Source organism: Luteimonas sp. MC1750, from assembly GCF_016615955.1.
Lineage (GTDB): Bacteria > Pseudomonadota > Gammaproteobacteria > Xanthomonadales > Xanthomonadaceae > Luteimonas.
The window spans coordinates 224,210-675,498 of record NZ_CP067113.1 but is presented as its reverse complement, the minus strand read 5'-3'; the positions used below and the strand labels follow the sequence as shown (position 1 = coordinate 675,498).

412 protein-coding genes, 3 tRNA genes, 12 pseudogenes and 3 riboswitches (2 of these 430 running past the window's edge) are annotated in these 451,289 nt (G+C 71.4%); of the genes and pseudogenes, 219 read left to right on the top strand and 208 right to left on the bottom strand.

Annotation, left to right across the window (positions count from 1 at the left end; genetic code table 11):
• The 6 genes from JGR68_RS03195 to JGR68_RS03170 form a co-directional block, all read left to right on the top strand.
• Positions 1–239, top strand: the end of a protein-coding gene (locus tag JGR68_RS03195; RefSeq protein ID WP_199360494.1) for a TonB-dependent receptor. The gene continues 2,146 nt to the left of window position 1, outside the view; only the last 239 of its 2,385 coding nucleotides appear in the window; its start codon lies beyond the left edge, outside the window; the stop codon is at positions 237–239.
• Positions 240–306: 67 nt separating this feature from the next.
• Positions 307–951 carry a PepSY-associated TM helix domain-containing protein gene (locus tag JGR68_RS03190; protein WP_199360492.1) on the top strand — a complete coding sequence of 215 codons (645 nt, stop codon included), beginning with the start codon at positions 307–309 and terminating at the stop codon, positions 949–951.
• Between the two features lie 23 nt (positions 952–974).
• Entirely contained in the window at positions 975–1,490 is a 516-nt protein-coding gene (locus tag JGR68_RS03185) for a DUF2271 domain-containing protein (protein WP_199360490.1), read from the top strand.
• Between the two features lie 24 nt (positions 1,491–1,514).
• Positions 1,515–2,396, top strand: a complete 882-nt coding sequence (locus JGR68_RS03180) for a DUF4198 domain-containing protein (RefSeq protein WP_199360487.1) — start codon at positions 1,515–1,517, stop codon at positions 2,394–2,396.
• Positions 2,396–3,472, top strand: a complete 1,077-nt coding sequence (locus tag JGR68_RS03175; RefSeq protein WP_199360485.1) for an FAD:protein FMN transferase — start codon at positions 2,396–2,398, stop codon at positions 3,470–3,472. The genes JGR68_RS03180 and JGR68_RS03175 overlap by 1 nt, the downstream gene beginning before the upstream one ends.
• Before the next feature lie 16 nt (positions 3,473–3,488).
• Positions 3,489–5,183 carry a sulfite reductase subunit alpha gene (locus JGR68_RS03170; protein ID WP_234446573.1) on the top strand — a complete coding sequence of 565 codons (1,695 nt, stop codon included), beginning with the start codon at positions 3,489–3,491 and terminating at the stop codon, positions 5,181–5,183.
• Here JGR68_RS03170 and JGR68_RS03165 read toward each other — a convergent pair.
• Together JGR68_RS03165 and JGR68_RS03160 are read right to left on the bottom strand one after the other, a co-directional pair.
• Positions 5,177–5,824 (bottom strand): HutD family protein, encoded by a 648-nt coding sequence (locus tag JGR68_RS03165; RefSeq protein WP_199360480.1) that lies wholly within the window; start codon positions 5,822–5,824, stop codon positions 5,177–5,179. The two genes, JGR68_RS03170 and JGR68_RS03165, sit on opposite strands and share 7 nt — an antisense overlap.
• A 148-nt stretch (positions 5,825–5,972) precedes the next feature.
• On the bottom strand, positions 5,973–6,329 hold the full coding sequence (locus JGR68_RS03160) for a helix-hairpin-helix domain-containing protein (RefSeq protein WP_199360478.1): 357 nt from the start codon (positions 6,327–6,329) through the stop codon (positions 5,973–5,975).
• A gap of 213 nt (positions 6,330–6,542) precedes the next feature.
• Here JGR68_RS03160 and JGR68_RS03155 point away from each other — a divergent pair, with 213 nt between their 5' ends.
• The gene (locus JGR68_RS03155; RefSeq protein ID WP_199360887.1) at positions 6,543–8,036 is read left to right on the top strand and encodes a M20 family metallopeptidase; all 1,494 of its coding nucleotides are present in this window, start codon (positions 6,543–6,545) and stop codon (positions 8,034–8,036) included.
• An 83-nt stretch (positions 8,037–8,119) separates the two neighbouring features.
• Positions 8,120–8,398, top strand: a complete 279-nt coding sequence (locus tag JGR68_RS03150) for a GlsB/YeaQ/YmgE family stress response membrane protein (RefSeq protein WP_199360476.1) — start codon at positions 8,120–8,122, stop codon at positions 8,396–8,398.
• Positions 8,399–9,015: 617 nt separating this feature from the next.
• On the opposite strand, the gene cysC is transcribed toward JGR68_RS03150, so the two are convergent.
• The 3 genes from cysC to JGR68_RS03135 are packed head-to-tail and all read right to left on the bottom strand — an operon-like array spanning position 9,016 to position 13,204.
• Positions 9,016–10,848: an adenylyl-sulfate kinase gene (cysC, locus tag JGR68_RS03145; protein ID WP_199360474.1), complete on the bottom strand. Its 1,833-nt coding sequence runs from the start codon at positions 10,846–10,848 to the stop codon at positions 9,016–9,018.
• Positions 10,848–11,759, bottom strand: coding sequence for a sulfate adenylyltransferase subunit CysD (gene cysD, locus JGR68_RS03140; RefSeq protein WP_199360472.1), 912 nt, complete (start codon positions 11,757–11,759; stop codon positions 10,848–10,850). The genes cysC and cysD overlap by 1 nt, the downstream gene beginning before the upstream one ends.
• Positions 11,756–13,204: a mannose-1-phosphate guanylyltransferase/mannose-6-phosphate isomerase gene (locus JGR68_RS03135; RefSeq protein WP_199360470.1), complete on the bottom strand. Its 1,449-nt coding sequence runs from the start codon at positions 13,202–13,204 to the stop codon at positions 11,756–11,758. The genes cysD and JGR68_RS03135 overlap by 4 nt, the downstream gene beginning before the upstream one ends.
• A gap of 82 nt (positions 13,205–13,286) precedes the next feature.
• Between JGR68_RS03135 and JGR68_RS03130 the strand changes: the two genes are divergently transcribed.
• The 4 genes from JGR68_RS03130 (at position 13,287) to JGR68_RS03115 (ending at position 16,314) form a co-directional block, all read left to right on the top strand.
• Positions 13,287–14,300: a phosphotransferase gene (locus tag JGR68_RS03130; protein WP_199360469.1), complete on the top strand. Its 1,014-nt coding sequence runs from the start codon at positions 13,287–13,289 to the stop codon at positions 14,298–14,300.
• A gap of 10 nt (positions 14,301–14,310) precedes the next feature.
• A complete protein-coding gene (gene murU / locus JGR68_RS03125; RefSeq protein WP_199360467.1) occupies positions 14,311–15,036 on the top strand; it encodes an N-acetylmuramate alpha-1-phosphate uridylyltransferase MurU in 726 nt (241 codons plus the stop codon).
• A gap of 5 nt (positions 15,037–15,041) precedes the next feature.
• Positions 15,042–15,764, top strand: a complete 723-nt coding sequence (locus JGR68_RS03120) for an endonuclease V (RefSeq protein ID WP_199360465.1) — start codon at positions 15,042–15,044, stop codon at positions 15,762–15,764.
• A gap of 103 nt (positions 15,765–15,867) precedes the next feature.
• Positions 15,868–16,314 carry a hypothetical protein gene (locus JGR68_RS03115; protein WP_199360463.1) on the top strand — a complete coding sequence of 149 codons (447 nt, stop codon included), beginning with the start codon at positions 15,868–15,870 and terminating at the stop codon, positions 16,312–16,314.
• Positions 16,315–16,400: 86 nt separating this feature from the next.
• Here the strand turns inward: JGR68_RS03115 and JGR68_RS03110 are convergent, their stop codons facing one another.
• The 3 genes from JGR68_RS03110 to JGR68_RS03100 all read right to left on the bottom strand — a co-directional run bounded on the left by JGR68_RS03110 (position 16,401) and on the right by JGR68_RS03100 (position 20,069).
• Positions 16,401–17,273, bottom strand: coding sequence for a pirin family protein (locus tag JGR68_RS03110; protein WP_199360461.1), 873 nt, complete (start codon positions 17,271–17,273; stop codon positions 16,401–16,403).
• 106 nt (positions 17,274–17,379) lie between these two features.
• Positions 17,380–19,536 (bottom strand): bifunctional 23S rRNA (guanine(2069)-N(7))-methyltransferase RlmK/23S rRNA (guanine(2445)-N(2))-methyltransferase RlmL, encoded by a 2,157-nt coding sequence (gene rlmKL / locus JGR68_RS03105; protein ID WP_199360459.1) that lies wholly within the window; start codon positions 19,534–19,536, stop codon positions 17,380–17,382.
• Positions 19,533–20,069 carry a hypothetical protein gene (locus JGR68_RS03100; RefSeq protein ID WP_199360457.1) on the bottom strand — a complete coding sequence of 179 codons (537 nt, stop codon included), beginning with the start codon at positions 20,067–20,069 and terminating at the stop codon, positions 19,533–19,535. The genes rlmKL and JGR68_RS03100 overlap by 4 nt, the downstream gene beginning before the upstream one ends.
• Positions 20,070–20,135: 66 nt before the next feature.
• Between JGR68_RS03100 and JGR68_RS03095 the strand changes: the two genes are divergently transcribed.
• The 4 genes from JGR68_RS03095 (at position 20,136) to JGR68_RS03080 (ending at position 23,716) form a co-directional block, all read left to right on the top strand.
• Positions 20,136–20,681 carry an N-acetylmuramoyl-L-alanine amidase gene (locus tag JGR68_RS03095; protein ID WP_234446620.1) on the top strand — a complete coding sequence of 182 codons (546 nt, stop codon included), beginning with the start codon at positions 20,136–20,138 and terminating at the stop codon, positions 20,679–20,681.
• A gap of 69 nt (positions 20,682–20,750) precedes the next feature.
• Positions 20,751–21,653, top strand: coding sequence for an acyl-CoA thioesterase II (tesB, locus tag JGR68_RS03090; RefSeq protein ID WP_199360453.1), 903 nt, complete (start codon positions 20,751–20,753; stop codon positions 21,651–21,653).
• Between the two features lie 4 nt (positions 21,654–21,657).
• Positions 21,658–22,506, top strand: coding sequence for a DUF2007 domain-containing protein (locus JGR68_RS03085; protein WP_199360451.1), 849 nt, complete (start codon positions 21,658–21,660; stop codon positions 22,504–22,506).
• Positions 22,507–22,582: 76 nt separating this feature from the next.
• Positions 22,583–23,716 (top strand): sigma-70 family RNA polymerase sigma factor, encoded by a 1,134-nt coding sequence (locus tag JGR68_RS03080; RefSeq protein WP_199360449.1) that lies wholly within the window; start codon positions 22,583–22,585, stop codon positions 23,714–23,716.
• Positions 23,717–23,819: 103 nt separating this feature from the next.
• Here JGR68_RS03080 and JGR68_RS03075 read toward each other — a convergent pair whose 3' ends face one another.
• On the bottom strand, positions 23,820–24,518 hold the full coding sequence (locus JGR68_RS03075; protein ID WP_199360447.1) for an EF-hand domain-containing protein: 699 nt from the start codon (positions 24,516–24,518) through the stop codon (positions 23,820–23,822).
• A gap of 174 nt (positions 24,519–24,692) precedes the next feature.
• On the opposite strand from JGR68_RS03075, the gene JGR68_RS03070 reads away from it, so the two are divergent.
• Both JGR68_RS03070 and JGR68_RS03065 read left to right on the top strand, forming a co-directional pair.
• Positions 24,693–25,424, top strand: a complete 732-nt coding sequence (locus JGR68_RS03070; RefSeq protein ID WP_199360445.1) for an arginyltransferase — start codon at positions 24,693–24,695, stop codon at positions 25,422–25,424.
• A gap of 47 nt (positions 25,425–25,471) precedes the next feature.
• Entirely contained in the window at positions 25,472–26,716 is a 1,245-nt protein-coding gene (locus tag JGR68_RS03065) for an endonuclease/exonuclease/phosphatase family protein (protein WP_199360443.1), read from the top strand.
• Positions 26,717–26,767: 51 nt separating this feature from the next.
• Here the strand turns inward: JGR68_RS03065 and JGR68_RS03060 are convergent, their stop codons facing one another.
• Positions 26,768–27,202 carry a hypothetical protein gene (locus tag JGR68_RS03060; RefSeq protein WP_199360441.1) on the bottom strand — a complete coding sequence of 145 codons (435 nt, stop codon included), beginning with the start codon at positions 27,200–27,202 and terminating at the stop codon, positions 26,768–26,770.
• 99 nt (positions 27,203–27,301) lie between these two features.
• Between JGR68_RS03060 and JGR68_RS03055 the strand changes: the two genes are divergently transcribed.
• Both JGR68_RS03055 and rnk read left to right on the top strand, forming a co-directional pair.
• Positions 27,302–28,120 (top strand): M15 family metallopeptidase, encoded by an 819-nt coding sequence (locus tag JGR68_RS03055; protein ID WP_199360439.1) that lies wholly within the window; start codon positions 27,302–27,304, stop codon positions 28,118–28,120.
• 130 nt (positions 28,121–28,250) lie between these two features.
• Complete coding sequence (gene rnk, locus JGR68_RS03050; protein ID WP_199360437.1) at positions 28,251–28,661, top strand: nucleoside diphosphate kinase regulator; 411 nt, start codon at positions 28,251–28,253, stop codon at positions 28,659–28,661.
• Positions 28,662–28,688: 27 nt separating this feature from the next.
• Here the strand turns inward: rnk and hda are convergent, their stop codons facing one another.
• Positions 28,689–29,384, bottom strand: coding sequence for a DnaA regulatory inactivator Hda (hda, locus tag JGR68_RS03045; RefSeq protein WP_199360435.1), 696 nt, complete (start codon positions 29,382–29,384; stop codon positions 28,689–28,691).
• Positions 29,385–29,433: 49 nt separating this feature from the next.
• Positions 29,434–30,501: a DUF2066 domain-containing protein gene (locus JGR68_RS03040; protein WP_199360433.1), complete on the bottom strand. Its 1,068-nt coding sequence runs from the start codon at positions 30,499–30,501 to the stop codon at positions 29,434–29,436.
• A gap of 131 nt (positions 30,502–30,632) precedes the next feature.
• Between JGR68_RS03040 and purM the strand changes: the two genes are divergently transcribed.
• The 4 genes from purM to JGR68_RS03020 are packed head-to-tail and all read left to right on the top strand — an operon-like array spanning position 30,633 to position 33,878.
• Positions 30,633–31,661 carry a phosphoribosylformylglycinamidine cyclo-ligase gene (purM, locus tag JGR68_RS03035; protein ID WP_235974015.1) on the top strand — a complete coding sequence of 343 codons (1,029 nt, stop codon included), beginning with the start codon at positions 30,633–30,635 and terminating at the stop codon, positions 31,659–31,661.
• A 5-nt stretch (positions 31,662–31,666) separates the two neighbouring features.
• A complete protein-coding gene (gene purN, locus JGR68_RS03030) occupies positions 31,667–32,332 on the top strand; it encodes a phosphoribosylglycinamide formyltransferase (RefSeq protein ID WP_234446571.1) in 666 nt (221 codons plus the stop codon).
• A 10-nt stretch (positions 32,333–32,342) separates the two neighbouring features.
• The gene (locus JGR68_RS03025; protein ID WP_199360430.1) at positions 32,343–33,161 is read left to right on the top strand and encodes a DUF3108 domain-containing protein; all 819 of its coding nucleotides are present in this window, start codon (positions 32,343–32,345) and stop codon (positions 33,159–33,161) included.
• 15 nt (positions 33,162–33,176) lie between these two features.
• Positions 33,177–33,878, top strand: a complete 702-nt coding sequence (locus JGR68_RS03020; protein WP_234446570.1) for a DUF3108 domain-containing protein — start codon at positions 33,177–33,179, stop codon at positions 33,876–33,878.
• Between the two features lie 31 nt (positions 33,879–33,909).
• Here JGR68_RS03020 and murA read toward each other — a convergent pair whose 3' ends face one another.
• Positions 33,910–35,169 carry a UDP-N-acetylglucosamine 1-carboxyvinyltransferase gene (gene murA / locus JGR68_RS03015; RefSeq protein WP_199360425.1) on the bottom strand — a complete coding sequence of 420 codons (1,260 nt, stop codon included), beginning with the start codon at positions 35,167–35,169 and terminating at the stop codon, positions 33,910–33,912.
• The gene (locus tag JGR68_RS03010) at positions 35,169–35,405 is read right to left on the bottom strand and encodes a BolA/IbaG family iron-sulfur metabolism protein (RefSeq protein ID WP_199360423.1); all 237 of its coding nucleotides are present in this window, start codon (positions 35,403–35,405) and stop codon (positions 35,169–35,171) included. Before JGR68_RS03010 ends, murA begins: the two co-directional genes overlap by 1 nt.
• Positions 35,406–35,531: 126 nt before the next feature.
• On the opposite strand from JGR68_RS03010, the gene JGR68_RS03005 reads away from it, so the two are divergent.
• The 15 genes from JGR68_RS03005 (at position 35,532) to mgtE (ending at position 48,030) form a co-directional block, all read left to right on the top strand.
• Entirely contained in the window at positions 35,532–36,536 is a 1,005-nt protein-coding gene (locus JGR68_RS03005) for a KpsF/GutQ family sugar-phosphate isomerase (RefSeq protein WP_199360421.1), read from the top strand.
• Positions 36,537–36,546: 10 nt separating this feature from the next.
• Positions 36,547–37,101 carry a phenylphosphate carboxylase subunit delta gene (locus tag JGR68_RS03000; RefSeq protein ID WP_199360419.1) on the top strand — a complete coding sequence of 185 codons (555 nt, stop codon included), beginning with the start codon at positions 36,547–36,549 and terminating at the stop codon, positions 37,099–37,101.
• A complete protein-coding gene (lptC, locus tag JGR68_RS02995; protein WP_199360417.1) occupies positions 37,098–37,661 on the top strand; it encodes an LPS export ABC transporter periplasmic protein LptC in 564 nt (187 codons plus the stop codon). Before JGR68_RS03000 ends, lptC begins: the two co-directional genes overlap by 4 nt.
• Complete coding sequence (gene lptA, locus JGR68_RS02990; protein WP_199360415.1) at positions 37,642–38,172, top strand: lipopolysaccharide transport periplasmic protein LptA; 531 nt, start codon at positions 37,642–37,644, stop codon at positions 38,170–38,172. Before lptC ends, lptA begins: the two co-directional genes overlap by 20 nt.
• The gene (lptB, locus tag JGR68_RS02985; RefSeq protein WP_199360413.1) at positions 38,172–38,891 is read left to right on the top strand and encodes an LPS export ABC transporter ATP-binding protein; all 720 of its coding nucleotides are present in this window, start codon (positions 38,172–38,174) and stop codon (positions 38,889–38,891) included. The genes lptA and lptB overlap by 1 nt, the downstream gene beginning before the upstream one ends.
• Before the next feature lie 34 nt (positions 38,892–38,925).
• Positions 38,926–40,353, top strand: coding sequence for an RNA polymerase factor sigma-54 (locus JGR68_RS02980; protein WP_199360411.1), 1,428 nt, complete (start codon positions 38,926–38,928; stop codon positions 40,351–40,353).
• Between the two features lie 108 nt (positions 40,354–40,461).
• Entirely contained in the window at positions 40,462–40,791 is a 330-nt protein-coding gene (gene raiA, locus JGR68_RS02975) for a ribosome-associated translation inhibitor RaiA (protein ID WP_199360408.1), read from the top strand.
• Between the two features lie 28 nt (positions 40,792–40,819).
• Positions 40,820–41,278: a PTS sugar transporter subunit IIA gene (locus tag JGR68_RS02970; protein WP_199360406.1), complete on the top strand. Its 459-nt coding sequence runs from the start codon at positions 40,820–40,822 to the stop codon at positions 41,276–41,278.
• Positions 41,275–42,234 (top strand): HPr(Ser) kinase/phosphatase, encoded by a 960-nt coding sequence (hprK, locus tag JGR68_RS02965; RefSeq protein WP_199360404.1) that lies wholly within the window; start codon positions 41,275–41,277, stop codon positions 42,232–42,234. The genes JGR68_RS02970 and hprK overlap by 4 nt, the downstream gene beginning before the upstream one ends.
• The gene (gene rapZ, locus JGR68_RS02960) at positions 42,231–43,154 is read left to right on the top strand and encodes an RNase adapter RapZ (RefSeq protein WP_199360402.1); all 924 of its coding nucleotides are present in this window, start codon (positions 42,231–42,233) and stop codon (positions 43,152–43,154) included. Before hprK ends, rapZ begins: the two co-directional genes overlap by 4 nt.
• A gap of 82 nt (positions 43,155–43,236) precedes the next feature.
• The gene (locus JGR68_RS02955; protein WP_199360399.1) at positions 43,237–43,629 is read left to right on the top strand and encodes a PTS fructose IIA subunit family protein; all 393 of its coding nucleotides are present in this window, start codon (positions 43,237–43,239) and stop codon (positions 43,627–43,629) included.
• Positions 43,630–43,641: 12 nt separating this feature from the next.
• Positions 43,642–43,911 carry an HPr family phosphocarrier protein gene (locus JGR68_RS02950; protein ID WP_199360397.1) on the top strand — a complete coding sequence of 90 codons (270 nt, stop codon included), beginning with the start codon at positions 43,642–43,644 and terminating at the stop codon, positions 43,909–43,911.
• Positions 43,911–45,635, top strand: coding sequence for a phosphoenolpyruvate--protein phosphotransferase (gene ptsP / locus JGR68_RS02945; protein WP_199360395.1), 1,725 nt, complete (start codon positions 43,911–43,913; stop codon positions 45,633–45,635). The genes JGR68_RS02950 and ptsP overlap by 1 nt, the downstream gene beginning before the upstream one ends.
• Positions 45,632–46,564: a 2OG-Fe(II) oxygenase gene (locus JGR68_RS02940; RefSeq protein WP_199360393.1), complete on the top strand. Its 933-nt coding sequence runs from the start codon at positions 45,632–45,634 to the stop codon at positions 46,562–46,564. Before ptsP ends, JGR68_RS02940 begins: the two co-directional genes overlap by 4 nt.
• 104 nt (positions 46,565–46,668) lie before the next feature.
• Positions 46,669–48,030 (top strand): magnesium transporter, encoded by a 1,362-nt coding sequence (mgtE, locus tag JGR68_RS02935; RefSeq protein WP_199360391.1) that lies wholly within the window; start codon positions 46,669–46,671, stop codon positions 48,028–48,030.
• A gap of 242 nt (positions 48,031–48,272) precedes the next feature.
• On the opposite strand, the gene JGR68_RS02930 is transcribed toward mgtE, so the two are convergent.
• From JGR68_RS02930 to JGR68_RS02920, 3 genes are read right to left on the bottom strand one after another with little or no spacing between them, the layout of a single operon-like run.
• Entirely contained in the window at positions 48,273–49,214 is a 942-nt protein-coding gene (locus JGR68_RS02930) for an aspartate carbamoyltransferase catalytic subunit (RefSeq protein WP_199360389.1), read from the bottom strand.
• The gene (ruvX, locus tag JGR68_RS02925; RefSeq protein WP_199360387.1) at positions 49,211–49,699 is read right to left on the bottom strand and encodes a Holliday junction resolvase RuvX; all 489 of its coding nucleotides are present in this window, start codon (positions 49,697–49,699) and stop codon (positions 49,211–49,213) included. The genes JGR68_RS02930 and ruvX overlap by 4 nt, the downstream gene beginning before the upstream one ends.
• The gene (locus JGR68_RS02920; RefSeq protein WP_199360385.1) at positions 49,699–50,265 is read right to left on the bottom strand and encodes a YqgE/AlgH family protein; all 567 of its coding nucleotides are present in this window, start codon (positions 50,263–50,265) and stop codon (positions 49,699–49,701) included. Before JGR68_RS02920 ends, ruvX begins: the two co-directional genes overlap by 1 nt.
• 79 nt (positions 50,266–50,344) lie before the next feature.
• On the opposite strand from JGR68_RS02920, the gene JGR68_RS02915 reads away from it, so the two are divergent.
• Positions 50,345–52,144: a DUF4153 domain-containing protein gene (locus JGR68_RS02915; protein ID WP_199360381.1), complete on the top strand. Its 1,800-nt coding sequence runs from the start codon at positions 50,345–50,347 to the stop codon at positions 52,142–52,144.
• Positions 52,145–52,150: 6 nt separating this feature from the next.
• Here JGR68_RS02915 and JGR68_RS02910 read toward each other — a convergent pair whose 3' ends face one another.
• From JGR68_RS02910 to JGR68_RS02895, 4 genes are all read right to left on the bottom strand, one after another.
• The gene (locus JGR68_RS02910) at positions 52,151–52,612 is read right to left on the bottom strand and encodes a peptidylprolyl isomerase (protein ID WP_199360379.1); all 462 of its coding nucleotides are present in this window, start codon (positions 52,610–52,612) and stop codon (positions 52,151–52,153) included.
• Between the two features lie 206 nt (positions 52,613–52,818).
• A complete protein-coding gene (locus JGR68_RS02905; protein ID WP_199360377.1) occupies positions 52,819–53,445 on the bottom strand; it encodes a superoxide dismutase in 627 nt (208 codons plus the stop codon).
• Between the two features lie 114 nt (positions 53,446–53,559).
• The gene (locus JGR68_RS02900) at positions 53,560–54,690 is read right to left on the bottom strand and encodes a PilT/PilU family type 4a pilus ATPase (protein WP_199360375.1); all 1,131 of its coding nucleotides are present in this window, start codon (positions 54,688–54,690) and stop codon (positions 53,560–53,562) included.
• A 12-nt stretch (positions 54,691–54,702) separates the two neighbouring features.
• Positions 54,703–55,740: a type IV pilus twitching motility protein PilT gene (locus tag JGR68_RS02895; RefSeq protein WP_199360373.1), complete on the bottom strand. Its 1,038-nt coding sequence runs from the start codon at positions 55,738–55,740 to the stop codon at positions 54,703–54,705.
• A 134-nt stretch (positions 55,741–55,874) separates the two neighbouring features.
• Here JGR68_RS02895 and JGR68_RS02890 point away from each other — a divergent pair, with 134 nt between their 5' ends.
• Together JGR68_RS02890 and proC are read left to right on the top strand one after the other, a co-directional pair.
• The gene (locus tag JGR68_RS02890) at positions 55,875–56,573 is read left to right on the top strand and encodes a YggS family pyridoxal phosphate-dependent enzyme (RefSeq protein WP_199360371.1); all 699 of its coding nucleotides are present in this window, start codon (positions 55,875–55,877) and stop codon (positions 56,571–56,573) included.
• Positions 56,574–56,666: 93 nt separating this feature from the next.
• On the top strand, positions 56,667–57,506 hold the full coding sequence (gene proC, locus JGR68_RS02885) for a pyrroline-5-carboxylate reductase (protein WP_199360369.1): 840 nt from the start codon (positions 56,667–56,669) through the stop codon (positions 57,504–57,506).
• Positions 57,507–57,514: 8 nt separating this feature from the next.
• Here the strand turns inward: proC and JGR68_RS02880 are convergent, their stop codons facing one another.
• The 3 genes from JGR68_RS02880 to pdxH all read right to left on the bottom strand — a co-directional run bounded on the left by JGR68_RS02880 (position 57,515) and on the right by pdxH (position 59,431).
• Entirely contained in the window at positions 57,515–57,910 is a 396-nt protein-coding gene (locus JGR68_RS02880) for a DoxX family protein (RefSeq protein WP_199360367.1), read from the bottom strand.
• A 94-nt stretch (positions 57,911–58,004) separates the two neighbouring features.
• Positions 58,005–58,838: an ABC transporter substrate-binding protein gene (locus JGR68_RS02875; RefSeq protein WP_234446569.1), complete on the bottom strand. Its 834-nt coding sequence runs from the start codon at positions 58,836–58,838 to the stop codon at positions 58,005–58,007.
• Entirely contained in the window at positions 58,835–59,431 is a 597-nt protein-coding gene (gene pdxH, locus JGR68_RS02870; protein WP_199360365.1) for a pyridoxamine 5'-phosphate oxidase, read from the bottom strand. Before pdxH ends, JGR68_RS02875 begins: the two co-directional genes overlap by 4 nt.
• A gap of 65 nt (positions 59,432–59,496) precedes the next feature.
• Here pdxH and JGR68_RS02865 point away from each other — a divergent pair, with 65 nt between their 5' ends.
• Positions 59,497–60,330, top strand: coding sequence for a kinase (locus JGR68_RS02865; RefSeq protein WP_199360363.1), 834 nt, complete (start codon positions 59,497–59,499; stop codon positions 60,328–60,330).
• On the opposite strand, the gene JGR68_RS02860 is transcribed toward JGR68_RS02865, so the two are convergent.
• Positions 60,311–60,514, bottom strand: coding sequence for a dodecin family protein (locus JGR68_RS02860; RefSeq protein WP_199360361.1), 204 nt, complete (start codon positions 60,512–60,514; stop codon positions 60,311–60,313). The two genes, JGR68_RS02865 and JGR68_RS02860, sit on opposite strands and share 20 nt — an antisense overlap.
• Before the next feature lie 134 nt (positions 60,515–60,648).
• On the opposite strand from JGR68_RS02860, the gene JGR68_RS02855 reads away from it, so the two are divergent.
• From JGR68_RS02855 to hemE, 4 genes are read left to right on the top strand one after another with little or no spacing between them, the layout of a single operon-like run.
• Positions 60,649–61,212 carry a shikimate kinase gene (locus JGR68_RS02855; protein WP_199360360.1) on the top strand — a complete coding sequence of 188 codons (564 nt, stop codon included), beginning with the start codon at positions 60,649–60,651 and terminating at the stop codon, positions 61,210–61,212.
• Positions 61,209–62,300, top strand: coding sequence for a 3-dehydroquinate synthase (gene aroB / locus JGR68_RS02850; protein ID WP_199360358.1), 1,092 nt, complete (start codon positions 61,209–61,211; stop codon positions 62,298–62,300). The genes JGR68_RS02855 and aroB overlap by 4 nt, the downstream gene beginning before the upstream one ends.
• Positions 62,301–62,336: 36 nt before the next feature.
• Complete coding sequence (locus JGR68_RS02845; protein ID WP_199360356.1) at positions 62,337–62,594, top strand: WGR domain-containing protein; 258 nt, start codon at positions 62,337–62,339, stop codon at positions 62,592–62,594.
• A 38-nt stretch (positions 62,595–62,632) separates the two neighbouring features.
• Positions 62,633–63,706, top strand: coding sequence for a uroporphyrinogen decarboxylase (gene hemE, locus JGR68_RS02840; RefSeq protein WP_199360354.1), 1,074 nt, complete (start codon positions 62,633–62,635; stop codon positions 63,704–63,706).
• 81 nt (positions 63,707–63,787) lie between these two features.
• On the opposite strand, the gene JGR68_RS02835 is transcribed toward hemE, so the two are convergent.
• Complete coding sequence (locus JGR68_RS02835; RefSeq protein ID WP_199360352.1) at positions 63,788–67,342, bottom strand: hybrid sensor histidine kinase/response regulator; 3,555 nt, start codon at positions 67,340–67,342, stop codon at positions 63,788–63,790.
• Positions 67,343–67,491: 149 nt separating this feature from the next.
• Here JGR68_RS02835 and JGR68_RS02830 point away from each other — a divergent pair, with 149 nt between their 5' ends.
• On the top strand, positions 67,492–68,178 hold the full coding sequence (locus JGR68_RS02830) for a YceI family protein (protein ID WP_234446568.1): 687 nt from the start codon (positions 67,492–67,494) through the stop codon (positions 68,176–68,178).
• Between the two features lie 8 nt (positions 68,179–68,186).
• On the opposite strand, the gene JGR68_RS02825 is transcribed toward JGR68_RS02830, so the two are convergent.
• Positions 68,187–68,408, bottom strand: a complete 222-nt coding sequence (locus JGR68_RS02825) for a glutaredoxin family protein (protein WP_199360350.1) — start codon at positions 68,406–68,408, stop codon at positions 68,187–68,189.
• A gap of 90 nt (positions 68,409–68,498) precedes the next feature.
• On the opposite strand from JGR68_RS02825, the gene JGR68_RS02820 reads away from it, so the two are divergent.
• The 6 genes from JGR68_RS02820 to JGR68_RS02795 all read left to right on the top strand — a co-directional run bounded on the left by JGR68_RS02820 (position 68,499) and on the right by JGR68_RS02795 (position 76,494).
• Positions 68,499–69,881: an L-serine ammonia-lyase gene (locus tag JGR68_RS02820; RefSeq protein ID WP_199360348.1), complete on the top strand. Its 1,383-nt coding sequence runs from the start codon at positions 68,499–68,501 to the stop codon at positions 69,879–69,881.
• Between the two features lie 47 nt (positions 69,882–69,928).
• The gene (locus JGR68_RS02815) at positions 69,929–71,029 is read left to right on the top strand and encodes a phytase (protein ID WP_199360346.1); all 1,101 of its coding nucleotides are present in this window, start codon (positions 69,929–69,931) and stop codon (positions 71,027–71,029) included.
• A gap of 3 nt (positions 71,030–71,032) precedes the next feature.
• Positions 71,033–71,893: a M23 family metallopeptidase gene (locus JGR68_RS02810; RefSeq protein ID WP_234446567.1), complete on the top strand. Its 861-nt coding sequence runs from the start codon at positions 71,033–71,035 to the stop codon at positions 71,891–71,893.
• A gap of 81 nt (positions 71,894–71,974) precedes the next feature.
• Complete coding sequence (locus JGR68_RS02805) at positions 71,975–73,579, top strand: peptide chain release factor 3 (protein WP_199360341.1); 1,605 nt, start codon at positions 71,975–71,977, stop codon at positions 73,577–73,579.
• Positions 73,580–73,815: 236 nt separating this feature from the next.
• The gene (locus JGR68_RS02800) at positions 73,816–74,463 is read left to right on the top strand and encodes a hemolysin III family protein (protein ID WP_199360339.1); all 648 of its coding nucleotides are present in this window, start codon (positions 73,816–73,818) and stop codon (positions 74,461–74,463) included.
• A gap of 75 nt (positions 74,464–74,538) precedes the next feature.
• On the top strand, positions 74,539–76,494 hold the full coding sequence (locus JGR68_RS02795) for an AsmA family protein (RefSeq protein ID WP_199360337.1): 1,956 nt from the start codon (positions 74,539–74,541) through the stop codon (positions 76,492–76,494).
• 38 nt (positions 76,495–76,532) lie between these two features.
• Here JGR68_RS02795 and JGR68_RS02790 read toward each other — a convergent pair whose 3' ends face one another.
• From JGR68_RS02790 to mtgA, 3 genes are read right to left on the bottom strand one after another with little or no spacing between them, the layout of a single operon-like run.
• Positions 76,533–76,964 carry a CBS domain-containing protein gene (locus JGR68_RS02790; protein ID WP_199360335.1) on the bottom strand — a complete coding sequence of 144 codons (432 nt, stop codon included), beginning with the start codon at positions 76,962–76,964 and terminating at the stop codon, positions 76,533–76,535.
• Positions 76,924–77,952 carry a glycosyltransferase family 2 protein gene (locus JGR68_RS02785; protein WP_199360333.1) on the bottom strand — a complete coding sequence of 343 codons (1,029 nt, stop codon included), beginning with the start codon at positions 77,950–77,952 and terminating at the stop codon, positions 76,924–76,926. The genes JGR68_RS02790 and JGR68_RS02785 overlap by 41 nt, the downstream gene beginning before the upstream one ends.
• A gap of 25 nt (positions 77,953–77,977) precedes the next feature.
• Positions 77,978–78,736 (bottom strand): monofunctional biosynthetic peptidoglycan transglycosylase, encoded by a 759-nt coding sequence (mtgA, locus tag JGR68_RS02780; RefSeq protein WP_199360331.1) that lies wholly within the window; start codon positions 78,734–78,736, stop codon positions 77,978–77,980.
• 74 nt (positions 78,737–78,810) lie between these two features.
• On the opposite strand from mtgA, the gene JGR68_RS02775 reads away from it, so the two are divergent.
• The 4 genes from JGR68_RS02775 (at position 78,811) to JGR68_RS02760 (ending at position 85,461) form a co-directional block, all read left to right on the top strand.
• Positions 78,811–79,710 (top strand): Hsp33 family molecular chaperone HslO, encoded by a 900-nt coding sequence (locus tag JGR68_RS02775; RefSeq protein ID WP_199360330.1) that lies wholly within the window; start codon positions 78,811–78,813, stop codon positions 79,708–79,710.
• Between the two features lie 96 nt (positions 79,711–79,806).
• Positions 79,807–80,658, top strand: coding sequence for a hypothetical protein (locus JGR68_RS02770; RefSeq protein WP_199360329.1), 852 nt, complete (start codon positions 79,807–79,809; stop codon positions 80,656–80,658).
• A 172-nt stretch (positions 80,659–80,830) separates the two neighbouring features.
• Positions 80,831–83,692 carry a TonB-dependent receptor gene (locus tag JGR68_RS02765; protein WP_199360328.1) on the top strand — a complete coding sequence of 954 codons (2,862 nt, stop codon included), beginning with the start codon at positions 80,831–80,833 and terminating at the stop codon, positions 83,690–83,692.
• A gap of 182 nt (positions 83,693–83,874) precedes the next feature.
• Entirely contained in the window at positions 83,875–85,461 is a 1,587-nt protein-coding gene (locus JGR68_RS02760; protein WP_199360327.1) for a sulfotransferase, read from the top strand.
• A gap of 40 nt (positions 85,462–85,501) precedes the next feature.
• Here the strand turns inward: JGR68_RS02760 and JGR68_RS02755 are convergent, their stop codons facing one another.
• The gene (locus JGR68_RS02755; protein WP_199360326.1) at positions 85,502–87,286 is read right to left on the bottom strand and encodes a phosphoenolpyruvate carboxykinase (GTP); all 1,785 of its coding nucleotides are present in this window, start codon (positions 87,284–87,286) and stop codon (positions 85,502–85,504) included.
• Positions 87,287–87,392: 106 nt separating this feature from the next.
• Positions 87,393–87,974: a TetR/AcrR family transcriptional regulator gene (locus tag JGR68_RS02750; RefSeq protein WP_234446566.1), complete on the bottom strand. Its 582-nt coding sequence runs from the start codon at positions 87,972–87,974 to the stop codon at positions 87,393–87,395.
• Positions 87,975–88,158: 184 nt separating this feature from the next.
• Between JGR68_RS02750 and JGR68_RS02745 the strand changes: the two genes are divergently transcribed.
• Positions 88,159–90,633 carry an acyl-CoA dehydrogenase gene (locus JGR68_RS02745; protein ID WP_199360324.1) on the top strand — a complete coding sequence of 825 codons (2,475 nt, stop codon included), beginning with the start codon at positions 88,159–88,161 and terminating at the stop codon, positions 90,631–90,633.
• Between the two features lie 56 nt (positions 90,634–90,689).
• On the opposite strand, the gene JGR68_RS02740 is transcribed toward JGR68_RS02745, so the two are convergent.
• The 4 genes from JGR68_RS02740 to JGR68_RS02725 are packed head-to-tail and all read right to left on the bottom strand — an operon-like array spanning position 90,690 to position 95,768.
• The gene (locus JGR68_RS02740) at positions 90,690–91,916 is read right to left on the bottom strand and encodes an NAD-dependent epimerase/dehydratase family protein (protein ID WP_199360322.1); all 1,227 of its coding nucleotides are present in this window, start codon (positions 91,914–91,916) and stop codon (positions 90,690–90,692) included.
• Positions 91,894–93,267, bottom strand: a complete 1,374-nt coding sequence (locus tag JGR68_RS02735; RefSeq protein WP_199360320.1) for an MFS transporter — start codon at positions 93,265–93,267, stop codon at positions 91,894–91,896. The genes JGR68_RS02740 and JGR68_RS02735 overlap by 23 nt, the downstream gene beginning before the upstream one ends.
• A complete protein-coding gene (locus tag JGR68_RS02730; protein ID WP_199360318.1) occupies positions 93,264–95,159 on the bottom strand; it encodes a M48 family metallopeptidase in 1,896 nt (631 codons plus the stop codon). The genes JGR68_RS02735 and JGR68_RS02730 overlap by 4 nt, the downstream gene beginning before the upstream one ends.
• A 6-nt stretch (positions 95,160–95,165) precedes the next feature.
• Positions 95,166–95,768 (bottom strand): LemA family protein, encoded by a 603-nt coding sequence (locus JGR68_RS02725; protein ID WP_199360316.1) that lies wholly within the window; start codon positions 95,766–95,768, stop codon positions 95,166–95,168.
• 83 nt (positions 95,769–95,851) lie between these two features.
• On the opposite strand from JGR68_RS02725, the gene JGR68_RS02720 reads away from it, so the two are divergent.
• On the top strand, positions 95,852–97,270 hold the full coding sequence (locus tag JGR68_RS02720) for a serine hydrolase domain-containing protein (RefSeq protein WP_199360313.1): 1,419 nt from the start codon (positions 95,852–95,854) through the stop codon (positions 97,268–97,270).
• Between the two features lie 65 nt (positions 97,271–97,335).
• Here JGR68_RS02720 and JGR68_RS02715 read toward each other — a convergent pair whose 3' ends face one another.
• The 7 genes from JGR68_RS02715 to JGR68_RS02685 all read right to left on the bottom strand — a co-directional run bounded on the left by JGR68_RS02715 (position 97,336) and on the right by JGR68_RS02685 (position 103,057).
• Positions 97,336–97,848 carry a hypothetical protein gene (locus tag JGR68_RS02715; RefSeq protein WP_199360311.1) on the bottom strand — a complete coding sequence of 171 codons (513 nt, stop codon included), beginning with the start codon at positions 97,846–97,848 and terminating at the stop codon, positions 97,336–97,338.
• Positions 97,849–98,641: 793 nt separating this feature from the next.
• Complete coding sequence (gcvH, locus tag JGR68_RS02710) at positions 98,642–99,034, bottom strand: glycine cleavage system protein GcvH (protein WP_199360309.1); 393 nt, start codon at positions 99,032–99,034, stop codon at positions 98,642–98,644.
• A 68-nt stretch (positions 99,035–99,102) separates the two neighbouring features.
• Positions 99,103–100,203, bottom strand: coding sequence for a glycine cleavage system aminomethyltransferase GcvT (gene gcvT, locus JGR68_RS02705; protein WP_199360307.1), 1,101 nt, complete (start codon positions 100,201–100,203; stop codon positions 99,103–99,105).
• 113 nt (positions 100,204–100,316) lie between these two features.
• Positions 100,317–100,757: an NfeD family protein gene (locus JGR68_RS02700; protein WP_199360305.1), complete on the bottom strand. Its 441-nt coding sequence runs from the start codon at positions 100,755–100,757 to the stop codon at positions 100,317–100,319.
• 2 nt (positions 100,758–100,759) lie between these two features.
• The gene (locus JGR68_RS02695) at positions 100,760–101,722 is read right to left on the bottom strand and encodes an SPFH domain-containing protein (protein ID WP_199360303.1); all 963 of its coding nucleotides are present in this window, start codon (positions 101,720–101,722) and stop codon (positions 100,760–100,762) included.
• A 95-nt stretch (positions 101,723–101,817) separates the two neighbouring features.
• Positions 101,818–102,021: a hemin uptake protein HemP gene (locus tag JGR68_RS02690; RefSeq protein WP_199360301.1), complete on the bottom strand. Its 204-nt coding sequence runs from the start codon at positions 102,019–102,021 to the stop codon at positions 101,818–101,820.
• 67 nt (positions 102,022–102,088) lie between these two features.
• Positions 102,089–103,057, bottom strand: a complete 969-nt coding sequence (locus JGR68_RS02685) for an aldo/keto reductase (RefSeq protein ID WP_199360298.1) — start codon at positions 103,055–103,057, stop codon at positions 102,089–102,091.
• Positions 103,058–103,142: 85 nt separating this feature from the next.
• Here JGR68_RS02685 and JGR68_RS02680 point away from each other — a divergent pair, with 85 nt between their 5' ends.
• The 4 genes from JGR68_RS02680 to dusB all read left to right on the top strand — a co-directional run bounded on the left by JGR68_RS02680 (position 103,143) and on the right by dusB (position 107,659).
• Positions 103,143–104,273: a GGDEF domain-containing protein gene (locus tag JGR68_RS02680; RefSeq protein WP_199360296.1), complete on the top strand. Its 1,131-nt coding sequence runs from the start codon at positions 103,143–103,145 to the stop codon at positions 104,271–104,273.
• Positions 104,274–104,355: 82 nt separating this feature from the next.
• Complete coding sequence (locus JGR68_RS02675; RefSeq protein WP_199360294.1) at positions 104,356–105,654, top strand: nucleoside transporter C-terminal domain-containing protein; 1,299 nt, start codon at positions 104,356–104,358, stop codon at positions 105,652–105,654.
• A gap of 10 nt (positions 105,655–105,664) precedes the next feature.
• On the top strand, positions 105,665–106,633 hold the full coding sequence (locus JGR68_RS02670; protein WP_199360291.1) for a ribokinase: 969 nt from the start codon (positions 105,665–105,667) through the stop codon (positions 106,631–106,633).
• Between the two features lie 27 nt (positions 106,634–106,660).
• A complete protein-coding gene (gene dusB, locus JGR68_RS02665; protein ID WP_199360289.1) occupies positions 106,661–107,659 on the top strand; it encodes a tRNA dihydrouridine synthase DusB in 999 nt (332 codons plus the stop codon).
• Between the two features lie 80 nt (positions 107,660–107,739).
• Here dusB and JGR68_RS02660 read toward each other — a convergent pair.
• Positions 107,740–108,678, bottom strand: a pseudogene (locus tag JGR68_RS02660) (metal-dependent hydrolase); the annotation flags it as partial.
• Between the two features lie 138 nt (positions 108,679–108,816).
• Here JGR68_RS02660 and metK point away from each other — a divergent pair.
• On the top strand, positions 108,817–110,025 hold the full coding sequence (gene metK, locus JGR68_RS02655; protein WP_199360285.1) for a methionine adenosyltransferase: 1,209 nt from the start codon (positions 108,817–108,819) through the stop codon (positions 110,023–110,025).
• Between the two features lie 379 nt (positions 110,026–110,404).
• Here metK and JGR68_RS02650 read toward each other — a convergent pair whose 3' ends face one another.
• Together JGR68_RS02650 and JGR68_RS02645 are read right to left on the bottom strand one after the other, a co-directional pair.
• Complete coding sequence (locus JGR68_RS02650; RefSeq protein WP_234446619.1) at positions 110,405–112,675, bottom strand: prolyl oligopeptidase family serine peptidase; 2,271 nt, start codon at positions 112,673–112,675, stop codon at positions 110,405–110,407.
• A 329-nt stretch (positions 112,676–113,004) separates the two neighbouring features.
• Positions 113,005–114,756: a LysM domain-containing protein gene (locus tag JGR68_RS02645; RefSeq protein ID WP_199360283.1), complete on the bottom strand. Its 1,752-nt coding sequence runs from the start codon at positions 114,754–114,756 to the stop codon at positions 113,005–113,007.
• Between the two features lie 138 nt (positions 114,757–114,894).
• A riboswitch (S-adenosyl-L-homocysteine riboswitch) is annotated at positions 114,895–114,980 on the top strand.
• 50 nt (positions 114,981–115,030) lie between these two features.
• Here JGR68_RS02645 and ahcY point away from each other — a divergent pair.
• Entirely contained in the window at positions 115,031–116,494 is a 1,464-nt protein-coding gene (ahcY, locus tag JGR68_RS02640; RefSeq protein WP_199360280.1) for an adenosylhomocysteinase, read from the top strand.
• Between the two features lie 66 nt (positions 116,495–116,560).
• On the opposite strand, the gene JGR68_RS02635 is transcribed toward ahcY, so the two are convergent.
• Both JGR68_RS02635 and JGR68_RS02630 read right to left on the bottom strand, forming a co-directional pair.
• Positions 116,561–116,965 carry a hypothetical protein gene (locus JGR68_RS02635; RefSeq protein WP_199360278.1) on the bottom strand — a complete coding sequence of 135 codons (405 nt, stop codon included), beginning with the start codon at positions 116,963–116,965 and terminating at the stop codon, positions 116,561–116,563.
• A gap of 26 nt (positions 116,966–116,991) precedes the next feature.
• On the bottom strand, positions 116,992–118,152 hold the full coding sequence (locus tag JGR68_RS02630; protein WP_199360276.1) for a zinc-dependent alcohol dehydrogenase: 1,161 nt from the start codon (positions 118,150–118,152) through the stop codon (positions 116,992–116,994).
• A 178-nt stretch (positions 118,153–118,330) separates the two neighbouring features.
• On the opposite strand from JGR68_RS02630, the gene metF reads away from it, so the two are divergent.
• Genes metF through JGR68_RS02615 form a run of 3 tightly spaced genes read left to right on the top strand, consistent with a single transcriptional unit; the run spans position 118,331 to position 120,805 of the window.
• Positions 118,331–119,155 carry a methylenetetrahydrofolate reductase [NAD(P)H] gene (gene metF, locus JGR68_RS02625; protein WP_199360274.1) on the top strand — a complete coding sequence of 275 codons (825 nt, stop codon included), beginning with the start codon at positions 118,331–118,333 and terminating at the stop codon, positions 119,153–119,155.
• 50 nt (positions 119,156–119,205) lie between these two features.
• Positions 119,206–119,844, top strand: coding sequence for a DUF4124 domain-containing protein (locus tag JGR68_RS02620; RefSeq protein WP_199360272.1), 639 nt, complete (start codon positions 119,206–119,208; stop codon positions 119,842–119,844).
• Between the two features lie 43 nt (positions 119,845–119,887).
• Positions 119,888–120,805, top strand: a complete 918-nt coding sequence (locus tag JGR68_RS02615; RefSeq protein ID WP_199360271.1) for a branched-chain amino acid transaminase — start codon at positions 119,888–119,890, stop codon at positions 120,803–120,805.
• A gap of 18 nt (positions 120,806–120,823) precedes the next feature.
• Here the strand turns inward: JGR68_RS02615 and JGR68_RS02610 are convergent, their stop codons facing one another.
• The 7 genes from JGR68_RS02610 to JGR68_RS02580 all read right to left on the bottom strand — a co-directional run bounded on the left by JGR68_RS02610 (position 120,824) and on the right by JGR68_RS02580 (position 127,034).
• Positions 120,824–122,176, bottom strand: coding sequence for a HAMP domain-containing sensor histidine kinase (locus JGR68_RS02610; protein WP_234446565.1), 1,353 nt, complete (start codon positions 122,174–122,176; stop codon positions 120,824–120,826).
• Positions 122,163–122,846 carry a response regulator transcription factor gene (locus JGR68_RS02605; RefSeq protein WP_191729758.1) on the bottom strand — a complete coding sequence of 228 codons (684 nt, stop codon included), beginning with the start codon at positions 122,844–122,846 and terminating at the stop codon, positions 122,163–122,165. Before JGR68_RS02605 ends, JGR68_RS02610 begins: the two co-directional genes overlap by 14 nt.
• A gap of 9 nt (positions 122,847–122,855) precedes the next feature.
• Positions 122,856–123,338: a hypothetical protein gene (locus JGR68_RS02600; RefSeq protein WP_199360269.1), complete on the bottom strand. Its 483-nt coding sequence runs from the start codon at positions 123,336–123,338 to the stop codon at positions 122,856–122,858.
• A 289-nt stretch (positions 123,339–123,627) separates the two neighbouring features.
• Positions 123,628–124,557 (bottom strand): 30S ribosomal protein S6--L-glutamate ligase, encoded by a 930-nt coding sequence (rimK, locus tag JGR68_RS02595; protein WP_199360268.1) that lies wholly within the window; start codon positions 124,555–124,557, stop codon positions 123,628–123,630.
• 20 nt (positions 124,558–124,577) lie between these two features.
• On the bottom strand, positions 124,578–124,955 hold the full coding sequence (locus JGR68_RS02590) for a DUF6746 family protein (protein WP_199360267.1): 378 nt from the start codon (positions 124,953–124,955) through the stop codon (positions 124,578–124,580).
• A 92-nt stretch (positions 124,956–125,047) separates the two neighbouring features.
• Positions 125,048–125,121 (bottom strand) — tRNA-Gly (locus JGR68_RS02585).
• A 77-nt stretch (positions 125,122–125,198) separates the two neighbouring features.
• Positions 125,199–127,034 carry an autotransporter domain-containing protein gene (locus JGR68_RS02580; protein ID WP_199360266.1) on the bottom strand — a complete coding sequence of 612 codons (1,836 nt, stop codon included), beginning with the start codon at positions 127,032–127,034 and terminating at the stop codon, positions 125,199–125,201.
• 151 nt (positions 127,035–127,185) lie between these two features.
• On the opposite strand from JGR68_RS02580, the gene thiS reads away from it, so the two are divergent.
• From thiS to JGR68_RS02560, 4 genes are all read left to right on the top strand, one after another.
• Positions 127,186–127,386, top strand: a complete 201-nt coding sequence (gene thiS / locus JGR68_RS02575; protein WP_199360878.1) for a sulfur carrier protein ThiS — start codon at positions 127,186–127,188, stop codon at positions 127,384–127,386.
• A gap of 28 nt (positions 127,387–127,414) precedes the next feature.
• A complete protein-coding gene (locus JGR68_RS02570) occupies positions 127,415–128,215 on the top strand; it encodes a thiazole synthase (protein ID WP_199360265.1) in 801 nt (266 codons plus the stop codon).
• 175 nt (positions 128,216–128,390) lie between these two features.
• Positions 128,391–129,131 (top strand): tRNA (guanosine(46)-N7)-methyltransferase TrmB, encoded by a 741-nt coding sequence (trmB, locus tag JGR68_RS02565; RefSeq protein ID WP_199360264.1) that lies wholly within the window; start codon positions 128,391–128,393, stop codon positions 129,129–129,131.
• Positions 129,132–129,140: 9 nt separating this feature from the next.
• Entirely contained in the window at positions 129,141–130,982 is a 1,842-nt protein-coding gene (locus JGR68_RS02560) for an SLC13 family permease (RefSeq protein ID WP_199360263.1), read from the top strand.
• A gap of 11 nt (positions 130,983–130,993) precedes the next feature.
• On the opposite strand, the gene JGR68_RS02555 is transcribed toward JGR68_RS02560, so the two are convergent.
• Complete coding sequence (locus tag JGR68_RS02555; RefSeq protein ID WP_234446564.1) at positions 130,994–131,329, bottom strand: Rieske 2Fe-2S domain-containing protein; 336 nt, start codon at positions 131,327–131,329, stop codon at positions 130,994–130,996.
• Between the two features lie 85 nt (positions 131,330–131,414).
• Between JGR68_RS02555 and JGR68_RS02550 the strand changes: the two genes are divergently transcribed.
• From JGR68_RS02550 to JGR68_RS02535, 4 genes are all read left to right on the top strand, one after another.
• Positions 131,415–131,711, top strand: coding sequence for a hypothetical protein (locus tag JGR68_RS02550; protein ID WP_199360261.1), 297 nt, complete (start codon positions 131,415–131,417; stop codon positions 131,709–131,711).
• 26 nt (positions 131,712–131,737) lie between these two features.
• Complete coding sequence (locus JGR68_RS02545) at positions 131,738–132,454, top strand: fumarylacetoacetate hydrolase family protein (RefSeq protein ID WP_199360260.1); 717 nt, start codon at positions 131,738–131,740, stop codon at positions 132,452–132,454.
• A gap of 32 nt (positions 132,455–132,486) precedes the next feature.
• On the top strand, positions 132,487–132,897 hold the full coding sequence (gene mscL / locus JGR68_RS02540; protein ID WP_199360259.1) for a large-conductance mechanosensitive channel protein MscL: 411 nt from the start codon (positions 132,487–132,489) through the stop codon (positions 132,895–132,897).
• 92 nt (positions 132,898–132,989) lie between these two features.
• Positions 132,990–134,474 carry a M28 family peptidase gene (locus tag JGR68_RS02535; protein WP_199360258.1) on the top strand — a complete coding sequence of 495 codons (1,485 nt, stop codon included), beginning with the start codon at positions 132,990–132,992 and terminating at the stop codon, positions 134,472–134,474.
• Positions 134,475–134,499: 25 nt separating this feature from the next.
• Here the strand turns inward: JGR68_RS02535 and JGR68_RS02530 are convergent, their stop codons facing one another.
• From JGR68_RS02530 to JGR68_RS02510, 5 genes and pseudogenes are all read right to left on the bottom strand, one after another.
• Positions 134,500–136,167, bottom strand: coding sequence for a hypothetical protein (locus JGR68_RS02530; RefSeq protein WP_199360257.1), 1,668 nt, complete (start codon positions 136,165–136,167; stop codon positions 134,500–134,502).
• Positions 136,164–136,901, bottom strand: a pseudogene (locus tag JGR68_RS02525) (TrmH family RNA methyltransferase); the annotation flags it as partial. The pseudogene JGR68_RS02525 and the gene JGR68_RS02530, both read right to left, overlap by 4 nt.
• 3 nt (positions 136,902–136,904) lie before the next feature.
• Positions 136,905–138,395, bottom strand: a complete 1,491-nt coding sequence (locus JGR68_RS02520) for an alanine/glycine:cation symporter family protein (protein ID WP_199360255.1) — start codon at positions 138,393–138,395, stop codon at positions 136,905–136,907.
• Between the two features lie 125 nt (positions 138,396–138,520).
• Positions 138,521–141,664: an efflux RND transporter permease subunit gene (locus JGR68_RS02515; protein ID WP_199360254.1), complete on the bottom strand. Its 3,144-nt coding sequence runs from the start codon at positions 141,662–141,664 to the stop codon at positions 138,521–138,523.
• Positions 141,665–141,667: 3 nt separating this feature from the next.
• Positions 141,668–142,786, bottom strand: a complete 1,119-nt coding sequence (locus JGR68_RS02510; protein WP_199360253.1) for an efflux RND transporter periplasmic adaptor subunit — start codon at positions 142,784–142,786, stop codon at positions 141,668–141,670.
• Between the two features lie 170 nt (positions 142,787–142,956).
• Between JGR68_RS02510 and cysK the strand changes: the two genes are divergently transcribed.
• Positions 142,957–143,913 carry a cysteine synthase A gene (gene cysK, locus JGR68_RS02505; protein ID WP_199360252.1) on the top strand — a complete coding sequence of 319 codons (957 nt, stop codon included), beginning with the start codon at positions 142,957–142,959 and terminating at the stop codon, positions 143,911–143,913.
• Between the two features lie 179 nt (positions 143,914–144,092).
• Here the strand turns inward: cysK and JGR68_RS02500 are convergent, their stop codons facing one another.
• From JGR68_RS02500 to lptF, 6 genes are all read right to left on the bottom strand, one after another.
• Positions 144,093–145,100: a class I fructose-bisphosphate aldolase gene (locus tag JGR68_RS02500; protein WP_199360251.1), complete on the bottom strand. Its 1,008-nt coding sequence runs from the start codon at positions 145,098–145,100 to the stop codon at positions 144,093–144,095.
• A gap of 67 nt (positions 145,101–145,167) precedes the next feature.
• Positions 145,168–146,634 (bottom strand): pyruvate kinase, encoded by a 1,467-nt coding sequence (gene pyk, locus JGR68_RS02495; RefSeq protein WP_199360250.1) that lies wholly within the window; start codon positions 146,632–146,634, stop codon positions 145,168–145,170.
• Positions 146,635–146,723: 89 nt separating this feature from the next.
• Positions 146,724–147,899: a phosphoglycerate kinase gene (locus tag JGR68_RS02490; protein ID WP_199360249.1), complete on the bottom strand. Its 1,176-nt coding sequence runs from the start codon at positions 147,897–147,899 to the stop codon at positions 146,724–146,726.
• 465 nt (positions 147,900–148,364) lie between these two features.
• Positions 148,365–148,835 (bottom strand): hypothetical protein, encoded by a 471-nt coding sequence (locus JGR68_RS02485; protein ID WP_234446618.1) that lies wholly within the window; start codon positions 148,833–148,835, stop codon positions 148,365–148,367.
• Positions 148,836–148,987: 152 nt separating this feature from the next.
• Positions 148,988–150,097: an LPS export ABC transporter permease LptG gene (gene lptG / locus JGR68_RS02480; RefSeq protein WP_199360248.1), complete on the bottom strand. Its 1,110-nt coding sequence runs from the start codon at positions 150,095–150,097 to the stop codon at positions 148,988–148,990.
• Positions 150,094–151,191 (bottom strand): LPS export ABC transporter permease LptF, encoded by a 1,098-nt coding sequence (lptF, locus tag JGR68_RS02475; RefSeq protein ID WP_199360247.1) that lies wholly within the window; start codon positions 151,189–151,191, stop codon positions 150,094–150,096. The genes lptG and lptF overlap by 4 nt, the downstream gene beginning before the upstream one ends.
• 143 nt (positions 151,192–151,334) lie before the next feature.
• Between lptF and JGR68_RS02470 the strand changes: the two genes are divergently transcribed.
• The 3 genes from JGR68_RS02470 to JGR68_RS02460 all read left to right on the top strand — a co-directional run bounded on the left by JGR68_RS02470 (position 151,335) and on the right by JGR68_RS02460 (position 156,223).
• Positions 151,335–152,816 (top strand): leucyl aminopeptidase, encoded by a 1,482-nt coding sequence (locus tag JGR68_RS02470; RefSeq protein ID WP_199360246.1) that lies wholly within the window; start codon positions 151,335–151,337, stop codon positions 152,814–152,816.
• Positions 152,817–152,883: 67 nt separating this feature from the next.
• Positions 152,884–153,324, top strand: a complete 441-nt coding sequence (locus tag JGR68_RS02465) for a DNA polymerase III subunit chi (RefSeq protein WP_199360245.1) — start codon at positions 152,884–152,886, stop codon at positions 153,322–153,324.
• Positions 153,325–153,367: 43 nt separating this feature from the next.
• Positions 153,368–156,223, top strand: coding sequence for a valine--tRNA ligase (locus tag JGR68_RS02460; RefSeq protein WP_199360244.1), 2,856 nt, complete (start codon positions 153,368–153,370; stop codon positions 156,221–156,223).
• Positions 156,224–156,523: 300 nt separating this feature from the next.
• On the opposite strand, the gene rimI is transcribed toward JGR68_RS02460, so the two are convergent.
• From rimI to pssA, 3 genes and pseudogenes are all read right to left on the bottom strand, one after another.
• Positions 156,524–156,967 (bottom strand): ribosomal protein S18-alanine N-acetyltransferase, encoded by a 444-nt coding sequence (gene rimI, locus JGR68_RS02455; RefSeq protein WP_199360874.1) that lies wholly within the window; start codon positions 156,965–156,967, stop codon positions 156,524–156,526.
• Positions 156,968–156,999: 32 nt separating this feature from the next.
• Positions 157,000–157,158: pseudogene (locus JGR68_RS13980) on the bottom strand (alanine acetyltransferase); the annotation flags it as partial.
• Between the two features lie 116 nt (positions 157,159–157,274).
• Positions 157,275–158,045 carry a CDP-diacylglycerol--serine O-phosphatidyltransferase gene (pssA, locus tag JGR68_RS02445; protein WP_199360243.1) on the bottom strand — a complete coding sequence of 257 codons (771 nt, stop codon included), beginning with the start codon at positions 158,043–158,045 and terminating at the stop codon, positions 157,275–157,277.
• Between the two features lie 131 nt (positions 158,046–158,176).
• On the opposite strand from pssA, the gene JGR68_RS02440 reads away from it, so the two are divergent.
• The 4 genes from JGR68_RS02440 to JGR68_RS02425 all read left to right on the top strand — a co-directional run bounded on the left by JGR68_RS02440 (position 158,177) and on the right by JGR68_RS02425 (position 161,160).
• Entirely contained in the window at positions 158,177–158,563 is a 387-nt protein-coding gene (locus JGR68_RS02440) for a DUF4124 domain-containing protein (protein WP_199360242.1), read from the top strand.
• Between the two features lie 20 nt (positions 158,564–158,583).
• Positions 158,584–158,862 (top strand): DUF4124 domain-containing protein, encoded by a 279-nt coding sequence (locus tag JGR68_RS02435; protein ID WP_199360241.1) that lies wholly within the window; start codon positions 158,584–158,586, stop codon positions 158,860–158,862.
• Positions 158,863–158,936: 74 nt separating this feature from the next.
• Entirely contained in the window at positions 158,937–160,664 is a 1,728-nt protein-coding gene (locus tag JGR68_RS02430; RefSeq protein ID WP_199360240.1) for a proline--tRNA ligase, read from the top strand.
• Between the two features lie 124 nt (positions 160,665–160,788).
• Positions 160,789–161,160, top strand: a complete 372-nt coding sequence (locus JGR68_RS02425; protein ID WP_199360239.1) for an H-NS histone family protein — start codon at positions 160,789–160,791, stop codon at positions 161,158–161,160.
• A gap of 296 nt (positions 161,161–161,456) precedes the next feature.
• Here JGR68_RS02425 and JGR68_RS02420 read toward each other — a convergent pair whose 3' ends face one another.
• Positions 161,457–162,701, bottom strand: coding sequence for a threonine/serine exporter family protein (locus JGR68_RS02420; RefSeq protein ID WP_199360238.1), 1,245 nt, complete (start codon positions 162,699–162,701; stop codon positions 161,457–161,459).
• Positions 162,702–162,751: 50 nt separating this feature from the next.
• Here JGR68_RS02420 and JGR68_RS02415 point away from each other — a divergent pair, with 50 nt between their 5' ends.
• The 5 genes from JGR68_RS02415 (at position 162,752) to JGR68_RS02395 (ending at position 168,048) form a co-directional block, all read left to right on the top strand.
• Positions 162,752–163,861 carry an ABC transporter permease gene (locus JGR68_RS02415; RefSeq protein WP_199360237.1) on the top strand — a complete coding sequence of 370 codons (1,110 nt, stop codon included), beginning with the start codon at positions 162,752–162,754 and terminating at the stop codon, positions 163,859–163,861.
• Positions 163,858–164,658: an ATP-binding cassette domain-containing protein gene (locus JGR68_RS02410; protein ID WP_234446563.1), complete on the top strand. Its 801-nt coding sequence runs from the start codon at positions 163,858–163,860 to the stop codon at positions 164,656–164,658. The genes JGR68_RS02415 and JGR68_RS02410 overlap by 4 nt, the downstream gene beginning before the upstream one ends.
• 4 nt (positions 164,659–164,662) lie before the next feature.
• Positions 164,663–165,589 (top strand): MlaD family protein, encoded by a 927-nt coding sequence (locus JGR68_RS02405; RefSeq protein WP_199360236.1) that lies wholly within the window; start codon positions 164,663–164,665, stop codon positions 165,587–165,589.
• Complete coding sequence (locus JGR68_RS02400; RefSeq protein ID WP_199360235.1) at positions 165,586–166,230, top strand: ABC-type transport auxiliary lipoprotein family protein; 645 nt, start codon at positions 165,586–165,588, stop codon at positions 166,228–166,230. The genes JGR68_RS02405 and JGR68_RS02400 overlap by 4 nt, the downstream gene beginning before the upstream one ends.
• Before the next feature lie 156 nt (positions 166,231–166,386).
• Positions 166,387–168,048, top strand: coding sequence for an electron transfer flavoprotein-ubiquinone oxidoreductase (locus JGR68_RS02395; RefSeq protein WP_199360234.1), 1,662 nt, complete (start codon positions 166,387–166,389; stop codon positions 168,046–168,048).
• Between the two features lie 10 nt (positions 168,049–168,058).
• On the opposite strand, the gene JGR68_RS02390 is transcribed toward JGR68_RS02395, so the two are convergent.
• Positions 168,059–169,519, bottom strand: coding sequence for a hypothetical protein (locus JGR68_RS02390; protein ID WP_200672715.1), 1,461 nt, complete (start codon positions 169,517–169,519; stop codon positions 168,059–168,061).
• Positions 169,520–169,645: 126 nt separating this feature from the next.
• Between JGR68_RS02390 and JGR68_RS02385 the strand changes: the two genes are divergently transcribed.
• A complete protein-coding gene (locus JGR68_RS02385; RefSeq protein WP_199360232.1) occupies positions 169,646–171,919 on the top strand; it encodes a hypothetical protein in 2,274 nt (757 codons plus the stop codon).
• 6 nt (positions 171,920–171,925) lie between these two features.
• Here the strand turns inward: JGR68_RS02385 and JGR68_RS02380 are convergent, their stop codons facing one another.
• Complete coding sequence (locus tag JGR68_RS02380) at positions 171,926–173,461, bottom strand: hypothetical protein (protein ID WP_199360231.1); 1,536 nt, start codon at positions 173,459–173,461, stop codon at positions 171,926–171,928.
• Between the two features lie 128 nt (positions 173,462–173,589).
• On the opposite strand from JGR68_RS02380, the gene JGR68_RS02375 reads away from it, so the two are divergent.
• From JGR68_RS02375 to JGR68_RS02350, 6 genes are all read left to right on the top strand, one after another.
• Positions 173,590–174,693: a DegT/DnrJ/EryC1/StrS family aminotransferase gene (locus JGR68_RS02375; protein ID WP_199360230.1), complete on the top strand. Its 1,104-nt coding sequence runs from the start codon at positions 173,590–173,592 to the stop codon at positions 174,691–174,693.
• The gene (locus JGR68_RS02370) at positions 174,678–175,634 is read left to right on the top strand and encodes a glycosyltransferase family 2 protein (protein WP_199360229.1); all 957 of its coding nucleotides are present in this window, start codon (positions 174,678–174,680) and stop codon (positions 175,632–175,634) included. The genes JGR68_RS02375 and JGR68_RS02370 overlap by 16 nt, the downstream gene beginning before the upstream one ends.
• Complete coding sequence (locus tag JGR68_RS02365; protein WP_199360228.1) at positions 175,634–176,623, top strand: WxcM-like domain-containing protein; 990 nt, start codon at positions 175,634–175,636, stop codon at positions 176,621–176,623. Before JGR68_RS02370 ends, JGR68_RS02365 begins: the two co-directional genes overlap by 1 nt.
• Positions 176,620–177,027 (top strand): GtrA family protein, encoded by a 408-nt coding sequence (locus tag JGR68_RS02360; protein WP_199360227.1) that lies wholly within the window; start codon positions 176,620–176,622, stop codon positions 177,025–177,027. Before JGR68_RS02365 ends, JGR68_RS02360 begins: the two co-directional genes overlap by 4 nt.
• Before the next feature lie 70 nt (positions 177,028–177,097).
• Positions 177,098–177,850, top strand: coding sequence for an electron transfer flavoprotein subunit beta/FixA family protein (locus tag JGR68_RS02355; RefSeq protein ID WP_199360226.1), 753 nt, complete (start codon positions 177,098–177,100; stop codon positions 177,848–177,850).
• A complete protein-coding gene (locus tag JGR68_RS02350) occupies positions 177,850–178,791 on the top strand; it encodes an electron transfer flavoprotein subunit alpha/FixB family protein (RefSeq protein WP_199360225.1) in 942 nt (313 codons plus the stop codon). The genes JGR68_RS02355 and JGR68_RS02350 overlap by 1 nt, the downstream gene beginning before the upstream one ends.
• A 70-nt stretch (positions 178,792–178,861) precedes the next feature.
• Here JGR68_RS02350 and JGR68_RS02345 read toward each other — a convergent pair whose 3' ends face one another.
• Entirely contained in the window at positions 178,862–179,692 is an 831-nt protein-coding gene (locus JGR68_RS02345) for a class I SAM-dependent methyltransferase (RefSeq protein WP_199360224.1), read from the bottom strand.
• Between the two features lie 29 nt (positions 179,693–179,721).
• Positions 179,722–180,090, bottom strand: a complete 369-nt coding sequence (locus JGR68_RS02340) for an EamA family transporter (RefSeq protein WP_199360223.1) — start codon at positions 180,088–180,090, stop codon at positions 179,722–179,724.
• A gap of 178 nt (positions 180,091–180,268) precedes the next feature.
• On the opposite strand from JGR68_RS02340, the gene JGR68_RS02335 reads away from it, so the two are divergent.
• The gene (locus JGR68_RS02335) at positions 180,269–182,176 is read left to right on the top strand and encodes a DUF2142 domain-containing protein (protein WP_199360222.1); all 1,908 of its coding nucleotides are present in this window, start codon (positions 180,269–180,271) and stop codon (positions 182,174–182,176) included.
• 1 nt (position 182,177) lies between these two features.
• Positions 182,178–183,221, top strand: a complete 1,044-nt coding sequence (locus tag JGR68_RS02330; protein ID WP_199360221.1) for a glycosyltransferase family 2 protein — start codon at positions 182,178–182,180, stop codon at positions 183,219–183,221.
• 45 nt (positions 183,222–183,266) lie between these two features.
• Here JGR68_RS02330 and JGR68_RS02325 read toward each other — a convergent pair whose 3' ends face one another.
• The 14 genes from JGR68_RS02325 to JGR68_RS02260 form a co-directional block, all read right to left on the bottom strand.
• On the bottom strand, positions 183,267–183,899 hold the full coding sequence (locus tag JGR68_RS02325) for a CoA transferase subunit B (RefSeq protein WP_199360220.1): 633 nt from the start codon (positions 183,897–183,899) through the stop codon (positions 183,267–183,269).
• Positions 183,899–184,630: a CoA transferase subunit A gene (locus JGR68_RS02320; RefSeq protein ID WP_199360219.1), complete on the bottom strand. Its 732-nt coding sequence runs from the start codon at positions 184,628–184,630 to the stop codon at positions 183,899–183,901. The genes JGR68_RS02325 and JGR68_RS02320 overlap by 1 nt, the downstream gene beginning before the upstream one ends.
• 81 nt (positions 184,631–184,711) lie before the next feature.
• On the bottom strand, positions 184,712–188,218 hold the full coding sequence (locus JGR68_RS02315; RefSeq protein WP_199360218.1) for a glycosyltransferase: 3,507 nt from the start codon (positions 188,216–188,218) through the stop codon (positions 184,712–184,714).
• Entirely contained in the window at positions 188,215–189,591 is a 1,377-nt protein-coding gene (locus JGR68_RS02310; protein ID WP_199360217.1) for an ABC transporter ATP-binding protein, read from the bottom strand. The genes JGR68_RS02315 and JGR68_RS02310 overlap by 4 nt, the downstream gene beginning before the upstream one ends.
• Positions 189,581–190,429 (bottom strand): ABC transporter permease, encoded by an 849-nt coding sequence (locus JGR68_RS02305; protein WP_199360216.1) that lies wholly within the window; start codon positions 190,427–190,429, stop codon positions 189,581–189,583. The genes JGR68_RS02310 and JGR68_RS02305 overlap by 11 nt, the downstream gene beginning before the upstream one ends.
• A gap of 27 nt (positions 190,430–190,456) precedes the next feature.
• Complete coding sequence (locus tag JGR68_RS02300) at positions 190,457–190,999, bottom strand: hypothetical protein (protein WP_199360215.1); 543 nt, start codon at positions 190,997–190,999, stop codon at positions 190,457–190,459.
• Between the two features lie 43 nt (positions 191,000–191,042).
• Positions 191,043–193,352 carry a glycosyltransferase family 2 protein gene (locus JGR68_RS02295; protein WP_199360214.1) on the bottom strand — a complete coding sequence of 770 codons (2,310 nt, stop codon included), beginning with the start codon at positions 193,350–193,352 and terminating at the stop codon, positions 191,043–191,045.
• Positions 193,349–195,634, bottom strand: coding sequence for a glycosyltransferase family 2 protein (locus JGR68_RS02290; protein WP_199360213.1), 2,286 nt, complete (start codon positions 195,632–195,634; stop codon positions 193,349–193,351). The genes JGR68_RS02295 and JGR68_RS02290 overlap by 4 nt, the downstream gene beginning before the upstream one ends.
• Positions 195,631–196,605, bottom strand: coding sequence for a hypothetical protein (locus tag JGR68_RS02285; protein ID WP_199360212.1), 975 nt, complete (start codon positions 196,603–196,605; stop codon positions 195,631–195,633). The genes JGR68_RS02290 and JGR68_RS02285 overlap by 4 nt, the downstream gene beginning before the upstream one ends.
• On the bottom strand, positions 196,602–197,798 hold the full coding sequence (locus JGR68_RS02280) for a cystathionine gamma-synthase (protein ID WP_199360211.1): 1,197 nt from the start codon (positions 197,796–197,798) through the stop codon (positions 196,602–196,604). The genes JGR68_RS02285 and JGR68_RS02280 overlap by 4 nt, the downstream gene beginning before the upstream one ends.
• 83 nt (positions 197,799–197,881) lie before the next feature.
• On the bottom strand, positions 197,882–199,258 hold the full coding sequence (locus JGR68_RS02275) for a pyridoxal-phosphate dependent enzyme (protein WP_199360210.1): 1,377 nt from the start codon (positions 199,256–199,258) through the stop codon (positions 197,882–197,884).
• A gap of 158 nt (positions 199,259–199,416) precedes the next feature.
• On the bottom strand, positions 199,417–199,635 hold the full coding sequence (locus tag JGR68_RS02270) for a YdcH family protein (RefSeq protein ID WP_132998966.1): 219 nt from the start codon (positions 199,633–199,635) through the stop codon (positions 199,417–199,419).
• A gap of 339 nt (positions 199,636–199,974) precedes the next feature.
• On the bottom strand, positions 199,975–200,565 hold the full coding sequence (locus tag JGR68_RS02265) for a hypothetical protein (RefSeq protein WP_199360209.1): 591 nt from the start codon (positions 200,563–200,565) through the stop codon (positions 199,975–199,977).
• Complete coding sequence (locus tag JGR68_RS02260; protein WP_199360208.1) at positions 200,562–200,948, bottom strand: DUF4398 domain-containing protein; 387 nt, start codon at positions 200,946–200,948, stop codon at positions 200,562–200,564. The genes JGR68_RS02265 and JGR68_RS02260 overlap by 4 nt, the downstream gene beginning before the upstream one ends.
• A 97-nt stretch (positions 200,949–201,045) precedes the next feature.
• On the opposite strand from JGR68_RS02260, the gene JGR68_RS02255 reads away from it, so the two are divergent.
• Complete coding sequence (locus JGR68_RS02255) at positions 201,046–202,158, top strand: PilT/PilU family type 4a pilus ATPase (RefSeq protein ID WP_199360207.1); 1,113 nt, start codon at positions 201,046–201,048, stop codon at positions 202,156–202,158.
• Positions 202,159–202,343: 185 nt separating this feature from the next.
• Here JGR68_RS02255 and maiA read toward each other — a convergent pair whose 3' ends face one another.
• From maiA to rplM, 6 genes are all read right to left on the bottom strand, one after another.
• Positions 202,344–203,054 (bottom strand): maleylacetoacetate isomerase, encoded by a 711-nt coding sequence (gene maiA, locus JGR68_RS02250; RefSeq protein ID WP_199360206.1) that lies wholly within the window; start codon positions 203,052–203,054, stop codon positions 202,344–202,346.
• Positions 203,055–203,108: 54 nt separating this feature from the next.
• Positions 203,109–204,098 (bottom strand): fumarylacetoacetate hydrolase family protein, encoded by a 990-nt coding sequence (locus JGR68_RS02245; RefSeq protein WP_199360205.1) that lies wholly within the window; start codon positions 204,096–204,098, stop codon positions 203,109–203,111.
• 208 nt (positions 204,099–204,306) lie between these two features.
• Positions 204,307–205,107 (bottom strand): 2OG-Fe dioxygenase family protein, encoded by an 801-nt coding sequence (locus JGR68_RS02240; protein WP_199360204.1) that lies wholly within the window; start codon positions 205,105–205,107, stop codon positions 204,307–204,309.
• A gap of 108 nt (positions 205,108–205,215) precedes the next feature.
• Positions 205,216–205,290: transfer RNA gene (locus JGR68_RS02235), tRNA-Gln, on the bottom strand.
• A gap of 51 nt (positions 205,291–205,341) precedes the next feature.
• The gene (rpsI, locus tag JGR68_RS02230; protein WP_199360203.1) at positions 205,342–205,734 is read right to left on the bottom strand and encodes a 30S ribosomal protein S9; all 393 of its coding nucleotides are present in this window, start codon (positions 205,732–205,734) and stop codon (positions 205,342–205,344) included.
• A gap of 3 nt (positions 205,735–205,737) precedes the next feature.
• A complete protein-coding gene (gene rplM, locus JGR68_RS02225) occupies positions 205,738–206,166 on the bottom strand; it encodes a 50S ribosomal protein L13 (protein ID WP_199360202.1) in 429 nt (142 codons plus the stop codon).
• Between the two features lie 216 nt (positions 206,167–206,382).
• Here rplM and coq7 point away from each other — a divergent pair, with 216 nt between their 5' ends.
• Positions 206,383–207,030: a 2-polyprenyl-3-methyl-6-methoxy-1,4-benzoquinone monooxygenase gene (gene coq7 / locus JGR68_RS02220; protein ID WP_199360201.1), complete on the top strand. Its 648-nt coding sequence runs from the start codon at positions 206,383–206,385 to the stop codon at positions 207,028–207,030.
• 111 nt (positions 207,031–207,141) lie between these two features.
• Here the strand turns inward: coq7 and sugE are convergent, their stop codons facing one another.
• The gene (gene sugE / locus JGR68_RS02215) at positions 207,142–207,459 is read right to left on the bottom strand and encodes a quaternary ammonium compound efflux SMR transporter SugE (protein WP_199360200.1); all 318 of its coding nucleotides are present in this window, start codon (positions 207,457–207,459) and stop codon (positions 207,142–207,144) included.
• A 169-nt stretch (positions 207,460–207,628) separates the two neighbouring features.
• Entirely contained in the window at positions 207,629–208,420 is a 792-nt protein-coding gene (speD, locus tag JGR68_RS02210) for an adenosylmethionine decarboxylase (RefSeq protein WP_144891047.1), read from the bottom strand.
• A gap of 218 nt (positions 208,421–208,638) precedes the next feature.
• Between speD and crp the strand changes: the two genes are divergently transcribed.
• The 3 genes from crp (at position 208,639) to JGR68_RS02195 (ending at position 210,578) form a co-directional block, all read left to right on the top strand.
• Positions 208,639–209,271 carry a cAMP-activated global transcriptional regulator CRP gene (gene crp / locus JGR68_RS02205; RefSeq protein ID WP_234446562.1) on the top strand — a complete coding sequence of 211 codons (633 nt, stop codon included), beginning with the start codon at positions 208,639–208,641 and terminating at the stop codon, positions 209,269–209,271.
• Between the two features lie 5 nt (positions 209,272–209,276).
• Positions 209,277–209,747 (top strand): GNAT family N-acetyltransferase, encoded by a 471-nt coding sequence (locus JGR68_RS02200; RefSeq protein ID WP_199360198.1) that lies wholly within the window; start codon positions 209,277–209,279, stop codon positions 209,745–209,747.
• Positions 209,748–209,825: 78 nt separating this feature from the next.
• Positions 209,826–210,578 carry a sulfite exporter TauE/SafE family protein gene (locus JGR68_RS02195; RefSeq protein WP_199360197.1) on the top strand — a complete coding sequence of 251 codons (753 nt, stop codon included), beginning with the start codon at positions 209,826–209,828 and terminating at the stop codon, positions 210,576–210,578.
• Here JGR68_RS02195 and JGR68_RS02190 read toward each other — a convergent pair.
• The 4 genes and pseudogenes from JGR68_RS02190 to JGR68_RS02175 form a co-directional block, all read right to left on the bottom strand.
• Complete coding sequence (locus tag JGR68_RS02190) at positions 210,557–211,339, bottom strand: haloacid dehalogenase-like hydrolase (RefSeq protein WP_199360196.1); 783 nt, start codon at positions 211,337–211,339, stop codon at positions 210,557–210,559. The two genes, JGR68_RS02195 and JGR68_RS02190, sit on opposite strands and share 22 nt — an antisense overlap.
• Positions 211,336–212,157: an indole-3-glycerol phosphate synthase TrpC gene (gene trpC, locus JGR68_RS02185; RefSeq protein WP_199360195.1), complete on the bottom strand. Its 822-nt coding sequence runs from the start codon at positions 212,155–212,157 to the stop codon at positions 211,336–211,338. The genes JGR68_RS02190 and trpC overlap by 4 nt, the downstream gene beginning before the upstream one ends.
• A gap of 140 nt (positions 212,158–212,297) precedes the next feature.
• A pseudogene (trpD, locus tag JGR68_RS02180) lies at positions 212,298–213,320 on the bottom strand (anthranilate phosphoribosyltransferase); the annotation flags it as partial.
• Positions 213,321–213,395: 75 nt separating this feature from the next.
• Complete coding sequence (locus JGR68_RS02175; RefSeq protein ID WP_199360193.1) at positions 213,396–213,980, bottom strand: aminodeoxychorismate/anthranilate synthase component II; 585 nt, start codon at positions 213,978–213,980, stop codon at positions 213,396–213,398.
• A 209-nt stretch (positions 213,981–214,189) separates the two neighbouring features.
• On the opposite strand from JGR68_RS02175, the gene coxB (JGR68_RS02170) reads away from it, so the two are divergent.
• From coxB (JGR68_RS02170) to JGR68_RS02155, 4 genes are read left to right on the top strand one after another with little or no spacing between them, the layout of a single operon-like run.
• The gene (coxB, locus tag JGR68_RS02170) at positions 214,190–215,011 is read left to right on the top strand and encodes a cytochrome c oxidase subunit II (protein WP_234446561.1); all 822 of its coding nucleotides are present in this window, start codon (positions 214,190–214,192) and stop codon (positions 215,009–215,011) included.
• A complete protein-coding gene (ctaD, locus tag JGR68_RS02165; RefSeq protein WP_199360191.1) occupies positions 215,008–217,524 on the top strand; it encodes a cytochrome c oxidase subunit I in 2,517 nt (838 codons plus the stop codon). The genes coxB (JGR68_RS02170) and ctaD (JGR68_RS02165) overlap by 4 nt, the downstream gene beginning before the upstream one ends.
• Positions 217,521–217,940 (top strand): hypothetical protein, encoded by a 420-nt coding sequence (locus JGR68_RS02160; protein ID WP_199360190.1) that lies wholly within the window; start codon positions 217,521–217,523, stop codon positions 217,938–217,940. The genes ctaD (JGR68_RS02165) and JGR68_RS02160 overlap by 4 nt, the downstream gene beginning before the upstream one ends.
• Position 217,941: 1 nt before the next feature.
• Positions 217,942–218,469 carry a DUF2231 domain-containing protein gene (locus JGR68_RS02155; RefSeq protein WP_199360189.1) on the top strand — a complete coding sequence of 176 codons (528 nt, stop codon included), beginning with the start codon at positions 217,942–217,944 and terminating at the stop codon, positions 218,467–218,469.
• A gap of 30 nt (positions 218,470–218,499) precedes the next feature.
• On the opposite strand, the gene JGR68_RS02150 is transcribed toward JGR68_RS02155, so the two are convergent.
• Positions 218,500–218,958 (bottom strand): CopD family protein, encoded by a 459-nt coding sequence (locus tag JGR68_RS02150; RefSeq protein ID WP_199360188.1) that lies wholly within the window; start codon positions 218,956–218,958, stop codon positions 218,500–218,502.
• Positions 218,959–219,018: 60 nt separating this feature from the next.
• Between JGR68_RS02150 and JGR68_RS02145 the strand changes: the two genes are divergently transcribed.
• Positions 219,019–219,915, top strand: a complete 897-nt coding sequence (locus JGR68_RS02145; protein ID WP_199360187.1) for a cytochrome c oxidase assembly protein — start codon at positions 219,019–219,021, stop codon at positions 219,913–219,915.
• A gap of 21 nt (positions 219,916–219,936) precedes the next feature.
• Here JGR68_RS02145 and trpE read toward each other — a convergent pair whose 3' ends face one another.
• From trpE to JGR68_RS02125, 4 genes are all read right to left on the bottom strand, one after another.
• Positions 219,937–221,415: an anthranilate synthase component I gene (gene trpE / locus JGR68_RS02140; RefSeq protein ID WP_199360186.1), complete on the bottom strand. Its 1,479-nt coding sequence runs from the start codon at positions 221,413–221,415 to the stop codon at positions 219,937–219,939.
• Positions 221,412–222,368, bottom strand: a complete 957-nt coding sequence (yegS, locus tag JGR68_RS02135) for a lipid kinase YegS (protein WP_199360185.1) — start codon at positions 222,366–222,368, stop codon at positions 221,412–221,414. Before yegS ends, trpE begins: the two co-directional genes overlap by 4 nt.
• Positions 222,365–223,051, bottom strand: coding sequence for a ribulose-phosphate 3-epimerase (rpe, locus tag JGR68_RS02130; protein ID WP_199360184.1), 687 nt, complete (start codon positions 223,049–223,051; stop codon positions 222,365–222,367). Before rpe ends, yegS begins: the two co-directional genes overlap by 4 nt.
• A gap of 81 nt (positions 223,052–223,132) precedes the next feature.
• The gene (locus JGR68_RS02125; RefSeq protein ID WP_199360183.1) at positions 223,133–223,462 is read right to left on the bottom strand and encodes a DnaJ domain-containing protein; all 330 of its coding nucleotides are present in this window, start codon (positions 223,460–223,462) and stop codon (positions 223,133–223,135) included.
• Positions 223,463–223,541: 79 nt separating this feature from the next.
• On the opposite strand from JGR68_RS02125, the gene JGR68_RS02120 reads away from it, so the two are divergent.
• Positions 223,542–224,480: a phosphoribosylaminoimidazolesuccinocarboxamide synthase gene (locus JGR68_RS02120; RefSeq protein WP_199360182.1), complete on the top strand. Its 939-nt coding sequence runs from the start codon at positions 223,542–223,544 to the stop codon at positions 224,478–224,480.
• Here the strand turns inward: JGR68_RS02120 and glnE are convergent.
• The 7 genes from glnE to JGR68_RS02085 all read right to left on the bottom strand — a co-directional run bounded on the left by glnE (position 224,464) and on the right by JGR68_RS02085 (position 234,459).
• Positions 224,464–227,289 carry a bifunctional [glutamate--ammonia ligase]-adenylyl-L-tyrosine phosphorylase/[glutamate--ammonia-ligase] adenylyltransferase gene (gene glnE / locus JGR68_RS02115; protein WP_199360181.1) on the bottom strand — a complete coding sequence of 942 codons (2,826 nt, stop codon included), beginning with the start codon at positions 227,287–227,289 and terminating at the stop codon, positions 224,464–224,466. The two genes, JGR68_RS02120 and glnE, sit on opposite strands and share 17 nt — an antisense overlap.
• Positions 227,290–227,441: 152 nt before the next feature.
• Complete coding sequence (locus tag JGR68_RS02110) at positions 227,442–229,058, bottom strand: NAD(P)/FAD-dependent oxidoreductase (RefSeq protein ID WP_199360180.1); 1,617 nt, start codon at positions 229,056–229,058, stop codon at positions 227,442–227,444.
• An 8-nt stretch (positions 229,059–229,066) separates the two neighbouring features.
• Positions 229,067–230,236 (bottom strand): UDP-N-acetylglucosamine--N-acetylmuramyl-(pentapeptide) pyrophosphoryl-undecaprenol N-acetylglucosamine transferase, encoded by a 1,170-nt coding sequence (locus JGR68_RS02105; RefSeq protein ID WP_199360179.1) that lies wholly within the window; start codon positions 230,234–230,236, stop codon positions 229,067–229,069.
• 3 nt (positions 230,237–230,239) lie between these two features.
• Positions 230,240–231,151: a DUF808 domain-containing protein gene (locus JGR68_RS02100; protein WP_199360178.1), complete on the bottom strand. Its 912-nt coding sequence runs from the start codon at positions 231,149–231,151 to the stop codon at positions 230,240–230,242.
• Between the two features lie 634 nt (positions 231,152–231,785).
• Positions 231,786–233,426: a chaperonin GroEL gene (gene groL / locus JGR68_RS02095; protein ID WP_199360177.1), complete on the bottom strand. Its 1,641-nt coding sequence runs from the start codon at positions 233,424–233,426 to the stop codon at positions 231,786–231,788.
• Between the two features lie 84 nt (positions 233,427–233,510).
• Positions 233,511–233,798 (bottom strand): co-chaperone GroES, encoded by a 288-nt coding sequence (locus tag JGR68_RS02090; protein ID WP_199360176.1) that lies wholly within the window; start codon positions 233,796–233,798, stop codon positions 233,511–233,513.
• Between the two features lie 163 nt (positions 233,799–233,961).
• Positions 233,962–234,459: an acyloxyacyl hydrolase gene (locus tag JGR68_RS02085; protein ID WP_199360175.1), complete on the bottom strand. Its 498-nt coding sequence runs from the start codon at positions 234,457–234,459 to the stop codon at positions 233,962–233,964.
• A gap of 152 nt (positions 234,460–234,611) precedes the next feature.
• Between JGR68_RS02085 and JGR68_RS02080 the strand changes: the two genes are divergently transcribed.
• The 12 genes from JGR68_RS02080 (at position 234,612) to purD (ending at position 250,284) form a co-directional block, all read left to right on the top strand.
• Positions 234,612–236,510: an endonuclease gene (locus tag JGR68_RS02080; protein ID WP_199360174.1), complete on the top strand. Its 1,899-nt coding sequence runs from the start codon at positions 234,612–234,614 to the stop codon at positions 236,508–236,510.
• 627 nt (positions 236,511–237,137) lie between these two features.
• Positions 237,138–239,582: a protein-disulfide reductase DsbD gene (locus tag JGR68_RS02075; protein WP_343225114.1), complete on the top strand. Its 2,445-nt coding sequence runs from the start codon at positions 237,138–237,140 to the stop codon at positions 239,580–239,582.
• Entirely contained in the window at positions 239,582–240,181 is a 600-nt protein-coding gene (locus tag JGR68_RS02070) for a TlpA disulfide reductase family protein (RefSeq protein WP_199360173.1), read from the top strand. Before JGR68_RS02075 ends, JGR68_RS02070 begins: the two co-directional genes overlap by 1 nt.
• Positions 240,182–240,295: 114 nt before the next feature.
• Positions 240,296–240,742 carry a type II 3-dehydroquinate dehydratase gene (gene aroQ, locus JGR68_RS02065; protein WP_199360172.1) on the top strand — a complete coding sequence of 149 codons (447 nt, stop codon included), beginning with the start codon at positions 240,296–240,298 and terminating at the stop codon, positions 240,740–240,742.
• Positions 240,743–240,810: 68 nt separating this feature from the next.
• Positions 240,811–241,290, top strand: coding sequence for an acetyl-CoA carboxylase biotin carboxyl carrier protein (accB, locus tag JGR68_RS02060; RefSeq protein WP_199360171.1), 480 nt, complete (start codon positions 240,811–240,813; stop codon positions 241,288–241,290).
• Positions 241,291–241,300: 10 nt separating this feature from the next.
• Positions 241,301–242,668, top strand: a complete 1,368-nt coding sequence (accC, locus tag JGR68_RS02055) for an acetyl-CoA carboxylase biotin carboxylase subunit (RefSeq protein WP_199360170.1) — start codon at positions 241,301–241,303, stop codon at positions 242,666–242,668.
• A 132-nt stretch (positions 242,669–242,800) separates the two neighbouring features.
• A complete protein-coding gene (locus tag JGR68_RS02050) occupies positions 242,801–244,798 on the top strand; it encodes a hypothetical protein (protein WP_199360169.1) in 1,998 nt (665 codons plus the stop codon).
• Positions 244,799–244,884: 86 nt separating this feature from the next.
• On the top strand, positions 244,885–245,802 hold the full coding sequence (prmA, locus tag JGR68_RS02045; RefSeq protein WP_199360868.1) for a 50S ribosomal protein L11 methyltransferase: 918 nt from the start codon (positions 244,885–244,887) through the stop codon (positions 245,800–245,802).
• A 40-nt stretch (positions 245,803–245,842) separates the two neighbouring features.
• Entirely contained in the window at positions 245,843–246,976 is a 1,134-nt protein-coding gene (locus JGR68_RS02040) for a DUF3426 domain-containing protein (RefSeq protein WP_199360168.1), read from the top strand.
• An 84-nt stretch (positions 246,977–247,060) separates the two neighbouring features.
• Positions 247,061–247,333, top strand: coding sequence for a DNA-binding transcriptional regulator Fis (gene fis / locus JGR68_RS02035; protein WP_199360167.1), 273 nt, complete (start codon positions 247,061–247,063; stop codon positions 247,331–247,333).
• 67 nt (positions 247,334–247,400) lie between these two features.
• A complete protein-coding gene (purH, locus tag JGR68_RS02030) occupies positions 247,401–248,984 on the top strand; it encodes a bifunctional phosphoribosylaminoimidazolecarboxamide formyltransferase/IMP cyclohydrolase (protein ID WP_199360166.1) in 1,584 nt (527 codons plus the stop codon).
• A 13-nt stretch (positions 248,985–248,997) separates the two neighbouring features.
• Entirely contained in the window at positions 248,998–250,284 is a 1,287-nt protein-coding gene (gene purD / locus JGR68_RS02025; RefSeq protein WP_199360165.1) for a phosphoribosylamine--glycine ligase, read from the top strand.
• Positions 250,285–250,304: 20 nt separating this feature from the next.
• Here purD and JGR68_RS02020 read toward each other — a convergent pair whose 3' ends face one another.
• Genes JGR68_RS02020 through JGR68_RS02010 form a run of 3 tightly spaced genes read right to left on the bottom strand, consistent with a single transcriptional unit; the run spans position 250,305 to position 252,385 of the window.
• On the bottom strand, positions 250,305–250,796 hold the full coding sequence (locus JGR68_RS02020) for a TPM domain-containing protein (protein ID WP_234446559.1): 492 nt from the start codon (positions 250,794–250,796) through the stop codon (positions 250,305–250,307).
• 8 nt (positions 250,797–250,804) lie between these two features.
• Complete coding sequence (locus JGR68_RS02015) at positions 250,805–251,695, bottom strand: TPM domain-containing protein (protein ID WP_199360865.1); 891 nt, start codon at positions 251,693–251,695, stop codon at positions 250,805–250,807.
• Between the two features lie 45 nt (positions 251,696–251,740).
• A complete protein-coding gene (locus JGR68_RS02010; protein ID WP_199360163.1) occupies positions 251,741–252,385 on the bottom strand; it encodes a LemA family protein in 645 nt (214 codons plus the stop codon).
• Positions 252,386–252,485: 100 nt separating this feature from the next.
• Here JGR68_RS02010 and JGR68_RS02005 point away from each other — a divergent pair, with 100 nt between their 5' ends.
• Complete coding sequence (locus JGR68_RS02005; protein ID WP_199360162.1) at positions 252,486–254,396, top strand: MFS transporter; 1,911 nt, start codon at positions 252,486–252,488, stop codon at positions 254,394–254,396.
• 92 nt (positions 254,397–254,488) lie between these two features.
• On the opposite strand, the gene JGR68_RS02000 is transcribed toward JGR68_RS02005, so the two are convergent.
• From JGR68_RS02000 to JGR68_RS01985, 4 genes are read right to left on the bottom strand one after another with little or no spacing between them, the layout of a single operon-like run.
• Entirely contained in the window at positions 254,489–255,502 is a 1,014-nt protein-coding gene (locus tag JGR68_RS02000) for a hypothetical protein (protein ID WP_199360929.1), read from the bottom strand.
• A gap of 41 nt (positions 255,503–255,543) precedes the next feature.
• Positions 255,544–256,482: an NAD(+) diphosphatase gene (gene nudC / locus JGR68_RS01995; RefSeq protein ID WP_199360161.1), complete on the bottom strand. Its 939-nt coding sequence runs from the start codon at positions 256,480–256,482 to the stop codon at positions 255,544–255,546.
• A complete protein-coding gene (gene erpA / locus JGR68_RS01990; RefSeq protein ID WP_199360160.1) occupies positions 256,479–256,853 on the bottom strand; it encodes an iron-sulfur cluster insertion protein ErpA in 375 nt (124 codons plus the stop codon). Before erpA ends, nudC begins: the two co-directional genes overlap by 4 nt.
• Positions 256,854–256,884: 31 nt before the next feature.
• The gene (locus JGR68_RS01985; RefSeq protein ID WP_199360159.1) at positions 256,885–257,580 is read right to left on the bottom strand and encodes a DUF6776 family protein; all 696 of its coding nucleotides are present in this window, start codon (positions 257,578–257,580) and stop codon (positions 256,885–256,887) included.
• 87 nt (positions 257,581–257,667) lie between these two features.
• On the opposite strand from JGR68_RS01985, the gene JGR68_RS01980 reads away from it, so the two are divergent.
• The 3 genes from JGR68_RS01980 (at position 257,668) to JGR68_RS01970 (ending at position 262,781) form a co-directional block, all read left to right on the top strand.
• Entirely contained in the window at positions 257,668–258,249 is a 582-nt protein-coding gene (locus tag JGR68_RS01980) for a DUF4126 domain-containing protein (protein WP_199360158.1), read from the top strand.
• A 162-nt stretch (positions 258,250–258,411) separates the two neighbouring features.
• The gene (locus JGR68_RS01975) at positions 258,412–260,226 is read left to right on the top strand and encodes an EAL domain-containing response regulator (RefSeq protein WP_234446558.1); all 1,815 of its coding nucleotides are present in this window, start codon (positions 258,412–258,414) and stop codon (positions 260,224–260,226) included.
• Between the two features lie 2 nt (positions 260,227–260,228).
• Positions 260,229–262,781, top strand: a complete 2,553-nt coding sequence (locus JGR68_RS01970) for a hybrid sensor histidine kinase/response regulator (protein ID WP_234446557.1) — start codon at positions 260,229–260,231, stop codon at positions 262,779–262,781.
• Positions 262,782–262,851: 70 nt separating this feature from the next.
• Here the strand turns inward: JGR68_RS01970 and bfr are convergent, their stop codons facing one another.
• From bfr to JGR68_RS01955, 3 genes and pseudogenes are all read right to left on the bottom strand, one after another.
• Positions 262,852–263,322 (bottom strand): bacterioferritin, encoded by a 471-nt coding sequence (bfr, locus tag JGR68_RS01965; protein ID WP_199360156.1) that lies wholly within the window; start codon positions 263,320–263,322, stop codon positions 262,852–262,854.
• A gap of 206 nt (positions 263,323–263,528) precedes the next feature.
• Positions 263,529–263,735 (bottom strand): (2Fe-2S)-binding protein, encoded by a 207-nt coding sequence (locus JGR68_RS01960; RefSeq protein ID WP_199360155.1) that lies wholly within the window; start codon positions 263,733–263,735, stop codon positions 263,529–263,531.
• 205 nt (positions 263,736–263,940) lie between these two features.
• A pseudogene (locus tag JGR68_RS01955) lies at positions 263,941–264,435 on the bottom strand (RNA pyrophosphohydrolase); the annotation flags it as partial.
• Positions 264,436–264,589: 154 nt separating this feature from the next.
• Between JGR68_RS01955 and JGR68_RS01950 the strand changes: the two are divergent.
• Positions 264,590–264,666, top strand: a tRNA-Met gene (locus tag JGR68_RS01950).
• An 82-nt stretch (positions 264,667–264,748) separates the two neighbouring features.
• Here the strand turns inward: JGR68_RS01950 and JGR68_RS01945 are convergent.
• The 12 genes and pseudogenes from JGR68_RS01945 to JGR68_RS01895 all read right to left on the bottom strand — a co-directional run bounded on the left by JGR68_RS01945 (position 264,749) and on the right by JGR68_RS01895 (position 276,414).
• The gene (locus tag JGR68_RS01945; protein WP_199360153.1) at positions 264,749–266,860 is read right to left on the bottom strand and encodes a hypothetical protein; all 2,112 of its coding nucleotides are present in this window, start codon (positions 266,858–266,860) and stop codon (positions 264,749–264,751) included.
• 12 nt (positions 266,861–266,872) lie between these two features.
• Positions 266,873–267,673 carry a CbbQ/NirQ/NorQ/GpvN family protein gene (locus JGR68_RS01940; protein ID WP_234446556.1) on the bottom strand — a complete coding sequence of 267 codons (801 nt, stop codon included), beginning with the start codon at positions 267,671–267,673 and terminating at the stop codon, positions 266,873–266,875.
• A 3-nt stretch (positions 267,674–267,676) separates the two neighbouring features.
• Positions 267,677–269,044, bottom strand: a complete 1,368-nt coding sequence (locus JGR68_RS01935; RefSeq protein ID WP_199360152.1) for a cbb3-type cytochrome c oxidase subunit I — start codon at positions 269,042–269,044, stop codon at positions 267,677–267,679.
• A 38-nt stretch (positions 269,045–269,082) separates the two neighbouring features.
• The gene (locus JGR68_RS01930) at positions 269,083–269,919 is read right to left on the bottom strand and encodes a c-type cytochrome (RefSeq protein ID WP_199360151.1); all 837 of its coding nucleotides are present in this window, start codon (positions 269,917–269,919) and stop codon (positions 269,083–269,085) included.
• A 10-nt stretch (positions 269,920–269,929) separates the two neighbouring features.
• The gene (locus tag JGR68_RS14095) at positions 269,930–270,055 is read right to left on the bottom strand and encodes a hypothetical protein (protein WP_255527401.1); all 126 of its coding nucleotides are present in this window, start codon (positions 270,053–270,055) and stop codon (positions 269,930–269,932) included.
• 104 nt (positions 270,056–270,159) lie between these two features.
• Positions 270,160–270,894, bottom strand: a complete 735-nt coding sequence (locus JGR68_RS01925) for an ABC transporter ATP-binding protein (RefSeq protein WP_199360150.1) — start codon at positions 270,892–270,894, stop codon at positions 270,160–270,162.
• Complete coding sequence (locus JGR68_RS01920) at positions 270,887–272,086, bottom strand: FtsX-like permease family protein (RefSeq protein ID WP_199360149.1); 1,200 nt, start codon at positions 272,084–272,086, stop codon at positions 270,887–270,889. Before JGR68_RS01920 ends, JGR68_RS01925 begins: the two co-directional genes overlap by 8 nt.
• A 3-nt stretch (positions 272,087–272,089) precedes the next feature.
• Positions 272,090–273,346, bottom strand: a complete 1,257-nt coding sequence (locus JGR68_RS01915) for an efflux RND transporter periplasmic adaptor subunit (RefSeq protein WP_200672713.1) — start codon at positions 273,344–273,346, stop codon at positions 272,090–272,092.
• Between the two features lie 66 nt (positions 273,347–273,412).
• Positions 273,413–273,721: a BolA family protein gene (locus JGR68_RS01910; protein ID WP_199360147.1), complete on the bottom strand. Its 309-nt coding sequence runs from the start codon at positions 273,719–273,721 to the stop codon at positions 273,413–273,415.
• Positions 273,718–274,944, bottom strand: a complete 1,227-nt coding sequence (locus tag JGR68_RS01905) for an acetate/propionate family kinase (protein WP_199360146.1) — start codon at positions 274,942–274,944, stop codon at positions 273,718–273,720. Before JGR68_RS01905 ends, JGR68_RS01910 begins: the two co-directional genes overlap by 4 nt.
• A gap of 20 nt (positions 274,945–274,964) precedes the next feature.
• Positions 274,965–275,948: pseudogene (locus JGR68_RS01900) on the bottom strand (bifunctional enoyl-CoA hydratase/phosphate acetyltransferase); the annotation flags it as partial.
• A 19-nt stretch (positions 275,949–275,967) separates the two neighbouring features.
• Entirely contained in the window at positions 275,968–276,414 is a 447-nt protein-coding gene (locus JGR68_RS01895; protein WP_199360145.1) for a helix-turn-helix domain-containing protein, read from the bottom strand.
• A gap of 186 nt (positions 276,415–276,600) precedes the next feature.
• Between JGR68_RS01895 and JGR68_RS01890 the strand changes: the two genes are divergently transcribed.
• The 5 genes from JGR68_RS01890 to JGR68_RS01870 all read left to right on the top strand — a co-directional run bounded on the left by JGR68_RS01890 (position 276,601) and on the right by JGR68_RS01870 (position 282,377).
• The gene (locus JGR68_RS01890; RefSeq protein WP_199360858.1) at positions 276,601–277,341 is read left to right on the top strand and encodes a glycosyltransferase; all 741 of its coding nucleotides are present in this window, start codon (positions 276,601–276,603) and stop codon (positions 277,339–277,341) included.
• Between the two features lie 94 nt (positions 277,342–277,435).
• The gene (gene acnD / locus JGR68_RS01885) at positions 277,436–280,051 is read left to right on the top strand and encodes a Fe/S-dependent 2-methylisocitrate dehydratase AcnD (protein WP_199360144.1); all 2,616 of its coding nucleotides are present in this window, start codon (positions 277,436–277,438) and stop codon (positions 280,049–280,051) included.
• 110 nt (positions 280,052–280,161) lie between these two features.
• A complete protein-coding gene (gene prpF / locus JGR68_RS01880; RefSeq protein WP_199360143.1) occupies positions 280,162–281,361 on the top strand; it encodes a 2-methylaconitate cis-trans isomerase PrpF in 1,200 nt (399 codons plus the stop codon).
• A 3-nt stretch (positions 281,362–281,364) separates the two neighbouring features.
• On the top strand, positions 281,365–281,724 hold the full coding sequence (gene queD, locus JGR68_RS01875; RefSeq protein ID WP_199360142.1) for a 6-carboxytetrahydropterin synthase QueD: 360 nt from the start codon (positions 281,365–281,367) through the stop codon (positions 281,722–281,724).
• Positions 281,725–281,978: 254 nt separating this feature from the next.
• Positions 281,979–282,377: a phasin family protein gene (locus JGR68_RS01870; RefSeq protein WP_199360141.1), complete on the top strand. Its 399-nt coding sequence runs from the start codon at positions 281,979–281,981 to the stop codon at positions 282,375–282,377.
• A 107-nt stretch (positions 282,378–282,484) separates the two neighbouring features.
• Here JGR68_RS01870 and JGR68_RS01865 read toward each other — a convergent pair whose 3' ends face one another.
• Positions 282,485–283,324: a chorismate mutase gene (locus tag JGR68_RS01865; protein ID WP_234446554.1), complete on the bottom strand. Its 840-nt coding sequence runs from the start codon at positions 283,322–283,324 to the stop codon at positions 282,485–282,487.
• Positions 283,325–283,503: 179 nt separating this feature from the next.
• Here JGR68_RS01865 and JGR68_RS01860 point away from each other — a divergent pair, with 179 nt between their 5' ends.
• The 3 genes from JGR68_RS01860 (at position 283,504) to JGR68_RS01850 (ending at position 286,992) form a co-directional block, all read left to right on the top strand.
• Positions 283,504–284,988: a UbiD family decarboxylase gene (locus JGR68_RS01860; protein ID WP_199360140.1), complete on the top strand. Its 1,485-nt coding sequence runs from the start codon at positions 283,504–283,506 to the stop codon at positions 284,986–284,988.
• Positions 284,989–285,078: 90 nt separating this feature from the next.
• Positions 285,079–286,077: a peptidase U32 family protein gene (locus JGR68_RS01855; protein WP_199360139.1), complete on the top strand. Its 999-nt coding sequence runs from the start codon at positions 285,079–285,081 to the stop codon at positions 286,075–286,077.
• Positions 286,078–286,104: 27 nt separating this feature from the next.
• Positions 286,105–286,992, top strand: coding sequence for a U32 family peptidase (locus JGR68_RS01850; RefSeq protein ID WP_199360138.1), 888 nt, complete (start codon positions 286,105–286,107; stop codon positions 286,990–286,992).
• Positions 286,993–287,061: 69 nt separating this feature from the next.
• Here the strand turns inward: JGR68_RS01850 and JGR68_RS01845 are convergent, their stop codons facing one another.
• From JGR68_RS01845 to bioD, 3 genes are all read right to left on the bottom strand, one after another.
• Positions 287,062–290,253: a multidrug efflux RND transporter permease subunit gene (locus JGR68_RS01845; protein ID WP_199360137.1), complete on the bottom strand. Its 3,192-nt coding sequence runs from the start codon at positions 290,251–290,253 to the stop codon at positions 287,062–287,064.
• A gap of 5 nt (positions 290,254–290,258) precedes the next feature.
• Positions 290,259–291,521, bottom strand: coding sequence for an efflux RND transporter periplasmic adaptor subunit (locus tag JGR68_RS01840; protein ID WP_199360136.1), 1,263 nt, complete (start codon positions 291,519–291,521; stop codon positions 290,259–290,261).
• A gap of 73 nt (positions 291,522–291,594) precedes the next feature.
• On the bottom strand, positions 291,595–292,353 hold the full coding sequence (bioD, locus tag JGR68_RS01835; protein ID WP_199360135.1) for a dethiobiotin synthase: 759 nt from the start codon (positions 292,351–292,353) through the stop codon (positions 291,595–291,597).
• On the opposite strand from bioD, the gene JGR68_RS01830 reads away from it, so the two are divergent.
• The 3 genes from JGR68_RS01830 to btuB all read left to right on the top strand — a co-directional run bounded on the left by JGR68_RS01830 (position 292,352) and on the right by btuB (position 295,510).
• A complete protein-coding gene (locus tag JGR68_RS01830) occupies positions 292,352–292,837 on the top strand; it encodes a GAF domain-containing protein (protein ID WP_199360134.1) in 486 nt (161 codons plus the stop codon). The two genes, bioD and JGR68_RS01830, sit on opposite strands and share 2 nt — an antisense overlap.
• Positions 292,834–293,184, top strand: coding sequence for a TfoX/Sxy family protein (locus JGR68_RS01825; RefSeq protein ID WP_199360133.1), 351 nt, complete (start codon positions 292,834–292,836; stop codon positions 293,182–293,184). Before JGR68_RS01830 ends, JGR68_RS01825 begins: the two co-directional genes overlap by 4 nt.
• Positions 293,183–293,428, top strand: a riboswitch (cobalamin riboswitch). It overlaps the preceding gene by 2 nt.
• Positions 293,429–293,557: 129 nt before the next feature.
• Positions 293,558–295,510 (top strand): TonB-dependent vitamin B12 receptor, encoded by a 1,953-nt coding sequence (gene btuB, locus JGR68_RS01820; protein ID WP_199360132.1) that lies wholly within the window; start codon positions 293,558–293,560, stop codon positions 295,508–295,510.
• Between the two features lie 102 nt (positions 295,511–295,612).
• Here btuB and gph read toward each other — a convergent pair whose 3' ends face one another.
• From gph to JGR68_RS01805, 3 genes are read right to left on the bottom strand one after another with little or no spacing between them, the layout of a single operon-like run.
• The gene (gene gph / locus JGR68_RS01815) at positions 295,613–296,320 is read right to left on the bottom strand and encodes a phosphoglycolate phosphatase (protein ID WP_199360131.1); all 708 of its coding nucleotides are present in this window, start codon (positions 296,318–296,320) and stop codon (positions 295,613–295,615) included.
• A gap of 24 nt (positions 296,321–296,344) precedes the next feature.
• Positions 296,345–297,640: a HAMP domain-containing sensor histidine kinase gene (locus JGR68_RS01810; RefSeq protein ID WP_199360130.1), complete on the bottom strand. Its 1,296-nt coding sequence runs from the start codon at positions 297,638–297,640 to the stop codon at positions 296,345–296,347.
• The gene (locus tag JGR68_RS01805) at positions 297,630–298,322 is read right to left on the bottom strand and encodes a response regulator transcription factor (RefSeq protein WP_199360129.1); all 693 of its coding nucleotides are present in this window, start codon (positions 298,320–298,322) and stop codon (positions 297,630–297,632) included. The genes JGR68_RS01810 and JGR68_RS01805 overlap by 11 nt, the downstream gene beginning before the upstream one ends.
• Positions 298,323–298,440: 118 nt before the next feature.
• Between JGR68_RS01805 and JGR68_RS01800 the strand changes: the two genes are divergently transcribed.
• From JGR68_RS01800 to JGR68_RS01785, 4 genes and pseudogenes are all read left to right on the top strand, one after another.
• On the top strand, positions 298,441–300,156 hold the full coding sequence (locus tag JGR68_RS01800) for a glycosyltransferase family 39 protein (protein ID WP_199360128.1): 1,716 nt from the start codon (positions 298,441–298,443) through the stop codon (positions 300,154–300,156).
• Between the two features lie 133 nt (positions 300,157–300,289).
• Positions 300,290–301,951 carry a phosphoethanolamine--lipid A transferase gene (locus tag JGR68_RS01795; protein ID WP_199360127.1) on the top strand — a complete coding sequence of 554 codons (1,662 nt, stop codon included), beginning with the start codon at positions 300,290–300,292 and terminating at the stop codon, positions 301,949–301,951.
• A gap of 2 nt (positions 301,952–301,953) precedes the next feature.
• Positions 301,954–302,727, top strand: a complete 774-nt coding sequence (locus JGR68_RS01790) for a glycosyltransferase (RefSeq protein WP_199360126.1) — start codon at positions 301,954–301,956, stop codon at positions 302,725–302,727.
• Positions 302,724–303,014, top strand: a pseudogene (locus tag JGR68_RS01785) (lipid-A-disaccharide synthase N-terminal domain-containing protein); the annotation flags it as partial. The gene JGR68_RS01790 and the pseudogene JGR68_RS01785, both read left to right, overlap by 4 nt.
• 20 nt (positions 303,015–303,034) lie before the next feature.
• Here the strand turns inward: JGR68_RS01785 and dinB are convergent.
• Positions 303,035–304,102 (bottom strand): DNA polymerase IV, encoded by a 1,068-nt coding sequence (gene dinB, locus JGR68_RS01780; protein ID WP_199360124.1) that lies wholly within the window; start codon positions 304,100–304,102, stop codon positions 303,035–303,037.
• A gap of 94 nt (positions 304,103–304,196) precedes the next feature.
• The gene (locus tag JGR68_RS01775) at positions 304,197–306,902 is read right to left on the bottom strand and encodes a bifunctional acetate--CoA ligase family protein/GNAT family N-acetyltransferase (RefSeq protein WP_199360123.1); all 2,706 of its coding nucleotides are present in this window, start codon (positions 306,900–306,902) and stop codon (positions 304,197–304,199) included.
• A 100-nt stretch (positions 306,903–307,002) separates the two neighbouring features.
• Between JGR68_RS01775 and iadA the strand changes: the two genes are divergently transcribed.
• The 6 genes from iadA to JGR68_RS01745 all read left to right on the top strand — a co-directional run bounded on the left by iadA (position 307,003) and on the right by JGR68_RS01745 (position 315,646).
• Complete coding sequence (gene iadA, locus JGR68_RS01770; RefSeq protein WP_200672711.1) at positions 307,003–308,172, top strand: beta-aspartyl-peptidase; 1,170 nt, start codon at positions 307,003–307,005, stop codon at positions 308,170–308,172.
• A 15-nt stretch (positions 308,173–308,187) separates the two neighbouring features.
• A complete protein-coding gene (locus JGR68_RS01765; protein ID WP_199360121.1) occupies positions 308,188–309,027 on the top strand; it encodes a cyanophycinase in 840 nt (279 codons plus the stop codon).
• Between the two features lie 18 nt (positions 309,028–309,045).
• Positions 309,046–311,832 (top strand): cyanophycin synthetase, encoded by a 2,787-nt coding sequence (gene cphA / locus JGR68_RS01760; RefSeq protein WP_199360120.1) that lies wholly within the window; start codon positions 309,046–309,048, stop codon positions 311,830–311,832.
• Between the two features lie 14 nt (positions 311,833–311,846).
• Positions 311,847–313,643 carry a Mur ligase family protein gene (locus JGR68_RS01755; protein ID WP_199360119.1) on the top strand — a complete coding sequence of 599 codons (1,797 nt, stop codon included), beginning with the start codon at positions 311,847–311,849 and terminating at the stop codon, positions 313,641–313,643.
• 150 nt (positions 313,644–313,793) lie between these two features.
• Positions 313,794–314,219, top strand: a complete 426-nt coding sequence (locus tag JGR68_RS01750; protein WP_199360118.1) for a DUF2231 domain-containing protein — start codon at positions 313,794–313,796, stop codon at positions 314,217–314,219.
• Positions 314,216–315,646, top strand: a complete 1,431-nt coding sequence (locus JGR68_RS01745; protein WP_199360117.1) for a sorbosone dehydrogenase family protein — start codon at positions 314,216–314,218, stop codon at positions 315,644–315,646. The genes JGR68_RS01750 and JGR68_RS01745 overlap by 4 nt, the downstream gene beginning before the upstream one ends.
• On the opposite strand, the gene JGR68_RS01740 is transcribed toward JGR68_RS01745, so the two are convergent.
• Genes JGR68_RS01740 through JGR68_RS01725 form a run of 4 tightly spaced genes read right to left on the bottom strand, consistent with a single transcriptional unit; the run spans position 315,643 to position 319,740 of the window.
• Positions 315,643–316,113 carry a DUF2894 domain-containing protein gene (locus JGR68_RS01740; protein WP_199360116.1) on the bottom strand — a complete coding sequence of 157 codons (471 nt, stop codon included), beginning with the start codon at positions 316,111–316,113 and terminating at the stop codon, positions 315,643–315,645. The two genes, JGR68_RS01745 and JGR68_RS01740, sit on opposite strands and share 4 nt — an antisense overlap.
• Before the next feature lie 2 nt (positions 316,114–316,115).
• The gene (locus tag JGR68_RS01735) at positions 316,116–316,802 is read right to left on the bottom strand and encodes an OmpA family protein (protein ID WP_199360115.1); all 687 of its coding nucleotides are present in this window, start codon (positions 316,800–316,802) and stop codon (positions 316,116–316,118) included.
• Positions 316,799–318,958, bottom strand: coding sequence for a DUF802 domain-containing protein (locus JGR68_RS01730; RefSeq protein WP_199360114.1), 2,160 nt, complete (start codon positions 318,956–318,958; stop codon positions 316,799–316,801). The genes JGR68_RS01735 and JGR68_RS01730 overlap by 4 nt, the downstream gene beginning before the upstream one ends.
• Positions 318,955–319,740 carry a DUF3348 family protein gene (locus tag JGR68_RS01725; RefSeq protein ID WP_199360853.1) on the bottom strand — a complete coding sequence of 262 codons (786 nt, stop codon included), beginning with the start codon at positions 319,738–319,740 and terminating at the stop codon, positions 318,955–318,957. Before JGR68_RS01725 ends, JGR68_RS01730 begins: the two co-directional genes overlap by 4 nt.
• A gap of 126 nt (positions 319,741–319,866) precedes the next feature.
• Positions 319,867–320,101, top strand: a riboswitch (cobalamin riboswitch).
• Positions 320,102–320,336: 235 nt separating this feature from the next.
• Between JGR68_RS01725 and JGR68_RS01720 the strand changes: the two genes are divergently transcribed.
• The 5 genes from JGR68_RS01720 (at position 320,337) to JGR68_RS01700 (ending at position 325,157) form a co-directional block, all read left to right on the top strand.
• Positions 320,337–322,721, top strand: coding sequence for a ribonucleoside-diphosphate reductase subunit alpha (locus JGR68_RS01720; protein ID WP_199360113.1), 2,385 nt, complete (start codon positions 320,337–320,339; stop codon positions 322,719–322,721).
• A 145-nt stretch (positions 322,722–322,866) separates the two neighbouring features.
• A complete protein-coding gene (locus tag JGR68_RS01715) occupies positions 322,867–323,931 on the top strand; it encodes a ribonucleotide-diphosphate reductase subunit beta (RefSeq protein ID WP_199360112.1) in 1,065 nt (354 codons plus the stop codon).
• A gap of 2 nt (positions 323,932–323,933) precedes the next feature.
• A complete protein-coding gene (locus tag JGR68_RS01710) occupies positions 323,934–324,455 on the top strand; it encodes a flavodoxin (protein ID WP_199360111.1) in 522 nt (173 codons plus the stop codon).
• Entirely contained in the window at positions 324,427–324,768 is a 342-nt protein-coding gene (locus JGR68_RS01705; RefSeq protein WP_199360110.1) for a thioredoxin family protein, read from the top strand. The genes JGR68_RS01710 and JGR68_RS01705 overlap by 29 nt, the downstream gene beginning before the upstream one ends.
• On the top strand, positions 324,765–325,157 hold the full coding sequence (locus JGR68_RS01700) for an acyl-CoA thioesterase (protein WP_199360109.1): 393 nt from the start codon (positions 324,765–324,767) through the stop codon (positions 325,155–325,157). The genes JGR68_RS01705 and JGR68_RS01700 overlap by 4 nt, the downstream gene beginning before the upstream one ends.
• 27 nt (positions 325,158–325,184) lie before the next feature.
• Here JGR68_RS01700 and glmS read toward each other — a convergent pair whose 3' ends face one another.
• Entirely contained in the window at positions 325,185–327,014 is a 1,830-nt protein-coding gene (gene glmS, locus JGR68_RS01695) for a glutamine--fructose-6-phosphate transaminase (isomerizing) (RefSeq protein WP_199360108.1), read from the bottom strand.
• A gap of 196 nt (positions 327,015–327,210) precedes the next feature.
• Here glmS and JGR68_RS01690 point away from each other — a divergent pair, with 196 nt between their 5' ends.
• Genes JGR68_RS01690 through JGR68_RS01660 form a run of 7 tightly spaced genes read left to right on the top strand, consistent with a single transcriptional unit; the run spans position 327,211 to position 334,740 of the window.
• Entirely contained in the window at positions 327,211–328,512 is a 1,302-nt protein-coding gene (locus JGR68_RS01690; RefSeq protein WP_199360107.1) for an efflux RND transporter periplasmic adaptor subunit, read from the top strand.
• 2 nt (positions 328,513–328,514) lie between these two features.
• On the top strand, positions 328,515–328,730 hold the full coding sequence (locus tag JGR68_RS01685) for a hypothetical protein (RefSeq protein WP_199360106.1): 216 nt from the start codon (positions 328,515–328,517) through the stop codon (positions 328,728–328,730).
• A 38-nt stretch (positions 328,731–328,768) separates the two neighbouring features.
• On the top strand, positions 328,769–329,515 hold the full coding sequence (locus JGR68_RS01680; protein WP_199360851.1) for an ABC transporter ATP-binding protein: 747 nt from the start codon (positions 328,769–328,771) through the stop codon (positions 329,513–329,515).
• 10 nt (positions 329,516–329,525) lie between these two features.
• Positions 329,526–330,824 carry an ABC transporter permease gene (locus tag JGR68_RS01675; RefSeq protein ID WP_199360105.1) on the top strand — a complete coding sequence of 433 codons (1,299 nt, stop codon included), beginning with the start codon at positions 329,526–329,528 and terminating at the stop codon, positions 330,822–330,824.
• 16 nt (positions 330,825–330,840) lie between these two features.
• Positions 330,841–332,073 carry an FtsX-like permease family protein gene (locus tag JGR68_RS01670; protein WP_199360104.1) on the top strand — a complete coding sequence of 411 codons (1,233 nt, stop codon included), beginning with the start codon at positions 330,841–330,843 and terminating at the stop codon, positions 332,071–332,073.
• A 10-nt stretch (positions 332,074–332,083) separates the two neighbouring features.
• Complete coding sequence (locus JGR68_RS01665; RefSeq protein ID WP_199360103.1) at positions 332,084–333,430, top strand: sigma-54 dependent transcriptional regulator; 1,347 nt, start codon at positions 332,084–332,086, stop codon at positions 333,428–333,430.
• On the top strand, positions 333,430–334,740 hold the full coding sequence (locus JGR68_RS01660; RefSeq protein ID WP_199360102.1) for an ATP-binding protein: 1,311 nt from the start codon (positions 333,430–333,432) through the stop codon (positions 334,738–334,740). The genes JGR68_RS01665 and JGR68_RS01660 overlap by 1 nt, the downstream gene beginning before the upstream one ends.
• 191 nt (positions 334,741–334,931) lie before the next feature.
• On the opposite strand, the gene glmU is transcribed toward JGR68_RS01660, so the two are convergent.
• On the bottom strand, positions 334,932–336,347 hold the full coding sequence (gene glmU, locus JGR68_RS01655) for a bifunctional UDP-N-acetylglucosamine diphosphorylase/glucosamine-1-phosphate N-acetyltransferase GlmU (protein ID WP_199360101.1): 1,416 nt from the start codon (positions 336,345–336,347) through the stop codon (positions 334,932–334,934).
• Positions 336,348–336,407: 60 nt separating this feature from the next.
• Here glmU and JGR68_RS01650 point away from each other — a divergent pair, with 60 nt between their 5' ends.
• Together JGR68_RS01650 and JGR68_RS01645 are read left to right on the top strand one after the other, a co-directional pair.
• Positions 336,408–338,474 (top strand): hypothetical protein, encoded by a 2,067-nt coding sequence (locus JGR68_RS01650; RefSeq protein WP_199360100.1) that lies wholly within the window; start codon positions 336,408–336,410, stop codon positions 338,472–338,474.
• The gene (locus tag JGR68_RS01645) at positions 338,471–338,854 is read left to right on the top strand and encodes a GtrA family protein (RefSeq protein ID WP_199360099.1); all 384 of its coding nucleotides are present in this window, start codon (positions 338,471–338,473) and stop codon (positions 338,852–338,854) included. The genes JGR68_RS01650 and JGR68_RS01645 overlap by 4 nt, the downstream gene beginning before the upstream one ends.
• Positions 338,855–339,462: 608 nt before the next feature.
• On the opposite strand, the gene JGR68_RS01640 is transcribed toward JGR68_RS01645, so the two are convergent.
• The 10 genes from JGR68_RS01640 to JGR68_RS01595 form a co-directional block, all read right to left on the bottom strand.
• On the bottom strand, positions 339,463–339,885 hold the full coding sequence (locus JGR68_RS01640; RefSeq protein WP_199360098.1) for a F0F1 ATP synthase subunit epsilon: 423 nt from the start codon (positions 339,883–339,885) through the stop codon (positions 339,463–339,465).
• 13 nt (positions 339,886–339,898) lie between these two features.
• Positions 339,899–341,308, bottom strand: coding sequence for a F0F1 ATP synthase subunit beta (gene atpD / locus JGR68_RS01635; protein ID WP_199360097.1), 1,410 nt, complete (start codon positions 341,306–341,308; stop codon positions 339,899–339,901).
• A 103-nt stretch (positions 341,309–341,411) separates the two neighbouring features.
• Positions 341,412–342,275, bottom strand: a complete 864-nt coding sequence (gene atpG / locus JGR68_RS01630) for a F0F1 ATP synthase subunit gamma (protein WP_199360096.1) — start codon at positions 342,273–342,275, stop codon at positions 341,412–341,414.
• An 82-nt stretch (positions 342,276–342,357) separates the two neighbouring features.
• Positions 342,358–343,908 (bottom strand): F0F1 ATP synthase subunit alpha, encoded by a 1,551-nt coding sequence (gene atpA / locus JGR68_RS01625; protein WP_199360095.1) that lies wholly within the window; start codon positions 343,906–343,908, stop codon positions 342,358–342,360.
• Positions 343,909–343,999: 91 nt separating this feature from the next.
• Positions 344,000–344,527: a F0F1 ATP synthase subunit delta gene (locus JGR68_RS01620; protein WP_199360094.1), complete on the bottom strand. Its 528-nt coding sequence runs from the start codon at positions 344,525–344,527 to the stop codon at positions 344,000–344,002.
• Positions 344,528–344,532: 5 nt separating this feature from the next.
• Positions 344,533–345,003, bottom strand: a complete 471-nt coding sequence (locus JGR68_RS01615) for a F0F1 ATP synthase subunit B (protein WP_199360093.1) — start codon at positions 345,001–345,003, stop codon at positions 344,533–344,535.
• 100 nt (positions 345,004–345,103) lie between these two features.
• Positions 345,104–345,403: a F0F1 ATP synthase subunit C gene (gene atpE, locus JGR68_RS01610; protein WP_027070003.1), complete on the bottom strand. Its 300-nt coding sequence runs from the start codon at positions 345,401–345,403 to the stop codon at positions 345,104–345,106.
• A gap of 70 nt (positions 345,404–345,473) precedes the next feature.
• Positions 345,474–346,271: a F0F1 ATP synthase subunit A gene (gene atpB / locus JGR68_RS01605; RefSeq protein ID WP_199360092.1), complete on the bottom strand. Its 798-nt coding sequence runs from the start codon at positions 346,269–346,271 to the stop codon at positions 345,474–345,476.
• A gap of 1 nt (position 346,272) precedes the next feature.
• Entirely contained in the window at positions 346,273–346,656 is a 384-nt protein-coding gene (locus JGR68_RS01600) for a hypothetical protein (RefSeq protein ID WP_199360091.1), read from the bottom strand.
• A gap of 326 nt (positions 346,657–346,982) precedes the next feature.
• On the bottom strand, positions 346,983–348,548 hold the full coding sequence (locus tag JGR68_RS01595; protein ID WP_199360090.1) for a BCCT family transporter: 1,566 nt from the start codon (positions 348,546–348,548) through the stop codon (positions 346,983–346,985).
• Positions 348,549–348,657: 109 nt separating this feature from the next.
• On the opposite strand from JGR68_RS01595, the gene JGR68_RS01590 reads away from it, so the two are divergent.
• Positions 348,658–349,587 (top strand): hypothetical protein, encoded by a 930-nt coding sequence (locus JGR68_RS01590; protein WP_199360089.1) that lies wholly within the window; start codon positions 348,658–348,660, stop codon positions 349,585–349,587.
• 43 nt (positions 349,588–349,630) lie between these two features.
• On the opposite strand, the gene JGR68_RS01585 is transcribed toward JGR68_RS01590, so the two are convergent.
• The 3 genes from JGR68_RS01585 to JGR68_RS01575 form a co-directional block, all read right to left on the bottom strand.
• A complete protein-coding gene (locus tag JGR68_RS01585; protein ID WP_199360088.1) occupies positions 349,631–351,544 on the bottom strand; it encodes a peptidoglycan recognition family protein in 1,914 nt (637 codons plus the stop codon).
• 198 nt (positions 351,545–351,742) lie between these two features.
• Positions 351,743–353,590: a dihydrolipoyl dehydrogenase gene (lpdA, locus tag JGR68_RS01580; RefSeq protein ID WP_199360087.1), complete on the bottom strand. Its 1,848-nt coding sequence runs from the start codon at positions 353,588–353,590 to the stop codon at positions 351,743–351,745.
• Positions 353,591–353,600: 10 nt separating this feature from the next.
• The gene (locus tag JGR68_RS01575) at positions 353,601–355,013 is read right to left on the bottom strand and encodes a dihydrolipoyllysine-residue acetyltransferase (RefSeq protein ID WP_199360086.1); all 1,413 of its coding nucleotides are present in this window, start codon (positions 355,011–355,013) and stop codon (positions 353,601–353,603) included.
• 248 nt (positions 355,014–355,261) lie between these two features.
• On the opposite strand from JGR68_RS01575, the gene JGR68_RS01570 reads away from it, so the two are divergent.
• The gene (locus JGR68_RS01570) at positions 355,262–355,879 is read left to right on the top strand and encodes an OmpW family outer membrane protein (protein WP_199360849.1); all 618 of its coding nucleotides are present in this window, start codon (positions 355,262–355,264) and stop codon (positions 355,877–355,879) included.
• 536 nt (positions 355,880–356,415) lie between these two features.
• Here the strand turns inward: JGR68_RS01570 and JGR68_RS01565 are convergent.
• Both JGR68_RS01565 and JGR68_RS01560 read right to left on the bottom strand, forming a co-directional pair.
• Positions 356,416–357,288 carry a DMT family transporter gene (locus tag JGR68_RS01565; RefSeq protein ID WP_255531897.1) on the bottom strand — a complete coding sequence of 291 codons (873 nt, stop codon included), beginning with the start codon at positions 357,286–357,288 and terminating at the stop codon, positions 356,416–356,418.
• A gap of 82 nt (positions 357,289–357,370) precedes the next feature.
• Entirely contained in the window at positions 357,371–358,420 is a 1,050-nt protein-coding gene (locus tag JGR68_RS01560; RefSeq protein ID WP_199360085.1) for an NAD(P)-dependent alcohol dehydrogenase, read from the bottom strand.
• A 109-nt stretch (positions 358,421–358,529) separates the two neighbouring features.
• On the opposite strand from JGR68_RS01560, the gene JGR68_RS01555 reads away from it, so the two are divergent.
• The gene (locus JGR68_RS01555; protein WP_199360084.1) at positions 358,530–359,012 is read left to right on the top strand and encodes a YajQ family cyclic di-GMP-binding protein; all 483 of its coding nucleotides are present in this window, start codon (positions 358,530–358,532) and stop codon (positions 359,010–359,012) included.
• 7 nt (positions 359,013–359,019) lie between these two features.
• Positions 359,020–359,574 carry a DUF1415 domain-containing protein gene (locus tag JGR68_RS01550; RefSeq protein ID WP_199360083.1) on the top strand — a complete coding sequence of 185 codons (555 nt, stop codon included), beginning with the start codon at positions 359,020–359,022 and terminating at the stop codon, positions 359,572–359,574.
• Here the strand turns inward: JGR68_RS01550 and JGR68_RS01545 are convergent.
• On the bottom strand, positions 359,571–360,305 hold the full coding sequence (locus JGR68_RS01545; protein WP_199360082.1) for a 16S rRNA pseudouridine(516) synthase: 735 nt from the start codon (positions 360,303–360,305) through the stop codon (positions 359,571–359,573). The two genes, JGR68_RS01550 and JGR68_RS01545, sit on opposite strands and share 4 nt — an antisense overlap.
• The gene (locus JGR68_RS01540) at positions 360,302–361,387 is read right to left on the bottom strand and encodes a class I SAM-dependent methyltransferase (RefSeq protein WP_199360081.1); all 1,086 of its coding nucleotides are present in this window, start codon (positions 361,385–361,387) and stop codon (positions 360,302–360,304) included. The genes JGR68_RS01545 and JGR68_RS01540 overlap by 4 nt, the downstream gene beginning before the upstream one ends.
• A 138-nt stretch (positions 361,388–361,525) precedes the next feature.
• Between JGR68_RS01540 and JGR68_RS01535 the strand changes: the two genes are divergently transcribed.
• Entirely contained in the window at positions 361,526–361,786 is a 261-nt protein-coding gene (locus JGR68_RS01535) for a hypothetical protein (protein WP_199360080.1), read from the top strand.
• Positions 361,787–361,802: 16 nt separating this feature from the next.
• Here the strand turns inward: JGR68_RS01535 and JGR68_RS01530 are convergent, their stop codons facing one another.
• Both JGR68_RS01530 and JGR68_RS01525 read right to left on the bottom strand, forming a co-directional pair.
• Positions 361,803–364,328 (bottom strand): FtsX-like permease family protein, encoded by a 2,526-nt coding sequence (locus JGR68_RS01530; RefSeq protein ID WP_199360079.1) that lies wholly within the window; start codon positions 364,326–364,328, stop codon positions 361,803–361,805.
• Positions 364,325–365,035 carry an ABC transporter ATP-binding protein gene (locus tag JGR68_RS01525; RefSeq protein ID WP_199360078.1) on the bottom strand — a complete coding sequence of 237 codons (711 nt, stop codon included), beginning with the start codon at positions 365,033–365,035 and terminating at the stop codon, positions 364,325–364,327. Before JGR68_RS01525 ends, JGR68_RS01530 begins: the two co-directional genes overlap by 4 nt.
• Before the next feature lie 83 nt (positions 365,036–365,118).
• Here JGR68_RS01525 and JGR68_RS01520 point away from each other — a divergent pair, with 83 nt between their 5' ends.
• Positions 365,119–365,850 carry an arylesterase gene (locus tag JGR68_RS01520; protein ID WP_234446553.1) on the top strand — a complete coding sequence of 244 codons (732 nt, stop codon included), beginning with the start codon at positions 365,119–365,121 and terminating at the stop codon, positions 365,848–365,850.
• Positions 365,851–365,858: 8 nt separating this feature from the next.
• On the opposite strand, the gene JGR68_RS01515 is transcribed toward JGR68_RS01520, so the two are convergent.
• Both JGR68_RS01515 and JGR68_RS01510 read right to left on the bottom strand, forming a co-directional pair.
• On the bottom strand, positions 365,859–366,608 hold the full coding sequence (locus JGR68_RS01515) for a M23 family metallopeptidase (protein ID WP_199360077.1): 750 nt from the start codon (positions 366,606–366,608) through the stop codon (positions 365,859–365,861).
• Positions 366,609–366,610: 2 nt separating this feature from the next.
• Positions 366,611–367,648: a L,D-transpeptidase gene (locus JGR68_RS01510; RefSeq protein WP_234446552.1), complete on the bottom strand. Its 1,038-nt coding sequence runs from the start codon at positions 367,646–367,648 to the stop codon at positions 366,611–366,613.
• Between the two features lie 192 nt (positions 367,649–367,840).
• On the opposite strand from JGR68_RS01510, the gene JGR68_RS01505 reads away from it, so the two are divergent.
• The 4 genes from JGR68_RS01505 to JGR68_RS01490 all read left to right on the top strand — a co-directional run bounded on the left by JGR68_RS01505 (position 367,841) and on the right by JGR68_RS01490 (position 369,577).
• The gene (locus tag JGR68_RS01505) at positions 367,841–368,431 is read left to right on the top strand and encodes a DUF3016 domain-containing protein (protein WP_234446551.1); all 591 of its coding nucleotides are present in this window, start codon (positions 367,841–367,843) and stop codon (positions 368,429–368,431) included.
• A gap of 6 nt (positions 368,432–368,437) precedes the next feature.
• A complete protein-coding gene (locus JGR68_RS01500) occupies positions 368,438–368,722 on the top strand; it encodes a DUF4031 domain-containing protein (RefSeq protein WP_199360076.1) in 285 nt (94 codons plus the stop codon).
• Between the two features lie 56 nt (positions 368,723–368,778).
• Positions 368,779–369,246, top strand: coding sequence for a peptide-methionine (R)-S-oxide reductase MsrB (msrB, locus tag JGR68_RS01495; protein ID WP_199360075.1), 468 nt, complete (start codon positions 368,779–368,781; stop codon positions 369,244–369,246).
• A gap of 88 nt (positions 369,247–369,334) precedes the next feature.
• Positions 369,335–369,577, top strand: a complete 243-nt coding sequence (locus JGR68_RS01490; protein WP_199360074.1) for a DUF3297 family protein — start codon at positions 369,335–369,337, stop codon at positions 369,575–369,577.
• 54 nt (positions 369,578–369,631) lie between these two features.
• On the opposite strand, the gene JGR68_RS01485 is transcribed toward JGR68_RS01490, so the two are convergent.
• Positions 369,632–370,075, bottom strand: coding sequence for a PepSY domain-containing protein (locus JGR68_RS01485; protein WP_199360073.1), 444 nt, complete (start codon positions 370,073–370,075; stop codon positions 369,632–369,634).
• Between the two features lie 161 nt (positions 370,076–370,236).
• On the opposite strand from JGR68_RS01485, the gene JGR68_RS01480 reads away from it, so the two are divergent.
• The 3 genes from JGR68_RS01480 to JGR68_RS01470 all read left to right on the top strand — a co-directional run bounded on the left by JGR68_RS01480 (position 370,237) and on the right by JGR68_RS01470 (position 373,244).
• The gene (locus tag JGR68_RS01480) at positions 370,237–370,590 is read left to right on the top strand and encodes a BON domain-containing protein (RefSeq protein ID WP_234446550.1); all 354 of its coding nucleotides are present in this window, start codon (positions 370,237–370,239) and stop codon (positions 370,588–370,590) included.
• Between the two features lie 218 nt (positions 370,591–370,808).
• Positions 370,809–371,585, top strand: a complete 777-nt coding sequence (locus JGR68_RS01475; protein ID WP_199360071.1) for a hypothetical protein — start codon at positions 370,809–370,811, stop codon at positions 371,583–371,585.
• 135 nt (positions 371,586–371,720) lie between these two features.
• Positions 371,721–373,244, top strand: coding sequence for an acetyl-CoA hydrolase/transferase family protein (locus JGR68_RS01470; RefSeq protein ID WP_199360070.1), 1,524 nt, complete (start codon positions 371,721–371,723; stop codon positions 373,242–373,244).
• Here JGR68_RS01470 and JGR68_RS01465 read toward each other — a convergent pair.
• The 3 genes from JGR68_RS01465 to aceE form a co-directional block, all read right to left on the bottom strand.
• Positions 373,241–373,666, bottom strand: a complete 426-nt coding sequence (locus tag JGR68_RS01465; RefSeq protein WP_199360069.1) for a hypothetical protein — start codon at positions 373,664–373,666, stop codon at positions 373,241–373,243. The two genes, JGR68_RS01470 and JGR68_RS01465, sit on opposite strands and share 4 nt — an antisense overlap.
• A 90-nt stretch (positions 373,667–373,756) precedes the next feature.
• Entirely contained in the window at positions 373,757–375,145 is a 1,389-nt protein-coding gene (locus JGR68_RS01460) for a hypothetical protein (protein ID WP_199360068.1), read from the bottom strand.
• Complete coding sequence (gene aceE, locus JGR68_RS01455) at positions 375,138–377,831, bottom strand: pyruvate dehydrogenase (acetyl-transferring), homodimeric type (RefSeq protein ID WP_199360067.1); 2,694 nt, start codon at positions 377,829–377,831, stop codon at positions 375,138–375,140. The genes JGR68_RS01460 and aceE overlap by 8 nt, the downstream gene beginning before the upstream one ends.
• 182 nt (positions 377,832–378,013) lie before the next feature.
• On the opposite strand from aceE, the gene JGR68_RS01450 reads away from it, so the two are divergent.
• The 3 genes from JGR68_RS01450 to JGR68_RS01440 are packed head-to-tail and all read left to right on the top strand — an operon-like array spanning position 378,014 to position 380,612.
• Positions 378,014–379,813 carry an ATP-binding protein gene (locus tag JGR68_RS01450; RefSeq protein ID WP_199360066.1) on the top strand — a complete coding sequence of 600 codons (1,800 nt, stop codon included), beginning with the start codon at positions 378,014–378,016 and terminating at the stop codon, positions 379,811–379,813.
• On the top strand, positions 379,810–380,250 hold the full coding sequence (locus JGR68_RS01445) for a response regulator (RefSeq protein WP_199360065.1): 441 nt from the start codon (positions 379,810–379,812) through the stop codon (positions 380,248–380,250). Before JGR68_RS01450 ends, JGR68_RS01445 begins: the two co-directional genes overlap by 4 nt.
• A 2-nt stretch (positions 380,251–380,252) precedes the next feature.
• Positions 380,253–380,612 (top strand): response regulator, encoded by a 360-nt coding sequence (locus JGR68_RS01440; RefSeq protein ID WP_199360064.1) that lies wholly within the window; start codon positions 380,253–380,255, stop codon positions 380,610–380,612.
• Here the strand turns inward: JGR68_RS01440 and JGR68_RS01435 are convergent.
• The 3 genes and pseudogenes from JGR68_RS01435 to rsgA all read right to left on the bottom strand — a co-directional run.
• Positions 380,609–382,936 carry an NADP-dependent malic enzyme gene (locus JGR68_RS01435; protein ID WP_199360063.1) on the bottom strand — a complete coding sequence of 776 codons (2,328 nt, stop codon included), beginning with the start codon at positions 382,934–382,936 and terminating at the stop codon, positions 380,609–380,611. The two genes, JGR68_RS01440 and JGR68_RS01435, sit on opposite strands and share 4 nt — an antisense overlap.
• A 40-nt stretch (positions 382,937–382,976) precedes the next feature.
• On the bottom strand, positions 382,977–384,254 hold the full coding sequence (locus JGR68_RS01430; protein WP_199360062.1) for a flavohemoglobin expression-modulating QEGLA motif protein: 1,278 nt from the start codon (positions 384,252–384,254) through the stop codon (positions 382,977–382,979).
• A 74-nt stretch (positions 384,255–384,328) separates the two neighbouring features.
• Positions 384,329–385,348: pseudogene (gene rsgA / locus JGR68_RS01425) on the bottom strand (ribosome small subunit-dependent GTPase A); the annotation flags it as partial.
• A gap of 86 nt (positions 385,349–385,434) precedes the next feature.
• Between rsgA and JGR68_RS01420 the strand changes: the two are divergent.
• From JGR68_RS01420 to JGR68_RS01410, 3 genes are read left to right on the top strand one after another with little or no spacing between them, the layout of a single operon-like run.
• Complete coding sequence (locus tag JGR68_RS01420; RefSeq protein ID WP_199360061.1) at positions 385,435–386,664, top strand: aminotransferase class I/II-fold pyridoxal phosphate-dependent enzyme; 1,230 nt, start codon at positions 385,435–385,437, stop codon at positions 386,662–386,664.
• Between the two features lie 4 nt (positions 386,665–386,668).
• Positions 386,669–387,295, top strand: a complete 627-nt coding sequence (locus tag JGR68_RS01415; protein ID WP_199360060.1) for an SGNH/GDSL hydrolase family protein — start codon at positions 386,669–386,671, stop codon at positions 387,293–387,295.
• Complete coding sequence (locus JGR68_RS01410; RefSeq protein ID WP_199360059.1) at positions 387,292–387,993, top strand: methyltransferase domain-containing protein; 702 nt, start codon at positions 387,292–387,294, stop codon at positions 387,991–387,993. Before JGR68_RS01415 ends, JGR68_RS01410 begins: the two co-directional genes overlap by 4 nt.
• A 268-nt stretch (positions 387,994–388,261) precedes the next feature.
• Here the strand turns inward: JGR68_RS01410 and JGR68_RS01405 are convergent, their stop codons facing one another.
• Positions 388,262–389,041, bottom strand: a complete 780-nt coding sequence (locus JGR68_RS01405; protein ID WP_199360058.1) for a polysaccharide deacetylase family protein — start codon at positions 389,039–389,041, stop codon at positions 388,262–388,264.
• Between the two features lie 180 nt (positions 389,042–389,221).
• Between JGR68_RS01405 and grxD the strand changes: the two genes are divergently transcribed.
• Positions 389,222–390,148 carry a Grx4 family monothiol glutaredoxin gene (grxD, locus tag JGR68_RS01400; protein ID WP_199360057.1) on the top strand — a complete coding sequence of 309 codons (927 nt, stop codon included), beginning with the start codon at positions 389,222–389,224 and terminating at the stop codon, positions 390,146–390,148.
• A gap of 399 nt (positions 390,149–390,547) precedes the next feature.
• On the opposite strand, the gene JGR68_RS01395 is transcribed toward grxD, so the two are convergent.
• Entirely contained in the window at positions 390,548–391,099 is a 552-nt protein-coding gene (locus JGR68_RS01395) for a DUF924 family protein (protein WP_199360056.1), read from the bottom strand.
• Positions 391,096–391,872, bottom strand: a complete 777-nt coding sequence (locus JGR68_RS01390; RefSeq protein WP_199360055.1) for an AMP nucleosidase — start codon at positions 391,870–391,872, stop codon at positions 391,096–391,098. Before JGR68_RS01390 ends, JGR68_RS01395 begins: the two co-directional genes overlap by 4 nt.
• Before the next feature lie 328 nt (positions 391,873–392,200).
• On the opposite strand from JGR68_RS01390, the pseudogene JGR68_RS01385 reads away from it, so the two are divergent.
• The 6 genes and pseudogenes from JGR68_RS01385 to JGR68_RS01360 all read left to right on the top strand — a co-directional run.
• A pseudogene (locus JGR68_RS01385) lies at positions 392,201–393,487 on the top strand (amidohydrolase); the annotation flags it as partial.
• Positions 393,484–394,965 (top strand): amidohydrolase family protein, encoded by a 1,482-nt coding sequence (locus JGR68_RS01380; protein ID WP_199363257.1) that lies wholly within the window; start codon positions 393,484–393,486, stop codon positions 394,963–394,965. The pseudogene JGR68_RS01385 and the gene JGR68_RS01380, both read left to right, overlap by 4 nt.
• A gap of 119 nt (positions 394,966–395,084) precedes the next feature.
• Positions 395,085–395,252, top strand: coding sequence for a hypothetical protein (locus tag JGR68_RS01375; RefSeq protein WP_199363248.1), 168 nt, complete (start codon positions 395,085–395,087; stop codon positions 395,250–395,252).
• Between the two features lie 118 nt (positions 395,253–395,370).
• A complete protein-coding gene (locus JGR68_RS01370; RefSeq protein ID WP_199363245.1) occupies positions 395,371–396,312 on the top strand; it encodes a DegV family protein in 942 nt (313 codons plus the stop codon).
• Between the two features lie 65 nt (positions 396,313–396,377).
• A complete protein-coding gene (locus JGR68_RS01365) occupies positions 396,378–396,716 on the top strand; it encodes a hypothetical protein (protein WP_199363243.1) in 339 nt (112 codons plus the stop codon).
• Positions 396,706–397,479 (top strand): ATP-binding protein, encoded by a 774-nt coding sequence (locus JGR68_RS01360; protein WP_199363241.1) that lies wholly within the window; start codon positions 396,706–396,708, stop codon positions 397,477–397,479. The genes JGR68_RS01365 and JGR68_RS01360 overlap by 11 nt, the downstream gene beginning before the upstream one ends.
• 258 nt (positions 397,480–397,737) lie before the next feature.
• Here JGR68_RS01360 and fghA read toward each other — a convergent pair whose 3' ends face one another.
• The 4 genes from fghA to JGR68_RS01340 all read right to left on the bottom strand — a co-directional run bounded on the left by fghA (position 397,738) and on the right by JGR68_RS01340 (position 400,770).
• Positions 397,738–398,568 carry an S-formylglutathione hydrolase gene (gene fghA, locus JGR68_RS01355; RefSeq protein ID WP_199363238.1) on the bottom strand — a complete coding sequence of 277 codons (831 nt, stop codon included), beginning with the start codon at positions 398,566–398,568 and terminating at the stop codon, positions 397,738–397,740.
• A 25-nt stretch (positions 398,569–398,593) separates the two neighbouring features.
• Positions 398,594–399,307, bottom strand: coding sequence for an NAD(P)H-binding protein (locus JGR68_RS01350; protein WP_199363236.1), 714 nt, complete (start codon positions 399,305–399,307; stop codon positions 398,594–398,596).
• Between the two features lie 10 nt (positions 399,308–399,317).
• Positions 399,318–400,427 carry an S-(hydroxymethyl)glutathione dehydrogenase/class III alcohol dehydrogenase gene (locus JGR68_RS01345; protein ID WP_199363219.1) on the bottom strand — a complete coding sequence of 370 codons (1,110 nt, stop codon included), beginning with the start codon at positions 400,425–400,427 and terminating at the stop codon, positions 399,318–399,320.
• A 67-nt stretch (positions 400,428–400,494) separates the two neighbouring features.
• Positions 400,495–400,770, bottom strand: coding sequence for a metal/formaldehyde-sensitive transcriptional repressor (locus tag JGR68_RS01340; protein ID WP_199363217.1), 276 nt, complete (start codon positions 400,768–400,770; stop codon positions 400,495–400,497).
• A 128-nt stretch (positions 400,771–400,898) separates the two neighbouring features.
• Between JGR68_RS01340 and JGR68_RS01335 the strand changes: the two genes are divergently transcribed.
• Positions 400,899–401,774 (top strand): alpha/beta hydrolase-fold protein, encoded by an 876-nt coding sequence (locus tag JGR68_RS01335; RefSeq protein ID WP_199363215.1) that lies wholly within the window; start codon positions 400,899–400,901, stop codon positions 401,772–401,774.
• 66 nt (positions 401,775–401,840) lie between these two features.
• Positions 401,841–402,413, top strand: coding sequence for an NADPH-dependent FMN reductase (locus tag JGR68_RS01330; protein WP_199363213.1), 573 nt, complete (start codon positions 401,841–401,843; stop codon positions 402,411–402,413).
• 16 nt (positions 402,414–402,429) lie between these two features.
• On the opposite strand, the gene JGR68_RS01325 is transcribed toward JGR68_RS01330, so the two are convergent.
• From JGR68_RS01325 to JGR68_RS01315, 3 genes are all read right to left on the bottom strand, one after another.
• On the bottom strand, positions 402,430–403,062 hold the full coding sequence (locus JGR68_RS01325) for a glutathione S-transferase family protein (protein ID WP_234446549.1): 633 nt from the start codon (positions 403,060–403,062) through the stop codon (positions 402,430–402,432).
• 55 nt (positions 403,063–403,117) lie between these two features.
• Positions 403,118–405,970 carry a phosphoenolpyruvate carboxylase gene (gene ppc / locus JGR68_RS01320; protein ID WP_199363211.1) on the bottom strand — a complete coding sequence of 951 codons (2,853 nt, stop codon included), beginning with the start codon at positions 405,968–405,970 and terminating at the stop codon, positions 403,118–403,120.
• A 348-nt stretch (positions 405,971–406,318) separates the two neighbouring features.
• Positions 406,319–407,683 carry a glutamate--cysteine ligase gene (locus JGR68_RS01315; protein ID WP_199363210.1) on the bottom strand — a complete coding sequence of 455 codons (1,365 nt, stop codon included), beginning with the start codon at positions 407,681–407,683 and terminating at the stop codon, positions 406,319–406,321.
• A 147-nt stretch (positions 407,684–407,830) separates the two neighbouring features.
• Between JGR68_RS01315 and JGR68_RS01310 the strand changes: the two genes are divergently transcribed.
• The gene (locus tag JGR68_RS01310; RefSeq protein WP_199363209.1) at positions 407,831–408,520 is read left to right on the top strand and encodes a VIT family protein; all 690 of its coding nucleotides are present in this window, start codon (positions 407,831–407,833) and stop codon (positions 408,518–408,520) included.
• Between the two features lie 18 nt (positions 408,521–408,538).
• Here the strand turns inward: JGR68_RS01310 and yihA are convergent, their stop codons facing one another.
• Positions 408,539–409,153, bottom strand: a complete 615-nt coding sequence (yihA, locus tag JGR68_RS01305) for a ribosome biogenesis GTP-binding protein YihA/YsxC (protein ID WP_199363208.1) — start codon at positions 409,151–409,153, stop codon at positions 408,539–408,541.
• Between the two features lie 121 nt (positions 409,154–409,274).
• Here yihA and JGR68_RS01300 point away from each other — a divergent pair.
• The 10 genes and pseudogenes from JGR68_RS01300 to JGR68_RS01250 form a co-directional block, all read left to right on the top strand.
• Positions 409,275–410,039 (top strand): annotated as a pseudogene (locus JGR68_RS01300) (c-type cytochrome); the annotation flags it as partial.
• Positions 410,040–410,358: 319 nt separating this feature from the next.
• A complete protein-coding gene (locus JGR68_RS01295) occupies positions 410,359–411,015 on the top strand; it encodes a thiol:disulfide interchange protein DsbA/DsbL (RefSeq protein ID WP_199363206.1) in 657 nt (218 codons plus the stop codon).
• Between the two features lie 32 nt (positions 411,016–411,047).
• Complete coding sequence (locus tag JGR68_RS01290; protein ID WP_199363204.1) at positions 411,048–411,902, top strand: thiol:disulfide interchange protein DsbA/DsbL; 855 nt, start codon at positions 411,048–411,050, stop codon at positions 411,900–411,902.
• A 73-nt stretch (positions 411,903–411,975) separates the two neighbouring features.
• The gene (locus JGR68_RS01285; protein ID WP_199363272.1) at positions 411,976–412,716 is read left to right on the top strand and encodes an endonuclease/exonuclease/phosphatase family protein; all 741 of its coding nucleotides are present in this window, start codon (positions 411,976–411,978) and stop codon (positions 412,714–412,716) included.
• A 6-nt stretch (positions 412,717–412,722) separates the two neighbouring features.
• Positions 412,723–413,265 (top strand): YaeQ family protein, encoded by a 543-nt coding sequence (locus JGR68_RS01280; protein WP_199363203.1) that lies wholly within the window; start codon positions 412,723–412,725, stop codon positions 413,263–413,265.
• Between the two features lie 64 nt (positions 413,266–413,329).
• Positions 413,330–413,776, top strand: coding sequence for an FKBP-type peptidyl-prolyl cis-trans isomerase (locus JGR68_RS01275; protein ID WP_234446548.1), 447 nt, complete (start codon positions 413,330–413,332; stop codon positions 413,774–413,776).
• Positions 413,777–413,986: 210 nt separating this feature from the next.
• Positions 413,987–414,205: pseudogene (locus JGR68_RS01270) on the top strand (transposase); the annotation flags it as partial.
• 272 nt (positions 414,206–414,477) lie between these two features.
• Entirely contained in the window at positions 414,478–414,879 is a 402-nt protein-coding gene (locus JGR68_RS01260; RefSeq protein WP_199363200.1) for a hypothetical protein, read from the top strand.
• Positions 414,880–414,957: 78 nt separating this feature from the next.
• A pseudogene (locus JGR68_RS01255) lies at positions 414,958–415,161 on the top strand (low affinity iron permease family protein); the annotation flags it as partial.
• Between the two features lie 29 nt (positions 415,162–415,190).
• Positions 415,191–415,634: a hypothetical protein gene (locus tag JGR68_RS01250; RefSeq protein WP_199363198.1), complete on the top strand. Its 444-nt coding sequence runs from the start codon at positions 415,191–415,193 to the stop codon at positions 415,632–415,634.
• 10 nt (positions 415,635–415,644) lie between these two features.
• On the opposite strand, the gene JGR68_RS01245 is transcribed toward JGR68_RS01250, so the two are convergent.
• Entirely contained in the window at positions 415,645–416,208 is a 564-nt protein-coding gene (locus JGR68_RS01245) for a lipocalin family protein (protein WP_199363196.1), read from the bottom strand.
• 164 nt (positions 416,209–416,372) lie between these two features.
• Between JGR68_RS01245 and JGR68_RS01235 the strand changes: the two genes are divergently transcribed.
• The 6 genes from JGR68_RS01235 (at position 416,373) to JGR68_RS01210 (ending at position 419,265) form a co-directional block, all read left to right on the top strand.
• A complete protein-coding gene (locus JGR68_RS01235) occupies positions 416,373–416,981 on the top strand; it encodes a cold shock and DUF1294 domain-containing protein (RefSeq protein WP_234446547.1) in 609 nt (202 codons plus the stop codon).
• 12 nt (positions 416,982–416,993) lie between these two features.
• A complete protein-coding gene (locus JGR68_RS01230; RefSeq protein ID WP_199363194.1) occupies positions 416,994–417,356 on the top strand; it encodes a VOC family protein in 363 nt (120 codons plus the stop codon).
• Positions 417,353–417,736 carry an MAPEG family protein gene (locus JGR68_RS01225; protein ID WP_199363192.1) on the top strand — a complete coding sequence of 128 codons (384 nt, stop codon included), beginning with the start codon at positions 417,353–417,355 and terminating at the stop codon, positions 417,734–417,736. The genes JGR68_RS01230 and JGR68_RS01225 overlap by 4 nt, the downstream gene beginning before the upstream one ends.
• 78 nt (positions 417,737–417,814) lie before the next feature.
• Positions 417,815–418,240: a DUF1801 domain-containing protein gene (locus JGR68_RS01220; protein WP_199363190.1), complete on the top strand. Its 426-nt coding sequence runs from the start codon at positions 417,815–417,817 to the stop codon at positions 418,238–418,240.
• Between the two features lie 79 nt (positions 418,241–418,319).
• Positions 418,320–418,814 carry a TspO/MBR family protein gene (locus tag JGR68_RS01215; protein ID WP_199363188.1) on the top strand — a complete coding sequence of 165 codons (495 nt, stop codon included), beginning with the start codon at positions 418,320–418,322 and terminating at the stop codon, positions 418,812–418,814.
• A gap of 22 nt (positions 418,815–418,836) precedes the next feature.
• A complete protein-coding gene (locus tag JGR68_RS01210) occupies positions 418,837–419,265 on the top strand; it encodes a VOC family protein (RefSeq protein ID WP_199363185.1) in 429 nt (142 codons plus the stop codon).
• A gap of 73 nt (positions 419,266–419,338) precedes the next feature.
• Here JGR68_RS01210 and JGR68_RS01205 read toward each other — a convergent pair whose 3' ends face one another.
• Together JGR68_RS01205 and JGR68_RS01200 are read right to left on the bottom strand one after the other, a co-directional pair.
• Positions 419,339–422,197 (bottom strand): TonB-dependent receptor, encoded by a 2,859-nt coding sequence (locus JGR68_RS01205; RefSeq protein WP_199363267.1) that lies wholly within the window; start codon positions 422,195–422,197, stop codon positions 419,339–419,341.
• 111 nt (positions 422,198–422,308) lie between these two features.
• Positions 422,309–423,106 (bottom strand): sulfite exporter TauE/SafE family protein, encoded by a 798-nt coding sequence (locus JGR68_RS01200; RefSeq protein WP_234446546.1) that lies wholly within the window; start codon positions 423,104–423,106, stop codon positions 422,309–422,311.
• Between the two features lie 48 nt (positions 423,107–423,154).
• Between JGR68_RS01200 and JGR68_RS01195 the strand changes: the two genes are divergently transcribed.
• Positions 423,155–425,332 (top strand): lytic transglycosylase domain-containing protein, encoded by a 2,178-nt coding sequence (locus JGR68_RS01195; RefSeq protein ID WP_199363183.1) that lies wholly within the window; start codon positions 423,155–423,157, stop codon positions 425,330–425,332.
• 10 nt (positions 425,333–425,342) lie between these two features.
• Positions 425,343–426,581 (top strand): multifunctional CCA addition/repair protein, encoded by a 1,239-nt coding sequence (locus JGR68_RS01190; protein WP_199363263.1) that lies wholly within the window; start codon positions 425,343–425,345, stop codon positions 426,579–426,581.
• A 7-nt stretch (positions 426,582–426,588) separates the two neighbouring features.
• Here the strand turns inward: JGR68_RS01190 and JGR68_RS01185 are convergent, their stop codons facing one another.
• Both JGR68_RS01185 and JGR68_RS01180 read right to left on the bottom strand, forming a co-directional pair.
• A complete protein-coding gene (locus JGR68_RS01185; protein ID WP_199363181.1) occupies positions 426,589–427,017 on the bottom strand; it encodes a VanZ family protein in 429 nt (142 codons plus the stop codon).
• A gap of 53 nt (positions 427,018–427,070) precedes the next feature.
• Complete coding sequence (locus JGR68_RS01180) at positions 427,071–428,258, bottom strand: SAM-dependent methyltransferase (protein ID WP_199363178.1); 1,188 nt, start codon at positions 428,256–428,258, stop codon at positions 427,071–427,073.
• An 87-nt stretch (positions 428,259–428,345) separates the two neighbouring features.
• On the opposite strand from JGR68_RS01180, the gene JGR68_RS01175 reads away from it, so the two are divergent.
• Complete coding sequence (locus JGR68_RS01175; RefSeq protein WP_199363176.1) at positions 428,346–429,083, top strand: pteridine reductase; 738 nt, start codon at positions 428,346–428,348, stop codon at positions 429,081–429,083.
• Between the two features lie 69 nt (positions 429,084–429,152).
• On the opposite strand, the gene JGR68_RS01170 is transcribed toward JGR68_RS01175, so the two are convergent.
• The 5 genes from JGR68_RS01170 to tsaD all read right to left on the bottom strand — a co-directional run bounded on the left by JGR68_RS01170 (position 429,153) and on the right by tsaD (position 433,476).
• Complete coding sequence (locus tag JGR68_RS01170; RefSeq protein WP_199363173.1) at positions 429,153–429,986, bottom strand: DUF6159 family protein; 834 nt, start codon at positions 429,984–429,986, stop codon at positions 429,153–429,155.
• A gap of 121 nt (positions 429,987–430,107) precedes the next feature.
• On the bottom strand, positions 430,108–430,617 hold the full coding sequence (gene folK, locus JGR68_RS01165) for a 2-amino-4-hydroxy-6-hydroxymethyldihydropteridine diphosphokinase (RefSeq protein WP_199363171.1): 510 nt from the start codon (positions 430,615–430,617) through the stop codon (positions 430,108–430,110).
• Between the two features lie 89 nt (positions 430,618–430,706).
• Positions 430,707–431,978, bottom strand: a complete 1,272-nt coding sequence (locus JGR68_RS01160) for a mechanosensitive ion channel domain-containing protein (RefSeq protein ID WP_199363169.1) — start codon at positions 431,976–431,978, stop codon at positions 430,707–430,709.
• A 21-nt stretch (positions 431,979–431,999) separates the two neighbouring features.
• Positions 432,000–432,356: a dihydroneopterin aldolase gene (gene folB / locus JGR68_RS01155; protein ID WP_199363167.1), complete on the bottom strand. Its 357-nt coding sequence runs from the start codon at positions 432,354–432,356 to the stop codon at positions 432,000–432,002.
• 31 nt (positions 432,357–432,387) lie between these two features.
• On the bottom strand, positions 432,388–433,476 hold the full coding sequence (tsaD, locus tag JGR68_RS01150) for a tRNA (adenosine(37)-N6)-threonylcarbamoyltransferase complex transferase subunit TsaD (RefSeq protein ID WP_199363165.1): 1,089 nt from the start codon (positions 433,474–433,476) through the stop codon (positions 432,388–432,390).
• Between the two features lie 184 nt (positions 433,477–433,660).
• Here tsaD and rpsU point away from each other — a divergent pair, with 184 nt between their 5' ends.
• From rpsU to JGR68_RS01115, 7 genes are all read left to right on the top strand, one after another.
• Positions 433,661–433,876 (top strand): 30S ribosomal protein S21, encoded by a 216-nt coding sequence (rpsU, locus tag JGR68_RS01145; RefSeq protein ID WP_143925990.1) that lies wholly within the window; start codon positions 433,661–433,663, stop codon positions 433,874–433,876.
• Positions 433,877–433,981: 105 nt separating this feature from the next.
• Complete coding sequence (locus JGR68_RS01140) at positions 433,982–434,428, top strand: GatB/YqeY domain-containing protein (RefSeq protein WP_199363163.1); 447 nt, start codon at positions 433,982–433,984, stop codon at positions 434,426–434,428.
• 156 nt (positions 434,429–434,584) lie between these two features.
• Positions 434,585–435,520, top strand: a complete 936-nt coding sequence (locus tag JGR68_RS01135) for a YihY/virulence factor BrkB family protein (protein ID WP_199363161.1) — start codon at positions 434,585–434,587, stop codon at positions 435,518–435,520.
• A 102-nt stretch (positions 435,521–435,622) separates the two neighbouring features.
• Positions 435,623–437,362 carry a DNA primase gene (gene dnaG, locus JGR68_RS01130; RefSeq protein ID WP_199363159.1) on the top strand — a complete coding sequence of 580 codons (1,740 nt, stop codon included), beginning with the start codon at positions 435,623–435,625 and terminating at the stop codon, positions 437,360–437,362.
• Positions 437,363–437,444: 82 nt separating this feature from the next.
• Positions 437,445–438,695, top strand: coding sequence for a DNA/RNA non-specific endonuclease (locus JGR68_RS01125; RefSeq protein WP_199363158.1), 1,251 nt, complete (start codon positions 437,445–437,447; stop codon positions 438,693–438,695).
• 16 nt (positions 438,696–438,711) lie between these two features.
• Positions 438,712–439,131 carry a hypothetical protein gene (locus tag JGR68_RS01120; protein WP_199363156.1) on the top strand — a complete coding sequence of 140 codons (420 nt, stop codon included), beginning with the start codon at positions 438,712–438,714 and terminating at the stop codon, positions 439,129–439,131.
• 75 nt (positions 439,132–439,206) lie between these two features.
• Positions 439,207–440,055, top strand: coding sequence for an energy transducer TonB (locus tag JGR68_RS01115; RefSeq protein WP_199363154.1), 849 nt, complete (start codon positions 439,207–439,209; stop codon positions 440,053–440,055).
• 54 nt (positions 440,056–440,109) lie between these two features.
• Here the strand turns inward: JGR68_RS01115 and cyoE are convergent, their stop codons facing one another.
• From cyoE to JGR68_RS01095, 4 genes are read right to left on the bottom strand one after another with little or no spacing between them, the layout of a single operon-like run.
• Entirely contained in the window at positions 440,110–441,030 is a 921-nt protein-coding gene (gene cyoE, locus JGR68_RS01110) for a heme o synthase (protein WP_199363153.1), read from the bottom strand.
• Position 441,031: 1 nt separating this feature from the next.
• Entirely contained in the window at positions 441,032–442,225 is a 1,194-nt protein-coding gene (locus tag JGR68_RS01105; RefSeq protein ID WP_199363151.1) for a COX15/CtaA family protein, read from the bottom strand.
• Positions 442,225–442,815: a hypothetical protein gene (locus JGR68_RS01100; protein WP_199363149.1), complete on the bottom strand. Its 591-nt coding sequence runs from the start codon at positions 442,813–442,815 to the stop codon at positions 442,225–442,227. The genes JGR68_RS01105 and JGR68_RS01100 overlap by 1 nt, the downstream gene beginning before the upstream one ends.
• Positions 442,812–443,531 (bottom strand): SURF1 family protein, encoded by a 720-nt coding sequence (locus JGR68_RS01095; RefSeq protein ID WP_199363147.1) that lies wholly within the window; start codon positions 443,529–443,531, stop codon positions 442,812–442,814. Before JGR68_RS01095 ends, JGR68_RS01100 begins: the two co-directional genes overlap by 4 nt.
• A gap of 60 nt (positions 443,532–443,591) precedes the next feature.
• Between JGR68_RS01095 and JGR68_RS01090 the strand changes: the two genes are divergently transcribed.
• On the top strand, positions 443,592–443,810 hold the full coding sequence (locus JGR68_RS01090) for a twin transmembrane helix small protein (protein WP_199363145.1): 219 nt from the start codon (positions 443,592–443,594) through the stop codon (positions 443,808–443,810).
• 98 nt (positions 443,811–443,908) lie between these two features.
• Here JGR68_RS01090 and JGR68_RS01085 read toward each other — a convergent pair whose 3' ends face one another.
• The 5 genes from JGR68_RS01085 to coxB (JGR68_RS01065) are packed head-to-tail and all read right to left on the bottom strand — an operon-like array spanning position 443,909 to position 448,201.
• Complete coding sequence (locus JGR68_RS01085) at positions 443,909–444,793, bottom strand: cytochrome c oxidase subunit 3 (RefSeq protein ID WP_199363142.1); 885 nt, start codon at positions 444,791–444,793, stop codon at positions 443,909–443,911.
• A 22-nt stretch (positions 444,794–444,815) separates the two neighbouring features.
• Positions 444,816–445,418: a cytochrome c oxidase assembly protein gene (locus JGR68_RS01080; protein WP_199363140.1), complete on the bottom strand. Its 603-nt coding sequence runs from the start codon at positions 445,416–445,418 to the stop codon at positions 444,816–444,818.
• Positions 445,415–445,555: a hypothetical protein gene (locus JGR68_RS01075; RefSeq protein WP_199363138.1), complete on the bottom strand. Its 141-nt coding sequence runs from the start codon at positions 445,553–445,555 to the stop codon at positions 445,415–445,417. Before JGR68_RS01075 ends, JGR68_RS01080 begins: the two co-directional genes overlap by 4 nt.
• Positions 445,539–447,206 (bottom strand): cytochrome c oxidase subunit I, encoded by a 1,668-nt coding sequence (gene ctaD, locus JGR68_RS01070; protein WP_199363136.1) that lies wholly within the window; start codon positions 447,204–447,206, stop codon positions 445,539–445,541. The genes JGR68_RS01075 and ctaD (JGR68_RS01070) overlap by 17 nt, the downstream gene beginning before the upstream one ends.
• Positions 447,207–447,229: 23 nt before the next feature.
• Entirely contained in the window at positions 447,230–448,201 is a 972-nt protein-coding gene (gene coxB, locus JGR68_RS01065; RefSeq protein WP_199363134.1) for a cytochrome c oxidase subunit II, read from the bottom strand.
• A 252-nt stretch (positions 448,202–448,453) separates the two neighbouring features.
• Between coxB (JGR68_RS01065) and putA the strand changes: the two genes are divergently transcribed.
• A protein-coding gene (gene putA, locus JGR68_RS01060) for a bifunctional proline dehydrogenase/L-glutamate gamma-semialdehyde dehydrogenase PutA (RefSeq protein WP_234446545.1) crosses the window boundary here: on the top strand, positions 448,454–451,289 show its 5' portion. Its footprint extends 317 nt past the window's final position; the window shows 2,836 of its 3,153 coding nt (coding positions 1–2,836); it begins with the start codon at positions 448,454–448,456; its stop codon lies off the right edge, out of view.

Here is a 451,289-nt window from a genome sequence, read left to right as displayed (position 1 = left end):
GCGTGCGCCGCGACTACGAGGACTACACCGTGTTCCACCTTGGCGCGCAGTACCGCTTCAGCGACCGGGTCGCGGTCAACGCGCGCATCAACAACCTGCTGGACCAGGACTTCACGTCGTTCGAGACCCTGTGGACGCAGGACGCGGGCACCGGCGAATGGCTGCCGACCTATCTCGACGACTACAACAACAAGGACAAGGCGCGGAACCTCTGGGTCAGCCTGAACGTGCAGTTCTGAGCCCTCCAGCGATGAGAATGCGTCTCACTGCCCGCTATACTCCGCGCTTTCCCCTCCCGGTCCAGTCGTGACGGCACCGCCTTCCTCCAGCGCCAGCGCTGACGCCCGCCAGCGCCGCGGCTTCTGGCTGCGCACCCTGCACCAGTGGCACTGGATCAGCTCGGCGGTCTGCCTGGTCGGGATGCTGCTGTTCGCGGTCACCGGCATCACCCTCAACCACGCCGCGAAGATCGAGGGCGACCCGAGGGTCGACACCCGGCAGCTGGAGCTGCCCGACCGCCTGCGGCCGCAGCTGGACGCGCACGTGGACGGCACCGCGCCGCTGCCGCCGGCCCTGGCGGCCTGGCTGCGCGACGCGCTCGATGCACCGCTGGGCGGGCGCGCGGCCGAATGGTCGGAAGACGAGATCTACCTGTCGATGCCGGGTCCGGGCCGCGACGCCTGGCTGGCGATCGACAAGGCCGGCGGCACGGTCGAATACGAGCGCACCGACCGCGGCTGGGTGTCCTACCTCAACGACCTCCACAAGGGCCGCAACAGCGGTCCTGCATGGGGCTGGTTCATCGACGTCTTCGCCATCGCCTGCATCGTCTTCACGCTGACCGGCCTGTTCCTGCTGCAGATGCACGCGCGCCAGCGCCCCACGACCTGGCCCTGGGTGGGCCTGGGCCTGGTGGTGCCGGTGGTGCTGGCGCTGCTCTTCATCCACTGACTTCCGACCGCGAGCCGACACCCATGCGCATTCCCCTGACCATCGTCCTCGGCGGCCTGCTGGCCACGCCCGTCTACGCCGCCGAGCTGACCGTCGAGGTCGAGATCCCGCGCCTGACGGTGGCCGAGTACCACCGGCCCTACGTCGCGGTGTATGTCGAAGGCGCCGACGGCAAGGCCGCCGCCGACCTGGCCGTCTGGTACATGCAGAAGGACACCGCCGAAGGCCACGGCACCAAGTGGCTGCCCGACCTGCGCCAGTGGTGGCGCAAGTCCGGGCGCACGCAGACGCTTCCGGTCGACGGCGTGAGCGGTCCCACCCGCCCGGCAGGCCGCCATGCGCTGAAGTTCGACGCGCGCGATCCGCGCCTGTCCGGCCTGGCGCCCGGCCGTTACGCCGTGGTGGTCGAAGCGGTGCGCGAGGTGGGCGGACGCGAACTGCTCAAGATTCCATTCGACTGGCCGGCCAAGGCCGCCCAGTCCGGCAAGGCGCAGGGCCGGAGCGAACTCGGCGCGGTCAGCCTCGCGTTCCGGCCCTGATCCAACACTCCTGGAGACCCATCGATGAAGAAGACCCTCGCCCTCGCGCTTGCGCTCGCCGCCGCGCTGCCCATGGCCGCCTCCGCGCACAAGCAGTGGATCATCCCGTCGCAGGCGGTGGTCAACGGCAGCGACGTCTGGGTGACCTTCGACGCGGCGGTGTCCAACCAGCTGTTCTTCCCCGACCACGTGCCGATGCGGCTGGACGGCATCCGCGTCACCGCGCCCGACGGCAGCCAGGTCGAGCTGGCCAACGGGGCGACCGGCAAGTACCGCAGCACCTTCGACGTGCAGCTGGCGCAGCCGGGCACCTACCGCATCGCCAACGCCAGCGCCGGCATGTCGGCGCGCTGGGACACGCCTGAAAGCCTCGCCGCGAAGGCCAGGGCCGAGGCCGCGGGCACTCCGGCCACCGGCCCGGGCGCGCCGCCGGCAACGCGCGGCGGCTTCCTGCGCAACGCCACCGCCGAGGACCTGGCCACCAAGGTGCCGGCCGACGCCGCGAACCTGGAGGTCACCCAGACCGCCAGCCGCGTCGAGACCTTCGTCACCAACGGCGCGCCCAACAGCACCGCGCTCGCGGCCACCGGCGAAGGCATCGAGCTGGAACCGGTGACCCATCCCAACGACCTCTTCGCCGGCGAGGAAGCCAGCTTCCGCGTGCTGGTGGACGGAAAGCCCGCCGCCGGCCTGGCGTTCGAGATCGTGCGTGGCGGCACGCGCTACCGCAACGCGCAGGACGACATCGCCGCGACCACCGATGCCGAAGGCGTATTGCGCGTGACCTGGCCCGAGGCCGGCATCTACTGGCTCGAGACCGGCGTCGAGGACGACAAGGCCACCCTGCCGCAGGCCACGGCACGGCGCCTGCGCTACGTCGCCACGCTGGAAGTGCTGCCGCAGTAATGGCCGGCGACGGCGCCGCATGCGCGGCCCCCGCCGGCGCGGTGCACGTGCTGGGGGGCGCGACCATGGGCACGCTCTGGCAGGCCTCGGTGGTGGCCGCGGCGGGCACCGACGTGCACGCGCTGCATGACGGCATCCATGCCTGCCTGGACCGCGTCGTGGCGCAGATGAGCACCTGGGAGCACGGCTCCGACATCAGCCGTTACAACCGTGCGCCGGCCGGGACCTGGCAGGCGCTGCCGCAGCCGTTCTTCGACGTGCTGCGCGAGGCGCTGGCCATCGCCGCCGACACCGGCGGCGCGGTGGATCCCACGATCGGGCCGCTGGTCGCGGCCTGGGGCTTCGGCCCAGGCGGACAGGGCGGGCAGCCGCCAGACCCGGACGCACGCGCGGATGCCCGCGCACGCGTCGGCTGGACGCGCGTCGAACTCGACCAGGCGGCCCAGCGGGCACTCCAGCCTGGCGGCGTTGGCCTGGACCTGTCGGGCATCGCCAAGGGCCACGGCGTCGATGCGGTGGTGCAGTGGCTGCGCGCGCGCGGCGTGAGCGCGGCGCTGGTCGAGGTCGGCGGCGAGCTTCGCGGCTACGGTCGCAAGCCGGACGGGTCCGCGTGGCGGGTACTCGCCGAGGCCTGGCCGGAGGACGCGGACGGCGACGCCGGTGCCACGGATGAGGACGGCGCCCAGGCCGCTGCCGCCGATGCCGGCACCGGCACCGGCACCGGCATCGGCACCGTGGAGGACGCCGCGGGTCCCTGCATCGTCGTCCTGGACGACGCCGCGATCGCCACCTCCGGCGACCACTGGCACTGCTTCGAACACGGCGGGCGACGGTATTCGCACACGATCGATCCGCGCAGCGGCGCGCCCGTGGACCACGCGCCGGGCGCGGTGACCGTGGTCGCCGACAGCGCGCTGCAGGCCGATGCCTGGGCGACCGCGCTGACGGTCCTCGGCCCGATCGACGGCCTGGCGCTCGCGCAGGCGCGGGGCATCGCCGCGCGCTGGGTCACGCGCGGCGCCGGCGGCGAACGTGCCCATGCCAGCGACGCCTTCCTGCAGCGCCTGGCGCCGTGAGCACGGTGACTTCGCCGTGAGCACGGTCGCCTCCCCGATCGCGTCGCGCGCGGCGCAGGCCGGCACGCTGATCGCCCTGTGCGCGGCGGCCCTGGCCCTGGTGCCGCTCCACGGCGACGCCTGGTGGCCCGCGGCGCCGGACGGCACGCGGACCGGACTGGCGGCGCTGCTGTCAGCCGCATGGCTGGTCGCGAGTGGCCTCACGCTGCGCCGCGCCCGGCGCGCTGCGCGCACGCAGGCCGCGCGGAGCGCCGCCGATGCCGGCGTTCCGGAACCCGCCGACTGGCTGGTCGTCCACGCGAGCCAGACCGGCCAGGCGCTCGAACTCGCGCAGCGCACGGCCGGATCCCTGCAGGCCGCGGGGCTGCGCGTGCGCCTGCGCGAGATCTCATCGCTGGATGCCGCCACGCTCTCCAGCGCGCGGCAGGCGCTGTTCGTCGCCAGCACCACGGGCGAAGGCGACGCGCCCGACCCTGCCGCTGGATTCATCCGCGCCACCATGCGCGAAGACCTCCGCCTGCCCACCTTGCGCTACGCCGTGCTCGCGCTGGGCGACCGCGGCTACCGCAACTACTGCGCCTTCGGCCACGCACTCGACCGCTGGCTGCAGGATGCCGGTGCGACCCCGCTGTTCGACCTGGTCGAGGTCGACAACGCCGATCCAGCGGCGCTGCGCCACTGGCAGCACCACGTCGGCACCGCCGCCGGTGCGTCCGGCCTGCCCGACTGGGCGCCGGTGGCCTACGAGGCCTGGACCCTGGCCGCGCGGCGCGAACTCAACCCGGGCAGCGCCGGAGCCCCGGTGTTCGAACTGCGGCTCACGCCTCCGGCCGGCGACAGCCCACGCTGGCGCGCCGGTGACATCGCCGAGATCGGACCGCGCCAGGACCCCGCGGCGGTGGACGCACTGCTGGCGGCAGCCAGGCTCGACGGCGCAACCCGGGTGCAGCGCGACGGCGTCGCGCACCCGCTCGCCGACCTGGTCTCGCGCTCGCAGCTGCCTCCGGTCGATGGGCTTACCGGAATCCAGGCACAGGCCCTGGCCGACAGGCTCCAGCCGCTGCCATCGCGCGAATACTCGATCGCCTCGATCCCCGGCGAAGGCACGCTGCGCCTGCTGCTGCGGCGCATGCTGCGCCCCGACGGCACGCCGGGCGTGGGCAGCGGCTGGCTCTGCGACCACGCGCCGCTGGGCGGCACGGTCGACCTGCGCGTGCGCGCGAACCCGGGCTTCCACGGTCCGCCCGCGCAGCGGCCGCTCGTACTGCTCGGCAACGGCACCGGCATCGCGGGCCTGCGCGCGCACCTGGCCGAACGCGCGGCCGACGACGGCGCCCGCAGCTGGCTGCTGTTCGGCGAGCGCCACGCCGACCGCGACTTCCACCTGCGCGAGGACATCCTCGGCTGGCTTGCGGACGGCACCCTTGCACGCCTCGACCTGGCGTTCTCGCGCGGCACCGATGGCGCCGCACTGCCCCCGTCGGCGCTGGCCGCCGATCGCGCGGCCATCCATGCCGGCCATGTGCAGGGGGCGCTGCGACTCCAGGCCGCGCGGCTGCGCCAGTGGGTCGACGATGGCGCCGCGCTCCTCGTCTGCGGCAGCCTGCAGGGCATGGCCCCCGGCGTGGACGCCGAGCTGCGCGCGATCCTCGGCAGCGTGCGCGTCGACGATCTGCTCGCCTCGGGCCGCTACCGCCGCGACGTCTACTGAGCGGCGCCGGCCGCCGGATCGACGCGCACCAGCAGCAGTTCGCCACTGCCCTCGAGCATATGCCGGCCGCGGCCCGCGCCCGCCACGATCAGCGCGCTGTCGCCACGCTCGAGCAGCGGCAGTGACCGACCGCCGTCGATCGTCAGCTGTCCGGCCACCACGTGCACGGCCCAGCTGCTGCCCGGCTCCACGAACAGCAGCATCGAACCGACCAGCGGACGGTGCCAGAGACGCGGCAGCACCCGCCTGGTGTTCCACATCAGGTTGAACACTTCGGCCCGCGCGCCTTCGAGGCGCGCATGCACGGACGCATCCCCGCTGAAGCGCTGCCGTCCATGCGGTGGCAGCAGCGGCCGCTGATCGTCGCCGCCGAAGTCCAGCGCAAGGCCATCGCCCGAGAGCAGCACCTGCTCGCGTTCGACGCCGGGAAACGTGGAGTACGGCGTATCGGCCTCGATCTCCGCGATCGACAGCCGCCAGTCCCAGGCGTTGGCGTCCGCGTCGGCGTCGGCGTAGGCGTCGACGCCATTCGGCGCAGCCACCGCGTGGATCTCGCGCGTCCAGCCCAGGCCGTTGCGCCAGCGGAGGCGCCGGTAGCCGCAGGCCGGAAGGTGTCGCAGCAGGGATGCATCGCCGCTCATGCGCGGAGTGTAGTCACGCGCGCGGCGCCCGGGACGCGTCCATGCGTCCCGAAGCTGCGTGGGGTCGACCATCGGCGGGCGGGATCGCCCCGGGTCCGACGGTCCACCGCGTCCGGCGCGTCCCTGCGCCGGATCCGGGAGCCGTCGCTCAGGGCTTGCCCGCCGCCGCCACGCGCTTGGCGGCCGGCTTGGGCGCCGGCTTCGCACCGCCGGCAGCGGGCTTGGCCGCCGCACCGCCGGCGACCACGATGCGGTCGCGGTTGCGCTCCACGGTCTTCAGGCCGACGCCCTTGACGTTGGCCAGCTCGTCGGCGCTCTTGAAGGCGCCGTTGGCCTTGCGGTGGGCGACGATGGCCTCGGCCTTGGACGCGCCGATGTTGACCAGCACGCGGTCGATGGTGGCCGCGTCGGCGGTGTTGATGTTGACCTTCTCGCTGGCGATGGCGCTGCCGGCCGCGAGCAGCGACAGCAGCACGGGAACCAGCACGGATTTCAGGGGCTTCATGGCGCTCTCCTTGCGTTGGGGATTCTGTGACGCCGGGCCCTCCTGGCTCCGGCGTGGCCAGTCTCGACCGCCAGCCGCGCCCGATGGCATCGCCGCACCTCCCACCTTCATGCCGGCGTCCTGCGCCCGCGGCTGTCCGGAAAGCCCGAGGCGGGGGGCGTAGAATCGGGCTTTCACCGCAGAACACAGGACGCCCCCATGGACACCAGCCTGATCGACCCCGCCCGCGCCGAGCGCTTCGTCTCCGCCAAGTGGGATGACGAGATCGTGCCGCAGCTGGTGGAGTACATCCGCATCCCCAACAAGTCGCCGATGTTCGACGCCGACTGGGTGGAGCACGGCTACATGGAGGACGCGGTCAGGCTGATGGAAGACTGGGCGCGCGCCCAGGACATCGCCGGCATGCAGCTCGAGGTGGTGCGCCTGGAAGGCCGCACGCCGCTGATCTTCATCGACATCCCGGCGGCCAACGGCGGCAATGCCGACGACTGCGTGCTGCTTTACGGCCACCTCGACAAGCAGCCCGAGATGACCGGCTGGGACGACGACCTCGGCCCCTGGAAGCCGGTACTGCGCGACGGCAAGCTCTATGGCCGCGGCGGCGCCGACGACGGCTATGCGATCTATGGCTCGCTCACCGCGATCATGGCGCTGCAGCAGCAGAAGCTGCCGCACGCACGCTGCGTGGTGCTGATCGAGGCCTGCGAGGAATCCGGCAGCTACGACCTGCCTGCCTACGTCGACCACCTCGCCGACCGCATCGGCCAGCCTTCACTGGTGGTGTGCCTGGACTCCGGCTGCGGCAACTACGACCAGCTCTGGTGCACCACGTCGCTGCGCGGCCTCGCCGGCGGCAACTTCACCGTCAAGGTGCTGGAGGAAGGCGTGCATTCGGGCGACGCCTCGGGCGTGGTGCCGTCGAGCTTCCGCCTGCTGCGCCAGCTGCTGTCGCGCATCGAGGACGAGCAGACCGGGCGCATCCTGCTCGAGGGACTGCACGTCGAGATCCCGGCCGAGCGCCTGCAGCAGGCGGAAAAGTGTGCCGAGGTGCTCGACACCGCCGTCTTTGACAAGTTCCCGTTCCTGCCCGGCATGACGCCCATGAGCGACGAGCTGACCGGGCTGGTGCTCAACCGCACCTGGCGCCCGGCGCTGTCGGTGACCGGCATTGGCGGCATGCCCGTGCTGGAGTCAGCCGGCAACGTGCTGCGGCCGCACACCGCGGTGAAGCTGTCGCTGCGGCTGCCGCCCACGCTCGACGGCAAGCGTGCCGGCGAGATGCTGCAGGAAGCGCTGCTGCGCGACCCGCCGAATGGCGCCCATGTGACGCTCGAACTGGAAAAGGCCTCTTCCGGCTGGAACGCGCCGGCAATGGCGCCGTGGCTGGAGAGCGCGATCGACGCCGCCAGCCAGGCGTTCTACGGCCGGCCGGCGATGTACATGGGCGAAGGCGGCTCGATCCCCTTCATGGGCATGCTCGGCGAGAAGTTCCCGGGCGCGCAGTTCATGATCACCGGCGTGCTGGGCCCGCATTCCAATGCCCACGGCCCCAACGAATTCCTGCACATCGAGATGGGCAAGCGGGTCACCGCCTGCGTCGCGCAGGTGATCGCCGCCCACCAGGCCGCCAGCGGCCGTGGCGAGACCACCGGCTCGACGGTGGCCGCCGACAGCGGCACGCGACACGGCGACCACGGCTGCTGCTGAGCCCGCGCGGAGCCGGCAGGCGACGGCCGCCAGCCGCGCCTGTCGCCTGTTAAGCTCCGGGCTCATCACTCGAGGGGGCGGCAATGGACGGTGTATTTGGCGGCAGCGGCTGGCTCTGGATCATCCTCGTGGGCTTCGTGGTCGGCGTGCTGGCGCGCCTGATCAAGCCCGGCAAGCAGGACATCGGCATCATCCTGACCGTCGTGCTCGGCATCGTCGGCGCGCTGTTCGCCGGCTGGATCGGCCGCATGCTGGGCTGGTACGACCAGGGCGAGAAGGTCGGGTTCATCGCCTCGCTGATCGGCGCGGTCGTGATCCTGTTCGTCGCCGAGGCCGTGAACGGACGCCGCCGCCGGCGCTGAGCGGCTGCGACGGACGGGACGAAAGAAGCCGGGCATTGCCCGGCTTTTTCCTGGTTCGTTTCCCAAGTGCGGGAGGCGCCGCGCTGCAGCTTCGCGGCGCTTTGACGCATGGCCTGCTGCCGCTCATGTCCCCCGATGCCGGCCCATAGGGCCGGCATCTCCTCCTTGACTTCCCGTCAGCAGGCCACACGCCAAAGCGATGCGGGGCTGCGGGCGCTCCTTCGAAGAGCAAAAGCCGCGTGTCGTGACAATCATCTGCGGTGCGCATTGCGCACTGCGCACTGCGTCGTTCTCCCTGGGCCTTGCGCCTTTCGCCTTGCGCCTTTCGCCTTTCGCCCTTCGCCCTTCGCCTTTCGCCCTTCGCCTTTCGCCCTGCGGCCAGCGTCCAGCGGCCGAACCGATCCGGACTGCGGTGCGATGCCTGCTGACGGGAAGTCAAGGAGGAGGCGCCGGCCGCAGTCCGGAGCCGGGGGACATGAGCGGCAGCAGGCATCGCGCCGCAGCACCGCCAAGGGTCCCGCCGTGCAGGGTTCCGGAACCAAGCGACGCGCAAGGCCCTGACTTTTGGAAGAGAACGTTTGTCGCGTCCTTGCCGAACGTGGGGAAGAACGTCTCTTTCAGTCCAGCAGCCGGGCGATCACGCGCGCGGCCAGTGCATCCGGACTCTCGGCCAGCGTGTCGAGCACGAGCTCCGCCGACTCGGGCGGCTCGTAGGGCGAGTCGATGCCAGTGAAGTTCGGCAGCTCGCCGCGGCGGGCCTTGGCGTAAAGCCCCTTCACGTCGCGGCGCTCGGCCTCTGCCAGCGGGGTGTCCACGAACACCTCGATGAAATCGCCGGCGTCGAACAGCGCGCGCGCCGACGCACGCTCGGCGCGGAACGGCGCGATGAAGCTCACCAGCACGATCAGCCCGGCGTCGGTCATCAGCCGCGCGACATGGGCGATGCGCCGCAGGTTCTCGACCCGGTCCTCGTCGGTGAAGCCGAGGTCGCGATTGAGGCCGTGGCGCACGTTGTCGCCGTCGAGCAGGTAGGTGTGGCAGCCGCGCGCGACCAGGCCGCGCTCCACCAGGTTGGCGATGGTCGACTTGCCGGCGCCGGACAGGCCGGTGAACCAGACGCAGCGCGGGCGCTGGCCCTTGAGCCCCGCGCGCACCCCCGGCGTGACATCCAGCGCCTGCCAGTGGATGTTGTCGGCGCGGCGCAGCCCGTGCCGGATCATGCCCGCGGCAACTGTGGCGCGCGTCAGCAGGTCCACCAGCACGAAGCTGCCCAGGGCCGGTTCGTCGGCGAAGGGCGCGTAGGGAAGCGGGGAGTCGAGCGAGAGCGCCACTTCGCCGATGTCGTTGGCCTGCAGGCGCTTGGCCGCCAGCGGCTGCAGCGTCTCCGGATCGAGCAGGTGCTTGATCTCGCCCACCCGCGCGCCGACCACGCAGGGCCCCGACTGCAGCTGGTAGCGGCGGCCCGGCAGCAGGGCGGCATCGTCGAACCACAGCAGGTCGGCGACGAACTGGTCGGTGGCCGCCAGCGGCGCGCCGGCGGCGGCCAGCACGTCACCGCGCGCGGCGTCGACGTCCTCGGCCAGCCGCACCGAGACGGCGTCGCCGGCGTGCACCTCCGCCGCCGCATCGCCCGAGCGGCGCAGCGCCGCCACGGTCGCCGCAACGCCATCGGGTTCGATCCGCAGGGCGTCGCCGGTCCGCAGCGTGCCGGAGGCGAGCGTACCGGCCAGCCAGCGGCCGCCTTCGCCGTCGCGAAGCACCAGCTGCACCGGCAGGCGCGCCGGCAGCCCGGCGCCGCGCGGTGCCACCACAACGGATTCGAGGTGGCCGAGCACCGTCGGGCCGGTGTACCAGGGCATCGCGTCCCCGGCGGCCACGGTGACGTTGGCGCCGGTGGCGGCGGCCAGCGGAATCGCTTCCACGTCGGCGATGCCGAGCTTCGCCGCATGCGCGCGGTAGGCCGCGGCGATGGCATCGAACACCGCCTGGTCGTGGCCGACGCGGTCCATCTTGTTGACCGCCAGCAGCACGTGGCGCACGCCGAACATCGAGGCGATGGCGGTGTGGCGGAAGGTCTGCGGCAGCAGCCCGCGGGTCGCGTCGACCAGCACGATCGCGAGGTCGGCGACGGAGGCACCCGTGGCCATGTTGCGCGTGTACTGCACGTGTCCCGGGCAGTCGGCGATCAGGAAGCGGCGCCGCGGCGTGTCCAGGTGGCGCCAGGCGACGTCGATGGTGATGCCCTGCTCGCGCTCGGCCTCGAGGCCGTCGAGCAGCAGGGCGTAGTCGATCTCCCCGCCGCGGGTGCCGTGGCTCACGCTGGCCCTGGCCAGCGCCGCGCGCTCGTCGTCCGGCACGCGCCCGGCTTCGGCCAGCAGGCGCCCGATCAGGGTGCTCTTGCCGTCGTCGACGCTGCCGCAGGCGACGATGCGCAGGAAGTCGCGCGCCATCAGAAATAGCCCTCGCGCTTCTTCTTCTCCATCGAGTCGCCCTCGGCGTGGTCGATCAGGCGCCCTGCCCGCTCGGACTGCGTGCCCGCCTCCATCTCCGCGATGATCGCGTCGAGGTCGCTCGCCGCGGAGTCGATGGCACCGGTGAGCGGATAACAGCCCAGCGTGCGGAATCGCACGCGCCGCAGCACCGGCTGCTCGCCGGCGCGCAGCTGGAAGCGATCGTCGTCGACCATCACCAGGGTGCCGTCACGCTCGACCACCGGCCGTTCGGCGGCGAAATACAGCGGCACCACCGGGATGCGTTCGCGGCGGATGTAGCGCCACACGTCCAGCTCGGTCCAGTTCGACAGCGGGAAGACGCGCGTGCTTTCGCCGGGATTCACGCGCGCGTTGTACAGGTTCCAGAGCTCCGGACGCTGCCGGCGCGGATCCCAGCGCTGGTTGCCGTCGCGGAAGGAAAACACGCGCTCCTTGGCGCGCGACTTCTCCTCGTCGCGGCGTGCGCCGCCGATCGCGGCGTCGTAGCCGCCTTCGGCCAGGGCCTGCTTCAGCGCCAGGGTCTTCATCACCTCGGTGTGGCGGCTGGCGCCGTGGCTCTGCGGCCCGATGCCGTCGCGCACGCCGTCGGGATTGATGTGCACGCGCAGCTCGACGCCGGTCTCGGCCGCGCGGCGGTCGCGGAAGGCGATCATCTCGCGGAACTTCCACGTGGTGTCGACGTGCAGCAGCGGGATCGGCGGCCTGGCCGGCGCGAACGCCTTCAGCAGCAGGTGCAGCAGCACCGAGCTGTCCTTGCCGATCGAATACAGCATCACCGGCCGGCGGCACTGGCCCGCGACCTCGCGCAGGATGTGCAGGCTCTCCGCCTCGAGGCGGTCCAGCTGCCGGCCGATCGCGCCTGCGTTCACGAGCGCCCGTAGACGTCTTCGTAGCGGACGATGTCGTCTTCGCCCAGGTAGTCGCCCGACTGCACCTCGATCAGCTCCAGCACTTCGGTGCCGGGGTTCTCCAGCCGGTGCTTCGCACCCAGCGGGATGTAGGTCGACTGGTTGGCGTGCAGCTCGAAGACGTCGTTGTCGCGGGTCACGCGCGCGGTGCCGCGGACCACGATCCAGTGCTCGGCGCGGCACGTGTGCGACTGCAGCGACAGCCGGCCGCCGGGCTTGACCTTGATCCGCTTGACCTGGAAGCCCTCGTCCTGGTCGATCGAGTCGTAGCTGCCCCAGGGCCGGTGCACTTCGCGGTGCAGCACGGCGTGGCTGCGGTCGCCGGCCTTGAGCTGCGCGACCACCTCCTTGACCTGTTGCACCCGGTCCTTGCGCGCGACCAGCACCGCATCGTCGGTCTCCACCACCACCAGGTCATCGACGCCGACCAGGGCGACCATGCGCCGCGACCAGACGTAGCTGCCGTGGCTGTCGACGGCGATGACCTCGCCGTTGTGGGCGTTGCCGTCGGCATCCTGCGGGCTGACCGCCCACAGCGCCGACCACGAGCCGACGTCGTTCCAGCCGATGTCGACCGGAAGCACCATGGCGCGCGAGGTCCGCTCCATCACCGCGTAGTCGATCGAGTCCGAGGGCGACGCGGCGAAGGCGTCGCGCTCCAGGCGCACGAAGTCGCCGTCGCGGCCGGCACCGTCGAAGGCGCGGCGCACGGCCTCGAGCATGTCGGGACGGAACTGGCCCAGCTCTTCGAGGTAGCGCGATGCGCGGAACAGGAACATGCCGCTGTTCCAGTAGTAGCCGCCGGCGTCCAGGTACGCCTGGGCGGTGGCGGCATCGGGCTTCTCGACGAAGCGCAGCACCGGGCGCACGCCAACCGCCCCGCCAGGCCCTGCCGCGCCGGGTTCGTTCGCTCGCGCCTGGTCCGCACCAGCCTGGATGTATCCAAACCCTGTTTCCGGGGCTTCGGGCACGATGCCGAAGGTCACCAGCGCGCCGGATTCCGCCGCCGGCATCGCTTCGCGCACGGCGGCCTGGAAGGCGGCCGCGTCACGCACCACGTGGTCCGAGGGCAGCACCAGCAGCAGCGGATCAGCGCCCCCGGCCATCGCCTGCAGCGCGGCCGCGGCAATCGCCGGCGCGGTGTTGCGGCCCACCGGTTCGAGCACGATGGCGGCGCCGTCGACGCCGACCTGGCGCAGCTGCTCGCCGGCCAGGAAGCGGTGCTCCTCGTTCGCGACCACGATCGGCGCCAGGGTCGACAGGGGCGCCACCCGCAGCCAGGTGTCCTGCAGCATCGTCCGCTCGCCCGCCAAGGCCAGGAACTGCTTCGGATAGGCCTCGCGCGACAACGGCCACAGCCGCGTGCCGGAGCCTCCGGACAGGAGCACGGGTTGCAGCTGGGTCATGGTGCGGTGGGCCTGCGCTGTCGTGGGGCAAGCGCGGAGTTTACCCTGTGCACCGACGCCGCCTCGCCGGCCCGGAGACCGCATGACCACCGCCATCCACGACAGTCGCGCGACCGAGCGCGGCGACTGGGCACGCGCCGCCGCCGGCAGCGACACCCTGACCCTCGAACGCGCGTCCACCGACGCCGGGTTCCGCAGCTACTGGCGCGCACGCGACGCGGGCGCCGCCACCCGGGTGGTGATGGATTCCCCGCCGGAGCTGGAGGACGTACGCCCGTGGCTGCGCATGCACGCGCTGCTCGAAGGCGGCGGCGTGCGCGTTCCGCGGGTGCTGGCGCGCGATGTCGAGCGCGGGTTCCTGCTGCTCGAAGACCTTGGCGTCGACACCCTGCTGCAGGCCATCGACCCCGCCAGTGCCGACGCGTACGTCGACGCCGCGATCGACCAGCTGTTGCGCATCCAGGCGATCCAGGCCCCGGATGACCTGCCGCGCTACGACGAAGCCCTGCTGGCGCGCGAGCTGCGCCTGTTCGACGCGTGGTTCCTCGGCCGCCACCTGGGCGTGCAGCCCGGCTGCGGCGACCTCGAAGCGCTCGACCTGGCCTACCGCGTGCTGATCGATGCCGCCCTGGCCCAGCCGCGCGTCCTGGTGCACCGCGACTACATGCCGCGCAACCTGATGCCGGTCGAAGGCGGCCTGGCGGTGCTCGACTTCCAGGACGCGGTGCTCGGCCCGGTGGCCTACGACCCGACCAGCCTGTTCAAGGACGCGTTCCTCAGCTGGCCGCCGGAACGCGTGGAGGGCTGGCTGCTGCGCTACCACGCCCGCGCGATCGACGCCGGCGTGCCGGTTCCGGCGGCGCCGGAGCGCTTCCTGCGCGACGCGCGGCTGATCGGCATCCAGCGCCACCTCAAGGTGCTGGGGATCTTCGCCCGCCTGCACCACCGCGACGGCAAGCCGAAGTACATCGCCGACGCGCCGCGCTTCCTGGCCTACCTGGACGAGGCGCTGCCGCACCATCCCGAGCTGGCCCCGCTCGCCGGGGTGATCGAGCGCCACGTGCGGCCGGCACTCGCCGCCATGACGGCCGCCTGAGCGCGCCGCCGTGAAGGCCCTCGTCTTCGCCGCCGGACTCGGCGAGCGCATGCGCCCGCTGACCGACACCACGCCCAAGCCGCTGCTCGAGGCGGGCGGCAGGACGCTGGTGGCCTGGCACCTCGAGAAGCTCGCGGCCGCTGGCGTGCGCGACGTGGTCCTCAACACCTCCTGGCTTGCACCGCAATTCCCCGCCACCCTGGGCGACGGCAGCCGCTGGGGGCTGCGCCTGCACTACGCCTTCGAGGGCGACATTCCCCTCGAGACCGGCGGCGGCATGCTGCACGCGCTGCCGCTGCTGGGCGATGCGCCCTTCCTCGCGGTCAACGGCGACATCTGGTGCGACCTGGATTTCGCCGCCCTGCCGCGCGAGCCGGAGGGCGCTGCGCACCTCGTCCTGGTCGACAACCCGACGCATCACCCGCAGGGCGACTTCTCCCTGGATGACGAAGGCCGCGTGCACGGCCACGGCGGCCCGCGCCTGACCTTTGCCGGCATCGGCATCTATCGACCTTCGCTGCTGCAGGACTGGCGCGCCACCATCGGCGACATGCCCGGCGCCGGCGACGATCCGCCACGCTTCAAGCTGGCCCCGCTGCTGCGCGCGGCGATGGACCGCAACGCCGTCACCGGCCAGCACCACCGCGGCCGCTGGACCGATGTCGGTACGCCCGCCAGGCTGGAGGCGCTCGCGCGGGAACTCAAACAGCCGCCTGACGCCGGGCGCACCTCCTGACCGCCATGGCCGGGCCCCTCGAGCCGATGGACACGACGCCCGCCACCGGCATCGACGCATGGGATGGCACGCTTGCGCATGCCCGCGAACTCCAGGCGCGGCTGGCCTCACGGGTCCAGCGGCGCGACGGCTTCGCGGTTCCGCTGCGCACGGTCGCGGGGCTGGCGTTCGACCTGCCCGCGCACGGCGGAACGCCCGGTGCCGCCGCGGTGCTCCTGGACGCCGACACCCTCGCCGTCCTGGGCCGGCAGGTGGTGCAGGTGGCGAACCCCTGGCCCGGGGCCGATGCGCCGCGATCGTTCCAGGTGATGCCCGCCATGGTCGCGGCCCTGTCCGGACTCCCGCATGCACCCGACCTCGCCTTCGTCGAAGGCCACGGCATCGCGCATCCGCAGGGACTCGGCGTGGCGGCGCATGCCGGCGTCGCGACCGGCGTGCCCTGCATCGGCGTGGCCCGCGAGATCCTGATGGGTTCGGCGCCCGATACCCACGACACGCGCGGCGCCTATACGCCGCTGCGCGACGCGGCCCGTCGCCAGGTGGGCTGGCTGCTGCGCAGTCGCACCGACCGCGCACCGCTGGTGGTGTCCCCGGCGCACCGCGTCGCGCTGGCATCGACCGCCGACCTGGTGATGCGCTTCATGCGCGCGCACTGGCTCCCCGAGCCGCTGCGGCTTGCACGCGCACTGCTGGAACCCGATCCGGCGGGAAAAACCGCTGGCGAATGATGCGCTTGCGCTCAATCCGTGACACACATCACGGATTTGCACGGCGCGCACCGACAGGATCGGGGAAGGGCCGCAATCTCCACGCGCCCCAAGGGGAAAACACATGTACGCCAAGACTCTGCTGGCCGCGGCCGTCCTGCTGATGGCCGGAGCGGCCCAGGCCCAGTCCGTGGGCACCTGCCCGACGCTTCCCGCCAACAGCGGCCTTGCCTGGGACACGCTCGACGGCAGCGGCTATACCTTCTGCAAGGCCATCCGCCCAAGCGACGGCCAGCAGGTGCTCGCGGTGATGATCACCACCGATTCGACCTTCCGTCCGCGCCGCCCGAACCGCCTGCAGGAAGCGCGCATCGACGGCGGCGAGACCTGGTGGTACCGCGGCGAGCTCTCGGGCAGCACCGGCACCGAGGTCCGCGAGACGCAGGTCGAAATCGACCGCCGCCACGTGGCGCACATCTCGCTGCGCGGCCGCAGCGAGGAAGAGCTCGCCCACGCGATGTCGCTGGCCGAGGCGCTGCGCTTCGACGACGTCCGGCTTTCGATCAACTGATCGACCGCTGACCGGGGTCGGCCAGCACGGGCCGGATCACGACGGCCCGGACCGCGTCATGACCAGCCGGCCCATGACCGGCTCCGTCAGAAGCGGCCTTCCTGGAAGTCCACGAAGGCCTGCATGAGTTCCTGCCGCGTGTTCATCACGAACGGGCCGTGGCGCGCCACCGGTTCGCGCAGGGGCCGGCCGGCCACCAGCAGCACGCGTGCCCCGGCCGCGCCGGCCTCGATGCGCAGCAGGTCGCCGCCGCCGAGGATCGCCAACTCCTGGCTGGCCACGGCGCGCGCCTCGTCACCGGTACCCAGCATGGCCTCGCCCTCGAACACGTAGGCGAAGGCGTTGTGGCCTTCGGGCAGCCGGTGCTCCCAGGCCACGCCCGCGTCCAGCGTCGCGTCCAGGTACAGCGGCGAGGTGGCGGGCTGGTCGATCGGACCGTGCACCTGGCGGCCGTCGCGGTCGGCGAGTTCGCCCGCCACCACGCGCACTTCGACGCCGTCCACGGGATGCGCGACCGGAATCCGCTCCGGCGCGAACTCCTGGTAGCGCGGCTCGGACATCTTGTCCCGCCCCGGCAGGTTCACCCACAGCTGGAAGCCGCGCATGCGGCCGGCCTCCTGCTCGGGCATCTCGGAGTGCACCAGGCCACGCCCGGCGGTCATCCACTGCACGCCGCCGGGGACCAGCAGGCCCTCGTTGCCGTGGTTGTCGCGATGGCGCATGCGGCCGTCGAGCATGTAGGTCACGGTCTCGAAGCCGCGATGCGGGTGGTCGGGGAAGCCCGCCAGGTAATCCTCCGGGCGATCGGTGCCGAACTCGTCCAGCAGCAGGAACGGATCGAGGTCGGGCAGCTCCTGGCCGCCGATGACGCGCGTGAGCTTGACGCCGGCGCCGTCGGACGCGGCGCGGCCGCGCACCTTGCGCACCACGCGGGTGGAATCGAAGCGGGTGGGGGCCATGGCGGGCTCCTGTGGAGGGGACTCCCTCCATCATGGCGGCCCCACGGCGGCGCGGAAGCCCCGCCCCTGCAACGCTGCGGTCCCGCGCGCGAAGGCGGCCCCCGACCTACCTGCGCCGCAGCCGCCAGGCGCGGTGGATCCGCGGGTTGCGCGCGAAATCGGGAGGGATCGTCTCGCCGGTGATGTCCTCGCAGTGCGCGAACTCCGCCACCGCCTCCTCGTCCAGGCGGAAGCGCCGGTAGTTGTTGGAGAAGTACAGCACCCCGTCGGGCGACAGCCGCGCCACCGCCGCCTGCAGCAGGCGCACGTGCTGGCGCTGCATGTCGAAATCATCCGCGCGCGCGGAGTTGGAGAAGGTCGGCGGGTCGCAGAAGACCAGGTCGTACTCGCCCGTGTCCGCCTCCAGCCAGGCGACGGCATCCGCCTGCACCATCCGGTGCGCGTGACCGGCGAGCGTGCGGCCGTCGACGCGGTTGCCGCGCAGGTTGTCCGCCGCCCACTGCAGGTAGGTCGCCGACAGGTCGACGCTGGTGGTGCTGGCCGCGCCACCCACGCCGGCGTGCACGGTGGCCGCGCCGGTGTAGCAGAACAGGTTGAGGAAGCGCCTTCCGCGCGCCTCGCGCTGCAGCCGCGCGCGCAGCGGGCGATGGTCCAGGAACAGCCCGGTGTCGAGGTAGTCGAACAGGTTCACGCGCAGACGCGCGGCGCCTTCGCGCACGGTGATGGACTCGCCGCGGCGCTCGGCCGCGCCGCCGGCGTACTTGCTGCCGCCCTTGCCGCGCGCCCGGACCTTGGTGGCGATGCGCTCGCGCGGGACGCCGAAGACCTCGCGCGCCGCCGCCAGCACTTCGCCGAAGCGGCGACGCACGTCGGCCTCGGGAATGTCGGCGGGCGCCGCGTACTCCTGCACGTGCAGCCAGGTCGCGTCGGGGTCGTCGGCCTCGGTATAGACGTCGATCGCGACCGCGTATTCCGGCAGGTCGGCATCGTACGCGCGGTAGCAGGAGATGTCCTCGCGCACGCGCCAGGATTTCGAGGCCCGCAGGTTCTTGCGCAGCCGGTTGGCCAGCATCTGCGCGCCGGCGCTCAGCGGGCGCGGGGCGCTGTCCTCGCGCAGCGGCGGCTGGACCGGATCGGCCACCAGCAGCGAGCACTCCAGCGCGCCGTTGAACAGCTGGTAGACCTTCTGCGGGCGCAGCCCGGTCGCGCGCGCGAGCTCCGGGTCGCCGCACAGCAGGCTGGCCCGCCAGTACGGCGCGATGCGCCGGAGCGCATCGCCCAGGCCGCGATACAGCTGGGCATCGGCGGCCAGGCGCGCGTCGTAGGGCGGATTGCTCGCGACCAGGCCGCGCAGCTGCGCCATCGGCTGCAGCGCGGCGACCTGGCGCTCGTCGAACTGGATCGCCGCGGCGAAACCCGCCACCTCGGCGTTCGCGCGCGCGGCGCGCAGCGCGGCCGGGTCGACGTCACTGCCGAAGAACACCGGGCGCAGCGCTTCGCGGCCGGCCTGCTCGCGCCCCAGGGCTTCGGCGCGCAGCGCGTCCCAGGCGGCGAGGTCGAAGCCGCTCCAGCGCGACGGCGCCGTGCCGCCGTGGCGCAGCAGTCCGGGCGCGACGTCGGCGGCCATCGACGCCCCTTCCACCAGCAAAGTGCCGCTGCCGCACATCGGGTCGAGCAGCGCGCCGCCTTCGGCGTACACCTGCGGCCAGTGGCCACGCAGCAGGACCGCCGCGGCCAGGGTCTCCTTCAGCGGTGCGTCGCCCTGCGAGCGGCGCCAGCCGCGCCGGTGCATCGCCCCGCCGGCCAGGTCGACCGAGAGGATCGCGCGGCCCTTGCGCACCACCAGGTTGAGCAGCAGGTCGGGCGACTCGAGGTCGACGTCGGGCCGCTCGCCGGTTTCGGCGCGCAGGCTGTCGACCACCGCGTCCTTGACCCGCTGCGCGGCGTAGCGCGCGTGGGTGATTCCCTCGCCGGACACGCGGGCATCGACGGCCAGGGTGCGCCCGGGCGCGAGGTGGGTGGCCCAGGGCAGCTCGGCGACCTTGCGGTAGAGCACGTCCTCGCTGTCGCAGGGAAATTCCGCGAGCGGCCACAGCACGCGGCTGGCCAGGCGCGACCACATCACCGCGCGCTGGGCGTCGGCCAGTTCGCCCTCGACGTTGACGCCGGAGACCGTGGCCGTGGCGCGCTCGCAGCCGAGCGCCATCAGCTCGTCGGCCAGCAGGTATTCCAGGCCCTTGCCGCAGCTTGCGAAGAACCTCACGGCGCGAGCGACCCGAGCAGTTCCGCGAACAGCGCGGCCGAGGCCTCCACGTGGCCGGACAGGCGATGGCCGTCGTCGACCAGCAGCAGCCGGTCGCCGCGCGGCGCGGCCCAGGCCACCACGTCGGCGGCGGGGATCAGCTCGTCGCCCCACCCGTGGATGATCGCGGTCGGCACCGGTGCCGCCTGCAGCGGATGCGCCGAGGCCAGGTTCACCGGCGGCGCCATCAGGAACAGCGCGCGCACCGGTGCCTGCAGCGAGACCGCCCCGGAGATCCACGCGCCGAGGCTCGAGCCGGCCAGCACCAGCGGGCCGTCGGCGGCGCGCGCCGCCACCAGCGCCCGGAGGTGGGCCAGGCGCGCGGCCACGTCACCGTGGCGGCCGAGCTCGCGCTGCGCGTCGAACGCCGTGTAGTCGGGGCGCTCATGGCTCCATCCGAGGCGTTCGGCCACGTCCGCGAGCGCGGTGACCTTGGTCGCGTCGGGGCCGCTTTCGAAGCCATGGGACAGGATGCAGTGGCCGCGAAGGCTCATGGTGTCGCCGGTACCGGGGGAACCGTGAATGCTAGCATCGCCGCCGTCTCCAGCCCGGGCCGCCACGTGCGCATCGACCCCCTGCCCTACGAACGCCTGCTGGACGCGCGGCCGCTGTCGCAGGTGGACCTGGTGGTGATCCACTGCACCGAGCTTCCGGACCTCGCCACCGCCCGCGAATACGGCGCGCGCGTGCTCTACCCGGCCAGCGGCACCGGCAACAGCGGCCACTGGTACATCGACCGCGACGGCCAGGTCGAGCGCTGGGTCGAGCCAGCGCGCATCGCCCACCATGTGCGCGGGTTCAATCCCCGCTCCGTCGGGATCGAACTGGTCAACAGCGGCCGATGGCCCGACTGGCTGGATTCGCGGCGCCAGGCGATGCACGAGCCCTATCCCGGGCCGCAGCTCGATGCGCTGTCGACACTCCTGCAGGCGCTGTGCGCGGAGCTGCCCGCGCTGCGCTGGATCGCCGGCCACGAGGACCTCGACGCGCAGCAGGTTCCCGCAAGCGACGACCCCGGCCTGCAGGTGCGCCGCAAGCGCGACCCCGGCCCGCTGTTCCCCTGGGACCGCATCCTCGCCGCCACCACCCTGCAGCCCCTCCTGTAGGAGCGGCTACAGCCGCTCCTGCAGGGGCGCGCAGGCCGCCGGTCATGGACCGCCGCCTATAATCGCCGGATGCCCCAGACCACCCCTGCCCCGGCCTCCGAACTCCTCGACCTGCTCACCCTCGAGCGCCTGGAGGACAACCTGTTCCGCGGCCAGAGCCGCGACATCGGCACCAAGTATGTATTCGGCGGGCAGGTGCTGGGACAGGCGTTGTCCGCGGCGCAGGCGACGCTGACCCAGCCACGCGGCGCGCATTCGCTGCACGCCTACTTCCTGCGCGCCGGCGACATCGACCATCCGATCGTCTACGACGTCGACCGGACCCGCGACGGCGGCAGCTTCTCCGTGCGCCGGGTCACCGCGATCCAGCACGGCAAGGTGATCTTCTTCTGCGCGGCCTCGTTCCAGGACGCGGAGCGCAGCGCCGAGCACCAGCTGTCGATGCCGGAAGTGCCGCGACCCGAGGACATCGAGCCCGCGCATGCGGTCCCGGACTCGGTGCTGGAAACCCTGCCGACCAAGGTGCAGCGCTGGCTCGACCGCAGCGGCCCGTTCGAATTCCGCCACGTCTATCCGCGCGACGAGCTCAATCCGCCCAAGCGCCCGCCCTACCAGCAGGTGTGGTTCCGCCTGGCCGAGAAGGTCGGCGACGCGCCCGAACTGCACCGGGCCCTGCTGGCCTATGCCTCGGACTTCCAGCTGCTGGGCACCGCCACCTTCCCGCACGGCATCAGCTACTACACGCCGAACGTGCAGATGGCCTCGCTCGACCATGCGCTGTGGTTCCACCGCCCGTTCCGCGCCGACGACTGGCTGCTGTATTCGATCGACAGCCCCAGCGCGCAGGGCTCGCGCGGGCTGGCGCGCGGCCTGATCTATGACCGCCAGGGCCGGCTGGTGGCCAGCACCGCGCAGGAAGGCATGATCCGCGTGGTGGGCGGCGACCCCGCGGCGCCGGCGGCGGCGGGCTGAGGACGTGCGCCAGGTCTTCTCCAGCCCGCGCATCGAAAACGTCGAGGCGGTCGCGCGGATGCTCACCGACGCCGGCATCGAGGCCCGGGTCAGCAACGGACGCTCCTATCGCGGCGCGATCCGCGGCAACTTCAGCTATCGCGACGGCGGCGGCGGTGCGCCGCGTCCGTCGGTCTGGGTGATCCGCTCGGACCAGCAGCCCGAGGCGCGGCGCATGCTGCGCGAAGCCGGACTGCTGCAGTCCCCGGCGCGCGGCCAGGGCTTCCTGCCAAGCGGCCAGGCGGCCGGTGCCGGTGCCGGCGCTGCCGCCGCCCAACCGGCGCGCGGCGGGGGCCGCTTCCGCTACGGTCTGCTGCTCGCGGTGGCGGTGATGGCGGCGCTGGCGATGCTCGCCTGGCGCGCCGGGCGCGACGACACCGCGCCCGCGGGCCTGGCAACGCCGACCGCCGGGCCATCGCCGGACGCGCCTGCGGCCCCGGCCGCATCGCCGCTCTCCGGCGTTCCCGACATCACCGCGCTGCCGGACACCGCCTTCGTTGTGGCGACGCCGCCCGCCCTGGCCGCGACCCTGGTCCGTTCGGAGCTGTCCGCTGCCGGCGACCCGCGCGCCTGCCTGTCCATCGACGGCGCGGACCCGGCGCCGGAGCTGCTGCGTGAGCTGGCCGCCGCCGGCCTCGACGTGCTCTCCGCCTCCGCCTGCGGGGACGATCGGGTCGCGGTGGCCGTTTCCGGCTACACCACCGACGGATCGGGCCGCGGCACGGTGCAGCTGGCGGTCGGCACCGCGCCGCCGCGGACGCTGGCGGTGCGGCGCGAGGGCCGGGACTGGCTGCTGGACGACGCGGCGCCCTGACCGCCGGTCACGTTCCGCGGCCGGCGCCGTCTGGATACGATCGGGTGCCAGCCCGGCACCGCCACGCGAGCCGCACATGACCGCCTGCGCCATCGACGCCCTCATCCACCGCGAGCTGCCGGCCGCCGCCGGCGGCTGCGAACAGGCCTATACGCGCATCATCGTCGCCAGCCAGAACACCGTGACCGCGGTGGCCCTGGCGATCACGCGCGATCCGACCGCCAGCGAGGACATCGCGCAGGAGGCCTTCCTGTCGGCCTGGCAGAACCTCAGGCGGCTGCAGAATCCGTCGAGCTTCCTGCCCTGGCTGCGCCAGATCACCCGCAACCTGGCCTTCGACCATCTGCGCCGGCACCGCAACCGCGCGATCGGCGGCGAAGCGGCGGAGATCGCGATCAGCCACGCGGCCGACCCCTCGCTCCTGCCCGAGGAGCAGCTGATCGACGCCGAGCGCGAGCGCATGGCGGCGGAGCTCATCTCCGAACTTCCCGAGGACAGCCGCGAAGTGCTGCTGCTCTATTACCGCGAAGGCCAGAACTCGCGCCAGGTGGCGGAACTGCTCGGCATGTCCGACGCGGCCGTGCGCAAGCGCCTGTCACGTGCGCGCAAGAGCCTGCGCGGCGACCTGCTGTCGCGCTTCGGCGACTTCGCGCGGGCCACGGCGCCGGGCACCGCGTTCGCCGTCGGCGTGACCGCGATGCTCGGCTTCAGCCGGCCGGCCGCCGCCGCCGGGTTCGCCAAGGTCGGCGGCAGCGTCATCGGCGGCGTGCTGGGCAAGGGCGTGCTGGGCACGGCCGGCGCGCTGGGCGGCGGGCTGCTCGCCGGCCTGGTGACCGCGTGGCTGTGCCGGAAGATGCTCACCGCCTATGCCGACGACGACGCCGAGCGCGCCGGGATCCTGCGGGTCTACCACACCTACATCTGGACCTCGCTGGTGGCCGTGGGCCTGACCCTCGCCGCGGCCTTCAGCTTCGACAGCCTGGTCGCGACCTACGCCCTGGCGCTGGCGGCGATCGCCATCCTCAACTGGCAGCTGCTGGGTCCGCTGGCCCGGGTGATGAAGCCGCTGCTGCGCCGCGACGCCATGCGCAATCCGGACGGCGCGCGCATGCGGCAGCTGCTGTACCGGCTGACCTTCGGCCCGAGCGGCGTGGCGATCAGCAACCTCGCCATCATCGGCGGGCTGCTGCTGCTGTATTTCAAGGGCTGAGGCCGCTCAACGCTGCGCCCTCGCGGCACGAAAAAGCCCGCACCTGGCGGTGCGGGCCTGGAGGGGATGGCCGAGGCCACCCCTGTCCGACGGGAGCAAAGGCTCAGCGGCGCTTGCCCGCCTCGAGCTCCGCGCGGCTGAGGACGCCGTCGCGGTTGTCGTCCATCCACGCGAAGCGCTTCGACAGGCGCGGCATCTTCTCGTCGACCTCGACGCGGCTCAGCTTGCCGTCGCGGTTGAGGTCGGCGGCGGCAAACGCCTCGGCAAGGCGCTTCCCGCCTTCGGCGCGACGCTGCGCGCGCGTGCGCTCCTGGTGCGCGGCGACCTCGGTGCGGACGATGAAGCCGTCGCGATTGGCGTCGATCGCGTCGAAATCGACCGCTGCACGGCGGCCCATGCGCGGGCCGTCCGGGTATCCGTCGCGCATGCGGGGCGGGGCGTCGGCGGCGGCCGTTCCAGGCGCCGCGCGGCGCTCGGCCATGCGGGCGGCGTGGGCCTGGCGGGCTTCGTCGCGTGCCGCCTTCGCGGCGTCGAACTCGGCGCGGCTGACGCGGCCGTCGCCGTCGGCGTCCATGCGCTCGACGCCGCCCCACATGGCATGTCCGCCCGGGCCGCGGCGGCCGTGGTGGCCGGCGCCATGCCGGCCATCGCGCATCGGGCGCTCCGATTTGGCGTCGCGGGTGGCGTCGCCTGCGGCGGCCTTGGCGGGCGCGACGGACGGGGACTGGGCGGCCGCCATGCCGGCGACACCCACGGAAGCCAGCGCGAGGGCGGTGGCGAAGAACAGGGCATGACGCTTCATGCGTGACTCCTCTTTGCGGCAGCGACAGTGCTGCAGTGCCCCGTTCAACGCACGGCACCGCGCGACCGTTGACCGGCCGGCAACGGGGTTCAGCTCCCAGCCGGGTCGCGGCCGCTGCGACCGGGCGCAGTATCCTGCCCGCATGCATCGCGTCGCTTCCGCCTCCTGCGCAGCATGCCGGCCATGACCGAGCCGGCGGCGCTGCGCCTGTTCCATACCGCGGAACACCCCTGCGGCTACTGGCCCGAGCGCGCCGCGCGCGACCTGGTCCTCGATCCCGGCGACCCGCGCCTGGCCGAGAGCTATGCGCGCGCGCTGTCCTGGGGCTTCCGCCGCTCGGGGGACCTGGTCTACCGCCCGCACTGCCACGGCTGCCGCGCCTGCGTGCCGGTCCGCATCCCCGTGGACAGCTTCGTACCCGACCGCAGCCAGCGCCGCTGCCTCGCGCGCAATGCCGACGTGCAGGCGCGCATCCTGCCGGCGGGCGAGAACAGCGAGCGCTTCGAGCTGTATCGCCGCTACCTCACCGGACGGCACCCCGGCGGTGGCATGGACGACCACGGCAAGCCGGAATTCGCCCAGTTCCTGGTCGGCAGCTGGTCGCAGGGCCGCTTCCTCGAACTGCGTGCCGGTGGACGCCTGCTGGCGGTGGCGGTCACCGACCTGGTGGAGGACGCGCTGTCCGCCGTCTACACCTTCTACGATCCGGCGGACGCCGCACGCGGCCTCGGCACCCTGGCGATCCTCCACCAGATCGAATGGGCGCGCCGCGACGGCCGCCGCCACCTCTACCTTGGCTACTGGATATCGGGACACCGGAAGATGGACTACAAGCGCAGGTTCCAACCCCTCGAACAGTTCGACGGCCGCGCCTGGCAGCCGCTGTCGCGCGGTGGCGAGGCGTGAGTGCGCGCCTGCACCGGATGCGGCCGGCCGCGCCGGAATCGCCCCGCATGGCGTCCGCCGGCAGGCGTGCAGCCTGGGCGCTTGCCGCGTGCGTGCTGCTCGCCGGCTGCGTGCGCGTGAACGTGCACGGTGATCCGGGCCAGGCGATGCAGCCGGCGACGCTGCGCGTGGCCACCTACAACGCCTCGCTGTATTCCGACGCGTCCGGCGGCCTGCTGCGCCGGCTCGAGGCCGGCGACGGCGACGCGCGCAAGGTGGCCGCGGTGCTGCAGCGCGTCCGCCCCGACGTGGTGCTGGTCAACGAATTCGACTTCGACCCGTCCGGCCGCGCCGCCGATGCCTTCCAGCGCGACTACCTCGAAGTACCGCAGGCCGGCGGCGGCGATGCGCTGCGCTATCGCTACCGCTATTTCGCGCCGGTGAACACCGGCGTTCCCAGCGGGCTGGACCTCGACCGCAGCGGCGACGTCGGCGCAGCCGGACCGGTGGACGGCGAGGACGCCGCCGCGGCGCGCGGGCGCGGCAACGACGCCTGGGGCTACGGCCTGCATCCCGGCCAGTACGGCATGCTGCTGCTGTCGATGCATCCCATCGACACCGCGGCCATCCGCACCTTCCAGCGGCTGCGCTGGAGTGCCATGCCGGGCGCCGCGCGCCCCGTAGATCCCGCGACCGGCGGACCCTGGCATGACGATGCCATCTGGTCGCAGCTGCGCCTGTCGTCGAAATCGCACTGGGACGTGCCGGTGCGCACGCCGCTGGGCACGGTGCACATGCTGGCCTCGCACCCCACGCCGCCGGTCTTCGACGGCCCGGAGGACCGCAACGGCGCCCGCAACCACGACGAGATCAGGCTGTGGACCGAATACCTCGGCGGCGGCCGCGCCGGCTGGCTGTGCGATGACGCCGGCCGCTGCGGCGGCCTCGATCCAGGCGCGCGATTCGTGATCCTCGGCGACCTCAACAACGACCCCGTCGACGGCGACGGCCGCCACGAGGCGATCACCGGCCTGCTGTCGCATCCGCGCGTGCTGCGCGCCGACCCGCCGGCCAGTGCCGGCGCGCGGCATGCCCAGGGCGCCGACCGGCCCGACCGCCGCGGTGACGCCGGGCATGCCACCGGCGATTTCGGGCCACGCGTCGGCCCGCTGCGGCTGGACTACGCGCTGCCCTCGAGCGGATTCCGCCTGCGAAATGCCGGGGTGTTCTGGCCGGCCCCGGGCACGGATGGCGCCGGGATCATCGACGGCACCGACCATCGCCTGATCTGGGTCGACCTCGCCAACCCGTGAGCCCGCGCGGGCGCGCACCCGGTGGCGCGCGTCGGCCGGTTGCGGCGCCTCTCAGGGCGCAGGCTTGCCGCCGGCGTCCCCGGCCGGGACGTCCTCCACGCCGGGCGATCCCGCGTCCGCACTCTCCGGCACCGCCTGCGCCGGCGCCTCCGCCGGCGGAGCGGACGGGCCGACCATCGGCAGCATCGGCAGCGGCGCGGCGGCCTCGTAGCTGCGCGGCCCGAAGCCGAACATCCCGCCGCTCTGCCGCGAGACGATCATGCGCACCATCGACGCGGGCACCATCAGTTCCAGGTCCACCTCCTCGCCGGTGGGCAGGCGGCCCTTCAGCGTCATCTCGATCAGTGCGCCGGCGGTATCGACCTCGTCGCACGCGACGTGAGGCCCGACCACCGGGCTGTCCTGGATATAGGGCTTGATGGCATCCCCGAGCGCCTCCAGCGCCTGCGGGAAGAAGAACACGGCATAGCCGTTGCGACCTGTCATTGGCGGGCGGCTCCAGGAAGGGGGGCAGGCATCTTGGCAGACCTGCCGTCGGCGGCCCGTGCGATGGCGGGCCCGCGCGCCAGCGGCTAGCCTGTGTCCATGCGCCACCGCGACGCCATCCTCGTCAACACGCCGGACATCGAGATCTGGCCCGGCGGCCTGCTGCGCGCGCGCGGCAACCGCGACGCGCGCCTGCTGGCGCGGGCCCGCAGCGTGCTGCGGCGCAAGCGCGATGGCACCCTGCTGGCGGCCGACCTGGCCGAAGGCCTGCAGCCTCTGGTGCCGAGGCTGGCACGCGAACCCGGCCTCGACGCCGCGCTCCGCGCCCTGGCCCATCCGCCGCGGCGGGCACGGCGCGCTGGAATCGATGCGGTGCCGACGCTTCCACCGACCCGGCTGGCGCTGTGCCTGGACGCGCTCGGCATCGACGGCGAGGCCTATGCCGGACGCACGGAGCTGGCCCTGCAGTCCGAGCCCGCGTGGCTGGCCCTGGCCGGGCGCGACCGCTACGGCCGCGCGCTCTGGCTGCGCGCCGACGCCGCCCTGGGCTGGCGGCGCCTGGTCGATGCGGCCGCCGGCGACGGCATCGTGCTGGAGGCGGTGTCCGGCTACCGCAGCCACGACTACCAGGCCGGGATCGTCGAGCGGAAGCTGGCCCGGGGCCTGGAGATCGCGGAGATCCTGGCGGTCAACGCCGCCCCCGGCTGGTCCGAGCATCATTCGGGACGGGCGGTGGACATCAGCGCGCCCGGCGAGCCGGCCGCCGAGGAGTCCTTCGAGGCCACGCCGGCGTTCGCCTGGCTCCAGGCCAATGCCGGCGGGCTCGGGTTCACGATGAGCTACCCGCGCGACAATCCGCACGGAATCGTCCACGAACCCTGGCACTGGCGCTACGACGGGACCGCGCGGACCGATTGAGATCGCGGCGCGCTGCGGCTACATTGACCGCAACGAACACCATCGCCGCCAGCCCACCCGCGCCCCGGCCGACGCGAGACGTCGCCCGGGGCGCGTTGCTGGCGGCAAACGCATTGCAGGAGACGCACGCGTGAACACCCGACCCAACATCACCATCTCGACGCTGGATGCCGAGCGGCTGGAGAGCCTGCTCGAGTCCCTCCCCGACGCCACCTTCCCCGGCCGGCAGGCGCTCGAAGCCGAGCTGCTGCGCGCCGACGTGGTCACGCCGAAGGAGATCCCGCCGACCACGGTGACCATGAATTCGACCGTGCGCTTCCGCGTCGGCCCGGACGAGACCTTCAAGCTGACCCTGGTCTATCCCCGCGACGCCGATGGCAGCCCCGACCGCATCTCCGTGCTCGCCCCGGTGGGCAGCGCCCTGCTCGGCCTGTCGCAGGGCGACGAGATGGAATGGCCCAAGCCGGGCGGCGGCAGCGTCAAGGTGCTGATCGAGGAAGTGACCTACCAGCCCGAGCGCGCCGGCGAACTCCACCGCTGAGCCAGGACGACGTCCGCGCGGGCCGCCTCAGCCGCCCGCGCTTCCCAGGACTTCACGCAGGAACGGCACCGTCACCCGGCGCTGTGCCGCCAGCGAAGCCCGGTCCAGGGCGTCGAGCTGGGCGGTGAGCCCGGCCAGGTCGCGCCCCGCACGCTTCAGCAACCACCCGATCGCGGCCTCGTCGAACTGCAGGCCGCGCCGGCGCGCGCGCAACCGCAGCACCTCGGCGCGCCCGGCGTCGTCGAGCGGCTGCAGCGTGATGCGGGCGCACTGCGCGAGGCGCGAGCGCAGGTCCGCCAGCCCCAGCGGCAGCGCGGCCGGAGCTGCGTCAGCGGCATAGAGCACGGCGACGCCGGCGGCGCGCGCGCGGTTGTGGAAATCGAACAGCGCGACTTCGTCGCCGCGGTCGCCGGCGATCGCCTCGAGTCCGTCCAGCGCGACCAGGTGCATCGCCTGCAGTCCATCCAGAGCCAGGGCCAGGCGGCCCACGGCCGCGGCCATCGGCAGGTAGACGGCGCTGGCGCCCCGGGATTCGGCCTCGGCGCAGGCCGCCAGCAGCAGATGGGTCTTGCCGGTCCCCGGACCGCCGTCGAGGTACAGCCAGTCCCCGTCGCCGGCAGCCAGCGCCCGCAGCTGCGCGAGCGCGCCAGCGGGCGCGCCCACGAAGGTGTCGAAACGCTGGTCCGGCGGATAGCGCAGCGCCAGCGGCAGCTGCCGGCTCACGCGCCGCCGCGGCGGGGCGCCGCCACCGGTGGACGCTCCATCACGGACCTCAGCGCAGCTGGAACTCGGGCGGCAGGCCGTCGAGGTTGGCACCCGACTCCACCAGCACCGAGCCGTCGAGCACGCGGCGGAAGCCGGCCAGGCCGGTCAGCAGGTCCAGTTCGAGTTCGATGCTGTTGGGCGTGGCCCGCAGCGGCCGCACCCCGCGCACCACCGAAGTCGACTGCAGCCAGGCCGCCAGGCGCACGTAGTCGTCGGCGCTGTTGATCCCGGTGACGACGATGTGCTCGACGCCCGGCTGGCCCACGGGGCTCGCCTTCGCATAGCGGCGCACCAGGGCGTTGGCCGCGCCGTCGGCGCCGGAGGCGATGACCCGTCGGGCCTGCGTGTCCTCCTCGGACCATGTGGCCAGCACCCGGCCGTTGTCGACGAAGGTCCAGTCCGCCTTCCAGCCGCCGCCGGCACGGTACAGCTTGCCGATCAGCTGCATCGGCGGGTTGTAGCGTGCCGACAGGCGCGCGACCGCGGCCGAATCACCGCGCCAGATCGCGCCGACGGCGGCACGCTCGGCGGCGCTGCCACCCGGCAGGCCCAGGCGGAAGCCGCGCTCCTGCGCCCGGTCGAGCACCGGCCTGGCGACGTTGTTCTGCCCCACGGCGACCAGGCGCGGCCCGGTGCCGTCGTCGATCGCCAGCCACAGCACCGGCTTGGGCCTGGGCTCCGGCCACACCGGCAGGCCGAGCGCGCCGGCGATGCCGTCGACATCGTCCTTGCGGAAGCGCACCACCAGGGTCGTGGTGTAGGTCGGCGAACCGGCGGCGGAGCGCCCCTCGTCCTGGCGGTAGTCGGAGTGCTCGACGAAATCGCCCGCGCGGCGGAGCTCGCGGGCCACGCCCGGGCGCCGCGACACGCCGGCATCGCCGGACAGCTTGCCCAGCACCTGCGCCAGCGCGCGCTGGTAGCCCGACTGCCGGGCCGATTCGGTCTGGCTGCCGACCGCCACCTCGGCCTCGTACAGGCCGCTGGCGCCCGCGCGGTCGCCTTCGACGCGCTGGGCCTGGGCCCAGCCGGCAGGCAGCAGCGCGAGGATCAGCGTGAGCAGCAACGCCTTGGGCATCGTCGTTCCCTGGAGCATGACAACGTGGAATGGTGCCGCACGGGCCGCGCCGCGTCCATGAAGACGGGCGCGGGACTGCTAAAATGAACGTTTCCATGCGCCGGCGAGCCATCGTGACCAGCCCCACTCCGCTGACCTACCGTGACGCCGGCGTCGACATCGACGCGGGCAATGAAGTCGTCGAACGCATCAAGCCGCTGGTGAAGCGCACCTTCCGCCCCGAAGTGATGGGCGGCCTGGGCGGCTTCGGCGCGCTGTTCGACCTGTCGGGCAAGTACCGCGAGCCCGTGCTCGTCTCGGGCACGGATGGCGTGGGCACCAAGCTGAAGCTCGCGCAGCAGCTGGGCCGCCACGACACCATCGGCATCGACCTGGTCGGCATGTGCGTGAACGACGTGCTGGTGCAGGGCGCCGAGCCGCTGTTCTTCCTCGACTACTTCGCCACCGGCAAGCTCGACATCGACACCACGGTGGCCGTGGTCGGCGGCATCGCCCGCGGCTGCGAGCTGGCGGGCTGCGCGCTGATCGGCGGCGAGACCGCCGAGATGCCCGACATGTACGGCCCCGGCGAGTACGACCTGGCCGGCTTCACCGTGGGCGCGGTGGAGAAGTCCGAGTTGCGCGACGGTGGCCGCGTCGCCGCCGGCGACGTGCTGATCGGCATCGCCTCGAGCGGACCGCATTCCAACGGCTACTCGCTGATCCGTCGCATCTACGACCGCGCCGGCCGCCCCGGCGACACCGACCTCGACGGCGTTCGCCTCGAGGACGCGCTGATGGCGCCCACCGCGCTGTACGTGAAGCCGGTGCTGGAACTGCTGCGCGGTGCCGAGGGCGGCTCGATCCACGCCATGGCGCACATCACCGGCGGTGGCCTGACCGAGAACATCATCCGCGTGGTGCCCGATGGCCTCGCCCTCGAGATCGACGCCTCGGCGTGGGTGCTGCCCGCGGTGTTCGACTGGCTGCAGCGCGAAGGCGCGGTGGCCCGCGAGGAAATGTGGCGCACCTTCAACTGCGGCCTCGGCTTCGTGCTGGTGGTCGACCCGGCGCGCGCCGGCGCTGTGGCCGCCGCACTGGACGCGCTTTCGCTCGCACACCGGACGATCGGCACCGTGGTGCCCGCGCGCGGCGCCGCCGCCCGCGTGCGCATCGGCTGATCGCCGTGGCGGAGCGCACGCCGCGGCTGGCCGTGCTGGCCTCCGGCCGCGGCAGCAACCTGCAGGCGATCCTCGACGCGATCGCCGACGGCCGCCTGGACGCACGCGTGGCTGGCGTGTTCAGCGATCGTGCGAAAGCGCACGCGCTGCAGCGTGCGCGCGATGCCGGCATCGAGGCCGCGGCGCTGCGTCCGCGCGACTACGCGGGCCGCGACGAGTTCGACGCCGCGCTGTTCGCACGGGTGGCGGCGGTACAGCCGGACCTCGTGGTCTGCGCGGGCTATATGCGCCTGCTCGGCGCGGCGGCGCTCACGCCCTGGGCGGGCCGCATCATCAACATCCACCCGTCCCTGCTGCCCGACTTCAAGGGCCTGGACACGCATGCGCGCGCGCTGGCCGCCGGCGTCGGGGAACACGGGGCCAGCGTCCATTACGTCACCGCCGACCTCGATGGCGGGCCGGTCATCGCCCAGGCGCGGGTGCCGGTGCACGACGGCGATGACGCCGAGGCGCTGGCAGCGCGCGTGCTCGACACCGAACATCCGCTGCTCGTGGGCAGCCTGCAGCTGCTCTGCGCCGGTCGCATCACCCTGCGCGACGATGCCGTCGAACTCGACGGCCAGCCACTGGGCGCACCTCTTCAGCTGGCAGCCAACCGCCTGTTGTCATGATCCCGGCGGTATGAACACCGCCCCCCGCCTCCTGTCCATTGCGCTCGTTGCCGCGCTCACCGTCCTGCCCGCGCTGGCCGCCGGCGGGACGATGTCGGCCGTGCAGCAGCCGGCGCAAGCGGGCGGTAGCGTGCCCGGCGCCCCGGCGGCGGCTGCCAGCGAGGCCGCGGATCCGCAGCCCGTGCTGACACCTTTCGTCGCCACCTACGACGCATGGAACGGTGGAAAGCAGGCAGGCACCGCGACCATGCGGCTGGCGCGCGAAGGCAGGCTGTGGCGGATCGACCTCGACGTCACCGGCAACCGGGGCCTGGCGCGCTGGGTCCGGCTGGACATCGACCAGGGCACCGTTTTCGACGAGGCCGGCGGCGACTACCGGCCGCTGCGCCAGGACACGCGCCGCAAGGCGCTGTTCATGGGCCGGCACATCGAGGGCGTGTACGACTGGACGTCCGGCGTCGCGCAGTGGAGCGGCGACCTCAAGGACGCACGCCGCCAGCCGGTCGCGCTGCGCGCAGGCGACAAGAGCGGACTGCTGATCAACCTCGCCATCGTGCGCGACGCCGCGCCGGGACGCGCGCTCCGCTATCGCTTCGTCGATGGTGGCCGCGTGCGCGACCACCAGTACGCCGTGGCCGACGCCACCGAGTACGTCGAGGTCGACGGCCTCTCGTACGACGCCATGCGTGTTTCACGGACCAATGGCGGCAATGATGAAACCATCTTCTGGGTGGCGCGCGGCGTGCCCACGCCCATCCGGATCCTGCAGCGCGAGAACGGCGAAGACGCCATCGACCTGCGCCTGGTCGCATACGAAGGAGCTCACTAGATGTTGGACACCACGTTGTTCCGAAGCCGCGTCGCGGCGACCGCCGCGATCGCCCTGCTCGCGCTGGCCTCCGCGCCGGCGCTTGCGATCAAGCCCTTCAGCGCCGACTACCAGGCGAACTACATGGGCATGCAGGCGACGGCGAAGATGAGCCTGGCCAGCGCCGGCAAGGACCGCTGGGAATACCGCATCGACATCGGCGGCATGGGCGCGGAGCTGGCCCAGAGCACGGTGTTCGAGGTCGAAGGCGACCAGTGGCGCCCGCTGAAGAGCGTGGACAGCCAGCGCGGCACGAGCGGGCTGGCCGCGATGCTGGTCAAGCGCAAGAGCGTCACCGCCGACTACGACTGGCAGCAGGGCGAAGCGCGCTGGACCGGTGACGTGAAGGAAGATCGCGCGGGTCCGGTCAAGCTGCGCACCGGCGACCTGGACGGCATGCTGATGAACCTCGTGCTGGTGCGCGACGTCGCCGCCGGCAAGCCGCTCGACTACCGCCTCGTGGAAGACGGGCGCGTCAAGCGCCAGCGCTTCCAGGTCGAGGGGACCGAACAGATCCAGGTCGGCGACAAGTCGCATGCCGCCACCCGCGTGGTGCGTCGCGACGGCAAGCGCGAAATCATCGCCTGGGTGGTGGATGGCCTGCCGGTGCCGGCGCGCGTGCTGCAGCGCCGCGACGGCAAGGACCACATCGACCTGAAGCTCACCGCGGTCAACTGACCGCGGTCGACCGCGGGCGACCGGCCCGCGGTCAGTCGATCCGGCTGATCCTGGCGCCGAGCCCGGACAGCTTGCGCTCGATGTGCTCGTAGCCGCGGTCGAGGTGGTAGATGCGGTCGATGACCGTCTCGCCCTCGGCCACCAGCCCGGCCAGGATCAGCGAGGCCGAGGCCCGCAGGTCGGTGGCCATGACCGGCGCGCCGCTCAGGCGCTCGACGCCGGTGACCGTTGCGCGGTGTCCCTCGATGTGGATGTCCGCACCCAGCCGCATCAGCTCGTTGACGTGCATGAAGCGGTTTTCGAAGATCGTCTCGTCAATGGTCGCCACGCCCTCGGCGATGCAGTTCATCGCCATGAACTGCGCCTGCATGTCGGTGGGGAACGCCGGATGCGGTGCGGTGCTGATGTCCACCGCGCGCGGACGGCGGCCACGCATGTCGACGGTGATGCGGTCGCCTTCGATGCCGATGTCGGCGCCAGCCGCGGTCAGCCGCTCGAGCACCGCGTCCATGGTGTCCGGACGCGCGTGGGTGATGGTCACGCGGCCACCGGTGATGGCGCCGGCCACCAGAAAGGTCCCGGCCTCGATGCGATCGGCCACCACCTCGTGGCGCGCGCCATGCAGCCGGTCGACGCCGTGCACGACGATGCGCGAACTGCCCGCGCCCTCGATGTCGGCGCCCATCGCCAGCAGGCAGTCGGCGAGGTCGACGATTTCCGGCTCGCGCGCGGCGTTGTCGATCACCGTGGTGCCCTGGGCCAGGGTCGCGGCCATCAGCACGTTCTCGGTCGCGCCCACGCTCACCATGTCGAAGACGACATGGCCGCCGCGCAGGCGACCCGCGCGGGCGTTGATGAAGCCGTGCTCGACGGTGATGCGCGCGCCCAGCGCCTCGAGCGCGCGGATGTGCAGGTCGACCGGGCGCGACCCGATCGCACAGCCACCCGGCAGCGCGACCTCGGCCGCACCGTGCCTGGCGACCAGCGGACCGAGCACCAGCACCGACGCGCGCATCGTGCGCACCAGTTCGTAGGGGGCGACGTGGCTGTCGACGCCGCGCGGATCGACGAGCACGTGGCTCCCGTCCGCGTCATGCGTGACCGCGGCACCGAGGCCGTCCAGCACCCGCGCCGTGGTCACCACGTCATGCAGGTGCGGGACGTTGCCGATCTCCACCGGCTCGTCGGCCAGCAGGGTCGCGCACAGGATGGGCAGGACGGCGTTCTTGGCGCCGGAGACGCGGACGTCGCCCTCGAGGGCCACGCCGCCAACCACCGCGATCTTCTGCATCAGGCGGGCCGGTGCTCGTCGGGGGTCAGGGTGCGCAGCGCGAGCGCGTGGATCTCGTTGCCCATCAGCGCGCCCAGGGTGGCGTAAACCATGCGGTGGCGCGCCAGCGGCAGCCGGCCGGCGAAGTCCGGGTGGACCACGACGGCCTCGAAGTGCACGCCGTCGTCGCCACGCACGTCGACCTCGGCGCCAGGCAGCCCCTGCTCGATGAGTTTACGGATGGTGTCTGCGTCCAAGGCGGCTCGTCCAGGTCATGAAGGGCACATGAGGCGGCCTCCCGGCCGCCCTGGAAAACCGGGGGAGCGGGGAGAAATCCGCGTAAGATGAACCGGTTAGCCTAACGGAAAAGGGTCCGGCCCGGTATGCCCGGAAGCAACGACCACCCCGCCAGCGCGCCCGTCGCGCACGACTTCGCGGCCAGCGGCCAGCGGGTCTTCGAGATCGAATGCCAGGGCCTGGCCGCCGTCGCGGCCCGCATCGACGGCGACTTCTCGCGCGCCTGCGCCCTGCTCCTGGCCTGCGGCGGCCGGGTGGTCTGCACCGGCATGGGCAAGTCCGGCCATGTCGCGCGCAAGATCGCCGCCACCCTCGCCTCCACCGGCACGCCGGCGTTCTACGTCCATCCGGGCGAGGCCGGGCACGGCGACCTGGGCATGGTCACCGACGCCGACGTGGTCCTCGCGCTCTCCTACTCGGGCGAATCCGACGAGGTGCTGCAGCTGCTCCCGGTGCTCAAGCGCCAGGGCAACGCGCTGGTGTCGATGACCGGCCGCCCCGGCTCCACGCTGGCGCGCGCGGCCGCCGTGCACCTCGACGTCAGCGTGCCGGCGGAGGCCTGCCCGCTGCACCTGGCACCGACCGCGAGCACCACGGCCTCGCTCGCCATGGGCGACGCGCTGGCGGTGGCCCTGCTCGAGGCGCGCGGCTTCACCGCCGACGACTTCGCGCGCTCGCACCCGGCCGGCGCGCTCGGACGCCGCCTGCTGCTGCACATCGCCGACGTCATGCACACCGGCGATGCCGTGCCGCGCGTGCCGGCCAGCGCGACCGTGAGCGAGGCCCTGGCCGAGATCAGCCGCAAGATGCTCGGCATGACCGCCGTCGTCGACGACGACGGCCGCCTGCTGGGCCTCTACACCGACGGCGACCTGCGCCGCAGCCTGGACGCGGGCATCGACGTGCGCACCGCGCCGATCGCCGACGTGATGACGCGCAGCCCGCGCACCATCGGCGCCGACGCGCTTGCGGTCGAGGCGGCGCAGCTGATGGAGGCGCACAAGATCGGCGGCCTCGTGGTCGTGGACGACGGGGGCCGCGTGGTTGGCGCCCTGAACATTCACGACCTGTTGCGCGCACGCGTGGTGTGATCCCGCGTTCATGCGCCCCGCCTACCCGCCCTCCCCGCCTCCCGAACTGCGCGCGCGCGCCGCGCGCATCCGCCTGGCCTGCTTCGACGTCGACGGCACCCTGACCGACGGGCGCCTGCATATCGCCAGCGACGGCACCGAGAGCAAGTCCTTCCATGTCCACGACGGCCTCGGCATCTCGCTGCTGCGCCGCGCCGGCATCGCGGTGGCCTTCATCACCGCGCGCAGCAGCGCGGCGGCCGAGATCCGCGCGCGCGACCTCGGCGTCGAGGTGCATACCGGCGTCAAGGACAAGCTCGCCTGCGTCGAAGGGCTGCGCACGCGCCTGGGCCTGGACGCCGACGCGGTGTCGTTCATGGGCGACGACCTGACCGACCTCGCGGTGCTTGCCGCCGCCGGCCTGGCCGCGGCGCCTGCCGATGCGCATCCTGCGATCCTGGCCAGCGTCCACTGGCAGTCGTCGCTTGGCGGCGGCGCGGGCGCGGCGCGCGAATTCTGCGACCTCGTGCTGGCGGCACGCGGCGACGCCGGCATCGCTGCCGACGCGGCCGGAGCAGGCCAGTGAACTGGCGCGGTGCGCTGATCCTGGTGTTGCTGGTGGCCGCCATCGCCAGCGGCTGGTCGGCCTGGCGCCAGGGCGCCGACGAGCCGGACGCCCTGGCCACCAGCGACCGCTCCGACTACGTGCTCGAGGACTTCGAACTGGTGTCGCTCGACAGCCGCGGGCAGGAAGCCTTCACCCTCCGCGCGCCCTGGCTGCAGCGCGACCCCGCCGATGAAACCCTGTCGCTGCGCGAACCCGTGTTCCTGCTGCCCGAGGAAGGCGGCGAGTACTACTGGGACCTGCGCGGCGACGCCGGCTGGATCAGCGCCGACAGCAGCGAGATGCGGCTCGACGGCAGCGTCGTCGCCGTCTCCGACCCGGCCGGCGGCCGGGCCATGCGCATGGAAACCGACGCCCTGCAGGTCTTCCCGGAGCAGCGTCGCGCACGCACCGATGCCGCCGTGACCATCACCCAGCCCGGCACTACAATGCAGGGCACGGGCATGGAAGCCGACCTGGCCGGCAAGCGCTTCCAGCTCACTTCCAAGGTCCAGACCCGCTATGTCCCCACGCGCCGCTAGCCTCACGACGCTCCTCGCCCTGGCCGCGGCCCTGGCCGCCCCGTCCGCGTGGGCGAAGTCGAGCGACCGCAACCAGCCGATGGACCTGACGTCCAACACCCAGGACTGCATGCTCGCCGACGACGGCGGCCCCTGCGTGTTCGCCGGCAACGTGCGCATCGTCCAGGGCACGCTCGACGTGCGCGCGGCCAAGGCCGACGTCCGCCGCGGCGGCGGCGACATCCAGCGCGTGATCCTCACCGGCGCGCCCGTGCGCCTGACCCAGGAGCTCGACGACGGCGGCTCGATCGACGCCAGCGCCAGCAACGTCGACTACGACCTGCAGACCGAGACCGTGGTCTTCACCGGCAATGCCGAGCTCAACCAGCCCGGCCGCGGCACCATGGCCGGCGGCCGCATCGTCTACAACATGGCCACCGGCCGCGTGCAGGGCGGCGGCCAGGACGGCCAGCAGATCCGCACCCGCATCCTGCCCAAGGGGGCCAGCACCGGCGGCCAGGGCGGCAACTGATGCTGGTCGCCGAGGGCCTGCGCAAGAGCTACCGGCAGCGCGAGGTGGTGCGCGAGTTCGGGCTGACCCTCGACGCCGGCGAGGTCGTCGGCCTGCTCGGCCCCAACGGCGCCGGCAAGACCACCTGCTTCTACATGATCGTCGGCCTGGTGCCGGCCGACGCCGGCCGCATCGTGCTCGACGGCCGCGACATCACCGGCGAGCCGATGTACCGCCGCGCGCGCCTCGGCGTCGGCTACCTGCCGCAGGAACCGTCGGTGTTCCGCAAGCTGAGCGTGGCCGACAACATCATGCTGGTGCTCGAGCTGCGCGAGGACCTGGACCGCAAGGGGCGCGAGACCGAACTCGCGTCGCTGATGGACGAGCTGCAGGTGGCGCACGTCGCCGGCCAGGCCGGTGCCAGCCTCTCCGGCGGCGAGCGCCGCCGGGTCGAGATCGCGCGCGCGCTGGCCGCGCGCCCGCGGCTGATCCTGCTCGACGAACCCTTCGCCGGCGTCGATCCGATCTCGGTCGGCGAGATCCAGCGCATCGTGCGCCACCTCAAGAACCGCGGCATCGGCGTGCTGATCACCGACCACAACGTGCGCGAGACCTTGGGCATTTGCGACCGCGCGTATATCCTCAGTGATGGTGGCGTGCTCGCGCAGGGGGCTCCGGACGCGCTGCTGGCCAATCCGGACGTGCGCCGGGTCTACCTCGGGGATTCCTTCCGGCTGTGAGCCGGGGGCACGTCCCCGTCGACAGGGGAACGTCGTGAAGCCTCGCCTTCAGACATCGCTGGGACAGCAACTGGTACTGACGCCACAGCTGCGCCAGGCCCTGCACATGCTCCAGCTGTCGATGCCCGAGCTCGAGGCCGAGATCAGCGACGCGGTCGAGAGCAACCCCCTGCTGGAGTGGGACGACTCGGCGCCGGTTCCGACGCCTGGCGATGCGCCGGGCACGGATGGCGAATCCGCGGAGACGCGACACGAGGAACGCACCGGGGCCCACGAGGACCCGTGGGACGACCACCGCGACGTGGCCTGGGCCGAGAGCGGGCGCGGCGGCGGCGAGGATCCCGATGGCGACGCGTCCGAACGCATCGCCCAGTCGGAAACCCTGCGCGACCACCTCACCTGGCAGCTCAACCTCAGCCATCTTTCCCCGCGCGAACTTGCCATCGGCGAAACGCTGGTCGATGCCATCGACGACGACGGCTACCTGCGCGAGCCGCTGGCGGCCATCGCCGAAGCGCTGGCGCCGGAACTGGACTGCAGCGAGGCCGAGATCGCGCTGGTCCTGCGCCGCGTCCAGGGCCTGGACCCGACCGGCGTCGGCGCGCGCGACCTCGGCGAGTGCCTGCTGCTGCAGCTCGACGCGCTGCCCGGCGACACGCCCGGGCGCGGCATCGCGCGGCGCGCGGTGTCGACGCTGATCGAACGGCTTGCGCGGCTGGGCGAAGCCGGAATGGCCGACGCGCTTGGCTGCAGCCTGGAAGACGCGGTCACCGCCCTGCACCTGATCCGCGGACTCGACCCGCGCCCCGGCGCACGCATCGGCGGCATGCCGCAGGACACCTACGTCGTGCCCGACTGCGTCATCACCCGCCAGGGCGGCATGTGGAAGGTGGCGCTGGCCGGCGGCCGCCATTCCAGCCTGACCATCCACCGCGGCTACGAGCAGATGCTGCAGCACGCGGCCGGGGCCGACGCCGGCTACCTGCGCGGACGGCTGCAGGAGGCGCGCTGGCTGCTGAAGAACATCGAGGCGCGCGGCGAGACCCTGCTCAAGGTGGTGCACTGCCTGGTGCGCGAGCAGTCGGGCTTCCTCGAGTTCGGCGACAAGGCGCTGCGCCCGCTGACCCTGCGCGAGGTGGCTGCGCAGATCGGCATGCACGAGTCCACCGTCTCGCGCGCGGTGGCGCGCAAGTACGTGCACACGCCGCGCGGCACGATGCCGCTGCGCGCGTTCTTCGCCTCGGGCATCGACACCGGCGGCGGCGGCGAGGCCTCGAGCACCGCGATCCAGGACATGATCCGCCGCCTGGTCGAGGCCGAGGACCCGCGCAAGCCGCTGTCCGACGCGCGCCTGGCCGAACGCCTCAAGGACGGCGGCGTGCCGGTCGCGAGGCGCACCGTGGCGAAATACCGCGAAGCCCTGAACATCCCTTCATCGCACGACCGCGTGCGCATCGCCTGAGCACCGCCCCGCCGCTTCCCGGCCTCCGGGGGCTGGGTTAACCTGTCCGTGACAACCGCGACATCGCCATGGGCGATGCTGTGGACCCCACGAGAGAGGAGGTTTGCGATGCTCATCGAGACCCACGGCCAGCAGATGGATGTCACGCCCGCGCTGCGCGACTACGTCGAGACCAAGCTTGGCCGGCTTTCGCGGCTCTACGATCCGCCGCTGCAGGTCCGCACCCAGCTGAGCCTGGACAAGCCCGACCATGTCGCCGAGGCCACGCTCAGCGTGGGCGGCAAGACCCTGCACGCCGATGCGCGCGCGGTCGACATGTACGCGGCGATCGATCTCCTGGCCGACAAGCTCGACCGGATGCTGGTGAAGGAGAAGAAGAAGATGATCGACCAGCACCGCCGCGGCGGGAACCCGGTGCGCGACGGCGAGTTCGGCTGACCCGCGGCCGCGACGGAAGCACGACGTCATGCCGTATACCGACCTGCTCACGGCCGCGCGCATCGTGCAGGTCGTGGAGCCGGGCGGGCGCGACCAGGTGCTGGACGCGGCCGCCCGCCTGCTCAGCGGCGGCTCGCCGGACTGGACCCAGGCGATCGCCGACGGCCTGCGCGCACGCGAGGCCATCGGCAGCACCTCCATCGGCCGTGGGGTGGCCATCCCGCACTGCCATACCGCCGCCTGCCGCGTTCCGGTGGCGGCCTTCCTGCGGCTGGCCGCGCCGGTCGACTTCCGCGCCCACGACGGCCAGCCGGTCGACCTGGTGTTCGCGATGGCGGTGCCGCAGGGCCATGCGCAGCAGCACCTGGACACGCTGTCCGAGCTCGCCGGCCAGTTCGCCGACCCCGGCTTCCGCGACGCGGTCCGCGCCGCCCGCGACATCACCGCGCTGCGTGCGCTGCTGCTGCGCCTCGACGTGAGCGCATGAACGCCGCGATCACCGCCCGCGAACTCTACGAACAGCTGCGCGAGCGCCTCGCGCTGCGCTGGGTCGCCGGCCAGTCCGGTGCCGCCCGCCAGCTCGAGGCGGTCGATACCGTGGCCCGCCGGCCCTCGCTGGCCGGCTACCTCAACATCATCTATCCCAACAAGGTGCAGATCCTCGGGACCGAGGAGCTGGCCTGGCTGGACGGCCTGGAGCCGCGGCAGCGCTGGGAGACGCTGGAGAAGATCCTGCAGTTCGGGCCGCTGGCGCTGGTGGTGAGCAAAGGCCAGTCCTGCCCCGAGGACCTGATCGAGATGGCCGAGGAATCGGGCATCGCGCTGTGGTCCTCGCCGCGCCGCGGCCACGAGCTCTACAGCGTGCTGCAGTACCACCTGGCCGGCGCCCTCGCACGTCGCACCACCCTGCACGGGGTGTTCATGGAGATCTACTCCATCGGCGTGCTGATCACCGGCGAATCCGGCACCGGCAAGAGCGAGCTCGCGTTGGAGCTGGTGACCCGCGGACACCGGCTGGTCGCCGACGATGCGCCGGAGTTCGCGCAGATCGCGCCGGACGTGCTCGATGGCACCTGTCCCGAGCTGCTGCAGGACCTGCTCGAACTGCGCGGCCTCGGCGTGCTCAACATCCGCGAGATGTTCGGTGACACCGCGGTGAAGCGGAACAAGTACCTGCGCCTGATCGTGCACCTGGCGCGCCCCGAGGACAGCCGCGAATCGAGCGATGCCAGCGGCATGGTGCGGCTGACCGGCGACCTCGGCTCGCGGCGCGTGCTCGAACTCGACGTGCCGATGATCACCTTGCCGGTGATGCCCGGCCGCAACCTGGCGGTCCTGACCGAAGCCGCCACCCGCGTGCACATGCTGCGCGCCAAGGGCGTCGATCCCGCCGCGGCCTTTCTCGCGCGCCACTCGCACTTCCTCGAACGGGGCACGGCATGAGCACGCCCGCGAACACGGACGCGCCCGCGGACGCGACCGCGACCGCGACCGCCGCCAGCAATGCGCTGGTCATCGTCAGCGGCATGTCGGGCAGTGGCAAGACCGTCGCGCTCAACACCTTCGAGGACCTCGACTTCTACTGCGTCGACAACCTGCCGGCGGAGCTGCTGCCCGACTTCGTGCGCAGCGCCACCCATCCCGAGCGCGCCTCGCAGAAGCTCGCCGTGGGCATCGACGTGCGCAGCCGCGGCGACCTCGCCAACCTGCCCGAGTGGCTGTCGGCGGTGGGCGCCCTGGGCTTCGACCCGAAGCTGGTCTTCTTCGACACCGCCGACAACGTCCTGCTCAAGCGCTATGCCGACACCCGCCGCCGCCATCCGCTGACGCGGCTGGGCCTGGCGCTCTCGGACGCCATCGCGCTGGAGCGCCAGGTGCTGCGTCCGCTGCGCCAGCTGGCCGACGTCACCATCGACACCAGCGAGCTCAACGTCCACCAGCTGCGCCACCGGGTGCTGACCGAACTGGGCCTGGCGATGGACTCGTCGCTGTCGCTGCTGTTCGAATCCTTCGCCTACCGGCGCGGACTGCCGCCGGACGCGGACTTCGTGTTCGATGCGCGCGCCCTGCCCAATCCGCACTGGGACCCACGGCTGCGCCCGCTGTCGGGCCGCGACGGCCCCGTGCGCGACTACTTCGAAGCGCCCGAACAGGCCGACGTCGGCGAGTTCCTGCGCCAGGTGAACGCATTCCTCGATGCCTGGCTGCCGCGCATGGACTCGTCCACGCGCAGCTACGTGACCGTCGCCTTCGGCTGCACCGGCGGCCGCCACCGCTCGGTCTACCTCGCCGAAGCCGCGGCCGCCCACGCGCGCCGGCAGGGCTGGAACGAGGTCGCCACGCACCACCGCGAACTCGACTGAGAACTCGACTGAAGTCCGGAAACGATGCCGCGCGCGCACGCGGCGCTTCCGGACCGTCATGCGGCTCTGGTAATTTGTCCCGATGGCCGTCGGAATCCTGCTCGTCACGCACCTGGGTATCGGCACCGCGCTCGCCGCGGTGGCGGGCCGCTTGCTGGGCACGCTGCCCTTGAAGGTGGAAGTGTTCGAGATGTCCTACGACGCCGACCCCGCCGCCGCCCTGCCCGCCGCCAGTGCCGCGCTGCGCCGCGCCGACGGCGGCGAGGGCGTGCTGGTACTGACCGACCTCTACGGCGCCACGCCGGCGAACCTCGCCGCGCGCCTGGCGCAGCTCGGCACTCCGGTCCGGCGCGTGTCCGCGCTCAGCCTGCCGATGCTGCTGAGGGTCCTGAACTATCCCGAGCTTCCGCTCGAGGCGCTGCCGGCGGTGGCTGCCGCTGGCGCGCGCAACGGAGTCCTGCACGATGACGCATGAGGCACGCCGGCCATGATCGAACGCGAACTCGTCGTCTCCAACCGGCTGGGCCTGCACGCGCGCGCCACCGCGAAGCTGGTGCAGCTGCTCTCGGGCCATGACGTCAACGCGACCCTGACCGCCAAGGGACGCGAGGTCAACGCCAAGAGCATCATGGGCGTGATGCTGCTCGCCGCCGGCGCCGGCACCGCGGTGACCCTGCGTGTCGAGGGCGCCGACGAGGCCGCGGCCGCCGAGGCCGTCAGCGCGCTGTTCGAGCGGCGATTCGACGAGGACAGCTGATGCGCCGGCAGTTCCCCGGCCACGGTGCCTCGCGGGGCAACGCGCTCGGGCGCGCGCGCGTGCGCCAGCCGCATGCGCTGGAGGTGGCCGAGGAACGCATCGCGCCCGGGCAGGCCGCGGCCGAGGTCGCGCGCCTGCACGAGGCGATCGACATGGTGCGCGAGGAACTGCGCGACCTGCGCTCGCGCCTGCACGGCGCGCTGGCGCACGAGGTCGGCGAGTTCCTCGACCTGCACGCGTTGCTGCTCGACGACCCCGAGCTTCTGCAGGGCCTGGACGGCCTGATCGCGAACGAGCTGCACGGCGCCGACTTCGCGCTGCGCGTGCAGCGCGACCGCCTGGCGGCGGTATTCGAAAGCATGGACGACCCCTACTTCCGCAGCCGCGTGGAGGACATCGACCACGTCATCGGCCGCATCCATTCGGCGCTGCACCGCCACGACGCGCAGGTCAGCGGCGTGGCCGGCGAGATCCTGGTCTCGGACAGCCTGGCGCCGTCCGAGGTCGCACGCCTGCACGCGCGCGGCGTGCTCGGCATCGTGACCGCGGGCGGCAGCATGCTTTCGCATACCGCGATCCTGGCGCGCAGCCTGCACCTGCCGCTGGTGGTCGGTTCGCCGCAGGCGCTGTCGCTGGTCAACGACGGCGACGTGGTGATGATCGACGGCGCCACCGGCCTGGTGATCGTCGATCCGGACGCCGACGACCTGCGCGCGCACCGCGAGCGCGTGCGCGAGGGCAAGCGCGAGCGCCGCCAGCTGCACCGCCTGCGGCGCGAACCCTCGCGCACCCTCGACGGCGTCGACATCCGCCTGTACGCGAACGCCGAGACGCGCGAGGACGTCGCCGAGGCGCACGCGCTCGGCGCCGCGGGCGTCGGGCTGTACCGCACCGAGTTCCTGTTCCTGCAGCGCAACGAGCTGCCGTCGGAGGAGGAGCAGTTCGTCGCCTACCGCGACCTGGTGCTGGGCATGACCGGGCGCACCGCGACCATCCGCACGCTCGACGTCGGCGCCGACAAGGCCGACGGCAGCGGCCTGGCCCTGCCCTACGAGCCCAATCCCGCGCTCGGCGTGCGCGGCGTGCGCCTGGCGCTGCGCCGGCGCGACGTGTTCACCACCCAGCTGCGCGCGATCCTGCGCGCGTCCGGCTACGGGCCGATCCGCATCCTGCTGCCGATGGTGGCGCGGCGCGAGGAGGTGCTGGCGGCGCGCCGCCTGCTGCGCACGGTCGCCGCGCGCCTGCGCCGGGAAGGCCATGCGGTCGCCGAGGGCATCCCGCTCGGCGCGATGATCGAGGTCCCGGCCGCGGCGATCGCATTGCCGGCGATGATCGACCTGCTCGACTTCATGTCGATCGGCACCAACGACCTCGTGCAGTACCTGCTGGCCGCGGACCGCGGCAACGATGCCCTGGTCGACCTGCACAGCCCCCTGCATCCGGCGGTCGTGCTGCTGCTGCACCAGGTCATCGGCACCGCCCGCGCGCACGGCAAGCCGGTGGCGGTCTGCGGCGAGATGGCCGGCGACGCCGTGTTCACCCCGCTGCTGCTCGCGCTCGGGCTCGAGGAGTTCAGCCTGCATCCGGGCACGCTGCTCGAAGTGCGCCAGGCGGTGCGGGCGCAGGACCTGGCCGGCCTGCGCGCACACCTGCCCGAGCTGCTGCGCGCACGCGACCACGCCGGCATCGCCCGCTGGCTTGCCCGGAGCACCGGAGAACCATGAGCCGCACAGACGCCCTGCGCGACGTGGTCGCCCCGCACGTGGTGGCCGACGCGGACTCGATCCGCGCCGGATTCATCGGCGCGCGCCCGTTCCGCCACTGCGTGGTCGAGGACTTCTTCGCGCCCGCGTTCGTGCACGACCTGCTCGCGCGCTTCCCGGGTTTCGATCGCGGCAACGCCCTCAACGAGGACGGCGTCGCCGGCGGGAAGTCGACGGTGGAGCGCATCCGCGGCCTTGGCGGCGCGTACGCGGCGCTCGACGCCTGCATCCAGACGCCGGCCTTCCTCGGCCTGATCGAACGGCTGACCGGCATCGACGGGCTGCTCTACGACCCCGACTACTTCGGCGGCGGCACGCACGACAACCGCGATGGCCAGGCGCTCGACACCCACATCGACTTCAACCACCACCCTGCCACCGGCTGGCATCGACGGCTGAACCTGATCGTCTACCTCAACCCGGAGTGGGACGCGGCCTGGGGCGGAGCGCTGGAACTGCGGCGCGACCCGCATGATCCGGAGAACGACGAGGTGGTCGCGATCGCGCCAGCGTACAACCGCTGCGTGATCTTCGAGACCACCGAGCACAGCTGGCACGGGTTCCCGCCGATCCGGCTGCCCGCGGGCAGGGAGTCGCTCAGCCGCCGGTCGGTGGCCCTGTACTTCTACACGCGCGAGCGGCCCGCCGACGAAGCCGCACCCGCGCATTCGACGGTCTACGTCGACCGCCCGCTGCCGTCCCACCTCGCGGCCGGACACGTGCTGGACGCGTCCGACATGGCCACGCTGCACGAGCTGCTCGCGCGCCGCGACGGCCACGTGCGCCGGCTGTATGGCGAACTGCACGCGCTGCAGGCGCAGCTCGACGCGACGCCCGCCAGCCGCGTGCTCGGCGCGGCACGCCGCATGCTCGCGCGACTGCGCCGCTGAACGAGCGCACGGGCTGGGCAGCGCCGGGCGCGCGGGCGATAATGCGCGCATGAACGCCTGACCCTGTCGCGCATCCGTCGCGCGACGCGCCCACCGGAAGATCCATGGCCGAAGCCGTCCGCCACGACAAGACCGCGCGCCAGCTGCGACTGCTGTCGGATGCGCTCGACAGCGGCCGCCTGGGCCCCGTCCGCCGGCTGATCAACACGCTGGCGCCGGCCGAGATCGGCAACCTCCTGGAATCGCTGCCGCCCGACCGCCGGATGGTGGTCTGGGGCCTGGTCGATGCCGAGGACGACGGCGAGGTGCTGGTGCACGTCGGCGACGAGGTGCGCGAAAGCCTGATCGCCGACATGGATCCCGACGAGATCGTCGCCGCGGTCGAAGACCTCGACATCGACGACCTCGCCGACCTGGTCGAGGACCTGCCCGAGGCCGTCACCGGGCAGATCCTGCGCTCGATGGACCGCGAGAACCGCGAACGCCTGGAGCAGGCGCTGTCCTACGAGGAAGACACCGCCGGCCGCCTGATGAACCCCGACGTGGTGACCGTGCGCGCGGACACCACGGTCGACGTGGTGCTGCGCTTCCTGCGCCTGCGCGGCGAGCTGCCGGAGAACACCGACCACCTGTACGTGGTCAACCGCCGCCACCAGCTGCTGGGCTGGGTCGCGCTGCAGAAGCTGGTCACCAGCGAACCGGGCGCCCCGGTCAACAAGCTGATCGACGACGAACTCACCGCGATCCACGCCGGCGAGTCGGCGGAGTCCGTCGCGCGCCAGTTCTCCGACCACGACTGGGTGTCCGCGCCCGTGGTCGACGAGGGCAACGTGCTGCTCGGCCGCATCACCATCGACGACGTGGTCGACATCATCCGCGAGCAGGCCGAGCACCAGGCGCTGGGCGCCGCCGGCCTGGACGAGGACGAGGACCTGTTCTCGCCGGTGAAGCGCGCCGTGCGCGGCCGCATCGTCTGGCTGGGCGTGAACCTGGCCACGGCCTTCCTCGCCGCCGCGGTGATCGGGCGCTTCGAGGCGACGATCGAGCAGATCGTGGCGCTGGCGGTGCTGATGCCGATCGTCGCCGGCATCGGCGGCAATGCCGGCATGCAGGTGCTGACCCTGATGGTGCGCGGCCTGGCGCTGGGCCAGGTGGGCGCGAGCAACGCGCGCCTGCTGCTGTGGAAGGAAGTGCGCGTGGCGCTGATCAACGGCCTGCTGATCGGCGGCTTCGTCGGGCTGGTCGCCTTCGCCTGGTTCCGCGACTGGATGCTGGGTCTTGTGATCACCGCGGCGCTGGTGATCAACTTCGCCTCGGCCGCGCTCGCCGGCGTGCTGGTGCCGCTGGCGATGAAGCGCGCCGACGTCGATCCCGCGGTGGCCGGCGGCGTGGTGGTGACCGCGGTGACCGACGTGGTCGGCTTCTTCAGCTTCCTCGGCCTGGCCACCGTCATCCTGCTGCACTGAGGCCGCACCTTCCCCGCGGCAACTGCGGCGACTGCAGCGACTGCAGCGACTGCGGCAACCGCGGCAACTCCGGCAACGCTCGGGACTGTAGGAGCGGCTATAGCCGCGATCCGGGGCCGCGGTGCGTTCGCGCAATCCGTTCCCGCAATCCGTTCCTGCGGTCCGTTCCCGGTGATCCGCGGCAATCGCAGCTATAGCTGCTCCTACAGGAGCCGCGAGCCTGCAGGCGGCGGGCGGCCGGGTCAGGCCAGAAGGGCTTCGAGCACCGCCATGCGCACGGCGACGCCGTTGGCGACCTGCCGCAGCACCAGCGACTGCGGGCCGTCGGCCACCTCGTCGCTGATCTCGACGCCGCGGTTCATCGGACCCGGATGCAGCACCACGGCGTCCGGCGCGGCGCGGCGCAGGCGGGCCGCGGTCAGCCCGTAGTCGCGGTGGTAGGCCTCGAGCGACGGCACCAGGCCTTCCTCCATGCGTTCGCGCTGCAGGCGCAGCATGAACACCGCATCCACGCCGTCGAGCGCGGCGTCCAGGTCGCTGCCGACGCGGCAGCCGGACAGCATGGCGTCATCGGGCAGCAGGCTCGCCGGACCGCAGGCGCGGACCTCGCCGATGCCCAGGGTACGCAGCGCATGCAGCTCGGACCGCGCCACCCGCGAATGGCGGATGTCGCCGACCACCGCGACCTTCAGCCGCGAAAAATCCCCGCCTTTGGCCTGGCGCAGGCTCAGCACGTCGAGCAGGCCCTGCGTGGGGTGCGCGCTGCGGCCGTCGCCGGCGTTGATGACCGCCGTGCCCGGCTGCGCGGACGCGGCCAGCATGGCCGCGGCGCCGTCCTCGCGGTGGCGGACGATGAAGCCGCGCACGCCCATCGCCTCGATGTTGCGCAGCGTGTCGAGCGGGGTCTCGCCCTTGCTGGTCGACGAGGTGGACGCGTCGAAGGCCAGCACGTCGGCGCCGAGGCGCTGCGCGGCGCGCTGGAACGACAGCCGCGTGCGCGTCGACGGCTCGAAGAACAGGGTGCAGGTGGCGATGCCCGCGAGCGCCCCGCGCGGATCGGCGGCGCCCTGGCCGTCGAGGAAGGCCTGGGCGCGGTCGAGCAGGGCCACCAGCGTCGCGCGCGGCAGGCCTTCGAGGGTGAGCAGGTGGCGCAGGCGCCCGTCGTCGGTGGTCTGCAGGGTCATGCCGGGGCGTCCGGGGACGTGGAATCGGGATCGATGGCGACCGCGTCGCCGGGCGAGGCCAGCCAGCGTTCGACGATGATCGCGGCCGCCACGGCGTCGAGCGCGGCGGCGTCGCGGCGACGGCGCCGGCCTTCGGCACGGTCGACGGCGAAGCGCTGGGCCGCTTCGATCGAGCTGGAGCGCTCGTCCACCATCACCACCGGCAGGCGGTAACGCCGGCCCAGCTCGCGTGCGAAGGCCCGGGCGCGCGCGCGGATCGGCTGGTCGCCACCGTCGAGCGTCATTGGATCACCGACCACGCAGCCATCCGGCCCCCATTCCTTCAGCAGGCGCTCGACCGCCGGCCAGTCGACGTGGTCGGCGTGCACGTCGACCACGGCCAGCGCACGCGCACCGTGGCCGAAGGCGCTGCCCACGGCCACGCCGATGCGGCGCGCGCCGACGTCGAACCCGAGCACGGTGCCGTCGGCGCGGATCGTGGCCATCAGGCGTGCCCGGCGTAGTCCGGCATGTGCGCCATGTCGACGCCGATGCGGCCGGCGGCCGCCTGCCAGCGTGCCTCCAGCGGCAGTGCGAACAGGATCTCCCCGTCGGACGGCACGGTCAGCCAGCTGTTCTCGCCCAGTTCGGCCTCGAGCTGGCCCGCGCCCCAGCCGGCGCAGCCCAGCGCGACCACGGCACGCGCGGGACCTTCGCCGCGCGCCATCGCCTCGAGCACGTCGCGCGAGGTGGTCACGCGCAGGTCGTCGGCCACGCTCAGGCTCGAGTCCCAGCCCTGCGCACCGTCATGGATGACGAAACCGCGCTCGGGATGCACGGGGCCGCCGGCAAGCACCGGCGTGGCGCACAGCGCCGCGTCGCCGCAGGGAATGCCCATCTGCGAGAAGACCTCGCCCAGGGTGTAGTCGGAGCGACGGTTGACGACCACGCCCATCGCGCCGTCGGCGTCGTGCTGGCACAGCAGCGACACCGTGCGCTCGAAGTTCGGATCGGCCAGCGACGGCAGCGCGACCAGCAGCTGGTTGGCGAGCGGGGTGGGCTGGGTGGACATGGGGTCATTCTAGCCAGTGCCGCGGCCTCGCGCCCGGCCGCGGCTACCATGGCCGCCACGCCACCGCCGCGGATCCACCATGCCGACAGCCGCTCCGCTTCCGCGCGACGAACGCGCCTTCATCGTGCTGCTGGCCGTGCTGCAGGGCGGCCTGATGTACCTGGCGCAGAAGGGCCACGCCGGCGGCTGGTGGCCCTTCGCCGCGCTCTCGGGCCGGGTCTGCTGGTACACCCTGGTGCTGGCGGTGCCGACGATGATGGCGCTGAGCGTGGTGCGCCTGCGCGATGCGCGCTTCTGGCAGCAGGCCGCCGGAGCCACCGTGGTGGTCGGCGCGCTGGCCGCATGGGCCGCGCGGCAGGCCACGGGCGGCCCGGGCGTGCAGGCCGGCAGCGTGCTCGCCCCTTTCGGCGCATCGGTCGCGGTCGGCCTGTTCGTCGCCCTGCCCTGGCTGCAGTGCCGCCTCGCGCACGGCCACTGGCGCGCGCCCTATGCCTGCCTGTTCGGACATGCCTGGCAGAACACGCTGACGCTGGCGCTGGCGGCGCTGTTCACCGGCATCTGCTGGCTGGTGCTGTGGCTGTGGGGCGCGCTGTTCGCGCTGGTGAAGATCGACTTCTTCCGCGAGCTGTTCCGCGAGGACGCCTTCGTCTACCTCGCCACGGGCGCGATGGCCGGGCTGGGCGTGCTGATCGGCCGGACCCAGGACCGCGCGGTGATGGTCGCCCGCCAGGTGCTGTTCGCGATCTTCACCGGCCTGCTGCCGCTGCTGGCCTTCATCGCCGCGCTGTTCGTGGCCAGCCTGCCGTTCACCGGCCTCGAACCGCTGTGGGACATGCGGTCCGCGGCCGCCACCCTGGTGACCGTGGTGGCGCTGCTGGTCGCGTTCGCCAACTCCGTGCTGCAGGACGGCACCGGCGCGCGGCCCTACCCCGCCTGGCTGTGCCGCCTGGTCGATGCCGGGCTGGCCCTGCTGCCGGTGTACGCGCTGCTGGCGCTGTATGCGCTCTGGCTGCGCATCGACCAGCACGGGTGGACGGCCGACCGCGTCTGGGCGGTGCTGCTCGCCGTCGTCGTGGCCGGCTATGCATCCGGCTACGCCTGGGCGGTGCTGCGCAGGCGCGACGGCTGGCTGGGACCCATCCGGCCGGTGAACCGGGTGATGTCGCTGGTGGTGGTGGCGCTTGCGGTGCTGGCCAACACCCCCGTGCTGGATCCGCACCGGATCGGCGTGTCCAGCCAGCTGCAGCGGCTGGCCGACGGACGCACCAGCCCCGAGGATTTCGATCTCGAGTGGCTGCGCCATGACAGCGGCCGCGCCGGCTGGGAGGCGACGCTGGCCCTGCGCGGGCACCCGGCCTGGGCAGGCGACCGGGAGCGGCTGGCCGAACTCGAACGCGTCATCGCAAGGGAGAGCCGCTGGGGCGACCCGGCGGCCGTCGAGGGCGGCAAGCCCACCGCGCGCGATGCCGCGGCGCTCCGCGCGCAGGTCCAGCTGGCGGAAGGCGCGGCGTCGCCCGACGAGGACTGGTGGGTCGCCCTGGCCGATGGACTGGGCGACCGCAACTGCAGGCGCGTCTCCGACGACTGCATCCTGCTCACGCCCGACCTCGACGGCGACGGCGCGCGCGATCCGCTGCTGTGCACACTCGGCAACGGCCATGGCGCGCACTGCGTGATCCACGCGCGGGACGCGGACGGCGCCTGGGCGGCGGTCGCGACCCTGGACCTGTGGCCGCAGGGCACCTCCGAGCAGGCGTGGCGACGGACGCTGCGCCGCGACCTGCTCGATGGCCGCGTGCAGGCCGTTCCGCGGAGCTGGCCCGACCTCAGGATCGGCGACGGTGAGCCACGCCGGCTCGAACTCCCCGGCCAGCCCTGAGCCCGCTCAGCCCAGGCCGAACTGGACCTCGTCCGGCGTCGGGACGCGCACCGCGAGCACCTCGAGCTCCGCCCGGACGCGACGCCCGGCCAGCGGATGGTTGCCGTCGACGGTGATCGTGTCGGCTTCGACCGCCGTCACCACCACGTCGAGCGGTCCCTTGGCGGTCGTGGTTTCCAGCCGGTCGCCCACCTTCGGCTGGGCGGGCGCGCGCCACATCGTGCGCGGCAGGGTCTGCACCAGGGCTTCGTGCCGCGGGCCGAAGCCGTCCGCGGGCGCGACCACGACGTCGATCCGGTCGCCTGCCCTGCGGCCCTCGAGCGCCTGCTCCAGCCCGCGCGCGATGCCCCCGGTCCCGTGCATGTAGGTCAGCGGTTCGTGCCCGCGGGTGCTGGTGATGGGCGCGCCGCTGTCGGCGTCGGTCAGCGTGAAGTGCACGGTGGCGATGCGGCGGTCTGCGATGTCCATCGTCGGCGGATCCTTGGCGGTGATCGCCGCATCCTCGCCATCGCGCCGCGCGCGCGCAAGCCCGTCGGCCCGTTGGCGTGACCGGGTGCCCACCCGCGCGAGCGGCCCACCGGGCCATGCATGGTCCCGAAGGGCCGCGCGCCGGCGGAAAGCAGGAAGCCCCGCAGGTGCGGGGCTTCGTGCATGTACCGGGTGCGTCGCGCGGATCAGCCCGAGAGGGCCTCCTGGTAGCGGCGCTCCACCTCGTTCCAGTCGACGACGTTGTAGAACGCGCCGATATAGTCCGGGCGGCGGTTCTGGTACTTCAGGTAGTACGCGTGCTCCCAGACGTCCAGGCCCAGGATCGGGGTGTTGCCCGAGCCGATGCCCTTCATGAGCGGATTGTCCTGGTTGGCGCTGGACTCGACCTTGAGCGCGCCCGACCTGTCGACCGAGAGCCAGGCCCAGCCGCTGCCGAAGCGGGTCAGCGCGGCCTTGGTGAAGGCTTCCTTGAACGCCTCGAAGCCGCCGAGCTCGCTGTCGATGCGCTTGGCGACCTCGCCCACCGGGTTGCCGCCGCCCTTGGGCGACATCACCGTCCAGAACAGCGAGTGGTTGGCGTGGCCGCCGGCGTTGTTGCGCAGCGGACCGCGCTTGTCTTCGGGCAGCGCGTCGAGGTTGGCGATGATCTCCTCGGCGGACTTGTCCGCCCACTCCGTGCCCTCCAGCGCGGCGTTGGCGTTGTTGATGTAGGCCTGGTGGTGCTTGGTGTGGTGGATCTCCATCGTCTGCGCGTCGATGTGCGGCTCGAGCGCGTCGTATGCGTAGGGGAGCTTGGGCAGGGTGAACGCCATGGCGGTTCTCCAGTGGTGTATTGGCCGGCCATTGTCTCCCGCGACAGGTAAAAAGTACGCAAATGGAAAGGGCGCCCGACGGGCGCCCCTCCAGGAGACTCGGAACGCAGCGTCTCAGGTGACCTCGGCCACCTCGACGCCGTCCAGGCCCTGCGACAGCGTGCGCGCGTCGCCGCCCTGCGCCAGCTTGATGCGCAGGCGCACCTCGTTGGCCGAGTCGGCATAGCGCAGCGCGTCCTCGTAGGAGATCTCGCCGGCCTGGTACAGCTCGAACAGGCTCTGGTCGAAGGTCTTCATGCCGAGGTTGGTCGACTCCTTCATGATTTCCTTGAGCTTGTGGATCTCGCCGTCGCGGATGTAGTCCTGCACCAGCGGCGTGCCGAGCATGATCTCCATCGCCACGCGGCGGCCCTTGCCGTCCGGGGTCGGGATCAGCTGCTGCGCGACCACGCCCTTGAGGTTGAGCGACAGGTCCATCAGCAGCTGGCCGCGCCGGTCCTCGGGGAAGAAGTTGATGATGCGGTCCATCGCCTGGTTGGCGTTGTTGGCATGCAGGGTGCACAGCACCAGGTGGCCGGTCTCGGCGAAGGCGATGGCGTGGTCCATGCCCTCGCGGGTGCGGACCTCGCCGATCATGATCACGTCCGGCGCCTGGCGCAGGGTGTTCTTCAGCGCGTTCTCCCAGCTGTCGGTGTCGATGCCGACCTCGCGCTGGGTGATGATGCAGCCGTCGTGCTTGTGCACGAACTCGATCGGATCCTCGATGGTGATGATGTGCCCGGTCGAGTTGGCGTTGCGGTAGCCGATCATCGACGCCAGCGAGGTCGACTTGCCGGTGCCGGTGGCGCCCACGAAGATGATGATGCCGCGCTTGGTCATCGCCAGCGTCTTGATGATCGGCGGGAGGTTGAGCTCCTCGATCGTCGGGATGCGGGTCTCGATCCGGCGCAGCACCATGCCGACCTGGTTGCGCTGGTAGAAGCACGACACGCGGAAGCGGCCCACGCCGGACACGCCGATCGCGAAGTTGCACTCGTGCGTGCGCTCGAACTCCTCGCGCTGCGGCGGCGTCATCACGTTGAGCACCAGGTCGCGCGCCTGCTGCGGCGTCAGCGGGTTCTGGGTGATCGGCGAGATCTTGCCGTGGACCTTCATCGACGGCGGCATGCCGGCGGTGATGAACAGGTCCGAGGCCTTCTGGTGGGCCATCAGCTTGAGGTACGAGGTGAAGTCGATGGCGCTCATGTGGTGCTCCGGTTACTCGAACAGCCGCTTGTCCTTGGCATAGTCCTTGGCCTGGGCGCGCGTGATCATGGCGCGCTTCACCAGGTCCTGCAGGTGCTGGTCGAGCGTCATCATGCCGTGCTGCTGGCCGGTCTGGATCGCCGAGTACATCTGCGCCACCTTGTCCTCGCGGATCAGGTTGCGGATGGCCGGCACGCCGACCATGATTTCCCAGGCCGCGGTGCGCCCGCCGCCGACCTTCTTCAGCAGCGCCTGCGAGATCACCGCGCGCAGCGACTCCGACAGCATCGAGCGCACCATCGGCTTCTCGCCGGCGGGGAACACGTCGATGATGCGGTCGATGGTCTTGGCCGCCGACGAGGTATGCAGCGTGCCGAACACCAGGTGGCCGGTTTCCGCGGCGGTCAGCGCCAGGCGGATGGTCTCCAGGTCGCGCAGCTCGCCGACCAGGATGTAGTCGGGGTCCTCGCGCAGCGCCGAGCGCAGCGCTTCGTTGAAGCCGTGGGTGTCGCGGTGCACTTCGCGCTGGTTGATCAGGCACTTCTGCGCGGTATGCACGAACTCGATCGGGTCCTCGATGGTGAGGATGTGCCCGTACTCGGTCTTGTTGATGTGGTCGACCATCGCCGCCAGCGTGGTCGACTTGCCCGAGCCGGTCGGGCCGGTGACCAGGATCAGGCCCTGCGGCTGGTCGATCAGCTCCTTGAAGATCCGCGGCGTGCCGAGGTCCTCGAGGGTCAGCACCTCGGACGGAATGGTGCGGAACACCGCGCCCGCGCCGCGGTTCTGGTTGAAGGCGTTGACGCGGAAGCGCGCCAGGCCGGCGATCTCGAACGAGAAGTCGACCTCGAGGAACTCCTCGTAGTCGCGGCGCTGCTTGTCCGACATGATGTCGTAGACCAGCGCGTGGACCTGCTTGTGGTCGAGCGCCGGGATGTTGATCCGGCGAACGTCGCCATCGACGCGGATCATCGGCGGCAGGCCTGCCGACAGATGCAGGTCCGACGCCTTGTTCTTGACCGAAAACGCCAGAAGTTCGGCGATATCCATGCATGCTCCCCAGCGGCAGTGCAAGTTGGTGTTGGAGCGCCGGACCGGGTCGCGGCTGGCGCCAGAGTACTCCCCGCGGGCAGTATAGCCCCGTATCCGCGTCACATATCCAGCCCCGCTGGAGGAGCCGGCAGATGCCGACAGGACCCCTCGCACGCGTCCTCGATTCGATGGAAAACGCCGCCGCGGCCGCCTCGCGGCCGGCCCCGCGCCTGGTGGCGGTGGGCAAGACCCGGAGCGCCGGCGAGATCGCCGCGCTCGCGGCCGACTGGTCTGCCCTGCGCCCCGACGCGACCCTGGCGTTCGGCGAGAACTATGTCCAGGAAGCCGCGGCCAAGATCGCCGCGCTGGATGGCCGTGGCATCGAATGGCACCTGATCGGCCACCTGCAGTCGAACAAGGCCGCGCAGGCCGCCGCGATGTTCGACTGGGTGCAGTCGGTCGACCGGCCCAAGCTGGTCGCCGCGTTGGCCGCGGCGCGCGACGCCGGCCGTCCGCCGCTCAACGTGCTCATCCAGGTCAACGTCGACGGCGAGGCCGGCAAGCACGGCTGCGCACCCGGCGACGTGCCGGCACTGGCGGCGGACATCGCGGCGCAGCCCGGCCTGGCGCTGCGCGGGCTGATGGCGATCCCCGAGCCCCACCCGGACCTGGAGCGCCGTCGCGCGGCCTTCGCGGCCATGCACGCGCTGCATGCCGCGCTGCGTCGGCAGCACCCGGGCGCCGACACGCTGTCGATGGGCATGAGCGAGGACCACGCGCTGGCGATCGCCGAGGGCGCGACCATGGTGCGCATCGGCACCGCGCTGTTCGGGGCACGACCGGGGGCGTGACGCAGTGGCGCGGGGCGTCGCGGCCGCGGGCCTGGTCGCGGCTCACGGGCGCCTCGGCGACAATGCCGGGCCCGCCGTTCCAGGAAGCCCACCATGTCCGGACCCATCTCCAGCGACGAAGACACGATCGCCTTCATCGGCGGCGGCAACATGGCCCGCAGCCTGGTTGGCGGCATGGTGGCGCGCGGCACCGACCCCGCTTGCATCCAGGTCGCCGAACCGGTCGAAGCGCTGCGCGACGCCCTGTCCCGCGACTTCGGCGTCCGGGTCCACGCGGACGCCATCGATGCGGTCGTCGGCGCGGCCACCTGGGTGTTCGCGGTCAAGCCGCAGGTGATGCGCACGGTCTGCGAGGGGCTTGCCGCGCACGCGCGCGACGCACACCCGCTCGCGGTCTCGATTGCCGCCGGCATCACCACCGCCCAGCTGTCGGCCTGGCTTGGCGGCAGCACCGCGGTGGTCCGCAGCATGCCCAACACGCCCGCCCTGCTTGGCGCCGGCGTGACCGGCCTTTACGCCAACGCGGCGGTCGACGCGGCCGGGCGGGCGCGGGCCGAAGCCCTGTTGGCAACGGCCGGCGAGACCGTCTGGATCACGGACGAAGCGCTGATGGACGCGGTGACCGCGGTGTCCGGGAGCGGACCGGCCTATGCCTTCCTGCTCGCCGAGGCCATGGAGGACGCGGCGCGCGCCCAGGGCCTGCCGGCGGACGCGGCGCGCAGGCTCGTGCTGCAGACCCTGCTGGGCGCGGCGCGCATGCTGACCGAATCCGGCGAAGCGCCGGCGGAGCTGCGCAGGCGCGTGACCTCGCCCGGCGGCACCACCCAGGCGGCGATCGAGGCCTTCGAGGCCGGCGGACTGCGCCGGCTGGTCGCGGAGGCCGTGGCGGCGGCGACGGTGCGCGGACGCGAGCTGTCAGCCACCAACGACTGAGCCCCGCCTCAGCTCTGGTTGATGCCGTAGCGCCCCGGGCCGAGCAGGGCGATGGCGACCGCGGTGCCGAGGAACATGCCCTGCAGTTCCAGCGCCCAGCCGCCTTCGCCGTTGAGCTGGCCGAGCTGGCCCATGTGTGCAAGCGCGATGGCCACCACCATGTTGACCGCCACCAGCATCGCGCCGATGCGCGCGTGGAAACCGAAGACGAGCATCAGCGGCGCCAGCACCTCGCCGACCAGCACGCCGTAGGCGAGGACGCCGGGCAGCCCGGCGGCCTCGACCATGCCTTCGATGCCGGACATCCCGCCGCGCAGCTTGGCCACGCCGTGCAGCAGCACCAGCACGCCCAGCGTGAGGCGCAGCAGCAGCCGGCCGAGGTCGTGCATCGCAGCCTGGTTCATGACGCAATCCCGGTGTTGGAATCGCCGGATCATGGCAGAGCCGCCGGCCGCGCGTCAGCCCCGCCCGGGCGGCCGCCGCCCCGCGTACGCCCGCCTAGCCGGCGCGCGCAGCCCGGCGGGCCGACCAGCCATGGACGATGTCGGCGAGCGCGCCCAGGCCATCGGTCAGCGCGGCCGGTCCCGGCTGCAGGATCAGCGGCGACTTCACTTCGTGCAGCTCGCCGTCGCGCACGGCGGGGATCGCATCCCAGCCGGGCCGCGCGGCGACCCGGTCGGCGCGGAACTTCTTGCCGCACCACGACCCGATGATGATGTCCGGCGCGCGTCGCACGACCTCGCCCGGGTCGGCCAGGATCCGCTGCTTCGCCAGCGGCTCGGCGGCGCGCTCCGGGAAGACGTCGTCGCCGCCGGCCATGCCGACCAGCTCCGACACCCAGCGGATGCCGGTGATCGGTGGATCGTCCCATTCCTCGAAGTACACGCGCGGGCGCACCGGCAGCGTCGCCGCGCGGGCCGCGACGGCGGCCAGGCCACGCTCCAGCCCGTCGGCATAGGCCTCGGCGCGCGTCGACGCGCCGACCAGCGCGCCCAGCCGGCGCACGTAGTCGAGGATGCCGTCGACGCTGCGATGGTTGCTGATCCACACCTCGACGCCGCGGCGCACCAGCTCCGCGGCGATGTCGGCCTGGATGTCGGAGAAGCCGATCGCGAGGTCCGGCGCCAGCGTCATGATCTCGCCGATCTTCGCGCTGGTGAACGCGCTGACCTTGGGCTTTTCCCTGCGCGCGCGCGGCGGGCGCACGGTGAAGCCGCTGATGCCGACGATGCGGTGGTCCTCGCCCAGGGCGTACAGCGTTTCGGTCGGCTCCTCGGTCAGGCAGACGATGCGGCGCGGCCCGCGCAAGGCGGTCGCCGACGGCGCGCTCACGGGTACAGCATCCGCTTGCTGCAGTCGCCGGCCAGGTCGCGTTCGTACAGCCAGCGCTCGTGCCAGCGGTATTCGGCGGCATACCAGAACTCGATCCGCTCGGGATCCACCCGCAGCCCGGTCCAGCGCGGCGGGCGCGGGACGTCACGGCCGGCGAACTCCTGCTCGACCTCGGCCAGGCGCTGGTCGAACTCGCCGCGCGACTCCAGGACCTCCGACTGCCGCGACGCCCAGGCCCCGAGCTGGCTGCCGCGCGGCCGGCTGGCGAAGTAGGCGTCGGCCTCGGCCTCGTCGACGATCACGACCCCGCCTTCAACGCGCACCTGCACGCCCAGGCGCACCCGCGGCCAGTGGAACAGCAGCGCCGCTCGCGGGTTGGACTTGAGCTCGCGCCCCTTGCGGCCGTCGAGGTGGGTGTAGAAGACGAAGCCGCGGGCGTCGTGCGCCTTCAGCAGGACGGTGCGCAGCGAAGGGCGGCCATCGGGCGTGGCGGTGGCGAGCTGCATCGCGGTGCGGTCGGGCTCGCCCGCGGCCAGCGCCTCGTCGAACAGGGTGTCGAAGGTCTGCAGGGCTTCGGCGTACAGGTCGTGCATCGGCAGGTGTGCTCCGCTGGGTTCCGGCGCGCGGACGGCGCCCGCGCCTGGGCTATCGTGCCCGGATGGCGGCGGGCTTGCACAGGCAGGGCTTCGACGCGCGGCTGGTGTCGGCCGTGCTCGACGATGCGCTCGCGTCCGGCGCCCGCGTGTACGGCATCAGCGGCCTGCAGGGCAGCGGCAAGTCGACGCTGGCCGCACAGGTGGCGGCGGCCGCCGGGCGGCGCGGCCTGCGCTGCGTCGTGCTGTCGCTCGACGACGTCTACCTTCCTCGCGCGCAGCGCCTGCGCCTGGCGCACGACGTGCACCCGCTGCTGGCCACCCGCGGCCCGCCCGGCACGCACGAGGTCGGTTTGGCCATCGAGGTGCTGGCGGCGCTGCGCAGCGGAACCGGCACCGCGCTGCCGCGCTTCGACAAGCTGGACGACGACCGCCGCCCGCGCGCCGACTGGCCACGTGCGCGGCGCACCGACCTGGTGTTGTTCGAGGGCTGGTGCCTGGGCACGCCGGCCGAGGAGGACGCGGCCCTCGCGCTGCCCCTCAATGCGCTGGAACGCGAAGAGGATGCCGACGGCGACTGGCGGCGCTGGTGCAATGCGGCGCTGCGCGAGGCCTATCCCGCGCTGTGGCGGCAGATCGACCGCCTGCTCCTGCTGCAGGCGCCTTCATTCGAGGTGGTGCCGGGCTGGCGCCTGGAAGCCGAGCGCAGGGCGCTGGGCGGCGCCCCCGCCGGTGCCAGGATCATGGATGCGGCAGCCATCGACCGGTTCGTCCAGCACTACGAACGCACCAGTCGCCAAGCCCTGCGCACGCTTCCCCGCATCGCCGACCGTGTCATCCCGCTGGATACGCAGCGCGCGCCGGTGCTTCGCGACGGCCTCACTCGACCACGAAGCTGACCCGCAGGTTCACCCGCCACTCGGTGATCTCGCCGCCGCCGTCGGTGACGACCTTGGTTTCGTTGATCCATGCGCCCTTGATGTTCTTCACGCTCTCGGCGCACTTGGCGAGACCCTTGCGAACGGCGTCCTCGACGCTGGTGGGCGAGGCGGCATTGATTTCGATGACCTTGACGACGGACATGGCACGCTCCTACTGGCCCCGTCCGGGCGGACGGTGGAACGCCCGATCCTCGGCCCTGTCCTGTTAACGCGATGCCATCGCCCGCCGCGCCGGCTGCTAGCATCGTGGCGATCCCCCGGTCGAAGCCGCGCTCGATGAATCCAGCCCGCCACCTCGTGCTCGTCGGCCCCATGGGCGCCGGCAAGACCTCGATCGGCCGCTGCCTGGCACGGCACTTCGGGCTCGCCTTCGTCGACAGCGACCACGAGATCGAGCAACGCACCGGGACCAGCGTCACGACCATTTTCGACTGCACCGGCGAGGCCGGGTTCCGCGCGCGCGAGCGCGACACGCTGGCCGGGCTGCTGGCCGGACCGGGCTCGGTGCTGGCCACCGGCGGCGGCGCGGTGCTCGATGCCGGCAGCCGCCGGCTGATGGCCGCGAACGGATTCGTCGTCCACCTGCGCGCCGACGTGCCGACCCAGCTCGAACGCCTGGCCCGCGACCGCAGCCGGCCGCTGCTGGCCGGCGGCGATCGCGAGGCGACCCTGCACCGGCTGGCGGGCGAGCGCGACCCGCTGTACGCCGAGGTCGCCGACCTGGTCTTCGATACCCGCCACCTGCCGGCCGCCGATGCCGCGCGCCGGCTGGCGCAGCAGCTGGACGCGCGCTGGCAGCGAGGCACAGGGCCCCTGCGGCCGACGGAGCCCACGGCATGAGCGCACGGCGCCGCATCGAAGTGGGTGGCCCCGCCCCCTATGCCATCACCATCGGTCCCGGCCTGCTCGCCGACAGCGAGGTCCTGGCCGCGCCCCTGCGCGGGCGCCACGTCCTGCTGGCCAGCGACAGCCATGTCGCGCCGCTGTACGCGGGCGACGTCCGCGACGCCCTGCTTGCAGCCCGCCCCGGCCTGCGCGTCGACAGCTTCGTGCTTCCCGCGGGCGAGGCCGGCAAGACGCTGGCCGGCTTCGGCAAGGCGATCGAGGCCCTCGCCGCGCTCGGCGCGACCCGCGACGCCTGCGTCTACGCGCTCGGCGGCGGCGTGGTCGGCGACCTGGCCGGCTTCGCCGCGGCCTGCTGGATGCGCGGCATCGACTGCGTGCAGCTGCCGACCAGCCTGCTGGCCATGGTGGATTCCTCGGTCGGCGGCAAGACCGCGGTCGACCTGCCGCAGGGCAAGAACCTGGTCGGGGCCTTCCACCCGCCGCGCGCGGTGCTGGCCGACACCTCCACGCTCCGCACCCTGCCCGACCGCGAGCTGCGCGCCGGGCTGGCCGAAGTGGCCAAATACGGGGCGATCGTCGACGCCGGCTTCCTCGACTGGCTGGCCGCGCACGCCGGCGGCCTGCTCGAGCGCGAGGATGCGGCGCTCGCCGAGGCCATTGCGCGCAGCTGCGCGCACAAGGCGGCGATCGTCGAGCGCGATCCCTTCGAGCACGGCGAGCGCGCGCTGCTCAATTTCGGCCACACCTTCGGCCACGCGATCGAGGCCGGGCAGGCCTTCGACGGGCTCAACCACGGCGAGGCCGTGGCCGTCGGCATGGTCCTGGCGGCCCGGCTGTCGGCCAGGCTCGGCCACGCCACCGAGGCCGACGCCGACCGGCTGCAGGCGGTGCTGGAACGCTTCGGCCTGCCGGTGGCGCTGCCCCGCGGCCTCGCCCCGGACGCCCTGCTGGCACGCATGCGCCTGGACAAGAAGGCCCAGGCCGGCGGCCTGCGCTTCGTGCTGTGGACCGGCATCGGCCGCGCGCGGGTGGTGGCGGAGGTGCCCGAAGCCGAGGTGCTGGCGGTGCTGCGGGCCGCCTGAGCCGGGTCGCGGGCCGTGGCGTAGAATGGCCGGTCCATGCGCCTGCTCCTGCAACAACGCCCCGACGGCCACGAAGCCCCGCGCTTCGTGCAGCTGATGCTGCAGCAAGACCTCCTCGGGGGGTGGACGCTGCTCCGCGAAACCGGCCACATCGGCGGGCGCAGCAGCGTCCGTCGCGAGCAGTTCCTCGACCAGGATTCCGCGATCGCCGCGCTGGAACAGGCGCGCGACCAGCAGCTCAAGCGCGGCTTCCAGCTCATGTTCGCGCAGGGCGCCGACGGCGCGCGCCGCTGAGGCCGCGCCGCCACACACCCCCATACAGGACCAGAGACGTGTCCCAGACCCTTCGCAACGACCGCTTCCTTCGCGCCCTCCGCCGCGAGCCCGTGGACTGCACGCCGGTGTGGCTGATGCGCCAGGCCGGACGCTACCTGCCGGAATACCGCGCCAGCCGCGCGAAGGCGGGCAGCTTCCTGGCGATGGCCAAGAACCCCGAGCTGGCCTGCGAGGTCACCCTGCAGCCGCTGGCGCGCTTCGAGCTGGACGCCGCGATCCTGTTCTCCGACATCCTCACCATCCCCGACGCGATGGGCCTGGGCCTGTACTTCGTCGACGGCGAGGGCCCGAAGTTCGAGCGCCCGCTGCGCGATGCGGCGTCGATCGCGAAACTCGGCGTCCCGGACATGGAAGGCGAGCTGGGCTACGTGATGGACGCGGTGCGCGTGATCCGCCGCGAGCTCGACGGGCGCGTGCCGCTGATCGGGTTCTCCGGCAGCCCGTGGACGCTGGCCTGCTACATGGTGGAAGGCGGCGGCAGCAAGGACTTCGCCCGCATCAAGGCGATGGCGCATACCGATCCACAGGCGCTGCACGCGCTGCTGGCGGTCAACACCGACGCGGTGATCGCCTACCTGGCGGCCCAGCGCGCGGCCGGCGCGCAGGCGCTGCAGGTGTTCGACACCTGGGGCGGCGTGCTGTCGCCGTCGATGTACCGCGAATTCTCGCTGCCCTACCTCGAGCGCATCGCGCGCGAGCTGGAGCGCGGCGAAGGCGAGGCACGCACCCCGCTGATCGTCTTCGGCAAGGGCAATGCCGCCTACCTCGGCGAGCTGGCCGACTCGGGCGCCGAGGGCGTGGGCGTGGACTGGCTCATCGACCTCGGCGACGCCGCACGGCGCACCGGTGGCAAGGTCGCACTGCAGGGCAACCTCGACCCGACCACGCTGTACGGCACCCCCGATGCGATCCGTGGCGAAGTGCGCCGGGCGCTCGACAGCTACCGCGAGGGCAATGGCGGCTCGCGCGAGGGCCACGTCTTCAACCTCGGCCACGGCATGTCGCCGGGCATGGATCCGGAACACGTGCGCGTGCTGGTCGACGAAGTGCACGCCTACAGCCGGCGCTGACGCTCCGGTACGACGTCCCCGCAGGTCAGCCCAGGCCGCCGCCCGGGGTGGCCTCAGGTGCGCGCGCGATGGATGCAGCCTTCATGTGCCGTTCCCGGTGCGCAGGGTGTCGATCGCCGACCCCAGCATCGCGCCGGTCACGGGCTTGCGCAGGAAGCCGTCGAAGCCCGCTTCGCGCGCGACCACTTCGGCTTCGGCGTCGGCACGCGCCGTGATCGCGAGCAGCGGCGCCAGGAAACCCTGGGCGCGCAGCTGGCTGGCCAGCGCCAGGCCGGTGATGCCTGGCAGGTCGAGGTCGAGCAGGGCCATGTCGAAACGCTCCGAGGCGACCTCGGACAGCGCGGCAAGGCCGTGCGGGACATGCACCACCTCATGGTGGTGCGCGCGCAGCAGGCCGGCGATGACCGCCGCCACCGTGGGATCGTCCTCGACCAGCAGCAGCGAAAGGCCCGGGCGCGTGGCATCGCGGGCCGGCCCGCCGTCGGTGACCGCCGCACCTTCGGGCGGGCGGGCTTCGGGAAGCGGCAGGTCGACGGTGAAATCGGTGCCCTGGCCAGGCGTGCTGTCCAGCTCCACGCGGCCACCCATGGCCATGGCCAGCTCCTGGCAGATCGCAAGCCCAAGCCCGCTGCCGCCATAGCGCGCCGCGGTGTGCGCGCCATCGGCCTGCTCGAAGCGGCGGAACAGGTGTGCCTGCTGCTCCTCGTTCAGTCCCGGACCGGTGTCGGACACCACCAGGCGCACGCCGCCGGTCGCGATCGGCGCGGCCTGCAGCGACACGCTGCCGGTCTCGGTGAACTTCACCGCGTTGCCCAGCAGGTTGAGCAGGACCTGGCGCACGCGGCCGGCGTCACCCATCAGCCAGCGCGGCGTCCGTGCATCCACGTGGCGCCGGAACGCGAGACCGCGCCGGCGTGCCAGCGGCTCGACCAGGCCGGCGACCTCGTCCAGCAGCGCGACCAGGTCGAAGGGCTGGACGACCAGCTCCAGCTTGCCGGCCTCGATGCGTGCCAGGTCGAGCGCATCGTTGACCAGGCGCATCAGGTGCTCGCCGGCGTGGCGGATGGCATCGGCATAGCCGCGCTGGCGGGCGTCGAGCGTCGTGCCCAGGAGCAGCTCGCTCATGCCCAGCACCCCGGTCATGGGCGTGCGCACTTCGTGTCCGAGGGTGGCGAGGAAGCGGGTCTTCGCCAGCGAGGCCTGCTCGGCCAGCACGCGCTTCTCCTCGTTGAGCTGCCAGCCGTGGCGGCGCTTGAGCCGCAGGCGGTAGGCATGGGCGCTCCACAGCAAGAGCAGCGCCGCGGCCACCGCGAACAGGGCCAGCGCCCAGGGTGCCTGCCACCACGGCGGCTGCACGTGCAGCTGCAGCAGTTGCACCGGCGTCCACTCGTCGTCTGCGGTGCGCGCCTGCACGTGCAGGCGGTAGGCGCCAGGCTCGAGGCGGGCGAAGACGCGCTCACCGGCCGCGCCGGTGTCGACCCAGCCGGGGTCGTAGCCCTCCAGCCGGAACCGGTAGCGGTGCGCGTGCGCGTCGGTGAACGACAGCAGGCGGGCGACCACGCGCAGGTCGCGGTCGTCATGGCGCAGCGACAGCCGCGACTGCGGCGACAGCGCGATGCGTGCGTCGCCGCGCCGCAGGTCGACCGACTCGATCGCAAGCGTCGGCATGCGCTGGCTCCAGACCACCTGGCGCGGGTGGAACAGCAGCAGCCCGTCGGCCGTGCCGGCGGCGATATAGCCCTGCGCCGACATGGCCATCGGGAATTCGCTGAACTCGTGGCTCGGCAGTCCGTCGCGCACGCCGTAGACGCGCAGCCGGGCGTCCTCGGGGTCGAAGCGCACCAGGCCGCGCACCGTGGTCAGCCAGACCACGCCATCGGCGTCGACCATGACGCCGCCGGGCGCGACCATCGGCAGCCCCTCGGCGCTGCCGACCACGCGCAGCGGCCGCAGCGAAGCCCCGTCCCAGGCCCAGGACGACAGCTCGCCGTAGCCGGCCAGCCATACCGTCCCGTCGCCGGCGATCGCCACGCTGTAGACCGCGGCTTCCGGGGCACCGGGAACCGGCGCGAAGCGACGGGCGCCGGCGTCCCAGGCCAGCAGGCCGCCGGAGGTGGCCACCCACAGTCCGCCATCGGGCGCCAGCATCAGCTGCTCGACGGCGTCGGTGTCGTCCAGGCCGCGGCCGCTGCCACGGTCGATGGTGTCGAGCACGGGTCCGTCCGGCGCACGTGCCTGGACGCTCTGGTGGCTGGCCAGCCAGACCGTGCCGTCGCGCTGCTCCACGAACTGCGCGATGCGCCCCGCGGGCGCGGCGTCGCGCGTGCCGTCGGCCAGCCAGCGTCGCAGCGCGCCGCTGCGCGGATCGAAGCGCACCAGGTGGTCCTGGCAGCCCAGCCAGACGTGGCCGTCGCGCACCTCGATGACCCCGGTGATGAACAGCGTGCCGCACACCGGGCCCAGCCGGTGCCCGATCTCGCCGGTTTCGGGCTCGAGATGATCGAGCGCACCGCCCGTGCCGACCAGCCACAGGCCGCGCCCCTGGCCCTGGGACGCGGGCGCCGCGCTGTAGACGAAGGCGTTGGCCAGCGATGCCGGGTCGCCGAGCCGCCGCTGCAGCACGCTGAAGTTCCGCCAGTTCGCCGGCAGGTGCCACAGGCCGGCATCGGTGCTCGCGAACCACAGGCCGCCCTCGCGGTCCTCGTAGGCGGTGGACCAGGCCGGACGCACCAGGCCGCGGCTGGTGGTGCTGTACAGCGGGACGTTGTCGACGCGGTCGCCACGCACCCAGGCCAGGCCGCTGCGGGTGTCGAGCCAGCGCGCGCCCTGCCCGTCCTCGAGCAGCATGTTGAGCGCGGGCTCGCCGAGCACCGGGTCGAGCCAGGGCAGGGATTCGATGCGTCCATCGGCATGGCGGACCCTGCCGGCGCCATGGATGCCCATCCAGAGGCTGCCGGCCGCGTCCAGCGCCAGTCCATCGACCATCCGCGTGCCCAGCCGCTCCGGCGGCAGGCGCGCGAAGCCATCCCCGGTCCAGCGCGCGACGCCACCCTTGGTGCCGACCCAGAGCGTGCCGTCGCGGTCGTCCACCACCAGGTGGGACACGCCATCGGCCGGCAGGCTGGTGGCGTCATCGGGATCGTGCCGGTAGCGACGCATCCGCCCGTCCGGCGACAGCCGATGCAGGCCGCCGTCGGCGGTGCCGAACCAGACGTCGCCATCCGGCGTGCTGGCCACCGACCAGACATCGTTGCTGGCCATTTCCGGATGGGTGGCGCGGTCGTGCCAGGTGAAGTGCTCGCGGGTGACGTCGAGCATCGCCAGGCCCGACGTCGACGTGCCGATCCAGACCCGGTCCGCCGCATCCACGTGCACCGACCAGACGAAGTTGTCGCGCAGCCCGTCGCCCACGCGCCAGGTGCGGAAGCCGACGCCGTCGTAGCGCGCCAGGCCGTCGCGGGTGGCGATCCACAGGTAGCCGCGGCGGTCTTCCGCGAGCGCGTTGACGCGATTGGAAGGCAGCCCGTCGATGACGCTGATCTGCCGCGGCTGCGGCATCTGCGGCACGGCGGCGCCGGCCGCACCCGCCAGCAGCCAGAGCAGGCACAGCAGCAAACACACCGTCCAGCGCCGCATCCGATTCCCCTTTCGCCCGCGATGCCGTGCGGCATCCCGCGCCCCCGCCGACATCGTCGCAACGCCGCCGTGCTGGCGCAAGTTTCACCAGCGCCGGCCACAGGCCTAGAATCGGCCCGGATGCCCCCACGGGCGCCGCAGGCACTGCCATGAACGCCCCGCGTCACGGTTGCTTCGCACGGATCCTCTGTACCGGCATCGTCTGCATGCTCGCCGCGGCCTGCGGCACGGCAGCGCCGCGCGCGCCGGCGCCGGACGGCGCGGTCGCGGACGGCAGGCCCGCCGACGGCATGGCCGCGCCCACCCTGCCGGCGCCCCAGCCGGGCACCGCGGTCTACGCCGTGGATCCGGTGCACACGCGGATCGCGATCGCGGTCGACCACGCGGGCTTCTCCAGGGCGATCGGGACCGTATCGGGGACCACCGGCACGCTGCACCTCGCTCCGGGAACGTGGGACGGCGCCCAGGTGGCCGTGGCGATCCCGCTCGACCGGCTGGATTTCGGCGACGCCCCCTGGAACCGGGCGGTGGCCGCCGGCGGCCTGCTCGACAGCAACCGGCATCCCCGGGCGCAGTTCCGTTCGCTGCGCGTGGAGCCGGTGGATGCGGCGCGCGCGCGCCTGCACGGCGAGCTGACCCTGCGTGGCATCACACGCGAGGTCGTGCTCGACGTGGTGCGCAACGGCGAGCGCCGCTATCCGCTGCCGCCGTTCCGGCAGACCGCGGGCTTCTCGGCGACCACCACGCTGAGCCGTGCCGATTTCGGCAGCACGGCCTGGAACTCGATGATCGGCGACGCCGTGGACGTGCGGATCGAGCTCGAAGCCAGCCGCTGAGGGCGGCGTCAGCCGAGGAAGCGCGCCAGCCCGGCGGCGCCGAAGGGCCAGTCCAGCTCGCGACCTGCCGCGTCGCGCAGCACCGGCACGCGGTGGCCGTAGCGGGCCTCGAGCGCCGCGTCGCCGTCGATGAATACGCTCTCGAACTCGGGCGCGCGCGCCGCGGCCAGCACCTCCAGGGCGAGGTCGCAGAGGTGGCAATCGTCGCGCTGGAACAGGACCAGGGGCATGCGGATGGAACTCTCCGTCGGTGGGGCCGGACCAGGCCGGGCGCGGGGCGGCGGCTATCATAGGCAATCCACCCGCCCCTCCGGGACGCCATGGCCGTCAGCACGTTCGACCTCTACAAGATCGGCATCGGGCCGAGCTCCTCGCACACCGTGGGGCCCATGCGCGCGGCCGCGCGTTTCGTCGAGCACTGGCTGGACGAGCCCGGGCGGCTGCAGGACGTGGCGCGCGTGCGCGCCGAGGTGTTCGGTTCGCTGGCGCTGACCGGGCGCGGCCATGGCACCGACAAGGCGGTGCTGATGGGACTGGAAGGCCATCATCCGAACGCGATCGATCCGGACATCATCCCGTCCGCGCTGGAGCGGATCCGCGGCGGCCGGCAGGTGATGCTGCTCGGGCAGCATCCGGTCGCCTTCGACGAGAAGCGCGACCTGGTCATGAACAAGCGCCAGAAGCTTCCGCACCACACCAACGGCATGCGCTTCACCGCCTATGACGCCAGCGACGAGGTGATCGCCACGCGTGACTACTACTCGGTCGGCGGCGGCTTCGTGGTCAACCAGGACGAAGCGGCCGAAGACCGCATCGTCGCCGATACCACGCCGGTGCCGTATCCGTTCAACAGCGGCCGCGAACTGCTGGCGCAGTGCGCCGAGCACGGGCTGACGATCGCCCAGCTGATGATGGCCAACGAGAAGTCCTGGCGCAGCGAGGACGAGGTGCGCGCCGGCCTGCGCGAGATCCATGACGCGATGCAGGCCTGCATCCAGCGCGGCATCGCCAATGGCGGCACCCTTCCCGGCGGCCTGCGCGTGTCGCGCCGCGCGCCCGCGCTGTACGCCGAACTGACCGGGCGTCCGGAAGCCGGCATGCGCGATCCGCTGACCACGCTCGACTGGGTCAACCTGTACGCGCTGGCGGTGAACGAGGAGAACGCCGCGGGTGGCCGGGTCGTCACCGCGCCAACCAACGGCGCGGCCGGCATCCTGCCCGCGGTGATGCGTTATTACGAGCGCTTCTGCCAGGGTGCAAACGAACAGGGCATGTTCGACTACCTGCTCACCGCCTCCGCGGTCGGCATCCTCTACAAGGAAAACGCTTCGATTTCCGGTGCCGAGGTCGGCTGCCAGGGCGAGGTCGGCGTGGCCTGCTCGATGGCCGCGGCCGGCCTGACCGCCGCGCTCGGCGGCACGCCCAGCCAGGTCGAGAACGCGGCCGAGATCGGCATGGAGCACAACCTGGGCCTGACCTGCGATCCGATCGGCGGCCTGGTGCAGATCCCCTGCATCGAGCGCAACGCGATGGGCGCGGTCAAGGCGATCAACGCCTCGCGCATGGCGCTGCGCGGCGACGGCAAGCACAAGGTCACGCTGGACGAGGTCATCAAGACCATGCGCGACACCGGCCGCGACATGCAGGACAAGTACAAGGAAACCTCGCGCGGCGGCCTGGCGGTCAACGTCATCGAGTGCTGAGCCGCGGCCCACTCCCGCGGCGTGCGCCGCGGCCCCATAATCCCCGCATGTCGAAATTCCTCCTTGCCGCGGCGATCGCGCTGTCCGTCGCCGCCTGCGCCACTGCGCCCGCGCCACCCGATTCGCGGCGGTCATCCGCGTCCGACGGCGTCCCCGGTTCGGGCCTCGTGGCGGAAGCCTGGGTCTCGGCGGACCTGCCCGGCGAAGAGCTCGATTCGATCGCCACCTGGGTCGACCGCGACGGCCGCACCCTGCTGATCGCCACCGGCAAATCGACCCATCGCCTGGCGCTGTTCGACGGCGACAGCGGCGAGGCGCTGCGCACGGTCGGCGGCCGGGGCAAGGCGCCGGGCGAGTTCACCCGGCCCAATGGCCTGGCGGTTTCCGGTGACCTGCTGTTCGTGGTCGAGCGCGACACGCCGCGCGTGCAGCTGCTGTCGCTGCCCGAGCTGAAGCCCCAGGCGTCCTTCGGCGGCGACGAGCTCCGCGCGCCCTACGGCATCTGGCTGCGCCCGTCCGCGCCGCGGGAGCTGGAGGCCTTCGTGACCGACAGCTTCATGTACGGCGAGCGCCACGACGTGGTGCCGCCCGCGGCCGAACTGACCCAGCGGGTGCGGCGTTACCGGCTGCGCTTCGACGAACAGGGACACCTGGATGCGGCCTACCTCGGCTCGTTCGGCGAGCCCGAGGGTCCGGCGCGGCTCAACATGGTCGAGTCGATCGCCGGCGATCCGGTGCACGGCCGCCTGCTGGTCGCCGAGGAGGACCGCACGAGCCCCTCGAACCTGCACGTCTACGGTTTCGACGGCCGCTGGAGCGGGCGCAGCCTGCCCGAGGGCACCTTCGCCGGCGAGGCCGAAGGCGTGGTGCTCTGGGCCTGCGGCGCGCGCAGCGGCTACTGGCTGGCCGTGGACCAGCAGGCACCGCTGACCTGGTTCCACCTCTTCGACCGCGAGACCCTCGCGGCGGTCGGCAGCTTCCACGGCCAGGTGACCGCCAACACCGACGGCATCGCCCTGCAGGCGGCGGCGACACCGCGCTTCCCCGCTGGCGTGCTGTACGCGGTCCACGACGACCGCGCGATCTCCGCCTTCGACCTGCGCCAGATCGCCGGCCTGCTGGGCCTGGACCCCGCCTGCCTGGGCTGACCGATGCCTGCCCGGCCGGCTCCCTCCGCACCTCCCGCGTGGCTGGGCCGCCTGCTGCTGGCCATGGTCATTGCCGCCCTGCCGGCTGGAGCCGGAGCCGCCGCCACGGGTGCCGGCGCCGGGGAGGGCGACCCCGCCCCACTGGCGCGCCTGGAGATCCTCGATCGTGGCGCCGGACCCGAGGCCTGGGCGGAAAACCTGCTGGCGGGCCCGGTCGAAGTGCTGTTGCGCGCGATCGGTGCGGCGCCTCCGGCGGCGCCGGCGCTGCCCGCGCGCGCCACGGTGCCGGCGCGCGCCCGGGTGCTGGTGAGCCGGATCGGACGCGCCGACGCGCAACTGGTCCTCGAAGTCGTTCCCGGCCATCCGGGCGCGCGACCGCTGGACGTCGAATATGCCTGGCCGCTCGGGTCGCACGCGCTGCGCGTGAGCCAGGGCTGGGGCGGCGCCTTCAGCCACCGCGATGACGAGAACCGCCACGCCGTGGATTTCGCCACGCCCGAGGGCACGCCCGTGCTCGCCGCGCGCGAGGGCGTGGTGATGCAGGTCGAGGACCGCTTCGCCGGCGGCGGCCTGGGCTCCACCGATGACACCGGCCGCGCCAACTTCGTGCGCATCCTCCACGACGACGGCACGATGGCCCTCTACGCGCACCTGGCCCCCGCCGGCGCCCGGGTACGTGCCGGCGAACGCGTCCGCCGCGGCCAGCGCATCGCCACCTCGGGCAACACCGGCTACAGCGGCGGCCCCCACCTGCACTTCGCGATCCAGGCCAACCGCGGCCTGCGCCTGGCGTCGATTCCCTTCCGGATGTTCGGCCCGGGCGGGCTGCTGCGCTTCAGCGAGGCGGCGAACGGGGTCGAGTAGGCGCTTCCTCGCCTCTCCCATCCTCCCCGTATAATTCCGGGTTTTCCCCGGAGCCCCGGCGCCAGCAAGGCGCGTATCACCATGCCCGACGTTGCCGCCGAAGCCCGCCGCCGCCGTACGTTCGCGATCATTTCGCATCCCGACGCCGGCAAGACCACGCTCACCGAGAAGCTGCTGCTGTTCGGCGGGGCGATCCAGATGGCCGGCTCGGTCAAGGGCCGCAAGGCCGCGCGCCATGCGACGTCCGACTGGATGAAGCTCGAGCAGGAGCGCGGCATCTCGGTCACCAGCTCGGTGATGCAGTTCCCGTACGAGGGCTGCGTGGTCAACCTGCTGGACACGCCCGGCCACGCCGACTTCGGCGAGGACACCTACCGCGTGCTCACCGCGGTCGACAGCGCGCTGATGGTGATCGACGTGGCGAAGGGCGTCGAGGAGCGCACGATCAAGCTGATGGAGGTGTGCCGCATGCGCGACACGCCGATCATGACCTTCATCAACAAGCTCGACCGCGAAGGCCGCGACCCGATCGAACTGCTCGACGAGGTCGAGACCGTGCTCGGCATCCAGTGCGCCCCGGTCACCTGGCCGATCGGCATGGGCAAGCGCCTCAAGGGCGTCGTGCACCTGGTCACCGGCGAGGTGCACCTGTACGAGCAGGGCCGCAACTTCACCCGCCAGGACTCGACGATCTTCGCCTCCATCGACGACCCGCAGCTCGAGGCGCGCATCGGTACCGACATGCTGGCCGGCCTGCGCGAGGAGCTCGAACTGGTGCAGGGCGCGAGCCATGCGTTCGACCTCGATGCCTACCGCGCCGGGCGCCAGACGCCGGTGTTCTTCGGCTCGGCGGTGAACAATTTCGGCGTGCAGCCGCTGCTCGACTTCTTCGTCCGGCACGCGCCCCCGCCGCAGCCGCGCGAGACCACGGTGCGCGACGTGGCGGCGGACGAGGCCAGGCTCACCGGCTTCGTCTTCAAGATCCAGGCCAACATGGATCCGCAGCACCGCGACCGGGTGGCCTTCATGCGCGTGTGCTCGGGCCGCTTCGAAGCCGGGATGAAGGCCTTCCACGTGCGCGCGGGCAAGGAGATGAAGCTCGCCAACGCGCTGACCTTTATGGCCAGCGATCGCGAGATCGCCGCCGAGGCGTACCCCGGCGACGTGATCGGCATCCACAACCACGGCACCATCTCGATCGGCGACACGTTCACCGAGGGCGAGCAGTTCACCTTCACCGGGATCCCGAACTTCGCGCCGGAGCTGTTCCGCCGCGCGCGCCTGCGCGATCCGCTCAAGCTCAAGCAGCTGCAGAAGGGCCTGGAGCAGCTGTCGGAAGAAGGCGCGACCCAGTTCTTCCGCCCGCTGATGTCCAACGACCTGATCCTGGGCGCAGTCGGCGTGCTGCAGTTCGACGTCGCGGCCTACCGGCTCAAGGCCGAGTACGGCGTTGACGCGATCTTCGAACCCGTCGGCGTGGCGACCACGCGCTGGATCCGCTGCGACAGCGAGAAGAAGCTCGAGGAATTCCGCGAGAAGAACGCCGGCAACCTCGGCATCGACGCCGCCGGCGAACTCGTCTACCTCGCCCCGAGCCGCGTCAACCTGCAGCTCGCCCAGGAACGCTGGCCCGACGTGCGCTTCGATGCCACCCGCGAGGCGGCGCATACGCGGGCCGCGGGTTGATGAACTCAACTGTAGGAGCAGCTACAGCTGCGATCGCAGCACCAGCGTGTTGACCAGGCCCGCCTCGCCAAGACCGCGCGCCGGGATCGCAGCTATAGCTGCTCCTACAGCTGATGTTGGCTTTGCTCCATCCGCGTAGACCGGCTTTGATCCGCGTCCATCCGTGGCAAGGCCTTGGCTCCTGGACACACCCACGCATGGCATGATCGTTCCCGTTCTTTCCCCGGGGTTCCTGCGTGTCGACGATGAGCCTGCGCCAGAAGCGCGAGGAGTTGGCCAGTGCGCTGACGCACGGCCTTGGCGCCACCGCCGCGCTCGCGGGCGGTGCGGTGCTCATCACGCTGGCGGCGATCTTCGGCAATGGCTGGCAGCTGGGCGCGGCGATCGTGTTCGGCGTCACCCTCCTGCTGCTGTACCTGGCCTCGACGCTCTACCACGCGTTCCAGCACCCGGTGCTCAAGGGACGGCTGAAGGTCCTCGACCACTGCGCGATCTACCTGCTGATCGCCGGCACCTATACGCCGTTCACCCTGATCGGGCTGCGCGGGCCCTGGGGCTGGGGCCTGTTTGCCGCGATCTGGACGCTGGCGATCGCCGGCGTAGTGTTCAAGCTGTTCCACACCGGGCGCTACCGGCGCCTGTCCACGCTGATCTATGTCGCGATGGGCTGGCTGGTCCTGGTGGCGATCAAGCCCGTGCTGGCCGCGCTCGATGCCTGGACGCTCGGCTGGCTGGTCGCCGGCGGCGTCTTCTACACCCTGGGCACCGTGTTCTACCACCGCGAATCGATCCCCTACGCGCACGCGATCTGGCACCTGTTCTGCATCGCCGGCAGCGTGTGCCACTACGTCTCGGTGATGGCCCAGGTCACCGGTCCCGGCTGAACGGCTTCCATCGCGTTCACCGTTGTTTGACCGCCGGCGCGGGAGGCTGGCCGCTGCATCCCACGGAGCCGGCGCATGCCGACGGAGTCCACGTCCCAGGGCGCCACCCACAGCAGGCCGGTCGAGGCCGTCCTCGCGCATCCGTGGCGCACGGTGGCGGTGGTCGTGGCGGCCGGCCTGCTGGCACTGCTGCTGCTCTGGGACTGGAACTGGTTCAGGGGTCCGGTGGAGCGCATCGTCTCGGCGCGGACCGGGCGCAGCTTCGACATCGGCGGCGACCTGGACGTCGATGTCGGGCGTACCGCGGTGATCCGCGCCGACCGCCTGACGCTGGGCAACGCCGACTGGTCGGACAGCCCGGACATGGCCACGACGGACAGGCTCGAGCTCCACGTCCGCCTGTGGCCGCTGCTGGCAGGCCAGGTGCATATCCCCGAGCTGCGCCTGCGCCAGCCGGACATCCTGCTCGAGGCCGGCGAGGACGGCGGCAACTGGCGCTTCGACGGCATGTCGGGCGAAGGCGAGGGGCCGCGCATCGACCTCCTCCACGTCGAATCGGGCCGGCTGCGCTATGTCGACGCGGCCAGGGAGACCGACGTCGACCTCGGCGTCGCCAGTGAGGATACGGAGGATCCGTCGGTGCGCCCGCTGGCCCTGAGCGGCGACGGCCACTGGCGCGGCGCCCCGTTCGAGCTCACCGGCGCCGTGGCCTCGCCGCTGGCGCTGCGCGAGACCGAGACGCCGTATGCGATCGACCTGCGCGCCTCGGCCGGGGCCACCCGCGCCCACGCACGCGGCGCCATCACCCGCCTGCTCGGCCTGTCCGCCTTCGACCTGCAGATGGCGCTGTCGGGCAAGGACCTCGAAGACCTCTACCCGCTGCTCGGCATCGCGATGCCGCACACCCCGCCCTACGAGCTCGACGGCCGCCTGGTCCGCGACGATGCGGTGTGGCGCTATGAAGGCTTCAGCGGCAAGGTCGGCGACAGCGACCTCGGCGGCACCGCGAAGATCACCACCGGGCGCGAGCGCCTGCTGTTCGAAGGCGACCTGCATTCGAAGCTGCTGGACTTCGACGACCTGGCCGGTTTCGTCGGCGGTGCGCCGGACAGCGGCGCCGGCGAAACCGGCAACGCCGAGCTCGAGGCCGAAGCCGCCAAGCGCGCCGCCGCCGGCCGGCTGCTGCCCGACACACCCTACGACCTGCACAAGCTGCGCAATATGGATGCCGACGTGCGCTGGAAGGCCGCCCGCATCGAGGCGCCGGGCTGGCCGCTGGACGACATGGACGTGCGCATCCTGCTCGAAGCCGGACTGCTGCGCCTGGACCCGCTCGAGTTCGGCGCGGCCGGCGGACGCATCCGCTCCACGGTGCGCATGGATGCCCGGCAGGACGCGATCCAGACCGACGCCGCAATCCGTGCGCGCGGACTGGAGCTGGGCCGGCTGCTGCCCGACAACGAGCTGGCGCAGGGCGCCGTCGGCCGCGTGAGCGGCGACATCGACCTTTCCGGGACCGGCAACTCGGTCGCGCGCATGCTGGCCACGGCCGACGGCGATGCCACCCTCGGCATGGGCCGCGGACAGGTCAGCAACCTGCTGCTGGAACTTGCCGGCCTCGACATCTACGAGGCGCTCAAGTTCCTGATTGGCAAGGACCGCCAGGTCGCGGTGCGCTGCGCCTTCGGCGACTTCGCGGTCCAGGACGGGGTGATGACCACGCGCGCCCTGGCCTTCGACACCGAGGACACGATCATCATCGGCGAAGGCACGATCGACCTCGGCGAAGAGCAGCTCGACCTGCTGCTCAAGCCGCGGCCCAAGGACCGCAGCATCCTGGCGCTGCGCTCGCCGCTGGTGATCGACGGCAGCTTCCGCGACCCGGGCTTCCGCCCCGACATGGCGCGCCTCGGCCTGCGCGGCGCAATCGCGCTCGCCCTGGGCAGCATCGCGCCACCGGCCGCGCTGCTGGCGACCCTGGAACTGGGTCCGGGCGAGGACAGCACCTGCGGCGGCCAGTACGCGAAATAGCGCCCCGGCGCCGCCTCGCCGCGATCAGGAGCTGACGCCTAGGAGCTGATGTAGCGCTGCAGGTGCTCGAGCTCGCGCTGCTGCTCCTCGATCACCGCTTTGACCAGGTCGCCGATCGAGACCAATCCCACCACTTCCCCGGCGCTCACCACCGGCAGGTGGCGGACGCGGCGCTCGGTCACCAGCTGCATGCAGGCTTCGGCACCGTCCTCCAGGCGGACGGTGGCGACGTCGGCGGTCATGATGTCGCGCACCGGGGTTTCCTTCGACGACCGGCCTTCGAGCACGATCTTCCGCGCGTAGTCGCGCTCGGACACGATGCCGGCGAGCCGCCCTCCGGGGTCCAGCACCACCAGCGCGCCGATGCCCTGCTCGGCCATCAGCCGGATCGCATCGATCACCGCCGCATCCGGACCGATCGCGTGGACCTCAGCGCCCTTGGATTCCAGCAGTTGCCTCACCGTACGCATCGCAGCCTCGCTCGCTCGTGGGTGGCACGGTCGAGCATACCCCTTCGGCCGGACGCCAGGCGTCGACGAGGTAGAGCGGGCGCTGCTTCGATTCCTCGTAGAGGCGGCCGAGGTATTCGCCGATCAGGCCGAGCGCCATCAGCTGCACGCCGCCCAGGAACAGGATCACCGCCATCATCGTCGGCCAGCCGGCCACCGGGTCCCCCCAGAACAGCGCCTTGAGGATGATCCACAGCCCGTAGCCGAAGGCCACCAGCGCGGTGACCACGCCGGCATACGTCGCCAGGCGCAGCGGAGCGGTCGAGAAGCTGGTGATGCCCTCCAGCGCGAAGTTCCACAGCCGCCAGGCGTTGAACTTGCTGCGGCCCGCCATCCGCGCTTCCCGCCGATAGGGCACCGCCACGCGGTTGAAGCCGATCCAGCCGAACAGGCCCTTCATGAAGCGATGGCGTTCGCGCAGCTCGCGCAGGGCGTCCAGCGCGCGCGGCGACAGCAGGCGGAAGTCACCGGTGTCCGTGGGCACGGGGGTTTTCGACAGGCGCTGCATGACGCGGTAGAAGCCATGCGCCGAAGCGCGCTTGAACCAGCCCTCGCCCTCGCGCGCCAGGCGCGTGCCGTGGACATCGTCGTAGCCCTCGCGCCAGCGCGCGACGAATTGCGGGATCAGCTCCGGCGGGTCCTGGCCGTCGGCATCGAGGATGAGTGCGGCGCCCTCGCGCACCCGGTCCAGGCCGGCGGTCAGGGCCGCCTCCTTGCCGAAATTGCGCGACAGGCGGAGCAGCGACACGCGCGGATCGTCCGCCGCCAGCGCCTGCAGCACCGCCCATGTCGCGTCGGTGCTGCCGTCGTCGATGTAGAGCACGCCACCCTCGACGCCGTCGCGCGCGGCGAGCGCATCCAGCACGGCGGCCAGGCGGGGGTGCAGCCGGGGCAGCGACTGGGCCTCGTTGAAGGCCGCCACCACCACGGTGAGTCGATCGCGGGTCATGCCGGCATCCTAGCGCGCCGGCGGCTCACTCCAGCTGCTCCAGCCAGGCGTCGCCCCCCAGGTTGCGCATGTTGCGCTGGATCCACTGCGCCCGCTTCCGCACGTAGGGACCCGGGCGATGGGCGCTGTAGCGGCGCGGGCTCGGCAGGACCGCGGCCAGGCGCGCGCTCTCGGCGCCGGACAGCGCCGCCGCGTCCTTGCCCCAGTAGCTGCGCGCAGCCGCCTGCGCGCCGTAGATGCCGTCGCCGAACTCGGCCACGTTGACGTAGACCTCGAGGATCCGCTGCTTCGGCCAGAGGGTCTCGATCAGCAGCGTGTACCAGGCCTCCAGGCCCTTGCGCACCCAGCTGCGCCCGCTCCACAGGAACAGGTTCTTGGCCAGCTGCTGGCTGATCGTGCTGCCGCCACGCACGCGGCCGCCGCGTGCATTGCTCTCCAGCGCGCGCTCGATCGCCTCCAGGTCGAAGCCGCGGTGGCGGGCGAAGTTCTGGTCCTCGGCGGCAACCGCCGCCAGCGGCAGCGAGGGTGCGATCGCATCGAGGTCGCGCCAGTCGTAGGCGATGCGGAACGCGGTATCGCCGGAGCGCAGCGCCTCGAACTGGCGGATGGCCATGAACGTGGTGAACGGCGGATCGACGAAACGCAGGGCCACCACCTGGGCGATGCTCGCCAGCAGGAACAGCAGCGGCAGCTTCCACATCCAGTGCCAGCGGCTGCGCCGTGGCGGTGACGCGGCGGCCACGGCCGCCCCTGCATCCTTGTCCCTGCCGCCCGCCATCCCCATCTCCAACGTTCGCCGATCGGCCGATGCGCGATTATCCCGCCCCGGCGCACCACCACAACGCACACGGATCCCGCATGCCCGACGCCGCCAACGCCCGCGACCACCTCACCCGCTTCCTGCTGCCGCGCGCCGGGGTCCGCGGGGTGCACGTCCACCTGGGCGAAACCTGGCGCGCGATCGCCTCGAGCGACGACTACCCGCCGGGCGTGCGCGCACTGCTGGGCGAAGCGGCCGCCGCGTCGGCGCTGTTCACCGGCCACGTCAAGGTCGACGGGCGCCTGTCGGTGCAGCTGCGGGGCCAGCATGGGCTGCGGACGCTGTTCGCCGAATGCACCTCCGAAGGCACGCTGCGCGGCATCGCGCGGCTGGCGGAGGGCAGCAACGACGTCGACGGCCTCGGAAGCCTCGGCGAGGACGCGCTGCTGGCGATCACCATCGAAGGCGCCGGCATCGGCAACCGCGAGGCGACCCGCTACCAGGGCATGGTGCCGCTGGACGCGCCCGACCTGGGCGGCGCGTTCGAGGACTATTTCACCCGGTCCGAGCAGCTCCCGACGCGGATCCTGCTGACCGCGGGCGCGGACCACGCCGTCGGCCTGATGCTGCAGAAGCTTCCGGCCGACGCCGGCGACGGCGACGGCTGGGATCGCGCGAGCGCCCTGTTCTCGACCCTGGGCGCGGCCGAACTCGCCACGACGCCGGCGGCGGAGCTGCTGCACCGCCTGTTCCACGAAGAGTCCCCGGAGCTGGTGGGAGGCCGGCCGCTGGCGTTCGGCTGCTCGTGCTCGCAGGGCCGGGTGGAGGCGATGCTCGAGTCGCTCGGCCGCAGCGAGGCCGAGGCCGCGTTGGTCGGGGGTGTGGCCACCGTTCGCTGCGAATTCTGCGGCCAGGCCTACCAGTTCGACGCCGCCGGCATCAACGCACTCTTCACGGCGGACAGGCGCCCAATGGAGGCCCCTCCCGGCCTGCAGTGAGGGAGGGCGGGGATTGTTAAAGAAACATAAACGCACTAGAGTCGTGCCCACGACCGGGCGGAACTCCCGCCTGCAAGACAGGTCCATCAGCAGGCCATGAAGCCGCGTCCCGCCAAGCTCGCACTGACCCTGCTCCTCGCCTTCGGCGTGGCGGCGGGTGTCCATGCGCAGGCGCCGGGCAAGCGGGAACAGGCCGTGCTGCCGGTCTGGAACCAGTCCAGCGGCAAGGTCGAGGCGCTGCTGCTGCTGGAACCCACGGGTCCCGGTTCGGCCACCGGGTTCGACGGGCGCGCGCTGGACGCCGCCTTCGGCATCGATGCCGGCAAGTCGCTGGGCGTGTTCTGCGACCGCAAGACGGGCCTGGCCAGCGCGCTGGGTAACCTCGCCAACAACTGCATGCTGGCCAGCTTCCAGGACGGCGCCGGCAAGCGGACCGGCGGCACCGCGGCCTTCCGGGCCGGGCCGCAGACGCGCGTCGGCGTCAATGCGGGCAGCGGCAGCGGCAGCCTGCCCAGCTGGCTGACGCCGGGCAATCGCGGCCCCGCCGCCACCGTCGACGTCAACGACCTGACCGTGTTCGCCCAGCACAACATCGGGCGCGAGGGCATGGTGTCGATCGCCGGCACGATGGCCAAGGCCACCCTGGTCACCCCGGCCGAGGCCAGCAACCTCGGCATCGGCGACGCCTGGACGTCGCGCAGCGTGAGCGTGGGCGGCGGCTACGGCCGCTTCAGCGCCAACATCGTCGGCCACGTGGTCGAGACCCCCGGGCAGCCCAAGTGGGAAGGCCTGGGCTTGGGCCTGACCTGGCGCACCCCGTGGAGCGGACAGCTCACCGTGGGCGCCGACAACCTCGTCACCAAGGGCCGAAATCCCTTCGCCCCGGGCACCAGCGCCCGCGACGACGAAGGCACCGTGCCCTACATCCGGTACGAGCAGGACCTCTAAGTCCTTGATGTTCCGCGGTTTCTTCTCTGAAACCGGCGATTATTAACAACACTTTAATTTTTGCTCCGGCAGGGCTACTATCGGCAACGGCCTAACCGGGCTTGGTGTCGATCTTGACTCCACCGGTGGGCTCCCATGGGAATTACCCAAGACTCACTTGGAGAGAGAAGAGATGACCCTTAAGACCACCAAGCTCCGCGACGCGATTTCCTTCGCGCTCGTGTCCGGTGCGACCGTCCTCGCCGGTACCGGCGTCGCGTTCGCGCAGGACAGCTCGGAACAGCAGGCCACGACGCTCGATCGCATCGAGGTCACCGGCTCGCGCATTCGCCAGGTTGACGTGGAGACCGCCCAGCCGGTCACGATGATCAGCCGCGACGAAATCCAGGCCGGCGGCTTCAACAGCGTTGCCGACATCCTGCAGAACATCCCGTCCGCGGGCTCGCCGACGTTCAGCCGCACCTCGCCGCTGACCGCCAACGCGGAAGCCGGTGGCCAGTACATCGACCTGCGCAACCTGGGCGCCCAGCGCACCCTGGTCCTGGTCAACGGCAAGCGCCTGGGCATCAGCCCGGACGGCTTCCAGGACGTGTCGACGATCCCGGCCTCGATGGTCGAGCGCATCGACGTCCTGAAGGACGGCGCGTCGTCGATCTACGGTTCCGACGCCATGGCCGGCGTCATCAACATCATCACCCGCACCAACTTCGAAGGCGCGGAAGTCAACGCGTACTTCGGCCAGTACGGCCAGGGTGACGGCCAGAAGCAGAGCTACGACTTCGTGGTCGGCATGGCCGGCGACCGTGGCTCGGTGACCATCGGTGCCGAGTACCACAATGAAGACGGCGTCTGGGCGCGCAACCGCTTCTTCTCGCGCGACAGCTACCCGGGCTACCCGCAGTACAGCCAGACCGTCGTTGGCCAGTGGGGCAACTGGCGCGTCGGCAGTGCCGGTCCGTGGCAGGTCGCCAATCCTGGCAGCGATGCCCTTGGCCCGGGCGAATGGCACAACCAGGACGGCCTGAGCCCGCTCGACACGAGCCGCGCATCCGACCAGATGCACGTCCTGACCCCGATCGAGCGTCGCTCGCTGTTCGCCAACGTCAACTACGACGTGACCGACAACGTCCGCTTCGTCAGCGACCTCAGCTACACCAAGCGCGAGTCGAACCGCCAGATCGCCGGCTACCCGACCCAGTCGCAGGCTGCCGCGGTCAACGCGCCGATGGCCGCCAACAGCTACTTCAACCCGACCGGCGGCGTGTCCCCGGTGAACTGGCGCCGTCGTGGCTGGGAAGTGCCGCGCACCACCGACACCGTCCAGACCACCTGGCGCTGGACGGCCGCCCTGCAGGGCTCGTTCGACATCGGTGAGCGTTACTTCGACTGGGACGTCGGGTACATGTTCAACGAGAACGACCTGGCGATCACCAACAACGGCAACCTGTACATCCCGAACATCCGCCGCGCGGTGGGCCCGTCGTTCATGAACGCCCAGGGCCAGATCGTCTGCGGTACCCCGGGTGCCGTGATCGTCGGCTGCGTGCCGTGGAACCCCTTCGCGGGCTTCGGTACCGGCGCGGTCGCGAACTCGCTCGAGGATCCGGAGGTGCAGGCTTACCTGTACAAGCAGGAAAACGCGGTCGGCCGTACCGAGACCAACAACTACTTCGCCAACCTGGCGGGTTCGATCGCCACGCTTCCGGCCGGTGACCTCGGCTTCGCGGTGGGCATCGAGCATCGCAAGGAAGAGGGCGGTTTCTCCCCCGACGCCATCGCGCAGTCGGGTGACTCCACCAACCTCGCGTCGGGTCCGACCTACGGTTCGTACTCGCTGGACGAAGTCTACGCCGAGCTCAACATCCCGCTGCTCGCCGACATGGCGTTCGCGCAGGAGCTGTCGCTCAGCGTCGCAAGCCGCTACTCGGACTTCGACACCTTCGGTGACACCACGAACAACAAGTTCGGCCTGAAGTGGCGTCCGATGGACGACCTGCTGGTCCGCGCGACCTGGGCCGAGGGCTTCCGCGCCCCGACCATCGGCGACCTGTACGGCGGCACCTCCGACACCTTCACCACCGGTTTCCGCGATCCCTGCGACACCGTGTACGGTGTGGCGGCCGGTTCGGCCCGCTGCCTCCAGGACGTCCCGGTCGGCTACCGCCAGCTGCAGCAGGGCTTCGTGCCCACGACCGCTGCTGGCCAGCAGACCCCGGTTCCGTTCACCTCGGGTTCCAACCCGCTGACGCAGCCGGAGTTCTCGGAGTCGAAGACCGTTGGTTTCGTGTACAGCCCCAGCGCTGTCGAGGGTCTGTCCATCGGTCTTGACTGGTGGAACATCCGCATCGACAACACCATCGTGTCGGACACCCCCAACGAGATCCTGGAAGACTGCTACGTCGCCCTGATCGAGTCCCGTTGCGCCCTGTTCTCGCGCAGCGCGGCACTGGGCTACATCGTCGACGACCTGCAGTACGGCGTCCGCAACTCGGGCTATGCCGAGACCGAAGGTTACGACCTCGACGTCAACTACGCCCTGACCACGGACTACGGCCGCTTCAGCGCGCGCTGGGCCACGACCTACGTCAGCCTGTACGAGACCAAGTCCACGAACGATGCGGACGAGGTTCCGAGCCAGGCGAACGGCTTCGGGGGCACCTTCCGCGTGCGTTCCAACCTCAACCTGAGCTGGAACTACAACGACTTCGGCGTGACCTGGGGCATGCGCTACAACTCGGGCACCAAGGAATCGTGCGCCGGCTTCGGCGACGGCGCCCACTGCTCGCTGCCCGACTACCAGGCTCCGGACACCCTGGGCGCGGTCGTGCCGCAGAACGAAGTCGGTTCGGCGACGTTCAACGACCTGCAGTTCAGCTGGAATGCTCCGTGGAACGCGCGTATCGCTGTCGGCGCCAACAACGTGCTCGACAAGGATCCGCCGATCTACTACACCCAGCCGAACTCGGGCTTCGCGTTCTACGGCGGTCATGACATCGGTCGCTTCATCTACGCCCGCTACACCCAGAAGTTCTGATCCATCGAACTTCCGTTAGTGCTCTGAACTACAGCCCCGAAAGGGGCTGTAGTTTTTTGTGGCGGGCGCAATGGGCCGGGCCGGCCTGGCGCATGCCGCATAATGTCGATCCTCCGCAGTGCCGACGCCGCCACGCTGCTGGCCGCGCGCACTCCGACCCAACGACAGGATCACATCCATCCATGGACATTGGCGTCCTCAAGCAGGGGGCGATCGCCGCCCTGCAGCGTCAGCGCTGGGACGAGGCGCAGTCGCTCGCCGCGCGCCTGATCGACCTGGATCCAGGCGACCCCGAGGTGCACTTCATCGCCGGCGTGGCGATGCTCGAGCAGGACCGCGTCCTCGAAGCCCGGGATGTCTTCAGGCAGGCCATCGCGCTCGCGCCCGGCCGCGCCGATTTCCACCTCTATCTCGCGCGCGCCTGCGCGTCGTCGCAGGACTACGACGCGGCGCTCGCCGCCGCCGGCGAGGCCGAGCGGCTCCTGCCGCGCGACAGCGCCGCCGGCTTCGACACGCTCGGGGTGGTGCTGGTGCAGTGCCACGCCTACGAGCGCGCCACCGTCGCCTTCCGCCACGCGGCCGGGCTTGCGCCTGCGAATCCGGGCGTGCGCTTCAACCTGGGCACCGCACTGACCTTCCTCGGCGACATCGACGGCGCCGAGCGCGAGTTCGAAGCCTGCATCGGCCTGGAACCGCAGCACTGGCGGGCCCACCAATCTCTGTCCCAGCTGCGCCGGCAGACGGCGGACGCCAACCACATCGAGCGACTCACGGCGCTGGCCGCGGGCGCCACGGGCAAGGTGACCGCGACCACCTTCCTCAACATGGCGCTCGCCAAGGAGCTCGAGGACCTCGGCGACCACGCGGCGGCCTTCGACCGCATGGTCACCGGCAAGGCGGCGCCCCGCGACATGCTGGGCTACTCGAGGGCGCGCGAGCGCGAACTCTTCGACGCGCTGGCATCGGGCTTTCCCGAGCCGTGGTCGCCCGCCACCACCACGGGCAGCGAGGCCCGCGATCCGGTCTTCATCGTCGGCATGCCGCGTACCGGCACCACGCTCGTCGACCGCATCGTGTCCAGCCATCCGCAGGTGCAGTCGGCAGGCGAACTCCACAACTTCGCGTCGGTGTGGAAGCGCGCCATGGGCGGCCCCTCGTTCGAGATGTTCAACCCGGAGCACATCGCGCGCGCCACGGCCAGGCCCATCGACTGGCGCCAGCTCGGCGACGACTACGTGGCCAGCACGCGGGCCTTCACCGGCTCACGGCCGCGGTTCACCGACAAGCTGCCGCACAACTTCCTCTACCTCGGCTACATCGCCTGTGCGCTGCCCGAGGCGAAGCTCGTCTGCGTCCGCAGGCATCCGCTGGACACCTGCCTGAGCAATTTCAGGCAGCTGTTCGCGCCCGAGTCGCCCTACTTCGACTACTCGTACGACCTGCTGGACATCGGCCATTACTACATCCTGTTCGACAGGCTGATGGCCCACTGGAAGGCCGCCTTCCCCGGCCGCATCCACGAGGTGCGGTACGAGTCCCTGGTGGCGGAGCAGGAAGCCGACAGCCGCGCGCTCATCGCCCACTGCGGGCTGGACTGGGACGACGCCTGCCTGTCCTTCGAGAAGAACGCCGCGCCGGTCACCACGGCCAGCGCGGTCCAGGTGCGGGCGAAGATGTACACCACCGCGCTCGGGCGCTGGAAGCGCTACGAGGCGCAGCTGCAGCCGCTGCGGGCGATGCTGGAAGACGCCGGGATCGATTGCGGCTGACGGCACCCGGCGGCCTGGTCGGCCGCCGGGTCCTGCCGACTCAGGCCGCGGCCTGGAGGCTGGTGCGCAGCGGCGAGTCGGCAGGCACGCCGAGCTCGTCCAGGTAAGCCGCGACTTCGGCCGATTCCGCCTGCCAGCCCGCCTCGTCGACGCGCAGCAGCTCCTGCATCACCGCGTCGTCGAGCTCGAGGCCGTCACGGCGCAGGGCATCGTGCGTCGGTAGGTGTCCGATCGGCGTCTCGACCGCCGCCGCCCCGCCCTCGACGCGGCCGATGATCCACTCCAGCACACGCAGGTTGTCGCCGAAGCCCGGCCACATGAAGCGGCCGTCGGCGTCCTTGCGGAACCAGTTGACGTGGAAGATCTTCGGCAGCTTCGCGCCCGGCCTGTCGAAGGACAGCCAGTGCGCGAAGTAGTCGGCGAAGCTGTAGCCGCAGAACGGCTTCATCGCCATCGGGTCGCGGCGCATCACGCCGACGGCGCCGGTGGCCGCAGCCGTGGTCTCCGAACCCATCGCCGCGCCCACGAGCACGCCGTGTGCCCAGTCGCGCGACTCGAACACCAGCGGCACCAGACTCGACCGGCGGCCGCCGAACACGATGGCGCTGATCGGCACGCCCTGCGGATCCTCGGCGCGCGGTGACCAGGTCGGGCACTGCCTGGCGCTCACGGTGAAGCGCGAGTTGGGATGCGCGGCCGGGCCATTCGCAGCGTCGTATGGACGTCCCTGCCAATCGTGCGCCGGAATGCGCTTGTCCAGGCCTTCCCACCACGGCTGGCCGTCGTCGGTCACCGCCACGTTGGTGAAGATGGTGTCGCGCTCGATGCTGTGCAGCGCGTTCGGGTTGGACTTCTCCGAGGTGCCCGGCGCGACGCCGAAGAACCCGGCCTCGGGATTGATCGCCCACAGGCGGCCGTCCTCGCCCGGATGCATCCAGCAGATGTCGTCGCCGACCGTCCACACCTTCCAGCCCTGCTCGCGGTAGGCCTCCGGCGGGATCAGCATGGCCAGGTTGGTCTTGCCGCAGGCGCTCGGGAAGGCGGCGGCCACGTAGTGCACCTCGCCCTGTGGATTCTCGATGCCGACGATCAGCATGTGCTCGGCCAGCCAGCCCTCGTGGCGCGCCTGGTGCGAGGCGATGCGCAGCGCATGGCATTTCTTGCCGAGCAGCGCGTTGCCGCCGTAGCCCGAGCCGTAGGACTTGATCACCAGCTCGTCGGGGAAATGCATGATGTAGCGGCGGCCGGGGTCGAGCTCGCCGGTGGAGTGCAGGCCGCGGACCAGCGGCTTGCCCTCGGCGCCCTCGCGCTCGATGCGCGCCAGCGCGGCGGCGCCCATGCGCGTCATCAGCCGCATGTTGGCCACCACGTACGGCGAATCGGTGATCTCCACGCCGCAGCGCGCCAGCGGCGAGTCGACCGGGCCCATGCAGTACGGCACGACGTACAGGGTGCGGCCCTGCATGCAGCCGTCGAACAGCGCGTCGATCGTTGCGTGTGCCTCGGCCGGGGCCATCCAGTGGTTGTTCGGACCGGCGTCCTCGCTGTTCTCATGACAGACGAAGGTCAGGTGCTCCACGCGGGCGACGTCGTCGGGATGGGAGCGGTGCAGCACGCAGCCGGGATGGGTGTCCTGGTTGAGCGGCAGAAGGGTGCCGTCGGCCATCATGGCCGCCTGCAGGGTGGCGGCTTCGGCGTCGCTTCCGTCGCACCAGACCACGCGGTCGGGGCGGGTCAGCGCGGCGACTTCGTCGACCCACTGCTGCAGGGACGCAAGCCGGGTGCCGGGCGACGCTTCCGCGCCCTGCTGGGGAACTGCAATCATGTCTCGCGCCTCCGGAGTGCGCTTTTTTCAGGCAGGACCCGCAATTCTAGCGAGCGGGGACCGTGCCGCCGTGCTGCACCGCGTCATCGCGCGGCGCACCGGCGTCTCAACCGGGGACGAGCGTGCGCTCCATGTGCGACACGTACTCGTCGAACTCCTCCTGCGGCATGCGCGCCTGGTGCAGCTGCAGGTTGAGCTGGAGGAAGCCGACATAGGCGGCGTAGGTCAGCCGCGCGCGATGGCGCGCCTCGGTCCGCCCAAGCCCGGCCTGGCGGAAGGACGCCGTGAGGTAGTCCAGGCGGCGCTGCGACACGCGGCCGATCACCGGCTGGACCGCCGGATGGTCGGGCGCCTTCAGCAGCGCGCTGTACACGATGTGCGACTTGAACTCGCGCGCCACCATCTGGAACAGCGCGCGCAGGCGGTCGCGCGGGTCCGGGACGGCTTCGAGCTTTCCGAAGACATCCTGCTCCTCGTAGGCCTCCCAGCGTTCAAGCGCCGCCTGCAGCAGCGCGTCGCGCGACGGGAAGTGCCAGTAGAAGCTGCCCTTGGTCACGCCCAGCCGGCGCGCCAGCGGTTCCACCGCGAGCGCGGAGACCCCCTGCTCGGCGATGAGGTCCAGCGCGGCCTCGGCCCAGTCCCCGGCGCTGAGCCGGCTGCGTTCACCCTTGGCGGCGGTGGTCTTCATGCCGCCGAGTGTATCCATACGCTTGGGTGCGGGACAGCGCCGGGAGCCCACGGACGCGTTGACAGGCCGCCGCGGCGATGTCCATACTCGCCCGTATGGGCCAGTCCAGGGGATTCCGCCATTGGCGGAGTACACGCTGGCCTCCATCAGCCAAGGCGGGCGCAATGCTCGCGGAGACCATGCCATGAGTATCGTCGTCCCCTTCCTCGTCCTGGTACTGGTCGGCGCCTTCGCCGCCTACCACCGCATGCGCCTGGCCACCTGGGCCGCGATCACCGCCGCCGCCCTCGCCGCGTGCTGGCTGCTGGGCGCGCACCGCGGCGCCACCATCGCGGCCATCGTGGTCGCCGTCCTGGTCGCCCTTCCGCTGCTGCTGCCCTTCATCCGCAAGCCGCTGATGACCGCGCCGCTGCTGAAGATCTTCCGGCGGATCCTGCCGCCGCTGTCGCAGACCGAACGCATCGCGCTGGAGGCCGGCTCGGTCGGCTTCGAGGGCGAACTGTTCTCGGGCGCGCCGGACTGGAACGTGCTGATGTCGCAGCCCAGGCCGCAGCTCACCGCCGAGGAACAGGCCTTCCTCGACGGCCCGGTCGAGCAGCTCTGCCTGATGACCGACGACTGGGACATCACCCACGTGCGCGCCGACCTGCCGCCGGAGATGTGGCAGTTCATGAAGGACCACCGCTTCTTCGGGATGATCATCCCCAAGGAGTACGGCGGCCTGGGCTTCAGCGCGCTGGCGCACCACAAGGTGATCCAGAAGCTGGCCTCGATCTCGAGCGTCGTCAGTTCGACGGTGGGCGTGCCCAACTCGCTCGGACCGGGCGAGCTGCTGATGCACTACGGCACCCGGGCGCAGAAGGACCATTACCTGCCGCGCCTGGCCGACGGCCGCGACGTGCCCTGCTTCGCCCTGACCGGTCCCTTCGCGGGCTCCGATGCCACCTCCATCCCCGACTTCGGCATCGTCTGCAAGGGCGAATGGGACGGCGGCCAGGTGCTGGGCGTCAGGCTCACTTTCGACAAGCGCTACATCACCCTGGCACCGGTGGCGTCGCTGATCGGCCTGGCCTTCCGCATGTACGACCCGGATGGCCTGCTGGGCGACGTGCGCGACATCGGCATCACCCTGGCGCTGGTGCCGCGCGACGTCGAGGGCATGGACGTCGGCCGCCGCCACTTCCCGCTCAACTCGCCGTTCCAGAACGGTCCCGTCCGCGGACATGAGGTGTTCGTGCCGCTGAGCCAGATCATCGGCGAGGAGAACGGCTTCGGCGAAGGCTGGCGCATGCTCAGCGAGTGCCTGTCGATCGGCCGCTCGATCACCCTGCCCTCCACCGCCAGCGGCGGCGCCAAGTCCGGCGCGGTCACCACCGGTGCCTACGCGCGCATCCGCAAGCAGTTCGGCCTGTCGATCGGCCGCTTCGAGGGCGTGGAAGAGGCGCTGGCGCGCATCGGCGGCAAGGCCTACGCGATCAGCGCGCTGTCGCAGGCCACCGCCGCCGCGGTCGATCGCGGCGACGTGCCGGCGGTGCCCTCGGCGATCGCCAAGTACCACTGCACCGAGATGGGCCGCGAGGTCGCCAAGGACGTCATGGACGTCATCGGAGGCAAGGGCATCATCCTCGGCCCGCGCAATTTCGCCGGCCGTGCCTGGCAGGCCTCGCCGATCGCGATCACGGTCGAGGGCGCCAACATCATGACCCGCAGCCTGCTGATCTTTGGCCAGGGCGCGATCCTCTGCCATCCGTGGGTGATGAAGGAGATGAAGGCGGCGCAGGATCCGGATGAGCGCGCAGGCGTGGAAGCGTTCGACCGCGCGCTGTTCGGCCACGTCGGCTATGCGATCTCCAACGCCGTGCGCTCGGTGTGGTTCGGGATCACCGGCTCGCGCTTCGGCCGCGCGCCCGGCGACGACTACACCCGCCGCTACTTCCGCCGCCTCAACCGCCACTCCGCCAACCTGGCGCTGATGGCCGACGTTTCGATGCTGATGCTGGGCGGCAAGCTGAAGTTCAAGGAGTCGCTGTCGGGCCGCCTGGGCGACGTGCTGAGCCACCTGTACATGACCAGCGCGATGCTCAAGCGCCACCACGACGAAGGCGCGCCGGTCGCCGACCAGCCGCTGCTGGCCTGGGCCTACCACGACAGCATCCACAAGATCGAAACCGCGCTGTCGGCCGCGCTGCGCAACTTCCCGATCCGTCCGGTGGGCTGGCTGATGTGGATGCTGATCTTCCCGCTCGGCCGCCGCGCCGTGGCCCCGGGCGACCGCCTCGGCCACCGCGTCGCCGCGCTGCTGATGACCCCGAACGAAGGCCGCGACCGCCTCGCCTCCGGCGTGTTCACCACGCCGTGCGCGAACAACCCGGCCGGCCGCATCAACAGCTACCTGGCCGCGGCCATCGCGGCCGAGCCGGTCGAGCGCAAGTTCCTGAAGGCGCTGAAGAACAAGGGCATCGAGGCGCTGGACTTCGCCAGCCAGCTCGACGAGGGCGTGCGCGAGGGCTGGATCTCGGCGGAGGAGCGCACGCAGCTGGAGGACCTGCGCGCGATGACGCTCGACACCATCAGCGTCGACGACTTCGAGCCGCACGAACTGCGCGCGGCGACGTACTACGATGGCCAGCGACCCGACGGGACGCGCGAAGCGGCCTGAGCAGGACCCGAGGGCGCCCACGCGGCGCCCTCGTCATTCCAGGGATCCGCGCGCCGTCAGCGCCGCGCGTGCCACGCCGCGAGCACGGCGGCTTCGCGATCGGGCGCGAGCCCGGCCTTGGGCTCCGCCCGCCGCTCCGCGGGCAGCGAGCGCCACCAGGCGAGCGTGTCGCCCACCGTGTCCTCGAGGGGGCGCGTGCGCAGCCCGACCGCATGCGCACGCGCGGTGCTGATGTGGCCGAATCCGGCGTCGTCGCCGGCCGCGGGGATCCACGCCGGCATGTCCTGCCAGGGCGACACGCCCTGCGCCTCCAGGAAGTCCGCCGGCACCCACGTCAGCGTGGAGTCGTGGCCTGGCGGCTGCGGGCACGGGGCGCGCACGCAGTGGATGGTGTTCATCCGCCGCGAGACCTCCTGGCAGGTGGCCAGCAGGCGCCCCATGGTGATCGAGCCCGCGGGCGCATCGGCGTTGTAGATGCCCATGTGGCGCTGTTCCAGCGCCAGCAGCAGGAAGTCCGCGAGATCGCGCACGTCGATGAACTGGGTCGGGTCGTCCGGCGTCCCGGGTGCGAGGATTTCGCCGCCCCGGTCGGCCCGCGCCGGCCACCAGGTGAAGCGATCGGTGGTGTCGCCGGGGCCGACGATCAGGCCGGGGCGGACAATCGTGGTGCGCCCGGGGAGTTCGGCCTCGGCCGCGCGCTCGCACAGCGCCTTGAGCCCTCCGTAGGTGTCCCCGGTGACTTCGGTGACGGTCGGATCGGCAAGGACTGCGAGCGGCGCGTCCTCGTCCTGGCCCGGGCGATCGGTCTTGGCGTAGACCGAGATCGTCGACACCATCAGGTACTGCGCGACGCGAGGCGCCAGCAGGCGGGTCGAGCGGGTGACGTCGTCCGGGACGTAGGCGGAGGTGTCCAGCACCACGTCCCAGCGGCGGTCGCCTTCCAGCGCCGACAGGTCGCTCTTGCGGTCGCCGCGGAGTTGCTCGATGTCGGCGAACGCTTCGCCGGCGAAGCGCTCCGGATTGCTCCTGCCGCGGTTGAACAGGGTCAGCCTGTGGCCCTTTGCCCGCGCCGCGGCGACGAAGTGCGGGCCGAGGAAGCCGGTTCCGCCCAGCACGAGGATGTCCAGGGTCCCCGGACTCCGCGCCGCGGCCGCGCTGCCGGCGGCCGGTCCAGCGCCCGTGTCCGCCGCGACGCCGAGGCCGCGGGCGCAGGCCGGAAGGGCCAGGGCGACGGCGCCGGCCAGGCCGGCCTTCAGCAGCTCACGTCGGCTTGGATGGTGCATGCGCAGGCTCCGCGGAGGGGTCCTGCGGGAGCGTGCGCTCGGCGCGGACCACGCGCCATGCGCCGTAGGTCATGCCCAGGGCGATGCCCAGGCCGGCCAGGAAGACCATGCCCGATCCCAGCACCGCCAGCGCCTTGTGCAGCCAGACGAAGGTGAGGTCGCCGCCGCGATAGACCGCTGTGTCGATCACCGCCTTGGCCTTGTAGCGCTGCTCGCGATCGACGCGGGTGTAGAGCGTCTCGCGCGCCGGCTTGGCCAGCGAGAACTCGCTGGCCCGGGTGACGATCTGCACGATCGCCACCAGCATCGGCAGCGGCGAAGCCGACAGCGCGGCGAAGCCGAGCATGATGGCGAACGCCGGCAGCAGCAGCAGCGGCGCGATCCCGTAGCGCTGCAGCAGGAAGCGCGTCAGCAGCAGCTGGATGGCGATGGTGAGGCCATTGATCGCCCAGTCCAGCGTCGAGTAGAACGCCGCGCGCTCCTCGGGCGTGGCGTAGGCCGCGCGCACGATCCGCGCCTGCTCGTTGTAGAGCAGCGTGCCCACCCCGACGCCGAAGAACATCAGGATCGCCAGCGCACGCAGCAGCGGACGCTGCCACACCAGGCGCAGGCCGGCGAGCACCGATCCGCCCATCGCCTGCCCTGCCGTCGCGCCGCCCTGGCGCTCGCGTGCCAGCGCCCACGGCCGCAGCTTCAGGATGCAGAGCAGGCAGACGCCGAGGAACCCCGCCGACACCAGCAACAGGTTGGCGACACCCACCGGCTCGACCAGGAAGCGGGTGATCGCCGGACCGACCAGGGCGCCCACGGTCCCGCCCGCCGCGATGTAGCCGTAGACCTGCTTGGCCTGCGCGTTGTCGAACACGTCGGCCATGAAGCTCCAGAACACCGTCACCGCGAACAGGTTGAACACCGCCACCCAGACGAAGAACGCGGCGCCGCGGCCGGCCATCCCGCTGTCGAAGGCCCACCAGAAGCCGAGCAGGCAGGCGATGAAGACCAGGTAGACCGCCGGCAGGAACACGCGTCGCGGAAAGCGCGACACCAGCGCGCCGTACAGCGGCTGCAGCAGCACCATCACGATGAACGTCGCGGTGAACAGCAGCTGCAGCATGAAGTCGCCGACCTCGATGCCCATGCGCTCGCCGAGCGCGATCAGCCCGCGCGGGAACACCGAGGCCGCGTCCGTGGACGCTCCCATCGCGTCGCGCACCGGGCGCAGCACGTAATAGCCGCAGAGCAGGCTGAAGAAGTACAGCATCGCCCACCACAGCGGCGGCGAGGCGGCCAGCTCGCGGCGCAGCCGGCCCATGCTGCCGGCGGACGCCACTGCGCCCGGATCGCTGCTCATCCGGCGGTTCCGATCCGGGCGACGTCGGGCGGCAGCGGACAGTGCAGCACGCCGCAGATCGTGCGCAGCAGTTCGGCCTCGGCCACCGAGATCCGGCCATCGTGGCTCGCGGCGGCGGTCACCGCTTCCACCATCAGCTGCTTGGCCAGCGGCTCGAGCGCGTCGAGCGCGGGCCAGACCTCGTCGAGCGCGAGCACGCCGTTGGTCGGTGGTGCATACGGCAGGTGGTCGCGCGGAAGCACGCGCTGCAGGCCGGCGAGGTAGGCGCGCTGCGCGGCCGCCGGATCGCCCGGGTTGCCGGCATGGGCGACGACCGCCAGCAGCGTCGCGAACTCCTCGCGCACGCTGCCGGGCTTGCGCCGGCCGAAGCGCGCATGCCGCCGCGGATCCAGCGACTCGCGCAGCTGCACTTCCAGCAGGCGGCCCAGGCAGTACTCGAACAGCGACACCTTGCCGTCGCAGTGGACCACGGCGTGCACGGTGTCGAGCAGGGTCTCGAGTTCGGGACGCGGGCGCCGGCGCAGCACCGGGAACGCGAGCGCGGCCAGCGGCAGGCGCTGCATCGGATGCAGCGCCTGCAGGTCGCCGCCATGCAGCGCCTTGGCCCCGCGCGCGACCTCGTCGCCGAGGCGCGCGGTGATCTCCGGCAGCTGGCGCCCGCGCAGCGCCGCGTCGTCGTCCAGCAGCAGGCCGAGCACCAGCGGCACCACCGCCTCGCGCGACTGCGCCAGGCTGCGCAGCGAAGCCGGCATGCCGTGCACGATGGCGTCGGCGCGCTGGTAGTCGTCGACCTCGGGGTGGCCCACCTGCGCGGCCACCATCGGCGGCGTCACGTCCAGCCGGGCGTCATGCGCGGGCAGGCGGCCGGCATGCACGTCCAGGCCCATCATCCGGTCCTCCTGCAGCCCCGACGGCGGGGTCAGCGACCACTGCCGGCGCAGGCCTTCCAGCTGTTCGCCGCGGAACCCGGGCTCCAGCGCCTGGATGCGCTCGAGGATCGGCGGATGGGTGGCGAACAGGCCGCTGAAGCCGACGCCATCGCCGAAGAGCATGTGGCTGGCCTCCTCGGCATCGGCCCGGTCGCTCAGGCGCGCGCCGTCGGGCAGGCCCGCGATCTTCTTCAGCGCACCCGCGAGGCCGGTGGTCTGGCGCGTGAACTGCACGGCCGACGCGTCGGCCAGCCGCTCGCGCGAGCGGCTGACGCTGGCCTTGATCATCCGGCCGAAGAACATGCCGATGCTGCCGACCACCAGGGCGACCAGCGCGGCCATCATCACCGCCGCCGCATTGCGGTCGCGGCTGCCGCCCAGGTACAGCACCTTGCGGCCGATCAGGCTGATCATGAGGATGCCGAACAGCACGCCCATCAGGCGGATGTTGAGGCGCATGTCGCCGTTGGCGACATGGCTGAACTCGTGGGCGATCACGCCCTGCAGTTCGTCGCGGTTGAGGCGGTCGAGCGCGCCGCGGGTGACCGCGATCGCGGCGTCGCTGGGCGAGTAGCCGGCGGCGAAGGCGTTGATCGCCGATTCGCCTTCCATCACGTAGAGGCCGGGCACCGGCACGCCCGAGGCGATCGCGATCTCCTCGACGACATTGCGCAGGCGGCGCAGCGAGGCGTCGCCGGTGTCCTGCGGCACCGGCGTGCCGCCGAACTGCAGGGCGACCGCGTCACCGCCGCCGCGCAGCGTGGCGAGCCGGTAGAGCGAGCCCAGTCCGATCACCGCCAGGGTGCCCAGGGTGACGACGGCCAGCAGCGGCCAGTTGGCACCGGCGACCAGCAGCACTGCCAGGTCGATCGCCAGCACCATGCCGATCACCGCCAGCGCGAACAGCACCACCAGGCGGGTGCTGTTGCGGCGCGCCTTCGCCTGCTGCTCGAAGAAGTTCATCGAGCGTCAGAACTGGACTTTCGGCGCCTCGCGGACCTCGGCGCGGTCGGCCGGGATCTCCAGCAGGGCCGCGGCGTCGAAGTTGAACATGCCGGCGACGATGCTCGACGGGAACACTTCGCGCCGGTTGTTGTAGGCCATCACCGAGTCGTTGAAGGCCTGGCGCGCGAAGGCGACGCGGTTCTCGGTCGAGGTCAGTTCCTCGGTGAGCTGCATCATGTTCTGGTTGGCCTTGAGGTCCGGATAGGCCTCGGCAACCATCATCAGGCGTCCCAGCGCGCCGTTGAGCACGCCCTGCGACTGCGCGAGCTCGGCCATCGCCGCCGGATCACCGGGACTCGCCTTGGCCGCGGCCAGGCCGGACACCGCCGCGCCGCGGGCGGCGATCACCGCCTCCAGCGTTTCACGCTCGTGCTTGAGGTAGCCCTTCGCGGTCTCGACCAGGTTCGGGATCAGGTCGAAGCGGCGCTGCAGCTGCACGTCGATCTGGGCGAAGGCGTTGCGGAACGCGTTGCGGGCGGTGACGAGGCCGTTGTAGATGCCGACGCCCCAGCCGATCGCGACCACGATCACGACAACAAACACCAGCAGGATCAGCAGGCTGGACATGAAAGCTCCCCTTGTTCATGCAATTGCGGAATCAGGGGCATATGATCACCCCGCAGTCGCAGCATACGCAGGGGATACGCCCGATGAAAGACGCAGCGCGCACGCCTCGTCGCCTCCTCCTCGGCGCCGGCCTGGTCGCATGCCTGACGCCGATGGCGGTGGGCACCGCGGCACAGACGGAACTCCGCCGGGAAGCCTCCAGTCATGTGCAGTCACCTCCGGCGCAGTCCCGCGCGGTGGCGGCGGATGCCTCGCCCCTCCTGCCACCGGGCACGAAGCCGGTCCCGCTGGCCGATGGCTTCGACGTCGCGCGCTTCGAGGCGATGGCCCAGGCGGTGGTCGCCAACCAGCGCGTGCCGGGCCTGGCCATGGCCATCGTGCACAAGGGCGAAGTGCTCAGCGCACGTGGCTACGGCATCACCGACGTCAGCAACGCCGAGCCGGTCGACGCGCATACCGTGTTCCGCCTGGCCTCGCTGTCCAAGCCCTTCGCCGGCACCGTCACCGGCCTGCTGGTGGCGGAAGGCTCGCTGCGCTGGGACAGCCACATCGCCGACTTCATGCCGGCGCTGCAGCTCGCCCGTCCGGATGCGGCGGCACGCCTCACCGTGGCCGACGTGCTCAGCCACCGCGTGGGCCTGGGCCGCAACACCTACGACCGCGACATCGAGCGCAACGTCGACTACCGCAGCCTGGTGCAGCGGCTGGCCAACGCGCCGATGACCTGCGACGTCGGCGACTGCTACAGCTACCAGAACGTCGCCTTCAGCCTGGTGGGCGACGTGGTGTCCGCGGCCTCGGGCCAGTTCTTCAGCGAGGCGGTGGCCGGCCGCATCTTCAAGCCGCTGGGCATGGACGATGCAAGCTACGGCCTCGAAGGCATCCAGGCGAGTCCGCGCTGGGCCAAGCCGCACGTGCGCGCCGGCGGCGGCTGGCGATCGCTGATGCCCAAGCCGACCTATTACCGCGTGGCGCCCGCGGCGGGCGTCAACGCCAGCATCAGCGACATGGCGCAGTGGCTGATCGCGCAGTCGGGCCGTCGTCCCGACGTGCTGCCGGCCCCGCTGCTGGCGACCCTGCAGCAGCCGCTGGTGTCGACCCCCGGCGAGATGCGCAGCTCGGGCTGGCGCCGCCAGCGCCTGGGAGATGCCGGCTATGCGCTCGGCTGGCGCGTCTATGACTATTCCGGACACCGCGTGGTCTTCCACGCCGGCGCGGTGCAGGGCTACCGCGGCCTGATGGCGATGATGCCGGAGCGCGAGATCGGGGTGGTGGTGCTGTGGAACGGCGAGAGCAGCCTGCCGACGGGCCTGCTGCCGACCATCCTCGACAGCGCGATCGGCCTGGCGCCGCAGCAGTGGCTGGACGTGGACTTCGCGGACGTCGACGAGCTGCTGCTCGCCAATGCCGGCGAGGATGCCGGCGCGGTGTCGATATCGACCGGACCCGAGGCTGCCGCCGGCAGCGGCGGCGGCGCGGCGTCGGACGCCCGGCCGGAGTAACGAAAAAGCCCCTCCCCCGCCTGGGCTGCGGGAGAGGGGCCTGATTGACGGCTATCGGGGTAGCGTTACATCAGCGGCGCGGGAGCGGCCGGGATGGAAACGACCGGGGCCTTGCGCGGCGCACGCTTCTTCGCCGCCTTCTTGGCGGTCTTCTTCGCGGCCTTCTTGGCGGTGGTCTTGCGACCGGCGGCCTTCTTGGCGGGCGCCTTCTTCGCGGTCTTGCGCACCGCCTTCTTGGCGGCGGCCTTCTTGGCGGGGCTCTTGCGGACAGCCTTCTTGGCGGTCTTCTTCGCCGTCTTCTTCGCCGTCTTCTTGGCAGCCTTCTTGGCCGTCTTCTTGGTGGCCTTCTTCGCGGTCTTCCGGGTGGCCTTCTTGGCCGTGGCCTTCTTCGCCGTCTTCCGGGTGGCCTTCTTCGCGGCTGCCTTCTTCGCCGTCTTCTTCACGGCCTTCTTGGCGACCTTCTTCTTCGCGACCTTCTTCGCGACCTTGCGCGGTGCCGCCTTGCGCGTGGCCTTCTTCGCGGTCTTCTTCACCGCTTTCTTGGCGACTTTCTTCTTCGCGACTTTCTTCGTGGCCATGGGATGGCTCTCCTCGTCAGTGGGACTTGCAGGTGCTACTGCCCAGTACGAAACACACCGCGGGTATCGGACCCGCGATCAACCGACGACGCGCAGGGCGCGTCGCACCGGATCCTGTGTCCGGGCCATCCTTGCCCGGTATCGCCGGGGAGCGCGGACGCTCCCTGTGTCGGTCCCTCGACACGAAAAAACCCGCTGCGCCATGCGCCGCGGGTTGTCTGCTCTGGTTCGCCTGGAGTTTTCGCGGGGAAGACGACGCCTGAGTCCACCATGTCGACCATCCGGGCGGAGGACTGAGTTGTGTTGCGCGTTGTCGTCCGGTTCGCACTCACTCGCTTCTGTGGCCACGTGTTGTTGGGCGAAACCTAATCACGGTTTTTTTCGCTGTCAACACCCGTCGCCTGCGTGTCGTCACGCCACGTCGATGCAAGAGCGGACGCGATGCGTCCGCCGACGTCGTCCGCTGCGTGCCCCGTCGACGCCGGAACACGCACGCGCCTGCAGGCGTTTTCATCAAAGGGCTTGTTTCAAGGCGTTTGCGTTCGCGCTCGACGGATCGACGTGGCGCGCGCGCGTCCCGGCGAGGCGGAAGACCTGCGCGTCGCGTGCGTCGATCCGGGGCGCACATGACGCGCGCGCCGCATGCGCGCCGGAGCACGCCGGGAAGGTCGCAGGACATGATTTGCGCGAAAGTGCGCGAAGCTTCGCGACGTTTCCGCGACCCGGAAACGCGAACGCCGGGCAATGCCCGGCGTCCGTATCGACATGCCGCGCAGCGCGCGGCGGATGCCGGTCAGGCTTCCTCTTCGACCAGCGCCGCGTAGGCGTCCGGATCGAGCAGCTCGTTCGCCTGCTCCGGCTCGCTCGCTTCGAGCACGAACAGCCAGCCTTCGCCGAACGCGTCCTCGTTGATCGTTTCCGGCTTGTCGGCGAGTGCCTCGTTGATCGCGACGATCGTCCCCGACATCGGCGCATAGATGTCCGAGGCGGCCTTGACCGACTCCACCACCGCACAGGCGGTGCCGGCTTCGACGCTGTCGCCGACGGCGGGCAGGTCGACGTAGACCAGGTCGCCGAGGAGTCCCTGGGCATGGTCCGAGATGCCGACGGTGACCTTGCCGTCGCCTTCGACGCGGGCCCACTCGTGGGACTTCATGAACTTCAGGTCGCCAGGGATGTCACTCATGTCTGCTGCTCCGGATCGCCGTGGTTGGGAGGTGGGGGGCTAGTGTAGCCAAGCATCGCGGCCGTGGATCAAATGCCGTCGCGCGGCTGGCCATCGCGGACGAAGGGCCAGGCGACCACGCGCACCGGGACCTCGCGGCCGCGGATGTCCACCCGGACATCGCCCGGCTCGCCCGCCGGGATCCGCGCCAGCGCGATCGACTTGCCGATCGTCGGCGCGAAGGTGCCGGAGAGGATCTCGCCGTCGCCGCTGCCGGCCAGCACCTTCTGCCCGTGCCGCAGCACGCCCTTCTCGTCCATCACCAGGCCGATGAGCTGGCGCGCGTCGCCGCGGGCCTGCTGCGCCTCGAGCGTGGCGCGGCCGTTGAAGTCGCGGCCTTCGTCCAGCGCCACCGTCCAGCCGAGCCCGGCTTCGTACGGCGTCGCCGATTCGTCCATGTCCTGGCCATACAGCGGCAGGCCCGCTTCCAGGCGCAGCGTGTCGCGCGCGCCCAGGCCGGCCGGCTTCACGCCCGCGGCCACCAGCGCGTCCCAGAACGCCACCGCGTGCTCGTCCGGCAGCGCGACCTCGAACCCGTCCTCGCCGGTATAGCCGGTGCGCGCGATGAACAGCGGCGCGCCATCGACCGAGCGGACGTCGCGGCTGGCAAAGCGGCCCAGCTTCGCGACCGCCGCGCGATCGTCGGGATGCACGAGCGCCGCCACCTTGTCGCGCGCCTGCGGTCCCTGCACGGCGATCATCGCCAGGTCGTCGCGGACGCGGATGTCGAGGTCGAAGCCCTCGGCCTGGGCCTCGATCCAGGCCAGGTCCTTGTCGCGCGTGCCGGCATTCACCACCAGGCGCTGGAAGTCGTCGCCGAGGTTGTAGACGATCAGGTCGTCGATGACCCCACCGTCCGCATCGAGCATGCAGGTGTACAGGGCCTTGCCCTGGACCTTGAGCTTGTCGATCGAGTTGGCCAGCAGCCGGCGCAGGAATTCGCGCACGCGCGCGCCGTGCAGGTCGACCACGGTCATGTGCGAGACGTCGAACATGCCCGCGTCGCGACGCACGGCGTGGTGCTCCTCGATCTGCGAGCCATAGTTGATCGGCATGTCCCAGCCACCGAAGTCGACCATCTTCGCGCCGAGCGCGCGGTGGGACGCGTTGAGGACGGTCTTTCGGGTCATGGGATGTCGGCTCCTGTGCGGGGGAAGGCCATTATCGCCCTTCGCACGCCGACCGGCACGACCACAGGCGATACGGCCCGTTGCCGTGCCCGGATCCTGTAGGGGACAAGGGGTCAGCCGGCCTCGCGGACCTCCAGGACCATGCCGCTGGCGCCGATGACGCGCACCCGCTGCCCGGCTTCGAGCTCGGGACCGCTGACGTCCCAGTAGGCGTCATCCATCTTCACCCTGCCCCGCCCGCCGACGATGGCGCGATCCAGCGCGACCACGCGCCCGACCAGTTGCTCGGCGCGGCGGTTGAGCAGCGGCCGGTCGCTCGGACGCTCGCGGCGACGCCCCCACTTCAGGTAGGCCAGCACCGCGACCACGCTCAGCGCCACGAAAAGCACCACCTGTGCCAGCAGCGACAGGCCCGGGAACAGCAGCACCGCCAGCCACACGAAGGCCGCGGCAATCCCCATCCAGAGCAGGAATGCGCCCGGGATGAAGGTCTCCGCCGCGATCAGCGCCAGCGCGATCGCGGCCCAGACGATGGTGGGCGTGCTCCAGGCCATCGTCAGATCTCCGGCCGCCTGGCGTCGATCCGCGCACGCGTATCGACCTGCTGCTTGCCCAGCGCCTCCTTGCCCAGCTCGGCGATGCCCGCGATCGAGCCGATGATCCCGCTGGTCTCCATCGGCATCATCACGAACTTGGCGTTGGGTGCCGTGGCGAGATCGCGGAACGCCTCGACATATTTCTGCGCGATGAAGTAGTTGATGGCCTGCACGTCGCCGGACGCGATCGCGTTGGACACCATTTCGGTGGCCTTGGCCTCCGCCTCGGCCAGCCGCTCGCGCGCCTCGGCCTCGCGGTAGGCCGCCTCGCGCTCGCCTTCGGCCTGCAGGATCGCCGCCTGCTTCTCGCCCTCGGCGCGCAGGATCGCCGAGCTGCGATGGCCTTCGGCCTCCAGGATCACCGCGCGACGGTCGCGCTCGGCCTTCATCTGCCGGCCCATGGAATCGATCAGGTCGCGCGGCGGCTGGATGTCGCGGATCTCGATGCGGGTGACCTTGATGCCCCAGGGATTGGTGGCGTGGTCGACCACGTTGAGCAGCTGGGCGTTGATCGTCTCGCGGTTGCTGAGCGATTCGTCCAGGTCCATCGAGCCGATCACCGTGCGGATGTTGGTCTGCACCAGCGCGATCGTGGCGATCTCGAGGTTGGACACCTCGTAGGCGGCCTTGGCGGCGTCGAGCACCTGGAAGAACACCACGCCATCGACCTTCACCACGGCGTTGTCCTTGGTGATGACCTCCTGCGAGGGCACGTCGAGGACCTGCTCCATGACGTTGACCTTGCGGCCGATCGCCTGCATCACCGGGATCAGCAGGTGCAGTCCCGGCGACAGCGTGTGCGTGTACTTGCCGAAGCGCTCGACGGTCCACTCGAAGCCCTGCGGCACGATGCGCACCATCTTGAAGAAAAAGATGATGAACGCGAGCGCCAGTACGGCGGCAATGAACGTGGTTCCGGACATTCCATACCCTCCCCATGCAATGGTTTCGAGTATAGACGCGGCCCGGAGCGCATCCGTGACCGCACGCGGGCCACACCGCGTGCGCGGCGGTGGACCTACTTGGTGAGGATGAGCTTGTCGTTGCGCGTATGCCGCAGGCGATAGAGCTCGTTGCCGTGGCGGATCAGCACTTCGCGCTGGCCATCGAGCAGGCGCAGGCTGTCGACTTCGGCACGCTCGACGGGCGCGTCTGCGCCGCCGGCCGACGGCAGGTCGTCGGCCGCTTCGAAGGCGGACGGATGGACGCGGGAGGCCAGCATGGGGGACACCTCATCGATCGATGACCTCCGATGCTAATGATTCTCATTTGCCTGTCAACTGCCGGGTTCAGCCGACGGTTGCGGCCTCGACCCGCTGCCAGACGCCGTCGTCGAGGCCCCGGGCCAGCTCCAGCGCGCCCAGGTTCGCCTGCAGCTGCCCGACCCGGCTGGCGCCGAGGATCACGCTGGACACGTGCGGGTTGCGCAGGCACCAGGCGATGGCCAGCGCCGCAGGCTCGACGCCCAGCTCGCGCGCGAGCACGGTGAAGCGGCGGGCACGCTCCAGCAGCCCGGGCCCCTCGCCGCCATCCAGCCGTTCGCGCAGCCAGGGCTCGCGCGCCGCGCGCGAACCGGCGGGAATGCCATCGCCGTACTTGCCGGTCAGCACTCCGGAGGCCAGTGGCGACCACACCGTCAGGCCCAGGCCGAGTTCGGCGTACAGCGATGCGTACTCCAGCTCCACGCGCCTGCGGTTGAACAGGTTGTACTCGGGCTGCTCCATGGTCGGCGGCTGCAGCTGCCGCGCGCGCGCCACCGCATGCGCCTCGCGCACCAGCGCCGCGGGCCATTCGGACGTGCCCCAGTACATCACCTTGCCCTGGCGGACCAGCGCGTCCATGGCGGCCACCGTCTCGGCCACCGGCACGTCCGGATCGGGCCGATGGCAGAAGTACAGGTCGAGGTAGTCCACGCGCAGCCGCTTCAGCGCGGCGTGGCAGGCGTCGTGCAGGTGCTTGCGGGACAGCCCGCGCTGCAGCGGCAGCGGGCTGGCCGCCGAGCCGAACATCGCCTTGCTCGACACCGCATACCCGTCGCGCGGCAGGCGCAGGTCGGCGATCACGTCGCCCATCATCCGCTCGGCCTCGCCGTGGGCGTAGCTCTCGGCGTTGTCGAAGAAGTTGACGCCATGGTCCCAGGCTGCGGCGACCAGGTTGCGCGCCTCACCGCGCGGGATGGCGCCGCCGAAGGTCGTCCAGGCGCCGAACGACAGCGCGGACAGCGCGAGTCCCGAGCTGCCAAGCCTGCGGTATTCCATGGTCGACGCCTCCAGCGCGCTGTGTTGGGCGGCAGTTTACGCAAGCCGCCGCGCTATCCTCCCCGCAGGGAAGGGAGCACGGACGATGCACGCCAGCGACGGCGGGATACGCGACACGCTGCAGCGCCTGCTGGCGCCGCCGGACCAGGTCATGCGCCGGCTGGGTGCGGGCAGCGAGCGCCTGGTCGCCCGGGTCCGGCTGCTGCTCTCGGTCCTGGCACTGGCGCTGCCGCTGTTCGCCGCGGCGACCGGCGCGGGCATGGGCGGGATCCTCGCCTGCCTCGGCGCGGTCGTGCTGGCCAATGCCGTCGCCCTCGCCTGGCTGGTGCTGGCGCGACAGGAGCGGAGCTGGCTGCCCTTCGCCACCTGCACCTGGGACACCAGCCTGGTCACCGCCACGCTGGTGGCGATCGCGCTGCGCGATCCCTCCGCCGCGACCACCGGAGTCGCGGCCTGGTCGTGCTACCTCCTGGTGATCCTGTCGGCGGCGCTGCGCGCCGATGGCCGGCTGGCGCTCTACACCGGCGGCCTGGCCCTGCTGCAGTACGGCCTGTTCGCGCTGGCGGCCTACCTGGGCAGGACGCCTCCCGAGGCGGCCCTCGCGCTGCAGCCGGTCGCGACACGCATCGGCGCCGAGGCCCTGCGCATGCTGCTGCTGGTCCTGGCCACCGGGCTCGCGGCGGTCGCGGTGCGACGGATGCAGGCGCTGGTGGAAACATCGGGACACGACGCCCTGACCGGCCTGCCCAACCGCTCCTGGCTGGTGCAGCGCATGCCGCACGTGTTCGCGAACGCGCGCAACTCGGGCGCCTCGCTGACCCTGGTGCTGCTCGACGTCGACCGCTTCAAGCGCGTCAACGACGAGGCCGGGCCGCAGGCCGGCGACCGCGCACTGCGCCACATCGCCTCGACCATGAGCGAGATGCTCGCCGACACGGAATCACTGGCCAGGATCGGCGGCCAGGAGTTCGTGATGCTGCTGCACGGCCCGGCCGGCAGCGCCTGGGAACGCCTCGATCGCCTGCGCCGCACCCTGGTCGAGCGCCCCTTCCTGCCCGAGCGCGGCCAGGACGCCTTCGTCTTCACCTTCAGCGCCGGCCTGGCGGCCTGGCCGCAGGACGGCAGCAGCACGTCGAGCCTGCTCGGCTGCGCGGACCGCCGGCTGAAGTCGGCCAAGGCCGCCGGCGGCAACCGGATCGTGGCCCGGGACCCCTGACCGCGGTTGCCCGGCCCTGCGGCCTGCACTACGCTGCCCCGTCGCCGCGCGCCCGCGGCAGGTCCAGGGGATCGGCTTCACGATGGAAGTATTGACGCGGATCGGCTTCGGCCTCTTCGGCCTGGCCGTGCTCATCGGGATCACCTGGCTGTTCTCCAACAACAAGGGCAGGGTCGACTGGAAGCTGGTCGTCACCGGGGTCACCCTGCAGATCGCGTTCGCGGCGCTGGTGCTGCTGGTGCCGGGCGGGCGCGAGGTCTTCGACTGGCTGGGCCAGCTGTTCGTGCGCGTGCTGGGCTTCGTCAACGCCGGCTCCGAGTTCATCTTCGGCAGCCTGATGGACGTCAGCACCTACGGCTTCATCTTCGCCTTCCAGGTGCTGCCGACGATCATCTTCTTCGCCTCGCTGATGGCGGTGCTGTACCACTTCGGCGTGATGCAGCTGGTGGTGCGCGCCATGGCCTGGGCGATCACCAAGGTGATGCGGGTGTCCGGCGCCGAAACCACCAGCGTCTGCGCCAGCGTCTTCATCGGCCAGACCGAGGCGCCGCTGACCGTGCGTCCCTACATCTCGCGCATGACCGAGTCCGAGCTGATCACGATGATGATCGGCGGCATGGCGCACATCGCCGGCGGCGTGCTGGCGGCCTACGTCGGCATGCTCGGTGCGGGCGATCCGGCGCAGCAGGCCTTCTATGCCAAGCACCTGCTGGCGGCCTCGATCATGGCGGCGCCGGCGACGCTGGTGATCGCCAAGATCCTGATCCCCGAAACCGGCGAGCCGCTGACCCGCGGCACGGTGAAGATGGAGGTCGAGAACACCACCAGCAACGTCATCGACGCCGCCGCGGCCGGCGCCGGCGACGGCCTGAAGCTCGCGCTCAACATCGGCGCGATGCTGCTGGCCTTCATCGCGCTCATCGCGATGATCAACGCGCCGCTGACCTGGCTGGGCGACGTCACCGGCGTGGCCGCGGCGATCGGCAAGCCCACCGACCTGTCGGCGATCTTCGGCTACGTGCTGGCGCCGGTGGCATGGCTGATCGGCGTGCCGTGGTCGGATGCCGGCACCGTCGGCTCGCTGATCGGACAGAAGGTGGTGATCAACGAATTCGTCGCGTACCTGCAGCTGGCCGACATCGTCAACGGTCGCGTCGAGGGCGTCAGCCTGAGCGACGAGGGCCGCCTGATCGCGACCTACGCCCTGTGCGGCTTCGCCAACTTCAGCTCGATCGCGATCCAGATCGGCGGCATCGGCGGACTGGCGCCCGACCGCCGCCAGGACCTGGCCCGCTTCGGCCTGCGCGCGGTGCTGGGCGGCACCATCGCCACGCTGATGACCGCGACCATCGCCGGCGTGCTGACCCACATCGGCGCCTGAGGCCGGGGCGATGTCGCGCGTCGTCGTCGCCGGCTCGTTCAACGTCGACCATGTCTGGCACTGCGCGGCGCTGCCGCGCGCCGGCGAGACGCTGGCCGGGGAGTACTCGACGGGGCCAGGCGGCAAGGGCTTCAACCAGGCGGTCGCCGCGGCGCTTGCCGGCGCGGCCACCACCTTCGTCTGCGCCCTCGGCGACGACGATGGCGGACGCCTCGCGCGCGGGCTCGCGGCCAGCCACGGGATCGACCTGCGCGCCCACGCCAGCGAAGAGCCGACCGGGACCGCCGGCATCTACGTGGGCGACGACGGCAGCAACAGCATCGTCATCGGGCCGGGCGCGAACGCGACGCTGACGCCGGACTTCGTGGCCGCGCAGGGCGTGGCGATCGCCGCCGCCGACGTGGTCCTGGCCCAACTCGAGTCGCCGGTGGACGCCATCGTCGAGACCCTTCGACTGGCACGCGCCAGCGGGGCCCACACCGTGCTCAACCCGGCGCCGGCCAATGCCGACTGCAGCCGCGGGCTGCTGGCGGTGGCCGAGGTGCTGACCCCCAACGAAACCGAGTTCGCCGCCCTGCTCGCGCGCCACTGCGGCGGCGACGTCGATCCCGGCACCCTCGCCGGCATGGACCGCGAGCGCCTGCACCGGCTTTGCCGCACCCTGCTGCCGCGCGGGACCGTAGTGCTGACCCTGGGCGCCGCGGGCTGCTTCGTGTCGCACCGCGAAGACACCCTGCGTGGCGATACCCAGGCGCACTACCGCTGTCCGGCGGCGGCGGCCAAGGTCGTCGACACCACCGGTGCCGGCGATGCGTTCAACGGCGCCCTGGCGGCGTCACTGGCGCGCGTGCCGGCGCAGCCGTTCGCGGCCCACGTGCGCTTCGCCTCGCGCTACGCCGCGCTGTCCACCGAACGCCCCGGCGCAGCGGCCGCGATGCCGCGCGCCGAGGACGTCGCCGCGCGGTTTCCGGACGCCTGAGGCCGCACGATCGGCGACAATGGCGGCATGCGCATCGGTGCCCACGCCATCAGCCCCAATGTCGTCCTCGCGCCCATGGCCGGCGTGACCGACAAGCCGTTCCGGCTGCTGTGCAAGCGGCTGGGGGCCGGCCTGGCGATGTCGGAGATGACCACGTCCGACCCGCGCTTCTGGGGCACGGAGAAATCCCTGCGGCGCATGGACCACGCGGGCGAGCCCGATCCGGTGGGCGTGCAGATCGCCGGCACCGAGCCGTCCCAGCTGGCCGACGCCGCGCGCCACAACGTCGACCATGGCGCGCAGATCATCGACATCAACATGGGCTGCCCGGCCAAGAAGGTCTGCAACGCCTGGGCCGGCTCGGCGCTGATGCGCGACGAGGCGCTGGTGGCGCGGATCCTGGAGGCGGTGGTCGCCGCGGTCGACGTCCCGGTGACGCTGAAGATTCGCACCGGCTGGGCCGCCGACCAGCGCAACGCCGTGGCGATCGCACGCATCGCCGAGGACTGCGGCGTGCAGGCGCTGGCCGTGCACGGACGCACCCGCGACCAGCAGTACACCGGCCACGCCGAGTACGCGACCATCGCCGAGGTGAAGTCGCGGCTGCGCATCCCGGTGATCGCCAACGGCGACATCGAGACACCCGACAAGGCGGCCGACGTGCTGCGCGCGACCGGAGCCGACGCGGTGATGGTCGGGCGCGCCGCGCAGGGCCGGCCGTGGATCTTCCGCGAGATCGCGCACTTCCTCGCCACCGGCGAGCGCCTGCCGCCGCCCGCGCTGTCCGAGGTCCGCGACATCCTGCTCGGCCACCTCCACGACCTGCACGCCTTCTATGGCGAGCCGTCAGGCGTGCGCATCGCGCGCAAGCACCTCGGCTGGTACGCGAAGGACCGGCCGGAGAACGCGGCCTTCCGCGCCGTGGTCAACCGCGCCGCGACCGCGCGCGAGCAGCTCGCACTGACCCGCGACTACTTCGACGCGCTGTCGGCCGGCGTGGCGCCCGCGCTGCCCTCCGCCGCCTGATCGCGGCCGGCCACCGCGCCGGGGCCCTGCCAGATCCGCTGCCAGGTGTCGTCCCAGGCCCGGCCGATGTCGCGTTCGACCCGCAGCTGCCGCGGCGGGATCGGCTGCCAGCCGCCGCCGCGGCGCGCGACCGCGAAATTGAAGAAATAGTCGGGTTCGTTGCCCATGCGCAGGTCGCTGAGCACGAGCTCGCCCTCGACCTGCGTGGCCCGCATGAAGCCGCGGTTGAACCAGGCCAGGCGCTCGACGGCGGGGACAGCCGCGGCCTCGCGCAGTGCACGCAGGTCGGAGCCATGCGGTTCGAACCGCATCGCGCCGCGGTCGGCGGCCAGCGAGTGGAAGCCTTCCACGTAGCCGTCCGGCGTCATCGCGACCACCCGCCAGAGCAGGGTGTTGAACGGCATCGGCACGGAAAACCTCGGCGCCTCCGCCAGGCCGATGGCGGCCAGCGCGCGATCCGCCTCGCGGTCGACCATGGACTTGGCCAGCAGCGACCAGCCGAGGTAGGCCGTGCTCAGCACCAGCCCGGCGGCGAGCGCCCGCTGCGCCGCCACCTGTCCACGCAGCAGGAACGCGGCGATGCAGGCCAGGAGCAGCCAGATCGTGTACAGCGGGTCGATGATGAACACGCTCGACCACATCACCGGCGGGAGCGGCAGCGGCCACAGCAACTGGGTCCCGTAGACGGTGAATGCATCGAGCAGCGGATGCGTCAGCAGCGCCAGCTGGATCGCCCAGAACCAGCGCCGCGGCGCCTCCGCCACGCGCCCGCCCCGGCGACGGAACCACGCCCACAGCAGCCAGCCGAGCAGCGGCAGGACGAACAGCGAGTGACTCGCGCCGCGATGCAGGGTCATCAGCGCCACCGGATCGTCGGTGAACAGCGCGATGGGCAACGAGTCGAGGTCGGGCAGCGTGCCGAGCGCCGCGCCCGCCAGCAGTGCGGCGCGGCGGTGCCCGGGCGGCGCGATGGCGGCCGCGACGGCGCCGCCGAGGACGATCTGGGTCAGTGAATCCATCCGCGCATGCTAGCCGCGCGCGCCGCCGGCCGCGATCGCGATCGCGAAGGCACGCGCGAGACGGCACAATGCGCCGGTGGCCGCACGCATGTATCATGCGCGCCCATCTCTCCATCCGAATCAAGGGATATAAGGCCGATGTCCAGCACCCTGTTCACCTCCGAATCGGTCTCCGAAGGCCATCCGGACAAGATCGCGGACCAGATCTCCGACGCGGTCCTCGACGCCATCCTGAGCCAGGACAAGGGCGCACGCGTGGCTTGCGAGACCATGGTCAAGACCGGCGTGGCGATCGTCGCCGGCGAGATCACCACCTCCGCGTGGATCGACCTCGAGGCCCTGACCCGCAAGGTGATCCTCGACATCGGCTATGACTCCTCGGACGTCGGCTTCGACGGCGCCACCTGCGGCGTGCTGAACCTGATCGGCAAGCAGAGCCCGCACATCGCCCAGGGCGTGGACCGCAAGAAGCCCGAGGAAATGGGCGCCGGCGACCAGGGCCTGATGTTCGGCTACGCCACCAACGAGACCTCGAGCTTCATGCCGGCGGCGATCCACCTGTCACACCGCCTGGTCGAGCAGCAGGCGCGCGTGCGCAAGAAGAAGCGCTCGCCGCTGCCGTGGCTGCGCCCCGACGCCAAGAGCCAGGTCACCCTGCGCTACGAGGACGGCGTGGCCGTGGCCATCGACGCCGTCGTGCTGTCGACCCAGCACGCGCCGGGCGTGAAGCAGAAGGACCTCATCGAGGCCGTCCGCGAAGAGATCCTCAAGCCCGTGCTGCCGGCCAAGTGGCTGCACAAGGGCACCAAGTACCACATCAACCCGACCGGCAAGTTCGAGATCGGCGGCCCCGTGGGCGATTGCGGCCTGACCGGCCGCAAGATCATCGTCGACACCTACGGCGGCTGGGCCCGCCACGGCGGCGGCGCGTTCTCGGGCAAGGATCCGTCCAAGGTCGACCGCTCGGCCGCATACGCCGCGCGCTACGTCGCCAAGAACGTCGTGGCCGCGGGCCTGGCCGACCGCTGCGAGGTGCAGTTGAGCTACGCCATCGGCGTGGCCGAGCCGACCTCGATCTCGGTCACCACCTTCGGCACCGGCAAGGTCGGCGACGACGTCATCGAGCGCCTGATCCGCCGCCACTTCGACCTGCGCCCCTACGGCATCATCAGGATGCTCGACCTGGTGCACCCGATCTACCAGCGCACCGCCAGCTACGGCCACTTCGGCCGCAAGCCGGAAGAGGTCAGCTACGTCGACGCCGCCGGCAAGCAGCACACCGCCACCGCCTTCTCCTGGGAGAAGACCGACAAGGCCGAAGAACTCCGCAAGGCCGCAAAGCTCTAGCAGCAACTGCAGGAACGGCTGCAGGAACGGCTGTAGGAGCGGCTACAGCCGCGATCGCAGCCGCAGGAAACGCGAACAGGGCGGGCCGCATTGCGCGGCCCGTCTTTTTTTGTACCTGTCACGCTCCGCCACGCCGGCGTGCAGTGCGTAAGCGTGATCGCCCGCGATCGCTCCGCCGGAGTCCGCAGCCGCAGCCGCAGCCGCAGCCGCAGCCACGGCCGCAGCCGCAGCGTCATCCGATTCCCAGGATGACGTCGCGGTTGCAGCAATCGCGGCTGTAGCCGCTCCTACAGGGGGCGGGTCGTCGCGACGTGCGAGCGTTCGGGTTCCCGAATGGCGATGACGGTCGGGCCCGGAGCACAGGCCCGACCAGGACGGATCAGGGCCGGGGCTTCGCCTCCTTGACGTGACTCTCCAGCCACGCGTCGGTCTCGGCCAGCATGTGCAGGATCGACTCCCGCGCGCGGTAGCCGTGTGATTCCCGCGGCAGCATCACCAGGCGCGCCGTGCCGCCAAGGCCCTTGATCGCGGAGAACAGGCGCTCGCTCTGCATCGGGAAGGTGCCGGAGTTGTTGTCCTCCTCGCCGTGGATCAGCAGCACCGGCTCGTCGATGCGGTCGGCGTGGTCGAAGGGCGACATCGCATGATAGGTCTCGGTGGCCTGCCAGTAGTTGCGTTCCTCGGCCTGGAAGCCGAACGGCGTCAGCGAACGGTTGTAGGCGCCGCTGCGCGCGATGCCGGCGCGGAACAGGTCCGAGTGCGCCAGCAGGTTGGCGGTCATGAAGGCGCCGTAGGAATGCCCGCCGATGGCGATGCGCCCACGGTCGGCGACGCCGCGTTCGACGACCGCGTCCACCGCCGCCCGCGCGCTGCCCACCAGCTGCCTCACGTAGGTGTCGTTGGGCTCGGACTCGCCCTCGCCGACGATCGGCATCGTCGGGCCGTCAAGCACCGCATAGCCGCGCGCGAGGAAGGCCAGCGGCCCCCAGTAGCTGATGCGGTTGAACCGGTGCGGCGAACCGCGCACCTGGCTGGCGGCATCGGCGGATTTGAACTCGCGCGGGTAGGCCCACATCAGCATCGGCAGCGGGCCGTCGCGCGCGGCGTCATAGCCCGCGGGCAGGTAGAGGTCGGCGGTGAGCTCCACGCCGTCGTCGCGCGTGTAGCGGATCTGCTCCTTGGTCACGTCGCGCAGCGCGGGCGTCGGGTGCGGGAAGTCGGTCAGCGCCACCGGCTCGCCATCGGCGCCGGGGCGGCGCAGCAGCACGTTGGCGGTCTGCGTCGGCGATTCGCGCGTGGTCAGGATGCGCGAAGCCTCGGCATCGAGCAGCGCGAACGGCGCTTCGTACCACGGCGCCTGCGAGTGGAACAGCCGTTCGGTCCGCCCGCTGGCCAGGTCCTGGCGGTCGAGGAAGGGACGATCGCCCTCGGCCGAGGCGCCGTCGCCGATGCGGTAGATGGTCTCGCCGCCGCCGGTGGTGAGCAGGCGTGCGAAACCGCGCGCGTCGAGCTGCATGACCGGCGTCCCGGGATCCGCGTACCGGTCCTCGTAGGAGCCTTCGCGCAGCAGGACCGGCGCCGCACCGGTGTCCGGCGCCAGGCGCCATTCGCGCAGCTGCCGCGTCTTCCACCACGACTCCTGCAGCAGGGCCAGGCTTCCATGGCCCCAGGACACACCGCGATAGCGCGTCGACAGGTCAGCCAGAATCCGCGGCTCGCCGGCGAACGGTGCCGCGTGCGCGAACACGCGGTCGCGCACGGCCGCCTCGCGCGACGGATCGCCGCCGTCCTGGGCTTCGGCCCAGACCAGGGTTGCCGGCGCGTCCGAGCGCCAGGCGATGCGGCGCACGCCGGTGGCGACGGCGTCGTTGCCGGTCGGCAGGCCTTCCACCAGCGGCAGCGTCGCCACGGTGTGGACCAGGTGGCCGTCGAGGTCGATCACGTCGATGCGGCGGGGGAAGCGCGAGTACGGGACCAGGTGGGAGAACGGCCGCTCGAGCCGCTGGCGCAGCAGGTGGCGCCCGTCCGGCGCCACCGAGGCACCGACGTACATCTCCGGCGCGCCGATGGCGCGGGTCCGGCCATCGAGGTCGACGCGCAGCAGCTGGCTGGTCATGTAGTACGCGAACAGCGCTTCGTCCTGCGGGTTCGACAGCAGGTCCTGGTAGGTGCGCAGGCTCTGCACCTGGCCGCTGCCGCGGGTCTCCTGGATGTTCGGCCCCGGCGGGATGCCGTCGTCGGACGGCGCTGCGCCCTGCCCGTCCGGACGCACCAGCGCGATAAGTCCGCTGCCGTCGGGCAGCCAGTCGAAGCCGCTGCCGGTGACGCTGCCCAGGGGTCGGTCGAGCAGGCGCCGGGCCTGGCCCGCCGCGACGTCGACCAGCCACAGCTCGACGCGACCCGCGCGCCGGTCGACCTGGCTGAAGGCGATGTGGCGCTGGTCCGGCGACCACTGCAGCGACCCGAGCGCCAGCGGCTGCGGCAGGCCCTGGATGCGGCGCTCGCGGCCACCGTCGACTTCCTGCAGCCACAGGTCGTCGATGAAGCTGAAGGCGCTCGCCGAATGCGTGCGCGGATGGATGCGCAGTCCGGCGAGCTTGAGTTCCGGCTGGGCGACGACGTCGATGCCCGGCAGCGCCGGCACCCGCATGTAGGCGAGCAGGTCGCGGCGCGGCGAAAGCGACAGCTGCGGCACGGCGGGCGCATCGACGATCGCGCGCAGCTCGGGGGCCGGCAGGCGGTAGCCGCCGGCGCTGGCGGGGTCACGGGCCGCGTCGGCGGTGGCGGCCTGCTCGCGGGCCTGCGAGGGCCCGGGGAGGAACGCCAGGCAGGCGAGCAGCAGCGGCGCGGACAGCAGTCTGGAAACGGGCGTGGGCAAGGCGAAGGTCCTGCAGGTGGTAAACCCCGAGCCTAGCCCGTCGACGCGGCAGGGGGACCGTGGCGACGGTCATGGTCGCTACGATCCGCCGGCCGCGGCGCTCAGCTGTCGTGCACCGTCACCGTGCCCGGCAGTTGCACGTAGTTGCCGTCACCGAAGTTGCCGTCAGCGCCGCCGGAGATGGTGAAGAGGCGTTCCGCACTGCCGTAGTCGGAGCCGCCCAGGTTGCGCGCCATCCCGATCGCGAAGTCGAAGCTGCTCACCGGGTTGCCGTCGTAGTCCTGGGTGAGGACCCGCAACCCCGTGTTCATGCCGCCACTCGCCTCCAGCGCGCCCTCGGCGTGGGCCTTGAGCTGCCCCATCTCGGCTTCGGTATAGGTGATGGTGACGGTATCACCGGGCTTGACCGGGCCGTCCTGCGCCTTGCCGACGTCGCCCGTCTGCGCGGCGTTGATCATCTGCGACGTGTTCTCGTCGGCCTTGATCGTGAACGCATACGCGCGCTCGGAGACGATCTCCTTGCCTTCGGCGTCGAACGTCTGCGTCAGCGTCATTGGCACGTTGCCGCTGTACTGCAGGTTGACCGTGCGCTCGGCGGTGCCGTCGGGATAGGTGGTGACCACCGAGTCACCGGTGTTCTGCGCGCCGTCGATGCCCAGCTCCAGCGGACCCAGCTTCACGTCGACCTTGGCCTGCGACGAGTAGTCGAGCTTCTCGATCGTCTTCACTTCGGACACCCCGGGGCCGTTGTCGGCCGGCATGGTGCCGGTGGCCACGAAATCGTTGTACGCGGCCAGGCCGTCGGGCGTGGACAGGTCGAACTCGGCAGTCTTGAGCGTCGCGCCGCTCAGGCTGGTGTCGTTGCCGAGCATCAGCTTGACCTGTTCGAAGTCCAGGCCGACGCCGTTGTAGGCGCTGATCGCCTCGGTCGGCCCTGCGGTCACGCGCACGGTGTCGGTGCCGGTCTTCTCGACCAGGAGGCTGGTTCCCTCCTCGCTGGTCACCTTGGTTTCGACGGCGACGTTGCGGAAGGTGGCCTTGAACTCGTTGCTCGCGTAGCTGGCCCCGTCGAGCCTGATGACCGTGCCGGTCGGCATGGACGCGGGATCGAAGGGATTGACGCTGGCGAGGTCGGTGGTCTTCGCCGCCTGTTCCGGCATCGAGACTTCGTACGACGCCTTGATCCCGTCGGTACGGCCGTACTCCAGGCCGGCCTGCTTGACGTCCACGCCGGCGTTCAGCGTGACCGAGACGTCGCTGGACACCGTATAGGTGGTCACGCCGTCGGTGGTCTTCTGGCCGGCGACGACCGTGCTGCTGCCGTCGATGCCGAAGCTCAGGCCCACGCCCTTCGAGTTCTTGACGCTCTCGGTGAACCCGCCGTTGGCGGTCAGCGCGACCGTGCCCTTGTCGGGATCGACGCCGACGCTCGCCCCGGTCGTGGTGCCGCTCGTGGACTTGCTGCCGTTGGCGTCGGTGGTGGTGGTCTTGTCGGTCTGCTTGCCGCCGACGGTCACACCGTCATCCGACACGCCGACGCTGGCCTCGCTCTTCGAGCTCGTGCCATTGGCATCAGTACCGGTCCTGGCGGTGTCGTCTCCCGTGGCCTTGACCGAGCCGCCCCCGCTGCCATCCTCGGCCGCGGCCGCCGGCAGGTTGAGCAGATCGCCGGGGTAGAGGTGGTCGGGATTGGCCAGCTGCGGATTGGCGCCGATCAGCGCCTGCGGCGTGGTGCCGTTGGCCTTTGCGATGCTGTCGATGGTCTCGCCGCGCACCACTTCGTGCTGCTTCGGCGGGGGCGGCGGAGGCGGCGGCTGGACGGGCTGCTGGTATCCGATGGCGTTGACGGTCATGGGGGGCTTCCGGTTGTTCCAGGATTCGCGCCAGCCTAGGCAATCCGGGCCCTGCGCTACACCCGGTCGGACCCTAGGTGGTGCCACGCGGACCACCGGCCGGGGTCCGCGCGGCCTGCGCGTTATATAATCCGCGGCTCCGCCGAGGGGCGCTGCGATGGACCGGCTTCGATGAAGCCGCCCACCAGGCTCGGCGATGACGATCTGAACGGCGCCCGGTTCACCCCACCGACCCCTCCCGCGAGCGGGACAGGGCGCGAAACCGGAGCAAGAGATGAACGCCGTGACCAAGACCAGCCCTGAACGCCAGTTTTCAACCGATGGCGACTACAAGATCGCCGACATCTCCCTGGCCGACTGGGGCCGCAAGGAGATCGACATCGCCGAGCACGAGATGCCGGGCCTGATGTCCATCCGCCGCAAGCATGCCGCCGAGGCGCCGCTGAAGGGCGTGCGCGTGACCGGCTCGCTGCACATGACCATCCAGACCGCGGTCCTCATCGAGACCCTCAACGACATCGGCGCCGATGTGCGCTGGGCGTCGTGCAACATCTTCTCCACCCAGGACCACGCCGCCGCGGCGATCGCCGCCACCGGCACCCCCGTGTTCGCCTGGAAGGGCGAGACCCTGGAGGAGTACTGGGACTGCACGCTCGACGCACTCTCCTTCCCCGACGGCCAGGGCGGCTTCCTCGGCCCGCAGATGGTGGTCGACGACGGCGGCGACGTGACCCTGCTGATCCACAAGGGCTACGAGCTCGAGCAGGGCGACACGTCCTGGGTCGACGCGCCCGCGGGCAGCCACGAGGAGCAGGTGATCAAGAACCTGCTCAAGCGCGTCGCCAAGGAGCGCCCGGGCTACTGGACCAGGGTCGTCGCCGACTGGAAGGGCGTGTCCGAAGAGACCACCACCGGCGTGCACCGCCTGTACCAGCTGGCCCAGGACGGCAAGCTGCTGGTGCCCGCGATCAACGTCAACGACTCGGTCACCAAGTCGAAGTTCGACAACCTGTACGGCTGCCGCGAGTCGCTGGCCGACGGCCTGAAGCGCGCGCTCGACGTGATGCTGGCCGGCAAGGTGGCGGTGGTCTGCGGCTACGGCGACGTCGGCAAGGGCTGCGCGGCGTCGCTGCGCGCCTACGGTGCGCGCGTGATCGTCACCGAGATCGACCCGATCTGCGCGCTGCAGGCGGCGATGGAGGGCTACGAGGTCTCGACCGTCGAGGACAGCCTCGGCGAGGCCGACATCTACGTCACCACCACCGGCAACAAGGACATCATCCGCGTCGAGCACATGACCGCGATGAAGGACCAGGCCATCGTCTGCAACATCGGCCACTTCGACAACGAGATCCAGGTCGATGCGCTGAAGGCGCTGGCGGGCGTGGAGATCGTCAACATCAAGCCGCAGGTGGACAAGTTCATCCTGCCGAACGGCAACGCGATGTTCCTGCTGGCCGAAGGCCGCCTGGTGAACCTGGGCTGCGCCACCGGCCACCCGAGCTTCGTGATGTCGAACTCGTTCTCCAACCAGACGCTGGCGCAGATCGACCTGTGGGCGAAGAAGGACGAGTACGCCAACAAGGTCTACATCCTGCCGAAGAAGCTCGACGAGGAAGTCGCGCGCCTGCACCTGGAGAAGATCGGCGTGAAGCTGACGAAGCTCACGAAGGAACAGGCCGACTACATCGGCGTGCCGGTGGAAGGTCCGTTCAAGCCGGAGCACTACCGGTACTGATCCGGCCCATCCGGGACAGCGGAACGGGCGCCTTCGGGCGCCCGTTCCGTTTGTGGCATCGGGTGGTCAGTCCGATGCCAGCCACCACACCAGCGCGGCGACGCCGACGCCCACGGCGGCGAGCTTCAGCGGCGAGCGCTTCAGGTCCCCGGCCATGCCTTCGACGACGTCGACGCGGTCGGCGGCGATCAGCATGAGCCAGTGGCCGACGTTGTTCTCGCTGCGCCTGAAGGCGGCGCGACGCATCACGCCGCTCAGGCCCTTGGGCGGCAGGCGGGTGCCGAAGGTGCGCGAGTGCTCCGGACGCTCCAGCGACTTCAGGATTTCGACGGTCATCGGCTGCTGCGGCGGCGGGTCGCTCCAGGGGACGTCCAGCCGCGGCGGCGTGCGCTCCATCGGCACGGCCGGCCGGTTCTCGTGCGCGAGGTCGGCGCCCCAGCCGGGGATGTGGGCGAATCGGGCCTTGTCCATGGTGGTCTCCCGTGCGTTGCCGGCCATTACGCGTCACCCCGCGCGGAGGGTGGGATCAGCACCGGCTTGATGCAGTTGTCGCGCTTGTTGACGAAGATGTCGTAGGCATCGGCCACGTCTTCCAGCGGGATGCGGTGGGTGATCATCTCGCGCGGCGAGATGTGGCCGGCGCGGATGTGTTCGATCAGCCGCGGCAGGTGCCGTTTCACGCTGGCCTGGTTCATGCGCAGCGTCAGGCCCTTGTTGACCGCGTTCCCGATCGGAATCATGTTGAAGGTCGGACCGTAGACGCCCACGATCGAGATCCGACCGCCCTTGCGCACGCTGTTGATCGCCCAGTGCAGCGCGATCGCCGAGCCACCCTGCAGCATGGCGATCTTGCCGGTGAAGGTGTGGAACGCGCTGCCGCTGGCGTCGCAGCCCACCGCGTCGATGCAGACGTCGGCGCCCATCCAGTCGGTCATCTTCTTCAGATGGGTGGCCATGTCGTCGACTTCGGTGAAGTTGACCGTCTCGCAGTGGGCGAACCCGCGCGCGAACTCGAGCCGGTACTCCTCGCGGTCGACCACGATCACGCGACCGGCGCCGAAGAACCAGGCGCTCTTCGCCGCGAACAGTCCCACCGGGCCGGCACCGAACACCACGACGGTGTCGCCCTCGCGGATGTCGCCCATCTCGGCGGCCTGGTAGCCCGTGGGGAAGGCGTCGGTCAGCAGCACCGCGTCCTCGATGTGGATGTCGTCGGGGATCACCATCGGGCCGACGTCGGCGAAGGGCACGCGCACCAGTTCGGCCTGCCCGCCGTCATAGCCGCCGGCCGTGTGCGTGTAGCCGTAGAACCCGCCCATCGCGCTGGCCTGCGAATTGACGTTGTGGCAGTTGCCGTACAGCTCCTTCTGGCAGAAGTAGCAGCTGCCGCAGAAGATATTGAACGGCACCAGCACCCGGTCGCCGACCTTCAGGTTCGGCACCGATGGACCGACCTCCTCCACCACGCCGGTGAACTCGTGGCCCACGATCTGGCCGACCCGGGTGTCGGGCACCAGGCCGTTGTAGATGTGGATGTCCGAGCCGCAGATGCACGAGCGGGTGACGCGCACGATGGCGTCGTTGGGATGTTCGATGGAGGGCTCGGCGACGTTCTCGATGCGCATCCTGCGCGGGCGGCGGTAGGTGGTTGCCAGCATGCGGCTCTCCTGGTGGCGCGGCCGGGATTCGCCGGCAGGACGCCGACCTTGGGGCGGGGCCCGTGAACACGGCGCGTGCGTGCCGCCAGGGCGCCTGCAAGTTCTTCCGGACCCGATCTATCCATCCATCCCGATAAAGCGATAGACTTCGGGGCGATCCCCGTTTCCGTCAGCCGCGATGATCCCGATCAGCTTCGAGTTCTATCCGCCCAAGAACGACGAGCAGCGGACGCAGCTCGCCCGCACGGCGTCCAGGCTCAAGGCCTGGTCGCCGGAATACGTGTCCTGCACCTTCGGCGCCGGTGGCTCCACGCTCAGCTACACGGGCGACACGGTGCGCGCCCTGATCCAGGAGCACGGCCTGGTCGCCGCTCCCCACCTCTCCTGCGTCGGCGGCACGCGCGACGAGATCGCCGCGCTGCTGCACAGCTATCGCGCGCACGGCTGCGGCCGGATCGTCGCGCTGCGCGGCGACCTGCCGTCGGGCATGGGCCATCCCGGCGAGTTCCGCCAGGCGGCGGAGCTGGTCGCCTTCATCCGCGCCGAGCACGGCGACTGCTTCCACATCGAAGTGGCCTGCTATCCAGAGACGCACCCCCAGGCCGAGGATGCGCTCGCCGACCTTCGCCACTTCAAAGCCAAGGTCGACGCCGGCGCCGACGGTGCCATCACCCAGTACTTCTACAACGCCGACGCCTACTTCCGCTTCGTCGACGCCGCCCGCGCGCTCGGCGTCGAGGTGCCGATCGTTCCCGGGATCATGCCGATCGCGAACTTCAGCCAGCTGAAGCGGTTCTCGGAAGCCTGCGGCGCCGAGATCCCGCGCTGGCTGGGCAAGCGCATGGCCGCCCACGGCGACGATGCCGCCAGCATCCGCGAGCTCGCCTGCGACTTCGTGGCCAGCCTGTGCCGGCGCCTGGTCGAGGGCGGCGCCCCGGGCCTGCACTTCTACACCCTCAACCTGGCCAGGCCGACCGTCTCCGTGCTCGAGCGCCTGGGCTGAAGCCGACGTCCACCACGCCCGTCGGGCGTTCGCCGCGGTACCCTTTGCCGATGCCGTCCCCGCGCCACCCCGTCCTGGCTGCCGCGCTGCTATGGGCCGTGGCGATCGCCACCCTTGCGCCCGCACCGGCCCAGGCCCAGGTCCGGCGCTGCACGACGCCCGATGGCGGCACCGTATACACCGACCGCAGCTGCGGTTCGCTGGGCGCGGTGGAGACCCGGCCCGACACCGGTGCAGGCAGCACGCCCGGCGCGGCGCTGCGCTACCGCGGCGGCTGCTCGCGCCGCCTGCAGGACCTGATCTTCGAGGTCACCTCGGCAATCGATGCGCGCGACACCAACTGGCTGGCGCGCAGCTACCACTGGGCCGGCATGGGCCATCGCAACGGCTATGCAGTGCTCGAGCGGCTGGACGCGATCGCCCGCCGCCCGCTGCTCAACGTCACCGCGCTGCGGCCCGCGCAGACCGTGGTCGTTGCCGCGCCCGGGGCGCCGCAGGCGACGACCGCCGCACCGGCACCGCTGTCGGCCCTGGTCATGGGCACGGCGGCGACGGCGCCGCGGGAACCGCCGGCACCGCGGCGGCCGGTTGCGCTGCGCATCGACCAGGTGCTGTCCGACGGCGCCACGCCCTCGACCACCACGTTCGGCCTGCGCCGGCACATGGACTGCTGGTGGATCTCGCTCTGAGCCCGTGCGGCACAATGGCGATCCACCGGACAGGAGCCGCGCGATGCACTACCCCGAATGGATCTGGCACAACGGCGGCATCAAGCCCTGGGCCGAGGCCACCACCCACGTCATGGCGCACGGCCTGCACTACGGCTCGTCGGTGTTCGAGGGCATCCGCGCCTATGCGACCCCGGGCGGCAGCGCGATCTTCCGCCTGCAGGACCACACCCGCCGCCTGTTCGCCTCGGCGCGCATCTACGAGATGGCGATCCCCTACACCGCCGCGGAGCTCGACGCCGCCTGCCACGAGGTGGTCCGGCGCAACGGCCTGCAGCAGGCTTACCTGCGCCCGGTGGCGTGGCGCGGCCTCGGAGGCTTCGGCCTGAGCGCCGAGACGCCGATCGACGTCGCGGTGGCGTCCTGGCACATGGGTCCCTACCTGGGCGAAGGCGCGCTGACCGAAGGCATCGACGCCTGCGTCTCCAGCTGGCAGCGCTTCGCACCCAATACCATCCCCGCCGGGGCCAAGGCCGGCGGCAACTACCTCTCCGGCCAGCTGGTGGCGCGCGAGGCGCGCCGGCTGGGCTTCGGCGAGGGCATCGCGCTGGCCTCGACCGGCCTGCTCAGCGAGGGCGCGGGCGAGAACCTGTTCCTGGTCTTCGACGGCGCGCTGCACACCACGCCGGTCAGCGCGGCGCTGCTCAACGGCATCACCCGCGACTCGATCATCCGCCTGGCGCGCGACGCCGGCATCGAGGTGGTCGAGCGCGACCTGCCGCGCGAATACCTCTACCTCTGCGACGAGCTCTTCATGTGCGGCACCGCCGCCGAGATCACCCCGATCCGCTCGGTGGACGGCCGCCAGGTCGGCGCCGGGCGTGCCGGGCCGGTGACGCGGCGGCTGCAGGAGCTGTTCTTCGGACTGTTCGACGGCAGCACGCCCGACCGCCATGGCTGGCTGCAGCCGCTGCAGGGCTGAGCCGGGGCGCGGGCCGCGCTAGGCCCTGCCCGCGTCCGCCTCGGCATCGGCATCGAAGCTGAGCGTGGCCACCACGCCGCGCTCCGCGCCCGGGACCACCCGCACCTGCCACTCGTAGAGCCGGCACAGCCGGCGCACGATCGACAGGCCGATGCCGCCGCCGTGGGTGTGCTCGGCGTGGCTGCCGCGGTAGCCGCGCTCGAACAGGTGCGCGGCGTCCTCGGCGCTGAGGCCCGGCCCGGAATCGATCACGTCGATCGCGCGATCGTGCAGGCGCACCACCACGCTGCCGGCGGTGGTGTACTTGATGGCGTTGCCGATCAGGTTGCCCAGCGCCACCGAGACCGCCGCCTCGGGTGCATCCACCACCAGGCGGCCGGGGCCGCCGTCCAGCCGCAGCTCCAGCGCCTTCGCGCCCAGCTGCGGGCGGTGCGCGTCCAGCAGCTGCTCGGCCACCCGGTACACGTCGGTGCTGCCGTGGCCCCGCTCGGCGCGCGACAGCAGCAGCAGGGCGCTGATCAGGTCGGTGCACTGGGCTTCGGCGCGCTGGATGCGCTGCAGCCGCGCCAGCGTCTTGTCGTCGAGCCCCGGGCGCGACAGCAGCAGTTCGGCCGCGCCCTTGATCACCGCCAGCGGCGTGCGCAGTTCATGGCTCACGTCGGCGTTGAACTCGCGGTCGCGCTGGACCACCTCGGTCAGGCGCGCGGCGTAGTCGTCCAGCGCGGTCGCCAGCTCGCCGACTTCGTCATCGGGGAAGTGCGGCGCCAGCGCCGCCGGGCGCGCGCTCTCGTCCGAGGTGCTCAGGAGGTTGGCGAGTTCCGACACCGGGCGCATCACGCGCGAGGCCGACCACCAGCCGATGAAGCCGGCCAGCACCGTGAACAGCACCACCGCCGCGATGAGGATCAGCTTGATGCGCGCGCGCACCTCGGCCGTGCTGGTCATGTCCTGGGCGACGAAGAACCAGTAGTCCGGGTCCTTCTTCACCACCAGGCGGTAGACGAAGGGTTCGCCGTCCTCGACGCCGTTCATGTTGTAGACGCCGGACTCGAGCGGGATCCAGTCCGGCTGCGCGTTGTGCCACTTGTCCGGGCCGAAGACATAGGCGCGCACGCTGCCGAGCGGCGACAGCTGCGCCGACTGGTCCTGGTAGAAGCGCTCGGCGTAGTCGTCGAGGTTTTCCTTGAGCACCGTGCCGACCGCCTGGTCCTCGACCACCGCGCCGACATAGGCCGCGGCGATGGCGAACATCGCCGTCAGGCCCAGCCCGAGCAGGGCGAAGGACAGGATGATGCGGCTGCGCAGCCGGCGGCGGTAACGCCGGCGCCCGAGCCCCTTGGGCACGGGCGCCGCGTCGTCAGCTTGAGGCATCCGGTGCCGCGATCCGGTATCCGATGCCATGGCGGGTCTGCACCAGCTGGGTGGGGAACGGCTTGTCGATCACCGCCCGCAGCCCGTGGATGTGCACGCGCAGGCTGTCCGAATCCGGCAGCTCCTCGCCCCAGACCCGGGTCTCGAGCTCCTGGCGGGTGACCACCGCCGGCGACGCCTCCATCAGCGACTGCAGGATCTTCAGCGCCGTGGGATTGAGCTGCACCAGCTTGCCTGCGCGGCGCACCTCGAGCGTGTCGAGGTTGTACTCGAGGTCGGCGACCTCGAGCACGCGGGTCTGCACGCCCTTGCCTCGGCGTGCCAGCGCGTTCAGCCGCACCTCGACCTCCTGCAGCGCGAACGGCTTGATCAGGTAGTCGTCGGCGCCGGAGTCGAAGCCCGCCAGCTTGCTGTCCAGGCTGTCGCGCGCGGTGAGCATCAGCACCGGGGTCTGCTTGCGGGCTTCGTTGCGCAGCTTCCGGCAGACCTCGATGCCGTCCATGCCCGGGAGGTTGAGGTCCAGCACCACGGCGTCGAAGTCATGGACCACCGCCAGGTGCAGGCCGGTCACGCCGTCGGCGGCGAAGTCGACGGTATGGCCGCGGTCCTCCAGGTAGTCGCCCAGGTTGGCGGCGATGTCCTGGTTGTCTTCGATGACGAGTATGCGCACTGGATCTCCTCAGGGGTCGCTGACCGGGCCCTGTGCCCGCGGGTTGTAGCGGAAGAAGTCGCTGGCCGCTTCGCGGTGGCGGCGACGCTCGGCCACTGTCAGGCACAGCGTGGTGGGGCGGTGTGAACCGGTCGGCTTCTCGCGCCGGCAGACCAGGCGGCTGTCCTTGTGCGCACGCACCAGCAGCGTGTTGACCCGCTCCTGCTCGTTGAACAGCTCCACCTTCGCCTCCGGCGACATCTGGTTGATGCTCTGCGCGCCTGCCAGCAGGGTCGAGATGCGGCCCAGCGAATCCTGCACCACGCGGACGTCGTCGGCCGAGATCTCGACATAGGTCTCCCCGTCACCGAGGGCCTTGTTGATGGCCGCACGCTGCTCGTTGAACGAGGCGTTGAGATCCAGGCCCTTGTCCGGCTTGAAGGCCTGGTCGCCGGAATTGATCGTGGCCGACGCGGTGGCCGGGAGCAGGAGTGCCAGGAGTGAGAACAGCATCAACTTGTGCATCTATGGACCTCGCAGGACATGTGGATGATGCATGCGGCCGTATGCCGTGGGGGGCATGTCGTCCGATTCTGCCTGCGCCGGACGGGTCGCACAAATCCTCTGCGACGGCGTCCGGATGCCCGGCGCGTGCCGGTATACAAAATGGCCCGGGCAAGAACCTTGCCCGGGCCGAAAGAAGTGTTGCCCCGATGACCGCAATCCACCTGACGACAGAGACCTGGAGACGCACGAGGGATTTCGGTCGTGCCACGCTACCGGCCGGCGAATTAAAGGGCCGTTAAACCTGGCGCCTGCGGGAAGGTCTCATCCGCTTCCGAGACGCCATGCCCCCGCCTGCGGCTCCTGCCGCAACGAAGTCGATGATCGTTCCCGCCACGTCGACACCCGTGGAACGCTCGATGCCCTCCAGGCCGGGCGAGGCGTTGACCTCCAGCACCAGCGGTCCACGCGCGGACAGGATCAGGTCCACCCCCGCGACGCCCAGGCCGAGCACGTCGGCCGCGCGCACCGCGACCCCGGCCGCCCCGGCATCCAGGTCGAAGGCCTCGGCGGCCCCCCCGCGGTGCAGGTTGGCGCGGAAGTCCCCATCCGGCGCCTGGCGTCGCATCGCGGCGACCACGCGGTCGCCGACCACCAGGCAGCGGATGTCGGCGCCCCCGGCTTCGGCGATGAACTCCTGCAGCAGGAAGGTGGCGTACAGCCCGCGCAGCGCATCGACCACGCCCCGGGAAGCCGAAGGCTTCTCGGTCAGCATGACGCCGCGCCCCTGGCTGCCCTCGGTGAGCTTGATCACGTGCGGCGGCGCCCCGAGCATCGCCAGCAGGTCGTCGGTGTCGTCGGGGTTGTCGCCGAACACGGTCACCGGCATGTCGATGCCCTGGGCCGCCAGCAGCTGGTGGCAGCGCAGCTTGTCGCGCGCGGCCGCGATCGCCGCCGATGGATTGGGCGTGTGGCAGCCCATCAGCTCGAACTGGTGCAGCACCGCGTTGCCGTAGCGGTTGATCGAGGCGCCGATGCGCGGGACCACCGCGCCATAACCCGCCAGCGGCTGCCCCTTGTAGCGCAGCGCGAAGCCGTCCTTGCCGATGCGCATATAGCAGCGCAGCGGATCGAGCACGCGCACGCTGTGCCCACGCAGGCGCGCCGCCTCGACCAGCCGGCGCGTGGAGTAGAGCTTGCTGTTGCGCGACAGGATCGCGAGCTTCATCGGGGCAGGCCGCGGGGCGCTCAGCGGACCAGCTTCGACGATGCGTCCAGGTAACGGCGGCCCTGTGCGCGCACGGTGTCGACCTCGTAGCGCTCGGAGGCGACGTGCACGGCCTCCAGCGATTCGGCCATCGCCTTGACCTCGGAATCGATGCGGCCCAGCGCGTTCTCGAGCGTGTAGGTCAGCTCGTGGATCTCCGCGGTGTCCTCGGGACCGAGCTCGTCCTTCGCCAGGATCGCGTCCAGCCGCGCGTTGTAGGCCGACAGCCGAGACAGCGCCTCCTCGAGCGACGCCGCCTGCTCGCCCTCGAAATGATCGGGGCGCGCGTCGGCGAGCGCGAAATCGGAGACGCCGAACGCCAGCATCAGGCCGGCGAAGAGCAGTGGAAGGGTCTTCATGGGCGGATCCTCGTGCAGGGGATCGCCGATGGTAGTGAATCCACGCGCCAGGCGCATGCGCCCGTGGGACGTGGCGGCGCATGCGGCGGAAGTGGAGCGGGCGATGGGAATCGAACCCACGCTAGCAGCTTGGGAAGCTGCAGTTCTACCATTGAACTACGCCCGCGCGTGGCGACCAGTCTAGGACCTGGCCGCCGGATTTGGCAACGGCGCGCGGCCCAAGCCGCGCACCGGCCGCGTCGCTCAGAAGCCGGCGCCGACGCTGGCGAACACCATCGCGTGCTTGCCGGCCTTCTGGCCGCTGTTGACGCTGGCACCGATGTCGGCGTCCAGGCCGAACAGGCGCGTGCGCGCGCCGAAGGTCAGCGTGGCCCAGGACTGGTCGTACTCGACGCCGGGCACCGCATAGGCCAGGGATCCCTGGATCGACTGCGAGCGCGCGAAGGCCTGGGCGGCCTCGTCCTCGAACTCGCGGTCCACGGTCAGCCGCGCATAGGGCGCCAGCGTATCGTGGATGGCGTAGGAGAGCTGCCAGCCGGCGCTGCCGACCGTCGAGTCGAACTCCTGGTCGAGGTAGGCCAGCGAAGTCGACAGGCCCGGATCGCTCTCGGCGAATCCGTCGACCTCCACGCGCTGCGCGACCACGCCGAGCACCGGGCCGTGGCGCAGCGGACCGTCGCCGAAGTCCCAGCCACCCTGCACCGCCAGCGCCAGGCTGCTGCCGTCGGTCGAACCGGCGTGGGTGCGCAGCACCGGGCCCAGCGGCACCTGGCGCTCGATGTCGAAGTCGATGCGGGTGTAGCCCAGCTGGGCGTTGACCCAGCCGCCGGACCCCCCGGTCCAGCCGATGTAGCCGCCGATCGAGGCCTCGGACTGGTCCCAGTTGCCGCGGCGCGCGCCCCAGTCGTTGCCCTGCGCGCCGTAGCCGATGAAGCCGCCATAGGCCAGGCCCTCGCCGCCCCAGTCCATGCCGACCAGGAGCGCCGGACCGGTGCCGTCGTAATGGTCGCCGTGCGCGTAGCGCTGGAAGTCGCCGCGAAGGTCGGCCCACCAGCGCGAGCCCTCGACGTCGCCGCGGTTGCCGATCTGAGCGCCCACGCGCTGGGCGCGGTTGCGGCCCGTGGCGGCCGCCGAATGCGGCAGCACCGCCATCTGCCGCGGCCCCTCGATCGCGGCGATCGCCAGGTCGGCCACGGCGACGTGCGCACCGCTGGCGGGATGCACGCCGTCGGCGAACAGATAGGTCTGCGCCGCGTCCGGGCTGACCAGGCTGGTCGGGTTGCAGGTCAGCGACTGCGCGGTGATCTGCGGCATGCAGGCGGTGCCGGTGACGTTGGTGATACCGAACTGCCCGGGATCGGCCGCCACTTCGCGCAGGAAGGCGAAGGTGTCGACCGGGATCACGCTCAGCCGGTTGCCGGCGAGCGTGGTGAACAGCGCCTGGTTGTAGGCGGTGGCCAGCGCGGTGCCCTGCCCCGCCGCCGCCGGACCCTGCGCGCGGAAGGAGGGCGTCAGGCCGAGGTCGGGGATGTTCGGCACCAGCACGTAGCGCGCACCTGCCGCCTGCAGGCTGCCGATGATGCCGACCTGCGCGGCCACGGCCCCGCCGATGATGGCCTGGGCATTGGCCGGGCTGGCGGTGGCCGCGAACAGGTCATTGGCGCCGCCCCAGACGGTGTAGAGCGCATCCGCATCGGCGCGGCCGCCGTTGGCGGCAAGGTAGCGCGTCGCCTGGGTGGCCAGCGAAGGCGTGAAGCCGAGCGCGCCGGTGACGTCCACGCCGTTGCGGGACCCGCCCGCGGCGTAGTTGTCACCGTCCTGCCCGTTGCCGTTGGGCCGCGCGTCCGTGCCGTAGTGGTCGGCCAGCCACTGCGCCCAGACCAGGCCCGGATTGGTGGTGAACTGGCCGGTGACCGCGCGCACGTTGGCCGGCAGCAGCGGCCGGAAGTAGCCCGCGTCGGTGAGGCTGTCGCCGAAGAAGACCGTGTCCGAGAACGGCTGGTCATGGGCGGCGGCGGGCAGGACCGCCAGCGCCAGGGCGACGGCGAGCGCGGTGCGGGCGGTGCGGGACTTCGACATGCTGGCTCCTTGGCAATGGACCGTCGCGGCGCAGGGGCCGGACAGCGACCGCGCATCGTTCCACGCCGGGGCCGGCGCGCTCAATGTGCACTGCGGCATGCGCGCACCGGCAGGCATGCATTCGCCGCGCGGGCGGGCGACAATGCCGGGCATGGAGATCATCCTCAACGGCGAGCCGCAGGCCCTGACCGGCCCCTGCACCGTTCTCGCCCTGCTGGAATCCAATGGCCTGGCCGGGCGCAAGGTGGCGGTGGAGGTGAACGGCGCCATCGTGCCGCGCAGCCGCCACGCCGAACACGCGCTGAAGGCCGGCGACCGGATCGAGATCGTGCACGCGCTCGGGGGCGGCTGACGGGCGGCGCTTGCGCGATAATGGCGCAATGACCAGCCAACACACCCTCGGCGACGACGCCCTCGTCATCGCCGGCAAGCGCTACCGGTCCCGCCTGCTCACCGGCACGGGCAAGTTCACCGGCCTCGAGCAGACCCGCGAGGCCACCGAGGCCGCGGGCGCGGAGATCGTGACCGTCGCGATCCGACGCACGAACATCGGCCAGGACCCGGGCGAGCCCAACCTGCTCGACGTCCTGCCGCCGGACCGCTACACCATCCTGCCCAATACCGCCGGCTGCTACACGGCAGAAGAAGCGGTGCGCACCTGCCGCCTCGCGCGCGAGCTGCTGGATGGCCACAACCTCACCAAGCTCGAGGTCCTGGGCGACCAGCGCACCCTGTTCCCGGACGTGGTGCAGACGCTCAAGGCCGCCGAGCAGCTGGTGGCCGACGGCTTCGAGGTCATGGTCTACACCTCGGACGACCCGATCCTGGCCAAGCGCCTGGAAGAGATCGGCTGCGTGGCGGTGATGCCGCTGGCCGCGCCGATCGGCTCGGGCCTCGGCATCCAGAACCGCTGGAACCTGCTCGAGATCGTCGAGAACGCCAAGGTGCCGATCATCGTCGACGCCGGCGTGGGCACCGCCTCGGACGCGGCGATCGCGATGGAGCTCGGCTGCGACGGCGTGCTCATGAACACCGCCATCGCCGGCGCGCGCGACCCGGTGCTGATGGCTCATGCGATGAAGCTCGCGGTCGAGGCCGGCCGCGCCGCCTTCCGCGCCGGCCGCATCCCGCGCAAGCGCTACGCCAGCGCCTCGTCGCCGGTCGTCGGCCTCGTCGGCTGATGCAGCCGGCCGCCCCACCTGTAGGAGCGGCTATAGCCGCGATCGCTTCACCTGTAGGAGCGGCTATAGCCGCGATCGCTTCACCTGTAGGAGCGGCTATAGCCGCGATCGCCGTTCGCCGGCCACGCGATGCAGATCGCGGCTATAGCCGCTCCTACAGTCTCTGCCGGGCGACATGACCGACCCCTTCTCCAGCCCCGGCTCCAAGACGCCGCCCAAGCCGTTCACCGTCGAGGACGGCAACCGCCGGGTGCGCAGCTTCGTGCTGCGCCAGGGCCGCTTCACCCCGGCGCAGCAGCGCGCGTTCGACGCGCAGTGGCCGCGGTTCGGGCTGGACTATGCGGGCCGTCCGCGCGACTTCGACGCGAGCTTCGGCCGCAGCGCGCCGCGGATCCTCGAGATCGGCTTCGGCAACGGCGAGGCCCTGCGCCACTCCGCCGCGCATGATCCGGATCGCGACCACATCGGCATCGAAGTGCATGCCCCCGGCGTTGGGCGCCTGCTCAACGCGCTGGCCGCCGACGGCAGCGGGCACGTGCGCCTGTACCACCATGACGCGGTCGAGGTGCTGCAGAACGAAGTCGCCGACGCCAGCCTCGATGAGGTCCGCATCTACTTCCCCGATCCCTGGCACAAGAAGCGCCACAACAAGCGCCGGCTGGTGAATCCCGACTTCGCCGCGCTGGTGGTGCGCAAGCTCGCGCCGGGCGGCCGCTTGCACCTCGCCACCGATTGGCAGGACTATGCGGAGCAGATGTGGGACGTGCTCGACGCCACGGCGGGGCTGCAGAACCGCGCGGGACCCCGCGGCCACGTGCCGCGGCCCGACTGGCGTCCACAGACGCACTTCGAGAGCCGTGGCCAGCGCCTCGGCCATGGGGTGTGGGACCTGCTCTACGACAGGACCGGGGACTAGACGCCACACATGGAGACGCTGGCCCTCACCACCGACATGAAGCTCGTGCTCGGGCTGGTCGCGCTGGTGATGGTGCTGTTCCTGTTCGAGCGCGTGCGCGCCGACCTGGTGGCGCTGGTGGTGCTGGTGGTGCTGGGCCTGACCGGGCTGGTCGCCGCGGAGGACATCTTCAGCGGCTTCTCGTCCAACGCGGTGATCAGCATCATCGCGACGATGATCCTGGGCACCGGCCTGGACCGCACCGGCGCGTTGAACCGCCTGGCCGCCTGGCTGCTGCGGCGCTCCAAGGGCATGGAGAAACGGCTGCTGCTCTATACCTCGGCGGTCGCCGGCATCAACTCCTCGTTCATGCAGAACCCGGCGGTGATGGCCCTGTACCTGCCGGTCGCCTCGCGCCTGGCCTCGCGCACGGGCCTCAGGCTGTCGCGCTTCCTGCTGCCGATCTGCGCCGCGATCATCATGGGCGGCTCGCTGACCATGGTCGGCAACTCGCCGCTGATCCTGCTCAACGACCTGCTGGTGGCGGCCAACGCCAACCTGCCGTCCGGCGTGGCCACGCTCGAGCCGCTGCCGATGTTCGCGCCGCTGCCGATCGGCCTGACGCTGCTGGTGATCGCGCTGGCCTACTTCCACTTCTTCGGCGACCGGCTGCTCGGCGGCGCCGGCGAGAGCGACGGCAGCGTGACCCCGGCGCGCACCCAGAGCTACTTCGCCCGCGCCTACGGCATCGATGGCGACGTGTTCGAGCTCACCGTCAGCGCCGACAGCCCGCTGGTGGGCATGGCCCTGGGCGAGGCCGAAACCCTGCACGGGGCGCCGCTGCTGCTGGCGCTGAAGACCGGCAACGACTCGCGCCTGGCGCCGCCCGGCGACGCGCGCATCTGGGTCGGCAGCGTGATCGGCGCGATGGGCCCGCGGCAGCAGGTGGTCGACTTCGCGCAAAACAACATGCTGCGGATGTCGACCCGCCTGCGCGAGTTCGGCGACCTGTTCAATCCCAGCCGCGCGGGCATCTCCGAGGCCGTGGTGCCGCCCACCTCGAAGTTCATCGGCAAGAGCGCGGCGGAACTCGCCATGCGCAAGAACTACGGCATCAGCCTGCTGGCGGTGAACCGCGACAAGGAGGTGCTGCGCGACGACGTGCGCAGCCTGCCGCTGCGCGCCGGCGACATGCTGGTGCTGCACAGCATCTGGCAGGATCTGGCGCAGACCGCGGCCAACCGCGATTTCGTGGTGGTCACCGACTTCCCCAAGGGCGAGCAGCGGCCGCACAAGTTCAAGGTGGCGATGGCGATCTTCGCGGTCACGATCCTGGTGGCGCTGGCATCCGACCTGCCGACCTCGATCGCGCTGATGACCGGCGTGGCCGGCATGCTGGTCTGCGGCGTGCTGAAGATGGACGAGGCCTACGCGGCGATCAGCTGGAAGACGGTGTTCCTGATGGCCTGCCTGATCCCGCTGGGCTGGGCGATGGACACCAGCGGCGCGGCGGCCTGGATCGCCGGCCATACCATCGAGGAGCTGCCCGACGGCCTGCCGGTGTGGGTGATCCAGTTCACCGTGGCGGCGCTGACCTCGGCCTTCTCGCTGGTGATCAGCCACGTCGGCGCGACCATCGTGATGGTGCCGCTGGCGATCAACCTGGCCCTGGCGGCGGGCGGCGACCCGACCGCGTTCGCGCTGATCGTGGCGCTGTCGGCCTCCAACAACCTGGTGACCGCGTCCAATCCGGTGGTCTCGATGGTCACCGGTCCCGCCGACTACTCGGCGCGCGACCTGTGGCGCGTGGGCACGGCGCTTTCGATCGCCTACCTGGTGGTGGTCGTGGGCATGGTCAACCTGATGTTCTGAGCGGGGGCTGCTCAGGCGAGCCAGACGGCCCCGTCGCGCACCACCACGGCCACCGCGCGCAGCGATTCGCCGCGGCAGGGTCCGGCCGTGCAGACGCCCCCGACGGTCTCGAAACTGGCGCCGTGCACCGCGCACACCAGCAGGCCGTCCTTCGAAAGGATGAACTTGCCCGGCGCCCAGTCCAGACGTCGACCGGCGTGCGGGCAGACGTTGAGCCAGGCCCGCACGCCGCCATCGGGATCCCGGTGCAGGATCAGCGCCTCCACGCTCCCATCGACCGGTGCCTCGGCCGCGGCGAAGCCACCGGCCGCCAGGTCATCGAGCGCCAGCAGGGGTCCGTCAGGCACGCCGGTTAACGCTTCACTTACATCTTCCGGCGCCATCGGCCCGATACTCGCTCATCACCATCGCTTCACATTCTGGCACTACCGCATGATCAACCGCACCTTCCGCAGCGCCCACGCCCGCTTCGATGCCAGCCAGTTCGGCGCCATGTTCGCGCCGCGCAAGCCCAGGCATCCCTTGGCGCGCATCGCCGTGGGCCTGCTCGGGCTCGCCCTGCTGGCGGCGCTGCTGGTGGTGGGCGTGGTGGTCGGCACCGCGATGCTGGCCCTTGGCCTCGCGCGCCGGCTGCTGACCCGCCGCCCGTCGGCGCCCGCGCGCGGCGGCGCCATCGTCGACGCCGAGTACCGCGTGGTCGACCGCCCGGCGCACACCCTGCCCTACTGAGCGCATCGCGCTTCCCGGAGACATCCATGACCGACGTGATTCCCGCGCCGGCGCCGGTCCGCGTGCCGGTGCGCGGCGGCGGCGCCTTTCCCGTTCGCCGCGTGTACTGCGTGGGCCGCAACTTCGCCGACCACGCCCGCGAGATGGGCGCGCAGGCGCCGGCCTCGAAGGCCGAGCGCGGCGATCCCGTGTTCTTCGCCAAGCCGGCCGACGCCATCGTGACCAGCGGCGAGGTGCACTACCCGCCGGCCACCGCCGACCTGCACCACGAGGTCGAGCTGGTGGTCGCGCTGGGCCGCGATGCGCCCGAGGGACTGCTCGATCCGGCCGCGGCCGGGGCACTGGTGTTCGGCTACGGCGTGGGCCTCGACCTGACCCGCCGTGACCTGCAGGCGGCGGCCAAGAAGGCCGGCCTGCCCTGGGACACCGGCAAGGGCTTCGACGAATCCGCGCCGATGAGCGAACTGGTGCCGGCCGCGGACATCGGCGAGCTCGCGCCGCGGCGGCTGTCGCTTGCGGTCAACGGCGTCGAGCGCCAGGGCGCACCGCTGTCGGATTTCATCTGGGACGTGCCGGACATCCTGCACGAGCTCTCGAAGCTTTATCGGCTGCGCGCCGGCGACCTGGTGTTCATGGGCACGCCGGCCGGCGTCGCCGCCCTGCAGCCCGGCGACCGGTGCGAAGCGCGCCTGGACGATGCCATCGTGCTGCGCTGCCACGTCGCGCCGCCGCGCGCAGGCTAGTTTTCCGCCACCGTCCAACAGGAGAGACCGCGATGGGAATGATCAGTGAGTTCAGGGAATTCGCGATGCGCGGCAACGTCATCGACCTCGCCGTGGGCGTGGTGATCGGCGCGGCCTTCGGCAAGATCGTGACGGCGCTGGTCGACAACGTGATCATGCCGCCGATCGGCCTGCTCATCGGCGGCGTCGATTTCTCCGACCTGGCGATCACGTTGAAGGCCGCCAGCGTGGATGCCGCCGGTGAAGCCGTGCCCGCGGTGCAGATCGGCTACGGCGCGTTCCTCAACGCGCTGATCCAGTTCATCATCGTGGCGTTCGCGATCTTCATGGTGGTCAAGGCGATCAACCGCCTCAACCGCAAGCCGGAAGTCGCGCAGGCACCGGCGGAAATCCCGGAAGACGTGCAGCTGCTGCGCGAGATCCGCGACGCGCTGCGCCGCTGAGGGTCCGCGCGCGCAGGCGGGACCTTCCGCACATCGGCACGGGGCCCTGCTTGCTAAGCTCGCGGCCCCGTTGCCTTCCACCGCAGAGCACCATGCGCCTGGTCCCGATCCTGCTCGCGACGGCGATCGCCGCCGCACTCCCGTCCACCGCCATCGCGCATGGCGCACGCAGCAGCGCCGATGGCGTTGCTGCAGGCCGCACGCCGGCGACCTCCGCGCCGTCTCCGCTCCGCGTGGCTGAAACCCGCATCTCCGATGCCTCGATGGCGGTCGCAGCGCAGCTGCGCGAGACCGCGCTGGCCAGCAGCCTGGCCTGGGACATCACCGAATCGCTCACCACCGAGGTGGGCCCGCGTCTGGCCGGCAGCGAGGCCGACGCCCGCGCCGTCGCCTGGGCGCAGGCGAAGTTCGCCGAGCTGGGCTTCGACCGCGTGTGGACCGAGCCGGTCACCTTCCCGAAGTGGGTCCGCCGCAGCGAGCGCGCCGAGGTGCTGGGTGCGAGCGCCCAGCCGCTGGTGATCACGGCACTGGGCGGCAGCCCGGCGGGCACGGTCGAGGCCGAGGTGGTGCGCTTCGCCGACCTGGCCGCGCTGGAAGCCGCGCCCGCCGGTTCGCTGGCCGGCAGGATCGCCTTCGTCGACTACCGCATGGAACGCGCGCGCGACGGCAGCGGCTACGGCCCGGGCTCGCGCGTGCGCAGCCGCGGCCCGTCGGCCGCGATCCGCGCCGGTGCCAGCGGCTTCCTCATGCGTTCGGCCGGCACCGACTCGCATCGCAACCCGCATACCGGCATCACCCGCTTCGACGAAGGCCTGGAGCCGGTGCCGTCGGCGGCGCTGTCGGTGCCGGACGCCGACCAGCTCGCGCGCCTGCTCGCGCGCGGTCCGGTGCGCCTGCGCCTGGCGCTCGACTGCGGCTGGGACGGCGAATACACCTCGCAGAACGTCATCGGCGAGATGACCGGTGCCAGCCGCCCGGACGAGGTCGTGCTGATCGGCGGCCATCTCGATTCCTGGGATCTGGGTACCGGCGCGGTCGACGATGCCGCCGGCATCGGCATCACCCTGTCGGCCGCGGTGCACGTCGCCGCGCTGTCGCGGCGCCCTGCGCGCAGCATCCGCGTCGTCGCCTTCGCCAACGAGGAGCAGGGCCTGCACGGCGGCAACGCCTATGCCGCCGCGCACGGCGGCGAGGTGGCCCGCCACCAGCTGGTGGCCGAGAGCGACTTCGGTGCCGGACGCATCTACGGCTTCAATACCGGAGCCCCGGCACATGCCAGGGCCGCCGCCGCGCGGATCGCCGAGGCCCTCGCGCCGCTGGGCATCGCGCCGCTGGACCAGGGCGGTCCGGGACCGGATGTGATCGCGATCTCTCGCGCGGGTGCCACGTGGGCCTGGCTCGGCCAGGATGGCAGCGACTATTTCGACCTGCACCACACGCCCGACGACACGCTGGACAAGATCGACCCGGCGGCGCTGGCGCAGAACGCGGCGGCCTACGCGGTGTTCGCCTACCTCGCCGCCGACGCCGAAGGCGACTTCGGCAGTGCGCCGGCGTCCGCGGCGGCCCCGGACTGAGGGCGGCCGCAGCGGCCCACCCGCCTCACGGCCGCGGTACGCAGGCGACGACGGCTGGCGCCCCGCTGCCCTGGCCGCGCATCCAGCCGATCCAGTCCCGTCCGCCGGCACGCTGGCGCATCGCCAGCCCCGATACCAGGCCGTCGCCGTCCACCAGCAGCAGTCGCGGGCACGGCGCGTCCATCACCAGGCGCAACTGCCGGCCGTCTTCGCCAAGCCGGTTGGCCACCACGTCCATCTCCGGCGCGTCGGGCACCGGAAGGCGCGGCGCGTCCGCCGGCAGCGGCCGACCCAGCCAGCGCGTCTCGGGCCATGCGAAGACGGCCACGCCGGCCTCGCGCACGACCGGCAAGGCAGCGGCGAGCTCGTCGAAGACGGTTTCCCCCAGCGCGAGCTCCGGCCCGACCACGCCCACCGCCGCGGCCATCGCGGACTGCTCGGCGACCGCTTGCGCCCGGGCTCCGAGCAGTCCCATCCAGGCCTGGCTCGGCAGCAGCAGCACCGCCACGAGCACCATGGCGGCCAGCGCCCGCGTCCCGTTGCGCACGCCTGCCGCCGTGGCCAGCAGCAGGCCGGCCCAGAACAGGCTCGACCACACCACGTAGCGCGGCGCCAGCAGCTGCCCCGGATGGGCCTGGAAGTAGTCCAGCCTGACCAGCACGATCATCGCGCCGACCGCGAGGGCGAAGCAGGCCGTCCCGATGCCGGCATATGTCGCGGCGCTGCGCCGGCGCCAGGCGTGGCCCGCCAGCAGGCCGAACCAGGCCAGTCCCAGCAGCCCCGCGAGCACCTGCGGCCATGGGCCCGCCAGCGCCGGGCCGAAGGCGGAGCGGTAGCCTTCCGCGATCGCCTGCGCAGGCACCCGCGCCGCGGCCACGGGCAGCTGCGCGGCGACGTCGGGATCCAGCAGCGGCCAGGCCGCGTAGAGCAGCGGACCCGCCAGCCAGGCCAGCAGCATGGGCAGCTGCTGCAGCGGCGCCACCCGGGCGCCACCGCCGGTACCGCCGCCGAGGTGCAGCAACAGCAGCGAGACGAGAAGTCCCGCGAACAGCACCGCCCACTGCCGACGGCTGCCCCGCCGCAGGCCCAGCACCGCGGCGAAGCCGACGTAGCAGGCGATGCCACTGCCGAAGGAGAAGGTCGCGGCGAGCCCGCACAGCGCCGCCGCAGCCGCTCCGCCGGCCGGGCCGCGGCCACGCAGCAGCGCGTACAGGCCGAGCGCGAGGAACAGGGTGACGAGGTAGGCGTGCACCGATTCGTTGCCGTGTCCGAGCGCACGCACGTTGCCCAGCCAGAACAGGCCAAGCACGATCGCCAGCAGGCCCGCCAGGCGCGCCTGCGCGGAAGCCAGGTCGCGGACCAGGCGCGAGTACACCAGCAGCGTCGCCAGCACCAGCACGATGCCGGCCAGCACCTGCAGCACCTGGCCCGCATCGAACAGCCGCAGGTCGAGCACGCGCACGATGTTCGGCAGCACTTCGTGGTGGCCGTTGTCGGACGCCAGGATGTCGCGGGGGAAGGACTGGCCCAGGAAGCGCGCCAGGTGGCGCCAGCCATCCGCATACGGCACCCGCGGTGCCAGCAGCCACATCCCCAGCAGGCCGGCGGCCGCGTACAGCAGCACGAGGGCGCGTCCCGCGAGCACCAGGACGCCGGTGCCGGCGCGTCCCCCGCCCGCCACCTGCCGGTTCAACGCGCCCGGTACCACTGGGCGAGCAGCACCGCGGTGGCCGCGGCGACGTTGAGGCTTTCCACCGCGCCGGTGCCCGGGATCGACAGCCGCAGGTCGCAGGCCTCGGCGAGCGCGGCCGACATGCCCTCGCCCTCGTGGCCCAGCACGTAGACCAGGCGCTGCGGAAGCGCGGCGGCGAAGGCGTCGTCACCGCCCCGCACCAGCGTGGCGGCGAGCGCGAAGCCCGCTCCGCGCAGCTGGGCGATGGCATTGTCCTCGCGGCCCAGCCGCACCAGCGGCACGGCTTCCGCGCCGCCCTCGGCCACGCGCGCGGCGGCGCCCGACAGCTGCAGCGGCGAATGCTTGGGCAGCAGCACCGTCGCGCCGAAGTTCGCCGCCGAACGCAGGATCGCGCCCAGGTTGTGCGGGTTGCCGACGCCGTCGAGCCACAGGGCGCAGGCGGGTCCCTCGCCAAGCCCGCCCAGCCAGGTGGTCAGCGCCTGCGGCGCCTCGCGCAGGACGTCGGCGACCACGCCCTCGTGGTGACTGCTGGCGGCGAGCTTGCGCAGGTCGTCCTCGTCCACCACGCGGTAGCCGACGCGGTTGGCCACGCACCACTTCAACAGCGGCTGCAGGCGCGGGATCAGCGCCTCGGCCAGGTAGAGCTTGCGGATCGCCTCGGGGCGGCGCGCGAACACGGCCTGCACGGCATTGAAGCCGTGCAGGCGGATCTCGTCGCTGGAACCGGCCTTCGCCATCTACTTCTTCCGCATCCAGAAGGTGGCGTTGCGGATGCCCAGCGCTTCCGGATCGAACACCGGATCCTTGCCGGCCTTCCTCTGCGTCTCGTAGTCGCGCAGTGCGGCCAGGGCCGGCTTCTGCAGCATGAACAGCGCGATGATGTTGAGCCAGGCCATCAGGCCGACGCCGATGTCGCCCAGCGCCCAGGCCGTCTTCGCGTTGTGGTAGGCGCCGAAGATCACCATGCCGACGATCGCCAGGCGCAGCAGCAGGGTCGCCAGTGGCAGCGTGCGGTGGCCGGTGAGGTAGGTCAGGTTGGTCTCGGCCATGTAGTAATAGGCCATGATCGTGGTGAACGCGAAGAAGAACAGCGCCAGCGCCACGAAGCCCGAACCCCAGCCCGGCAGCGCGGTGTCGATGCCCGCCTGGACGAAGCCGGCGCCGGCCTCGATGCCGGGCAGCGCCTCCTGCAGCATCGCGCCATCCGGCCCGTGCACGTTGTACATGCCGGTGGCCAGCATCAGGAACGCGGTCGAGGTGCAGATCAGCATCGTGTCGAAGTAGATCGCCCAGGCCTGCACGTAGCCCTGCTTGGCCGGGTGCGAGACCTCCGCCGCGGCGGCCGCGTGCGGACCCGTTCCCTGCCCGGCCTCGTTGGCGTAGACGCCGCGGCGCACGCCCCACTCCACCGCCAGGCCCAGCATCGCGCCGAAGCCGGCGTCGAGCCCGAAGGCGCTGCTGAAGATGATGCGGAACATCTCCGGCAGGAACTCGTAGTTCATCACCATCACGAAGACGGCGGTGAGGATGTAGCCGACGGCCATGAACGGCACCACCAGCTCGGCGAAGGCCGCGATCCGCTTCACGCCGCCGAAGATGATCATGCTGAGCAGGATCGCCACCACCACGCCCACGCCCAGCTTCAGCGCGTCGCGCTGCGGCAGTCCCATCCACTCACCGTCGAGGTTGCCGCAGATCGCGCCGCCCTGGCAGGCATTGGCGATGCCGTCGGCGATCGCGTTGGCCTGGACGCCGGGCATCAGCAGGCCCGCGGCCAGCAGCGTGGCGAGCGCGAAGGCCAGCGCATACCACTTCATGCCCAGGCCTTTCTCGATGTAGTACGCGGGGCCGCCGCGGTAGCGCCCCTCGTTGTCCTTGTCCTTGTAGATCTGCGCCAGGCAGCACTCGATGTACGAGGTCGAGGCGCCGAGGAAGCCCATCACCCACATCCAGAAGATCGCGCCGGGGCCGCCGAAGGCGATCGCGGTGGCCACGCCGGCGATGTTGCCGATACCGATGCGTCCGGCCATCGACATCGACAGCGCCTGGAAGGAGGACACGCCGGCATCGGACTTCTGTCCGCTGAAGGTCAGCCGGGTCATCTCGACGAAGCCGCGGACCTGCATGAAGCGGGTCCGGAAGGAGAACCACAGGCCGGCGCCGAGGCAGAGCGCGATCAGCGCCTTGCTCCAGATGATGCCGTTGATGAAGTCGAGGATCTGTTCCAAGGGACGCTGCTCCGGTGATGGGTCGCTGTGCACCGGCACCAGGACCTCCCCGACCGGAACCTGCCCGATTCTCCACGATCGGGCCCTTGACGCGAAAGGGCCGCGCGATGTGCGCGGCCCGGGTGTCAGGCGTGGCCGCCGACGCTGGGCACTTCGCGCTCCTGCCGCTCGAGCTCCTGCGCCACCGCCTGCGGCGAGCGCGTGAACGGCGCGAACAGGGTGTAGAACGCCGGCACCACGAACAGCGACAGCAGGGTCGAGAACGCCACGCCGGCGATGATCACCACGCCGATGGTGGCGCGGCTGGCCGACCCCGGCCCACCGGCCAGCACCAGCGGCAGCGCGCCAGCGGCGGTCGCGATCGAGGTCATCAGGATCGGCCGCAGGCGCACCGTCGAGGACTCGACGATCGCCTTCGCCACGCTGCGCCCTTCGTCGCGCAGCTGGTTGGCGAACTCGACGATCAGGATGCCGTTTTTGGCCGCCAGGCCGATCAGCATCACCACGCCGATCTGGCTGAAGAGGTTGAGCGTGCCGCCGGTGAGCGCCAGGCCGATCAGCGCGCCCAGCACCGCCAGCGGCACCGTCAGCATGATCACGAACGGATGCACGAAGCTCTCGAACTGCGCGGCCATCACCAGGTAGACCACCAGCAGCGCCATGCCGAAGGTCAGCAGCACCGCGCCGCCGGCCTTGGTGAACTCGCGGCTCTCGCCGCGCCAGCCGACCTGCGCGTAGTCGGGAAGCTCGGTGCGCACGACCTCGTCGAGGAAGGCCAGCGCGTCGCCCATCGGATAGCCGGGCGCGAGGCCGGCGCTGATGGTGATCGCGCGCATGCGGTCGAAGCGGTTGAGGCTGCCCGCCTCGGCCAGCTCGGACAACGTGACCAGGTTCGACAGCGGCACCAGCTCGCCGCTGCGCGAGCGCACCTCGATCGCGGCCAGGTCGGCCGGCTCGGCGCGGCCGTCGCGGCCGGCCTGGACCAGAACGTCGTACTCCTCGCCTTCCTGGACGAAGGTGGTGACGCGCCGCCCGCCCATCATCGTCTCCAGCGCGCGGCCGATGTCGGTGACGCTGACGCCGAGGTCGGCCGCGCGCACGCGGTCGATGTTCACGCGCATCTGCGGCCGGGTCTCCTTGTAGTCGGAGTCGACCGAGAAGAAGCCGGGATGCGATTCCATGCGCTGCATGACGACGTCGCGCCACTGCGCGATCTCGGCGTACTCGGGCCCGCCCAGCACCATCTGGATCGGCTGGCCGCGGCTGCCGACCAGGCCGCCGCCCACGCGGGGCTGCGCCTGGATGCCGCTGAGCGTGCCGAGCTCCGAACGCAGCGAGTCGGCCACTTCGGCGGTACTCTGCTCGCGCTTGTCCCAGTCCTGGAGGAAGACGATCACGTTGCCGGTGTGCATCTCCTCGCTCGCGCCCCAGCCGCCGGGGGCGCGGGAGTTGTAGCGGCGGATCGGGCTGCCGTCCTCGGCCACGCGCTTGGCGAAGACCTTCTCGACCTCCTTCACCTGCTCCACGGTGTAGTCGAAGCCGGCGCCCTCGGGCCCCATGATCGAGACGAAGAACGAGCCGCGGTCCTCGGCCGGCGCGAGCTCCGAGGGCACGATGCGCATGAGCCCCCATGCGGCGAGGAAGCAGGCCAGCATCACCAGCATCACGCCGCCCAGCACCTTCGCCGGGCGCGCGCCGGACATCGATTCCAGGCGCCGGCCATAGGCCGCGGTCACCGAGGCCAGGCGCGCGTTGAACCAGCGGTTGACCGGGTTGGACCTCTCCTCGCTGTGCGGCCGCACCATCTTCGAGGCCATCATCGGCGTGAGCGTCAACGCCACGAACGCCGACAGCGCCACCGCGCCGGCCAGCGCCACCGAGAGCTCGCGGAACAGGCGTCCGGTGTTGCCCTCCATGAAGCCCACCGGCAGGAATACCGCGACCAGCACGGTCGTGGTCGCGATCACCGCGAAGGCCACCTGCTTCGTGCCACGCACCGATGCCACCAGGCGTGGCTCGCCGAGGTCGACGCGGCGCTGGATGTTCTCCAGCACGACGATCGCGTCGTCCACCACCAGGCCGATGGCCAGCACCAGCGCCAGCAGGGTCAGCAGGTTGATCGAATAGCCGAACAGCAGCAGCGGGATGAACGCCGCCAGCAGGCAGACCGGGACCGTCACCGCCGGGATCAGCGCCGCGCGGAAGCTGCCGAGGAACAGCCAGATCACCACCAGCACCAGCGCCACGGCCTCGATCAGCGTCCAGTAGACGCGCTTGATCGAGGCCTCGATGAAGACGGTATCGTCGAAGGCCACGAAGATGTCGGTGCCCTCGGGCAGCGTCTTCTGGATCTCCTCGGCCGCCCCGCGCGCCGCGCGGGTCACGTCGAGCGCGTTGGCGGTGGAGGTCTTGACGATGCCCAGGCCGATGTTGGGCTGGCCGTTGCTCTGGTAATACGCGCGGCGTTCGGCCGAGGCCAGCTCGACCTCGGCCACGTCACCCAGGCGCACCACGTAGCCATCCTCGCCCTTGCGCAGGGGCATCGCGGCGAAGTCCTGCGGCTCGACGTAGCTACGCTCCACGCGCAGGGTGAAGTCGCGGGTGCCCGACTCCAGGCGCCCGGCAGGCAGTTCGACGTTCTCGGCGCGCAGCGAGGATTCGATGTCGTTGGCAGTAATGCCGCGCGCGGCCATCGCCGCGCTGTCCAGCCACACCCGCATGGCGTAGCGCTGCCGGCCGCCGATGCGCACCTGGGCGACGCCGTCCAGGCTGGACAGGCGGTCGACGATGTAGCGGTCGGCGTAGTCGGACAGCTGCAGCGTGTCCATCGTCTGCGAGCTCATGTTGAGCCAGATGATGGTGTCCGAATCGCTGTCGGCCTTCTCGACTTCCGGCGGATCGGCCTCGTCGGGCAGGCGGTCGGCCACGCCGCTGATCGCGTCGCGCACGTCGTTGGCCGCGGCTTCGATGTCGCGATTGAGGGTGAATTCCAGCGTGACCGACGAGCGCCCGTTGCGGCTGCGCGACTGGATGGTCTCGATGCCCTCGATGCCGGACAGCGCATCCTCGAGCACCTGGGTGATGCGGGTTTCGACCACGGCCGCCGAGGCGCCGGGATAGCTCACGTCCACCGAGACGATCGGTGGATCGATCGCTGGCAGCTCGCGCAGGGTCAGGCGCGAGAAGGCCATCACCCCGATCACCATCAGCAGCAGGCTCATGACCGTCGCGAAGACGGGACGCTTGATCGACAGGTCAGAGAGCACCATGGCTCAGCCCCCGGTGGCGTCGACGGCCGGTTCACCGGCCGGTTCACCGGTGTCGCCCTCGGCGCCCGCGGCGGCCTCGACGATGCTGGCGCCCGGGCGCAGCTTGCCCGTGCCGTCCACCACGATGCGGTCGCCCGGCGCAAGGCCCTCGGTGACCTCCGCCAGGCCCGACACCCGCGAACCGATGGCCACCGTCACCTGCTCGACGGTGTCGTCGGGCCGCACGCGGTAGACAAAGGAGTCGCGGCCGACCTGGACCACGGAAATCTCGGGGATCATCAGCGCCTCGCGCTCGGCGCGCTCCAGCTCGATCTCCACCAGCATGCCCGGGCGCAGCAGGCGCTCGGGGTTGGCGAAGTCCGCGCGCACGCTGAATGCACGGCTGTCCGGATCGACGCGCGAGCCGACGTTGCTGACCACGCCCTCGAAGCCGCGCCCGCGCCAGGCCGTGCTGGTGCCGGTGATGCGCTGGCCCACCGCGACGTTGGCCAGCTGCGCCTCCGGCACCGGGAAGTCGACGTAGACCGAAGACAGGTCGTCGAGGGTGGCGATGGCGGTGCCGGGCGTGATCAGCGCGCCGGGGCTGACCTGGCGCACGCCGAGCACGCCGCCGAACGGCGCGCGGATGGTGCGGTCGGCGAGGTTGGCCTGGATCTGGCGCACCTGGGCGAGGGCGCTGTCGCGCGTGGCGCGCTGGGTGTCGAGCGTGGCGCGCGCGATCAGCTGCTGCGCGGCGAGCTCCTGCTGGCGCTTCAGCATCCGGTCGGCCTCGTCCGCAGTGGCGCGCGCGGCGGCCAGCGCCGCCTGCTGCTGCTGGCCGCTGAGGGTGACCAGCGGGGCACCGGCCGCGACCACGTCGCCGCTGTCGAAATGCACCCGCTCCACGACCTCGCTGACCTTGGCCGTGACCTCGACCGACTCGCGCGCCTGCACCGTGCCCAGGGCGCGGATGCGGTCGTTGAACGGCCGCACCGCGACCGTCGTGGTGGTCACCACCGCCGCCGAGGGTCCACCCTGGCCGGGACCCTCGTCCCCGGCCGAGCAGGCCACCAGGGCCAGGGCGAGCAGGATGGCGCTGGCCACCTTGTAGGCGGGCCGGAGGGCAGGAACGGCGTGGGGCATCGTGGATTTCAACGGCTGGGCAAGTAAGCCGGTGATTCTATCGACCGCCTGTGTCGGCAACGTGTGCCATCAGGCCCGGTCGCGGGATGCGCCGTCCCGGTCAACCGGTGGCGCCCGCGTGCGTTACGGCGCACTCTGGCCCCGTCCCCCCCCTGTTCCAGGACGAGCCCATGATCCACGAGAGCATCCTCGACACCATCGGTCGCACCCCGGTGGTGCGCCTGAACCGCATGGCCCCCGAAGGCGTCTCGCTGTACGCCAAGGTCGAGGCCTTCAATCCCGGCGGCTCGGTCAAGGACCGGCTGGCGCTCGCGGTCATCCTCGACGCCGAACAGCGCGGCCTGCTCAAGCCCGGCGACACCGTGGTCGAGGCGACCTCGGGCAATACCGGCGTGGCCCTGGCGATGGTCTGCGCGGCGCGCGGCTACCGCTTCGTGGCGACCATGGCCGACAGCTTCTCGATCGAGCGCCGCAAGCTGATGCGCGCCTATGGCGCACGGGTGATCCTGACCCCGGCGGCCGAGCGCGGCAGCGGCATGGTACGGCGCGCGAAGGAGCTGGCCGACCGGCACGGCTGGTTCCTCGCCAGCCAGTTCGCCAACCCGGCCAATCCCGCCTGGCACCGCAGCACCACGGCCGCCGAGATCCTGCAGGACTTCGCCGGCCGCCGGCTGGACCATTTCGTCACCGGCTGGGGCACCGGCGGCACGCTGACCGGCGTGGGCGAGATGCTGAAACTGGCGCGGCCGGAGGTCGAGGTGGTGGCCGCCGAGCCGGCGGTGGCCGCCCTGCTCCAGGGCGCGGAGTTCACGCCGCACAAGATCCAGGGCTGGACCCCGGACTTCGTGCCGGACGTGCTCAACCGCGAGGTCGCCGACCGCGTGCTGTCGGTGGCCGACGACGTGGCCATCGCCACCGCGCGCCGGCTGGCGGCCGAGGAAGGCATCTTCACCGGCATCTCGGCCGGCGCCACGGTGGCCGCGGCGCTGGAGGTGGCGAAGGACGCCGGCGACGGCGCGGTGATCCTGGCGATGCTGCCCGACACCGGCGAACGCTACTTCTCCACGCCCCTGTTCGAAGGCGTAGCCGAGGGCAGCGACGAAGACTGGCTGGCCGGGTTGCCCTGAGCGCCGTAGCCCCTCTTTTTCCTGTAGGAGCAGCTACAGCTGCGATCCCGGCCAGCCGGGACATCCGGCAATCGCAGCTATAGCTGCTCCTACAGGTAACAGGGTCGGGGGCTCGGGGGAGATCCCCACGAAAAAAGGGCGGCCCACGGCCGCCCTTTTTCATCGCCGGAGTGCTGCGATCAGCCGCGGGACCACTGCCCCAGCGCGGCCAGGCCGTTGGCCTTGGCGCGCTCGAACACCGTCGCCTGCGCCTTGTCGTAGTTGTTGACCAGGTCCTGCGACCACAGCTTCAGCGCCGCCGACTGCATCGCGCGACCGTAGGAGAACGACAGCGGCCACGGGTTCGGGCCCATGCGGTTCATGGCATCCAGATGCGCGGTGGCGTCGTCGTCGGACTGGCCGCCGGACAGGAACACGATGCCCGGCAGGATCGCCGGCACCGACGACTTCAGGCACATCAGGGTGGCTTCGGCCACTTCCTCGACCGGGGCCAGCTCGCCGCTGTCCTTGCCCGGCAGCACCATCGAGGCCTTGAGGATGGTGCCCTCGAGGGCGACGTTCTGGTTGTACAGCGCGTCGAACAGCGCGCGCAGCGACACCTCGGTGACCTCGTAGCAGGTCTCGATGTCGTGGTTGCCGTCCATCAGGACTTCCGGCTCCACCATCGGCACCAGGCCCTGCTCCTGGCACAGCGCGGCATAGCGCGCCAGCGCGTGGGCATTGGCCTCGATGCAGGTGCCCGACGGGACGTCGTCGCCGATGTTGATCACTGCGCGCCACTTGGCGAAGCGGGCGCCCAGCTTGTAGTACTCCTCCAGGCGCGCGCGCAGGCCGTCGAGGCCTTCGGTCACCACTTCGCCCGGGAAGCCGGCGAGCGCATGCGTGCCCTTGTCGACCTTGATGCCCGGGATCATGCCGTTGTCGGACATGTACTGGGCGAAGGGCACGCCGTCCTTCGTCTTCTGGCGGATAGTCTCGTCGAACAGGATCGCGCCGCTGATGTACTCGTTGAGGTTCGGCGTCGACAGGAGCAGCTCGCGGTAGGCGCGGCGGTTCTCCTCGGTGTTCTCGATGCCGACCCCGGCGAAGCGCTTGGCGATCGTGCCCGTGGATTCGTCGATGGCGATGATGCCCTTGCCCGGGGCGACCATGGCGAGGGCGGTTTCGGCAAGCTGTTCGATGCTCATTATTCTGGGACTCCGGGCTGGCAGCGTGGCCGCCCAGTATAGCCGTTCGCCCCGCGCCGGGCCGCCGCTACAGGGTCCCGAGCCCCTGGGCGGCGCCGTCCTCGCCCACCTGGAGCAGGCGCAGGGTATTGGTCGCGCCGTGGGTCTCCATGGTCTCGCCGCTGGTGAACACCACGCGGTCGCCGGCCGACAGCAGCCCCCCCGCCACGAGCAGGCCCACCGCGTCGCGCGCCGCCTCGCGGGGACTCTGGCCGCGGCTGTCGTGGGCCACCGGGAACACGTCGCGCATCAGGCTCATCCGCCGGCGCGCGCCGGCATGGCGCGAGAACGCGTAGATCGGCGCGCTGGAGCGGAACCGCGACAGGAAGCGCGTGGTGCCCCCGGACTCGGTCATGGCCACGATCGCGGCCACGCCGATGTGCTCGCTGAGGAACATCGCCGCCATCGCGATCGCCTGGTCGGCGCGCTCCAGGCCGCGCTGGGCCTGCTCGAAATCGGTGTCGTGCTCAAACTGGCGCTCGGCACCGACGCAGATCCGGCTCATCGCCTCCACCGCCGCCACCGGGTAGGCGCCGGCGGCCGTTTCGGCGGACAGCATCACCGCGTCGGTGCCGTCGATCACCGCATTGGCCACGTCCAGGACCTCGGCGCGCGTCGGCATCGGGCTCTCGACCATCGACTGCAGCATCTGGGTGGCGGTGATCACCACGCGGTTGCGCGCCAGGGTCTCGCGGATGATCTTCTTCTGCAGCCCCGGCAGCTCGGCGTCGCCGATCTCCACGCCCAGGTCGCCGCGCGCGACCATCACCACGTCGCTGGCGTCGATGATCTCGCCGAGGTTGGCGATCGCCTCGGTGCGCTCGATCTTCGACACCAGCGCGGCGTCGCTGCCGTGGGCGCGGGCCACCCGCCGTGCTTCCTGCATGTCCTCGGCGCTGCGGCAGAACGACACCGCGATGAAGTCGACGCCGATGTCGGCGGCCACCTTGACCAGTTCGCGGTCGTGGTCGGTGATCGCGCCGAGCGACAGGCCGCCGCCCTGCTTGTTGAGGCCCTTGCGGTCGGACAGCACGCCGTCGTTGAGCACGGTGGTGGCGATGGTCGCGCCCTCCACCGCCTGAACCCGCAGCTGCACCATGCCGTCGTCGAGCAGCAGCACGTCGCCGGGCGCCACGTCGGCGGGCAGTCCCAGGTAGCTCACGCCCACGCCGCGCGCGTCGCCCGGGGGCGCGTCGATGCGCGCGTGCAGGTCGAAGCGCGCGCCGGCACGCAGCTGCACGCGCCCGCCTTCGAACCGCTCGATGCGGATCTTGGGCCCCGGCAGGTCGGCGAGGATGCCGACCTCGACCCCGGCGCGCGCCGCGGCCTCGCGCACCTCGCGCGCGCGGCGGACATGGTCGTCCGGCACGCCGTGCGAGAGGTTGAGCCGCACCGCGTTGACCCCCGCGCGCACCAGCGCGTCGAGCACGCCGGGTGCGTCCGTCGCCGGCCCGAGGGTGGCGAGGATGCGGGTACCGCGGCGGTATTCGGACATCGGGTGGCCTCGCACTCGGCAGCTGGGAAGACCCCAATGCTAGCCGAGCCCGGAGGACCGCGGCGCGCGCCGCGGCCCGCTTCGCGCGCTCAGCCGGCGCGCTGTTCCAGCGCCGCGACCGCGGGCAGCTCCTTGCCTTCGAGGAATTCGAGGAAGGCGCCGCCGCCGGTGGAGATGTAGGACACGCCGTCGGCGATGCCGTACTTGTCGACCGCCGCCAGGGTGTCGCCACCGCCGGCGATCGAGAACGCCTTCGACGCCGCGATCGCGCGCGCCAGGGTTTCGGTGCCCTTGCCGAAGGCGTCGAACTCGAACACGCCCACCGGCCCGTTCCAGACCACGGTGCCGGCGCTGGCGATCATCGCGGCGTAGCGCTGCGCGGTCTCGGGGCCGATGTCGAGCACGAGATCATCCTGGCCGATGGCATCGACCGGCTTGACCGTCGCCTCGGCGTCGGCGGCGAAGGCGGTCGCGACCACCACGTCGGTGGGCACCGGGATGTCGGCACCGCGGGCGCGGGCGTCGGCGATGATCTGCTTCGCGGTATCGACGAGGTCGGCCTCGTACAGCGACTTGCCGACGCCGTGTCCGGCGGCGGCGATGAAGGTGTTGGCGATGCCGCCGCCGACGATGAGCTGGTCGACCTTGCCGACCAGCGACGACAGCAGCTCCAGCTTGGTCGAAACCTTGGAGCCGGCCACGATCGCCAGCATCGGGCGCGCGGGCTCCTCGAGCGCCTTGCCCAGCGCGTCGAGCTCGGCCATCAGCAGGGGGCCACCCGCCGCCTGGGCCGCCTGCCGGATCACGCCGTGGGTCGACGCCTGGGCACGGTGCGCGGTGCCGAAGGCGTCCATGACGAAGACATCGCACAGCGCCGCATAGCGCTTGGACAGCGCGTCGTCGTCGGCCTTCTCTCCGACGTTCATGCGGCAGTTCTCCAGCAGCACCAGCTGGCCCGGGGCCACGTCGACGCCGTCGAGGTAGTCACGCACCAGCGGGACCTCGCGGCCGAGCAGCTCCGACAGCCGCGCCGCTACCGGCGCCAGCGAGTCGGCTTCGCTCCAGGCGCCCTCTTTCGGACGTCCCAGGTGCGACATGACCATCACCGCGGCGCCAGCGTCCAGCAGCGCCGTCAGCGTCGGCAGCGAGGCCTGGATGCGCTGGTCGGACGTGACGCGGCCCTCGGCCACGGGCACGTTGAGGTCCTGGCGGACCAGGACGCGCTTGCCGGCGAGGTCGAGGTCGGTCATGCGGAGGATGGTCATGGGAAGAGGCCGCCGGGTGTCAGGGGGCGCCATTGTCAGCGCGGGCGGCGCGCGTTTCAAACCTTGGCCTGATGTCCGCCGGTATTTCTTTCGGCTTCGGGAGGGAGGCGTGTCACTGCGAGGGGGGTATGGACCGCCGCCTCAGCCATCCATGGCTGAAGCGGCTACCGCGCACGTCCTTGTGCGCTGTCCATACCCCCCTCGCAGTGCCCCGCTTCGCCAGATTGGAAATTCCGACTTCGGTAAGCGCGATGCCCGACTGCCACGCGAGTGCATGACGAAGCGGCCGCAGCGCCGCATCGCTTTGGCGCGTGGCCTGCTGACGGGAAGTCAAGGAGGAGATGCCGGCCCGGGGGCCGGCATCGGGGGACATGAGCGGCAGCAGGCCATGCGTCAAAGCGCCGCGACCCAAGAAAGAAAAGCCCCGCATGGCGGGGCCTTCCAGAGGAGCGCCGGTGTGCGCCCTTATTCGCGATATCCGGAATCGTCCTTGTTGTGGATGATCCAGATGAGGTTGCCGCCGCTGTCCCAGCCCTTGCCGGCGAAGACCAGGCGGCCCTGGCCGTTGTAGGCCATCTCGTAGCGGTGGCGGTCGGAGCCGAAGTAGAACGGGATGAAGGCCTTGCCGGTGATGTAGACGCCCTGGTCGGTGGGGTCGCCGATGATGTCGGTGACCTGCTTCATCGGCATGCCGATCTGCAGCTGGGTGAACTTGCTGCCGGGCGCCGGCTTGCCGGTGATCTCGCCCTCCCAGTCGTTGAGGCCCTTCACCGTTTCCCCGTAACCCGCCTCGACCGCGGCGGAATCGGTCACTTCGCCTTCGGCGTTCATCCAGGCCGGCGCGTCCTTGGCCCCTGCCCCGCGGCGCGCGTCGGCGTTGCCGGCCACGAACAGGCTGGCGCCGACGATCACCGCCGCGGCGGCGACCACTCGCATGGTGCTGTGCATTGCTTGCTTCTCCCTGTGGTTTCGCCCCAGCGCCCGCGGCATCGCCACGGATTTCCCCTGCCGCGGGCCCTGGGGCCGCCGCCCCGCGACGAGCCCGGATTCTCCAACGCGGTGGACGGGCGGCGCAACCCGCCGCGCGGTCAGCCGCTGCGGCGGCGGAACAGCAGCCAGGAGACGGTGATCATCAGCAGCGGCGGCATCGCGTAGGCGAGGCGGTAGTCGAAGCCGTAGACCGCGGCGAGCTTGGCGACCTGGTTCTGCAGCATCCAGAAGCCGAGCGCGAACACGACGCCGATGAAGAGCCGCCGGCCCAGGCCGCCGCTGCGCAGTGAACCGAATGCGAACGGGATCGCCGCCAGGCACAGCGCCAGCACGTTGACCGGGTAGAACCAGCGCGCCCAGTAGTGCTCCTCGTACTCGCTGGCGTCGAGCGCGTTGCGCTTGCGGTAGTCGATGCCCTGGGCCAGGTCGCTCGCCGACATGTAGCGCGGGCGGAAGGCGCCCCCGGCGCTGGCGGCCAGCGCCTGCGCGTCGAGCCGGGACTCCCAGCGCTCCTCGTCCACCCGCACTTCGGTCACGGCGCGCTCCTCGAAGCTCACGCGGCGCACGTCGCGCAGCAACCAGCCGCTGCTGCGGTGCTCGGCCAGGCCGACCTGGGCGATCGACTCGAGGCGCCCGTCGGCATCGAACTCGAACATGCGCACGTCGTTGAGCTCCAGCCAGGCCTCGCCCGCCTCGCTGCGCTCGCGGCCGTCGCGGGCGTTGAGGAAGGTGTTGCCCTCGCGCGCCCACAGCCCCGAGTACTGGGCCACGATGACGTCGTTCGAACGCGCGGCTGCGCGCATCGCGTCGGCCGCGCGCTGCGCCCCGGGGCCCAGGGTCTCGCCGCTGAGCATCATCAGCGCGGTCAGCAGCGCCAGCGGCACCGCGACCGAGATGCTCAGCCGGCGCCGCGAGACGCCGAGCGCGCGCAGCGCGGTCAGCTCGGAGGTCGCGGCCAGCTGCCCCAGGCCCATCAGCGAACCGATCACCGCCGCGGTGGGGAACATGGTGTAGGCGCGCCGCGGGAGCGTGTAGGCGACATAGGTCAGGCCGCTGACGAAGCCGTAGTTGCCCTGGCCCATGTTCTTGACCTCGTCGGCCGCCGCCAGCACGGCGTCCAGGCCGACCAGCACGGTCCAGACCAGCAGCACGGTGGACACCACCACCCGCGCGACGTGCAGGTCGTGGATCCTCGGGAACGGCATCATCGTGCCTTCTCCGCGCCACGGCGCAGGCGCGGCGCGCCCACCTGGCCGTCGCGGAAGTACATCCAGGCGGAGAACGCCAGCAGGGGCAGCACCAGCCACCACAGGCCCAGCGGCAGCGGCAGCTTGCCGTCCTCCAGCCAGCGCGTGCCCAGCGACATGAAGTTCATCGCCACCACGTAGGCCAGGAAGCCCAGCGCGATGCGCCCGTAGCGCGCCTGGCGCGGCGGGCTGCGCGCCAGCGGCACCGCGAGGAGCGCGAAGGCCAGCGCCAGCAGCGGCGGCGCGATGCGCGCGTGCAGCTGGGCGCGGGCTTCGGCGCGCGGATCCGAAAGCAGGGCCAGGGTGGACGCGTACTCCGGATTGTCCCCCGCGGCGCGGGTCTCGGCGTCCGGCAGGCGGAGTTCATTGCGCTGGTAGCGCATCATCCGGTAGTCGAGGCCTTCGGCCAGCGGACCCTCGACGCGGAAGCCCTCGCCCAGGTCGAGGTAGCGCTCCGCGCCGTCCACGCTGAGGAATCCGGTGCGGGCGGTGGTCACGTCCATGCGCTCCTCGTCCTGGCGGTAGACGAACACCCGGCCCAGGGCCGAGCCCTCGCCCGACATCGCGCCAACGTAGACCACGCCGCTGCCGCCGGGCAGCTCGACGAAGCGCCCGGCCTCGAGGCCGGCGAGCAGCAGGTTGCGGTTGCCCTCGGCCACCATCCGCTGGGAGTAGTCGTTGGCCCAGGGGCCCAGCCACAGCGAGCAGGCGGCGATGAAGGCCACCACCGGCACCACCAGCATCATCAGCGGCCGCAGCAGCCGCGCGGGGCCCACCCCGGTGGCGACCAGCACCGGCATCTCGGAATCGCGGTACAGCCGGCCCACCGCCAGCAGCAGCCCGAGCATCAGGCCCAGCGGCAGGATCAGCGGCAGGTAGTTCAGCACCATCAGGCCGAGCTGCGAGAGCATCAGGCCCGCCGGGACCCGTCCGCGGGCGATATCGCCGAGAACGTCGGCGAACACGCCGCCAAGGCTCACGATCATCAGCACCACGAGGGCCGCGAAGGTGGACTGGGCGAATTCGCGGAACAGGTAGCGGTCGAGCTTCGGCATCCGGGGGCGGCCTTGCATTAGAATCGGGGGTTCGTCCATACACCGCCAGGGCCGCGCCGGGACACGGGCGCTGCGGCGCAACGCCGCATTCTGGACCGCGGATTGTAAGGAACACTTCACGCCAAACCCCAGTACAGGACCCCATGACCCTCGAATTCGCCCTGAACAACGCCGCCCCCGCCACCGCCGCCGTCGATTGCGTGGTGGTCGGTGCCTACGCCGACAAGACCCTGACGCCCGCCGCCCGCGCCCTCGACGAGGCCAGCGGTGGACGCCTGACGGCGCTTGCCGCGCGCGGCGACGTCGACGGTGCCACCGGCAAGGTCGCGATGCTGCACGACGTCGCCGGCGTCTCGGCGCCGCGCGTGCTGGTGGTCGGCCTGGGCGAGCCGGGCAAGTTCGCGGTTCCGCAGTACCTGAAGGCCATTGCCGACGCGGTGCGCGCGGTGAAGACCGGCCCGGTGCGCTCGGCCCTGCTGACCCTGTCCGAGGTCGAGGTCCCCGGCCGCGACGCCGCCTGGACGATCCGCCAGGCCGCCATCGCCGCCGGCCACGCCGCCTACCGCTACACCGCGACGCTGGGCGAGAAGAACCGCAAGCGCGGCGAGAAGGGCCTCGAGCGCCTCGAGATCGCCGGCAACGACGCCGCCGCCCTGGCGCAGGGCCAGGCCATCGCCGCCGGCGTCGCCTTCACCCGCGAGCTGGGCCACCTGCCGCCGAACATCTGCAACCCGGCCTACCTCGCACAGCAGGCGCAGGAATTCGCCGCCAAGTTCGACAAGGCCTCCTGCGAGGTCCTCGAGCGCGAGGACATGGAGAAGCTCGGCATGGGCTCGCTGCTGGCGGTCGGCCGCGGCTCGGCCAACGCGCCGAAGCTCATCGTCCTGAAGTGGAGCAACGGCGGTGATGCGAAGCCCTATGTGCTGGTCGGCAAGGGCATCACCTTCGACACCGGCGGCGTCAACCTGAAGACCCAGGGCGGCATCGAGGAGATGAAGTACGACATGCTCGGCGCCGGCTCGGTGCTGGGTACCTTCGTCGCCGCCGCGGGCATGGACCTGCCGGTGAACCTGGTGGTCGTGGTGCCGGCGGTCGAGAACGCCATCGACGGCAATTCGTACCGCCCCTCCGACATCCTCACCAGCATGTCCGGCAAGACCATCGAAGTCGGCAACACCGACGCCGAGGGCCGCCTGATCCTGTGCGACGCGCTGACCTATGCGCAGCGCTTCGAGCCGCAGGCGCTGGTCGACGTGGCCACGCTCACCGGCGCCTGCATGGTCGCCCTGGGCAGCTTCGCCACCGGGCTCATGACCAAGCACGACGACCTCGGCCAGGAACTGCTGGCCGCCGGCGAAGAGGTGTTCGACCGCGCCTGGCGCCTGCCGCTGTGGGACGAGTACCAGACCATGCTCGATTCCAGCTTCGCCGACGTCTACAACATCGGCGGCCGCTGGGCCGGCGCGGTGACCGCGGGCTGCTTCCTGGCGCGCTTCACCGAAGGCCAGCGCTGGGCGCACCTCGACATCGCCGGCAGCGCCAGCCACAGCGGCAAGAACGGGCTGGCCACCGGCCGTCCGGTCGGCCTGCTGTCGCAGTGGCTGATGGACCAGGTCGCCCAGTAAGCCCCCGGGCCGGCGCGGGCTTCCGTTCGCGGGAGCCGGCCGGCCCTGCCGTCGACCGGGAACCCGCATGCGCGCCGATTTCTACCTGATTGCCAAGCCCCGCTTCCGCGACGAGCCGCTGCTGCTGGTCTGCGAACTGGCCAAGAAGGCCTGCGCGGCCAACCAGCCGATGCTGGTGCTGGCCCGCGACATGGAGCAGGCCGAGCGCCTCGACGACCTGATGTGGTCGTTCGAGCCCGACGCCTTCATCCCCCACGAGATCGCCGGCACCGGCTTCGATGACGACGAGGGCGGCGACGAGGCCGAGACCGACGTGCTCATCGTGCCGCCGGAGATCGACGTGCCGCTGCGCCCGCTGGTGCTGAACCTGCGCGACGCCGCGGTCGAAGGCGAGGTCGCGCGCGTGCTGGAAGTGGTGCCGGCGGATCCCTCCGCGCGCGATCCGCTGCGCGCCCGCTGGACCCAGTACAAGGCGCGCGGCTTCGCGCTCAACAAGTACGACATGTAACGCCGGGGCCCGCCCCCGCCCTGCCCGCTTTCCGAGTCCTCCGATGACCCTCGCCACCGGCTACGACCCCAGGTCCTTCGAATCCCGCCTCTATGCGCAATGGGAGTCCAGCGGCGCGTTCGCGCCCGCCGGCGACGGTCCCGCGTATTCGATCCTGCTGCCGCCGCCCAACGTCACCGGCACCCTGCACATGGGCCACGCATTCCAGCACACGCTGCAGGACGCGCTGGTGCGCTACCACCGCATGCGCGGCTTCCGCACCCTGTGGCAGGTGGGCAGCGACCACGCGGGCATCGCCACCGAGATGGTGGTCGCGCGCAACCTCGAGCGCGAGGGCCGCGGCGAGACCCGCGATTCGCTGGGCCGCGAAGGCTTCATCGACAAGGTCTGGGAGTGGAAGGGGCAGTCGGGCGACACCATCGAGCGCCAGATGCGGCGCATGGGTGCCTCGGGCGACTGGTCGCGCAGCGTCTTCACCATGGATCCCGGCGCCTCGACCGCGGTGGTCGAGGCCTTCGTGCGCATGCACGCCGAGGGACTCATCTACCGCGGCCAGCGCCTGGTCAACTGGGACCCGGTGCTGCAGACCGCGATCTCCGACCTGGAGGTCGTCAGCGAGGAAGAAGACGGCCATCTGTGGTCGATCCGCTATCCGCTGGCCGACGGTGCCCGCTACGAACACGTCGAGCACGACGCCGACGGCAACGAGACGCTGCGCGAGACCCGCGACTACCTGGTCGTGGCCACCACGCGCCCGGAAACCATGCTCGGCGACACCGCGGTGATGGTGCATCCGGAGGACCCGCGCTACGCCGCGCTGCACGGCGCCTTCGTCGAACTGCCGCTGACCGGCCGCCGCATCCCGGTGATCAGCGACGAGTACGTCGAGCGCGACTTCGGCACCGGCGTGGTCAAGGTGACGCCCGCGCACGACTTCAACGACTATGCGGTCGGGCAGCGCCACGGCCTGCCGATGATCAACGTGCTGACCTCCGACGCGAGGATCGTCTCCGGTGACGAGGCGATCCCGACGCACTACCGCGGGCTGGACCGCTACGCGGCGCGCACGGCGGTACTCGACGACCTCGAGGCCGCCGGCCTGCTGGTGGAAGCGAAGCCGCACACGCTGCAGGTGCCGCGCGGCGACCGCACCGGCCAGGTCATCGAGCCGTGGCTGACCGACCAGTGGTTCGTGCGCATGGATGGACTCGGCGCGCGCGGGCTGGAACTCGCCGGCGGCGCCGACGCGACCGACGGCCAGGTGCGCTTCGTCCCCGGCAACTGGATCAACACCTACCGCCACTGGCTGGGCAACATCCAGGACTGGTGCATCAGCCGCCAGCTCTGGTGGGGCCACCGCATTCCGGCGTGGTACGGCAGCGGCGGCGAGATCTTCGTCGGCCACGACGCGGCCGAAGCCCGCGCGAAGGCCGACGCGGCGGGCTACGCCGGTCCGCTGTCGCAGGACGACGACGTGCTGGAGACCTGGTTTTCCTCCGCGCTGTGGCCCTTCAGCACCATGGGCTGGCCCGACGCCGACGCCATGGCCAAGCGCGGCTATGACCGCTTCCTGCCTTCCGACGTGCTGGTCACCGGCTTCGACATCATCTTCTTCTGGGTCGCCCGGATGATCATGATGACCGACCACCTGACCGGACAGCTGCCCTTCCGCGACGTCTACGTGACCGGCCTGGTGCGCGACAAGGACGGCCAGAAGATGTCCAAGTCGAAGGGCAACATCCTCGACCCGCTGGACATCATCGACGGCATCCCGATCGACGACCTGGTCGCCAAGCGCACCGCCGGGCTGATGCAGCCGAAGATGGCCGACAGGATCGCGAAGGCCACCCGCAAGGAATTCCCGGACGGCATTCCCGCCTTCGGCGCCGATGCGCTGCGCTTCACCATGGCCGCGCTCGCCGGCCCCGGACGCGACATCAAGTTCGACCTGGCGCGTGCCGAGGGCTACAAGAACTTCTGCAACAAGCTGTGGAACGCCACGCGCTTCGTGCTGATGAACACCGAGGGCGCCGGGGCGATGGACGCCGCGCCGGCGGCGGTCACCGCGCCCGAGCAGTGGATCCTCGCCCGCCTGGCCGCGGTCACCGCCGAGGCCGAAGTGCACTTCGCCGGCTACCGCTTCGACCTGCTGTCGCAGGCGCTGTACGAGTTCGCGTGGAACGCGTTCTGCGACTGGTTCGTCGAGCTCGCCAAGCCCGCGCTCAACGGCAGCGACGCGCAGGCCGCCGCCAGCACCCGGCACACCCTGCTGTTCGTGCTCGAGCGCCTGCTCTGCCTGCTGCATCCGCTGGTGCCGTTCGTCACCGAAGAGCTGTGGCAGCAGGTCGCGCCGCGGCTCGGCATCGAGGGCGAGAGCATCATGGCGCGCGCCTATCCCCGCGCGGCGGACTTCGCCGGCCAGGACTTCTCGTCCGCGGCGGGCGACGTGGAATGGCTCAAGGCCATGGTGTCCGCCGTGCGCCGCATCCGCAGCGAACTCGGCGTGTCGCCGGCCAGGCCGATCCGCCTGCTGGTGGCGGGCGGTGGCGCGGCCGACGCCGAGCGGATCGCGCGCTTCGGCGCGCAGCTGGGCTTCCTGACCAGGGTCGAAGGCATCGAGGCCATCACCGGCGACCCGCCGCCGGCCGCCGCGGCCCTGGTCGGCGAGCTGAAGCTCTTCGTGCCGCTGGAAGGCCTGGTCGACCTCGACGCTGAGCGCACGCGCCTGGACAAGGAGCTCAAGCGCGTGGCCGGCGAACTGGCGAAGGCCAAGGGCAAGCTCGCCAGCGAGACCTTCGTCGCCAACGCACCCGCCGCCGTGGTCGAACAGGAGCGCACGCGCCTGGCCGACTGGACCGCGCAGCACGAGGCCCTCGCCGCGCAGCGCGCCCGCCTCTGAGGTCGCCCGCGAATTGGCTGCGGGCGGCTTCGGTGCCAGGAGCGAGAAGCGTTCTTGCCACGGATTTGCGCGGATCGGCGCGGATTTACACGGATCAGTCCGAGGCAAGGGTCGTGGAGGCTGCTGGAGAAAACGCAGGGTGGGCGTGGACGGCCGCCCCTGCCGAGGCACGCACCTCGCAAAAGTGCATTTCCCGATGAGTGCTTTTTCTTTGATCCGCTTTCGCTCTATCCGCGCAAATCCGCGCCGATCCGCGCAAATCCGTGGCAAAAGCGCTCTTTGCTTCGGCCGGGCAGACCCCTACTCCGCGAACAGCTCCATCGCCATCACGATCGCGTCCTCGCGGCCGTTGTTGGCGGCGGGGTAATAGCGTGGGCGGCGGCCGATCTCGTTGAAGCCCTCGTCCTCGTACAGGGCGATGGCCGCGGGGTTCGACGGCCGGACCTCGAGGAAGACGCGGCTGGCACCACGGCCGCGCGCGGCGTCGACCAGCGCACGCAGCAGGATGCGGCCATGGCCGCGGCCCTGCCGGGCCGGATCGACGCAGACGTTGAGCACGTGCGCCTCGTCCGCGGCCACGCTCAGCACGCCGTGGCCGATGAAGGCGCCGCCTTCCAGCAGCACCCAGGCCGGATAGCCGGCGAACAGGCAGTCGCGGAAGGTCCCGATCGACCACGGAAAGGGATAGGCGCGGCGCTCGACCACCATCACCGCATCGAGGTCCTCGATGCGCATCGGCCGCATGACCGGACGCACCGCGTCGGCCAGCGCGGCGCTCACGCCGGCGCGGCTCCGCGGCGCAGCGCGCGCAGCCGGGGCCACAGGGCGCGCTTGGCGGCGGCGTCGCCGCGCAGCGTCGCCAGCGGCGGCAGGCCGCGCAGCAGTTCGGCGGCGTCGCCGGATTCCGGCCCGCGCCCTGCCGCCCGCAACAGCGCGTGCGCCAGCGGATCGTCGGGCACGATGTCGGCCGCGCGCGGCGCGCGCGCCAGGACCTGGTGGCCCATCGCCGCCAGCACCTCGCGCTGCCACGGATCCCAGGCCAGCCCGGCCATCAGGCGCCGGCTCCGCGACGACCGCGCAGGCGCCACAGCCACAGCGCCGGACCCGACAGCGCATAGACGCCCAGCACCGCGAGCAGCGTCTTGGGCGGATCGATCCACAGCGCGATCAGCGCCGCCACCACCAGCAGCAGCGCGAAGAACGGCACCCGGTCGGAGCCCGGCCCGCTGCCGCTGCCCTTGAAGCTGGTGTAGCGGAACTGGCTGACCATCAGCAGCCCGCAGACCACGGTGATTGCCAGTGCCGCGTAGCGCAGCGCCTCGCCGCTGAGGTCGAGGCTGTGGAAGGTCCACACCGAGCTGGCCATGATGCCCGCGGCCGCGGGGCTGGCCAGGCCGATGAACCAGCGCTTGTCGATCTTGCCCACTTGGCTGTTGAAACGCGCCAGCCGCAGCGCAGCACAGGCGGCATACAGGAACGCCGCCAGCCAGCCGATCTTGCCCAGGGTGGCGCCGTCGAGCTTCATCGACACCAGCGACCAGTGGTACATCACCAGCGCCGGCGCCATGCCGAAGCTCACCAGGTCGGACAGCGAGTCGTACTGCACGCCGAACTCGCTCTGGGTATTGGTCAGGCGGGCCACCCGGCCGTCGAGGCCATCGAGGATGGCGGCGACGAAGATCGCGATGCAGGCGGCCTCGATGCGGCCCTGCGAGGCGGCGATGATCGCGAAAAAGCCCGCGAACAGCCCGCCCGTGGTGAACAGGTTGGGCAGCAGGTAGATGCCGCGGCCGCGCCGTGGCTTGGGGGGCAACTCGTCCATGGGGCAAGTGTAACCGCCGCCGCGGCGGGCCCGCGGGCGCAGGCACGGTCACGGAACCGGCCCGCGGCGCTTGCGCGGACCCGCCCCCGATGCTGCAATCAGCGGCCACGCCCGCACGGCAGGAGTCCACCATGTACCGCTTCGTCCTTGGCGCCGTCCTGGCGTTCGCCGCCGCGCCGGCCATCGCCCAGCAGACCGCCGGCGAGGTCTACAAGTGGACCGACGCCAACGGCGTCACCCACTACTCGCAGACGCCGCCCGCCAGCGGCAAGTACGAGCACCGCCTGATCACCTCGTCGGGGGCGACGTCGCCGGCCGTGGCCGTAGCCGCGGCCGCGGCGCCGGTCAATCCGCAGTGCACCGCGGCCCGCGCCAACCTCACCGCCCTGCAGGCCGAAGGCGACGTGATGCACGACACCGACGGCGACGGCAAGCCCGACAAGGTGCTCGACGCGGCGCAGCGGACCAGCCAGCTCGAGCTGGCCCAGGCCGCGGCCAAGGCCTACTGCACGCCCTGACCGCCGGGAGCCGGCGCGCCATGCAGACCCGCTGGGCCGTGGTCGCCGGATTGGCCGCCGGCATCGCCGTGGCCTGGTGGTTCGCGCGCGAGGCGCCGGCGGCGGCCGAGGCCAGGCGCCAGCGCGCCGAACAGGCGGCCAGCGCGAACGCCGAGGACGCGCGCCCGGTGCTGTACCGCTGGACCGACGCCGCCGGCGTGCTCCAGGTCACGCAGGAGCCACCGCCGCGCGGGCGGCGCTACGAGACCGTCGACATCCAGCCGCGCGACGGCATCGAGGTCGACGGCGGCCGCCAGTAGGTGGCCGGCGCCGGGCGGCGCGCGTGCTGCATGGCACAATCACCGGCCGAACCACCAGACCGATGATGCCGCCGATGCGCCTGTCGCAGTTCCACCTCCACACCGAAAAGGAAACCCCGGCCGAAGCCGAGCTCGTCAGCCACAAGCTGATGCTCAAGGCGGGGATGATCCGCAAGCTCGCCGCCGGCATCTACACCTGGTCCCCGCTGGGCCTGCGCGTGCTGCGCAAGGTCGAGGCGGTGGTGCGCGAGGAAATGGACGCCGCCGGCGCGATCGAGCTGCTGATGCCGTCCATCCAGCCGCGCGAGCTGTGGGAGGAGACCGGGCGCTGGGAGAAGTTCGGCGGCCAGCTGCTGAAGATCCGCGACCGCAAGGACGCCGAGTACGCCTACGGCCCGACGCACGAGGAGGTCATCACCGACTTCGCGCGCCAGGAGCTGGCCAGCTACAAGCAGCTGCCGGTGACCTTCTACCAGGTGCAGGCCAAGTTCCGCGACGAGATCCGGCCGCGCTTCGGCGTGATGCGCGCGCGCGAGTTCCTGATGAAGGACGCCTACTCCTTCGACATCGACGCCGAGGGCATGGCGGCGTCCTACGCCAGGATGCATGCGGCCTACACCCGTATCTTCAGCCGCCTGGGCCTGCGCTTCCGCGCGGTGCTCGCCGATACCGGCGCGATCGGCGGTGACGCCTCGCAGGAGTTCCACGTCCTGGCCGACTCCGGCGAGGACGCCATCGCCTGGTCGGACACCGGCAACGGGGATGACCCGACCGGCTATGCCGCCAACGTCGAGACCGCCCGCGCGGCCGCACCCGGCCCGCGCCCGGCGCCGGCCGAGGCCATGCGCGCGATCGACACGCCCACGCAGAAGACCTGCGAGGCGGTGGCCGCATTGATGGGAATCCCGCTGGCGCGCACCGCGAAGTCGGTGGCGGTGATCGGCCAGGACGCGGAAGGCAGGCCGCGATTCGTGCTGGTGCTGGTCCGCGGCGACCACGAGGTCAACGAGATCAAGCTGGCCAAGGTCGCGGGGCTGGCCGACTACCGCATGGCCACCGAAAGCGAGATCCTCGAGCACCTCGGCAGCGAGCCCGGCTTCCTGGGCCCGGTGGCGCCGGCAAAGCCGGTGCGCGTGGTCGCCGACCTGGAGGTCGCCGCGATGGCCGACTTCGTGGTCGGCGCCAACCGCCCCGGCCAGCACATCGCCGGCGTCAACTGGGGCCGCGACCTGCCCGAGCCCGACGCCGTCGCCGACCTGCGCAACGTGGTCGAGGGCGACCGCGCCGAGGACGGCGGCACCCTGCGCCTGATGCGCGGCATCGAGGTCGGCCACATCTTCCAGCTTGGCGGCAAGTACGCCGAGGCGATGGGCTGCAAGGTGCTCGACGGCGCCGGCAAGGCCGCGGTGCCGATGATGGGCTGCTACGGCATCGGCGTGTCGCGCATCGTCGCGGCTGCCATCGAGCAGAACCACGACGCGGCCGGCATCGTCTGGCCGCAGGCGATGGCGCCGTGGACGGTGGCGGTCTGCATCATCAATCCGAAGAACGATCCGGCCGTGGCGGAAGCGGCGGCGGCCCTGCACGACGAACTCGCCGCGCGCGGCATCGACGTGGTGCTCGACGACCGCGGCCTGCGCCCGGGCCCGATGTTCGCCGACATGGAGCTGGTCGGCATCCCGCATCGCGTGGTGGTCTCCGGTCGTGGCCTCGAGGCCGGCACGTTCGAATATCGCGCGCGCACCGCGGGCGAGGCCGAACACCTGGATCGCGAAACCCTGCTGCAGCGCCTGCCCGGCTGATCGCGAAATACCGGGGCGATTATCAGGCGGCGGCGCGGGATATTTTGCCGCCCGCCGCGTGGACGATTAACATCGGCGCGTCGCCGATAATCGGCGCCACCTTCTGAAATCCACCGGAGATGCAATGTCCATCGACCTCAATACGCTTTCGGCCAGGGAACTCGAAACCCTGATCACGCAGGCGAAGAAGCGCAAGACCGTGCTCAAGAAGCGCAAGCCGATCACCACCGTGCGCGCGCGCCTGAAGGCGGCGGCGGCGGCCGAGGGCTACACCATCGCCGAACTGTTCGGCGGCGGTGCGTCGTCCGCCGGCACCGAGCCACGCGCGACCAAGGCCCCGCGCGCGCCGCGCAAGACCACCGGCATCAAGGTGGCGCCGAAGTACCGCAACCCGGCGAACGCCGAGCAGACCTGGACCGGCCGCGGCAAGCAGCCGCGCTGGATGGCCGAGGAAGTGTCCAAGGGCAAGAAGCCCGAGGATTTCCTGATCGCGTGATTGACGACCCCCGCTCCGGCGGGGGTTTTGTTTTTGCGGATGAGGACTCCGGTCGGGTCCACGCAGCCTGTCCCACGCACAGGCTCACGTCAACGAAGACGCAACGGCCGGCCCCGCGCTCGGGCTTTTCCTGCCACAGGATCGCGAAAAAGGTCGGACCCGTCGCGGATGCAGGGGGGATGGCCAGAGCCGGCCATGGATGGCCGGCGGCCGGAACTGGGAGCAGGACAGCGAAGATTCCGGCTGGTCATCCCCCCTGCATCCGCGACGGGCACCGCACAGCAGCGCCCCCCGGGTCAGAGGTTCCGGCGCGCCGGCAGCAGCAGGTTGCCGAAGATCAGGCCGGCGACGATCGACAGCAGGATGTTGATCACCGCCATCGCGGCGCTCTGGCCCGCGGCCACGTCCTGCTGCTGCACCGACGTGATCAGGGTGCGCACGCTGGCGCTGCCGGGCACCATCAGGATGATGCCGGGCACCCGCACCACCGCGCCCGGGCGCCAGGCCCAGCGCGCATAGCCGTTGCCGGCGGCCGTCACCACCAGCGCCGCCAGGAAGATGCCGAACTCCGCGCCCCAGGCAAGTCCGGCCTTGCGCGACACCAGATAGCCCGTGGCCGCGGCCAGCGCCACGAGCAGCCAGTCGCGACCCTTCGCCCGGAACAGCACCGCGAAGGCGATCGACGCCACCGCCAGCCCGCACCATTCCACCCAGTCCGGCTGCGGCCGCCAGGCCCGCACCTGCGGCACGACGCCCAGCATTTCCATGCCGACCATGGCGACCATCGTGCCCACGGTGAGCATGATCATCGTCGCCACCGCGCCGGCGAAGCGCGCCGTGCCCGACATCAGGTGCTGGCTGGTCAGTTCGTTCACCGCGTTGGTGAGCGCAAGGCCGGGCATGAGCACGATCAGCGCCGAGATGATCACGGTGTTGAGGTTCAGCGGCGCCACCCAGGCCGCCACCATGATGGTGATCGCGGCCGCCACCATCGCGCTGACCGCGTCGTTGGCCTCGCGCAGCCGCGGCCGCGTGCGCGCCGCGACCTGCAGCAGACCGATGACCAGGCCGACCACCGCCGCCGTGCCGATGTCCAGCCACGGCAGCCGCAGCAGGCCGGCGATGCCCACGGCGGCGAGGCCGAAGCCCAGCACCTGCATCAGGTTTTGCCGCCGCGTCAGCGGCCGGTCCAGCGCGCGCAGCGCGGCGTGTCCTTCGGCCAGGCCGATGCGACCGGCCAGCACGTCCTCGGCGATGCGGTCGACGTCGCACAGCCGGCCGAGGTCGTTCTCGCCGGGCGGCAGGCGCAGCACGCGCGTGGCGTCGCCGTCGCCCGGCGGACGCATCGGATCGCTGAAGGACAGCACCATGCCGGTGGGGTTGGTCCACGGCTCGCACTCGAGGCCCAGGCGCTGCGCCACCAGCTCCAGCGCGCCTTCCAGGCGGGGCGTGGTGGTGCCGTAGGCGTGCAGGTGTTCGGCCAGCTCGACCATGAAGGCGATGCGGGCGGCGTAGGCTTCCTGGGGAAACGGGCGCGACATGCACAAAGGATGGCACGCGCGATCGACCCTGTGTTCGGTATCCTCCGCGCATGCCCGCCACGACCGCCAGCACTCCGACGCTCGCACTCGACGACGGCACGCTGCGCCTTGCAGGCAGCTGGACGCTGGAGCAGGCCGGGGCGGTGACGTCGGTGCTGGCCGACGCGCCCGGGGGCGCGAACGCGGTCGACGCGACCGCCGTCGAGCGCCTGGACTCCATGGGCGTGCTGCAGCTGCTGCGCTACGCGCACCGGCAGGGACTGGGCGACGACGCGATCCGCTATCGCGAGGACCACATGGCGCTGGTGGCCGCGATCGAGGACGTGGCCGACGACCGCCCGAAGAAGCGCCGCGAATACGGCGTCGCCGCGGCGCTGGCGCGGCTGGGTGAGACCATGCACCTCAACGGCCGCGAGATCGTGGCCCTGGTGAGCTTCCTCGGCGAAAGCCTGGTCAAGCTCGCCCGCATCGCGCGCGAGCCGCGCCGCCTGCGCGTCACCTCCACCGTCCACCACATGGAGCAGGTGGGCCTGGACGCGATGCCGCTGGTGGCCCTGCTGTCGTTCATGGTCGGGGCGGTGATCGCCTACCTCGGCTCGAGCATCCTCGCCGACTTCGGCGCGACCATCTTCGTCGTCGAACTGGTGGGGATCGCCTTCCTGCGCGAATTCGGCGTGCTGCTGACCGCGATCCTGCTCGCTGGCCGCACCGCCAGCGCGTTCACCGCGCAGATCGGGATCATGGTCACCCGCGAGGAGGTCGACGCGGTGCGCACGCTGGGCATGGATCCGATGGAGCTGCTGGTGCTGCCGCGGCTGCTGGCGCTGCTGCTCATGCTGCCGCTGCTGACCTTCATCGCGATGATCGCGGGCCTGCTCGGCGGCATGGCGGTGGCCGCCTTCGAGCTCGACATTCCGCCCCAGGCGTTCGCGACCCGGCTGCAGGACACCATGGAGCTGCGCCACTTCTTCGTGGGCATGTCCAAGGCGCCGGTGTTCGCGCTGGTCATCGGCCTGATCGGCTGCCTGGAAGGGCTGCAGGTCCAGGGCACGGCGCAGTCGCTGGGCGAGCGCACCACGTCCAGCGTGGTGCAGACGATCTCGATGGTGATCCTGCTCGACGCCTTCGCCGCGATCTGGTTCATGCAGGTGGGCTGGTGAGCGCCGACGCCGCGCGACCGGTGGTCCGCGTGCGCGGGCTGGGCAACCGCTTCGGTGCCCAGGTGGTGCACGAGGGCCTCGACCTGGAGGTGCGCGAGGGCGAGATCCTCGGCGTGGTCGGCGGCTCGGGAAGCGGCAAGTCGGTGCTCATGCGCTCGATCATCGGGCTGCGCACGCCGGACGAGGGGGAGATCGAAGTGCTGGGCGTGGACGGACGCGCCGGCGACGACGCCAGCCGCCTGCATATCGAACGCAATACCGGCGTGCTGTTCCAGGACGGCGCGCTGTTCTCGTCGCTGACCGTGGGCGAGAACGTCGAGGTGCCGCTGAAGGAGCACCACCCCAACCTCCCCGACGGCCTGCGCCGCGAGCTCGCCCTGCTCAAGGTCAAGCTGGCCGGCCTGCCCGCCGACGCGATCAACAAGCTGCCCTCGCAGCTGTCCGGCGGCATGCGCAAGCGCGCCGGCCTTGCGCGCGCGCTGGCCATGGACCCGCCGCTGCTGTTCCTCGACGAGCCCACCGCCGGGCTCGATCCGATCGGCGCGGCCGCCTTCGACAGCCTCATCCTCACCCTGCGCCAGGCGCTCGGGCTGACCGTCTTCATCATCACCCACGACCTGGACACGCTGTACGCTATCTGCGACCGGGTGGCGGTCATTGCCGACCGCCGGATCGTGGCGACGGGGCCGCTGGACGAGATCGAACGCCTCGAGCATCCGTGGGTGCAGGAATACTTCAACGGCCCGCGCGGTCGCGCGGCACGAGAGGCGGGCGAACGCGCCGCCGTGGAACCCTGATCGCATGGAAACCAAGGCCAATTACGTCCTCATCGGCGCCTTCACCCTGGTGGTGGCGGTGGCCATGCTGCTGTTCGGGCTGTGGATGGCGAAATACTCCAGCGACCGCAGCTGGCAGACCTACCACGTGGTGTTCGACGAGCCGGTCACCGGACTGACCGAGGGCGGCACCGTGCAGTACAACGGCATCGCGGTGGGTACCGTGGATGCGCTGACCCTGGCGCCGCAGGACCCGCGCCGCGTGGTGGCGCGCATCCGCGTCGGCGCCGAGGTTCCGGTGAAGGTCGACACCCGCGCCAAACTGTCGATGGCCGGGCTCACCGGTTCGCCCTTCATCCAGCTCACCGGTGGCAGCCCGGACGCGCCGCGCCTGGCGGCGCGCGACGGCGACGACATCCCGGTGATCCTGACCGAGGCCTCGGCGCTGCAGAACATCGCCGACACCGCCAACCGCCTGGTGGCGCGCCTGGACGAAGTGCTGAGCGACGAGAACGTGGCGCGCATCGCCGCCACGCTCGAGAACATCGAGGGCATGACCGGCGCCGTGGCCGGGCAGCGCGAGGACCTGGCCGCGCTGATCGTCAACGCGCGCGTGGCCAGCGAGAAGCTGGTCGAGACCGTGGAGACCTCCAACCGCGCGATGACCGGCATCGACCGCGAGCTGGTGCAGAAGCTGCCCGGCATGGTGGAGCGCCTGGAGTCGACGCTGGCGCGGATCGACACCGCCGCCGGCAGCGCCGACGCGATCCTCGGCGAGAACCGCAACGCCATCAACAGCTTCGCCAACGACGGCCTGGCCCAGCTCGGCCCGACGCTGGCCGAGCTGCGCTCGCTGGTGCGCGACCTGCGCCGGATCAGCGACCGCTTCGATTCCAATCCCGCGCGCTACCTGCTCGGCCGCGACGCGCCGAAGGAGTTCGAACCCGAATGAAGCCGACCATCGCCATCGCCCGGCTCGCCGTCCTTGCCGCGCCGCTGCTGCTGGGCGCCTGTTCCCTGCTCGGCGGCGGCGAGCGTGAGGCGGGCACGATTTATGCACCCGCGCCGCAGATCCAGGCCGACGCCGCGTGGCCGCGCGTGGACTGGCAGCTCGCGGTCAATACACCCACCGCGGCCCGCACCGTCGACACCTTCCGCATCGCGGTGCGCCCGGTGCCAGGAGAACTGCAGGTTTACGCCGGCGCCAGCTGGGCGCGGGCGCCCTCGGACATGGTCGAGGACGTGATCCTGCGGACGCTGGAAGATTCCGGCCGGGTGCCCGGCGTGGCCCGGCGCGGCAGCGGCATCGCGCCCGACTATCGCCTGCTGCTCGACCTGCGCCGCTTCGAAGCCGACTACGCCGGCACCGGCAGCCCCGTCGCGACCATCGAGCTGCACGCGAAGCTGCTGCACACGCGCGAACAGGGCATTGCCGCCTCGCAGACCTTCACCATCACCGAGCCGGCGGCCGCCACGGACGTGGGCAGCGTGGCCGAGGCCTATACGCGCGCGCTGGGGGTGCTGGGCCGCGACGTCGCCGCCTGGACCCTGGACGCCGGCGAGCAGCACGCCCGCCAACGCCCGCCCCTGTAGGAGCGGCCACGGCCGCGATCCGGCCGCGCCGCCTGCGCGCGGTCGCGGCCATCCCCGCTCCCGCGGGCCTGGCGGCGGCGGTTTCGACGCGCGCCGGGTTTGCCGCCCGCGGCCGCAGCCGCGACAATCCCGTACTTCGCCGAATGGGCCGCCCGCATGAACCCGCAAGCTGACCCCAGCGTCACCGTCGACATCCCCGAGCCCGAGCGCGACGTCATGGAATACGACGTCGTCACCGTGGGCGCGGGCCCGGCGGGCCTCGCCTTCGCGATCCGCCTCAAGCAGGTCAACCCCGAGATCTCGGTCTGCGTGATCGAGAAGTCGAGCACGATCGGCGCGCACATCCTGTCCGGCGCGGTGATCGAACCCGAGCCGCTCGACGCCCTGCTGCCTGGCTGGCGCGACAACCCGCCGCCGGTCTGCGTGCCCGCGACCGAGGACGAGCTCTGGTACCTGACGAAGGACGGCGGTCGCAAGTTCCCGGTCGTGCCGCCGGGCATGCGCAACCACGGCAACCTGATCGTCAGCCTCGGCGCGATGTGCGCCTGGCTCGCGCCGCAGGCCGAAGCCCTGGGCGTGGAGATCTATCCCGGCTTCGCCGCCGCGCAGACGCTGCACGCCGAGGACGGCACGGTGATCGGCGTGCGCATCGGCGACATGGGCGTCGCGCGCGACGGCTCGGAGAAGCCCGGCTATACCGCCGGCATCGACATCCACGCCAAGGTGACCGTGCTGGCCGAAGGCGCGCGCGGCCACCTCACCAAGCGCCTGGTCAAGCGCTTCGCACTGGATGCCGACAGCGATCCGCAGGCGTATTCGATCGGCATCAAGGAGCTGTGGCAGCTGCCGGCCGGGCGCGGCATTGCCGGGAAGATCGTGCACTCGCTGGGCTGGCCCGCGGACAGCGGTACCTACGGCGGCAGCTTCCTCTACCACCTGGAGAACGACCAGGTCGCATTGGGCTATGTCAGCGGGCTCGACTACAAGGATCCCGAATACCGGCCGTGGGAGGCCTTCCAGCAGTGGAAGAACCACCCCACGGTCAAGCCGCTGCTCGAGGGCGGCAATATCCTGTCCGCCGGCGCGCGGGCCATCGTCACCGGCGGCTGGCAGTCGCTGCCGAAGGTGGAGATGCCGGGCGCACTGCTGATCGGCGATACCGCGGGCCTGCTCAACGTGCCGAAGATCAAGGGCACCCACCAGGCGATCCGCAGCGGGATGCTCGCCGCCGAGCACCTGGCCGCCAGCGCGCTGGCGCCCGCCGGCTTCGACGCGAAGCTGCGCGACTCCGACGCCGTGCGCGAGCTGCGCGCGGTGCGCAACGTCAAGCCCGGCTTCAAGAAGGGCCTGTGGTTCGGCCTAGCCAACGCCGCGCTCGAGACCGCGCTCGGCGGCCGCACGCCCTGGACGATGAAGGTCACGCCCGACTGGTCGTCGCTGCGCAAGCTGGACGAAGCCGCCTCACCCGATCGCGGTTGGGGCCCTCGCGAACTCGCCCCGCGCGACCGCCTGGCCGGCGTCTACTTCGCCGCGACCGAGCACGACGAGGACCAGCCGGTGCACCTGCTGGTGCACGACACCACGGTCTGCGTCACCCGCTGCGCCGAGGAATACGGCAACCCCTGCACCCGCTTCTGCCCCGCCGGCGTCTACGAGATCGTCGACGATCCGGATGGCCCGGCCGGCACCGGCAAGCGGCTGCAGATCAACGCCGCGAACTGCGTGCACTGCAAGACCTGCGACATCAAGGATCCCTACGAGATCATCACCTGGGTCACGCCGGAGGGCGGTTCGGGGCCGAACTACCAGAACCTCTGAGTCGCGCGCTTCAGGGTGCGCGGGCGCGCTCGGCGGCCGCGCGCTGCGCGGGATGGCGCCGGAGGTACTGGTCGGAGAACAGCTGCAGCCGGCCCTCGCGCAGGATGCCGATGAGTTCCACGCGACGCTCCGGCGGCAGCACGCAGATGTCCATGCCCGGGAAACAGTCTTCGGGCACCGGGCCTGCCGGATCCTGCGCCACCCGCGCCAGGTCGTCGGCCATCTTGAGATGCGACCCTTCGATCCCGGGCTGCTGCTCGCGCGCGCACCCGCTGACCAGGACCTGCACCGCCAGCACCGCGGCCGCGGCCAGCGCCAGCGCATGGCCGGTGCGCGCAGTGGCCGCTGCAGGCGCGCGGGACGCGCTGCCCACGCGCGCCATCGCCATGAGCAGCAGTGCCGCCACCCCGAACTGGTAGAAACTGATGTAACGCGGCTGGTCCAGGTACGCGGTGCCGAGCGCCGAGACCCTGACCATCAGCACCGCGGCCACGTGCGCATAGAACATCAGCATCAGCAGCACCGCGGCCAGCCAGGTCGAGCCTGCGCGCAGGCGCAGCGCCGACCACCAGAACCAGGCGTGCGCCAGCAGCATCACGGCCCCCAGCGCGTTGCGCAGCAGGAGCGCGCGGTCGCCCGCCAGCGCGGTGAGCGACTCCTTGCCCAGCAGGCCGGATGACGCCGGGATGGCGAACCAGGCCCAGGCCTCGCGCCACAGCACGGCCAGCGACGCGATGCGCTCCGGCAGCGGGCGGTTGAACACCGCCAGCGTGGTGCCCGAGGTGGTGCCGTACAGCGCGTACAGGCCGCGGCTCGCCACCAGGCCCAGCGCCATCAGCGCGAGCAGCACGGCCACCCGGCGCAGGCTCCGCTCGCGGAACGCGTACAGCAGCAGGGCCAGCCCCAGCGCCGCGCAGTACAGGAAGGCCGAGTCGTCGGCGACCACGCCCAGCACGAAGGCCGCCAGCGCCAGCGGCCACCCGCGCCCGCCCTGCAGTGCCCGCCATGCCGCCAGCGCCATCAGCAGCGCCAGCGCGTACAGCGCGAACCACATCGTCACCATCGGGTAGACGTAGATGAAGGTGCTGTTGAGCGAGAGCAGCACCGCCGCCACGGCGACGAAGCCGAGGCGGAAGGCGAATGGCCGCGGCGCTCCAGGCGTATCGGCCACCGCGAGGCGGTACAGCACCGCGAGCGCGAGCACGGCAAACACGATGCCCAGCAGCCCCTCGAGCATGAAGTCGAGCCCGAACCAGCGCGCGTTGACCGCCATCACCAGCTTCATCAGCGGCTGCGCGTGGTCGACGCCGGCGCGCTGGACGAAGAAGTTGGCCGGGCCGACCTGCCCGGCGGCCAGGTCGCGCAGCAGCGGATGCACGTGGTTCCAGTTGTCCGAGGCGATCAGCGGCCAGGCGACGGCGCGCACGTAGATCGCGGCGTTTGCCACCACCAGGGCCAGCAGGCCCCACATCAGGGCGCTCCGCACGCGCTCACCGCGCATTCCAACGTCGACAGCTGCCACGCCACCTCCACCACGCGACCGGTCCGCGATCATATCCGAGGACCTCGGCCGCACCGGGCCGCTATGATCCGGCGGATGCTCACCGATACCGACGCCGCACCTCCGGCGCCCCGAGGGCGCCCGTGGGCCCAGATCCTGCTGCCTGCGATGGTGTTCGCGATGGTCTTCGGCATCGCCTGCCTGCACTACCAGGGCCAGACCCTGGCCCGCGGCCCCGACCAGGCGGACATGCTGCTCGCGTTTTTCAACGAGGCCAGCCATGCGATCGAGGAGGAGGGCCTGCTCGCGGCGATGTACACCGAGGGCGTGCGCGCCGGCGAGTCGAACTGGTCGAACCCGAACTACCACATGCTGTATCCGCTCTACCTCAACTGGGCGGGCGCCGACGCGTCGCCGGCGGCCACCCTCGACCGCCTGAACCTGGTCATCGTGCTGCACCTCGCGCTGCTGGGCGCGGGCGCCTATGCCCTGGCGCGTGCGCTGGGCGTGCGCGTGGTGCCCGCGGTCCTGGTCGGGCTGGCGATTCCCTGGTTCCCCGCAGTCCGCAGCGCGGCGGGCTGGCCGCACATCATCGCCGGCATGGCCTGGATCCCCTGGGTGCTGGCCGCGCAGGTCGCGCTGTACCGGGGCTCGGGCTGGCGGCTCCAGGTGCCACGGGCCATTGGCCTGGTGATGGCGGCGACCCTGCTGGCGCACGCGCACCCGGCGCAGAACATGGTGTTCGCGGCCTGGGCCTCGGCGGCGGTCTGGCTGCTGGTATGCGCCCAGGTGCTGGCGGCACGCGACCGCGACGGGCTGCGACGGCTTGCGCGCAGCAGCGGCTGGCTCGCGCTGTCGGCCCTGCTGGTGCTGGCGCTGTGCTGGCCCTGGCTGCGCGAGATCCTCGCCTTCCATGGCCGCTCGATCCGCTGGCTGGGCGAAGTCGGCGGCTTCGTCGTCGGCGACCAGCCGGTGCCGGTGCACGCGCTGCGCTACCACGCGCTGGCGCCGGCCGACGCCGGCCAGCTGGTGGCGTTCCGGGTGCAGCCCGGTATCGGCAATGCCTACCTCGGCGCCGCGGTGCTCGTCGCGGCGCTGGGCGTGCTGTCGCGGGGCGTGCTGTCGCGAAACATGCTGTTGCGGGGCATGCCGTCGCCGGGCCTGCCCGCCGCGCCGGAAACCCGCTGCGCGCGCGCCATGCTGGCCTGCGGCCTGCTCGCGGCGGTCTTCTGCTTCGCACCGCTGGCGCCGCTGCTGACGGCGCTTCCGCTGGCGAACAAGGTGCGCGAGCTCACCTGGTGGTCCTGCCTGGCGGTGCTCCTGCTGGTGCCGCTGGTGCCGCTGGGGCTGCAGGCGCTGCAGCGCCATGCCGAAGCCGGGTCGACACCCTGGCGCAGCCCCTGGCCGTGGCTGGGCCTGGCCGGCCTCGCCTTCGCCACGGTGGCGACCGTCGGCTCAGGGGTCGCGTGGTGGCCCGCCGCCCTGCTGGCCCTGGGCCTCGCGTTCGCGGCGCTGGCGTGGACCCTGTTCGCGCGGCACGGACAGCGCGGCGCGTTCGCGGCGGCCTGTGCGCTGCTGCTGTTCGCGACCGTCTGGACCCCGTTCCGGCACAACATCCGCTTCGACTACCACGACGCGGTGCTGTTCCATCCCGACCGGGTGCAGGCGCATGCCGATGCCGCCGCGCTCGCCGCGCGCCTGGACGGCCTCGACCGCTACCGCTTCCTCATGGCCGACAGCGTCGACAATGCCCACCTGCTGACCCACGCCTGGACGCTGCACGGATTCCGCTCGATCCACGGCGGCATCGGACCCACCGAATACGCGAAGTACATGCTGCTCTCGCAGGCCAACCCGATGGTCGCCGCGCTCTATGGCGTGCGCTGGTCGATCTGGCCCGACGCCGACGCCCGCGCCGGCGACGAGGCGCTGCGCCCGGGGCTGGTCCTGCGCACGCACGATGAGGCCCTGCCGCGCCTGTTCTTCCTGTCGGGTGGCCTGGACGTGGTGGCGGATCCGGTGGAGCACCTGCGCCAGGCTGGCGATGCCTCGCCGCTGCGCGCGGCGGTGCGCAGCGCCCATCTTCCCGCCGGAGTGGACGTGACGGCCCTCGCCGGCCCCGGGCGGCTGGGCGGCGCGGTGGACCTGCGGCACAACGGCCGGACCCGACTCGAGGCCGGCATCGAAGCGGAGGGCCCGGGCCTGCTGATCCTCAACGAGGATCCCGCCGCCCGCTGGCGCGCGACGCTGGACGGTCGCCCGGCTCCGATGTTCCGGGTCAATGGCTACCAGACCGCGCTGTTCATTCCCGGGGCGGGACCGCATGAGGTCCGCATCGAGCGCCCGGGGCGGCTGTTCGGCGGATCCTGATCGCGCTCAGGGCTGCGCCGGCGCCGCGCCGGAAACCACGCACACGTCCTGCGCGGACGCCAGTCGACCGTGGCCGTCGGGCTCGAACGCGAGCACGGGCATGGCTCCCATCGCACAGGCCTGGGCCGGCGGTGCGACCGTCAGTCCGAGTTCGTAGCGTGGCTTGCGTCCGCCAGGCGTCGACACCTGGTAGCAGGGCGTGGGCCCGGCGGCGAACACGATCCACTGCTGCGCCAAGCGACGCTTGTAGCGCAGATAGAGCGTGCCGTTGCCGCACCACGGCGACGGGCCATCCAGCCCGGCCAGGCCGACCACGGGCGCGGCGGCGATCGCGTCGCGATGCGCCTCCACGACCTCGAGCATCCGCCGGTTGACCGCTTCGCCGGCGGCATAGCGCAGCGCGAGTTCGGTGCGTGCCTCGCGGTGCGCGGCCACGGCGATCGCGGCCACGGCGAGCGCGGCGACCAGCGGCAGCGCCCGGCGCGCGCGACCCCGCCCGGCCTGCGAGTCCAGGGCGGCCTGCGCGAGCGCAAGCGCGACGCCGATGATCGCGGCCATCCACGGCAGCCATGCGTAGGCGCGATAGCCGGGCATGTTGTGCGGGATGACCGCGTAGGGCAGCGCCAGCGCCACGATCGTGGCGACCAGCCAGGCCAGCCGCATGCGCATGCCCGGCAGCCGCGCCATGGCGAGCACGGCGCATGCGGCAAGCAGCGTCGCGACGGCGGTATAGCCCACGAACAGCGTGGCAAAGGCCTGCCACAGCGCCGCCGGCGCCAGCTCGACCGCATACGACGGACTGCTGGTGTCGGGCGAGAACAGGCCGGCGACGAACGGATTGCGGTCCACGGCGCTCCAGGCCATCGCGCCCGCCGGCACCGCCACGAACAGCAGCGACACGACCAGCCGGGCTGCATGCGAGAGCCTCTCCGTCCGCCGGCCAGGCGCGCCGGCCTCGTGGTGGTCGAGGACCCGGAGCAGACCTAGCAGCAGCAAAGGCGGCAGCAGGAAGTCCTCTTTCGCGAACGCGCTCGCCAGGTAGACCAGTGCCGCCACGACGCACCAGGCGACGCGCGCCCGGCGCCAGCCGTGCCAGAGCAGCAGCAGGCTGGCCAGTCCCAGCCCGTGCGAAACCAGGTTGGTCATCAGCCCGAGGTATTTGCCGTGTTCGAACGCCGCGGCATGGCTGAACAGCACGGCGCTGGCCGCCGCGGCCGGCAGCAGGCCGATGCCGACGCCGAACACGCGCGAGACCAGCAGCATCGCCAGCCACGCCACCACGACCGTGGACGCGGCCAGCACCGCGTAGCTCAGCCAGAACCCGCCGGCGGCGACGAGGAAGATGATGTTGGCCGAGACCGGGCGCTTCCAGTGCCAGCCCATGTCGGCGAACGCGCCCGACAGGAACGAGAAGTCGTCGGGGTAGTACGGGAACGGCCGGTTGGGCGTCAGCAGGTAGGCGAACGCGAGGTATGCGGCCGCGAGGACCAGCAGCAGGCCGAGCGGATGCAGGCCCCGGCCGTGCGTGCGTGCGTCTTGCATGGTCGCGAACCCCATCGCGTTCCACCCCGTTCCGTGACCGGCGGCATCATAGCGTGGGGCGAGCGGGGCACAGGGGACATGCGGCCGTGGTCTGGCAGAATACGCGGTCCCGAGGCCCGGCAGGATCCATGCGAGACGCCGCCATTCCAGTCAACTCCCTCGCCCGACAGGTCGCGCCGCTGCGCGATGGGCTGCTGGCTGCGATCGCGGAGGTGGTGGACGGCGGGCACTACGTCCTCGGCGCGGGCGTCGAGGCCTTCGAGGCCGCGTTCGCGTCCTACTGCGGCGTGGCGCACTGCGTGGGCGTCGCCAACGGCAGCGACGCGCTGGAGCTCGCGCTCCGTGCGGTCGGCGTCACGGCAGGCGACCGGGTCGCGCTGCCGGCGAACGCCGCCATGTACGCGACCGGCGCCGCGCTCGCCTGCGGCGCGGAGCCGGTGTTCGTCGATGTCACCAGCAACGCGACGCTGGATCCGGCGGCGCTCGCAGGTGCCATCGGGGCGGGCCCGCTGCGCGCCGTGGTGGCGACCCACCTGTACGGCCGCCTGGCCGATATCGAAGCGATCGCCCGCCTGTGCGCGGAGCACGGCGTCGCGCTGGTCGAGGACTGCGCCCAGGCGCATGGCGCGCGCGCGTCCGACGGCCGGCGTGCCGGCGCCTTCGGCGACGCCGCGGCCTTCAGCTTCTATCCGACCAAGAACCTGGGCGCGATCGGCGATGCCGGCGCGGTGACCTGCAGCGACACCGCGCTTGCGCAACGGCTGCGCGCCCTGCGTCAGTACGGCTGGGAGCGCAAGTACGTCAACGCACTGGCCGGTGGCCGCAACAGCCGCCTCGACGAACTGCAGGCACGCGTGCTGCTGCTGAAGCTGCCGCTGCTCGACAGCTGGAACCGGCGCCGGCGCGAGATCGCCAACCGCTACTCGCACGGGATCCGCAACGCCGGCATCGTCGTCCCCGCGCCGGGCGGCGAGGAGTACGTGGCCCACCTGTACGTGGTGCACAGCGAGCGGCGCGACGCGCTGCGCGCGCACCTTGCGCACGCCGGGATCGCCAGCGACGTGCACTATCCGCTGCCCGACCACTGGCAGCCGTGTTTCGCCGGACGCCATCGCCAGCAGTCGCTGCCGGTGACCCAACGCCACGCCCGCACGGCGCTGACCCTGCCCTGCTTCCCCGAGCTGACCGACGACGAGGCCGGGGAGGTGATCGACGCATGCAACCGGTTCTGAGACCCGCGCTGAGCATCGTGGTGCCGGTGTACTGCAACGCCGGTTCGATCCCGCAGCTGCTGGCGGCCCTGCGCAGGCTGGCGCCGCAGGTCGAGGGCGGACTCGAAGCCGTGTTCGTGATCGACGGCAGCCCGGATGCCAGCCACGCCCTGCTGCGCGAGGCGCTGCCGTCGGCCGGATTCCCGGCGCGCCTGGTCGAACTCACCCGCAACTTCGGCGCCTTCCCGGCGATCCGGGTCGGCCTCGAGCGCGCCCGCGGCGAGGTCATCGCGGTGCTCGCGGCCGACATGCAGGAGCCGCCGGAGCTTGCGCTGGAGTTCCTGGCCGCCCTGCGCGGAGGCGCCGCCGACGTCTGCTTCGGGGTGCGCGAGGGACGCGACGACCCGCTGGCCGGCCGGCTGCTGTCGACCGCGTTCTGGTCGATGTACCGCCGCTTCGTGATGTCGGACATTCCGCGCGGCGGGGTCGACGTCTTCGCGCTGACCGCCGACTTCCGCGACCGCCTGGTCACGCTGCGCGAAGCGCATACCAACCTGGTGGCGCAGCTGTTCTGGCTCGGCGGACGGCGGGTGTTCGTGCCCTATGCCCGCCTGCGCCGCGCGCATGGCCGCAGCGCGTGGACCCTGCGCAAGAAGGTCGCCTACTTCCTCGACAGCGTATTCGCCTTCAGCGACCTGCCGGTCCGCATCCTGCTCATGACCGGCGGCCTGGCCCTGGTGACCGCGGCGCTGCTGGCGGCGGTGGTGATCGTCGCGCGCATCTCCGGCTGGGTCACCGTGCCCGGCTACGCGGCCACGGTGTTCACCATCCTGTTCTTCGGCGCCATCAACACCCTGGGCCTGGGGGTGGTCGGCAGCTATGCCTGGCGCGCCTTCGAGAACACCAAGGCGCGCCCGCTCGCGCTGGTGCACTCCGAGGAAACCTTCGAGGACGATCGCTGATGGACTACTTCGTGCACCCCAACGCGCTGTGCGAGAGCGACGACATCGGCGCCGGCACGCGCATCTGGGCGTTCGCGCACGTGCTGCCGGGCGCGCGCATCGGCCGCGACTGCAACATCTGCGACGGGGTCTTCATCGAAGGCGACGCGGTGATCGGCGACCGCAGCACGATCAAGTGCGGGGTCCAGGTCTGGGACGCGGTGCGCCTGGGCAACGACGTCTTCGTCGGCCCCAACGCCACCTTCAGCAACGACGTCTTCCCACGCAGCCGGCAACGCCCCGAGCGCTACGTCGAGACCGTGGTCGAGGACGGCGCGTCCATCGGTGCCAACGCCACCCTGCTGCCGGGGGTGCGCATCGGCCGCGGCGCCATGATCGGCGCCGGCGCGGTGATCACGCGCTCGGTCCCCGCGAACGCGATCGTGGTCGGAAATCCGGCGCGCATCGTCGGCTACACCGATGCCGACGAGGACGGCGGCCGGGGCAAGGCCGCGCGCGTCGCCGCGCCGGAGCGCGTGCAAGCGCAGCGGGATCGCGAAGCCGCTGCCACGCCCGGCAGCGACGACGGGACGGGGCACCCGGATGGCGCCCGCCTGCAGCGGCTCGCGCGCTTCGTCGACGTGCGCGGCTCGCTGTCGGTGGGCGAATTCAGCCGCGACCTGCCCTTTGAGCCCGCCCGCTACTTCCTGGTGTTCGACGTCCCGTCGCGCGAGACCCGCGGCGAGCATGCGCACCGCCGGTGCCACCAGTTCCTGCTCTGCGTGCACGGCTCGGTCAAGGTCCTGGCCGACGATGGCCGCCAGCGCCGGGCCTTCGTCCTCGACTCGCCCGATACCGGCCTGCACCTGCCGCCGATGACCTGGGGAACGCAGTACCGCTACTCGCCCGACGCCGTCCTGCTGGTCTTCGCCTCGCATGCCTACGACGCCGGCGACTACATCCGCGACTACGACGAGTTCCTGGCGCTGGCGACCGGCGAGGGCCCATGAGCCGTCCCGCCGGCCCGCCGCGGCCGGCAGCGGGTGGCGCCACGACCGCCGCCACCCTGCTCCGCTTCCTCCTGACCGGCGGTGCCAACACCCTGGCCAGCCTGGGCGTGTACTGGCTGCTGCTGCCCTGGCTCCGGCCGCAGGCGGCCTATGCCGCCAGCTTCGTCTTCGGCGTCTGCCTGGGCTACCTGCTGCACAGCCGCTACGCCTTCCGCGTGCGGCACAGCTGGCGCGGATTCGCCGCCTGGCCGCTGGTCTGCCTGGCAGGCTGGGCGGCGGGTGCGTCGATGCTGGCGCTCTCCATCGGCCCGCTGGGCCTGGATGCGCGCCTGGCGCCGCTGCTGTCGGTCGCCGCCAGCGTGCCGGTGACCTTCCTGCTCGGCCGCCGGGTCCTGCGGGCCTGATTCGCGCCCGCGGCCATGGCCGGCTAAAATCGCGGGTTTCCGCCCTACCCCCCAAGGACGCACCGCAACGATGAAGATCCTCGTCGGCTACAAGCGAGTGGTGGACTACAACGTCCGCATCCAGGTCAAGCCGGACGGCACCGGCGTGGTCACCGACGGCGTCAAGCTGTCGGCCAATCCCTTCGACGAGATCGCGCTGGAGGAGGCGCTGCGCCTGCGCGACAAGGGCATCGCCACCGAGGTCGTGGTCGCCACCATCGCCCCCGCCGACGCCCAGGCCCACCTGCGCAACGGCCTGGCGATGGGCGCCAACCGTGCGATCCACGTGGTGGTCGACGCCGGCCAGGAGGTGCAGCCGCTGGCGGCGGCCCGCGCGCTGCTGAAGCTGGTCGAGAAGGAATCGCCCGACCTGGTGATCCTAGGCAAGCAGGCGATCGACGACGACGCCAACCAGACCGGCCAGATGCTGGCCACGCTCTGGGGCCGTCCGCAGGCCACCTTCGCCAGCAAGGTCGAGGTCGCCGATGGCAAGGCCACCGTCACCCGCGAGGTCGACGCCGGCCTGGAAACGCTCGAGGTCGACCTGCCGGCCGTGGTCACCACCGACCTGCGCCTGAACGAGCCGCGCTTCATCAAGCTGCCCGACATCATGAAAGCCAAGTCCAAGCCGATGGACACCATCGCCTGGGCCGAGCTCGGCGTCGACGAGGGCCAGGGCCTGAAAACCACGCAGTACGCCGCGCCCGCGAAGCGCAGCAAGGGCGTGATGGTGAAGGACGCGGCCGAACTCGTCGCCGCACTCAAGGACAAGGGGCTGCTCTGATGGCCAAGGTACTCATCGTCGCCGAACACCACGACGGCAAGCTCAACGGCTCCACCGCGAAGTGCGTCAGCGCCGCGCAGGCACTCTCGCCCGAGGCCATCGACATCGTGGTGCTGGCCGCCGACCCGGCGACCGTCGCCGCGGACGCCGCGCAGCTCGCCGGCGTCACCCGCGTGCTGACCGTCGCCAACGAGGCCAATGCGAACGCCATCGCCCAGGTGCTGGCGCCGCAGGTCGCCAGGCTGGCCGACCGCTACAGCCACGTCTTCGGCCCCAGCTCGACCTTCGGCAAGGACCTGATGCCCTGCGTGGCCGCGCTGCTGGGCGTGCCGCAGGTGTCCGACCTGATGGGCGTCGAGGGCGAATACACCTTCAAGCGCCCGATCTACGCCGGCAATGCGATCGTCACCGTCGAGGCCCCGGCGGGCCAGACCGTGGTCGCCACCGTGCGCACCGCGTCTTGGAAGGAAGCGGCCAAGGGCGGCAGCGCCGCGGTCGAGGCGGCCAGCGTCGACGCGACCCTGCCCACGCACACCCGCTTCGTCGGCCTGGCCGCGGGCAGCACCGACCGCCCCGACCTGCAGGGCGCGAAGCGCGTGGTCTCCGGCGGCCGCGGCGTGGGCTCGGCCGAGAACTTCGAGGTCATCTACAAGTTCGCCGACAAGCTCGGCGCCGCCGTGGGCGCATCGCGCGCCGCGGTCGACGCCGGCTACTGCCCCAACGAGATGCAGGTCGGCCAGACCGGCAAGATCATCGCCCCGGAGCTCTACGTCGCGATCGGCATCAGCGGCGCGATCCAGCACCTGACCGGCATCAAGGACGCCGGCACGATCGTCGCGATCAACAAGGACGCGGATGCGGCGATCTTCGAGATCGCGGACATCGGGCTGGTGGGGGATCTGTTCCAGGTGCTGCCGGAGTTGGAAGCGGCGCTGGGCTGAGGCTACCGGTCGCGGCAGGCCCCGGTCGCAGGGGCCTGCCGTCCGCCTCGCGCGCAGGACCGCGCAGTCTTCAGGGCTTGCGCAGTAACCAGACCTCGATGTCGGGGGGGAGCACGGCAAGCAGCGGCGTTGCCACGGTGACCGCACCCGCGAGCAGCGCTGCCTTGGCCACCGGCACGTCCCTTGAATAGCGGATGCGGGAATACAGTCCGCGGATCGCGACTGACGGCAGCACCATGGTCTCTGCCAACTCGAATCCATGACGCGCGGCCAGCGCCCGCATCACCGCGGTGTCGAAATAGTGGACGTGGGGCGAAGGGAACCCGAGCTGCCACATCCGTTCGAATGTGCGCGCCAGGTGCAGGCGCGCCATCATCTTCGAAAGCCGGTACAGGAATCCGCGGCGCGAGGGCGAGTTCACGATCAGCCAGCCGCCGTGTGAAAGATGCCGGGAGACCGCCGCCAGCGTGGCGTTGACGTCGGGAATGTGCTCGAGCACGTCGTTGAAAACGATGAGGTCGAAACGCTCGTCGGCCCCAAGCACGTCAGGAAAGAAACCACTGCGCACCGCCAGTCCACGCGCACGTGCCGCGGCGGCGACGGAGGCGTCAGGCTCGATTCCCACAGTATCGAAGCCGGCACCCGCCGCCTCGATGAACCAGCCGTGCGCGCACCCCACATCGAGCAGGCGAGGCCGTAATGTCCGGACCGGTACCGGGAGTGTCCCGAGTCGCTGCAGCAGCCGCGCGAAGTTAGCTCGCCTGAGCGCCTGGAGCCCATCGTGTCGCGCCGCCTCGTCCAGGTCGCCTCCCGCGGCCTGCTCGAGGATATGCGGCTCGAGCGTGCTGCCTTCATAGGTGCAGGCGGTGCAGCACAGATGCCACGGCTGCACGCCCGTCACCAGCTCCGCCCCGCAGGCGGGGCAACGGCTCAGGCCTGGGGCTTCCAGCCGGTCAACGCGATTCCCATCAGGATCACCAGCCCACCCGCGAGCGTTTGCCATCTAAGAGGCTCCCCAAGAAAGATCGCCGCAGCCACCGGAACCAGCAGGAACGACAGACCGTAGAACGGAAAGGCGAACGACAGCGGCACCCTCGACAACACGACCAGCCAGGTCACGGTTGCAAGCCCGTAGATCGCTAGGGCAGCCACGAGTGGCACGGTCAGCCAGGTGGAGGGCTGCGACAGCACGAGATGCGACGACGCCGTCTTGAACAGCACCTGCCCGAACGAGAGCATGGCGATGGTGCAGACGATCAGGGCCAGGTTCGCACCCGTCAGGTATTCCGCTTTGCTCACGTCAGTCCGGCCAATGGAACAGTCGTATTAGCATATCCGGTCCGCAAGTGGCCTGCACCCCGCTGGTACACTGCGCGGCCGTACTCCCCGCCCCAGGAACGCACACGTGCCCGCGAACTCTTCAGCCACGGATGGGCGCCGCACACGGCTCGCAACGGGCACTGTTCGGTTCGAATGGATGCACCGCCGACCGCGCCGCTCGCTGGCGCTGCTCGCAGTGCTCGCTTTTCTCGCGGCGAGCGTGCTGATCGGCGGCTATCTCCAGTCACGGGCCAAACTGAAGTTCGACCTGCAGTCGCCGGTCGCCACGCAGCTGCAGGTCTTTCATTCGACCGATGGCCTGTTCCGCGAGGCCGACTCGCACTCGGAGACCGCGGCCGCGGGCACGAAACGCATGCGGCTGCGAATCCCGGCGGGCTACAGCGAGCACCTGCGGATCGACCCGGCGCCGGGCGGACCCGTGCTGCGCCTCTGCAAGCTCGGCGCGCGCGATGGACGGCTCGTGCTGTACGACATCGCAGGGACCAACCAGCTGGCGGCGCACATCGATGCCGGCTGCCTCGTGCTGGAACCGCATGCCGGTGCGGAAGATCCGTTCGTCGTCCTCATCGCCCAGGGCGTGGTGGCAGAAGACCACGTGCGCGGTTGGAGGGTAGCCATGGCGCTCTCCGCACTCCTGCTCGCGGCGGCGCTGCTTGTCGGGCTGCAGCTGGCCGAGAGCATCGAGCGCCTCTCGCTGGCCTCGCGCAGGCTCTTCGAGACGGCGTCGCGGCACGCGCACTGGCTCGCTTTTGGATCGATGCTGCTTCTCGGGGGCCAGATCCTGCATGCGCTGCCGCCGAACGGGGTGCCCGATGAGCCCGCGCACCTGAGCAAGATTGCGAAGATGCACGGCGGCGTTCTCCTTGGTGATTCGGGCCACGAGCCGGTGGTCGATGTGGCCGCGATGTACGGCGAGCTATGGGGCGGCGTCCCGCGGCCCGAGGCACTCGACCGCTCCGTGCTGGAGCGGCAGCTGGAACAGCCACTGGCCTGCGACCGCGCACCCCGCGCTCTTCCCAGGTCCGCGGACCAGTACGCGCCGCACCTCTATGTCGCACCAACCCTCGCGATGGCGGCGTCGTGCGGGATGGGCGCAAGCTTCGGTGGCTTCCTCGATACCGCCCGGATCTTCAACCTGCTGCTGGGTGCCTTCCTAGTCGCGTTCGGGATCCGCCAGGCCGGCCACGGCAAATGGGCGCTGTTCATTGTTGCAATGCTGCCGATGACCATCAGCCAGGTGGCGTCGATCAGTGCGGATTCGATGCTCCTCTCCCTGACCCTGTGCTTCATCGGCTACGTCTCCGGCGTGGCTTCGGGCAAGGTTGGCTGGAGCCAGGCACGCATCGTGCTCCCGCTGCTCGCCGTCGGGCTCGCATTCGCCAAGCCCGGGGCTGCATGGATCCTGGCCGCGGTGCTTTTCTGCTATCCCGCATTCCGCGACAACCGCCGGCGCTTCGCCGCGCTGGCGGCCACCTCCATGCTGCTGCCGTGGCTGATCCACGTGGGCTGGACCCTGTGGTCCGCGGGGAACGCCCACTACGGCCCCGGTGTCGACCCTGAGCAGAACAGGGCGCTGCTCCTGGAGCAGCCGGGAGTGGTCGCGCGCATGGCGTTCAATACCTTCCTTGGCGACGGTTTGCCCCATCTCTACAACTCCATGATCGGCCGGCTTGGCTGGCTTGACATCCCGCTGTCCCCCTGGGCCTACGTCGCAGGCGGATGGATGCTGTTCGCCAGCGTCTGGACGAATCCCGATGACATGCGCCTGCCCATGTGGGTGCGCGTCCTCGCCCTGATGGCAGCTGGTGGCTCGCTATTGCTTCTCGCGCTCCCCTTGCTTCTGACCTGGACGCAGCCGGGCGCGCCTGTCATCCAGGGCCTGCAGGGTCGCTACTTCCTGCCCACCCTCGCCTTCGTGCTCGTCTTCTGCGCTCTGCGCGCGACACCGGTGGCGCGCCTGGTACTGCTGGCATGCGTCCTCTGCGCCCCCATGCTTTCGCTGGATGCACTTTCCAGCATCCATTTGCGCTACCACGGTTCCTGACATGATCCAGTCTGCCGTAGACCAGACCCTCCGCTCCCGCAACGCCCGCCCGCACGTCGCTGCGGTGCTCCCCTGTTACCGGGTGACCGCCCACATCCTCGACGTCCTGGCGCGCATGCCGGCGATCGTCGACACGATCGTGGTCGTGGACGACGCCTGTCCGGACGGTTCAGGCCGACTGGTCGAGGGGTCGTGCCAGGATCCGCGCGTGCGCGTCCACTACAACGGGCAGAACCAGGGCGTGGGCGGTGCCGTGCTCAACGGCTACAGGGTGGCGATCGCCGCGGGTGCCGACGTCATCGTCAAGATCGATGGCGACGGCCAGATGGATCCGGGGCTGGTCACGCGCTTCATCGCGCCGATCCTCGCCGGTGAAGCCGACTACACCAAGGGCAATCGCTTCTTCGACCTGACCAACATCACCCGCATGCCGCCGTTGCGCATCTTCGGCAACGCGGTGCTGTCGTTCATGGCCAAGCTGTCCACCGGTTACTGGGACCTGTTCGACCCCACCAACGGATACACGGCCATCCACGCGGCGGTGGCCGGACGGCTGCCGTTCGACCGGATCAGCAAGCGCTACTTCTTCGAGACCGACATGCTGTTCCGCCTCAACACGCTGCGGGCGGTGGCGGTGGACGTGCCGATGGACGCGCACTACGGCGACGAGGTCAGCAACCTGCGCATCTCGCGCATCCTGGGCGAGTTCCTCGCCAAGCACGCGCGCAATCTCTGCAAGCGCATCTTCTACAACTACTTCCTGCGCGACATGTCGCTGGCGTCGATCGAGCTGGTGGCGGGTGCCGTGCTGGTGGCCGGAGGCACGCTCTTCGGCGCGTCGGCCTGGCTGCAGTCGATGCAGGCCGGGGTGCCGACGCCCGCCGGCACGGTGATGCTGGCGGCACTGCCGATCATCCTCGGGCTGCAGTTCCTGCTGGCTTTCCTGGGCTATGACATCGGTTCGGTGCCACGCCGTCCCATGCACAGGTCGGCGGTCGCGCGCATCCCTGCAGCGGCGGCGCCGGACGTGCCTGCGGGCGGCTGAACAGGCGGGCGGCGCCTGGACGCCGGCCCGCCCGCAACGGGGATTTCAGCCCGCGGAGAACGGCACCCCTGTGCAACCGCGCAGCTCGGCCTCGTCCACGCCTTCCGCGGCCTCCACCAGCACCAGCCCGCCAGGCGTGACGTCGAACACCGCCAGGTCGGTGATGATCCGGCTGACCACGCCCACGCCGGTGAGCGGAAGCGTGCACTCGGGCAGGATCTTCGGCTCACCGGCCTTCGTGCAGTGCTCCATCAGCACCACCACGCGCTTCACGCCGGCCACCAGGTCCATCGCGCCACCCATGCCCTTGACCATCTTGCCGGGCACCATCCAGTTGGCCAGGTCACCCTTGTCGGTGACTTCCATCGCCCCCAGGATCGCAAGGTCGATGTGGCCGCCGCGGATCATGGCGAAGGAGTCGTGGCTGCCGAAATAGCTGGCGCCCCTGCGCGCGGTCACGGTCTGCTTGCCGGCGTTGATCAGGTCGGCGTCGAGTTCGTCCTCGGTCGGGAACGGGCCGATGCCGAGCAGGCCGTTCTCGCTCTGCAGCCACACGTCCACGCCTTCGGGGATGTGGTTGGCCACCAGCGTCGGCAGGCCGATGCCGAGATTCACGTACATGCCGTCGGCAAGCTCGCGCGCGGCGCGCTGTGCCATCTGGTCGCGGGTCCAGGCCATCACTTCGCTCCTTCGCGCACGGTGCGCTGTTCGATGCGCTTCTCGGGGCTCGCGTTGACCACGATGCGGTCGACGTAGATCCCGGGCAGGTGCACCTGGTCCGGGTCGATGGCGCCCACCTCCACCAGCTCCTCGACCTCGGCCACGCAGACCCTGCCGGCCATGGCGCAGGCCGGGTTGAAGTTGCGCGCGGTCTTGCGGAACACCAGGTTGCCGGCGCGGTCGGCCTTCCATGCCTTCACCAGCGACACGTCCGCGGTGAGCGCGGTCTCCATCACATAGTGCTTGCCGTCGAACTCGCGCGTCTCCTTGCCCTCGGCCACCACGGTGCCGTAGCCGGTGGCGGTGAAGAACGCCGGAATGCCGGCGCCGCCGGCGCGCAGGCGCTCGGCCAGGGTGCCCTGCGGATTGAACTCGAGTTCGAGCTCGCCGGCGAGGAACTGGCGCTCGAACTCCTTGTTCTCGCCCACGTAGGACGAAATCATCTTGCGGATCTGCCGCGTCGCGAGCAGCTGGCCCAGGCCGAAGCCGTCGACGCCGGCGTTGTTGGAGATGGCGGTCAGCCCGTTGACGCCCGAGTCGCGCAGCGCGGCGATCAGGGCTTCCGGGATCCCGCAGAGGCCGAAGCCGCCCACCGCGAGCGTCTGTCCATCGGCGACGACGTCGCGCAGCGCGCTGGCGGCATCGAGGAAGACCTTTCCCGGCGATCGGGTGTCGGGTGTGGCGGCCAAGGCAGGCTCCTGGTCACGGATGGAACGGGCATGGTACCGGCCCGAGCACCGGCGCTGCACTGCCCTTTGGTGCAGTGTGCGTCAGCGCCTGGCCGCGGCGGCCTGCGCTGCGGCGATGGCCGCCAGGCGCGCATCGACGTCGGGATACGGCGTGGCGTCCATGACCGTCGACAGTGCCGACCACAGCGCGGACTCGGAAAAACGCGTGCGGATGAAGGCCAGGCCGGCCTCCGACGCGTTGCGCCAGGCCGCGTCGTCGCCCGCGAGCATTGCGACCTGGTGCGCGAAGGCCTCGGCCTGGTCGGCCACGCGCAGCGCCTCCGCGTCCTCCAGGCCCTGTGCGCCGACGGTGGTGGTCACGCAGGGCACCCCATGGCGCAGCGACTCCAGGACCTTGCCCTTGACGCCGGCGCCGAAGCGCAGGGGCGCGACCGCCACCCGCGCGCGCGCGTACGCGGCCATGAGGTCTTCTTCCGTGAGCGCGCCGGTCACCTCGACGTCCGGGCCCGCGAAGGCCAGGATCTCCGGCCCGGGGTCCGCTCCCGCCACCACCATCCGCAGCCCCGGGCAGGCCGCGCGCACGTGCGGCCAGGCCTCGGCCAGGAACCAGGCCACGGCGTCGGCGTTGGGCGCGTGGGCGAAGCCGCCCACGAACAGCACGCTATCGCGCGCACCAAGCCGCTCGGCCTCGCCCAGCCGCTCAGGCACGCCGCCATATGCGAACAGCGGCACGGTCAGCGCCCGGACCGCCGCCCCATGGCCGTCACGCCAGGCCTGCACGTGCCGGGTCTCGGCTTCGGCCGGGTACAGCACCGCGTCCACGCGCGCCCACACACCCTCCTCCAGGCGCCGGATGTCGACCACCTGTCGCCCGAGTGCCGGGGAAGGTTCCAGCGCGTGCTGCGCCGCCAGGCGCAGGTGGTGCACGTCGTGTCCGTAGTACACGACGCGGGCGCTGGATCGCCGGCGCACCGCGTCGACCAGCGCGTCGGCCACGTGCGGGCGGCTCAGCAGCGCGTAGTCCAGGCAGGCGCCGTGCGCGTTCAGCCAATCGTCGAACCCGACGAGGCCCTCGCCGACGATCTCGATGCCGTGCATCAGCAGCAGGTCGCGCGCGCGCGGATCCGGGTCCGGGGCGTGGCTCCAGAACTTCAGCTCGAAGCCCCGTTCCTGCAGCAGGCGCATCAGCTGCCACATCGCGCGCGAGCCAGCGTCCTGGTCGGTCCGCGGCAGGTGGCGGTCCGCCACCAGCACGAGCTTCTTCCGCTGCGCGCGGCTTCGCGCCAGGAACGGATGCTGGCCCCGGGGAAGCTGGTCGCGTTCCAGGATCGCAGCCCAGCGTTCGAAGAAGCGCACGCGGTTTTCCGCCTGCCAGGCCTTGCCGCCCTCGCCCGCATCGGTGCCGTGTGACAGCCCTTCCTGGTGAACCACGGTCGACCAGGGTTGGTAAAAAGTGCGGATCCCGTGCTCGCGCAGGCGGAAAGCGAGATCGGTGTCCTCGTAGTACGCCGGCGCATAGCGCTCGTCGAAGCCGCCCACGTCGCGAAGGGTCTGCGTCCTGAGCAGGATCGAGGCGCCCGACACGTAGTCCACTTCGCGCACCGCCGCGTGGGCCGGATCGGCGGGATCGCCGCCGCGGCCGACGTTGCAGCCGTCGCCGTCGGACCAGACGATCCCGCCAGCCTCCTGCAGCCGTCCGTCGGGATAGACCAGCCGCGACCCGGCCAGGCCGCAGGCACCATGCAGCTGGAAGGCCAGGAGCAGGCCGTCCAGCCAGCCCGGGGTGACCAGCGTGTCGTTGTTGAGGAAGTGTACGAACGCAGCGCGCACCAGCGGCAGCGCGGCGTTCATCGAGCGCAGGAAGCCGAGGTTGGCCGGGTGGCGGTGGTAGCGCAGGCCGGGCACGCGGGCGAAGCGGTCCATGTCCGGTTCGCCCGAGGCGTCCTCCACCAGGATCACCTCGAAGGGCACGCCGGCGCCGGCGTCGCGGATTGACTCCAGGCAGGCCCGGGTGGCGGCGAACTGGCCGTGCGCGGCCACGACGATCGATACCGTGGGCTCGGCCACCACATCGAACGCCAGGTCCGCGATCGGCAGGTCGGCGCGCGCGGGCGGAGACGGAAGCGACGACGGCTGCGCTGCGGGCGCATCCCCGATCACGTCGTCCGCGGGAAACCGCGGCAGCGCGGTCGGCTGCGCGGCAGGCGGATCCAGCACGCCCTGCGGCATCGCCGGTGGCTCGGGCGCGGCGCTGCGCATGCTGCGCATCCAGCGCCAGCTGCGGCTGGTCACGATCTGTTCGATGAAGGCCTGCTGCGCCGCGAGCAGGTCGCGCAACCTGGCCTCGCGTCCGGAATGCGCAGCCACGGCGCCGGCGTGGTGCTGCGCCAGGGCGTCGTAGGCATCGCGGGCCTGGGCGAACGCGTCGCGGAGGGTGCCGCCTGCCTCGGCCTGGCGCGCCAGCAGCGCGGCCTGGTCCGCGGCGAGCGTGCGCAGGGCGAGTGCGTCGGCCTCAAGAATCGCCCGCCACGAGCCCTCCTCCAGCGCCTCCACTGACAGACGCGCCCGGGCACGCGTGGCTTCGGCCAGCGCCTTCGCCTGGGCAGCTTCGGTCGCCTCCAGCGCGGCGATGCGCAGGTTGGCCTCGTGCAGCGCCGTGGCAAGCCCGGTGGCGTCGGCCTCGCGGCGCACGGCCTCGACGGCGCGGTTCCGCGCGTCGACCTGGGTCTCGTATTCGGCCACGGCGTCGGCGAAGGCCGCCGCGCGCAGATCGTCCATGGCCGCGGCGTCGGGCACGCGGAGGTCGTAGACCTCGTTGGCGGGCAGCTCGATCCGGCCGAGCTCGGACATGTCCGCCAGGTCGAATGCGACCACGCATGCCTGCGCAATCGCGCCTGGCTCGGCGTTGCGGCTGCGGCTCAACCCGACGTACAGCACGCCGTCGGCGATCGCCAGGCCGCGGACATATCCGTCCAGCGGCCAGGCACCTGCGGCTTCGAAGCCGCGATAGCAGCGCAGCGTGCGCGCCTCCGAATCGCACAGCCACACGCGGTCGCCATCGGAGAGCAGCGAATGCGGCTGTGACAGGCCGCGCAGCATCACCTCGCCGGTCTCGACGTCGTAGACCTCGCCGGCACCGCGGGTGGCGCCCTTGTAGCCCCGATGGGCGTGGAAGGTGCCGAAGCGCGATGCCAGCAGCCGGCCTTGGTGGACACAGCAGGAATTGACGTGCTGTGCGTCTTCCTCGCCCGGCTGCGCCCAGTGGCGCAGCTCAGTGAAGGCGTGGTCGAACTCGAATACCGCGTTGAGCTGGGTCGCGACGACGTAGACCCGGCCGTCGTGCCAGAGCACGTCGTGCAGGTCCAGCGAACGCTCCACCAGCTGCACGCGCACCGCGTCGCGCCCACGCAGCCAGCGCAGCTCCGCGCGGCCCTCGGCCTGCCGCGCCAGCAGCGCGCCGCCGGGCAGGAGCGCGATGCCGGTGGTGTCGACGTGCGACCAGCGCTCCACGGCGCCGTCGACAATCGCGAACACGCCGCCACCGTTCACCGACGACACCAGCAGGCGTCCGGCGGGCCAGCCGCTCATCCCATGCTCCGCAGCCCGCCGGTCGCGGCGCCCAGCGTGAACACCGCCTCCATGTCGGCCACGCCCTCGGCGTGTCGCACTTCACCGGCCACGGTCAGGATGATGGCATCGGTGCGCCGGTCGATGGCGTGGATCTCCACGCCGTCTTCGTCGAGGCGCGACACGCCCACGGTCACGAAGTACTGTCCGCGCAGGAGCGCGCAGCGCAGGTCGAACTCGCCGATCGCGGTGGTACCGGCGTCGCAGGCGTAGAGTTCGCCCGTCGACACGAGGGTGTTGGCGCTGTACAGGACCGAGCCGGTCACCGTGCACACGCGCACCCCGAAGATTAGCCTGTCCAGTGCCTCGCGGAAGTGGTAGCGCACGAGCAAGCGGAAGGGTTCGCGACCATGCACCAGCGGCCCATGGCCGTGCCCGCCCACGACCAGGCAGTCGGCGGTCAGCGCGCGGCCATCGCCCAGGCGGGTCTCGTCGCGGTTATAGCCCGGGCGGGTGTGGAACTGGTCGCGCGCCCCGCCCTCCAGGAAGCGCTGCAGGTCGCGTTCCTCCAGCGCGGCCTCGTCGCCGGGCGGTGTTGCGGCATCCGCCTCCGTTCCGGGGCCCGCCTCGTCCGGCGCGTCCCCGCTTACGGCCGGGTTGTCGCCGAAGACCACCCGCAGGTACTGCTTCACGGCCGACTGCGCGTCGCCATCGTAGATCAGCCGGCCGCGATCGAGCACCACGCCGCGGTCGCAGAGCTGCAGCACCGATTCGATGGCGTGGGTCACGAATAGGAGCGTGCAGCCCTGCTGGCGCATCTCTTCGATGCGCTTGAAGCACTTGCGCTGGAAGTAGATGTCGCCGACCGAAAGCGCCTCGTCGACGATCAGCACGTCGGGATCGGTATGCACCGCGACCGCGAACGCAAGGCGCATGAACATGCCGCTGGAGTAGGTCTTCACCTGCTGGTCGACGTGGCCGCCGATCTCGGCGAAGGCGAGGATCCGATCCATGCGCTCGTCCACCTGCCGCTGGCTGAGGCCGAGCAGGCTGGCGTTCATGCGCACGTTCTCGCGACCGGTGAACTCGGGATTGAAGCCCGCGCCCAGCTCCAGCAGGGCGGCAATTCGCGCCGACACCGTCAGCTCGCCCGTGCTCGGCTGCAGGATGCCGGCGATGATCTGCAGCAGCGTGGACTTGCCCGAGCCGTTGCGGCCGATGACGCCGATCGCCTCGCCGCGCCGGATGTCCAGGTCCACGCCGCGCAGTGCGTGAAAATGCTCGACCCTGCGCGCGCCCGGCGCAAGCACGTGCAGCAGCTGCTGGTAGGGCTTGTCGAACATCGGGAACGACTTGCCGATGCCGCGCAGGCGGACCACGACCTCAGAGGACATCGGCAAACCCCCGGCTGCTGATCCGGAACCAGGCGTAGGTCGCGTAAAGCACCACCAGGCTGGCCAAGCCACGCCAGGCCAGGCCGGTCCAGTCCGGCGGACGACCCCACAGCGCGACCTCGCGCACCTGGTCGATGAAGAAGGTCAGCGGATTGAGCGCGAAGATGGCCTGGTAGCGCTCGGGCAGCGCGTCCACGGGGACGATCGCCGACGACAGGAACAGCAGGGCCGTCACCACCACGGGCACGGCCTGGTTGATGTCGCGGATGTAGACGCCAAGCGACGACACCAGCCAGCCCGTGGCCACCGCCAGCAGCGCCAGCGGCAGCAGCACCACGGGCGCGAGCGCGATCCACGGTGAGAGGGTGCCCACCATCAACGCGCACAGCACCGCGAACACCACAAGGTTGGCGAGCAGATGGAAGCCGGCGGACAGCATCACCGTCCACGGCAGGATGTGCAGCGGGAACACGACTCGCTTGACGTAGTTGCCGTTGTCAACCATCAGCCGCGGCGAGCGCGCGAGGCACTCGGCGAAGAAGCCGTGCACCATGATCCCGAGGAACAGCACGATCCCGAACGGCACCTCGGCATCGGCCGTCTGGCTCCAGCGCGCCCCGAGGATTTCGCCGAAGGCCACGGTGTAGATCAGCAGCATCATCAGCGGTCCGAGCAGCGACCACAGCAGGCCGAAGCTGGCGCCGCGATAGCGTCCCAGGATGTCGCGCGCCACCAGCTCCCGGGTCAGGTCCCGGTACTGGAGTAGCGCCGAGAACGGCGCCCGCGCGCGGAGCCTCCAACGCGCAGGGGGCCTGGCCAGGAAGGGCGCGTCACGCATGTGGTCGAACGGCGCTCGGTGCACCGGTCACTGGATGACCAGCGTCGCGTTGAAGCTGCAGGTGGCCTGGGTGGCGCGGTCGACCACCGCCGAGAGTTCGTAGCTGCCTGCGGGCAGGCCATCGAGCGCGAGCAACAGGTCGAAGCCGGCACCTGCCAGCGCCTCGCTGCCGAGCGCCTGGGCCACGTCGGGGCGCTGGGTGCTGCCGGCGGACAGCGGGGCGGCGAAGCTGGCCGTGGCGCCCCGCAGGACGAACAGGGCATCGGCCGGGACCTGCAGCGCGGCATCGGCCACCCACCCGCCGAACAGCGCGCTGCCCGTGGCCGGCAGGGCCACCGCCTGCGGGCTGCCGCCGTTGATGGCGTCCAAGGCGCAGTGGCCAGCGGCGAGTGCATCCGCCGCCGGGGTGAACGCTTCGGCCCACACGGCCGCCGGGCCGGGGGCCGCGGCGCGGGTGTCATCGGCGGCTGGCGGGACCGCAGGCGGGGCGCCGACGGGCTCGTCGCCGCCGCACGCGGCCAGGAGGGCGGCGGCGAGCAGCGCCGTTGCCAGCAGAATCTTCTTGTCCATGCAGGTATCCAGGGGTGGGTTGGGATGCATCAGGAAGCTCGGGTCACACGTCGGCGACGAATGCGCCCGGCCAGTCGCGCGGCGGGAACGCCAGCAGGTAAAGCGTGTCGGTCACGCTGAGGTTCGGGCTGTAGAAGGGATCGTACTGCAGTGCCGCGCCCCAGCGATCGCGCATGTAGACCACTTCGCCGTTGAAACGCTCGGCCTTCTCGGGCGAGTCCTCGTAGCCGCGGGTGGCGGATTCGTGGTGGTAGAGCTCGGCGAAGGGGGTCCACACGTTGCGGTAGCCGGCCTGGCGCAGGCGCAGGCAGAAATCCACGTCGTTGAACGCGACATTGAGCTGCGGGTCCAGGCCGTCGACGCGTTCGTAGGCCTCGCGCGTGACCACCAGACAGGCCGCGGTCACGGCGCACAGCTCCTGGGCTAGGCGCGCCCGGCTCATATGGCCCGGGTAGCCGCGGCCGTAGCCCGAGTAGGCGTGCGCGGCCACGCCGTGCGCGCCGATGATGACGCCGGCGTGCTGGATGGTGTCGTTGGGGTAGTAGAGCATCGCGCCCACCGCCCCCACTCCCGGCCGGCAGGCGTGTCCGACCATCTCCTCCAGCCAGCTGGGCGTGATGACGGTGATGTCGTTGTTCATCAGGCACAGCAGCGTGCCCTTGGCCGCCGCGGCCGCGAGGTTGTTGATCTCGGAGTAGTTGAACGGCGCGTCGTGCGGCAGCACCCGCACCCGGGTCTCGCCTGCCAGCGACGCCAGGTAGTCGCGCGTCTGCGCTTCCCGTGACTGGTTGTCGACGATGACGATCTCGTAGGCGGGATAGGTGGTCGTCCCGAGGATCGAGTCGACGCAGGCGCGTAGCAGCTCAACCCGGTCGCGCGTGGGGATGATGATGCTCACTAGCGGCGCCGGGTCGGGCACGGCATAGCGCACCCGGTAGTTGCCGCGCTGGCCGGGAATGTCCTCCACCCGCCCGGACGAGCCGGTACGCTCCAGGTGCCCGGCGATGGCGCGCAGCCCGGCGTGGTGGGCGTAGTCCTTCTCCTGCGGCGCGAGCGCGGTTGACCCCGCGATCGCCCGCCAGTGGTACAGCACCTTCGGGATGTGGCCGACCTGGCCGGGAGCCAGGCGCTCGATGCAGCGCAGCGCAAGGTCCCAGTCCTGGCTGCCTTCGATGCCCATCCGGAAGCCGCCGACCTCGCGCACCAGTGCCGCCTCGTACGCACCCAGGTGGCTGATGCAGTTGTGCGACAGGAACAGGTCGTAGTTCCAGTCCGACTTCATGTAGGGATCGAAGCGGCGGCCTTGCTCGTCGATCTTGTCCTCGTCGGTGAACACCACCTTCCACTCGGGGAAGCGGTTGATGGCGCCCGCCAGCTCGGCCAACGCGGCCGGATGCAACTCGTCGTCGTGGTCGAGCAGGACCAGCCAGTCACCCCCGGCGATGCCGATCGCGCTGTTCGAGGCCGCCGAGATGTGGCCGTTCTCCTCGCGGTGCACGACCCGGATGCGGGGATCCTCGGCGGCCATGCGGTCGAGCAGCCGGCGCACGTGCGGACTGGGCGAGGCGTCGTTGGCCAGGCACAGCTCCCAGCGCCCGTAGGCCTGGCGGCGCACGCTGTCCACGCACTTGCGCAGCCAGCGCTCCTCGGTGTTGTAGACCGGCACGATGATCGAGAACAGCGGCTGCACCGGCAGCGCCGCGGCCTGCCGGGCCAGGGCGTCCAGGGCCTCGGGTGACTGCGCGTCGTACAGCTGGAGCCAGGTGTCGTAGCCCACCTCGACGTCGCCGGTGGGTGGCGCGGCGTAGCGCGCATTGAGGCGGCCCGCGAAGGCCGCCGGCCCACCCGACAGCAGGCTGCCGCCGAGCGCCGCGGCCAGGCGCAGCCGCGCGCCCGCCCCCTGCGTGTCCGCGAACAGGGAGCCCAGCATCGTGCGCGCCGCCTCCGCGCGGCCGAGCCGGCGCAGGCGCAGCCCGGACATCCGGAACCGGCACACCGCGAGCGCGGGATCGAAGCGCAGGCTGCGCACCGGATTGGAGAACAGCACGACGGCGCGCATGCCCCCGTCGCCGGTGCTGCGCAGCGGCACGAAGACCTTGTGGCGCTCGAGTTCCGGGTCGCCGTAGTCGGGGTAGAAAAAGCTCCACAGCTCGGGGCCTTCGAGGCGTTCGAGCGCGAGCTCGACCTCGTACCACCCGGCCTCGAGCCCGCCCGCCGGCAGTTCGCAGCGGAAGAACGGGTCGTTGCCGACCGCCTCCCAGGCGTCGTCGCCGAGGTGGCGCAGGTGGTTGTGCGGGCGCAGCGGCACGCCGATGCCGCCGTGGGCCGGCGGCGCGGTGTCGTGATCCTTCATCGTGGAGTCCAGCGTCCTGTGTCGTGTCGGGGGTCGGCCGCGCGCGCGCCCAAGTGGCGCAGCCACGCGTGCAGACCGCTGCGCGGCGGCGAGGCCAGCGTGTTGGCGGCGCCATGCTGCAGCGAAAGATTGGGGCTGTAGGCCGGGTCGTCGTCGAGCACGGCGCCCCAGCGCTCCACCATGAAGGCCACTTCGGAATGGAAGCGGCGCAGCTTGTCCTCGGTGTCCTCGCTGCCACGGCTGGCCGATTCGTGGTGGTAGAGCTCCGCGTGCGGCGTCCAGACGTTGCGGTAGCCAGCCGCGCGCAGGCGCAGGCAGAAGTCGACGTCGTTGAAGGCGACCTGAAGTTGCTCGTCGAGGCCGCCGACTTCGTCCCAGACCGACTTGCGGATCGCCAGGCAGGCGGCGGTGACCGCCGACATCTCCTGCACCAGGGCGGCACGGCCGGCTTCACCGGCGGCGCCTCGCGGCGCGCGCGAGTACACATGACCGGCCACGCCCCCGAGGCCCAACACCACGCCCGCGTGCTGGATCGTGTCGTCGGGATAGTAGAGCATCGCGCCCACCGCGCCCACGCCGGGGCGCAGCGCCTGCGAAACGAGCTCGTCCAGCCAGTCGGGCGTCAGCACCTCGATGTCGTTGTTGACCAGGACCACCACGCTGCCGGTGGCCTCGGCCACCGCGCGGTTGTTGAGCGCGGAGTAGTTGAACGGCCGCTCGTCGCGCAGCACCCGCACGTCCGGGCGCGACGCGATGGTGGCGAGATACTCCAGCGTGTCCGGCCCGGTCGAGCCGTTGTCGACCACCAGCACTTCGAAGTCGGGATAGCTGCTGAGCGCGATGATGCTGTCCACGCACTGGCGCAGCAGGTCGACGCGGTCGCGCGTGGGAATGACGATGCTGGCGCGTGGAGGCTGTGCCGGGAGCGGCCAGCGCAGGCGGGCGCCGTCGCGCCACGCCGGCTCCACGGCCGCGACGCGTTCGCCCAGCAGGTCGGCCAGGGCCCCGCGGCGGGCGGCTCCGGCAGCCGCTGCATCCACGGCCGGCACGGCGTCGGGCCAGTGCGCCAGCACCAGCGGCAGGTGCAGCACCGGGGCGGTGGCATCCAGGCAGCGCAGCGCGAGATCGGCCGCCAACGCGGGGGCGTGGTCGGCACGAAACCCTCCCACCGCACGCACGCGCTCCAGCGCGAATACCGCGCCAACGCCGATGTAGTCGCGAGCCAGGAAGAGATCGAAGTTCCAGGCAGGGCGGAACACCGGTGCGAAGCGCCGGCCGTCGGCGTCTAGGCGGTCGCCGTCGGCGTAGGCCAGGGCCGTATCGGGCCGGCGACCCAGCGCATCGGAGTAGGCGAGCAGCGCGTGCGGCGCCAGCCGCGGCAGGCCTTCGAGCACCATCAGGTGGCTTCCCGACGCTGCCGAAAGTGCCTGGTTCCAGGCGCCGGCGTCGTCCGCGCGGCCCTCGATCCAGCGCACGCGCCGGCTGCGGGCCAGGGCCGCAGCCGCCAGTGGCCGTGCGCCGGCACCGCCGACCAGGAGCAGCTCCCAGTCGGGACAGGCCTGGGCCAGCACCGCGTCGATGCAGGCCGCGGCCTCGGCACCATGCGCGTCCGGAAGCGGCAGCAGCAGTGACAGCAGGGGCCGCACCGGCAACCGGCTGGCGATCGGCCGCAGGGCGTCGAGCGCGGCGGGCGCGAGGGTGTCGTGCTCGCCGATCCAGGCCTGGTAGGGATCGCCGCTCACGCCCAGCGCGCGGGCGCCCCCGTCGAGGAGCCACGCGCAGGCCGCCGACGCCCCGCCCGGGCCATCCGCGAGCGTTCTTGCGCGTGCCATCACCGCCGCGGCCGACGCCGGGCAGCCACGGGCCTCCTGGTCGAGCAGCTCGATCAGGAGGGCGGCGGGATCGACGGGCTCCGCGCGCAGGGCGTGGAGGGTGAAGGCACCGGGCGTTTCGCTGGGATCGAAGCGAACCGGCCCAGCCAGCGCCGGGGCATGCACGACCGCGGTCCAGGCGCCGGGGCCGTCGGGATGCAGCTCGACGCGCCCGGCTTCGCTCCAGCCGCCACCGTGGTCGAGATACAGGCAGGGACGTTCGAGCGCGTCGCCCTCGATGTGCGCGGTGATGCGCAGCAGCCCCCCCGACAGGCACTCCGGCGGAAGCGCCGCCTGGAAGTACGGATCGTGCCCAACGGCGCGCCAGCGGCCGGCGCCCAGTGCCTGGAGATGGTGCAGCGGAGAGAGCTCCAGCCGCCGCGGCGCGCGCGCCGATGCTGTCCCGTTCACCGGGCACCTCCGCGGAGCCGATGCATCCAGCGCCGCCAGAACACGTTCTCCACCGCGTGCCGCACCTGCGCGACCTCTGCCTGCAGCGCGGTGACCGCCTTCAGGGTCGTGGCGTGGGCGGCATCTGCCGCTTCGCGACTGCCGGCGGCGCGCGCCAGCGCGGCCAGCCCTGCGAGCGCCTCGTCCTGCGCCAAGAGCCGCGCGTCCAGGGCCTGGACCGCGCCGGCCAGCGCCTGCTGCGCCTGGTCCAGCCGTCCCTGCCCCTCGACCAGCGCCTGCAGGCCGGCGTCGAGGCGCGACTGGCCCGCCACGTGTCCGGCCAGCCCCTCGGCATGCGCGGCCTGCCGTTCGCCAAGGCCGGCGGTCAGGTTGACCAGGGCGGCCAAGCGGTCGGCGGCGTCGGCGAGCTCCCGCCCCATCCGCGCGGATGCTGCCCGTGCGGGCACCAGCTCCGCGGCGAGGTGCTCGCACAGCTCGCCCAGTCCGGCGGACGGGCCGGCATCGCCATCCCGCCGCAGCACTAGCTCGAGCAGCGCGCCATCCGGCCAGTCCAGGTCGCGCAGGTCGAATTCGACCGCCGGCCGATCCAGGTCGCTGGAAAACGACAACGCCCCGCCGTCGACCGGACTGTCCAGGCGCTCCACCGCCAGCATCAGTCGGCGGCCAAGGTCAACCATCGGCGCGTCGCCAATGGCCAGGCGCAGCAGCCGGTAACGCCCCGGCACTGCAGCCGGCTCGAGCTGGATGAAATCGATCAAGCCCTCGGGCCGCGCGAACTGCAGCCGCACGCCGCCACCGGCCATCCGGACATCCGTCGCTGCGGCGGCATCAGGACCATAGCCCTGCCCGGCCACGCGATGGCGCAGGCGCGGACCCTCCTCACCGTCGGGCACCACGCCGGCGAGCGCAAAGGCCAGCACGGCCGAGGTCGCCGGGGCGGCCTCGGAGCGCGCGTCGGCGCCTGGGATCATGGGGTGGTGGACGCCAGCGCCCGGTCCAGATCCGCCCACAGGTCCTCCACGTCCTCCACGCCCACGCTCAACCGCACCAGGTCCTCGCTGATGCCCAGCACCGCGCGGCGTTCCACGGGCACGGAGGCATGGGTCATCACCGCCGGGTGGTTGACCAGGCTTTCGACGCCGCCCAGCGACTCGGCCAGGGTGAACAGCTGCAGGCGCTCGCAGAAGCGCTGTGCGCCCGCGTATCCGCCGGCGACCCGCACCGAGACGATGCCGCCGCCGCCGTCCATCTGGCGCCTGGCCAGCGCATGCTGCGGATGCGACTCCAGACCCGGGTAGATCACGTCCACGACGCCGGCATGCTCGAGCAGGCGACCGGCCAGTTCGGCCGCGTTGTCGCAGTGCGCGCGCATCCGCAGGTGCAGGGTCTTCAGGCCGCGCAGCGCCAGGAAGCTGTCGAACGGTCCCTGCACCGCGCCCACCGAGTTCTGCAGGAAGGCGAGCTGTTCGGCGAGCGCGTCGTTGTCGCCGACCACCACCATGCCGCCGACCATGTCGGAGTGGCCATTGAGGTACTTGGTGGCCGAATGCAGTACGAGGTCGGCGCCGTGTTCGAGCGGACGCTGCAGGATCGGCGAGGCGAAGGTGTTGTCGACCACCACCAGCAGCTCGTGCCTGCGCGCGATCGCGACGATCGCGGCGAGGTCGACGATCTTGAGCATCGGGTTGGTGGGCGTCTCCACCCAGACCATGCGCGTCTTCGGCGTGATCGCGGCCTCGAAGGCCGCAGGGTCGGTGAGGTCGACGAAGCTGAAGTCCAGCCCGGCGCTGCGGCGGCGCACGCGCTCGAACAGCCGGTAGCTGCCGCCGTATAGGTCGTCCATCGCGACCACGTGGTCGCCGCTGTCGAGCAGCTCGAGCACCGTGGAGGACGCCGCCAGCCCCGACGCGGAGGCGAAGCCACGGCTGCCGCCCTCGAGTCCGGCGACGCAGCGCTCATAGGCGAAGCGGGTCGGATTGTGGGTGCGCGAATATTCGAAGCCCTGGTGGACGCCAGGGCTGGACTGGGCGTAGGTCGAGGTGGCGTAGATCGGCACCATCACCGCGCCGGTCGAGGGATCCGGCGACTGCCCGGCGTGGATCGCCCGGGTCCCGTGGCCCCAACCTGCGCCGTCGCCGCCAGCCTGATCACGATCCTTGCGCATGCCGGTATATCCGCTTGAAAAGACCGCGAATTGTAGCACCGGCACCGCAGCCTGCCGGCCCTGCAGGGGGCCGCGGCTGACCCTCAGCTGACCCGTCGACGCAGCCAGTTCAGGAGGTCGATCCGGGTGATCAGGCCCAGGAAGCGCTCGCCGTCCATCACGATCGCGACCTTGCCGCCGTCGAACACCGGCAGCAGGGCTTCCACCGGCGACTTCACGTCCAGGACCTCGAGCTTGCTGACCATCGCGGTGGACACCGGGTCACGGAAGCGATCCTCGTTGCCGTAGACATGCATCAGCACGTCCGACTCGTCGAGGATGCCGGCCAGGCGCTCGCCGTCCATCACCGGCAGCTGCGAGATCTCGTACAGCTTCATCCGCTGGTAGGCCGTGACCAGCAGGTCGTTTGGACCGACCACCACGGTGTCGCGCTGCGAGTACGGACGCAGGATCAGGTCGCGCAGGTCGCCGTGCTGCTGGCGCTCGAGGAAACCGTTGTCGAGCATCCAGTAGTCGTTGTACATCTTCGACAGGTACTTGTTGCCGGTGTCGCAGACGAACACCAGGACCTTCTTCGGCTCGGTCTGCTCGCGGCAGTATTTCAGCGCCGCCGCCAGCAGGGTGCCGGTGGACGAGCCACCCAGGATGCCCTCCTTCGCCAGCAGCTCGCGCCCGGCCAGGAAGCTCTCCCTGTCGCTGATCGCGTAGGCCTTCTTCACGCGGGAAAAGTCCGAGATCGATGGCAGGAAGTCCTCGCCGATGCCCTCGACCATCCAGCTCCCCGACTTCTCGGACAGGGTGCCTTCGTTGATGTACTCGGCCAGGATCGAACCCACCGGGTCGGCCAGCACCATTTCGACGTGAGGCGCGTGCTCGGCGAAGCAGCGCGAGAGCCCGCTCATCGTGCCCGAGCTGCCGCAGCCGAAGACCACCGCGTCGACGCCGCCGACCTCGGCCATCTGGCGCAGGATCTCCGGGCCGGTGCCGGTCTCGTGCGCGGCCGGGTTGTCCGGGTTGCCGAACTGGTTGATGAAGTAGGCGCCCGGGGTCTCGCGGACGATCCGCTCGGCGAGGTCCTGGTAGTAGTCGGGGTGGCCCTTGGCGACGTCCGACCGGGTCAGCACGACCTCGGCGCCCATCGCCTTCAGGTTGAAGATCTTTTCCCGGCTCATCTTGTCCGGCACCACCAGGATGAGCGTGTAGCCCTTCTGCTGGGCGACCAGCGCCAGGCCGATGCCGGTGTTGCCGGCGGTGCCTTCGACCAGGGTGTCGCCGGGCCTGATGTCGCCGCGCTTCTCGGCCGCCTCGATCATGCTCATCCCGATGCGGTCCTTGATCGACCCGCCCGGATTCTGGCTCTCGAGCTTGAAGTACAGCTCGCAGACACCGGCGTCGAGGCTGCGCGCCCGGACGATGGGCGTGTTGGCGATGAGTCCGAGGACGGAATCGTGGATGGGCATGCGGCGGTGCCTGTCGGCGAAAGAGACGCCGATTATCGCATCGCCCGCCGCATCCCGGGCCGGGCCCGGGAGTGGCGGCGCGGGCGGCGGCGCCCGACGAGGAGGACGCCGCCGCCCGCGACAGCCCGGGCTGTCACGTGGGGGTGGGGGAGCTGCGGTCAGTGGGCGAGTGCCTGGTACATCACCGACAGGCGGTCCTTCGCGGCGAGCTTCTCGCGCTTCATCCGCGCCAGCGTGGTGTCGTCGATCGGCAGCACGCCGAGCTCGGCGTCGAGCACCTTCTTGTCGAGTTCCTTGTGGTGGTGGTAGAGCTGCCTGAACTCCGGGTTGGCCTTGAACAGCGCGTCGAGTTCCGCCTGGGGTTGCCCTTCGAACATGGAGACCTCCTTCAGCCTTGGCCCGCGCCTCGTGCCGCGCGGGCATGCAAAAACGCCCCGGGCCTTGCGGCACGGGGCGCATCGTGGGGGACGGTTCGCGACGGGCTCCAGACACCCTCCCTCGGGAGCGTCCGCGGGGGCTTGCCCGCGGCGACCGTCCCGATGGAGTCGCTGCATTCCGTCACGATTCCTCCCTTCGAAGAGGCGGATCCGCCAACGGCGGACACCGGCCTCTGGGATCGACCCTACTCCTCCCTACCGGGGCGGGCAAGGGTCCAGCCGGCCACGGCCTGAACGCTGGCGCGAGGTGGCCGCGAGCCGCCCGCGAAGGCCCGGAGGCTAGTCTTCCAGCGACTTCAGCAGCTCGGCTTCCTGGCGCTTGAGCTCGGCCTCGCGCGCACGGGCCGCGCGCAGGCGGTCGGCCTGGGTCCTGGCGACATCGTCCAGGGCGCCCTCGGCGCGCTGGCGGGCGCCGGATTCCATCTCGGCCTCCAGCCGCAGACGCTCGGCCTCCTCGGCCTGGATCTGGGCCTGGATGCGCAGGCGTTCAGCCTCGGCGCGCGCCCGGGCCGCGTCCTGGCGGCTGGCCTCGACCAGCAGCTCGCTGCGCTCCCGGTCCAGCCGGTCGATCTGGCGGCGCGCGAGCTCCGTGGCGGCGGCGATCTCGGCGGTCGCGAGGCGCCACTCCGCGACCTGGCGCGCGTCGGCCCTGGCCTGGGTGCCGCGGGTACCCGCCAGCACGTCGAGCGCCTGGCGTGCGCGCAGGCGCTCGTAGGCGGCGAGCGAGCCGCGCTCGGGGTCGGCATCGAGGGCGCGCAGGCGGGCCTGCAGCGGCGCGGCGTCGGCGTCGTCGCCGGCGCCCGACTGGGCCAGCGCGGCGCCCGGAACCAGCAGGGCGGCGAGGGCCATCGCGAGGACAAGACGGTTCATCGCGCGCCCTCCGTGCCCAGCCGCTGGCGCAGCTCGGCTACTTCGTTGCGGCGCTGCAGGAGGGTGGCCTCGGTCTGGGCCTGCGCGCTGCGCGCGCTGGCCAGGTCGGCGGAAGCCTCGGACAGCGCGGCCAGGGCGCGGGCATCGCGCTCCTTGCCGGCGGCCATCGCCGCCTGGGCGCGGCTGAGCGCGGTGCGCGCGCGCTCCAGGTCGTCGACGGCGTACTGCTGCGCGTCGGCGGCGTCGGCCCGGGCCACGGCCTGCTGGGCCGCCGAGAGTTCGGCGGTCGGCGGCGGCAGGCTGGCACAACCGGCCAATGCCAGCGCAAGAACGAGACCTGCGCCATGCAGGCGCGGATTGAATTGTGCGAAGCTTGTGCGCATAAGGGGGCCGCCGCGGAGAGGGGAAACGCCCGGCCATTGTCAACAGCATCCGTCCGGACCGCAATCGCCGGGGCTGCGCTACTGGGGAATCCCGCGAATGGACATCGGCTACTTCCTGAAGCTGATGACGGAGAAGAACGCTTCCGACATGTTCCTGACCACCGGCGCGCCGGTGTACATCAAGGTCGAAGGCAAGCTCTATCCGCTCGGCAACACCGGCCTGCCGCCCGGCATGGTCAAGAAAATCGCCTATTCGCTGATGGACGAAGGCCAGGTGCCGCAGTTCGAACGCGACCTGGAGCTGAACATGGCACTGTCGCTGGCCGAGTCCGGCCGCTTCCGCGTCAACGTGTTCAAGCAGCGCGGCGAAGTCGGCATGGTCATCCGCGCCATCCGCAGCAGCATCCCCTCGATCGAGGAGCTGCAGCTGCCGCAGGTGCTGAAGGACATCATCATGGCCCCGCGCGGCCTGGTGCTGATCGTCGGCTCCACCGGCTCGGGCAAGTCGACCACGCTGGCGTCGATGATCGACTACCGCAACACCACCACGTCCGGGCACATCCTCACCATCGAGGATCCGATCGAGTACCTGCACCGGCACAAGAAATCGATCGTGAACCAGCGCGAGGTCGGCCTGGATACCCATGCGTTCCACAACGCGCTGAAGAACGCGATGCGCGAGGCGCCGGACGTCATCCTGATCGGCGAGATCCTGGACGCGACCACGATGGAGGCCGCGATCGCCTTCGCCGAGACCGGGCACCTGTGCCTGGCGACGCTGCACTCCAACAACGCCGACCAGACCATCGAGCGCATCCTCAATTTCTTCCCCGAGGCCGCGCACAAGAACGTGCTGATGAACCTCGCGCTGAACCTGCGCGCGGTGGTCAGCCAGCGCCTGGTGGTGGGCACCGACGGCCGCCGCATGCCGGCGACCGAGGTGCTGATCAACACGCCGATGATCCGCGACCTGCTGCGCCGCGGCCAGGTGCACGAGATCAAGCAGGCGATGGAGGAGTCCCTGGAGGAAGGCATCGAGACCTTCGACCAGTGCCTGTACCGGCTGTACAAGGAAGGCCGGATCGAGCGCGAGACCGCGCTGCGCGCCGCCGACTCGCGCGAAGGGCTGGACCTCAAGTTCCGCCTGTCCGAGGGCGGGGAGGGCGAGCACGACCCCTACGCGGACGTGTTTGATACCGGGCACGCCTGAGGGAGGCGGACGGTTTTCGATGGGTTGCGATTGCGGTTGCAACTGCAACTGCAACTGCGAGTGAGACTGCGGCAGCGGAGCCAGTTTGCTGCGCGGGCTGGGGTGATCGCGGCTGTAGCCGCTCCTACAGGGATGGGGCCGCGCGGTGATCGCGGCTGTAGCCGCTCCTACAGGGGCCAGGTGCCTCAGCTGGCGGGTGCGTCGGGCTGGCGTTCGGGCCGGGCGGCGTCGAAGGCGGGCAGCGCGAGGCAGCGTTCTTCGATCCGCGTGATCGCCGGATAGGCCGACATGTCGACGCCGAAGCGGCGGGCGTTGTAGACCTGCGGCACCAGGCAGCAGTCGGCGATGGTCGGCTGGTGGCCGTCGCAGAACTCGCCCGTGGACGGGTTGTCGACCAGCAGCGCCTCGAAGGCACGGAAGCCCGACTGGATCCAGTGCTTCACCCAGACCTCGCGCTCGGGCTGGGGCACGCCCCAGTCCTGCTCCAGGTACTGCAGCACGCGCAGGTTGTTGAGCGGGTGGATGTCGCAGGCCACGACCTGGGCCAGCGCGCGCACGCGTGCGCGGTCACGCGCGGTCGCGGGCAGCAGCGGCGGCTCGGGCCACATCTCGTCCAGGTACTCGAGGATCGCCAGCGACTGGCGCAGGTTGCGGTGGCCGTGCTGGAGCACCGGCACCAGTTCCTGCGGGTTGATCGCGGCGAAGTCGGCGGCGTGCTGTTCCCCGCCTCCGCGCACCAGGTGCACGGGCGCGATGTCGTACTTCAGCCCCTTGAGGTTGAGTCCGATGCGCACGCGGTAGGCCGCGCTCGAGCGCCAGTACGAGTGCAGGCACAGCGCGCCGTTGCCGTTGCCGTTGCCGCCGCCCTCGCCCGCCTCGCCGTCCGTTCCGGCCATCACGTCCTCCCCTGGCGGCCCCGGCATTCCTGCGGGGCCAGTCCCGCCGCGCGCTCAGGGCGCGGGCTGGTGCTCGATCAGCTGTTCGATGGCACCGAAGATCGACTGGCCGCGATCGTCGAGCATCTCGATGCGCACGCGGTCGCCGAAGGACATGAAGGGCGTCCTCGGCATGCCGTGCTCGAGGGCCTCGACGGTGCGCTTCTCGGCGAAGCACGAGGCGCCCAGCGAGGTGTCCTGGTTGGCGATCGTCCCCGAACCAACGATGGTTCCGGCCGAAAGCGGACGCGTCCGCGCGGCGTGGGCCACCAGCTGCGAGAAGTCGAACTGCATGTCGACGCCGGCCTCGGGCGCGCCGAACCATTCGCCGTTGACATGGGTCACCAGCGGGCGGTGCAGCTTGCTGCCGCGCCAGGCCTCGCCGAGCTCGTCGGGGGTCACGAACACCGGCGACAGGGCCGATCGCGGCTTGGACTGCAGGAAGCCGAAGCCCTTGGCCAGCTCGCCCGGGATCAGGTTGCGCAGGGAGACATCGTTGACCAGGCCGATGAGCTGGATGTGGCCGGCGGCCTCGTCCGGCGTGACCGCCATCGGCACGTCGTCGGTGATGACGACGATCTCGGCCTCGAGGTCGATGCCATGGTCCTCGCTGGTCACGCGCACCGGGTCGCGCGGTCCGAGGAAGCCGGCGCTCGTGGCCTGGTACATCAGCGGATCGGTGTAGAAGCTCTCCGGCACCTCGGCGCCACGGGCGCGGCGCACCCGCTCGACGTGCGGCAGGTAGGCCGAACCGTCGACGAATTCGTAGGCACGTGGCAACGGCGCCGCCAGCTGCGCCGGCTCCAGGTCGAACACGCCATCGGCGCTGCCGGCCTCGAGGGCATCGGCCAGCGCAACCAGCCGCGGCGCGACGTTCGACCAGTCCTCGAGCGCCTGCTGCATCGTCGCCGCGACCCCGGTCGCGCGCACCGCGCGCGCAAGATCCCGCGACACCACCACCAGCGTACCGTCGCGCCCGCCTTCCTTCAGGGAACCCAGCTTCATCGCCACTCCACGCCATTCACAGTCCGGCGATTGTAGCGGGGTGCGTCGGGGCGCGCGGCTGCGAAAGCGCGGTTGGCCACGGATGACGCGGATCGCGCGGATTTACGCGGATCAAGCCGGGAGCGGAGGCATCCGGGCCGGCGCACTTCACCGCCAGCCGGTTACAACCGGCCGCGCACAGCAGCCACCATCAGAAAGCAATCTTGCCTCAGACAGATCCGCGTAAATCCGCGCAATCCGCGTCATCCGTGGCAAGAAACACTTCTCGATCTTCCCCCTGGAACGCCCCCGCGCGGAACGTCAGCACCAGGGTGTCGCGATGCCCATGTCCGTCGGGATCCAGCGGCTGGATGGGCGTGGACTCGTGGATGACGCGGGTGTCGTCCATCAGCAGCAGCGACCAGGGCTCTTCGAGCGTGAAGCGGTGGCCGTCCGGGCCGGCGGCGTCGAAGACACGGGTTTCGCCGCCCTTGATGCCCTCGCGGCCCACCATGAAGACCCCGACGAAGTCCACGCCGTCGCGGTGCGCGCCCTCCGGCGTGGGGCGGCCGATGCCGTCGCTGGTGTCGATGCGGAACTGGTGCGCCTCGACGTGCCAGGGGCCGGCGTCGCGCACGCCGCTGCACAGGCCGCCAAGCGCGGCCAGCAGGCGCGACCAGGCCGGCTGCGACGCCAGCGCGGCAGAGAGCGGCTGGTACATGCGCGCCATGCCGCCGTGCAGCGCGTTGTAATCCAGCGATTGCCAATGGGCACGGTGCGGCGCCATCCGGACGTCGGCACCGTCGACCACGAAGCAGGAATGGCGGCGGCGCCGGTAGCGGCCGCCGTCGCGCAGGTATCCGTCGGGCGGAAGATCGTCCCAGCCCGTGCCCAGGCCGGCGATGCCCGCCACGGGGATGCCGGTCGTCGCCGCGACCGCCGCGGGCGACAGGACCGCATAGCCCTCGTCGCGGAGCGCGAGCTGTTCGCGGCCCTCGGGGGTGTACGGCGGCGGGAAGATGATGGCCATGGCGACGCCCTGGCGGCCGGGGAAGGCGCGGGCGTGGCCGCCGCCGCCTGGCGCCGGGCCCGGAAAGGACGAAGCCCGCGCGAGGCGGGCTTCGGACTTGTCGCGATGTGGCAGCCCCGGAAGGATTCGAACCTCCGAATGCCTGAGTCAGAGTCAGGTGCCTTACCGCTTGGCGACGGGGCTATGTAGCAATTGTAGCGCAGGATTCCGCGTACGGAATCCTGAATGCCGCGATCAGCGCTTCGAGAACTGGGTCGCGCGACGCGCCTTGTGCAGACCGACCTTCTTGCGCTCGACCTCGCGGGCGTCGCGGGTCATGAAGCCGGCCTTGCGCAGCTCGGACTTCAGGGTCTCGTCGTACTCCACCAGCGCGCGGGCGATACCCAGGCGGATGGCGCCGGCCTGGCCGGTGGTGCCGCCGCCGTGGGTGGTGACCATGATGTCGAAGCTTTCGGTGTTCTTGGTCAGCTCGAGCGGCTGGCGCACGATCATGCGCGCGGTCTCGCGGCCGAAGAACTCGTCGAGCGGACGGTCGTTGACGGTGATGTTGCCGGTACCGCGGCGCAGGAACACGCGGGCGGTGGAGGACTTGCGACGGCCGGTGCCGTAATTCTGGGTGATTGCCATGACTTAGATATCCAGGACTTGCGGCTGCTGGGCGGCGTGCGGGTGCTCGGAACCCTTGTACACCTTGAGCTTGCGGTACATCGCACGGCCCAGGGTGTTCTTCGGGAGCATGCCCTTGACCGAATGCTCGATGACCCGCTCGGGGTGGCGCTCCAGCGCCTGCCCCAGGGACTCGGACTTCAGGTTGCCGATGTACCCGGTGAAGCGGTAGTACATCTTGTCGGCGAGCTTGTTGCCGGTCACGTGGATCTTCTCGGCGTTGATCACGATGATGTAATCGCCGGTGTCGACGTGAGGGGTGTAGACGGGCTTGTGCTTGCCACGCAGGCGACGCGCGATCTCGGTGCTCAGGCGACCGAGGGTCTTGCCGGCGGCGTCGACCACGAACCAGTCGCGCTGGACGGTCTCGTTCTTGGCGGTAAAGGTCTTCATCGGGAAACTCTCAGGGGTGACTGGTCGGGCTGGTTGCGCTGGCCATCGCCGGCGGAACGTCGCCTCGCGTTTTCACGTTCAGGGAACGCAAGAGGCGGAATTGTACCGGGCCACGGCAGCCATCGCAACTTGCCGGCCCCGGCGGCCTGCGCGTCCCCGTGCCGTGCGCCGGCGGGCTGCCTGTACGCCCTGCCATCCACATCCCACAATGTCCGCATGACGACCCGTTCCCGCACCCTGTCGCCCCTCGACCGCCTGCTGGCGGATGCCCAGAACGCGCTGGAGACCGTGGCCGGGCGGCCGCGCGCCGAGCGCCCCAACCCCGGCGCCGGCGAGCCCGAAGTGGAGCTCGACGACGCCGAGCGGCGGCACGCCGCGGGGCTGATGCGGATCAACCACGTCGGCGAGGTCTGTGCCCAGGCGCTGTATGTCGGACAGGCCACCGTGGCGCGTGATCCGGCCACGCGCGCCCACCTGCTCGAGGCGGCGCAGGAAGAAACCGACCACCTGGCCTGGTGCGACGACCGCCTGCGCGAGCTGGACAGCCGGCCGAGCCTCTTCAACCCGCTCTGGTACGCGGGGAGCTATGCGATCGGCCTGCTGGCCGGGCTGCGCGGCGATGGCTGGAACCTCGGCTTCGTGGTCGAGACCGAACGCCAGGTGGAGGCCCATCTGGAGGAGCACCTGCAGACCCTGCCCGGAGCCGACCTGCGCAGCCGCGCGATCCTCGAGACCATGAAGGCCGACGAGGCCCGCCATGCCGACAACGCGGAAGCCGCCGGCGCCCGCGTCCTGCCGCAGCCGATCCCGACCCTGATGGCCGCGGCGTCGAAGGTCATGAAGACCGTCGCCTACCGCCTGTAGGAGCGGCTACAGCCGAGATCCCGCGCACCGACCTGCAGGAGCGGCTACAGCCGCGATCGGGGTGCGCAGGAGCGATCGCGGCTGTAGCCGCTCCTACAGGTGCAAGGTGGCTCAGCCGGAAACCAGCTTCAGCCCCACCACTCCGCCCACGATCATCGCGATGCACGCCAGCCGCGCAGGCGACGCGCTCTCGCCGAACACCAGGATGCCGAAGGCCGCCACGCCAACCGCGCCAATCCCGGTCCAGATCGCGTAGCCGGTGCCGATCGGGATCGCCCTGAGCGCCTGCGACAGGCACCAGAAGCTCACCACCATCGCCGCGACGGTGCCGAGGCTCGGCCAGAGCCGGGTCCAGCCTTCGGTGTACTTCAGCCCGAGTGCCCAGACCACTTCGAACAGGCCTGCCACCACCAGATAAATCCACGCCATTGCTGGTCTCCTTCGCGCTGCCCGGGACCATGCGCCGGCGCTGCGCCGCAAATGAAAAAACGGTCCGGAGCCTTCGCTCCGGACCGCCGTCGGTCTCCGTTCCGCGGACCGTGTCCGCGCGCGGGCCGTCCCGCTGGTGCCCAACGCCGCGTGACCTGCGGCAGAGGGATCACTCGACCAGGTTGCGCCCGTGGAACAGCTCCTCGATCTCGCGCTTGAGCAGCGCCTCGATCTTCATGCGTTCCTTGAACGACAGGTTCCGGGCCTTTTCCTCGAACAGGTACTGGTCGAGGTCGAAGTCCTTCAGGTGCATCTTCGTGTGGAAGATGTTTTCCTGGTAGACGTTGACGTCGAACATCTCGTAGCGCGCCTTGATGTTCTTCGCCAGGAAGTCCTGGATCGAATTGATCTTGTGGTCGATGTAATGCTTCTTGCCCTTGATGTCGCGGGTGAAGCCGCGCACGCGGTAGTCGGCGATGACGATGTCCGACTCGAAGCTCTCGATCAGGTAGTTCAGCGCCTTCAGCGGCGAGATCACGCCGCAGGTCGCCACGTCGATGTCCGCGCGGAACGTCGCAATGCCCGCCTGCGGGTGCGTTTCCGGGTAGGTGTGGACGGTGATGTGGCTCTTGTCCAGGTGCGCGACCACCGCATCCGAGATCACGCCCTTGGCGTCGGCCTTGTCGATCACCGGCTGCTCGGAGATGAGGATCGTCACCGACGCGCCCTGCGGATCGTAGTCCTGGCGCGCGATGTTGAGGATGTTCGCGCCGATGATCTCCGCCACGTCCGTGAGGATCTGCGTGAGGCGATCGGCGTTGTATTCCTCGTCGATGTATTCGATGTAGCGCTGGCGCTCGTCCTTGGAGACGGCGTAGCACACGTCATAGATGTTGAAGCTCAGGGCCTTGGTGAGGTTGTTGAATCCCTGCAGCTTCAGGCGAGGCAGCGGTTTGACCACGTCGTGCGGACCCCGGTTCGGGCGGAAAGTGCGCGATTATGCGCCATTGCCCCCCCGCCCGCGAGTGAAGCGCCACCGGGGCCGGCCGGGCGGGGCCCCAACGCGTTTGCCGGATGGGTCAGGACGGCCTACTCTTGCTTCATCCCCCGTTCAAGCTTTCCATGACTATCAGCCCTGTGGCCATCCTGACAACCTTGAGACGTCCCCAGCATCCCCTGATGCCATCGCCGGCGACGATCGAACGCTTTCTCGCGCACTGCCATCGCCGCCGCTATCCGCCGCGCACCGAGGTGTTCCGCCCGGGCGACCAGGCCGGGACCATGTATTACGTGGTCAGCGGGTCGGTCACCATCATCACCGAGGAGGACGACGGTCGCGAACTGATCCTCGGCTACTTCGGACCCGGCGAATTCGTCGGCGAGATGGGCCTCTTCATCGAGTCCGACGTGCGCGAAGTGGTGCTGCGCACCCGGGTGCAGACCGAACTGGCCGAGATCAGCTACGAGCGGTTGTACCAGCTGTTCGACGGTTCGCTGTCCGGCGACGCCACGCAGATCGTCTACGCGATCGGCGCCCAGCTGTCGCGGCGGCTGCTCGACACCAGCCGCAAGGCCGGACGCCTGGCCTTCCTCGACGTCACCGACCGCATCACCCGCACCCTGCACGACCTCACCCGCGAGCCGGAGGCGATGACCCATCCCGACGGCACCCAGCTGCGGGTGTCGCGCCAGGAGCTCGCGCGCCTGGTCGGCTGCTCGCGCGAGATGGCCGGCCGCGTGCTGAAGAAGCTCCAGGCCGACGGCAAGCTGCACGCCCGCGGCAAGACCATCGTCCTCTACGGCACCCGCTGACGCCGATGGTCGCGGCGTTCGAATCCAGGGGCACCCTGCCGGACGCGGACCTGCGCAGCGCCTCGGCGATCGACGCCGACGACGTCGCCGCCCTGCTCAGCGCGCTGGGCTACCCCTGCGACACCGGCGACGCCGCGCGCCGCATCGCCACCATCACCGCCAACGACCGGCAGGCCCTGGTCGTCGCACGCTGCGGCGGCATGGTCTGCGGACTGGTCGCGATCGACTTCATGTATTACCTGCCGCTGGATACCACCACCTGCCGGATCACCGCCCTGGTGGTCTCGCCCGGCGCGCAGGGCCGTGGGCTCGGCCGGCAGCTGCTGCGCGAAGCCGAGCGCCGCGCCCGCTCCGCCGGGGCCGCGCGCATCGAACTGACCAGCGGATCGCAGCGCGCCGAGGCCCACGCCTTCTACCGGGCCTGCGGATTCGGCGACGGGACATTGCGCTTCATCAAGCGCCTCGGCGACGCTTGACCGGCGACAACGCCACCACCACGCCAGCCGGCTAGTCTTGCCGCCTGCAGGGTGCCGCGTGGCGCCCGGATGCCGCGCATGGACCTGATCGACAGCCACTTCCTGATGTTCGTCGCCATCGGACTGGGCGCACAGCTCGTGGACGGTGCGCTGGGAATGGCCTTCGGGCTGGTCTCCTCCTCGATCCTGCTGGCGATGGGCATGCCGCCGGCGGCGGTGAGCGCCAGCGTGCACACGGCCGAGGTGTTCACCACCGGCGTCTCCGGCGCCGCGCACGGCATGCTGGGCAACGTCGATCGCCGCCTGATGCTGCGCCTGGCGGTGCCGGGCGTGGTCGGCGGCGTGATCGGCGCGTACGCGCTCAGCCGCATCGATGGCGCGACGATCAAACCCTGGATCCACGCCTACCTGCTGGTGCTGGCGGTGCTGATCCTGGTGCGTGCGCTGGGCCGGCGCGTGCCGCGGCGCGAGGTGAAGCGCGTGGGCCTGCTCGGCTTCGTCTCCGGCCTGCTCGACGCCATCGGCGGCGGCGGCTGGGGCCCCATGGCGACCTCCACCCTGCTGGCGAACGGCGGCGAAGCGCGCACCAGCATCGGCACGGTCAGCGCATCCGAGTTCGCGGTGACCCTGGCGATCTCGATCACCTTCCTGTTCTCGGTCGGCCTCGACCACTGGCGGATCATCATCGGCCTGCTGCTGGGCGGCGTGATCGCCGCGCCACTGGCGGCGCTGCTGGTGCGGCACGTGCGCGAGCGCCTGGTGCTGCTGGCGGTCGGCGTGCTGGTGATGGGGATCTCGCTCTACCAGATCTACCGCGCGCTCGCCGGCTGAGCCGGATCGGACGGCAGCCGGCCGTCGTCTCCCACCGCGACGGCCACGGGTTCGCCGCCCCGCCCCGGGCAGCCCCAGTTGAGGATCGGCGTCGCAGGCGGAAGCTCGCGGACGAAGCGGGCGATCGCGCCCGGCTTCGGATTCACCACCACCGGCCTGCGCGCGGCGTGCAGCAGCGGCAGGTCGGCGCTCGAGTCGGAATAGGCCGCGTCGATGTCGCCCCAGCCGAGCTCGCGCAGCATGCGCACCTTTTCTTCGTTGTGGCAGTGGCGCGCCGCGACCACCGCGCCGAAGCGCGGGCCGGCCAGGGTGCCGACCACGGGCACGTCCTCGTGGGCGGCAAACGCCAGGATCGCGCGGGCCAGTTCCGGCGGCGCGCCGGTGGCCACCACGACGTGGTCGCCGCGCTCGCGGTGGGCGTGGAAGACCTCCAGCGCCAGCGGCAGCAGGCGGCCGCGGATCTCCTCGACGTGCTGCGCGACATAGGCGTCGGTGAGCGCATCCAGGTCGCGCACGCGGTGGAAGCCGACCGTGCCGGCCCAGACGAAACCGGAGATGCCCGCGCGGCGGGTCGGCAGGAAGGCGACCATCGGACCGAACACCGGGGCCAGCAGCAGCGCGAGCATCCGCCGCCACCAGCTGCGCTTGATCAGCCAGGCGAACAGGTGGCTGCCGGAGTCGCCGTCGTAGAGGGTGTGGTCGAAGTCGAAGACGACCAGCGGGGCATCATCGCGAGGCACCGCGTACCGCGGCCCGCTCACGTCCCGAACATCCCGCGCAGCGCGCTTCCCGGATCCTCGGCGCGCATGAAGGCCTCGCCGACCAGGAAGGCATCCACGCCGGCACCGCGCAGTAGCGCGACGTCGTCGGCGGTCATCACGCCGCTCTCGGTCACCAGCCGGCGGTCTTCCGGGGCCATCGCTTTCAGCGCCAGCGTCGTGTCCAGCGACACCTCGAAGCTGCGCAGGTCGCGGTTGTTCACGCCCAGCAGCGGCGCGCGCCCGGCGACCGTGGGCAGGCGCAGCGCGCGCTCAAACTCGTTGGCGTCATGCACTTCGGCCAACACGTCCATGCCGAGCTCCAGCGCCTGCACGCAGAGGTCGCTCGCAAGCAGATCGTCCAGCCCGGCCAGGATCAGCAGCACGCAGTCGGCGCCCAGCACGCGCGCCTCGTCGACCTGGTAGCCGTCGACGATGAAATCCTTGCGCAGCACCGGCAGCGAGCAGGCCTCGCGCGCCTGCTGGAGGTAAGCGTCGGCGCCCTGGAAGAAGTCGACGTCGGTCAGCACCGACAGGCAGGCCGCGCCGCCGGCCTCGTAGCTGCGCGCGATCGCGGCGGGATCGAAGTCGGCGCGGATCACGCCCTTCGACGGGCTGGCCTTCTTGACCTCGGCGATCACCGCGGTCTGCCCGGCGGCAATCTTCGCCTCGATCGCCGCGGCGAAACCGCGCGGCGGGGGCGCGTCGGCCAGGCGCAGGAAGATCTCGGCGCGCGAGACGCGCAGGTTGCGCTCCGCAACTTCCTCGCGCTTGCGGGCCAGGATGCGGGCCAGCACGTCGGGGGCATGGCCGGTGTTCATTCGCAGGCTCCGGCGTCGGCCGCTGGAGTGATCGCGGCTGTAGCCGCTCCTACAGGGCGGCCCGGGGTGATCGCGGCTGTAGCCGCTCCTGCAGGGGGCTCGACTGTGGGAGCGGCTACAGCCGCGATCGCAGCCTCGCCGAGTTCCCGGGTGGTGGCCACGAACGCGTCGAGCTTCGCGCGCGCCGCGCCCGAAGCGATCGTCGCGCGCGCCAGTTCGACGCCGCTGGCGATCGAATCCGCCACGCCGGCGACGTACAGCGCCGCGCCCGCGTTGAGCGCGACGATATGCCCGGGCAGGCCGTCGGCGTCGGTGATTGCCTGCAGCACCATCGCCTTCGACTCCTGCGCACCCTCGACCTTGAGGTTGCGGCTGGCGGCCATCGGGATGCCGAAGTCCTCCGGGTGCAGTTCGTACTCGCGCACCCGGCCGTCGCGCAGCTCGCCGACCAGGGTTCCCGCGCCCAGCGAGATCTCGTCCATGCCGTCGCGGCCCCAGACCACCAGCGCGCGCTCGGCGCCGAGCTCCTGCAGCACGCGCACCTGGATGCCGACCAGGTCGGGATGGAACACGCCCATCAGGATCGACGGCGCATCCGCGGGATTGGTCAGCGGTCCGAGGATGTTGAACAGCGTGCGCACGCCCATCTCGCGGCGCACCGGCGCGACCACCTTCATCGCGGGGTGGTAGGCCGGCGCGTACATGAAGCCGATGCCGGTGCGCGCGATCGACTCCGCGACGGCTTCCGGCGGCAGTTCGATGGCGGCGCCCAGCGCCTCGTACGCATCCGCGCTGCCGGACGTGGACGACACGCTGCGCCCGCCGTGCTTGGCGACCCGCCCGCCGGCGGCGGCGATCACGAAGCTCGACGCGGTGGAGATGTTGAAGGTGTTGGCGCCATCACCGCCGGTACCGACGATGTCGACCAGGTGCGTGCGGTCGGCGACCTCGACCCGGCGCGCCAGCTCGCGCATCGCGCGCGCGGCACCGGTGATCTCGCCCACCGTTTCCTTCTTGACCCGAAGCCCGATCATGATCGCCGCGGTCATCTGCGGCGACACGTCACCACGCATCACCTGCCGCATGAGGTCGAACATCTCGTCCTCGAAGATCTCGCGGTGTTCGATGGTGCGCTGCAGGGCTTCCTGGGGGGTGATGGGCATGGTCGGGGCTGGCTTCTTCAGGGAACGGGGGATGCCGGGGCGACGCATGCGCCGGTCGCGGCGTCGCCGCGGGCCTCAGGCCGCGACGTCGAGGAAGTTCTTCAGCAGCGCGTGACCGTGCTGGCTGAGGATCGACTCCGGATGGAACTGCACGCCGTGGACGGGGTGCTCGCGGTGGCGCAGGCCCATGATCTCCTCGCGGCTGCCGTCGTCGTTCTCGGTCCAGGCCGTGACCTCGAGGCAGTCGGGCAGGCTGTCCTGCTCCACCACCAGCGAATGGTAGCGCGTGGCCTCGTACCCGTCCGGCAGGCCGGCGAACACACCGTTCCCGGCGTGGCGGATCGGCGAGGTCTTGCCGTGCATGATCCGGCCCGCGCGCACCACGCGTCCGCCGTAGGCCTGGCCGAGCGCCTGGTGGCCCAGGCAGACGCCGAGGATCGGCGTGGTCGGGCCCAGCCGCTCGATCACCTCGATCGAGACGCCGGCCTCGTTGGGCGTGCACGGTCCCGGCGAGATCACGATGTGGCTCGGCCCGAGGCGCCCGATGTCGTCGACCGTCAGCGCATCGTTGCGCACCACCTCGACCTCGGCGCCCAGCACCTGCAGGTACTGCACGAGGTTGAAGGTGAAGCTGTCGTAGTTGTCGATCATCAGCAGCACGGATGGCCCCTGCAGGCGCGCGGCGTCGGGGCCGCCGGAAGCCGTCCATTCTCGCCGAAAGCCCGGACGCGGTGCGCGTTCACATTCGCTGTCCACAGCCGTGGCTAGCCTGTGGCGATCGCGCCGGGGCTGCCCGCGGCGTCGGCGGCCACGAGGAGGGGACCACCATCGCGACCATCGCACCCTGCGCGCGCCCGACGGCCGCCGCGTTGGCGCTGCTCGCCGCCGCGGGCTGTGCCGGGCCGCAGTCGACGCTGGATCCGGCCGGGCCGGCGGCGGAGGCCATTGCCGGCATCTGGTGGGCGATGTTCTGGGGCGCGCTGGCGGTCTGGCTGATGGTGATGGGGCTGGTGTCCTGGGCACTCTTCCGCGGCCGCAACACCCGCGCGCTGGCGAAACCGCAGCGGCTCATCGTCGGCGGCGGGCTGGTGCTGCCGCCAATGCTGCTGGCGGGGCTGCTGGTCTACGGCTCGGTGTCCAGCGCGCGGATCACCGGGCTCGGCCAGCAGGTCGACCAGCGCGTGGACGTGGTCGCCGGGCGCTGGCGCTGGCACTTCCGCTACCGCGACGCGGACGGTGGCGTGGTGGCGGAGTCGCTCGACGTGCTGTCGATGCCGCGCGGCCGGATGGTCGAATTCCGCATCACCAGCGCCGACGTCATCCATTCGTTCTGGATCCCGCGCCTGGGCGGCAAGGTCGACGCCATCCCCGGGCGCGTGAACCGCCTGCGGCTGCGCGCCGACGGCGAGGGCCGCATCCGCGGGCAGTGCGCCGAGTACTGCGGCACCGGCCACGCCCGCATGGCCTTCGAGGTGCTGGTGCAGGATGACGCCGGCCATCAGGCGTGGCTCGCACAGCGGGCGGGCGGCGTTCCGGCGGCGGTCGCGGCCGCCGACGCCGCTGCCGTCGAAGCGCTGGACGCGCTGGGCCCGGGCGACGCCGTCCGCGTGGACACCGTGGACGATGCCGTCGATGCCGATGCCGATGTCGATGCCGATGCCGATGTCGATGGCGGGGAGGCGCCGCGATGACGGCTCCGACCAACCCCGCAGCCACGCCGGAAGACGCGCGCCTGCAGGCGCTGCACGAAACCTGGTCCACGCCGCCGGGCTGGCGCGGCCGCCTGACCGCGGTCAACCACTCGACGATCGGCCTGCGCTTCATCGTCACCGGCCTCGCCTTCTTCCTGATCGGCGGCATGCTGTCGATGTTCATCCGGCTGCAGCTGGCCTGGTTCGGCAACGAGGTGCTGGATCCGCAGCGCTACGCCGAATTCGTGACCATGCACGGCACCACGATGATGTTCCTGTTCGCGGTGCCGATCATGGAGGGCTTCGCGCTCTACCTCGTGCCCAAGATGATCGGCGCGCGCGACCTGCCCTTCCCGCGGCTGTCGGCGTTCGGCTTCTGGTGCTACCTGTTCGGCGGGCTGTTCCTGTACTCCAGCTTCCTGTTCGACGCGGTGCCGGACTCGGGCTGGTTCATGTACGTGCCGCTGACCGACGCCACCTGGTCGCCCGGGCTCAACGCCGACTTCTGGCTGATCGGCGTCACCTTCTCCGAGATCGCCGCCGTGGCCGCGGCGGTGGAGATGATCGTGGCGATCCTGGTCTGCCGCGCGCCCGGCATGGACCTGCGGCGCATCCCGCTGTTCGCGTGGGCGATGCTGGTGACCTCGTTCATGATCGTCTTCGGCTTCCCGCCGCTGATCCTCGCCAGCATCCTGCTGGAGATCCAGCGTGCCTTCGGCTTCGTGTTCTTCGATCCGGCGCTGGGCGGCGATCCGCTGCTGTGGCAGCACCTGTTCTGGCTGTTCGGGCACCCCGAGGTCTACATCATCTTCCTGCCGGCCGCGGGAGTGGTCTCGATGGTGGTGTCGACCTTCGCGCGACGTCCGATGGTCGGCTACACCTGGATCGTGCTGGCGCTGGTCGGCACCGGCTTCCTCAGCTTCGGGCTGTGGGTGCACCACATGTTCACCGTCGGCATCCCCCTGCTGGCGCTGGCGCTGTTCAGCGCCGCGAGCATGGCGGTGGCGATCCCGATGGGCATCCAGGTGTTCGCCTGGATCGCGACGCTGTGGGCCGGGCGCCCCTGGCTGCGCGTGCCGACGCTGTACCTGTTCGGCTTCTTCTTCGTCTTCGTGCCCGGCGGGCTCACCGGCGTGATGGTGGCGATGGTGCCCTTCGACTGGCAGGCGCACGACAGCCACTTCGTGGTCGCGCACCTGCACCACGTGCTGATCGGCGGGCTGATGTTCCCGCTGTTCGCCGGCCTCTATTACTGGCTGCCGCTGGTGAGCGGGCGCGAGCCGTCGGAGAGCCTCAGCCGCACCGCGTTCTGGCTGGTCTTCCTCGGCTTCAACCTGACCTTCCTGCCGATGTACTTCACCGGCCTGCTGGGCATGCCGCGACGCGCCTACACCTATCTTCCGGAGCTCGGGTTCCACTGGCTCAACCTGGTGTCGACCGCCGCCGGCTTCGTGCTGGCCGTCGGAATGGTGGCGGTGCTGGCGGACCTGGTGCTGAGCCTCCGGCATGGACCGCGCGCGCGCCGCAATCCATGGCGCGCCGGCACGCTGGAGTGGGCCGTGCAGCACCCGGTTCCGCCCTACACGTTCGCGTCGGTGCCGCGCGTCCAGGGCCGCGATCCGCTGTGGGCCGATCCGCTGCTCGCGGACGCCGCCGCACGGCCGGACGGACTGCTCGGCGACGCGCGCCACGGCGTGCGCGAGCTGCTCGGCAGCAGCCTGCTGGATGCGCGGCCCGAGCAGGTGATCCGCGTCTCCGGCCCGACCTGGCTGCCGCTGCTGGCCGCGCTTGCGCTGGCGGTGCTGCTGGCCTGCTTCATCGCCAAGCTCTACTGGGCCGTGCTGCTGCTCGTGCTGCCGCTGCTCGCGCTGCTCTGGCGCTGGGCCTGGACCACCGGCGATCCCGGCGGGCCCGACGCGGTCGAGGCCGAGCCAGGACTTGTGCTGCCCACGCAGGGCGCCGCGCGCAACGCGCCGGGCTGGTGGGCGCTGGTGATGTCGCTGCTGGTCGACGGCTCGCTGTTCGCGTCGCTGGTCTTCAGCTACTTCTACCTGTGGCTCGGGACGGAGGCCTGGCCGCCGGCGGGCATCGGGGTCGCGGGCTGGCCGGCGGCCATCGCCGCGCTGGTCCTGCTGATCGCCTGCGCCGGAACGGCATGGGTCGCGACGCGTGCGCTGCAGGCCGACGCGCGCGGACGCGCCGCGGGCGCGTGGATGGCGACCGTCGTGCTCGGCGCCGGCTTCATCGCGGCGCAGGCCTGGGCCATGGCGGCCACCGGAGCGCCCGCCGTTCACGCCTACGCATCGGTGGCCTGGACGCTCGCGGGCTTCCATGCCGTGCACGTGCTGTTGGCGATGCTGTTCGCGACCTTCGTCGCGGCGCGTCTGCGCCGCGGCCTGGTGACCGCGGCGCGTCCGCTGGAGGCGCGCGTCACCACCGCGCTCTGGCGCTACGTGGTGGGCCAGGGCGTGGTCGCCTGGGGCGTCCTCCACCTGTTCCCGAGGCTGGCGTGACCGGCGCGCGCCCGGACGGGCCACACCTGGACGGCGTGCGCCTGGACGGCGTCCTCTCGCCCTGGCGCCTTACCGGCATCGCCGCGCCGATGCTGCTCTGGGCGCTGCACCTGGTCGTGGTGTATTCGCTGCAGGGCGTCACCTGCGCCGAGGGCCTGGCGTTGACCCGCCATGCCGGCCTGACCGCACTGGCCTGGTCGGTCCTGGCGCTGACCGCGGTCACGTTCACCCTGCTGGCGTGGCTGGGACGCCGCGCCTGGCGCGGCTGGCGTGCCGCCCAGGCCGACCGCTCCGCGCCCGCGCTTGCCGCGCGACGCCGCTTCGCCGCGGCGGCCAGCGGCGCGCTCTGCGTGCTCTCCGCGGTCGCGGTGCTGTTCACCACCATCCCCGTGCTGCTGCTTCCGGGCTGTGCCTGACATGGCCGAATCACTCAAGCCGCCGACCCCGCCGCAGCTCACCCGCACCGTCGAAAGCCGCGTGGCGATCCGCAAGCACCCGCTGCACCCGATGCTGGTGGTGTTCCCGATCGCATTCCTGCTCGTGGTCTCGGTGACCGACGTGCTGTACCTGTGGAGCGGCCTGGCGTTCTGGGCGCAGCTGTCGCAGGTGCTGAGCGGCGCAGGCCTGGCGATGGGGCTCGTGGCCGCCGCGGTCGGCACCGTCGACCTGCTGCTGATCCGGGTGGTGCGGCGGCATGTCTCCGCGTGGAGCCATGCGCTCTCGGGGGTGATGGTGCTGGCGGTGGCCGCGGCCAACACCTGGCTGCGCTGGGGCGATCCGGTTGCGGCGGTCTGGCCCTGGGGGCTGCTGCTGTCGTCGCTGATGACGGTGCTGGTCGGCGTGGCCGGCTGGCTGGGTGGCGGACTCAGCTTCCATCACGGGATTGGCGTCGCCGGACATCCCGGCAGCGAGGACCGCGGTCCCGACGCCCCGCCGGAGGCGTGAGGCGTGCGCCCCGCTCCCGGCCTGTGCCATTCACGGCTTCGCGTCGGCACCCGGCGGCGGCGGCAGGTCGCCGACGGTCTGCGGCTTGGCACCGGTGAGCGCCGCGATGGCGAGCAGCAAGGCCAGCGGCGTCCAGCCCAGCAGCCCGTAGAACAGCGCACCGTGGCGATCGCGGCCCTGGCCCAGCTCGTAGAGCACCAGCCCCATGTAGAGATGCAGGAACACGGCGCCGGCCACGATCACCAGCTTCATCACCAGCCAGGCACCGCTCGGCCCGTAGGCGATCAGCACCATCCCGCTGGCCACCGCCACCAGCGCCGCGGGCGTGGCCATGCGGAAGTAGAGCGTGTTGGCGGTGGCATTGAAGTAGCCGGCGGCGGCATCGCGCTGGCCACGGTGCCGCGCCACGAACAGCCGCGGCAGGAAGAACAGTCCGGCGAACCAGAGGACCATCGCCGAGACATGCAGGATCTTCAGCCAGAAATACATGCGCCATTCCCCTCGGATTCACCGCAGTGTGCCCGCTCCGGCGCGAAGCAGCCGTGGTGGGTGCGCCGGGCGTGGGCCCGCGTCGCTGCCGGCGTGCTGCTCGCCGGGCTGCCGGCCGGCAGCGTGCTGGCGCACGCGGGGCACGACCATCCGCCCACGCTGGCCACCGCGTTCTCGCCTTCGCCGTGGCTCCTCGTCCCGCTCGCCGCCTGGGTGCTGCTGTACGCCGTCGGGCTCCGGCGGCTCTGGGGACGCGCGGGCGTCGGTGCCGGTGTCGGGCGCGCGGGCTTCGCCAGCGCCGCCGTCGGCGTCCTGGTCCTGCTGCTGTCGACCACCTGGCCGCTCGATGCCTATGGCGAATGGTCGCTGGCCGCGCACATCGCCCAGCACATGCTGCTGATCGCCTTCGTGCCGCCGCTGCTGCTGGCCGGGCAGCCGCTGGCGGTGGCCGCGCACGCGCTGCCGGCCACGCTGGCGCGGCAGCTGCACCGGACGCTCGGCGCGGCCCAGGCGCGCGCCGCCGCTTCGCTCACGGCGGCTTCGGTCACGCACGGCGTGGTGCTCTGCGCATGGCATCTACCGGCGGCCACGACGGCTGCGCTGGAAAGCGATCCGGTGCACTGGACCATGCACGGGACCTTCCTCGCCTCCGGGCTGTGGCTGTGGGCGGCGATGTGGACGCGCATCCGCGATCCCCACGTCGGCGCCGGCGCGGGCGTGGTGGCGATGGTCGCGGTGATGATGCAGATGGGCTTCCTGGGCGCGCTGATGACGTTCTCCGCGCGGCCGCTGTACGCCATCTACGCCGAACGCGCACCGCAGCTGGGCCTGGACGTCATGGCCGACCAGCAGCTGGCCGGCGTGCTGATGTGGGTACCGAGCTGCGTGCCCTATCTCGCCGGCGCGATGTGGCTGCTGTGGCACGGCTTCGCGCGCCTGGAGCGACGCCTGCGCTGAGCGCGGGCGCGCCTCGGCGCGTCACAGCCCGCCGGCCGCCTGCGCCACCGCGCGGAACAGCGCGCGGCCCTTGTTCATCGTCTCTTCCCATTCCTTGACCGGATCGGAGTCGTAGACGATGCCGGCGCCGGCCTGCACGTGCAGGTGGCCGTCCTGGATCACCGCGGTGCGGATGGCGATGGCCATGTCGGCGTCGCCGTTCCAGGCGATGTAGCCGATGCTGCCGGCATAGACGTTGCGGCGGATCGGCTCGAGCTCGCGGATCACTTCCAGCGCGCGGATCTTCGGCGCGCCGCTGACCGTGCCCGCGGGAAAGGTCGCGCGCAGCACATCGGCGTAGGACAGGCCGTCGCGCACGCGCCCGGTGACCTCGCTGACGATGTGCATGACGTGGCTGTAGCGCTCGACCACGAACTGCTCGCCCACCTCGACCGTGCCCGGCGCGGACACGTGGCCGACGTCGTTGCGGCCGAGGTCGACCAGCATCAGGTGTTCCGCGCGCTCCTTGGGGTCGGCCAGCAGCTCGGCTTCGAGCGCGGCGTCTTCGGCCGGCGTGGCGCCGCGCGGGCGCGTGCCGGCGATCGGGCGCACGGTGACTTCGCCGCCCTGCATGCGCACCAGGATCTCGGGCGAGCTGCCGACCACCTGGGTGCCGCCGACGTCGAGGAAGTACATGTACGGCGACGGATTGAGCGCGCGCAGCGCACGGTACACGTCGACCGGGCGCGCCTCGAACGGCACCGTCAGCCGCTGCGACAGCACCACCTGGAACACGTCGCCACCGGCGATGTACTCCTTCACCTTGGCCACCGCGTCGATGAAGCCTTCGCGGGTGAAGCCGGAGACGAAATCGCCTTCGGCCAGCGCCGCCGGCCGCAGGGTCTCGGGATAGCCGGTGCCGGCCTGGCGCAGCCGGTGCACCAGCGCGTCCAGCCGGCGCTGCGCGCGCGCCAGGGCCCGCGGCTCGCGCGGGTCGGCATGCACCACCAGGTACAGCCGGCCCTTGAGGTTGTCGAACACCGCCAGCTCGTCGCACTGCATCAGCAGGATGTCGGGCGTGCCGAGGTCGTCGCGCAGGCCGGCCTCCGCGGCCAGGCGTGGCTCGATGTAGCCGATGCACTCGAAGCCGAACCAGCCGACCAGGCCGCCGCTGAACCCGGGCAGGCCCTCGACGTCCGGCACCGACTGCTCCGCGCGCAGGCGCTCGACCTCGGCGAAGGGATCGTCGACGTCACGCTGCTCGACGATTTCGCCGTGCTCGCGCAGCGCGTAGCGGTGGCCGCGGAACTCGTGCACGCGGGTGGCCGGCAGGCCGATGATCGAGTAGCGGCCGAAGCGCTCGCCGCCCTCGACCGATTCGAACAGGCAGCTGTGCGGGCCGTCGGCCAGCTTCAGGTAGACCGAGAGCGGCGTGTCGAGATCGGACAGCACTTCGCGCACCACCGGGATGCGGGTGTGGCCGGCGTCGGCAAGGGTCTGGAACTGGTCGGGCGTCATCATCCGGCAAGCTTCGCAGATCCATCGCCATCGAGCAGCGCGCAGCCCGCCGGCAGGTGCATGCGCAGCCGTTGCGCGGCCACCTCGATGCGGAAGCGGGCGGACTCCACCGGCTCGCCATCCAGGTTGAGCACGATCGGTTCGCGCGCCTCGATCTCGACCCACGGCAGGCGCGCGCGCACCGCCACGCGCTCGAGCGCGGCATGCCGGCCTTCGGCGATCAGGGTGCCCATCGTCGCCGCGACCTCGCCTTCGAGCGTCGGCACGATGGTCAGGTCGAGCAGGCCGTCGTCGATCAGCGCATCCGGGCACAGCGCCTGTCCGCCGCCGGCCTGGCGCCCGTTGCCGATGCCCAGCGCGATGAACTCGCCCTCCCACGCGAATCCCGGGCCACGCAGCCGCGCGGCGACCGGCTCGATCCGGCCCAGCTGCGCGAGTCCCGTCACCAGGTAGGCGAGGCCGCCAAGCAGCTTCTTCAGGCCGTCGTCGGTCTCCTGGGTGACCTGGGTCCCGAACCCGCCGCTGGCGAGGTTGGCGGCCCAGTGCGATGTCCCGGCGACGTCCAGGCGCAGCAGGTCGATCGGCCGGGCCGGCTGCGACAGCACCAGCTCCAGCGCGGCCAGCGCATCGGGCGGCAGTCCGGCGGCCGAGGCGAAGTCGTTCGCCGTACCCAGCGGCACCAGGCCCAGCGCAGGCAGCGCCCAGGCATCGGCGTCGCGACCGGCCAGCGCCGCCGCGACCTCGCTCAGCGTGCCGTCGCCGCCGGCGGCGACGATGGCCTGCACGCCGCTGGCGATCGCATCCTCCACCTCGCGCGCGGCGTCACCCTCTTCCCAGGTCACCCGCACGTCCAGCACCACGCCGCGGTCGCGCATCGCGTGCACCGCGTCGCGCAGTGCGTCGTCGCCGGCCGATTTGCCGTTGAGCACCAGCCGCCAGCGCGGCGGCGCGCTCACGCGCCCCCGGCCGCGCAGGCGCGCGCGGCTTCGGCGCGCATGGCCTCGATCACCGCGGCGTAGTCGGGCTTGCCGAAGATCGCCGAGCCGGCGACGAAGGTGTCGGCACCGGCGGCGGCGATCGCGCCGATGTTGTCGGGCTTCACCCCCCCGTCGATCTCCAGGCGCACCGCGCGCCCGCTGGCGTCGATGCGCTCGCGTACCTTGCGCAGCTTGTCCAGCGCCGAGGGAATGAAGGCCTGGCCGCCGAAGCCGGGATTGACCGACATCAGCAGCACCAGGTCGAGCTCGTCCAGCACGTAGTCGAGCACGTCGACCGGCGTCGCCGGATTAAGCACCAGGCCGGGCTGGCAGCCGGCGGCGCGGATCAGCTGGATGGTGCGGTGCACGTGCGAACTGGCTTCGGGATGGAAGCTGATCAGGGTGGCGCCGGCCTCGGCGAAATCGCCGACGATGCGGTCCACCGGCGAGACCATCAGGTGCACGTCGATCGGCGCGGTCACGCCGTGCTTGCGCAGCGCCGAGCACACGAGCGGGCCGATGGTGAGGTTGGGCACGTAATGGTTGTCCATCACGTCGAAGTGCACCCAGTCGGCGCCGGCCGCGAGCACGTTGTCGACCTCCTCGCCGAGGCGGGCGAAGTCCGCCGAGAGGATGGAGGGGGCGATGACGGTGGGCTGCATGGTGGGCTCGCGTTGGACACGGGGGAGTTGGGCGCCGCGCCGCCCGCTGCGGCGGGCGTCAGGGGCGGGACAGGCGTTGGCCTAGCGGCGGCCGCGGGCCTTGCGGATGCGGTCGTAGGCGCGGTTGATCTCGGCGGCGCGCTTCTGCGCCTGGTCGAGCAGCTCGGGCGCCGCGCCCGCCATGCGGTCGGGATGGTACTGCGCCATCAGCCGCCGGTAGGCGAGGTCGAGCTCGGTGTCGCTGGCGTCGCGCTCCAGCCCCAGCACCGTGTACGCGTCGTTGCCGGCGACCCGGAACCAGTCGCTGTCGAAGGCGTGCCCGATGAGCAGCCCGATCAGGCCGCCCGCCGGGTGGCGCATCAGCAGCCAGCCGGCGATGAACCCCAGGACCTTTCCATACCATCGCTTCATGCGCGCGATTCTACCGTGGCCGCCCGCACGCCTGGCCGTGCATCGCTACAATGCCCCCCCGACGGCTCCAAGACGACCCATGGCAACGACCCTGCTCGAAGCCCACCTGCCCGGGCTCGAACTGCTCCACCGCGGCAAGGTCCGCGATGTGTACGCGCTCCCGTCCGGTTCCGGTCCCGAGGCGTTCGGCCCGCTGCTGCTGATGGTCGCGACCGACCGCCTCAGCGCCTTCGACGTCGTGCTGCCCGACGCCATCCCCGGCAAGGGCGAGATGCTCTGCCAGGTGTCGAACTTCTGGTTCGACCGCACCGAGCACCTGGTGCGCAACCACCTCACCGGCATCGACGTGGCATCGGTGCTGCCCGACGGCGTGGATCCGGAGCCCTACCGCCTGCGCGCCGTGGTCACCCGGCGCCTGAAGCCGGTGCCGGTCGAGGCGATCGCCCGCGGCTACCTCATCGGCAGCGGCTGGAAGGATTACCAGCGCACCGGGCGCGTGAGCGGCATCGCGCTGCCCGACGGCCTGCGCCAGGCGGAGAAGCTGCCCCAGCCGATCTTCACCCCCTCGACCAAGGCCGCCGTCGGCGACCACGACGAGAACATCGACTTCGACACCATGGTGCGGACCATCGGCGCCGAACTGGCCGAGCAGGTCCGCGACGCGACGCTGCGGCTCTACGCCTTCGCGGCGGAGTTCGCGGCCGCGCGCGGGATCATCCTTGCCGACACCAAGTTCGAGTTCGGCACCGATGCCGACGGCCGCCTGTACGTGATGGACGAGATGCTGACCCCGGACTCCTCGCGCTACTGGCCGGCGGATGCCTACGAGGTCGGCACCAGCCCGCCGAGCTACGACAAGCAGTTCGTGCGCGACTGGCTGGAGACCCAGGACTGGGACAAGACCGCGCCCGGTCCGCGCCTGCCGCCCGAGGTCATCGAGCGCACGCGCGCGAAATACGCCGAGGCCCTGCAGCGCCTGGCCGGGATCGGCGCCGGCGAGGCTAGTCCAGCGGCGTGATGCCCGCGGCGGGCGCGAGGCCCGCCGCCGCGAACGCAGCGCGGATCGCCACGCGTGCCGCGTCCAGGCCCTCGCTGTCCACCGGCACCAGGCGCGCGCGCCGGTCGAGCGTGCGCTCCAGCCCCAAGGCCACCAGCCGCGCGTGGGCCGCGCACAGCGCGTCGGCGCAGGCTGCATCCAGCCGCCCGATGTCCCGGCACGCCTCCAGCAGCGCCGGCGTGGCCCGCGGCTGCAGCAGACGCGGCTGCCCGGCCGCGCCACCCAGCACCAGGGCCTGCAGCAGGAATTCCAGGTCGACCAGGCCGCCCTCGCCCTGCTTGAGGTCGAACATCGCGGCGTCCCCGCGGTCCAGGCTCGCGCGCATCCGCGCACGCATGCCCGAGACGTCGGCCGCCAGCGTCGCCACATCGCGCGGGCGCGCCAGCGCCGCCGCGCGCACCGCCTCGAACGCGGCACCCAGGCCGGCGTCGCCGGCCACGCAGCGCGCGCGCACCAGCGCCTGGTGCTCCCAGGTCCAGGCGCGCTCGCGCTGGTACTCGCCGTAGGCCGCGAGCGACGACACCAGCAGTCCGCTGCCGCCATCCGGGCGCAGGCGCACGTCGACCTCGTACAGCCGTCCGGCACCGGTGGTCGTGCCGAGCAGCAGCACGATCTTCTGCGCCAGGCGCGCGAACCAGCGCTGCGCCTCCAGCGGCCGCGGCCCGTCGGACTGCGCGTCGCCCGGCGCGTCGTACAGGAACACCAGGTCGAGGTCGGAGCCGATGCCCAGCTCCTCGCCGCCCAGGCTGCCGTAGCCGATCACCGCGAACGGCGCATCGGGCACCAGGCCGTGCGCGGCCTGCATCTCGCGCCGCGCCAGCTCGACCACCGCGGCGACCACGCCGTCGGCCAGCCAGGCCAGCTGGCGCGCACTGTCGACCGCGGCGAGGCGGCCGTCGAGCGTGGCCAGCGCGACGCGGAAGCTCAGCGCCTGGCGGGTCTCGTTGAGCGCGAACAGCGCGCCCTCGATGTCGTCGCGCTGCAGCGCCGCGGCGCAGGCCGCCTCGATCTGCCCGCGCCCGGGCATCGGGCCCTCCACGCGCAGGTCGAGCAGTTCGTCGAGCAGCAGCGGATGCGCCGCGACGCGCTCGGCGAGGAAGGCGCTGCGGGTGACCAGGTCGGTCAGGCGCGACAGGGCCGCCGGCTGCTCGTCGAGCAGGGCCAGGTAGCTCGCACGCCGCAGGATGTTGTGCAGCAGTGCCAGCAGCCGGCGCACCGCCTGCAGCGGACGGTCGGCCGGCGCGCTGGCCTGCAGCATCACCGGCATGACCCGGTCGAGCCGGGCGCGCGCGGCGTCCGACAGGTCGCGCACGCTGGGCGAGCGGGCGAAGTCGCGCAGCGCGGCGTCGACCTCGCCCGGGTCGCCGAAGCCGGCCGCGGCCAGCACGCCGGCGTCGCCGCCCTCGGGCAGCGCGCGCCAGTAGCTGGCGACGTCGCTGCTCACGCCGGCATGGGCGTCGTCACGCTGCGCCAGCAGGGCCCCGAACTCCGCGGCCACCCGCGCGCGCACCGGCGCCAGGCTGGCGAGGAACGCACCCCAGTCGCCATGGCCCAGGCCGCGGGCGATGCGCAGGCGGTCGAGCGGCGCGTCGGGCAGGACATGGGTCTGCGCGTCACGCAGCATCTGCAGGCGGTTCTCGACCCGGCGCAGGAACAGGTAGGACGCCGCCAGCTCGCCGGCGGCGCCGGCCTCGACCTGCCGCGCGACGCGCAGCGCCTCGAGCATCGGCAGCAGCCGGCGGCCGCGCAGCGCGGGCTCGCGTCCGCCGCGGACCAGCTGCAGGGCCTGCACCAGGAACTCGATCTCGCGGATGCCGCCGGCCCCGCGCTTGATGTCGTCGGCCAGCTCCTGGCGCGCGACCTCGGCGGCAATCGCCGCCTTCATCTCGCGCAGGCCGGCCAGCGCCCCGTAGTCCAGGTAGCGGCGGTAGACGAACGGCCGCAGCGAGGCGAGGAAGCGCTCGCCGGCCTCGAGGTCGCCGGCCACCGGGCGCGCCTTCTGCCAGGCGTACCGCTCCCAGTCCCGGCCCTCGCGCTGGAAGTACTGCTCCATCGCCGCGAAGCTCAGCGCCACCCGGCCGGCGTTGCCGAAGGGCCGCAGGCGCAGGTCGACCCGGTGGCAGAAGCCGTCGACCGTGGGCTCGTCGAGCAGCTTGGCCAGCGCCCGGCCCAGGCGCGCGAAGTACTCCTCGGCGGCCAGCGGCCGCGGCCCGTCGCTGTCGCCGGCGGCCTCGTAGGCGTAGACCAGGTCGATGTCGGAGCTGAAGTTGAGCTCGCCGCCGCCCAGCTTGCCGAGCGCGAACACCACCAGGCGGACGGGCGCGCCGCTGGCGTCGCGGACGTGACCGTGGCGCACGGCGAACCCGCCCTCCAGCGCCGCCAGCGCCAGCTGCAAGCAGTCCTCCGCCAGCCGGGTGCTGCCGGCCAGGGTGGCGCCGACCTCGTCCAGGCCTTCGACGTCCCGCCAGACCATGCGTGCCGAGCAGGCGGTGCGCCAGCGGCGCAGCTGCCCCGGCCAGTCGTCCGGCGCCGCCGGATCGAGCTGCGGCGGGGCCGGCATCGCCGACGGGTCGTCGACCAGGGCCTCCAGCGCCGCCGGCTGGCGGGCGAAGACCTCCAGCGCGAAATCGCTGGCCTCGGCGACCCGGCGCAGCGCGTCTCCAGCCCGCGCGACCGCGTCGGCGGGCAGGCGCTCCAGCAGGCGGGACACGTGGGCGTCGAGGTCACTCGACAGCGCGGCGGCGTCGACAGGATCCGGGGTCGGGCTCATGCGCCGATTGTGGCAGGCAAAAAAAAGCCCGGAGCGGCGGACCGCTCCGGGCTTTGCTCCCTCCCCCACGTCGGGTGCGGATCGATCGTGAAGGAAGCGTTATGCAACTTGCACGCTGCAGCGCAAAACGAGACTGGCCGGTACAGCATTCGTCAAGTGCCGACGGGCAGCCTGCGCCCGAAGTCGCGCGCGATCTCGCGGGCCGCGTTGCGCCCCGGCAATCCGGTCACGCCGCCACCGGGATGGGTGCCCGAGCCGCACAGGTAGAGGCCCGGGAGCGCGCCGCGATAGTTGCCCTGGCCCAGCACCGGGCGGGCCGAGAACAGCTGGTCCAGCCCCAGGGCGCCATGGAAGATGTCGCCCCCGACCAGGCCGAAACGCCGCTCCAGGTCGAGCGGCGACAGCGCCTCGTAGCCGAGCACGCTGGCGCGGAAGTTGGGCGCGACCGCGTCGACGGTGTCGATCATCAGCCGCGCCACGGTGTCCCGGTGCGCGTCCCAGCCGCCGTCGACGTCCGGGTGCACGTGCTGGCAGAACAGGCTGGCAACGTGCTGGCCGGGCGGCGCCAGGGTGTCGTCGAGGGTCGAGGAAATGACCAGTTCGACGATCGGCGCGCGCGCCCATCCGGCGTTGTGCTCCTTGGACTTCGCATCGAAATAGGCCTGCTCGAAATAGCGCAGCGAGTGCCCGACCAGGATCCCGCTCTGGTGGTGCGGCTGCAGCGCCGTGCCCGGCGCCGCGGTGAAGTCGGGGAGCTCGGACAGCGCCACGTTCATGCGGAAGGTGCCGGAGCCGCAGCGGTAGCGCGCGAAGCGCTGCGCGGTGTCCTCGTCGAGGTGCTCGCGCGGGACCAGCGCGGTGTAGAGCAGCTTCGGATTGATGTTGCCCGCCACCGCCTTCGCGCGCAGCGCGCGGCCGTCGGCCAGCGCCACGCCCACGGCGCGGCCGCCTTCCACCAGCACCTGCGCGACCTCGGCGCCGGTCTCGACCACCACCCCGCGGGCCGCGCACTCGGCGGCCATGGCCTGGGTGATCGCGCCCATGCCGCCGATGGCGTGGCCCCAGGCGCCGGGCTTGCCGTTGACCTCGCCGAACACGTGGTGCAGCAGGACATAGGCCGAGCCCGGCGTGTACGGGCTGGCGAAGTTGCCGACCACCGAATCCCAGCCCAGGGCGGCCTTCAGTGGCCCGGATTCGAACCAGTGGTCGAGCAGGTCGCCCGCGGACCTGGTGAACAGCTCCAGCAGGTCGCGCCGCCCGCGCATGTCGAGCCGCCCGAGCCGCCGCGCGACGGTGGCCGAGGCCAGCCAGTCGGCCAGCACAAAGCCGTCGGACACGTTGGGTGGCGTCAGCAGGGTCAGCTCGCGCAGCACGGCGACCACGCGCTCCAGCATCGCGTAGTACTGGGGCAGGCGCTCGGCGTCGCGGGCCGACCAGCGCGCGACTTCGGCCAGGCCATGGTCGCCGCCGAGCCGGAAGGCGCGGCCATCGGGCAGCGGCAGGAAGTTCGAGTACGGCCGCTCGACCACGCGCAGGCCATGTCCGGCCAGGCGCAGGTCGGCGATCACGCGCGGGTTGAGCAGGCTCACCGTGTAACTGGCGACCGAGTTGCGGAAGCCGGGATGGAACTCCTCGGTCACCGCCGCGCCGCCCACGATGCCGCGGCGCTCGAGCACCCGCACCTTCAGTCCGGCACCGGCCAGGTAGGCGGCGCAGACCAGGCCGTTGTGGCCGCCGCCGATGATGATGACGTCGTCGGTGGTGCCCACGGCTGGAGTCAGTCCCCGCGCCGGTCGACGTCGCCGCGGTGTCCCGGCTCCGCGCCTGCGGCGAGCAGCGCCTCCACCGCGTCGGCCAGGCGCGCGGCGGCGTCGGGTCGCCCCAGCCGCGAGGCGGCCGCCGCGGCCTCGGCGAGCTGCGAGGGATCCGCGAACAGCTGGCGCAGGCGCTGCGCCAGCGCCTCGGCAGTGAAGCCGTCGGCGTCCTCGCGCATGCACCAGCCGGCGCCGAGGCGTTCGAGCGCCTGGGCATTGCCCAGTTGCTCGGCGCGCGACCCGCCCTGGGGAATCGGCACCAGGATCGCCGGGCGCCCGACCACCAGCAGGTCGGCGATGGTGGTCGCACCCGCGCGGGTGATGACGAGGTGGGAGTCGCGCAGGCGCGCGGCCATGTCGTCGAAGAAGGGCTCCAGCTCGGCCTCGATCCCGGCGTCGCGCAGCAGGGCGGCGACCGCCGCGGCATCGTCGCCGCGGTACTGCAGCGACAGGCGCAGGCGCGCGCGCAGGCCTTCGGGCAGCAGCGCCAGCGCCGGCGGCAGCACCCGCCCGAACACCGCGGCGCCCTGGCTTCCGCCGACCACCAGCAGGCGCAGCGGCGCCCCGCCGGTCTGCGACGGATAGGGCGCCCGCGCCGCGGCCAGGATGCCGGCGCGCACCGGGTTGCCGGTTTCGACCAGCGTGGCGCGCGCGCCGTCGTCGACCCCTTCCAGCCCACCGAAGGACGTGGCCACCCGGTCGGCGAAGCGCAGCAGCTGGCGGTTGGCGAGGCTCAGGCGCGAGCCCTGCTCATGCAGCAGCAGCGGAAGCCCCAGGCTGCGCCCGGCCAGCGCCGGGGCGAAGCTGGGATAGCCGCCGAAGCCCGCCACCAGGCCGACCCCGCGACGCTTCATGTCCACCCGCGCCAACAGCGTGGCGCGCGCGATCACCGCGGCCGCGGCCAGCTTGCCGCCGAGCCCGCCGGCCAGGCTGCGCGCCGGCAGCACCACGTGCGGCAGGCCCTCGAGCGCCTGGGTGAAACGCGCGCCGCGGGCCTCCGTGTAGAGCACGACCTCGCGCCCGCGCGCCTGCAGCTCGCGCGCCAGGGCCTCGGCCGGGAACAGGTGCCCGCCGGTGCCGCCGGCGGCCAGTGCGATCGTGGCGCGCCCCGCGCGCCCTGCCCCTTCGCGCACGACTCAGTGCGCCGCGACCGCGGGCTTGCCGCGCACGCGGTTCACCAGCGTGACCGCGCCGGCGACCAGCGCGCCGACCACGATGCCCACGACCAGGCTGATGCCGGTATCCGCGACGAAGGCGGGCACGCCCCGGCCCTCCAGCACCTCGAGCACGTGGTGCAGGGCGTCGATGTTGTGCACGAAGATGCCGCCGCCCACCAGGAACATGGCGATGGTGCCGACGACGCCGAGCGTCTTCATCAGCCACGGCGCCACGTAGACCAGGCCACGCCCCAGCGGCGCCAGCGCGCCCTCGCGCTTGTCCAGCCACAGGCCGACGTCGTCCATCTTCACGATCGCGGCCACCAGGCCGTAGATCAGCAGGGTGACGCCGAGCGCGATCACCGACAGCGAGACCGTGCGCGTCAGCAGGGGCTCGTCGGCCACCACCGCCAGCGACAGCACGATGATCTCGGCCGAGAGGATGAAATCGGTGCGCACCGCGCCGCGGATCTTCTTCTTCTCCAGCTCGCGCGGGGTCTCGCCAGAAGCCAGCACCGCCTGCGCGCGCGCCTCCGGGTCGGGCTTCTCGTGGCGGTGGAAGAGCTTCTCCACCACCTTCTCGAAGCCCTCGTAGCAGAGGTAGGCGCCGCCCACCATCATCAGCGGCACCACCAGCACCGGCACCAGCCAGCTGATCAGCAGCGCCGCCGGCACCAGGATCAGCTTGTTGACCAGCGATCCCTTGAACACGCCCCAGACCACCGGCAGCTCGCGATTGGCCTTCACGCCAGCGACCTGCTGCGCGTTGAGCGCCAGGTCGTCGCCGATCACGCCCGCGGTCTTCTTGGCGGCCACCTTGGTCAGGACCGAGACGTCGTCGAGCAGGGTCGCGATGTCGTCGAGGAGGGTGAGCAGTGAGGCGCCGGCCATGGGGTTCGTCGTTTCGGTCAGGAGCCGCGGATTGTCGCATCGCCTCCGGGATCGGGCGATACGCCCCCGTCACGGACTTTCGCCCCCTTCCATGGGCGGGGTCGGGGTGTGCGGTGCCCGCCGCGGATGCAGGGGGGGATGCCTTGCTATGCAGCGCCCGCCGCGGATGCAGGGGGGATGACCAGCCGGAATCTTCGCTGTCCTGCTCCCAGTTCCGGCCGCCGGCCATCCATGGCCGGCTCTGGTCATCCCCCCTGCATCCACGGCGGGTCCGACTTCTTTCGCAATCCTGTGGCGGGACAAAGCCGAACGGCGCGGCAGGCCGTCGCGTCCTCGTCAATGTGAGTCCGGCGCGCCCCTGTTGATCAGAATTTTCCCGGCGCAGCGACTTTGCTCTGCAGTCCGTAGCGATAAAGGCCGGAGCCCGTCCCGCGTACAGGGGGTGTGCGGAGAGCCGGCCATGGATGGCCGGCGCCCGGCCGCTGGCAGCAGGACGCGGAGACGGCCGGCGCAGCACACCCCCTGTGCGCGGGACGGGCCGCGTGGACCACCACGCAGTCCCGTTCTGCAGCCGAAAAAAAAGGACCCCGCCGAAGCGGGGTCCTCCATGATGCAGTGACGCAGTCGCGCTGGATCAGAAATCCATGCCGCCCATGCCGCCCATGCCACCGCCGCCGCCCATCGCGGGCTCTTCCTTCTTCGGCAGCTCGGCCACCATCGCTTCGGTCGTGATCATCAGGCCGGCGATCGAGGCCGCATTCTGCAGCGCGGTGCGGGTGACCTTGGTCGGGTCCAGGATGCCGAACTCGACCATGTCGCCGAACTCGCCGTTGGCGGCGTTGTAGCCGAAGTTGCCGGTGCCGTCCTTGACCTTGTTGACGATGACCGACGGCTCTTCACCGGCGTTGGCGACGATCTCGCGCAGCGGCGATTCCATCGCGCGGAGCGCGATCTCGATGCCATGGTTCTGGTCTTCGTTGGCACCCTTCAGGCCTTCGATGGCGGTCTTGGCGCGCAGCAGCGCAACGCCGCCGCCCGGGACCACACCTTCTTCGACGGCCGCACGCGTGGCGTGCAGGGCGTCTTCGACGCGGGCCTTCTTTTCCTTCATCTCGATCTCGGTCGAGGCACCGACCTTGATCACCGCAACGCCGCCGGCCAGCTTGGCCACGCGCTCCTGCAGCTTCTCGCGGTCGTAGTCGGAGGAGGTCTCCTCGATCTGCGCCTTGATCTGCTTGATGCGGCCTTCGATGCCCGTCGACTCGCCGGCGCCATCAATGATCGTGGTGTTCTCCTTCGAGACCTGCACCTTCTTCGCGCGGCCGAGGTCCTTGATCGTCGCCTTCTCGAGCGTCAGGCCGACTTCCTCGGAGATCACCGTGCCACCAGTGAGGATGGCCATGTCTTCCAGCATCGCCTTGCGACGGTCGCCGAAGCCCGGGGCCTTGACGGCCACGACCTTGACGATGCCGCGGATGGTGTTGACCACCAGCGTGGCCAGGGCCTCGCCCTCGACTTCCTCGGCCACGATCAGCAGCGGCTTGCCGGACTTGGCCACGCCTTCGAGCACGGGCAGCAGGTCGCGGACGTTGGAGATCTTCTTGTCGTGCAGCAGGATGAAGGGATCATCCAGCTCGGCCGACATCGACTGCTGGTTGTTGATGAAGTACGGCGAGAGGTAGCCGCGGTCGAACTGCATGCCCTCGACGACGTCGAGCTCGTTCTCGAGGCCCGAGCCTTCCTCGACCGTGATCACGCCTTCCTTGCCGACCTTGTCCATCGCCTGGGCGATCAGGTCGCCGATGTTGGCGTCGGAGTTGGCCGAAATGGTGCCGACCTGGGCGATTTCCTTCGAGGTCGACGACGGCTTCGAGATGTTCTTCAGCTCGGCGACGGCGGCGATCACGGCCTGGTCGATGCCGCGCTTGAGGTCCATCGGGTTCATGCCGGCGGCGACCGCCTTCATGCCCTCGCGGATGAAGGCCTGGGCCAGCACGGTCGCGGTGGTGGTGCCGTCACCGGCGTTGTCGGAGGTGCGCGAGGCGACTTCCTTCACCATCTGCGCGCCCATGTTCTCGAACTTGTCGGCCAGCTCGATCTCCTTGGCGACGGACACGCCGTCCTTGGTGATCGTGGGCGAGCCGAAGCTCTTGTCGAGCACGACGTTGCGACCCTTGGGGCCAAGCGTCGCCTTGACGGCGTTGGCGAGCACGTTGACGCCACGCACCATCTTGGCGCGCGCGTCTTCGCCGAAGCGGATTTCCTTCGCGGACATGTGTATTACCTCGAATTGGGATCAGGAGAGAGTTGGGTCAAAGCCCCGGGCCAGGGCCCGGGATCGCGAGGCGCCCGGGCGCGCTCAGCCGACGATGGCGAGGATGTCGTCCTCGCGCACGATCTTGTATTCGGTGCCTTCGTGCTTGTACGCCGAGCCGGAGTACTGGCCGTAGATGACCTTGTCGCCGACCTTGACCTTCGGCGCGCGCAGGCTGCCGTTGTCCAGGGCCTTGCCGTCGCCCACGGCGATCACTTCGCCCCTGGTCGGCTTTTCCTTGGCGTTGTCCGGGATCAGGATGCCGCCGGCGGAGACTTCATCGGCTTCGATCGGCTTGACGACCACGCGGTCGTAGAGCGGCTTCAGGTTCATGCAATCCTCACAAGTGATTGGTTTGTAACGACTAAGGGGCAAATCGGTCGCATATTCTGGCAGTCGGGGATGCCGAGTGCCAGAGGACGCGCCGCGAAAAACCCGGCGGACCGGGATGTCCCAGAGATGGGGGGCCGCGGCGGGAGTTCAAGGGGTGCCGGCGTCAGAAGCGCCAGGCACCCACCAGGGCGGTCTCGCCGTTGTTCGGGCTGTGCAGGCTGGCGTTGGAGATGTGCCGGACCGACAGCGAGAACCGGTCCCAGCGCCAGCCCACCGAGGTCACGAACTGGGGATCGCCCGACAGGGCGTCGGTCTCCCCTGACTGGGCCCCGATGGCCGCGCCCAGGGTCAGGCCGTTGTCGGTGCGCTCGTAGCGCAGGCCGACGTAGCCGACCCAGACCTCGTCCTCCAGGTCCCGGTCGGTGACCGGGCCACGCCCGTCGACGTAGATGAGTCCGGTCTGGGCCCGGAGCACGGCATTGTCGAGGTCGCGCAGCTTCGGCACCCAGGCGATCGAGGCCGTACGGGTGAACTCGCGGTCGGTGGTGGTCGAAGCCCCGGCGGCCAGTTCGATGTCGCTGCCGGCCGCGGCCAGCGGCGCCGCGGCCAGTGCCAGCGCCACCACTCCGGAGCGCAGCGCGGAGCCGCAGGGAAGTTGCATGGGAAAGCCTTCGATGAATGGGGACGCAGCATCGAAAGCATACGGACGGCATGTCGCGCCGGCGTGCAGGCAAGCGGGAAAGTGTGTCGCCCGGCGCGACATTGTCATATCGCGGGGGTAAATTGCCCCGTCCAATTGGGGAGAGACACCGAATGCGTTCCGAGCGTTCCACTCTGTTCTGCGCGATCGCACTTGCGGCCGCGGCCACCTTCCCGGCGCATGCCGAGGTCTTCATCAACGAGATCCACTACGACAACGCCGGCGCCGACGTCGGCGAGGCGATCGAAGTGGTGGGCAGCGCCGGCGAGAACCTGGCCGACTACCAGCTGGTCCTCTACAACGGCAGCAACGGCCAGTCCTATTCCACCAGCACGCTGCCCGCCGGCGTCGCGGCCACCTGCGGCGGCAACGTGCGATTCGCCACGGTCAACTACCCCGTCGATGGCCTGCAGAACGGCTCGCCCGACGGCGTCGCCCTGGTCGACCCGCAGGGCAACGTGGTCCAGTTCCTGAGCTACGAAGGCGTGATGACCGCCACGAACGGGCCGGCCGCGGGCATGGCCAGCGAGGACATCGGCGTCTCGGAACCCAACAACACGCCGGTCGGCACCTCGCTGCAGCTCGGCGGCACCGGCAACGTCCAGGCCGACTTCACCTGGGCGGGATCGGCCACCGCGACCTTCGGCACCTGCAACAACAGCCAGACCTTCGGCGAGGCCGGCAATGCCGCGCCGACCGTGGTCGACACCTTCCCGGCGCAGGGTTCGAGCGATTTCCCCTACGCCGCCGACATGACGGTCACCTTCAGCGAACCGGTCATCGTCGAGCCGGGCGCCTTCCGCCTCAGCTGCGAGGGCGTGCCCCGCCGCCGCACCACGACGCTGGACCACGTCACCCAGGCGACCAGCTTCACCCTGACCCCCGTGCGCCCGCTCGTCCCCGGCCAGGCCTGCTCGCTGCAGATCGACGCCAGCCGGATCGTGGACCTCGACGCGACCGCTCCGGAGTCCAGCACCACCGTGGCCTTCCGCGTGAGGCACGCCGACCGGGGCAGCGGCAACGGGGAGTACTACGGCCTGGTCAACACATCGAGCCCCGGCCAGCTGCGCTGCTCGCTGCACGAGACCATCCGCGGCCACGTCGCCTACCCCTACAGCGGCAGCGGCACCAACACCTGGACCATCCTCGAGATCGCCGACGAGGATCCCAACGATCCCGGCCGGATCCTCGACGTCTACCGCAACCGGACCTACGCCAAGGGCAGCGATCGGGCCGGCTCGGGCGGCAGCAACAAGTACAACCGCGAGCACACCTGGCCGAACTCGCTCGGCTTCCCCGGCAACAGCCTGGGCGGCCTGCCGAACGCGCCGTACACCGACACGCACATGCTTTACCTGAGCGACGAGGTCTACAACTCGAACCGCGGCAACATGCCGTTCGCCAACTGCGACGCCGGCTGCTCGGAACGCGCGACCGAGTCCTACAACGGCCGCGGCGGCGGCACCGGCGTCTACCCGGGCAACTCGAACTGGGTCGAAGGTGCGAACGGCAATGCCGGCTCGTTCGAGGTCTGGGGCGCACGCCGCGGCGACATGGCGCGCGCGGTGATGTACATGGCGATCCGCTACGAAGGCGGCCAGCACCCGACCACCGCCCAGCGCGAGCCCGACCTCGAGCTCACCGACAATCGCAGCCTGATCGTCAGCACCAGCTCGCTGGAAGCGCCGGCCTACATGGGCCTGCTGTCGACCCTGGTCGAGTGGCACCTGGCCGACCCGCCGGATGCGGCGGAGCGCGCGCGCAACGAGGTGGTCTTCGCCTACCAGGGCAACCGCAACCCGTTCATCGACCACCCGGAGTGGGGCACGACGGCGCTGTTCACTTCGACCACGCCCGGCACCTGCGAACTGGCGACGCCGACGCCCACGCCGCCGCGCAACCCGCGCATCCGTGACCCGCGCGAGCGCGTGACTGTACCGGCACCGGCGCTGGCACCGGCATCGGCACCGGCCCGCAGCAGCAGCGCGGCCAAGGCCAGACTCCTGCGCTGAGTCGGGGTCACGGCGATTGAAGAGGGGGCGCCGGGGAACCGGCGCCCCTTTTTTTGGCTCTTCTCGCACGCGAGGCAGACGCCGGGTGCGGCGTCGCGGCGCTTCGACGCATGGCCTGCTGCCGCTCATGTCCCCCGGTGCCGGCCCGGAGGGCCGTCACCTCCTCCTTGACTTCCCGTCAGCAGGCCACGCGCCAAAGCGGTGTGGCTTTGCCCGCGCTCCGCCCAACGGCAAGGGCGGGCGTTTGCTTCTCCAGACCGCGACAAGGGTCGGGCCTGCCGCGGATGCAGGGGGGATGACCAGAGCCGGCCATGGATGGCCGGCGGCCGGATGATGGGAGCAGGACGCGGAGACATCCGGCTGGGCATCCTCCCTGCATCCGCGGCAGGCAGCGCGCGCCTGCTCGAGGCACCCGCTGCAACGAAAAGCGTGGGCGCAAGACCTGTCCCATGCGAGGCGGACAGGCGCCAGACCAACTCGCTCGGCTACCCTAGCGGGCCGCCTCCACCTCGCCGCACCGCCTTGAACCTGCAGTCCTTCATCCGTCGCGGCACCCTCGCGCTCCGCACAGCGCTGTTCCTGCGCAAGGAGCCGGCGGACCGGACGTGGCGCCTGCCCGGCCTGTCTGTGATCGCGGCCCTGCTGCTGGCGTCACCGGCCGCGCTGGCCATCGACATGGACGACCTGCTGCCGGTGGACGAGGCCTTCGTGCTGCGCGCCGAGGCCACGGGGCCGGATCGCATCGAGCTCAGCTGGGCGATCGCCGACGGCTACTACCTGTATCGCCACCGCATGGGCGCGGAGCCGGTGGATGGCGGTTTCCGCGCCGCGCCGGCGGGCCTGCAGCTGCCGGCCGGCAAGCGGCACACCGACGAGTTCTTCGGCGCGGTCGAGACCTACCGGGGTCGCGTCGAAGCCGTCCTGCCCGGCACCGCCACCGGCCCGGTCACCCGGCTCAAGGTCCGCTACCAGGGCTGTGCCGACCTCGGCATCTGCTATCCGCCGCAGACCCGCACGATCACGGTCGCCCTGCCGGCACCGACGGCCGGCACCCCGCCCGGCCGTGGCCAGCCGGATGCCGGCTTCTCGGCGCTCGGCCAGTCGCTGGGCAGTGGGCCGCGCCCGCTCGCCCTGCCCGGCGCGGCCGGCGCGATGCCGCTGCCCGAGGACCAGGCCTTCGCGTTCGAGGCCATCGCCGACGGCGGCAACACCATCCTGATGCGCCTGACGCCGGCGCCGGGCTACTACATCTACCGCGACCAGAGCCGCTTCCAGCTCGAGGCCGAGGGCATCCGTGCCGGCGCGCCGCGCTGGCCGCGCGGCACGGCCCACCGCGACGAATATTTCGGCGACGTGGTGGTGTATTTCGACGGCGTGGACGTGCCGCTGCCGCTGCTGCGCAGCCACGCGGAGCCGCGCCAGGCCACGCTCAGCGCCACCTTCCAGGGCTGCCAGGCCGACGGCATCTGCTATCCGCCGATGACGCGCCGCGTGCGCGTCGCCCTGCCGGCGGGCACGGTGACGCCGCAGGCCGACGTTGCGGGGCCGGGCGTGCCGGCGACGCCGGACGGCCCGGGCGCCCCGGGCGCCCCGGGCGCGACCGCAGCGGCGTCCGCCGACGCCACCCGTGCCAGCGGATCCACCGTCGGTTCCGACGGGCTGCCCGTTGACGCCGCAACGGCGGGCGCCGCCGAAGCCGACGGCGCGGTTGCCGGCCTGGAAGCCGGCCGCGCCGCGCGCGATGCCGGCGCCACTGCCGGCACCGCTGTGGGCACCGCGACCGCGGGCACCGCGACCGCCGGCGCGGGCACGACCGCCGACAACGCCGCCCGCAGCACGCCCCCGGCCAGCGGCGCCGGCGGACTGGCCCTGGCCCTGCTGCTGGCGCTCGGCGGCGGCGTGCTCCTGAACGTCATGCCCTGCGTGCTGCCGATCCTGTCGCTCAAGGTGCTGGGCCTGGCGCAGGGCGGCGGTGGCCGCGCCCACGCGCGCCGCCATGCGCTCTGGTACACCGCGGGCGTCGTCACCGCCTTCGCCGTCGTGGGCCTGGCGGTGCTGGCGCTGCGCGCGGCCGGCCAGGCGCTGGGCTGGGGCTTCCAGCTGCAGCAGCCGGGCTTCGTCGCCGCGCTGGTGCTGCTGATGGCGGCGGTGGGCCTCAGCCTGTCTGGCGTCTTCAGCATTGGCGGCAGCGCCAACCTCGGCCAGGGCCTCGCGTCGCGGACCGGCCCGGTGGGCGATTTCTTCACCGGCGTGCTGGCCTGCGTCGTCGCCAGCCCCTGCATCGCGCCCTTCATGGGCGGCGCCCTGGCGTACGCCTTCACCGCGACCCCGGCGGTGGCGGTCCTGGTGTTCCTGGCACTGGGTCTGGGGCTGGCGCTGCCCTTTCTGCTGGTGGGCTTCGTGCCCGGGCTGGCCGAGCGCCTCCCGCGCCCCGGCGCCTGGATGGACACGCTCAAGCAGGTCATGGCCTTCCCCATGTACCTGACCGCGATCTGGCTGGCCTGGGTGCTGGGTCGCCAGCGCGGCGTGGACGCGATGGCCCTGGTTGCCGCCGGCGTGGCGGTGATGGCGCTGGCGCTGTGGTGGCTCGAGCGCGCGCGCATGCGCGGCGGCTGGCTGCGGCGCCTGCCGGCGGTGGCCCTGCTCGCGGTGGCGCTGTCGTCGGCCTGGCTGGCCAGTCGCCTGCCCGCACCCGCGTCGCCGGCGGCGGCGGTCGCGGCCGACGGCGCCACAGTCGCGTATTCGGCGGCGCGGCTGCAGGCGTTGCGCGACGCGGGGACCCCGGTCTTCGTCAACATGACCGCCGACTGGTGCGTGACCTGCAAGGCCAACGAGCGGACGACGCTGTCCAGCGACGCCTTCCGCGACGCGCTGCAGCGCACCGGCGCGGTCTACATGGTGGGCGACTGGACCAATGTCGACCCTGGGATCAGCGCCTTCCTCGAGCAGCATCGCGCCGTCGGCGTGCCGCTGTACGTGGTCTACCCGCGCGGCGGCGGCGCCGGCGAGGTCCTGCCCGCCGTGCTTGACCGCGACGTGGCGGTCGCCGCGCTCGAACGGGCGGCGCGCTGATGGGCACGCGGACGATCCTGCTGGTGGCGCTGGTGGCGGGCGTGCTCGGCGTGGTCGCCGGCCTGGCGGTGAATGGGCCGGGACCGCTGCTGCGCACCGAACTCGGCCAGCGCGCGGTCCAGCAGGCGATGGGCGCGGTCGCGCCACCGACGCCCGACGGCCTGGCCGTGGCCACGCGCGGCGGGCCGGTACCCGCGATCACCCTTCCCGACCTGGCCGGCACGCCGCGCACCCTGCCCGCTGACTTCGGCGGCCGCCCGCTGCTGGTCAACCTCTGGGCCAGCTGGTGCGGTCCCTGCATCGAGGAAATGCCCGAACTCGACCGCTACGCCGCCGCCCAGGGCACGTCGGGCGTCCAGGTGATCGGGATCGCGCTCGATGACCAGGCATCGGTCGACGCCTTCCTCGAGCGCATCCCGGTGCGCTATCCGATCGTGCTCGACGCCCCGGGGCCGCGCGACGCCGGGGTCCAGCTGGGCAATCCGCGTGGGGTGCTGCCCTATACCGTGCTGGTCTCGGCCGACGGTCGCCTGCTCAAGCAGCGGATCGGTCCCTTCACCCACGGCGAGCTCGACGCGTGGGCGCGCATCGACGAGTGATTCAAACGACCGATTAAAACTGCGCTTTGTCGCAGAAGTTCGGCGATCTGGACAGCAACGGCGGCTTGGCGCAGACTGGCCGCCGTTTTTACGCCGGGCACCGCGCCGCACTGAATGGACCGGATCCTCGTCCTCCACGGCCCCAATCTCAACCTGCTCGGCAGCCGCGAGCCGGAGATCTATGGCCGTGACACGCTGGCTGCGATCGACGCGACCCTGCTCGCACGGATCGAGGCCGCGGGCTTGGCGTTCGAGAGCCTGCAGTCGAACGCCGAGCACGTGCTGGTCGACCGCATCCAGGCGGCGGCCGGCGATGGCACCCGCTTCGTGCTGTTCAACCCCGCCGCCTTCACCCACACCTCGGTGGCCCTGCGCGATGCGCTGGCCGCGGTCGCGGTTCCGTTCATCGAGGTGCACCTGTCCAATCCGCACGCCCGCGAGCCCTTCCGCCGCCAGAGCTATTTCAGCGACCTGGCGGTCGGCGTGGTCGCGGGCTTCGGCGCCGCGAGCTATTTCCTTGCCCTGGACGCCGCGCTGGCCCGCCTGGCGCCGGCGTCCTGATCCGTCCCCGTATCCCCATCCCGTATCCATCGCCGGCGTCCGCGCCCGGCACTACCCGAGAGGCCCGCATGGACCTGAGAAAAATCAAGAAGCTGATCGACCTGCTCGAGGACTCCAACCTCGCCGAGATCGAGATCAAGGAGGGCGAGGAATCGGTCCGCCTGGCGCGCACGCCGCGCACCGGCTACGGCCCGGTGCAGCCGTCGCCGCACTACGCGCCCCCCGCCGAAGCGGTCATGCCGATGCAGTCCCCCGTCCAGGCCGCCACCGGCGGCGCGCGCCCGGCCGAGCCCAGCGGCCCGTCGCTGCCCGACGGCCACGTGGTGCGCTCGCCGATGGTCGGCACCTTCTACGCCTCGCCGGCGCCGGACAAGCCGCCCTTCGTCACCGTCGGCCAGACCGTCAACGCCGGTGACACGCTGGCCATCGTCGAGGCGATGAAGATGTTCAACCCGATCGAGGCCGACGTCGGCGGCACGGTGCTGGCGATCGTCGGCGAGAGCGGGCAGCCGGTCGAGTTCGACCAGCCGCTGTTCGTGATCGGCTGAGGCCGCCGGCATGCTCGACAAGGTCGTCATCGCCAACCGCGGCGAGATCGCGCTGCGCATCCTGCGCGCCTGCCATGCGCTGGGCATCCGCACGGTGGCGGTGCACTCCACCGTGGACCGCAACCTCAAGCACGTGGCCATGGCCGACGAGTCGGTCTGCATCGGCCCCGCGCCGTCGCCGCAGAGCTACCTCGACATGGCCAGCATCATCGCCGCGGCCGAGGTCACCGACGCGCAGGCGATCCACCCCGGCTACGGCTTCCTGGCCGAGAACGCCGACTTCGCCGAGCGCGTGGAGCAGTCGGGCTTCGTCTTCATCGGCCCCAAGGCCGACACCATCCGCATGATGGGCGACAAGGTGGAGGCGATCCGCGCGATGAAGGAGGCCGGCGTGCCCTGCGTGCCCGGCTCCGGCGGCCCGCTGGGCGACGACCCGGCCGAGAACGTCCGCGTTGCGCGCGAGATCGGCTATCCGGTGATCGTCAAGGCGTCGGGCGGCGGCGGCGGCCGCGGCATGCGCGTGGTGCAGACCGAGGCGGCGCTGGTGAACGCCATCGCGACCACCAAGCAGGAGGCCAAGGCGGCCTTCGGCAACGACATGGTCTATATGGAGAAGTTCCTCGAGAACCCGCGCCACATCGAGATCCAGGTGCTGGCCGATGGCCAGGGCCAGGCCATCCACCTCGGCGAGCGCGACTGCTCGATGCAGCGCCGCCACCAGAAGGTGGTGGAGGAAGCGCCCGCGCCCGGCATCACCGACGCCATGCGCGAGGAGATCGGCCGCGTCTGCGTCGAGGCCTGCCTGCGCATCGGCTACCGCGGCGCCGGCACCTTCGAGTTCCTGTTCGAGGACGGGCGCTTCTACTTCATCGAGATGAACACCCGCATCCAGGTCGAGCACCCGGTCACCGAGATGGTCACCGGCATCGACCTGATCCGCGAGCAGCTGATGATCGCCGCCGGGCGCCCGCTGTCGATCCGCCAGGAAGACGTGGTGATGCGCGGACATGCCATCGAATGCCGGATCAACGCCGAGGATCCCGACAGCTTCCTGCCCTGCCCGGGCCGGATCCAGCACTTCCACGCTCCCGGCGGCCCGGGCGTGCGCGTCGACAGCCATGTCTACGAGGGCTACACCGTCCCGGCCAACTACGACTCGATGATCGGCAAGCTGATCGTCCACGGGGCCGACCGCGAGCAGGCGATCTGCCGCATGCGCGTCGCGCTGTCGGAGATGGTCATCGACGGCATCCGCACCAACATCCCGCTGCAGCAGCGCATCCTCGCCGACACCGGATTCGAGGAAGGCGGGCGCAACATCCACTACCTGGAAAAGCGCCTGGCCGAGCGCAAGGAGAAGTCGCTCTCCCTGCTGTGAGCCGGGCCGGGCGCCCGCTCTCCCGCCGGCGGCACGATGTGGCAGCGCATCACGGCCGCCGGCCGGCCCTCGCATATGCTCGGGACACGCCGGGCACGGGGGCCGGTCCAACGACCATGGGAGAGAGGATCGATGCGTTATCGCAGGAACAGGCTCGCGACCGTCGTAGTGGGCGGCCTTCTGGTGACGGCTGCGGCCGGGATCACCTTTGCACAGCCGCGCACCGCGGCACCGGCGCCGAAAGGCGCGACCAGCGCCGCCAGCAGCGTGGAGCGGCCATGGAGCGTGGGCGGCGGCGACATCGCCATCCGCTGGAACCATGACCTCGCCGGCGACCTCGGGCTGCGCATCGCGCCGGGCTCGGTCCACGGCCAGCGCGCGACCGACGGCTCGGAGCGGTTTTCCCTCCAGGACAGCCGCCGCCTTCAGTTCCTGGTGACCAACGGCTATGCCCGCGAGATGGCCGGCGGTGCGCTGCAGGCACGCGGTGGCTACGCGATCCAGTTCAAGGGCGGCAGCATCGACCTCGACGGCTTCCGCCTGGTCCCGCGCCGGGTGAAGCCGGGCATGGAGCCCGAATTCGACCTCGTCGACGCGCAGGGCGTGGCCTGGTTCCACGTCGACCATGTGATGCACGAACTGCTCGACGACCCGCCGTCGCTGACCATCGGCTCGTCGGACATCCGCATCAGCGAGCGCCTGGCCCAGCGCCTGGGCGCCCCGCATGCCGCCGGCATGGCCATCGCCGAGCTGCAGCTCGACGCGCCGGTGCTGGCGCGCGGCAGCGGGGACCTGCAGCCGCAGGCCAACTACATCACGTGGCACGGCCAGGCGGCGCCCAACGGCGGCACCTACCAGAACGACATCTTCATGCTCAGCACGTTCACGCAGTTCTCGCGCTGCCAGGGCTGCACGGGCAACGCCGGCAGCGGCACGATGGTGATCACGCCGTCGGCGACGCTGAAGAACAACGTCAACGAGGGCAGCATCAACGCCACCGTGCCCGGCGACCCGCTCGGCACCAGCACCGCGCTGTGGACCGCCACCATCCCCTGGTACCAGAAGTTCACCGCGCCCTCGCCGCCGTACAACAACGACCAGCATCCCTACCTGATCTGGAACATGTACCGCACCAACCCGGACGGCAGCCTCGAGCAGATCGGCCGCTCGGGGGTGAAGCACGCCTACCTGACCACCAACGGCAGTTGCCTGGACAGCGGCGACCACCACGGCCACGCGCTGGGCCGCGGCTGCACCGATACCTATTCGGTCGGCAACAACGACTACACCCAGGGCATGACCTCGCGCGACGAGATCCTGCCGTCGTCCGGGCTGTGGGGCCGCTGCGGCTCGGTGTTCGACACCAACTGCGACGGGGTCATGAACAACTCGCCGGGCGACAGCTACAGCTACCGCATGCTGGTCAACGAAGCCCAGGTCTCGCCCACCGCCAACCCCGGCGCGGGCTGGCTGTTCGAGTCCTGGTACGTGGCGCGCTCCGACATCAACATCTACAACTCGATGTCGACCCGGGTGACGACGCCCGGCTGGACGGGCAGCACCTGGAACATCGCCTCCAGCAGCGAGCGCCTGGGTTCGGCGATCGACCGCTGGTTCGACGTCGCGCCGCCGCTGCCCAACCCGCGCAATCCGCACATGAATCCCAACAAGGAACGCCGGCTCATCACCGAGCTGGTGGACGGCGGCGCACGCGCCAAGCTGGCGGTGAAGGCGCGCCGGCTGGTGGGCGGCGGCTGGGAGTACCACTACGCGCTGATGAACTTCGAGTTCGCGTTCGCGATGACCGAAGGCGCATCGCCCAACCTGCGCATCACCTCCACGCAGGGCTTCGACGCGTTCGCGCTCGCGACCGCCTCGGGCGCCAGCATCACCTCGACCACGTTCCGCGACGGCGACCTGCAGTCCGGCAACGACTGGGACTTCGTGGCCGGCGCGGACAGCGTCGAGTGGAGCGCCGGCAGCGCCGGCCGCACGCTCGGCTGGGGCGAGCTGTACTCGTTCACGGTGCGCTCGTCCAAGGCGCCGGTGGCCGGTACCGCCACCCTGCGTGCCGACGGCAGCGGGCGTGGCACCGCCTTCGAGGTGGCGACCCTGGTCCCGGGCTCCTGACCCACGACGCCGGCCCGGGACGTCCCCGGGCCGGCGCGTGACGCGCTGCCGGTACCATGCAGGCCTCCCCGGCCGACCGACACGCGATGCCCTTCCTCGAACTCACCCTGCACTGCCGCGAATCCGAGCAGCCCCGCTACGAGAACGCGCTCGACGACGTCGGCGCGCTGGCGGTGACCATGCTCGACGCCGACGCCGGCACCCGCAACGAAGACGCGATCCTGGAGCCCGGCGTGGGCGAGACGCCGCTGTGGGCCTCGATCACCCTGACCGCGCTGTTCCCGCACGACGCCGACGCGCTGCTGCTGCTCGCCGCGCTGGACAGCTTCGACCCCGGGCTGGACTGGGGCCGCGCCTCCTTCCGCCAGGTCGAGGACCAGGACTGGGAGCGGGCCTGGATGGACCAGTACGAGCCGCTGCGCTTCGGCCGGCGGACCTGGATCGTGCCCTGGAACCGCGACCTGCCGGCGGACGCCGGCGCCGATGCGGCCGTGGTGCGGCTGGACCCGGGGCTGGCCTTCGGATCGGGCACCCACCCCACGACCGCCCTGTGCCTGCGCTGGCTCGACGGCCTCGCCGGCGACGGCATGCTCGACGGCGTGCGCGTGCTCGATTTCGGCTGCGGCAGCGGCATCCTCGCGCTGGCCGCGCTCAAGCTCGGCGCCGCACACGCCACCGGCATCGACAACGACCCGCAGGCCCTGCAGGCCACGGCCGACAATGCCCAGCGCAACGGCGTCGACGCGCGGATGGCGGTGCACGCGCCCGGTGACGCCCCGGCCGGTACGTGGCCGGTGGTGGTGGCGAACATCCTCGCCGCCGCGCTCGACACGCTGGCGGACACCATCGCCGGATGCGTGGCGCCGGGCGGACGGCTCGCGCTCTCGGGCATCCTCGACGGGCAGCAGGCGCCGCTGCTTGCGCGCTATGGCGAGTGGTTCGAGCAACTGCGGGTCGAGGTCGATGGTGACTGGGTTCGCATTGACGGCATCCGCCGCGGCTGAGCGCTGCCGCGCGCGCGCGGCGCGTGCTTGAATAGCCGCCATGTTCGTCAACTGCCCGTTCTGCCGCGGACTGGTCGCCACCGACCCGGTGACCGACCTGCCGCCCGAACGCTGCCCGCGCTGCGCGGCGCAGCTGCGCGGGGCGCCCGGGGCGGCCCTGCGCGAGCCCGCCGACGACGCCCGCAGCGGCGTGGCCGCGGCGATGGCCGAAGCGTTCGGCAACCTGGATGACGCGGTCGACGGCGGCGGTGCCGCCGATCCCGCCGCGGACCGCGCCGCGCAGCCGGCGATCTCGATCGCGAACCTGCTGCAGGACACGCCCGCACCCGTGATCGTGGTGGCAGAACCTGCCACCGTGGACCCGGCCAGCAGGGACTCTGTCGTTGCGGACCCTGCCAATGCGGACCCTGCCCTCGCAGGCTCAACAACTGCGGCCGTGGCGCCTGCGGCCCTTGCATCACATGCGGACGGCTCTGACGGGGCGGGCAGTTCGCCCGTCGGGCCGCCGGCGACGGAACCGGTCGCGTCGGCCCCTGCCGCTCGGTCGGTGTCGGTGCCAGAGGCACCTCCGGTGCATGGAGAGACTCCGGCGCACACCCCGACGGCGCCGACGACAGCAACGGCAACGACGGGGACCGCCCCGCGCCCGCGCCGCACGGCGCCGAGCTTCGCCCGTGGCCGCACGCCGGGCTCTGCCGATGCGCCGACCGGCCGCCGCGGGTGGCTGCCCGCCGCGATCACCGCGCTGGCCCTGCTGCTCGGCCTGCAGTGGCTACTCGCCGACCGCGCGCGCCTGGCCGCCGATCCGGGCTGGCGGCCGCTGGTCGCTGGTGCCTGCAGCGTGCTGCGCTGCAGCCTGCCGCCCTGGCGCGAGCCGGCCGCGTTCGCCCTGCTCGAGCGGGACGTGCGTCCGCATCCCGGAACGCCGGGTGCACTGCGCATCGTCGCGAGCTTCCGCAACCAGGCCGCCTGGGCCCAGCCCTGGCCCGAGGTCGTGCTGACGCTGTCGGACATCGACGGCCGGCCACTGGGCGCGCGCGCCTTCCTGCCCGCCGAATACCTCGGCGGTGAGCCGCCCGCCGCGCTGCTGGAGAGCGGCGAAGGCGCGGTGATCCGCATGGACGTGCTGGAGCCCGCACCGGGCGCGGTCGGCTTTTCCTTCGACTTCCGCTGACGCCCGGCCGATGGCAGCGGCGAGGCGGTCGCGCTAGACTCGATCCCCTTCGCGCGCCAGGCGCGAGCAGGTCCAGGGGTCCGATTGAACGCCGCCGACACCAACGAGCCGCAGCCCCGCGGCACGCAGCGGGCGCCGCTGCGTGAGCACGTGGCCACCGCCGTGCGCCGCTACATCCGCGACCTGGACGGCTGCGATGCGGAAAACCTCTACCTGATCGCGCTGCGCGAGCTCGAGATCCCGCTGTTCGTCGAAGTGCTGAACCACTGCGAAGGCAACCAGAGCCGTGCCGCGGCCATGCTCGGCATCCACCGCGCGACCCTGCGCCGCAAGCTGCGCGACTACGACATCGTCTGATCCGGCCGCCCGGGCGGTCCGCCCCCGCGCCGTATAATCGCGGTTTCCCCGCTGCCTTTCCCACGCAATGACCACCGATCGCCTGCCCCTGCGCCGGGCCCTGCTGTCCGTGTCCGACAAGACCGGACTGGTTGAACTCGCCCGCGTCCTCGCCGCGCGCGGCGTGGAGCTGCTGTCCACCGGTGGCACCGCGCGCGCCCTGCGCGAGGCCGGGCTCGCGGTGCGCGACGTGGCCGACGCCACGGGCTTCCCCGAGATGATGGACGGCCGGGTCAAGACCCTGCACCCGGTGGTGCACGGCGGACTCCTCGGTCGCGCCGGCATCGACGAGGCGGTGATGGCCGAGCACGGCATCGGCGCCATCGACCTGCTGGTGCTGAACCTGTATCCCTTCGAATCGGTGACCGCGAAGGCCGGCTGCAGCCTGGCCGAGGCGGTCGAGAACATCGACATCGGCGGGCCGGCGATGCTGCGCTCGGCGGCGAAGAACTTCGCCCGCGTGGCCGTGGCGACCGATCCCGCGCAGTACGCCGGCATCGTCGACGAACTGGGCGCCCACGACGGCACGCTGTCGGCCGCCACACGCTTCGCGCTGTCGGTGGCCGCGTTCAACCGCGTGGCGCAGTACGACGCCGCGATCGGCAACTACCTGTCGGCGATCGGCGACGCGTCGGCCGCGGTGCCCGTGCGCGGCGACTATCCGGCGCAGGTCAACGCCAGTTTCGTCAAGGTGATGGACCTGCGTTACGGCGAGAACCCGCACCAGTCCGGCGCCTTCTACCGCGACCTGTACCCGGTGCCGGGGACGCTGGCGACCTTCACCCAGCTGCAGGGCAAGGAGCTGTCGTACAACAACCTCGCCGACGCCGATTCGGCCTGGGAGTGTGTGCGCCAGTTCGACGCTCCGGCCTGCGTGATCGTCAAGCACGCCAACCCCTGCGGCGTCGCCACCGCGGCCGATGGCGGCGCGGCCTACGAGCGCGCCTTCGCCACCGACCCGACCTCGGCCTTCGGCGGCATCATCGCCTTCAACGTGCCGGTGGACGCTGCGACCGCCAAGTCGATCCTCGACCGCCAGTTCGTCGAGGTGCTGATCGCGCCGGGTTACGCGCCCGATGCGCTGGCGTACTGCGCGAAGAAGGCCAACGTGCGCGTGCTGCGGATCCCGCCGGGCGAGGGCCGCAACCTGTTCGACAGCAAGCGCATCGGCTCGGGCCTGCTGATGCAGGCGGCCGACAACCGTGGGATGACCACCGGAGAGCTGAAGCAGGTGTCGCAGCGCGCGCCAAGCGCGGCCGAGCTGCGCGACCTGCTGTTCGCCTGGCGGGTGGCGAAGTACGTCAAGTCGAACGCCATCGTGTACGCGAAGGACAACGCCACGGTCGGCGTCGGCGCCGGGCAGATGAGCCGGGTGTATTCGGCGCGGATCGCCGGCATCAAGGCGGCCGACGCGGGGCTGGTGGTCGAGGGCTCGGTGATGGCGTCGGACGCGTTCTTTCCGTTCCGCGACGGGCTGGACGCGGCGGCCGAAGCCGGCATCCGCGCGGTGATCCAGCCGGGCGGTTCGATGCGCGACGCGGAAGTGATCGCGGCCGCGGACGAACACGACATCGCCATGGTGTTCACCGGCATCCGGCATTTCCGGCATTGAGGCGGAGCGGACGATGAAAGTGCTGGTCGTGGGTTCGGGTGGGCGCGAGCATGCGCTGGCGTGGAAGCTGGCGCAGTCGCCGCGTGTCGACGAGGTGCTGGTCGCGCCGGGCAATGCCGGCACGGCGGTCGAGGCGAGTTGCCGCAACGTGGCCACCGCGGCGACCGACATCGAGGGCCTGCTGGCGCTGGCGCGCGGCGAGGGCGTGGCGTTCACCGTGGTCGGGCCCGAGGCGCCCCTGGTGGCCGGCATCGTCGACCGCTTCCGCGCCGCCGGCCTGCGGATCTTCGGACCGACGGCGGCGGCCGCTCAGCTCGAGGGCAGCAAGGCTTACGCCAAGGCCTTCCTCGCCCGCCACCGCATCCCGACCGCGCACTACGCGGTGTTCACCGAGCTGGAACCCGCGCTGGCGCACGTGCGCGCACATGGCGCGCCGATCGTGGTCAAGGCCGACGGCCTCGCCGCCGGCAAGGGCGTCGTGGTGGCGATGACGATGGACGAGGCCGAGGCCGCGCTCCACGACATGCTCGCCGGCAACGCCTTCGGCGAGGCGGGCGCGCGCGTGGTGGTCGAGGAATTCCTCGACGGCGAGGAAGCCAGCTTCATCGCCATGGTCGACGGCCGCACCGCGCTGCCGATGGCCACCAGCCAGGACCACAAGCGCGTGGGCGACGGCGACACCGGTCCGAATACCGGCGGCATGGGTGCCTATTCGCCGGCGCCGGTGGTCACGCCCGACGTGCATGCGCGGATCATGCGCGAGGTGATCGAGCCGACCGTCGCCGGCATGGCCGCCGACGGCGCGCCCTTCACCGGCTTCCTGTACGCGGGGCTGATGATCGACGCCGACGGCGCGCCCAAAGTCATCGAGTTCAACGTGCGCTTCGGCGATCCGGAGACGCAGCCGGTGATGATGCGCCTGCGCTCGGACTTCGCTGCGCTGGTCGAAGCCGGCATCGATGGCACGCTCGACGCCGCGGTGGCCGACTGGGATCCGCGGCCCGCGCTGGGCGTGGTGATGGCGGCCGAAGGCTACCCGGCGACCCCGCGCCTGGGCGACCCGATCAACAGCCTCGACGTGCCGCCGCTCGCCGACACCAAGGCCTTCCACGCCGGCACCCGCCTCGACGGCGAACACGCCGTCACCGCCGGCGGCCGCGTGCTCTGCGTCTGCGCCCTGGGCGACAGCGTGGCCGACGCGCAGCAGCGCGCCTATGCCGAGGTCGCCGGCATTTCCTGGCCCGGCGAGTTCCACCGCCACGACATCGGCTGGCGGGCGATCGCGCGCGAACGCGGCTGAGCCGCGGGCCGCGCCTGCACTCAGAGCAGGCGCGGCAGGTCGGGCAGCTCGTTCTCGTCGGGGTCACCGGGCGCCTGCGGGAAGTGGCGCGCCAGAAGCTCCGAGACGGCTTCGACGCCGGCGATCGCGGCCGCCTCGGGCTCGCCCGCCTGCAGCCGCGACTCCATCAGCCGGCACGCGGCCGCCCACTCGGCGTCCCCGACCAGCCCGTCCAGGCCACGGTCGGCGACGATCTCGATGCGATGGTCGGCCAGGAGGAGATAGACCAGCACGCCGTTGTTGGCCTGCGTATCCCATACCCGCAGTTCGGAAAACACCTCGTGCGCGCGTTCCCGCGCCGTCAGGCCGCGCAGCGCGCGCCACGCCGGCAATGCGGGCTCCACCGCGAAGCAGACCTCGCCTCGGTGGCGCCGTTCGCCTTCGGCCACCGCTCCCGCGATCCGCTGCAGGCGACCCGCGGGGAACAGGCGACCCGGTGACGGCGCGAAGAGGTGCCGGAAGAGACGCGCCACGCCCGCCATCACCAGCTCCCCGAGGCGCCACCGCCTCCGCTCATGCCGCCACCGCCGGACCAGCCACCGCCGCCGAAGCCGCCACCACCACCGCCGAATCCTCCGCCGCCCCAGCCACCGCCACCGAACCCGCCCCAGCCGCCGTGGCGCACGTAGCGGCCGCCGGAGGTGCGGGACAGCCCGTAAAGGAACCCGAACACGGCCGCGGCGCCGCCCAGGCCGAGGGCCGCCGAGACCAGCCAGGCCACGCCGCCGGCCGCGCCGCCGGTGAACAGCCCGCGCAGCGCGGCCGGTGCGCGCCCGAACACGCCGCGCACCAGGGTCGCGGCCACGAAGGCCGCGAACAGCGCAGCCAGCCAGTTGCCGCCGCCCGCGGGCGCGGGGCCGCGATGGTCGGCGATCGGTTCGGGCAGCGGCTCGCCCTCGATCAGCCGCACCAGCACGGCGGTGCCGTCGACCAGTCCGCCGCCGTAGTCGCCGGCGCGGAACTTCGGCGCCATGTATTCCTGGATGATGCGCCCGGCGGTGATGTCGGGAATCGCGCCTTCGAGGCCGTAGCCGGGCTGGATGCGCACGCGCCGGTCGTCGCGCGCGACCAGCACCAGCACGGCGTCGTCGACGCCTTCGCGGCCGATGCGCCAGGCGTCGAAGACCCGCTGCGCGTACTGCTCGATGGTCTCGGGCCGCGTGCTCGCGACCACCAGCACCTGCAGCTGGCTGCCCTTGCTCCGCTGCAGGTCCAGCGCCTGCCGCTCCAGCTGCGCGCGCCGGGCCGGCTCCAGCGTGCCGGTGGTGTCGACCACCGGCGAATCCAGCGGCGGGATCGCGGCCAGCGGCTGGGCATGCGCGGGAGCCCATGCCAGGCAGGCGAGCAGGAGCGCCAGCAGCAGGGCCGGCAGTCCGACCGACGCCGTGGCTCGCGCCGTGGCCACCGCGGCCGGCCGTCAGCCGGCCGGCTGCGGCTGCGGGGCCGTCGCGGCAGGATCGGGCCCACCGAAGTCGACCGCCGGCGCCTCCTGGATCGCGCGTTCGTTCTCGACGCTGAAGTTCGGCCGCGGGCCGTAGCCGAACATCTTCGCGATCAGGTTCTGCGGGAACGAGCGCACATAGGTGTTGTAGTCCTGCACCAGCTGGATGTAGCGGCCGCGTGCGACGGCGATGCGGTTCTCGGTGCCTTCCAGCTGGGTCTGCAGGTCGAGGAAGCCGCGGTCGGCCTTGAGGTTGGGATAGTTCTCCACCACCACCATCAGCCGCGACAGCGCGCTCGACAGCTCGCCCTGGGCCTGCTGGAACTGCTCCAGCGAGGCGGGATCGCCGGCATCGACGTTGATCTCGCCGACTTTCGCGCGGGCCTCGGTCACCGCCGTCAGCACCTGTTGCTCGTGCGCGGCATAGCCCTTGACCGTGCTGACGAGGTTCGGGACCAGGTCGGCGCGGCGCTTGTACTGGTTGAGCACTTCGGACCAGCCGGCGTTGACGGCCTCGTCCTTCTGCTGGATCTGGTTGTAGCCGCAGCCGCTGAGCATCAGGGCGAGCACGAGCAAGGCGAGATGGCGCATGGACAGGCTCCGACGGGTGGACGCGCGCATTCCAGCACCGGCCGGCGCAAGGCGCAATGAAGGCAGGCCGCACCGCCGCGGGCCGGTTGCCGGCGTCTGCTAGGCTCGCCACGCATCCACGGGGACCGGCATGGCGTACTCACAGTTCCAGCTGCTGCGCGAGCGGCGCTTCCTGCCCTATTTCGCCGTGCAGGCGCTGGGCGCCTTCAACGACAACGTCTACCGCCAGGCGATCATCGGCCTGCTGTTCTACCTGGGCGTCGACAGCGGGCAGCGCACGCTCTACACCAACCTCGCGCCGGCCTTGTTCATCCTGCCCTACTTCCTGTTTTCGGCGATCGCCGGGCAGTTCGCGGAGAAGCTGGAGAAGCAGCGGCTGATCGTGATCACCACGGCGATGGAGATCGGGATCATGACGCTCGCCGGCATCGGCTTCCTGCTCGGCAACATGCCGCTGCTGCTGGTGGCGCTGTTCGCGACCGGCATGCAGTCGACGCTGTTCGGGCCGGTCAAGTATTCGATCCTGCCCGCGGTGCTCAAACCCGAGGAGCTCACCGGCGGCAACGGCCTGGTCGAGATGGGGACGTCGCTGTCGATCCTCGCCGGCATGATCTACGGCGGCCTGGTGTTCCAGGTCGCGGGCAGCTGGGGCGCGGAAGCGGCCGCGGCCTCGGTGATCGCGCTGGCCGTCACCGGCAACCTGGTGGCGCGCCTGATCCCGCGCGTCGACGCCGGCGCGCCGGAGCTCCAGGTCAACTGGAACCCGGTGCCGGAATCGGTCCGGATCTGGACGCTCACCCGGCGCACGCCGGCGGTGCGCAACGCGATCCTCGGCGTGTCCTGGTTCTGGTTCGTGGGCACGGTGCTGACCGCGCAGCTGCCCAACTATGCCGAGCTGCACCTGGGCGCCGCCGAGCGTTCGACCAGCCTCTACATCTTCGGCCTTGCGCTGTTCTCGGTCGGCGTGGGCACGGGCTCGCTGCTGTGCGAGAAGCTCTCGGCGCGCACGGTGGAAATCGGGCTGGTGCCGCTGGGGGCGCTCGGCATCAGCGCCTTCATGCTCGACCTCTATTTCGCGCGCAGCGGGCTCGCACCGCAGGCCGGCCTCGACATCGCCGGATTCCTGGCCGCCGACAACGGCTGGCGCATCGCCATCGACCTCACCGGCATCGGCTTCTCCTGCGGCCTGTTCATCGTGCCGCTGTTCGCGCTGATCCAGAGCCGCACGCCGAAGCAGGAAATGGCGCGGGTGTTTGCCGGGCTCAACATCCAGAACGCGGCCTTCATCGTCGCCGCGGCGGTGATCGGGCTGGCCCTGCAGCAGGTGCTGGGCTGGAGCATCCCGCAGGTGTTCCTGGCGGTGGCGATCGCCAACCTGCTGGTCGCGACCTGGATCTTCACCATCGTGCCCGAGTTCGCGATGCGCTTCGTCAGCTGGCTGCTGGTGCGCACGCTGTACCGGCTGGAACTGCACGGCATCGAGCGCCACGTGCCCGACGAGGGCCCGGCGCTCCTGGTCTGCAACCACGTCAGCTACATGGACGCGCTGGTGCTGGCGGCGAGCATCCCGCGGCCGGTGCGCTTCGTCATGTACTACCGGATCTTCCAGATCCCGGTGATGCGCTGGATCTTCAGGGCGGCCGGCGCGATTCCGATCGCGAGCCCGAAGGAAGACCGGGCGATGATGGAGCGCGCCTTCGACGCCATCGACGCGGCGCTGGCCGAGGGCGAGCTGGTGCTGATCTTTCCCGAGGGGCGACTGACCCGCGACGGCGCGATCGCGCCGTTCAAATCCGGCGTCGAACGCATCCTCGCGCGCCGGCCGGTGCCGGTGGTGCCGATGGCGCTGCGCAACATGTGGAGCAGCATGTGGAGCCGACGCAGCGCGGCCGCCGCCAGCGGGCAGATGGCCCGCATGCGCCTGCCGCGCCGCTTCCGCGCCCACGTGGCGGTGATGGCCGAGGCACCGGTTCCCGGTGCCGCCGCCGACGCCGCGATGCTGGAGGCACGGGTGCGCGCCCTGCGCGGCGACAACCCCTGACCCTCCGACACCCTTCTGTAGGAGCGGCTACAGCCGCGATCGCCGCCCCGCCCCGAGCCCTGATCGCGGCTGTAGCCGCTCCTACAGGAACGTCAGTTGACCCAGCCGGCCACGACGAACAGCGCCAGCACCGCCAGCCAGGCCAGCAGCACGCGCCAGACCAGGGACATGGCGTCGCGCAGCGCCTGGACCAGGGGCAGGTCGAGTGCTTCGGCCACCCCCGGAGGCTCCGGCAGCGTCGCGTCCGCATCGCCGGGCGCGATGCCGAAGCCGCCCATCGCCGCAACGGCGGCCACGTCGCTCATCGACCCGGCGGGCTGCGCGGCAGCCGGGGCATGGGCGGCGAGGTCGCCTGCCTCCTCGTCCAGCTCCCAGCGCACGCTGGCGCGGCCCACGGCCGCCAGCATGTCGGTCCCGGCGCGCAGGGCGGCGCCGCCGGCGCCCTTCCAGGCCGAGACCACCACGTCGAAGTTGCCGACGAGCGCCAGCGACAGCGCCATCAGCTGCGCCACCGGCCAGTCGAGGACCGCCAGCAGCCGCCGGGCGCCAGCGACGGTGCCCGTGGGCAGGTAAAGGGCGGGCTCGTCCTCGGCGGCGTAGGCCACCAGGCGGTAGAGGAGCGCGCCGACCGCGCCCAGCACCACGAACCAGAACAGCACGCCGAACCAGCGCCTGAGCGCCGCGACGAAGACCCGACCGACCTCGTCGCGGGTGTGGCCTGCGCCGGTCGCGGCCGCCGGGCGCAGCCGGGCGAGCGCTTCGCCGCGCGACGCCGCATCCGGCGCGTCGACCACCGCCTGGACGTCGACGTCGAGATCGCGTGGACCCCAGGCGTAGAACACCGCGGCCACGCCGAACACCAGCGCCGGCAGGCCGAAGGCGACGCCATCCAGCAGCCACTGCACAAAGCCGACCACCAGCACCACCGGCACCAGCGCCAGCGCCAGGCCCCAACCGCCACGCCAGAAGCCATCGTCGCGGAACCGCCGCCCGAGCCAGTCGAGCAGCGCGCGGAACCAGCCGTAGTCGCGCAGGGCCGCCGCCAGGGACGGCGCCATGTGGCCGAGGACCAGGGCCACCACCACCGCGAAGAGGGTCGAGAACATGCGCCGATTCTAGCGCCGGCGGCCGCGGGCCACGCGCGCGGTCAGGCCCGGGCGTGCCAGCGCTCGATCAGCCAGCGCGAGATCGAGATGGTCGGCGACAGCAGCAGGCCGTCGGGATCGGTCTCGCCGCGCAGCGCGGCGCCGACCTCGTCGCGCGAGAACCAGCGCGCATCCTCCAGCTCGTCGCTGGGGCAGTGCGGCACGTCGGGCGCGGCCTCGGCCTCGAAGCCCAGCATCAGTGAAGACGGGAACGGCCAGGGCTGCGACCCCAGGTAGCCGCAGCCGAGCACGCGCACCGAGGACTCCTCGAAGACCTCGCGCACCACGGTCTGCTCGAGCGATTCGCCCGGCTCGACGAAGCCCGCCAGCACCGAATAGCGCCGCGGCGCCCAGCCCGGGCCGCGGCCCAGCAGCAGGCGCTCGCCGTCGCTGACCGCGACGATCACCGCCGGGTCGGTGCGCGGGTAATGCTCGAGGTCGCAGGCGGCGCAGTGGCCGAGCCAGCCGGCGCGGCGGAACGCCAGCGGGCCGCCGCAGGCGCCGCAGAACCGGTGCCGCGCACGCCAGTGCAGCACCGCCCGCGCCTGGGCGAAGGCGGTGGCCTCGAAGTCGGGCCAGGTCGCCGCGGCGCTGCGCAGGTCGATGCGGGCGGCCGCGGCCTCGTCCGTCGCGGCGGTATCGGCTGCGTCGGCGGTGCCGGCGGGGCCATCCGCCAACGCTTCCTCGCGCAGCGCGAACCAGCCTTCCTCGCCGCGCAGCCCGAGGAACAGCGCGTCACCTGGACCTTCGGCCAGCTCCGCCGCAGGCGGTGCCAGCAGCGCGCCGGCGGTGGTCGCGCGCGCGCGGCCTTCGGCATCGATCACCAGCGCGCGGCCGCCGGCCCACAGCCGGGCCAGCGCGGCGCTGTCGTCACGGAGGTTCTCGGCGCGGTCCAGCGGCGCCTCGACGAAGGCGTACGGCGCCACGCGCCGCAGGGTCATGCGGTGAAGCTGCTGCCGCAGCCGCAGGTCGACTTCGCGTTGGGATTGCGGATGGTGAACTGCGCGCCGTGCAGGCTCTCGACGTAATCGACCGAGGCGCCCATCAGGTACTGCAGGCTGAGCGGGTCGACCAGCAGCGTCATGCCGTCGGTGGCGACCGCCAGGTCGTCCTCGCCCTGCTCCTCGTCGAACTCGAAGCCGTACTGGAAGCCCGAGCAGCCGCCGCCCTGGATGTAGACGCGCAGCTTGAGCGCGGCATTGCCCTCGCCGGCGATCAGCTCGCGCACCTTGGCTGCCGCCGCGGTGGTGAATTCAAGCGGACGATCCAGGCTCTGGTAGCCCGGCGCGGACAGATCGATGGTGGTGCTCATGCCATCAGGATGGAGGCTGCCGCCCCGGGCTTCAAGCGTCCGGCGCGGAACGTGGCGTCGCCGACGTCGCCTCGGCCCAGGTGAACGACTGCTCCACGGCCGGCCCGCGCGGCGGCGCCAGGCGCACGATCACGCGCAGCGGCTTGAAGCCGTCTGGCAGGATCAGGTCGCCTTCGACCTGCTGGAAGTACTTGAACGAGTAGTCGATGCCCGGCGCATCGCCGGTCTGCCGCAGGTCGTTCCAGTCCAGGCGCTCCAGGCTGTCGTTGCGCGAGCCCTCGACCTCGACGCTCAGGCGGCCGCTGCTCACCGCCGCCCGGTTCAGGGTCTGGGTCAGGGTGGCGGTGAAATGCCAGGCGCCCTCGCCCTGCGACTGCAGGCGCAGGCCGTGCACGGTCAGGCCGCGGCGCTGGCTGGTGCTGCCGACCAGGCGCTCGTAGAAGGCGACGTCGGCACGCAGCGCCGAGATCTCCTCGTCGCGCTCGGCCAGCATCAGCTGCAGGTCGCGGTTGGCTTCGCGGCTGACCTGGTCGGAGCGGGTCAGCGTGGCCACGTCCTGGCGCAGTCCGTCGAGCTCGGCGCGCAGCGGACCTTCGTCGCTGGCGCCCGCGTCGTTGGCGACCGTCCACGCGCCCCAGATGCCGAAGAGCAGGCAGGCGGCCAGCACGGCCATCAGGACCAGGTGCAGGCGCGGGTGCGGATGCTCGGGAGGTGGCGAGTCGGGCATCCCGGCATGGTAACTCCGGATCCCCGGCGCGTGGACCACGCCCGCGTGCCTATACTCCGCGCCAGTGCCATCCCACGGAGCGCCGCCATGTCCGAAGCCCATCTGTTCGCGGCCGGCGTGCTGCTGGCCTGGCTGGCCGGCATCCGGGTCTACCTGACGGTCTTCGGCGTCGGCCTGGCCGGCGCGATGGGCTGGCTCGAGCTGCCCTCCGCCCTCGAGGTCACCGCATCGCCCTGGGTGATGGGCATCTCCGGCGTGCTGGCCCTGGTGGAATTCTTCACCGACAAGATCCCCGGCGTCGATTCCGGCTGGGACTTCCTGCAGACCCTGGCCCGCGTGCCCGCCGGCGCCTTCCTGGCCGCGGCGGCGCTCTCGCCCGACGGCGACCTCTCGGCCGGCATGCTCGCCACCGGCGCCGGCGTCGCGCTGGGCAGCCACGCGCTCAAGGCCGGCAGCCGGGTGCTGATCAACGCCTCGCCCGAACCGCTCAGCAACTGGAGCGCCTCGGTCACCGAGGACGTCGCCGCGGTCGGCCTGCTGGCACTCGCCCTGGCCAATCCGCTGCTGGCGCTGGGCATCGCGCTGACCCTGAGCCTGCTGCTGGCGCTGGCCCTCTGGTGGGTCTGGCGCCGGCTGTTCCGGCGGCGGCCGGCCATGCCGGCACGCTGACCGGCCGCCCCCGCGACCATCGCGCGATCCGCTCGCGGTTTCTTGTAGGCTTGTCCGTTCGGGGGGCGGCGCACGCGCCGGGCCTCCGTATTGCCCAGACGGAGAAGTCCCGCAGTGAGCGCAGCACCCGGATCGCGGACCGCAGTGGACATGGGGACGGCCGTGCCGACGCCCGTCCGTCCCGCGCGGGCCGAGTTCCCGCCCGCGCACTACTGGCGGCGCTGGTCGGCCGACGCCGGCCCTCCGGAACCCGTGCGCAGCGATCTCCCGCCCGCCGAGCCGCCGCCGCCACCCGTGACTCCGCCAGTGGCGGCCGACGGGACGACCGAGGCGCCCTATCGCGTGCTGGTGGTCGAGGACGACCTCAGCCAGGCGCTGTTCGCCGAAAGCGTGCTCTGCGGCGCCGGCATGCAGGCCGCCGTGGTCTCGGTGGCCAGCGAGGTGATGGGTTCGCTGGAGACGTTCCGCCCGGACCTGGTGCTGATGGACCTGCACATGCCGGGCATGGACGGCGTCGAACTCACCCACCTGATCCGCGACCACGCCGCGCACGGGCACGTGCCGATCGTCTTCCTCACCGGCGATCCGGATCCCGAGCGCCAGTTCGAAGCGCTGGAGACCGGCGCCGACGACTTCCTCACCAAGCCGGTGCGGCCACGCCACCTGATCGCCGCGGTGCAGAGCCGCGTGCGCCGCGCGCGCACGCTGGCCAGCGAGCGCAGCGGCGGCGGACGGCATCCGGTCACCGGGCTGTACACCCGCTCGCACATGCTGCAGCGGCTGAACGCGATGATTCCCGGGGACGGCCGCGGCGCCCTGTACATGGTCGAGGTGGCCGGCATCGGCGTGCTGCGCGACCGCTACGGCTACACCGGTCTCGAGCAGCTGCTCACCGATGCCGCGGCGCGCGTGGGCGAAGCCGCCACCGGCAACGCGGTGTCGCGCCTGAGCGACGGCATCTACCTCGTGCACGCGGCCGAGGTCGATGCCGCGCAGCTGCCGGAAAGCGCGCGCGCGCTGCGCGACGCACTGGGACGCGCGGGCTTCAGCGTCAACGAGGAGGCGGTGCGCCTGCGCGCCTTCGTCGGCTACACCTCGCTGGCGCATGGCTACGGCGACGCCAGCAGCGCGCTGGGCGCGGCCGAGCGCGCGCTGCGCGAGGCCCGCACCCAGCCGACCGCCGTCGCCGGCTACCAGCCGCCGCGCCAGCGCGACCATGACCAGGCCATGGCCGAAGCCGTGCGCCAGGCGCTGGCCGAGAACCGCTTCCAGCTCAGCTTCCAGCCGGTGGTCGCGGTGGCCGGCGGCGAAGAGGCCCAGTTCCAGACCCTGCTGCGCATGCGCCAGGCCGACGGCACCCTGCTGGCCGCGGCGGACTTCCTCCCCGCAGCCGACGCCGCCGACCTGATGCACGACATCGACCTGCGCGTGCTCGAGCTGGCGGTGACCGTGCTGCACCAGCGCGCCGACGCCGGCAAGCCGGTGCGCCTGTTCGTCTCGCAGTCGGCGCGCAGCCTGGCGCGCGACAGCCACGCCGAGCACGTGCTCGGCATGCTGTCGGCCTATGGCGTCGAGGGCGGGCGCATCGTGATCGACGTGCGCCAGGACGAGGCCCTGATCCACGCCCTGGCCCTGCGCGAGTTCTGCGATGCGATGGTGCCTGCCGGCGTGCAGCTGTGCCTGGGCCAGTACCAGTCGGGACGCGAGGCGGATGCGCTGCTGGGCCAGCTGCCGCTGGGCTTCGTGCGCCTGTCACCACGCTATTCGCAGAAGCTCGACGATCCGGCCGTGCGCGATGAAATGCGCCAGGCGATCGATCGCGCGCACCGCCTGGGCCTGTGCGTGATCGGCCAGCACGTGGAGGATCCGCAGGCGGCCGCCACGCTGTGGATGAGCGGCGTCGACTTCATCCAGGGCAACCTGGTGCAGCACGTCGCGGGCGAAATGGACTTCGACTTCCACCACTCGGTGCTCTGACCATGACCACACGCGGACGCCCCACGGCCCTCATGATGCGCTGGCTTGCGCTCGGCGCCGCGGCAGGCGCCGCGCTGACCCTGGTGCTGGACGTGATGGGGATGGAAGGCCCCTGGCAGCACGCCGCGCTGGTGCTGGTGCTGCTGGCGCTGTTCGCGGTGATCGCGCTCCACGTGGGGCTGCACCGGCGCGACCAGCAGATCGAGGAAGCCGACGAGCGCGCGCGTCGCGACGAGGGGGTGATGGAGCAGCTGCAGGCGCAGATCGAGCAGCACACCCAGCTCGAGCAACAGCTGCGCCAGGCCAAGCAGGCCGCGGAATCGGCGGTGATGGCCAAGGGCGAGTTCCTGGCCACGATGAGCCACGAGATCCGCACGCCGCTCAACGGCATCGTGCCGATGCTCGACCTGCTGATGCACGCGCGCCTGGCCTCCGACCACGCCGAGCTGGTGCGCACGGCCTACACCTCGTCGCAGCAGATGCTGCGCATCGTCGACGACATCCTCGACTACTCGAAGCTCGAGGCCGACCGCCTCGAGCTCGAGACCACCAGCTTCAACCTGCGCGAGCTGCTCGACGGCGTGCTGCAGCTGCTGGAGCGCCCGGCGCAGGGCAAGGGCCTGCGCATGAACCTGACCGTCGACCCGGCAGTGCGCCTGGCGGTGCGCGGCGACCCGGTGCGCCTGCGCCAGGTGCTGGGCAACCTGGTCTCGAATGCGGTCAAGTTCACCGAGCGCGGTTCGGTGTCGGTGTCGGTGCGCCGGATCGGCGAGACCGCGGCCCAGCACCAGCTGCGCTTCGAGGTCCGCGACACCGGCATCGGCATCGCCGCGACGTCGCAGCCGCGCCTGTTCCAGGCCTTCAGCCAGGCCGACGCCTCGACCACCCGCCTCTACGGCGGCACCGGGCTGGGGCTCGCCATCTCCAAGCGCATCGTCGACCTGATGGGCGGACGCATCGGCGTCGACTCCGAGCCCGGCCACGGCGCGACCTTCTGGTTCGAGGTGCCGCTGCTGAAGGCCGCCGGGGACATGCAGAACACGGTCGAGGACAGCACCTCGCGCGGCCGCCTGCTCCTGCTCAGCGCGGACCCGCGCCTGCGCCTTCGCCTGTCGATGCTGCTGCCGAACTGGGGCCTCCGCGTGAGCTCGGTCGAGACCACGCAGGAAGCCCTCGACCGGCTGCGCACCGCCGCCAACCAGGGCGCACCCTGGGCCTACTCCCTCGTGCTGGCGGACCTCGCCGGCATGCGCAGCACCGCGGTGGCCCTGCACCGAAACCTCGGCCGCCAGGCCGTCTACGGCGACCTCAAGCTCGTCTGCCTGTACGGCGACGACCCGGTCCCGGAAGAGCTCCAGCGCAGCGTCACGCTACTCAGCCGGCAGGCCCCCGATGCCGATCTCCGCGCCGCCCTCCTCGGAGGGAATTTCGCGCCGACACCGGACCCCCGGGAGCACGCCACCATGGTCGCCATCCGTCCCGCGCCAACCTCGACCGCCCCCGTGCGCCCCGCACGCGTGCTGCTGGTCGAAGACAACCCCGTGAACCTGATGGTGGGCCAGCGCCTGCTGTCGGTGCTGGGCATCACCTGCGACACCGCCAGCAACGGCGAAGCGGCCGTGCTGCGCATGGAGGCCTCGCGCTACGACATCGTGCTGATGGACTGCCAGATGCCGGTGATGGACGGCTACACGGCGACCCGCCGCTGGCGCGAGATGGAAGCCGCAGCCGACGACGGCCGCCACGTGCCGATCATCGCCATGACCGCGAACGCCATGGCCGGCGACCGCCAGAAGTGCCTCGACGCCGGCATGGACGACTACCTCGCCAAGCCGGTGACCCGCAGCGAGCTCGAGCGCACGCTCGCGCGCTGGTGGAATGCCGAGACCGCCGCGGCCGCGGCGCAGCGCGAGTCCTACGAGGTCGATCCGCTGACCGGTGACATGATCGGCCCTGCGGCGGACGCGGACCTGGCGGTGGAATTCGTCGACGGGCTCCCGCTGCCGCAGGAGCCGGACGTCGCGCAGGTGTCCGCCTGGAGTGACCTCTCGACGGAGTCCGCGCTGGCCCCGGTGACCGTGCCTGTACCGGTCACGCCGGCCCCCGTGGCCGTGTCTGTACCGGCCGCGTTGACGACGGCATCGCCGCCTGTCGCCGATCCGGGGATCGCACCGCCCCCGGCCGCCCCCGCGGTGCCGCCGCAGGTGCTGCCGCCGGTGCTCGACCACGAGATCCTCGACGAGCTGCGCGCCATGCTCGGCGGCGACCTGGACCACCTGGTCGATGTCTTCCTGACGGATACGCCGCGCCTGATCGCCGCGCTCGAGCAGGCGGCCACCGGTCCGGACTACGACGCGCTGCGCGATGCCGCGCACTCGCTGAAGTCCTCCAGCGCGAACCTCGGCGCGCTGTCGCTGTCGGCGGCCGCCAAGCGCGTGGAGCTTGGCGCACGCGAACGGCTTCTGGAGCGTCCCGCCGTGGCGGTGGCCCTGGTGGCCAACGAGTTCAACCGCGCGCGCGCGGCGCTCAAAGCGGCGAGTCCGGCCCAGGCCTGAGCGGCCCACGGGCCCGGAACGCGGACAGGCCCGCCGAAGCGGGCCTGTCCGGGTGCAGCGGGCGCGTGGCTCAGCTGCCCATCTTGGACTGCAGGTAGTTCTGCTCGCCGACGCGGTTGATCAGGTCGAGCTGGGTCTCGATCCAGTCGACGTGCTCTTCCTCGGAATCGAGGATGTCCTTGAACAGCCGGCCGCTGGTGTAGTCCTTGACGCCGTCGCAGTACTCGATCGCCTCGCGCAGCAGCGGCAGGCCGTCGAGTTCGAGCGAGAGGTCGCATTCGAGGATCTCGCGCGGCGACTCGCCCACGCGCAGCTTGCCCAGGGCCTGGAAGTTCGGCAGTCCCTCGAGGAACAGGATGCGGTCCGCCAGCTGGTCGGCGTGCTTCATCTCGTCGATCGATTCCTCGTACTCGTGCTTGGCGAGGTCTTCGAGGCCCCAGTTCTTCAGCATCTTGGCGTGCAGGAAGTACTGGTTGATCGCGGTCAGCTCGTTGTAGAGCGCCTTGTTGAGGAACTCGATGACCTTGGGGTCGCCCTTCATGGGATGCCTCCGGCTGGAATGGGGATGCCGGGACTGTATCGCCTGCGCCCATGTCGTGCCGGAACGCGAATCGTGATCATCCGCAGTCCGGTTGATGGTGGCCGCTCAGACGGCCTGGATCATGCCCGACTGGATCATGCCCGACTGGATCAGGCCGACTGGATCAGCCCGACTGGATCAGGCCGACTGGATCATGCCCGACTGGATCAGGCGGCCTCGGCCAGCGGAAGTTCGCGCAGGACCCGGCGGGCGCCGGCCTCGGCGTCGAGCAGGGCCGCCGCCGTGCCGACACAGCTGCCGCAGCTGGCGCCGCAGCCGGTGCGCATCGTGAGCTCGGCCATGCTGGCGCAGCCGGCGGCTGCCGCCTGGCGGATCTCGTGGTCGGTCACACCGTTGCAGATACAGACGTACACGGCATTGCTCGCGGAACCGGGGACGGGGCCATTGTCCGCGCACATGAGAATGATTGTCAATGCTGAGTGAGGATCAGTCGCATCAGTTGGGGTCGCCCGTCGAGCGGCGGATGCCGGCCGGACCCCGGGTGCCGCCCCGCGCGCGCCCGGCGGCGCCGCCCGGCCCGGGTCGGCCGCGGCTGCGCTGGGTTTCCAGGCCGATGGTCGGCACCGCGGCCGCGCCGGCCACCTGCCGCGCGAACGGCGCCAAGTGCTGCAGCGCGCGCACGTAGACCCCGCGCTTGAAGGTGACCACGTGCTCCAGCGGGTACCAGAAATCCACCCAGCGCCAGTGGTCGAACTCCGGCTTGTCGGTCAGGTCCAGGCGCAGGTCGGCATCGGCGCCGGTGAAGCGCAGCAGGTACCAGACCTGCTTCTGTCCGATGCAGACCAGGCGGTCGTTGCGGCGCACGGCCCGCGCGGGCAGCCGGTAGCGCAGCCAGCCCGGCGTGACCCCGAGGACGTCGACGTGCGCCGGCGTCAGCCCGGTCTCCTCGCGAAGCTCGCGGTACATCGCCTCGAGCGGCGTCTCGTCCGAGTTCATCCCGCCCTGCGGGAACTGCCAGCCGTCGCGACGCACCCGCCGCGCCCAGAACACCCGGCCGTCGGGGTGCATCAACACGATGCCCACGTTGGGGCGATAGCCGTCCGGATCGATCACGATGCGGACTCCTGAGTCTTTCGACGCCTGTGGCGTCACTGCGATCGACTCTGCCACGCGGCGCCGGGGGGGACAAGCCGAGGCCGGGGATTTGACGGCAACCGGTCGCCGGGTAGACAATTGCTGGCTCGACGCGCCCTGCGCGCGAGTCCATGGCTATGTAGCTCAGCTGGTTAGAGCACAGCACTCATAATGCTGGGGTCGGTGGTTCGAGTCCACCCATAGCCACCAGAATCACGAGCCGGATCAACGGCTTGCATGATCAGAGCCCGCGTCCGCCGCGGGCTTTTCCGTTTCCGAGCCCAGGCACGGCTCAGCGCGCCAGCAGCCTCCGCGTCCAGTCCAGCAGCACCAGCGGCAGCCGCTCCGGCGTCGCGAGCACGGCATAGCCGTCCTGGCCGAAGACCTTGGGCAGGTAGCCGGGGGCCTGCAGGTCGACGGTCAGGCAGAAGGGAAAGATGCCCTGCAACCGGGCCTCGGTCACCGATTGCCGCATGTCCTCGACCCCGAAGCGCCCGTCGTAGCGGTCGGCGTCGTTGGGCTTGCCGTCGGACAACATCAGCAGCAGGCGATGCTCGGCGGGCTGGCGCATCAGCAGTGCCGTCGCGTGGCGGATCGCGGCGCCGGCACGCGTGTAGCGTTCCGGCTCCAGGCCGGCGATGCGCAGTGCGACCTCCTGGCCGTAGGCCTCGTCGAAGGCCTTCAGCATGCGCAGGGTCACGCCGTGCGGGCCTTCGCCGGAAAACGCCATGACCGAGAACGGCTCGCCCAGGCCCTGCAGGGCCATGCACACCAGCAGCAAGGCTTCGCGTTCGACGTCGATCACGCGACGGGCGCCGCCGATGAAGCCATCGGTCGAGCCGCTGCTGTCGACCAGGATCGAAACGGCGATGCTGCGCCGGCCGGGGCGGCGGGCCTCGTACAGGCCTTCGCGCAGGAAACCGCCGGCGCGCAGGTCGGCACGGCCTTCGACGCAGGCATCGATGTCCACGTCCTCGCCGTCGCTCTGCCTGCGCAGGCGCACGCGCTCCGGCCGCAGGGCCTCGAACTGGCGACGGATGCCGTCGAGGTGCGAGCGATGGCGGGCCAGCGTCGCGTCGACCCAGCCCGGATCACCGGGCACCGGCGGCATCATGCGCACGGTGGTCCCGTGCTCGATGTAGGACGCGCTCGCGTGGTCCCACTCGGGATAGCGGGAGCGGGTGCCGCCGGCGTCGGGCTCGTCGAAGTCGATCTTCGCGCGGCTGGCGGGCGGGTCGTCGGAGAGCAGCACTTCGCGCGGCGGATCGGGCGCGGCGACCATCCGCGTGGACGCCAGCTCCGACAGCATGTCGCCGTACTCGTCGGCGCTGGTCTCGTCGTCGCGGTCGACCGGGCGCTGCAACCCGAAGGGGTCCTCGGCGACCTCGTGCGGGGCGTCCTGCTGGATCATCCATACGCCGGGTTCGCCGCCCTTGTCCTCGTCCGCGGTCGCTTCGCGTTCCTCGGGGCGCCGCTCCATCCGCGCGCTGCGGACGGGCCCCGGGTCGTCCGCGTCGTGCCCGGGGGCCCGGCCATCGACCATCCGGGCCATGGCGCCCGCCGAACGCAGTTCGCCCGTCCACCAGTCGCGGTACAGCGGCATGGGGCCCAGCCGTCGCACGTCGGCGGCGTCAAGGGCCCACTCCCGGAGCAGCATCTCGGCCTGGCCGAGCGGATCATCGCCTCCGCAGGAAGCGGTGACAGGCGAGGTGCCAGGCGCGGTGCCGACAGGGCCCAGAGGGCCGACCGGCTCGCCCGCGCCCGGATCACCCGGATCGACCAGCTCGCACACCTCGCCCGGCTCGCCTTCGAGGATGCTCCGCACCAGTCGCTCCAGCGGCTGCCTCGCCGGGGCGAACGCGGCGAGCGGCGGGCGCGCCGCCAGCGCCAATCGGCGGAGCCGCCGCAGTGCCGGCAGCAGGCCAGGGAACCCGCGAGCGACCGCCGCTTCGGCGGCCTGCGCCTCGAGCACCAGCGCGGTGTCGCGCAGGAGCGGATTGCCCTGCCCTGCAATCACCTGCACGTGGCCACGCAGGGCGCGGCAGGCCTGCTGCATCGCCATCGCGCGGTAGAGCTCCGAGGCTTCACCCACGTCGCAGGTGCCCAGATGGGCCGGCAGCCACAGGGTATCCCCGCTCGTGGCCGGCACGGCCTGGCGATGGCGCGGATGGGCGCGGTGGTGGAACAGGCGGTGCAGCACGGTCGGCCGCGCCGGCGGCAGCGCCACGCGGATCGGCAGGCTGGTGCCGAACGCGGCCGACACCAGCAGGTCCAGGCGCCGGACCAGCGACGCGAGCGCGACCGGCGCATCGGGTTCGCGCGCGTAGTGGCGCCGCCAGGTGTCGCGAATGAACACCGTCGCGTGCCGCGCCACGTCGACGACGACATCCTCGGCCTCGGCCACGTCGGCGGCCGCCTAGGGGAACATCGCGTCGACGAGTTCGCGCATCGCGCCGAGCAGGGTCGGATCGTCGCTGAGCGGGGCAACCACCGCGGCGTTGCAGGCCTCGCGCAGGCCGATGCCGCTGGCCACCAGGCGCCCGGCGGCGATCAGCAGCCGCGTGCTCGGCACCTCCGCCAGGCCGCGGTCGCGCAGCGAGCGCAGGCGGCCCGCGAGTTCGACCAGGGCCCTCGCCGTGCCTCCGTCGACGCCGCTTTCGTTCGCGACGATCGCGGCCTCCGCGGGCGCTTCGGGAAAGCCCAGCTCGATGGCGACGAAGCGCTGGCGCGTGCTCGGCTTCAGGTCCTTGAGCATGCGCTGGTAGCCGGGGTTGTACGAAATCACCAGCTGGAAGCCCGGCGCGGCCTCGAGGGTCTCGCCGGTGCGATCGATCGGCAGGATGCGCCGGTAGTCGGTGAGCGGATGCAGGACGACGATCGTGTCCTGGCGCGCCTCCACCACTTCGTCGAGGTAGCAGATCGCGCCTTCGCGCACGGCGCGGGTCAGCGGGCCGTCCTGCCAGACGGTGTCGTCGTGGCGGATCAGGAAGCGGCCGATCAGGTCGCTCGCGGTGAGGTCGTCATGGCAGGCGACGGTGATCAGCGGACGCCCCAGCCGCCAGGCCATGTGTTCGACGAAGCGGGTCTTGCCGCAGCCGGTGGGGCCCTTGAGCATGACCGCCAGCCCGCCGGCGTGGCACTGCTCGACGATGCCGACCTCGTTGCCGGTGGGCAGGTAGTAGGGGCCGGCTTCGGCCGGCCCCGCATGCTCAAGCACCGGTCAACGTCCCTGGGCGACCCGCAGCTCGCCCTCGCCATCGTCGGCAACCACGTCGAAGCGCGGCCGGTAGCGGAAGAAGTCGAAGATGAACATCGCCACGCCCGTGGCGAAGATCGTCGCCGTCAGGATCAGCATCAGGAAGTGCACCTGGATCTTCAGCTGGGCATCGAGGTAACCCATGCCCATGATCCGCTCGAGATACACCTGGGCGATGCCGGCGGTGCCGAACGACAGCGTCATCCCGAACATGCCCGACACCTGCAGCCAGAACGCCCAGTAGCCCAGCGGCGAGTACCTGTCCTGCGGCCGGTTGGTCAGCCCCGGCAGGGCGTAGGTGATCATCGCCATGACGATCATCGCGTAGGCCCCGTAGAACGCCGAGTGCGCATGCATCGCGGTGATCAGGGTGCCGTGGGTCCACTTGTTGACGCTGGGCCAGGTATGGGCGAGGCCAAGCAGGCCCGCACCGAACAGCGCGAAGATCGCGCTGCCGATGGTCCAGTGCAGCGCCAGGCTGTTGGGATGCTTCACGCCGCCGCGCCGCATCGCGGCATAGGCATAGATGGCCATCGCGGCCAGCGCAAGCGGCTCGAGCGCGCTGAAGAAGCCGCCGATCGGCAGCCAGATATGCGGCACGCCAACCCAGTAGTAATGGTGCGCGGTGCCGAGGATGCCGGCGAAGAACACCAGGCCCACGATCACGTACAGCCACTTCTCCATCACCTCGCGATCGATGCCCGACAGGCGGATCAGCAGGTAGGCGAGGAAGCCGGCCATGATCATCATCCACACGCCTTCGACCCAGAGGTGGATGGTCCACCAGCGGTAGAAGATCGAGACGGTGTAGTTCTCGTAATGCAGCAACGCGGGGATATACAGGATCGCCGACAGCGCAAGCCCGCCCAGCAGCACGCCCTCGGTGGTCGTGAACCGCCCGGACCGCTTGATGGTCATGCCGATGTTGTAGAGGAACATCAGCATGCAGATCACGATCACGATCTTGTGCGGCAGCGGCTGCTCGAGCAGCTTGTTGCCGGTGCCGTAGCGGAACAGGTAGCCGATGACCGCGGTGACGCCCATCACTGTCCACAGGCCGAGCTGCCAGTAGGCGAGCTTCGTGCTGTACAGCTCGGTGCGCGACTCGTCCGGCACCATCCAGTAGGTGGCGCCCATGAAGCCGGTGAGCACCCAGACGATCAGCAGGTTGGTGTGGATCGTCTTGGTGACGTCGAACGGCAGGATGTACAGCAGCGGGTCCGGCCCGAGGTACTTGGCGGCCGACAGCAGCCCGAACACGATCTGCAGCCCGAACAGCACCATGGCCACGGCGAAGTACCAGTAGGCCACTGATTGGGACTTGTAACGCATGGAAGATCTCCCGGTGCCGGCGCAGGACGCCGCCAGTCTTATTTCATCGATCCAAGGAAGGCCACGAGCTGGTCGACCTGCTCTGCGGTCAGGCTGTCCGCATAGGTGTTGGGCATGAACGAGGTGCCTTCCGCCGAGAACATGGCGCCCGGCACCAGGTGTGCGCTCGGGTTCACGATCGACTCGCGGATGTAGCCTTCGACATCGGTCGCGCTGCCGGTGTAGTCCGGGGATGCGAGCGTCTGCGCCGCGCGCTCGGCCATGCCGGCCATCGACGGACCGGCCAGCTGGACGCCCGGCTGCAGCGAGTGGCAGGCGGTGCAGACCGGCACCGCGGTGCCGAACAGGTTTTCACCGATGGCGCGGGGATCACTGTCGGCCCGCACCGGCCTGACGTCCTGCGCCGCGGCCTGCCCCGTGCCCTGCGCGGCCACGTTGACGGTTCCACCGGCCACCAGGATGGGACGCGGCGGCCAGCCCTGGTTGTCGACCTTCGACACCCAGTCGAGGAACTTGACCAGGTTCTCGATCTCGATCTCGCTGAGGTCCTGCGTCGGCATCAGCCGGCGATGGCGCTGCTCGTCGTAGAACTGCGACGGATCGCGCATATAGGCCTTGAGGTAGGCCTCGCCGCGGTGCTGCGCGATCTTGGTCAGGTCGGGCGCGTAGTAGGCGCCTTCGCCGAACAGGGTGTGGCAGTTGATGCAGTTGTATTTGTGCCAGACATCCTTGCCGTGGGTGATTTCCGGCGTGATGTCCGCTGCATTGGTGAGGTCGTCGAAGCGCGTGTGGCTATACAGGGTCAGGCCGAGGAATGCCACGGCGGCGAGGCCTGTTGCGACGATGGCGAAGATCCGGGACTGCCGCTTGTTCATGGGACCTTCCTCAGACGGCGATCGAGGGCCAGTAGGAAATCGCGGTGTAGGCGGCGTAGACCACGGCGACCGCCATCAGCAGAAGGACGAACGATCCCACCCAGCGCACGGCTGTCATCAGGCTTGTCGCGTTCATTCGATGCTCCCCGGACTGGCTTTCAGGCGGTTCCGTTGCCGGGCCACTGTGTCACCCCTTCGCCCCGCGTGCAAACCGGAGGCAAGACCGGTTGCGCGGCAGCGTCACGCCCCCGGCGGTACCGCCGCAGCGCGCGCCTGGTTGCGTTCGTCCGAAACCACTTCGCCGTCCACCAGGGTGATCGTGCGGTCGCAGCTCCCGGACAGGCGCGGATCGTGGGTCACCACCAGCACGGCGCAGCCGAACTGCGCGTTGAACCTGCGCAGCAGTTCGAACACATCGGCCGCGGTCCTGGTGTCGAGGTTGCCGGTGGGTTCGTCGGCCAGCAGCAGCGAAGGATTCGTGACCAGCGCGCGCGCGATCGCCACGCGCTGCTGCTGGCCACCCGACAGCTGGTCGGGACGGCGCTCGGTGAACTTCTCCAGGCCGACGTCGGCCAGCAGGCCGCGCGCGGCTTCGAGGATCTCGGGCGTGGGCCTGCCGTGCGCCACCATCCACGGCATCAGCACGTTCTCGAGCGCAGTGAACGCGCCGATCAGGTGGTGGAACTGGAAGACGAAGCCGATGTGCCGGCCACGCAGCGCGGTGCGGCCTTCGTCATCCATGTCGCGGGTCGGCGTGCCGCGCAGGTAAAGCTCGCCGTCGGTGGGCGAATCCAGCAGGCCGATGAGGTTGAGCAGGGTGCTCTTGCCGGAACCCGACGGGCCGACCAGGGCCGCGAAGTCGGCGCGGTCCAGGCACAGGTCGATGCCGTGCAGCACCTCGACCTCGTTGGGCTGGCCGATGTTGTAGGACTTGCGCAGGCCCTCGAGGCGCAGGACGTCATTGGGCTCAGCCACGGATCGCCTCCACCGGGTCGAGTCGCGAGGCACGTGACGCGGGCACAAGCGCCGCTCCGATGCCCGACAGCGTGGCCAGCGCCATCGCCGCCGGCACCAGCGCCGGCGGCATCGGGATCTCGAACAGCCCGGGGCCCAGGTTGTTGAAGGCCCACACCAGGCCCCAGCCCGCGAGCGCGCCGAGCAGCGCACCCGCCAGTCCCAGCACCGCGCCCTGGACCAGGAAGACCAGCAGCATCTGCCGGCGCCGCGTGCCCATCGCGCGCAGGATGCCGATCTCGCGCGTGCGCTGGGCCACGCTCACCGCGAGCACGCTGGCGATGCCCAGGGCCACCGACAGCGCCACGAAGACGCTGATCATGCGCGTGGACATGCTTTGGGAGCTCAGCGCGTTCATCAGCTGGGCATTGGTGTCCATCCAGCTTTCGGCCTTCAGCCCGGTGAGGCCGGCCACCCGCGTGGCGATGCGGTCGGCGCCGAACAGGTCCTGCACGGTCATGTCGATCACGGTCACGCCGCCCGGCAGGGCCAGCAGCGACTGCGCCTGCTTGAGGTCGAGGTAGACATAACGGGCATCGAGTTCGCGCACGCCCAGCTCGAAGATGCCGGCGACGTTGACGATCGCCTCGCGTCCCTCGCCGGCATCGAGCCGCAGCTTGCCGCCCAGGCGCAGGCCAAGATCCTCGGCCAGCTTGCTGCCCACAACCGCGTTGCCGGAGCCGACCTCCAGCCGTCCCTCGACGACGTGTTCGTCCAGCGGGATCACGCGCAGGTAGCGCGGCATGTCCACGCCGACCAGCGCGACCGACTCGGCGGCGCTGCCGCGGCGCCCGAAGGCCGGGCCCGACACCACCGGAGACACCGCGGCGACGCCCGGCAGGCGATCCAGCACGTCGCGCACCTCGAGCCAGTTGTCGATCGGCCGCAGCGCCTGCGGGCGCGGGTCCTCCAGCACCAGCTGCAGGGTCCCGGGGGGCACCGGCGCGACGCGGTTGACCTCGCGCGGGGCCTCCACGCGAACATGCGCCTGCGTGCCCAGCGTGCGGTCGATGATGTTGGCCTGCAGCCCGGCGATCAGCGCGGTGACGAAGACGATCACCGAAACGCCCACCGCGATCCCGAACAGGATCAGCAGCGTCTGCGCCCGGCCGTGGCGCAGGAAGCGCATCGCGATGGTGGACTCGATCCACACGGCTCAGTCGAACTGGACCGGAAGCTCGCCGCGGCTGTCGCTGCCGGAGGCCGCAGGCAAGGGCTGGTCGTCGATGCGCACGCGGCTGCCGTCCGCCGGCAGCATCGCGGGTTCGAGCGCACCGGCCGCCAGCACCCGGTCCCCGGCCACCAGGCCCTCCAGCACTTCGCTTGCACCGAGCCCGCGCAGGCCCAGCCGCACGGGCACGCGCGCGACGCGGCCGTCGCGCACGCGCACGACCCCGGCGCGGTCGGACGCGTCGCTGTCGCCGACAAGCGCGTCGTTGGGCACCACCACGGCCTGCTCGCGGCGGCCGGTGAGGATGGTGGCGGTCACGGTCATGTCGGCGCGCACGAAATCGACGCCGGGATCGATGCGCAGGCGCACGTCGACGGTGCCGCGCGCGGGGTCGATGCCGGGCGCGACGTGGTGCACGGTGGCCTGGAACGGCCGGTCGGGAAAGGCGTCGGCGATGCAGGTCGCGGACTGGCCGACCTCCAGCCGCGCCAGGTTCTTCTCGTCCAGCGGCAGCAGGATCTCGCCGGGCGCATCGCGCGCGATCTCCAGCATGACGTCGCCCGGGGTCACGGTGTCGCCGGGCTCGACGTTGCGCACCAGCACGGTGCCGGAAACGGTGGCGCGGATCACGGCGCGTGCGAGCTCGGCTTCGGCCGCCTGCAGGCGCTCGCGGGCCTGGGCCTCGAAGGCGCCGCCGGCCAGGGCGTCGAGTGCCACGCGCGCCTGGCGCTCGGCGGCACGCGCGGCGACTTCGGCCTGGGCCGCCTGCTCCACGCTCTCGCGCGACACCAGCTGTTCGCGGCCGAGATCACGGCGGCGTGCCAGGTCACGTTCGGCCTGGACGCGGGCGGCGCGCGCCTGCGCCAGCCGCGCCTCGGCATCGGGGCGCTCGGCCTGCCGCAGCGCGTCGAGGGCGGCGCGCGCCTCGTCGCGACGGGCCTCGAGGTCGCGGGCCCGCAGCACCACCAGCACGTCGCCCTCCTCGACCCGGTCGCCCTCCATCACCCGGCGCTCCAGCACCAGCCCGGCGATCTCGGCGCCGACCTGCACCCGCGACAGCGACGCGGCGCGCCCGGTGGCGACGACGTTCTGCACCATCGGCCCCGTCTGCACCACGTAGCCCGGGAGCTCCGGGCCGCGCCAGCGCGCAAAGCCCCAGGCCAGCACCGCTGCCACCACCAGGATGGCCGCTGCGAGTCCCCACGTCCGCCGTCCACCGCGCATCGCCATCGCGTGTTCCATCGGGAAAGGCCTCATGGTGGCCCGACGGCCGCCGCCACGGCAACGCGGCGCCGGCGCCGCCGCCGATCAGGCCGGGTCGTGCCGGCTGCCGCCCCTGCAGCGCGGCGAATCGGGCGCCGCGCCCTGTGCGGCCCATTCGGCCGCGGTGTAGGTGTGCAGGGCGAGCGCGTGGATCTCGCCCATCAGCCCGCCCAGCGCGGCGTATACCGCCTGGTGCCGGCGCACCGGCGACCGGCCTGCGAAGGCCTCGCTGGCAATGACGGCCTTGTAGTGGGTTTCCAGCCCGCGGCTGTGCAGATGGCTTTCGTCCAGCACCTCGAGGTGGCTGGGCGACAGCGCGCCGAGCGCGGCGTGGATGCGGTCGAGCTTGCTCATGCCGGCATTATCGCCGATCGCGCCTGCAGGGCCGCGATCCACTCCTCGTTGGTCGCCTCGACGCCGACGCGCACGCGGCTGCCGCCGGTCGAGATCAGCGCTGCGTGCGCGGCGTTGGCCGCGTCGTCCAGCGCCACGCCGAGGAAGGCCAGGTCGCGGCACACGCGCTCGCGGATGAAGGCATTGTGCTCGCCGACGCCCGCGGTGAAGACCAGCAGGTCGAGCCCGCCCAGCACCGCGGCCAGCGCGCCGATCTCGCGCACGATGCGGCGCACGTACAGCGCCAGCGCGATCCGCGCGCGCTCGCCCGCCTCGCCTTCGTCGTCTTCGTGCCGGACGATCACCCGCGGCTCCGACGAGATGCCCGAGACGCCCAGCAGGCCGGAGCGGTGGTAGAGCAGCTGCCCCACCTCGTCCAGGCCCAGCTTCTCGATCTCCATCAGGTAGAGCAGCGCGCCGGGATCGAGCGCGCCGGTGCGCGTGCCCATCATCAGGCCGTCGAGGGCCGAGAAGCCCATCGTGGTGGCGACGCTGCGCAGGTCCTGCATCGCGCACAGGCTGGCCCCGCTGCCGAGGTGCGCGACCACGGTCCGGCCGCGGGCGATGTCGCCGTGGCGTTCGGGCAGGACCGTGGCCATGTAGGCGTAGGACAGGCCATGGAAGCCGTAGCGCCGCAGGCCGCGCTCCCAGGCGTCGTAGGGCAGCGGCAGGATCTGCTCGACCTTGGGCAGGGTGTGGTGGAAGCCGGTATCGAAGCAGGCGACCTGCGGCAGGCGCGGATACTCGCGCAGCAGGATGGCCACGGCCTCCAGCGCGAAGGGCTGGTGCAGCGGCGCGAGCGGGATGAAGCCGCGCAGGTCCTCGAGCACCGACGCGTCCACGCGCACCGGCTCGGAATACCGGCTGCCGCCGTGCACCACCCGGTGCGCGACCACGCCCACGCGACGCCCGGCCAGGCGCGCGAGGATCCGGTCGCGGATCAGTGCCAGCGCGCTGCGGTAGGGCTGGCCGGCGTCGAGCGCGACCGCGAACGGCGCCACGCCGCTCTCGCCGAAGTCCGGGGCCGGCCCGCCAATGCCCTGGACCTTGCCGTTCCACAGCGCCGTGCGCGGCAGCGGATCGACGCCGCTGTCGTAGACCGCGAACTTGATGCTGGACGACCCGCAGTTGAGCACCACCACCAGGTCGGCGCCGGACGACGCCACGGCCGGCGCATCGGGCATGGCCGGCTCCACTGCAACGTTCACGGAGGGCTCTTGCGGTAGTGGTGCGCCAGCATCAGCGCGATCGCGCACGACGCCATGCGCGATTCGCGCGGATCGGCGCGGCTGGTCAGCACCACCGGCACCCTGGCGCCCAGCACGATCCCGGCGCTGGCGGCCTGGCCCATGAAGATCAGCTGCTTGGCGAGCATGTTGCCGCTCTCCAGGTCCGGCACCACCAGGATGTCGGCCCGGCCGGCGACCGGCGACGCGATGCCCTTGGCCTGCGCAGCCTCCATCGACACCGCGTTGTCGAACGCCAGCGGCCCGTCGAGGACGCCCCCGGTGATCTGGCCGCGGTCGGCCATCTTGCACAGCGCGGCCGCATCGAGCGTGGCCTGCATCGACGGGTTCACCGTCTCCACCGCGGCCAGGATCGCGACCCGGGGTTTGTCGATCCCGAGCACGCGCGCCAGGTCGATCGCGTTCTGCACGATGTCGGCCTTCTGCATCAGGTCCGGCGCGAGGTTCACCGCGGCGTCGGTCACCAGGAACGGACGCGGATAGTGCGGCGTCTGGATCACGAAACAGTGGCTCACGCGCCGCTTGGTGCGCAGGCCCGACACCGAGGCCACGACCGCCGACATCAGCTCGTCGGTGTGCAGGCTGCCCTTGATCAGGATCTCGACCTCGCCATTGCGGGCCAGTTCGGCCGCGCGCATCGCGGCGGCGTGGCTGTGCGCCACGTCCTCGACCGCGAGGCCGGAGATATCCAGGCCGGCGTCCGCGGCGGCGGCTTCGAGGCGGGCACGCGGCGCCACCAGCACGGGCTCGACCAGGCCGGCATCACGCACGTCGAGCGCGGCGGCCAGGCTCAGGGCATCGCAGGGATGCACCATCGCCGCACGCACCGGCGCCAGCCCGGCGACGTGCTCGAGCAGGCGCGCGAGGCCGTCGTTGCCATTGGCATCGGTGCGGCGGACCGGCCGGGCCTGCGCTTCTTCGGTCACCGGACTCGCTGGCGCCGGCGGCATCGCGCGCGGGTCACTCACCCGCGCCGTCTTCCAGCTGCCTGGTGGCGGCGCGCTTGCCCATGCCGCGCAGCGCGGCGAGCGCCTGCACCTGCGCCGCGCGTGGCGCGGTCTTGCCGGCTTCCCAGTTGTAGATCGACTGGGCACTGACGCCCGCGAGCCGGCCGTACTCCGCCGCCGAAATTCCCAGCTTCTCGCGATGCGACTTCAGGCCCTTGGCCTGGAAGCGGACGCGGGGCGACTCTCCCTCGGCCCTTGGCGCCACGGCGCTGCGTTCCGCGCGTGGCGCGCGCAGGCCGGTTTTCAGCTGTTTCGAAAGCGCCGCGACTTCGCGCTTCAGCGCGGCGATATCGCGCCGGTAACCGGCATTGGCCTTGCGCAGGGGGTCGAGCTGGGTTTTCGTCTCCTTGCGGGCAAGACGCGCGATTTCGGATTTCAGGACGGTTGCGAGATTGGCCACCGGTCATTACTCCATGAAGCAGCGGGGGATTAATGCCGCAGTCTAGGGTTTGAATGCGTCCTGCGTCGAATGCCGCATTTGCGGATTATCGTCAAACCTGCTGGTGGATTAATCACCGCCCTCACGCGGTCGACCGCACCGGGCGGCAGACTGGACACTGCGACGACCCCATGGACCGGAGCGACCGTGCTTTCGATCATCATCCCCGCGCATGACGAGGCGCCGGTGATTGGCGCCACGCTCGACGCCGTCTTCGCCGCCACGCGTGCCCGCCGCGCCGACGTGGACGTCATCGTCGTGGACGATGCCTCGACCGACGCCACGGCCGCCATCGCGCGCGACCGCGGCGCGCGCGTGATCCGGGTGGAGGTGCGCCATATCGCCGGGGCGCGCAATGCCGGTGCGGCGGCCGCCGTGGGCGACCGGCTCCTGTTCGTGGATGCGGACACCCTGGTCAGTGCGCAGGCGGTGGACGCGGCGATGCATGCGCTCGATTCGGGTGCGGTGGGAGGCGGCACGGCGGTGCGCTTCATGCGCCCGCTGCCGCTGCGGGTACGCGTCCTGGAATCGGCGTCGATCGTCGCGTTCCGGATATTCGGCGTCACGCCGGGCTGCTTCATCTTCTGCACCCGGGCGGCATTCACGGCCGCGGGCGGATTCGATGAAGGCCTGTTCGTTGCCGAGGACGTGGCGCTCGGGCGCGCGCTGGCCCGGCAGGGACGCGTGGCGATCCTGCGCGAGCCGGTCGTCACCTCGGCGCGCAAGCTGCACACCTATTCGCTGGGCGAGAAGCTGCGCTTCAGCCTGCGCTTCCTGCTCGCGCCGAGGCGGGCGGCGCGGACCCGCGACGCCCTGCCGCTGTGGTACGGGCCGCGGCGCCATGAACCGCCGGCGCGGCCGCCCGGGTCCGGCGACGACCGGCCCTGACCGGCGGCACCCGATCGCTCACGACACCAGGATCCAGGGCAAGCCGGCGCACGGCGATACAATGGAGGGTCCCCGCCCCACGCCCGTGCCCGCCATGACCGCCAGCCAGTACCGCAAGCCCCTTCCGGGAACCACGCTCGAATGGGTCGACGCCCGCGAGGCGGTGGAGGCCCTGCGCCCGGGCGCCTGGGCCCGCCTGCCCTACACGGCGCGCGTGCACGCGGAAAACATCGTCCGCCGCGCCGACCCCGCGCGCGTCGATGACTACCTGCTGCAGCTCATCGAGCGCCGGCGCGACCTCGACTTCCCCTGGTTCCCGGCGCGCGTGGTCTGCCACGACATCCTCGGGCAGACCGCCCTGGTCGACCTGGCCGGGCTGCGCGATGCGATCGCCGATGCCGGCGGTGACCCGGCGCAGGTGAATCCGGTGGTGCCGGTGCAGCTGATCGTCGACCACTCGCTGGCGGTGGAATGCGGCGGCTTCGATCCCGACGCCTTCACCCGCAACCGCGAGATCGAGGACCGCCGCAACGCGGATCGCTTCCACTTCATCGACTGGACGAAGCAGGCCTTCCGCAATGTCGACGTGATCCCGCCGGGCAACGGGATCATGCACCAGATCAACCTGGAGAAGATGTCGCCGGTGATCTACACGCAGGACGGCGTGGCCTTCCCGGATACCTGCGTCGGCACCGACAGCCACACGCCGCACGTCGACGCGCTGGGCGTGATCGCGATCGGCGTCGGCGGTCTGGAAGCCGAGAACGTCATGCTCGGCCGCGCGTCGTGGATGCGCACGCCGGAAATGGTCGCGGTTGAACTGGCCGGACGCCCGCAGCCGGGCATCACCGCCACCGACGTGGTGCTGGCGCTGACCGAGTTCCTGCGCCAGCAGAAGGTGGTGGGCGCCTATCTCGAGTTCCGTGGCGAAGGCGCCGCCGCGCTCACCATCGGCGACCGCGCGACGATTTCCAACATGGCGCCCGAATACGGCGCCACCGCGGCGATGTTCTTCATCGATGACAACACGCTCGACTACCTGCGCCTCACCGGCCGCACCGAGGAGCAGATCGCACTGGTGGAGACCTATGCGAAGACCGCCGGCCTGTGGGTGACCGATCTCATCGACGCGCAGTACGAGCGCACCCTGCACTTCGACCTGTCCAGCGTCGTGCGCAACATGGCCGGCCCGTCGAACCCGCACCGCCGCCTGCCGACCAGCGCGCTGGAAGAGCGCGGCATCGCCGGCGACCTTGCCGGCGCGCGCGCGCAGGAAGCCGAAGGCCTGCTGCCCGACGGCGCGGTGATCATCGCCGCCATCACCAGCTGCACGAACACCTCGAACCCGCGCAACGTGATCGCCGCGGCGCTGCTGGCGCGCAATGCCAATGCGCGCGGACTCACGCGCAAGCCCTGGGTGAAGACCTCGCTCGCGCCGGGCTCGCGGGCGGTGCAGCTGTACCTGGAAGAGGCGCAGCTGTTGGCCGAGCTCGAACAGCTGGGCTTCGGCATCGTCGGTTTCGCCTGCACCACCTGCAACGGCATGTCCGGCGCGCTGGATCCGGTGATCCAGCAGGAAGTGATCGACCGTGACCTGTACGCGGTGGCAGTGCTGTCGGGCAACCGCAACTTCGACGGCCGCATCCATCCGTATGCCAAGCAGGCGTTCCTCGCCTCGCCGCCGCTGGTGATCGCCTACGCGATCGCCGGCACCGTGCGCTTCGACATCGAGAAGGACGTGCTCGGCATCGACGCCGAGGGCCAGCCGGTCACGCTCAAGGACATCTGGCCCAGCGACGAGGAGATCGACGCCGTGGTCAAGGCCAGCGTCAAGCCGGAGCAGTTCCGCAAGGTCTACGAGCCGATGTTCCGCCTCCACGTCGATACCGGCGAGCGCGTGAGCCCGCTGTACGACTGGCGCCCGATGTCGACCTACATCCGCCGCCCGCCCTACTGGGAGGGCGCGCTCGCCGGCGAGCGTTCGCTCACCGGCATGCGTCCGCTGGCCGTACTCGGCGACAACATCACCACGGATCATCTGTCGCCCTCGAACGCGATCATGGCGTCCAGCGCCGCCGGCGAGTACCTGGCGAAGATGGGCGTGCCGGAAGAGGACTTCAACTCCTACGCCACCCATCGCGGCGACCACCTGACCGCGCAGCGCGCGACCTTCGCCAACCCGAAGCTGCAGAACGAGATGGTCCGCAACGAGGACGGCAGCGTCCGCCAGGGCTCGCTCGCGCGCGTCGAGCCCGAAGGCCAGGTCACCCGCATGTGGGAGGCGATCGAGACCTACATGGAGCGGCGCCAGCCGCTGGTGATCATCGCCGGCGCCGACTACGGTCAGGGCTCGAGCCGCGACTGGGCGGCCAAGGGCGTGCGCCTGGCGGGCGTGGAGGCGATCGTGGCCGAGGGCTTCGAGCGCATCCATCGCACCAACCTGGTGGGCATGGGGGTGCTCCCGCTGGAGTTCCAGCCGGGTACGACGCGGATCACGCTGGGCATCGACGGCACTGAGACCTTCGACGTCGTCGGCACGCCGGCGCCGGGTGCGACGCTGACGCTGTCGATCAACCGCGGCGACGGCTCCAGCGTCGAAGTGCCGGTCACCTGCCGCCTGGATTCGGACGAGGACGTCTCGGTGTACGAGGCCGGCGGCGTGCTGCAGCGCTTCGCGCAGGATTTCCTGGCGGCCTCGACAGCCGCGTAACGGGCGAAGGCATGCGATGCGGGTTCCCCGAAGGTGGGACCCCCGGCAGACCCGGCCGTCGCCCGCGGGCGCCGTGGGACAATGGCGCATAGCCCCAACGAGCGCTTTCCATGACCAGACGCCCCCACGCGCCTCAACTGAGGATCCCTGCCACCTACATGCGCGGCGGCACGTCCAAGGGCGTGTTCTTCCGCCTCCAAGACCTGCCCGAAGCGGCGCGCGTGCCCGGCCCGGCGCGCGACGCGCTGCTGATGCGCGTGATCGGCTCGCCCGATCCCTACGCCAAGCACACCGACGGCATGGGCGGCGCGACCTCGTCGACCAGCAAGTGCGTGATCATCTCGAAGTCGACGCGGCCGGACCACGACGTCGACTACCTCTACGGCCAGGTCTCGATCGACACCGCCTTCGTCGACTGGTCGGGCAACTGCGGCAACCTCAGCACCGCGGTCGGGCCGTTCGCGATCGCCAACGGCTTCATCGCGCGCGACCGGCTGCCGGAGAACGGCGCGTTCGCGGTGCGCGTATGGCAGGCCAACATCGGCAAGACCATCATGGTGCACGTGCCGATCGCCAACGGCGAGGTGCAGGAGGCCGGCGATTTCCAGCTCGACGGCGTGACCTTCCCGGCCGCCGAGATCGTGCTCGAGTTCCTGGATCCGTCGGACGACGACGGCGACGGCGACGGCGGCGCGATGTTTCCCACCGGCAACCTGGTCGACGAGCTCGAGGTGCCGGGCATCGGCACCCTGCCGGCGACGATGCTGTCGGCCGGCATCCCGACGGTCTTCATCAATGCCGCCGACGTCGGCTACGACGGCACCGAGCTGCAGCCGGCGATCAACGAGGACCGCGCCGCGCTGGCGACGCTGGAGGCGATCCGCGTCGCCGGTGCGCTGCGCATGCGCCTGATCGCGACGCCGGAAGAGGCGGCGACGCGCCAGCACACGCCCAAGGTGGCCTTCGTCGCGCCGCCCAAGGGTTACGTCGCCAGCAGCGGCAAGGCCATCGCCGCCGGCGACATCGACCTCAACGTCCGTGCGCTGTCGATGGGCAAGCTGCACCACGCGATGATGGGCACCTGCGCGGTGGCCATCGGTACCGCGGCGGCCATCCCGGGCACCCTGGTCAACCTGGCGGCAGGCGGCGGCGCGCGCGAGGCGGTGCGCTTCGGGCATCCCTCCGGCACGCTGCGGGTGGGCGCGGAGGCGGCGCAGGTCGACGGCCGCTGGACGGCCACCAAGGCGATCATGAGCCGCAGCGCGCGGGTGCTGATGGAAGGCACCGTGCGCGTGCCGGCGGAGGGCTGAACCATGGACATCTTCAAGGTCTTCACCATCGAGTCGGCGCACCGCCTGCCCAACGTGCCCGAGGGCCACAAATGCGCGCGGCTGCACGGCCATTCGTTCCGGATCGAGCTGCACGTGTCCGGCGAGCCGGGCGCGGACACCGGCTGGGTCATGGACTTCGCCGACATCAAGGCGGCGTTCCGGCCGCTGTACGACCAGCTCGACCACCACTACCTCAACGACATCCCGGGGCTGGAGAACCCGACCAGCGAGCGGCTGGCGACGTGGATCTGGGAGCGGCTGAAGCCGGCGCTGCCGCTGCTCTCGGAAGTGGTGGTGCACGAGACCTGCACGTCCGGCTGTCGGTATCGCGGCCCGGGATGACCGTTCTGGCGGGGCCTTCTGGCCGGCGAGGCCCCCCTGTAGGAGCGGCTACAGCCGCGATCGAGGTTACCGAAACGAATCGGCTATCGCGGCTGTAGCCGCTCCTACAGGTGGAGTCTGCGGTTGGGGTGATGGCGGCTTGGCGGAGGCTGGCTGAACGTGCCGACGAGCGGTTGTTGCGCTGCAACATCGGCCGGGCTATGCTGCACCGCACAAACCGGCAATTCCCTGCCGGACACCAGCAGGAGCCCGCCATGTACCAGAACATCAACGAGCAGTTCAGCGCCACCGCGCGCCAGTTCGCCGACACCGCCGCCCAGGTCAACCGCCTGGCCCTGGCCAGCGCCGAGAAGGCCTTCGGCCTGCAGCTGTCGACGCTCGAGCAGAACACCAACGCCGCCTTCGCCTTCTGGGGCGAGCTGGCCGAGGTCCGCGACATCGACGGCCTGAAGGCCGTGTGGCCGAAGGGCGTGCAGACCGCCCGCGAGAGCCTCGAGCGCTCGGTGAGCGCCGGCCAGGAAGTGTTCGGCCAGGCCGTGTCGACCAACGAAGCCATCGCGCAGATCGCCAAGGGCCAGGTCGAAGCCGCCCAGGCCAAGGCCGAGGACGCGGTGCAGACCGCCACCCGCGCCGCCGCCGGCAAGCGCAAGTAAGCGACGCGTCACAGCGGTCCCGGCAACGGGACCGGGGCATCGCGCGCCCCTCTCTCCCCGCGCGATGCCTGTCTACATCGACCCGGCAGCTTCGGCTGCCGGGTTTTTCATGTCCGGGCACCTCGGGCGGCGCGCGCCAGCCGGGCCCCGCGGTTCAGGCCGATGCGCAGCGCCAGCGGCACCGATTCCCAAGGCAGGCGCTCGAGCGTGTTGCGCGCGGTCAGGCCAAGCTCGACGTCGCCGGTCAGCACCAGGCGGCGCTGGAAGAACAGGGTGTCGGCGTCCTCGAGCCGGCCGGCGAGCAGCAGCAGGTCGGTGGCGGTGCCGCCCACGCTGGCCTCGGGCGCGCCCTCGACCGCCTGCAGGCGGCCGCCGCGCAGCTCTATCACCCAGTGCAGGTCGAGGTCGGTGACGTCGATGCCCAGGCGTCGGCCCTCCATGAAGGCGAGGCTGCCATCGGCCACCGGCGTGGCCAGCACCGCGGCCATGCCACGCTCGAGCAGGCGCTGCTGCAGCCGCGGCGGCAGCGCGCGCAGCAGCGGCGCCCAGCGCCGGGGCGGCGGCACCAGGCGCAGGAGCGCGGCGACGGCCTGGGGAGGAAGGTGAATGCTCTGCATGGCGTGGCGGCTTCCAGTGGGTGGGGCGTGTGCCGGGGCGGCCGGAGCCGGGTCGATGCCCTGGACGCGGCGGGCGTCGGCGATGGCCAGGGCGACGAGTCCGTCCGCGGTCGACGGCGGCAGGCCGACGCGGCTGGCGAGCGCCTCGACGCGCTGGCGCACGCGGGCTTCCCGCTCCGGATCGGCCAGCGGACGACCCGCGCGGACCTTGCAGCGTCCCACGCGCAGGGCCAGTCGCGCGCGCGCGCCCAGGAGCAGCACCAGCGCGTGGTCGATGCCGCCGATCGCCATGCGCATGCGCGCCAGCGAAGCGTCCGCCGCCGTGTCCAAGCCGTCGCGACCTCCCCCGGATTCCAGGGCGCCAGCAGACCATCCGGACGGGCGGCGCGTCGCTGACCTGGGTCAACCGCGAGCGCACCGGCGCTGCCCGGCGCGCGCTTGACGCGGATCAGGGCGCGACCCGGCCCCGGACGCGACCCTGTCGCCCTCGACCATCCCCGGGGATCTGCTTGGCCTTCCACGACCTGCGCTCCTTCCTGTCGCGACTGGAGCGCGACGGCCAGCTGCGGCGCGTCGCGGCGCCCGTAGACCCGGTGCTGGAGTCGACGGCGCTGTGCCTGCGCGCCTTGCGCGAGGGAGGACCGGCGCTGCTCATGGAGCAGCCGGTCGGCGCGCGGCACGCGCTGCTGGGCAACCTGTTCGGCCACCGCAGGCGCATCGAGGCGGCCTTGGCCGGGCGCCCCCTGGCCTCGCTGCGCGAACTGGGCGAGCTGCTGGCCGCGATCAAGGAGCCGCGCTGGCCCTCGAGCCTGAAGCAGGCGCTGTCGACCTGGCCGGAGCTGGCGCAGCTGGCCCTGGTCGCGCCCCAGGCGGTGCGCGAGGCGGACTTCAACGACGAGGTGCTCGAAGGCGACGGCATCGACCTCTCGCGCCTGCCGATCCAGCATTGCTGGCCCGGCGACGCCGCACGCCTGATCACGCTCGGCCTGGTGGTGACCCGCGGCACCCGCAAGCCACGGCAGAACATTGGCATCTACCGCATGCAGGTGATCGGCGCGGACCGCGTGATCATGCGCTGGCTGCCGCACCGCGGCGGCGCGCTGGATTTCGCCGACTGGTGCGCCGACCGGCCCGGGGAACCCTTTCCGGTGGTGGTGGCGATCGGCGTCGATCCCGCGACCACGCTGGCCGCGGTGGCCCCGGTTCCCGACACGCTGTCGGAATACGAGTTCGCCGGCCTGCTGCGCGGGCAGCGCACCCGCACCTGGCGTAGCGAGCGCACCGGCCTGGACGCGCCGGCCGGCAGCGAGATCGTGCTGGAGGGCGTGATCCATCCCGGCGAGACCGCGCTGGAAGGCCCCTTCGGCGACCACACCGGCTACTACAACGCCGCCGCGCAGTTCCCGGTGCTGCGCATCGAACGCATGCGCCTGCGCCGCGACGCGATCTACCAGGGCAGCTACATGGGGCGTGCGCCCTTCGACGAGCCTTCGGTGCTGGCGATGGCGCTCAACGACCTCTTCGTGCCGATCCTGCGCAAGGTGTTCCCGGAGATCGTCGACTTCCACCTGCCGCCCGAAGCCTGCTCCTACCGGATCGCCGTGGTCTCGATCCGCAAGCAGTACCCGGGGCATGCGCGCCGGATCATGATGGCGGTCTGGTCCTACCTGCGGCAGTTCACCTACACCAAGTTCGTGATCGTCACCGACGAGGACATCGACGTGCGCGACTGGTCGCAGGTGGTGTGGGCCATATCCACGCGCGTCGACCCGGCGCGCGACACGATGCTGGTGGAGAACACCCCGATCGATTACCTGGACTTCGCCAGCCCTGTGGCGGGCGTGGGCTCCAAGCTGGGCATCGACGCCACCAACAAGCTGCCGGGCGAGACCAGCCGCGCGTGGAGCCGGCCGATCGTGCCCGACCGCGATGTCGAGCGGCGCGTGGACGCCCTCTGGAGCGGAGTGATGGCTGCGACGATAACAGCGCGATAGGTGCGCAGACCCCGCCGACCTGATCCAGGTCAAGGACGGCGGCGCTCCCCCGAGGCGACGATGCCGCGTTCATCGACGCTGGAGTTCCGCATGCAACTGGTCTGTCCCGCCGGCAACCTGCCGTCCCTGCAGGCGGCCGTCGACGCCGGCGCGAACGCGGTCTATGCCGGCCTGCGCGACCAGACCAACGCGCGCGCATTCCCCGGGCTGAACTTCAGCAACGAGGAGCTTGCCGCCGGCATCCGCTACGCGCATGCCAGGGGCGCGCAGGTCTACCTGGCCCTCAACACCTGTCCCGACAGCGCGCGCGTGGCGCAGTGGGAGGCCGCGGTCGACACCGCTGCGGCCCTCGGCTGCGACGCGATCATCGCCGCCGAGACGGCGGTGCTCGACTACGCCGCGCGCACCCACCCCGGCCTTCCCCGGCACCTGTCGGTGCAGGGATCGGCGACCACCGCGCCGGCGCTGCAGTACGCCTTCGAGCGCTTCGGCATCAGCCGCGCGGTGCTGCCGCGCGTGCTCTCGATCCAGCAGGTCGAGCGCCTGTGCGAGCGCGCGCCGGTGGCGATCGAAGTCTTCGCCTTCGGCAGCCTGTGCATCATGGTCGAGGGCCGCTGCCAGCTGTCGAGCTACGTCACCGGCGCCTCGCCCAACCGCCACGGCGTGTGTTCGCCGGCGAGGTTCGTGCGCTGGGACGAGTGCGACGACGGCAGCCGCACCGCGCGCCTCAACGACGTCCTGATCGACCGGTTCGAGCCGGCCGAGCCCGCCGGGTACCCGACCGTGTGCAAGGGTCGCTTCGACGTCGGCGGCGAGGCCTTCCACGCGCTCGAGGAGCCGACCAGCCTCAACACCCTGGAACTCCTGCCGCGGTTGGCACAGGCGGGCGTGGTGGCGCTGAAGATCGAAGGCCGCCAGCGCGGCGCGGCCTATGTCGCCTCGGTCACCCGCACCTGGCGCGCAGCCATCGACCGCCACCGCGCCGATCCGGCGGCGTGGGCGGTGCAACCCGGCTGGCAGCGCGAGCTGTCCGCACATGCCGAAGGCCACCAGACCACGCTCGGCCCCTACCACCGCGCCTGGCACTGACGTCCCCCGTATCGCAAGGAACCCCGCATGAAGCTGAGCCTCGGCCCGCTGCAGTACTTCTGGCCGCGCGAGCGCACGCTGGCCTTCTACCGCGATGTCGCCGACTGGCCGGTCGACGTCGTCTACCTGGGCGAGACCGTGTGCAGCAAGCGCCGCGAGCTGCGCACCGTCGACTGGCTCGACCTGGCCGAACGCATGGCGGCCGCCGGCAAGGAGGTGGTGCTCTCGAGCTTGGCCCTGATCGAGGCCGAGTCCGAGCTCGGGGTGCTCGAGCGCCAGGTCGACCATGGGCGCTTCTGGCTGGAAGCCAACGACCTGTCCGCGCTGCAGCTTTGCCGCGTGGCCGGCCTGCCCTTCGTGGCCGGGCCCACGCTGGCCGTGTACAACCACCGCGCGCTGGCCCTGCTGGTCGAGGACGGACTGCGACGCTGGGTGCCCGGCGTGGAACAGGGCCGTGAGCTGGTCGCGGAGCTTCGCGACGGCATGCGCGACGACGGCCACGCCATGCCGGAACTCGAAGTCATCGCCTGGGGCCGCCTGCCGCTGTCGTTTTCGGCGCGCTGCTTCACCGCGCGCGCGCTCGACCTGCCCAAGGACCAGTGCGGCTTCCGCTGCATCGACCATCCCGACGGCTTGCCGCTGGCCACGCGCGAGGGCAAGCCGTTCCTGCGCATCAACGGCATCCAGGTGCAGGGCGACGAAACCACCGACCTCGGCCCGGAGCTGCCCGCGCTCGCGGCACTCGGCGTCGACCTGCTGCGGATCTATCCGCAGGCCGAGGGCACGCGCGGGATCGTCGAGCGCTTCGACGCCGCGCGCGGCGCGTCCGTACCTCTGCCGGCGCTGGGCGCGCGCAACGGCTACTGGCACGGCGAAGCGGGCATGACGCTGGCGGGACACGCGGCGGGCCGCTGACGGCCGCGCCCGGCCGCCAAGGGCTGACCGGTTGCGCACAAGGGCCGGATGGTTCCGGCCCTGCGGAGATCAGCCTGCAGCCGGCGGCAACGCGTCTCCATCGGCCCGTCGAGCGGCGGGTGCCGGATCGTCCAGCCGCTCGCCGAGTACGCGGCGGACGCTGACGAAGAACACCGGGATCAGCAGCAGGCCGAGGAAGGTCGCGAACAGCATGCCGCCGATCACGCCGGTGCCGAGCGCATGGCGCGCGTTGGCACCGGCGCCGGTGGACAGCGCCAACGGCAGCACGCCCATGATGAAGGCGAACGAGGTCATCAGGATCGGGCGGAAGCGCATGCGCGCGGCCTCGATCACCGCCTCGCGCAGCGGCTTGCCGGCCGCGCGCTCCAGCACCGCGAACTCGATGATCAGGATCGCGTTCTTGGCCGCCAGGCCGATGACCGTGACCATGCCGATCTTGAAGAAGATGTCGTTGGTCAGGCCCGGGCGCAGCATGGTGAAGACCACCGCGCCAAGGATGCCCAGCGGCACGATCAGCAGCACCGCCACCGGGATCGACCAGCTCTCGTAGAGCGCGGCCAGGCACAGGAATACCACGACGACCGACAGCACCAGCAGCAGGGTGGCCGTGTTGCCGGCGATGATCTCCTGGTAGGACATGCCGGCCCAGTCGTAACCGAAGCCCGCGGGGAGTTCATCGGTGACGATCCGCTCCATCGCCCCCATGGCCTCGCCCGAGCTGTGGCCCGGCGCCTGCGAGCCGACGATGTTCACCGCCGAATAGCCGTTGTAGCGGGTCAGCGACGGGGTGCTCATCGACCACTGCGAATCCACCACGCTGGTCAGCGGGATCATGTTCGGGGTGCCGTCGGCATCCGGGGCGGCCGGGGTGAAGAAGCGCGACAGCGAGCCGGGATCGGTGCGGTAGGCCGCGTCGGCGCGCATGTTCACCCGTTTCACGCGGCCGTCGGCGAAGTAGTCGTTGACGTACACCGGCGCCAGCATCAGCTGGATCGCGCTGTAGATGTCGTTCACCGACAGGCCCATGGCCTGCGCCTGCACGCGGTCGACCGTCAGCTTCAGCTGCGGCGCGTCCTCCAGCGTGTTGGGCCGCACCGCGGTCAGCGCCGGATCCTGCGCCGCCGCGCCGAGCAGCTGGTTGCGCGCCGCGGTCAGCGCCTCGCGACCGAGGCCGGCGCGGTCCTGCAGGTACATGTCGAAGCCGCCGAACTGGCCCAGGCCCTGCACGGTCGGCAGGTTGACCACGAAGATCTGCGCGTCGCGGATGCCGTACAGCGCGCCGTTGGCGGCCTGCAGGAAGTCCTGCACGGTGCCTTCGCGGTCGCCCCAGTCGGTGAGCTTGATGAAGGCCATGCCGACGTTCTCGCCCTGGCCGACGAAGCTGAAACCCGCCACCTGCATCATGCCCTCGTAGCCGGGCACCTGTTCCAGCGTGGCACGCACGTCCTCGAACACCGCCTGCGTGCGCTGCAGGGTCGAACCCGGCGGCAGCTGCACGATCGCCATCGCATAGCCCTGGTCCTCTTCCGGCAGGAAGCTTCCCGGCAGGCGCGTGAACAGCAGGCCGGTGGCAACCACCAGCACCGCGAACACCAGCATCCAGCGCGGGGCATGGCTCACCGCGCTGCCGATATGCCGCACGTAAACCGCGGCGATCCGGTCGTAGTAGCGGTTGAAGGTGCGGAAGACCACGTTCTGCCGCTTGCCCGTGCCTTCCGGGGCGTTCGGGTCGTGCGGCTCGTGCTGCTTGAGGAAGGTCGCGCACAGCGCCGGGGTGAAGCCCAGCGCCAGGAAGGCCGAGAACGCCATCGCCACCGCGATGGTGATCGCGAACTGCTTGTAGATCTCGCCCGAGGCGCCGCCCTGCAGCGCGCTGGGGATGAACACCGCCGCCAGCACCACGGTGATCGCGACCACCGCGCCGGTGATCTGGTCCATCGCCTTGATCGTGGCCTCGCGCGGCGGCAGGTGTTCCTCGGCCATGATGCGTTCGACGTTCTCGATCACCACGATCGCGTCGTCGACCACGATGCCGATCGCCAGCACCATCGCGAACAGCGTCAGCTGGTTCACGGTGAAGCCGATGATGCTCAGGCCCAGGAAGGTGCCCAGCAGCGCGATCGGGATCACCAGGGTCGGGATGATGGTGGCGCGCAGGTTCTGCAGGAAGATCAGCATCACCAGGAAGACCAGCACCATCGCTTCCATCAACGACTTGACCACTTCCTTGATGGAGATGGTGACGAAGGTGGTGCTGTCGAAGGGCGAGAACCACTCGACGCCCTGCGGGAAGCTGCCCTGCAGCTCGTCCATGCGCGCGGTCACCGCTTCGGCCACGGTCAGCGCGTTGGCGCCGGGCAGCAGCTGTATCGCGAAGGCGCCGGTGGGCTGGCCGTTGAACTTGGTGTCGAACCCGTAGCCCTGGGCACCGATGTCGATCCGCGCCACGTCCTTGAGCCGCACCGTGCTGCCGTCGGCATCGGCGCGCAGAATGATGTCGCCGAACTGCTCGGGCGTGGCGAAGCGGCCCTCGGCCGAGACGGTGGCAGTGAAGCCCTGGCCTTCCGGCGCCGGGTCGGCGCCGATCGAGCCGGCGGCGAACTGCACGTTCTGCCCACGCACCGCCGCCAGCACCTGCGTCGCGGACAGGCCGTAGCCCTGCATCCGGTCCGGGTTGAGCCAGATGTTCATGGCGTACTCGGAGCCGAACTGCTGGGTGCTGCCGACGCCGGGCACGCGCGCGATCTGCTCGAGCACGCTGGCGCCGATCAGGTTGTTGAGCGCGTTGCGGTCGAACGACGGGTTGGACGAGCGCAGCGCCACCACCATCAGGAATCCGGCATTCGCCTTGGCCACCACCACGCCCTGCTGGGTGACCTCGGTCGGCAGGCGCGGCGTGGCCAGCGCGACCTTGTTCTGCACCTGGACCTGGGCGATGTCGGGATCGGTGCCGGTCTGGAAGGTCAGGGTGATGCTGGCGCGGCCCGAGGAGCTGGAGCTCGAGCTGAAGTACAGCAGGTTGTCGATGCCGGTGAGCTGCTGCTCGATCACCTGGGTGACCGCGCGCTCGGTGGTCGCGGCATCGGCGCCGGGATAGCCCGCGCCGACGGTGACCTGCGGCGGCGCCACGTTCGGGTAGGACTCGACGCCCATGTTGAGGAGCGCGATCACGCCCGACAGCGCGATCAGGATCGAGATGACCCAGGCGAAGACCGGATGGTCGATGAAGAAGCGGGGCATCGGCGTCAGCCCTGGTCGGCGGCGGGTGCGGCGGCAGCGTCGGCATCGGCGCCGCCGTCGTCAGTCGCCTGGTCGGCCTGGCCGGGATCGGGGCTGGCCCCGGCGCCGCCGGCAGCCCGGTCCGCGGCCGCAGGCCCGGCCGGCTTGGCGCCCGGCGCACCGGCCCCACCGGCCGCGTCGACGGGCGCGGCCGTGGCCGGCTCGCCCACGCGCGCACGCTGCAGGCCGGACACCACGACCTGGTCACCGGCTGCAAGGCCATCGGTCACGATCCAGTTGCCGGCCTCGGCGCGCGCGGTGGTGACGTCCTTGCGGGCGACGTTGCCGTCGGCGCCGACCACCAGCACGTAGGGGCCGGTGGCGTCGCGCTGCACCGCGGCCTGCGGCACCTGGTACACGCCGTGCTGCACGCCCAGCGTCGCGACCAGGGTCACGTAGGTGCCGGGGAGCAGCCGGCGGTCGGGATTGGGCAGGGTCGCGCGCAGCGACACCGCACCGGTTTCCGGATCGACCACGTCGCCGGAGAAGTCCATCACGCCGGGGTGGGCGTAGACACTGCCGTCGGGCAGCAGCACCTGCACCGCGACGGGACCGTCGCGGTCGAGTCCCATGCCGCGGACGCGGTCGAGGTCGCCGGCGCCCATGCTGAAGTTCACGTACATCGGATCGATCTGGTCGACCGTGGTGAGGAGCGTCGCCGTCCCCTGCCCCACCAGGGCGCCCTCGGTCACCTGCTGCTTGCCGGCGCGGCCGGCGATCGGCGCACGCACCGTGGCGTAGCCCAGGTTGATGTTGGCGCTCTCCACCGTCGACTGCGCGGCCTGGACCGCGGCATTGGCGCTGCGCTCGGCGGCCAGCGCGTTGTCGAGATCGGACTGCGAGATGTACTTCTGCGGCGCGAGGCTGCGCGCGCGCGCGGCGGACGCGCGGGCGTTGGCCTGGTTGGCGCGGGCCTGGGCCAGCGCGGCCTGGGCCTCGCCGGCGGCGGCCCGCAGCGGTGCCGGGTCGATCTCGAACAGCACCTGGCCTTCGGCCACGTCGCTGCCTTCCTGGTAAACGCGGCGCTGCACGACGCCCGGCACGCGGGCGCGCACGTCGGCGCTGCGGTAGGGCGCCAGGCGCCCGACCAGGTCCAGGCGCAGCGGCGCATCGGTGGGCTGCACCACCACCACCCCGAGCTCGGGCGGCGGCGGGGCCTGCTGTTCTTCCTCTCCTCCGCAGGCCGCCAGGGCCGCGAGCAGGATCGGGATCAGGACGATGCGGCGCATGGGAGGTCCTTGGGGGAGGAGATTCTGAACTCGCAAGTATGGCATCGCCACCTTGGCGCAAACGTGCAGGAAGTCAGGGACGGGCGGGTAAGGCGAGGCCGGTCCGGCCATCCGGCAGGCCGGCCCCGCCGGCGTCCGCGAGCGCCGCCGCAGCCCGCGAGAGGGTGGACGCCAGCGCGTCCGGGTCGCGTGGCGGCGCCACGTGCGGCAGGACGCCCAGGCAGGGGACGGGCAGCGCATCGCGCAGCAGCTCGAGATACCCAGGGCCACGTGCGAAGTCGGGATCGACCGCGCTGCCGACCCAGCCAAGCAGCGCACAGCCGTCGGCCTGGATGGCGCGCGCCGACAGCCGGGCATGGCTCAGGCAGCCCAGGCGCAGCCCCACCACCAGCAGCACCGGCAGGTCGAGGGCGCGTGCCAGGGCGGCGTGCTCGAGGCCATCGGCCAGCGGCGACAGCCAGCCGCCGGCGCCCTCGACCACGACCACGTCGGCGCCTGCGGCCAGGCGTGCGTGCGCGGCCAGGATCGGCGGCAGCGTGACCGTCATGCCCGCACCGCGCGCGGCCAGCTGCGGCGCGGTCGGCTCCGGGAGCGCCCAGGGATTGACGTCGCCGTACGGCGGCACGGGATCGCTCGCAGACTGGAGCGCCAGCGCGTCCTCGTTGCGCAGGCCCTCGGGCGTCACCTCGCAGCCCGCGGCGACCGGCTTCATCCCGACCGCCCGCAGGCCATGGGCGCGCAGCGCGTGCAGCAGGACCACGCTCGCAAGGCTCTTGCCGACCCCGGTATCGGTCCCGGTGACCAGCACCCCCCGCGCTACACTCGTGGCCATGTTCACGATCTCGCTTCCAAGCGGCGACAAGCCGCAACAATACGCCCAGCTCGCCGCCCAGGCGCGCGCCCTTCTGGCCGGCGAGCGCGACCGCGTCGCCAATGCCGCCAACCTGTCCGCGCTGGTCTACCACGCGCTGCCGGAGCTCAACTGGGTCGGCTTCTACTTCTACGACGGCACCGAGCTGGTGGTCGGCCCGTTCCAGGGCCAACCGGCCTGCGTGCGCATCCCGCTTGATCGCGGCGTGTGCGGCGCCGCGGCCAGCAGCGGCGAGACCCAGCGGGTTGAGGACGTCGAAGCCTTCCCCGGCCACATCGCCTGCGACGCCGCCTCGCGCTCCGAACTGGTTGTCCCGCTGTTCCACGGCGGCGCGCTGGTGGGCGTGTTCGACCTCGACAGTCCGGTTCCGGGCCGTTTCGACGTTGAAGACCAGCAGGGACTCGAGGAGATCGCACGCGTGTACGTGGAATCGCTGGTGACATGAGCGCGACGCCGCTCAAGATGCGCAACATCGGGCCGAAGTCGGCCGCATGGCTGCGCCAGGTCGGCCTCAGGACACCCGAGGACCTGATCGACGCGGGGCCGCTGGAAGCCTTCATGCGCATCAAGCGCGCCGGCTTCAAGCCCAGCCTCAACCTGCTCTACTCGCTCGAAGGCGCCCTGCGCGACTGCCACTGGCAGGACGTCCCGGATGACCGCCGGGTGGAACTGGTGACCGCCGCCGAAGCCGCCATCGCCGGGCTTCCGCCGCCACGCAACCGGCCGCCGGCCGGACCGGTCACCACCACGGTGATGCACGACGACGACGACGAGGCCGCGTCGATCGCTTAGACTGCGCGCACTTTCTGGTGACCCGAGGGGATTCCTCCAAGGGTTGAAACGGGAAGCCGGTGACCTTCGATCCGCCACGGCGGCGAGGCATTCCGGCGCTGCCCCCGCAACGGTAAGCGTGGAACACCCTGGCAACCGCCACTGTGCATCGCACGGGAAGGCGCCAGGGCCGGACGCGATCGGCACGCTGCCGCATCACGTCCTCCCGCGAGCCCGGAGACCGGCCAGGAAGACGACTGGTTGCGATGCGGAGGGCATTGCGGCGGCAGCGCGCCGTGGCTTTCCCCGCACGTCTCCTACCGTCGCATCCCGATGCCCGCAGCCTCCCTTGCGAACCCGTCGCGCGGGCGTGCGCGACGCAGTGGAGATCCCGATGAAACCGCAGTACCAGCTCCTTTCCCTTGCCGTGGCGCTTGCCCTGTCCCCGGCCGCGATGGCCGGCGGCGCGATCCAGGCCACCGATCTCGACACCGTCGTGGTCACCGCCACCCGCACCGCGATCAACGCCGAGGACGCCAACGTCCCGGTGCAGGTGCTCGACCGCGCGGTGATCGAGCGCAGCCAGGCCACGTCGCTGCTCGACCTGCTGCGCGGGCGCGCCGGCATCAACCTCGCCAACCAGGGCGGCCCCGGCAAGCTGTCGTCGCTGTTCCTGCGCGGCACGGAATCCGACCACGTGCTGGTGCTGGTGGACGGCGTGCGCATCGGCTCGGCCAGCGCCGGCATGGTGATGTTCCAGGACCTGCCGCTGGACCAGGTCGAACGCATCGAGATCGTCCGCGGTCCGCGTTCGAGCCTGTACGGCTCCGAGGCCGTCGGCGGCGTGATCCAGATCTTCACCCGCCGCGCCGGCGCCAATGCCGGGCTGCGCCCCAATGCCAGCCTGGGCATCGGCAGCAACGGTTTCCGCCAAGCCAGCGCCGGCATCGGCCGCAGCAGCGCGCGCGGCTGGTTCCAGGCCCAGGGCGCCTGGCAGCGCACCGATGGCATCGATTCCTGCCGCGGCACCGCCGAGGGCTGGGGTGCCGGCTGCTACGTCGACGAACCCGACCGCGACGGCTACCGCAATGCGTCGGCGAGCCTGCGCGGCGGTGGCACCGTCGGCGAGGTCTTCGAGCTGGAGGGCCATGCCCTGGTGGCCGATGCCTTCAACGAATACGACGGCACGGTCTTCGGCGGCAACGAGACCGACAACCGCCAGCAGGTCATCGGTGGCCGCCTGGGCTGGCGGCCGCGCGCGGGCCTCGACGTCAGCGCGCGTATCGGGCGCGCCGACGACAAGGCCACGACCCATTACGTCGACCCGGCCACCGGCACGCGCAGCTTCGCCAGCACGATCGACACGCGCCGCAATACGGCGTCGGTGCAGGGCGACATCACCGCGGGCGAGGACCAGGTGTTCAGCGCCGGCGTCGACTGGATGCGCGACCAGGTCACCGGCAGCACCGCGTTCACCGTGCGCGACCGCGACAACACCGGGCTGTTCCTCGCCTGGCAGGGCGGCTTCGGTGCCCATGACGTGGAGGCCAGCGTGCGCCACGACGACAACGAACAGTTCGGCGGGCACTCCACCGGCAGCCTCGGCTACGGGTTCGCGTTCGGCCACGGGCTTCGCTTCACCGCGAGCGCGGGCACCGGCTTCAAGGTGCCGACCTTCAACGACCTCTACTACCCCGGCGGCTGGGGCAATCCGGAGCTGCAGCCCGAGGAATCGGCGACGCTCAACCTCGGCATCGCACGGTTCGGCAAGCGCTGGAACTGGACCTTCAACGCCTTCCAGACCGATGTCGACCAGCTGATCGGCTATGACGTCGACTTCGCCCTGGTCAATGTCGACGAGGCGCGCATCCGTGGCGCCGAGCTCACCGGGTTCGTCTCGCTCGCGGGTTGGGACCTCAACGCCGAACTCAGCCACATCGACCCGCGCAACCGCAGCGCCGGCGTGAACCACGGCCACTGGCTGCCGCGGCGTTCGCGCAACACCGCGCGCGTGGACGTGGACCGCGCGTTCGGCGACGTGCGCCTTGGGCTGAGCGCGTTCGGCAGCGGCGCGCGCTACGACGACGCCGCCAACCAGGTCCGGCTGGGCGGCTACGGCACGCTGGACCTTCGGGTCGAAGTGGCGCTCAACGCTGACTGGACGCTGCAGGCGCGCGCCAGCAACATCTTCGACCGCGCGTACGAGACCATCGCCTGGTACAACCAGCCCGGCCGCGAATACGGCCTGACGCTGCGCTACCAGCCCGCCGCCCGAACCGACGGACCGCACCACCCCGCCGCCCACCCTGTAGGAGCGGCTACAGCCGCGATCACGACACCCCGATAGCAATCACCGCCACGACGGCGCGACAGCGATCGCGGCTGTAGCCGCTCCTACAGGGGGCGGGGTGATCGCGCGGCGGGATGTCGATCGCGGCTGTAGCCGCTCCTACGGGGAGTCTGTCGGGGAGCGGCTCAGGTGCGGCAGGGGGGCGAGGTCGTCAAGGACGGCGACGGCGCCGGCGCGTTCGAGGTCGAAGTCGCGGGGGTAGCCGTGGCGCAGCAGCACGAGGTCCATGCCGGCGGCCTTCGCGGCGCCGGCATCGGCTTCGGAATCACCGACCATCAGCGTGTCGCGTGGCGATACGCCGTGCAGCGCCGCGAGGTGCAGCAGCGGCAGCGCGTGCGGCTTGCGCTCGGGCAGCGTGTCGCCGCCGACGACGTGGGCGAAGTACCCGTCGATGCCCATCGCCTGCGCCAGCACGCGCGCCATGCGTTCGGGCTTGTTGGTCGCCATCGACATCGCCACGCCGGCACCGGCCAGCGCGTCGAGCGCTTCGCGGGTGCCCGGATACAGCCGCGCGCGCAGCAGCAGGCAGTCCTCGTAGTGGACCATCAGCCGCGGCATCACCTCGTCGACATCGGCGCGGCTGCCGGCATGGCGCAGCGCGCTGTCCAGCAGTACGTGCGTGCCCAGGCCGATCCACGACCGCACCGTGGCTTCGTCCTCGCGGGAATGGCCGAGCTCGTCGAGCGTGCGGTTCACCGCCTCGGCGATGTCGGCGGCGCTGTCGACCAGGGTGCCGTCGAGGTCGAACAGGACCAGTGCATACGGGAAGGACACGCGGTGGCTCCTGGAGTCGGGGGGGAGGCACATTGTCGCCCCGACGGCGTGCGCGGGCTACGCGCCGGCGCCGGTGCGCGCCGACGACAGGTCCAGTCGGGTCGTCGTGCCCTGTCCCGGGCGCGATGAGATCGCAAGCGTCCAGCCGAGGTGCTCGCACAGCCGCGAGATCAGGTCCAGGCCGATCCCGCCGCGCTCGCGCCCGCCGCCGCCGCGCGCCATCCGCGCGTAGATCGCACTGATCTCCTCCGGCGTCATGCCGTGGCCGGGGTCCTCGATGACCACCGCGCCGGCCTCGACGCGGATGTCGATCCGCCCGCTGTCGCTGTTCTCGATGGCGTTGCGCAGCAGGTTGCCGATCGCGGCCTGCACCACCGGCAGCGGCGCGAGGATCTCGCAGGGCAGCAGCGCCTCGAGCGCCACCACCAGGCCCTTGTCGCGCGCCATCGGCAGGTGGTCGTCGATGATCTCCGGCAGGAGCTGCGCCAGGTCGATGCGGTCGCTGGCCTGGGCGAGCCGCCCGGGGTCCTTGGCCAGCACCAGCAGCAGGGCGATCAGGCGCTCGATCTCGCGGCCGGTGCGGCTGATGCGCGCGATCTGCTGGCGCGCGCCCTCGGGCACGCCGGGCTGCGCGCCGGCCAGCTCGGCCGCGCCGCCGATCACCGCGATCGGCGTACGCAGCTCGTGGCTCATGCTGTCGATGAAGACGCGCTCGCGCTGCACGTACAGCTCGTTGCGCGCGATGTAGTCGTTGAGCGCGTCGGCGATCACCGCCAGCTCGGCGCTGGCGTCGGGCGGCAGTTCGATGCGCTCGCCGCTGCGGTCGGGGCGCAGCCCGGCGATCGCCTGCGCGAACAGGCGCATCGGCCGCATCAGCCGGTCCACGCCCCAGCCGATCGCCAGGCCCAGCAGCACCACCATCACCAGCATCGCGCCCAGCACGCTGGCGGCGACATAGGCCTCGTGGCGCTCGAAGTCGCCGATGTCCAGCGCCAGCGCCCAGGGCTGGCCGTCGATCTCGCGGATCAGCACGGCCCACTCTTTGCCGTCGAACACCACCTCGTCGTGGAGGCCCGGCGCCATGCCTTCGAGCGCTGCCGGAAGCGGGCTGCCGGGTTCGTCGCCAAAGAGCAGCATGGTTTCCGTGTCGGCCCAGCGCTCGCCGGCCGACAGCGCCTGCCGGCCTTCGATGTGGTTGAACTCGGCTTCCAGCAGCGAGGTCCAGACCAGCTGCTCGGCGCGTTCGTTGATGATCCAGCCGTAGGCGTAGACCGCGATGGACACCAGCACCGCATAGGCCACCAGGCCCTGCACCATCCGCCGCCGCAGGCTCTTCCCGCCCCTAGCCGCCATCCTCGCCTCCCAGCGGTTCGCCCAGGCGGTAGCCGATCCGCGGCAGGGTGTGCAGCAGCTTCACCGGCCAGGGGCCGTCGATGCTGCGCCGGAGCTCGTAGACATGCGAGCGCAGCATGTCGCCGTCGGGCGGATCATCGCCCCACAGCGCCTGCTCCAGCCGATCGCGGGTGACCGCCGCCGGGCTGGCGCGCATCAGCACTTCCAGCAGCTTCCTGCAGGCCGGATAGAGGTGCAGGGTGCGGCCGGCGCGGGTGACGTCGAGCGTGGTCAGGTCGTAGCGCAGGTCGGCCACCTCGAGCACGCGGCCGCGCTGGCGGCCCTGCGCACGCGCGAGCAGCGCCTCGAGGCGGACCTCGAGCTCGGGCAGCTGGAAGGGCTTGGTCAGGTAGTCGTCGGCGCCGGCGCGGAAACCGGCGATCTTGTCCGGCAGCTCGTCGCGCGCGGTCAGCATCAGCACCGGCACGTCGTGGCCGGCCTCGCGCAGGCGCCGCAGCACCTCGCGCCCGTCCAGGCGCGGCAGCATCCAGTCGAGCACTACCGCGTCGTAGGCCTGGGTGGAGGCCAGGTGGTAGCCGGTCGGACCGTCGGGCGCGGCGTCGAGCAGGTGGCCGCGCGCCTCGAAATAATCGAAGAGGTTGGCGACCAGGCTCTGGTTGTCTTCCACGACCAGCAGGCGCATGCGGGGCTCCGGTGAGCGCGCCAGCCTGCGCCCGGAGACGTCGGAGCAGTGTCGGAACGCGGTCGGAACGCGGCGGCTCCGACGATTCTCCCACGCGGCGACGGCCACGATCGTGGCCATGCCGATCGCGCCCGCCGTCCCGTCCCCTTCCCCGCCTTCCTCCCGGTTCCGCCGGCTGCTGCTGCCGGCGCTGCTGGTCCTGCTGGCGCTGGCCGCGGGCATCGGCCTGCGCGAGCCCTCGCCGCCGGATGAACCGCGCTTCGTGCTGGCCGCCAAGACGATGGTGGAGGGTGGCGACTGGCTCGTTCCACGCCGCGGGCGCGAGTTCTACGCCGAGAAGCCGCCGGTGTTCATGTGGATGCAGGCCGCCAGCTGGACCCTGCTGCGCGACTGGCGGGTCGCCTTCCTGCTGCCCTCGCTGCTGGCGGCGCTGGCGACGCTGTGGCTGGTGCAGGACGCGGCCTGGCGGCTGTGGGGCACGCGCCACGCGCCCTGGGCCGCGGGCGCGCTGTTCGCCTGCCTCCAGTTCGGCCTGCAGGCCAAGCGCGCGCAGATCGACATGGTGCTGGTGGCGCTGACCACGCTCTCGCTGTGGGCGCTGCTGCGCTACCTGCTCGAATCACGCGAGCGCCGCTGGCTGGCGCTCGGCATGTTCGCCGCCGGGCTGGGCACGGTCACCAAGGGGGTCGGCTTCCTGCCGGTGCTGGTGCTGCTGCCCTGGCTGTGGGCGCGCCGCCAGCGGCCCGGGCCTTCGGGCGGCCACGCCGCGGCCGAGGCCGCGCTGGCGCTCGCCGCCTTCATCGCCGGCAGCGCAGTGTGGCTGGCACCGCTGGGCATCGCACTCCTGCGCCAGTCCGATCCCGCCCTGCAGGCCTATGCCCGGGAGCTGCTGTTCCGGCAGACCGGCACGCGCTACGTCAACGCCTGGCACCACGTGCAGCCGGCCTGGTACTACGCGCAGACCATCATGACCCTGTGGCTGCCCGGCGCCCTGCTGCTGCCGTGGCTGCTGCCGGCGTGGTGGCGACGGCTGCGCCGCGGCGATCCGCGCCACATGCTGCTGCTCGGCTGGGTGGCGCTGGTGCTGCTGTTCTTCTCGCTCAGCCCGGGCAAGCGCGAGGTCTATGTCTTCCCCGCGCTGCCCGCCGTGTGCCTGGCCGCGGCGCCGCTGCTTCCGGCGCTGTTCCGCCGCGCCGGCGTGCAGTGGCTGATGACCGGCTGGCTGCTGCTGTGCGGGGCGGTGCTGCTGGGCGCGGCGGCGAGCGGCCTGTCCGCAGCGGCCTGGGCCACCCACCTGGGCGAGCGCCGCGGAATCGCAGCGGCGGACATGCGCACGCTGCTGTGGGCGCTGGGCGCGCTGGGCACCGCGGCCTGGGGACTGGCCGCCGCACTGCGCGGCCGGCGCGTCGCGTTCGCGCTCGTGGTGTTCGTCGCCCTGCTGTGGACGAGCTACGGACTGGCGCTGGCGCCGGCGCTGGACGACTCGAGTTCCGGCCGCGCGCTGATGCGCGAGGTCTCCGCGGAGATTGGCGCGCAGGGCGAACTCGGGGCGATCGCCTGGCGCGAGCAGCACATGCTGCAGGCCGGGCGGCCGATGCACGAGTTCGGCTTCCGCCGGCCCTGGCACCTGCAGTGGCGCGACGCCGCCGCGTGGGTGGCCCAGGCGCCGGACCGGCGCTGGCTGTGGCTGCCGGAACGCGCGCTCGGCCCCTGCGTCGACCGCGGCCAGGCGCGGATGCTCGGCCATGCCAGCCGCGAGGACTGGTGGCTGGTGCCCGGCACGGCGATCCAGCCGCGCTGCAGCGTGCCTGCGTTCGCGCGCGACGACGGTTAACGAAGCACGAACTTCGCTCCAACGGCTCTCCGACACCGGCGCCGGGATCATCCCGCTGCCTCCCCGCGAAGACTGCAATGCACCCCGCACCCCCCACCCTGCCGTGTACCGGCGAGCCCGCGGAGCGCGCGCCATGGGCGTAATCGCCCTGCCGCTGCGCCAGCCGTCCACCCTGGCTGGCCGGCTCACCGCATGGCGGCCGGCGATGACGGTCGACGCCCTCGCGCTCTGGGCGAGCCTGTATTTCGCGATCGCCTGCAACCTGCCGTTCTGGCGCGCCGTGGCCGCGACCGGAGCGCTCCCGGGCCTCGCCGGCCTGATGGCCACGACCAGCCTGTTCGTGCTGGTGGTCGCGCTGCAGGCCTTCCTGCTGTGCCTGCTGCTGCACGGCCGCCTGGCCAGGCCGGTGCTGGCGGCGCTGCTCGTGCTGGCCGCGGTGTGCGCCCATTTCTCCAGCGCCTACGGGGTCTATTTCGACACCGACATGGTGCGCAACGTCCTGCACACCGACGTCCGCGAAGCCGGCGAGCTGCTGGCCTGGAGCACGGTGCCGACGCTTGCCGTGCTCGCCGGCCTGCCGCTGCTGGTGCTGTCGCGCATCCGGCTCATCCGGCGGCGGCCGGCGCGCGCGGCGCTCGCGCGCCTGGGCTGGATGCTCGCGCTGGCACTGGTCGCCGCCGGCAGCGCGCTGGCGGGCTTCCAGGACCTGTCGGCGCTGATGCGCAACCATCGCGAGCTGCGCCACCTGATCGTGCCCGGCAACGTCGTCGTGGCCAGCGCCACCCTGCTGCGCGACCAGGCGCGGACGCCGCCGCCGCGCAGGCCGCTGGGTCGTGATGCCGTGCTGGCCGCCCGGCCCGATGGCGCGCGGCCGCGCCTGCTGGTGCTGGTGGTGGGCGAAACGCTGCGCGCGCAGAACTGGGGCCTCAACGGCTACGCGCGCCAGACCACGCCGCGGCTCGCCGATTCGGCCGCCGTCAACTTCCCCGATGTCACCGCCTGCGGCACCAGCACCGAGGTCTCCCTGCCCTGCATGTTCTCGCCCGATGGCCGCGCCGGCTACGACAAGGCGCGCCTGGCCAACTCGGAATCGCTGCTGCACGTGCTCGAGCACGCCGGCGTGCACACCCTGTGGCGCGACAACCAGTCCGGCTGCAAGGGCGTCTGCACCGGCCTCGCCTTCGAATCGACCCGCACGCGCGCGCCCGGCGGCTGCGGCGCCGATGAATGCCACGACGCGGTGCTGCTCGACGGCCTGGACGCGGCCATCGACCGCTGGCCGGGCGACCAGGTGATCGTGCTGCACCAGCTCGGCAACCACGGCCCCGCCTACCACCGGCGCACGCCGGCGCGCCTGCTCCGCTACGCGCCCACCTGCGACACCGACGACCTCGGCCACTGCAGCCGCGAGCAGGTGGTGAACAGCTACGACAACGCGGTGCTGGCCACCGACGACCTGCTGGCCGACGTGATCACCCTGCTGGCCCGCCGCGACGAGCGCGACACCGCCCTGCTCTACCTGTCCGACCACGGCGAATCCCTGGGCGAGAACGGCCTGTACCTGCACGGCCTGCCCTGGGCGATCGCCCCGGACACGCAGAAGAAGGTACCGATGCTGGCCTGGCTGTCGCCGGGCATGGCCGCGGCGCGGCAGACCAGCCTGGCCTGCCTGCGCGGGACCGCCGCCACGCCCGCGAGCCACGACGACCTCTTCCACCCGGTGCTCGGCCTGTTCGACGTACGCACCGCGATCTACGACCGCGACCACGATGTCTTCCCGGGATGCAGCCCATGACCATGAACCTTCCCCACCCGCGACGCCCGCTGGCGCCGGCCCTCAGCGTGGTCGTGCCAGCCTGCAACGAAGCCGGCAGCCTGCCCGGCCTGCTCGACGAGATCGATGCCGCCCTGCGCGACGTCGCCAGCTACGAGGTCATCTGCGTCGACGATGCCTCCGACGACGACACCGCCTCCGTGCTGGCGGCCTGCGCCGCCGCCAGTCCGCAGCTGCGCGTCCTCCGTCACCGGTCCCGCAGCGGCCAGAGCGCGGCGCTGCGCAACGGCGTCAAGGCCGCGCGCGCCGACTGGATCGCCACCCTCGATGGCGACGGCCAGAACGATCCCGCCGACCTGCCGCGGCTGCTCCTTGCACGCGAAGGCGCCGGCGCCGACGTGCGGCTGTTCGCGGGCTGGCGCGTGAAGCGCGAGGATTCCGCCAGCAAGCGCTGGGCCTCGCGCATCGCCAACGGCATCCGCGCACGGCTGCTCGGCGACGCCACCCCCGACACCGGCTGCGGCATCAAGCTGTTCGAGCGCGAGGCCTTCCTCGACCTGCCCGCGTTCGACCACATGCACCGCTTCCTTCCGGCGCTGATGCAGCGCGCGGGCTGGCGCACGCTGAGCGTGCCGGTCAACCACCGGCCGCGCCTGCACGGCCAGAGCAAGTACGACAACCTCGGCCGCGCGCTGGTCGGGATCAGCGACCTGCGCGGCGTGCTGTGGCTGCTGCGGCGCCGGACCTGCGCCGTCGCCGAAGAGCGCATCGCGCGCGATGTTGAGGTGCTGCCATGAACGAGACCATCGCCGCCCTGGATTGGACCGGCATCGCGGTCACGCCGTGGAAGCTGATCGGCCTGTTCGGCGCGCTGCTGTTCGGCGCGCGCTGGCTGGTGCAATTCGGCGCCTCTCGGCGCGCCGGGCGCGCGGTGGTGCCGCGCAGCTTCTGGGTCATCAGCCTGTGCGGCAGCGCGATGACGCTGGCGTACTTCCTCTTCTCCGACAAGCAGGACGCGGTAGGCGTGCTGCAGAACCTGCTGCCGGCACTGACCGCGGCGTACAGCCTGAGGCTGGAGCTGCGCACCGCGCGGCCGGCGGCGCCTCAGGCGGAGTCGAACAGCGGCGGCTGGACCGGCGCCTCTTCCGGATCGCGGAAGCCGGCAAGCCCGACGCCCGCCAACCGGTAGCGCGTCTGCGCCGGCAGCTGCACGCGCTCCTGCAGGGCCAGCGCGATCGCGGTGAACTCTTCCAGCGAGGCCGGCGGCAGGTCCGGCGTGTGGCTGCGGGTCAGGATGCGGAAGTCGGAGGTCTTGAGCTTCAGGACCACCGTGCGTCCCACCCGCGGGGTGCGCCGCGTGGCGTCCCAGGCCTTGCCCGCGAGCCGGCGCAGCGCGTCCTCGAACGCATACAGCGGCAGGTCCTGCTCGAAGGTGTCCTCGCTGGAGATCGACTGCACCGGCTGGTCGGGCTCGACCGGGCGCTCGTCGATGCCGCGCGCGCGCCGGTACAGCCCGGCGCCGAAGCTGCCGAAGCGCGCCTGCAGCTCCTCCAGCGCGAAGCCGCGCAGGTCGCCCACGGTGGCCACGCCGATGTCGGCCAGCTTCTTCGCCATCACCTTGCCCACGCCGGGGATCTTCGAGACCGGCAGCGGCGTGAGGAAGGCCTCGACCTGCGCGGGCTTGACCACGAACTGGCCGTCGGGCTTGTTCCAGTCGGAGGCGATCTTGGCCAGGAACTTGTTCGGCGCGATGCCGGCCGAGGCGGTCAGCGACGTCGCCTCGCGGATCTCGGCGCGGATCCTGCGCGCCGACTCCGTGGCGCTCGGCGAGGCGATCTTCGGCACGGTCACGTCGAGGTAGGCCTCGTCCAGCGACAGCGGCTGCACCAGGTCGGTGTGCGCCAGGAAGATCTCCCGGACCTGCTTCGACGCGGCCTTGTAGCGGACGAAATCCGGGGGCACGAAGACCGCGTCGGGGCACAGGCGCTCGGCGCGCACCGCCGGCATCGCCGATCGCACGCCGAACACCCGCGCCTCGTACGACGCCGCGCACACCACCGAGCGCGCGCCGCGCCAGGCCACGACCACAGGGCGGCCGCGCAGCGACGGATCGTCGCGCTGCTCCACCGACGCGTAGAAGGCGTCCATGTCGATATGGAGGATCTTGCGCATCCGCGCATTATCCCCCCGCCGTTTCCTGTAGGAGCGGCTACAGCCGCGATAGCCGCAATGCCCGCGATGCCGCCAATCGCGGCTGTAGCCGCTCCTACAGGGGGTGGGGCGGGGCGACCGGGAGGGTGACCAGCATCAGCGTGGCGTCGTCCGGGTCGGGGACCACCTTAAAGCCGAGCCGCCGGCACATGGCGAGCATGGTGCTGTTCTCGCGCAGCACCTGGCCTTCGATCATCTCCAGCCCCATCCAGCGCGCGACCCCGATCATCTCCTGCATCAACTTCCAGCCCAGGCCCGCGCCCTTCAGGTCGGAGCGCACCATGATCCCGTACTCGCCGCGGCGGAAGTCGGAGTCGGCCAGCAGGCGCACGGCGCCCAGCATGTCGCCCGACTCGACGTCGATCGCCACCAGAGCCATCGAGCGCGCGTAGTCCAGCTGCACGAGCCGGGCGATGAAGTCGTGGCTGAAGTCGCGCACCGCGCGGAAGAAGCGCAGGCGCAGGTCGTCGGCGCTGACGTGCTCGAAGAAGCGGCGGAACATCGCGTCGTCCTCCGGGCGCACCGGGCGCACGAAGGCCGCGCGGCCATTGGACAGCTGGAGCGTGCGCTCGAGCTCGGTCGGATACGGAAACACCGCGAAGCGCGGGTGGCCGCGGCCGCGGTGCAGGCGCCTGGACGGCGCCAGCGCGATCCGCGCGTCCAGCGCCACCGCGCCGCCGGCGTCGACCAGCAGCGGGTTGATGTCGACTTCGCGCACTTCGGGAATGTCGGCCGCCAGCTGCGCCAGCTTCACCAGCACCAGGGCCAGCGCGCGCTCGTCGGCCGCCGGCACGTCGCGGTAGGCGCGCAGGATGCGCGACACCCGCGTGCGCCCGATCAGCTCGTGCGCCAGGCGCAGGTCGAGCGGCGGCAGCGCCAGGGCCTTGTCGTCGATCAGCTCCACCGCGGTGCCGCCGCGGCCGAACACCACCACCGGACCGAACACCGGATCGTCCGCGATCCCGGCGATCACCTCGCGCGCCTTCGCCCGCAGCACCATCGGGTGCACGCTGACGCCGTCGATGCGCGCGCCGGGCCGCAGCGCCCGCGCGCGGGCGATGATTTCCGCGGCCGCTTCGTGCACGGCGGCGGCGCTGTTGAGGTGCAGGCGCACGCCATCGACGTCGGACTTGTGCGCGATGTCCGGCGACAGCACCTTGACCGCCACCGTGCCACCGCCCGCGAGCAGCGGCTGCGCGGCGGCCACGGCAGCCTCCGGGCTCGCGGCCAGCACGGGCGTGGCGATGTCGATGCCGTAGGCGGCCAGTAGGCGCGCCGTGGCTTCGGGGTCCAGCCATTCGCGCCCCTCGGCCAGCGCGCGGGCGACCAGCGCCTGCGCGGCGTCGCGATCCACCGCGAAATCCTCCGGCAGGCTCGGCGGCGTTTCCATCAGCGCGGCCTGCGCCTCGCGGTGGCGCACCAGGTACATGAAGCCGCGCACGGCCTCGGCCTCGCTGGCATAGGTCGGCACGCCGGCGCCGCCGAGGAGCTCCGAGGCGCCACGGTCGTCGCCCAGCCACAGCGCCAGCACCGGCTTCTTCGCCGCGCCGCGTGGGCGGGCGGCCAGCACGCGCACCGTGGCCTCGGCGGTCTCGAGCGGATCCGACAGCACCGTGGGCACGTTGACCGCGAGCACGGCATCGTTGCCGGGATCGTCGAGCAGGGCCGCCAGGCCCGCGGCGTAGCGCTCGCCATCGGCGTCGCCCAGCAGGTCGACCGGGTTGCTGCGCGACCAGCCGCGGGCCAGTTCGCCGTCCAGCCGTGCCACGGTCGCATCGGCCAGCTTCGCCGGCATCCCACCGAGGTCCTGCAGCCGGTCGAGCGCAAGCAGGCCGGTTCCCGCGCCGTTGGTCAGCACCGCCAGGCGCTTGCCCGGCACGCTGCCGAGGTGCGACAGCGTCTCGGCCGCGGCGAACAGCTCGTCGAGTGCGTGCACGCGCAGCAGACCGGCGCGGCGGAAGGCGGCGTCATAGACCGCGTCGGGCGTGGCCAGGGTGGCGGCGTGGGTCGCCAGCGGGCCCTCGCGCCGCGCGTGGCGCCCCGGGCGCACCACCACCACCGGCTTGCCGCGCGCCGCCGCGCGTGCCGCCGACAGGAACTTGCGCGCGTCGCGCACGCGTTCGAGGTAGAGCAGGATCGCGCGGGTGTGGCGGTCGGTGGCGAACCAGTCGAGCAGGTCGCCGAAATCGACGTCGACGGCATCGCCCAGCGAGACCACGGCGGAAAAGCCCAGCCCGCGCGCGCTGGCCCACTCGATCATCGCCGCCCCGATCGCACCCGACTGCGACACCAGCGCAAGGTCGCCTGCGGGAGGCCGGTGCGCGGCGAAACTCGCGAACAGCTTCGAATGCGGCGCGATCACGCCCAGGCAGTTCGGCCCGACCACGCGCAGCCCGCGCTCGCGCGCGATCGCCTGCAGCGCCTCGTTGTGCGAGCCGGGGCCCTCGCCCATGTCGCGGGTCAGCACGATCAGCGCGCGCGCGCCGGCGTCGGCGGCGCGCAGGGCCACCCGTGCCACCGTGGCCGGCGGCGTGGCCACCAGCACCAGCTCGGGTGCGAAGCCGAGCGCGTCCAGGCGCGGCGCGGTCGCCACGCCTTCGAGCTCCGGATAGCGCTTGTTGACCACGCCGATGCGGCCGTGGAAACCGCCGTCGATGACCTGCCGCAGCACCAGGCGACCCAGCGAACGTTCGCGCGGACTGCCGCCCACCAGCGCCACCGAGGCCGGCGCGAACACGGATCCGAGCGCGTAGGTACCCATGGATGGACGACCGGCCTCGAGGGGGACCCGACGATACCACCGCCTCCGGTGCAGCTCGCTTGACGCAGGACGCGGCGCTGTCCAACCTTCCGCGATGACGATGATGCTGGTCCGCAACGCGGACGTGTACGCCCCCGCGCCGCTTGGCCGGCACGACCTCCTGGTGGGGGGCGGCAAGGTGCTGTGGATGGGCGCGGACGCGGCGGCGCTGCCCCCGGGCTTCGCTGCGACCGTCGTCGACCTCGCAGGCGCGCGCCTGGTGCCCGGTTTCATCGATGGCCACGTGCACGTGACCGGCGGCGGCGGCGAGGCCGGTTTCGCCAGCCGCGTGCCGGCGCCGATGCTGTCGCGCTACACCCGCGGCGGCGTGACCACGGTGGTCGGCCTGCTCGGCACCGACGACGTCGCCCGCGGCACGCGCGAGCTGGTCGCCGCCATCAACGGCTTGCGCGAGGAAGGCCTGTCGGCCTGGGGCCATGCCGGCGGCTACCACCTGCCGCCGGCGACGATCACCGGCAGCCTGCGCGCGGACCTCGCCTTCATCGACTGCCTCATCGGCGTGGGCGAGCTGGCGATCAGCGACCACCGCTCCAGCCAGCCGACGCTCGACGAACTGCTGCGCATCGCCTCCGAGACCCACGTGGCCGGGCTGATGACCGGCAAGGCCGGCATCGTCCACCTGCACCTGGGCGATGGCGCCCGTGGACTGGAGCTGGTGCGCCGCGCGCTCGACCAGAGCGAGCTGCCGCCGCGCGTGTTCAACCCGACCCATGTCAACCGGCGGCGTGCGTTGTTCGACGAAGCGATCGAGCTCGCACGGCGCGGCTGCTGCATCGACATCACGGCCTTCCCGGTGGCCGACGGCGAGGACGCCTGGAGCGCGGCCGACGCGCTGGTCCGCTATCTCGACAGCGGCGCGCCGCGCGGGCGGGTGACCGTCAGCTCCGACGCCGGCGGCTGCCTGCCCTGCTTCGACGAGCAGGGCCGCGTCTGCAGCATGGACGTCGGCCACTCGGGCGCGCTCATCGAGACCCTGCGCGAACTGCTCGCGCGCGGCGTCGCGCTCGAGGACGCGCTGCCGGCATTCACCTGCAATGTCGCCGACCTGCTGCGCCTGCCCGGCAAGGGCCGGATCGCGGTCGGCGCCGACGCCGACCTGGTGGCCCTGGACGCCGACGGCGCGATCAGCGACGTCTTCGCGATGGGCCTCCCGCACCTGCGCCAGGGGGCCGTCGTGCGCCGTGGTACGTTCGAAACGCAAGACACCTGAACAGCGGAGCCATTGATGCCAAGCAAACCCGTCAACGGGGAGCAACGCGGCTGGATCATCCCGATCGGCGGTGCCGAGGACAAGGACACCAACCCGCGCATCCTGTCGCGCTTCGTCGAACTCAGCGGCGGCGATGACGCCGACATCGTGGTGATCCCGACCGCCAGCCGACTCAAGGACAGCGGGCTCAACTACGAGGCGCTGTTCCGCGAGATGGGCGTGGCCGAGGTCGAGGTGATGGATTTCGACACCCGCCGCGACGCGCAGGAACCAAACCGCGTGCGGCGCCTGGCCGAAGCCAGCGGCATCTTCTTCACCGGCGGCAACCAGCTGCGGCTGTCGACGATCCTCGGCGGCACCGATATCGCGCGCACGGTGCGTTCGGCCAACGCCCGCGGCGTCACCGTGGCCGGCACCAGCGCCGGCGCCGGGATCCTCAGCGAGCACATGATCGCGTTCGGCAAGGAGGGCTCGTCGCCCAGGGCCAGCAGCGTGCGCCTCGCGCCCGGGCTGGGGCTGACCAACCGCTTCATCATCGACCAGCATTTCCGCCAGCGCGACCGCCTCGGCCGCCTGACCGCCGCGCTGGCCTACAACCCGTTCGCGATCGGCATCGGCCTGGACGAGGACACCGCGGCCTTCATCTCGCCCGACGACACGCTGGAGGTCGAAGGCAGCGGCGCGGTGACCGTGGTCGATGCCCACGACCTGCAGTTCTCCTCGATGGCCCACGCCGACGAGGACGAGCCGGTGTGCATGCTCGGCCTGGGCGTGCACATCCTCATCGCCGGGGCCACCTTCAACCTGCACACGCGGCGCGCGTCCGCCGGACGACTCGCCACCCGAAAGACCTGACCCAGGGACACAACCTGCATGCGCATCCTCGAACGCTCCGTCTATGTTGGCCCGTCCCTGCATGCGCACTTCCCGGTGATCCGGCTGCTGCTCGACCTGGGCGAGCTGGAACAGTGGCCCACCGCGCGCCTGGGTCGCGGCTTCATCGACGGCCTGGTCGCGGCGCTGCCCGGACTGGCCGAGCACGGCTGCTCCTATCGCGAACCCGGCGGCTTCGTGCGCCGCATGCGCGAGGACGAGGGCACGTGGCTGGGGCACGTGCTCGAGCACGTGGCGATCGAACTGCAGAACATCGCCGGCGAGGACGTCACCTTCGGCAAGACCCGCAGCGTGGACGACCGGCCCGGCGTCTACACCGTGGTCTACGAATACACCCAGCGCGAGGAAGGCATCGCGGCCGGTGAGCTGGCGATGCGCCTGGTCGCGTCGCTGCTGCCGGAGTCGCTGCGTCCCGCCGGCAGCGTGCCCGACGACTGGGCCTGGGAGGAGGCGCGCGACGGTTTCATCCGCTATGCGCAGCGCCGCGCGCTCGGGCCGTCCACCGCCTCGCTGGTGCGCGCGGCCGAGGAACGCGGGATTCCGTGGCTCAGGCTCAACGAGCGCTCGCTGGTGCAGTTCGGCCACGGCCGCTACCAGCAGCGCATCCAGGCCACGGTCACCGGGCGCACGCCGCACATCGCGGTGGAGCTGGCCAGCGACAAGGAAGAGACCAACAAGATCCTCGGCTCGCTCGGCCTGCCGGTGCCGCGGCAGGTGCTGGTGACCAGCCAGACCGACGCGCTGAAGGCCGCGCGCCGGCTGGGCGGCCCGGTGGTGCTCAAGCCGTACAACGGCAACCACGGCCGTGGCATCACCATCGACATCACCGGCGACGACGAGATCCGCGCCGCCTTCGTCGCCGCGCAGGAGCATTCGCGCTCGGTGATCGTCGAGACCTTCCAGCCCGGCGACGACCACCGCCTGCTGGTGGTCGACGGCCAGCTGGTCGCGGCCACGCGGCGCACGCCCGGGCACGTGGTCGGCGATGGCCGCAGCACCGTCGCCGCGCTGCTCGACGAGGTCAACCGCGACCCGCGCCGCGGCGTCGGCCACGAGAAGGTGCTGACCCGCATCGAACTCGACCGCGAGGCGGCGCTGATGATGGCGCGCGTCGGCTACGACGAGGATTCAGTACCGAAGGACGGCGAAGTCGTCTACCTGCGCTCGACCGCCAACCTGTCGACCGGCGGCACCGCGACCGACGTCACCGACAGCATCCATCCCGACAACCGCGAGATGGCGGTGCGCGCGGTGCGCGCGATCGGCCTGGACGTGGGCGGGGTGGACTTCATCACCCCGGACATCTCGGAAAGCCATCGCCGCATCGGCGGCGCGATCTGCGAGGTCAACGCCGCGCCCGGCTTCCGCATGCACGTGGCGCCCAGCGAGGGCACCGCGCGCGATGCCGCCGGCCCGGTGATCGACATGCTGTTCCCGCCGGGCTCGCCCGCGCGCGTGCCGATCGCCGCGGTGACCGGCACCAACGGCAAGACCACCACCGCGCGCATGCTGGCGCACATCGCCAAGATGGCCGGCCACACGCCGGGCCTGACCACCACCGACGGCGTCTACATCGACGGCCAGCGCACGGTCGAGGGCGACATGACCGGGCCGGTGTCCGCGCGCATGGTGCTGCGCGATCCGACCATCGACCTGGCGGTGCTCGAGACCGCGCGCGGCGGCCTGCTGCGCGCGGGCATGGGCGTGACCGAGGTCGACGTAGGCGCGGTGATCAACGTCCAGTCCGACCACCTGGGGCTCAAGGGCATCGACACCCTGGAACAGCTGGCCGAGATCAAGCGCATCGTGGTCGAGGTGGCCACCGGGTGCGCCGTGCTCAACGCCGATGATCCCAACGTGCTGCGGATGTCGGGCTATACCAAGGCGCGCACCATCTGCTACGTGACCATGAATCCGGGCCACCCGCTGGTACGCGAGCACGTGCGCGCCGGCGGCCGCGCCTGCGCGCTGGAAGAAGGCGTCAACGGGCACATGATCACGCTCTACGACAAGGGCAGCCACATCCCGCTGATGTGGACCCACCTGGTGCCTGCGACGCTGGAGGGCCGGGCGCTGCACAACGTGCAGAACGCGATGTTCGCCGCATCGATGGCCTTCGCGATGGGCATCCGGCTCGATGACATCCGCCACGGCCTGCGCACCTTCGACACCACCTTCTTCCAGGCCCCGGGCCGGATGAACGTGTTCAACGAGCACCCGTTCAAGGTGCTGTTCGACTATGCGCACAACGCGCACGCGGTCGGGGTGATGGCCGACCTCGCGCAGCGGCTGGACGTGGAAGGCCGGCGCATCGTGGTGGTGGCCGGCCCCGGCGACCGCCGCGACGAGGACATCGTGGCGATCGCCAATGCCGTCGCTGGCCGCTTCGACCACTACATCTGCCGGCGCGACGACGGGCTGCGAGGCCGCGACGGCGACGAGGTGCCCAACATCATCGCCCGAGCGCTGCGCGAAGCCGGGGTCGCCGACGACGCGATCTCGGTCATCCCCGACGAACAGGCGGCGATCGACGCCGGCCTGCGCATGGGCGCGCCCGGCGACCTGCTGCTGGTCTTCGCCGATGCGCTGGCGCGCTCCTGGAAGCAGATCACCAAGTTCCGGCCGGAGGGCACCGCCGAGGCATCGCCCAGGGCGGTGCTGCCGCCGCCGCTGCCCGGCGCCGACGCCGTGCCGGCGTTCGAGTTCGAAGGCCTGGTGCGCGAGGAGCGCGGCCTGGTGTTCGCGCCGGACGAGGACAGCGACTGACTCCGGCCGCGACCATGAGCACCCCGCCGCCGTTCGACGACTCGCGCCGCCTGACCGGGCCCAACCTCTATTTCGCCGGCACCGGCGCGGTGCTGGAGACCGGCATCGGCGCACCGGTCGCGCCCGCGCTGCTCGACGCCTGGCGCCACGCCATCGCCCGCGCACGCGCCGCGCTGGACTGGCCGGAAGGGCCGACCCTCGCGCGTGAACATGCCACCGGCGCGAGCCTGGCCTTCACCGCGCCCGCCGATGCGCTGTATGCCGCCACCGAGGTCAACGAGTGGGCCTGGCTGTCCGCGCTGGCCGACGCCGGCCTCGAGACCGGCGAGCCCGCGCTGCAGCCGGGCCACGCGCCCGTCGGCGACGGGGAGGCGGCCCTGCGCATCCTGCGCGCGGTCGCGGCCGCGGAGCAGCTGCCGCGCCTGGCCGCGCTGCACGAAGCGGCGATGGTGCACGCGCTGCCGCTGCTGCTCGACGACGAACAGCTGTCGATCGGCATGGGCAGCGGCAGCAGGACCTGGGACAACACCAGCCTGCCAGCGCCCGACGAGGTGCCGTGGGAGGCGCTCCACGCCATCCCGGTGGCGCTGGTCACCGGATCCAACGGCAAGACCACCAGCGTCCGCCTGCTGACCGCGATCGCGATGGCCCACGGCTGGCACACCGCCAACAGCTGCACCGACGGCCTGTACCTCGACGGTGGCCTGATCGAGGAAGGCGACTACTCCGGTCCGGGCGGCGCGCGCGCGCTGCTGCGCCACCGGCAGGCGCAGGCAGCGATCCTCGAGACCGCGCGCGGCGGCATGCTGCGCCGCGGCCTGGGCGTCGAGCGCGCCGACGTCGCCTTGGTCACCAACGTCAGCCCCGATCATTTCGGCGAGTACGGCATCCACGACCTCGACGGCCTGGCCCAGGTCAAGCTGACCGTGGCGCGTGCGATCGCCGCCGATGGCACGGTGGTGCTCAACGCCGACAACGCCCTGCTGCGGCGGCACGCGGACTCGGTCCCGGCCCAGCTCGCCTGGTTCTCCTGCGACGACGACCATCCGCTGCTGCGCCAGGCCCGCGCCGACGGACGCGGCAGCTGCGGCGTGCGCGAGGGCCGGCTGCTGCTGTTCGACGGGACCCGTTCGCACGACCTCGGTGCCCTGTCCGACATGCCGCTGACCCTCGGCGGGCTGGCCGCCCACAACGTGCAGAACTGCGCCGGCGCCGCGCTGGCCGCCAGTCGCCTGGGCATCGGCGCGGAGACCATCGCCACCGTGCTCGGCCGCTTCGGCCGCGCGCACGGCGACAACCCCGGGCGCCTGCAGCGCTGGACCCTGGGCGGCGGCATCCAGGCCTGGGTCGACTACGCGCACAATCCCGACGGGCTGCAGCACCTGCTGGAGCTGGTGCGGCGCGCCCACGTCGGGCCCGGCCGCCTGCACCTGCTGCTGGGACAGGCCGGCAACCGTAGCGACGCCGCCATCGCCGAGCTGGCCGCCACCGCGGCGGCCTTCGCCCCGGAGCGCATCGTGCTCAAGGACATGGACGGGGCCTACATGCGCGGGCGCGCCAGCGGCGCGGTCCCCGGCGTGCTGCGCGCGGCCCTGCTCGCCAGCGGCATACCCGCCCACGCCATCGCCGAGTGCCTGGACGAGGTCGCCGCGGCGCGCATGATCCTGGCCGATGCGCGCGCGGGCGACAGCCTGGTCCTGCCGGTGCACGGCAGCGCCAGCCGCGCGCGGGTGGTGGCGCTGCTCGACGACCTGCAGGGCCGGGACTGGGCGCCGGGCCAGCCGCTGCCCGCGGATCCGCCGGGGGCGTAAGCCGCGGCGCGGTCCGGAGCGTCGGGAACGCAGCGTCCCGGGCCCTGCACGCGGCCGTGAAGGTCGCGTGGCTTACGATGGCCGCACCCGGTTTGCATCCGCAACCCGCCCCCCATCCGACGCCCTGCGGCGTCCTTCCGGAGGACCGACATGGTCTCGACCGTCCCGCGCCGGTATGCACCGGCTTTCCATCCCGTCCATGCGCTGCTCCTCGGCGGTGCACTCACCCTGTTCCTCGGCGGCCTGCTCAGCGACATCGGCTACTTCCGCACCTACGAGATCCAGTGGAACAACTTCGCGTCCTGGCTGATCGCCGGCGGCCTGGTGGTCGCGGGCGCGGCCCTGGTCTGCGCGCTGATCGGCCTCGCGCCCTCGCGCCGGACCCGCGGCTCGCTGATCCACTTCGTGCTGCTGCTGGCGACCTGGATCGTCGGCTTCTTCAACGCGCTGATGCACGCGCGCGACGCCTGGGCCAGCATGCCCGGCGGCCTCGTGCTGTCGGTGATCACCGTGGTCCTTGCCATCGTCGCGACCTGGTTCGCGGCCAGTGCCCCGCGTATCGGAGGTGTTGCATGAAGCGCCTGAGCCTGCTTGCCATCGCCACGTCGGCCATGGTCCTTGCCGCCTGCAACCCCGATCCGGGCCCGATGCAGTACGGCACCGACGTCGACCTGCCCGAGCCCAAGCGCGGCCTGCTGCCGCAGATGGTGATCGCCGACCCGTCCGAGTGGGGCGATCAGCTGCCGGTGGTGCCCGAGGGCTTCGAGGTGCGCGCCATCGCCACCGGCCTGGGCATCCCGCGCCAGACCCTGGTGCTGCCCAACGGCGACATCCTGGTGGCGGAAGGCCGCGGCGGCAACGCGCCCAAGCTCAAGCCCAAGGACGTGATCGCCGGCCCGATCAAGGCCGCCGGCACCACCGGGGTGAAGAGCGGCAACCGCCTGACCCTGCTGCGCGACGCCGACGGCAACGGCGAGTACGAAGTGCAGACGGTGTTCGCCGAGAACCTCAACGCGCCCTACGGCATGGCCCTGGTCGGCAACGACCTGTACGTGGCCAACCAGGACGCGGTGGTGCGCTTCGACTACCAGCCGGGCATGACCCAGGCCAGCGCCGCCGAACCCGAGGTGCTGACCCTGCTGCCGTCGGACATCAACCACCACTGGACCAAGGCGATGGCGGCCAGCGCCGACGGCCGCTTCCTGTACGTCGGCATCGGCTCCAACAGCAACATCACCGAGCGCGGCATGACCGCCGAGCAGGACCGGGCGATGGTCTGGGAGATCGACGTCGCCACGGGCATGCACCGCCCCTACGCGACCGGCCTGCGCAACCCCACCGCGCTGGCGATCCAGCCGGGCAGCGGCCAGCTCTGGGCCGTGGTCAACGAGCGCGACGAGATCGGTCCCGACCTCGTGCCGGACTACCTCACGTCGGTACGCGACGGCGGCTTCTACGGCTGGCCCTGGGCCTACTGGGGCAACCACGTCGACACCCGCGTGAAGCCCGAGAACCCGGAAAAGGTCGCCGCCTCGATCACGCCCGACTACAGCCTGGGCGCGCACGTGGCCTCGCTGGGCGTCGACTTCTCCAGCCCGGTGATGGGCCCGGAATTCGCCGACGGCGCGTTTGTCGGCATGCACGGCAGCTGGAACCGCCCGGACCCGTCCGGCTATAAGGTGGTGTTCGTGCCGTTCCGCAACGGCCGTCCGGCCGGAGACCCGATCGACTTCGCCACCGGTTTCCGCGATGACGACGGCACCACCCGCGGCCGTCCGGTGGGCGTGACCGTGGATCCGCGCGGCGCGGTGATCATCGCCGACGACCTAGCCAACATCATCTGGCGCGTCTCGCGCGTGGGCGGTCCGGCGGTGGCGCCGGCGGGCGCGGTGGAGGGCTCCGCCGTTCCGGCCGATACCGCTGCGGATGCCGAAGCCGGTGCCAGTGCCGAAGGCGGCGATGCGCCTGTCGCCCCGGGCACCGTCCCGGGCGCGCAGCGCTAGCCGGCGTCCGGCCCGCCGGCCGGAGGGCGCACCGCCTTCCGTGCCGGCCGCGGCTTCGCCCGTTTCCGCGCCGGCCTCGTGCCGGCGCTTCCGTATGCGGCGTCCGCCGGCACAGCGGGCGCCTGTTGCAGCGCCTGCAGCGCGGCCAGTGCGTCGACATAGGCGGTGAAGTGGCGCAGGTAGTCCGGCGACTGCGCATGCATCAGGCGGAACATGCGCAGGACCAGCGCGCGCGAGTTCAGTGGTCCGGTATCCGCCGGTGCCGGCGCCAGTGAGCGGCGGATGTGCTCGCGGTTGCGCAGTGCGCCCGCCAGGGCGTGGACGCCGGTGAGGGCCGGCAGTTCCGGCCACTGCGCCGCGCGCGGCAATCCGGTGACGGCGGCATCGGCCTCGCGCGCCTGCCGCCAATCCGACAGTGCATCGAGCAGCCCGCCGATCGCCGACGGTGGTTTCGCTCCGTCGTCCATGGCTACGGTGCCCCGGTGGCCGGGGCCACACCTTCAGCTGCCGGCGCGGGTGCCGACACCCCGGCCTGCCGCGGTCGCGGCATCGGCGCCATCTCCACGCGCCTGTTGCGCGCGCGGCCTCCGGCATCGTCGTTGCTCGCCACCGGCTGCTCGGCGCCGAAGGCCGCGGCGAACACCGACGAGGCCGGCACGCCCTGCGCCACCAGCGCGCGGGTGACGGTGAGCGCGCGCTGCGCGGACAGCTCCAGGTTGTCGGCGAAGCGGCGGTTGCCGCCGTGCACCGGACGGTCGTCGGTGAAGCCGCTGACCATCAGGATCTCGTCGCGCGCGGCCAGGAAGCCGGCCAGCGGTCCGGCCAGCGTCTCCAGCAGCGCCTCCCCCTCCGGCTGCAGCCGGTCGGAGTTCAGCGCGAACAGCACGCTGCCGCTGATGCCGATGCGGCCGTCGACCAGGGTCACGCGGCCCGCGGCGAGCGGCCCGGCCAGGGCCTGCTCCAGCGCTTCGCGGCGCTGCTGCTCGGCCTCGCGCTGCGCGACCTCGTCCGCCAGCTTCGCTTCCAGGTGCAGCTGCGCGCCGATCACGCCGACCAGGATCAGCACGAACACGCCGAGCAGCACCGACATCAGGTCGCCGAACGCCGCCCACACCGGCGCGCCGCCGTCGTGATCAACCTCGAGTTCGTGACTCACGCCGTCGCGCCCGGCAGCTGGCGCAGCTCGCCGATGACCTGCTGCTGCGCGAGCACGCTCAGGTCGACCAGCTCGCGGGCCTGGGCGACGTAGTACGCGAGCTGTTCGTCGCCGCGGGTGCCGGCGGCCTCGAGCGCCGCGGCGATGGCGTCCAGCCGCTCCACGAGCTGAGCGTTGCGCTCGCCGAACTGCTCGACCGCGCCACCGAGTGCCTCGCCCAGGCGCGACACACCTTCGGCATTGGCGTCGACGCGGCGCACTGCGGCTTCGATGGCACCGGTGCCCGCGTCCACGCGGGCGTCGAAGCGCGCACCGGCCGTCTCCAGCAGGCCCGACGTGGTCGACACCAGGGCATCGATCGCGCCGCGCTGCTCGGTGGAGGCGTGGTTCACGGCTTCGAGCAGGGTCGCTAGCGTCTGCATCAGTTGCGTGCGCTCGGAGAGCATCGCCGTATCGCGGACCATGCTGTCGGAGAGCTTCTGGCGCAGCTCGGCCACCACCTCGGCGGCCGCGCGCGGCGCTTCGGAGGCGGCTTCGACCAGGGTGGAGATCTCGGCGATGGTGGCGGCGGCGTGCGCCTGCGACTGCGCGCCAATGTCGGCGGCGGCCCGGGCCAGCGCATCGGCTACCGAGGCCTGCTGCAGGGCGGCGGCTTCGGCGGCCTGCACCAACTGCTCGCGCTGTGCTTCGGCCATCGCTTCAAGCTCGGCGCGCCAGGCGGCGAAGCGTTCGGCGTCCTGCCCCGCGAGTGTGGACTGCTGCAGCGCGTGCGCGGATTCCAGCGCCGACTGCTGGCGCGCATGCGCGGATTGCAGCTCGGAGAGCAAGGTGGCGGCCTGGGCCGCGATGGCTTCGCCGGCGGCATCAAGTGCGGCGCGCTGACGCTCCGCCATGGCGTCGTGCTGCAGCTGCTGGGCGGCCAGTGCCTCGCGGTGATGTCGGGCCAACGCATCGTGCTGCGCCTGCTGCGCGGCCAGGGCCTCGCTCCATCCGGTGCCGATCTGCTGCGTGGCGGCTCCCAGGCGATTGGCGACGCTGTCCACCAGCTGGCTGCTGCGGGCGGCGAAGCGGTCGCCTGTGGCATCCAGCGTGCCGCGGAGGGTCTCGCCCAGGGCCTGCTGCGAGGCCGCCTGCGCGGCCAGCGCGCGCTCCCACAGCGCACTGGCCGCGGCGGCATTGGCCGCCAGTCCTTCGCCCACGGAAGCCAGCTGGCGCTCCACGGCGTCGGCCACGCGGCCGTTGAGCTGCACCGCCTCGCGGGCCACGGTCTCCATGGCGGTGGCGACCGCCGGCTGCACCGCCTCGGCCGCTGCGCGCGCGCTGGCGGCCGCGCCCTGTTCGAGCGCCTCCGACAGGCGCGCGGCGAGCCGCTCCCACGCCTGGCTCGACGCGCCGTGGAACGCGTCCTGCTGGGCCACCTGGCGCGCATGCGCCGCCTCGGACTGGCGTTCCAGCGCCAACATCATCGCGTCCATGCGCTCGACCAGGGTCGGCACCGCCTCGGCCTGCAGGGCCATCAGCCGCAGCGACTCATCGCGCTGGTGGGCACGCGTGTGCACGCGCAGGCCGTCGGCGGCAACCGCATCGAGCACGCGCACCGTGGCGGCGCGCTCGCGACGGACCAGCGCCGCAAGCAGGCCCAGTGCCGCCGAGGCGGCCACGCCCGCGATCGACGTGCCGAACGCGACGCCCAGGCCCTCCACCGGGGCCGCCAGCGCACCGCGCACCGCCTGCAGGTCGCTGGCCGACTGCAGGGCCAGGCCCGTGCCACGCAGCGTGACCAGCATGCCCAGCAGGGTCCCGAGCATGCCCAGCAGCACCAGCATGCCGACCAGGTAGGGCGCCAGCGCGGGCGCCGGCAGCGGCGCCTGCCCGCCTTCGATGCGCTGCCGCACCGCACTGCGCAGCGACGGGTCCAGGCGTTCGAGCCATGCGACGAAGGCCTCCGGCCCGGGCGGCGCCTCGAGCGCGGCAGCCAGGCCTGCGGTGGCGCGGCCGTAGCGGTGCAGCTCGACGCCGCCGGCGGCGTACAGCCCGGCGATCAGCACGGTCACCAGCAGCGCCAGCGTGTGGCTGCCGACGTAGCCGGCGCCGATCCAGGCCACCACCAGCAGGCCGAGGGCGAAGACGGCGGGTTTCAGCAAAGGTCTGTTCATGCGCTCGGACTTGAAGTGCGAAGCGCCGCCAGCAGGGCTTCGATGGGTTGGAAGCGGAGGTCGAGCTCCGCCAAGAGCACCTGGCGCGCCTCGGCACGGAAGTGGTCGCGCCAGGGCAGCGGCGCCTGGCCGCCGGCATCTGAATCGGCGGCGGCTGCGCGTGCATGCAGTTGTTCGAACCGCACCACCAGCGATGGCACCAGCGGCGCCAGCAGCGCGTGCTCGCGCGGCGCAAGCACGCCTTCCATCACCGCATCCGCCGCCGCCAGGCGCGCCGCGCCACCGCCGCGCTGCGCGAGACGCTCGCGCAGCTCGCCGCGCAAGCGGCCGGTGGTCGCCTGCAGGTCACGCTGCAGGCCCTGGCAATGCTGCCGGATCGCGACCGCGCCGGCGTCCGCGCTGCCGTCGCCACCCGCCCGCGGGTGCAGCGGTCGGGTCCAGTCGCGGCTGTCCTCGAGGATCGCAGCCTCCAGGGCGTCACGCGCTGCGCGGCTTTCGGCCTCGAGGCCGGCATCCGTCGCCTCAGCGCACGGCAGGCTGGCCGGCGGCGCCGCGGGTTGCGGACGTGGCAGCTCCCAGGTCGCCGCGGGGGCGTCGTCCGCGGCCGGATCGTCATCGAGCGCGCGCGACAGGGCGACCGCGCGCTGCCAGTCCAGCCAGTCGCCGAGCACGTCGGCTGGCGCCGTCTTCGGCGGGGCCGGGCACGCCTGGCCCGCCAGCCGGGCGCTCAGCCTGGCGAGGGCGGCGCCGGAGATGGGCGCGCGGGTCGGGTCGGGATGCATGCGGATGGCCAAAACGCCTATTTTAACCCCTTGGCCTGGGCAGGTCGCCGCGCGCGGGACCGGCGCAAGGGCGCGCCCGGCCAGCCGGCACATCGAACATATGGCGTTGACGCGTCGGCATCACCCCGATATGTTGTGCCCGTCGGTTCCGGCAGGCGCTACCTGCCGGATGAAAAGGGAAGCCGGTGACGCCGTTCCGAACAGGATCGGCCAGTCCGGCGCTGCCCCGCAGCGGTAACTGGGAACGACCCCGCCATACAGCACTGGAGCCGCCACGGCCCCGGGAAGCGGCGGGCAAGGTGGAGGCCACGCGCCTCCGTGCCCATGAGCCCGAAGACCTGCCGACAGCCGCGCGCAATGCACGCCGCGCGGTGCCGGCTGCGGAATCTCCGGGGGGAGATGGCTGGCGACGCATGCGCGCGGGCCTCCCAATGCCGGGAGGTCCGTCGCCGCCGCTGCGACGCCGCCTGTCCACCCTGACGACTCCACCCGCCCGAGGGGGCGAGGCCGCGACGACGCCACGGCGTCGGCGCGCGCCCGTGCCCTGGATCCGCCCTGCAGGGGACAGGCGGCGTGCGCATTCCACTGGAGGCCCCATGGGCAGCGACGACAGCGCCACCATCACCCCGACCGGCCTGGCCCCGGACCCTGCCCCCAGCGCCGCGCACCACGCCGCCGATGGCGTCTCGACCTGGATCACCAAGGAGGCGGGGAACCGCCGCCTTCCCTACGACCGGTCGCGCCTGGAGCGGGCCATCGGCCGCGTCCACGCGGAGTGCCCGCAGCTTGACGTCGCCGGCTACACGGCCGCGGTCTGCGGCTTCGTCGAGGGCAAGCAGGCGGTGAACGCCGATGACCTGGTGGACCACCTGATCCGCGAGGCCGAAGCGCGGGTGGACGTGGACGCACCGGAGTGGGAGATGTTCGCGGCGCGCCTGTACCTGCGCCGGCTCTACAAGCAGGCCGCCCGCAACCGGTTCTACGACGCAGCCGACCAGTACGGGTCCTACATCGGCCTGCAGGAGAGCCTGGCCGATCGCAACGTGTACTCGAACGACATCCTGCGCGCCTATTCCAAGGACGAGCTGGAAGAGGCCGGACGCATGATCGACCCGTCGCGCGACCGGCTGTTCACCTACAACGGGCTCTACCTGCTGGCCACGCGCTACCTCGCCACCGATGTCTCGCGCGCGGTCTACGAACTGCCGCAGGAGCGCTGGCTGACGATCGCGCTGTACCTGATGCAGGCCGAAGCGCCGCGCGAGCGCCGCATGCAGCTGGTGGGCGAGGCCTACTGGGCGCTGTCGAACCTCTACATGACCGTCGCAACGCCGACGCTGCAGAACGCCGGCAAGAACGGCGGCCAGCTGTCGAGCTGCTTCATCGACACCGTGGACGACTCGCTGCAGGGCATCTACGACTCCAATACCGACGTCGCGCGCGTGTCCAAGGGCGGCGGCGGCGTGGGCGCCTACATGGGCTACGTGCGCGCGTCCGGGTCCGCGATCCGCGGCGTGCCCAATTCCTCCGGCGGCGTGGTGCCCTGGATCAAGCAGCTCAACAACACGGCGGTATCCGTCGACCAGCTGGGCCAGCGGAAAGGCGCGGTGGCCGTGTATCTCGACGCCTGGCACCGCGACATCGAGGCCTTCCTCGACCTGCGGCTGAACAACGGCGACCAGCGCCTGCGCGCGCACGACGTGTTCACCGCCGTCTGCATCCCGGACATTTTCATGGAGGCCGTCGAGCGCCGCGGCGACTGGTACCTGTTCGATCCCCACGAGGTCCATCGCATCAAGGGCTGGTACCTGCAGGACAGCTACGACGAGACGCGCGGCGACGGCACGTTCCGCCAGCGGTATGCGGAAGTGGTCGCCGACGAGCGCATCAGCCGCCGGACGGTCAAGGCCATCGACATCTTCAAGCGGCTGATGGTGAGCCAGCTGGAGACCGGCAACCCCTTCATGTTCTACCGCGACGAGGTCAACCGCAGGAATCCCAACAAGCATGCCGGGATGGTGTACTCGTCCAACCTGTGCACCGAGATCCTGCAGAACATGAGTCCGACACGGCTCATGCAGGAAATCATCAGCGGCACCCAGATCGTCACCACGAAGCAGGCCGGCGACTTCGTGGTCTGCAACCTGTCGTCGATCAACCTCGGGCGCGCCATCCTGCCGCAGGACGACCAGGGCGACCTGATCACCGACGTGCTGGAGCGCCTGGTACCGATCCAGGTGCGCATGCTCGACAACGTGATCGATCTCAACCAGCTGCCTGTGCCGCAGGCGACGATCACCAACCGGAAGTACCGGGCCATCGGCCTTGGGACCTTCGGCTGGCACCATCTGCTGGCGCAGAAGGGCCTCCACTGGGATTCGGCCGAGGCCGAGGACTTCAGCGACGCGGTGTACGAACGCATCAACTTCCTGACCGTGCAGGCGTCGATGGCCCTGGCGCGGGAGAAGGGGGCCTACCCGGTGTTCCAGGGCAGCGACTGGCAGACCGGGCACTACTTCCGCGATCGCGGCTACACCAGCCCGCAGTGGCTGGAGCTGGCCGCCCAGGTGGCGACACACGGGCTGCGCAACGGCTGGCTGATGGCGGTGGCACCGAACATGTCGACGGCCCAGATCGCGGGCAGCACGGCCTCGATCGACCCGGTCTACTCCGCGTTCTACTACGAGGAAAAGAAGGACTACCGTCGGCCCGTCGCCGCGCCCGGCCTGTCGCTCGACACCTGGCCCTACTACGAGAAGGGCGCCTACCGGGTCGACCAGTTCGCAAGCGTCCGCCAGAACGCGCGGCGCCAGCGCCATGTCGACCAGGCGATCAGCTTCAACTTCTACGTGCCGTCGGGCATCCGCGCCTCGACCCTGCTCGAGCTGCACATGACCGCGTGGCGCGAAGGCCTGAAGACCACCTATTACGTCCGCTCGAACGACATCGATATCGCGGAGTGCGAATGGTGCAGCAGCTAGGCGCGCTCGCGCTTCGCCTCCGCGGTTCGCATGGCGAACCGTGGACCCTGCACCACCTTTGCCCCCACACCCCGCGCCTTCGGCGCCCCCTGACTCAGGGGGTTTTTCTCCATGCAGCCGGTCGCGATGGCCGGAAGGAAGCACCATGAACGCTGTTGCCGCACCCAGGACGTCCACGCCGCTCGAGCGCATCCGGATCCTCGAGCCGCGCCATCCGAACCGGTCGACCGGGATCATCAACGGCCGCACCAGCGGGATCCTCAACTGGAACGACATTCCCTATCCGTCGTTCTATCGCGCCTACAAGGAGCTTTCGACCAACTTCTGGATCCCGGACGAGGTCGACATGAAGGCCGACGCGCGCCAGTACGGCGAGCTCTCGGCGCGGGAGAAGAACGCGTACGACTCGATCATCGGCCTGCTGGCCACGCTCGACTCGCCGCAGACGCGCTTCATCTACAACGTGGCCGAGTACATCACCGACCCGGCCGCGCACGCCAACGCGGCGATCATCGGCCAGCAGGAGGTGATCCACAACGAAAGCTACAGCTACGTCCTGGCATCGATCACCGACCTCAACAACCAGAAGCGGATCTTCGAGATCGCCCGGACGCATCCGACGATCCGCAGGCGCAACGCGCCGATCATGGACGCCTACGACGACTTCATGCGCGAGAAGACGGCGGAGACGCTGCTGCGCGCGCTGATCCAGTCGTCGATCCTCGAAGGCATCAACTTCTATTCCGGCTTCGCCTATTTCTACAACCTGGTGCGCCAGAACCGGATGGCCGGCACCGGCAAGATCATCAGCTTCATCAACCGGGACGAGCTGGCCCACACCAAGTTCATCAGCGAGGTGATCCGCGCCATCGTCGGCGAGAACCCGGAGCTGCAGACCGACGAACTGACCGACTACGTGCACCGCGCCTTCGCCCATGCGATCGAACTCGAGGTGCAATGGACCGGCGAGGTCCTGGACGGCATCGACGGCATCAACGTGGACGAGATGATCCGCTACGTGCAGTACCGCGCCAACAAGATGGCCGGGATGCTGGGCATCGAGCGCATGTACCCCGACGCCACCGACAACGTGATGCCGTGGATCCGCGCCTACGCCGACAACTTCACCGAAACCAAGACCGACTTCTTCGAGATGCGCAACGCGTCGTACAAGAAGACCAACGCCGACAACGGCTTCGACGATCTCTGAGCATGCGCATCCTCGTCGCCCATGCCTCGCTGAGCGGCAATACCCGCGACCTCGCCCGCCGCGTGCGCGCGCGCTGCGAGGCACGGGGCCACCGCGTCACCTGGATCGAGACCGACCTCGAGGATATCGCGGCGGCCGGAGCGGACCCCCACCACGACCTGTACCTGCTCGGCGCCTGGACCGGCAACGGCGGCCGCACGCCGCCGGAGATGAAGCGGTTCATCGCCGGGCTCGTGGACGCTGTCGGCAAGCCGCCGCGGGTGGCGGCGTTCGGCACCGGCGAGACCCAGTGGGGCGCCGAGTACTACTGCGGCGCCGTGCGGCGGATGGCCGCGTTCTTCGCCAGCCCGTTCCCGCGGCTGGAGATCGAGCAGATGCCCCACGGCCAGCGCGACGCCGCCCGGATCGACGCCTGGACCGACCTGGTCATCGCGATGGCCGCGACCATCGCCGCCGACAACAGACCTTTCCTCCAGACCGAAGGCCTCCCGCCCCATGAAGATCCTGCACGCCACGTCGGCTGACGACGTCGACACCGCCATCGCCGCCCATCCCCGCCTGCTGGTCGACTGGTACAAAGACGACTGCCCCGGGTGCAGGATGCTCGACCGCTCACTCGCGGTCTTCGCGACCACCCCGGAGGCCCGGGGACTGGTGCTGCTCAAGGTCCGGCTGGAGGTGGTCGGCGAGGCCTGCTTCCGGGCGATGGGCCTGCGGCAGACACCCACGCTGTCGATCCATCGCGACGGCGCGGAAGCCACGCGCCTGCCCGGTTTCCAGTCGCCCGCGCAGCTCGCAGCGGCGACCGCTTCAGCCTGGGCGCCGGTGCCGGCATGAGCGACCACGCACTCCCCGCACCCACCGAGGCGCGCCTGCAGGAGATGGTCTTCCCTGACCACGCCAACCACCTGGGCACCCTGTTCGGCGGCCAGGCACTGGCCTGGATGGACAAGGCCGCCTTCATCGCCGCCTCGCGCTACGCGCGGCGCACGGTCGTGACCGCGCGCTCGGACCAGGTGGATTTCCGCCTGCCGATCCGCCAGGGCCAGCTGGTGGACATCACCGCCACCGTCGTCGAGGTCGGCCGCAGCTCGATGCAGGTGGACGTGGCCCTGGTGGCGGAAGACCTGCTCACCGGCCACCGCGTGCCGTGCACGCGGGGCCGCTTCACCATGATCGCGCTGGATGCGGAGGGCCGGCCCGCCTCCGTGCAGCCGCTGGGCTGAACCGGAGCGCGGCGGCGCGGCGCCGGGCTATTCGACGGTCACGCTCTTGGCGAGGTTGCGCGGCTTGTCGACGTCGGTGCCGCGGGCCAGCGCCACGTGGTAGGCCAGCATCTGCACCGGGATGGTGTGCACGATCGGGCTCAGCACGCCGACGTGGCGCTCGGTGCGGATCACGTGCACGCCCTCGCTCTCGCTGAAGTTGCTGTCGGCGTCGGTGAACACGAACAGCTCGCCGCCGCGGGCGCGGACTTCCTGCATGTTCGACTTCACCTTTTCCAGCAGGCTGTCGTTGGGCGCGATCACCACCACCGGCATGTCGTCGTCGACCAGGGCCAGCGGGCCGTGCTTGAGCTCGCCGGCCGGATAGGCCTCGGCGTGGATGTAGGAGATTTCCTTGAGCTTGAGCGCGCCTTCCAGCGCGATCGGGTAGTGCACGCCGCGGCCCAGGAACAGCGCGTGTTCCTTGGGCGTGAAGTGCTCGGCCCACATCGCGATCTGCGGCTCGAGGTTCAGCGCGTGCTGCACGCTGCCCGGCAGGTGGCGCAGGGCCTCGATGTATTCGGCTTCCTGCGCTTCCGGCAGGCGGCCATTGAGCTTGGCCAGCGTCGCCGCGAGCGCGAACAGGCCGACCAGCTGGGTGGTGAAGGCCTTGGTCGAGGCGACGCCGATCTCGGCGCCGGCGCGGGTGTAGAACACCAGCCGGCTGGCGCGCGGGATCGCGCTTTCCAGCACGTTGCAGATCGAGAGCGTGAGGTCGTGGCCCAGTGACTTGGCGTACTTCAGCGCCTCCATCGTGTCGAGGGTTTCGCCCGACTGCGAGATCGTCACGATCAGGTGCTTCGGGTTGGCCACCGCGGTGCGGTAACGGTATTCGCTGGCGATCTCGACGCTGCAGGGCAGCCCGCTGATCGCCTCGATCCAGTAGCGGGCCACGGAGCCCGCATAGAAACTGGTGCCGCAGGCGAGGATCTGCACGCCTTCGACCTGGCCCAGCACCGCGTCGCCGTCCGCCCCGAACAGGGTCGGCTCGAAGCCGCCGGCGTCGATGATCGCTTCCATCGTGTCGCCCAGCGCGCGCGGCTGCTCGTGGATCTCCTTCTGCATGAAGTGGCGGTAGGGCCCCAGCTCCAGCGACGACAGCGAGACGTCGGACAGGTGCTCCTCGCGCAGCACCGGCTGGTCGTCGGCGCCGAAGATGCGCACCGCGCCGCGGGTGATCTCGGCGGTGTCGCCTTCTTCGAGGAAGATCACCCGGCGCGTGGCCTGCAGGATCGCCGACACGTCGGAGGCGACGAAGTTCTCGCCCTCGCCCAGGCCAACCAGCAGCGGGCAGCCCATGCGCGCCACCACCATGCGGTCGGGCTCCTTGCGGCTCACCACCGCCAGCGCATAGGCGCCGTGCAGTTCCTTGACCGTGCGCTGCAGCGCGGCCAGCAGGTCGTCGCCGTCCTGCAGGTAGTGGTGGATCAGGTGCGCGATGACCTCGGTGTCGGTCTGCGACTCGAAGGCGTAGCCGAGTCCCTTCAGGCGCTCGCGCTGCTCCTCGTGGTTTTCGATGATGCCGTTGTGCACCAGCGCGACGCCGTGGCTGACGTGCGGGTGCGCGTTGGACTCGGTGACGCCGCCATGGGTCGCCCAGCGCGTGTGGCCGATGCCCAGCGTGGCCGCGAAGCCCTCGCTGCCGGCCGCGCCCTCCATCTCGGCCACGCGCCCGGTGCGGCGCACGCGGCGGATGTCCGTGCCGTCGATGACGGCGATGCCGGCGGAATCGTAGCCGCGGTATTCGAGACGCTTGAGTCCTTCGATCAGGACCGGAACCACATCGCGATCCGCGATCGCACCGACGATGCCGCACATGTCTATAGGACGCCTTGGTTGGGGACGACACAGTGTAACGGCGAAAGCCCGCGGGGCCGTCCGGGCGGACAGGCGCGGTGTCCGGGCGGACACCCGGACACTCCCACCAAAACCTTTCATTTCAATGGCTTGTGGTTGGCACGCGGCTTGCGTACTACAGGTCGGAACCCTTGACCCGACCGCATCCGGACACCCCATGGAAACAAGCCGCGCCCGCATCCGCGACACCTCCGCCCAGGACCGCTCCCCGGCTTCGGCGCCGCCCGCGCGCCGCCGCCTGCGCGATCCGCGGATCGTGGCCGGCCTCGGTGCGGCCGTGGTGCTCGGGCTCGCGGCCTGGGTCGCGGTGGGCTGGAGCAGCGGTGGCCGGTCCTACGACGATTCGCGCATCCGCATCGCCGAAGTGGTCCGCGGCGACCTGGTCCGGGACATTTCCGCCGACGGCCGCGTGATCGCCGCCAACAGCCCGACCCTGTACGCCATCGCCGGCGGCACGGTGACCCTGAAGGTGGTGGCCGGCGACGCGGTGGAGAAGGGCCAGGAGCTGGCGGTGATCGACAGCCCCGAGCTGCGCAGCCGCCTGGTGCAGGAGGAGTCGACCCTGGCCAGCCTGCAGGGCGAGGCCAACCGCGCCATGCTCGACGCGCGCCTCACCCGCTCCGACGCGCAGAAGCTGCTCGACCAGGCTCTGATCGACGAAGTGGCCGCCGGGCGCGACGTGGAGCGCTACAAGCGCGCCTTCGAGGGCGGCGCGGTCTCGCGCAACGACTACGACCGCGCGCTCGACGGATTGAAGAAGGCCGAGATCGGCGTCGCCTCGGCACGCCAGGATTTCGCCCTCCAGGGCCAGGGCGCCGGCATCGACGCCAGCAACAAGCGCCTCCTGGCCGAACGCCAGGCGGCGGTGGTCGAGGAGCTGCGCCGCCAGGTCGACGCGTTGACCCTGCGCGCGCCCTTCGACGGCCAGGTCGGCCAGGTGCAGATCGCCCAGGGCACCAACGTCGCGGCCAACGCGCCGGTGCTGGGCGTGGTCGACCTGTCGCAGTTCGAGGTCGAGATCAAGGTGCCCGAGAGCTTCGCCCGCGACCTCGGCATCGGCATGCCGGCCCAGGTGGCCAGCGTCGGCAAGCAGTGGCCGGCCGAGATCTCGGCGGTGTCGCCGGAAGTCGTCAACGGCGAGGTCAACGCCCGCTTGCGCTTCGCCGACGGCAACCAGCCGCCGGGACTGCGGCAGAACCAGCGGCTGTCGGCGCGCATCGTACTGGACACCCGCCAGGACGTGCTGATGGTCGAGCGTGGCCCCTTCCTCGAGCAGGAGGGCGGCAACTTCGCCTACGTCGTCGCCGGCGGCAGTGCCCAGCGGCGGCCGATCCAGGCCGGTGCCTCGAGCCTGTCCGCGGTCGAGATCGTGTCGGGGCTGCAGGCCGGCGAACGCATCGTCGTGTCGGGCAGCGACCAGTTCCAGCAGGCGGACCGCGTCCGCATCTCCGGAGAATGACCATGCAAGCCACCCACGGATTCCCCCACGTCGTCCACTGGGATTCCTTCCAGCTGGCCGACGCGGTCCCGCGACGCCTGAGCGAGCTCTACCACTTCGAGCTCGACCGCAACGACGCCTCGATCGCGTCCCCCGCCAACGGCGACGCGCACCGCGCGCGCGCGCCGCGCCCCTACCTCCCGTCCTCGTCCCTGCCCGCCCGGTTCCAGGTCGACTGATGGACGCCACCGCCACCACCGCACAGGGAAGCAACGCCATGCTGGACATGCGCCAGGTCACCAAGGTCTACCGCACCGAACTGGTCGAGACGCACGCGCTGCGTTCGCTCGACCTCCGCGTCGGCGAAGGCGAGTTCGTCGCCGTCACCGGGCCGTCGGGCTCGGGCAAGACGACCTTCCTCAACATCGCGGGCCTGCTGGAGACCTTCACCGGCGGCGAGTTCCACCTCGACGGCGAGGACGTGCGCGGGCTGTCCGACAACCAGCGCAGCCGCCTGCGCAACCAGAAGATCGGCTTCATCTTCCAGGGCTTCAACCTGATCCCGGACCTCAACCTGTTCGACAACGTCGACGTGCCGTTGCGCTATCGCGGCATGCCCGCCAACGAGCGCAAGCTGCGCATCGAGGACGCGCTGGGCATGGTCGGCCTGGGCTCGCGCATGAAGCACTTCCCGGCCGAGCTCTCGGGCGGCCAGCAGCAGCGCGCCGCGATCGCGCGCGCCATCGCCGGCAGCCCGCGCCTGCTGCTCGCCGACGAACCCACCGGCAACCTCGACACGCAGATGGCGCGCAGCGTCCTCGAGCTGCTCGAGGACATCAACCAGCAGGGCACGACCATCGTGATGGTCACCCACGACCCCGAGCTGGCCGCGCGCGCGCACCGCAACGTCCACATCGTCGATGGCATGGCCACCGACCTGTCGGTCGAGCCGAGCCTGACCCGGGCGTCGCGCGCGGGCCGCATCGAGGCCGAATCCCGCACCCGCGCCGCCTCCGGCGCCTGAGGAGCATCCCATGCTCGCCTACTACTCCAGGCTCGCCCTGCGCAGCTTCCGCCGCAACAAGGTGCTGACCGCGCTGATGGTGCTGGCGATCGCGCTCGGCATCGGTGCCTGCATGACCACGCTCACCGTGTTCCGGGTGCTGTCCGGGGATCCGATCCCGGAGAAGAGCGACCGCCTGTTCTACGTGCAGCTCGACCCCGCCTCGCTGCGTGGGTTCACGCCGGGCGAGGAGCCGTCGGCGCAGGTGACGCGCTTCGACGCCGAGACCCTGCTGCAGGAGAAGCGCGGCCTGCGCCAGGCGATGATGACCGGCGGCGCGGTGTCGATCACGCCCGACAAGGCCGACCTGCCGCCGTTCTATTCGGATGCGCGCTACGCCACCGCGGACTTCTTTCCGATGTTCGCCGCGCCCTTCCTCCACGGCACCGGCTGGAGCGCGGCCGACGACGTGGCCAACGCGCGCGTGGCGGTGATCTCGAAGTCGCTCAACGACCGCGTGTTCGGCGGCGCCAACAGCGTCGGCCGCTCGCTGGTGATCGGCGGCGGAGAGTTCCGCATCGCCGGCGTGCTCGAGGACTGGCGGCCGACGCCTCGCTTCTACGACATGAACACCGACCGCTACGGCGAGCTCGAGGACGTCTTCCTGCCGTTCTCCACCTCGCGCCAGCTCGACTTCGGGCGCAGCGGCAGCATGGACTGCTGGGGCGACTCCGCCGACGAGACCGCGCTCAACGCACCCTGCGTCTGGATCCAGTACTGGGTCGAACTCGAGGACGCGTCGCAGGCCGCCGACTACAAGGCCTACCTCGACAACTACTCGGCGCAGCAGAAGGCCGCCGGCCGTTTCGAGCGCGCGCCCAACGTGCGCCTGCGCAGCGTCATGGAGTGGCTGGAGTTCAACCGCGTGGTGCCGCGCGACGTGATGATGCAGCTCTGGCTCGGCTTCGGCTTCCTGCTGGTCTGCCTGCTCAACACCGTGGGCCTGCTGCTGGCCAAGTTCCTGCGCCGCAGCGGCGAGATCGGCGTGCGCCGCGCGCTCGGCGCCTCGCGCACCGAGATCTTCAAGCAGTGCCTGGTCGAGGCCGGCGCCGTCGGCCTGGCCGGCGGCATCCTCGGCCTGGGCATGGCCCTGCTGGGGCTGTGGGCGGTGCGGCAGCAGCCGTCGAGCTATGCCGAGCTCGCGCACCTGGACCTGCCGATGCTGCTGTTGACCTTCGTGCTTGCCGTGGCCGCCAGCATCATCGCCGGCCTCCTCCCCGCGTGGCGCGCCATGGAAGTGACGCCCGCGATCCAGCTCAAGTCGCAGTGACCCCGAGGAACGCCTGATGGACATCCGACCGATCCTTTCCACCCTGCTGCGGCACAAGACCGCCGCCGCGCTGATCGTCCTCGAGATCGCGCTGACCTGCGCCATCATCTGCAACGCGCTGTTCATGGTCGGCGAGCGCCTGACCCAGATGCGCCAGCCCAGCGGGATCGCGGTCGACGAGCTGGTGCGCATCCAGATCATCCCCGTGGGCAACGACGCCGACGCGGCGGCCCAGACGCGCTCCGACCTGCAGATGCTGCGCAGCCTGCCCGGCGTGCAGGGTGCGACCACCACCAACCAGGTGCCGTTCGTGAACTCGTCCTGGAACTCGGGCGTGAACCTGCAGCCGGAACAGCAGCAGCCGACCGTCGTGGCGACGACCTACATGGGCGACGACCACTTCCTCGACACTTTCGGCATCGAGCTGGTGGCGGGCCGCTACTTCACCCCTGACGAACTCATCCCCAACGATGCCCTGAGCGATCCGGAGCAGGAGGTCACCATCCCCGGCGTCGTGGTCACCCGGACCCTGGCCGAACGGCTGTTCCCCGGCCAGGACCCGCTGGGCAAGCCGATCTACGTCTGGGGCGACAAGCCGGTCAGCATCATCGGCGTCGTCGCGCACCTGATCCGGCCCGGCAGCATGGGCGGTCCGGAAGGCAGCCAGTACTCGCTGGTCATGCCGGTGCGCGCCAACTACGACCTCGGCGGCCAGTACATCGTCCGCACCGCGCCCGAGCGGCGCCAGGAGATCCTCGAGAGCGCCAGCAAGGCCCTGCGCGCCAACGGCCCCAAGCGGATCATCATCGAGGACAACACCAAGACCTTCCGCGAGCTGCGCGACGCGTACTACCAGCAGCAGCGCTCGATGGTCTGGCTGCTGGGCATCGTCTGCGTGGCGCTGCTGCTGATCACCGCGCTCGGCATCGTCGGCCTGGCCAGCTTCTGGGTGCAGCAGCGCAGCAAGCAGATCGGCATCCGCCGGGCGCTGGGCGCGACCCGCGGCCAGATCCTGCGCTATTTCCAGACCGAGAACTTCATCCTGGCGACGATCGGCATCGTGATCGGCATGCTGCTGGCCTTCGGCATCAACCAGCTGCTGATGGGACGCTACGAGCTGCCCAGGCTGCCCCTGGTGTACCTGCCGGTGGGCGCGCTGGCGCTGTGGCTGCTGGGCCAGCTGGCGGTGCTGGGGCCGGCGCGGCGCGCGGCCGCGGTGCCGCCGGCGGTGGCGACCCGGAGCGTATGATCCCGGACCGATGCCTACCGTCCTGATCATCGACGACAACCCCGCCGTCGCGACCGCGCTGGAGCTGCTGTTCTCGCTGCATGACATCGACGCGGTGGCCGCGCAGTCGCCGGAACAGGGACTGGCGCGGCTGCGCGGGGGCGGCATCGACCTGGTGGTACAGGACATGAACTTCCACGTCGACACCACGTCGGGCGAGGAAGGCATCGCGCTCTTCCACGCCATCCGCGCGCAGGAGCCCGACCTGCCGGTGATCCTGCTCACCGCGTGGACCCACCTCGAGTCGGCGGTGGACCTGGTCAAGGCCGGGGCCGCCGACTACCTCGGCAAGCCCTGGGACGACCGCAGGCTGCTGGCGACGGTCAACAACCTGCTGGAGCTGTCCGAGGCGCGGCGCGAACTGGCGCGGCACCGCAGCGGCGAGCGGCGGCGGCGCGACGCGCTGTCGCGCGGCCACGACCTGCGCGGCGTGGTCTATGCCGATCCCGCCAGCGAGCGACTGCTGTCGCTGGCCTGCCAGGTCGCGCGCTCCGAGCTGCCGGTGCTGGTGACCGGGCCGAACGGATCGGGCAAGGAGAAGGTGGCCGAGATCGTGCACGCGAATTCGATGGCCAAGGACGGGCCGTTCGTGGCGCTCAACTGCGGCGCGCTGCCCGGTGAGCTGATCGAGGCCGAGCTGTTCGGCGCGGAGGCCGGCGCCTATACCGGCGCGGGCAAGGCGCGCGAGGGCAAGTTCGAAGCCGCCGACGGCGGAACGCTGTTCCTCGACGAGATCGGCAACCTGCCGGCGGCCGGGCAGATGAAGCTGCTGCGCGTGCTCGAGACCGGGCGCTTCGCGCGACTGGGCGGCAACCGCGAGCGCCAGGTGCGCGTGCGCGTGGTCAGCGCGACCAATGCCGATCTCGCGGTGATGATCCGCGACGGCCGCTTCCGCGAAGACCTGTACTACCGCCTCAACGCGGTGGAGCTGAAGCTCCTGCCGTTGGCCGACCGGCCGGACGACATCCTGCCGCTGGCGCGCCACTTTCTCCCGGCCGGGAAGCAGCTGTCGGCCGACGCCGGGCGCGCCCTGCTCCGCCATGGCTGGCCCGGCAACGTGCGCGAACTGCGCAACGTCGTGCAGCGCGCGGCGCTGCTGTCGGCCGGCGACGTGATCGCAGGCGATGCGCTTGGCCTGCCAGCGTCGCCCGCGGCGCCGTCGACGACGGTGCCCGCGGCCGACGAACCCGACCGCGCCGCGATCGAAGCCGCGCTCGCGCGCCACGGCGGCGTGCTGGCGCAGGCGGCGCAGGAGCTCGGACTGTCGCGGCAGGCGCTGTACCGGCGCCTCGACCGCCTCGGGATCCGGCGCGACTGATGCCGCGCCGGCCGAGGCTGCCGCTGAGCGTCTCGTTCACGGCGCTCGCGCTGGCCTACATGGCGATCGCCACCGCGCTGGGGCTGATGCTGGAATCCTGGCTGGCCTCGCGCTGGCTTGCGCTGCCGATCGCCATCGCCCTGCCCCTGCCACTGCTGCTGTACCACGTCAGGCGGCTACTCGCGCCGGCCCATTCGCTGTTCCGCGCGCTGGCCGGCAGCGTCGCGAGCTACCGCGACGGCGACTACAGCTTCGGCCTGTCGTGGGAAGGCGGCGGCGAGCTCGGCAACCTGGTCGCCAGCCATCGCGCCCTGGGCGACACCCTGCGCGAGCAGCGCCTGCGCCTGGTGCAGCGCGAGCTCCTGCTCGACACCATGGTGCAGAACACGCCGGTGGCGATGCTGCTGGTCGATCCCGGCGGCCACGTGGTGCTCGGCAACCTGGCGGCGCGCAAGCTGCTCGGTGACGGCCACAGGCTGGAGGGGGTCTCGTTCCCGGAACTCCTCGAGCGCGTGCCCGAAGCGATGCGCGAGGCCTTCGCCCGCGGCGGCGACGGCATGTTCACCGTCGGCAGCGACGACGACGAGGACATCTACCACCTGTCGCGCCGGCTGTTCCGGCTCAACGGCCGCCGCCACGAGCTGCTGCTGCTGCGCCAGCTCACCGCCGAACTGCGCCGCCAGGAAGTGCAGGTCTGGAAGAAGGTGATCCGGGTGATCAGCCACGAGCTCAACAACTCGCTGGCGCCGATCGCCTCGCTGGCGCATTCGGGCGGCGAACTGCTGCGGCGCGGCCAGTACGAACGGCTGCCGGCCGCGCTGGCCACGATCGAGGAGCGCGCGCGCCACCTCGAGGGCTTCATCCGCGACTACGCGCGCTTCGCCAAGCTGCCCTCGCCGCGGCTCGAGGCGCTGGAATGGCGCAGCTTCCTCGAGCGGCTGCGCAGCCAGGTCGACTTCGGCATCGAAGGCCACGTCGAGGGCCACGTGCGCGCCGACGCCGCGCAGCTGGAGCAGGCGCTGCTGAACCTGTTGAAGAACGCGCACGAGTCGGGCTCCGCCGCGGGCGACGTGCGCCTGGGCCTGCGCCGGCTGCCGGATGCCTGGCGCGTCGACGTGCTGGACCGCGGCAGCGGCATGAACGAGCCGGTGCTGGCCAACGCGCTGCTGCCGTTCTATTCCACCAAGCGCCACGGCACCGGCCTGGGGCTGGCGCTCAGCCGCGAGATCGCCGAGGCCCACGGCGGCCGCATCGCGCTGGCGAACCGCGAAGACGGCGGGCTGTGCGTGACGCTGGTGTTGCCCGCCTGAGGCGCGCACTCCCCACACACGCACCGCACCAGCGGCGCTCCGGCGCTCCGGCGCTCCGCGCGCGCCGCGCGGACTGCGCGGGCTGCGCCCTGTAGGAGCGGCTATAGCCGCGATCCGGTGTCCCGCCATCGCGGCTATAGCCGCTCCTACAGTGGCCCCGGTGCCGCGGCCCCGGTCCCGCGGCCCCGGGATCAGGCCGGCTGCTTCGGCTGCTTTGTCGGGCGCTGCCAGCCATCGATGCTCAGCTGCCGTCCGCGGGCGATCGTCAGCCTGCCGTCCGGCGCGTCGCTGGTGATCACCGAACCTGCGCCGATCGTGGCATCGCGCCCGATGGTCACCGGCGCCACCAGCGAAGCGTTCGAGCCGATGAAGGCGCCATCGGCGATCGTCGTGGTCGACTTGTTGGCGCCATCGTAGTTGCAGGTGATGGTGCCGGCGCCGATGTTCACCCCGGCACCGATGTCGGCGTCGCCGAGATAGCTCAGGTGGTTGGCCTTGCTGCCGACGCCGAGCGCGGCGTTCTTGGTCTCGACGAAGTTGCCGATATGCACGCCGTCGGCGAGCACCGTGCCCGGGCGCAGGCGCGCGAACGGCCCCACCTGCGCGGCGCCCTCGATGGTGGCCCCTTCGATGTCGCAGTGCGCGCGCACGACGGTCCCGGCACCCAGCTCGGCGTCGCGGATCCGGCAGAAGGGCCCGATGCGCACGCCGTCGCCCAGCACGACGCGACCTTCCAGCACGACGTCGACGTCGATCTCGACGTCGCGGCCCACCACCACCTCGCCGCGGATGTCGACCCGCGCCGGATCGGCGAAGCGCGCGCCGTCGGCGCAGAGCGCGCGCACGCGCCGCTGCTGCATCGCGCGTTCGAGCTGGGAGAGCTGCCAGGGATCGTTCGCGCCCTCGGTTTCCACCGGGTCGTCGACCAGCACCATCTCGGCCGCGCTGTACTCGGCCGCGGCCATCGAGAAGATGTCGGTCAGGTAGTACTCGCCCTGCGCGTTGTCGCTGGACAGGCGCTGCAGCCAGTTCTTCAGCGCCGTGGACTCGACCGCCAGCACGCCGGTGTTGACGATGTTGATCCGGCGCTGCTCGGCGTCGGCGTCCTTTTCCTCGACGATCGCGCCGACGTTGCCCTGCGGGTCGCGCACCACGCGCCCGTAGCCGCGCGGGTTCTCGAGTTCGGCCACCAGCACCGCGATCCGCCCGCCGGCCGCGAGCAGGCGGCGCAGCGTCGCCGCGGTGATCAGCGGCACGTCGCCGTAGAGCACCAGCACCTGCGCGCCATCGGGCACGTCGGGCATCGCCTCGCGCACCGCATGGCCGGTGCCAAGCTGGCTCGCCTGCTCGACCCAGTTAATGTCGGAGCGGTGCCGGTAGGCCTCGCGCACCTGGTCGCCGCCGTGGCCGTAGACCACGTGGATCGCCGCCGGCGAGAGCTCGCGGGCGGCGGCGAGCACGTGCGACAGCATCGGCTTGCCGGCGATCTTCTGCAGCACCTTGGGCATCGCGGACTTCATCCGCTTGCCTTCGCCGGCGGCGAGGATGACGACGTGCAGGTCGCCGGGCGCGGCGGTGGCGGAAGCGGTTTCGGGGGTCGCGGGCATGGCCTGTCCTGTTGCTTGATCGCGGCCATTCTAGTGCGACCCTCTGCTAGCATGCGCGCGATGTCGCAGGGCCCTCATCCGCAGCCCGTGTCCGTCGCCACGCCCACGTTCAGAGCCGATGCCCGCTGGCCGGCCGTGGTGCTGTGGGCGGGCGGCGTCGCCTGTCTTGCCGGCATCCTCGGCCATGGACTGCCCGCCGAATGGGTGCCTGCGCGCAGCGTCGCCCTGCTGGTCATCGCGCTTGGCGCAGCCGGGATCGCCCGGATCCTCCACCGCGTCCGCGGACTCGCGCCCGCGCATGGGCTGGCCATCGCCTGGCTGCTGGCGCTGGCGTGGCTGGGGGGGCCGCTGCCGATGCTGGCGGTGGCACTCGTCGCCCTCGCCGCGATCGCCACGGGCAGCCTGCTGTTGCCGCGCGCGGACGCCGCCGCCCAGTGCGTGACCGGCCTGGCGCTGGTCGCAGGACTGGCGGGCTGGCTGCTGCCGCTGCCGGTGCACACGCGCGGGAGCTGGCTGGCCGTCGCGTTGGTGCTGGTCGTCTGGCGGCACCGCGCCCTGCAGGCGTCGCTGCGCACCGCGCTGGCGCAGTGGCGCGACACGGTTGCCGCGGCGCCGCGGCCCGCCACGCTGGCGGTCATGCTGCTGGGACTGGCCGCCACCGGCTGCTGGGTTCCCACCGCGCAGCAGGACGACGTCGCCTACCACCTGCTGCTGCCGTGGTCGCTGCAGCTCGACGGCCGCCTGGCCATGGATCCCGACGTCCACGTCTGGGCGCTGGCGCCCTGGGCCGCCGACGTGCTGCAGGCAATCCCGCAGCTGATCGCCGGCGCGGAAGCACGCGGCGCGCTCAACGCACTCTGGCTGCTGCTGTGCGCATGTGCGCTGTGGCGCCTGGCCGGCGCGCTTGGCGGCGACCGGCGCGCCCGCGCGTGGACGGTGGCGCTGTTCGGCAGCCTGCCGCTGACCGCGGTGCTCGCCATGGGCATGCAGACCGAGCTGCCCACCGCCGCGCTGCTGTGCTGGGCGGCGCTGCCGGGATGCACGGCCCCGTCGCGCAGGACCCTGCTGGCCGCGTGCGCGCTGACGGGAATGCTTGCGGCCACCAAGCTGGTCGCGTTCGGCTTCGCGATGCTGCTGCTGCCGTGGCTGGCCTGGCGCCATCGCAGCGTGCTCGACGCGCGCAGCGTGGCCGCGGGCCTGGGCCTGCTGCTCGCCATCGGCGGCAGCAGCTATGCGTACGCCTGGGCGATCGCGGGCAACCCGGTGCTGCCGCTGATGAACGACCTCTTCGGCTCGCCCTGGTTCGGCGGCGACTTCGTCGACGAACGCTGGCACAAGGGCTTCGGTCCGACGCTGCCGTGGCGCATGACCTTCCAGACGCCCGACTACCTCGAAGCCCATGCCGGCGGCGGCGGCTTCGTGCTGGTGGCGCTCGGCGGGGCGTGGCTGCTCGCGCTGGCGCGGCGCCGGACGCGTGCGCTGGCCGCGCTCGCGCTGCTGATGCTGGCGCTGCCGCTGCTGGCGACCCAGTACCTGCGCTACGCCTATCCCGCGATGGTGCTGGCGCTTCCGCCGCTGGTGGTCGCGGCGTTCGCGTCCGCGCCCCGCAGCGGCCATGTGGTGGTCGTCGCCACCTGCATCGCCAACCTGCTGTTCCAGGCCAATGGGCACTGGATGCTGCGCACCGGCGCGGTAAAGGAAAGCCTCGTCGCCCTGGGCCGCGACGCGCCGCTGCTGGCGGAATACGCGCCCGAGCGGCTGCTCGCCCAGGCGGTGCGCGAGCGCTGGAGTGCGGAAGGCGGACCATCGGGCAACCTGCTCGTCCTCGACCTCGACACGCCGATGCTCGCCGAGATGGCCTCGCGCGCACGCGCCCCCTCCTGGTACGACCCCTCGCTCGCCGCCGCGGCAAACATCGCCGATGCCGACGCCAGCGGCGCGGCCTGGGTGGCGCTCTGGCAGCGCGAAGGCATCGCCGAGCTTGTGCTGCACGCGGAGCGCCTGCCTGCGCCACGTCGCGCCGCCCTGCGGCTGGCGGGTGCGCGCCACGAAGCCACGGTCGAGGGCATCGAATGGTGGCGCCTGCCGCGGCCCGACGCGCCGGCGCCCGGAGCCATCGCGCCGTGAGCCTCGGCCGCCAGGGATCGAGCTACGTGCTGATCGGCTGCGTGCAGTGGCTGCTCGACTGGGGCGTCATGGTGCTGCTCAGCCACCTCGGCCTGCGCATCGGCCTAGCCAACGTCGCCGGCCGCATCTGCGGGGCGCTTCTCGGCTTCTGGGCCAACGGCAAGATCACCTTCGCCGGCGACGGGCGCGGGCTCGGGCGCCGGCAGCTGCTGCGCTTCGTGGTCATCTGGCTGGTGCTGACCCTGCTGAGCACGGTCGCGATCGAAGCCATCGACGACATCCTCGGCCGCAAGTGGGCCTGGCTCGCGAAGCCCCTCGTGGAAGTGGGTCTCGGCGTGCTCGGCTTCATCGCCTCGCGGCACTGGATCTACCGGCGCTGAGCCTCGGCCGGGCCGGGCCGGCGCCGGTTCTGGCCTGCGCCTGCACGTCGGCAGGTTGCGGAACGCCGTGCGGCGCGGCGCTTGGCGGGGCGCTTGGCGGGACGTTTGGCGGTGCTGCGATGCGATGCCTGCTGCCGCTCATGTCCCCCGTCTCCGACCTGCGGCCGGAGCCTCCTCCTTGACTTCCCGTCAGCAGGCATCGCACCGCAGTCCGGATCGGTTCGGCCGCTGGCCGCTGGCCGCTGGTCGCTGGTCGCTGGGCGCTGGGCGCTGGGCGCAGGGCGCAGGGCGCAGGGCGCAGGGCGCAGGGCAGATGATCGGCGAGGCACGCGGCTTTGGCTATTGTGCGGCGCACCCGCGGCCCTGCATCGCTTTGGCTCTTCCGCGGAGCGCCCGCAGCCCTGCATCGCTTTGGCGCGTGGCCTGCTGACGGGAAGTCAAGGAGGAGATGCCGGCCCGGTGGGCCGGCATCGGGGGACATGAGCGGCAGCAGGCCATGCGTCAAAGCGCCGCAGCGCTGCACAAAGCTTTGCCCCCACGCCGGAGAAGAACCAAAAGAAAAGCCCCGCGCGATGGCGGGGCTTTCCGGAGACCGCTGGTGATGCCGCTCAGTGCTTGAGGTTCTTGCGCAGGCGCTCCAGCGCCTGCAGCTGCGCCGCGACTTCGGCCATCTTCTGCTGCGCCTCGGCGATGTCCATCGCCTCGCCGCGGCCGGCGAGCACGCGCTCGGCCTCTTCCTTGGCCTTGCGCACCTTTTCCTCGTCGATCTCGTCGGCGCGGATCGCGGTGTCGGCCAGGATCGTCACCACCTGCGGCTGCACCTCGAGGATGCCGCCGCTGATGGCGAAGTCGAGCTTCTCGCCGTTGGCCTGCGTCACGACGACCTTGCCGGGCTTGAGCCGCGTGATCAGCGGCGCGTGGCGCGGCGCGATGCCGAGTTCGCCGACTTCACCGGTGACGACCACCAGGGTGGCCTCGCCGCGGAAGATCTCGGCCTCGGCGCTGACGATGTCGCAACGGATGGTGGTCATGTCCCTGCCTTTCTCAAGCCTTCTCGGCCATCTTCGCGGCCTTCTCGACCGCCTCGTCGATGCCGCCGACCATGTAGAACGCCTGCTCCGGCAGGTGGTCGTACTCGCCGTCCACGATGCCCTTGAAGCCGCGGATGGTTTCCTTCAGCGGCACGTACTTGCCCGGCGAGCCGGTGAACACCTCGGCCACGTGGAAGGGCTGCGAGAAGAAGCGCTCGATCTTGCGCGCGCGCGACACGGCCTGCTTGTCCTCTTCCGACAGCTCGTCCATGCCCAGGATCGCGATGATGTCCTTGAGCTCCTTGTACTTCTGCAGCGTCGACTGGACCTTGCGCGCGGTGTCGTAGTGCTCGGCACCGATCACGTTCGGGTCGAGCAGGCGGCTGGTGGAGTCCAGCGGATCGACCGCCGGGTAGATGCCCAGCGAAGCGATGTTGCGGCTCAGCACGACGGTGGCGTCGAGGTGGGCGAAGGTGGTCGCCGGCGACGGGTCGGTCAGGTCGTCCGCGGGCACGTACACGGCCTGCACGGAGGTGATCGAGCCGGACTTCGTCGAGGTGATGCGCTCCTGCAGCACGCCCATTTCCTCGGCCAGGGTCGGCTGGTAGCCCACTGCCGACGGCATGCGGCCCAGCAGCGCCGACACTTCGGTACCGGCCAGCGTGTAGCGGTAGATGTTGTCGACGAACAGCAGCACGTCCTTGCCCTTGCCCGACGCGTCCTTCTCGTCGCGGAAGTACTCGGCCATGGTCAGGCCGGTCAGCGCCACACGGAGACGATTACCCGGCGGCTCGTTCATCTGGCCGTAGACCATCGCCACCTTGTCGAGGACGTTGGAGTCCTTCATCTCGTGGTAGAAGTCGTTGCCCTCGCGGGTCCGCTCACCGACGCCTGCGAACACCGACAGGCCTTCGTGCGCCTTGGCGATGTTGTTGATGAGTTCCATCATGTTCACGGTCTTGCCGACGCCGGCGCCGCCGAACAGGCCGACCTTGCCGCCCTTCGCGAACGGGCACATCAGGTCGATGACCTTGATACCGGTTTCCAGCAGCTCGGCGGAGGACGACTGGTCCTCGTACGACGGCGCCGCGCGGTGGATTTCCCAGTGCGCCGAGGCGTCGACCGGACCGGCCTCGTCGATCGGGCGGCCCAGCACGTCCATGATGCGACCGAGCGTACCGGCGCCCACGGGCACCACGATGCCGGTGCCGGTGTTCGTGGCGATCAGGTTCCGCTTCAGGCCGTCGGTCGAACCGAGCGCAATCGCGCGCACGATGCCGTCGCCGAGCTGCTGCTGCACTTCGAGGGTGATCTCGGTGCCTTCGACCTTCAGTGCGTCGTACACCTTCGGCACTTCGCTGCGCGGGAATTCCACGTCGACGACCGCGCCGATGATCTGAACGATCTTGCCCTGGTTGCTCATTGCCTGGTCCTCTGAAACTTGCTGTGTTCTTTCGTTGTGGGAGCGGCCATGGCCGCGATTCTTCGGGACCGGGCCGTCGGGCCCCTCCCACATGCTGTCTGGATCAGACCGCCGCCGCGCCGCCGACGATCTCGGAGATTTCCTGGGTGATCGCCGCCTGCCGGGCCTTGTTGTAGACCAGGTTCAGCGTGTCGATCAGCTTGTTCGCGTTGTCGCTCGCGGCCTTCATCGCGACCATGCGCGCGGCGTGCTCGGAGGCGATGTTCTCCATCACCGCCTGGTACACCAGCGACTCGATGTAGCGGGTCAGCACGTGCTCGAGCACGGTCTGCGCGTCGGGCTCGTACAGGTAGTCCCAGTCATGGGTCACCAGCTTCTCGTCCGACGGCGGCAGCGGCAGCAGCTGGTCGAAGGCGGCCCGCTGGGTCATCGTGTTCACGAAGTCGTTGTAGACCATGAACACGCGGTCCAGGCGACCCTCGGTGTAGCCGTCCAGCATCACCTTGACGATGCCGACCAGCTGGTCGACCTCGGGGGTGTCACCCAGGTGGGTGACGCTCGCCAGCATCCCGACCTTGAGGCGGCGGAAGAACACCGTCGCCTTCTGGCCGATGGTGACCACGTCGACCTCGACGCCCTTCTCCTGCCACTGGCGGATCTCGCCCAGCAGCTTGCGGAACAGGTTGTTGTTGAGGCCGCCGGCCAGGCCGCGGTCGGACGACACGATCACGTAGCCGACGCGCTTGACCTCGGCCCGCTCCACCAGGAACGGATGCTGGAAATCGGTGTTCGCCTGCGCGAGGTGGCCGATCATCTGCTTCATCGCGCGGGCGTAGGGGCGCGAGGCCTTCATCCGCTCCTGCGCCTTGCGGATCTTCGAGGCCGAGACCATCTCGAGCGCGCGCGTCACCTTGCGGGTGTTCTGCACGCTCTTGATCTTGGTTTTGATTTCTCTGCCGCCGGCCATGTCTTCGCTCGCTCTGCTTGCTTCGGGGTTCTGGTCAGGGGATCCGGCGACCGGGGTCAGGCGACCCCGGTGCCCGGTCCCGTCACCAGGAGCCGGTCGCCTTGAAGTCTTCGATGCCCTTGCGGAACGCGGCTTCGATCTCGTCGTTCCAGCCGCCGCTGGCGTTGATCTTCGAGACCAGCTCGCCGGCGGTGTTGTCGAAGTGCGCGTGCAGGCCATCCTCGAAGGCGCCGATCTTGCTCACCGGCACGTCGTCGAGGTAGCCCTCGTTGACCGCGTAGATCGACACGGCCTGGTGGGCGATCGACATCGGCTGGTACTGCTTCTGCTTCATCAGCTCGGTGACGCGCTGGCCACGCTCGAGCTGCTTGCGGGTGGCGTCGTCGAGGTCCGAGGCGAACTGCGCGAACGCAGCCAGCTCACGGTACTGCGCCAGCGAGATGCGGATGCCGCCCGACAGCTTCTTGATGATCTTGGTCTGCGCCGAACCACCCACGCGCGACACCGAGATGCCGGCGTTCACGGCCGGGCGGATGCCGGCGTTGAACAGGTCGGTCTCGAGGAAGATCTGGCCGTCGGTGATCGAGATCACGTTGGTCGGCACGAACGCCGACACGTCGCCGGCCTGGGTCTCGATGATCGGCAGCGCGGTCAGCGAACCGGTCTTGCCGGTGACCTTGCCCTCGGTGAACTTCTCGACGTAGTCCTCGGACACGCGCGCGGCGCGCTCGAGCAGGCGGCTGTGCAGGTAGAACACGTCACCCGGATACGCCTCGCGGCCCGGCGGGCGGCGCAGCAGCAGCGAGATCTGGCGGTAGGCCACGGCCTGCTTGGACAGGTCGTCGTAGACGATCAGCGCGTCTTCGCCGCGGTCCATGAAGTACTCGCCCATGGTGCAGCCGGCGTAGGCGCTGATGTACTGCATCGCGGCCGACTCGGACGCCGTGGCGGCGACCACGATCGTGTGCGCCAGGGCGCCGTTCTCCTCGAGCTTGCGCACGATGTTGGCGACGGTCGAGGCCTTCTGGCCGATCGCCACGTACACGCACTTGATGCCCGTGCCCTTCTGGTTGATCACGGCGTCGATGGCCATCGCGGTCTTGCCGGTCTGGCGGTCGCCGATGATCAGCTCGCGCTGGCCGCGGCCGATCGGGATCATGGCGTCGACCGACTTGTAGCCGGTCTGCACCGGCTGGTCGACCGACTTGCGCCAGATGACGCCCGGGGCCACGCGCTCGACCGGCGCGGTCAGCGACGCGGTGATCGGACCCTTGCCGTCGATCGGCTCGCCGAGCGCGTTGACCACGCGGCCCAGCAGCTCGGGACCCACCGGCACTTCGAGGATGCGGCCGGTGGTCTTGGCCACGTCGCCCTCGCGCAGGTGCTCGTAGTCACCCAGGACCACGGCGCCGACGGAGTCGCGCTCGAGGTTCAGGGCGAGCGCGAACGTGTCGTTCGGCAGCTCGATCATTTCGCCCTGCATCACGTCGGCCAGGCCGTAGATGCGCACGATGCCGTCGGACACGGAGGTGACCGTGCCCTCGTTGCGCGCCTCGGCGGCCAGCTTGACCTTCTCGATGCGGCTCTTGATCAGTTCGCTGATTTCAGAGGGGTTGAGCTGGGTGCTTGCCATTTCCGGTTCCTCGGTGCGCGCCAGCGGTGGTGGTGCGCGGTAAGTGGATCTTGTGGTGGCGCCGCGGCGGGATGGCCGCGGCGCCCTGTGCTTACTGGCTCAGCGCCGACTGCAGGCGCGCGAGCTTGCCGCGCAGCGAGCCGTCGATGACGACATCCCCCGCGCTGATGATGGCGCCGCCGATGAGCGCGGGATCGACCGCGGTCTCGACCTCGACCGCGGCACCGAAGCGGCGCTCCAGCGCGGCACGGATGCCGGCCATCTCGGACTCCGACAGCTCCGCGGCGGAGGTCACCGTGGCGCGCACGACGTTCTCGGCCTCGGCGCGCAGGTCCTCGTAGAGGCCGGCGATCTCGGGCAGCTGGGCCAGGCGGCCATTGGTCGCCAGCAGCGCGAGGAAATCGCGCTGTCCAGCGTCCGCGCCGTCGATGGCCAGCAGCTCGACGGCGTCGGCATCGGCCAGCGAGGGGTGGCCCAGCAGCGGCGCGACGCGCGGATCGGCCGCGACGCGGGCGGAGAACGCCAGCGCCTTCGACCAGCCCGCGAAATCGCCGCGGTCGCGCGCGATGCCGAAGGCGGCGCGGGCGTAGGGACGGGCGAGGGTGATCTCCTGGCTCATCGGGCTCAGATCTCCGCGGCGAGTTCGTCGAGCAGCGCCTTGTGGGCGCTGGCGTCGATCTCACGCTTCAGCAGCTTCTCCGCGCCGGTGACGGCGAGCGCGGACACCTGGCGGCGCAGGTCCTCGCGGGCACGATTGGCCGAGGCCTCGATCTCCGCGTCGAACATGGCCTTCTGCCGGATGGCCTCGGTCTGCGCTTCCACGCGCGCGGCGTCGACGATCTGGTTGGCGCGCTGGTGCGCCTGGTCGATGATCTCGTTGGCCTTGCTGCGCGCGGCCTTGAGCTCCTCGTTCGCCGTGTCCTGGGCCTGCGCAAGCGCGCGCTGGCTGTTGTCGGCGGCGGCGAGGCCCTCGGCGATCTTCTGCTGGCGCTCCTCGATGGCCTTGAGCAGCGGCGGCCAGACGAAGGTGGCGATCAGCCAGATCAGCGCAGCGAACGAAAGCGCCTGGGCGATCAGGGTGAGATTGATGTTCATGGCAGTGCCTGTCGTGGTGGTCGGGGCATGCGGGGCGCATGCCGGCCTTGCTGCGGGGCCCGGGCGGCGGATGCCGCCCGTACCGTGCGCGGCGAGGCGATCAGCCGGCCAGTCGCGCCAGCTGCTCGGTCCACGGACCGATGAACGGGCTGGCGAAGGCGAACAGCAGGCCGACGGCGACCGAGATGATGAACGCGGCGTCGATCAGGCCGGCGGTGATGAACATGCGGACCTGCAGCACCGGGATCAGCTCCGGCTGGCGCGCGGCCGACTCGAGGAACTTGCCCGACATGATGGCGAGGCCGAGACCGGCGCCGAGCGCGGCGAGGCCGATCATGATGCCGATACCGAGGGCGGTCGAGGCCTGGACCTGGGCAAGCGTGGCGAGGATGGTTTCCATGGTGATCTCCGGGCGTGGTGCTTTGAGGGTTGGACGAAAGGTGAAGGGTGGAACTGGATGAAGCGGTGACTCAGTGGCTGTCTTCCGACAGGCTCAGGTAGACGATCGACAGCATCATGAAGATGAAGGCCTGCAGCGGGATCACCAGGATGTGGAAGATCATCCAGCCGAAGCCGAACAGCGCACCGCCGATGAGGCCGAGGAGGCTGGCGCCGCCGAGGACCCAGATCAGCAGGAAGACGATCTCGCCGCCGAACATGTTGCCGAACAGTCGCATCGCCAGCGAGATCGGCTTCGACAGCCACTCGACGATGTTGAGGATGAGGTTGAAGGGCATCATCCACTTGCCGAACGGCGCGGTCAGGAATTCCTTGGTGAATCCGCCGAGGCCCTTCGAGCGCAGGGCGAAGAACAGCATCAGGAAGAACACGCTGATCGACAGGCCGAGCGTGGCGTTGACGTCGGCCGTGGGCACCGGCTTCCAGTACTCGACGCCGATCCAGGACAGCGGGACGGCGAAGAAGTCGGCCGGGATGAACTTCAGCATGTTCATCATCAGGATCCAGAAGAACAGGGTGATCGCGATGGGCGTCACCAGCTTGCTGGAACCGTGGTAGGTGTCGCGGGCCTGGCGGTCGACGAACTCGAGCATGATCTCGACGAAGGCCTGCCACTTGCCGGGCACGCCGGCGGTGGCGCGGCGGGTACCGGCCCAGAACAGGAAGGTGATCAGCAGCCCCATCGCCAGCGAGCTGACCAGCGTATCGACGTGCAGGGTCATGAACGACCCCTCGCCGACCGACGCGGTCAGGTTCTGCAGGTGGTGCTGGATGTAGCTGGTGGGGGTGAGATCCGCCGCAGCCGCCATGTCATGAATTCCTGTTTCGATGTCCGCTGGCCATGGCCAGCACCTGTGCCACCAGGGCGACGACCGCGCCCCCGATCACTGCCAGGGCCGGCAGCCTCGCCACGGCGATCGCGATGAACAGCGTCGCGATCACCACCAACCACTTCGCCAGCAGTCCCAGCACCAGGCGCGACAGCGCGCCGGCGGCGGGACCGATGCCGCCACCCAGCGCGAGCACGCCGTACAGCGCGCCGCCCGCGGCGATGGCCCCGCCGCCCGCCAGTGCCGCCAGGGACCACGCGGGACCCTTCGCCAGCAGCGCAAGCGAAAGCGCGGCGACCGCGACCACCTGGAAGGCGATCGTGCGCCGCACCAGCCGCGTTCCTGCGGCAAGGGGATTGAGCATGGTGTCCTGTAGCCCTGGTGCGGGAGCCGGCCCGGCTTGAATCGGCCCCGTAAAGCCCCGGAAGTATATCAGGCGATGGCGGCGCGCGGCCAACCTGGTGCAACCCGCGGCCGTGCCGGCACGCGACGCCGTCCGATGCGGCCCGTCGGCAGGCTGCGCCCCGCCGGGATTCCCGGCGATCGGGCGCATTCAGGAAATTGCCGTCGTCTGCGCGGAACCTCCGGCCGGCTGCGCTGTCCCACGTCTGCGCGACCCGTGTGCTCTCCCCTCGTCGATCCGCACGGGTCCGCAGAAGCCCCGGCACTCCGCCGGGGCTTCGACTTTTCTCACCCGCCCTCACCCTCGCCGCGCCCGGGTCCGCGCTCCTGCTGCTCGCGCGCGATCCAGTCGGCGACCGCGCGGCGGGTCCGTCGCTCCTCGGCCTTCTCGCGCAGCACTTCCAGCGCGAGCACGCGGTGCAGGCCGACCATCACGCCCACCATCAGCAGCGCGAACGGCAGCGCGGCCACGGTGATCAGTGCCTGCAGCGCCTCCAGCCCGCCGGCGACGAGCATGGCCGCGGCGATCAGCGCGATGGCGACGCCCCAGGCGAACTTCCGCGCGAGCGTCGGATCCCCCGCGTGCTCGCTCGACATCGAGCCCAGCACCAGCACCGCGGAGTCGGCCGAGGTCACGAAGAAGATCACCAGCAGCAGGATGGTCAGCGCCGAGAGCAGGCCCGGCCACGGCAACATCGCGTACATGTCGAACAGCACCGTCTCGTAGCCGTTCGCGAGCGCACCGGCCATGTCCGCGCCACCGAAGATCTGGCCCCACAGCGCGGCGCCGCCGAAGGTCGAGAACCAGGCGAAGCCCAGCAGGCTCGGCACCACGACCACGCCCAGCACGAATTCGCGCACGCTGCGCCCGTAGGAGACGCGGGCGATGAACGCCCCCACGAACGGCGACCACGAGATCCACCAGGCCCAGTAGAAGATCGTCCAGTCGGCCACCCAGGTGCTGCCGGAGAACGGCGTCATGGTCAGGCTCATCTCGACCAGGTGGTCGAGGTAGCTGCCCAGCGACGTGGTGAAGGTCTCGAAGATGAAGCCGGTCGGCCCCAGCAGCGCCACCGCCACCAGCAGCAGGCCGGCGAGCGCGAGGTTGAAGGTCGACAGCCACTTGATGCCGCGATCCACGCCGCTGGCGCTGGACGCCATGTACAGCACGAAGCACACCCCGATCACCGCCAGCTGCATGCCGAGTCCACCCGGCAGTCCGAACACACGCGTCATGCCGGCGCTGATCTGCATCGTGCCGAAGCCCAGCGTGGTGGCGACGCCGATCGCGGTCGCGACCACCGCCACCACGTTGACCACGCCGCCGATCCAGCCCAGGTGGCGGTCGCCGATCAGCGGCTGCAGCAGGTCGCTGACCAGTCCGCGCCCGCTGCGGTTGTACTGGAACCACGCGATCGCAAGGCCCATCAGCGCGTAGATCGCCCACGGATGCAGGCCCCAGTGGAAGAAGGTGTAGCGCATCGCCGCGCGCGCGGCCTGCGGCGTGCCCGGCGGCAGGCCCTCGGGCGGCTTCACCAGGTGCGAGACCGGCTCGGCCGCGCCCCAGAAGACCAGGCCGATGCCCATGCCCGCGGCGAACAGCATCGCCAGCCACACCGGGCTGGAGAACTGGGGCTCGGCGTCGCGCCCGCCGATGCGCAGGCGCCCGGTCGGCCCGAACGCCAGCCAGGCGAGGAACGCGAGCGTGAGGAACACGATCAGCAGGTACAGCCAGCCCGCGTGCGCGAGCACCGCGGCCAGCGCGGCACCGGTGACTTCGCCGAAGCGCACCGGCGCGACACCGGCGACGAGCGACAGCAGCACGACGAGTGCCAGCGAAATGCGGAAGACCATGGCAGCGATTCCTCGATGGCAACGGGCGCATCGAAGCATAGTCCTCGTTCACGGATCGGAGACCTGCGCGCCAACCACACTGTCGCCCCCACATTCCCCCGGATCTTCCATGACCCAAGGATCGAACGCCCTTGCGACGCACCGTCTCCGCCGCACCGCGCTTGCATGCGCGGTGCTTGCCCTGGCCGCCGCGCAGCCGGCGCTGGCCCAGGACGCCAATCCGCGCGACGACCGCTTCACCCTGCGCCTGAGCGCCTTCAATCCCAGCGCCGACCTGCGCCTCGGCCTGGAAGGCGACGCCACCAGCGACGGCGAGACGGCGGTGTTCTCCGACGCCGTCGACTTCGACACCGGCGACGAGTGGCGCCCGCGCGGCGCGCTGAACTTCCGCATCAGCGACCGGCAGTCGATCGGCGCCAGCTACTACGACTACGAGAACGACCAGGACTGGAGTTTCGGCGGCGGCAGCGTCGATCCGGGCCCGGGCGGCCCCGTGGGCCTGCCCGCGGTCGACGCGAGCGGCAGGATCAAGTTCGCGATGGCCTCCGCCCACTACGAGTACGCGGTGGTCGCGACGCCGGCGTTCGAGTGGGGCCTGGGCCTGGGTGCCACCCATCTCGACCTGGAGGCCATGGCCGACGTCGCCTGGTCGGCCACCGACGAGCTGGACGCCGGCAACGCCGGGTTCCGCGAAGGCTTCGACGGCTGGAGCCCGGCCCTGCACACGCGCGTGACCTGGCGGCCCGCGGACCGCTGGCGCGTCGACCTGGACGGCCAGTACCTCAATGCGAACTGGGGCGACTTCATCGAAGAGGACGGCCACTTCGAGCGTGCCGGCATCGTCGTCGAGTACCTGGTCACCGAGCGCTTCGGCGTCCACGTCGGCTACGACTGGTTCCGCCTCAAGCTGCGCGACACCTATGCCGGCACCATCGTGCCGCCGGCGGACGCGGGGCTGTCCGACATCGAATGGTCGGCCGCCGCGCGCACGCAGTTCAAGGTGCACGGCCCGATGGCGGGCGTGACCTTCCGCTTCTGACCGGTTGCCGGCGGGGCGGCCAGGCCGCCCCACCGGACGCCCGTCAGTTGCGGACCTGCACGTCGTCGATATAGACGTTGATGTCGTAGCTGGTGTTGGCGTGGTACAGCCAGATCGCATCCACCTTCACGCTCGCCGCGGTGATCGCGCCGTTGCCGCCGACCCACGCGTTCCACTGGTTGGCGTCGGTGAGTGACCAGGACACATAGGTCCAGCTGTTGGCCGCGAGCGCGCGGCTGACCGAGCGCTCGGTGCCATCGCTGTCGTCGATGCCGATGCCGACGCTCATGCCGCTGCCGCCGGCATACACCCAGAAGCCGACGCTGCCGTTCGCGCGGCTGACCGCCGCGTTGCTGCCGGGGTTGCCGCCGCCGGACAGCAAGCGCACCGCCCAGGCCGCGCTGGTGTTCGGGTTGTCCTTCAGCAGCACCTGCAGCGAGCAGCTGCCGTTGCGGCGCGTGCTGCAGTTGCGCGTCGCGGTGGACGCGGTCGAGATGCCGGCGGTGCTGCCGGAATACGCCGGGCTGGTGTTGAAGTGCCCCACGTTGCTCTCGAAGCGGTCCAGCCAGGTCGTGCTGCCGCCGCTGCCCGGATTGAGCAGGGTGTAGTAGCTGGCCCAGTTCCAGTTGATGCCGGGGTCGGTGTGCGTCTGGCCACTGAAGTGCTGGTGGCCTTTGATCTTGACCGAGGTGGGCAGGACGTTGATGCCGCTCGACGGCGCGCCCCGGTAGGCGCTCGAGCAGGTGACCGCGCTGTACCTGGCGCAGAAGTCGCGCACCAGCGCCGCGGAGGCGTTGTACATCGCGCTGGTGTACCAGCTGCTGTTGTTGACGTAGCCCTCGTGCTCGATGCCCAGGGTGTAGCTGTTCTGGTTGCGCACGTGCCAGGCGGTGTGCGCGTTGCGCACCATCTGGGTGACCTGGCCGTCGGAGCTGCGGATCACGTAGTGCGCGCTGACGTTGGCGGTCGAGTTCTTGAACCAGCTGATGGTGCCGGCGTAGCTGCCCTGCGCGGTATGCAGGGTGACCGCGCTGACCGCCGCGCTGCGCGAGGCGTTGTAGTTGCTCGAATGCGCCGGGTTCCAGATCGCCGGGCCATAGTCGGTGCTCTGCGCGCGCAGGCGGCCGTCGCCTTCCTTTGGCGAGGGCTTGCGCACCAGCTGCTCGCTCACCGGGTCGATCGCGTAGCCGTCGACCTCGATCCGATCACCCGCGACGTCGAGGCGCACGAACGGTGCCTGCAGGCGCACGAGGGTCTCGGGATCGAAGGCCTGTTCCCACGCCACCGCGGTCTGCGGCACCACCATGCCCTTCTCGTCGACGCCGCGGTCCTGGGCCAGCAGCACGTCGAAGGCGAAGCTGGCGCGCGCGTAGTCGTCGATCGCGCCGCCGACCGGCGACGGCGAGAAGCCGGCGTAGCTTGCGAGTTCGGGCGCCAGCGATTCGAGGTCGCGCACGTCGCGGCCACGCAGCCGGCTGCCCAGCAGCGCGGCCGCGGCCATGATGTTGGTGGCCGGATCGCGCCTGACCTGTTCCGCCGGCACGCCCAGCAGCGCGGCCGCCTCGCCCACCTGGTCGGCAAAGCCGCCGCCGGCGTAGAGGCCCATCACGCCGTGCGCCGCGGGCATGTGGCCGTGGTCGTCCATCGCGCCCGCGTCCTCCGCGCGCACATGCTGCCAGCGGCTCTGCACGTAGGCGATCGCCTCGAGCGTCCCGCGGGGGATCTGCGGATACGCCGCGTAGGCGCGCTTGAAATACGCCGGATACGCCGCGCGCTCGGCGCGCAGCCGCACCTCCTCGTTGCGCAGGCGCGCGGCCATCGCCGCCTCCTGCTTCGCGGCGGCGACATCGCCGCCAGCGTCCCACTGCGCGAACCGCGACTCGCCCGCGGACGCGCCTGCAGCGGCCAGCGCGGTGGACAGCAGCAGCGCCGCTCCATGAACCTTACGAATCTTCATCTCGACCCCTCGTTGCGCCTTGGCGCATGGCTCCCCCCGTCCCCGGAACCCGTCCAGCGGGCACGCACGTGTGCCCGCCGTTACTGGTTACGCGGCGCGGGGGACGCGGGATAGATGGGGTCGGCCCTAAGGGGGCGGACTGGCGCGACGAAGCGCGACGCGATGGCGTCTCGCTTCGTGCAGCCGGTCACATCGCGACTACTTGCGCCTGGGGATGTAGAGGTCGGTGATCGTGCCGTCGTACATCTCGGCGGCCATGGCCACCGACTCGCCCAGGGTCGGATGCGGGTGGATGGTGTGGGCGATATCGCCGACCTCGGCGCCCATCTCGATCGCCAGCGCAGCCTCCGAGATCAGCTCGCCGGCGTGCACGCCGACGATGGCCGCGCCGATGACGCGCTTCGTCGCCTCGTCGAACACCAGCCGGGTGAAGCCTTCGGTCCGCGCCAGCCCGATGGCCCGGCCGCTCGCCGCCCACGGGAACTTGCCCACGCCCACCTTCAGGCCCTTGGCCTTGGCCTCGGTCTCCGTCACGCCGACCCAGGCGATTTCCGGATCGGTATAGGCCACCGACGGGATCACCCGCGCGACCCACTCCTTCTTTTCTCCGGCGGCCACTTCGGCGGCCAGCTTGCCCTCGTGCGTCGCCTTGTGGGCCAGCATGGGCTGTCCGACGATGTCGCCGATGGCGAAGATGTGCGGCACGTTGGTGCGCATCTGAGCGTCGACCTCGATGAAGCCGCGCTCGCCCACGCGCACGCCGGCCTTGTCCGCGTCGAGCGCCCGTCCGTTGGGCACCCGGCCCACGGCCACGAGCACGCGATCGTACAGCCTGGCTTCGGGGATGCTGTCGCCCTCGAAGACCACCTCGATGCCCTTCTTCGCCGCCTTCGCCTCGACCACCCGCGTCTTCAGGTGGACCGACACGCCCTGCTTCTTCAACCGGTCGGCCAGCGGCTTGACCAGGTCGCGGTCGGCGCCGGGGATCAGCTGGTCCGCGAGCTCGACCACGGTGACGTGGCTGCCGAGGCCGCGATACACCGTCGCCATTTCCAGCCCGATGATGCCGCCGCCGACCACCAGCAGCGTCTTCGGCACCTCGGCCAGCTGCAGCGCATCGGTGGAGTCCATGATCCGCTCGTCATCCCAGGGGAAGCCCGGGAGCTTCATCGCCTGCGAACCCGCGGCGATGATGCACTGGCCGAAGCGCAGCAGCTGCGTGCCGCCGTCGTCGCCGGTGACCTCGATCTCGTTGGCCGACACGAAGCGGCCGGTGCCTTGCACGACGCGCACCTTGCGCTGCTTCGCCATGCCGGCCAGGCCCTTGGTGAGCTGGCCGACCACGTTGTCCTTGTAGCCGCGCAGCGTTCCCAGGTCGATCTTCGGCTTGCCGAAGTCGACGCCGAAGGCGCTCGCGTGCGCGGCCTGGTCGATCACGTCCGCCGCGTGCAGCAGCGCCTTCGACGGAATGCAGCCGACGTTGAGGCAGACGCCGCCCAGGCTCGGGTAACGCTCGATGAGGACCGTATCGAGACCCAGGTCGGCGGCGCGGAAGGCCGCGGTATAGCCGCCCGGACCGGCGCCGAGCACGACGACGGCGCACTCCACGTCGGCCTTGCGGCCACTCGCCGCGGCAGCCGCGGGCGCGTCGGGTGCATCCGGCTCGGCCGGCGCGCGATGCGAGCGCGCGACCGGTGGACGCCCGGGGCCGGCGTCCGCTGCGGACGGAGCCGACGCGCTGGACGCGGCCGGGGCCGCGGCAGCCGATGCCTCGGCAGGGGCCGGCGCGTCGCCACCACCCTCGCCTTCGGCTTCCAGCACCACCACCACGCTGCCCTCGGCCACCTTGTCGCCGACCTTGACCCGGACCTCGCGCACCACGCCGGCGGCCGGGGACGGCACTTCCATCGTCGCCTTGTCGGACTCCAGCGTGGCCAGGCCCTGGTCGACGGCGACGGTGTCGCCGACCGCCACCAGCACCTCGATCACCGGCACGGCGTCGAAACCGCCGATGTCGGGCACCTTCACTTCGATCGTGTTCGCCATCGCCGCGTCCTCAGAGCATCGCCCGGCGCATGTCGCCGAGCAGCTGTGCGAAATAGGCGGTGAACCGCGCCGCCGCGGCACCGTCGATCACCCGGTGGTCGTAGGACAGCGACAGCGGCAGCACCAGCCGCGGCTTGAACTTCTCGCCGTTCCACACCGGCTTCATCGCCGACTTCGACACGCCGAGGATGGCCACCTCGGGTGCGTTGACGATCGGGGTGAAGCTGGTGCCGCCGATGCCGCCGAGCGAGCTGATCGAGAAGCAGCCGCCGGACATGTCGGCCGGTCCGAGCTTGCCCTCGCGCGCCTTCTTCGCCAGCGCCGAGGTTTCCTGTGCGATCTGCATCACGCCCTTGCGGTCGCAGTCGCGCACCACCGGCACCACCAGCCCGTTGGGCGTGTCGGCCGCGAAGCCGATGTGGACGTACTTCTTCAGGATCAGGGTTTCGCCCGAGGCATCGAGCGAGGCGTTGAACTGGGGGTATTTCTGCAGCGCCGACACCGCCGCCTTCATGATGAAGGCCAGCATGGTGAGCTTGACGGCGCCCTTGTCGGCGCCGCGCTCGTTCTCGCGGTTGAGCTCGACGCGCAGCGCCTCGAGTCCGGTGATGTCGGCGTCGTCGTGCTGGGTGACGTGGGGGATCATCGCCCAGTTGCGCGCCAGGTTCGCGCCGCTGATCTTCTGGATCCGGGTCAGCGGCTGCTCCTCGACCTCGCCGAACTTCGAGAAGTCGACCTTCGGCCAGGGCAGCAGGTTGAGGCCACCGCCGCCGCCGCCGGCGACCGCGCCGCCACCGGCCGCCGCGCCGCCGGCCAGCGCCGACTTGACGAACTGCTGCACGTCCTCGCGACTGATGCGTCCTCCGCGCGCACTGCCCGTCACCTGCAGCAGGTCGACGCCCAGCTCGCGCGCGAACACGCGCACCGCCGGACTCGCATAGGGAACCTTGTCCGGCATCACCGCATCGGCATCGAGGACCCGCGGCGGTGCCGCCTGCGTCGCGCCGGCGGGCTCGCGGTCGATCGACGCCTGGGCGATGTTGTCGGGCTTCGCGGCCACCGCCACCGGTTCGACCCGGGTGCCGGTTTCCGCCGCGGGCCGCTCGCCGGTGCCCGCATCCGGCTGCGCGCGCGGCGCTTCCTCGGCGGCGGCCGGAGGCGTCGGCTGCGCGGCCGCCTCCTCCGCGGGTTCGATCAGGGCCACCACGCCACCCTCGGACAGCGTGTCGCCGACCTTGACCTTCACCTCGCGGACCACGCCCGCGAACGGGGCCGGCACTTCCATGGTCGCCTTGTCGGATTCGAGCGTGATCAGGCTCTGGTCCTTGGCCACGGACTCGCCGACCGAGACCAGCACCTCGATCACCGGGACATCGTCGAAGCCCCCGATATCGGGAACACGCGCTTCCTGGGGGCTGGCCATCGGGGATCTCCACGGGTCGGTCGGGCGGATGGCTATTGTGGCCCCGCGGGGTGCACGCGCCAACCTGGGACCGGGTCACCGGCGATTCATCGCCGTCGCGGCGACGTGCGGCCGCTTAACCGCGCGTGGAGAAGTTCCCCCGCGGCACCCGCCGCGACAAGCGCGATTCATCCGCGCATCGATAGGGTGGCGGCGCCCCACTCCCCGGGGCCCATACGCAAGTAACGAGGAGATCCCCCATGTCCCGCATTGCCCCCATCACCAAGATCCTGGTTCCCGCGGCGCTGGCGCTTGCCATCGCGCCGGCGGCCTTCGCCCAGGACAACGCCCCCGACAAGCGCGTCTCGGTGACCGCCGGCTATTCGCTGGTCGAGCCCACGCGCAATCCCGAGATCGCCGGCGCCCGCACGCAGTTCGACGGCGAGGGCACGCCGACGCTGGGCGTGACCTATCACATCACCGACAACTGGGGCGTTGAAGCCTGGGCGGCCGACAGCTACGGCCAGCGCGTCAACACCGCTGCCGGCAAGGCCGGCAGCGTCGATGCGCAGCCGTATTCGCTGAGCGGCCAGTACCGCTTCGGCACGTCCGACAGCACGGTGCGTCCGTTCGTCGGCCTGGGTTACCACGAGACGAACTACGACAGCGAAACCCCGACCGCCGCCGGCCAGCGCGTGGGCGTGGAGACCGCCAAGGGCGGCGTGGCCACGGTCGGCATGGACGTCAACATCAGCCCGACCTGGTTCGCGCGCGCCGACGCACGCTACTTCCAGGCCGATTCGGATGTGCACATCGACGGCGTGAAGGCCGGCGACGCCAAGCTCGACCCGGTGATGGTCGGCGTGGGCATCGGCGCGCGCTTCTGATCCGTCGCGCCAACGGCTGTACCAGGAGGCGGGCCCCATGCGGGCCCGCTTTTTTTCTGTTGTTTTCCCGATTTGGCAGACGGCCGGCACCGCATGCCTGTAGGAGCAGCTACAGCTGCGATCGGTGAACGCTGCCTTGGCCGCATTTTCGGAGCCGGCCTCCGTGGTGGTCCACGCGGCCCGTCCCGCGCACAGGGGGTGTGCTGCGCCGGCCGTCTCCGCGTCCTGCTGCCAGCGGCCGGGCGCCGGCCATCCATGGCCGGCTCTCCGCTCACCCCCTGTACGCGGGACGGGCCCCGGCCTCTATCGGCTTCGGACCCGACAGCAAAAGCGGTCGCGGCTGGAAGAGTCAGGAACAACAGGAGCGCACCGGGTTCCCACCAACGAAGATGCAATGGCTTGCAGCGCCTTGGCTTGTCCCGCCACAGGATCGCGAAAGAAGTCGGACCCGCCGCGGATGCAGGGGGGATGGCCAGAGCCGGCCATGGATGGCCGGCGGCCGGAACTGGGAGCAGGACAGCGAAGATTCCGGCTGGTCATCCCCCCTGCATCCGCGGCGGGCACCGCTGATCGCCCCGCACCACGCGCTCGCGGCGCATCAGGTAGAGGCCGCTGGCGACGATGATCCCCGCGCCCAGCCAGGTCATGCCGTCCGGCAGCGCGCTCCACAGCACCAGGTCGAGCAGCACCACCCAGACCAGGGCGGTGTATTCCAGCGGCGCGATCAGCGAGGCCTCGCCCAGGCGGAAGGCGTGGGTCAGCGCCACCTGTCCGAGGGTTCCGGACACCGCGACCCCCGCGAGCAACCAGCCGTCGGCCGCGCGCAGCGGTACCCAGTCCGGCCAGGCGAGCAGGCCCGCGCCCACGGCCACCATCGCCAGGAACCAGAACACCAGCGCCTGCGCGCTGTCGCGCTGGGCCAGCATCCTCACCGTCACCACCGACGCCGCGTAGCAGACCGTGGCGAACAGGACCAGGAGGCCGGCCCGGGTCAGCATGCCCTCGCCGCCGGGACGCAGCACCACCAGCACGCCGATGATGCCGACCACGATCGCGGCCCAGCGCCGGGGCCCGACGTGCTCGCGCAGCAGGGGCACGGCCATCGCGGTCACCAGCAGCGGACCGACGAAGGTGATCGCATAGGCAGTCGACATCGGCAGGTCTCGCAGGCCGGCAACGAAGCACGACAGGAACAGCACGCCGAGCACGCCGCGCAACAGGTGCAGCGGCCAGTGCACGCGCAGCAGCGGACGCAGGCCCGTGGTCGAGAGCGCCCAGGCCAGGACCAGCGGCAGGCCCACCGCGCCGCGCAGCGCCGCGACCTGCATCGGCGGGTAGTGGCCGGCCAGCTGCTTCATGCAGGCGTCCATCACGCACAGCACGGCGACCGCGAACAGCATCGCGAGCACGCCGCGACGGTGGTCGCGCGCAGCCGCGGCCTCGGCACCGCCGTCGCCGGCGACGCCGGGGGTGACCGGTTCCACCGCCGGCTCAGACCGCGAAGCTGGCGGCGTCGATCACGAAGCGGTAGCGCACGTCGCCGCGCAGCATCCGCTCGTAGGCATCGTTGATGCCGTCGGCGTCGATCAGCTCGATGTCGCTGGCGACGCCGTTGGCGGCGCAGAAGTCGAGCATCTCCTGGGTTTCGCGGATGCCGCCGATCAGCGAGCCGGCCAGGCGCCGCCGGGCCATGACCAGGGACGAGGCCGCCACCGGGGTCGGCTCGGGAATGCCCAGCAGCACCATCGTCCCGTCGATCTTCAGCATCTGCAGGTAGACGTTGTAGTCGTGCGCGGCGGAGGCCGTGTCGAGGATCATGTCGAAGCGCTTCGCCAGCCGGCGCACCGCGCCGCGGTCGCTGCCGACAACCTCGAAGGCGTGCGCACCCAGCTTCAGCGCGTCCTCGCGCTTGCGCTCCGAGGTGCTGAGCACGGTCACGCGCGCGCCCAGCGCGACGCCCAGCTTGACCGCCATGTGGCCCAGCCCGCCGAGTCCGACCACGCCCAGCTCGTCCCCTTCCTTCAGGCCGAAGTGGCGCAGCGGCGACCAGGTGGTGATGCCGGCGCACAGCAGCGGCGCCGCGCGATCCAGCGGCAGGCCGTCGGGGATGCGCAGCACATAGTCCTGGTGCACGGTGATGCGCGTGGAATAGCCGCCCTGGGTGGTCTCGCCGGTCGAGGGGTCGACGCTGCCGTAGGTGGCGACCATGCCCTTCTCGCAGTACTGCTCCTCGCCGGCCGCGCACTGCGCGCAGCTGCGGCAGGAATCGACGAAGCAGCCGACGCCCACCGCATCGCCCACCGTGTAGCGGTCCACGCCCTCGCCGACGGCGGCGACGTGGCCGACAATCTCGTGGCCCGGCACGAGCGGATATTCGACCGGACCCCACTCACCGCGCACGGTATGCAGGTCGGAATGGCAGATGCCGCAGTAGCGGATATCGATCAGGACCTCGCCGGGGCGCGGGTCGCGGCGCTCCAGGCTCCATGGGGCCAGCGGCGCGGTGGCCGAGGTGGCGGCATAGGCGGCGGTCGTGTGCATGGCGGGCTCCGGGGCGGTTCTGGGGGACGGGCGCCCATGATGCACGAGGCCCCGGCCATCGGCGTTGCGGTACCCTGAGCCCCTGTTCCCCCGCACCGGAAACCGCGCCATGCCGTCCTTCGACATCGTCTCGGAAGTCGACACCCACGAGCTCACCAACGCCGTCGACCAGGCCAACCGCGAGCTCACCACGCGCTTCGATTTCAAGGGCGTCGACGCCGCCTTCGAACGCGAGGAGGCCGTGATCACCCAGCGCGCGCCCAGCGACTTCCAGCTGCAGCAGATGACCGACATCCTGCGCGCGCGCCTGGCCGCGCGGAAGATCGACACGCGCTGCCTGGAATTCGGCGACGTCGAGAGCAACCTCGCCGGCGCGCGGCAGAAGGTCACGGTCAAGCAGGGCATCGAGCGCGAGCTGGCGAAGAAGATCGGCAACGAGATCAAGGCCGCGAAGTTGAAGGTCGACACGCAGATCAACGGCGACAAGCTGCGCGTCACCGGCAAGAAGCGCGACGACCTGCAGGCGGCGATGGCCCTGCTGCGCAGCAAGGAATTCGAGCAGCCGCTGCAGTTCGACAACTTCCGCGACTGACCCGGCGATGCACGCGACCGACGATCCGATCGCCGACACCCGCCGCTGGCTGGAACGCGCGGTCATCGGGCTCAACCTGTGCCCGTTCGCCAAGGCGGTGGTCGCCAAGGGCCAGGTGCGGATGGTGCTGAGCGATGCGCGCGACGAGGCGACGCTGCTGTCCGAGCTGGGCGCGGAGCTGTTGCGCCTGCGCGACACGGCGGCGACCGGGGTCGACACGACGCTGATCGTGCATCCGCAGGTGCTGGCCGATTTCCTGGACTACAACGACTTCCTCGAGACCGCCGATGCGCTGGTGGCCGAGCTCGAGCTGGAGGGCGTGCTGCAGGTCGCGAGCTTCCATCCGCAGTACCAGTTCGCCGACAGCCATCCCGACGACATCGCCAACTTCACCAACCGCTCGCCGTGGCCGACGCTGCACCTGCTGCGCGAGGACAGCGTGTCGCGCGCGGTCGAGGCGTTTCCCGATCCGGACGAGATCGTCGAGCGCAATGTGGCGACGCTGGAGAAGCTCGGGCTCCCCGGGTGGCGCGCGCTGTTCGAGGACGTGCCCAGGGGCTAGCGGCTTCTTGTGGGAGCGCGTGCCGCAATCCCGACAGCGAAAATCCTGTCGCGGCCGGCGTCGTCGAGCAGCCGCCACTCGCCTTCCGGCAGGTCGTCCAGCGACAGGCCACCGACGCGGCTGCGGTGCAGCGCGACCACGTGGTGGCCGACGGCGGCGAACATGCGGCGCACCTGGTGATAGCGGCCTTCGTGCAGCGTCAGGCGCGCCTGCGTCGGTGACACGACCTCGAGCCCGGCGGGCAGCAGGGGGGTCTTTTCGGACTCCAGCATCAGCGTGCCGCTGGCGAAGATCGCCGCCTCGTCGCCGCGCAGGGGTTCGGCCAGCGTGGCCTCGTAGATCTTGGGCAGCTTCGCTTTCGGCGAGATGATCCGGTGCAGCAGCTGGCCGTCGTCGGTCATCAGCAGCAGGCCGCTGGTGTCGCGGTCGAGGCGGCCGACCGTGGACAGGGTGGGCGAGCGCAGCGCGAAGCGTGGCGGCAGCAGGTCGTAGACCACGCGGCCGCGATCCTTCGTCGAGCAGGTATGGCCCACTGGCTTGTGCAGCATCAGCAGCAGGCCGGGCGGCGGTTCCAGCGGCTCGCCGTCCACGCGGACGTCGTCCCACGCGGGCGCGTCGTCGGCGTACAGCACCTCGCCCGCGGCGTCGGTGACCCGGCCTTCGCGGAACATCAGCGCCACCTGCTTGCGGCTGCCGTAGCCGAGGTTGGCCAGCGACTTGACCAGCTTCATCGCGGCGGACGCCCGCCGCGCGCGCCGCCCGCCTTCACCGCTTCGACGACCTTGAAGCCGCCTTCCTGGGCCACCAGCCGGGCTTCGCCGAAGCCCGCGCCGAGCGCCTGTTCGTAGGGCAGGTGGCGGTTGGCGACCAGCCACAGCCGGCCGCCCGGCCGCAGCGCCTGCGCGGCGGCGGCGATGAAGGCGCGGCCGATGTCCGGGCGCTCGCGGCCGTCGGGCGCGTGGAAGGGCGGATTGGTGACCACGACGTCGTAGGCGCCGGGCACGCCCGCCACCACGTCGTGCCAATGGAAGCCCAGCGCGGCGCGCGACGCGAAGCCGGCCAGGTTGTGGCGCGCCATCGCCAGCGCGCGGGCGTCGGCCTCGTAGGCGTCGAGCGCACTGATGCCGGGGCTGCGCTCGAGCAGTTCGGCCGCGAGATAGCCATAGCCGGCGCCGAGGTCGGCGGCGCGGCCGGCCAGGTCGGCCGGCAGGTGCCGGGCGAGCAGGCCGGATGCCGCGTCGATGCGGTCCCAGGCGAAGACGCCGGGCCGGCTCAGGAAGCGGCCTCCGGCCACCTGTCTCGGGGCATCGAGGTCGCGCCACTGCGCGGCCAGCGCGGGGTCGGCGCCGGGCTGGCCGGCGGCGGCCCAGAACACGCGGCACTTGTGCTTGCTGCGCGTGGTCACCGGACCGGCGATGCGGACGAAATCGGCTTCGGCGGACTTCGCTCCGGCGTCGTTGGCGACGCTGGCCACCACCATCGCGCCCGGTGCCGCGCGCGACAGCGCCTCGGCAAACAGCGCGCGCGCCTCGTCGCGCTGGCGTGGCGGCAGCACGAGGACCAGCGGCCTCGCGACGTCGGCCTCGCCCGCGCCGGTCGCCACCGCCTCATCGGCGACGGTGAAGCCCGCGCGCACCAGTGCGTCCGCGTCGGGCCGGAACGGCGCTTCGCAGGCCAGCCCGGGCCAGTCCGCCGCGACCAGGGCGGCGCCCGCGCGCGCGCGCAGGAACACGGCACCGGGCGCGCGCGCCAGGTCTCCGCTGGCGAAGGGAAGCATCAGCGCGTCGAGGGCGGGATCGCCGTGGATGGCCATCGTGGCTCCGGTGGAGGAAACAGGGCCGCGATTGTAGTGCCGCGGGCCGCGTGCACGTCGCGCCCACGCGCGCTTCATCGGACCCGAATGCCGGGTTTGCCAGCATCGGGGCCCCCATGCAGAACAGAGGAAACGCGTATGCGCGCACTCTTCGTCGGCGGACCGGTCGACAACAGCGAGCTCGACATCGAAGGCGAGACGCCTCCCACCCACTACCCGCCCGACACCGGCAGCGGCCAGTCGCGCTACCGCCTGCAGCAGGTCGGTCGCCGCGGCGACGCGGTCGTGTACGCGGTCTACGGAGCGCCCGACAGCGCCGATGACGAGGTGATCGCGATCGCCGACGAACGCGACTACGCGCGTCGTTTCGACGCCGAACCGCAGCGCGTCGACGCCTGAGGCGTCACGGCTGCGCTCAGCCCTGCAGCTCGCGCAGGGTCACCGCCGGCGGCGCGTCCAGGACGCGCCGCGTGGCCCAGAGTCCCGCCACCAGCGCCGCGGCCATGCCGGCCAGCCCGCCGGCGGCGGCCATGCCGAGATCCGGCGTCCAGGGCAGGTCGAAGACCTCTTTCGCCACCACGCCTGCGAGGACGGTAGCGGCCACCGCCGCCACCAGCCCGGACAGCAGGCCGATCACCGCGAACTCCGAAGCCTGCGCCAGCCGCAGCTGGCGCCGGCTTGCCCCGAGCACGCGCATCACCCCGCCTTCGAGCAGGCGCTCGTCCTGGCTCGCGCTGATCGCCGCCAGCAGCACGAGCAGGCCTGCGGCGAGCGCGAACCAGAACACCACCTCCACCACGGTCGAGACCTGGTCGGCGGTGTTGCGCACCTGGGTCAGCACCGCGTCGACGTCGATCACCGAGACGTTGGGATAGCGCTGGACGAGTTCGCGCGTGAACGCGGTATCGCCCTGCGGCACACTGACCGCGGTGATCCAGCTGGCGGGGTAGCCGTCCAGCGCGCCGGGCGAGAACAGCACGAAGAAGTTCGGCCGGAAGCTTTCCCAGTCGACCTCGCGCAGGCTGGTCACCCGGCCCTCGATGCGGCGTCCGGCGATGTCGAAGGCGACGCGGTCGCCGAGCGCCCAGTCGAGTGATTCGGCGAAGCCGGCCTCGACCGACAGCTCGACGCCCTCGGTGCCTCCGGCGCCCCAGAACTCGCCTGCGGTCACGCGGTTGTCGTCGCGCAGCTCGCGCGCGGTGGACAGGTTGAATTCGCGGTCGGCACGACGCTGCGCGCGCCCGGACGCCTCGTCGCCGTCCTCACCGGCGTAATCCTCGCCGCGCACCGGCGTGCCGTTGTGGGTGGCCAGGCGCCCGCGGACCATGGGATAGAGCACCGGTGCCGCCAGGCCCTGGGCCGCCGCCACGGCGGCCACGCCGTCGATCTGGTCCTGCTGCACGTTGACGATGAAGCGGTTGGGCGCCTCCGCGGCCAGCGCGAGCTGCCAGCGCTCCAGCAGGTCGGTGCGCACGAAGGTCAGCAGCAGCAGCGCCATCAGCCCGAGGCCGAGCGCCGACACCTGGGCGATGCTGGTGCCGGCGCGGCGGCTGACGTTGGCCAGGCCGTAGCGGGCACTGCCGCGCAGGCGGCCGCGCAGGCGGCGCACGGCCAGGATCATCAGCCAGGCCAGCAGGGCCAGCGTGCCGAGCGTCAGCGCGATGCCGGCCAGCATCGCCAGCGCCAGTGCCGGCGAGCCCGCCTGCCACCACAGCAGCGCGCCGATCCCGGCGATGCCCGCGGCCAGCACCAGCAGCGCGGCCGGCTCGGTGGGATCGAGGTCGCGGCGCAGCACGCTCAGCGCCGGCACGCGGCGCAGCGCCAGCACGGGCGGCGCGGCGAACGCGAGCAGCACGACCAGCCCCACGCCGTAGCCGCCCAGGGCCGGCATCAGCCCCGCCGGCGGAATGGCGATGCCGAGCATGCCGGCCAGCCAGCCACCGATCGCCCACTGCAGCCCCCAGGCGATCGCCACGCCCAGGGTGCAGGCCAGCAGCCCGAGCATCAGCAGCTCGCCGATGTGGATCCCGGCCAGGGTGGCCTGGCTGGCGCCCAGGCAACGCATCACCGCCGCACCCTGCAGATGGCGCGCGCTGTGCCGGCGCGCGGCCATCGCGACCGCCACCGCCGCCAGCACCACCGAGACCAGCGCGGCCAGGCCGAGGAAGCGCCCGGCCCGGTCCAGCGCGGAGCGGATCTCCGGCCGCGCGTCGGCGGCGGTCTCCAGCCGCTGGCCCCGCGCGAGGTGTTCGCGCGCCACCGCGGTGAAGCGCTCGACCGCGCTGGCCTCGCCGGCCACCACCAGGCGGTAGCGGATGCGGCTGCCTTCCTGCACCAGGCCGGTGGCCTCGAGGTCGTCCGGGTGGATGAAGACCCGCGGCGCCACGTTGAAGTAGTCCAGGGCGGCGTCGGGTTCCTGCGCCACCAGCGCCGCAAGCCGCAGCTCCAGCGTGCCGATGCCCACGGTGTCGCCGATGCGCGCGCCGAGGGTGTCGGCGCCGCCGCGGCTCATCCGCAGCGTGCCGGGCGCGGGGACGCCGGTAGCCGCGGCTTCCACGCCGTCGGCGCCGGCGATGCGGTATTCGCCGCGCAGCGGAAAGCCCTCGCCGATGGCCCGCAGTTCGCCCAGCTTCAGCTGCACGCCGTCGCCGCGGCCCACGCGCACCATGGTGTCGAGCTCGACGGTCTCGGCCATGCGCAGGCCGGCGCTGCCGGCGGCCTCGCGCGCCGGTCCGTCGATCGGCGCGTCGCCGCGCAGCACGGCGTCGCCGCCCAGCAGTCGGTTGGCCTCGATCGCCAGCGCGCGCGCGGCGCGGTCGGTCACGAAGCCGACCGCGGTCACCGCCACCACCGCCAGCACCAGCGCCGCCAGCAGGATGCGCACGTCGCCCGAGACCAGGTCACGCTTCAGCTGCCGCCAGGCGAGTCCGGCGATCCTCATGCGGCCGGCCCGGAGTCCGCCACCAGCCGCCCGCCCTCGATGCGCAGGGTGCGCCGGCAGCGCTCCGCCAGGTGTTCGTCATGGGTCACCAGCACCAGGGTGGTGCCGGCGTCCTGGTTGAGCGCGAACAGCAGTTCGATGATGGCCTGCCCGGTCGCGGTGTCGAGGTTGCCGGTCGGCTCGTCGGCGAACATCAGCGACGGATCGGTGACGAAGGCGCGCGCCACCGCCACGCGCTGCTGCTCGCCGCCCGACAGCTGGCGCGGATAATGGCCGAGGCGCTCGCCCAGTCCGACGCGGGCCAGGATCGCGCGGGCCGGGCCTTCGGCGTCGGCGTCGCCGCGCAGCTCCAGCGGCAGCATCACGTTCTCCAGCGCGGTCAGCGACGGCAGCAGCTGGAAGTTCTGGAACACGAAGCCGACCTTCTCGGCGCGCACCCGGGCGCGGCCATCCTCGTCGAGCGTCGACAGCGGGGCGCCGTCGATCTCCACCGCGCCCGCGGTCGGGGCGTCGAGTCCGGCCAGCAGCGACAGCAGGGTGCTCTTGCCCGAACCCGAGGGGCCGACGATCGCGACGCTCTCGCCGCGCGCGATGGCGAAGCCGACATCGTCCAGGATCACCAGCTCGCCGCCTGGCAGCTGTACGCGCTTGCCCAGGCCGGTGGCGGAAAGCGCCTGGGGCGCGTGGGTTCGGGAAGAGTCAGCCATGGGGTCCTTCATCGGGGCATGATGTCCGGCGCAGCGTCCGGCGGGGCCGGGCGCGATCGACGGACGGAACGAGGAGTCGCGGGATGAGGTCAGGATACCGGGCGCCACGGCGCTGGCTGCAGATGTCCCTGGGCGCGGCGCTGCTGGCGTCCACGGCGATCGCCCTGGCGCAGCCTGCGGCACGGGTCGAGCCGGCCGCGGCGGCCCAGCGCGCGGCCGCACCGCGCACGGCTGCCCCGCGCGCGGCCGCCCCAAGCACGGCCGCCCCAAGCACGGTACTCGTGCTGGGCGACTCGCTGTCGGCCGCCTACGGGCTGCGCGAGGACCAGGGCTGGGTGGCGATGCTCGGCGAACGCGTCACCGCCGGGCATCCCGGCTGGCAGGTGGTCAACGCCAGCATCAGCGGCGAGACCAGTGCCGGCGGCTCCGCGCGGGTGGTCGACGAAGTGCTGCGGCACCGTCCGGCGGTGGTGGTGATCGCGCTGGGTGCAAACGACGCCCTGCGCGGGCTGCCGCTGCCCGAGCTGCGGCGCAACCTGGCGCGGATGATCGGTGCCTCGCGGCACGTGGGCGCGCGCGTGCTGCTGGTCGGGATGCGCATGCCGCCCAACCTGGGCGCCGACTACACGCGCGGCTTCGAGCAGACCTATCGCGACCTCGCGGCCTTCTTCGACGTCGAGCTGCTGCCGTTCCTGCTGGAGCCCATCGCCGCCGACCGCGGCAACTTCATGGATGACAACCTGCATCCGACGGCCCGCGCGCAGCCGGCGATCGCCCGGCATGTCTGGCCGGCGCTGGAGCCGCTCCTGCGCTGAGCCGGCGCTCACCGCGTCCGGCCGGAGAGCAGCGGCCAGGGATCGATCGGCGTGCCCTCCCACCAGCGCTTCTCCGGCCCGAGCAGGAAGATCGCGAAGTGCAGGTGCGGCGCCGCCGGGTCGGCGTTGCCGGTGCTGCCGACGTAGCCGATGACCTCGCCCTGGCGCAGCGCCTGGCCTTCCGCCAGCCCCGGCGCATAGCGGTCCAGGTGCGCGTAGTAGTAGGCGTGGCGACCCGAGGGTTCGAACTGGTAGATAGTCAGCCCGCCGCGGTCGCTGTCGAACAGCTTCTCGACGTGGCCATCCGCCACCGCGAGCACCGGCGTGCCGGTGGGCGCCATGATGTCGAGCGCTTCGTGCACGCGGCCTTCGCCGCGGTCGTCGTCGAAGGTGGGCGTGAGCGACGCGGGCGCGATGCCCTGCACCGGCACGACCAGCCCCGACGGCAGCGGCACCGGCGCCACTGCGCGCGTGGCGCGCGTGGTGGCTGCCGGACGGGTCGCGTCCCGGCCGGTGGCGGAGACCTCGACGCCATCGGTGCCAGACGTCGAGGCGCTTGCACGCGGCGCATCCGTCCGCGCGGCGCGCGCGCCACGCGCCACGTTCCGCCCGTCGCCCGCGCCGTCCGCGGCGCGTGGCGACGCGACGTCCGCAGGCGCGACCCGCAGCGGTGGCTCCCGGTCGGCGCCCCGCGTTGCAAGGTAGTACCCCAGCGCGCCCACCAGCAGCCCCGCCAGCACCAGCCCGACGTAGCGCATGCCTACTCCTGCAGCAGCGCCGGCATGCCCGGCTTGACCGCATCCGCGAGCAGGCTGACGTGCCAGTTCGCCAGGCGGATGCAGCCGTGCGAGTCGGTCTTGCCGACATGGCCGGGCTCCGGCGTTCCGTGGATGCCGTAGTGCTCCTTGGACAGGTCGACCCAGGCGACGCCGACCGGATTGTTCGGGCCCGGCTGCAGCGTCGCCTTGGCGTGCGACGGATCGGCATCCCAGAACAGCTCCGGGTTGTAGTGGAAGGTGGGATCGCGCGCGACGCCCTTGATCGTCCACTCGCCGAGCGGCAGCGGATCATGCTCGCTGCCGGTGGACGCAGGGAACTGCGCCACGACGGTGTCGTCGGCGGCGACCAGCTGCACCACCGAGTCGGACTTGTCGACGACCACGCGCGCGATGGCCGGCAGCGCGGCGGCGGTGGCCAGGCCGGGCACCACGATCGTCGTGCCGGCCGCGGTCAGGTCCTTGCCCGGATTCAGGCGCTTCAGCAGCGCCGGGCTGGCGTGGAAGCGTTCGCCCAGCGCCTCGGCGACATCCTCGTAGCCGAGCGCATCGAGCTTGGCCCGTTCCATCATGCCCTCGGGCAGCGCGGCGTACGGGCCTGCGGCGTCGGCCGCGGTGATCGCGTATTGCACCAGAACCGGCGCCGCGTCGCCGTTCAGCACCTTCCACGTGGCCTCGTCGAGCTGGCCACTGGGCTCCAGCTGGCGGCTGCGCTGGAAGGCCGCGATGGCGCGCCGCGTGTTCGTGCCGCCCTGGCCATCGATTTCGCCGGGCGAGAAGCGCGCGCGCTCGAGCAGCACCTGCGCGCGCAGCATCGCGTCGCGCCCCTGCGTGGTGGCGGCATCGTTGGCAGGATGATCCGCGGCCTGCGCGGCGGGCGCGGACGTGGCGGCTTCGGCCGCAGCGGCTTCGGGCGCGGCGGCAGGCTTGGCCTTGGGGGGCGCCGGCTCCTGCGCATCGGCTGGCAGTGCGAAGACGAGCATCGCGGACAGCGCGATGGCGAGCGGTGCGGCTGGGCGCATGCGGGGCATTCCTTGTGGGCGGGATGGTCGCGATGCTGGGGAAGGCGCGGGCGATGCCGCGTGAAGGCAGCATCGGCTGCGTCACGGCCGCCATTCGCGCTGAACGCGCGGTCATGCACGCCCCGCGTTTCATTGCGACGGCGTCCGTGCCGGAGCAGACTCGGGGCAGACCCGGAACCCGGCACACCTGCCATGAAGCGACCGCAACGTCCGCAGTGCCTGCCTCGTCTGATTCCGGCCCTGGCGATCGCCTTGGCCGTCGTGACCGGACCGGCGCTCGCCGACCGGGTCACCGATCCCGACGTCGGCCTCAGCCTCGAGGACGGCGGCCCGGTCGCGGTGTCGTGGACGGCGCCCGCGGACTTCACCGAGATCCGCCACAGCCGCAACCGCTTCGAGGCCGTGCGCGGCGACTGGGTGCGCGACCTCGCCCGCCACGTCGCCGATCGCGCCGCGCGCGCGCTGCATCCCGGCGAGCGCCTGGAGGTGCGGATCACCGACATCGACCGTGCCGGCGACTACGAGCCCGGCCGGGGCGCCAGCGACCATGTCCGCGTGGTGCGCGACATCTACCCGCCGCGCATCGACCTGGCCTATACGCTGCGCGATGCCTCCGGCCAGGTGGTCGCCTCGGGCGAGCGCAGCCTGCGCGACCTCGGCTTCCTGCAGCGGCAGCCGGGCACGGTGGGCAGCAGCGACCCGCTGCGCCACGAAAAGCAGCTCGTTGATCGCTGGGTGCGCACCGATCTCGCCCGTGCCGACCCCGTCCGCGGTGACCGCTGAGCGCGGATGGCGGTCTACGTCGACGATGCGGTCACCTTGTGGCGCGGACGCCGCTGGGCGCACCTGATGGCCGACAGCCTCGATGAGCTGCACGCCTTCGCCGCTGCACTCGGCCTGCCGCGCCACGTCTTCCAGGACCGGACCAGCGGTGCGCACTACGACGTCACCGCCGAGCTGCGCGCGCGCGCGATCGAGCTCGGGGCAGTGGCGATCTCGCGCCATCGCGACCGCGGGCAGATGCGCGCGGTGATCGCCAACGCACGCCGCCAGGGCCGGCGCGAGTCGCCCTGACGCGCGCGTACGGCCGGCCGGCGATAATCAGGCGCAGATCCGCGCAGGAGACCGGCATGACCCGCTTCGACCTCAGCCCGCCCGACGACGCACAGCGCCGCCGCCTCACCGACGCGCTCGACGACGATGCGCGGCGCGTGCTGCTGGCCCACGGCACCGAGGCCCCGTTCTGCGGCGCATTCCTCGACAACCGGCGCGAGGGCACCTACACCTGCGGGTTCTGCGGCCTGCCGCTGTTCCGTTCCAGCGCCAAGTTCGAGTCCGGCACCGGCTGGCCGAGCTTCTTCGCGCCGCTCGACCCGGCCCACGTCCGCTACGTGCGCGACCTCAGCCACGGCATGGTGCGCATCGAGGAGACCTGCGCGCGCTGCGGGAGCCACCTCGGCCACGTCTTCCCCGATGGCCCGCCGCCCACCGGCGAGCGGCACTGCCTCAATTCCGTCTCGCTCGGCTTCGTCGCCGACGGCGAACCCCTGCCCGACCTGCTGGGCCGCGGCGCGCCCGAGGGCGAAGCGCTGGACTGAGCTGCAGGACGCGCCACGCCGCAGTATCCTCGTGCGCCGCGAGCGCAGCCGCCCCGCACCCGCGAACGACAGACGGAATCCGACAGACATGACGCAGACCCCGCCCGACCGCCTCAGCAATGATCCCCGCAGCCCGCACTACGACGAGACGACCCTCGGCCGCGGGATCGGCATCCGGTTCAACGGCGAGGAGCGCACCAACGTCGAGGAATACAGCGTCAGCGAGGGATGGATCCGGGTGGCGGTGGGCCGCGCGCTCGACCGCCGCGGCAATCCGATGACGATGAAGATCAACGGTCGCGTCGAGCCCTATTTCCGCGACGCGGAATGAAGACGGGGCGCCCTGGGGCGCCCCGCATGTCCTCGACTTCGACGACCGTGCGCGTCAGTCGCGGTCCTTGCCGACGACCTCGCCGGTCTCCGGATCCAGCGTGAGCTTCAGGTCGCGTCCATTGGCGTCCTCGGCGTCGGCGGTCCACACGCCGTCATCGAACTTCACGTCGTCCACCTTCGAATAGCCGGCAGCCGAGAGCTTGGCGCGCACGTCGGCCTCGCCGAGCGTGGACACCGCATCCTCCGGATACACCTTGCCGGTCGCCGGGTCGACGCGCAGCTCGACGCGCTGGCCGTCGGCGCTGCGCGCATCGGCCTTCCACACGCCGTCCTCGAACTCGACGTCGTTGACGCGGGTATAGCCCTGCGACTCGAGCGAGGCGCGGATCTGCGGTGCGGTCATCGCATCCGCGGCGGCGTCCTGCGCCGCGGCGGTACCGGCCGACAGCGCGAGCGTCACCGCGATCGCGAGGGCCTGGAACGTGGCGTGCTTCATGGAATGTCTCCTGCGGGGGGAAGCGCGAGTATTCGAACCGCGGCGCGAACCGGGCATGAAATCCGCCGCCTGCGTTCATGCACGGGCCAGCGTGCGCTCACGTCGCGTCCATGCCGGCGCGGCAAGAATCGCCGCTCCCCCGATGCATGCGGAGCAATACGATGAGCAATCGCATTCAGCAAGGCGGCTTCATGGCCGCAGCCCTGTCCCTGCTGCTGGCGGGTGGCAACGCCGTGGCCAACGACGATCCGAAGCACAAGGACGGACACGACGCCGCCGACTCGGAACAGCCGGTCGGCGACACCTGGATCACCACCAAGGTCAAGGCGAGCCTGCTCGCGGACGAGGACGTGGCCGGCCTGGAGATCGACGTCAAGACGGTGAACGGCGTGGTGACGCTGCGCGGCGACGTGGCCAGCAAGGCGCAGGTCGAAGAAGCCAGGCGCATCGCCTCTGGCATCGAGGGCGTCGTCGAGGTGGATGCAAGCGGACTGGGTACCGACGCGGGCGAGTAAGCCTTTGCCCGTTGCACGCGCGCGCACCGCGCGTGGTGCAGTGCACCCACCACACACAGGGCACCGGCATCGCCGGTGCCTTTTTCGTTCCGGCACGCGTCAACGTCAAGGCTGCGTCAGTGCTTTGTTATGCACGCGTACGCACCACTTGCACGCCGCGCAAACCTCACCGCGGCAATAGTGGCTCCTCCCCACGAACACCACCCAGGAGCTCACGCATGAACGATCGTCGAGACACGAACCCCGATGCCAACCGCGACCCGATCACCGGCGCGCCCGGCGCGCATCCCGTCGGCGTGGCCGCGGGTGGCACGGCCGGCGCCATTGCCGGCGCGGCGGTCGGCAGCCTCTTCGGACCCATCGGCACCCTCGTCGGCGGCGGCATCGGCGCGGTGAGCGGCGCCGCGGGTGGCAAGGCCATCGCCGAGCGCGTCGATCCCACCGCCGAAGTCGAGTACTGGCGCGAAGGCGCGGTGTCGCGCGACTACTACCAGGCCGATCGCGATTTCGACCGCGACTACGCCCCGGCCTATCGCATGGGTACCGAATACCGCAACGAGGCCGGCGACCGCGACTGGAACGAGGCGGAGTCGCAGCTCAAGCAGCGCTGGGATGAGTCGCGCGCGGAATCGAGCCTCGACTGGGACTCGGCGCGTCCGGCCGTGCAGGACGCCTATGACCGCACCCATCGCACCTATGGCGCCTACCAGGACACCGACAGCCACTTCGAGCAGAACTACAACAAGGCCGACTACTACAGCAGCGAGCACGGCTTCGACGACTACCGTCCGGCCTACCGCTACGGCACGCAGGCGCGGACCTCGCGCCCGAATGCCGCGTGGTCGCAGGAGACCGAGTCCGAGCTCGAGCGCGGCTGGGATCGTGCCCGCGGCGAGTCGAAGCTGGGTTGGCAGCAGGCCAAGGGTGCCGTCAAGGACGCGTGGCACCGCGTCGAGACGAAGCTTCCGGGCGACGCGGACGGCGACGGTCGCTGATTCCCGCCACATGTGACTCCGGAGGGGCCCCGATCGGGGCCCCTCTTCATTGCGCAACGATGCGTCCCCCTGTGGCACGGGGACCGGTGACGCCGCGGCGTAAAATGGACGCCCATCGCCACGTGGAGTCCTGTCGTGCCCGAGCGCATCCGCCCTCCCCTGTTCCGTGACCGCATCACCTCGGCCGAGGAGGCGGCCGCGGCGATCGGGCCGGGCATGACGGTGGCGATGAGCGGCTTCACCGGCGCCGGCTATCCCAAGGCGGTGCCGCAGGCGCTGGCCGCGCGGGTCGAGCGCGCCAACGCCGCTGGAGAGCGTTTCCGCATCAAGGTGCTGACCGGCGCGTCCACCGCGCCCGAGCTCGACGGCGCGCTGGCGAAGGTCGAGGGCATGGAGCTGCGCCTGCCCTACCAGTCGGATCCCGCGGTGCGCGAGCGCATCAACGCCGGCACCCTGGACTACATCGACATCCACCTCAGCCACGTCGCCCAGCACGCGTGGTTCGGATTCTTCGGCGCGATCGACGTCGCGGTGGTGGAAGTCGCCGGAATCCGCGAGGACGGCAGCCTCATCCCGTCGTCCTCGGTGGGCAACAACAAGACCTGGCTGGACCAGGCCGACAAGGTGATCCTCGAGGTCAACGCGTGGCAGCCGACCGCTCTCGACGGCATGCACGACGTCTACTACGGCACGGCGCTTCCGCCCGACCGCCGTCCGATCCTGATCGAACGCCCCGACGACCGCATCGGCGAACCCAGCCTGCGCGTGGACCCGGACAAGGTGATCGCGGTGGTCGAGACCCATGCCCCGGACCGCAACTCGCCGTTCAATCCGCCCGACGCGGCCTCGCGGCAGATCGCCGGCCACCTGCTCGACTTCTTCTCGCACGAAATCGCGCGCGGACGCCTGACCCGATCCCTGCTGCCGCTGCAGTCGGGCGTAGGCAACATCGCCAACGCCGTGCTCGGCGGGCTGGCCGACGGCGGCTACCAGGGCCTGACCGCGTACACCGAGGTGATCCAGGACGGGATGCTGGCGCTGCTGAAGAACGGCACGCTGCGCATGGCCTCGGCGACCTCGTTCTCGCTGAGCCCGGCGGGCATCGAGGAGTTCAACGCCCACGTCGACTTCTACCGCGAGCGCATCCTGCTGCGCCCGCAGGAGATCTCCAACCATCCCGAGGTGATCCGGCGCCTGGGCTGCATCGCGATGAACGGCATGATCGAGGCCGACATCTACGGCAACGTCAATTCGACCCACATCGCCGGCAGCCGGATCATGAACGGCATCGGCGGGTCGGGTGACTTCGCGCGCAACGGTTACCTGTCGGTGTTCATGTCGCCGAGCACCGCCAAGGGCGGCCAGGTCTCGGGCATCGTGCCGATGGTCAGCCACGTCGACCACACCGAGCACGACACGATGGTGCTGGTGACCGAGCAGGGCCTGGCCGACCTGCGCGGGCTGTCTCCGCGCCAGCGCGCGAAGCGGGTCATCGACACCTGCGCGCATCCCGACTTCCGGCCGATGCTGCAGGACTATTTCGACCGTGCCTGTCGCGACGGCCACGGCCTGCACACGCCCCACCTGCTCGGCGAGGCGCTGTCCTGGCACCAGCGCATGGTCGAGACCGGCAGCATGCGGACCGGTCCGCAGGGCTAGTCGCCCGCGGCCCGGGCCCGGTCGTCCGGGCGCTCCCCGTAACGCAGCCACAGCCTGGCGGCACGTTCGTCGACGAACACCCGGGCTTCGAAGCCATGCTGCCGCGCGGACAGCTCGCAGTGCTCCACGGCGTCGAGGCCGTTGGGTTTGACGTGGGCGATGCGCACGGCTTCCAGGCCCGTGCCGACCAGCCTGTCGACCAGGGCCCGCCAGTCCTCCGCGCCCAGGGCCGGGCCGCGCAGCTCGTCGACCAGCAGCAGGTAGTCCGGCCGGTCGCGGGCCGCCTCGGCCACGATCGCGCTCCAGTACGCACGGGTGGCGTCCACCGACGCGACGCCGCGGACGACCACGCGCAGCATCCGCGCTTCGCGTGACACGGCGACCGACGGACCGTCGGTCCCGGGGCTGGATTCCTGCTGCATACCCTCTCCCACGTCGAAACTGCTCCGCTGCGGCCCCTGGACGGCCTGGCGGCCGCGAGTCTGGCATGGCGCCCGGCGTGCCGGACTGCGCTAGATCAGGACGTTCTGCGCCGAGACGAAAGCGGCCAGGGCCCAGGCCGCGCCCGATGCGGCGGCGGCGAAGGCGAGGCGCGCGGCCACCACGGCGCGCGCCTGGTGGCGGAGGTCGAGGACGGCCCCGAGCGCGAGCGGCAGCAGCAGCGCGAGCATCGGCAGGCTGAAGCGCAGCTCCACCACGCTGGCCAGGGTCACGGCCGCCCACGCGGTGAACGCGAGCGCCGGCAGCAGCCGGGGGCCGATCGAGGGGAGGACGTCGTCGACGTGGTTTCGCGCCTGCCCCGCTCCGCGGCGCGCGTACAGCCAGGCCCCCTGCAGGCCGAACACCAGCAGCAGCAGTGGCCACGGACGGTAGAGCCACGACCAGGCCGGCTCGCGGTTCCAGACGTAGGCCTGGAGGAAGTCGAAGTCGAAGGCCCCGGCCAGCTTGGCGGCGAGCGTGGCCGCCCCGCGTGCGGGATGCCGCAGGTACCAGCCGGCGCCATCCCCCTCCCGCCAGGTGTCGCCCGGGATCGGATTGGCGTAGAACATGCGCGCCTCGGAACCCGGCCGGGGCGCGGTCGCGTACTTCAGGTTGGCGATGCCCCAGCCCAGCTGGGTCCGGCCCAGGTCGGCCACCGGCAGGGGCGTGGCGCGGTCGAACAGCACGGCGTTGATCGCCACCTGCGGCGCGAGCGCCAGCCACGGCAGCACCAGCGCGAGCACCAGCGCGGCGGGCCGGAAGCGACCTGCAACCGGGGCCAGCGCCAGGACCACGCCGATCACCGGCAGCCAGACGTAGGCCGGACGCAGCGCACAGGCCAGGCCTGCAAGCACGGCGGCGGCCGCGAACCAGGCCATGCCGCCGCCACCCGTCCGCTGCCGGCGGTACCAGCAGGCGACGCAGGCCAGCCAGGCCTGGAAGGCGGCCAGGCTGCTGGCATCGGTCAGCGCCACCGGCAGGTAGGCCGCGGCGTAGGGATTGCAGGCCAGCGCCGCGAAGGTGGCCCAGGCCGCGCGCGGCCGCCCCGGAAACACCGCGCGCGCCAGCAGCGCCGCGGTCGCGACGTGCAGGGCGAACTGGACGGCGAACAGCACGTCCCGCGGCAGCGCGCCGATCCACTGCGCGATGCCGGTGACCGCGGCCAGCAGGGTCGGATACGCATAGGTGCGCAGCCCGGCGACCGGATGGGGCGCGAACCAGCCGTGGGCGGCGTAGTCCCCGGCCATGGTCCAGTACTGCTGTGCATCGCAGCACAGCCGCTGCGCGCTGGCGTCGAGGTGGAACCACGCGGCCACCAGCAGCGCCACGGCCGCGATGGCGGACCAGGCCAGCGCGGCGGGCCACGCCGGTTCGCGCGCCGAAGGCGCGGACACGGCCGACCCGCCGGGGGCCTCAGGCATGCAGCGGATTCGGCCTGTCGGTATCGATGCGGTAGAGCTTCAGCGCGCGCGCCGAGTCCTTCGCGGTCATCCGGCCGTCCCGGGCCAGCGCGTCGATCGCCGCGTGGGCGATGTGGAAGCGGTCGACCTCGAAGTGCCGGCGCAGGTTGGCGCGGGTGTCCGAGCGGCCGAAGCCATCGGTGCCCAGCACGGTGTAGGTCATCGGCACGAAGGCGCGGATCTGGTCGCCGAAGGCGCGCACGTAGTCGGTGGCGGCGATCGCCGGGCCCTGGCGGCCTTCCAGCAGCCCGGTGACATAGGCCTTGCGCGGCGCCTTGGCTTCCGGGTTGTGGCGGTTCCAGCGCTCGACGTCGTAGCCGTCGCGGCGCAGCTCGGTGAAGCTCGGGCAGGACCAGATGTCGGCGGTGACGCCGAAGTCCTTGTCCAGCAGCTCGGCGGCCGCGATGGCCTCGCGCAGGATCGTGCCCGAGCCCATCAGCTGCACGCGCAGCTCGCCCTTCTTCGGCTTGCCGGCGTCCTTCAGCAGGTACATGCCGCGGATCACGCCCTCGGCCGCGCCCTCGGGCAGCGCCGGGTGGGCGTAGTTCTCGTTCATCAGCGTCAGGTACCAGTACTCGTCCTGCTGCTCGTCGAGCATGCGGCGCATGCCCTCCTGCAGGATCACCGCCACTTCGCCGGCGAAGGTCGGGTCGTACGCGCGGCAGTTCGGGATCGCCCCGGCCAGCAGGTGGCTGTGGCCGTCCTCGTGCTGCAGGCCCTCGCCGTTGAGGGTGGTGCGCCCGGCGGTGGCGCCGAGCAGGAAGCCGCGCGCGCGCATGTCGGCGGCCTGCCAGGCGGCGTCGCCCACGCGCTGGAAGCCGAACATCGAGTAGTAGATGTAGAACGGAAGCATCGGCAGGTCGTTGGTGCTGTAGCTGGTGGCGGCGGCCATCCAGCTCGCGAACGCGCCGGCCTCGGAAATGCCTTCCTGCAGCACCTGGCCGGCCTCGTCCTCGCGGTAGTACATCAGCTGGTCGCGGTCGACCGGCTTGTACTTCTGCCCGTGCGGCGCGTAGATGCCGATCTGGCGGAACAGGCCCTCCATGCCGAAGGTGCGCGCCTCGTCGCAGACGATCGGCACCACGCGCGGGCCGACCTGCTTGTCGCGGAGCGTGATGCCCAGCGACTGCACGAAGGCCATGGTGGTGCTGATCTCGCGCTCGCCGGTGTCCTTCAGCAGGCGCTCGTACACCTCGAGCTTCGGCGCGGCGAGCGTCTCGGTGCTCTTGCGGCGCCGCTGCGGCAGGAAGCCGCCAAGCGCGGCGCGGCGCTCCTTCATGTACTCGACTTCCTCGGACTTCTCGCCCGGGTGGTAGAACGGCACCGCGCCGTCCTTGAGCTGGTCGTCCTCGAGCGGGATCTTGAAGCGGTCGCGGAACGCGCGCACCGCGTCGTCGTCGAGCTTCTTGGTCTGGTGGGTCGGGTTGAGCGCCTCGCCGGCCGAACCCATGCCATAGCCCTTGACCGTCTTGGCCAGGATCACGGTCGGCTGGCCCTTGGTCTCGGTCGCGTTGCGGTAGGCCGCATAGACCTTGTGCGGGTCGTGGCCGCCGCGGTTGAGGCGCCAGATGTCGTCGTCGGAGAGGCTGGCCACCATCGCCGCCGTCTCCGGGTACTTGCCGAAGAAGTTGTCGCGCGTGTACTTGCCGCCGAAGGCCTTGCAGTTCTGGTACTCGCCGTCGACGGTTTCCATCATCAGCTTGCGCAGCAGGCCCTCCTTGTCGCGGGCCAGCAGCGGATCCCAGTAGCTGCCCCAGATCGTCTTGACCACGTTCCAGCCGGCGCCGCGGAAGTTGCCCTCCAGCTCCTGGATGATCTTGCCGTTGCCGCGCACCGGGCCGTCCAGGCGCTGCAGGTTGCAGTTGATGACGAAGACCAGGTTGTCCAGGCCCTCGCGCCCGGCGATCGAGATCGCGCCCAGGCTCTCCGGCTCGTCGGTCTCGCCGTCGCCGAGGAAGCACCAGACCTTGCGGTCGGACTTCGGGATCAGGCCGCGGGCCTCGAGGTACTTCCAGTTGCGCGCCTGGTAGATGGCGGCGATCGGGCCCAGGCCCATCGACACCGTCGGCGTCTGCCAGTAGTCCGGCATCAGCCAGGGATGCGGGTAGGACGGGATACCGCGGCCGTCGACCTCCATGCGCAGGTGGTCGATCTGCGACTCGGTCAGGCGGCCCTCGAGGAAGGAGCGCGCGTAGATGCCCGGCGAGGAATGCCCCTGGATGTAGAGCAGGTCGCCGGGATGGCCTTCGGACGGCGCGCGCCAGAAGTGGTTGAAGCCGACGTCATACAGGGTGGCAGAGCTGGCGAAGCTGGCGATATGCCCGCCCAGGTCGCCGGGCTTGCGGTTGGCGCGCACCACCATCGCCATCGCGTTCCAGCGGATGATCGAGCGGATGCGCCATTCCAGCGTCTGGTCGCCGGGGATCTTCGGCTCCAGGTGCGGCGGGATGGTGTTGATGTATTCGGTGGTGGGCGCGAACGGCAGGTGGGCGCCGGCGCGGCGGGTCAGTTCGACCATCCCCTCGAGCAGCTGGTGGGCACGCTCCGCACCGTCGGCGTCGATGACCGCCTTCAGGGACTCCATCCATTCCCGCGCTTCGATGGGGTCCGGATCGTTGTCGAGGACGTCGTTCAGCCAGCTGTTCATGCTCTGCTCCGCAACGGCGCGCCGGCCGTGTCAGTCGGGATTCGTGGGACCCCCGATTCTACCAGCCCGCCCGGATGGGCCGGCGGGGCGGCGTTGCCCCGGGGGGCGGGTTCCCGCATGATCCCGCGGCCGGGCATCGCAGCGCGACCGGCGGTCTCGCCACAGGGGATTCTTCCGAACACATGCTTTCCGCTTCTTTCCAGCTGAACCCGCGCTGGCGGATCCCCCTGCTGTTCGTCTCGATCCTGCTGATCGTGGTCATTCCGTTCCTGCTGATGCGGACTGCCGAGGAGCGGATCCGCGAGGCGGACGAGTCGGTCGCGCACACGCTGGAGGTCGAGGCCACGGTGCAGTTGATCAACGCCTCCGTGCGCAACATCGAGGCCGCCACGCTGGAACGCGCGCTGGGCGCGCGCGCGGCGGTCCTCGAGGAACGGCTGGACTACAGCAGCACCATCGTGAACCCGTCGCTGGACCGGCTGGAGGAGCTCACCCGCGACTCGGCCCACCAGCAGGTGCGCGTGGGCACGCTGCGCCAGAGCATCGCGCAGCGCATCGACCAGGTCGGCCGGCTGGTCGACAGCAGCGGCGGGATCGACGGCGAGGAGCTGCAGCGGCTGGCCGAGCACTTCCCGGTGCAGGAGCCGATCGCGGCGATGGTCCGCGCAGAACGTGAATTCCTCGCCGAGCGCCAGGCCCTGGCCGCGCGCGCGCGAACGCAGGCGGACTGGCTCTCCTACGGCACCCTGGCCGCGCAGATCCTGCTGCTGGTCGGGCTGGCCACGCTGGCCATCCGCGACTCCGACCGCCGCGGCCGCGCCGAAGCCGAATCCCAGCGCGCCAACCGGCGTTCGGCGGCGGTGCTGGATACGGTGCGCGAGCCGATCGTGCTGGTCGATGCCGGGCTCGACATCGTGATGCACAACGCCGCGTTCGCCGAGCTGTTCGGCATCGACGACGACGCCCGCGGCCGCAACCTGGCCGAGGCCGGCGAAGGAGCCTGGAACGACGGCGAGACCCTGCGCCGCCTGCGCGACGTCTGCAGCCGGGGCCGCGAACTGTGGGACTTCGAGCTGCAGCAGAAGACCGTCGACGGCGTGGACCGCACCATGCTGGTGAACGCGCGGCTGATGGAGCTGCCCGACAGCGAGGAGACCGTCGCCCTGGTGACCGCCAGCGACATCAGCCTGCAGAAGGCCAGCGAGGAGCACATCCGCGACCTCAACCGCCAGCTCGAGGGCAAGGTGGAACAGGTCTCCGACGTCAACCGCGAGCTCGAGGCCTTCAGCTATTCGGTCTCGCACGACCTCCGCGCGCCGCTGCGGCACATCGCCGGCTTCGCCGACAAGCTGCGCCGGCACCTGGGCGGCGGCATCGACGACAAGGGCACCCACTACCTCGACGTCATCGGCGGCTCGGCCAAACGCATGTCCGAGCTGATCGACGACCTGCTGGTGTACTCGCGCCTGGGCCGCAGCGCGCTGCGCCTGCAGGCGGTCGACATGCAGTCGCTGGTCGAGGAGACCCGCGCCATGCTCGATTCCAACGTCTCCGCCGAGGCGCCCGGCCACCACGTGCAGTGGAAGATCGGCGCGATGCCGGTGCTGGTGGCCGACGAGAACATGCTGCGCCAGCTCTGGGGCAACCTGCTGGGCAACGCGGTCAAGTACAGCATGCAGAGCGAGCCCGCCACGGTCACGGTCGAGCACGCGCGCGACGCCGAAGGCGACCACGTCTTCACCGTGCGCGACAACGGCGCCGGCTTCGACATGGCCTACGCGGGCAAGCTGTTCGGCGTGTTCCAGCGCCTGCACTCGCCCAGCGAGTTCAGCGGCACCGGGATCGGGCTGGCCAGCGCAAAGCGCGTCGTGACCCGGCACAATGGCCGCATCTGGGCCGAAGCCGAGCCCGGCAAGGGCGCCACCTTCCACTTCACCCTCCCAGCCAACCTCGACCTGAGCAAACGGACCCCGACCGCATGAGCGCCATCCGCACCATCCTGCTGGCCGAAGACAGCCCCCACGACGCCGAGATGGCGATCGATGCGCTGCGCGACGCGCACCTCGCCAATCCCATCGTCCACGTGCATGACGGGGTCGAGGCGCTGGACTACCTGTTCCGCCGCGGCCGCTTCGCCGACCGCCCCGAGGGCGATCCGGCGGTCCTGCTGCTCGACATCAAGATGCCGCGCATGGACGGCCTGGAAGTCCTCAACCAGCTGCGCGAGCACGAGACCCTCAAGCGCCTGCCGGTGGTGATCCTGTCGTCCTCGCGCGAGGAGAACGACCTGGCCCGCAGCTGGGACCTGGGCGTGAATGCCTACGTGGTCAAGCCGGTCGACGTCGACCAGTTCTTCGAGGCCGTGCGCACGCTGGGCAAGTTCTGGGCCGTACTGAACGAAAGCCCCACCGAGGGTTGAGCGTGTCGATCCGCGTGCTCATCGTCGACGATTCCCGCGACGACGCCGAGCTCACGGAGTTCGCGCTGCGCGAGGGCGGACTGGCTGTCGACTGCCGGCGCATGCACCAGGCCGAGGGCCTGGAGGCCGCGCTGGACGGCTTCCTGCCGCACCTCGTGCTGTGCGACCTCAACCTGCCCGGCTGGTCGGGGCACGAGGCGCTGGCGGCCGTGCGCCGCCGCGTGCCCACCGCGCGCTATGTCTTCCTGACTGGCGCGCTGAAGGGCGACGAGGACCTCTCGGCCGCCGACGCCGTGGTGCTGAAGGACGACCTGGCGCGCCTGCTCGAGCTGGCGCGCCCGCTCGCGTCCGCGCGCGCCTAGGACGCCGCCTCGGCGGACGCCTCGCCGCGGCGCGCGGCGCGGATCTGCGCCTCCACCGCGGTGATCGCGGTCATGTTCACCACCCGGCGCGGCGTGCTGGCCGCGGTCAGGATGTGCGCCGGATGGTCCAGGCCCATCAGGATCGGCCCCAGCGCCACGCCGTCGGTCATCACCCGCACCAGGTTGTAGGCGATGTTCGCGGCGTCCAGGTTGGGCAGCACGAACAGGTTGGCGCGCCCGGTCAGGGTGGTGCCCGGCAGCATGCGCTCGCGCAGCAGCGCGTCCCAGGCCACGTCGGCCTGCATCTCGCCGTCCATGTTCATCCGCGGCGCGCGCCTGGCGAGGATCTCGCGGACCTTGCGCATCTTCGCCGCGCTCGGGTTGTCGTGGCTGCCGAAGTTGGAATGCGACAGCAGCGCCACCCGTGGCTCGATGCCGAACAGCTTCAGGCGGTAGGCACCCTGCAGCGTGGCTTCGGCGATCTGCTCGGCGGTGGGCTCGACCTGGACGTGCGTGTCGAGGAAGAACCAGACCCCGCGGTCGTTGATCACGCCGGTCATCGCCGAGGTGCCGGTGATGCCGCGCTCCAGCCCGAACACGCTGCGCAGGTAGCCGAGCTTCTTGTGGAAGCGGCCGACCAGGCCGGCGATCATGCCGTCGGCCTCGCCGCGCTTGACCATCATCGCGGCGATCAGGGTCGCGCGCGAGCGCATCAGGTTCTTCGACGCGTCCGGGGTCACGCCGCGCCGCTCGGTCATCGCGTGGTACTGGCGCCAGTAGTCGCCGAAGCGCGGGTCGTCGTTGATGTTGGTGAGTTCGAAGTCGCGGCCTTCCTCCAGCCGCAGGCCCAGGCGCTCGATGCGCTGGGCGATGACGTCCGGGCGGCCGATCAGGATCGGACGCGCCAGCTGCTCGTCGGCCACCGACTGCACCGCGCGCAGCACGGTCTCCTCCTCGCCCTCGGCGTAGACGATGCGCTTGATGTCGGCGCGCGCGCGCTCGTACACCGGCTTCATCACCAGGCCGGTGCGGTGGATGAACTGCGCCAGCTTCTCGCGGTAGGCGTCGACGTCGATGGGCCGGCGCGCCACGCCCGAGTCGAGCGCGGCCTGGGCCACGGCCGGCGCCACGATCATCAGCAGGCGCGGGTCGAACGGCCTCGGGATGAAGTAGTCCGGGCCGAAGGACAGCACGTCGCCGCCGTAGGCCGCGCCGAGGTCGGACGACTCGCGCTTGGCCAGGTCGGCGATCGCGTGCACGCAGGCGAGCTTCATCTGCTCGTTGATCTCGGTGGCGCCGACATCCAGCGCGCCGCGGAAGATGTAGGGGAAGCAGACGACGTTGTTGACCTGGTTCGGATAGTCCGAGCGGCCGGTGGCGATGATGCAGTCCGGGCGCGCGGCGCGGGCCTCGGCGGGCTGGATCTCCGGCGTGGGATTGGCCAGGGCCAGGATCACCGGTCGCTCGGCCATCGTCCTGACCATCTCCGCCGTCAACACGCCGCCGGCGGACAGGCCCAGGAACACGTCGGCGCCGGCGACGATTTCGGCCAGCACGCGCGCCCGGGTGTCGCGGGCGTAGCGCGCGCGGTCCGGGTCCAGGCCCTCGCGGCCGGCGTGCAGCACGCCGTCGCGGTCGACCGCCAGGATGTTCTCGGGCTTCGCGCCCAGCGCCACCAGCATGTCCAGGCAGGCGATGCCGGCCGCGCCGGCGCCGGAATGCGCGATCCGCACCTCGTCGATGCGCTTGCCCGCGACCTCCAGTGCATTGAGCACCGCCGCGCCCACGGTGATCGCGGTGCCGTGCTGGTCGTCGTGGAACACCGGGATCTTCAGCCGTTCGCGCAGCTTGCGCTCGACGATGAAGCACTCCGGCGCCTTGATGTCCTCGAGGTTGATGCCGCCGAAGGTCGGCTCCAGCGAGGCGATGATGTCGACCAGCCTGTCGGGGTCGCGCTCGTCGATCTCGATGTCGAAGACGTCGATGCCGGCGAACTTCTGGAACAGCACGCCCTTGCCTTCCATCACCGGCTTGCCGGCCAGCGGGCCGATGTCGCCCAGGCCCAGCACCGCGGTGCCGTTGGAGATCACCGCCACCAGGTTGCCGCGTGCGGTCAGCGTGCTGGCCTGGTCGGGGTCGGCGACGATGGCCTCGCAGGCGTAGGCGACGCCCGGCGAGTAGGCCAGGGCCAGTTCGCGCTGGGTCACCAGGGCCTTGGTCGGCGTGACCCGGATCTTGCCGTGGGGAACCGACCGGTGGTACTCCAGCGCCGCCTGCTTGAACTCTTCGGTGGACGACGGGCTGGCGGACGGCTGATCGGACATGGTCAGGACTGCGGTTCGGGCTGGCGTTCCATTCTAGTCGCTATCCGTCCGGCGGCCCGGCCGGTGCCGCGCGGCCGTCGGCACCGATGCTGTCGAGGCGGATCCGGTTGGCGAACAGCGAGAACGCGAGCAGCCCCGCCAGGCCACCGGCCTGCGCCACCCAGCGCGGCAGCCAGCGCGGCGGCGCCACCGCGCCGCTGTCGAACAGCGGCTGCAGGCGCCCGGAATCGGCCAGGGTCATCTTCCCGGCGAACAGCTGGCGGCAGCGCTGCAGCCGGTCCTCGCGCAGCGCCCAGCGGAAGAAGGTGTGCACCTCGACCATCCCGCGCAGGTAGACCGCGTCCTTGGTGAAGGCGTGGCCGCCGGTGACCGGCACGCCGCGGAACACGCGCTGCGCGGACGCGAACGACTCCTCGTCCGACTGCCCCGCCGCGATGAAGTAGTCGAACACCTGCAGGAAGTCGGCGCCGGCCAGCGCCATCGAGGTCGCCTCGGTGCGCAGGCTGATGCGCTTCATGCGGCCGATGTCGAGGCTGCCGGTGATCTGTTCGGCGAAGGTCGCCAGGCCTTCCTGGGTGGCGGTGGTGCGCGGCGACGACATCGCCAGGCTGGCGAACAGCGGCTGCCCGCGGCCGTTGAGCGCGGTCAGCGAATGCACCAGCGCCTCGTGGTGGAACAGCTGGGCGCGGTCGTAGCCGGAGAACACCGCGCCGTCGCGCAGGCGGATCCGGTAGGCGCCGGCCGCGGCCTTGGCGATCAGCCCGGCATCCAGCTCGACCGCGACCACCCGGCCGCCGAAGAACGCGTCCAGGTCGCCCTGCAGCTGCAGCTGGAGCGCACGCGCCGAGACCGGCACCTGCTCGGCCGGCGCGAGCAGCTCGTGGTCGAGTTCGTCGGCGATGTCGATGAAATGGCGCGCGGCCTCGCGCGTGGTCGGGCCGTGGCCGGGCAGCGGCTGGTCGGGGCTGCCGTACAGCGCCACCGCATGCGCGCCGGCGGCGGGGCTGCCGAGCGACTCCAGCAGCTGCGCGGCGATCTCCCAGGATCCGGCCGATTCGCGCAGGTAGGCGCCGGCGGGATGGGCGGGATCGGCTTCGGCCGCCACCGTCGCCAGCTCGCGCCGCGCCTGGCTGAAGTCGTGCTTCGGATAGTCCGGCGCGGGCAGCCGGCGGCGGCCCATCGCCAGGTCACCGAGGAAACGCTGCTGCGCCCCGGCCTGCCAGCTCGCCAGCGTCAGCACGCGGATGCCACGCGCCGCGTCCACCATCCGCGCGTCGAGCGCGGCGTGGCGCAGGGTCTCGGCGTCGATGCCGTGCATGCGGCGGCTCAGCGCCGGCCGGGGCGGCCGCCGTTGCGCGGCGCGGGGCGGCGGCCGCCGGGCGGCTTCTTCGCCGCCTGTCGCGCCGCCAGCACGCCCGCGGCGCCGGCGACCTCGTCGCGCAGCTTGGCGTAGTTGGCATAGCGCGCCGGATCCAGGCGGCCCTCGTCGAGCGCGGCGCGCACCGCGCAGCCGGGTTCGCCCTCGTGCCGGCAGTCGCTGAAGCGGCACTGCGCGGTCAGCGCCTCGACGTCGGCGAAACCGCCTTCGGACAGGTCCTCTTCGCCGGTGGGCTTCAGCTCGCGCATGCCCGGCGTGTCGATCAGGCAGGCGCCGGACGGCAGCGGGATCAGCGCGCGATGCGTGGTGGTGTGGCGGCCGCGGGAATCGCGTTCGCGCACCTCGCCGGTCTTCATGCGCTCGACGCCCAGGAGCGCATTGGTCAGCGTGGACTTGCCGGCGCCGGAGCTGCCGACCAGCACCGCGGTCCGCCCGGGGCCGAGCCAGGGGGTCAGCGCCGCGGCGCCGTCCGGATCGCGCGCGTTGACCGCCAGCACCGGGACCTCGTCGCCCAGGCGCGCGGCCAGCGCGGCGCGCGCGCCATCGGCATCGGTACCGGCCTGGTCGGCCTTGGTCAGCACCACCACCGGGCCCACGCCGCCGCCCTGCACCAGCAGCAGGTAGCGTTCGATGCGCTTGGGATTGAAGTCGGCGTCCAGGCCGCAGACCACGAAGACGGTGTCGACGTTGGCCGCGATCAGCTGCTGGCCGTAGTGCTCGCCCGCGATCGCGCGCTTGATCACGCCGTGGCGCTCGAGCAGGGCGACGATACGGCCGTCCTCCACCAGCACCCAGTCGCCGACGGCGGCGCGCTCGGCCGGCGGGCATTTCGGCCGCTGCCACTGCGGCAGCGATTCGACCGACACCGCCTCGCCCGGGCCCTGCGCCACCAGGTAGCCGGTGCGGTGTTGTTCGACCACGCGCGCCGGACGCGCGGCGGGATGCGCCGCCATCGCGTCGGCCCACGCGCCCTCGGGCGGCGGACCGGCGTGGGGCCAGCCGATCGCCCTCAGGGCGGCGGGCGCGGCGTTCAAACGGGGGCGTGCGAGGCGGTCATCCGCGGGGATTCTAGCCGGGAATTCCGCTAGTCTTGACCGCCCCACCCTGCTGAATTGCGCGCATGCCCACGCCCCACGTCGCCACCCGGGAACGCCTGTCCGAGGTGCGCTACGAGATCCGCGGCGAACTGGCCCGGCGCGCGCGCGAACTCGAGGCCCAGGGCCACGCGCTGATCAAGCTCAACATCGGCAACCCGGGCGCCTTCGGCTTCCGCGCCCCGGAGCACATGCAGCGCGCGATCGCCGACCACATCCACGACACCGATCCCTATGCGCACCAGCAGGGCCTGCCGGCCGCGCGCGAGGCGATCGCCGCGCACCACGCCGCGCGCGGCACGCCAGGCGCCGCGGCCGACAACGTCTTCATCGGCAACGGCGTCAGCGAGCTGATCGACATCAGCCTGCGCGCCCTGCTCGATCCCGGCGACGAGGTGCTGCTGCCCTCGCCGGACTATCCGCTGTGGTCGGCGGCGACCATCCTCAACGACGGCCGGCCGGTGTACTACCGCTGCCGCGCCGAAGACGGCTTCCTGCCCGATCCGGACGAGATCGAGGCACTGGTCTCGCCGCGCACGCGCGCGATCGTCCTGATCAACCCCAACAACCCGACCGGCGCGAACTATCCGCGCGCGCTGCTGGAGCGCATCGTCGCCATCGCCGCGCGCCACGGCCTGCTGCTGATGACCGACGAGATCTACGACGGCATCACCTATGACGGCGCGCGCTTCCAGCCGCTGGCGCCGATCGCCGGCGAGGTGCCCTGCCTGTCCTTCGGTGGCCTGAGCAAGGTGCACCGCGCCTGCGGCTGGCGCATCGGCTGGGCGGTGCTGTCGGGTGACGCGGCGGCGACCGCCGACTACCGCCACGCGATCGACCTGCTGGGCGCGCTGCGCCTGTGCGCCAACGTGCCCGGCCAGTTCGCGGTGCCGGCCGCGCTGTCGGGGCTGGACACCATCGGCCCGCTGGTCGCGCCCGGCGGCCGCCTGCACGAGGCCCGGCGCGTCGTGGCCGAGGCCTGCGCCGCCAGTCCGCACCTGGAGCTGCGCGTGCCCGACGGCGCCCTGTACGCCTTCCCCGGCGTGGTCGGCGATGCCGCCCGCGGGTTCGACGACCACGGCTTCGCGCTCGAGCTGATGGAGACCGGGCACGTGCTGGTGGTGCCGGGTTCGAGCTTCAACGTGTCCTGCCGCAACCACTTCCGGGTCACCCTGCTGCCCGAGCCGGAACAGCTGCGCGAGGTGTTCCGGCGCATCGACCGGGTACTGGATCGGCGTGCGCTGGCGGCCGCCTGATCCGATGTCCCTGCGCTACCTCGCCCTCGGCGACTCCTACACCATCGGCGAAGGCGTCGCGGCCGAAGGCCGGTGGCCGCACCAGCTCGCCGCCGCCCTGCGCCGCGAAGGCATCGATCTCGAAGACCCGCAGACCATCGCCGCGACCGGCTGGACCACCGACGAGCTCGACGCCGCCATCGACGCGTCCGCTCCACGGGGACCGTTCGACTTCACCAGCCTGCTGGTCGGCGTCAACAACCAGTACCGCGGGCGCGGCGTCGACGACTACGCGGCGCAGTTCGCGGCGCTCGTCGGGCGCGCGATCGCATTCGCCGGCGACCGCCCCGGGCGCGTGCTGGTGCTGTCGATCCCCGACTGGGGCGTGACCCCGTTCGCGGCCGCCTCGGGCCGCGACGTGGCCGCGATCGCGCGCGAGCTCGACGCGTACAACGACGCCGCGGGGCGGATCTGCGCCGCCCGCGCGGTGGCCTTCGTCGACATCTGCGCGACCAGCCGCGAACGCGGCGCCGAACCCGGGATGCTGGCCGACGACGGCCTGCACCCTTCCGCCACCCTGTACGCGGAATGGACGCGCCTGGCCCTGCCGGTCGCGCGCCGCCTGCTGCAGCCGCCAAGGACGACGCCATGAACAGCCGTGCCGCCGACGCTCCGTTTCCTCCCGCCGAAGCACGCACGATCGCGCGCGCCTTCCTGCCGCCGCGCTTCTACGGCAACCGCTACGACTACTACTACACGCTGACGAAGCTGCGCACCGACCCGCTGTATCCGGGCGTGCTCGCGGCCCTGCGCGGCACCACCGCGCCGGTGCTCGACCTCGGCTGCGGCCTCGGCCTGCTGCTGCACGCGCTGCGCCTGGACGGCCAGTCGATGCCCTGGCATGGCGTGGACATCGACGCCGACAAGATCCACCGCGGCCGCAGGATCGCCGAGCGCAGCGGGCTCGCCGACGGCGCGCGCTTCGAGGTCGTCGACCTCGGCCAGGGCTGGCCGCCCCACCGCGGCAGCGTCGCCATCCTCGACGTCCTGCAGTACCTCGACGCACAGGCGCAGGGCGCGCTGCTCGACGATGCCGCGGCGATGCTCGCGCCGGGCGCCAGGCTGGTGATCCGCAGCGGCCTGGGCGACGCCACCGGCCGCGGCCGCACCACCCGCATCACCGACCGCCTGGCCCACCTCGCCGGCTGGATGCAGGAAATCCCCAAGCGCTACCCCACCCGCACCGAACTCGAGACCCGCCTGACCGCCGCCGGCCTGTCGGTCGACTTCCAGCCGCTGTACGGCAACACGCCGTTCAACAACTGGCTGATCGTCGCGCAGCGGGGATGACGCGCTGACGGGACGCTTGCCTGTGGGAGCAGCTACAGCTGCGATCGCACCGACATGACGCGTCGAACCTGGGCCGTACGATGGCGGTCGGGTCCGGGAAGTCCTGCCTGCAGCGTGGCATTCCGCTTCGGCCGTGGCGACTGATCGCAACTGTAGCTGCTCCTACAGAAGAGCGTCGACGGCAGAGCATCCCCGCGATTCGACTGAAGCCGTTGCTTTATCCGCGCAAATCCGCGCCATCCGCGTCATCCGTGGCAAAGCTTTGCCTTCAACCTTCCGGAACCACCGCCCGGTACCCGGCGCGGTCCAGTTCGCCGAGCACGGCGGCGATGATCTCGACGCTGCGACCGTGCGGCGCGGCTTCGTGGAGGAGCACGATGGCGCCCGGGGCGAGGTCGCGGGCGATGGCGGCGGTGATGCGCGCGGGGTCGGATTCGACCGCGTCGTAGCCGCGGGCGCTCCAGGCGAGGCGCGACAGGCCGGCTTCGCGCAGCGGGGCGTGGACGAAGGGATTGGCGTGGCCGACCACGGCGCGGAACCAGCGCGGGGGCGTGCCGGTGAGCGCGGCCAGGGCGCGCTGGCAGTCGAGGATCTCGCGGCGCATCGCGCGGGGGCCCAGGGCCCAGAAGCGCGCCTGGGGATGGGTCTGGCTGTGGTTGCCGATCCCATGGCCGCGGGTGGCGATTGCATGTACCAGGTCCGGGCGCGCCTGCGCGCGCTCGCCGACCAGGAAGAAGGTGGCCCTGGCGCCGTGGCGATCGAGCAGGTCGAGGATCGCCGGGGTCTCGGCGGACGGCCCGTCGTCGATGGTCAGCCAGACCTCGCGCTGGGCGGTCGGGAAGCGGCAGCGCACCGGCCCGAACAGCCGCGAGCCCGGGCGCAGCGTGCCCCAGACAAAGGCCAGGTGCAGCGCCATGAGCAGGCCCAGGCCCCACTGCCAGCCGAGCCGCCACCAGGCCAGCGCCACGGCGAGGTGCAGCACCAGGGCGCAAACAGCCCAGGCGTGCGGGTGGCGGGGGACGGCGTGCAGGGCAGCGGGCTCGGACATTCCGGAATGGTGGCACGGACGCTTGCGCTGGCGGCCAGGACTGCGACGACACGATCACGGCGATGGCCGCTCCCACAGGTTCGGCGCCCGGCAGCACGGCCTGTCGATGACGCGGGTCAAGGCCCCGGCACGGCGCCCGGAGTACCCTAGGCGGCCCACAGATGACCCGCGGTGCCCGCCATGTCCCTTGCCCCCGAACTCCGCCAGCGCATCGAAACGCTGCTGCAGGCCAACCGCATCGTGCTGTTCATGAAGGGCGAGCCGCAGTCCCCGCAGTGCGGCTTCTCGGCCAAGGCGGTCGCGGCGCTGTCGGCGCTGGAGGTGCCGTACGCGCACGTCAACGTGCTGGCCGACGGCGAGATCCGCGAGGGCATCAAGGCCTATGGCAGCTGGCCCACCATCCCGCAGCTCTACATCGAGGGCGAGCTGGTCGGCGGCAGCGACATCATCGAGCAGATGTCCAGCTCCGGCGAGCTGCACGCCGCGCTCGGCCTCGCGCCGCCCGATCGCACGCCGCCGGTGATCACCATCACCCAGGCCGCGCAGCCGACCCTGCGCAAGGCGATCGAGGATGCCGGCGGCGACCTCGCCGTGCAGATCGACATCGACCCCAACTACCGCACCCGCCTGGCCCTGGCCACGCGCGATCCGAACGCCCTGACCGTCGAGTGCGACGGCATCCCGGTGCAGGTGGCGGTCGCCGCCGCGCGCCGCGCCGATGGCGTGGTGATCGATTTCGCCGACGACGCCCGCGGCCGCGGCCTGGTGGTCGAGAACCCGAACGCGCCGCCGACGGTGCGCGCGATGTCGCCGACCGACGCGCAGTCGCGCGGTGCCGCCGGCAGCGTGCGCCTGGTCGACGTGCGCCCGCCGGAAGAGCGCGCGCTGGCCGAAGCCCCGGTGCCGCACTCGACCTTCGACGACGGCCCGGCCGCGCTCGAAGCGCTGCCCAAGGACACCCCGCTGGCCTTCCTCTGCCACCACGGCGGCCGCAGCCAGCAGGCAGCGGAGCACTTCCGCCAGCTCGGCTTCCGCGAGGTCTACAGCATCGAGGGCGGCATCGACGCCTGGGCGGAGCAGGCGAACGGGACGATTCCGAGGTATTGAGTTCTTGCTTCGGGCGGGGCGGACGAAAGCTTCTGCCACGGATGGACGCGGATCAGAGCGGATTCACACGGATCCCCTCTGTAGGAGCAGCTACAGCTGCGATCCCGCCGTGGCCGGAGCGCCCAGCCCGCTTCGCGGGGACGCTATCCGCGTGATCCGCGTGATCCGCGTGATCCGCGTGATCCGCCTCATCCGTGGCCAAAGGTTTTTCCCGCCCGTCCCACGCCGCGCGCGATCGCAGCTGTAGCTGCTCCTACAGAACAGAAGAGCGGATGCCCCGCTGTCGTCGCTTTGGCTCTATCCGTGCAAATCCGCTCTGATCCGCGTCCATCCGTGGCAAAAGAACAGACGCCCCCCCGCGAAGCGCAATGCCCGCCCCGCCGCGAACTCCAACCGGGATCAGAACCCGCCGCCCGCGTCCAGCCAGGCCTGTTCGTCGGCGCTGCTGGCGCGGCCGAGGGTGTGGTTGCGGTGCGGGAAGCGACCGAAGCGTTCGATGACCTCGAAGTGCTGCACGGCGTAGTCGGTGTAGGTCTCGCCGAGTTGGGACATCAGGGCCACCGAACGCTCCTGCTCGAGCAGGTCTTCCGAGTGCTCGAAGGGCAGGTAGCAGAACACGCGCAGCGCCGGGTGGACTTCGCGGTCGAGCCCGGCCTCCAGCATCCGCCCGGCGTAGTGCAGGGCCAGCGGGTCGGTGGCGTAGGAGTGCGCGCTGCCGCGGAAGATGTTGCGCGGCACCTGGTCGAGGAGGATCAGCAGCGCCAGGGCGCCATCGGCCTCGTCCATCCAGCCTTCGAGCTCACGGCGCGCCGCGGCGAAGTGCGCCGCCTCCAGCCTCCCGCGCACCTCCGCGTCGAAGGCCGCGCCGCCGTTGAACCATTTCGAGGGCCCGGCATCGCGCCAGAACTCCACGATGGCGCGGGCGTCAGGGACTGCAGCGGAGTCGCTCATTCGTCGAACCTCATGTGACGCACCGACTTGCCGTGGCGGCGGATCAGCCGCAGCGCCTCGATGCCGGTCTGGATGTGGCCCTCGACGAAGCGCGTGCTCACCTGCGCGTCGGAGGCCTCGGTCTTGACGCCCTCGGGGATCATCGGCTGGTCGCTGACCAGCAGCAGCGCGCCGCAGGGGATGCGGTTGGCGAAGCCGGCCGCGAAGATGGTCGCGGTCTCCATGTCGATGGCCATGCAGCGCATGGTGCGCAGGCGCTCCTTGAACGCGGCGTCGTGCTCCCAGACGCGGCGGTTCGTGGTGTAGACCGTGCCGGTCCAGTAGTCGAGCCCGGCGTCGCGGATCGAGGTCGAGACCGCGCGCTGCAGCGCGAACGCCGGCAGCGCCGGGACCTGCGGCGGCAGGTAGTCGTCGCTGGTGCCTTCGCCGCGGATGGCGGCGATCGGCAGCACCAGGTCGCCGAGCTGGTTCTTCTTCTTCAGCCCGCCGCACTTGCCGAGAAACAGCACCGCCTTCGGGCCGATCGCCGACAGCAGGTCCATCAGCGTGGCCGCGTTGGGGCTGCCCATGCCGAAGTTGATCATGGTGATGCCGTCGGCGGTGGCGCTCGGCATCGGGCGGTCGGTGCCGACGATCTCCGCGCCGGTGAGGCGGGCGAAATGGCCGAGATAGCCGCCGAAGTTGGTGAGCAGGATGTGCTCGCCGAAGCCGTCGAGTGGCACGCCGGTATAGCGCGGCAGCCAGTTCCCGACGATCTGGTCCTTCTCCTTCATGCATTCCTCCGTTTTTTTGCTCCGATTCTGGCATGTGGATCGCGGCTGTAGCCGCTCCTACAGGAGAGCGGTGCTGCTGTAGGAGCGGCTACAGCCGCGATCCCGGTCGCCCAACCACGACTTTCCGGCCATTGCCGTGTGCCCCGCCGCGCGGCTAGGGTGGCCGGAGAACCCCGGGGAACTCCGCATGCGACTCAAGACCCACGCCGCGCTCGCCGCGGCGCTCACCCTCGCGCTGGCCACCGGCTGCGCGACCACCAGCGCGGCATCGCGCAGCGGCGACGGCCCCCGCCGCGACGCCGCCTCCAGCGGCTCGCCCGGCGACGCCTATCCCAGCACCTACCAGCGCATCGCCAGCGCGCCGGTCCTGGTCAGCGGCGCGACCGTGCTCGACGGCACCGGCAGGCGCCTCGAGGGCGCTGACGTGCTGATGCGCGACGGCGTGATCGTCGCCGTCGGCGTCGGCCTGGACGCGCCTGCCGACGCGGTGCGCGTCGACGGCCGCGGCAAGTGGGTGACCCCCGGCATCATCGACATCCACTCGCACCTGGGCGTCTACCCCAGCCCGGGCACGGCGTCGCACAGCGACGGCAACGAGATGACCTCGCCGGTCACCGCCGCGGTCTGGGCCGAGCACTCGGTCTGGCCGCAGGATCCCGGCTTCCACGCGGCGCTGGCCGGCGGCGTCACCAGCCTGCAGATCCTGCCCGGATCGGCCAACCTGGTCGGCGGGCGCGGCGTGACGCTCAGGAACGTGCCGGCCACGACCTACCAGGGCATGAAGTTTCCCGGTGCCCCGCACGGCCTGAAGATGGCCTGCGGCGAGAACCCCAAGCGCGTCTACGGCCAGAAGGGCGGCCCGGCCACGCGCATGGGCAACGTCGCCGGCTACCGCGCCGCGTTCATCGAGGCCGCCGAGTACCGCGACAAGCGCAAGGGCGGCGACGGCGACAGCAAGGGCAACGGCAACGGCAAGCGCGACCTCAAGCTCGAGACCCTGGCCGGCGCGCTGGATGGCGACATCCTCGTGCACATCCACTGCTACCGCGCCGACGAGATGGTGACCATGCTCGACCTCGCCGACGAGTTCGGCTTCAAGGTCGCCGCCTTCCATCACGGCGTGGAGGCCTACAAGATCGCCGACCGCCTGGGCCGCGAAGGCGTCTGCGGCGCGCTCTGGGCCGACTGGTGGGGCTTCAAGATGGAGGCCTTCGACGGCATCCAAGAAAACGTCGCCCTCGTCGACCGCGCGCCCGGCGGCTGCGCGATCGTGCACTCCGATTCCGACGAGGGCATCCAGCGCCTCAACCAGGAAACCGGGAAGGTCATGGCCAATGCGCGCCGCGCGGGCATCACCATCACGCCCGAGCACGCGATCACCTGGCTGACCGCGAATCCCGCGAAGGCCATGGGCATCGCCGAGCGCACCGGCACGCTGGAGGTCGGCAAGATGGCCGACGTGGTGCTGTGGAACGGCAACCCCTTCAGCTCGTACGCGCTGGCCGAACAGGTGTGGATCGACGGCGCGCGGATGTACGACCGCCACGATCCCGCACGCCAGCCGCGCTCGGACTTCATGCTCGGTCGCGGCGCCGGCGCGGGAGGCGTGCGATGAGCCGCCACGACTGCGGGAGCAGCCACGGCCTCGACTGCCGGAGCGGCTACAGCCACGATCCTGCGGGCCACTCCAGTCCCGACTGTGGGAGCGGCTACAGCCGCGATCCGGGCAAGCCGGGCTGCACCGGCCATGGCGGCGGAGAGCGGAGCAGTCCCGCAGGCCGATCGCGGCCATGGCCGCTCCTACAGGGGGGCGCGCTGGCGGTCCTGCTGCTGGCTTCGACCGCGGCGGTCGCGCAGGACCTGCTGATCCGCAACGCAACCGTGCACACCGCCACCGCGCAGGGCACGCTGCAGGGCACCGACGTGCTGGTGCGCAACGGCCGCATCGCCGCCGTCGGCACCGGCCTGGATGCGGGCGGGGTTCCGGTGGTCAACGCCGAAGGCCGTCCGCTCACGCCCACCCTCTTCGGCGGCATCAACGGCATCGGCATCGAGGAAGTGTCCGGCGAGTCGGCGACCGTCGACGGCCGCCTGACGCTGGGCGAAGGCGCGCACGACATGCGCGTGCGCCCGGAGTTCGACGTCACCCTCGCCTACAACCCCGACTCGCTGCTGGTGCCGGTGGCGCGCGTCGAAGGCATCGGCTTCAGCCTGCTGGCGGCGGGCACCGGCAGCGGCGGCTCGATCATCGGCGGCCAGGGCGCGGTCATGCGCCTGGACGGCGGCGATGCGCCGGCGGGCCCGAAGCTGCTCTTCATCGACCTCGGCGGCCGCGCCGCCAACCTCACCGGCGGTTCGCGCGCGGCGCAGTGGATGCTGCTCGACCAGCTGGTCGACGAGGCCGAAGGCCGGCTGCCGCCGGCGTCGCACATGGCGCTGCTGACGCCCGCCGGACGCGCCACCCTGCAGCGGCACCTGCGCGGCGCGTTGCCGCTGGTGGTCGCGGTGGACCGTGCGGCCGACATCCGTCAGCTGCTGCGCTGGTCGAAGCGGCACGGGTTCAAGGTCGCGATCCGCGGCGGCGGCGAAGCCTGGCGCGTGGCGCGCGAGCTGGCCGCGGCCCGGGTGCCGGTGTTCGTGGATCCGCTGGACAACCTGCCGGCCAACTTCGACCGCGTGCACGCCAGCGAGCGCAACGCCGCCGTGCTGCGCGAGGCCGGGGTTGAGGTCGGCTTCACCCAGGCCGGCGATGCCGCGCACAACGCCCGCAAACTGCGCCAGCTGGCCGGCAACGCCGTCGCCCACGGCCTGCCCTGGGACGCGGCGCTGGCCGGCCTGACCCGGGTGCCGGCACGGACCTTCGGCGTCGACGGTGAGATCGGCGCGATCGCACCGGGCCTGCGCGCCGACCTGGTGCTCTGGGACGGCGATCCGCTCGACGTCGCCAGCCTGGCCAGCCAGGCCTGGTTCGACGGCCGCGCGATCGACATGCGCTCGCGCCAGACCGAGCTGCGCGACCGCTACCTGCGCGCCGAGCCCGACGCCGCGCGCGGCGAGCTGCCGCGGGCCTATCCGGGCGGCGGCGACCGCTGATCCGCCGCGTGCAGCGCCCGCCCACGCGGCGGGCGCTGCACGCGCGGATTGACCCCGGTCAACATCCGCGCGCGCGTCCTGGCCAATGATGGACTCCGGTCACCTGCGAGAGTCCTGCCATGCATCCCGTCTTCGTCGAGCTTTTCGCGCGCCCCGTCGGCTGGCTGCTGATCGGTGGCACGCTGATCATGGTGGGCATCGGCATCGGCGTGCCGCTGTTCATCCGCTATCGCGAGCGCGTGGAGCGCGCCGGCGCCGATCGCCCGGACCGCACGCAGGCCGGCTGACGCCGCAGGCCAGGCACCGCGGCACGCCGCCGAATGCGCGCGCGGTCACCCTGCAGGCGTGACCCAGGCCACATTGCGTGCGACGATCGCGGCGGGAAAACTGCCAGAGGGGCGTGCAATGCGTATCGGTCTCGTCGTCGATTCGGCCTGCGACCTGCCGCGTGACTTCCTGGAGGGCGAGCGGGTCGAGCTGCTGCCGATCACCGTGCGCATCGGCGACGCGGTCCAGGTCGACCATCGCGACGAAGCGCAGACCCTGGCCTTCCTCGAATCGCATATCGCCGAACGCGGCGCCAACGCCGAGACCATCCCCTACACGCCCGAACAGATCCGCGACCTGTTCCTCGAGCGCCTGGTGGTCGAGTACGACTACGTCTTCTGCATGACGATCACCGGGTCGCGCAGCCCGATCTTCGCCAACGCGCAGAAGGCGAGCTACATGATCCTCAACGACTACAAGCAGCCGCGCGCCGCGGCCGGCAACAGCACGCCGTTCGCGCTGCGCGTGATCGACACCCAGAACCTGTTCTGCGCCCAGGGCATCCTGCCGATCGAGGCCGCGCGCCTGCGCGCCGCCGGCGAGCAGCCGCCGCGCATCCGCACCCGTCTGGAAGAGCTGGCCAACAGCACCTATGGCTACCTGGTGCCGCGCGACCTGTACTACATCCGCAACCGCGCGCGCGCCAAGGGCGACCGCAGCATCAGCATGCTGAGCGCCGCGCTGGGCACCGCGCTCGACATCAAGCCGGTGCTGCGCGGCTTCCGCGGCGAAACCGGGCCGGTGGCGAAGATCAAGGGTTTCGAGCCCGCGGTGGAGAAGCTGTTCGAATTCGCCGCGCGACGGGTGCAGGCCGGCCTGCTGACGCCCACGGTCACGCTCTGCTACGGCGGCCAGCTCGACGAGATGCGCGCGCTGCCCGGCTATGCCCGCCTGCGTGATGCCTGCGCCGGCCAGAACGTCGAGGTGTTCGAGAGCGTGATGAGCACCACCGGCATGGTCAACGTCGGGCGCGGCGCGATCGTGGTCGGCTTCGCCGCGCCGGAGCACCGCTTCGACTGAGCACGCAACGCCTGTTTAACGGCCCGGCGCTAAGCTTGTCCGGACGCCAGACAACGGACCACCGCATGCCGACGCGCTATTTCATCGCCATCCCCGACCCGGCCGCCACCCGCGGTGGCGCGTTCGCCTTCAGCGCCCACGGCGCCGAGGCCTTCGCACAGGAGCTGCAGGACGCACTGCGCGGCGACAGCCTGTTCGAGCGCTGGCGGGCCACGCAGGACGAGCCCGACGAGGTTGATCCCCTCCTGGGTGCCACCGATCCCGCCGCCCAGGTCGAAGGCACGCAGCGCGAGCAGCGCGTCGAGCTGGTGGCCACCACGGCCCTGCGCGGCGACGTCTTCAAGCACCGCATGCGCCTCCTCGCCGGCAACGCCTGGGAGCTCCGCGACGTCCGTGCCGGCTGAGCCCGACGGCGCGCGTCCGCGCGCGCTGCTGGCCTGGAGTGGCGGCAAGGACGCGGCCTGGACGCTGCACACGCTGCGCGGCCAGGGCGCGGTCGACGTCGTCGGCCTGCTGTCGACGATCACCGAAGGCGAGGAACACGCGTCGGGCCAAGGCGTCCACGTCGACGTGCTGCGCGCGCAGGCCGCGGCCGCTGGCCTGCCGCTGGTGGAAGCGCGCATTCCACCGGACTGCGACAACCCGCGCTACGAGGCTGCCTTCGCGAACGCGCTTGCCAGGGCCCGTGACCGCTGGCCCGGCATCGACCAGATCGCCTTCGGCGACCTGCGGCTGGCCGACGTCCGCGCTTGGCGCAAGGCGCTGTGCGCGCGGCTCGGCTGGACGGCGCTGTTCCCGCTGTTTGGCGCGGACACGGCCGCCATCGCGCGGGAGATGATCGCCGGCGGTCTGCGGGCATCGCTGTGCCGCGTGGATACGCAGCAGCTCGACGCCGGATTCGCTGGCCGCAGCTTCGATGCCGGATTGCTCGCGGCGCTGCCAGGCGGCATCGATCCCTGCGGCGAGAACGGCGAGTTCCACACCTGCGTCTGCGCGGGGCCAATGTTCGACACGCCACTGCTGCTGGAACAGGAAGCGCCCGTGCTCCGCGACGGCCGCTTCGCCTGCGTGGAGTACCACGGCACAGCGCGCCACGCCACGCCACCGCCCGCGTTAACAGCCCCAGCGGCATCCACGCAGATCAACCCCACGCCCCGCCTTCTGTAGGAGCGGCTACAGCCGCGATCGCCAGGTCACCCGGAGGCTCAACCCGCAGGGGGCGCCAGGGAGTTTTCCCGCCCGCCATATCGCGGCTGTAGCCGCTCCTACAGGAAGGGCTCCGCAAGTCCTATCGCGGCTGTAGCCGCTCCTACAGGAAGGGCTCCGCAAGTCCTATCGCGGCTATAGCCGCTCCTACAGGATGGTTTCTGCTCTATCCGTGTGGATCCGCGCCATCCGCGTGATCCGTGGCAAAAAAGCCCTGCCCTAATCCCTCAACGCCGCCGCATGGTGCGCGATGTGGTCGCCGATGAAGCTGGCGATGAAGTAGTAGCTGTGGTCGTAGCCGGGCTGCATGCGCAGGGTCAGCGGGTGGCCGGCGGCGTCGCAGGCGGCCTGCAGCAGCTGCGGGCGGAGCTGGCTTTCGAGGAATTCATCGGCCGCGCCCTGGTCGACCAGGAGCGGCAGCCTTTCGGACGCCGACTTCACCAGTTCCACGGTGTCGTGCTGCTTCCACGCCCCGCGGTCGTCGCCGAGGTAGGCGGCGAACGCCTTTTCGCCCCACGGCACCTGCGAGGGCGCCACGATCGGCGAGAACGCCGAGACGCTGCGGTAGCGGCCGGGGTTCTTCAGCGCGATGGTCAGCGCGCCGTGCCCGCCCATCGAGTGCCCGCTGATCGCGCGGCGGTCGCTCGCCGCAGGATCGGCTTCGACCCAGGCCGGCAGCTCGTCGACGATGTAGTCGTACATGCGGTAGTGCGCCGCCCAGGGCTCCTCGGTGGCATTGACGTAGAAACCCGCGCCCTTGCCCAGGTCGTAGCCGGGCGCATCCGCGACGTCGTCGCCGCGCGGACTGGTGTCGGGCGCGACGAGGATCAGGCCGTGCTCGGCGGCGTAGCGCTGCGCACCGGACTTGGTGATGAAGTTCTGCTCGGTGCAGGTCAGGCCCGAGAGCCAGTACAGCACCGGGCAGGGTCCCTGCTCCGCCTGCGGCGGAAAGTACACGCCGACGGTCATGTCGCAGCCGAGGACCTCGGAGCGGTGGCGGTAGACATCCTGCCAGCCGCCGAAGCTGGCGCGGTGTTCGAGGCGTTCCATGGCGTTTCTCCGGACGATCAGTGGATCAATGGGAAGGATGGCTCGGATCGGACGCGGCGACGCGCCCGCCCTGCATGCGTTCGGACTCGAGCAGCTGCCGTCCACGCGCCTGCGGGACGACCGACACCAGCGCCGCCGCCACGTCGTCGGCGGCGATGGCGCGGACGCGTGCGGGCACCAGCGGGCGGAACCAGCGGTCCGCGGCGGCGGCCAGGCCTTCGCCGCGGCGCGGCGGCTGCCCCAGCGCGGACCGGTCGCCCAGCAGCAGCGAAGGCCGCGCGATCACCAGGGCGTCGAGCGGCAGGGCCAGCAGCGCGTTCTCCAGCTCGCCCTTCACCCGGCTGTAGAACAGGTGCGAGCGCGCGTCCGCGCCGGTCGCGCTGACCAGCCCGATCCGCCGCGCGCCCGCGGCCACCGCGGCCTGGGCCACGGCCAGGCTGGCATCGAAATCCACCGCGCGGAACGCGGCGCGGCTGCCGGCAAGTCTGATGGTCGTGCCAAGCGCGAGGTAGGCCTCGTCCAGCGCCGGCAGGGCCGGCATCCGGGCGAAGTCGACCAGGTGGACCTGCAGCTTCGGCGCCTCCATCGCGAGCGGGCGGCGCACCAGCGCATGGACCTGCGCGACGCCGGGATCCGCGCACAGGCGCGCGAGCAGCGCGCGCCCGACCAGGCCGCTCGCGCCGGCGACGGCGACGACGCGTCCACCCGCGACCTGGCCGGTCCCGTCATCGCTGCGCATGGCCGCGGGCTCAGTAATGGATCACCGTGCGGATCGACTTGCCCTCGTGCATCAGGTCGAAGGCCTCGTTGATGCGCTCCAGCGGCAGCGTATGGGTCACGAACGGCGCCAGCTGGATGTCGCCGCGCATCGCATCCTCGACCATGCCCGGCAGCTCGCTGCGTCCCTTGACCCCGCCGAACGCGGTGCCGAGCCACTTGCGCCCGGTGACCAGCTGGAACGGCCGGGTCGAGATCTCCTTGCCCGCGCCGGCCACGCCGATGATCACGCTCTGGCCCCAGCCGCGGTGCGCGCATTCCAGCGCCGCACGCATCACCTCGACGTTGCCGATGCATTCGAAGCTGTGGTCAACGCCCCAGCCGGTCATCTCGACGATCACCTGCTGCACGGGCCGGTCGTGGTCCTTCGGATTGACGCAGTCCGTCGCGCCCATCTCCTGGGCCAGGGCGAACTTCGCCGGATTGGTGTCGATCGCGATGATGCGCCCGGCCTTGGCCTGCTTCGCGCCCTGGATCACCGCCAGGCCGATCGCGCCCAGGCCGAACACGGCCACGCTGTCGCCCTCGGCCACCCTGGCGGTGTTGTGCACCGCGCCGATGCCGGTGGTCACGCCGCAGCCGAGCAGGCAGGTGTGCTCCGGGTTCGCTTCAGGATTGACCTTGGCCAGCGAGACTTCCGCGACCACGGTGTATTCGCTGAAGGTCGAGCAGCCCATGTAGTGGTAGACCGGCTTGCCGTTGAAGCTGAAGCGCGTGGTGCCGTCGGGCATCACGCCCTTGCCCTGGGTCGCGCGCACGGCGACGCACAGGTTGGTCTTGCCCGAGGTGCAGAACAGGCACTCGCCGCATTCCGCGGTGTAGAGCGGGATCACGTGGTCGCCGGGCTGCACCGAGCTCACGCCCTCGCCCACTTCGACCACGATGCCGGCGCCCTCGTGGCCGAGCACGGCCGGGAACACGCCTTCGGGGTCCTCGCCCGACAGGGTGAAGGCGTCGGTGTGGCAGAGCGCGGCGTGGGTGATCTTCACCAGCACCTCGCCCTTCTTCGGGCCTTCGAGGTCGAGCTCGACGATCTGCAGCGGCTGTCCGGGTTCGAAGGCGACGGCGGCACGGGTTTTCATGGTCTGCTCCAGGAAGGCGATGCGGTGGGGATGGGCGCGGCGCGGCCGCGGCCTCGCGTGGGATGGCTCATTTCAGGTACGAACGGATCAGCCCGGTCATCTCGGCGACCCGCAGGGCGCGTTCGTCGTCGTCGTGGGCGGCGTGCCCGAACTGCTCGCGCAGGTGCGACTCCAGCACCTCGCTCATCAGCCCGTTGACCGCGCCGCGGATCGCCGCGATCTGCTGCAGCACCGGCGCGCAGTCGGCGCCCGTCTCGAGCGCGCGCTCGAGCCCCTCGCACTGGCCGCGGATGCGGCGGATGCGGGCCAGGACCTTGCGTTTTTCTTCCGGCGAATGCGGCACGGGTGCCCCGGGTGGATAGTGGGGGGCAGTATACCAGCCCGATGGCCCCGATCCTGGGCCGCCCTGGGATCCAGGTGCGCACCTGGGCCGCTACCCGTGGCGCATTCGCCGCCGTTAGACTCGACCACATGCTTCGAATCCGGCTCTCCACTGCGCTGCTGCTCGCGGCTGCGCTCAGCGGCTGCGCGGGCACGCCGGCGCCCCCGACGGCTGCCGGCGGCATCCCAGGCCGCGCGGTCGAGTCCGCGCCGCTGGCCGCGCTGGAAGGCGGCTATTTCCCGCTGGTGGCCGAGTCCAGCGGCCGCACCCACCACGTCCACGTCCGCGTGCCCGAAGGCTACGACGCCGATCCGCAGCGTCGCTGGCCGGTGGTCTACCTGCTCGACGGCGACAGCCTGTTCCCGCTGCTGGCCCCGACGCACCTGTTCCTCGGCTACGACGAGGGCCTGCCGGAAGCGATCATCGTCGGCATCGCCTATGGCGGCTTCGACCCGGCGATCAACCGGCGCAACGTCGACTTCACCGCCACCGGCGCGGACACCGCCCCGGACCAGGGCGGTGCGGAGGCGTACCTCGCGTTCCTGCGCGACCAGGTGCTGCCCGGGGTGGAGCGGCGCTATCGCGCCGACGCCAGCCGCCGCGTGCTGGTCGGCCAGTCGCGGGGCGGCTACTTCGTGCTCTGGTCGGCGCTGCGCGATCCCGACCTGTTCTGGGGACGCATCGCCAGCAACCCGTCCCTGGCGCCTGCGCGCGAACAGCTGTTCGACGCGCCCGGCACGCACCGCCGCGATGACCTGGCCGTGGTCGTCGCCAGCGGCGCGCGCGACACCGCCGAGCGCGTGCGCAACGCCGCCGACTGGCATGCCAGCTGGAGCCGGCGCGCGGATGCGCCCTGGGACGTCGAGCTGGTGGTGCTGCCGGACGGCACCCACGCGGCGTCCATCGGCGAGGCCTATCGCCTGGCCATGCTGCACCTGTTCCGCGACGCGCTGCCGTCGCCGTAACACGCGCCGGCACATACTCGGGCGGCACAGCCTGGCTTCTCCGGCCACCCACTGCAGGAGCGTCCCATGAAGACCTACAACGTCGGCTACCTGGTCGGCAGCCTCGCCAGTGAATCGATCAACCGCAAGCTCGCCAACGCGCTGTTCAAGCTCGCCCCGGAGCAGCTGCGCTTCACCGAGATCGCCTACGCCGACCTCCCGCTCTACAGCTATGACTACGACGCCGACTATCCCGAGGCCGGCCGCCGCTTCAAGAAGGCCATCGAATCCTCGGACGCGATCCTCATCGTGACTCCGGAATACAACCGCTCGATTCCCGGCGGCCTGAAGAACGCGATCGACTGGGCCAGCCGTCCCTGGGGCACGAACTCGTTCGCCAACATCCCCTCGGGCGTGATCGGCACCTCGCCCGGCGCGATCGGTACCGCGGTCGGCCAGCAGCACCTGCGCAGCATCCTCGGCTTCCTCAACTCGCCGCAGATGAACTCGCCCGAGGCCTATATCCAGTTCAAGGACGGGATGCTGGACGACGCCGGCGAGATCGCCGACGAGGGCACGGCCAAGTTCCTGCGCGGCTATATGCAGGAATTCCACGACTTCGTCGCGCGCGTGCTGACCGTGTTGCCGCGCGGCGCGTAAAAGGGGTGACCCGGCCTCAGTCCGCTTTGGGCATCAGCGCGTCATCGAGCGCCCTGGCGCGGCGGTAGGCTTCGCGCCCGCGCAGGCGTTCGGCCCAGGCGGCGAAGGCCGGGCGCTGCGGGATCGACTTGAACGCCAGGCCGAAGTCGACCTGGCTGCCGACGTAGACGTCGGCTGCGCTGAAGCGCTCACCCAGCAGCCACGGCGAGGCCGACATGGCCGCCTGCTCGAGCAGGTCCATGGCCTGGTCGTAGCTGCCATAGCCGACGAAGCCCGCCTTCTCCAGCGGCGGCAGCTGGCCCAGCGCATTGGCGGTCACCGCCGCCTCGACCGGGCCGGCGGCGAAGAACATCCAGCGCAGGTAGGTGCCGCGCAGCGGGTCGTCGAACGCCGGGGCCAGTCCGGCCTGCGGGAAGGCATCGGCCAGGTAGGTGCAGATCGCGGCCGCCTCGGTGACCACCACCCCGCGGTGCTGCAGCGCCGGCACCTTGCCCATCGGATTGATCGCGAGGTACTCGGGCGACTTCATCGACGTGCCGTAGTCCTGCACCACCGCGCGATAGGGGACGCCGAGTTCCTCCAGCATCCAGCGCACGATGCGGCCGCGGGACATCGGATTGGTGTGGAAGACGAGTTCGCTGTCGGCCATGGCGGGCACCCGGTTGCGATGAGGGACGACCACGGTACTCCCGCGGCCGCGGCCGTCAACCGGTGTTCTGGATGCCGGCGGCGATGCCGTTGACGGTGGCGAACAGCGCGCGCAGCAGCGATTCGTCCTCGCGCCCGCCCGCGCGCCAGCGGCGCAGCAGCTCGACCTGGAGCAGGCTGATCGGGTCGACGTAGGGATTGCGCAGGCGGATCGACAGGCGCAGGCGATAGTCGCTGGCGAGCAGCTCGTCCTGGCCCTTGATCGCGAGGATCGCGTCGCGGGTGCGCGAGAATTCGTCGGCGATGCCGGGGTAGAACGCGGCGTGGGCGTCGCCGGCCAGCTGCGAGTAGCGCGCGAAGATGTCGAGGTCGGACTTGGCCAGCAGCATCTCGACGTCGTCGAGCGCCGCGGCGAAGAACGGCCAGTCGCGCGCCATCTCCGCCATCGCATCGAGGCCGTGGCGTTCGATGCCGCGTTCGAGCGCGTGGCCGACGCCGTACCAGCCGGTCAGCCCGGAGCGGTTCTGCGACCACGCGAACACCCACGGGATCGCGCGCAGGTTGGCGATGCCGCCATCGCGGCGGCGCGAGGGCCGCGAGCCGATCTGCAGGCGTTCGATCACGTCCACCGGTGTGGCCGCGCGGAAGTAGGCGTCGAAGCCGGGATCCTCGTGCACCAGGGCGCGGTAGCAGGCGCGCGAATCCGCGGCCAGCCCGTCGACCACCGTCCGCCAGTCGCGCACGCGCGGGTCGGCCGGCCGCGGCCGCAGGCTGGCGCGCAGCACGGCGCCGGTCATCTGCTCGAGGTTGCGCAGCGCCAGCGCGCGGATGCCGTACTTGCGGTGGATCACCTCGCCCTGCTCGGTCACGCGCATGCGGCCATCGACGCTGCCGCGCGGCGCGGCGATGATCGCGCGCCCGGTCTTGCCGCCGCCGCGGCTGACCGAACCGCCCCGGCCGTGGAAGAACACCAGGCGCACGCCGGCCTCGCGCGCCAGGCGCATCAGGTCGACCTGGGCGCGCTGCAGCGCCCAGCGCGAGGCCATGAGCCCGCTGTCCTTGGCGCTGTCGGAGTAGCCCAGCATCACGATCTGCCGGTCGCCGCGGGCGCGCACGTGGCGGCGGTAGACCGGATCGTCGAACAGGGCGCGCATCACGCCGGCGGCGGCGTCGAGATCGTCAACCGTTTCGAACAGCGGCGCGACGTCGAGCGGGACTTCGCCGGCATGACCCTCCGTGCCGGGCGCGCCGTCCGCGCCGCCCTCGACGCAACCGGCGATCCGCGCCAGCGCCAGCACCGCCAAGGCGTCGGCGGCGCTGCGGCTCATGCTGACGATATAGGGGCCGAACGCGGCTTCGCCGTAGCGTACGCGCGCCGACCTGACCGTGCGGAAGACCTCCAGCGCCTGCGCCGCGGCCCCGGCGTCGGGCACCGCCGGCGTCGGCGACGCGATCAGCGCGTGCAGGCGTTCCAGCCGCTGCTCCAGCGGCAGCGCGCTCCAGTCGTCGAGGCCCTCCAGCGCAGCGAGCGCGGCGTCGTGCGCGGCCGAGTCCTGGCGCAGGTCGAGCGCGGCGAGATGGAAGCCGAAGCTGGTCACGCGCCGGCGCAGGCGGCGCAGGGCGAAGCGGCCGGCATGCTCGCCGCGGTGGGCCGCCAGGCTGGCGTCGACCAGGTCGAGGTCGGCAAGGAAGTCCTGCACACCGTTGTAGGCGGGCCGCCAGGAACCACCAGCGCTGCGAGTGTCGGTGGCGCGGCTGTCGTCGCTGCCGTCCACGTTGGCATTGGCGCCAGCGGGGTCCGTCCCGGTATCGGCGCCAGTGCCTGCCGTCGCCTCGAGGCGCGCCGACATCAGCTCCAGCAGCTGGCGGTAGGGCATGTCCGCCTGGCGCGCACGCAAGCGCGCCGCCGCAGCCGGCATCGCATCGCGATACTGCGCCAGGCGCGCCTCCACCGCCGGGTCCACCCCCGCGCGGTCACGCGTCTGCGTCAGCACCTGGCCCAAGGCGCGCAGCTCGTCGCGGTACTGCCCGAGTACCTGCGCGCGCTGCGCGGCCAGCGCGGCCTCGATGGTCGCGGCGCCGACGTTGGGATTGCCGTCCATGTCGCCGCCGACCCAGGTGTCGAAGCGCAGCACGTCGGGCAGCGCGATGCGCTCGCCCCAGGTCGCTTCGACCGCGTCGGCGAATACCTCGTAGAAGGCCGGCAATACACGGAACAGCACGCCCAGGTAGTGGCCGATGTGGTCGACCTCGTCGGTGACGGTCGGCTTCAGCGGCGGCGCCTCTGAGGTCTGCCACGTGGTGGCCAGCGCCTGGCGGATGCGCGACTCGTCGCTCAGGCGCTCGTCGGGCGTGCGCGTGCGGTCGATGTCGGCCACCAGGCGCTCGACGATCACGCGCTCCTTGGCCAGCAGCGCGCGGCGCACGGCTTCGGTGGGATGCGCGGTGAACACCGGCTCCACCCACAGCCGCGGCAGCAGTGCCTGCAGTTCGTCGAGCGCCACGCCGTCGGCATGCAGCGCCGCCAGCACGGCCTCGAGCCCGCCGGGCTGCGGACCTTCGTCGCTGCGCTGGTGGTCGCGCCGGCGGCGGATGCGGTGCACGCGCTCGGCGAGGTTGATCGCGCCGAACCAGGCCGAGAACGCGCGCACCAGCGCATCCGCGTTCTCCGGCGAGACCGCGGCCAGCTCCGCCGCCAGCGCCTCCACCGGCTCCGCGTTCTCCCGGCGCGCGATCGCGGCGCGCCGCACCGCCTCCACCTGCTGCAGCAGCGCCGGCGAAACCTGCTCGGCCAGCATCTCGCCGACCATCGCCCCCAGCCGCCGCACGTCGTCGCGCAGCAGCGCATCGGTCTCCGCAAAGTCCAGCCGCTCGCGCAGCGGTGCGTCGTGTCCAACAGGAATGGTCATGCGGGGAGGCTACACGGCGGGGTGTGGAAGGAGCATTTTTGCCACGGATTTACGCGGATCAAGAGCTCCATTTACACGGATCAAGCAAGGCAATGGGAGGGGGCCGCGGCGAGGGCGCGACTGCCCGCTTTTTCTGTAGGAGCAGCTATCGCTGCGATCACCGCGGTGGCCAGCGCGCAGGGGTACGGGTCGCAGCTATAGCTGCTCCTACAGGAAACAGAGGAAGCACCCGGCGCGCCGCCGCTGGCGAAGCCGGCAGCCCCGCCCCACCCCGCCCCCATTTCGCTCTATCCGTGTAAATGGAGCTCTTGATCCGCGCAAATCCGTGGCAAAAGCGCTCTACCGCCCTCAGTACGCAAACTCGCGGAACACGCGATCGATATCCCCGCCCCACTCGCCGTGGTACAGCGCGAGCTTGCGTTCGGCCGGGGTTTCGTTGGCCTGGGCGAATTCGATCAGGGGTTCGAGGAAGGGGCGCTCATCCTGGTCCTGTTCGTTGCGACGGTCGCGGCGGGCAAGGCCCGCGGCGGAGATCTCCAGCGCGCGCAGAGCGAGGTCGCGCACCGTGCCGCCGCGGAACGGCAGCTTCAGCGCGTGCTTGGGCACGCCGTCGCGCAGCGCGTGGCGCTCGGCCAGGGTGAAGTCCTTGACCAGGTCCCAGGCGGCGTCCAGCGCGGCATCGTCGTACAGCAGGCCGACCCAGAACGCGGGCAGCGCGCAGATGCGGTTCCAGGGGCCGCCGTCGGCGCCGCGCATCTCGAGGAACTTCTTCATCCGCACTTCCGGGAAGGCGGTGGTCATGTGGTCGGACCAGTCCTGCATCGTCGGCAGCGCGCCGGGCAGCACCGGCAGGCGGCCGTCCATGAAGTCGCGGAACGACTGCCCGCTGGCGTCGTGGTAGATACCGTCGCGGTAGCTGAAGTACATCGGCACGTCGAGCAGGTAGTCGACGTAGCGCTCGAAGCCGAAGCCGTCCTCGAACACGAAGTCGAGCATGCCGGTGCGGTCGGGATCGGTGTCGGTCCAGATGTGCGAGCGCCAGCTGAGATAGCCGTTGGGCTTGCCCTCGGTGAACGGCGAATCCGCGAACAGCGCCGTCGCCACCGGCTGCAGCGCCAGCGACACGCGGAACTTCTTCGCCATGTCCGCCTCGTCGGCGTAGTCCAGGTTGACCTGCACCGTGCAGGTGCGGGTCATCATGTCGAGGCCCAGGTCGCCGACCTTCGGCATGTAGGCGCGCATGATCCGGTAGCGGTCCTTCGGCATCCACGGCATGTCGGCGCGCGTCCACTTGGGCTGGAAGCCCATGCCGAGGAAGCCCAGCCGCAGGTCGTCGGCGACGGTCTTGACCTCGAACAGGTGGCTGCCGACTTCGCGGCAGGTGTCGTGGATGGTCTCGAGCGGCGCGCCGGAGAGTTCCAGCTGGCCGGCGGGCTCCAGCGTCACCGAGGCGCCGTCCTTGCTCAGCGCGACCACGCGGCCATGCTCGGCCACCGGCTCCCAACCGTAGCGGGTGAGGCCGTCGAGCAGCACGCCGATGCCGCGATCGCCGTCGTACCGGGGCGGACGCAGGTCGTCCAGGCGGAAGCCGAACTTCTCGTGCTCGGTGCCGATGCGCCAGTCGCCGCGCGGCTTGCCGCCGGAGGCGAGGTGCTCGACCAGTTCGTCGCGCGAGCGGATCGGGGCGTCGTTGCTGCTGCTGGGACTGGACACGTGGGAGGCTCGCCGGCGCGGATGGAGGGGCGCCGGTCACTCCCGGCCCGAAGGCGGCCACTATATCGTCCGGGATATGACGTCACCCGCACGCTGGCGGGCCGCAGCGTCGCCTCCATCCATGCAATCGAACGCCAGGAGCCCGCCATGCCACCTCCCGAGCATCACCGCAGCGGCCGCGCCGGCTGGCTGCGTGCGGCCGTGCTGGGCGCCAACGACGGCGTCGTCTCGATCTCCGGACTGGTGGTCGGCGTGGCCGCCGCGGGCGCGCCGGCGACGGTGATCCTGGCCAGCGGCGTCGCCGGCACGGTCGCCGGCGCGTTCTCGATGGCCGCCGGCGAATACGTCTCGGTGCAGTCGCAGGCCGATACCGAACAGGCCGACCTCGCGCTGGAGCAGCGCGGACTCGACGAGCACCCCAGGCGCGAACTGGCCGAGCTCGCCGGCATCTACGAAGGCCGCGGCCTGGAGCCGGCGTTGGCGCTCGAAGTCGCGCGCCAGCTGACCGCGCACGACGCACTGGCCGCGCACGCCCGCGACGAGCTGGGCTTCCACGAACTCGGCCGGCCGCGGCCGCTGCAGGCGGCACTGGCCTCGGCGGTCGCCTTCATCGCCGGCGCCGCGCTGCCCATCGCCAGCGCCGTGCTGGCGCCGCATGCGGACGTGGTGATGGTGACCACCGTGGCGACCTTGGCCGGGCTGTCGCTCACCGGCGCCACCGCGGCCCGGCTCGGCGGCGCCCCGGCGCTGCGCGGCGCGGCGCGGGTGGTGTTCTGGGGCGCGGCGGCGATGCTTGCCTCGGCGCTGATCGGCAACCTGTTCGACATCGCCGCCTGAGGGCGGCGCGGCAGCGGCTCAGTCGGGCGCGATCTCGAGCCAGCGGCAGATCACCCCGCGGGCCTGGTCCACGCCCAGCTTGGATTCGCCGGAAAAGGCCTGCACGCCGACGGTGTCGCCGTAGTCCTTCTCCAGGTCGCGCTTGACCGCCTGCACGGCGCTGGCGACCGCGCCACGCGACAGCTTGTCGGCCTTGGTCAGCAGCGCGTGCGCCGGCAGGCCGCGGGTGACGGCGTAGCCCAGCATCTGGCGGTCGTAGTCCTTCAGCGGATGGCGGATGTCCATCACCACCACCAGGCCACGCAGCGCCTGGCGGTTCTGGAAATACTTGTCGAGGAAGGCCTGCCAGTGCGCGCGCAGGTCCAGCGGCACCTTGGCGTAGCCGTAGCCCGGCAGGTCGACCAGAAAGCGGTTCTCGTGCTGGGGCAGGTCGAAGAACACCAGTTGCTGGGTCCGGCCCGGCGTCTTGGACACGCGCGCCAGCGCGTTCTGCTGGCACAGGGCATTGAGTGCGCTGGACTTGCCGGCATTGGAACGGCCTGCGAACGCGACTTCGAATCCGCCGTCGGGCGGCAATTGGCGGGGAGTGTGCGCCGCCAGCATGTACTGGGCGCGGGCAAGGGGATTGGCCATGCGCACAGGATCGCATGGAAGCCCCCGGGGGCGCGTTTGACCGCCCGAAGCCCGCGACCGGATAATGACGGGCCTTGCGACCGGGCCATGCCCGGTATCCCGATCTCCGGAGTCCAGCCAGATGCGTCACGCCCGCAGCTACCTCCTCGCCGGTTTCGCCGCCCTTGCGGTCGGCGCCGTCGCCTTCGCCCAGACCACGGTCGCCCCGCTGGAGGAAACCGCGCCCGTCGAGGCCCTGCCGCTGGAATCCGTCGACGCGCTGGCCGAGCTGGCCAAGACCAAGCCCGGCAACGCCCAGAACGGCGCCACCCTGGCCGGCACCTGCGCCGCCTGCCACGGCCTGGACGGCAAGGCCACGATCCCCGAGATCTACCCGAACCTCGGCCAGCAGAGCGAGCTGTACATGGCCCGCCAGCTGGCGCTGTTCAAGAGCGGCGAGCGCCAGAACGCGATCATGCAGCCCTTCGCCTCCATGCTCTCGGCGCAGGACATGCGCGACGTCGGCGCGCACTACGCCACGCAGGCGCAGTCGGCCGGCATCGCCGACGACACCGTGGTCAGCGAAGGCCCCTACGAGGGCATGAAGTTCTACGAGGCCGGCCAGCAGCTGTACCGCCGCGGCGATTTCGAGCGCGGCATCCCGGCCTGCATGGCCTGCCACGGCCCCAGCGGCGGCGGCAACCCCGGCCCGGCCTACCCGCTCGTGGGCGGCCAGCAGTCCTGGTACACCGCGCGCCGCCTGCAGGAATACCGCGCCGGCACCAGCACCGAGCGCGACACCCGCATGTTCGAGATCATGGCCGAGATCGCCCGCGAACTGAGCGACGAGGAAATCGGCGCGCTGTCGAGCTACATGCAGGGCCTGCACAAGCGCCCGGACGCCGCCACCCTGGCGGCGATGGCCGCACTGCCGGCCCAGGCCACGGCTCCCGCCGCCGCGCCGGCCCCGGCGGCCGAGGCCGCACCGGCCGATGCCGCCGGTGCCGAGGGCGCCGCGCCTGCGGATGCCGGCGACACCGGCACCGAAGCCACCGACGGTGCCGCCGAGTCCGCTCCGGCCGGCGACGCCGCCACCGCCCCGGCCACGGACGTCCAGCAGGCTCCGTGACCGGAGTCCGGCGGCATCGCGCCGCCAGCATGCACACTGCGTGACACCCAGCGCCGGCCAGGCCCCTGTGCCGGCGCTTTTTCTTGACCGAGGCCCGATGCCGATGCTCCAGCGCCTGTCCACCGCCCTCCTCGTCCTCGCGCTGGCCACGCTCGCGTGGCTGCCCGCCTCCGCGCGCGCCGACGACGGCCTGGTCGAAGGCCATGACTTCGTCACCATCCCCGACGGCGAGCCGCTGCGGGCCGAGCCGGGCAAGGTCGAAGTGGTGGAGGTGTTCGCCTACTGGTGCCACGTCTGCAACGACTTCCAGCCGGTGCTCGCGCAGTGGCAGCGCCGCCTGCCGGCCGACGTCGCCTTCCGCTACCTGCCCGGTGCGTTCACGCAGAACGATGCCGCCGCGCGGGCATACTTCGCCGCGGCGTCGCTGGGCGCGCTGGACAAGACGCACGAGCCGACCTACCGCGCCCTGCATGTCGAGCAGTCGCTGCCGGCACGTGGCGCCTCGCTGGACGAGTACGCCACGCTGTACGCCGGCTTCGGCCTCGACCGCGCGCAGGTGCTCGCGGCGATGCGTTCGCCGGAGACCGACGCGCAGATGGACGCGGCGCGCAGGTTCATCATGGCCGCTGGCGTTCAGGGCACGCCGACGATCATCGTCAACGGCCGCTACCGCGTCATCGGCCGCAGCTTCGGCGACCTGCTCCGCATCACCGACCTGCTGGTCGCGCGCGAGCGCGCCGCCGGCGCCCGCTGATTCCCGCATCCGCAACACAACGAGTGCACACCATGACCAAGCGCCTCCTCGCCCCCCTGCTCCTGAGCCTGCTGCTCGTCGCCTGCGGCGGCGCTGAAACGCCCGCGACGCCCGATACCGCCACCGCGCCGGCCACGCCCACTGAATCCACGGCCCCCATCGCCGACGAGCCTGCGGCCACCGGCGAACCCGCCGCCGAAGGCACCGCCGCCACGGCCGCCGATGCCGCCACGCCGCCTGCCGACGCCCCGGCCGATCCCGCCGCCGAGGCCGCGGTCGCCGCTGCCGCGCAGGCCGCCGCCCAGGGCCCGGCCCTGGTGCCCGGCACCGACTACGTCGAGATTCCCGGCGGCCAGCCCTTCGCCCCGCTCAACGGCAAGGTGGAAGTGGTCGAAGTGTTCGCCTATTCCTGCGGCCACTGCGCGGCCTTCGATCCGCTGGTCGGCGCCTGGAAGAAGCGCCTCCCGTCCGACGTCCGCTTCACCATGCTGCCGGCCGCCTTCAGCGACCAGGACAAGTTCGGCCCGGCCTTCTTCGCCGCCGAAGCCGTGGGCGTGATCGACCGCGTGCACACGCCGCTGTTCAACGCCATGCACATCGAGCGCAGCCTGCGCCCGAACGCCAGCGCCGACGAGATCATCGCGGTCATGGCCAAGAACGGCGCCGATGCCAGCCAGCTCAAGGCCACCATCGACAGCTTCGCAGTCAAGGCCCAGATTGGCCGCACCCGCCAGTTCATGCAGCGCAGCGGCATCGACGCCACCCCGACCGTGGTCGTGAACGGCAAGTACCGCGTGCGCGGCCGCACGCTGGAAGACATCCTGCGCATCACCGACCAGCTGGTCGCCCGCGAGCGCGCCGCGACCCAGGCCGGTGGCGGCCTCTGATCCCGCCCAGGCGCAGGCCCAGCCTGCGCCCGACGCCGCTGCCGGCGCCGATGGCGCCGCGCAGCGGCTGAAGCTGCTGAGCGCCAACATCCAGGCCGGCTCCAGCACCCGCCGCTACAGCGACTACGCCACCCGCAGCTGGTCGCACGTGCTGCCGATGGGCAACAAGCGCGGCATGCTCGACGCCATCGCCCAGCTGGCCGGTCGCCACGACATCGTCGGCCTGCAGGAAGCCGATCCCGGCAGCTGGCGCTCCGGCTTCACCAACCAGACCCACTACCTGGCCGAACGCGGCGGCTTCGACTACTGGACCCACCAGCCCAACCGGCGCGTGGGCCAGTTCGCCTCCAGCGCCAATGGCCTGCTGAGCAAGTTCGAACCGCTCGACATCGCCGTGCACGCGCTGCCCGGGCGCATCTCCGGCCGCGGCGTGCTGGTGGCGAAGTTCGGCGAAGGCGACGATGGCCTGACCATCGCCGTCGCGCATCTTTCGCTGGGCGCGCAGTCGCGCGCCTCGCAGCTGTCGTTCATCGCCGAACTGCTGGCCGGGACCCCGCACGCCGTGCTGATGGGCGACTTCAACTGCACCGTGGACCAGCCCGAGATGGCTGCGCTGTTCCGCCAGACGCGCCTGCAGCCACCGGCGTGCATGGTGCACACCTTCCCGAGCTGGAAGCCGCAGAAGGCGATCGACCACATCCTGGTGAGCGACGGCCTCGGCTGCCGCGACATGCAGGCCTTCCCGGCCGCATTCTCGGATCACCTGGCGCTGTCGGTCGAACTCGACGTGCCGCAAGCCGCGCTCAAGCGCTGAGTCCCCATGCCCAAGTCCACCGTCGTCAAGGCCGAACTGCAGATCAGCGACATGGATCGGCACTACTACGCCACCCACAACCTCGTGCTTGCCCAGCATCCGTCGGAGACCGACGAGCGCCTGATGGTGCGCCTGCTGGCATTCGCCCTGTATGCCGACGAGCGCCTCGAGTTCGGCCGCGGCCTGAGCGACGAGGACGAGCCCGCGCTGTGGAAGCGCGACTACACCGGCGACGTCGAACTGTGGATCGAACTCGGCCACCCCGACGAATCCCGCGTGCGCAAGGCCTGCGCGCGTGCGCGCCAGGTGGTGGTGCTCAACTACGGCGGCCGCGCGTCCGACCTCTGGTGGGAGAAGGCCGGCGGCACCCTGTCGCGGCTGAAGAACCTCACCGTGCTCTCGCTGCCGGCCGAATCACCCGCCGAACTCGCCGCCATCGGCGAGCGCGGCATGCGCCTGAACGTGCTGGTGCAGGACCGCGAGCTGCAGCTGATGGGCGACCTCGGCAGCATGGCGGTCCGCCCCGACGTGCGCATCGCCGCCGCCTGAGCGGCGTGCCGCGCCACGCGCGGCTGGGCTAACCTCGCGGCTCGTCCGAACGGAGCCGCCCCGCATGTCCAACCGCCTGAGCCGCACTGCCGCGGCCCTGTCCTGCCTGCTGATGATCGCCGCCTGCGGCAAGACGCCGCCGCCGTACACGGGCGGTGACGTCGGCGAGTTCCAACGCATCGACGTGGCCGAAGGCACGGGCGATGTCGCCCAGGCCGGCGACGAGGTCAGCGTGCACTACACCGGCTGGCTGCATGACCAGAGCGCGGCCGACAGGCGCGGGGAGAAGTTCGACAGCTCCGTGGATCGGGGAGAGCCGTTCGTCTTCATGCTGGGCGCCGGGCGCGTGATCCGCGGCTGGGACGAGGGCGTGGCCGGCATGCGGATCGGCGGCAAGCGCGAGCTGCTGATTCCGGCGGACCTGGGCTACGGCGCGAAGGGCGCGGGCGGCGTGATTCCGCCGGGGGCTTCGCTGGTGTTCGAGGTGGAGTTGTTGGATATTCGGCGCTAGGGGTCGGGGGACCTGCAACTGCGGAGGGGCGTGCCGGGGTGCAGCGGCGCATACCGGCGTTCTTGAGGCGGTATGCGGTACCACCGCTTCGCCGCACAGTATTTTCTGTAGACCACTTTACCGCCCCGTTTTTGGGGCTTACTTAGGGAAGGTCTGAACAACTCCCCCGTCCCGGGCGACAATAGCGCCACCTGAAGTGGATGACGATCGATGCAGCTGACGTTCGGTGATGCCGAGGGCCTGGGCCAGCGCAAGCGCACGCGCCGGGAGATCTTCCTGGCGGAGATGGATCAGGTGGTGCCGTGGAAGGCGCTGCTGAAGTTGATCGAGCCGCACTACCCGAAGATGGGTCGTCCGGGGCGGCAGCCGTATCCGCTGGCGACGATGCTGCGTATCCACTTCCTGCAGCAGTGGTACGGCCTGAGCGACGAAAGAGTACAACTTTGCGGACGTGAGATCGTGGGAATCAAATCTGCAAACGGGCGGCATGGCTGTGCACGGAGGGTCGAGCCTCAGCGGCGCATCGAGCGTAGGGGCTGCGAATCTCGGCCGAAGCATTGCGAATCGCCGGGCAAGTGGACTTTTTGTGCTCACCCGAGATGTGGACAATCCTCGATGGCGAATTGAGATGCTTGGGAAACGCGAGCAGTCGAAATGGATGGAAATACTTCAGCAAAGCATCAACGAATAGAGAGAAACTCATGAAAGCAATTGCCGCGATCCTCCTGCTAATGTCGACAGGTGCTTTGGCTCAGCAGGCGGTCAATCCCGTTCTTGTCCTGCAGATAAAGGCCGACGCGTGCAAGAAGGCAGGTATTGAGGAGCTTGATGGAGAGGGCCTCAGTGCACTGCTCGACAGATTTGGGGCGAGCGGAGAACGCCGCACTCCCGACGAGTGGGGCTGCGCCATCGTCGGAACGCTCAATCGTGCCCAAACCGTGAAGGTTCTCGGCAAGCCTACCCGGTCGATGGGGGGGATGGTTTTCTTCAAGGACAAGGCGCGAGATCCCGACACTGATGATCCATTGACCTTGCAAGTTGTGTTTCTCAACGGAACTGACATGCCGGCAACCCATGTAACGCATGTCGCGAGCGACAACTGATCCGCAAGAGCCGATTGGCTTTGGCCAATCATTTAGCCGTGGCCGCTTCGCGGGCACGGCTTTTCTGTCGAGGCACGAAAGAACCGCGACACCGAAGCCATCCAGATCAAGCTCGACGAGCTGATCCGCGCCACGCGGGGCGCGCACAATGCGCTGCTGGACCTGGAGGACATCGAGGAGCAGAGCCTCGACGCCTTCAGGGCCAGGTACCGTGCGCTGGCCGCTGCGGCCCGTGCGGAACTGGACCTCGGCAACGAGGACACCGGCACCCCGGAGCCATGACCCGCACACCGACTCCCGCAAGGATCCGCATGAGCCGCTGCACGCCGACCCTGTTCGCCGCCCTCCTGCTGCTGGGCGGATGCGCCTCGCCGTTGCCAACCGGCGACGCGCCGTGGATCGATCCCGGCCAGGCCGTGCTGCGCGCCGCCGCGGCTCCGCTCACGGGCGTGACCGGCGTGTTCGCGCTGACGGTCCAGGCGACGGGTCGCACCGACAAGCTGCACCTCAACTCGGAGCGCGACTACCGCGACCCGCGCAACCTGTCGATCGCGGTCATGCCGAGGGTCGCCACCGAGCTCGAAGCCCTGTACGGCAACGCGCCCGAGGTCGCGCTGCGCGGCAAGCGGATCCAGGTGGCCGGCACCGCGCGCCGGGTGCGCATCGACTTCACCGTGGACGGCGAACGGACCGGCAAGTACTACTACCAGACCCACGTCCGGGTGACGCGGGCATCGCAGATCCGCGTGCTCTAGCCGCGGCGCGTCACTGTTCGGTGCGGATCAGGCGCGAGGTGTCGTAGCCCATGGCGTGCGCCTTGGCGACCAGGGCGTCGAGCTGCTCCGGGGCGATGGTCTTGTCGCGGGTGAGGAACCAAAGGTACTTGCGGTCCGGCGATCCCACGACGGCCCAGCGGTAGTCCGGGTCGAGGTCGATGATCCAGTAGTCGCCCCACACCGCCGGCAGGAAGGACAGGAAGGCCGGCGCGAAGCGCACTTCCAGCTTCGAGGTGCTGTCGTCCACCTTGCGTGCAATGGCGCGCGCCTCGATGCGCTCGCCCTTGTCGTTGTCGCACTGGTTGACGACGTCGATGCGGCCGTCGTCGCGCAGGCTGTAGTTGGCGGTGGTGTTGGCCACGCAGTTGCGCTGGAAGAACAGCGGCAGGTGCGCCTGTTCGTACCAGGTGCCGGCGTAGCGCTCCAGGTCCACCGAAGACACGGCTTCGACGGCCTGGCCGCGGGGGTCGGGCGTGTCTTCGGGCTGGGTCAGGGCGACGCCGGGGGCGGCGAGCAGCGCAAGGACGGCCAGGAGGCTGGTGCGACGGGACATGGAGGATCCGGCGTGAATGGGGCCGCTCTGGATCGCACAGCGACCGTGTTTGGCGCATGAAGCCGGGCACCGGAGGGCGCGACGCGTTGTGCGCGGCGACGGCACGCGCCTACCATCTGCCGACGCCGCCGGGGGGCGCGGGCAGCAGGGAACGGGGACCCACGATGAGACTGGCAGGCCGCATCGCCGACTGGAACGACGACAAGGGCTTCGGCTTCGCGACGCCCAGCGGCGGCGGCACGCGTGCGTTCGTGCACATCAATGCCTTCCAGCGCGGTTCGCGCCGGCCCGCGGAGGGCGACCTGGTGTCGTGGCTGCCGGTGGTGGACATGCGCGGGCGGACGAACGCCACCCAGGTCCGCCATGCGGGCGAGAAGATCGCGGTGCCACGGCAGCCCTCGCGCATTCCGCGGGCGGCGCTGGGCACGCTGGTGCTGCTTGCGACCGCGGTGGCCGGCGTGGCGGGTTGGGTCCCGCTGCCGCTGGTGGCCGCCTATGTCGTCGCCAGCCTGCTGGCCTGGCTGATGTACCGCTCCGACAAGCTGGCCGCACAGCGCGAGCTCCAGCGCACGCCGGAAGCCACCCTGCATCTGGTCGGCCTGTTGTGCGGCTGGCCCGGTGCGCTCATCGCGCAGCAGCTGTTCCGGCACAAGACGATCAAGCAGCCGTTCCAGCTGGTGTTCTGGAGCACGGTGGTGCTCAACCTGGCGGCGGTGGCCTGGCTGCTGCGCTCGGGATTCGCAGAAGGCCTGCTGGCCACGTTCGCCAACTGAAAAGGAGGTTCCATGTCGCGCCACGAAAAGATCAACTACGTCGAGTTCCCCTCGCTGGACCTTGGCGCCAGCAAACGCTTCTTCGCCGAGGCGTTTGGCTGGAGCTTCGTCGACTACGGCCCTGACTATGCCGCGCTCGCCGACGCGGGCCTGGACGGCGGCTTCTTCCGCGCCGACGTCGCCGGCAGCACCGGACGCGGCAGCGCACTGGTCGTGCTCTACAGCGATGCGCTGGAGGCGACGCTGGCCAAGGTCGAGGCCGCCGGCGGCAAGATCGTGAAGCCGGTGTTCGCCTTCCCCGGCGGCCGCCGCTTCCACTTCGTCGAGCCCGGCGGCAACGAGCTGGCGGTGTGGACGGAGGCCGACGCGCCATGAACCCTGTCGACCTCGTCGCGCTGCTCGCCGTCGCGCAGCTGGTGTTCTTTGCGGTCCTGGTCGGCCGCGCGCGTGGCCAATACGGCGTCAAGGCGCCGGCGGTCACGGGCCACGAGGGCTTCGAGCGCGCCTATCGCGTGCAGATGAACACGCTGGAGCTGATGGTGGCCTTCCTGCCGGTGCTGTTCATCGCGGCGAAGTACTGGCCGCCGGCCCATGTCGCGGGCGTCGGGGCGGTGTATCTGGTCGGCCGGCTGATCTACTGGCGCAGCTACGTCGCGGCGCCGGCCAGCCGCGGGCTGGGTTTCGCCCTGTCGATGTTCCCGATCCTGGCGCTGCTCATCGGCGGGATCGCCGGCGCGCTGCGCGGGGCGGGCTGAGCCGGTCGCAGCCGCCCGCGGCCGGGTTCCGCGTTGACACGTTGCCGGTCGCGGGCTGGCGCATGCGAGGACACACCGATGGCCGAAAACAGGACCCGCCCCACCGACGCCAGCGTCGTGCAGTACCTGGACGCCAACGCCACGCGCACCGGGCAGCGCGCCGATGCCGAGGCGATGATGGCCCTCATGGCCCGCATCACCGGCGAGCCGGCGACGCTGTGGGGCCCGAGCATCGTCGGCTTCGGCCGCTACCGCTACACCTATGCCAGCGGACGCAGCGGCGAGGCGCCGCTGGCCGGCTTCGCGGTCCGCGGGCGTGACCTCGTGGTCTACCTGGACTGCGAAGACGAAGGCGAGGCGCAGCAGGCGCTGCTGGCACGATTGGGCAGGCACAGGATGGGCAAGTCCTGCCTCTACATCCGCCAGCTGGCCGACGTGGACCTGGCGGTACTGGAAGCCTTGGTCCACGACTCCATCGCGCAGGTGCGCCAGCGCTACGGCTAAGCGCGGGCGGCCACCTTGCCGCCCTGTTCACATCGCCCGCCCGTAGCGTGGCGGCCTTCAACCAGCCAGGGACGCCGCCATGCACAGGATCACCGGAAAGCAGCAGTTCGTCGGCCTGTTGGCCTGGCTGGCGGTGACCGGGGTCGCGGCCTTCGCCGGCAGCATGGCCTCGCGGCGCTCGGACGACTTCTACGGGCTGCTGGAGCAACCCGCATGGGCGCCTCCGCCGGAGGTCTTCGGCCCGGTGTGGACGGTGCTCTACATCCTGATGGCGGTGGCGGCCTGGATGGTCTGGCGCATCGGCGGCTTCGACCGCGCGCGCACGGCGCTGACGCTGTATCTCGTGCAGCTGGTGGTCAATGCGTTGTGGAGCTGGCTGTTCTTCGCCTGGCAGATGGGCGCCGCGGCGCTCGCGGACATCGCGCTGATGTGGGTGCTGGTGGTGGCGACGATGCTCGCCTTCTGGAAGCACAGCCGCGTGGCCGCGCTCCTGCTGCTGCCCTACCTGGCCTGGATCAGCTTTGCCGCCATGCTCAACCTGCGACTGTGGCAGCTCAACCCGGGCGTGCTCTGACCCCCGCACCTGGAGGCATGACATGGAGACGCAGGACCTGCACCGCGGCCGCCTGATCGACCACCTGCAGCTTGTGGTGGCCGACCTGGCCGCGTCCAAGGCCTTCTATTCGGCGGTGCTCGGGGCGCTCGAGGTGCCGATGGGTGGCAGCGGCGATGGCTGGTTCTGGGCCGACGAACTGTTCGTGTCCACGCGCGACAGCGAGGCGGCGCAGGGCGTGCTCACCGGACGCCAGCACCTGGCCTTCCAGGCGCGTGACCGCGACATGGTCGAGGCCTTCCACCGCGCGGCGCTCGCCAGCGGCGGGCGCGACAACGGCGCGCCGGGCGAGCGCGACTACCATCCCGGCTACTACGCCGCCTTCGTGCTCGATCCCGACGGCAACAACATCGAGGCCGTGTACCACGGCGAAGCCCGGCGCAGCGCGCCTTCGGTGCACATCACCTTCTGAAGGCGCCCCACGAGGCCGCCCGCGGGGCCGCGGCAAGCGGCGCGGCCTGTCGCCAGGCCGCGCCCCGCATCACTCAGAACTTCACGCCCACGCGCGCGTAGAAGAACCGCCCCGGCAGGTCATAGGTGGCCGCGTCGTAGCCGTTGAGCGAGCAGCTCAGGCAGATCGGCGGGTCCTCACCGGTGAGGTTGTTCACGCCCAGGCTGACGCGCAGGCCGCGCATCCAGGCATCGCTGTTCCAGGACGCCTGCAGGTCGTGGTAGGTGGTGGCATCGAGCCGGTTGAGGTCGGCGGCGCTGTCGTCGCAGATGGCATAGCCGTTGGCGCCGCCGCAGGACTCACGCAGTTCGCCGATGTAACGCATGCCCCAGGCCAGCGCCCAGGGCCCATGGCTCCACTGCGTGGTCAGGCTGGAGGTCCATTCGGGGATCGCGCTGTTGTTGACCTCCACGCCCGGCGCGCGCGGTTCGGCCTGGCCCGACTCGTTGAGCAGCTCGAAGCTCGAGACGAAGGTGGTCTTGGCGTCGAAGCGCAGCTGGCCCCAGTCCTGTTCCGGCAGCAGCCAGCCGAGGCTCAGGTCCCAGCCGTCGGTGCGGATGGTGCCGAGGTTGTCGAGGATGTCGTCGAAACGCACGATCTGGCCGCGCTCGCTGCGGTCGTAGGAGGCGCAGGAGAAGGGATCGGCGTCGAACACGCAGCGGTTGAGGATCACCTGCGCGTCCGGCGCCTGGATCGCATCCTCGATGGTGTGCTTGTAGAAGGTCAGGCCCAGGTCCAGGCGCTCGGACCAGGCCGCGTCGGATGCGAAGCTCGGGCTCCACACCCCGCCCAGGGTCAGGCTGCGGCTCTTTTCCGGCTGCAGCTCGGCATTGCCCGAGGTGACCACCGAGATCTGCGGGTTGGTCTGCACGTAGTCGGCGGGCACGCCCTGCGCCACGCACTCGGGACGCACCGCGTTGCCGGGGCCCGAGCACGGATCGACCAGGGTGGCGTCGAAGCGCGACAGCGTGCCGTACAGCTCGCCGATCGACGGCGCGCGGAAGCCCTGCGCCCAGGTGCCGCGCAGCACCAGCTCCTCGGCCACCTGCCAGCGCAGGCCGAGCTTGCCGGTGCTTTCGCCGCCGAAGGTCGAGTAGTCGGAGTAGCGGCCGGCGATGCTCATGTCGAGCGCGCTGCCGCGTTCGGCGTTGGCGTACAGCGGCACGGCGAGCTCGGCGTAGACCTCGTTGACGTCGTACTCGCCCGCGGTCGGACCCGACGGCACGCCGTTGTACTCGCCGGCGATGGTGATCGGATCCGGCTGGTAGGCGCCTTCGTACTTGCGGTACTCGTAGCCTGCGGCGAAGCCCAGTGGGCCGGCCGGCATCTGCATGAGCGCGCCGGTGACGTTGGCTGACACGAGGGTCAGCGAGTTCTCGCTCTCGTCGCGCACCACCGGCTGGATGAAGGCCAGCATCTCCGGGGTGATGGTGCCGGCGCCGCCGAACACGTTCAGCGGCACGCAGCCGGCGATCGTGGCGCAGGCGGCGGGGTCGCCCAGGGCCTCGTTGATGTGCCGCAGGTTGTAGCTGCCGTAGTTGGTCTGCTCGGCCTTGCTCTCGCTGCGGACCACGTTGACGTCCCAGTCCCAGGGCCGGTCGGCGACGCTGAAGCTGCCGTCGAGGCCTGCCGCCACGTACCAGGTTTCGACGTCCTGCTCGTAGCGGCGCGGGCCGCCTTCCACCGGGCGGCGGCCGAGCAGGAACAGGTTGGCGTCGGGGCCGATGGTGGTGAGGTCGAAGCCGAAGGGGTTGTACGGATTCAGCGCCGAGATCACCAGCGTGCTTTCGCCGTAGGGGTTGTAGATACCGGCGTCGGTGCCGAGGAAGAAGGGTTCCGGTGCCGCCTGGTTGGCGGAGTCGCGCTGGTTGTACAGCGCGCGCACGTAGCCGCCGACGTTGTCATTGAAGGCGAAGCGCACCTGCCCGAACACGGTCTTGCGCTCGGACGGCGTCAGCAGCAGGTTGAAGGGCGCGAAGTTGAAGCGGTCGGCATTGGTGAAGCAGTGGAAGTCGTCGGTGCGCGCGCAGGCCTGGCCGGGGATGAAGGTCGGATCGGTCACCCCGGTATTGGTGGTGATGCTGTGGGTCAGGCCGGTGTTGGGATCCATGAAGACGAAGCGGCCCTGCGGCGTGGCCGAACTGCCGTTGTCGACGCCGGTGCCGGGCACCGGCACGCTGGCGGGTCCGTACTCGGACGAGGCCGACTCCTCCTGCTTGAAGTACGACGCGCCGACGAACCACTGCACGCGGTCATTGCCGCCGCCGTAGCCCATGTCCGCGCCCCAGGTGTCGCCGCCCAGGTCCTCGTAGGTGCCGTAGTGCAGCTCGATGTCGCCGCCCTGCACGTCCTTGCGGGTGATGATGTTGACCACGCCGGCAATGGCGTCGGAGCCGTAGATCGAGGACGCACCGTCCTCCAGCACCTCGATGCGGTCGACCAGCGCCAGCGGGATGGTGTTGAGGTCCACCGCGGAGCCGACGCCCGAGCCCGAGGACTCGTTGACCCAGCGGATGCCGTCGACCAGCACCAGCACGCGCTTGGGCCCGAGGTGGCGCAGGTCGACCGTGGCCGCGCCCGCGCCGACGCCGCCGCCATCGGGCGGGAAGCCGAAGTTGCCGCTGGAGTTGAACTTGGTATTGAGGCCTGCGCCGCTGGCGGTGAGGTTCTGGACGATGTCCGAGACCGACTTGAAACCGCTGCGGTCGATGTCCTCGCGGGTGAGCACCTGCACGGGAACGTGCGTCTCGAGCTCGGACTGCTTGATGCGCGAACCGGTGACGGTCACCGAGTCCAGCGTGGTGGGATCAGCGTCCTGGGCGGACGCGACCGCGGGAGCGGTCAGGAACAGCGCGGCGCAGACGGCGGCCGCAAGCAGGCAAGGCGGGGGCATGGCCATGGAGCTCTCCTGGTGAGCTGGTGCCGGCCCGTTGCCCCCGTGCCGTCGGCGGGCCAGTTGTAAACAAACCGTAAAGCAAGGGCAAGCCCCCTTGGTCCTGCCGGCTCAGCCCTGCAGCACCAGGCTCAGGCCCACGGCCACCAGGAACAGCGCGAACACCCGGCGCAGGGTCGGTCCGCTGATCGCATGCGCCAGGCGCGTGCCCCACGGTGCCGCGAGGACCGAGGTCACCGCCACGCCGATCGCCGCCGGCAGGTAGACATAGCCGACCGCACCTTCGGGCAGCCCGCCCGGCGGTGCGTTGAGCGCATAGCCCAGCGCGCTGCCGATCGCGATTGCCACGCCGCAGGCCGACGACGTTCCGACCGCACGCACCGGGCGCACGCCGCGCCACACCAGCAGGGGCACGGTCATGCTGCCGCCGCCGATGCCGACCACCGCCGACAGCGCGCCGATGCCGCCACCGGCCGCGGTCATCGGCAGGCCGGTGGGCACCACGTCGCCGCCGGTGTCCGCGCGCGCGCCACCAAACGCCATCTGCGCGCCGGCCAGCAGGCAGTAGCCGGCCACGATCCAGCGCAACACGCTGCCCTCCAGGCCAACTGCGAAGCGGCTGCCCAGCCAGCCGCCGAGCAGCAGGCCCGGCAGCATCCAGGCCACCGTGGGCCACAGCACGCCGCCGCGGCGGTGGTGCGCCCAGGCCGACGACATCGCAGTGAACACGATGCTGCCCATCGACGTCGCGAGCGCGGCATGCATCGCCAGGTCGGTGGGCACGCCCTGCAGCGGCAGCAGCCACGCCAGCGCGGCCACCAGCACCAGGCCACCGCCGATGCCGAGCAGGCCCGCGAGCACGCCCGCAAGCACGCCGAGCAGCGGAAACATCCAGAACCCTTCGATCACGCCTGCTCCTGCAGCATGGGTGCCGGACCCATTCGATATAGTCCCTGCATGCTACCGCCCCCCCGTTTCCTGCTGTCCGCGGCGCTCGCGCTGTGCCTGTTCGCCCCTGCTGTCGCCTCCGCCCAGGCGCGACCCGATGACGATCTTGCGCGGCGCGCGCTCACCGCCGCGGAGATCGGCCAGCCGGTGCCGCCGCTGCGCGCGGACCATCCGCTGCAGGGCTGGGTCGGCCACGCGCGGCTCAATCGCGACATCGCCACGGTCACGGCTGCGCAGGCACTGGACTTCCTCGACCGCCACCGCGGCCAGGCCGTGGCCCGCACCTTCCGCGCCGCCTGGCTGGCCGAGCTGGCGAAGCGCAGGGACTGGCCGGCGTTCCGCGCGGCCTGGGAGCCGGGCACGGGCTCGGCGGCCCTGGCCTGCAACGAACTCGAGGCCAGGCTGCGCACCGGCGCGGCGGATGCGACCTGGACCGCGGAGGTGCAGCAGCTGTGGCGCGGTGCGGCCCGCTCGCAGCCGGATGCCTGCGATCCCGTGTTCGACGCGCTGGCCGGGCGCGGCGGGCTGGGCGAGGCCGAGCGCTGGGCGCGGATCGAGGCGGCGATCACCGAAGGCCAGCCCGGCGTGGTGCGCAGCGCCGCGCGCGGACTGCCGGATGCGCAGCGCCGCCTGGCCGAGGCCTATGCCGCCTACCTGGGCAACGCCGATGCCAGCGCCGTGTCCTGGCCGAAGGATGCGCGCAGCCGGCTGGCGGCCTCGCACGGCCTGGCCGCGCTGGCTGGCCGCAACCCGGATGCGGCGGAGTCGCTGCTGCCGCAGGTGGCGCAGGCGCTGCAGTTCACCGCGGCCGAGCGCAACCGCGTGCTGTACCAGGTCGCGCTGTGGACCGTGGCCTCGTACCACGACGGTGGTGCGCGACGCCTGGCCGCCGTGCCCGAGGCCGCCTACGACGAGCGCCTGCACGAGTGGCGCGTGCGCGAGGCCATGGCGCGCTCGGACTGGCGCGCGGCGCTGGCCGCGATCGAGCGCATGGGCCGCGCGCAGCGCGCCCAGTCACGCTGGGCCTATTTCGAGGCGCGCCTGCGCGAGCTGACCGGCGACCGCGCGGCGGCGCGCCGGCTGTATGCCGCCGCCGCGCGCGATGCCGATTTCCACGGCTTCCTGGCCGCCGACCGCATCGACCAGCCCTATGCGCTGTGTCCGCTGGAGCACGGCGGCAGCGCCGCGGACAAGGCCGCGGTGGCCGCGGATCCGGCGATGCAGCGCGCGATGACGCTGTTCCGCGTCAACCGCGCCGGCTGGGCCACGCGCGAATGGCAGGACGCGCTGTCGCGCTTCAATGACCGGCAGCGGCAGATCGCGGTCGAGATCGCACAGGACAACGGCTGGTTCGACCGCGGCGTGTTCGGCCTGGTCAACGTCGGCGGCGAGCGCAAGCCGGAGGAACTGCGCCTGTACACCCTGCGCTTTCCGCTGCACCACCAGCAGCTGATCCGCGGTGAGTCGGCGCGCAACGGCCTGGATGCCGCCTGGGTCGCGGCCGAGATCCGCGCCGAAAGCACGTTCAATCCGCGCGCGCGCTCGCCGGCCAATGCGCGCGGGCTGATGCAGGTGCTGCCCGAGACCGGCGCCGCCGTCGCGCGCAGGCTGGGCATCCCGTGGTCGGGCGCCGACGCGCTGTTCGACCCGGCCACCAACGTCCGCATCGGCACCGCCTACCTGCGCGAGATGAAAGAGAAATACACCCTGCCCTACGTCGCCATCGCCGCCTACAACGCCGGCCCCACGCCGACCGCGCGCTGGCAGGCGCAGCGCCCGGGCATGGATCCCGACTTCTGGATCGAGACCATCAGCTACAAGGAAACCCGCGACTACGTGGCGCGCGTGCTCGCCTTCAGCGTGATCTACGACTGGCGCCTGGGCGACCGGCCGGTGGCGGTGAGCGACCGCATGCACGGACGCGTGGGCGCGACGCGAAAGGCGTTTGCCTGCCCCGCTGCCGCGGCGGCGGCGGCGGCCGCCGAAACTGCTCGGCACGGATCTCCTGTCGCAACCCGGCCTGGACTTCCTGTAGGAGCGGCTATAGCCGCGATGGGTTCTGGCACGACGATCGCGGCCATGGCCGCTCCCGCAAGGTCCGGGACGGCGATCGCGGCTGTAGCCGCTCCTACAGGGTCCGGGACGGCCGCGGTGATGGTCGATCCTGCAGTCGATGCGGAAGGCTGAGGGGGCGGACCTGGAGATCTATCTGGTTGGGGGTGCGGTGCGCGACCGGCTGCTGGGGCTGCCGCCGGGAGACCGCGACTGGGTCGTGGTGGGCTCCACGCCCGAGGCGATGCTTTCCGCCGGCTTCCGCGCGGTGGGACGCGACTTCCCGGTGTTCCTGCACCCGGACACCGGCGAGGAGCACGCGCTGGCGCGGACCGAGCGCAAATCGGCACGCGGCCACCGTGGCTTCGTGGTCGATGCCGCGCCAACGGTGACGCTGGAGGAAGACCTCGGCCGCCGCGACTTCAGCATCAACGCCATCGCCGAACGCCCCGACGGCAGCCTGGTGGATCCGCACGGCGGCCAGGCCGACATCGAGGCGCGCGTGCTGCGCCACGTCGGCCCTGCATTCTCCGAGGATCCCCTGCGCGTGCTGCGCGCCGCGCGCTTCATGGCGCGCTTCGCCGCGCTGGGCTTCACCGTTGCCGACGAGACCAGCGCACTGATGCGCGGGATGGTCGCCGGCGGCGAGCTTGCGGACCTGGTGCCCGAGCGCGTGTGGCAGGAACTGGTGCGCGCGCTGCGTTCGCCGCGGCCTTCGGCCTTCCTGCGCACGCTGCGCGACTGCGGCGCATTGGCGGTGGTCCTTCCAGAGGTCGACGCGCTGTACGGCGTGCCGCAGCGCGCCGAATACCACCCCGAGGTCGACACCGGCGTCCACGTCGAGCTGGTTTGCGACATGGCGGCCACGCTGGCGCCGGGCGACGACGCGATCGGCTTCGCTGCGCTGGTCCATGACCTGGGCAAGGCGCTGACGCCCGACAACGAGCTGCCGAAGCACATCCAGCACGAGCAGCGTGGCGTGCGCCCGGTGCGCGAGCTCTGCGCGCGCCTGCGGGTGCCGGCCGCCCACCGCGACCTGGCCGTGGTGGCCTGCCGCGAACACCTCAACGTGCACCGCCTGGCCGAGCTGCGCGATTCGACCGTGCACGACCTGCTGGCGCGCTGCGACGGCTTCCGCCGCCCGGAGCGGACCACCCAGCTGGCCACGGTCTGCGAGGCCGACAAGCGCGGCCGCACCGGCCTGCAGGACCAGCCCTATCCGCAGGCCGCGGAACTGGTCCGGCTGCGCGACGCCGCCGCCGCGGTCACCGGCGCGGACATCGCCCATCTGGAGCTGGAAGGCCCGGCGTTCGGCGAGGCATTGCGCAAGGCGCGCGTCGCCGCCATTGGCCACGCACGCACGCTGCGCCGCGACCCGGACTGAGCCGGCCTCAGCTGCGCGCGGGCGGCGCCAGGCGCGCCTCGATCCTCAGCAGCAGGTCGTGCAGCGGGGTGAGCCGCGTGGCCAGCCCGGCGATCACCCCCAGCGTGTTGGCCAGCGCATCCATCCGGTCTTCCATGCGCGCGAAGGCCATCGCGCCCTGCGCATGCTCCAGGCCGATGCCCAGCAGCACCAGGCCCAGCCCCGCGCCCAGCAGCGCGGGCCAGCGCGCGAACAGCTGCACGGCACTCGCCGCCAGCATGAAATAGGCGAGGAAGTGGTGGAGCTTGTCGCTGCCGGGCGCGTCCGGCAGGTCCGGCGCCGGCATCAGCGAGAACGCCACCACCGCCGCGATCGCCAGGCACCAGAGCGCGCACCAGGCCCACGGCCAGCGCAGGGGCTTGAGCGAACGCCCGAGGCGCGGCCGGCGCGCGGTCATGCGGGCACGCTCACGAGGGCGCGCTTCACGAGGGCGCGCTCACGAATGCACCCTCACAGCCGGAAGCTCAGGTCGCCGGCGAGAAAGGCGGCCTCGAAGGGCACGCCACGCTCGAAGCCCATGGCCTGGAAGCGCTCGCCCATCGCCGACGGCAGGGTGAGCTGCTGCACCTGGCGGCGCAGCGCGTAGCGCGCGGTGTCGTTGGCCGCGCGCGCCTCGTGCGCTTCCAGGCGCTGCTGCAGGCCGTTGCCGAGCAGGAAGGCCGCCTGGCTGTTGTAGCCGGCAAACTCGAAGCCGGCGCCGGTGCCGGCCTCGGCCAGCGCGGTGAAGTCGACCGAGGCGGTGATGTCCTGCAGGCCCACGCGCGCCAGCACGTCGTCGACCACGTGGTGGCGATGGAAGGCACGCAGGGTGCCGCGGTCGCGGGTGGCGGCGTAGTACTCGCGGCGCGGGTAGCCGTAGTCGATGAACAGCATCGCGCCGGCCTGCATGCGGCCCATCACCGCCTGGATCCAGTACGGCAGCTGCGGCAGCAGCTCGGAGCGGTAGCCTTCGGCGAAGTCGCCTTCGCCGCGGTCGCGCTCGACGTGGCGCACGGCCGCGGTCATCAGCGCATCGGCCGGCACTTCGACCAGGCGGAAGCCGCCGTCGGGCGCGCTCGCCACGCCCTCTTCCATGACCTCGCCACGACGGATGACGAAGCGGGGCGTGGGCAGCGCGTCGATCACCTCGTTGGCGAACAGCACGCCGCTCCACTCTTCCTCGCCAAGCGGCCGCTCCAGCCATTCGACGCGCGCGTTCAGCGCCTCCGGCAGTCGCTGGCGGAGTCGCTCGCGCTGGCGTTCGCGCAGGTCGGCGCTGGGCTCGAGGATGGCGTAGCGCGCGGGCAGCGCACCGATCGCGTCCAGGTGCAGGATCGCGGCCTCGGCGAAGGCGCCACTGCCGCCGCCGATCTCGACGAACACGGCGTCGGCGCCCACGTGGCGCAGCGGTGGCGCCAGCGCCTCGGCCACGCACTCGCCGAACAGGCTGCCCAGTTCGGGTGCGGTGATGAAGTCGCCGGCGCGGCCGAACTTGGTGCTGCCGGCGCTGTAGTAGCCCAGGCCGGGCGCGTACAGCGCCAGCTCCATGAAGCGCGAGAACGGGATGGCGCCGCCGGCATCGGCGATCACCGCGTGGATCAGGGCGCGCAGGCGGTCGCTGTGGGCCTGCGCATCGGGGTCGAGCGGGGGAAGCGGCATGGGGGATTCCGTTGCATTGCGCGCGACAGGATACGGAAACGCCCGCCGCGGGACGTTATCGTGTCCTTCCCTGTTACGGAGCCCGTCATGCCGGGAGGCCACCCCGTCGCGCTCGTCACCGGCGCCGCGCGCCGCGTCGGCGCCGCCATCGCGCGCCGGCTGCACGCCGAAGGCTACGACCTGGCGCTGCATTACCGCGGCTCGGCCGGCGAGGCCGCGGCACTGGTGGCCGGGCTCGAGGCTGCCCGCGCGGGCAGCGTGCTGCCGCTGCAGGCCGAGCTGGCCGAGTTCGACCGCCTGCCGGAGCTCGTGGCGCGCACCGTGGGCCGCTACGGACGGCTCGACGCGCTGGTGAACAACGCCTCGGGCTTCGCGCCCGCGGCCTTCGGCGACATCCACCCCGCGCACTGGGACGCGATGATGGCGGTGAATGCGAAGGCACCGTTCTTCCTGGCCCAGGCCGCGGCGCCGCACCTGCGCAAGGCCCGGGGCGCCATCGTCAACCTCTCCGACGTCTATGCGCAGGCCCCACGCGCCGACCTCGCCGCCTACGCGACCAGCAAGGGCGCGCTGGAGGCCGCCACCCGCGCGCTGGCGGTGGCGATGGCGCCGGAGGTGCGGGTGAACGCGGTGGCACCGGGCGCCATCCTGTGGCCGGAGGGGGGCATCGATCCCGCACTGCAGGCGCGGCTGATGGCGATGACGCCGCTGGGCCGCACCGGCACGCCGGACGAGATCGCCGGCGCCGTGCTGTGGCTGCTGCGCGACGCGACCTACACCACGGGCAGCGTGCTGGCCGTCGACGGCGGGCGCCATCCCGGCTGAAGCGGCGCCGGCAGGGTCGCTGCGCGGCGCCGCGGGTCCGGCCAGCGGTTCGCCCGGCCGCGGTCGCGATCAGCGCCTGGGCGCGAAGGCGTGGGCGATGTCGGTGCCCTGGAACGCCACCGGCAGCTCGTGCGACATCGCATAGCGGTACAGCACCGCCGAGTAGATGCCGGTCAGCGCGGCCTGGTAGACACCCAGCAGCAGCACGCCGATGCCGCAGACCAGGCCGACCGCGACCGCGAGCAGCAGCGAGGCCTGCGCCGCGACCACCACGAGCAGGATCGACGCCACGATCGCGCCCGCGCTCAGCAGGCCGAAGGCGGCGCCGATGCCGAGCTGGCCCACCGCGTTCTCGCCCCAGGTGCGCTTGAGCAGCGCCACGCTCTGCCGCAGCGCGTCCACCGGCCCGACGTCGCGGCTGACCAGCACCGGCACCACCAGGAAGGTCGCCAGCGTCCAGGCCACGCCCAGGCCGCTGCCGACCAGGCGAACCAGGAAGTTGCTGTCCTTGCCCTTCATCGCCTGCAGCAGCACGCCGACGGTGGCGGCGATCGCCGCATAGCCGAAGATCGCGCCCAGCCGCGACCGTGCGGCCGCGAGTCCGTCCGACAGCGTCGGATCACCGCCTTCGAGCCGGATCATCGCCGCACCCACCAGGGCGCAGTTGAAGAAGATCATCACGCTGTAGGTGCAGAAGTAGAAGGCGAAGCCCAGCAGCGCTCCGCCGAGGCTCCAGCCGTTGGCGAACACGCCCAGTGCGAAGCCCGGCAGCGCGAAGCTGGCCAGCACCACCAGCGTGGCCAGGCCCGAAAGCACCGGGAACAGCATCAGCTCGCGGTCGGAGCGCAGCACCGCGGCGCTTGCCTTCACCATGTCCCAGCTGCGCGAAAACCTGTCGAACATCGCCCCACCCTCCTGCTCTCCGCGCCCCGCGACGGCCGGCTGGCCGCCTCGTCCAACGCATGGATTCCATGACGACGCCTGCGGTGCGGGTGTGACCGGATCCCGCGCCGCGGCCCTGTCTTCAGCCGGCCGCGAGGGCGCCCACGACCGGCAGCGTGACCGCGTGCATCGCGACGCCGCGCTCGTCCGACGCGGCCCACAGCGCGGCGAGGGTGCGCCCGCTCGCCGGCTCGACAATCTCCGGCGCGATCTCCGCCAGCGGCCGCAGCACGAAGGCGTGGCAGAGCTCGCCGCGCGGCAGGCGCAGGTTGCCGGGGCCGCTGCAGATCAGGTCGTCGAACAGCACGATGTCGATGTCCAGCGTGCGGTCGCCGAAGCGCGGGCCGCTGCGGTCGCGGCCATGCGCGTCCTCGAGCGCATGCAGCCAGTCGTTGAGCGCCACCACGTCCAGGTCGGACGCGATCACCGCCGCGGCGTTGACGAAGTCGGCACCCTCGAAGCCCACCGCCGGCGTGCGGTACGCGGCCGACGCACGGATGTCGCCGAAGCGCTCGCGCAGCGCCGCGAAGGCGATGGCGATGTGGCGCTCGGGATCGACGTTGCTGCCAAGGCTGAGGCAGGCGGTGTGCATGGTCGCGCTCCGTGGGAGCGGCCATGATCGCGCATCGTGCGGCGCCAGCGCGAGCGCCGCCACGCCGCCGCCACGCCCGGCGGCAGGCCTCAGCCGGTTGCCGGGCCGGCGTCGGCGTCGCGCGTGAGCCGCACCTCCACCGGCGCGTCGCTGTGCGCTTGGAACACGCGCAGCCCGAACTCCGGGAGGATCGCCAGCAGGTGGTCGAAGATGTCGGCCTGGATGCCTTCGTAGACGGCCCAGCGCACGTCGTTGGTGAAGCAGTAGATCTCCAGCGGCAGGCCGGCATCGGTCGGCTGCAGCTGGCGCACCATCAGGCTCATGTCCTGGTGCACGCCCGGATGGTTGCGCAGGTACTGCTCGACGTAGGCGCGGAAGGTGCCGAGATTGGTGACGCGACGGCGGTTGACCGGCTCGCCGCCGCGCTCGGCCAGCTTCGCGTTCCAGTCCTGCAGCTCGCTGGACTTGCCGTCGAGATAGGCATCGAGCAGGCGGAAGCGGCGGAAGCGGGCGACTTCATCGGCCTCGAGGAAGCGGGTCGAATGCTGGTCGAGGTAGATCGCGCGCTTGATGCGGCGGCCGCCCGACTCGGTCATGCCGCGCCAGTTCTTGAACGAGTCGCTGATCAGCTTGCGCGTGGGCACCGTGGTGATGGTCTTGTCCCAGTTCTGCACGGTGACCGTGTGCAGGGCGATGTCCATGACGTCGCCGTCGGCGTTCTGGCTGGGCATCTCGATCCAGTCGCCGATGCGCACGCGGCCGTCGCCGCTGATCTGCAGGCTGGCCGCGAACGACAGGATCGTGTCCTGGAAGATCAGCATCAGCACCGCGCTGGCCGCGCCCAGGCCGGTCAGCACGTGCACCAGGTCGACGCCCGCCAGCAGCGCCACCGAACCCAGCGCCGCCATCACCAGGGCGATGATCTTGGCGACCTGCAGGTAGCCCTTGATCGGCTTGTTGCGCGCGTCGGGACGACGCTCGTAGACCTCGTTGGCGACGTCGAGCGCGTGGCCGAAGGCCAGCGCCACGGTGAAGATCACGAACACCCGGCACAGGCCGGTGACGAAGGCCACGAACTGCGGCGGCAGGTCGGGCACCAGGCCGATGCCGGCGCCGATCACCAGCGCCGGCACCACGTTGGCCAGGCGCGAGATCACCCGCATCCGGCTGATCGAGTCTCCGGCATAGCCGGTCAGCGTGGCCACGCGCGCGAGCACGTGGCGCAGGCCGCGCAGCAGGATGCGCCGGGTGACGAAGTTGGCCAGCCACGCCACCAGCAGCAGGGCGGACAGCATGATGAGCGCATAGGCCCAGGGGTATGGCGCCAGCGCGTCGCGCAGCGCATCGAGTCGGACTTGCATGGGATCTCCGGTTGCGACGGATCAGCCGCCCCGCGTGCGCTCGATCACCACGCCGACCGCGCGCGCGCCGCGCACGGCGCCGGGCTTGCTGAGCTTCAATCGTAGCCGCTGGACGTTGAACTCCCGCAGCACGACCTCCGCGCAGCGCTCGGCCAGCGTCTCCACCAGCCCATCGTCCGACTGCGAAACCACCTCGACCAGGCGCTTGCTGACGGCCTTGTAGTTGAGGGTGTCGGCGATGTCGTCGCTCGCGGCCGGCACGCGGTTGTCGAACGCCATCTCGAGGTCGAACACCAGCGTCTGGCGGATGCGCCGCTCCCAGTCGTAGATGCCGATCAGGGCCTCGATCTCGAGCCCTTCGATGAAGACGTGGTCCATGGCGGGCCGGGTCCTGGCGGGGCGCGCCAGCTTAGCGCGACGGGGCGTCGGGACCCGCCGCGTGGGCCGCGGCGGAGGCGTCGCCGGTGCGGGCCGCGACTTCAGGCAGCGCGGCCATGTCCCAGCGCGGGGTGACGTGCACCGCGTCGGGCTCGCGCTGCCCGCCCTCGAGCCGCAGCGCGCCGGCGAAGGCGATCATCGCGCCGTTGTCGGTGCACAGCGCGGGGCGCGGGAAACAGGCGCGGCCGCCGCGCTTGGCCGCCATCGCCTGCAGGCGCGCGCGCAGGCGGCGGTTGGCACCGACGCCGCCCGCCACCACCAGGGTGTCGCAGCCGGCGGCGTCCAGCGCGCGCGCGCACTTGATCGCCAGCGTGTCGACCACCGCGTCCTCGAAGGCGCGGGCGATGTCGGCGCGGGTGGCGTCGGACTGGTCGCTGTCGCGCCAGGCCAGCATCACCTGGGTCTTCAGGCCGCTGAAGCTGAAGTCGAGGCCGGGGCGGTTGGTCATCGGCCGCGGGAAGCTGAAGCGTCCGGGCGTCCCGGCTTCGGCCAACGCCGCCAGCTGCGGCCCGCCGGGATAGGGAAGGCCCATCAGCTTGGCGGTCTTGTCGAAGGCCTCGCCGGCGGCGTCGTCCAGGGTCTCGCCCAGCAGCCGGTAGCGGCCGATCGCATCCACGGCCACCAGCTGGGTGTGCCCGCCCGACACCAGCAGGGCGACGAAGGGCGGCTCGGGCGGGTCGTCCTCCATCAGCGGGGCCAGCAGGTGGCCTTCCATGTGGTGGACGCCGACCGCGGGCAGGTCGAGCGCCCAGGCCAGCGACCGCGCCACGCCGGCACCGACCAGCAGCGCGCCGACCAGGCCGGGGCCGGCGGTGTAGGCGACGCCGTCGAGGTCGCCGACGTCCAGACCGGCCTCGGCCAGGGTCTGGCGGATCAGCGGCAGCAGCTTGCGCACGTGGTCGCGGCTGGCGAGCTCGGGCACCACGCCGCCGTATTCCGCATGCAGGGCGATCTGGCTGTAGACCGCGTGCGCCAGCAGCCCGTCCGCGCCGGACCGGCCGGTGTCGTAGACGGCGACGCCGGTTTCGTCGCAGCTGGTTTCGATGCCGAGGACTTTCATGGGGGGCGATCGCGGCTGTAGCCGCTCCTACAGGTTGGGGCGTGTGGCGGGCCGGTGAGGGGCGTGTGGCGGGGCGGTCCGTGGCCGTGGTTTCTCCGGCGGGTTTGCACCGGTCACGCGTCGCGGCTATGATACGCGGCTCGCCGGGGGGAAACCGGCGCACCCTGACACCAGAGATTTTCCAATGCCCAGCGTCAAAGTCCGCGAAAACGAGCCCTTCGAGTTTGCCCTCCGCCGCTTCAAGCGCACCTGCGAAAAGGCCGGCGTCCTCGCCGAGACCCGCAAGCGCGAGTTCTACGAGAAGCCGACGCAGGAGCGCAAGCGCAAGGCTGCCGCGGCGGTGAAGCGCCAGTCGCGCCGGACCTCGCGCGACGTCACCAAGCGCCAGCGCATGTACTGATCCGGCCTGCCGGCGCCCTGCGCGCCGCGGTCGAGATCGCACCCTGAAGCCGGCACGCGCAAGCGTCGCCGGCTTTTCGTGTTCACGCAAACCGGAGCATCCAGCATGAGCCTCAAGCAGCGCCTCACCGACGACATGAAGGCCTCCATGAAGGGCGGCGACAAGGCCAGCCTGGGCGTGATCCGCCTGGTCCAGGCCGCGGTCAAGCAGCGCGAGGTCGACGAGCGGGTCGAGCTCGATGACGTGCAGGTCCTGGCGGTGATGGAGAAGATGGTCAAGCAGCGCAAGGACTCGGTCAGCCAGTTCGAGGCCGCCGCGCGCGAGGACCTGGCCGCGATCGAGCGCGCCGAAATCGAGGTCATCCAGCGCTACCTGCCCGAGAAGATGGGCGAGGCGGAGGTGCAGGCCGCGATCGACGCCGCCATCGCCGAAACCGGCGCCGGCACCCCGGCCGACATGGGCAAGGTGATGGCCGTGCTCAAGCCGAAACTCGCCGGCCAGGCCGACATGGGCCAGGTGTCCGCACTGCTGAAGAAGTCGCTGGCCGGCTGATCCGGCCGGCCGCCCGCCCCGCCCTTGTAGGAGCGGCTAAAGCCGCGATGCTTTCGGAGCGCGGCCGCCCCGCTGCACGTGATCGCGGCTGTAGCCGCTCCTACAGGGGCGCTCTCGCCACGCGGCTTGCACGCGCAGGCCCGCATCCTGCGGGCCATGGCTGAATTCATCACCGGGCGCCTCAAGTCCAGCTTCGAGCGGCTGCAGCAGTCGCTGCCCTACGCGATCGCACAGCGCTTCGTCGAAGTCGACATCCTCACCCACGCGGCCTCGCTGACCTTCTTCGCCCTGCTGTCCCTGGCGCCGCTGCTGGTGCTGCTGCTGTGGCTGACCGCCTCGCTCTATCCGACGGCCCAGCAGGCGCTGCTCGAACAGGTGCAGGCGATCGCCGGCACCGGCGCCGGGCAGGTCGCCAGCACCGTGCTGGAAAACGCCAGCACCGAGCCCGACGTCGGCTCGCTGGCCGGGCTGTGGAGCACCGGGCTGCTGTTCTTCGGTGCCACCGCGGTGTTCGCGCGCCTGCAGGGCACGCTGAACCTGATCTTCCATACCTCCGGCGAGCAGGTACGCGGCGGCCTGCGCGCCTGGCTGCGCAAGCGCGTGTTCTCGTTCGGCGTGGTGCTGGCGCTGGGTTTCCTGCTGCTGGTCTCGGCGGCGCTGACCACCGCGCTCGAGATCTGGTTCGCCGGTTCGCCCACCCTGCCGGTGCTGGGCAACCTGGCGTCGCTGGCGCTGTATGCGCTGGCCTTCGCGCTGATGTACCACTACCTGCCCGACCGCCGCGTGCGCTGGCAGCAGGCCTTCCTGGGCGGCGCGCTCACCGCGCTGCTGTTCGTGGTCGGCCGCTGGGGCATCGGCCTGTACATCACCGAAGCGGCGCCGGGCAGCGCCTACGGCTCGATGGGCACCCTGGTCGTGCTGCTGGTCTGGCTGTACTACGCCGCCGTGGTGTTCTTCGTCGGCGCGATGATCACCGCGGTGATCGACGAACGCTGGCGCTTCAGCGACGTCCACCGCCGGCTGGAGGAGCGCGCGGCCCGCCGCGGCCGGCGCGGCACCCGCCCCCTGCAGGAGCGGCTGCAGCCGCGCTAGGCGTCGGCTGATTCCGGTCGATCCAGGGGCATTCCGGCGTCCGCCGTCGCGGCTGTGCCGCTCCTACAGGGCGTGCGGGTGCATGCGATCATGGCCGCTGCCATGGCCCGCCTCTCCGACGCTTTCATCGACGACCTGCTCGCCCGGACGGACATCGTCGAGGTGATCAACCTGCGCGTGCCGCTGAAGCGCCAGGGACGCGAGTATTCGGCGCGCTGTCCGTTCCACGACGAGCGCTCGCCCTCGTTCACGGTCTCGCCGAACAAGCAGTTCTACCACTGCTTCGGCTGCGGTGCGCATGGCACCGCGATCTCCTTCCTGATGAACTTCGACCGCCTCGAATTCCTCGATGCGGTGGACGAGCTGGCCAAGCGCGTCGGCATCGAGGTGCCGCGCGAGACCCGCCAGCACAACGAGAACCCGGACAGCCGCGACATGTACGCCGTGCTCGACGAGGCCGCGCGCTTCTACCGCGCCGCCCTCGTGCCCGGCACCGAGGCCGACGACTACCTCTCGCGCCGCGGCATGGATGCGTCGATCCGCGAGCAGTTCGGCATCGGCTACGCGCCGGGCGGCTTCTCGGCGCTGAAGGACGCGCTGGGCAGCAATCCGCGCCGGGTCTCGCTGCTCGAACGCACCGGCATGCTGTCGAAGAACGACCGCGGCCACAGCTACGACAAGTTCCGCGACCGGGTGATGTTCCCGATCCACGACCGCCGTGGCCGCGTGATCGCCTTCGGTGGACGCGTGCTGCGCGCGGAGGATTCGCCCAAGTACCTCAACTCGCCCGAGACACCGCTGTTCCACAAGGGCCGCGAGCTCTACGGACTGTGGCAGGTGCGCCAGGCCCACCAGAAGATCGCGCGGCTGGTGGTGGTCGAGGGCTACATGGACGTGGTCGCGCTGTTCCAGCACGGCATCAGCGAAGCGGTGGCCACCCTGGGCACCGCGACCACGCCGGACCACGCCGAACTGCTGTTCCGCAACGCGCCCGACGTGTACTTCTGCTTCGACGGCGACGCCGCCGGTCGTCGCGCGGCCGCGCGCGCGATGGAGTCGGTGCTGCCGCGCATGAAGGACGGCCGCCAGGCGTTCTTCCTGTTCCTGCCCGACGGCGAGGATCCCGACACCATCGTCCGCAACGAGGGCGCGCCCGGCTTCGAGGCGCGGCTGGCCGCGGCGACGCCGCTGTCGCAGTTCCTGTTCGACCACCTGGCCGAGGACGGCATCAACCTGGCCACGCTCGACGGCAAGGCGCGACTGGCCGAGCGCGCCAAGCCGATGCTCGCGCAGCTGCCCGACGGCGCCTTCGCCGACCTGATGCAGCAGCGGCTGACCGAGCTCACCGGCGTCGGCGCCCGCTCCGCGCCGCCCGAGGTGCACGTCCCCGCCGCGCGCGCCCGCCGCGCGCGGCCCGGTACCGCCCCGCGACGCAGCCTGGTGCGCAGCGCGATCACCCTGCTGCTGCAGAAGCCGCAGCTGGCCCTGGAGCTGCAGCCGCCGTTCCGCTTCACCGCCCTGCGCCAGCCGGGGGTGGAGCTGCTGACCGAGCTGGTGGCGATCGTCAGTGCGCGACCGGACATCGGCACCGGGGCGATCCTGGCCCACTTCGAAGGCCGGCCGGAAGCCGAGTCCCTGCACAAGCTTGCCGCGATCGACATGCCCGGCGACGAGGCCGGCTGGGCGCGCGAATTCCTCGATGCCGTGGCCCAGCTGGATGGCCAGATGTTCCAGCAGCGCGTCGACGAGCTGCTCGCCAAGCAGCGCGAGGACGGCCTGGATGCGACCGACAAGGCCGAGCTGCGCGAGCTGCTGCAGGCGCGGGGCGCGGGGCGCGGCTGAGGCGGGTCAGGGTTTTCCCCAATGGTCGGCCTGGCGACGCCCGCGTACCGTCCAGTACGTTCGCGCCAACGCAGCTGACGCCATGTCCTTCGAAGCCCCCAGCCTGTTCGCCCCCCTGCTCCCGCCGCAGCCCTGGCGCGGTGCCATCGACAGCCTGCTGCGCGCCGGCGAGGAGCGGGCGCCGGAGCTCGACCCCGCGCTGCTGGACGCCGACCCCGCAGACGTCAGCTTCGCGCTGGACCCGCGCAGCGTGGTCACCGGCAACGAGAAGTCCACGCAGTGGAACACCAGCTACGAGGTCCGCGGCGAGATGATCGTGCACGGACCCGGCAGGGCCGCGAGCGAGGTGCCCGTGCGCTACGAGGTCACCCTGCGCAACGAGGAGGCAACGCCGGCGGCGATGACCGCGGTGAATCCCTTCGATCCGTCGACCATCCCGCCGCGCACCCGCATCGACGTGCATGGCGCCGACTACGTGGGCACCGCGCTGGAGCCCGCGTTCCGCGAGCTGGCCGCGGCCAACAAGCTCGACTCGATCGAAGACCTGCGCCTGTCGCTGGAGATGACCGAAAAGAAGGGCCTGCGCGTGATGTCGGGCGCGGAGCGCCTGTTCGACGCGCCGCGTGACGGCGGGCCCGGCTCGCCGGCGCTGGCACGCGAGGACTTCACCCGCCACACCACGATGCTGTCCGACCCCGCCGGCGCCGACCTCGCCCAGTACACGCGCATGCTGCTGACCGGCCAGGTGCCCGACGCCACGGTGCGAATCAGCGAGGACGTGGAGCCGGGTGAAGTCGCGGGTGCCGTCACCGAGGCCGGCTCCGGCGAGGTCAACGACATCACCTGGACGCTGGACGCCGAGGGCCGCCCCACCGGCGCCGAGGCCGTGCTGACCTGGGAGCCCTCGAGCCGCGGCCGCGACTCCGACCGCATCGAGGCCAATGCGCAGAGCGGCTTCCGCGTCGACAACGACATGAAAGGCAGCGGCGACGACGTCGGCCACCTGGTGGCCTACCGCTTCGCGCAGGGACACGGCGAAGTGAACATGTTCCCGCAGTTCTCGAGCTTCAACCAGGGCGCCTACGCGCGCATGGAGCAGGAGTGGAGCGACTGGATCGGAGCCGGCATGGAGGTGCGGATCGACATCGACCTCGTGCGCAACGACGCCGCCCGGCCCGACGAAGTGCACGTCGACTACGCGGTCATCGACCCGGTCACCGGCAGCGTGGTCTACGACCCCTCGCTGCTGGCCTTCGGCAACAGCGCCGGCCAGTCCTTCGACGCGATCGCGGCCAACCGCATGCCCGACCTGATCGACAGGGCCGCGGCCTGACGGCAGACTGCCCCGCATGCACGCAGGCCCTGCGCTGGACCGCAATGAACTGATCGGCCGCATCGGCCGACGGCTGGTGGCCGATGCCGCGGTGTCGGACGGCGCGTGGCATGGCTATGCCTTGATCGTGCGCTACGGCGACGGCGCCATCGCGCGCCGCATGACCGGCTTCCGCTACGACGCGGACGGCGCGTACGTGGCGGCCACGCCCGACGCCGACGCGCTGGGTCCCGCCTTCGACGACCTTCGCGAAGCCACCCGCGTGCCCGGCAAGGAACCCTGGGGCGCCTGCGTGCTGCGCCTGTGGCGCGACGGCGGGCGCATGGCCGTGGAGTTCGAATACGACGACCCCGGACAGTGGGACGTCACGCCGGCCACGCTGGGCGAGGTCGCGCGCCGCGCACGTCCGGCCGGCCCCGAGACGCCAGGCGCGTGAACGGCTGACCCGATTGCAGGCCACCTGCCGCCGCGCTACGGTGCCGGAACCAGGGAGACGCAGGGGAATACAGGGATGTTTCGATTGATTCTGTTGCTCGCGCTCGCAGCCGCACCGTTCACGGTGCCGGCGCAGAGCGAAGCCGAAGTCCGCGCCCAGGCGCAGGCCTCCATGGTCGTATCGGGAAGCCTCGACATCGAGCCGGACGGCCTGGTGTCGTCGCTTGCGCTGGAGAAGGAAGACCAGCTGCCGGCGTACGTCGTCCGGGCCGCCAGGAACGCCGTCGCGACCTGGCGGTTCGAACCGGTCATCCTGGATGGGGTCGCAAGGCCTGTCCGTCTGTTCATCAGGCTGCGCGTGGTGGCCGTTCCCGCCGACGACGGTGGGCTCACGCTTTCGATCGGCGGCGTCAGCTTCCTGGACAGGGACGTACCGGCGACCGACGGCTTCGAATCGATCCGCCAGCTTCCGCCCGAATACCCCTACTACGCGCTGGAGCGCAATGCCAGCGGCGACGTCTACCTGCTGCTGGAGATCAACCGCGAAGGCCGCGTGGCCCGGAGCGCCGTGGAACGGGTCAACCTGCGCGGGGTCGCCGACGAGCCCACGATGGACACGCTGCGTCGTCATTTCTCCGAAGCCGCCCTCAAGGCGGCGCGCAGGTGGCACTTCAGGCCGCCGAGCACCGGCCCGGATGCAGGCGAGCCCTCGTGGACGGCCCGCGTACCGGTCTCGTACGTCATGCACGGCACCGTGCAGTCGGACCAGTATGGCAAGTGGACCGCCTATGTACCCGGTCCGGTCCAGAGTGCGCCGTGGCTCGAGGATCGTGCCGCGGATGCCAATGACGCGATCGCCAGCGGCAGCATCCAGCTCGTGGGCGCTGGTCCGAAGCTGCTGACCCCGCTGCAGCCCGAAGGCTGATCAGGCGGGGTCCGCCCCGGTCCTGCACAACGCGTTCGCGCAGGACGGCCCGTCCTACCCCACCCGCCGCAGCTCCAGCAGCGGCGACGGCTGCAGGAACGGCAGCAACCAGTGGTCGACCAGCAGGAAGGCGAACAGCGCCATCAGGTAGACCACCGAGTAGTTGAAGACGCGCATCGGGTAGAAGTCGTCCGGTGGGTCCATCAGGCGCCAGGCATGCCAGAGGAAGACCAGGCCCAGCACCAGCGCACCGCCGAGGTAGAACAGGCCGCTCATGCCCACCGCCCAGGGCAGCACCGTCACCACCAGCAGCAGCACGGTGTACAGCAGGATCTGCCAGCGCGTGTACTGGACGCCGTGGGTGACCGGCAGCATCGGCACCAGCGCGCGCGCGTAGTCCTCGCGGCGGAAGATCGCCAGCGCCCAGAAGTGCGGCGGCGTCCACACGAAGATGATCAGCACCAGCAGCAGCGCGTGCGCCCAGTCCCACTCGTTGCGCATGCCGGTCACCGCGGCCCAGCCCAGCAGCGGCGGCGCCGCGCCGGCGATGCCGCCGATGACGATGTTCTGCGGCGTGGCGCGCTTGAGGAAGCCGGTATAGACGATGGCGTAGCCGATCAGCGAGGCGAACGTCAGCAGCGCCGTGACCGGATTGACCAGTGCGACCAGGATCACCATCGACAACGTGCCCAGGAATACCGCGAACCCAAGCACCTGGGCAGGCCTGAGCGCGCCCGTCGCCAGCGGCCGGTCGGCCGTGCGCACCATCACCTTGTCGATGCGCTGGTCAATCAGGTGGTTGATCGCGGCAGCCGACGCGGCTGCCAGCCAGATGCCGATGAAGCCGAAGACCGACTGCTGCAGCGGCGGCAGTCCCGGCACCGCCATGAACATGCCGACGAAGGCGGTGAACACGATCAGCGCCACCACGCGCGGCTTGGTCAGCTGCCAGTACTGGTCGAGGTTGGCGCGCATGTCACTCCACCCCGCGCAGGCGTGCCAGCAGCGACACCATCACGAACACCAGCAGCGCGGCGCCGCCGTTGTGCATCACCGCCACGGGCAGCGGCAGCGACAGCTTGACGTTGAGGATGCCGAGCGTGACCTGGCCGACGGTCAACAGTGCCAGCAGCACGCCCCAGCCACGCAGGCCGGGCGTGCGCAGCATGCGCACCGCCGCCCACAGCAGCATGGCCGCGGCGGCCACCGCCCCGAGACGGTGGGTCAGGTGGATGGCGATGCGCGCGGCGCCGTCCAGCACGCCGCCCTCGTAGTCCACGCCGATGCCGCGCCAGAGCACGAAGCCCTCGCGGAAGTCGGTCGGGGGGCGCCACAGGCCCGCGCACTGCGGGAAGTTCTCCATCGACCAGCCGCCGGCGCCGCAGGACAGCGCGGCATAGTTCGCGCTCACCCAGCCGCCGAGCGCGATCTGCACGCCCAGCACCGCGAGCGCCGCCCACAGCAGGCGACGCAGGCCCGATGCGTCGGCCAGCACGATCGGCCGGTTGGTCGCGCGCCAAGCCATCCAGACCAGCAGCGAGAACGTCAGCAGGCCACCCATCAGGTGGCCCATCACCACCACCGGCTTGAGCAGCCAGGTCACCGTCCACATGCCAAGCAGCGCCTGGAAGATGATCACCGCCAGCGTCAGCGAGGCCTCGCGCCCGAGGTCCTGGCCGCGCCAGCGCAGCGCCGCGGCCAGCAGGATCGCCTCGCCCGCGATCGCGAGCAGCGACGCCGCGACATGCGCGCCAGCCATGTAGGTGGGGATCGCGATGGCGACCAGGCCGGCCGCGCCCAGCACCTGCGCGATGCCGAAGCGCCGGCGGCGGGCGGCGAGCAGCGCCATCACCAGCACCAGCACCCCGAGCAGCGCGGCGACGTGGCGGTGCACCTGCTCGCGCCAGGCCTTGTGGTCCTCGAAGGCGCGGATGGCGCTGGCGGCGTGGTCGGCGACATGCTGGGCCGTCTTCGGCCAGGTCGCGCGGCCGTAGCAGGTCGGCCAGTCGGGGCAGCTCAGGCCGGCGTGCGACAGGCGCACGAAGGCGCCGAACACGATGACGCCCAGCGCCAGCGCCACGGCCAGCCAGGCGATCCGGTGGAAATGGCGGTGGATGTGGCGAACGCCGTGCTGCAGGGCCTGGACGGGGGCGGTCGAGGGGGTGGTCATCACTTCAGCTTGAGCAGGCGCGCCACGTCGGTGCGCAGGTGGCCGGGGTCGAAGCCCGGCGCGTAGCGCAGGATCACGAAGCCGTTGGGGTCGACAACATACACCGGCGCGCCCTGCGGCCCGCCCTCCTCCAGCCGCGGCAGCTGCGCGGTGAACGCGGGCATCGGCTCCAGCACGTTCCAGACCCGGTTGCGCAGCGCGCCCTCGGGCGGTTCGCCGACCCAGAGGATGTTGACGTGGTCGGCGTTGTGCCCGAACAGGCGCCAGACCTTGTCGAGGTCCCGGCTCAGCGTGACGCAGGCGTCGGTGCAGTCGGCCGGCGGCGCGACGACGATCCGCCAGGTGCGCTCGACCGGGTTCCATGCGTAGTCGCCGCCATCGACCAGCCGCGGCACCACGTCGCGCAGGTCGCCGGGCGGCTGCAGCAGCTCGCCGTGGTTCTTCATGCCGGCCGGCCGCCAGCCCGAGAAGCGCAGCGCCCCGGCGACGATCGCGCTGCCGAAGAACACCGCCACGATCAGCAGCAGCAGCGCGCGGTTGCGGTTGCGCTCGCGCACCGGGAGGGTCGGGAGGGGCTGGGGATCATTCATGGGCGTTGCCTGCGGTACGTCAGGATCAGCGCGGTGACCAGCACCGCGAGGGCGAGCGCGAACCATTGCACGGCATAGCCGAGATGGCGTTCGGGCGGAAGGGTGTTGGGCAGCACGTCGAGGTCGCGCGCATAGCCGATGTCGAGGTCCGGATCGAGCTTGAGCACCCGCGGCGCAAGCGCCGGCTGCTGCAGCGGCGCGGCCAGCGTGGCCGGATCGAGTCCGATGGCGAGCAGGGTGCCATCCGCCTGCGCGGCGAAGCCTGCCGGACCGATGCCGTGCGAGGGCGGCGGCACCAGCAGGCCGGCGACCTGCCGGGCACCCGTCGGCCGCGGCACGGCGGGCAGGGTGCGATCCGGCGGCAGCGGCAGCCAGCCGAGCTCGACCAGCAGCGGGCCGCTGCCCGCGTCGGGCACGAAGGCGCGGTACACGCGCACGCCCGCGCGGCCGTTGCGCTGCTGGTTGTCGAGCAGCACCGCCGGCGCCTCGGCGAAGTGGCCCGTGCCGGCGCTCCAGTCGTAGCCACGGGTGCGCACAGGGTCGGTCGCGGCGGCCAGCGGCAGCGGCGTCCTGGCACTGACCGTCGTCGCGACCTGGTCGAGCATCCGCTGCTTTTCCTGCTGCCGGCCGAGCTGCCAGTGGCCGAGCGAGGAGAAGGCCGCGATCGCCAGCAGGGCCACCATCCAGCCGACCACCATGGTGACGCCACGGCTCATGCCGGCACGTTGCCCGGGTGCGATACTGCCGCGATCACACTGGCCGCGGAGGCCAAGCGCATGAGTGATTCGCTCAAAACCCTGCTCATCATCGGATTCCTGATCCTGATCGTATGGAACCTCGGCGCCGGCCTGTACTACATGCTGGTCGACAAGGGCACCACCAAGCGCACCGTCAATGCGCTCACCCGGCGCATCGCGCTGTCGGTCGTGCTGATCCTGATCGTGCTCCTCTCGATCTGGATGGGATGGATCACGCCGCACGGTGTCCAGGGCTGAACCTGGCACCGGGCCGCGCGCGGCCCCGGCGAAGACGCGAAGGCCGGCAATCGCCGGCCTTCGTCATTCCATGACGGCCGCCCCTGCGGGCGCGCGCATCAGACCACGTAGACGAACAGGAACAGCGCCAGCCAGACCACGTCGACGAAGTGCCAGTACCAGGCCACGGCTTCGAAGGCGAAGTGGTTGTCGCGGGTGAAGTGGCCCTTGTAGCAGCGCAGCCAGATGATCGCCAGCATGATCGTGCCCAGCGTGACGTGCGCGCCGTGGAAGCCGGTGAGCATGAAGAAGGTCGAGCCGTAGATGCCCGAGCCCATCGTCAGGTTGAGGTCGCGGTAGGCGTGGATGTATTCCTCGACCTGGAAGAACAGGAAGAGGCAGCCCAGCAGCACGGTGATGCCGAGGAACACCAGCAGCTGGCGGCGGTTGTCGGCCTTCAGCGCGTGGTGCGCGATGGTCAGCGTGACGCCGGAGGTCAGCAGGATCAGCGTGTTGAGCAGCGGCAGGCCCCAGGCCGGGATGGTCTGGAAGGCTCCGCCGATCTGGCCGGGGCCAGCCGACGGCCAGGCCGCGCTGTAGCCCTCCCACAGCAGCGCATTGGTCGCCATGCCGTCGCCGACACCGCCCAGCCACGGCAGCGACAGCTGGCGGGCGTAGAACAGCGCGCCGAAGAAGGCCGCGAAGAACATCACCTCCGAGAAGATGAACCACACCATGCCCATGCGGAACGAGCCGTCCACCTGGCGGTTGTGGTAGCCCGACACGGACTCGAGGATCACGTCGGCGAACCACTTGAACAGGATCAGGATCAGCCCGGCGCAGCCGACGAAGAACACCGCACGGCCCCAGGACACCTCGTTGAACCAGCTCGCCAGGCCGAAGAAGAGGACGAACAGCGCCACGGACGCGAACACCGGCCACTTGCTGTCGTGCGGGACGAAGTAGACGTTCGGGTCGTGGTGCTCGGCTTGGGTCTGTGCCATGTCGGGTTCCGTCGTTGCCGGGTCAGGGTGCCGCGTAGGGCACGTTGGACGACGCACCGACCGCGGCGGACTGCTGTTCGCGTTCGGTCAGGGCGTCGTTCTTGAAGAAAGTGTAGGACAGGGTGATCGTCTTGACGTCGGCGGGAAGCGACGGGTCGATGATGAAGCGCACCGGCATGTCGCGGGTCTCGCCCGCGGCCAGGGTCTGCGCGGTGAAGCAGAAGCACTCGGTCTTGGCGAAGTAGCCCGACGCGCGCGCCGGCGCCACCGAGGGCGTGGCGGTGCCGACGATCGCGCGGTCGCCGTCGTTGTGCGCGTAGTAGGTGGTCTCGTACTGCTGGCCGACCTGCACCTGCATCCGCGCCTGGTTGGGGCGGAACGACCACGGCAGCGACGAGTTGACCCCGCCGTCGAACTCCACCGTGACCATGCGCGCCTCCGCCACCACGCCCGCGCCGGCGTCGACGCTGGCGGCGGTGTTGTCGAGGCGGATGCCGAACACCTTCTCGCAGGCGATGCGGTACAGCGGGACCAGCGAGAAGGTGAACGCGAACGCGGCCAGCGCCGCGAGCAGCATCTTGCCGATGCCCGCGGTCTTCGCGGTCGTGGCGGCCTTGCCGCTCACGATGCCAGCACCCCGGACAGGATGAAGCCGATGTAGATCGCGAGCGCCACGGCGCCCAGCGTCAGCGCCAGGCGCACGGCACGCCGCCGCTGGGCGGCGATGCGCTCGGGATCGTGCTGGTCAGGCGCGGCTGGCATCGTTGACGGGCTCGATCTCATGGCCTTCCGGGTCCAGGTCGCCGTGGGCGAGGTCGCCCGGGCGGATCACCGGCGGCGTGGTGAAGGTGTGGTGCGGGGCCGGCGACGGCACCGTCCACTCCAGGCCACGCGCGCCTTCCCACGGACGCTGCGGCGCCGGGGCGCCCTTCTTCAGCGAGTGGTACAGGATGCCGAACATCAGGAACGGCGTGACGAACATTCCGAAGGCGCCGATCGAGCTGATCAGGTTCCAGTCGGCGAATACCACGTTGTAGTCCGGGATGCGGCGCGGCATGCCGGCCAGGCCGAGGAAGTGCTGCGGGAAGAACAGCAGGTTGACGAAGACCATCGTCCACCAGAAGTGGAACTTGCCCCAGGCCTCGTTGTACATGCGCCCGGTCCACTTCGGCCACCAGTAGTAGACCGCGGCGATCAGCGCCAGCACCGAGCCGGTCACCAGCACGTAGTGGAAGTGCGCGACCACGAAGTAGGTGTCGTGGTACTGGAAGTCGGCAGGAACGATGGCGAGCATCAGGCCGGAGAAGCCACCGATGCTGAAGAGGATCACGAACGCGATCGAGAACAGCATCGGGGTCTCGAACGTCAGCGAGCCGCGCCACATCGTGCTGACCCAGTTGAAGATCTTCACGCCCGTGGGCACGGAGATCAGCATGGTCGCGTACATGAAGTAGATCTCGCCGCCCAGCGGCATGCCGGCCGTGAACATGTGGTGCGCCCACACGATGAACGACAGGAAGGCGATCGCCGCGGTCGCGTAGACCATGGCCTGGTAACCGAACAGCGGCTTGCGGCTGTAGGTCGGGATGATCTCCGAGACCACGCCGAAGGCCGGCAGGATCATGATGTAGACCTCGGGGTGCCCGAAGAACCAGAAGATGTGCTGGTACATCACCGGGTCGCCGCCGCCGGCCGCGTTGAAGAAGCTGGTGCCGAAGAACTTGTCGGTCAGCAGCATCGTCACCGCGCCCGCCAGCACCGGCATCACCGCGATCAGCAGGAACGCGGTGATCAGCCAGGTCCACGGGAAGATCGGCATCTTCAGCAGGTCGACGCCCGGCGCGCGCATGTTGAGCACGGTGGCGATGACGTTGATCGCGCCCATGATCGAGCTGATGCCCATCATGTGGATGGCGAAGATCGCGAACGCCATGCTCGAGCCGCCCTGCAGCGACAGCGGCGGATACATCGTCCAGCCGCCGGCCGGCGCGCCGCCCGGCAGGAACAGGGTCAGCAGCAGCATCGCGAAGGCGAACGGCAGGATCCAGAACGACCAGTTGTTCATGCGCGGCAGCGCCATGTCCGGCGCGCCGATCTGCAGCGGGATCATCCAGTTGGCCAGGCCGACGAAGGCCGGCATGACGCCGCCGAAGATCATCACCAGCGCGTGCATCGACGTCATCTGGTTGAAGAAGTGCGGGCTGACGTGCTGCAGGCCCGGCACCGCCAGTTCGAGGCGGATGACCACGCTCATCGCCGCGCCGATGATGAACATCGTGAAGCTGAAGAGCAGGTACAGCGTGCCGATGTCCTTGTGGTTCGTCGAGAAGAACCAGCGTTCGACGAAGCCCTGCTTGTGGGCGTGGTGGTCGTGCTCGTGCGGAGCGGCAGCGGTGGTGGAGTGCGTGGACATTGCGATCGGCCTTTCGTGTTCGGTCAGGCGGCGCTGGAGGCGTCGGCGGATGCGGCGGCGGGCGCCTGCGGGGCGGTGGGCTCGTCGCCCTCCTGGATGTCTTCGATCATGTCCGGGTCGATGGAGCGCGGCGCGTTGCCGTCACCGCCCTCCGGCACCAGCGACGGCTCGCTCGGCACGCCGGTGTCCACGGTCTTCATCGACGCCAGCCAGGTCGCGTACTCGTCCTTGGGGACGGCGCGCACCACGATCGGCATGAACGCGTGGTCCTTGCCGCACAGTTCCGCGCACTGGCCGCGGTAGACGCCCGGCTCGCGGATCTCGGTCCAGGCTTCGTTGACGATGCCGGGCACCGCGTCCTGCTTCCAGCCCAGCGCCGGCACCCACCACGAGTGGATGACGTCGTCGGCGGTGATCACGAAGCGGATCTTGGTGTCGACCGGCAGCACGAGTTCATTGTCGACCTCGAGCAGGTAATACGGATTGGCCGCGGGATCGGGGCGCTCGCCGGACTGGCGGATGCGGTCGTGATCACGGTCGATGCGGCTGACGATGGCGACGTCCTCGCCCAGGTAGTCGTACTTCCACATCCACTGGTAGCCGGTCACCTTGACCGTCATCGCCGACTCGCGGGTGTCGTACATCGCGATCAGCTTGCTGGTCGCCGGCCAGGCCATGATCACCAGCAGGATCACCGGGATCACCGTCCACAGCACTTCCAGCCCGGTGTGGTGGCTCCACTTCGCGGCCACGGCGCCCTTCGACTTGCGGAAGGCGAACATCGCGTAGCCCATCGCGATGAACACGACAAGGCCGATCGCCACGCAGATCCACAGCACCAGCATGTGGGCCTCGTACGCGTTCTCCGCGGTGGAGGTCACGCCGCGGGCCATGTTGAGCTGCCAGCGCGACGGATCCCCGGCCTGCGCGAACGCCAGCATGGGCGCCAGGGCGACGAGCGCCAGAATCCACCGTGAGAATCGCGCCTGCATCATCGTGCAACCCCAAATGTCGTCGCGGCCCGGCGGCCGCCTGTTGGAAATCCGGTTTCGGGGAGCCCCCCTCCCGTCGGCATCGCGGCCTGGCGAAAGGACCGCCCGCGTCCCGCCGGGGACGCTCGATCGGGGCCGATGGTAGCCGTGGGGCTACTGGACCGGCAAGGGAGAATGTGCGCCGCTGCCGCGTTTGCGCGATTCCAGCGCGCGCCAACGCTAGAATCCCGCTTCTCCCCGCACCGCATGAAGACCGTGACCAGACACTTCCCCGGCGACCTGCCCGCGCCGACCGACCCGCTGCGCGCGGCCATCACGCGCCACTGGCTCGCGGATGAAACCGCGCGCGTGACGGCGCTGCTCGAGGACGCCCGGCAGCCGCCCGCGGACACCGCCGCGATCGCCGCCACCGCCGCCGACCTCGTGCGCCGCGTGCGCCTGCGCGCGCGCGACCAGGGCGTGGTCGAGTCCTTCATGCGCCAGTATGACCTCGGCAGCGAGGAAGGCGTGCTGCTGATGTGCGTGGCGGAAGCCCTGCTGCGCATCCCGGACCAGGACACGGCCGACGCGCTGATCCGCGACAAGCTGGGCGAGGCCGACTGGAAGCGCCACGTCGGCCAGTCCGAATCGGTGCTGGTGAATGCGTCGACCTGGGGTCTGATGCTCACCGGCCAGCTGGTCGACCTTGCCGACGACACCAAGCGCGACGTGCACGGCGCCTTCAAGCGCCTGGTCGGCCGCGTCGGCGAGCCGGTGATCCGCCTGGCGGTGCGCCAGGCGATGAAGATCATGGGCCACCAGTTCGTGATGGGCCGCACCATCGGCGAGGCGCTGTCGCGCGCGCGCAAGGGCCGCAACGCGAACTACCGCTATTCATACGACATGCTGGGCGAGGCCGCGCTCACCCGGCGCGACGCCGATCGCTACCTCGAGGCCTACCGCGGCGCGATCGACGCGATCGGCCGCAGCGCCGGCGGGGCCGCGGACGAGATCGTCGCGCCGTCGATCTCGGTCAAGCTCTCGGCCCTGCACCCGCGCTACGAGCACGCCAAGCGCGCCCGCGTGCTGGCCGAGCTCGCGCCGCGCCTGCTCGACCTGGCCCAGCGCGCCAAGGGCCACCGCATCGGCCTGACCGTCGACGCCGAGGAGGCCGACCGCCTGGAGCTGTCGCTGGACGTGATCGAAGCCGCGTGGTCGGACCCGTCGCTGGCCGGCTGGAACGGCTTCGGCATCGTCGTGCAGGCCTACCAGAAGCGCGCGCCGTTCGTGATCGACTGGATCGCCGGCCTCGCCCGCCGCGGCGGACGGCGGATCCCGGTGCGCCTGGTCAAGGGCGCCTACTGGGACGCCGAGGTGAAGCGCGCGCAGGTCGAAGGCCATGCCGGCTATCCGGTGTTCACCCGCAAGCCCAATACCGACGTGAGCTACCTGGCCAATGCGCGGCGCCTGCTCGAGGCCGGCGGTGCGGTGTACCCGATGTTCGCCACCCACAACGCGCAGACCATCGCCGCCGTGCACCGCATGGCCGCCGGCCGCCCGCTGGAGTTCCAGAAGCTGCACGGCATGGGCGACGACCTGTATGACGAGGTCATCCCGGCCGATCGCCTGGACGTGCCCTGCCGCGTCTACGCGCCGGTGGGCAGCCACGAGGACCTGCTGCCGTATCTCGTGCGGCGCCTGCTCGAGAACGGCGCCAACTCCAGCTTCGTCAACCGGATCACCGACGAGGACGTGCCGGTCGAAGACCTGGTCCGCGACCCGGTCGAGGTCGTGTCCGCGTACGACGCCATCCCGCACCCGCGCATCCCGCTTCCCGCCGACATGTTCCGCAGCCTCGGCATCGACAGGACCAATTCCATGGGCATCAACCTCGCCAACGACGACGACCTGCGCACGCTCGCGGCCGCCATCGCCGACGAACCCCTGCAGTGGCAGGCGGCGCCGCTGGTGCCGGGCGCGACCAGCCGCGCCGACTGGGCCGAGGTGACCGATCCGGCCGACCGCCGCCGCGTGGTCGGTCGCTGGCAGGCGGCCGACGCCGCCACCGTCGAGCGCGCGCTGGCCAACGCCGTCACGGCGCAGCCGGCCTGGAACGCGACCCCCGCCGCATCGCGCGCCGCGATCCTGGAACACGCGGCCGGGGTGATGGAGCGGCAGATGCCGCGGTTCATCGCGATGTGCACGCGCGAAGCCGGCAAGACGATTGTCGACGGCGTCGCCGAGGTGCGCGAAGCGGTCGATTTCATGCGCTACTACGCCGGCGAGGCGCGGCGCCAGTTCGCTGCCCAGGCCCTGCCCGGCCCCACCGGCGAGTCGAACGTGCTGCAGCTCGAAGGCCGCGGCGTGTTCGTCTGCATCAGCCCGTGGAACTTCCCGCTGGCGATCTTCTGCGGCCAGGTGGCCGCGGCCCTGGCGGCCGGCAACAGCGTGATCGCCAAGCCCGCCGAGCAGACCAACCTGGTCGCGCACGCGGCGGTACGGCTGCTGCACGAGGCCGGCATCCCGGCTTCGGTGCTGCAGCTGGTGCCGGGCGACGGCGCCAGCGTCGGCGCGGCGCTGACCGCCGACCCGCGCGTGGCCGGCGTGGCCTTCACCGGCTCGACCGCCACCGCGCGCGCCATCAACCGCGCGCTCGCGGCCCGCGACGCGGCCATCGGCGTGCTGATCGCCGAGACCGGCGGCCAGAACGCGCTGATCGCCGACTCGTCGTCGCTGCCCGAGCAGGTGGTCAAGGACGCGATCGGCTCGGCCTTCACTTCGGCCGGCCAGCGCTGCTCGGCCGCGCGCGTGCTGTTCGTGCAGGACGACATCGCCGGCAAGGTGGTCGACATGCTGGCCGGCGCGATGGCCGAGCTGGTGGTGGGCGACCCGGGCGACCTGGCCACCGACGTCGGCCCGGTGATCGACGCGGATGCGCTGCGCCTGCTCGAGGACCACGCCGGGGAGATGGCCGGCTGCCGCCTGATCGCGCAGGCCACGCTGCCCGACGACGCTACCCACGGCACCTTCTTCGCTCCCCGCGCCTGGGAGATCGACTCGATCGGCCGCCTGGAACGCGAGAACTTCGGTCCCGCGCTGCACGTGGTGCGCT

Bases quoted from the DNA above. Each gene is read 5' to 3' on its own strand.
- JGR68_RS03185 (WP_199360490.1), top strand. From the start codon at position 975: ATGCGCATTCCCCTGACCATCGTCCTCGGCGGCCTGCTGGCCACGCCC.
- JGR68_RS03180 (WP_199360487.1), top strand. From the start codon at position 1,515: ATGAAGAAGACCCTCGCCCTCGCGCTTGCGCTCGCCGCCGCGCTGCCC.
- JGR68_RS03175 (WP_199360485.1), top strand. From the start codon at position 2,396: ATGGCCGGCGACGGCGCCGCATGCGCGGCCCCCGCCGGCGCGGTGCAC.
- JGR68_RS03165 (WP_199360480.1), bottom strand. From the start codon at position 5,824: ATGAGCGGCGATGCATCCCTGCTGCGACACCTTCCGGCCTGCGGCTAC.
- JGR68_RS03160 (WP_199360478.1), bottom strand. From the start codon at position 6,329: ATGAAGCCCCTGAAATCCGTGCTGGTTCCCGTGCTGCTGTCGCTGCTC.
- JGR68_RS03150 (WP_199360476.1), top strand. From the start codon at position 8,120: ATGGACGGTGTATTTGGCGGCAGCGGCTGGCTCTGGATCATCCTCGTG.
- cysC (WP_199360474.1), bottom strand. From the start codon at position 10,848: ATGGCGCGCGACTTCCTGCGCATCGTCGCCTGCGGCAGCGTCGACGAC.
- JGR68_RS03135 (WP_199360470.1), bottom strand. From the start codon at position 13,204: ATGACCCAGCTGCAACCCGTGCTCCTGTCCGGAGGCTCCGGCACGCGG.
- JGR68_RS03130 (WP_199360469.1), top strand. From the start codon at position 13,287: ATGACCACCGCCATCCACGACAGTCGCGCGACCGAGCGCGGCGACTGG.
- JGR68_RS03120 (WP_199360465.1), top strand. From the start codon at position 15,042: ATGGCCGGGCCCCTCGAGCCGATGGACACGACGCCCGCCACCGGCATC.
- JGR68_RS03115 (WP_199360463.1), top strand. From the start codon at position 15,868: ATGTACGCCAAGACTCTGCTGGCCGCGGCCGTCCTGCTGATGGCCGGA.
- JGR68_RS03110 (WP_199360461.1), bottom strand. From the start codon at position 17,273: ATGGCCCCCACCCGCTTCGATTCCACCCGCGTGGTGCGCAAGGTGCGC.
- JGR68_RS03100 (WP_199360457.1), bottom strand. From the start codon at position 20,069: ATGAGCCTTCGCGGCCACTGCATCCTGTCCCATGGCTTCGAAAGCGGC.
- tesB (WP_199360453.1), top strand. From the start codon at position 20,751: ATGCCCCAGACCACCCCTGCCCCGGCCTCCGAACTCCTCGACCTGCTC.
- JGR68_RS03080 (WP_199360449.1), top strand. From the start codon at position 22,583: ATGACCGCCTGCGCCATCGACGCCCTCATCCACCGCGAGCTGCCGGCC.
- JGR68_RS03075 (WP_199360447.1), bottom strand. From the start codon at position 24,518: ATGAAGCGTCATGCCCTGTTCTTCGCCACCGCCCTCGCGCTGGCTTCC.
- JGR68_RS03070 (WP_199360445.1), top strand. From the start codon at position 24,693: ATGCCGGCCATGACCGAGCCGGCGGCGCTGCGCCTGTTCCATACCGCG.
- JGR68_RS03065 (WP_199360443.1), top strand. From the start codon at position 25,472: ATGGCGTCCGCCGGCAGGCGTGCAGCCTGGGCGCTTGCCGCGTGCGTG.
- JGR68_RS03060 (WP_199360441.1), bottom strand. From the start codon at position 27,202: ATGACAGGTCGCAACGGCTATGCCGTGTTCTTCTTCCCGCAGGCGCTG.
- JGR68_RS03055 (WP_199360439.1), top strand. From the start codon at position 27,302: ATGCGCCACCGCGACGCCATCCTCGTCAACACGCCGGACATCGAGATC.
- JGR68_RS03040 (WP_199360433.1), bottom strand. From the start codon at position 30,501: ATGCCCAAGGCGTTGCTGCTCACGCTGATCCTCGCGCTGCTGCCTGCC.
- JGR68_RS03025 (WP_199360430.1), top strand. From the start codon at position 32,343: ATGAACACCGCCCCCCGCCTCCTGTCCATTGCGCTCGTTGCCGCGCTC.
- murA (WP_199360425.1), bottom strand. From the start codon at position 35,169: ATGCAGAAGATCGCGGTGGTTGGCGGCGTGGCCCTCGAGGGCGACGTC.
- JGR68_RS03005 (WP_199360421.1), top strand. From the start codon at position 35,532: ATGCCCGGAAGCAACGACCACCCCGCCAGCGCGCCCGTCGCGCACGAC.
- JGR68_RS03000 (WP_199360419.1), top strand. From the start codon at position 36,547: ATGCGCCCCGCCTACCCGCCCTCCCCGCCTCCCGAACTGCGCGCGCGC.
- lptA (WP_199360415.1), top strand. From the start codon at position 37,642: ATGTCCCCACGCGCCGCTAGCCTCACGACGCTCCTCGCCCTGGCCGCG.
- lptB (WP_199360413.1), top strand. From the start codon at position 38,172: ATGCTGGTCGCCGAGGGCCTGCGCAAGAGCTACCGGCAGCGCGAGGTG.
- raiA (WP_199360408.1), top strand. From the start codon at position 40,462: ATGCTCATCGAGACCCACGGCCAGCAGATGGATGTCACGCCCGCGCTG.
- JGR68_RS02970 (WP_199360406.1), top strand. From the start codon at position 40,820: ATGCCGTATACCGACCTGCTCACGGCCGCGCGCATCGTGCAGGTCGTG.
- hprK (WP_199360404.1), top strand. From the start codon at position 41,275: ATGAACGCCGCGATCACCGCCCGCGAACTCTACGAACAGCTGCGCGAG.
- rapZ (WP_199360402.1), top strand. From the start codon at position 42,231: ATGAGCACGCCCGCGAACACGGACGCGCCCGCGGACGCGACCGCGACC.
- JGR68_RS02955 (WP_199360399.1), top strand. From the start codon at position 43,237: ATGGCCGTCGGAATCCTGCTCGTCACGCACCTGGGTATCGGCACCGCG.
- JGR68_RS02950 (WP_199360397.1), top strand. From the start codon at position 43,642: ATGATCGAACGCGAACTCGTCGTCTCCAACCGGCTGGGCCTGCACGCG.
- ptsP (WP_199360395.1), top strand. From the start codon at position 43,911: ATGCGCCGGCAGTTCCCCGGCCACGGTGCCTCGCGGGGCAACGCGCTC.
- JGR68_RS02940 (WP_199360393.1), top strand. From the start codon at position 45,632: ATGAGCCGCACAGACGCCCTGCGCGACGTGGTCGCCCCGCACGTGGTG.
- mgtE (WP_199360391.1), top strand. From the start codon at position 46,669: ATGGCCGAAGCCGTCCGCCACGACAAGACCGCGCGCCAGCTGCGACTG.
- JGR68_RS02930 (WP_199360389.1), bottom strand. From the start codon at position 49,214: ATGACCCTGCAGACCACCGACGACGGGCGCCTGCGCCACCTGCTCACC.
- ruvX (WP_199360387.1), bottom strand. From the start codon at position 49,699: ATGGCCACGATCCGCGCCGACGGCACCGTGCTCGGGTTCGACGTCGGC.
- JGR68_RS02920 (WP_199360385.1), bottom strand. From the start codon at position 50,265: ATGTCCACCCAGCCCACCCCGCTCGCCAACCAGCTGCTGGTCGCGCTG.
- JGR68_RS02915 (WP_199360381.1), top strand. From the start codon at position 50,345: ATGCCGACAGCCGCTCCGCTTCCGCGCGACGAACGCGCCTTCATCGTG.
- JGR68_RS02910 (WP_199360379.1), bottom strand. From the start codon at position 52,612: ATGGACATCGCAGACCGCCGCATCGCCACCGTGCACTTCACGCTGACC.
- JGR68_RS02905 (WP_199360377.1), bottom strand. From the start codon at position 53,445: ATGGCGTTCACCCTGCCCAAGCTCCCCTACGCATACGACGCGCTCGAG.
- JGR68_RS02900 (WP_199360375.1), bottom strand. From the start codon at position 54,690: ATGAGCGCCATCGACTTCACCTCGTACCTCAAGCTGATGGCCCACCAG.
- JGR68_RS02895 (WP_199360373.1), bottom strand. From the start codon at position 55,740: ATGGATATCGCCGAACTTCTGGCGTTTTCGGTCAAGAACAAGGCGTCG.
- JGR68_RS02890 (WP_199360371.1), top strand. From the start codon at position 55,875: ATGCCGACAGGACCCCTCGCACGCGTCCTCGATTCGATGGAAAACGCC.
- proC (WP_199360369.1), top strand. From the start codon at position 56,667: ATGTCCGGACCCATCTCCAGCGACGAAGACACGATCGCCTTCATCGGC.
- JGR68_RS02880 (WP_199360367.1), bottom strand. From the start codon at position 57,910: ATGAACCAGGCTGCGATGCACGACCTCGGCCGGCTGCTGCTGCGCCTC.
- pdxH (WP_199360365.1), bottom strand. From the start codon at position 59,431: ATGCACGACCTGTACGCCGAAGCCCTGCAGACCTTCGACACCCTGTTC.
- JGR68_RS02865 (WP_199360363.1), top strand. From the start codon at position 59,497: ATGGCGGCGGGCTTGCACAGGCAGGGCTTCGACGCGCGGCTGGTGTCG.
- JGR68_RS02860 (WP_199360361.1), bottom strand. From the start codon at position 60,514: ATGTCCGTCGTCAAGGTCATCGAAATCAATGCCGCCTCGCCCACCAGC.
- JGR68_RS02855 (WP_199360360.1), top strand. From the start codon at position 60,649: ATGAATCCAGCCCGCCACCTCGTGCTCGTCGGCCCCATGGGCGCCGGC.
- aroB (WP_199360358.1), top strand. From the start codon at position 61,209: ATGAGCGCACGGCGCCGCATCGAAGTGGGTGGCCCCGCCCCCTATGCC.
- JGR68_RS02845 (WP_199360356.1), top strand. From the start codon at position 62,337: ATGCGCCTGCTCCTGCAACAACGCCCCGACGGCCACGAAGCCCCGCGC.
- JGR68_RS02835 (WP_199360352.1), bottom strand. From the start codon at position 67,342: ATGCGGCGCTGGACGGTGTGTTTGCTGCTGTGCCTGCTCTGGCTGCTG.
- JGR68_RS02830 (WP_234446568.1), top strand. From the start codon at position 67,492: ATGAACGCCCCGCGTCACGGTTGCTTCGCACGGATCCTCTGTACCGGC.
- JGR68_RS02825 (WP_199360350.1), bottom strand. From the start codon at position 68,408: ATGCCCCTGGTCCTGTTCCAGCGCGACGATTGCCACCTCTGCGACCTC.
- JGR68_RS02820 (WP_199360348.1), top strand. From the start codon at position 68,499: ATGGCCGTCAGCACGTTCGACCTCTACAAGATCGGCATCGGGCCGAGC.
- JGR68_RS02815 (WP_199360346.1), top strand. From the start codon at position 69,929: ATGTCGAAATTCCTCCTTGCCGCGGCGATCGCGCTGTCCGTCGCCGCC.
- JGR68_RS02810 (WP_234446567.1), top strand. From the start codon at position 71,033: ATGCCTGCCCGGCCGGCTCCCTCCGCACCTCCCGCGTGGCTGGGCCGC.
- JGR68_RS02805 (WP_199360341.1), top strand. From the start codon at position 71,975: ATGCCCGACGTTGCCGCCGAAGCCCGCCGCCGCCGTACGTTCGCGATC.
- JGR68_RS02795 (WP_199360337.1), top strand. From the start codon at position 74,539: ATGCCGACGGAGTCCACGTCCCAGGGCGCCACCCACAGCAGGCCGGTC.
- JGR68_RS02790 (WP_199360335.1), bottom strand. From the start codon at position 76,964: ATGCGTACGGTGAGGCAACTGCTGGAATCCAAGGGCGCTGAGGTCCAC.
- JGR68_RS02785 (WP_199360333.1), bottom strand. From the start codon at position 77,952: ATGACCCGCGATCGACTCACCGTGGTGGTGGCGGCCTTCAACGAGGCC.
- mtgA (WP_199360331.1), bottom strand. From the start codon at position 78,736: ATGGGGATGGCGGGCGGCAGGGACAAGGATGCAGGGGCGGCCGTGGCC.
- JGR68_RS02775 (WP_199360330.1), top strand. From the start codon at position 78,811: ATGCCCGACGCCGCCAACGCCCGCGACCACCTCACCCGCTTCCTGCTG.
- JGR68_RS02770 (WP_199360329.1), top strand. From the start codon at position 79,807: ATGAAGCCGCGTCCCGCCAAGCTCGCACTGACCCTGCTCCTCGCCTTC.
- JGR68_RS02765 (WP_199360328.1), top strand. From the start codon at position 80,831: ATGACCCTTAAGACCACCAAGCTCCGCGACGCGATTTCCTTCGCGCTC.
- JGR68_RS02760 (WP_199360327.1), top strand. From the start codon at position 83,875: ATGGACATTGGCGTCCTCAAGCAGGGGGCGATCGCCGCCCTGCAGCGT.
- JGR68_RS02755 (WP_199360326.1), bottom strand. From the start codon at position 87,286: ATGATTGCAGTTCCCCAGCAGGGCGCGGAAGCGTCGCCCGGCACCCGG.
- JGR68_RS02750 (WP_234446566.1), bottom strand. From the start codon at position 87,974: ATGAAGACCACCGCCGCCAAGGGTGAACGCAGCCGGCTCAGCGCCGGG.
- JGR68_RS02745 (WP_199360324.1), top strand. From the start codon at position 88,159: ATGAGTATCGTCGTCCCCTTCCTCGTCCTGGTACTGGTCGGCGCCTTC.
- JGR68_RS02740 (WP_199360322.1), bottom strand. From the start codon at position 91,916: ATGCACCATCCAAGCCGACGTGAGCTGCTGAAGGCCGGCCTGGCCGGC.
- JGR68_RS02735 (WP_199360320.1), bottom strand. From the start codon at position 93,267: ATGAGCAGCGATCCGGGCGCAGTGGCGTCCGCCGGCAGCATGGGCCGG.
- JGR68_RS02730 (WP_199360318.1), bottom strand. From the start codon at position 95,159: ATGAACTTCTTCGAGCAGCAGGCGAAGGCGCGCCGCAACAGCACCCGC.
- JGR68_RS02725 (WP_199360316.1), bottom strand. From the start codon at position 95,768: ATGTCCAGCCTGCTGATCCTGCTGGTGTTTGTTGTCGTGATCGTGGTC.
- JGR68_RS02720 (WP_199360313.1), top strand. From the start codon at position 95,852: ATGAAAGACGCAGCGCGCACGCCTCGTCGCCTCCTCCTCGGCGCCGGC.
- JGR68_RS02715 (WP_199360311.1), bottom strand. From the start codon at position 97,848: ATGGCCACGAAGAAAGTCGCGAAGAAGAAAGTCGCCAAGAAAGCGGTG.
- gcvH (WP_199360309.1), bottom strand. From the start codon at position 99,034: ATGAGTGACATCCCTGGCGACCTGAAGTTCATGAAGTCCCACGAGTGG.
- gcvT (WP_199360307.1), bottom strand. From the start codon at position 100,203: ATGACCCGAAAGACCGTCCTCAACGCGTCCCACCGCGCGCTCGGCGCG.
- JGR68_RS02700 (WP_199360305.1), bottom strand. From the start codon at position 100,757: ATGGCCTGGAGCACGCCCACCATCGTCTGGGCCGCGATCGCGCTGGCG.
- JGR68_RS02695 (WP_199360303.1), bottom strand. From the start codon at position 101,722: ATGTCCGGAACCACGTTCATTGCCGCCGTACTGGCGCTCGCGTTCATC.
- JGR68_RS02690 (WP_199360301.1), bottom strand. From the start codon at position 102,021: ATGCTGGCCTCCCGCGTCCATCCGTCCGCCTTCGAAGCGGCCGACGAC.
- JGR68_RS02685 (WP_199360298.1), bottom strand. From the start codon at position 103,057: ATGGAATACCGCAGGCTTGGCAGCTCGGGACTCGCGCTGTCCGCGCTG.
- JGR68_RS02680 (WP_199360296.1), top strand. From the start codon at position 103,143: ATGCACGCCAGCGACGGCGGGATACGCGACACGCTGCAGCGCCTGCTG.
- JGR68_RS02675 (WP_199360294.1), top strand. From the start codon at position 104,356: ATGGAAGTATTGACGCGGATCGGCTTCGGCCTCTTCGGCCTGGCCGTG.
- JGR68_RS02670 (WP_199360291.1), top strand. From the start codon at position 105,665: ATGTCGCGCGTCGTCGTCGCCGGCTCGTTCAACGTCGACCATGTCTGG.
- dusB (WP_199360289.1), top strand. From the start codon at position 106,661: ATGCGCATCGGTGCCCACGCCATCAGCCCCAATGTCGTCCTCGCGCCC.
- metK (WP_199360285.1), top strand. From the start codon at position 108,817: ATGTCCAGCACCCTGTTCACCTCCGAATCGGTCTCCGAAGGCCATCCG.
- JGR68_RS02650 (WP_234446619.1), bottom strand. From the start codon at position 112,675: ATGCGGGTGCCGGCGCTGCCGGGCATCGACGTCGTCGCCCAGCCGGAA.
- JGR68_RS02645 (WP_199360283.1), bottom strand. From the start codon at position 114,756: ATGACCGTCAACGCCATCGGATACCAGCAGCCCGTCCAGCCGCCGCCT.
- ahcY (WP_199360280.1), top strand. From the start codon at position 115,031: ATGAACGCCGTGACCAAGACCAGCCCTGAACGCCAGTTTTCAACCGAT.
- JGR68_RS02635 (WP_199360278.1), bottom strand. From the start codon at position 116,965: ATGGACAAGGCCCGATTCGCCCACATCCCCGGCTGGGGCGCCGACCTC.
- JGR68_RS02630 (WP_199360276.1), bottom strand. From the start codon at position 118,152: ATGCTGGCAACCACCTACCGCCGCCCGCGCAGGATGCGCATCGAGAAC.
- metF (WP_199360274.1), top strand. From the start codon at position 118,331: ATGATCCCGATCAGCTTCGAGTTCTATCCGCCCAAGAACGACGAGCAG.
- JGR68_RS02620 (WP_199360272.1), top strand. From the start codon at position 119,206: ATGCCGTCCCCGCGCCACCCCGTCCTGGCTGCCGCGCTGCTATGGGCC.
- JGR68_RS02615 (WP_199360271.1), top strand. From the start codon at position 119,888: ATGCACTACCCCGAATGGATCTGGCACAACGGCGGCATCAAGCCCTGG.
- JGR68_RS02610 (WP_234446565.1), bottom strand. From the start codon at position 122,176: ATGCCTCAAGCTGACGACGCGGCGCCCGTGCCCAAGGGGCTCGGGCGC.
- JGR68_RS02600 (WP_199360269.1), bottom strand. From the start codon at position 123,338: ATGCTGTTCTCACTCCTGGCACTCCTGCTCCCGGCCACCGCGTCGGCC.
- rimK (WP_199360268.1), bottom strand. From the start codon at position 124,557: ATGAAGCTCGCGATCCTGTCGCGCAACAGCAAGCTCTACTCCACGCGC.
- JGR68_RS02590 (WP_199360267.1), bottom strand. From the start codon at position 124,955: ATGAAGACCCTTCCACTGCTCTTCGCCGGCCTGATGCTGGCGTTCGGC.
- JGR68_RS02580 (WP_199360266.1), bottom strand. From the start codon at position 127,034: ATGTCGAAGTCCCGCACCGCCCGCACCGCGCTCGCCGTCGCCCTGGCG.
- thiS (WP_199360878.1), top strand. From the start codon at position 127,186: ATGGAGATCATCCTCAACGGCGAGCCGCAGGCCCTGACCGGCCCCTGC.
- JGR68_RS02570 (WP_199360265.1), top strand. From the start codon at position 127,415: ATGACCAGCCAACACACCCTCGGCGACGACGCCCTCGTCATCGCCGGC.
- trmB (WP_199360264.1), top strand. From the start codon at position 128,391: ATGACCGACCCCTTCTCCAGCCCCGGCTCCAAGACGCCGCCCAAGCCG.
- JGR68_RS02560 (WP_199360263.1), top strand. From the start codon at position 129,141: ATGGAGACGCTGGCCCTCACCACCGACATGAAGCTCGTGCTCGGGCTG.
- JGR68_RS02550 (WP_199360261.1), top strand. From the start codon at position 131,415: ATGATCAACCGCACCTTCCGCAGCGCCCACGCCCGCTTCGATGCCAGC.
- JGR68_RS02545 (WP_199360260.1), top strand. From the start codon at position 131,738: ATGACCGACGTGATTCCCGCGCCGGCGCCGGTCCGCGTGCCGGTGCGC.
- mscL (WP_199360259.1), top strand. From the start codon at position 132,487: ATGGGAATGATCAGTGAGTTCAGGGAATTCGCGATGCGCGGCAACGTC.
- JGR68_RS02535 (WP_199360258.1), top strand. From the start codon at position 132,990: ATGCGCCTGGTCCCGATCCTGCTCGCGACGGCGATCGCCGCCGCACTC.
- JGR68_RS02515 (WP_199360254.1), bottom strand. From the start codon at position 141,664: ATGGTGCTCTCTGACCTGTCGATCAAGCGTCCCGTCTTCGCGACGGTC.
- JGR68_RS02510 (WP_199360253.1), bottom strand. From the start codon at position 142,786: ATGCCCCACGCCGTTCCTGCCCTCCGGCCCGCCTACAAGGTGGCCAGC.
- cysK (WP_199360252.1), top strand. From the start codon at position 142,957: ATGATCCACGAGAGCATCCTCGACACCATCGGTCGCACCCCGGTGGTG.
- JGR68_RS02500 (WP_199360251.1), bottom strand. From the start codon at position 145,100: ATGAGCATCGAACAGCTTGCCGAAACCGCCCTCGCCATGGTCGCCCCG.
- pyk (WP_199360250.1), bottom strand. From the start codon at position 146,634: ATGTCCGAATACCGCCGCGGTACCCGCATCCTCGCCACCCTCGGGCCG.
- JGR68_RS02490 (WP_199360249.1), bottom strand. From the start codon at position 147,899: ATGACCATCCTCCGCATGACCGACCTCGACCTCGCCGGCAAGCGCGTC.
- JGR68_RS02485 (WP_234446618.1), bottom strand. From the start codon at position 148,835: ATGCGAGTGGTCGCCGCCGCGGCGGTGATCGTCGGCGCCAGCCTGTTC.
- lptG (WP_199360248.1), bottom strand. From the start codon at position 150,097: ATGATGCCGTTCCCGAGGATCCACGACCTGCACGTCGCGCGGGTGGTG.
- lptF (WP_199360247.1), bottom strand. From the start codon at position 151,191: ATGCCGAAGCTCGACCGCTACCTGTTCCGCGAATTCGCCCAGTCCACC.
- JGR68_RS02470 (WP_199360246.1), top strand. From the start codon at position 151,335: ATGACCCTCGAATTCGCCCTGAACAACGCCGCCCCCGCCACCGCCGCC.
- JGR68_RS02465 (WP_199360245.1), top strand. From the start codon at position 152,884: ATGCGCGCCGATTTCTACCTGATTGCCAAGCCCCGCTTCCGCGACGAG.
- JGR68_RS02460 (WP_199360244.1), top strand. From the start codon at position 153,368: ATGACCCTCGCCACCGGCTACGACCCCAGGTCCTTCGAATCCCGCCTC.
- rimI (WP_199360874.1), bottom strand. From the start codon at position 156,967: ATGCGGCCGATGCGCATCGAGGACCTCGATGCGGTGATGGTGGTCGAG.
- pssA (WP_199360243.1), bottom strand. From the start codon at position 158,045: ATGGACGAGTTGCCCCCCAAGCCACGGCGCGGCCGCGGCATCTACCTG.
- JGR68_RS02440 (WP_199360242.1), top strand. From the start codon at position 158,177: ATGTACCGCTTCGTCCTTGGCGCCGTCCTGGCGTTCGCCGCCGCGCCG.
- JGR68_RS02435 (WP_199360241.1), top strand. From the start codon at position 158,584: ATGCAGACCCGCTGGGCCGTGGTCGCCGGATTGGCCGCCGGCATCGCC.
- JGR68_RS02430 (WP_199360240.1), top strand. From the start codon at position 158,937: ATGCGCCTGTCGCAGTTCCACCTCCACACCGAAAAGGAAACCCCGGCC.
- JGR68_RS02425 (WP_199360239.1), top strand. From the start codon at position 160,789: ATGTCCATCGACCTCAATACGCTTTCGGCCAGGGAACTCGAAACCCTG.
- JGR68_RS02420 (WP_199360238.1), bottom strand. From the start codon at position 162,701: ATGTCGCGCCCGTTTCCCCAGGAAGCCTACGCCGCCCGCATCGCCTTC.
- JGR68_RS02415 (WP_199360237.1), top strand. From the start codon at position 162,752: ATGCCCGCCACGACCGCCAGCACTCCGACGCTCGCACTCGACGACGGC.
- JGR68_RS02405 (WP_199360236.1), top strand. From the start codon at position 164,663: ATGGAAACCAAGGCCAATTACGTCCTCATCGGCGCCTTCACCCTGGTG.
- JGR68_RS02400 (WP_199360235.1), top strand. From the start codon at position 165,586: ATGAAGCCGACCATCGCCATCGCCCGGCTCGCCGTCCTTGCCGCGCCG.
- JGR68_RS02395 (WP_199360234.1), top strand. From the start codon at position 166,387: ATGAACCCGCAAGCTGACCCCAGCGTCACCGTCGACATCCCCGAGCCC.
- JGR68_RS02390 (WP_200672715.1), bottom strand. From the start codon at position 169,519: ATGTGGGGCCTGCTGGCCCTGGTGGTGGCAAACGCCGCGATCTACGTG.
- JGR68_RS02385 (WP_199360232.1), top strand. From the start codon at position 169,646: ATGCTCACCGATACCGACGCCGCACCTCCGGCGCCCCGAGGGCGCCCG.
- JGR68_RS02380 (WP_199360231.1), bottom strand. From the start codon at position 173,461: ATGCAAGACGCACGCACGCACGGCCGGGGCCTGCATCCGCTCGGCCTG.
- JGR68_RS02375 (WP_199360230.1), top strand. From the start codon at position 173,590: ATGCGAGACGCCGCCATTCCAGTCAACTCCCTCGCCCGACAGGTCGCG.
- JGR68_RS02370 (WP_199360229.1), top strand. From the start codon at position 174,678: ATGCAACCGGTTCTGAGACCCGCGCTGAGCATCGTGGTGCCGGTGTAC.
- JGR68_RS02365 (WP_199360228.1), top strand. From the start codon at position 175,634: ATGGACTACTTCGTGCACCCCAACGCGCTGTGCGAGAGCGACGACATC.
- JGR68_RS02360 (WP_199360227.1), top strand. From the start codon at position 176,620: ATGAGCCGTCCCGCCGGCCCGCCGCGGCCGGCAGCGGGTGGCGCCACG.
- JGR68_RS02355 (WP_199360226.1), top strand. From the start codon at position 177,098: ATGAAGATCCTCGTCGGCTACAAGCGAGTGGTGGACTACAACGTCCGC.
- JGR68_RS02350 (WP_199360225.1), top strand. From the start codon at position 177,850: ATGGCCAAGGTACTCATCGTCGCCGAACACCACGACGGCAAGCTCAAC.
- JGR68_RS02335 (WP_199360222.1), top strand. From the start codon at position 180,269: ATGCACCGCCGACCGCGCCGCTCGCTGGCGCTGCTCGCAGTGCTCGCT.
- JGR68_RS02330 (WP_199360221.1), top strand. From the start codon at position 182,178: ATGATCCAGTCTGCCGTAGACCAGACCCTCCGCTCCCGCAACGCCCGC.
- JGR68_RS02325 (WP_199360220.1), bottom strand. From the start codon at position 183,899: ATGGCCTGGACCCGCGACCAGATGGCACAGCGCGCCGCGCGCGAGCTT.
- JGR68_RS02315 (WP_199360218.1), bottom strand. From the start codon at position 188,218: ATGAGCGGCTGGCCCGCCGGACGCCTGCTGGTGTCGTCGGTGAACGGT.
- JGR68_RS02310 (WP_199360217.1), bottom strand. From the start codon at position 189,591: ATGTCCTCTGAGGTCGTGGTCCGCCTGCGCGGCATCGGCAAGTCGTTC.
- JGR68_RS02305 (WP_199360216.1), bottom strand. From the start codon at position 190,429: ATGCGTGACGCGCCCTTCCTGGCCAGGCCCCCTGCGCGTTGGAGGCTC.
- JGR68_RS02300 (WP_199360215.1), bottom strand. From the start codon at position 190,999: ATGGACAAGAAGATTCTGCTGGCAACGGCGCTGCTCGCCGCCGCCCTC.
- JGR68_RS02295 (WP_199360214.1), bottom strand. From the start codon at position 193,352: ATGAAGGATCACGACACCGCGCCGCCGGCCCACGGCGGCATCGGCGTG.
- JGR68_RS02285 (WP_199360212.1), bottom strand. From the start codon at position 196,605: ATGATCCCAGGCGCCGACGCGCGCTCCGAGGCCGCCCCGGCGACCTCG.
- JGR68_RS02280 (WP_199360211.1), bottom strand. From the start codon at position 197,798: ATGCGCAAGGATCGTGATCAGGCTGGCGGCGACGGCGCAGGTTGGGGC.
- JGR68_RS02275 (WP_199360210.1), bottom strand. From the start codon at position 199,258: ATGCCCATCCACGATTCCGTCCTCGGACTCATCGCCAACACGCCCATC.
- JGR68_RS02270 (WP_132998966.1), bottom strand. From the start codon at position 199,635: ATGTTCGAAGGGCAACCCCAGGCGGAACTCGACGCGCTGTTCAAGGCC.
- JGR68_RS02265 (WP_199360209.1), bottom strand. From the start codon at position 200,565: ATGAACCGTCTTGTCCTCGCGATGGCCCTCGCCGCCCTGCTGGTTCCG.
- JGR68_RS02260 (WP_199360208.1), bottom strand. From the start codon at position 200,948: ATGCGCACAAGCTTCGCACAATTCAATCCGCGCCTGCATGGCGCAGGT.
- JGR68_RS02255 (WP_199360207.1), top strand. From the start codon at position 201,046: ATGGACATCGGCTACTTCCTGAAGCTGATGACGGAGAAGAACGCTTCC.
- maiA (WP_199360206.1), bottom strand. From the start codon at position 203,054: ATGGCCGGAACGGACGGCGAGGCGGGCGAGGGCGGCGGCAACGGCAAC.
- JGR68_RS02245 (WP_199360205.1), bottom strand. From the start codon at position 204,098: ATGAAGCTGGGTTCCCTGAAGGAAGGCGGGCGCGACGGTACGCTGGTG.
- JGR68_RS02240 (WP_199360204.1), bottom strand. From the start codon at position 205,107: ATGGCCATCATCTTCCCGCCGCCGTACACCCCCGAGGGCCGCGAACAG.
- rpsI (WP_199360203.1), bottom strand. From the start codon at position 205,734: ATGGCAATCACCCAGAATTACGGCACCGGCCGTCGCAAGTCCTCCACC.
- rplM (WP_199360202.1), bottom strand. From the start codon at position 206,166: ATGAAGACCTTTACCGCCAAGAACGAGACCGTCCAGCGCGACTGGTTC.
- coq7 (WP_199360201.1), top strand. From the start codon at position 206,383: ATGACGACCCGTTCCCGCACCCTGTCGCCCCTCGACCGCCTGCTGGCG.
- sugE (WP_199360200.1), bottom strand. From the start codon at position 207,459: ATGGCGTGGATTTATCTGGTGGTGGCAGGCCTGTTCGAAGTGGTCTGG.
- crp (WP_234446562.1), top strand. From the start codon at position 208,639: ATGCCATCGCCGGCGACGATCGAACGCTTTCTCGCGCACTGCCATCGC.
- JGR68_RS02200 (WP_199360198.1), top strand. From the start codon at position 209,277: ATGGTCGCGGCGTTCGAATCCAGGGGCACCCTGCCGGACGCGGACCTG.
- JGR68_RS02195 (WP_199360197.1), top strand. From the start codon at position 209,826: ATGGACCTGATCGACAGCCACTTCCTGATGTTCGTCGCCATCGGACTG.
- trpC (WP_199360195.1), bottom strand. From the start codon at position 212,157: ATGAACACCGGCCATGCCCCCGACGTGCTGGCCCGCATCCTGGCCCGC.
- ctaD (WP_199360191.1), top strand. From the start codon at position 215,008: ATGACGGCTCCGACCAACCCCGCAGCCACGCCGGAAGACGCGCGCCTG.
- JGR68_RS02155 (WP_199360189.1), top strand. From the start codon at position 217,942: ATGGCCGAATCACTCAAGCCGCCGACCCCGCCGCAGCTCACCCGCACC.
- JGR68_RS02150 (WP_199360188.1), bottom strand. From the start codon at position 218,958: ATGTATTTCTGGCTGAAGATCCTGCATGTCTCGGCGATGGTCCTCTGG.
- trpE (WP_199360186.1), bottom strand. From the start codon at position 221,415: ATGATGACGCCCGACCAGTTCCAGACCCTTGCCGACGCCGGCCACACC.
- rpe (WP_199360184.1), bottom strand. From the start codon at position 223,051: ATGCAGCCCACCGTCATCGCCCCCTCCATCCTCTCGGCGGACTTCGCC.
- JGR68_RS02125 (WP_199360183.1), bottom strand. From the start codon at position 223,462: ATGAAGCGATGGTATGGAAAGGTCCTGGGGTTCATCGCCGGCTGGCTG.
- JGR68_RS02120 (WP_199360182.1), top strand. From the start codon at position 223,542: ATGGCAACGACCCTGCTCGAAGCCCACCTGCCCGGGCTCGAACTGCTC.
- glnE (WP_199360181.1), bottom strand. From the start codon at position 227,289: ATGAGCCCGACCCCGGATCCTGTCGACGCCGCCGCGCTGTCGAGTGAC.
- JGR68_RS02100 (WP_199360178.1), bottom strand. From the start codon at position 231,151: ATGGCCGGCGCCTCACTGCTCACCCTCCTCGACGACATCGCGACCCTG.
- groL (WP_199360177.1), bottom strand. From the start codon at position 233,426: ATGTCCGCGAAGGAAATCCGCTTCGGCGAAGACGCGCGCGCCAAGATG.
- JGR68_RS02090 (WP_199360176.1), bottom strand. From the start codon at position 233,798: ATGAACCTGAAGCCGCTCTACGACCGCGTGGTCGTCAAGCCGATCGAA.
- JGR68_RS02085 (WP_199360175.1), bottom strand. From the start codon at position 234,459: ATGCAACTTCCCTGCGGCTCCGCGCTGCGCTCCGGAGTGGTGGCGCTG.
- JGR68_RS02080 (WP_199360174.1), top strand. From the start codon at position 234,612: ATGCGTTCCGAGCGTTCCACTCTGTTCTGCGCGATCGCACTTGCGGCC.
- JGR68_RS02070 (WP_199360173.1), top strand. From the start codon at position 239,582: ATGGGCACGCGGACGATCCTGCTGGTGGCGCTGGTGGCGGGCGTGCTC.
- aroQ (WP_199360172.1), top strand. From the start codon at position 240,296: ATGGACCGGATCCTCGTCCTCCACGGCCCCAATCTCAACCTGCTCGGC.
- accB (WP_199360171.1), top strand. From the start codon at position 240,811: ATGGACCTGAGAAAAATCAAGAAGCTGATCGACCTGCTCGAGGACTCC.
- accC (WP_199360170.1), top strand. From the start codon at position 241,301: ATGCTCGACAAGGTCGTCATCGCCAACCGCGGCGAGATCGCGCTGCGC.
- JGR68_RS02050 (WP_199360169.1), top strand. From the start codon at position 242,801: ATGCGTTATCGCAGGAACAGGCTCGCGACCGTCGTAGTGGGCGGCCTT.
- prmA (WP_199360868.1), top strand. From the start codon at position 244,885: ATGCCCTTCCTCGAACTCACCCTGCACTGCCGCGAATCCGAGCAGCCC.
- JGR68_RS02040 (WP_199360168.1), top strand. From the start codon at position 245,843: ATGTTCGTCAACTGCCCGTTCTGCCGCGGACTGGTCGCCACCGACCCG.
- purH (WP_199360166.1), top strand. From the start codon at position 247,401: ATGACCACCGATCGCCTGCCCCTGCGCCGGGCCCTGCTGTCCGTGTCC.
- purD (WP_199360165.1), top strand. From the start codon at position 248,998: ATGAAAGTGCTGGTCGTGGGTTCGGGTGGGCGCGAGCATGCGCTGGCG.
- JGR68_RS02010 (WP_199360163.1), bottom strand. From the start codon at position 252,385: ATGCGCGCGTCCACCCGTCGGAGCCTGTCCATGCGCCATCTCGCCTTG.
- JGR68_RS02005 (WP_199360162.1), top strand. From the start codon at position 252,486: ATGGCGTACTCACAGTTCCAGCTGCTGCGCGAGCGGCGCTTCCTGCCC.
- JGR68_RS02000 (WP_199360929.1), bottom strand. From the start codon at position 255,502: ATGTTCTCGACCCTCTTCGCGGTGGTGGTGGCCCTGGTCCTCGGCCAC.
- nudC (WP_199360161.1), bottom strand. From the start codon at position 256,482: ATGACCCTGCGGCGCGTGGCGCCGTACGCCTTCGTCGAGGCGCCGCTG.
- erpA (WP_199360160.1), bottom strand. From the start codon at position 256,853: ATGAGCACCACCATCGATCTGTCCGCGCCGGGCTACCAGAGCCTGGAT.
- JGR68_RS01985 (WP_199360159.1), bottom strand. From the start codon at position 257,580: ATGCCCGACTCGCCACCTCCCGAGCATCCGCACCCGCGCCTGCACCTG.
- JGR68_RS01980 (WP_199360158.1), top strand. From the start codon at position 257,668: ATGTCCGAAGCCCATCTGTTCGCGGCCGGCGTGCTGCTGGCCTGGCTG.
- JGR68_RS01970 (WP_234446557.1), top strand. From the start codon at position 260,229: ATGACCACACGCGGACGCCCCACGGCCCTCATGATGCGCTGGCTTGCG.
- bfr (WP_199360156.1), bottom strand. From the start codon at position 263,322: ATGAAGGGCGACCCCAAGGTCATCGAGTTCCTCAACAAGGCGCTCTAC.
- JGR68_RS01935 (WP_199360152.1), bottom strand. From the start codon at position 269,044: ATGCGTTACAAGTCCCAATCAGTGGCCTACTGGTACTTCGCCGTGGCC.
- JGR68_RS01930 (WP_199360151.1), bottom strand. From the start codon at position 269,919: ATGAACAAGCGGCAGTCCCGGATCTTCGCCATCGTCGCAACAGGCCTC.
- JGR68_RS14095 (WP_255527401.1), bottom strand. From the start codon at position 270,055: ATGAACGCGACAAGCCTGATGACAGCCGTGCGCTGGGTGGGATCGTTC.
- JGR68_RS01915 (WP_200672713.1), bottom strand. From the start codon at position 273,346: ATGGAACACGCGATGGCGATGCGCGGTGGACGGCGGACGTGGGGACTC.
- JGR68_RS01910 (WP_199360147.1), bottom strand. From the start codon at position 273,721: ATGAGCAAGCTCGACCGCATCCACGCCGCGCTCGGCGCGCTGTCGCCC.
- JGR68_RS01905 (WP_199360146.1), bottom strand. From the start codon at position 274,944: ATGCCCGATGCGCCGGCCGTGGCGTCGTCCGGCGCCGACCTGGTGGTG.
- acnD (WP_199360144.1), top strand. From the start codon at position 277,436: ATGACCGCCAGCCAGTACCGCAAGCCCCTTCCGGGAACCACGCTCGAA.
- prpF (WP_199360143.1), top strand. From the start codon at position 280,162: ATGACCAGACGCCCCCACGCGCCTCAACTGAGGATCCCTGCCACCTAC.
- queD (WP_199360142.1), top strand. From the start codon at position 281,365: ATGGACATCTTCAAGGTCTTCACCATCGAGTCGGCGCACCGCCTGCCC.
- JGR68_RS01870 (WP_199360141.1), top strand. From the start codon at position 281,979: ATGTACCAGAACATCAACGAGCAGTTCAGCGCCACCGCGCGCCAGTTC.
- JGR68_RS01855 (WP_199360139.1), top strand. From the start codon at position 285,079: ATGCAACTGGTCTGTCCCGCCGGCAACCTGCCGTCCCTGCAGGCGGCC.
- JGR68_RS01850 (WP_199360138.1), top strand. From the start codon at position 286,105: ATGAAGCTGAGCCTCGGCCCGCTGCAGTACTTCTGGCCGCGCGAGCGC.
- JGR68_RS01845 (WP_199360137.1), bottom strand. From the start codon at position 290,253: ATGCCCCGCTTCTTCATCGACCATCCGGTCTTCGCCTGGGTCATCTCG.
- JGR68_RS01840 (WP_199360136.1), bottom strand. From the start codon at position 291,521: ATGCGCCGCATCGTCCTGATCCCGATCCTGCTCGCGGCCCTGGCGGCC.
- JGR68_RS01830 (WP_199360134.1), top strand. From the start codon at position 292,352: ATGTTCACGATCTCGCTTCCAAGCGGCGACAAGCCGCAACAATACGCC.
- bioD (WP_199360135.1), bottom strand. From the start codon at position 292,353: ATGGCCACGAGTGTAGCGCGGGGGGTGCTGGTCACCGGGACCGATACC.
- JGR68_RS01825 (WP_199360133.1), top strand. From the start codon at position 292,834: ATGAGCGCGACGCCGCTCAAGATGCGCAACATCGGGCCGAAGTCGGCC.
- btuB (WP_199360132.1), top strand. From the start codon at position 293,558: ATGAAACCGCAGTACCAGCTCCTTTCCCTTGCCGTGGCGCTTGCCCTG.
- gph (WP_199360131.1), bottom strand. From the start codon at position 296,320: ATGTGCCTCCCCCCCGACTCCAGGAGCCACCGCGTGTCCTTCCCGTAT.
- JGR68_RS01810 (WP_199360130.1), bottom strand. From the start codon at position 297,640: ATGGCGGCTAGGGGCGGGAAGAGCCTGCGGCGGCGGATGGTGCAGGGC.
- JGR68_RS01805 (WP_199360129.1), bottom strand. From the start codon at position 298,322: ATGCGCCTGCTGGTCGTGGAAGACAACCAGAGCCTGGTCGCCAACCTC.
- JGR68_RS01800 (WP_199360128.1), top strand. From the start codon at position 298,441: ATGCCGATCGCGCCCGCCGTCCCGTCCCCTTCCCCGCCTTCCTCCCGG.
- JGR68_RS01795 (WP_199360127.1), top strand. From the start codon at position 300,290: ATGGGCGTAATCGCCCTGCCGCTGCGCCAGCCGTCCACCCTGGCTGGC.
- JGR68_RS01790 (WP_199360126.1), top strand. From the start codon at position 301,954: ATGAACCTTCCCCACCCGCGACGCCCGCTGGCGCCGGCCCTCAGCGTG.
- dinB (WP_199360124.1), bottom strand. From the start codon at position 304,102: ATGCGCAAGATCCTCCATATCGACATGGACGCCTTCTACGCGTCGGTG.
- JGR68_RS01775 (WP_199360123.1), bottom strand. From the start codon at position 306,902: ATGGGTACCTACGCGCTCGGATCCGTGTTCGCGCCGGCCTCGGTGGCG.
- iadA (WP_200672711.1), top strand. From the start codon at position 307,003: ATGATGCTGGTCCGCAACGCGGACGTGTACGCCCCCGCGCCGCTTGGC.
- JGR68_RS01765 (WP_199360121.1), top strand. From the start codon at position 308,188: ATGCCAAGCAAACCCGTCAACGGGGAGCAACGCGGCTGGATCATCCCG.
- cphA (WP_199360120.1), top strand. From the start codon at position 309,046: ATGCGCATCCTCGAACGCTCCGTCTATGTTGGCCCGTCCCTGCATGCG.
- JGR68_RS01755 (WP_199360119.1), top strand. From the start codon at position 311,847: ATGAGCACCCCGCCGCCGTTCGACGACTCGCGCCGCCTGACCGGGCCC.
- JGR68_RS01750 (WP_199360118.1), top strand. From the start codon at position 313,794: ATGGTCTCGACCGTCCCGCGCCGGTATGCACCGGCTTTCCATCCCGTC.
- JGR68_RS01745 (WP_199360117.1), top strand. From the start codon at position 314,216: ATGAAGCGCCTGAGCCTGCTTGCCATCGCCACGTCGGCCATGGTCCTT.
- JGR68_RS01740 (WP_199360116.1), bottom strand. From the start codon at position 316,113: ATGGACGACGGAGCGAAACCACCGTCGGCGATCGGCGGGCTGCTCGAT.
- JGR68_RS01730 (WP_199360114.1), bottom strand. From the start codon at position 318,958: ATGAACAGACCTTTGCTGAAACCCGCCGTCTTCGCCCTCGGCCTGCTG.
- JGR68_RS01725 (WP_199360853.1), bottom strand. From the start codon at position 319,740: ATGCATCCCGACCCGACCCGCGCGCCCATCTCCGGCGCCGCCCTCGCC.
- JGR68_RS01720 (WP_199360113.1), top strand. From the start codon at position 320,337: ATGGGCAGCGACGACAGCGCCACCATCACCCCGACCGGCCTGGCCCCG.
- JGR68_RS01715 (WP_199360112.1), top strand. From the start codon at position 322,867: ATGAACGCTGTTGCCGCACCCAGGACGTCCACGCCGCTCGAGCGCATC.
- JGR68_RS01710 (WP_199360111.1), top strand. From the start codon at position 323,934: ATGCGCATCCTCGTCGCCCATGCCTCGCTGAGCGGCAATACCCGCGAC.
- JGR68_RS01705 (WP_199360110.1), top strand. From the start codon at position 324,427: ATGAAGATCCTGCACGCCACGTCGGCTGACGACGTCGACACCGCCATC.
- JGR68_RS01700 (WP_199360109.1), top strand. From the start codon at position 324,765: ATGAGCGACCACGCACTCCCCGCACCCACCGAGGCGCGCCTGCAGGAG.
- glmS (WP_199360108.1), bottom strand. From the start codon at position 327,014: ATGTGCGGCATCGTCGGTGCGATCGCGGATCGCGATGTGGTTCCGGTC.
- JGR68_RS01690 (WP_199360107.1), top strand. From the start codon at position 327,211: ATGGAAACAAGCCGCGCCCGCATCCGCGACACCTCCGCCCAGGACCGC.
- JGR68_RS01685 (WP_199360106.1), top strand. From the start codon at position 328,515: ATGCAAGCCACCCACGGATTCCCCCACGTCGTCCACTGGGATTCCTTC.
- JGR68_RS01680 (WP_199360851.1), top strand. From the start codon at position 328,769: ATGCTGGACATGCGCCAGGTCACCAAGGTCTACCGCACCGAACTGGTC.
- JGR68_RS01675 (WP_199360105.1), top strand. From the start codon at position 329,526: ATGCTCGCCTACTACTCCAGGCTCGCCCTGCGCAGCTTCCGCCGCAAC.
- JGR68_RS01670 (WP_199360104.1), top strand. From the start codon at position 330,841: ATGGACATCCGACCGATCCTTTCCACCCTGCTGCGGCACAAGACCGCC.
- JGR68_RS01665 (WP_199360103.1), top strand. From the start codon at position 332,084: ATGCCTACCGTCCTGATCATCGACGACAACCCCGCCGTCGCGACCGCG.
- JGR68_RS01660 (WP_199360102.1), top strand. From the start codon at position 333,430: ATGCCGCGCCGGCCGAGGCTGCCGCTGAGCGTCTCGTTCACGGCGCTC.
- glmU (WP_199360101.1), bottom strand. From the start codon at position 336,347: ATGCCCGCGACCCCCGAAACCGCTTCCGCCACCGCCGCGCCCGGCGAC.
- JGR68_RS01650 (WP_199360100.1), top strand. From the start codon at position 336,408: ATGTCGCAGGGCCCTCATCCGCAGCCCGTGTCCGTCGCCACGCCCACG.
- JGR68_RS01640 (WP_199360098.1), bottom strand. From the start codon at position 339,885: ATGACCACCATCCGTTGCGACATCGTCAGCGCCGAGGCCGAGATCTTC.
- atpD (WP_199360097.1), bottom strand. From the start codon at position 341,308: ATGAGCAACCAGGGCAAGATCGTTCAGATCATCGGCGCGGTCGTCGAC.
- atpG (WP_199360096.1), bottom strand. From the start codon at position 342,275: ATGGCCGGCGGCAGAGAAATCAAAACCAAGATCAAGAGCGTGCAGAAC.
- atpA (WP_199360095.1), bottom strand. From the start codon at position 343,908: ATGGCAAGCACCCAGCTCAACCCCTCTGAAATCAGCGAACTGATCAAG.
- JGR68_RS01620 (WP_199360094.1), bottom strand. From the start codon at position 344,527: ATGAGCCAGGAGATCACCCTCGCCCGTCCCTACGCCCGCGCCGCCTTC.
- JGR68_RS01615 (WP_199360093.1), bottom strand. From the start codon at position 345,003: ATGAACATCAATCTCACCCTGATCGCCCAGGCGCTTTCGTTCGCTGCG.
- atpE (WP_027070003.1), bottom strand. From the start codon at position 345,403: ATGGAAACCATCCTCGCCACGCTTGCCCAGGTCCAGGCCTCGACCGCC.
- atpB (WP_199360092.1), bottom strand. From the start codon at position 346,271: ATGGCGGCTGCGGCGGATCTCACCCCCACCAGCTACATCCAGCACCAC.
- JGR68_RS01600 (WP_199360091.1), bottom strand. From the start codon at position 346,656: ATGCTCAATCCCCTTGCCGCAGGAACGCGGCTGGTGCGGCGCACGATC.
- JGR68_RS01595 (WP_199360090.1), bottom strand. From the start codon at position 348,548: ATGGTCTTCCGCATTTCGCTGGCACTCGTCGTGCTGCTGTCGCTCGTC.
- JGR68_RS01590 (WP_199360089.1), top strand. From the start codon at position 348,658: ATGACCCAAGGATCGAACGCCCTTGCGACGCACCGTCTCCGCCGCACC.
- JGR68_RS01585 (WP_199360088.1), bottom strand. From the start codon at position 351,544: ATGAAGATTCGTAAGGTTCATGGAGCGGCGCTGCTGCTGTCCACCGCG.
- lpdA (WP_199360087.1), bottom strand. From the start codon at position 353,590: ATGGCGAACACGATCGAAGTGAAGGTGCCCGACATCGGCGGTTTCGAC.
- JGR68_RS01575 (WP_199360086.1), bottom strand. From the start codon at position 355,013: ATGGCCAGCCCCCAGGAAGCGCGTGTTCCCGATATCGGGGGCTTCGAC.
- JGR68_RS01560 (WP_199360085.1), bottom strand. From the start codon at position 358,420: ATGCACACGACCGCCGCCTATGCCGCCACCTCGGCCACCGCGCCGCTG.
- JGR68_RS01555 (WP_199360084.1), top strand. From the start codon at position 358,530: ATGCCGTCCTTCGACATCGTCTCGGAAGTCGACACCCACGAGCTCACC.
- JGR68_RS01550 (WP_199360083.1), top strand. From the start codon at position 359,020: ATGCACGCGACCGACGATCCGATCGCCGACACCCGCCGCTGGCTGGAA.
- JGR68_RS01545 (WP_199360082.1), bottom strand. From the start codon at position 360,305: ATGAAGCTGGTCAAGTCGCTGGCCAACCTCGGCTACGGCAGCCGCAAG.
- JGR68_RS01540 (WP_199360081.1), bottom strand. From the start codon at position 361,387: ATGGCCATCCACGGCGATCCCGCCCTCGACGCGCTGATGCTTCCCTTC.
- JGR68_RS01535 (WP_199360080.1), top strand. From the start codon at position 361,526: ATGCGCGCACTCTTCGTCGGCGGACCGGTCGACAACAGCGAGCTCGAC.
- JGR68_RS01530 (WP_199360079.1), bottom strand. From the start codon at position 364,328: ATGAGGATCGCCGGACTCGCCTGGCGGCAGCTGAAGCGTGACCTGGTC.
- JGR68_RS01525 (WP_199360078.1), bottom strand. From the start codon at position 365,035: ATGGCTGACTCTTCCCGAACCCACGCGCCCCAGGCGCTTTCCGCCACC.
- JGR68_RS01520 (WP_234446553.1), top strand. From the start codon at position 365,119: ATGAGGTCAGGATACCGGGCGCCACGGCGCTGGCTGCAGATGTCCCTG.
- JGR68_RS01515 (WP_199360077.1), bottom strand. From the start codon at position 366,608: ATGCGCTACGTCGGGCTGGTGCTGGCGGGGCTGCTGGTGGGCGCGCTG.
- JGR68_RS01510 (WP_234446552.1), bottom strand. From the start codon at position 367,648: ATGCGCCCAGCCGCACCGCTCGCCATCGCGCTGTCCGCGATGCTCGTC.
- JGR68_RS01505 (WP_234446551.1), top strand. From the start codon at position 367,841: ATGAAGCGACCGCAACGTCCGCAGTGCCTGCCTCGTCTGATTCCGGCC.
- JGR68_RS01500 (WP_199360076.1), top strand. From the start codon at position 368,438: ATGGCGGTCTACGTCGACGATGCGGTCACCTTGTGGCGCGGACGCCGC.
- msrB (WP_199360075.1), top strand. From the start codon at position 368,779: ATGACCCGCTTCGACCTCAGCCCGCCCGACGACGCACAGCGCCGCCGC.
- JGR68_RS01490 (WP_199360074.1), top strand. From the start codon at position 369,335: ATGACGCAGACCCCGCCCGACCGCCTCAGCAATGATCCCCGCAGCCCG.
- JGR68_RS01485 (WP_199360073.1), bottom strand. From the start codon at position 370,075: ATGAAGCACGCCACGTTCCAGGCCCTCGCGATCGCGGTGACGCTCGCG.
- JGR68_RS01480 (WP_234446550.1), top strand. From the start codon at position 370,237: ATGAGCAATCGCATTCAGCAAGGCGGCTTCATGGCCGCAGCCCTGTCC.
- JGR68_RS01475 (WP_199360071.1), top strand. From the start codon at position 370,809: ATGAACGATCGTCGAGACACGAACCCCGATGCCAACCGCGACCCGATC.
- JGR68_RS01465 (WP_199360069.1), bottom strand. From the start codon at position 373,666: ATGCAGCAGGAATCCAGCCCCGGGACCGACGGTCCGTCGGTCGCCGTG.
- JGR68_RS01460 (WP_199360068.1), bottom strand. From the start codon at position 375,145: ATGCCTGAGGCCCCCGGCGGGTCGGCCGTGTCCGCGCCTTCGGCGCGC.
- aceE (WP_199360067.1), bottom strand. From the start codon at position 377,831: ATGAACAGCTGGCTGAACGACGTCCTCGACAACGATCCGGACCCCATC.
- JGR68_RS01450 (WP_199360066.1), top strand. From the start codon at position 378,014: ATGCTTTCCGCTTCTTTCCAGCTGAACCCGCGCTGGCGGATCCCCCTG.
- JGR68_RS01445 (WP_199360065.1), top strand. From the start codon at position 379,810: ATGAGCGCCATCCGCACCATCCTGCTGGCCGAAGACAGCCCCCACGAC.
- JGR68_RS01435 (WP_199360063.1), bottom strand. From the start codon at position 382,936: ATGTCCGATCAGCCGTCCGCCAGCCCGTCGTCCACCGAAGAGTTCAAG.
- JGR68_RS01430 (WP_199360062.1), bottom strand. From the start codon at position 384,254: ATGCACGGCATCGACGCCGAGACCCTGCGCCACGCCGCGCTCGACGCG.
- JGR68_RS01420 (WP_199360061.1), top strand. From the start codon at position 385,435: ATGCCCACGCCCCACGTCGCCACCCGGGAACGCCTGTCCGAGGTGCGC.
- JGR68_RS01415 (WP_199360060.1), top strand. From the start codon at position 386,669: ATGTCCCTGCGCTACCTCGCCCTCGGCGACTCCTACACCATCGGCGAA.
- JGR68_RS01410 (WP_199360059.1), top strand. From the start codon at position 387,292: ATGAACAGCCGTGCCGCCGACGCTCCGTTTCCTCCCGCCGAAGCACGC.
- JGR68_RS01405 (WP_199360058.1), bottom strand. From the start codon at position 389,041: ATGTCCGAGCCCGCTGCCCTGCACGCCGTCCCCCGCCACCCGCACGCC.
- grxD (WP_199360057.1), top strand. From the start codon at position 389,222: ATGTCCCTTGCCCCCGAACTCCGCCAGCGCATCGAAACGCTGCTGCAG.
- JGR68_RS01395 (WP_199360056.1), bottom strand. From the start codon at position 391,099: ATGAGCGACTCCGCTGCAGTCCCTGACGCCCGCGCCATCGTGGAGTTC.
- JGR68_RS01390 (WP_199360055.1), bottom strand. From the start codon at position 391,872: ATGAAGGAGAAGGACCAGATCGTCGGGAACTGGCTGCCGCGCTATACC.
- JGR68_RS01380 (WP_199363257.1), top strand. From the start codon at position 393,484: ATGAGCCGCCACGACTGCGGGAGCAGCCACGGCCTCGACTGCCGGAGC.
- JGR68_RS01375 (WP_199363248.1), top strand. From the start codon at position 395,085: ATGCATCCCGTCTTCGTCGAGCTTTTCGCGCGCCCCGTCGGCTGGCTG.
- JGR68_RS01370 (WP_199363245.1), top strand. From the start codon at position 395,371: ATGCGTATCGGTCTCGTCGTCGATTCGGCCTGCGACCTGCCGCGTGAC.
- JGR68_RS01365 (WP_199363243.1), top strand. From the start codon at position 396,378: ATGCCGACGCGCTATTTCATCGCCATCCCCGACCCGGCCGCCACCCGC.
- fghA (WP_199363238.1), bottom strand. From the start codon at position 398,568: ATGGAACGCCTCGAACACCGCGCCAGCTTCGGCGGCTGGCAGGATGTC.
- JGR68_RS01350 (WP_199363236.1), bottom strand. From the start codon at position 399,307: ATGCGCAGCGATGACGGGACCGGCCAGGTCGCGGGTGGACGCGTCGTC.
- JGR68_RS01345 (WP_199363219.1), bottom strand. From the start codon at position 400,427: ATGAAAACCCGTGCCGCCGTCGCCTTCGAACCCGGACAGCCGCTGCAG.
- JGR68_RS01335 (WP_199363215.1), top strand. From the start codon at position 400,899: ATGCTTCGAATCCGGCTCTCCACTGCGCTGCTGCTCGCGGCTGCGCTC.
- JGR68_RS01330 (WP_199363213.1), top strand. From the start codon at position 401,841: ATGAAGACCTACAACGTCGGCTACCTGGTCGGCAGCCTCGCCAGTGAA.
- JGR68_RS01325 (WP_234446549.1), bottom strand. From the start codon at position 403,062: ATGGCCGACAGCGAACTCGTCTTCCACACCAATCCGATGTCCCGCGGC.
- ppc (WP_199363211.1), bottom strand. From the start codon at position 405,970: ATGACCATTCCTGTTGGACACGACGCACCGCTGCGCGAGCGGCTGGAC.
- JGR68_RS01310 (WP_199363209.1), top strand. From the start codon at position 407,831: ATGCCACCTCCCGAGCATCACCGCAGCGGCCGCGCCGGCTGGCTGCGT.
- yihA (WP_199363208.1), bottom strand. From the start codon at position 409,153: ATGGCCAATCCCCTTGCCCGCGCCCAGTACATGCTGGCGGCGCACACT.
- JGR68_RS01295 (WP_199363206.1), top strand. From the start codon at position 410,359: ATGCCGATGCTCCAGCGCCTGTCCACCGCCCTCCTCGTCCTCGCGCTG.
- JGR68_RS01290 (WP_199363204.1), top strand. From the start codon at position 411,048: ATGACCAAGCGCCTCCTCGCCCCCCTGCTCCTGAGCCTGCTGCTCGTC.
- JGR68_RS01280 (WP_199363203.1), top strand. From the start codon at position 412,723: ATGCCCAAGTCCACCGTCGTCAAGGCCGAACTGCAGATCAGCGACATG.
- JGR68_RS01275 (WP_234446548.1), top strand. From the start codon at position 413,330: ATGTCCAACCGCCTGAGCCGCACTGCCGCGGCCCTGTCCTGCCTGCTG.
- JGR68_RS01260 (WP_199363200.1), top strand. From the start codon at position 414,478: ATGAAAGCAATTGCCGCGATCCTCCTGCTAATGTCGACAGGTGCTTTG.
- JGR68_RS01250 (WP_199363198.1), top strand. From the start codon at position 415,191: ATGAGCCGCTGCACGCCGACCCTGTTCGCCGCCCTCCTGCTGCTGGGC.
- JGR68_RS01245 (WP_199363196.1), bottom strand. From the start codon at position 416,208: ATGTCCCGTCGCACCAGCCTCCTGGCCGTCCTTGCGCTGCTCGCCGCC.
- JGR68_RS01235 (WP_234446547.1), top strand. From the start codon at position 416,373: ATGAGACTGGCAGGCCGCATCGCCGACTGGAACGACGACAAGGGCTTC.
- JGR68_RS01230 (WP_199363194.1), top strand. From the start codon at position 416,994: ATGTCGCGCCACGAAAAGATCAACTACGTCGAGTTCCCCTCGCTGGAC.
- JGR68_RS01225 (WP_199363192.1), top strand. From the start codon at position 417,353: ATGAACCCTGTCGACCTCGTCGCGCTGCTCGCCGTCGCGCAGCTGGTG.
- JGR68_RS01220 (WP_199363190.1), top strand. From the start codon at position 417,815: ATGGCCGAAAACAGGACCCGCCCCACCGACGCCAGCGTCGTGCAGTAC.
- JGR68_RS01215 (WP_199363188.1), top strand. From the start codon at position 418,320: ATGCACAGGATCACCGGAAAGCAGCAGTTCGTCGGCCTGTTGGCCTGG.
- JGR68_RS01210 (WP_199363185.1), top strand. From the start codon at position 418,837: ATGGAGACGCAGGACCTGCACCGCGGCCGCCTGATCGACCACCTGCAG.
- JGR68_RS01205 (WP_199363267.1), bottom strand. From the start codon at position 422,197: ATGCCCCCGCCTTGCCTGCTTGCGGCCGCCGTCTGCGCCGCGCTGTTC.
- JGR68_RS01195 (WP_199363183.1), top strand. From the start codon at position 423,155: ATGCTACCGCCCCCCCGTTTCCTGCTGTCCGCGGCGCTCGCGCTGTGC.
- JGR68_RS01185 (WP_199363181.1), bottom strand. From the start codon at position 427,017: ATGACCGCGCGCCGGCCGCGCCTCGGGCGTTCGCTCAAGCCCCTGCGC.
- JGR68_RS01180 (WP_199363178.1), bottom strand. From the start codon at position 428,258: ATGCCGCTTCCCCCGCTCGACCCCGATGCGCAGGCCCACAGCGACCGC.
- JGR68_RS01175 (WP_199363176.1), top strand. From the start codon at position 428,346: ATGCCGGGAGGCCACCCCGTCGCGCTCGTCACCGGCGCCGCGCGCCGC.
- JGR68_RS01170 (WP_199363173.1), bottom strand. From the start codon at position 429,986: ATGTTCGACAGGTTTTCGCGCAGCTGGGACATGGTGAAGGCAAGCGCC.
- folK (WP_199363171.1), bottom strand. From the start codon at position 430,617: ATGCACACCGCCTGCCTCAGCCTTGGCAGCAACGTCGATCCCGAGCGC.
- JGR68_RS01160 (WP_199363169.1), bottom strand. From the start codon at position 431,978: ATGCAAGTCCGACTCGATGCGCTGCGCGACGCGCTGGCGCCATACCCC.
- folB (WP_199363167.1), bottom strand. From the start codon at position 432,356: ATGGACCACGTCTTCATCGAAGGGCTCGAGATCGAGGCCCTGATCGGC.
- tsaD (WP_199363165.1), bottom strand. From the start codon at position 433,476: ATGAAAGTCCTCGGCATCGAAACCAGCTGCGACGAAACCGGCGTCGCC.
- rpsU (WP_143925990.1), top strand. From the start codon at position 433,661: ATGCCCAGCGTCAAAGTCCGCGAAAACGAGCCCTTCGAGTTTGCCCTC.
- JGR68_RS01140 (WP_199363163.1), top strand. From the start codon at position 433,982: ATGAGCCTCAAGCAGCGCCTCACCGACGACATGAAGGCCTCCATGAAG.
- JGR68_RS01135 (WP_199363161.1), top strand. From the start codon at position 434,585: ATGGCTGAATTCATCACCGGGCGCCTCAAGTCCAGCTTCGAGCGGCTG.
- dnaG (WP_199363159.1), top strand. From the start codon at position 435,623: ATGGCCCGCCTCTCCGACGCTTTCATCGACGACCTGCTCGCCCGGACG.
- JGR68_RS01125 (WP_199363158.1), top strand. From the start codon at position 437,445: ATGTCCTTCGAAGCCCCCAGCCTGTTCGCCCCCCTGCTCCCGCCGCAG.
- JGR68_RS01120 (WP_199363156.1), top strand. From the start codon at position 438,712: ATGCACGCAGGCCCTGCGCTGGACCGCAATGAACTGATCGGCCGCATC.
- JGR68_RS01115 (WP_199363154.1), top strand. From the start codon at position 439,207: ATGTTTCGATTGATTCTGTTGCTCGCGCTCGCAGCCGCACCGTTCACG.
- cyoE (WP_199363153.1), bottom strand. From the start codon at position 441,030: ATGCGCGCCAACCTCGACCAGTACTGGCAGCTGACCAAGCCGCGCGTG.
- JGR68_RS01105 (WP_199363151.1), bottom strand. From the start codon at position 442,225: ATGACCACCCCCTCGACCGCCCCCGTCCAGGCCCTGCAGCACGGCGTT.
- JGR68_RS01100 (WP_199363149.1), bottom strand. From the start codon at position 442,815: ATGAATGATCCCCAGCCCCTCCCGACCCTCCCGGTGCGCGAGCGCAAC.
- JGR68_RS01095 (WP_199363147.1), bottom strand. From the start codon at position 443,531: ATGAGCCGTGGCGTCACCATGGTGGTCGGCTGGATGGTGGCCCTGCTG.
- JGR68_RS01090 (WP_199363145.1), top strand. From the start codon at position 443,592: ATGAGTGATTCGCTCAAAACCCTGCTCATCATCGGATTCCTGATCCTG.
- JGR68_RS01085 (WP_199363142.1), bottom strand. From the start codon at position 444,793: ATGGCACAGACCCAAGCCGAGCACCACGACCCGAACGTCTACTTCGTC.
- JGR68_RS01075 (WP_199363138.1), bottom strand. From the start codon at position 445,555: ATGCCAGCCGCGCCTGACCAGCACGATCCCGAGCGCATCGCCGCCCAG.
- ctaD (WP_199363136.1), bottom strand. From the start codon at position 447,206: ATGTCCACGCACTCCACCACCGCTGCCGCTCCGCACGAGCACGACCAC.
- coxB (WP_199363134.1), bottom strand. From the start codon at position 448,201: ATGATGCAGGCGCGATTCTCACGGTGGATTCTGGCGCTCGTCGCCCTG.